Source organism: Chryseobacterium sp. Chry.R1 (genome assembly GCF_039645525.1).
GTDB classification, from domain to species: Bacteria; Bacteroidota; Bacteroidia; order Flavobacteriales; family Weeksellaceae; genus Chryseobacterium; species Chryseobacterium proteolyticum.
Map to the genome: position 1 here is coordinate 1,845,489 of NZ_CP151793.1, position 461,373 is coordinate 2,306,861.

The following is a 461,373-nucleotide window of genomic DNA, read 5'->3' on the forward strand; positions in this document are numbered from 1 at the left end:
AGAATAAAGTGATTACCGATGAAGCAGAGTTTCGTTATGATAAATTAATTATCGCAACAGGCTGTAAGACTAATTTCTTTGGGAACAAAGATCTGGAGGGTAAAGCTTTTGGAATGAAAAATACTCAGGAAGCGATTAGTATCAGAAATCATGTCTTAATGACTTTTGAGAAACTAATTCTTGAGAAAAGCAGAAGCGACGATGGAAACTGGAACATTGTTATTGTAGGTAGTGGTCCCACCGGTGTAGAGCTGGCTGGAGCCTTTGCTGAAATGAAAAAAGAAATCCTGCCGAGGGATTATCCTTACATGAATTTTGACCAGCTTAAAATTATTCTGGTCAGTTCGACGGAAAAACCACTTGCAGTAATGAGTGACGAGGCTCAGGATAAATCTGAAAAATACCTTAAGGACCTGGGGGTAACTTTTCTAAGTGGAGAGGTTGTTACCGAATATAACGGAGATAAGGTAATGATGAAAAGTGGAAAAGAAATCCCTTCGAACAATGTGATCTGGGCTGCAGGTGTTACGGGAAATGTAGTAGAAGGATTTCCTGAAGAAAAATTAATCAGAAACAGATATATAGTAGATCGATATAACAGAGTTAAAGGATACGATAATATTTTTGCGATCGGAGATATTGCTTATATGGAAACGCCTAAATATCCGCATGGTCACCCTCAGGTTGCGAATGTAGCGATAAATCAGGCAAAAAATCTGGGTAAAAATCTTTTGAAAAGCAATGAAAGTGAGTGGAAAGAATACGAGTATAAAGATAAGGGTTCTTTGGCAACCATTGGAAAACATCGGGCAGTAGTAGATTTACCATTTATTAAATTTCAGGGGTTCCTGGCATGGTATTTCTGGATGTTTTTACACTTAATGCTTATTTTAAGTGTAAGAAATAAGCTGGCGGTATTTTTCAATTGGATGTGGAGCTATTTTAATAAAGATTCGTCCCTGAGGCTCATTATTTCACCTACTAAGAAAAATGGAACATTACAATGAGAATTGATATTATAAGCGTACTTCCTGAGTTGATGGAAAGTCCATTTCAGACTTCTATTTTGAGAAGAGCAATGGAAAAAGGGTTAGTAGAAGTACATTTTCACCATCTGAGAGAATGGGCAATAAACAAACACAGGCAAATCGATGATGAGCCTTATGGGGGGGGAGCCGGTATGGTAATGATGGTTGAGCCATTGGATAAATGCATCTCCCAACTTAAATCAGAGAGAAGTTATGATGATGTGATCTATCTTACCCCTGATGGGGTTACCCTTAATCAGAAAATTGCAAACTCCCTTTCTATAAAAAATAACCTGATTTTTATTTGCGGACATTATAAAGGAATCGATCAAAGAGTAAGAGATCTGCATGTTACCAAAGAGATTTCAATCGGAGATTATGTTCTAACCGGCGGAGAACTTGCAGCGTGTGTCTTGGCAGACTCTATCATCAGGCTGATTCCGGGAGTGCTTAACGATGAGCAGAGTGCTTTAACGGATAGTTTTCAGGATGATCTTCTTTCACCTCCGATTTATACAAGACCGGAAAATTATAAAGGATTGGAGGTTCCCAAGGTTTTGTTAAGCGGAAATTTTAAGCAAATAGAAGAATGGAGACATGAAGAAGCCGTAAGAATAACAAAAGAGAAACGTCCTGACTTGCTATAATTTATTGATCATATTTGTAAATTTCGACCTCTTTTTTTTTCTTTTTTTGCAATTTCATATAAAAATGGAATAATAATTGCTATAGAAAGCAGAATAATAAAATAACAACTATTATGTTTTTATAGTTGTTTTTAATTAATATTAAGTATTATTTGCTGTTTTGATTTTGTTTTGTACGATTTTAAAACGAATTTGTTAAAAGTTTTAATATATTATATCGATTTGATTAAACTGTTTGAAAAAAAATTCTTTTTAGGACAAAATCAAAACGAATATTTCGTAATTTAACCCGGGAAAAATTCGTAATTTCAAAATTAAAACTATTGATTGAATAGAAATATGTGTTGATGGAGCTTTTTACTTTTTATAATGTAGAAAATTTATTTTTACCGGACATAAAACCAATTCATAAATTAGATCCGACGAAATCGGGTTTGAGGAATTGGGATGAACGTAAATATAATAATAAGCTTTTCAAGATTGCAAATGTATTTCAATTGATCAAAGAAGAAAATGGAGTCTTACCATTTTTAATTGGTCTGTCCGAGGTTTCCGGAAGGAAAGTACTGGAAGATCTTGTGAAGATGGATCCTTTTCATTCTGAATTTGGAATTGTGCATTATAACTCCATGGATGAAAGAAAGGTAGATGTAGCTATGCTATATGATAAAAGCAAAATAGAAGTAATAGACTCGGAGGCTATTACATTCTTTTTTGAAATTAAAAATAAAAACACAGAATATTACGATACAACTAGAGATGTACTCTATTCAAAATTAAAATATAAAGGAGAGATTATTAATGTCTTTATCGCTCACCTTCCCTCAAAGAGAGAAAAAGATGTTAATAAGCCTAAGAGAGACTTTATATTAGCAGAAATTCGTAACAGGATTTTAAATATTGTGAATAGCAGCAATGAGCATGTTGTTTTGTGCGGCGATTTTAATGAAAATCCGGATGATGAAAATTTAACTAATATCCTTTATGATGATAATCATAATAAAATATTAGAAAATCCGTTTAATGAATTGTTTTCAACAGGAAATTTTTCTACTTTTCATTATAAATCTGGCTTATTGTTTGATCAGATTATATTGTCGAAGTCATTTTTCAATGATCAGAACAATATAGGATTGTCATTTCAAAGTGCCGAAATATTTAAATCTGAAAAGATAAGCAGCCGGAATAAGCAATTTTCAGGTCGACCTTTCAGAACATATGCAGGTACGCGATATTTAGGTGGATATAGTGATCATTTTCCGGTTTTTGTAAAATTTAAAGAATAAAAAAAAAACATAAATAATAAAAAAAATTACAAGATGAAAAATTCAACAAATGCTAGCTATCATTTAGACTCAATCGACAAAGAAATTATCTACATGCTGATGGATAATGCTAAAACTTCTTTAGCCCATATCTCAAAACATGTAGGGATTTCGACAACTGCAGTGCACCAAAGAATCAAAAAGCTTGAGCACGCGGGAGTCATTGAGAATTCTATTTCATTTTTAAATCCAAAAAAAATAGGATATAAAGTTATTTCTTATATAGGAATCTTTTTGGATCAGCCTAGCCACTACCCAGATGTAGTAAAATCTTTAAAAGAAGTTAATGAAGTAGTAGAGGCTCATTACACCACAGGAAATTATACTATTTTCCTAAAAGTTCTTTGTAAAGATAACGACCATTTGATGCAGATCCTTAGTAAACTTCAAAAGTTAAAAGGTGTAACAAGAACCGAAACATTTATATCTCTGGAACAGGGAATAAGCAGACAACTGAAAGTATAATAAGTTATGAATATTGCCCAATATTTGGATTCAACATACCTGAAAACTCCTTCACAGTCCGGGATTTCAGAAAATGAAACTTTACAGAAAGATATAGATCTTACGCAGGAAGCTATTGATAATGGTATTTTTGCAGTGATGATCCGTCCGGATTATGTATCCGCGATCAAAAAATATATTCTGGAAAAGAATTCAAATGTTGTTGTTGGTACTGTGATTGGTTTCCACGAAGGAACGTATTCTGTGGAAGAAAAGATGGCAGAAGCAACAAAGGCAATTAATGACGGAGCGGACGAACTGGATTTTGTGATTAATTATAATGCTTATCTCAATGGAGATGTAGATTTAGTAAAAAAAGAATTTATACAATGTACTGCATTGTGTGTACAACATCATAAAGTAGCCAAATGGATTATTGAAATTGCTGCTTTAACCAATGCACAAATTGCAGACCTTACTAAACATATCTCAGAATGGGCAGCAGAAAATTTTTCTGACCAGGACTTATCTTCCATTTTTGTAAAGTCTTCTACCGGTTTTTATGAAACTACAGATGGAAAGCCAAATGGGGCTACTTTCGAAGGTATCAGAATAATGCTTGATAATGCCGGCAGACTTCCGGTAAAAGCAGCTGGTGGAGTAAGAACTCCTGAAGATGCGGAGAAAATGATCGGGATGGGAGTAAAGAGAATAGGAACTTCTTCAGCTCTATCTTTAATCAAAAATCAATCAGCGTCTGAAGCTTACTAAAAATAATTCAATTGTAACAATAAAAAAACCATCAGCATCTGATGGTTTTTTATTTTATACTTTTTCCTGATATTCTTCGTAAAAATGTTGGGTTTCTTTGATCAGAGCATCCATCTCAGCAAGAGTGAATACTTCAAGGAATTTTTTTCTGAATTCTTTGAAATGAGGAACACCACGGAAATAGTTGCTGTAATGCTGTCTCATTTCTATCAGGCCTAATCTTTCACCTTTCCATTCCGCACTCCATTCCGCATGCTGGCGAACCGCCAGTAACCTATCCGAAATAGTGGGTTCAGGAAGATGTTCTCCGGTTTTAAAGAAATGTTTGATTTCATTAAAAATCCATGGATATCCTATAGCAGCACGGCCAATCATTACACCGTCACAAGCGTATTTTTGTTTGTATTCCAATGCTTTTTCCGGAGAGTCAATATCACCGTTTCCGAAAATAGGAATTTCAATATTAGGATTTTGTTTTATTCTTGAAATATGTTCCCAATCAGCTTCCCCTTTATACATCTGGGCTCTTGTTCTTGCGTGTATTGTTAAAGCTTTAATACCTGTTTCCTGTAAACGTTCTGCTACTTCATCAATATTAATAGAAGTACTGTCCCATCCTAAACGGGTCTTTACAGTTACAGGCAGGTGCGTAGAGCTTACAACAGCTTTTGTAAGACGAACCATCAGGTCTATATCTTTTAGTACTCCAGCTCCCGCTCCTTTGCAAACTACTTTTTTAACAGGGCATCCGAAATTGATATCTACCAAATCAGGATTTACTGTTTCCACAATTCTTGCAGACATGGCCATAGCCTCCTCATCACCTCCAAAAATCTGTATTCCGACTGGTCTCTCATAATCGAAAATATCCAGTTTTTTACGGCTCTTTATTGCATCACGAATTAAGCCCTCGGAAGAAATAAATTCCGAGTACATCATATCAGCTCCATGCATTTTGCACAAACGTCTGAATGGTGGATCACTCACGTCCTCCATAGGAGCCAGTAAAAGCGGAAATTCCGGCAGTTCTATGTTGCCTATTTTTATCATGGTGCAAATTTACGAAATTCTAAACTTTCATAAAGACTGATATTATCTATTGGTGTGAATGATGAGTTTGAGAACCCCAAATTGAATACAATAAGCGTCTTATGGTAGGAACAAAAAAGAATTAATGTGGGTCTAAAGTTTTTAAAAACTTGCTTTTACCTGCATGCTACCAATATGTATGGTACGGTCTCCGGAATTACGTCCTTCATAATTCAGGTTCAGCTGTAAGAATGAGTTGATTGCCTGCTGAATAAAGACGCTCCATACCTGATTTTTTCCAGGCTTAAGGCCGTCCAGCATCTGATTTCCTACAATACTGAAGTTGTTTCCGGTAAAGTTGTTGTTGATGAATGAGAAATTTCCTCTGATAGAGGTTTTTTTACGCTCCCATTGTATGGTTCCTGTAACGTCAAAAGCTTTTAGTAACTCCTCTCCGTCTATTCTCTGTTTCTGGCGGAAGGCGGAGGAAAGCTCTGCCTGTATGGCATCTGTAAATTTATAGGTAGCTTTTGGCTTGGTTTCAAAGTTATTCAGTCTGTAATCCCTGGTCGCAAATAATTGTGAAGAATTTTTAATATCATGAACGGAATTTTCCCAGTCGACCCTGAATTCTTTATTGAACCAATATCCTAAATTCAGGAAGTGGGAGGTCTGCTCCCGTTCTTCATTACTGAAATTGGCATTGATGAGATTATCATTCGAGATGAACCGGTAATTTCCATTCCAACCCGATTTTTCCGTAGGGTTAAACTGTACGGAAGCCAGGATATTTTGATTTTTTAGAATCTGGTCGCTGTTTTTCTCGAACGGGTTGATGACCAGGACCTTATCTTTTTTATAAAAAGAGTTTTGAGAATTCAAGGAAATATTAAAATTCCACCGTTTTAAAAATGCATTTTCAGAATTAAGAACAATGGCCGGGTTAACGAACAACGCCAGCTGTAATTTATTCTTGTTGGATGGGATATACCGGACAGAATTGGTGTATACCCGGATGTACTTGGCCAGATCGGAATATTCGGCAATCTCAAATTCATCGAGCTGCTGGATGCCATCCCCATTGTAATCCGTCCATTTGTAAACTCCCTGTACATCGGTTACTTTGATATATTGGAACTCTCTTTGTGCTTCCTGTCCGTTTCCGAGTTCATAGAATGCCTGTAAACGCATACCATTTCTGAAAAGCTGCTGATTATAAAGAATGTTCCCAACAACAAAATCATTGTTTCGACTTGTTTGCATATCCTGAATCTGATAGAAAAACTTCCTGTAATGCACTAACACATTCAAGGTTGTTTTTTCATTTTTGATCAGTTGACTTTCCGCCATGACTCCCAGGATATTATTCATATTCTGCAGCCTGTTGTCACGAACTGAATCATTATCTCTCATATATACTTTCGCAAGCAATTTTGTTCTTGTACTGTCACCAATCTTCTTTTGAAGAAAAAGCTCTTTCCAGCTGAAACTGGTGACATCCATCAGCTGAGAATCATTGTATTTTTTTTCGTTATGCTCCATACTTCCACCAAAGGCCCAGTTTCCTTTTTTACCGGTATATTCTGTAGAAGCTCCTCCTCGGATGAACTTCGTGTCCTGGAGAATAGCATTGGTACTTAAGTAAGACAGATTTCCCTTTGTGAAAAACTTTCCTTTAATCCAGCCAAAATCAAGATCATTTTTAAAACCTTTGTATGAGTTTTGTTCATCCAGATAGTTAAGTCGGTAATTTAAAGTTGATTTGTTATTCCACTTGTTAAGGAAGCTGAATATGAATCGGTTCTGTGTTTTCTGGCTGAATTCCTGAGCTAAGTTGAAATCTCTGGAGAATTCTACATCATTAATTCTATCAAGAATGTGAAATTGCTTATCTATATATTGATACTCAAAACTTGGTGTTCCTTTCCAGTTATTTTTGGTGAAAGTTTTATTCCCGTAAATCCGGCCTGCATAGCCTATATTCTGATCTGAATCTTTCGAAGAAAATAAATTGACATCGTAGTTACTCAAAGATATATCAGCGCCAATTTTACCCTCTTTAAGCAAAAACTCTGAATTGACAGAAAACACCTGTGATTTCTGGGGTGAAGGAAGTTTTCTTACTGCTCTGTAATCTCCTGAATTTGGTCCTGTATATTCAAAAACACGACCGTTATTTGTGGTCTGGGATAATTTATAATCTCCCAGATTAGGGCCAAAATAAGTAAATGATACCTGGTAAAGTGTTTCGGCAGAATTAGTGGAAAATTCATAATGGCTGACTCCTGAATTCTGAACCAATCGGTACAGGATCTTATTAACATCATATTCTGTAATGACTCCTGACGGGGCATACATCAGATTAGGATCATTTCCGGCATTGGCCAGAATTTGCTCATCCTCTTTAGATAAATTCAGAGCAAGCGGTGCATTTTTATTATCGTTTTCCATGAACCAGCTTAAGCCTACCTTCATTTTCTCTCTACGGTGTTCCACTTTTCCTGTGAAAAGATATCTGGAATAGTTTCTGTTGGTGTAATTGTAAGAAATAGTAATAAAGTTCTGTTGGAAAATTGGCCGGAAACTGGTGAAAGTAACTTCACCGGTGTTGTAATTTATGATGTAGTCCTGGTTTTCACCACGCTTCATTAATATTCCGTCAATAAATACCTGTTCAGATCCTGAAATCAGAGTAATGAACTGCTCTCCATTTTTTCCCGTTAAACGATAAGGCCCCTGGTTACCTTCAACCCCTTGAAAACGTACCCTGTGAAACTCACTTCGGGCCACACCCATTGAAACATCTACAAATGTTTTGTTTTCATTCCCAAATTCCGTCTGGAACTCAAGTCCCATGCTACGTCGCTGGTATTTTGCAAAATAATTCTTAGCTTCCACCAAGTCCAGATGTCCCGCTCTAAGGATGGACTTATCCTTAATGTTCAGCTGCATGTAGATTTTATCGAACTCTTCGAGTGTTTGAGTATAACCATCTGCCTGGATGGGAAGGTTATGATCAGAAATACTCGCAAGGATGGTAACGTCTTTAGAAAGTCTTCCCGATATCTGAAGGTCCATTGAACTTTGTACAGATTGTCCCTGATTGTTTCCAAACGTTATTCCCCGGATGATGGAACCTTTTGAGTTAAGCTCGCCTAAGAACCTTTTTTTGTCATTTTTGGCAAGTACGGCCTCATCTACAATTATTCTGTTTCTAGTTCTTACGAAATCCAGTGTGTCCTTTGAAAAAATATCCTGTTCAAGCCTTGCTGCTAAAATACTATCCTTTTTTATGGTGTCTTCGGGAATATTGGGGTTCTTCCATGAGAAAATCTGAGCATTTGTTACCAATGTGCCCATGAAAAGAAACAAGAATACAAGAATAAAATTCCGCAAATTTTCCAAAATAATTGGTAAAAATACTTAAAAAATGTTAAAGGTAGCCAGTTTAGCTTTATTAACAAAAAATCGCCATATTTATTGTTTTTCGTCAGAGAATACTCTTATTTTTAAAATAGAAAATTATAAAAAATACAAAGATGAAAAAGATTTATTCTCTATTTGTTGCTTTGGCAACCACAACAGTTATGTCCGCACAATCTGTTATTACTCAATGGAATTTTGATGGAAATACAAATGCTGCCACCACAGGTTCAGGAACAGCAAGTGTTTTCGGAGTAAGTAATAATCCAACATTTGCTTCAGGGTCTCCGGGCAGAGCATGGAGTGTGAATGGGTTTCCTGGACAAGGGTCTGCATCGGGTACCGCGGGTTTTAAATTTGAAGTAGATACTTCAGGATATTCGGCAATCTCCGTATCTCTTAATATTGCGGGCTCCAATACGAGCTCAAAATATTTTCAAATGCAATACACAACCAATGGTACAGAATGGTTTGATGTAGGGAATGTAATTGAAATCGGACCTACATCATCCTCTAATTGGGTCAGCATGAATAATTCTATTCCGGCTGGAGCTAATAATAACACACAATTTGCGGTAAGGATTGTATCCGTGTTTGATCCTGCGAACAGCAGTACTTATACTGCGGTGGGTGCCTCATCAAATTATAGTACCAGCGGAGCCGCCAGGGTGGATAATGTAACCATATCCGGAACAGCATCCACTACTTTATCTGTTCTTGATGCCGGTAGTGAGAAATTTAGTTTTATAAAAAATACATTCATCAAAAATGAAGGTATTGTTTTCGGAACAAAAGTGAAGGATATCAAGATATTTAATATGTATGGACAGGTTATAAAAACAGCTAAGGTCAATAAAAATCAGACTTTGGATATTTCTGAGCTACAAAAAGGAAGTTATATTGTTACAGGTATCGTCAATAATGAACCGGTATCACAGAAAATTCTGAAAGATTAATTTTGATTTTTGAATGGAAAAACCACCGCTTTTTAAGCGGTGGTTTTTTTATAATAATAGCATATTGGTTTAATATTCTTAATAGAAACTTAATCCATCCTTAATTTAGTCGCTTTAATTTAGGTGTAATTTTGTTGTAGAGATTAAAAAAACAAACATAAAAAAGAAAAATTATGAGAAAAATCTTTACAATTTTAAGCATTGCTACATCATTGATTTTTGCGAATGCGCAAAATCTCGTACAAAATCCTGGTTTTGAAACAGGAACTTTAGCACCTTGGGCTGCTGGCTGGAATACGGCATATACAGCACCTAATATTACAGCAGATGCACACACCGGCTCTTTTGGAGCTAATTATGTACCAACAGCTACGACTGGTTTTTTTCAAAATGTTAATATTACAGCCGGAACGCAATATACACTTAGCTTTTGGTATAAAATAAGCGGCTCAGGTAATGGAGGAAGAATCTGGAGTAATTTTTTAGATGCTGGTGATAATCCGGTTAATCTTGTAACGGACGCTGCTAATGATCCATTGAGAAATAACAATCAATATTTACCTAAAAGTACAGCCTGGCAACAAAAAGTAATCACATTTACGGCACCGGCCAATGTTAATAGATTACAGCTACATCTTCGTGCATACAGCAATTCAACCGTTAGCTTTGATGACTTTTCATTGACCACCGGAACATTGGCAACCGGCGAGGTTTCTGTATCTAAACACAGGCTTGTTAAAAATACTTTCATTCAGAATGATTGTATAACGTTTGGAGCTCAGTCTCGTGATGTGAAAATTTATAATATGTACGGACAGGTTGTAAAAACAGCTTCTGTAAAAGAAAATGAGGTTTTACATGTTTCAGAATTACAAAAAGGAAATTATATCGTAACGGGAATTGTGAACAATGAGCCTGTTTCTCAGAGAATTTTAAAAGATTAATTCTACTTTTCAGATATAAACACGGCCGCTTTTAAAGCGGCCGTGTTGTTTTTATAAAATTTTAGATTTTTTATTTAATACCATCCTCTTCTTGCTGCATTGATAATGGATCCGAGATTGAGAACTAAAGTATATCTGATTCGCCTTCCGTAATCTTTAAATGCGGGTTCAAATCCCAGCGAGGATTGGATTGGGAAATAAATTTCTAGAAAATCAGGAACTATTTTTAATTTAATTCCGCTATCCCAGATAAATTGGGTAGGGTTGTTCCTGTTCTTATAAATTCCTGCATCAGCATACAAATGGAATATCTTCCATACACTTGTATCAACATTTAAAGAGGTAATCCATTGATTTACACTTCCGGGAATAAAAGATTTAAATCCTCCGTCAGCAAGAATAAACTGCTGTGAAAGAAAACCACTGTTGGCACTTTCCCCTAAAAGATTATATGAAAAAGAGTAATTGGAAACCCTGGAAATCCCGTAATTAAAAGTATTATTTCTCGTGTCATTTCTTACGAAATATCCTGCAAATAATCTTAGGCTGAGCTTTTGTTTAGGTGCAAACTCCCATCTGTAAAAGCCTTCGGCAGTTATTTTATTAAAGTCTTCCATTCCCTGGGTGCTGATGCTCAGACTTTTTTCATGGATCATCTGGTTATCCGTATATCCATATCCGATACTCCACAGATTATACTTATCATAGTCATTGTTAGCTATCATAAGAGGGCTCAGGTCTCTCTCGAAATAATTATATGACATGCTTATTCCTCTGCTTACTGTACTTCTGGGATTCTTTCTAAAACTGATGTTGGAAAAAACAGAACCTTTCCTGTAAGCAAGATTATAATCATAATGGTAATATGCACCGGATACTCCGAAGGTTAAACTGCGGATAATACTTTCTGCAGGAAGAAAAGAATATGAAACGGCACCTGAACCCGTTAATTTTCCGGTTCCTGTACTGTACGTAGGCGTAATAGAATAAAGGAATTTCTGATCAAAAAAAGATTGGTTTTTGAAATTAAATCCTAAAAGAAATTTATCATAAGTATTATTGAAACGGATTCTTGGACTGATGTAGATTTCATTAAACTCAGGATTGGGAATATCCTTTATAAGTTTAAGTTTTATTTTTTTTGCATTTGAGAATAAGCCTTTGGAGTAAAGGAAGTTGTCTCTGTAATTCGACTCCGGAAAGATATAATCATTATTTAAAGTGATCTTGTATATATCTAATGCGGGAATGGAAACCGTTTTTGTCATTTCCTCACCGTCGGTCTCTACCCAGTATTCTTTTTTTTCATCCTCTCTCGTTTTTGTTTCTAATTTAACAGGAATAGGAGCAGAGGTATTTTTATTGATTTTAATATGCAGTGAATCGTCTTGTTTCTTCAATTTCTGAAGCTTGAAATTAACCCTGTTTTTTTGTTTTAAAAAATCGGTTAAATAAGCGGTCCTGTTATCTTTTTCTGCAAGTTCTCTGAGGAAATCTTTAGGATCAATTTGCTTGTCTGTATTTTTAGCTATGTAGTTCTGCACCAGGGTATTGAAGTTTTCATATCCCATTTTATCAGCAGAATAGTTGAATAAGCTTCCTGTTTCAAAGCTACTTATAGCCATTACATTGAAATTACTAAGCACAGTAAACTTTTCTCCGATTTTCTGATCCAGATTCTGAGACATAATATATTGGTAGGTAAGGCCGTAGCGATCAATTAATTTCAAATTAGAAGCATGAAATAATTTTAATGGTCTGATTCCAAATATTTTCGATTCAGGTAGTTTTCCCAGCAGCTTTGTTTCGCCATAGAATTTTTTGATGTATTGAATTTCTATATAGGATTTCAATCCATTCTTAAACCAGTGATTATCCTGTTTATCTGTAATAATACTTTCGTCAAGGACTTTTTTGGCGATAATTCCCAGGTAATCGAGATCTGCCTTTTCTGCATCTGTAAATAATTGAAACCGGAATTTCCAGAAACTAATATCATTATTACCAAAAAAATCTTCATTCGCTCTGAACTTTTCAGAAATAAAAAGTCTTGACGGAAGATAACCGATCTGTTCCTTTATAAATTTTAAATGCAGCGGAAGATAGAATTCTAAATTTTCCTTTTCCTGGGGTGTTAGAGGATATCCAAACCGTACTTCTGTGCTTATATCTCCTGTATTTACATTAATGAAAGGGTATTCATCCTGGGAAATGATAAACTCGGGATCTGAATCCAGATAACCTTTGAATAAATTGGATTGATCCTGGTGAAGATTACTTTCAATAAAAGATTGGGCAGGGAGGTCAAATTGGACGGTCCAGTAGGTATTGAAACTTACAGACTCTTCGATATCATGGTAATATCTTCCTAAAATATTGCCCGGATCAAAATGATCCGGAACAATAAAGAAATATTTTAAAGCTATATTTCGATCAGATGTACCGTATCCAGTAAATTTTTTATCCGGAAGCTGTATCTGATACTGCAGTTTTAGTCTTATGCTTTTCCCCGTGTGAAGAGGTGCATTTAAAGGAATAAAAAGATTTTCCGCACTTAAATTATTTACAGGAATAGCCTCATCATCAGGTCCTTTTATGTTAAATTGTAAAAGTTTCCCCAGTTGTTCAGGCTTTGCGAAATGAAGATCAGTATTACGATCTTCCAGTTTTCTGTAAACAAGTGAAGTTCCTCTTTTTTGATAAGCAGAAACCCAGTTTAAAAGTTTAACGGTACTTAAATCTTTTTCAGAGTTATTGTAATAAACAATTTCCTGATTTATATCCAGCATTTTTTTATCTGAAGATAATTTCGCTTCAATAGAAATGCTGTCTTTTTGCGCAGAAACCTGCACAATTCCCAAAAACAAAATAAGACAAATACTGATCTTTCTCAATGTGGTGATAAAGCATCAAATATAACTCATTTTGTATAGACTTATAAATTTTTATTCTCGAATTAACCTTTTTTTAAAGAACTTATATAAGCTTTCCAGCCTTCGTTTTTATAAGTTAATGCGGCAACTTCAGGATTTTCAGATTTATAAATTCCTCTTCCTACGATTATAAAATCAGTATTCAGGCTTTTAAAAACATGTTCAGGAGTATTGTACTGCTGTCCTTTTCCATCTCCAGAATCTGAAAGATTTACTCCTGGAGTGAATAACAATAATTCTTCAGGAATTGGGTTTTGAGAAACTCCTCCGATTACATTAGGATGGGATAGAGATACTTTAAGAGCTTCTTCGCGGTAGCTATTCGTTGTTAACGTTCCTTTTGAAGACATTCCTATAATTGCGACAACACCTACATTCTTAAAGCAGTCAAGTGATTCAAAACCACCGATAACCTGTGACGTTACAAAATCTGCCCAGTCGGTAATTTTAAAAACTCCACTCGTGAATTGTAATTCCTGTGTGTTTCCAATATCTGCAAATTTTCTATCTTCCATGAGTAAGAATTTATGCTTTTCGGCTAATTCTTTTAACGGAGTAATTGTTTTTTCAAATTCGAAATCTGAGATGATGTCGATATGTGTTTTGAGAGCAATAATATGAGGTCCTACTTTTTCAGCAAATTCCAGTAACTCTTTGGTTGTGGTAACATCTGCTGAAGCGATAAGATTCGATTCTTTACTGATGGCTACTTCTAATAATTTTTTAGAAACAGAATGTTGAGCGGATTTTAATTTCTGCTCATAAGAAGCTCTGATTTTTTCTTCAAATTGAATGTGGTTTCCTAAAAGGAAATCCTGGATCCTTTTTACTTCTTCATCTGATAATTCTCCTGTTTCCTGAAGAATAGTACATACTTCTGAAATATTAAATAGAGTATGAACTCTGAATCCTTTACTTTCCAAAAGCTGCTTTCCTCCCTGTTCCCTGTCAAGAACTACAACGATATCTGCTACTTTTAGATCTTCCTGTTCTACTTCAGCAATGGTTTCTAATAAAGATTTTCCGGAAGTAATCACATCTTCTACCAATAAACAGTTTTGTCCTTTCTGATAAATTCCTTCGATCATTTTCTTGGTCCCGTAATCTTTAGCCTCTTTTCTTTTAATGATAAGTGGAATATAACTTTCCAGAGACATGGCTGTAGCCATAGGAAGGGCGGCATAAGGAACTCCACAAATAAGGTCAAAATTATCCAGAGGAAGCATTTCCAATAAATAATTTGCAAGATTTTTCAAAATTTTAGGATCAGAAGCCAAAGGTCTCAGATCTACGTAGAACGGACTTTCAATACCGCTTTTTAAAGTGAACCTCCCAAATTTAATGATACCTAGCTTGTAGCACTCTAAAAAGAACTCTTTTTTACTTTCCATTATTTTTTATTAGATGTTGCAAATTTAAGGATTTGTAATAAGGCTCAAAAATTTATCCCTAAATTATAAAATAAAAAGCCATTCCAAATTTTTGGAATGGCTTCAAATAATATATTTGCGTCAATTATTTTATAATTTGAGCATCGATTATCTTGGTATTACTTGTATTTAGTTTTTGTTCAGCTTCCCAAAGTAAAAACTTGTCCACTTCTTTGATTAGTTTAGGGATCACTAAGTATAAAACAGCCAGATCATCTAGGACTCCCAAAACAGGAACAGCTACTTCCGGAATTAAGTCGATTGGAGAAATGATATATAAAATCCCTAACATCGGTAAAATAATATCAATGGATTTCATAGGATAAATTCCTTTTCTCCAATATTTAACCATTCTGAAAATGTCAGGTATTTTTTTGACAAAGCCCTTATGATTGATGGCTTCTTTAGCCAGGTTTAATTTAGAATATTTCATTTTGTGTTTGGTTTAAATAAATTCTTGACTTTACAAAATTCGCAAATTCTATACCAAATAATTATAAAAATTCGTTAAAAGATTTATTTAATAATATTGTCAATGAACTGATGAACAGACTCTGTATTCCAATCTCTGTACGCGTCTTCTTTGATCAGGATCCTTCCCGATTTATCCAGTAAAAATGTTGTCGGGAATGCTTTTGGTAACAGCTTTTCTGAAATCGGACTTTGGGCAATATAAACAGGGACAGTATAATTATTTTCCTGAAGGAATTTCCTTACTGCATATTCTTCATCTTTCATAGCAATCAGTACAAAGTCTACATTCCCTTTTCTGGTGTCGTACAGCTTTTGAATGGTTGGCCATTCTTTTCTGCATGGCGGGCACCAGGTTCCCCAGAAATTTAGAAAGATAGGCTTATCTTTAAAGTTCTTCAGATTTGTACTTGGGACGTTAATCCCCTGTAAATCGATATCATAATCTTCCTTACTTACAGTTACTGCATTTTCTATAGTAGCAACAGGAAAGAACTGGTCCTTTACAAAATTTCTTACTCCTGGAATAAAAGCAATAATTCCTATAATAATGATAAGTACAAGATATGGTATATTTTTTTTCATCTGCTATTTTTTATTGTCATTTCTGACGCATACATTTATTACAATAACTCCAGTATTTCCTGAACAGCGTCCTTACCTCTGTTTTTAGCGTAGTAAATTTGCAGATCATTATAAAACTGATCTTTAGGATAAGCCTCCGGATCTGCCTTATATTTCATTAACAATTCTTTGCCGTATTGAGGTCGGGGTCCCCATGAGTTCTTTACCGTAAAATCATCATTCAGGATGATAACTTTAGGAATAGACTCTGTTCCATTCGTTAGAAACTGATTAATTAAACTTTTATCACTGTCTCTCAGGAAAATTCTTACCTCATTATGACCCTCAAAAAATTTAACAAGTGCTGGTACCGTAGAGCTGGCGTCACCACACCATACTTCTGAAATAATCAGAATTTTCCCGTTAAAATTTTTAGATTTTAATTCGTTAACCTGGTTTTCGTCAAGGATATATTTTTTTAGGGTTCTGTCCATCCTTTGAAGCCCCAGTTCATAATATTGTTTATAATCGATATCATGTTGGTTGTCGGGAGTTTCAAGTCTTTGTCTTCCAATATGAACATATTCTTCAAAATTGATTGCTTTATCCCAATAATCTTTCATGGTGTATATTATTGTGTTTAAAAGTTATTTAGATTTCTTGTTTTGTTGATCAAAAATAAGTCGGCTAATACAAATGCGGCTAAACTTTCAACTACGGGAACCGCTCTTGGAACGACACATGGATCATGTCTTCCTTTTCCTTCAACAACAACAGGATTTCCATCTTTGTCTATGCTGTCCTGTGGCCTTAATATGGTGGCTACAGGTTTGAAAGCTACTCTGAAATAAATATCCATACCATTGGAAATACCACCTTGTATTCCCCCAGAAAGATTAGATTTTGTAGTAAAATCGGGATTAAAGGCATCATTATGTTCTTTGCCGGTCATCTTAGCCCCACAAAAACCACTTCCGTATTCAAAACCTTTACAGGCATTGATATTCAGCATTGCCTTTGCAAGTTCAGCCTGCAATTTGGAAAAGATAGGTTCTCCAATTCCCACAGGAACGTTTTTTATAACACAGGTGATGGTTCCCCCGATGGTATTTCCTTCTTTTTTAATTTCTTTAATTCTGGCAATCATTTTTTCAGCTGTCTCAGTATCAGGACAACGTACATCATTGCTTTCTGTTTTGGAAAAATCCAAATCCTGATAAGGCTTCTCACAGAAGATGTCACCTACGGAAGAAACATAAGCATTGATCTCGATATCTGATAAGAGCTGTTTTGCAAGCGCTCCGGCTACAACCCAGTTTATGGTTTCCCGGGCAGATGATTTTCCACCTCCGCGGTAATCCCTGATCCCAAACTTTTGATCATATGTAAAATCTGCATGACTTGGACGGTATGCATTTGCAATATGATCATAATCTTTTGATTTCTGATTTTCATTTTCGATGATAAAACCAATGGGGGTACCTGTAGTTTTTCCTTCAAATATTCCGGAAAGAAATTTTACCGTATCACTTTCCTTTCGCTGAGTAACGATAGCAGACTGGCCAGGCTTGCGACGATCCAGTTCATATTGAACCTGATCGAGATCAACTGTTAAACCTGCCGGAAAGTTATTGATTATTCCACCATAAGCCACACCGTGACTTTCTCCAAATGTTGTAAGACTGAGAAGATTACCTAAAGTATTGAACATAGTACAAATTTACGGCTTTTTATTAATATAATAATGCCTTTGTGTTTAGTTCTGTTTATTGTTGTTAATGATAATATTGATAACCCGCATTGCTTCTTTTTTCTCTTTCATATTCATCGTTTTCCATACAAAGCCTTCCCGGATGTTATTTTTATGGATGGGTTGCGGAAAGATGTTTGCGTTAGCATTATCAATAATATAACTAACGGTCATAGAAGGAAGTGGAGTGCCAAAACTATAAGGATAGTTTTCAGGAACATTAAAGATAAGATTTCCGATTCTGAAAGACCTGAACGGGGTATATTGATATACAGAAGGTTGGTAAATCTGTTTTTTTTCAAACTTACCCATGAAACGGGCCATTTTGTAGCTTGGAACATGAGTTACAATCAATGATGGAAATAAGAAAAAGAATATAACACAAGTGCCCGCTATTGAAAATATGGCTATTGATTTACTTCTGTTAATATAATGAGATAACAAAATAAAGGCTACAATAAAGAAAACATCAATGAAGAACCGGTACTGTGCAGAGAATAAAAGAACAAGGATTGTCTTGATAATTATTGAAATGGTGATAAGATTAATAACTCTGTTTTTCTTTCGAACAGAATACAGTATCAAAAGAAGAAGAGTCAGTATGAATAAAATATTGATCTTTGCTTTAATACCTTTTAAAAAGAGCCAGTTTTTAATATAATCTGTTGAAGAAAATTTTTGAATTTCTTCAAAAGTGTATTGCATGTCATAGGTTTTCTGAATGGCAAACTGAGATGATCTTTTAAGTATTTCAGGATTGGTTTTCCAGGATATTCCCAAGTCAACAAAAGCAATAGGAAAAACAGGATACCCGAATGTCCAGATATTTTTTACGAAAAACAAAATAAGTATTACCATACCCAAAAAAATATTCTTTACAGGCGATTTGATGATAAAGACTGAATAAAGAAAACTAAGAACGGGAAGCCAGATCATGGTTGGCTTTATTGTGAAAATAAAAACAGAGAGTGCGAAAAGGAGAGCTGATTTTTTATTTTTTGATAAAATTTCATTTAAAATAATCAGCGAAAAAATAATAACCGGCAGATCCGGGCTTGGGGACTGAGAAAAGAGAAGCATAACCGGAAGAAACCCAAGTTGAATCCAGGATTTTTTTTCAATGATATAAAATGCATAAATGATTAATATAATGACGTTGATCCGTAGAAAAGGATCAGAAAAGTTAGAAAACCCTGCCTGGAATATATGCCATACCGACATTTGCCCTAATGTAAGGTCTAGATTAGAGATTCCTTTAACAAGGCCGTATTCCGTGAGCCATTTTATAGAGGGTACATAATAGCCGAAGTGATCCAGAATATAAGGATAATAAGAACCACAAAAAAGAATGATCGATACGATGGCAGTCAGCAGAATCATGTCTTTTTTTGAAAACCGATAATATTCCAGATAGAGTTTATCTTTAAAAAAAAAGAACAAACCTATTGCAATCGTTGTTATTTCTACGTTGATATTGAGCGGAATGAAAAATGCGATTAAGGTCCATATAACACTTATGATAAATATTCCCGAAAAAGCTTTTCCTGAAATACCTGAAAATAAAGTTCCTGAAAGCATATCCATAATTTTTCCCCATCCCAGAAGGGTGGAGATAATAATTACAGAGGAAAACAGAATTAGAATCATAAAAAAAGATTGCTTAAAAATAAGCAATCTTTTATTCTTTTATGTATAATTATTAATTACGAGGTTGTACTCTTCCGTCCTTTCTGTCTCCGGATCTACCAATTGCATATCCCGTTGCACCACCTACAACACCACCAATTACAGCTCCTAAACCTCTGTTGTTTTTACTGATAATAGCCCCTGCAGCCGCTCCACCTACCGTACCGATAATGGTTCCCTTAGCAGCCTTACTCATTCCTCTTTTCTGAGTTGTTCCCTGAGAAGCATTGCTTCCGTTGTTTGCGTAGTTTCCAATATTACTATTGCGTGAACCTGATTCTCTGTCTCTATATATGGTTCGGGTTTTTGTGATGACTCTTGGTTCTGAATTTCTTGCAGCTACAGCTTTTGCTTTATTGGATTCCACAATACTGTCTGCTTTCTTTTGAGATTCATAGGCCATTTTCTCTTTTTCAATCGCCAACTTTTGTTTTTCTATTTCAAGTTGTTTGGCCTGGAATTCAATTTTCTGTTGTTCCAGTGACTTTTCCGCCACCTGATCATCCTTTTTACAAGCTGTCAGTAAAAATACTGACAATAAACCTGTTATTACTATATTCTTCATAATTCAAATTTTTTAGTCTAAGGTTGCCTCATCAAAAAGATGATAGCTTTCTAGGTATTTTCAATTATGAAGCCAAATTTTAGTTAACAAAAGTTAAAAAATTAGAAAGGAATCAGAAAAAGTAAAAATATATTTTAAAAATTTCAGAAAAGAAGAGGGTTTTGTTTGTAAGTGTTTTATTGTCAGTTGGTTGTGGATTAGTTGTTTATAATAAAATCATAAGAAAGTTAATTTATTGTGAAGGATGTTAATTTTTTATGGGTAGGCATGAAAATTGCGGCATAATCCAAAGCTTTTAATCATTAAAAAGTTTTAATCTTCTAAAATATTATTCATCAAGATCCCTCGGATATACCAGGGATCTTTTATAATGTACATTTCATTTAATTATGGGTTTTGATTAAATTCATATTAAATAAGTACTTTTGAGGATAAGTATATTTTTGAAATATTGTTGATGAAATTAAGTACGGCAAAGTATTGTGATCATTTCCTAAAATGGGATTTAACAGTATTTTATTAATGGATTTTAGAAATAAATAGTATTTTTGGTTTTTTAAAAATTATATTTATACAAATTTTGATCGTACATTGTAGTTTAAATTCAATAATTACAAGTTTAATAAGCTTAATGAGTATATGATACAGCATTAATTGAGCGGATCAAAAGCAATAGAAAGCTAAATTTTATATTTAAGATATTCTATTTCGACTCTAGAAATAGATTTTTTTCATCATTTGTGTTTTTTGCGGCCTCTCAGGAGGCCGTTTGTTTTTTAATTTTAGTAAAAAATAATTTCCAACATTGAATTTTACAATTCATTTTTTCAGTAAAAAAGTAGAGTTAAATGGGAACTCCAGTTTTTTTTTGTTGGTTGCCATTTCTGTAAAGAGTGATTAATCCGTACTTTTTTCCGCTATCTCAATATTTGTTATTTATAACATTCATATAAAAAATATTAATTTATATACTAAATGTTATAAAAAAACGATTTAGATTTGTAGGATTAATATTAATAATGATAACTTATGAAGAGATTTTCTATTTTTTTAATACTTCTTCTTTGTTTGATCAACGTGAACTTGCTTGCGCAAGCCCCCGCCACGCTGCCGTATATTCAGGATTTTTCGACGGCAAATGATCTGACATTGGTTAATGGAAGTCAAACAAATAAATGGGAATATGGCTCCGCAACAGGAAATACCGCCAATTCCATTTATATTTCAAATAACGGAGGGACAGCAAACGCGTATGATACTGGTAGTTCCAGCGTTGTACAAGCTTATAGAGATATCACAATTCCTGCAGGATCCACAATTGCAACTTTAGCATTTGATTGGAAAGCAGATGGGGAAAGTACATATGATTATTTAAGAGTTTGGTTGGTTCCGGCTACATTAACTCCAACTGCCGGTGCACAGATTGGCACTGGTGGGGGAAATATTCAGCTGGGACAGTTTAATCAGCAGTCAACCTGGCAAACGTATTTAAATACAAGTTTGAATATCAGCAGCTTTGCAGGAAGTACCATGCGTCTAGTGTTTGAATGGAGAAATGACGGAAGTGTAGGAACCCAGCCACCTGTTGCAATTGATAATATTAATTTGTCGATTCCAACATGTTTACTTCCAACAGCATCACCGGTTTCAGCCATTACATCCAATTCTGCAACGATATCGTGGACAGCGCCTACGCCTGCACCTGCGAACGGATATGCTTATTACCTTACGACTACAAATACTCCGCCTGTTGCAGGAACAACGCCTACAGGAACTACTACTGCAACTTCTGTGAACTTAACAACTTTAACTCCTAATACTACTTATTATTGGTGGGTAAAAGCTATATGTAGCCCTACAGACAGCAGTATCTGGGCGAGTGGAAATAATTTTACCACAACACAAATACCTGCGACTATTCCATATAGCCAAAACTTTTCGACAGGTAATGATCTTGGATTTACGAATGGTACTCAGGTTAATAAATGGGTTTACGGTTCTGCTACAGGAAATCCTGCCAATTCCATTTACATCTCGAATAACGGAACCGATAATACTTATTCTACAGGAACAACGAGTGTTGTTCAGGCTTACAGAGATATTATTATTCCGGCAGGAACTACTGCAACAACTTTGTCTTTTGACTGGAAAGCAGATGGAGAAAGTTCTTATGACTATTTAAGAGTCTGGCTGGTTCCGGCATCTTTTATGCCTGTAGCAGGAACTCAGATTACTGCCGGAGGAGGAAGAATCCAGGTTGGAGGTAATTACAATCAGCAAACGACCTGGCAGACTTATTTTAATACCAACTTAGACCTGAGCAGTTTTGCCGGAACTACAATGCGTTTGGTATTCGAATGGAGAAATGATAGCAGTGGTGGTACTCAGCCTCCTGTAGCTTTAGATAATATCAATTTAGCAATTCCTACTTGTGTGGTACCTTCAGCTTTGGCTGTAAATGGGGTAACAGCAACAGGTGCTGTACTGAGCTGGACAGGTCCGACGCCGGCACCTGCCAATGGATATGCTTATTATCTTACAACAACGAATACTCCGCCTGTTGCAGGTACCCCTCCAACAGGAACAAGTAATACGACTTCTGTAAACTTAACGACGTTAACGCCAAATACAACTTATTACTGGTGGGTGAAGTCTGTATGTAGCCCTACGGACAGCAGTTTCTGGATTGGGGGTCCAAGTTTCAGTACTACGCAGATTCCTGCAACGATCCCATATAATCAAAACTTTACAGGAGCGAATGATTTTGGATTCATCAACGGAACTCAAACCAATAAATGGGCATATGGTTCAGCAACCGGAAACCCTGCTAATTCCATTTATATATCCAATACAAACGGAACTACGAATGAATATTCTACAAGTTCTACGAGTGTAGTACAGGCTTACCGTGATATTCTTGTACCGGCCGGAGCTTCGATTGCTACATTATCTTTTGACTGGAAAGCAGATGGAGAAAGTTCTTATGATTACCTAAGAGTTTGGTTAGTTCCATCATCTTTTATGCCTGTTGCGGGAACTCAGATTACTGCAGGTGCGGGAAGAATTCAGTTAGGAAATAACTATAACCAGCAAACCACATGGCAGTCATATCTTAACAGTACATTAAACATCAGCAGCTTTGCAGGAACAACAATGCGTCTGGTATTTGAATGGAGAAACGACAGCAGTGGTGGTAATCAGCCTCCTGTAGCTGTAGATAATATTAAATTACTAATCTGTAGCACGGCAACACCAACTGTAGCTGTAAGTGCTATTACACATAATGCAGCAACATTAACATGGCCACAAGATAGCGGTGGAGCTTCATACATTGTGAGATATAGACCGGTAGGTTCTAGTAGTGCATGGACTCAGGTAAGTGTGGCAGCGGCAGCGGCTCCTGCAACCACTAATACATATAACCTGGCAGGTTTATTACCTGCTACACTGTATGAAGTAGAAATAGCGGCAGTTTGTAACAGTATTCCTGGAACATATTCTCATAATGAATTTTTAACGAAATGTGATCCGACACCTCCGAATGTTACAGCAAGTAATATTACGACAACATCTGCGTTGATCACATGGTCGCCACTTGCGGTAAGTTCATCTTATAAAATGAGATATAGAATTGTAGGAAGTGGTAACGCAGGATGGAGCGCTGATATTATTTTACCATTAGCGCCGACAAATACGTACTTATTAAGCGGATTGAATGTTTATACAACTTACGAGGTTCAGATTGCCAATAAGTGTGATAATGAAACAACTTATAACGGATGGTCTTCTCCTGCTGTATTCACAACTGAAAGAACCTGTGACTTACCTCCTCCGGGATTAACAATTACTAATCTTACAACTACTACCGCTACTGTAGTTTGGGATTCTTTCCCTGGTGCTACTTATATCTTAAGATATAGAAAAGTGGGTATACCAAGCTGGACAACAGTTGCAGTAACGAACAATAATTATGTTATCACAGGATTATTGGAGTTAACAAAATATGAAATGGAAGTAGCCAATGTTTGTAGTGGTACACCGGGAACTTATACGCTTCCATACTACTTCACAACACCTACAGTAATCTATTGTCCGATGAAATCGGGAAGCTCAGCATCTGAATATATTTCAAAAGTTACGGTAAAACCAAGCGGTAAACCGACTATGGAGAGCAGTACAGATGCCACTACGTATTCAGACTTTACAGCTGATACATCCAAATTTATTCAGCTGATTCAGGGATCTACAGGTAATGAGATTTCTATTGAAAAGTCTTGGACAGGAAATACATATAATGAAGGTATTGCTGTATGGATTGATTTTGACAGAAACGGAAGCTTTGATATCAATGAGAGAATTCTTGTGTCTTCACCCAATACGACAACACCTATTACAGGAACGTTCAGTGTACCTTCTGATGCGTTTATCAGTACGACAGATTATAAGTATGTAGTAATGAGAGTTGCCATGCAGAGAGATGGTATCCCTGTAAATTGTACAGGATTTGCCAACGGAGAGGTTGAGGATTATACAGTAAGAATCTCTAAAAATCCGGTACCTAATGCAACCAACCAAACGGAAATATTGATTTATCCTAACCCGGTACATACAATATTGAATGTGAAAAATATTAGCAAAAGAGCTAATTATAAGATATACAATGCGGCGGGTCAGCTTGTGACAAGCGGGATCATCTTAAATAACAAAATAGATGTAAGCAGCCTGATCCACGGAGTATATGTTATCGATATTGATGATACTCAGGGTACAGCCCAAAAGAAATTTATCAAGGAATAATACATTAAATAATTAGTAAAAAATAAGCTCCCAAATATGGGAGCTTATTTTTTTTCTCAAGTCACTGTCACAAAGCAGAGAAAAATATTTCAATAAATGTTGAAATATTTAAAAATAAAATCTTACCTTTAATGGTGTGGTATTCAGTTGTTTATTTCTTATTAAATGAGTTTTTGATTTTTCTGAGCGTTAGTTTTCAATTTTGTTAGATAAGCATTTAGCCAAGATGAGACAAACTTAAACAAAAAGTCAAAACGATCTTATTAAGAATTGGATGATTGTATACACAGGTAATATGATGATATGATATAAAAGTTTTTATTGTTTTTGAGACCTCTTGTATTAATGACAGGAGGTCTTGTTTTATGATACTGTACCATCATATAGCTCCAAGCTTACAAATGCATTTAAAGGTAAATTCTCGATTAAAATTAAACCTCCTGGCGAAACAGGAATATTATAGCAGAATGTATTGAAACTACCCTAATATCAATAATTATGATTCTGATCATAATGTGTATTTTCAGGTTCAGGTATCTTTACTGTTCCATATATGTTGTAACCTTGAACAAAAGGTAAAAGTTTGCCCCCTCAATTGAGGGGCTTTTTAATGTTAAGAAATTATATTTATTTGATGTAAAATCTTAAAATTAAGTTAAAATAAAATAAATGAAATTCTTGGCACGATATTTCAATGTAAAATGTAACTCATGTTTAAATTGAGTTTTCATGGTTATTAGTTTTTATCCTCAACTTCGGTTGGGGATTTTTTATTAAAAGATGTCTTTTAATTTTAAAAGACGTCCAGGACGTAAAAATAAATATATAAGTATTTGTTAAAATAGGGTTGCGAGATCGTGATGAACTCTAATCAAATATATTCTGAACCTTAAAGCTTATTTATGACTTAAATCATAAATGCTCATTATTAGTTTTCTACAAAAAAAGGAGCCTTCCAAAAATTGAAAGACTCCAGGGGCTGTAATATTATAAGATCTAAAAAAGTGTTTCACATAAAAACTTCCCCATAAAGAGGAAGTAACAATTATCCATTTTAGTTAAAGACACTAAGTGATGATTATTAAAGGATTGTACAACAAACTTACTAGTAGTTTTTGATTTTTTTTATGACTGAGATCATAAGAAGGTGAATTATATTTGAAATTTAATATCGTAGATATATAAAAAAAGCTTTCCTATAAAATAAAGGAAAGCTTTGAGGTACCTAGCGGATTCGAACCGCTGTAGATGGTGTTGCAGACCACTGCCTAGCCGCTCGGCCAAAGTACCATTTTTGAGGTGTGCAAATATAAAAATTTTTCTGACTTAATCAAAGTTTTTTAGATATTTTCTTTAGTTCCCAACGTGTTTATATCGCTTTTTAACTGTAACTCAGCTTCATAATTTTTCTTTACAACAACGCAGGTTTCACTCCATTTATCATGGAATCCACTTTTATCTGCTAAAAAAGATAACTGATCTACGAAAGGGATTCCTCGGATGATATTTCTAAGGAGATAATTACCTGCACCGGGAGAGGTTCCGTCTATCATGACCACCTTTGTTCCGGTGATCAGTTTTCCTAAGCTTCTTCCCTGGGTGATCAGCTCTGTGAGGAACATCATCAGAAGGTAAGCGGATAAGGTGATCAGCCGGTCCAGTAAAGGATTCATATTTTCCATTCTGTAACCTATTTCTTCTACGGTATTTCCTGTAATAAATGCATAGGCAATTCCCAATACACCCAATAATATAAGGATCAGGATATAGCTGAAAATAAGATCAATAATATAATTCGCAAGTCTGAGGCCTTGTGATGCTCTGTGTCTGTCAACAATCTGTAAGTATTTTCTCATGGTAATAGTTTAGTTTTTGGTGTTGTGTTTTATTTAAATGCCATTGATGATGAGTTTTAAAGAAGCGTTAGTATCAATGACTGCAGTAATTCCTGATGTACCGAGAAGGATCTGGCCTGGCTTCAGATTAAAAACCCTTCCATTCATCTTTAGCCCTTTATAATATTCTTTATTAAAAGCTTCTTCAATACTTTTCTTTGAAGTATCTACCAGTTCCTGTGTTGGGATACCATATTCTTCTTCTATCATTCTTACAATTTTTCCCTGAAATAGAAGGCTTGCTGTTTTTTGGAGGATATTCATTGTCTTCAGCTTAAACTTAGTATCGGACAGTACAATTTTTTTCCTGGCATCATCATAAACAGGAATTCCCGAAATAAGTGCAGTTCCTTTTATATACCCTTCGGTCTGAGCTTCGATCATAATTCTGTTCTCAACGCCGTATACCCTGATATCGGTAATTTTTACTTTAGAATCGCGAACATCATATTCCTTTCCGAGGAACATTTTTCTGGCAATATTAGACGCTTCGGTAAAAGGAACATTGGCCGTTGTCTGAAGCGAAAACTGGTCTCCAAGTACAGGGGTGAAATTGAAGTTAGCTGCTGTTTTAATAGGAGCGGAAGATGCCGGTTTACTTCCGGTAAAGGTTTCGGAGTAAATGTCAATTCCGATATTGGCATCAATCTGATTTCCATAGAATTTCAATGGAGTAATATTTACATTTACAGGGGTTACTTTCAGCCATGTGTTGTATTCCTCCGAAATGTTAAAAGGCTGCGCGAAAACATTCCAGGCCATTACTGCATATTGCTGGAAATTAAGCTGGGTACCCATTTGCTGATCTATTGTTTTGCAAAATTTCAGTTGTTGCTCTTTCAGGCTTTTTTCAACAAGTGCGGTAATCGGGATCTGTATCTTTCCATAATCAAGAACCGGTTTGGTAACCCATTTGAATCCCATAGGCTGCGTATTGGTAACAATAGTCCAGTTATTTTTGAAATTAAGGGAGGTATTGAAATACATTACCGTTTCAAATGTAGTATTCTGGTAAGTATAAAGTCCCAGGGTACCAATCCCTTTCTCTGCCCATATTTTCAAAGGAACTTCAATTAAAAGGTTCTGATTCGTTCCCCCTACAAGTCGTATAGGCCGGGTTTTCCATACTTTTACTTTAAACTGGTCATTGTTGTTATCCGTGTAGGAATCATCCTGATAGATCAATTCTTTTACTGAAGAATTGATGATATTACCAATTTCGGCAAGCGGAATGGTAACCGGCATGGTAATGCTGGATTTTATCTTTGGAAAATTATAATCAGCCAGCTGGTTGTCAACTTTAGGCTGGCCAAAAATATTGATACAAAGCAGTAATAATATAATTTTAATGGATTTCAATTCTTTAAATTTTAGAGAGTGAAATTAATGATTTTAATTATTTGGATTAAAACTTTTTTCCAGTTCAATACTTGCACCTTTCATTTCTCCCTGCATAGGAGGAGCTGTTTTGGTGATTTTAAGCTTGATATAAGAAACCTCAGGAAAGTTTTCATTAATTTTTGAAATAATTCTTCCGGCCACATGTTCCAGAAGTTTTGATTTAACTTTCATTTCTTCAAGGATAATATCATTGATATCCGCATAGCTGATGGTATCATTCAGATCATCTGATTCTGCAGCTTTCCAGAGATCGGTATGGATCTCTAGATTTAAAATGTAGTAAGTACCGATGATGTTTTCTTCAGGTAAAACACCATGGTACGCATATATTTTCACATCTTCCAAAAAGATCTTGCTCATAAAATTCAGTTTTTGTTCAGCAAAAATCGTTTTAATTCTTGAAAATCTGAATTAATTTCAACGGTTTTTTTATCCTTTTTCATTAAATCTGCCAATGATTCCGGAATATCAATTTCTTGTGCAATGGCTTTTTCCACAGCATCGGGGAATTTTACAGGATGAGCTGTCTCCAGGATAAAACCTTTCTTTTCAGGATTTTGCTTCAGATAGTTTTCTAAAGAAGTATAGGCAACTGCTCCATGGGGTTCGAGAAGATATGCATGATGTTTCCAGACTTTCCTGACGGTTGCTAAAGTTTCTTCGTCATTTACGGAATATCCGGAAATAATATGATTGAGATCTTCAAATTGGTGCTGGAACATTTCAAGAATACGGATGAAATTGCTGGGATTTCCGACATCCATTGCATTGGAAAGGGTTGCTACTGTTTCTTTAGGTTCAAAGATTTGTGTTTTTAAATAATGGGGCACTACATCATTGGCGTTACATGCAGCGATAAAATGGTCTGCAGGAAGTCCTCTCATGTAAGTCATCAATCCGGCGCAGATGTTTCCGAAATTTCCGCTGGGAACACAAATGACAGGATTTTCTTTTTCAGTTTTTTGCCACTGTTTTAAAGCCAGCAGATAATAGATCTGTTGTGGTAACCATCTCGCAATGTTAATGGAATTGGCAGAAGTAAGGAATAATTCATTATTGACTTCCGGATCTGAAAATGCCTGTTTTACAAGGCTCTGGCAGTCATCGAAAGTTCCATTTACTTCTAAAGCGGTAATGTTTCCTCCTAAGGCTGTCAATTGTTTTTCCTGAACAGGACTTACTCTTTCTTTCGGATACAAAATAACCACATCGATTCCATCCACATTATAAAAACCATGGGCAACAGCCCCTCCGGTATCCCCGGATGTAGCAACCAGGACTGTTACTTTTTTCTGTCCTCCCTTTAAGAAGTAAGATAAGCAGCGGCTCATAAACCTTGCTCCTACATCTTTGAAGGCGAGGGTAGGGCCGTGGAATAGCTCGAGTACGGATATGCTATCTGTAATTTTTTTTAAAGGAATGTCAAAAGAAATTGTTTCCGAAATAATTTGTCGTAATTCATTTTCCGGAATTTCCTTATCTACAAAGTCTTTCATGCATTGAAAAGCAATCTCTTCATCTGAAAACCGGTTCAGATTCTGAGTGAAATAGGTATTAAACAACGGAATGTTTTCCGGAAAAAACAGCCCTTTTTCTTTTCCCTGCCCCTTAATTGAAGCGGTTTTAAAACTTACCTTTTCCTTTTTATCTTTTAAATTGTAATAGTTCATCTTTCTGTTTTTTAGTTATTCTGTTCTTCTATGATGATCCCGGTAGAATTAATATCCGATACATACACCATGCTATTGATATTGATCTGATCATAAACCGATTTCATCATCATGGCAATATCCCCGGCCGTTTTTTTCTTTTCCGTTAACATGAAAACAGAAGGCCCTGATCCTGAAATTCCTCCCCCCAGTGCTCCCATTTCCAGGCTTTTTCTTTTAATGGTATCAAATTCCGGAATCAAAATGCTTCGAACCGGTTCTACAATAACATCATTCAGGCTTCTCCCAATCAGGAATAGATCATTTTTCTCAATACCGGCAATGAGCCCGGCAATATTTCCCCATTGCGTTATGGCATCTTTCAGCTGAATATTTTTTTTAAGGATCTGTCTTGCGTCAGATGTTTTTACTTCAACCTGCGGATGCACAGCGGCAATGAACAAACCAGGAGTATTCAGGGAAATAATATCAATAGGATCTGAGGATTTCACAAGGGTGATCCCTCCATAAATACACGGAGCAATATTGTCCGCATGCCGTACTCCGGAAGCGAGCTCTTCTCCAAACATCGCAAAATGAATTGTTTCTTCCCTGGACAAAATATTTCCTATCAGGATATTTGCCGCAAAAGCGGCACCTGCAGCACTGGCAGCACTGGAACCGAGGCCGCTGCCGGGTTTGATGTGTTTATGAATAATGACTTCAAATCCGTTCTTCAGGTGAAGATGCTCCTGCATTTTCATAAGAACAATTCCTGCTACATTTTTTGAAGCTTCTTCCGGAAGATTGAAGCCATCGGTATGGCGGACAATAATATCAGGTGTTTCCAATAGTCTTACTTCCATTTCATCATATGGCTCATTGATCGCCATGCCCAGGATATCAAAACCACAAACCAGATTAGCGACGGTTGCCGGGACTTTAATTTTTATACTTTTCATAGATTTTTTTTAAACGGAACGTACAATATCTGCAAAAACACCACTTGCTGTAACTTCAGCACCTGCACCTGCACCTTTTACAACCAGGGGTTGCTCGGAATATCTTAAAGTTTTGAAAATAACAATATTGTCTTTTCCGTACAGATGAAACAAATCACTGTCGGGCGCTATATGCTGTAATCCAACTTTTGCTTTACCATTGTCAAACTCTGCGACATATTTTAAAATTTTTCCGGCCTTTTTAGCCTGGTCAAATAGATTTTTAAAATGATCCTCATATTTTACAAGTATGGTATAAAAATTTTCTACATCACCCTGCATGCATTCTTCCGGTAAAAAACTAATGTTCTCGATTTCATTAAACTGCAGAGGAAAACCGGCTTCGCGTGCAAGTATTAAAATTTTTCTCGCCACATCAGTTCCGGCAAGGTCGAGTCTCGGGTCGGGTTCAGTAAATCCTTCTTTCTGGGCACGGGCAACAACTTCTGAAAATGATTGGGTTCCATCGTACTCATTAAAAACAAAATTTAAAGTACCGCTTAACACGGCCTTAATGGAAGTAATAGCATCGCCGCTTCTCACCAGATCATTTATAGTTCCGATAATAGGAAGTCCTGCCCCTACATTGGTTTCAAAGAAAAATCTACAATTGTGGTTTTTAGCAAGGTTTTTCAGCTTTTTATAATTTTCAAAATCTGATGCGGCTGCTATTTTATTACAGGCTACAATGTTGACACTCTTTTTTAACAGGTTCTCATAAATTTCCGGGATCTCAGCATTGGCTGTAAGGTCTACAAAGACCGAGTTTCTAAGATTTCTTGTTACGATCTCCCTGCTAAATTGATGAGTAGAAGCTTTTTCTCCGTTTTCAAGCAAGTTGACATACTCATTTTCCGGAATTCCTTCATTCAAAAATACCATTTTCCGACTGTTGGAAAGACCGGCGATTCTCAGGTTAAGAGATAGATGATCTCTAAGATATTTATTCTGGGCATACACCTGCTGTATAAGCTTAGTGCCTACATTTCCTGTTCCGCAGATGTAAAGATGTACCTGTTTGATTTCTGACTCAAAAAACTCTTCATGCAGAATGTTTACTGCTTTTTTTGTATCATTTTCAGCAATTACGATGCTGATATTTTTTTCCGAAGAACCCTGTGCAATAGCCCTGATGTTTATCCCGTTATTTCCAAGACAGCTGAACATCTTGGCGCTTACACCGCTTCTGCTTTTCATATTTTCTCCTACAACCGCCACAATCGAAAGCCTGTTTTCAATTTTTACAGGTTCAATTCTCTGAAGTTTCAAATCATCTTCAAATGCAAGATTGATTGCGCTTTCCGCGTGAAAAAGCTCTTTTTCATCAATTGCAAGGGTGATTGAATGCTCAGAAGAACTTTGGGTGATTAGAATAACATTTATTTTTTCGTGGCTTAAACACTGGAAAAGCTTGGCAGAGATTCCGGGAATTCCAACCATTCCGCTTCCTTCAAGAGTGAGAAGAGCAATATTGTTCATATTGGAAATACCAACAGCTATTTGTTCCGGATCAGTATTCTGCAGATCATGAGAGATTAAAGTTCCGGAAGCATCCGCATTAAAAGTATTTTTGATACGAAGATCTATATTCTTTATCATGACCGGCTGAATGGTTGGCGGATAAAGTACTTTTGCTCCGAAATGGGATAATTCCATTGCTTCCTGATAAGTTATTTCAGGAATAACTTTTGCCTGGGATACAAGCCTTGGATCGGCTGTCATCATTCCGCTGACATCTGTCCATATCTGAAGCTCCTCAGCGTTAATGGCTGAAGCAATAATTGCAGCGGAGTAGTCTGAACCTCCTCTTCCCAGAGTTGTTCTGTTGCCATGTTCATCACTTGCTATAAAACCTGGTGCTACGTAAATCTGCCTTGGATTGGTTTCGAAATAATGTCTGAGATTATTATTACTCACATTAAAATCAACTTTTGCCCGTGTATAATGGGTATTTGTTCTGATATAATCAGCTGAATTCATCCATACGGCGTCCAGCCCGGCAGATTCAAACCTTGCCGTAATGATATTTGAAGAGAGGAACTCGCCATAAGAAGCGATCTTATCTTTAATTCTGGGGGTAAATTCTCCCAAGGTGAATATCCCGTTGCAAATATCTTCAATATCATTAAAGTGCTTTTTTACAAAACTTAGCCATGCACTTTGTGCTGAAATGGGAAGAAGGTCTTTTACAAGGTTCAGATGTTTTTCTTCAAGGATTTTAAGATGATGAGGGTAACTTTCATCAGCCTCGGAAGCTTGCTCTGCTGCCTTGATCAATAAATCTGTTACTCCATGTAATGCTGAAACTACAACGACAATTTGCTTAGCGGAAGATTCTTTTTTTATAATTTTTTCGACTTGCAGAACTGCCTGTGCATGGGCAACAGAAGTTCCGCCGAATTTTAAGACTTTCATTGTATATTTTTAAGGTTGGGAAAAAATAAAAATGTTACTCTTTAAAAAAAGAGTACGAGGTACCTGAAATAATATGTGAAAATCTACCCCGTTATGGGGTTGTAGTTGTAGTAGAAATAATAATGGATGATGCAACCGAAGCAGAGAACTCCGGATAAATAGTTACAGATATGTTTTGTACTGATTGCATCTTTGAAGTAACAAATGTAGAAGTTATTTTGGAAAATAAAAATTTTTAATCCAATTTAATGTAATTTTTTTTAGACTCAAATTTTAGCAGATGTATTGTATTCCTTTGATAGACATAGATAAATACGATTTTGCATTTCTTTTTTATGACCACCTTTAGACTGTTAGAATGATTGCTTTTATATATACGGTTATTGGGAGATCACCAAAACAATAAAAACCTCTACACTTACTTATTGATCCTGTACAGATATTAAATACTCCTTTGTTTTGGATTTTATGATTCTCATTTTTATATCAAAAATTTAATCCGAATACAAATAACAAAACTTGAGTGTATGGAAAAGTTAAAGAAGCTCTCCAGAGAAGAGCAGAAAAAAGTGAATGGGGGATTTACCCAATTTCAGATTGATACTTGTGGCGGAGCAGCATATGTGTGTTTCAGACAAGGAGGCTGGGGTTGCTGGCGTACTCCTGGAGGAACCTGTTACCCACCCATGGTGTGATGAACTGACTTTTAGAATTTAAATTGATTAAAATATTCATTATGAAAAAATTATCACGAGTAAAATTAAAAATGATTAACGGAGGATCTTGCCCTGGTGGCTGTCCGGCAGGAAATACTTACGGCCCACCGGGGTCAGGGGCGACCCATTCCTGTGCTGCCTATCAATTGTTATCACAGTGTTGTAAGAATGAGGCGTTTCTGAGTCCTGCGTGTGCCGGACCAATTACAATGTAGCGTAAGAAAAGGTTATTCAAAGATGAGTAACCTTTTTTATGTTTTGATAGGTTTAATTCTCTGAAATTCAAATGTATTTGCTATATTTATAATTCAAACTTAATAGAATTATATGAAAAATCTAATCAAATTAAAACGAGAAAAATTAAGATCAGTTAATGGAGGAGCAACTTGTAACTATGCCTGTCCTCCGGGACCTTACGGGCCTGGATTCCCCAGATCATGTGCGGACTACGATGCTTTGCCAGCATGTTGTAAACCTAAAGTTTTGTTAAGCTACGAGTGTGCACCGGACTAATTTTCACTAATCAAAAAAAATGGCTATGAAAAATCTAAAAAGAATCAACAGAAAGGACTTAAAGTCTGTAATTGGTGGCGATACATGCAACGAAAACTGTCCTCCGGGACCTTACGGACCTGGATTCCCATACTCTTGTGACGCTTTTAAGGCGCTCCCGGAATGTTGTAAAACCAGAGTACTGGTAAGTGCTGATTGTTTTGACCTGACTACTAATTAGTAAATGTCTGATGTAATTCTTAATGGAATATTATATGTAAAAGTAGATCAGACATGAAAAATTTTAAAATTTTAAACAGAGAACATTTAAAAGCAATTAATGGCAGTGGGAATTGTAATCACGTTTGTCCTTCCGGTCCATTTGGTCCGGATCCGGAATCATGTGCTGTATTCAATGCAATGCCGGAATGCTGTAAAGCGAGATTAATAGAACTTCCTCCATGTTAATCCAGAGCTAAACACTTTTTGTTTCGAATAAAAATAAATCAAAAAAAGCACTGTGATAACAGTGCTTTTTATTTATTTGATGCTTTTTGAAAGATCAAGCATGGCTTCAATTGGCTTTAAGGCCTTCAAACGAAGTTCTTCGTCGATAAGAATTTCCGGAAGTTCATATTTCATACACAAATAGAGCTTTTCCATAGTGTTTCGTTTCATATAGAAACATTCTGAACAGTTGCAGCTTTCATCGAAAACCAATGCCGGAATCAGTTCCTTATGAGGAGCACGTTTTTTCATTTCGTGCAGAATACCTTCTTCTGTAGCGATAATGAATTTCTGGCAGTCGTCTTTTTCTACATAGTTTAATAACGCAGAAGTAGAACCTATAAAGTGGGCTAATTTTAAAACAGCTTCTTCACTTTCAGGATGTGCAATTAGTTTTGCATCCGGATTATCAGCCAATTGCTGAGCAATTCTTTCCATTGAAAAGGCTTCGTGAACTATACAACTTCCATCCCAAAGGATCATATCGCGGCCTGTTTTTTTAGAAAGATATCTTCCAAGATTTTTATCTGGTGCAAAAATGATAGGTCGGTCTTTAGGTAAGGCCTCGATCACCGTTTCCGCATTGGAGCTGGTTACAATAATATCACTTTCTGCTTTCGTTTCTGCATTACAGTTGATGTAAGTTGCGATTAAAGCATTTGGATGCTGTTCGCGCATTTTTCTCAATCCTTCACCACTACACCCGTCAGCCAATGAACATCCGGCCATGGTATCAGGAAGAACAACTTTTTTTGTAGGGTTAAGGATCTTAGCTGCCTCTGCCATAAAATGGACACCGCAGAATACAATCATATCTGCATTGGTTTCTTTAGCCTGTCTTGCCAGCTGCAAAGAGTCTCCCAGGAAATCTGCGATATCCTGAATTTCTCCCGGTTGGTAATAATGCGCTAATATAACCGCATTTTTCTCTTCTTTAAGCTTAAGAATAGCTTTCACCAGCTCTTCTTCCTGAGGAATCGCTATATCTTTAATATCTAAAAATCCCCTTACAGGAATTGCAGATTTAGCTTTTTCTAATGTTTCGGTACTCATATCAACCTCAATTTTTTTTATTACCAGAAGCTAGAGGTTAGAAATCAGAAGTGTGATTTTGGGCATTAGTGCTCATTTCTTACTTTGATCTTCCAGCGATTAGTTGCTGATAAAACTTTTTATTAAACTTTCTATTTCTTTTTTTGCTTGATCCAGATCCGTATTGATGACAATTTTATCAAATTCTCCGGCGTAGGTCATTTCCTCTTCCGCCTTTTCTACACGGGTTTTAATGGTTTCTGCATCATCTGTATCTCTCAAGATCAATCTTCGTTCCAATTCTTCAATGGAAGGAGGTTCAATAAATATAGATAATGCTTTTTCTCCAAAATATTTTTTTAAGGAAATCCCTCCTTTAACATCGACATCAAAAATAACTACTTTACCTTGCTTCCAGATGTTTTCTACTTCAGATTTTAAAGTACCATAATATTTGTCTGTATATACTTCTTCATATTCTACAAAAGCTTCTTCACTGATTTTCTGTCTGAATTCATCAGGTGTCAGAAAATGATAATCTACAGCATGTACTTCACCTCCTCTCGGCTGTCTTGTTGTACAGGAGATGGAGAATTTAAGCTCCGGAAATACGGATAATGAATGTTTTACCAATGTTGTTTTCCCGCTCCCGGAAGGTGCTGAAAATATGATCACTTTTTCCATATAGTTGTCAGTTGCTTGTCGATAGTTAATAGGTTACTTTCAACTGTTAACTATCAATTGTCAACTATTTTATAATACATTTAACGTTTGTTCTTTAATCTTCTCCAGGTCATCCTTCATCATCACCACCAGCTTCTGAATTTCAGCATGGTTGGCTTTTGAACCTAATGTATTGATTTCCCTTCCGATCTCCTGAGAAATGAAACCTAATTTCTTCCCATTGAAATCTTCATTATCCATCACCTCTTTGTAATATTTTAAATGTTGGGAAAGTCTCACCTTTTCCTCAGAAATATCAAGTTTTTCCGTGAAATATGCCATTTCCTGATAGAAACGTGTTTCATCTACATTTTCAAACTCTTTCAGGGATTTTTGATAACGCTCCTTTACACTGTTGATTCTTACTTCCTCGTAAGGAACAACTTCAGATAAATATTTGTCGATATTCTGAATATTCTTTTCAAGTTCAAGGTGTAAGGTTTTTCCTTCTGCTTTTCTGAATTCTTCAAATCTGTCAATTGAACTGTTGACAATAGCAGCTAAATTTTCCCATTCACCTTCTGTTAGTTCGTCGGGTCTGGAGGTGATGGCATCAGGAAGTCTTACTGCCATTTTAAGATATTCGAAATCCGGTCCGTCTGAGGCGATAGCACGAAGTTCATTGATGTAAGAGTCAATAAGATTTTTATTAATCTTTACATCGTTGGTTTCTTCAAGATTTTCCACAGAGATGTAGCAATCTACTTTTCCGCGGATAATTCTGTCGTTAAGGATTTTTCTGATTTCGAATTCTTTTTCTTTATAGCGCAACGGTATTTTGATATTTAAATCAAAGCTCTTGCTGTTCAGTGATTTAATATCTACGCATATTTTTTTTCCTTCAAAAACATCTTCGGCTCTACCGAAGCCAGTCATTGATAAAATCATAGTTTTTTATTGTCGTACAAAGATAAACATTTAAATTAGCACTGTGAAATCTATAAAGATTCCATCTGACGATAAAAAATGAAAGTGAACTGATGAAAAATTTGATTTCAGTAGTGGGACCCACCGGAATTGGAAAAACAAGACTGGCAATTGATCTGGCTAAGCATTTCAATACGGAAATCATTTCCTGTGACTCACGCCAGTTTTTTGCGGAAATGAAAATAGGTACCGCCTCTCCATCAGCAGAGGAACTTGCCGAAGCTCCTCATCATTTTATTGGAAATCTTTCGGTCAAAGAATATTACTCTATCGGGCAATATGAAGAAGACGCCTTACAAAAACTAAACGAACTTTTTAAGAAATACAATACCGTGATCCTTGTCGGAGGAAGCATGATGTATGAAAAAGCGGTCATCGAAGGACTGAACGACCTTCCTGAGGCTAATACAGAAAATCAACAAAAATTACAGGATATTTTTGAGACGGAAGGCATTGAAAAACTACAGGAAATTTTAAAAGAACTTGATCCGGAATACTATTCAGTTGTTGATATTCATAATCATAGAAGACTCTTAAGAGCCATTGATATCATCTGGCAAACTTGCAGAAAGTATTCGGAACTGATATCTGTTTCTCAGGATTCCCGTGATTTTAATGTAATCAGGGTGGGAATTGAAGCTCCCAGGGAAGAATTATATGAAAGGATCAACAGGAGAGTGGATATCATGATGGAGAAAGGTTTGCTGGATGAAGCTAAAGGGCTTGAAGAATTTAAACATCTTACTGCTTTGAATACGGTCGGTTATGCAGAATTGTTTACATATTTTGAAGGAACCTGGAGTCTTGATTTTGCTGTTGAAGAAATTAAGAAAAATAGCCGGAGATATGCGAAACGCCAATTAACGTGGTATCGGAAAGCGGATGATATTCATTATTTGCAGGTAGGGTATTCACAAAATGATTTCAATAACCTGGTTGAATATATTAATCGGAAAGCTTTACAATAATTCTTTTTAGTCTTTAGTACTTGTTAAACTTAAAAAGTAAATTTAGTTTAACTATGTTTTAAGATTAAGAAATGTCTCTTTGATTTTCCTTAGAAAACATACCTACAGAATCTTTTTTCGCTTAAAGATTAAAAAAAAGTGCGATCCCTAAAGACCGCACTATCAACAATATTAAATTTAATTGACTACTTCCATCCTCCACCTAAGGCTCTGTACAGATCAACAATACTGCTTAATCTTTGTCTTTTTACAGATGCCAGGTTTAATTCTGCCTGAAGAGAGTTGGCTTGTGCCGTAATCACTTCAAGATAATTAGCTAAACCTCCTTTATAAAGCATTTGAGCACTTTTAATACCATCTTTTAATGTAGTTACCTGCTCAGTTGCTTTTTGTTCCTGAACCTTTAAATTTTCATTGGAAACCAACGCATCGGAAACTTCTCCCATTGCATTTAAAACAGACTGACGGAATGCCAGTACATTTTTCTCCCTCTGAATTTTAGCAACCGCAAGATCGGTTTTCAACTGTCTTTTTTGAAAGATCGGCTGTGTAATTCCTCCCAAAACGGATCCGAATAATGAAGCCGGAATCTGAAACCAATTGTCAAATTTAAAAGAATTGATTCCGCCGTTTGCTGTAATCTTTAATGAAGGATACATGTTAGCTTGTGCAATTCCTACCATGGCGTTGGACTCCAGTAATACCAATTCCTGCTGGCGTACATCAGGGCGACGGCTTACCATTTTTGCCGGAAGTCCTGTGGAAAGATCCTGAGACAAAGAAGTATCAGACATTTCGATCCCTCTGTTGACTTTATTGGGAGCTTCACCTATCAATATGCTCAATGCATTTTCCTGGATTGCAATATTTTGCTGCAATTGAGAAATTAAAAGCTCTGTAGACTGCTTCTGAGCGGTAGCCTGCTGAACTCCAAGAGATGTAGTGTCTCCACTTTCCCACATTTTTTCAGTGATTGATAATGTATTGGTGCTTAGTTCCAGGTTAGATTGTGCAATAGTCAGTTGCTTATCCAGCATAAGCAGGTTATAATACCCCTGAGCAATAGCTGCAACAACCTGGGTCTGGATTGCTTTGGTCGCTTCATAAGTTTGCAGATACTGCATTCTTGAAACTTCCTGCTGATTCTTTATTTTACCCCAGATATCCGCTTCCCATGAAAGGTTGAATGCTGCGTTATAATCCTCTACATGATTTTTTCCTATAAAAAGATTAAGACTCTGCCCGTTCATGCTGTTTTTTGATGGTCTTGAAATCTGTCCTGAGACAGCAAAACCTATATCAGGATATTGAAGGTATTTAGCCTGTAATAATTTTTCCTGTGATGATGCAACTTGTTTTAAAGCAATTTGCAGATCAAGGTTATTTGCAATTCCTTTTTCTATTAATCCCTGTAAAATAGGATCTTTAAAAAAATCTTTCCATTGTAAATTCGCTACACTGGCTGTATCAGCCGTTGCCCTAAAGCGAAAGTCTTCCGGAAGCTGTAAGTCCGGTTCCGTGTAAGCGACCTTAGTCACACACGAAACCGCTATTACAGCCAATATAAAAGTTAGAAAAATATTCTTTATTAATTTCATTGTTTTTCTTTTAAGTGGACCTTAATGACCTGGCGCTAAAGCCTGATTTTGTTTTTGAAGTCTGCGTTTTTTTCTGCTTGGCATTTTTTCATGCAGATATTGGAAAATCACATACATCACAGGGATAATGAAGATCCCGAAAATTACTCCGGTTAGCATTCCCCCCACAGTACTGATACCGATAGAGTGGTTACCCTTTGCGGAAGCTCCCTGTGTCCAAACCAATGGAAGCATACCAATGATAAAGGCAAATGAGGTCATTAAGATAGGTCTTAAACGTAATCTTGAAGCCTGAAGAGCCGACTCGATCAATGTTTTTCCCGCTTTTCTCCTCTGAACAGCAAATTCTACAATAAGAATCGCATTTTTCGCCAGTAATCCCACGAGCATGATCAGTCCCACCTGTACATAAATATTATTATCTATTCCCGCTAACCCTGTGAAGGCAAACACTCCGAATATCCCCGTCGGAACGGTAAGGATAATCGCAAAAGGAAGAATATAGCTTTCATACTGTGCAGCCAATAGGAAGTAAACAAATAAAATACTCAACATGAAGATGAAAGCAGTTTGTCCGCTGGTTTTGATCTCTTCACGGGTAATACCTGTCCATTCATATCCATATCCACGCGGAAGAGACTGTTTAGCGACTTCTTCCACAGCTTTAATCGCGTCACCGGTACTGTATCCTGGTTTTGGAGTTCCGTTAATGGTTACCGCATTGAACAAGTTATTTCTTGTTACGGTTTCCGGCCCGAAAGTCCTTTTCAAGGTTACTAATGTTTTGGTAGGAACCATTTCTCCCTGTTTGTTTTTAACATAAATTCCCTCTAAAGAATTGATGTCTGTACGATAAGGAATATCAGCCTGTGCCATTACTCTGTAGTACTTACCGAATCTGTTGAAATCCGAAACGAAGCTACTACCGAAATAAATCTGCATGGTCTGCATCAGATCCGTAACAGATACACCCAGCTGGTTTGCTTTATCCGCATCCACTTCTATAGTGTATTGTGGATTTCCTGCAGCATAAGTGGTGAAGGCAAATGCAATTTCTTTACGTTTCATCAGCTCACCAATGAACGCCTGGGTATTAGCTCCCAACTGTTCAAAAGATCCGTTGGTTTTATCCTGTAACATAAACTCAAATCCACTTACGTTACCGAAACCTTGAATTGTAGGGAAGTTAAAGAAGAATGCGCTGGCATCTTTTACCTGGCTCACTTTTCCCGTTAACCCGGCAGCAATCTGATCCGGATCTTTTACATCACCTCTTTTGTCAATATCTTTTAATTTGATAAATCCGGCAGAGTAAGGAGAAGCATTTGCATTACTGATAAAGTTTACTCCATCCGCTACCCATAAGTGGTTGGTTGCTTTTTCTCCGTTTACGATTTTATCAATTTGTTTTGTTGCACGTTGGGTTCTGTCCAATGAACTTCCCGGAGGAGTGTTTACCGCATATAAAACAAAACCTTGGTCTTCTGTTGGAATAAATCCTGACGGTGCCTTTTTAATTAAGATAACACTTGCTGCAATTAATACGGCTAATCCACCTACAGCTACCCATTTATTTTTAATTAAAAATTTAAGGCTATAGATATATTTTTGAGTCATGTTATTGAAGCTGGTATTGAATGCATTGAAGAATTTTGCACCAAATCCTTTTTTCTCATGACCATGCTCTCCATCCTGTGGATCTTTTAAGAAAAGAGCACATAAAGCAGGACTTAATGTTAATGCATTTACAGCTGAAATAAGGATCGCAATTACCAAGGTGAAAGCGAACTGTCTGTAGAAGACCCCAGCAGGTCCCTGCATGAAACCAACAGGAATAAATACAGCACACATTACTAAAGTAATGGAAATGATCGCTCCTGAAATTTCACTCATCGAGTTTACCGTTGCGTTTTCCACAGGCATTCCTGTATGTTCCATCTTGGAATGGACTGCTTCTACCACCACAATGGCATCATCCACCACAATACCAATCGCAAGAATTAAGGCAAACAGAGTAAGCATGTTAATACTGAATCCGAATAACTGCAGGAAGAAGAAGGTACCAATAATAGCTACCGGAACCGCAATCGCCGGGATTAACGTAGATCTGAAATCCTGAAGGAAGATATAAACTACGATAAATACAAGGATAAACGCAATCACTAATGTTTCCACCACCTGATCAATAGAAGCATCCAGGAAGTCTTTGGAATTATACATAATAATTGGATTGACTCCTTTCGGCAGTGTAGTTTTAAGCTCGTCTACCTGCTTTTCAATTTCAGTAAGAATCTCATTCGCGTTAGAACCTGCAGTCTGCAAAATTGCGAAACCTGCTACAGGTTTTCCGTCCACCCTGTTGGTTGCTGTATATGTATAAGAGCCGAATTCTACTCTTGCAACATCTTTTAATCTCAGGAAGGAACCATCATCATTTGCCTTAATAGCTATGTTTTCATAATCCGCATTCTTGTTCAGTTTTCCTTTATATTTAAGGATATATTCGTAAGTTTCCTTACTTCCCTGGCCAAGACGTCCCGGAGCAGCTTCAAGGTTGTGATCTTTAATAGCTGTCATTACCTCTTGCGGAGATAAATTATTAGCTGCCAGACGATCCGGTTTCAGCCATATACGCATGGAATAATCCTGTGTACCGAATACCTGTGCCTGTGCAACTCCCGGAATACGTTGTATCTGTGGAATTACATTGATCTTAAGGTAGTTTTGTAAAAACAGTTCGTCATATTGTTTCGGATCATCACTGGATAATCCCATAAACATGATCATACTGTTCTGTACTTTCTGAGTTGATATTCCGGCCTGAACCACTTCCTGAGGAAGCTGGCTCATTGCCTTTGATACCCTGTTCTGAACGTTTACCGCAGCGTTGTCAGGATCTGAGCCCTGTTTGAAATAAACGCTCAAAGTCATCGATCCGTCATTACTTGAATTGGAAGTCATGTAGGTCATATTTTCAACCCCGTTCACCGCTTCCTCAATAGGGACAGCGACAGAACGTGCTACCACTTCCGCATTGGCACCCGGATAAAAGGCCGTTACCTGAACGGTAGGAGGCGCGATATCCGGAAATAATGTAATCGGAAGATTGAAAACCGACAGTATTCCCAGTAATAGTAATATTATGGAGATGACCGTAGAGAGCACTGGTCTTTCTATAAATTGTTTTAACATAAGAAGTTTATTTTTTTAAGTCTTCTGTAATGGTACAGGTGTTTACAAAGGTTTTGATTTGAACAAGCTGTCAGAAGATACTGCTTTCGGTTGTATCGTAGCACCATCTTTTAAGCTTCCAAGACCTTGATATACAATCTTGTCACCTACAGAAATTCCGTCGGAAATGAAGTAATAGCTTTCTGTTTTTCCAGAAATAGTGATTGGTTTGCTCGTTACTTTTTTGTCTTTTCCCACGACATATACATATGTTTTATCCTGAATCTCAAATGTAGATTCTTGTGGAATAACCACAATATTGGTAAGAAGCTGAGGCATACGCACTCTTCCGGTATTTCCCGTTCTTAGTGCCCCCTGAGGGTTTGGGAATACCGCACGTACACTGATTGCTCCCGTACTTTTATCGAACTGGCCGTCTACAATGCTCATTTTTCCTTTTTCAGAATAGATGGTGTTGTCAGCGATTACCAATTCTACCATCGGCATATTTTTCAGTTTTTCTTCCAGAGACGCACCCGGGTATTTCTTTTGAAAAGCGATAAAATCAAGTTCACTTAGAGAAAAATACGCATATATTTCGCTGATGTCGGATAATAAAGTTAAAGGGTTTGGATCTGTTCTTGAAATTAAACTTCCTTTTTTATAAGGAATTCTTCCAATATAACCACTTACCGGTGCTGTGATTGTTGTAAATCCTACATTGATTCTCGCATTTCCTACCGATGCCTGAGCCTGTGATGCGGCTGCAACAGCGGCTGCATAATTGGCTTTTGCTGTTTTAAGCTGTACATCAGATACCACTTTCGCAGCTACTAACGGCTGAAGGCGGTCTACCTCTACTTTGGCTTTCTGAATATTAGCATTAGCAGCCTGTAAATTGGCCTGTGCCATATTCATTTGTTCACCATAAGCTCTTGAATCGATTTTGAACAGGGGCTGGCCTGCTCTTACGAAGGCTCCTTCTTCTACATATATTTTATCCAGGTAACCATCCACCTGTGATCTGATTTCCACATTGTTTTTTCCTTCCAATGCAGTCGGGAATTCCTGATATGTTGTAGCTGGAGAAGTAATTACAGTATAAACCGGTAATTCTGGTGCAGGAGGGGCCTGATTCGAATTTTCTGCGGCCTTACTGCAGTTCTGTAAAAGGATAATACTTGTTATAAGTAATAAGATCCTCATTGTTCCAGGTATTTTCATTAAAATTTAATTTGTTTTGTTAAGCGTTTGAAAATTTAATAATGTTGTTTTTTTTAATAATTCGTGTTATTTTTTCTAACGGTGTTAATGATAAGTTTAAAAAAAATTACAGAATTATTAATACTAGAATTAGATCGTCATTTCCATAATCATAAAGTTTTTAATGTTGTTTTTAAGTATATAAAGGTGAGGTGTATCGCGTTAATTTTACTAACAGTGTTAATGTTCAGGGTTGAATTTATGATTGTATTATCGTTAAATCCTTTGAAGTTCTTAATGCTAATTTTGTTTAAAAATCTAATTTAATTGTGCTATTTTTCCTAACAGTGTTAAGGTTTGGTTCAAAAAAAATTTACAAAGACTTAATAAAAGCTGCCACTGTTTCATCCAGGGTAGTTTTGTTCATTGTGGCAGGAATATCAGAATTACGCATCATCATAATTGATATTAAGCCATGTACCGCAGAAAACAAAGCATGTGACATATGGCATGCATTATCCGGATTAGATCCGTTTTTCTTAATAATATTGTATGTACAGTCGTAGATCATATCCTGGAAAGAAGAAAATTCTTCCTTCATTTGCCCTTTACCACTGCATTGCATTCCCAATCCAAACATTAACTGGTAATATTCTTTATTTTTAAAAGCAAATTTCCAATATGTATCTACAATGGCAGTAAGCTGCTCTTCAGGACTGTCATATTTTTTCTGAGCTTTTACCAATTCTTTGTGTAAAAGTTTAAACCCATTTAAAGAAATCTCAAATAAAATAGCTTCTTTATTTTCAAAGTAATCATAAACAACCGGAGCACTGTATTCAATCGCGTCAGCTATTTTCCTAATGGAAAGTGAAGCCCAGCCCTCTGTTTTTGCCAAAGTGAATGCCTCCTGCAAAATGTTTGCACGGATAGACTCCTTTTCTCTTTGACGGCGTTCATGTAATCCCATGATATTTTTTTACTAACAGCGTTAGCAAAACTACGAATATTAACTTGTAACTTCCAAATAATATTGAATAATATTTTTATTTTAACATTTAACTGAACTTTATAAAAACCTGAATTGCCCAATCATAAAAGAAATTTTATCTTTGTAGGCAAAGAAATAAAGGATATGAATACTCCCTCAAATATGTTGGCATTAGGAACAAGAGCTCCGTTTTTTGAACTTCCTAACCCGTCAAAAAGTAATGAAATTCAGTCATTGGATGATCTGAAAGGAGAAAAAGGAACGTTGGTGATCTTTATGTGCAACCATTGTCCGTTTGTTTTGCATGTAATCGATAAGATTAATGAGCTGTATGAAGACTATCGGGAAAAGGGGATTGAGTTTATAGCTATAAATGCAAACGACATTGAAAAGTATCCCGCAGATTCTCCTGAAAAAATGATCGAGTTCCAGATTGAAAGAAAATTTGATTTTCCTTATTTATATGATGAAAGTCAAAGTATTGCTAAGGCTTATGATGCAGCATGTACTCCGGATTTTTATTTCTTTGATGATAAACTGGATCTTGTTTACAGAGGTCAGATGGATGATTCAAGACCTGGAAATCACAAAGATGTTACAGGTGAAGACCTGATCATTGCTTTTGAAAACCTTCTGTTGGGAGAACCACAGGAAGAGATTCAAAGACCGAGCATGGGATGTAACATTAAATGGAAATAATTATTGAATTGAAATAGAGATTGAAATTCAAACCTGAATTTTTTATATTTTCTTTTCAACCTATTATAATAATAAGATAGTAAAGCTGTTTCTTTTTGGAATGGCTTTTTTATTTGTGTAAGTATAAATATCTAAAAAGATTTCTGAACTACTTTTAGAGGTGGGTCCACGCTCTCAATCTTCTCATGTGAAGAATTCCTGATAAACTCTGAAGGTGTTTGTTCGGTGTATTTTTTGAACATCCTGTTAAAATAAGTTACATTGTTGAAACCACAGCTGTAACAGCATTCCGAAATGCTTTTATCCTGAACCATCAGCAGGCAGGCTTTGTTAATACGGTAACGGTTGACAAACTCTGTAAAAGTAATTTGTGTAGCTTTTTTGAAGAAATTGCAAAATGCCGGAAGCGTAAGATTGGCAAGCTTTGCGACGTCCTCTATATTGATGTCCTTATCGTAGTGATGCTCCACATAGGTGAATATATTTTCAAGCCTGGCCTTATTTTTTGAAATGATTGTGTAAGGCATAATCTCTTTATTGAGCAGATTATAATCCTTACGGGTAGAAAGATCAAAAAGAATATCAAGCAAAAGCAGATATCTTTTATAGCCTTCAGTTTCCAGCATTTTTTTCAGCTTAGGCAGTAATGCATTTTTTGTAGCCGGGCTGAAATGAATTCCATATTTGGAAAGCTCTAGTAAGTTTTTAACAGAGCGTGCTTCTATTTCCTGTTCAGGGAATTGTAATATCTCTTCACGGAACTGAAGGACTATTTCCTCATGCGGATCAATGGAATTCAGACCAAATCCGGAATGGGGAATATTCGAACCTATCAGTACCAGATCTCCATTTGAATAATTGCTTTTGTGATAGCCTACGTGCCGGGTTCCACTCCCGAAAATTACGCACACCAATTCAATTTCGGGATGGTAGTGATATTCCCACTTAAATTCAGAAATGGGGGAGTTATTATGTAATGTGCGAAAGGAGCTTTTCTCATTAGGTAAAACTCTTTCAAAGCTAACTTTCATTAGATTAATGATATTTATGGTATAAAAATAATAATTATATTAATATAGTTCAAATATATATTTACTATGTTAAATTAACGTTAAGGCAAATGCTTCTATCTTAGCCAACAAGAAATTAATTTAATGCGAAATTTCAACATAAAGGCTATTCTGTTTTTAAACTATTTTGTTTTTGCCATTCTTCTGAACTCAGTAGGAACGGTGATCCTGCAGGTCCAGCAGAATTTCGGGATTTCAAAATCCTCAGCGAGTGTTTTGGAGGGTTTTAAAGATCTGCCTATTGCTATCTGCTCCTTTATTCTTGCTTCATTCTTACCCAAAATCGGAATTAAAAATTCCATGCTGATTGCTCTTTTTCTGGTTAGTGGGATGTGCTTTATCATGCCTTTTTCAAATGCATTCTGGTTTTTCAAATTGTTATTTGCCATTGTAGGAGTTTCCTTTGCATTGATTAAAATTTCAGTTTTTACATCCATCGGGCTTGTGACCAATACTGATAAAGAACATTCCAGTTTTATGGGTTTTCTAGAAGGCTTTTTCATGATCGGTGTATTAGCGGGAAATGTACTTTTTAGTTTATTTATTGATGATCATAATCCAAGATCGACACATTGGCTTAATGTATATTGGGTCCTGGGTGCATTGTCTGCTCTGTCGTTTTTGTTTTTATTCTTCTCAAGGTTAAATGAGAAGGAAGCCAGAAGTGAAACGACAGATTTACTAGGAGATATTAAGAATAGCATAAGCTTATTCAGTTACAAAAAAGTATTGTTTTTTCTTGTGTGTGCTTTTCTGTTTGTCTTAGTGGAGCAGAGCTTTCAAACCTGGACACCCACTTTTTATAAGGAGATCCTCAGATTACCCACTTCTATGAGTATACAGGCAGGGGCTGTTTTAGCCGGAGCATTTGCATTGGGAAGGTTTTTATCGGGTTTCTTTTCCAAGAAATTCAGCTGGATTTATGTTGTGTCATTTTGTGTGATAGGTTTTGCCATAAGCTTACTATTTGTCTTACCCCTAACCCATAACATTGAAATCAGTACAGGTACAACATGGTTCAATGCCCCGGTTGTAGTCTATCTGTTTCCACTTATGGGAGGTCTGTTGGCTCCGATCTACCCGAGTATCAATTCTGTTATTTTAGCATCCATACCTAAATATTTACATAGTGCGATGTCCGGGCTTATTGTTGTTTTTTCCGCAATTGGAGGAACGATAGGTTCGATCATCACCGGTTTTGTATTTCAGGAATTCAGCGGGCAGCGTGCTTTTTATCTTTCATTGATACCACTCTCACTGTTGATCATATCAGCTGTTATTATGAATAAATTAAAAATAAACCCTAAAAAATAGAATGAATACACAACTTTATATCAGGGATATTCAGGCACTTTTTGATGATGTCCAAAGATCAAGGATCTTTGAAGATCAAAAGATGATGACAGATGCAGTACCTTTATTTCCTGTCGCAGAAATCAACGAGAAGTATGAAAAGGAAAGAGTTGCACCAGATTTTGATCTTAAAGCTTTTGTACTTTCCAACTTTGATTTTTTGGGTGCCACAGTATCTATCCAACGGGAGGATCATTTGCCGATTGATCAGCATATAGAAAAACTATGGGATGAGCTTACCAGGACAGCTTATGAAGAAAGAGGAACACTTTTAAAGCTTCCAAAACCTTATATCGTTCCGGGAGGGCGGTTCAATGAGTTTTTTTATTGGGATAGTTATTTTATTATGCTTGGATTGCAGGTTTCTGGAAGGGTTGAAATGATGAAAAATATCGTTGAGAACTGTTCTTATTTAATTCGAAATATAGGATTTGTTCCTAATGCGAGCAGGACCCATTTCTTAAGCCGTTCGCAGCCCCCTTACTTTTCATTGATGCTTGATCTGCTTGTAGAGAGTACAGGGGATGAAAATGTTTATATCGAATATTATGATACCCTTGAAAAAGAATATGAGTTCTGGATGGATGGAGAAGAAGGTTTAAAGAATGATACCCAAAGCAAAAGGGTGTTGAAAACCTACAATGGTGATATCCTGAACAGATATTATGATGCTGAAAATACGCCCCGTCCCGAGAGTTACCTGATCGATATTGAAGATCATGAAAATGCTCCGGGAGAAGAGTTCTACAGAAACATCAGAAGTGGCTGTGAGTCTGGATGGGATTTTTCCAGCAGATGGTTTTCAGACGGGGAAACCATACAAAGTATAGAAACCCTGAACATCTCGCAGGTAGATGTTAATTGCCTTTTGTGGCATCTTGAAAAAACTTTGGCGAAAGCTTCAGGTCTTAAACATTTTAAAGAAAAAGAAAAATATTTCAGTGAAAGGGCAGCAAAAAGGAGACAGGTAATTGATACATATTTCTGGGATCAGGATGCCCGGACTTACAAAGATTATCATATTAAGAAACACAAAAATACAGTGTCCGAACATATTGCTGCTCTTTATCCATTATTTTTAGGTCTGGCCAGCGATGAACAGGCAAAGGCGGTTTCCGAAATTATCGCTGAAAAATTCCTTTACAAAGGCGGTCTCGTTACGACAACAAAACGTTCCGGCCAACAATGGGATCTACCGAATGCCTGGGCACCTTACCAATGGCTTGGGTTTGTTTCGATGAAAAATTATGGATTTGCACAATTAGCTAATGATATAAAAAACAACTGGTGCTCTAATGTCGAGAGAGTTTATGCGAATACAGGTAAACTTATGGAAAAATACAATGCATTAGACAATGAAGCGATAGCCGGAGGAGGAGAGTACCCTAATCAGGATGGATTTGGTTGGACAAACGGAGTCTATTTAAAATTAAAACAATAATTAAATTCTATATGGGCATGAAAAAAAAATCAATCTTTTTACTCGCAGGAGTCGCTACGCTATATTTTAATAATGCGTATGCACAGGAAACGGTTAAGGATTCCACCAGAACAGGATCTATTGATCAGGTAGTTATCACGGGTAATGCAAACCCGAAAAAGAAAATAGAATCAAGTACGGCAATTTCTACGTTCAGTGCAAAAGAAATCCAAAAACAAAATCCTATCAGTGCAGCGGCATTGCTGCAGCGTGTTCCGGGTTTTGCTGTTGAAACTTCTGGGGGGGAAGTGGGAAATAACCTTTTCGCAAGAGGAATTCCTTCTGCCGGAGCATACGAATTTGTTCAGGTACAGGAAGATGGATTACCGGTTTTTGAAGATGGAGCTTTGCAGTTTGCCAATGCCGACAACTTCTTCCGGGTTGACAATTCTGTAAACCGACTGGAAGCATTAAGAGGAGGTTCGGGATCAATTTATGCTAACAATTCTCCCGGTGGGCTAATCAACTTTATTACAAGAGAAGGAACCAATGATTTCCGGGGAAGTGCTAAACTGGAAACAAGTACTTATGGATTAATGCGTACTGATGTAAACGTAGGTGGCGCTTTGGTACAGGATAAATTGTTCTTTAATATCGGAGGGTTTTACAGAACGGACAGCGGAATCAGGAAAACAGGGTTTAAGGCCAATGACGGGGGACAGATCAGGATGAACTTAAAATATGTATTTGATAAAGGATACGCAAAAGTGTATTATAAGAAACTTGATGACAGAAATACCTTTTTCTTACCGATTCCTTTAGTACAGAATGGAAATGACCTGAAAGAATTTCCTGGCTTCGATGCTAATTACGGGACATACAGTTACCGATCCATCAGCCAGCTGAATATTCCACAGCCCGGAGGAGGTTTCTTCAGAAGAAATCTGGAAGACGGAATTCATCCGAAAGTAGATGTCGTAGGCGCTGAATTCAAATATGATCTTGGAAACAATTTTACCGTTTTGAACAAGACACGATATACGAATATCAATATGAATTATACCGGTATATTTCCTGCGGGAGCACCTCAACAGGCAGGCGCTTTTGCCAATAGCAACGGCATTACCGGAAATAATTATCAATATTCTCTGGTAAGCAACGGGGCTCTTGTAAATCCGCAGTATGTGCAGAAGCTAGGATTCTGGGCGATTGATAAGCAGATGAATAATTTTGTCAATGATTTACAGTTCAATTATAAATTTGATAAAGGAAATGTAACGGCCGGATTTTATAAATCAAACTGGAAGTCTCATCAATACTGGAACTGGAGCAATATTTTGACCACAGCCACAGACAGGCCTCAGCTTCTTAATCTGGTAGATACCTCATTGAGCCCTACTGATGTAGGATATTCTAAAACTTATAACGGGGTTACAGATATGTCTTTTCTTGTGAGGGATTCTCAAATCCAGGGAAGTTTGAATGATGTTTACTTAAATCTGGATTATAATATTACAGATAATTTAAGCTTTAACGGAGGAATTCGTTATAGCCGTGATTATTATAAAGGATATGGAGTAAATACAACAACAGCAAATCTGAATAATTCTGGATTAACGACAGATGGAACTCATAGTTTTGCTACTACGACAGCCGACGACAATATGTCTGTACTGGGAAATAAATACAAATACTGGAATTACGATGTTAACAGAGTATCTTTTACAGTAGCTTCCAACTATAAGATCAATAAAGAAAATGCGGTTTATGCCCGCTTCTCAAATGGGTTCAGATCTCCTAATGAAGAATCATATTATAACAATATGGCAGATCTGAGCCAGATCAAACCGGTACAAACCAATCAATTGGAAATTGGATATAAGTATTACACCCGTACATTCGACATTGGAGTTATCCCGTTTTATTCAACTCTGAAAAACCTTTCTTTTACGGACGTATATTCTGACGGAACTTCAGAAAATAAATTTGCAAATACAACAAACATTGGAGTAGAGCTTGAAGGATTTGCCAGATTATTCAATAACCTTTTGGAATTATCATTCAATGGAACTTTCCAAAACCCGAAATACAAGGATTTCACAGGAAGAAATGCCGATGGGTCAACATTTGATTACGATGGTAACCAGGTAAGAAGGATTCCCAAATTCTATTTTAATATTTCCCCTGCCGTTAATATTACGAAGCAGTGGAGAGCATATGTGAGCTATAATTATTATGGAAAGCGTTTCCAGGATGAGGCGAACAGTGATAAAAATATTTTGCCTTCATTCAGTGAGGTAGGGGCAGGAACCTCCTATCAGTTAGGTAATATACGTTTTGCAATTGACGGAACCAATATTTTCAATACCATAGGTATTACTGAAGGAGATCCAAGATCTCCGCTTACAGGAACCGGAGATATAAGAATGGCAAGACCGATCATGGGTGCTGCAGTGAGAGCATCCGTAACATTTGATTTCTAGATCTATTTCTCATATATGTAAAAACCGTCACACCAGTCTGACGGTTTTTTTATTGAGTGTTATGACTAAAATCTATGAAAAATAAGGTATTGCTAATCTTATTTCAAAAAGGGATTATATTGTTTTTCAAAACCAATAGTCGTTGGATTTCCGTGACCTGAAAAAACCTGGGTCTCATCATCCAATATAAAAAGTTTGGTTTTAATTCCGTTGATCAGCTGTTCGTAATTTCCTTTGTACAGATCTGTTCTTCCAATACTTCCTTCAAACAAAACATCTCCGGAAATCATGAATTTCTGTTTTTCGTTGTGGAAAACAATGCTTCCGGGAGAATGCCCGGGAACATGATAGATTTTGAATTTTTCACCATCAAAGTCCAGTTCGTCACCATCATTGATATATTGAACCTCTACTTTTACAGGGTCAATATTAATTCCAAACCTCATTCCGCTCATCTGAAGCATATCCAGAATTTCCTGATCTTGCTGATGCATATGTACGGGAAGGTTAAACGTGTCATATGCCCACTGCAAACCAAAAACATGGTCAATATGGGCATGGGTGAGAAGTATTTTTTGAATTTTTAAGTCGTTATCCTTAATGAAATTACTGATAAGGCTGGTTTCCTGCTCATTCATGTTTCCCGGATCAATTAACCAGGCATTTTTATGTTCATTATATAAGATGTAGGTGTTTTCGCTTGCAAAGTTGAATACAAAGGCTTGGATCTTCAGCATGTTCTGATTGTTTTTTTATCCAAAAATACGATATTCCTAAGAAAGTGGTGATTTTTCGTTATCTTCGTCATAATGAAAACATTGCGACTACTTTTACTTTCTTTAGGGGGATGGGTGTTCGGACAGAACATCCAGAGCATTCAGCTTTTTAATCCTCAAACCAATGATGAAACTCCTGTGATCAATTTTAATCAGACATTGGTTCTTAGTTTTGATGATCTTACAAATGCCAGTGAGATCTACAGGTATACCATAAAACACTATGACCGCAACTGGAATGATGATAATCTTTTCTTTACGGAAATTGCTAATGGAAGTCTTAATGGCTTATTGGATAAATTTGAATATTCATTCAATACGCTTCAGGCTTATACTCATTATAAACTAGTGTTTCCTAATGATAAAATACAACCGAAGATCTCCGGAAATTTTGAACTGATTGTGTACAAAGATTCTGCGGATAAACCTCTTTTTAAAAGAAGATTTTATTTGGTTGAAGACAATGTTTCACTGGCCTTAAATGTATCGAGGATCACCGATAAAAACCCGAACATCAATCAAAGGGTAGAGGTGCAGGCATTAGCAAAAGGAAATGATCTGTCGTCAAATGTAAATTCAATGACATTGAATGTCATGCAGAATAACAATCCCAATGTGGCTGTTAACAATCTGAAGCCCAGTTCCACTCTTGGGAATAAATTACTTTTCCAACAGATTAGCCTCACGTTCCCCGGAAATAATGAGTTTTATTATTTTGATAATAAAAACATGAATATGGCTGCTGACATGGTTCGAGCTACGGAAGTAAAAGACGGAGTGAATCAAACATACCTGCATCCCGTATGGGCTTTTCCTTTGAATTACCAATACCAGCCTGATGTAAACGGAGCTTATTACTTCAGAAGAAATGACCTGGGACTTGAGAGAAATGCAGAAAGGGAAGCGGATTATTCATGGGTATATTTCTCTTTGGACTCAGATCCTGTAGACAAGGAAATTTATGTATTGGGAGGTTTCAATAATTTTATGCCCAGCAAGCTGAATCAAATGCAATACGATGCTGCAACTAAGAAATATGTGGCGAAGATCTTTCTTAAGCAGGGCTTCTACAACTACATTCTCGCAACAAAAGAGAGTAATGGAACCTTAAATTTTGGTGAAATCAACGGAAACTTCTGGCAAACAGAGAATCTATATCAGGCATTTTTATATTATGCTCCTTTTGGGAGAAATTATGATGGTCTGATGGGATATGGAGAATTCAGAACTCCAATCGGAAAATAGGCTTACACTAAAATGAGTCAAAATATACAATCCTCTCAACGGATAAAAAAAAGAGCTACCTGCTTCAGGATGGCTCTTTTTTTTATAACACCATAAGGAGAGGGACTTTTATGAAATTCTAGGATGATTTTGTTGAATAAATTAATATGCATTGCATATTGAAAAAATATTTCACTTAATCATGATTTTTAACTTAATTTATTCATTAAAAGTGAGTTGTGTTTTAAAATAATAGTTAATTAGTTTTCTTTTGTTTGAAATGGGAATTATATTTTATTGATCGATTTCTTATATCGGTTGAATATTTTTTATTGGTTTTGATTTTTTATTGTGAAAAGTCCATAAATTCGCTAGACAATTAACAGATACTTTATGAAAACAAAATTTATCTTAGTGGCAAGTATTGCCGCTTGCTCTTTTGTATTTGGGCAAGACAAACCGTCAAAATTGATTTCTGGTAAAAACGGATTACACGCAGAGTTTATGAGATTTGATAAAAATGGACCTTCTTTTCAGGGAAGTCCGGTTTTGTTTGATGAAACTTCTCAAAGGTATATCCCTGCTGAAGCAAAAAAACTCAGCACAGAAAAGGACAGGTTGGGATTTGAAACGCATAGATTTCAACAAACTGTCAACAGCATCCCCGTTGAATATGGAACAATAGCTGTTCAGACCAAAGGCGGAAAAATTGTGGGTGAATCAGGAAAATGGATTCTTAAAGTTCCTGAGAAGCTTGAAAAAAGTACAAATATTTCCGAAGATATAGCATTGCAAAGTGCATTGTCATTTGTGGGAGCAGATTCATACAAATGGCAGAATAAAGAGGAAGAAGATTTTATTAAAAAAGAATCCAATGATCCTAACGCTAGTTTTGCCCCGAAAGCAGAGTTGGTTTATTACTCTGATCCTACTGATGAAAAGCTTCGTGATTTGAAATTAGCCTATAAGTTTGATATTTATGCGGAAAAGCCTCTTAGCAGACAGTATGTTTTTGTAGATGCTAAGAACGGGAAGATCCTGGGAACTGATGCGATAATTCATGATGTGAATGCTCCGGGAACTGCTACTACAGGGTATAGCGGAAACCGAAGTATTGTTGCAGATTCGTATAATGGAAGTTACAGATTGAGAGAAACCGGAAGAAATGCAGGGAGTGGTGCTGGGACTGCTGTAGAAACGTATAATTTAAAGAAAGGAACTAATTATTCTGCTGCTGTAGATTTTACGGATACTGATAACAATTGGAATAATGTAAATGCCAATAAAGATCAGTATGCTACTGATGCCCACTGGGGAGCAGAAGCAACTTTAGATTACTTATACACAAAATTTAACAGAAAAAGTATTGACAACAATAATTTTGCTATAAAATCTTATGTTCACTATTCTACCAATTATACAAATGCATTTTGGGACGGATCCAGAATGACATATGGTGATGGCGCCTCTAATACCACTGGCGGATTACCATTAACTGCTCTGGATGTTTGTGGGCACGAAATTACCCACGGAATGACTTCTAAAACTGCAAACCTTGCCTATCAAAGGGAGTCAGGTGCATTAAATGAAGGTTTCTCAGATGTATTTGGAAACTCAATAGAATTATGGGCGAGACCTTCACAGGCAAGCTGGAAATTAGGAGAAGATTTTAATTATGTCATCAGAGATATGTCTAATCCTAATGCTTACCGTCAGCCTGATACGTATAAAGGAACGTATTGGAAAGATGCGAGCAGCTCTTGTACTCCTCAGGGAAATCCTAATTTACCTGGATATAACGACTATTGTGGAGTACATACCAATTCAGGAGTTCTTAACTTTTGGTATTACTTGTTAGTAACCGGTGGTTCAGGAACTAATGATAACGGTTTTGCATACAATGTTTCAGGAATAGGATTGGATAAAGCGGGAGCTATTGCTTACAGAACATTGACTTCTTATCTTACTTCTTCATCTACTTATGCCAATGCAAGAACTTCTTCATTACAAGCTGCAGCAGATCTTTATGGTACAGGTAGTAATGAAGTTACTCAGGTAACCAATGCCTGGAATGCCGTAGGAGTTGGAGGTGGTACTTCCTCTGCAGGACGTGCTGTTGCTGAGCCAAATACTTCGCTATACACCATTAGTCCAAATCCGGCGACTGATAAATTTACAGTAATATTTGAAGGTAAAGCAGGAAAAGGAGTTGTTGAGGTAGTAAGCTTAACAGGTAAGAAAGAAATTTCTGAAAAAGTAGAGCTTACAGACGGGGTTAATAAACTTGGTTTACAGATTCCATCTACCATGCTTCCTGGAGTATATGTTGTAGTGGTTAATGGCCAGAAAGCTGGGAATTTAATCAAAAAATAATCTTAATATATTTAATTACAGAAAGGACATAAGAATTTCTTATGTCCTTTCTTTTATTGTATTGATCTGGGATTTTATACAAGATAAAACTCATTCAGTTTTTCTTCACATAGCGTTTTTACCACTTCAATCCATCGATCTTCATCATTTAAACAGGGTATATAATGGAAGTTTTCTCCACCACCATGTAAAAACTGTTCTTTGCCTTCTACTGAAATTTCTTCCAGGGTTTCAAGACAATCCGAAACGAATGCCGGGCAAACAATAGCCAGATTTTTGACTCCTTTTTTAGGGATTGTTTCTAACGTTTCATCGGTATAAGGTTCTATCCACTTATCCTTTCCCAGTCTGGACTGAAATGAAACAATGGTTTTTTCTTTGGGTAATCCCATTTTTGCAATAACAGTTTCAGTGGTCTTATAGCACTGATGTCTGTAGCAACGGGCATTATGGGCTTCTATTGTACTGTTAATGCAGTTGGAATCATCGATCTTACACGTGTGGGAAGGGTCTGTTTTATAGATATGTCTTTCCGGAACTCCATGATATGAAAACTGTAAGGCATCGAAATTTTCAGGAAGCTTTTCCTTGATACTTTCTGCTAGGCAGTTGATATAAATATCTCTATCGTAAAAAGGCTGGATATAATTGATCTTTACAGTTGGGAAAGTTTTCTTTCTTACTTCTTCTGCTTTTTCAATAACCGTTTCCGTTGTACTCATAGCATATTGAGGATACAATGGGAAAAGAACAATTTCGGAAACGCCCTGATCAACCAGTTTTTGAATCCCGGCTTCGATACTCGGCTGTGCATATCGCATTCCGATTTCCACAGGAACATCAACCAGCTTCTGTAACTTCTTCTGGATCTTCTCAGTGATCACTATCAATGGTGAACCCTCATCTGTCCAAACGGTTTTGTAAGCTTCAGCAGATTTGGCCGGTCTTGTATTGAGTATAATACCACGCACAAGGAGAGCTCTGAAAATCCAGCGATAATCTATAACCCTTTCGTCCATTAAAAACTCATCAAGATATTCCTTTACATCGTTTACAGCTGTAGATTTGGGAGAACCAAGATTTACAAGTAAAATTCCTTTTTTAGCCAATTTTTTTATTTTAATTATGAAAAATAGAGTTTTCGAAACTGATCATCAAATTTGATATCATCGCAAAGGTATTATTTTCAATGTTACCATTTTCATCAAATTTACTTTTGATCCCTTTTATAAGGAGTTGATGATCACTCTCCGTTGCAGCACCGAGTGTTCTTAAAATCAGTAAAAGTTCTGCATGTGCTTTTTCTCCCTGAGCCGAAGCTGTAATAACAGCCACAGGTTTTTCAGAAAAGATCGTAGTGGATACACACCATTCCAGAAGGTTTTTTAATCTGCTTGGAATGCTGAAAATATATTCCGGTGTAGAAAATAATACACCTGCAGAACCTTTAATATCTTCTCTGATCTTTAAAATTTCTACAGGTGTATTATGATCCGTTAGTTGCGTGTCAAAATGAGGAAAAATGGAAAGATCGTCGTAAATCTCGAAATCAATGCTGCTCGTTTTAATGGCGTACTGTATAAGTTTCCAATTACTGGAGTTCTTTGTGGCACTACCAATGATTACTACGATTTTCTTTCCTCCAGACATCAATTATCCATTTACAGCTTCCACTCTTTCGACCAAATCAGGAACGAATTGCTTTAAAATATTTTCGATCCCGTTTTTTAGGGTAGCCGTAGAGCTTGGACATCCTGAACATGCACCCTGTAATAGCATTTTCGCTGTTTTGTTGGCTTCGTCATATTCCATTAATGAAATTTTCCCGCCATCATTTTCCACTGCCGGTGCAACGTATTCATTTAATATATCAGAGATTTTCTGTTCATCATCCGTATAATCCCTGTTGATGATTTTTTCTACCGGATTCTCGTGCTTCTGAGGTTCAAGGTTTGAAATTTCACCTCCGTTCTGAAGATATTCAGCAATAAGCCCGCGTACAGCCATCATAACCTGATGCCATTCTACAGAATCGTTTCTTGTTACTGCAACGAAATTATCAGAGATAAATACTTCTTTAGCAAAATCAAATTCCTTAAAGATAGCCTGAGCTAAAGGAACTCCATCAACTTCAGTTCTTGATTTAACCTCTACAAAACCATCCAGTAATAATTTGCTGGAAACAAATTTCATCACATTAGGATTAGGAGTCATCTCTGCATAGATCTGATACATTTCCTTTTTCTTCTGAAGGTAAACCCTTGGGTTAGCAAGCAATTCATCTTCAATTACATTTTTCAGACTTTCAGCAACATGCTCCCACTCTACAGTATCTTGTTTTGCAACAGCCACAAAATTAGCCGTAATGAAAATTCTCTCTACAAAAGGATAGTTGAAAAGTTCCTGGGCAATAGGAATTTCTGAAATATCTGAACTTCTGTCCAATTCAAGAGACCCGGGAATCAAATTGTAATCAGCAACAAATTTCATCACTTTTGGGTTTTCTGTTGGCTCTATAAGTATCTTACGCATTTTTTCGTTAAATTTGAGATACAAAAATACGCAATTAGAAATTAGGAGGGAGAAGGAAGAAGTTAGATTTTTGCTATCACTGTAATTTAAAAATAGTGATTGCTTCACCTGATTTCAGAAGTTACTCATTTTCAAAATATCAAATTAACAATATGGCACTTATAAAAGAACTTTTGGGCAAAGCACCACAAATAGGGGAAAATACTTTTCTGGCAGAAACGGCAACTATCATTGGAGATGTTACTATGGGAAAAGAATGCAGCGTATGGTATAATGCAGTAATACGGGGAGATGTTAACTACATAAAAATGGGGGATAAGGTAAATGTCCAGGATAACGTCATGCTACACTGTACATATGAAAAGTATCCACTGGTTATAGGAAATAACGTTTCTATAGGGCATAACGCCATTGTGCACGGATGTACGGTTCAGGATAACGTTCTGATCGGAATGGGAGCAATTGTGATGGATGACTGCCTTGTGGAAGAAAATTCAATAATTGGTGCAGGATCGGTTGTTACTCAGGGAACGCATATTAAATCCGGAGAAGTATGGGGTGGTGTACCGGCCAGGAAAATAAAAGATATTTCCTCCCAGTTGCTTGAAGGAGAGGTTAACAGGATTGCCGATAATTATGTAAAGTATTCCTCATGGTATAAGGGATAAGATTAAAAATATGATATAAAAAAATGCTCTGTCAGATGACAGAGCATTTTTTTATCCTTAGTAAAAACTCCTGTTCGTGTATATAAAAATATTGTTTTATTGTCCTTCAAATATGAGCTCGGCTTTTCCATTCTTGCATTTTATGCCCTTGGGTTCTGCAATTACAGAACAATCCGAAGTAATCCCGTATTTGGTATTAAACTCTGCTTCTTTCTTATTGTAGCCTTCTATTAAAGGTAAAATCTGCTCTTCTGAAACTTTAGGATAAGCAATGTAAAATTTAGGACCACCACAAGCTTTTGCTCCCATCGGTGCTATTTTCCAGTCATCAGGATTACTGCATTTTTCCTTGGCAATTTCTGATTCTACTACTGCTTTTGCTTTTTCCAATTGAACTTCATCATATTTCTTGCTGTTTTCATCAGCGGGTCTTTCTGAAATATCTTTAGGTAAATTATCTGTCATATTTTTTGTGCCACAAGAAGCCAAAGCCATTGTTATACATAGTGATATCACAGAAATCTTCGCAGGTACTTTTCCCATATTAGTTTTTATCTTTAAAAAACGAACTCAAAAGTTATGCCACAAGAAGGATTTCAAATTCATTTTCCGTAATTTTGAAGACGATGAACAATCATTTTTTTGACATAATAGAGCACACCAACAGAAGTGTTTTCCTCACTGGAAAAGCAGGAACAGGTAAAACAACTTTTCTGAATGATTTTGTAAAAAAGACCAAGAAGAAGCACATTGTGATAGCACCTACAGGGATTGCTGCCATTAATGCAGGTGGAGTTACCATTCATTCCATGTTTGGGCTGCCATTACGAACATTTTTACCTACCACAGAAAGAATCGATGGAAGTTTAGCAAATAATATTGCTGATCTGATGCCTCATTTTAAGTACCGTAAGGATAAACTCAAGCTTTTAAGGGAAATAGAAATTATCATCATCGATGAGGTCTCGATGCTCAGGGCTGATGTCCTGGACATGATGGACTTTTCCTTAAGATTTGTCAGAAGAAATAATCAAAGATTCGGAGGGGTTCAGATGCTGTTCATTGGAGACTTGTATCAGCTTCCGCCGGTGGTAAGAGATGAACATATCCTGAAGATGTATTATCAGTCTCCTTTCTTTTTCGATAGCCTTGCAATCAAGGAAATTCCTTTGATTACTATTGAATTGACAAAAGTCTACCGTCAGTCCGATCAGGAATTCCTGGAAATCCTTAATGCTATCCGGGATGGCGATATCGCCAATATTGATTTTGAACATCTTAATGAGAGGTATGACCCCGATTTCGAAACGGGACAGGATTCATACGTTTATTTGTGTTCTCACAATAAAATGGCAGATGAGATCAATCAGAAAAAACTCGCAGAAATAAAAGTTGATCCCAGCACTTATGAAGCGAAACTCTTTGGGGAATTTAAAGAAAACCAGTTTCCGAATGATCAGTTTCTGGAGCTGAAGATGGGAGCTCAGATTATGTTTATCAGAAATGATATTTCTCCTGAGAAGAAATATTTTAATGGAAAGCTCGGGGAAATTGTGGGACTGGATGAAAATGAGATTCGTGTAGCTTTAGAAGGAAGTGAAAGAGAAATCGTTGTCAAAAGAGAAGTATGGGAACAGAAGAAATATTTCCTGGATACTGATAAAAATATTAAAGAGGAGGTTTTAGGAAGCTTTGAGCAATTTCCTATAAAACTGGCATGGGCAGTTACCATTCACAAAAGCCAGGGATTAACCTTTGATAAGGTAATTATTGATGCCGGGAAAAGTTTTACGGCAGGTCAGGTGTATGTTGCATTATCACGATGCAGGACGTTGGAGGGGATTGTTTTAAAATCAAAAATTACTCCTGAAGTCATATTTAAAGATACGAGGATACTTCAATTCCAGGGCGACACTTTTGCTAATGATCATGTAGAAGATATTTTAAATAGAGAAAAATACGATTACAGTATTAAAAAAGTGCTTCGTACAATTGATAGTTTATGGTTTCTGAAAGAAGTTGAAGAATGGAATAAGCTGTCTGTCGCAACAAAAAATATTGATCATGTAAAAACCAACCAGCTCTATCTTCAGCTAAAGCATGAAATTGTTCAGCTTGGAAAGATTTTTGGAAAACTGGAAAGGGTATTAACTCAAAAAATAGAGCTTCTTCTTGATAAGAAAGAGGAATGGTCTGAAATTGAAAATAAGGCAAAAGGGGCTGTTAATTTCTTTTTTACCGAGATACGCGACAAGGTTTTTAATCCTTTGAAAGATTTTTATGCTGAAATAAAAGGAGCAAAAGGGCTTAAGCAATATAACGAAGAATTTAAAGACTGGCTGGAAGATATTGAAGAATACCTGAATAGCCTGAAAGATATTCATTTGCTGGATACTAAACTTCTGGATGAGAAAAACAACCAGGAGGTCAGCCTGAAAATTGCCAAAGTTCCATCTCAGGTGCTTACCTTTCAACTATTTGAGCAAGGAAAAACAATTGGTGAAATCTCACTGGAAAGAGGGCTTGTAAAAGAAACCGTTATCGGGCACCTGGCGAAATTTGCAGAACAGGGTTTACTGGATATCTCCAGAGTCATTACTTCAGATAAGATTAAAGCTTTTGAAAAAGAATTTTACCAGAAACCGCACGAGACATTGACGGAATGGAAGAATGCTTTGCCGAATGATTTTGAATTTAATGAGATAAGAATTCTGATCAACCACTATAATTACAAAAAGGAAAAGAATTCCTAAGAATTCTTTTCCTGTCTATAGTATATTGAAAATTAAGGATACATTGCATTGATCGTATTGATGTCTCCTGTCGTAAAGCCTGTCCTGTTGTAGGTGAAATTGGTATTATCCGCTTTTTTAATGGTAGGTAATCCATTTTTAGAATACGAGGTTGGCCAGTACATCATCACTGAATTAATATTGAAAGGCCCGATATCTGTTCCCGAATTATAAATATTGAAATTATAAGCTTGTCCGCTCTGGATATTATCCCATTGGATGCTTACATATTGATCCCGGTCTTTACGGCAGTGCTCATGATAAAGCCCTACAGTATGTCCCATTTCATGGATCACTGATGCCGTAGAAATATTCTGATCCAATGAGATGTTTTGTTTACCTCCCTGGTATCCGATATGGGCCCACCCGTCATATCCGGAAGAGCTTCCGAAAATAAATTCTACATAATTGGATTGATTGGTACGGGGAATCCATTGGGTATTGGTTTTTGTATTATACTCATTGACTGCAGAAGTAATCTTATTTGCATTAATAGACCCCATATTGCTGGCTACGGTATAATAAATTTTGCCATTCGGCCACCTTGACAAAGTTGCTCCACCTTTATTTGCAGAATTATCTTCTGCTAGTTGTTTATCGGATAACACGATGTCTCCCTGGAAAAAATTCATTCCATTCTTTCTCTCGTAGGTAATAGCCTGTCCTCCTAATTTGCCCTGTTTAATGTTAGCTGAATTGAAAGCATCAGTTTGTGCTTCCGTCATCATTTCTTCATTGTTTTTACTGCATGATGTCAGAATCAAGGCAACAATCAGGCTGATCCATAGATTTCTTTTGGTTAACATTCTGCTTAAGAATGTTTTTTCAAATCGTTTTTTCATAATAATATTTTTTGTGGTATTAAACTATGATCCAATATGATAGGATCATATACAAATTTAATATTTTATTTCTCTTATATATGATTTATTTGTATGGATGCAGTATAAATTTTACTTATTGTTGATTTTTTTGATGCTACAGACTTTTAAAAAGGGGATTTGGAAAAGTATTTTTCGATCTCATTTCTAGAAAATCCATAAGAGGTCCGGATAAGGATTTTTTAATAGTTTTTGCCTGAAATAGGTCATCAGACTTATCAATTACAAAAAGTAACTAATGCAGTTTTTATGTGGTAAATTTGTATGTTTTTAAATCTCAATTTTATAATTACGAAATTGGCAAAGGAGGTTTCAGATCTTCTTTAGAAAATAATGATAATCTATGAAAAATTTTGAAATATCTGTTTTGGATCTTGCTCCGGTAAAGCAGGGAAAAAGCATCCACGATACCTTTCAGGACAGTCTGTCCCTGGCAAATTATGCTGAAAATATCAATTATAAAAGATTTTGGCTGGCAGAACACCATAATATGGCAAGCATAGCCAGTTCGGCGACCTCTGTTCTTATTGGTTTCATTGCAAATGGAACCCAAAAAATAAGAGTAGGGTCGGGAGGGGTTATGCTTCCCAATCACAGTTCACTGGTCATCGCCGAACAATTCGGGACACTTGAGTCTTTATTCCCGGGCAGAATTGATCTTGGGCTTGGAAGGGCTCCCGGAACGGATGGCATTACCGCCCAGGCACTAGGAAGGAATCCTGCAATTATCAACGAACAATTTCCCAGACAGATTCTGGAACTGCAAAGATATTTTTCCAAAGAAAATTCCAACTCTTTAGTTCGTGCGATTCCTGGTGAGGGACTGGATATTCCATTGTATATCCTGGGTTCGAGTACTGACAGTGCGTGGCTTGCAGCAGAATTGGGTCTTCCATATGCTTTTGCGGGACATTTTGCCCCTGAACAGATGGAAATGGCTTTCAGTATATACAGAGAACATTTTGAGCCATCCAAACAGCTTGACAAGCCTTATATTATGGCCTGTGTGAATGGAACTGCCGCAGAAACTTCAGAAGAGGCTCATCAGCTTTCTACCACATTATTTCAGGCATTTCTTAATATTATCAGAAACGATAGAAAGCCATTTGCTCCTCCTGTGGCGGATATGGATGATATATGGTCGCCTATGGAAAAATCGGCTGTGCTACAGAAATTGAGATACAGTTTTATCGGGGATCAATCTGAAATTGAAAAAAAATTAAAAGACTTCCAGGAAAAATTCAATGTAGACGAGCTTATCATCAATTCTCATATTTATGATCATCAGAAAAGACTTGATTCTTACGGGATTTTCAGGAAAGCTATGGACTCTTTAATCATAAAATAACAAACCATTTATATTAATTGGCGATGCCTTTTTTTATGAGTATCTTTGCAAAAATTTAAAGTAAAAATGTCTGATATTAAATTAAATACTATTCCTGAGGCTATCGAAGACCTTAAAAATGGTAAAATAATCATAGTAGTGGATGATGAGAACAGAGAAAATGAAGGAGATTTTCTTTGTGCTGCAGAACTTACAACTCCTGAACTGATCAACTTTATGGCAGTGCACGGGAGAGGACTTATCTGTATGCCTCTTCCTGAAAAAAGATGTGATGAACTAGGTCTTGACATCATGGTGAGCAGAAGCAGTGATCCTAAAGAAACAGCTTTTACGGTTTCCGTGGACCTTTTGGGAAATGGTACGTCAACCGGAATTTCAGCAGGTGACAGAGCTAAAACCATTCTTGCTTTAATGGACGAAAAATCCAAACCTACTGACTTTATGAGACCGGGACATATCTTTCCGCTTCGTGCAAAGAAAGGGGGAGTACTAAAAAGAGCCGGACATACTGAAGCGGCTATTGACCTTACACATTTGGCAGGTTTAAAAGAAGGTGGAGTAATCTGTGAAATTATGAATGAAGATGGCACGATGTCCCGTCTTCCCGACTTGTACGCATTTGCTCAGAAGCATGATATGAAGATTGTATCAATTGAGGATCTTATTCACTATCAGCTTAAAAAAGGGAATTTAGTTGACAGAATAGAAGAAAGAAAAGTGAAAACCCATTATGGGGAATTCGATTTTTATGCATTCAGGGAAACCTCTAATGAGCAGATTCATTTTGTACTGACCAAAGGTGCATGGACTATAGATGAACCGGTATTGGTAAGAGTACAGTCTTCTGATTCTTATTTTGATGTTTTAACAAGACTGAATAATGGGGAAACTCCGCTATTGGAGAAAGTAACCAAAATGATCAATGAAGAAGGGAAAGGAGTTATTATTTTTATTAATAATGTTTCCAATTCTGAAAACACATTGAAAAAATTACAGCAGTTCCTAGATTATCAGGATGGTCAGCAGCAACATCCGACATTAGCCTATAATTACAGGGACTACGGTATCGGAACACAGATTCTGAAAAACCTGGGAATTAATAAATTCAAAGTACTTACCCAGAATCCTGATGTAAAACCTCAGGTAGGAGGATATGATGTGGAAGTTACTGAGATGGTGAAATTATAGAAATATCTACGACATTTCAATATAAAAAATGGCTTGAGTAATCAAGCCATTTTTATTTCGTCAAAATTTCTGAAACCATTCAGGAAATCTTTGATATTCATTCTTTTTTTACCTTCCAGTTGGAGTTCTAATGGCTCATAGATTCCGTCCTGGGTATAAATTTTAAAAGTATTTTTGGATATCTCCAGTGTTCCGGGAGTTTCATTATGATGGGAAACCTCAAATTTTCCTCCAAAAATCTTTAATCCTTTATCTTCTTCTCCAATCTTCAGGGTCGTAAAAGCAGCAGGATACGGGGACATTCCCAGAATAAACTGATGGATGACTTTAGACGGAGCATTCCAGTTGATTTTAGTATCTTCTTTAAAAATTTTAAAGGCATTTTTAGGATGCTCAACCTGTGGTTGAGGTATTTCCTTAATAGAGTTTTCAGCAAGGCCATCCAAAGTACGTACAACAAGCTTTGATCCTATTTGCATTAATCTGTCGTGAAGACTTCCCGCGTTCTCATCCGGCAGCAACTGTAATTCTTCCTGAAGAAGGATATTTCCTTCGTCTATTTTTTCGTTGATAAAGAAAGTAGTTACCCCTGTCTTTTGTTCACCATTAATTACAGCATAATTAATAGGGGCCGCACCTCTGTAATCGGGAAGGAGGGAAGCATGAAGATTGAATGTCCCTATTCTTGGCATTTCAAAAAGAACTTTGGGCATCATTCTAAAAGCAACAACCACAAATACATCAGCATTCAGATCTTTGATTTGTTGTAAGAATTCAGGATTTCTCAATTTTTCCGGCTGGAAAACAGCAAGGTTATGTTCTTCAGCATATATTTTTACAGGAGACTGATGGATTTTCTGGCCCCGTCCGCTCGCTTTATCGGCAACTGTTACAACACCAACTACTTCATGATGAGACTGGTGAATAGCTTCTAAAGCAGTTTTAGCAAATTCGGGAGTACCTAGAAAAACGACTTTTAATGATTTCATACTGCAAAGATAAGTTTTTAGTTGAAGTTGAATGATGGGAATTTAGAAGTTAGAGGTTAGAGGTTAGAGGTTAGAGGTTAGAGGTTGCTAATTGAAAACTCATGAGAAATATTAATTTTTATCATTAATACATGAATACATTAATACATTAATACATGAATACATAACTACATTTTTCAACTAAGCCAAAGCATACGTCCTGAAATTCAGCATTTTTACTTTTCCGGAGTCCAATAGAAAAATCAGGTTTTCTAAGATGTTCTCTTTGGAATGATAACTCAGCTGGATGGAAAGCTCTTCAATAGTAGCCGGTCTCTTAGCCAATAATGTTATCAGCTGAGTCGATATATTCTTTCCAAAGATGGTTTGTTTATTCTTTTCGCAAATAGAACATTGCCCACAGGTTTTTGAATTTTTCTCTCCAAAATAGGACAAGATAAGCTTCATTTTGCAATAATCTTTGTTTTCTACATAAAACTTCATCTCCTCCCATTTTTGGATTTTATTTCTTTGAATATGTTCAAAAAGCTTCCAGTAGGCGCCATTGATGGTTCTTTCATCCCGGGGTTTTAAAAACTTAATACTGGATAGGGCTCCGTCTACATATTCGAGATAATTTTTTTGCTGGAGTTCTTTAAGACGTTCCTTTATTAAAGGAATTGCAATTCCAATTTTGTTGCTTACATTTTGTTCACTGAACATTACTTTATGAGTTGTTATTCCTGATACAGTGCGAAGCATAAGCTCGATAAAGTAAGCATCTTTTTTAGGAAGCTGATCTATTTCATCAGCCTGTATCAGCAACTCAAGTGAAGATAAACTTTTGTTGTCGTTGTGATAGATGATTTCCTGATTATGAAGAAAGTTCAGAACGTTTTTAATCTTGGCAACAGATAATTTTGTAAAATTCTGAATACCATTCATGTTCAATTGAAATACTTTTTCAGGAAGTTCATATTCGGCAACCTGAAAAACTGAGTAAAGGTAACTGATGATCTTCAGAAACTCTGCTTTGTTAGGAATCTGATTTTTTAATATCTGTTCAAAATTTACAATTTCCTGTTGGTTCCATAATAAATATGCAAAACTATCCTGCCCGTCTCTTCCTGCACGTCCTATTTCCTGATAGTAATTTTCAAGCGATGGAGAAGGGGAGTAATGAATTACAAACCGGACATTATCCTTGTCGATTCCCATACCAAAGGCATTAGTTGAGATCAGAACATAATCATTACGGGTGTTCCATAAATGTTGTTTAGCATTTTTTTCTTTTGTGGATAATCCTGCGTGAAAGTAATCTACATTCTTCAGCTGATTCCTGTGCAGAAATTCCGTAAGAAGTTCAGCTTCTTTTCGGGTACGGACATATATAATTCCTGAGTCATTATTGTACTTTAAAATATCATAAATCCGCTGGTATTTATCGGACACTTCTTCAGTAAAGATCCGTATATTTTCTCTTTTAAAGCTTTTTTGAAAAACTACAGGATTGATCAATCCCAGCTTTATTTTTATTTCTTCTAAAACTTTTGGGGTAGCAGTAGCAGTTAAAGCAAGGCATGGGATGTCGGGATTATTTTTTCTGAATTCCTTTATATTCTGGTAGCTTGGACGGAAATCCTGTCCCCATTCCGAAATACAGTGTGCTTCATCTACAGCAATAAACGAAAGCTGTATTTCTTCCATATTCTGGATAAACTGTCTGTTCGTTAATCTTTCCGGTGAAACGTAAAGCAGCTTGGTTAATCCGTCTTTGCATCGGTTAAAAATAACTTCTGCATCATAGTCATCAAGTTCCGAAGACAGATATTCCGCTTCAATTCCTCTGAATTTAAGCTGATTTACCTGATCCTTCATCAGGGCAAGCAAGGGAGAGATTACGAGGCATACACCTTCCCGGAACAAAGCCGGAAGCTGATAGCATAGGGATTTTCCGGCTCCTGTAGGAAGTAAAACCAGTGTGTCTTTTTCGTTAATAATAGAATTAATAATTTCTTCCTGAGAATCTCTGAAACTATCGTATCCCCAGAAATATTTAAGGGTCTTATATTTTAACTGGTCAAAATCGCTTGAAGAAATCATGGCATAAAAATAAGGAAAGTATCACAACAAAAAAAGTCACGCAATGCGTGACTTTTGTATAATGAATAAATAGTTTATTATTTAGCCTCGAAGTAAACTCTTCTGTTTGCTCTGTTTTTCCATTCAGGGCATTTAGTAGCTGGTTCACATTCAGGATATTTAAGGTCTTTTTCACCTTTACCGATAGCATTTAACTTACCTGTCTGAACACCATTTTTGATTAAGTAATTCTTAACGTTATTAGCTCTTCTTTCAGATAATTTTTTGTTGTAAGCATCAGTTCCTCTTGTATCTGTTGCTCCAATTACATTATAAGAACCAGTTGATTGATTGATATAAGTAACAGCATTGTTAAGGATTGGTGTATTTGAAGGTAAGATTCTGTCAGAATTTAAATCGAATTCAATTCCTTCAAGAGTTCTTTCTTCTTCTTTTACAGGTCCTGTAGTTGCTGTAGGACAACCGTTGTTTTCAACAGGTCCAGGAACAGTAACACACTTATCGTAAAGATCGATTACACCATCAAGGTCTGTGTCAAGGGCAACACCTGCACCGTCCACTCTTGCACCGGCAGGAGTATCAAGCTGTCTGTCCCAATCGTCACAAACTCCGTCATTATCAGCATCTCCTTTTTTACAAACTTCGATATCCTGGTTTTTGTTAGCCAAAACATCTAATTTATAATAGATTTCCTGTAATGGGTCATGCCACATTAAATGAGACTCGTGTTTTCCTAATTTTAAAGAAACCCCTAAAGTAGCATTGAAGAAATTATCAGACGTTCCTTCTTCTCTTTGGTTGATTGCACTGTATGGTGCACCTCCACCGTCGAAAGAATCATCACCTGTAACTACGTACATTACTCTACCTTCGATGTCTAAGCTTCTGTTTACTTTGAATTTAAGACCTGCTCCGGCTTGTCCAAACAGAGAGTTGAATTTAAAAGGTTTAACTTCTGTCATTAGCTTTTGCCCAGAAGGATCTTTTAAATAAGCTCTATATGCTAGAGTACCGATACCTGCATACCCGTGAAGCGCCCATCTGTAAGTTGAGTGATTATCAACTCTTCTTAATAAATTAGAGAAGTTAACATCCCCCAAGATTGAGATCGCATCGTATTGAGTTCTTGCACCAATTCTGTCTCTTACAGCTAAATCAGTAGGAGCTGAATTTTTTGTGTTGAAGAATCCTTGTCTGGTCTCTCCTCTGTCGTATTGTAAGTTAATACCAAAAGCATGAGTAATAGCTTTATCGATACTTACATATGCAGAATATCCGAAAAGATTTTTACCATTACCATTTTTGATAGATGTTAAATCCGCTGATTGCATTAATGGTACCCCGGCACCAAATGAAATCGCCCAGTCGTTGAATCTTTTAGACTTCTGTGTAAAAGGGGATACATTGGCAGAACCCGAAGAAAATGTATTAGGATATTCTCCTTTTGAAACTGCCGTTGAGTCTTGAGCAAAAGAAGCTGTTGGAACAGCTAATGCTAATGCTACAATTGCTAAACTTAATTTCATAGTGTATTTTTTTTATTTAGTTAATTAAATGATTTCTTTAGTCGTTGTGATTACTTTCCTGTCGGACAACCGTTGTTTTCAGCAGGTCCCGGAACTGTAACACATTTATCATACAAATCAATAACGCCATCAAGGTCCATGTCTAATGCAACACCAGCACCATCTACTCTTGCACCGGCAGGAGTATTAAGTTCTCTGTCCCAATCGTCACAAACTCCGTCGTTATCGTTGTCTCCTTTTTCACAAACTACAAGATCAGTTGTCGCTTTTTCTAGCTCTTCTGTTCTGTAATAAGCTTCCTGTAAAGGATCATGCCATGCCAGATGCGACATATGTTTTCCTAATTTAAAGGATACCCCTAAGTTTACGGTCCACATATTATCAGATCTTGATTTGTTGATCATGTTGTACTTAGATACTTTAGATGCAGGATCATAATCAGCAGGTCCGGCATTACCTCCACCGTCGAACTCGTCATCACCACTGATGATATACATTGTTCTGGCTTCAATATCGATAAGTTTTGAAACGTTATATTTCACTCCAAACCCGAATTGGTAGAAAATAGAGTTGATGTCTATATCCTGTTTGATAAATAAAGGAACTCTTCTTGGAGCATTACTCCATCTGAATTCGTTGTTGTCATGCAGGGAAGTGTTATATCCCATAACACCAATTCCCCCATATCCATGGAAAGCCCATCTGTATGGAGAATGATTATCAACTCTTCTTAATAGATTTGAGAAATTTACATCCCCCAATAAAGCTATCTGATCGTATCTTGTGTTGGCTACACCCACTCCAGCAGCTACACCGGCAGCACCGGCTAATTTAGCTTTTTGATTCGTTTCTCCTCTCTGGTAGATAAGGCTTACCCCAAAAACGTGAGAGATCTGTTTGTCCAAACTGATATATGCATTGTATCCCCAATTGATCTTTCCATCATAAAATGAAGTAAGATCGGCATGTGGCATAAATGCAGCACCTCCACCGATTGATATAGACCAATCGTTAAATCTTCTTGCCTTATTATCAAAAGGCTGAACATTAGCGGAACCCGAGGAGAATGTATTAGGGTACTTGTCCGACGAATTTACTGTAGTACTGTCCTGAGCATAAGTAGCAATAGGCAGCGCGGCCAATAATAATAAACCTAATTTCATACAATATGTTTTATGTTTTGTTTGATAACATCATTTAATAATACTCTGGAAAATTCCCTTTCATAAAGATGTTTGGTATGAGGGATTTCCAACCTTTCTGATATAAATTTTAACTCATCATACTTAACAATATCAATATCAATAATGCGGTCTTTATAACCTCCAGAGGATTTTGAATCGCTAGTTCTTCCCATTTCAAATTCAATACTTTTAACAAAATCAAGCAGTTGAATAGGCGAAAGATGTGTGCGTATTATTGTTGCAATATTACAAAAAATATTAGAACTAACAAACTCTACGGGGTCAGATGTTAAAAAAATGCTAATATTTAACATTTCAATTCCACCGGCTTTTAACATTTCAATAGCCTGTTCTATATTTTTTTTTCCATCCCCAAGGTTACTCCCTAGTAACAAAACTACCTTATGTTGCGACATATTAAAAAATGATTGATATATGAAAAGTTTTTTTAAAAATGTTTTAGCAAATATAGTGGCAATTGTCATACTATGTGCTGTATTTTTCTTCTTTTTTATAGTCATGCTGGTATTTAGTTCTATGAGTAGTGATAAATCGGTAGTGGTAAAAAAGAACTCAGTTTTAACGATCAATTTAAAGACGATCATAATTGATAGCCCTACTGAAGAACAAACGGGTGTATTTAATATAGGAAATCAGAATAAAAGCATTTTAATATATGAAGCTTTAGAAGCCATTGAAAAAGCTAAAACGGATGACAATATTAAAGGAATCAGTATTGAGGCGGATGATCTAAATGCGGGAATTACACAAATCGACGATTTACGGAATGCTATACAGGATTTTAAGAAGAGTGGAAAATTTGTGTATGCTTATGGAAATGCGGCTTCACAGTCATCTTATTACCTGGGATCTGTAGCGGATAAATATTTTCTGAATCCTTCCGGTATGATCGAATTAAAAGGATTGGCTACAGAAGTTACCTTTTTCAAGGATTTTGCGGATAAATACGGAATCGGAATTGAAGTGATCCGTCATGGAAAATTTAAATCTGCAGTAGAACCGTTTTTACGAAATGATATTTCTCCAGAAAATAAAGAGCAATTAAGTACTCTTCTTAACGATCTGTGGAAAAATACATCTTCGAAAATTGCAACATCAAGAAAAATTGATTCATTACAGTTTAAGACTATTGTTGATAGTTTGTATGGTATGATTCCTGAACAAAGTCTGAAGTATAAACTGGCAGATCAGCTTATTCAGAAAACGGAATATGATGAGCTTATTAAATCTAAGCTAAGCTTAAAAGAAAAAGATAAGCTGAACAAAATTTCATTAGGAAAGTATATCAACTCTTATTCTGATGATGAAAAATCAGGAGATAAAGTAGCGGTATTGTATGCTTCCGGTTCTATAAACAATGGAGATGGTTATAATGAAATTTACTCTGAAAAATACATTAAGTATATCAAGGATCTTCAGGAAAATGATAAAGTAAAAGCAGTTGTATTCAGGATCAATTCCCCGGGAGGAAGTGCTAATGCATCCGATGAGATCTTGTTTGAGCTTCAGCAGCTAAAAAAGAAAAAACCACTGATTGTTTCTTTTGGTGATTATGCTGCGTCAGGAGGGTATTATATTGCAATGGCTGCAGATAAAATTTATTCTGAACCTAATACCTTGACCGGATCAATTGGAGTTTTTGGAGTAATTCCTTATTTCAAGGATATTGCCAATAAGAATGGAATCCGATCAGATATTGTCGCTACGAATGCCAATTCGCAATATTATTCAGGTTTGAACGGTGTAACTCCATATGGTGTAAGTATGATTACAAAAAGTGTGGAAGGAACATATAAAAGATTTGTACACTTTGTAACCCAAAACAGAAAACAGACATTTGAGCAGATCGATAACATCGGTGGCGGAAGAGTATGGAGTGGTGTAAGAGCTAAACAAATCGGTTTGGTGGATGAATTGGGAACATTAAATGATGCCGTGAAATTTGCAGCGCAAAAAGCCGGATTGAAATCTTATAATGTGGCCTCGTATCCTAAGAAGATGTCTCCTTTTGAACAAATATTTAAAGACCTGAATGAAGATGATATTTCTGCAAGAGTTATCAAAAGCAAAATAGGTAAAGCCAATTATGAAATTTTACAACAGATTACAGAAGAGAAGCTAAGATCTGAGGTGAAAATGGAAATGCCTTATCAGATAAAGATCAACTAAATTATTATATTGTTTTAAAAAAAGACCGGCTTGAATTTCAAGTCGGTCTTTTAATTTTTGATAAAATATTTTTTTAGCTTTTCTTTGAGGCCATTCCAAAAATCCAAAGGACGATAAGTGAACCTCCCACTGCTAATAACATGCTTCTGAAGTCAAAGTTTTCAACTGTTCCCCAGCCGATTAAACTTCCAACAAATCCACCTACGAAAGCTCCAACGATTCCTAATATAATGGTCATAAGCCAACCACCACCTTGTGTTCCAGGCATAATAAGTTTAGCTATTGCACCTGCGATAAGACCAAAAATGATCCAAGTTAAAATTCCCATAGTTTTAAATTTTAATTGTTAATATATATGAAATGTGTTTTGCAAATTCATGAAGAAGATGATATAAATCATCTCTTCTTGAAGAATGAGTCAACAAATTCCGTACCATTAAACAATTGCAAATCCTGCATTTTCTCTCCAACCCCTATGTATTTCACTGGAATCTGAAATTGATCAGAAATGCCTATAACCACTCCTCCTTTGGCTGTTCCATCTAATTTTGTAACGGCTAAAGCGTTTACTTCTGTGGCTGCTGTAAACTGCTTTGCCTGCTCAAATGCGTTTTGACCGGTAGAACCGTCAAGAACTAAAAGAATCTCATGAGGAGCATCAGGAACTACCTTTTGCATTACTCTTTTGATCTTTGAAAGTTCGTTCATTAAGTTCACTTTATTGTGGAGCCTTCCTGCCGTATCAATGATCACAACATCGGCACCCTGGGCAACTGCACTTTGAACGGTATCAAAAGCTACGGAGGCAGGATCAGAACCCATTTCCTGCTTTACAATAGGTACGCCGACTCTTTCACTCCAAATGGTCAGCTGATCCACAGCTGCAGCTCTAAAAGTGTCTCCGGCTCCCAAAACTACCTTTTTGCCTTCCGACTTAAACTGATGGGCCAGTTTTCCGATAGTTGTTGTTTTTCCGACTCCGTTTACACCGACAACCATAATAACATACGGCTTTTTTGATGTATCAATATTTCCGGTTCCTGCATGCGGATTTTCGAGAAGTAAGTTTGATATTTCTTCACGAAGAATTTTATCGAGTTCACCTACATTCACATATTTGTCTCTGGCAACACGTTCTTCAATTCTCTGAATGATCTTGATCGTTGTGGATGCACCAACATCCGAAGCAATTAGTATTTCTTCGAGGTCATCTAATACTTCATCATCTACGGTGCTTTTACCGACTACGGCTTTTGTTATTTTTTCAAAGAAACCCTGGCTGGATTTTTCCAATCCTTTATCTAAAGTTTCCTTTTCTTCTTTTTTGAAAATATTTTTAAACCAACTCATAGTTCCGTTCTTATTTATTTTTTTTAATAACTGCAGTTGCTTCCACTTCGATAAGCACGTCATCTCTGAAGAGCTTGCTTACTTCCACAAGGCTGCTTACGGGAGGATTCTGAAGATGGATATACCGATCTCTGACTTTTCTGAAGTCTGGAGTCTTGGAAATATCTGTAATGAAAATTCCAAGCTTGATAATATCTTTCGTGGTTCCTCCATATTCTTTTAAAATGCTCTCGATATTTTTAAAGATTTGTTCCGTTTGCTTTTCTACGTTATCCATCCCTACTAAATTTCCTTTGGCATCCAGGGGAACCTGTCCTGATAAAAGGATCATTTTTGAGGATCCGCAATCTATGCTTACAGATTGGGAGAGTCCTTTTATCGGGAAAACATTTTCTGAATTTTTATATTCTATATTATTCATTGTGTTTTGACTGAATGAAAAAAGGAACATTGACGTAAAAACCAGAACAACAATCTTTTTCATATCCAATTGTATTAAATCATCTGGTGAGCAAAGATAACAAAAAAACTTCCTGAAAGCTGTCTTTTTTGGCTAAGCTTATTACAGCGGTTTTAAAACATCATATATATGAAATTATAATGCTACAATATCACCCATTCTTGCAATATTATATCCGTTTTTAATGACAGTCTTACTTTCGTTGCTCTCCGGATTTAATAGTTTATTGGTGTGATTAAAATGGATGAAATATACCCTCTTTTTATACTCCGTGCTTAAATTGTTAAATAATTGCATGCTTTCTTCAACGAGGGGATGAGGAATGGTTGAAATATCCCGGTTATTAAGCTCTGTGGCATTGTAAAATGTTGCATCAATAAAAGCATAATCCACCTTTTTTATGAAGTCCGTAATATTGTATTTCCATTTCCCCCATTTGTCAATATCAGGAATAAACAACGCTTTTTTTTCAGGGCCTTCGATCAAAAAACCAACCGTTTCTGAAAACTCATCACGGTGAGGGACCTGAATAGGGGTGATTTTTAGATTAGGGCTTAAGGTAACAGGATGCTCATTTTGCATTTCGTTAACCACAATATTTTTTTGAGTCACCAATTGCGACCATGGTCCGTTGTTATTTAAAAATCCTGCTAATTTGGGCATTGCATAGACGGGAATATTTTGTGTGGATGCACCTTCTTTTCCCAGATACATTAAACCTGTATAATGCCCTATATGAGCATGCGTTATGAAGATCCCATCAATTATTTTTGGTGTTGTATGTTCTTGTTGCAGTAATTGTAACTGAGAAGAAATATCAGGACTGGCATCAAGAAGATAGTTTTTTTGGTATTGATGATCCATTACTCCCATGGATATGATCTTTCGTTTTAAATCAGGATTTTTCCAAAGGTCTTTACAGCATTCTTTATTACATCCTAATTGAGGAGAACCTGCGTCCTGAACATTTCCTAATACAATAAGCTGTATTCCTGTTTTACTTTTCTCTGCTGTTGGTGCTTTTCTACTATTGCAGCTAGCTATAAGTAGTAGGAATGTACATAAAATGAAATTTTTCATCAATATTTTTTTACTAAAATAAGTTGTTTTAACTTAAAATATGTAATAAGCAAAAAAAACTACTCAAAATATGAGTAGTTTTTATATTGTAAATAAAGTAGGGGATTATTTTTTCAAATAACCATCAACTTCGTCTGCATTCATTACTTTTTCTTCGAAAACGTAAGCACCTGATTTAGATGACTTCACCATTTTCACAACTTTAGTCATTTTTTTTGACTGACCGCTTTGTAGGGTTGCTACTACTTTTTTTGCCATGGTAAATTATATTTTATAAATTACTTGATTTCTTTATGAAGAGTATATTTCTTAAGAACAGGATTATACTTTTTAAGCTCTAATCTTTCTGTAGTGTTCTTTTTATTTTTAGTAGAAATGTATCTAGACATTCCTGCCATACCGCTTTCTTTGTGCTCTGTACATTCAAGGATTACTTGAACTCTGTTTCCTTTTTTTGCCATGATTCAATTACTTTTTAATCAATCCGTTTCTTACAGCTCTTTCAAGAGCTTCTTCGATTCCAATCTTGTTAATCACTCTCAATCCATGAGCTGATACTTTCAGTGTTACGTGCTTATCTTGCTCCGGAAGGTAAAACTTCTTCTCCAATAAGTTAATTTCAAAACGACGCTTCGTTTTGTTATTAGCGTGAGAAACGTTGTTACCAACCATTGCACGCTTTCCTGTTATTTGGCAAATTCTTGACATATCTCGATGTTCTTATTTGTATAATATTTGAGGTTGCAAAATAACGAAGAATTTTTTAGATAGGCAAATCTTTTAGAAAATATTTACAAATAACATCTTGATTAATAATATTGAAGATTACCTTATATAACAGCTGATTCCTGACAGAGAGCGGGAACTGATATATTTCATGTAAAGATCATAACATTAGATAAATTTATCACATATCTTTGTTTTTAATTAATCTAAATAAAAATAACATGAGGAAGGTCTATGTTTTACTATCTATATTACCGGTCGGTATAATGGCACAAAATTTTTCTGAAGTACAAACGGATATGAAGAATTTTTATTATTCATCCTGTGATGTGGCGGATATTAATGGAGATGGTTTTCAGGATATAGTCGTTAATGGAGCAATAGATACAGATGGAGATGGTAGTGCGGATACTTCATTCAATGAAATATATAAGAATAACGGTACTACAATGACTTCCTATGCTAATCTGGGAGTAGATGTTACTCATCTGGGAGATATCAAATTTATTGATTATAATAATGACGGGCTTGCTGATATTATTTCTACTGGCTTAAGTTATATGGATATCGTTAATTACAAACATTACCGGTTCCGCAATACCGGTTCGGGATTTGTTAAGGAAGCTGAGCTTCCCGGTAAGGTATATGGTTCAATGGAAGTTTTCGATTTTAATCATGATGGGCTGCAGGATTATGCTATTAATGGAGCGCAATACATTAGCGGGACAGGTTTCGTTAATAAATTGGATTATTATCAGAATACAGGGAATGGATTTCTTTTGATTCCGGGTTGGATGGAAGGCACACAAAACAGCAGTTTTAAAATGGTGGATTTGAATAATGATCAGTTGCTGGATATGGTAATTTTGGGATATGATATCAATAGTAATCCGCTATTCAGGGTTTATCTCAATAATTCAGGGGTCCTTACCCTGTCTCAGACGCTTTTATCTTTAGCAAACGGAAAGCTTGAATTTGCCGATTTTAATGCAGACGGTTATCAGGATATTGTGGTAGCTGCTCAGGATGAAAATTATGAGGGATATCTTGGTGTGCTGATGAATGATGGTACCGGCCATTTTAGTCTTCAGCAACTTGACATTCCGGAGTTTTCAGAGCCATCCCTGGCAACAGGGGATCTGAATAATGACGGGTATTATGATTTTATACTGTCTGGAAATGATGAAAATAATAATGCTTTGGTTAAAGTGTTTTTGTTTAATCCTGCCGGTCAAACATTTACTGAAAATATAACAACAGGTTTACATACTTTGGGAGGCCCTGGTTTTGTGCATTTACTTGACTATAACAATGATCATCATCTTGATGTTGTATTGTCCGGATTTGATTGGGCAGATCCGGGAATGCCCTCACTAACTAAAATCTTCAAAAATGTTTCTGCGGAAACAAACCTAAAACCTTCGCCTCCTGTAAACCTGAATCTTACCAGAAACGGTAACAAGTTTAATTTCTCATGGAGTGGAGCAGGTGATGATAAGACGCCTGTAAATGCTTTGCGGTACGAAATCAAAGTTGGAAAGACTCCCGGAGCTCATGATGTGGCCCGATATGTAATAACAACGTCCTCATGGTTCTTAGATCTTGACCCATCCATTCAGAATGTATATTGGAGCGTAAGATCAATAGATGCCTCAGGAGTATATTCAGATCCTTCTGCAGAAGGAACCTTGGGAACTCAGGATATTATTAAAGATGATGAGTTTTTAATATACCCTAATCCTGCTTCGGAAAAAGTATTTATTAAAGGAAAGCAAATTACTGATGTTGAAATGTATGCAGTAGACGGAAGAAAGTTGACTGTAAAAAAGAATGCGGATCAGTCTGTAAATCTGTTCGGTTTTCCGAAAGGGATTTATTTTCTGAAAGTAAAAATAAAGGATCAATGGACTGTTAAAAAACTTATCATTAAATAATTGAACGTTTTATTAACCGGGAAAAACCAGGTGTCCAGCTGGTTTTTCTCTTTATTGTTTGTATTTGTTTGTGTCGGATCTTCGATATATTAAAGCGGAGAGACGGCTATCGGGAAGCTCAAAAGCTTCCCGTTTTAGTCAATTGAATTTCATTTTTTTTGAAATCTGCTCTGAACTCTTTTAATTAAAAAATAGAAAAGCAAGAAACCTAGTGCAAAAATCGAGATTCTTGATAAAAGGTCCCCGGTCCTTGTATAAAAAGTCTGTTGATCATACAGATTCACTTTCGCAAATAAAGTAGTTTTATCTCCGTAGAAAGTGTCGGCAACAATTTCTCCTCTTGCATCAATGTGTGCTGAAATTCCACTATTGGCTGCGCGGGCAATTTCTCTACGGGTTTCAATGGCTCTTAATTTGGCATAAGACAAAAGTTGCTTATGCCCTTCTGTAACACCCCACCAGGAGTCGTTGGTCATAATGGCTAAAAAGTTAGCCCCTTTTCTCACATAATCCGTAACAAACTCTCCATATATACTTTCATAACAAATAATAGGAGCCAGTTTTCCTTTATTGTAAGGGTTTGAAAAGGCTACCCTTTCTTTGTCTGTACCCAATGATGCTACGGTTCCTCCCAGGTTGAGCATAGCATCTCCTAAAATAGGCTTTAAAACATTCATGTAGGGGAATATTTCCACACCGGGAACTAATTTGCCTTTGTGATAGACTTCTACTTTTTGATTGGGAATGACCTGAATGGCTGAATTGTAGCTGGAAACCCACAGTCGCTGATTGATCTGATAAGCTTCTTTAGGAAGATTGTTCTGATTTAGGTAAAAACGATGCGAAGAAATTCCGGTAGCAAAAACAGAACCTTGATGTTTGGAGAGAAAGCCTTTTATGTTATTCAGAAGTACGCTTTTTTCAAAAGCGGTTTCCGAAATAGATCCTCTTCCCGGAAGTGCTGTTTCCGGAGCAATATAATAATCAATCTTACCTTTGGAGTTTCTCTCCGCAAGACCAAGAAGGTCATTTTCTATTGTCAGGCTGTCCGTCGAATACTTTTCTGCATATGGATCAAGATCAGGTTGGAGTAATAAAACATTTACCTGGCCTGTCGGTTTTTCATCAAAATTATTATACTTAATTATTGAAATAATCATTGGAATGACGATTATAGCTACGGCAATCGATGTATTTTTGATAAGATCTTTTCTTTTGCGTCCTGCTTCCCAAGTCCTTATGGTATAAAAAATAAAAAGGTTGACGATCAGGATCCAGAAGCTGCCTCCTGTAGCTCCCAGGGTATCATACCACTGGATTAATTTCGGATAATCGGAAAATGCATTGCCGAGATTAAGCCATGGCCATGTAAGTTCCCAGCTCATATGAAATTTCTCAAATCCCATCCAGATAGCGATAAGAAATGCAAATCCCCAGTAGGTTCCCTGTGCATTTTTATACCAATGGTAACATTGGAACATCAGGGAGTATAAAAATGAATTGACGAGAACAGGAAATACAACGGCCATTAATGAATGACTGCCATCCGGGTTTCTTGAACCGTACAGCCATCCTGTTGTCACAATATTCCAGATCACAAAACATAGATAGGAAAGTCCGAAAACTACCCAGCTTTTTCTGTTAAAGCTTGAAAATTTAGAAACGCCATGTTCCATCATAAGGAGAGGAACAAGAGCAAAGAAAATAAAGAACGGAATCCCGTAAGTTGGCCATGATATGGACAGCAGCATCGCTGAAATGAGCGTAAGTAGAACGTATTTCATTACATTAGATTAACATACAAATTTAATGTTTTTGAAATGAATAAATCTGCAATTGAGGGTAAAGAAATTGCAGAGGCTTATTATTATACCTCGAACACTATTTTTACTATACCTTATGTAGTGGATTTAGCCGTTTAGTTCTTTAGCGCGATTTTCTGCATTTAGAATCCCTTTCCCGATAGCTTCCTTTAATCCTTTTTCTTCAAAAGTCTTTAGAGCTGCTTCGGTAGTACCTCCTTTCGAGGCAACATCTTTTATTAATTCTTCAAGGCTTTTTTCGGAGTTATTCATCAGATGGTAGGCGCCCAACATGGTTTGTTTAACGAAAAGTTTAGAGAGGTTTTCATCAATTCCCATTTCTACACCGGCCTTAATCATTGCATCAACAATGTAATAAAAATAAGCAGGACCACTTCCGGATAAAGCGGTTACACTGTCCAATAGTTCTTCGTCTTCCAAATAAACTGATCTTCCTGTGCTGTTGAGAAGCCTTTCAATAATAATAAGCTGGCTGAAAGAAATACCTTCCGCGGAGGTATATCCCGTAATGCCCATTCCTAAAAGAGTGGGGGAGTTAGGCATCGCTCTGACCACCATTCGATGGTTTAATAATTTCTGAATCTTCTGTATTTTAATTCCGGCCATAATGGATAAAATCATCTGATTTTCTTTAAGAGTAAATTGAATCTTATCCGCCACATTCTGAAAGTCCTGTGGCTTTACAGCGATAATAATAAGGTCAGCATCCAGCTCCCTAACTTCATCGAACGTAGAAATTTTTGAATGGGGAAATTCTTCCGATATTTTGGCGAATTTAGATTCGTTTCTTGTAATCAGATGCAGATCTGCAGGTTTTATCAACTCATATTTCAGGAAAGATTTTGAAAATGATAACCCCATATTTCCTGCTCCCAGAATGGCTATTTTCATATTGTGCTTTTTTAATTCTAAACGAAAATATTATTTTTTGTAATTAGTTTTTCTATTTTATATGATATTTACTTCTCTCTCCAGCTCTATTCCAAACTTTTCCTTTACAGAGTTAATGATTAATGTGGAGAAATCATAAATTTCTTTTCCTGTAGCATTTCCTGTAGCGTTAATGATAACAAGCGATTGTAATCGGTGTGAAGCTACGTTTCCTATTTGCTTACCTTTCCATCCGCATTGCTCAATCAGCCATCCTGCGGGAACTTTTACCTGATCTCCATTAGGGTATCCCTGAATATTTTCGAATTTTAGTTTAAGGTCTTTAAACTGGGATTTTGGAATTGTCGGATTTTTAAAAAAACTACCTGCATTTCCGATCAGTTTAGGATCTGGAAGTTTGCTTTGTCTGATATTGATCACAGCATTGGAAACATCCTGTATGGTAGGATTTTTAATATTTAATTTCTCCAGTTCTCCTGTAATCGCACCATATTCAGTTTTGATGATATGATTTTTCGTTGTCAGCCTGAACGTTACGTCCAGAATCACATATTTTCCTTTTCCTTCTTGTTTGAAAATAGAATCCCTGTAGCCGAACCGGCACTGTTCCAAATCGAATATTTCAACTTCAAGAGTTTCCAGGTTCAGGACAGAGCATTGAACGAAGATGTCTTTTATTTCAGTTCCGTAAGCGCCGATATTCTGCATGGGAGAAGTGCCTACATTTCCCGGGATTAAAGATAGATTTTCAAGTCCGCCATAATTATTATTCAGACAGTACATGACAAACCCATGCCAGTTTTCACCAGCATTTGCTGTTACCAGGATATTGTTTTCGTCCTGATTTTTTTCGGTTATTCCTTTCAGATTGAGAAGAATGACAATACCATCGAAATCTTTTGTAAGTAAAACGTTACTTCCGCCACCCAAAAATAAGAGCGGTAAAGAGTGAGATCTGGAGAATAGGATTGCTTCTTTCAGCTCATCAATGGTTGTTACTTCTGTAAAATATTTTGCTTTCGCTTCAACGCCAAAGGTATTGTAGGGTTTTAGGGAAAAATTATCGTGCATAGGCTTGTTGGTATTCTTTAGGAAGAATCTCTTCTATTCTGTTTTTAAGAGTTTGCAGTTGGGAATAATGAATCGTGTCCTGATAAGCATTCACGTAGACATGTGCCTTTTTCGGTGTCCTGATCTGAAAAGTTTCGTCAACTCCATCTACCGATTGGGCGCTGGGAGAGCTTTTAATGCTGTTCAGGGTTCGTATGTCAAGACTTGAAACCAGATGCTTCCATTTGTTAGCATGCATTGAAGAGCTCCAGCACTGGTGTGTCTTTTTTGCTGTGGTGCCTTTTTCTATGGAAATGGAATCTTTAGTAACTTTTATAATCCTGTAGTCTCCAAGAATGCCACCAATATTTGAAACGCTTATGAAGGTGATTTCATTAGGATTTTGTGGAACAGGAGCTTTTTTCTCCTTTGGGGAGCATGAAAAAAATGTCAGCAATAAAAACATTGAAAATAATATTCTCAAAACGAAATTTCTTACTGCTGACATTGTGTTATTTATAGATTGAACTCTAATTTATATTGTTTTAGTGCTTCTTTTAGAATTTCAACACTTCTTCTTAAATCCTGCTCTTTTAATACGTAAGCAATTCTTACCTGTTTTTTACCCAGTTCAGGATCGCTATAGAAACCACCTGCCGGTGCTACCATGATTGTTTCTTTATTAAGCGAAAACTTTTCCAGCAACCATTGAGCGAATTTCTCAGTGTCATCTACAGGAAGTTGTGCCACACAATAGAAGGCTCCTTTCGGTTTAGGACAGATTACTCCGGGAATAGCATTTAACAGATCCACCAAAACGTTTCTTCTGTGGGTATATTCCTCTCTTACCCCGCGGATATATGCTCCGTCATTGTGGTGTGCAGCTGTAGCTGCAATTTGTCCTAAAAGAACAGGACTTAATCTGGCCTGTGCAAATAGCATTGCTGCATCGTGTATTTTTTTTGAACGCGTAATCATACAGCCGATTCTTACACCACACATGGAATATCTCTTTGATTCTGAGTCTATAATGATGCAGTTTTCACTTAATTCCGGAAAAGAAAGCATAGATACCTGCTGTTTCCCATCATATACATATTCCCTGTATACTTCATCGGAAATTACAACGATATCATATTTTAAAGCAATTTCTGCCAACTTCTGGAGCTCTTCACGGGTATAAAGGTATCCGGTTGGGTTTCCGGGATTGCAGATAACGATAGCTCTTGTTTTTTCAGTGATCTTTTTCTCGAATTCTTCAATTGGAGGTAAAGCAAAACCTGTTTCTATAGTCGATGGAACAGCTACAACGTTGACATTGAATGTGCTTGCAAATCCATTGTAATTGGCATAGTAAGGCTCAGGGATAATAACTTCGTCTCCATCGTCACATAATGTGGAAATAGCAAAATTTAATGCTTCAGAACCTCCGTTGGTTACAATGAAATTATCAGGAGTAAGATCCGCAAACCCCAAAGAATGATAATAGTCTGTAAGTGCTTTTCTATATTCCAGGTTTCCTTCAGAAAGAGCATATTCCAATACTTTTAAATCAATATTTTTTAAAGCATTTAAAGCCGTTTCCGGAGTTTCAATATCCGGTTGTCCGATATTAAGGTGATATACTTTAATTCCTTTCTGCTTTGCTTGAAGAGAAAAAGGAACCAGCTTTCTTACCGGCGATGGCGGCATATGTTGTGCTCTGTTTGATATATTCGGCATTGTTTGAAAAATTTGTATGGCAAAAATAACACTTAATTTTTCAATATTAAAATTATAAGGAACACTATATAATTATATTTCATGCTTTAAATTTTTCTTTGAGGTTGAAATCTGTAATCCCTTGATTGTCTTTTCAATATTTATTTAATTTTTAGTATTGATGATTGTTTTTAATTTTTATTTTAATTATTGTTGATTATGTGTATTATAATATTAAATTATTATATATTGTTTAAATAAAGTTGTTTTGTGTTGATTTTTTTATAAATTTACTGAGCTAATGTTAAATACTATGAAAATAAATCTACTTTTTGGAGCATTAAGTACGTGTGCTCTGTTTTTCGGGTCAGATGCGATGGCTCAAAACTTTCAAACAATGCCTGTACAATCAGGATATACTGCAGATGTTATTGCGAATGGGATAGGTTCATCCATGACGTCTACAACAATGGATGTAGATGGGGTTTCCTTTGCATTTGTGGCAAGGGACTTCCAGCTTACTTCCTCAAGTACCCCTATTAATTATGGAATTCCTGTAAATGGAATTATCAATTCCGTAGTGGGAAGTACACCGGGCCTCAGCTATCAGTTGGGAGATCTAAGTGGAAATAACTCTTTAAGGCTTGCGACCATAGGCCAATCCGGAACTTTGGTTTTTGGAACTCCCAAGGCGGCTTTTAAACTGTACATGCTTTCAACAAGTGGTAGTGGGACATCTACCGTAAGTGCTACGGTAACTTTTACAGATAATACTACTCAGGTATTTTCAGGCCTTGCCCTTTCGGATTGGTATGGGGGATCGAATTATGCCATCCAGGGAATCGGAAGGATTAACAGGACAAATAACGTATTGGAATCCAGTACGACCAATCCCAGATTATATCAATCTGTACTTACCATTGATGCGGCTAATGTTACGAAACCGATACAGAGTATAACCATTGCGAAAAGTGCCGGCTCAGGAATTTCGAATATTTTTGCGTTTTCAGCGGATGCTTTCACAGATTGCTCTGCTCCGACGCTTCAGCCTGTAGGAACACTTACTTCAAATTCAGCGCAGGTTTCGTGGACAATTCCTCCGACAACAACAGCAGCAAGCTATGATGTGTATTACAGTACAACAAACACGCCTCCGACAAGTGCTACAACTCCGAATATTACGGGAGTTACCGGAACATCAACTACTATTGGAAGCTTGTCTTCATCAACAACCTATTATTATTGGGTGAGAACGAATTGTACAACGGCAACAAGCCAGAGCGGATGGTCAATTGGTGGTACTTTTACAACCTTATGCGGAGCAATGATACCTCCGTATACAAACACTTTTGATTCTATACCTGGAAATTGCTGGGCAAATAATCTTTCCGGAGGTACCCCTACAACAGGCCCTACGGGATCTACAACATATTGGGTGCAGGATGGATTTTTAAATGTAGGAACCACAGGTTCCATAAGAATCAATCTTTACACGACAAATAGCACAGGATGGCTAAAAACAGTACCATTTGATCTTTCAGCAGGTGGTTACAAAGTAAAATTTGATTACGGAGCAACGACCTATTCAGGAACTGCTTCTTCTCCAATGGGTTCTGATGATATAATACATTTTATGGTCTCCAATGATGGTGGAAGTACTTGGAATATATTGAAGACTTGGGATGTAAACAGCCCGGCTACTAATGTATCGACTAATTATTCTTATGATCTGGTAAGTAACACCAGTGCAAATACAGTCTTTGCCTTTTATGGAACGGACGGAACAGTAGATGATGCTCCGGATTATAATTTCTTTGTTGACAACTTTACGGTAGAATCTGCACAACTAAGCACTTCTGAAGTAAACGCAAACAAAAAAACGGTGAATGTTCATCCGAATCCTTTCAAAGATGTATTGTATATTTCAGATACCAAAGATGTTAAAGCTGTTACGGTTACGGATGTGGCAGGAAGGTTGGTGAAAACAATTGAAAATCCGACGAAAGAAATCAATTTAAATACATTGAATTCAGGATTGTATTTTGTGAATATTCAATTTAAAGACGGTTCAAAAACAACAGTAAAGGCTATCAAACAATAGATCCTTAATGTAGATTATAAAGAAAGGCAGTTATGAGAATGACTGCCTTTTTTTATTTGATATATAATGATATGAAGTTGTCTTTTAATTTTGTTATTTTGGAAACTGATAAAACTGAACGAATATGCAAATCCATACAACCTCTATAGAAGAGTATATCGCCTGGATTCCTGAAGAAAGGAAAGAGGCTTTTAAAAAACTGTTTGATGCTGTAAACAATAATTTACCCAAAGGTTTTAGTAGCAATACTGGTTATGGAATGGTAGGGTGGGGCGTTCCGTTGGAAACTTATCCCGCCGGATACCATTGTACACCCGGATCACCTCTTCCGTTTATCAGCCTGGCTTCCCAAAAGAATTTTATTGCACTCTATCATATGGGAATCTACGCAAAGCCGGATCTTCTGGAGTGGTTTGTTGAAGAATTTCCGAAGCATTCAACGAAAAAGCTTGATATGGGGAAATCCTGTATCCGTTTTAAAAAAATGGAGGATATTCCTTTTGAACTAATTTCTGAGCTAAGTAAAAAAATGACCGTCGAAGACTGGATTGAATGTTATGAATCAAATTTTAAAAAATAACCCGGTTTATCCTATTGTATGCATTGTTCTTTTATTTCTGATATCAGCATGCAAAAGCATTAAAAATGAAGATCTTAAAAATGGGGACTTACTTTTTGTAACGGCAAAAGAGTCCGGTTTGTCGGGAGCGATCAATAATGTAACACAAAAGCAAAAAAATGCTTCTTTTGATCATATCGGTATTCTGAAAAAAGAAGGTAATGCATTTTTTGTATTGCATGCAGCGCCTGAAGGAGGATCTCAAAAACAGTCCCTTAAAAATTTTGTAAAGGCTCAGGTGAAGGATCAGCAAAATATTGTGGTGTACCGGCTAAAAGAGAATTATCAATATACCATTCCGTCTGCTATTGCTAAAGCTGAATCAATGATCGGGAAACCGTATAATTTCAATTATATTCTGGATGACAATTCCTATTATTGTTCGGATTTTATTGAAAGAGCATTTAGAGAGTATCATATTTTTAAGCTGGAGCCGATGACATTTATTGATCCTAAGACAGGAAAGACCAACCTGTTCTGGGAAGAATTCTATGAAAAAAAGAAACTGAAAGTACCTGAAGGAGAACCTGGTTGTAATCCTAATGGATTGGCTGCCTCAGATAAATTGGAACGAATAAAACAGTTGTAAAAATAAGGAGAAGTGAAGAGCTTCTCTTTTTTTATGTTAAAATTGAAAAATAATAGTCTACTAATTTGGTAGACTAATATTTTTTTATATTTTTGCTAAAGATTTAACGCAATAAGAAAATGTGAAATCAAAGTAGTCTAACCAAAAAAGTTGAGTGATGATAACACCAAATCCGAACCTGCAGGTTTTGCAAAATAAAATTAACCTGCCAAAAAAAGAATTAATACTGGAAATAGAATTAAATGGCAAAATGAAGTTTGAAAACATTCTGAATGTCATTTATAACCAGTTCGGAATTTGTCACAGGGTGTTATCTGCCAATGTGGAATATATAGAGGGACGTAATTTTGGTTCAGTACAGTTGTACATTAATGCAGATTCAGATGATTGCCGGCAGCTTGAGCATTATCTGAATAAAAATAAACTTTTAAATACCAGTGTGGAGTATACCTGCAGGAAGTATTTTTAGGGGAGATTCATATAGTTTTAATTACGAAAGTGTTCCGGTTTACCGGGCACTTTTTTTTATGGTAAACAGTATCTGAAAAAATAGTACTTTTAACTACAATAAATTAAAAATCTATGACCATACTAATTATCATTGTCGCTGTAATTGTTTTGTTTCTTTTATATGGAGTTTCTATTTATAATCGTTTGGTGAAACTGAGGAACCTGGTTCAGGAAGGGTGGAGCAGTATTGATGTTATGCTTAAAAAACGTCATGATCTTATTCCGAACCTTGTAGAAACGGTGAAAGGATATGCAACCCACGAGCGTGAAACTTTAGATAGTGTTACAAGAGCGAGGTCTCAGGCTATAGGAGCTAATTCTGTTGAAGCTAAGGAAGCAGCTGAAAAAAATCTGAACCAAGCCATGATGAATCTTTTTGCCGTAGCTGAACAGTATCCTGATCTGAAAGCCAATACCAATTTTCAGCAGCTTCAATCGGAGCTTACTTCTATAGAGAATGATATTGAAAAATCAAGAAGGTATTACAACGGAACGGTTCGTGAGAATAACACGCTGGTAGAATCTTTTCCAAGTAATATCATTGCTAATATGTATAAATTTGAAAAATCTGCCTTCTTTGAATTACAAAATATAGCTGAAAGAGAAGTTCCATCTGTGAAGTTTTAAGCAATGAAAAAAATTCTGTTGCTTTTTGTTCTGTTAGCATTTGTATTGGGTTTTAGTCAGGAAGAGCCCCGGCGTCCCGATCAAATGGCCATGGTAGAAAATACCGAAAAAATTCTCTCCTTTCATTCTGATATTGATGTCGATAAAAGTTCCGGTCTTACGATAAAGGAAGATATCAAAGTTCATAGTCTGGGAGATCAGATTAAAAGAGGTATCTATCGGGCATTGCCGCTTTCCAGAAATCTGAATAACAAAAATCAGAAAGTTAAGTATACCATCCTCTCCATTAAAAAAAACGGAGTAGAAGAAGATTATCATGACGTAATAGAAGATGGCTTTTTAAAAATATATGTTGGAAATAAAGACATTATACTGAGTCCGGGAGATTATGAATATGAGATCAGGTATAAAACAGAGAACCAGATCGGTTTTTTTGATAAATATGATGAGGTTTACTGGAATGTAAACGGAACCTATTGGGATTTTGATATTGATTCTGTCTCTGCTAAAATTAATCTTCCGGAGGGCGCTAAAATACTTCAGAACTCCTGTTATACAGGAGTGTATGGCAGCAGTTCGCAGAACTGTACTGTAAAGGTTTTGTCTGATCGTTCGATAGAATGGACCGCGGCAGATCTTAAGTCTAATGAAGGGCTTACTGTGGCTGTAGGATTTAATAAAGGGGTGATGATCCCTCCGCCACCACCCACTTTCTTTGAAAAGTTTGGAATTTTAATTGGTGGGTTTATCGTTTTTATCGGATTGATCTTCTATTATTACTCAACATGGAGAAAATATGGGGTGGATCCTGAAAAACCAATAGTTTATCCGCAGTTTAATGTTCCCGAAAATCTTTCTCCTGCTTCTTTAGGGTATTTGAGAAATGAGAATTTCAAAAATAAATATCTGACGGCAGCTATTGTCAATCTGGCCATAAAAGGATATGTTCAGATCATTGAAGGAGAAGATTCCGGAATTCTTGGTCTTTTCAGTTCAAAAATATTTACCCTTAAAAAATTGAAAGAAGCAGATGAGTCTTTACCAAAAGAAGAAATTAATCTCATGAATACGCTTTTTTCAGATAACATCGATACTGTAAAGTTTGATGGGAAATATGATTCCAGAATTGAAAGAGTGGTTACGAATTTTAAGGAAACGCTGAAATTCCAACATGATAAATTTCTCAATGAAGGAAATAACACAGGAAAATTAGTATTGCCTACTTTACTTATTACAATAATGTATATGCTTGGATTATATATAAGTTATACTATTTATCCGGAAGCGGAAAAGGTTGTCATCGGAATTGCGGTGTATGTTATACTTTTTGTGGCATTTATTTTAGTTACATTTTTATTTAAAAGCCTTTCCTGGAAATTTCTGATTCCAATTCCATTTTGCATACTATTTGGAATAGGTGGCTTACTCAGTAACGGTCATGAAATAACTGAAAGCAGTAACTTTAATATCTGTTATATTTTCATTGCACTTGCATTTACTTCACTGATGATCTATCAATATCTGATCAAAAGGCCGTCAGAAGAGAAATTAAAGAAAAAATCACTGATTGAAGGTTTCAAAATGTATATGGGAGCAGCGGAAAATGAACAGTTGAAATTCCATAATCCACCACAATTGACACCGCAGGTTTTTGAAACTCTTCTGCCATTTGCTATGGTTTTGGGAGTAGATGAAATCTGGGGTAAAAAATTTGATACCTTGTTGAAAAATATGGCTAACGGAACAGAATATGTTCATAGCTGGTATATTGGAAATTCTATAAATCATTATAGCTTTGGAAATACATTGAACTCGAGCCTTACCAAATCTATACAATCTGCATCTACACAACCTTCCAGTTCCGGAAGCGGATCTGGCGGTGGAGGTTTCTCCGGCGGCGGCGGAGGTGGCGGTGGAGGCGGCGGCTGGTAAACCAGGCCTTATAAAAAGAAAAAGCGTTCAGGGGTCCTGAACGCTTTTATATTGTAAACAAATGTTTTTTTATATTCTTTCGATATCCGCTCCAATTGCTTTCAGTCTTCCGTCGATATTTTCGTATCCTCTGTCAATCTGTTCAATATTGTGGATAATAGATTTTCCCTCGGCAGATAAAGCTGCAATAAGAAGAGCGTTTCCTGCTCTGATATCTGGGGAAACCATTGTTGTCCCACGAAGAGGAGCTTCCTGGTTAAGGCCAATTACGGTCGCTCTGTGTGGATCACATAGAATAATCTGCGCTCCCATATCAATTAACTTATCTACAAAAAATAACCTTGATTCAAACATTTTCTGATGAACCAGAATGCTTCCTTTCGCCTGTGTAGCAACTACCAGGATAATAGAAAGCAGGTCAGGAGTGAATCCCGGCCATGGAGCATCCGAAATAGTAAGGATAGATCCATCAATGAATTTCTGAATTTTATAATTTTCCTGAGCCGGAATATAGATGTCATCGTTGCTTTGTTCAAGCTGGATTCCCAATTTTCTGAAGGTATTAGGGATTACTCCCAGCTGATTCCAGTTTACATTTTTTATAGTAAGCTCGGATTTTGTCATTGCAGCAAGACCAATCCATGAACCTATTTCTACCATGTCGGGAAGCATCGTATGTTCCGTACCTCGCAGATGGGTAACTCCTTCAATCGTTAGTAGGTTTGAACCTATTCCGGAAATATTAGCTCCCATTCTGTTCAGCATCTTACAAAGTTGCTGAAGATAAGGTTCACAAGCTGCATTGTAAATTCTTGTTTTTCCTTTCGCCAATACTGCTGCCATAACAATGTTTGCAGTACCGGTTACTGAAGCCTCCTCCAGTAAGATGAATTTCCCGTTGAGCTCCTTAGCCTTTAAAGAGTAAAAATATTCTTCTTCGTCATAGTGAAATTCGGCACCTAATTCTACTAACCCCTGGAAATGAGTGTCCAGTCGTCGTCGTCCGATTTTGTCTCCACCCGGAGTCGGCATATAAGCTTCACCATATCTGGCCAGCATAGGCCCCATAAGCATAATAGAACCACGTAATTTAGCACCGTCCTTTTTGAATTCGCTGGATTTTACATAGTCGAAATTAACGTGATCAGCCTTAAAAGTGTAATTTCCAGGCCCGTTTTTAGTGATTTTTACACCAAAATCGCCCAGAATTTCAATTAACCTGTTTACGTCGTGAATGTCAGGAATGTTTTTAATGGTTACCTCCTCATCAGTTAGTAAAACTGCACATAAAATTTGTAAAGCTTCATTTTTTGCCCCTTGTGGAGTAATTTCACCTTGCAGTCTTTTTCCTCCTCTTATTTGAAACGTTCCACTCATTTACTTTCTGTTTTTATGGTTGTTATTGTTATGTCTTCTCTTGTTGGTTTGATTTTTATTATTGCTGTTGCGATTACTATTGTTACTGTTGTTGCCTCGGTTGTTGGTATTGTAATAGATTTTACTTTTCTCCAGGGATTCTATACCTGTAAGGTCCAGTCTGTTTTCCGAAAGCTCTTTCAAATGACGGAAGATCACATCATCAGTAACATGCTCTTTATTATAAACATTGTAGGATTTCTTCATGTTGTTGGCAATCACTTCAATAAGAGCTTCTTTTTCGTCTCCGGCCTCAAGCTCTATAGCCTTTTCAATTAATTGAAGAATACTTTTTCCGTAAAATTTGAAATCACCCTGAAGTTTCGGGTATTCCATTCTCTTTGGCTTTTCTTCAAGCTGTTCTTTCGTCGGAAAAGGATAAGGAGAATCTACATCAAGATCATGATTGGCTAAAATGTAAAGATGATCCCAAAGTTTATGTTTATAATTTTCTTCGTCGCGAAGTTGTGGGTTTCTTTGTCCCATAAAATCGATGATTGCCATTGCCATTTCATTTCTCTCCTCTTTAGAAGGGAGTTCTTTGCAACGCTCAACCAACTGTTGTATAATTCTGCCGTATTCCGGCATATTAAGTTGCGTTTTTTGGGTGTTATATTCCATAATATGCAAATATATGGATTAAAAGAAAAATTGTGCCGATAATCTTAAAAGTTTATGATTTTTTAATGAAAATTTATGATACTATTTTAGAGCATATTTTTGAGTCTAAGTAAATTTATTCACGTTAAGTGGAATTTATTTTAATAAAAGTGTAATTTAGTTATTATATTAATAATTAAAAAACGGACTATGAAAAAAACATCTTTCTTATTTTCATTAATGGCTTTAGGAATCATGAATTCCTGTGAAACCAATGATGAAGGAGTCGGGAACACTTCGAGGGAACAAGAGGTTCATTCCAAAATAGTACAGGTCACTCGTCATGATGGAAGGCCGTTCAGTACTGGAAAAGAGTCAGTAAATGGTAAATTTGTTGCAGGTCCGGGGGGAAGTGTTCTGATGCAGGGCTTCTACTGGGATGTTCCGGATGGCGGAAACTGGTGGAATACAGTAAAAGATAAACTTACCGGTTGGTCCAATGCAGGAATCGGGGCAGTTTGGTTACCTCCCGCATCCAAAGCGCAGAACGGAGCTTATTCAATGGGATATGATCCTACCGATTATTACGATTTTGGAAACTTTAATCAAAACGGAAGTGTAGAGACCCGTTTTGGTTCGAGAGCTGAGCTGGAAGCATTGATCACCAAAGCACACTCAGAAAACATGCAGGTTTATGCGGATATTGTGATCAACCATAACAGTGGAGGGCAGTCGGAAGCGAATCCTTATACAGGAACCAATACATGGACGAATTTTTCAGGAATAGCTTCAGGAAAATTTACCAGAAACTACAATGATTTTTATAAAAATGCCTACGGAAATAACGACGAAGGCTCTTTCGGTGGTTTTCCGGATTTATGCCATGCTAATCCCCATGTGCAGGACTGGCTTTGGGGAAGAGACGATTCCGTTGGTAAATACTATAAGAATGTAATGAAGTTCGACGGGTGGAGATTTGATTATGTAAAAGGTTTTGGTGCGTGGGTGGTTAATAACTGGAATGCAAAGGTAGGCGGCTTTTCAGTAGGGGAATTATGGGATTCCAATGTTAATACACTGGAATCATGGGCAAACAATGCAAACAGCTCTGTATTTGATTTTGCGGCCTATTATAAAATGGATGAAGCATTTGATAACGGAAACCTCAATGTTTTGAATGATGATATGATGTGGAAAAGAAATCCATACAAAGCCGTTACTTTTGTGGCTAACCATGATACTGATATTATTTATAACAAGATGCCTGCATATGCTTATATCCTGACGCATGAAGGGTATCCTACCATATTTTACAGGGATTACGAGGAGTGGCTTAATAAAGAAAGATTAAATAATCTCATCTGGATTCATAACAATAAAGCAACAGGAACAACCTCTATTCTCTACACAGATAATGATGAGTATATTGCGAGACGTAACGGATATAATGGTAATCCTGGACTGGTGGTTTATATTAACACTTCATCAAGCTGGCAGGAAAGATGGGTAGACACCAATTGGAGCAATCAGCAGATCAAGGATTTTACAGGAGCATCAACCTGGTATCCTACAACACAGGCTGATAAGAGAGTGAAAATTCAATGTCCTCCCAATAGTTATTCTGTCTGGTCATTAAATCAATAATTGTAGGACAGAATCGTCAATTTATTTAATGAATTCCACAAGGATTTTATCATGGTGAATGACTTAGGGAAGTAAGAATTTTAGAATTTCGATACGAAAATCAGATATGTAATACTACTTAATGGCAGGTATTGTGAAATTATATCATGATGCTTGCCATTTGTAATTCAAAAATTACAGTGCTTTTAAACTTCTATAAACTTTCTTTTCTGATTTTGATCAGGCAGGTAGCACTTTTGAGCAGCAAGTTTCATTCTGTTTCTTGAAATCAAATCATATACCTGGTCACTTAAGAAAGTCGGTATGATTTTTCCAACAGCAATAAGTTGATATACACCACCCAGGAGTTGAGCAATCTGAAGAACAGCTCTAGATTTTACCAGATAGTACTGATTAGGTTTCCAAAGATACATCGTATTGAAAACAGTAGTCTCCAACCCTCTTTCGGATAAGAACTTCTGGCCGAAATCCGATTGTAAAGAAGCAAAAAGGAATTTGTTTTTTTTGTCACGCTCCAGGATCCATTGTACCCAGAAATTACAAACTCCACAATCTCCGTCAAAGAAGACAATATATTTATCCTGCCAATTTTCCTGCATAACACTTTTTTTAAAATACCATCGACCGTTCAGTTTCTGCTTTTACTTGTTTAAAATATTGTATTAGCTGCTTTCTCTGTTCCGGGGTTAATTTTGCACCCTGATGGCCAACAATATAGGATTCCAGAGGCATTTCCTCTTTCTCGATCATTTCAATACATTCCTGCAATTTGTGTGCCTGTCTCTCAGGTTCATACATTGCAAAGGTAGAGAAATTTAAATTCTTTCTGCCTTCATCAATATGATTTTTGAGAAACCACGATGAAGGAGCAATGCTTGAGTACCATGGATACTTCGTTTCGTTGGAGTGACAGTCGTAGCACGATGTACGGATGAGTTTGGCGATCTCAGGTTGTGTTTTTTTTATTTTTAAAAAATCAATACCCGGATTCACCGGTGGATTGGTCTTGTCAATAGGAAAAAACTGAATGATAATAAAAGCTACCAGAAGGATGATCAATATTTTTTTCATGCTTTTGAATTTTAGTGTTTATATGTTTAAATGTAATCTTTTTTTCCTTATTATGAAGGATAGAATCATTCTAAATAGGAGGCCTGTGTTTTGATTTTGCTTCATTTTCAATTAAATATAGCTAACTTATTGCAATAAATAAGACAAGGGCTGTAGAAGTTTATTATAGTTTTTAACTATCATAAAAATTTTATCAATAGATCGTATTTATTGAAAGGGTTGTTGTAAGTTTGTCTTGTTCAGATCAGATAAACGGTATTAATCAATATTAAAATTTAAACGACAATGGAAAAAGATTCAAATGACATCAGTAAATGTCCGTTTCATAATGGAACAATGAAACAAAATGTAGCTGGTGGCGGAACTCAAAATCAACAATGGTGGCCTAATCAGTTAAGAGTTGATATTTTACGTCAGCATTCCTCTTTATCCGATCCCATGGATAAAGATTTCAATTATGCTGAAGCATTTAAAAGCCTGGATCTTGAAGCTGTAAAAAGAGATCTTCATGCATTAATGACGGATTCACAGGATTGGTGGCCTGCAGACTTCGGACATTATGGCCCTTTGTTTATCCGTATGGCATGGCATAGTGCCGGAACGTATCGTGTGGGAGACGGAAGAGGAGGAGCTGGAGCAGGTCAGCAGCGTTTTGCACCATTGAATAGCTGGCCGGATAACGTAAGTCTGGATAAAGCAAGAAGGTTACTTTGGCCTATAAAACAAAAATATGGTAAAAATATATCATGGGCGGATCTTTTGATTCTCACCGGTAATATCGCATTAGAGTCCATGGGTTTTAAAACATTTGGATATGCAGGGGGCCGTGAAGATGTTTGGGAACCGGATATGGACGTGTATTGGGGATCCGAAACAACATGGCTGGGAGGTGATCTCCGATATGCACATGGTTCTGAGGGGGTAGTGGAAAATCATGCGGTGTTACCAACAGATGATGACGCGGATGGAAAAGTACATTCCAGAAATCTTGAAAAGCCTTTAGCAGCAGTACAAATGGGACTTATCTATGTAAATCCTGAAGGTCCGGATGGAAATCCAGACCCAATCCTTGCAGCTAAAGATATTCGTGATACATTCGGGCGTATGGCGATGAATGATGAAGAGACTGTGGCCCTCATTGCAGGAGGACATACCTTCGGTAAAACACATGGTGCAGGACCGGCCGACCATGTAGATAAAGAACCTGAAGGAGCAGGTATTGAATTGCAAGGACTAGGATGGGCGAGCAGCTATAAATCTGGAAAAGGAGCAGATGCGATCAGCAGTGGACTGGAAGTAACCTGGACAGAAACTCCTACGCAATGGAGTAATTACTTCTTCAAAAATCTTTTTGAAAATGAATGGGAACTTACAAAGAGCCCTGCAGGAGCTCATCAATGGGTAGCGAAAGATGGTGCCGAGATTATTCCTGATGCATTCGATTCTTCTAAAAAACATAAACCGACGATGCTTACAACGGATCTTTCCCTGAGATTTGATCCGGTTTACGAAAAAATATCAAGACATTTTTACGAGAATCCTGATGCTTTGGCTGAAGCGTTTGCAAAAGCATGGTTCAAACTTACGCACAGAGATATGGGGCCAAGAGCCCGCTATCTTGGACCGGATGTGCCGGATGAAGTACTGATCTGGCAGGATCCTATCCCTGCTGTAAATCATGCCTTAATAGATGGTTCTGATATTGAAACTTTGAAAGGGAAAATATTTGATTCGGGGTTAAGTTCTCAGGAACTGATCACAACTGCATGGGGTTCGGCTTCGACTTTCAGAGGAAGTGACAAGCGGGGAGGAGCAAACGGAGCGAGAATTCGCTTAGCTCCTCAAAAAGATTGGGAAGTGAATAATCCTTTGCAATTACAAAAGGTTCTGAATGTGCTGGAAAATATTCAGGCAGAATTCAATGCTTCACAGACTTCCGGTAAGAAGGTTTCTTTAGCAGATCTTATTGTTTTAGGAGGAACAGCAGCAGTAGAAAAAGCAGCAAGAGCTGCAGGGCACGATATTTCGGTTTCCTTCACGCCTGGCCGTATGGATGCTTCTCAGGAACAGACGGATATTGAATCGATGGGATATCTGGAGCCGGCAGCAGATGGTTTCCGTAATTATTTAAAAAGGAAATATACGGTTTCTACTGAAGCCCTATTAATTGATAAAGCACAATTGCTGACCCTTACTGCTCCCGAACTTACAGTATTAATCGGTGGAATGAGAGCATTAGATGCTAATTTTGACGGCTCTAAAAACGGAGTGTTTACAGATCGTCCTGGAGTTCTTACCAATGATTTCTTTGTCAATCTGCTTGATATGGGAACTCAATGGAAAGCAGCCTCTGGTGACAATGAATTATACCTGGGAACTGATCGTAAAAGCGGACAGCCAAAGTGGACAGCTACCCGTGCTGATCTCGTATTTGGATCCAATTCAGAATTAAGAGCAATTGCGGAAGTATATGCAAGTGCTGATGCACAAGAAAAGTTTGTAAAAGATTTTGCCGCAGCATGGACTAAGGTGATGAATCTGGATCGGTTTGAACTGGCTTAAGTTTTTTACATATCTGATATCATTTAAAACCATCTCTACCCGGGATGGTTTTTTGCTTTGAAGAACGTGTGGGGCCTATTTCTTTTGTGAATTGCTATTGCACAGCATGAAGATAGTTTTTAATATTACGATGCAAAGATATATACATGGAAGCAGAAGCTCTGGAATTTTCATTTTTTTAATTGCTAAATAATAAAGCCTTATCTTTGCAAAAAATTGAGCTCCAAAGGTTGGAGTAACTCATTAATAACTTGTCCTGAGAGAATCGAAGGATTATTAAACATTTTTTATGTCAAACATTGTCGCTATCGTTGGGCGTCCCAACGTAGGAAAATCCACATTATTTAATCGTTTCCTGGAGAGAAGAGAAGCTATAGTAGACTCTACTGCAGGTGTTACAAGAGACCGTCATTACGGAAAATCCGACTGGAACGGAGTAGAATTTACGGTAATTGATACCGGAGGATATGATGTGGGGACAGAGGATATTTTTGAAGAAGAAATCCGTAAACAGGTACAGCTGGCAGTAGATGAAGCTACTTCTATTATTTTTATGCTTAATGTAGAGGAAGGCCTTACAGATACGGATTATGAAATTCATGAATTATTAAGAAGATCCAATAAGCCGGTTTATATCGTTGTAAATAAAGTAGATTCTGCAAAAGAAGAATTGGCAGCTACAGAATTTTACCAGTTAGGAATCGAAAAATATTATACACTTTCTTCTGCTACAGGATCAGGAACAGGAGATCTGTTAGATGATATCGTTAAAGATTTTCCAACCACGGATTATCAGGATCCTTTTGAAGGATTACCTAAAATTACGATCGCTGGTCGTCCGAATGTAGGAAAATCCACTTTAACGAATGCTTTATTGGATGTAGAGAGAAATATTGTAACAGATATTGCGGGAACAACCAGAGACAGTATACAAACACTATATAATAAATTCGGGCACGAGTTTGTATTGGTAGATACTGCGGGGATGCGTCGTAAGGCTAAAGTTTCCGAAGATCTTGAGTTTTATTCTGTAATGAGATCAATTCGTTCTATTGAATATTCTGATGTAGTGATCATTATGGTAGATGCTACTCAGGGATGGGAATCTCAGGATATGAATATCTTTGGTTTAGCACAGAAGAACAGAAAAGGAATTGTGATCCTGGTTAACAAATGGGATCTGATCGAAGATAAGCAAACCAATACCATCCGTGATTTTGAAAAAGCAATTAAAGATAAGATTGGACAGTTCCAGGATATTCCAATTTTGTTTGTATCTGCATTGACGAAACAGAGAATACTGAAGGCGGTAGAAGTGGCGATGCAGGTATATGAAGACCGTAAGAAGAAGATTAAAACTTCGAAATTAAATGAAGTGATGCTTCCTATTTTCGAACAAACTCCACCTCCGGCAAATAAAGGAAAATTCATTAAAATCAAATATTGTGTGCAGCTTCCTACGCCGTCACCTCAGTTTGTATTCTTCTGTAATCTTCCACAATATATAAAAGAACCGTATAAGAGATTTACTGAAAATCAATTGAGAAAAGAATTCGGATTTACCGGAGTTCCTATCGAGGTATATTTCAGACAAAAATAATTACTTCGGCTGCGCTTATTAAAAAAAGTGTCACAAAGTAATAGTCGATATTTAAAAAGTTCTGGTAAGAAATATCTTACCAGAACTTTTTTTCTTTCATCAAATATATTTTATCCTTTACAGCCACTTTTCATACATTAACCGGACAGGTTTATAGCCTTGTTTATCAAGCCAGCTTTGCATAATATGGTTATTGCATAAAGTAAACCTGTAAATTTTCCGGATATTAAAATCTCTATAAGTTTCTTCAAATGCTTTGTTTAGGGCAGTGTAAACTCCGTGTTTTCTATACTCCTGCTTTACATATCCTTCAGAAACATACAGGTCATCTGCATCTCCCAATTCAAAGTTGCTGTCATCTTTTTCATCAATATATCCGAATAAAAAACCAATAGCTTTTCCCTCTGCGTCAGCAATAAGAAATGTTCCGTTATTCTCTTCCTCACAGTCGGTCATAAAGCGCAAATAATGTTTTCTGATCTTGCCCCAGTCGGCTGTTTTCTCATTCATTTCCTTTTCAGAAACATGAAGCTCTCCTACCAACTCATCCACAATGGGGAGATGGTCTGATATTTTTATTTTTCGGATTGTAAAGTTCATAATATAATTTTTTATTTTCCTCGTATCGGACTTCCGTGCCAGGATGTATGATCAGAAAGTACCTCGCCCTTCATAATCAGTGAAAGGGCATCAACATTTACGTTATTACCTATTTCGGTATCGTAAAGAATAATGGTTCTCGAATTAATGGTTGTCTGCTTACCGATTTTTACACTTCCTATTTTCATAATACGATCTTCAAAAAGATGCGTCTGCGGCCCGCAGTCTTCATTCAACATTGCTTCGTCATCTATCGTTACCATATCGTACTCTGTAATATCTGTTGTATTGAGCCACACCCTTTTACCGATCTTCACACCCAAAAATCTCATAAAGAAAGGAAGCCACATCGTTCCCCGCAGGAAATCAAGAAAGAAGATTACAGGGAGTGCCTCATATACTGTAGTTATTCCTTCACTCAACCAGACTTTTAGGCTGTACATGGGCATTTCTGTTTTTTTATACTTTCCAACGAGAACCCATTTAAGGATTACCGTAAAGAAGAAGGAAGGTAGGGCTACAATTCCCAGATAATAAAATGGAGAAAATAAGATCAAATGATGGATTCTTCCTTCAAGATAATTGCTGGTGTAGGCAATAAATAATACACTGCAGATAATAATAACGGTTTGAGGCAGAATAATCCGGATTCCCTCCACAATAGCACGTGCAAACTTAAGACTGAAGGGAGGGTTGTAGGTAAGGCTATTGTCAAAGCTCTCCGATTTTTGTCTTGAGGGAAGTCCGATTGGCGGAGATCCAAACCAGTCTTTTTCAGAAGAGTTTTTAAGTTGTTCTTCATTCGGAGCTTTGCTTAGCACGCCGATCAGCATATTATCTCCTAATTCATATCCCTGTGGGATCAATCCGCTGTTTCCTACAAAACTATTGTTGCCGATCTTGGTTTTTGCCAGGATCAGTTTTTCATTTCTTACATCATGTTCCCCCAGGATGACCGCGTCAGCAATAAAAGATCCCTCTCCAATTTCCAGAAGATTGTGGGAAACATCGCTTGCTGTGGAGATCTCTGAATTTCTGCCCACTTTGGCTCCCATCATCCTGTAAAATTTACTGATATAAATCGAAGCAAAAAGAGGATGTACGACGGTTAATGCAAGATTAAATATCTGATCTTTTACCCATTTTCGATAATAGATAAAACTGTAAACAGGATATATTCCCGGCTTCATACGGTATTGCAGGCACCTTGTTATAATACTGACAACCCCGATAAAAATTAATATGTAGATTGTAGATAGAATAGGTGCCTGCCATAGGTAATAGAAACTGTAATCCGCTGAACGGTCGTCCAGATAATACAAGGTGTACAATGTTGGAGCAAGCGGTAAAACGATTAAAAGTGGGAAGAAAAAAAGAGAACATGCATATATGATAGCATATTTGTTTCTTTTTGCGGCAGAAACCAGCTGTGGAATCTGTGTCTCTTCCTTACTTTTTGTTCTTAGCTTTTCAGCCGGGCTACCATCCCAGACTTCACCGTACCCGATCGTATTTCCTTCATTTAAACAGCTGAGATCCTGAAGTTCTCCGAATTCCTCAATGACAGTATTACCACATACGATAGCTGAAGAACCAAGATAAGCGTGTGCTTTAATATGTACTTTTCTTATTTTAAGCACTCCATTTTCTACAGATGCATTATCAATACTACATCCTGAGCTCGTGGTTACGTTTTGATCAATGGTAACAAGATCTTCAGCTGCAATAGGTAAAAGGCTAAGTTGTGCGCTCGGATGAACGTGTACACCTAATAATTTCAGATATTTCGGATACAATGGGGTTTCAACAATAAATTCTGAAGGCATCAGTCTTTTTACGGTTTTCCAGAGCCACCATCTGAAGTAATACCAGCCCCACAACGGATAATCACCTTCTTTTATTTTTCCGATAACAAGCCACTTTGTTAAAAGAATAATAACAGAATAAACCGGTGGTATGAGTGTATACAAAAGAATAGCACTTAACAGGGCTAATCCGGTTCCGTACCCATTAAGCTGGAAATAATAATAACTAAGATAGGGGAAAAATATCTGTACACTAAATAATGCAAAAACAACCAGTAAGGAAATAGTCTGGGCAAGATTGCAGGCGTAATATTGAAAGGACGAAACTCTTGTAAACGGTTCCTGATCGGATGCCTTTTCAGTGTGTTTATTTTTAAGGCAATCTGAATAAGCGGAAAGCGGCCTGTTTTCATAAATATCTTTTAAAGAAGCGTAAGGAATCCCTGCTTTTTGCCGGAGGTGAGAAACTAATGTTGCAGCAAGTAAGGAATGTCCTCCCAGATCCGTAAAAAAGTCCTGATGTAATTGGATCTCTTTTCCCGGAAACATCCAATGAAGGGTCTGCAACAGTTTTTCTTCGATAGGAGCTTCAGGATTTATTTCAATGTCTTCACTTTTCTCATGGCTGATGAAGCTTTCAGGAACCGGCAGCTTTTTTCGGTCAATTTTTCCACTCGGCATCCTGGGCATTTCCTTCATTTTGATGATCGAGACGGGAACCATATAAGGTGCCAGAGACTTTGCTAACTCTTTACGTATTGTATTTTCATCGAATTCATGATCGTCACTCATTACAGTATAGCCAACGAGTTGCCCCTGTCCATTAGCGTCTTCTTTCACGGCAACAGCTGCTGAAGAAATGCCGGGAAGCTGATTCAACCGGGCTTCTATTTCTCCCAATTCAATCCTGTAGCCACGGAGTTTGATTTGGTCATCTATTCTTCCCTGAAAATCTATAAAACCGTTTTCTCGTATAATAACAGCGTCTCCAGTTTTGTAAATGGTATCGCCGGGAAGTTCAGGAAATGGATTTTTCAGGAATTTTTGATCTGTTAGCTCCGGGAGGTTGAAATAGCCATTACTGACTCCGGGACCAGAAATGATCATTTCACCCCTTTCTCCTCGTGGCACTATATTCACATTTTCATCAACCACAGCAATATGATAATTGGGTAGAGGATGGCCAATCGTAAGCTCGTCATCATCCTTCAGCTTAGCCATGTTGGAAGATACCGTAGTCTCCGTGGGACCATAGCTGTTGATGAAGGTTCTGTAAGGCTTTGCCCATTTTTCCTGTACTTGTTTTGTGCATGCTTCACCTCCTGTATTGATGATCCTCACTGAAGGAACCTCCTCGATGATGGCTAAGATACTGGGTACTGCATGAAGAACAGTGATTTTATTCCTGATTAATACATCACTTAATTCATCAATAGCCTTTACAGTAAGGGCATCTGCAATCCATATCGTTGCACCGGAAAAAAGACTGATCCATACCTCTTCACACCACATGTCAAAGGAAACGGAAAAACCCTGATATACAATATCGGTATCTTTTATTCCTATGAAATCTTCTTCAGATCTTATAAGATGACAGATATTCCTGTGGGAAATTGGAATTCCTTTAGGATTTCCGGTACTTCCGGAAGTAAATAACACGTATGCCCATTGATCGGGGCTAATCGGATCGCTGATTGGAGGGATAGTGCTGTCGGGTTGTGGGGCAATGGCTAAAGGCCGACAATGGATTCCGACATCTGCATCAGAGAAATAAGCTTTTACATGAATGTCTGTAAAAACTTTTCTTATCCTGTCTTCAGGCATCTCCCGGTCCAGTGGAACATAAGAGGCTCCGGCTTTTAATATTCCTAAAATAGCAACTGGAAGCTCCATACTTCGGGGATACCAAACCCCGACACTATCGCCCGGCTTTATGCCTTCATTGTGAAGCTGTAAAGCAATTGCATTACTCCAGTTATTGAGTTCTTCATAAGAGAGTTTTTTACCATTAAATATAAATGCTGTTTTATTTTTGTATTTTTCAAAAATAGGAGCTAATAACCCGGGAAGAGTCTCTTCTTTCAGAAATTCAGGAGCTATTTTTCCTAAGATTAAACTTTTCATCATTCAAGATTTTTTTATGTACAGATGGGTTGGGAAACTTTCATAAATATACTTTATTTCTGTTTACGTTCAATCTCGGATTTCGTTTTTTAATTGTAATTTTGCAGGAATTAAAGCCCGCCAACTCTAATTAAAATTTAAAATTTCATGGTTACTATTTTATCTGAAAACTTTTCTCTTGTTAATGAGTGGATTAACGAACTGCGTAATGTAGATGTTCAGCATGACCGATTGAGATTCCGTAGAAATATGGAACGTATCGGAGAAATTGCCGCTTTTGAAATCAGTAAAGAACTTGAGCAAAGAGAAGTTGAAATCCAGACTCCTCTGGATACGATAAAGGTTAGGGAAATTGCAGTACAACCAGTGATTACTACTATTCTTAGGGCAGGAGTTCCTCTATTTCAGGGGATATTAAATTATTTGGATAAAGCTGATTGCGGTTTTGTAGCAGCCTATAGAAAACATGATGCCAACGATTATTTTTCGATCAAGCAGGATTATCTTACTTGTCCAAGTATTGAAGGAAGACCTTTAATCGTGGGAGATCCTATGCTGGCTACAGGAGCGTCATTAATTGAAGCAATCAAAGACTTACTCACACACGGAACACCTACTCAATTGCACATTGTAGCGGCCATCGCATCTAAACAGGGAGTAGAAACAATTGAAAAAGCTTATCCTGAAGCAAAAATTTGGGTAGGTGCTATTGATGATCAACTGACTTCCAAAGGCTACATTACTCCCGGATTGGGAGATGCCGGTGACCTTAGCTATGGTGAAAAATTACAGCGGTAATTAATACAGATTCCAGAAATCCTTCATTATATCCATCAATAATACCGGACGTACTTTTTCCATTGGATGTCTGGTATCCGGAAGTATCATTAATCTTGCGTTAGGAATACGACGATAGGTTTGAACGGTCTCTTCCAATGTTACCATATTATCATGGTCTCCGGCCATGATCTGGACTGGAGTTGTAATCTTTGATAAACTATCTGAATTTAGCGGTGGTTTTTTACCTAAAGAAACCATCATGCCGGTAATTGCGGGAAGCAGCTCTTTCCATTGGGAGCCGTGTTGTAATTCCAGTTGTTCCGCATATTTCGGAATTTTTAAAAGAATGGTCTCAGGGGCAAGCATTGTACTTTCCTTTAAAGCCTGCTCCTCTGTCCAGTCGAATTTTGTGCCTAATGTCAATACGGAATTTACATTTTCCGGTAGCTGCAGAGCATAGCAGAGACCAACATAGCCACCCATGCTGTGTCCGAAAATATAAACATCATTGAGTTTTTGTTGCTTACAGTATTCAGCCAGTTCCTGAGTGTATTTTTCTATGCTGATACCATCATGCGGAATTTCAGTGTTTCCATGCCCTGAAAAAAGAGGGGTGTGTATATTGAATTGTTTTGATAAATCCTGTAGATAAGGTTTGAAAATATCACTGTGCCCTAAAGCACCGTGCAGTAAAAGCAGGTTTTTCATATCTATTAGTTTATCCGGAAAATTATGAAAAAGAATTGAAAGCTGGAAGTAAGGTTTAGAGGTTAGAAGTTACAGGTTAATCTATTGTCATTACCAGAATGCTCACTTTATTATTGCCGCTATTTAAGATTTCCCATGCTATAGTTGCGATCGTATTGCCGGTGGTAAAAACGTCATCAATTAATAAAATATGTTTATCAGATATCTTTCGGGATATTGAAAAAGTGTTGTCATTTTTTAGGCGATGTTTTTTATCTTTTAGGGCCTGAGCTTGTGAGTAGTAATTTCTTTTGATCAGGTGATGGTCAAATGGAATATGATATTGGCTGGATAGTATTTCTGTAAACAGATGCAATTGATTATATCCTCTTTCTCTTTCTTTTTTAGGATGAAGTGGAACGCTTACCAGTAAATCAGGTTTGTTATTTTTAAAATCCAGTCTCCCGATTGTCCAGTTTGCAATCACTTTCCCGGTTTTTTCCCGGTTTTTATATTTTAATTCGTGGATGATCTTACGGCTTAAGTTTTCCTCCTCAAAATACATGAGCGCATATGCGTTTTCAACCGGAAACAATAATTTGCACTTTTCTTTAAACAGGTTATCTTCAAAATAATTGAAATGGGTAAAGTGGATATGTTCAAAACAGGAGGAGCATACCAGAAGGTCAGCATCGATGATCCGGTTGCAGTGGATGCAACGATTGGGGAAAAGAAGGTCAAGAATCATTTTTGTGTTTTTACTAATATAAGTTTATTAGCTGAAACATGAAAGAGGTAAGAAGTAATGAAAGAATGTAATGCTTTTTAACCCTGAGATTCTACTTCCTTTCGTATTTTTTCAATGGAATTTTTCATACTCTGATTAAAATATTCCTTCTCAAGACGAACCGGTGGAGCTTGTCTTACTTCACAATCTGCAATACTGCAGGATTCACAGGTTACCCCCACGTTGATCGTTGGTAAACTTGGAGATTTGATAAAGTTTATTTTCTTTATTGTTTGAGGATTTAATAATATTCCCAGACAGTAGCTTCGGTTACTGCCGTCTGAAAAAGGGTTTTTCTGGGAAGTGGAAATAACGAGATAACTTATTCCCTGATCTTTATAATGGGAGATCTGAGCGTCCGTTAATGTTTCATTTTCCGTTAAATCCTGAAGATTTTTTACAGCAATCCATCTTCTGCAATAATGTTCATTCGTAGCATTAGCATGAGGAGCCTGCTGGTGATTCAGATGCAGTTCTTTTAAAATCTGAATTCTTTCGGAATCTTTCTTTTTAACCAGGCATAAATAAAACAAATCTTTTATTCCTAATTCTGAAGACAGGACATTAGTCAGCCTGTAATAAAATGTTTCCGGAGAATTCGTAAAGCTTTCAATGAGATGGGTGAAGCTTTTGGGTTTCCAGCTATTTTGTAAAAAGAAGTCAGAAGTATTTTCTATAATCTGCTCTTTCGAAATCAATAGTGCGCCGGCGAAATAGGACGCATAGAAATTGTTCAGGATTTCCTCGAAGCTTCCAAAATCCAGCCATGAGTAGGTGTTGGGGCGGTTTTTTAATTCAAGAACATTAAAACCAATTTCTTTGGCGAGAATAAATGTCTTCTGGTCTTTTTCTAATTTGCTGTTGAGCAGTAAAAGTTTTTTTTCAGGAATAAATAATGAACGGAGATGCACGGATGTTCCAAAAGGTTCGAAATCTTTGGATTGAATCGTGTAGTTGAATTTTTCATTGAGGATATTTTGTAAAATATCCGGATCCAGATTTTTACTGAACTCTAAACAATGCTCCTGAGCAAAGGATAATACTTTTTCTTCGATATCAGGAAAATAATTATCATAAAGTTCCTGGAAGGATCGCAATACGGCAAAATAAAAACGCTCTTTTCCCAGATTGTAGTTTTGAGATATTTCAATCAGTGCATTGATAAAGGCGGTGACCTTTTTGGGGGCATCACTGATGATGCTGATGAGGTTATTTTTATTTATTCCGAAAAGGTCCAGGGGAACTTCTTTAAAAAAATCCGATTGTAAAATTTCATTAAACGGAGCCAGGCTTTTGTCCAGTTTCGTAGAAACCAGATCATCGAATGTACAGTTCAGGGATTCGGAAAGCTGGATGATCTTATCGTGCTTGGGGTATTTTTTTCCGTTCTCAATTTCGTTGAGGTAAGATTTTGATAACCCTGTTTTTACGGCAAGGTCCTGCAGAGACCAATTTTTCTTTTGTCTCAGCTGCTTCAGTTTAAGCCCGAAAACCGTTTTAATAAAATCACTTTCTGCATTCATTACTCAAATATAGATATTTGATTGCGATTATTCGCATAATAATTTTTAAAAAATAATTAGCGAACGTTCGCTAATTGTGAAAATTTTTATTTATGTTTGTAATATCAAATCACAAAATCAATGAGTTATGGAAACAACCACCCAATTAAGAATAAAGGCTCAAAGCCAGTTTGAAGAGATTTTCAATCCCGAATTGATAGAGTTTCTGATTGAACTTCACCAGAACTTTAATGCTAAAAGGCTTGATCTTTTAGAAGAAAGAAAAGAAACTCAGCTTGATTTTGATCGCAGAAATCTTCCCAGGTTTTTACCTCAGACAGAAGAAATAAGAAATGGAGATTGGGTATGTTCGCCATTGCCTGAAGATTTACTTGACCGGAGAGTTGAAATTACGGGTCCGGTAGATCGTAAAATGATCATCAATGCGCTTAATTCTGGAGCATCCACATTTATGGCAGATTTCGAGGACAGCAATGCTCCTACATGGAAAAACTGCATGGAAGGGCAGATTAATCTTTCAGATGCCATTAACGGAAGTATAGATTTTACAACCCGAGAAGGGAAAGCGTATCAATTGCAGGAAAAGACCGCCGTATTACTGGTTCGTCCGAGAGGATTGCATCTTCATGAAAAGCATATCGAGATCAATGGTGAAGAGGCTTCCGGTTCATTGGTTGATTTTGGGATTTATTTTTTCAGGAATGCACAAAGGCTTCTTGAAAAGGGGAGTGGTCCTTACTTTTATCTTCCCAAACTGGAACACTATAAAGAAGCCAGATGGTGGAATGAAGTTTTTGATTTTGCCCAGAATTATCTTCAGATTCCAAGAGGTACGATTAAGGCTACGGTTTTAATAGAGACGATCACCGCATCGTTTCAGATCGATGAAATTTTATATGAGCTAAAAGAACACAGCGCAGGATTGAACTGCGGACGATGGGATTATATTTTCTCATTTATTAAAAAATTCAGAAACCTTCCTGAATTTATAATACCGGATCGTGATCAGGTAACTATGACCTCTCCGTTTATGACTGCATATTCCAAAAGGGTGATTGAAATTTGCCACAAACGAAATGTGCATGCCATCGGAGGAATGGCTGCTCAGATTCCTATAAAAAATGATGATCAGGCGAATCATATTGCCTTTGAAAAAGTAAAAGCAGATAAGGAGCGTGAAGTAAAAAATGGGCATGATGGCACCTGGGTAGCTCATCCCGCTTTGGTTTCTTTGGCTAAAGATATTTTTGACAAATATATGCCTTCAAAAAACCAAATTGACAAGAAAGTGGATTATCAAATCAAGGAAAGTGATCTGCTGGAAATTCCTAAGGGAGAGATTAGTGAAAGGGGTGTTCGTAAAAATATTAATGTAGGAATTCTTTATCTCGAAAGTTGGTTGATGGGGATAGGTGCAGCGGCTATTTATAATCTTATGGAGGATGCAGCTACCGCAGAAATTTCACGGACACAGATCTGGCAATGGCTGAAGAATGAGGCTGTTTTAATTGATGACCGGATTCTGACCAGAGAAATGGTTCTCCAGTGGGAAAGGGAAGAGATGGATACCATTGAAAAATATGTAGGTGAAGAGCGCTTTAAAAACGGGAAATTTAATCTGGCTAAAGAGCTTTTTAACGAATTGATCTTCTCAGAAAAATTTGAAGAATTCCTCACTTTGAAAGCGTATCCTTTTATTTAGGTATCAACCCGTTTGAGAATGAAAAGTTGGTGGTAATAATCCTATAATATAGTCACTTCGAGTTGGTTTTTGAAATCATTGAATCTATGAGCAATATGTTCTTTTTGGTCAAGCTGATGGAATTCCAATGATAAACCTGTAGAACTCGTATCCCGAACCTTATAAAATAATTTATAACTAAATGCAAATCAAAATATTATGAAAACGAAACAAGAAAAAATTCAGGCTTTAGAGCAGGATTGGCTGAACAATCCACGTTGGAAGGGAGTACAAAGACCTTATACAGCTGAAGAGGTTTTAAAGCTCAGAGGATCTTATACGATCGATTACACGATCGCTACTGAAATGTCTAAAAAATTCTGGGAGAAGCTTACGACTCAGGATTTTGTAGCCGGATTGGGCGCATTAACAGGAAATCAGGCAGTACAGGAAGTAGATGCCGGGTTGGAGGCTATTTACCTTTCGGGCTGGCAGGTGGCTGCTGATGCGAATTTATCAGGAGAAATGTATCCTGATCAATCTTTATATCCAGCGAACTCCGTTCCTTCTGTAGTTAAGAAAATCAATAATGCTCTGTTAAGAGCGGATCAGATCCAGTCTGTAAACGGAGGTGGCGATAAAGAATACCTTGTTCCTATTATTGCTGATGCAGAGGCTGGCTTTGGAGGTAATCTGAATGCGTTTGAACTGATGAAACAGATGATCGAGGCCGGAGCTGCTGCGGTTCATTTTGAAGACCAGCTGTCTTCTGCAAAGAAATGCGGGCATTTGGGAGGTAAGGTATTGGTACCTACTCAGGAAGCCATCAATAAATTAATAGCTGCCCGTTTAGCTGCCGATGTAGCAGGGGTTCCGAGTGTCATTATTGCAAGAACAGATGCTGACGCAGCAGACCTGCTGACTTCAGATATTGATGACAGAGATAAGAAATTTGTGACCGGAGAGAGGACTTCAGAAGGATTTTATGTAGTGAAAAATGGAGTGGAACAAGGAATCGATCGTGGTTTATCATATGCGCCCTATGCTGATCTGATCTGGATGGAAACGTCTAATCCTGATCTGGAACAGGCAAGAAGATTTGCTGAGGGAATCCATGCCAGGTTTCCTGGAAAAATGTTAGCGTATAACTGTTCACCTTCATTCAATTGGGCTGCCAAATTAAGTGTTGAGGAAATGACTACTTTCCGTGAGGAGCTTGCCAAAATGGGATATAAATTCCAGTTTATCACGTTGGCTGGTTTCCATGCACTCAATACAGCAATGTTTGAGCTGGCATTAGCGTATAAAGAAAAAGGAATGGCTGGATATTCCGAGTTACAGGAACGTGAGTTTGCTTTACAGCAAAAAGGGTTCAGGGCCGTGAAACACCAGTCTTTTGTAGGAACCGGATATTTTGATGAGATTCAGAATGTGGTAACAGGTGGTTCTTCAGCAACTGTCGCCATGAAAGACTCTACTGAAATAGCACAGTTTCATTAAGAAGTAAGTTTTTTCCACATTATACATATTGTTTGAAATCCTTCTCCATGTTGGGAAGGATTTTTGCGATGAAGAAATTAAATATTCTCAGGTTTGCAGGCTTTTGGACGGGAATAAAGGTTTAAAAAACTAATGAAAATTTGTATTATATTTGAAAACTAAAAAAATAGTGTTTTTTAAACAATTTAATAAAAAAATGAAGTTAATTAAGGTACTTTTTATTGCAGCAGGACTTACGCTAACGGCTAACGCTGCTAACGCTCAACAGAAGATTGGCCATGTAAACTCTGATGATATTTTTGCAAGTATGTCTGAAGTGAAAACGGTAACCTCTACTATTGATAACCTGACTAAAACCAAGCAGGCTGAAATTGAGAAGTTGATCACAGAATATCAAACCAGACTTAAGGCAGCTCAAGATAAAGAGAAGACATTGAGTGAAGCCAATAAAGAGGCTGTTACCAAAGAGCTGATGGCTGCACAAACAGAATTACAGACATTAGGTAAAAAGATAGAAGATGCCAGAGGTCAGGCGGCGAAGGAGGTTTCTGCTAAACAGACCGAGTTATTTACTCCGGTACAGCAAAAAATCCAAAATGCGATTTCTGCTGTAGCAAAAGAAAGAAATCTGAGCTATGTATTCGATACTTCATCAGCGCAGGGAGCCAACAATCTGTTATATACAGACGGAAGCGAGGATATTACACCGGCTGTAAAAACCAAACTGGGAGCTACTGCAACAGCCACTAAACCCGCTGCAAAAACTAAGTAAAAACTTTTAAGTTATAATATAAAAGCAGAATCGAATAAATCCGATTCTGCTTTTTTTGATCAAATTAAAATAATAAAACAGGAAAGGTATTTCCTGTTTTAGCAGATTTTATTTTTTATGCCTTATTTTTGGATAAATTTTGAAGAGAGATGAGTCTAGTGTATGAAAAGCAGATCAAGGTAACAGAAGAAAATATAGATCAGAATAAGCATGTCAATAATGTACAATATGTGAGTTGGGTAGAGGAAATTGCAACCGAACATTGGGATTCTGTAAAGCATTTAACTGAATACCCTGAAGATATCTGGATGCTGCTTGATCATCATATCCAATACAAAAAGCAAGTCTATCTGAATGATGTTATTACTGTAAAAACATATCCTAAAAATCCTGAAGGAATCAGGCAACCCAGGAAAGTTGAATTTTATTGTAATGGAGAGCTTGTGGTAGATTCATTAACACTTTGGGTTCTTATTGATTCTAAAACACAAAGGATTCAAAGGCTGAAAAGTGATTGGCTGGAGAAGATTTAAATATCACCGTTCATTTGATTGTACTCCTTGGCATGTGGCCCATACTCAGCCCAAATTCCTTATCTTTGCATCATGATACGTATTACAAAAATTTTTACATTCGAAACAGCACATGTGCTGTATAATTACGATGGAAAGTGTAAAAATATGCATGGACATTCCTATAAGCTGTTTGTAACAGTGAAAGGAAAGCCTATTAATGATTTGGAAAACCCTAAAAATGGGATGGTTGTGGATTTTGGTGATATTAAAAGTATCGTAAAATCTGAAATTGTAGATGTTTGGGATCATGCAGTATTGATCAACGGATTATCGCCGCATAAGGAACTGGGTGAAGATCTTGAAGAAAGAGGGCATAAAGTAATCTATTGTAATTTCCAGCCTACATGCGAAAATATGCTGTATGCTATCGCTGCTAAAATAAAATCTAAGCTTCCTGCTGAGGTTTCTTTAGCTTATCTTAAACTTCATGAAACTGAAAACTCTTACGGGGAATGGTTTGCAGAAGATAATGTATAATTGTATTCAATAAAAAAAACTCAACCGGTGCTAAAGACAACCATCAATTTACAACCTGGAAAAAAAGTATATTTTGCATCCGACCAGCATTTTGGCGCTCCTGATCCTAAACAAAGCAAGGTTCGTGAGGAGAAGTTTATACGCTGGATGGATGAGATAAAGGAAGATGCTCAGGTTTTATTTTTAATGGGTGACCTTTTTGACTTCTGGCATGAATGGAAATATGTTATTCCCAAAGGATACGTTCGTGTATTAGGAAAAATTGCTGAACTGAAGGATCGTGGGATTCATGTTTATTTCTTTGTGGGAAATCATGATTTATGGATGAAAGATTATCTGGAAGAGGAAATCGGATGTACTGTATTCTATAAGAGGCAATATTTTGAAATGGGTGGCAAGCAGTTCCTTCTTGCCCATGGAGATGGTTTGGGCCCGGGGGATAAGGGATATAAAAGAATGAAAAAGTTATTCACCAATCCTATTGCACAATGGGCTTTTAAATGGCTTCATCCGGATATTGCCATGAAGATTGCGTTATATCTTTCCCAGAAAAATAAAATGATTTCCGGTGAAGAGGATAAAGCATTTTTAGGAGAGGATAAAGAGTTTCTGATCATCTATTCAAAAGAAAAATTGAAAACAGAGAAAATTGATTATTTCATTTATGGACATCGTCACCTTCCCATGGTTTTAGAGCTCGAACATAAAGCTAAATACATCAATCTAGGAGATTGGATTTCTTACTTTACCTACGGAGTCTTTGAAAAAGATTTTGAATTAAAAACTTTTGATGATAAGGCAAAAAAAAATTACCTCTAAAAGAGGTAATCTTCGAATGAATAAATTCACTCTGTTTTTAATCCATATTCCGAAAATAGTATTGCAAGAATTTGACCAAAAATTTCAATTTATATTAAAAAAATATTAAAAAAGAATGTTGTAAGGATAACCGGTTAAAAATGAGATCAAAAGAATGTTAAAAATTTAGAAAATTGGAAAATATATTCAACATACGAACTGAACAGGATTTTTTAAATGCTTCATTAAAAACATTTCGCTATCAATATGAAAATGTTGATGTATACAGGAAATTTGTAGATTACCTGAAAATTGATCCTGACACTGTTGACACAGTGACAAAAATTCCATTTTTACCCATTGAGATGTTTAAAAATCATCAGATCCTCGACAAAAGAGTAGTCGCTGATCTGTATTTTCAAAGCTCCGGAACCACGCAGATGAATTTGTCAAAACATTTCATTGCTAATGAAAATCTGTATAGGGAAAGTATTTATAAGAGTTTTGAACAGTTTATCGGAAAACCTGAGGATTTTATATTTCTTGGCCTTCTTCCGAGCTACCTGGAAAAGAAAAATTCTTCTCTGATTTATATGGTGGATTACTTAATGAATGTTTCTGCCCAGTCTGAAAACGGATATTTTTTATACAATCATGCTGATTTATTTGAACTTTTAAAAATTCTGAAGGGTAAAAAAGTAATTCTTTTCGGGGTTTCTTTTGCGCTTTTAGATTTTCTGGATTTTTGTGCCTCCCAAAGAGGTGATGAGCCGATTGGTTTTTCTAAAAATCTTATAATAATTGAGACAGGAGGGATGAAGGGACGTAAAGAAGAAATGACAAAAGATGAACTGTTGGTGATTTTACAAAAAGGTTTTAACACCAATGCCATATATTCCGAGTATTCTATGACAGAACTTTTATCACAGGCGTACTCTTTAGGAAATAACGAGTATGAATGTCCGAAATGGATGCGTGTGCTGGTGAGAAATGCTGAAGATCCTTTAACCTATGAAAAAGAAGGAAGAACAGGTGCTGTGAATATTATCGATTTGGCGAATTTTCATTCCTGCTCCTTTATTGCGACTCAGGATCTGGGTAAGATGCTTCCGAAAAATAAATTTCAGATCCTCGGAAGGATAGATCATTCAGATATCAGGGGATGCAGTTTATTGGTGAGCTGAGGTATGCGTAATGTGCAAGCCTTAGATTTCATCTCAAAGTTTCCAGAGCTTACCCTCTGAAATCTCTCGTTCCCAACCTTATGCCCAAAAGAAATATGCTAAAAATTGAAGAACTTGTTCATGCATTCATTCATTCTCATTGTGACTTTGAGAAAGAACTTGTTTTAACCAATCATTTTCATTCAGATTGGGAAGCTGATATTTTGATTATTGATGCTGTGGGGTTAAGTCATGAAATAGAGATTAAACTCTCTAAAAGTGATTTTAAGAATGATTTCAAAAAATCTTATCAGAATGCATCTACAGGAGAAAAATTTTTAAAACACGACAAAATCTCATGTGGTGATTATGTTTGTAACGCATTTAGCTTTCTCCTTCCTATGGGAATGGTCGATCATGAACAGATTCCGGAACATTGTGGGCTTATTGAGTTTTATCATAATGAGGATACATGGGAAACGGAATTTTATCACATTAAAAAACCGGTACAGGTACATATGGATTCTTACTGGAAGCTTAATGATAAAGACCTTTTTATCCGGAAAATGGCTTTGAATTTACTTCAGAAAAAAATGGAAGTTAAAGGAAAACATGAAGAACTGATTTTTAAAAACCCGTTCGATATTAAAAAAAGAAAATAAAAAATCCTGTCAGATCTGACAGGATTTTTTTATGATTAAGCGGCGACCTCATTGTCTGACCGCTGAAGTAAAAACTTATAAATTATCCCACCGGCAACTCCACCAAGGATAGGTGCGACCCAGAACAACCATAATTGGGACATGGCAGCTCCTCCTACGAATAATGCCTGAGACAAAGATCTTGCAGGATTTACAGAAGTATTTGTAATTGGGATGGAGATCAGATGGATCAGGGTTAAAGCAAGACCAATAGCGATTCCTGCAAACTTCCCATTAGCCCATTTATCCGTTGCGCCCATAATAACGATAAGGAAGAAAGCTGTTAACAGAAATTCTGCTAAGAAAGCTGCCCCCATTGAATAGCTTCTGTTGTTATAACCTGGCATATCATAGAAATTCGTTGCAAAGGCTCCGGGCCCTTCGGCGCTGAAAGCTCCGGCTCCATTCAGTATAATGTAAAGACATCCTGCTGCTGCAATTGCTCCGAGACATTGTGCGACAACATATGAAATCAGATCCTTGAAAGGAAATCTTCCTCCGGCTAAAAGGCCGAAAGTAACTGCAGGATTAAAATGTCCACCTGATATATGACCTACAGCGTATGCCATGGTAAGCACTGTAAGACCAAATGCTAAAGCAACACCTAAAAGACCTATACCGATATCGGGAACTCCGGCGGCAAAGACTGCGCTACCGCAACCGCCAAAAACAAGCCAAAATGTGCCGAAAAATTCAGCAAAAAGTTTTTTTATCATAATGTTTATTTTTATATTGAAACCAAATTTATAGTTTAAATTTCAGATTTTCAAATTAATTTTTAAAAAGAATTGAATTAAATTGATTAACGGGTGTGAATATGATAATGTAATATGAGATTTATTGAAGTATATATTTTAAATATACATCTCTTATGGTTGAACTACATTGCATAAATGTTTATTTTTCATTTTTTTAATTAAAAAAAACGGCGAATGAAAAAAATTCTTTGTTTGATTTTTGGATGTTTTATAGGATGTTTTCATTATGGGCAATCTTCAAAAAAAATAGGGATCTGTTATGACCTTGCAGAGGTTTTAAAGGTAGAGCCGACTCCACTTTATAAGCCACATCTAGACGCTTCAAGGAGCTTTGGTGTAAAGTTATTAACAAATAGTAAAACGGTTCAGAAATACATCAACAGTGGAAAGTTTCATAAAATAAAAAAGTCAGGAAAAGGTTATCGGGTTCAAAAACTGGATTATAGTAGGCCGTATATGGTTTCCAAGGCAAAAACAACACTCGAGAAAATGGGAGCCAGGTTCAGTAAAGAAACAAAAGGACATACTTTTACGGTTTCATCCATGACAAGAACGCTTGAGGATCAATGCAGGCTAAGACGAGTAAACTCCAATGCTTCCCTCGGAATCAGCTCCCACAACTATGGTAACTCTTTTGATATCTCCTATATACGGTTTAATGATGTCCTAAAGTATAATCCTAAAATGGAAATTGCCCTTGAAAAGGTGTTGAAATTTTATGCGAATGCCGGGAGGATTTATTACATCAAAGAAAAACAACAGAGCTGTTACCATATTACAGTGAGGAACTATTAGGTCTGCTTGAAAAGAAACAATAGCACTTCCTTTAGAAAGGTCTTTGAATAGGCTATTCTTATGTATTTAAAAATATTAATAAATCTTCAATTATAGATGGGATATTTGCATAGGTAGTTTAGTTTACATAATTTTATGCCACTAAAACCATGTAAATATGATAATTTTCAACAGAGAAGAGTATGCCGCTGCAATCGCCGCATGGGATACCAGTTCTAAAGATTACTCAACGATAAAAAAACTTATTCCCCCCAATTATGTTTTTACCCTTTCCTTTGATCAGATTGATTGGTTAAAAAAGAACAATAAATGTGATGATTTTTGTTCTGAAATAGGGGTATACAAAAATCAGCTTGTACTGATCCTTTGCCCTCTTGATGTCAACGGACAAAAAATTGCTGTTAATGAATATCCATACAGTATTCTTGCAGAACTTACATCGAATCTTACTTTAGTAGAAACCAAAGAATATACATTAGTAAAAAACGCCGTTCTTTCCAAGGAACTTCAGCAAGTAGATAAAACAGCGGATATGTATTTACCGGTAGCTAATATGCCGATAATGGAGCAGGATAAAGCTGTTGCTGCTATTGAGCTCTGGAGAGATGAAGGATCTACCTGGTTTTACAGGGAATGTGATGAATTCAAAGGAGCAAGGATTTTTAAGAGATTCTATGTACCTGTTGAAGATTTGTGTCCATCCAAAGAAGGATTGAGCTACATCATATGCTCTTTCGGAATTAAATTTTCTGAAATTTATCAGAGACCATTGGTAACACTCATCTTTATTTCATTTTATAAAGATCTGCAAAATACAGGAAGTGTAGAAGTTATTTCCAATACCTACGACTGGTCCAGACCATGTCCTCCAATTTGTCAATTATAGAACAATAAATGCATAGCTATTTTATTACTACGTGGGGTATCACTAATTTTTTACTTCTTGTTTCCCTTATTTTTGGGATAGCAAAGTATTCCGTTCTTAAAAAGGAAGAAAAACAATATGTTTTTTATATCGGATTTCTTTTTTTCATTGAAGCGGCCACTAATTTTTTAACGGTTGTTCTGCATTACAAGGACACTTCATTTTTGTACCCTATTTATATAGCTGGCGAATTTTTCCTTTTGACAAGTTTATTCATTAGAAAGCTGGGAATATCTAAATACGGATGGATTCCGGTAGCGGTTCTTTCTCTCGGTTTTTTACTGATGAATAAAACGTTTAAGATTTACTTTAATGATGATGTTGTAAAAGTAACTTCCAACATCATCATTATTTGCTTTGCAGGATCTACTTTACTGCAACAAATTAAAAATAATAAAGCCATCAACAGGTTTATCCTGGTAGATGCCTGTATTTTTTTCTATTACTCTGTTTCGGTCTTTATTTTTATCATTCAACATCAGATAGCCACCTTGTCAGAAGATGATTATTATACAATTTTAGGAACCAATAATATACTGTCAAGCATTTTGTATGGTTCATTTATATACACTTTTATCAAATTAAAGAAATAACCTTACATATTGATTTTTTAATACTGATAATTGTTACCATAGCAATTATCGTAGTATTTATTTTGTTGGCATACAAAACTTTTGTCGACCGGATCATCAAAGAAAAGAATGTACAGCATGAAGCTGAAGTCCTTCATCAGAAAAAGCTTGTACTGGAAAATATTAAGGCCCAGGAGGAAGAACGGAAAAGGATTGCCGTGATGATTCATGATGATATGGGAAACAGACTCAATATTCTCTCTTTGTGGCTGAATAATCTCGATACAAAAGGCGATGAACTGATCAAAAAGAACATCAACGGGCAAATGTCTGCCCTTATCGATTCAGCAAGGACAATATCTCATTCCCTCTATCCGGTGAATCTGGAATCGGTAGGACTTGTCTTATACATCGAAGAATTAATTGCAAATCTGTCCAACAGGGTCAATATTTCATTGCATGTGGCATCTCATTATAAAAAGAAAGATATATTTATTGAGGTTCAGCTTTACCGGATTATACAGGAGTTTACGACCAATGTTATCAAGCATTCAGAAGCCACGAAGATTTGGATTTATCTTAAAGATTATTCGAAAATTACAGCACTCGTGGTTTCAGATAACGGACAAGGGTTTGATTATAACCTGGTAAAAAAAGGTATGGGTATCAAAAATATTGAATCCAGGATCAAATCCATTAATGCCATCCATAAGTGGAAGAATGTATCGGGTAAAAGAAGTCGTCTAATTATTAAAATTCCATGCAACAATGAATTCCAAGATTAAAATAGCACTGATAGATGATGAACAGTTAATTCTCGAGGGAATAAAGTTACTGTTATCAAACGAGCAGAATATTTCCGTGACCCTTACTTCAGATAACGGTCCCGATTTTATAAATAATTTAGAAAGTCTTACGGAGAATAGTTTTCCGGATATTGCCCTCGTGGATGTGCAGATGCAGCCTATGAACGGCTTTGAGTTGGTGGGAATTCTTAAAGAGAAATATCCAGATCTTAAGATCATTATTCTTTCCTCTCATTATAAAAGTTCCATTTTGGGGTATATGGTAAAACTGGGCGTGTCTGCTTTCCTTCCGAAGAATTCAAATAAAAAAACATTTATTGAGGCCATTACCATGGTACATAAAAACGGAGTTTATTTTACGGCAGAAGATCATCAAATGCTTTTTTCATATATGAATTCTTCCAGTAAAAAGAAATCCTTATTTGAAATGGAAGATGAACTTTCCGAGCGTGAAAAAGATGTTGTAAAACTCATCTGCCAGGAGTTTACCAATAATGAAATTGCGGAAAAACTTTTTATAAGCCCTAGAACAGTGGAAAGCCACCGCCAAAGAGTCCTTGAAAAGATAGGAGCTAAAAATACAGTTGGTATTGTGATCTATGCCATCATCAATCATATTTATTCAATAGAAAAAATATGATTCCGTAGAAATACGTAATTTTTTATTTGGTAGCTTTTACTCTACTATCCCATTTTTTTTCACGGTTAATTTGAAATGTTTATCCTGCTGAAAGCTAAAATTTTTAAGGCTTACTGTTAAATGTGCAGAGGATAAATGTTTAAAATTGTTATTATGGAGAATACTATAATATCCGTCGGAATTTTTTTTGATGGGGCAGGAAGCAACGGGCTCAATGCAACTTCAGATAAAAAAACATTGACTGATCACATAAGTTATCACGCTTTGCCAACCAATATATATAAACTTTTTAAAGTATTCGACGGGAATGAAAAATTATATGTAGAAGGAATTGGAACAATAACAGGTTCCGAAGACAGTGATTTTGCAAAGGCTACCTGTAAAAATCCTACAGGATATTCCGGCTATTCTTCGGATGATAAACTTCGGAAAGCATATGCTTTTATTGAAGATAAAATAAGAGACACAACCAAAGAATATCAGTTTTATGTTTATGGATTTGGAAGAGGAGGTATGCTGGCGAGGAATTTTTGCTATGAACTGTTAAAGCGGGGGCCTTCAATTTCAGGGCATATAAAAATAAAGTTCCTTGGAGTGTTCGATACTGTAGAATCAGCTCCATTTAACCAATACCACGTAAAGTTATCGCAAGGAGTGGAAAATGCCCTTCACTTATGTGCGATGAACGAGTGCCGGTATTTTTTTCCGCTGACCGGTTTTTTTGAGAACTCCCGTACTATGAATGATTCCGAATTTATGACTGACAAATACGTCTGGAAAGAAATTTTTGTTCCGGGTGTTCATGCGGATGTTGGTGGAGGGTATCTTAATAGCTCACAATCGGTATATATTTCAGGAAATTATTTTGAGGTTTCAGATGTTAATGATTATGTTTCTCATGTAAAAGAGACAGCCAAAGACACAGAAGAAAATAAAATATGGGATATACCTTTAAGGAATCATCGGATCGATGAGGGGGATATCCTGTCCCTGGCATATGTTGAAAAAGAAATGGTATATAATGATCTTTCAAAAGTGTACGGGAGTTTAATGCTCATGCAGACAAATTCCGTGGCTCCGGTTTTTATCACTGACTTTAGTGAAAGTGATTTTACATTAGATCCGGAACATTTTTATTTGGAAACCCTTTATAATGAGCTGGAAAAATACACAGTTAATCTTAAATCAGGCCAGAAACCTTTATATGATTATGAAAAGCTTGCATGCTATATTCATATTTCAGCCAATTTCGGTTTATATAAAAAAGGGCAACTTCAAAAATCACAAGCTTTAATGTATAAGGAGATCATAAACAGTGGACTGAATGTTCCGTTTAAATCCTTAGATAATAACTTTCATTCTGCTCTCCGGACCGAAATGTTTTTTCCGGAAGATATGTTCATTACAGATTTTGCTTATGAAAGTAATATTCCAAACAATGATGATTGGATACGATCTATTATTTATTAAGTAAACCGATAAATCAGATGTTAGCCCTTTTTTACTTGAAACTTATGTAATAAAGCGCCGCATCCAGGAGGCTTTTTTTATTTCTGGTCTATTCATTTCTTTTTCCGTATTTTTGCACCCGAAAAATATTCAGTATTAATTCTTAAATTATATCATTAAATGCTTTCGGTTCAAGGTCTAGGGTTACATCATTCGGGAAACTATTTGTTTCAAAATGTGAATTTCACAATTAAAAAGGATGATAAAGTTGGTTTAGTAGGTAAAAATGGAGCTGGGAAATCCACTTTATTGAAAATGCTTTCCGGAGAAATTACATTCTACGAAGGAAATGTAGTCCCTGATGGAAATATCACCATTGGTTTCTTAAAGCAGGATCTGGATTTTGTGAAAGGAAGAACTGTTTGGGATGAAACCATGCAGGCTTTTGAACAGATTAATGCCTGGAAAAATGAACTTGAGGAGGTGAATCATCAGATGACGGTAAGAACAGATTATGAAAGTGATTCTTATACGGATTTGATCAACAGAATGACTGAGTTAAACGACCTCTTAATGCACCATGATGCTTACAATCTGGAAGGCGATATGGAAAAAGTATTATTCGGGTTAGGCTTTAAAGCAGATGATTTTAAGAAAATTACGGATGAGTTTTCCGGAGGATGGAGAATGAGAATAGAGCTGGCAAAACTGCTTCTTCAAAAGAATGATGTAATGCTTCTCGATGAGCCTACCAACCACCTTGATATGGAATCCATCATCTGGCTTGAAAACTTTCTTAAAGATTATCCTGGAGCGATTGTACTGGTGAGTCACGATAAACAGTTTATGACTTCTGTTTGTAACAGAACTTTTGATATTAATAACAGAAAGGTTGATGATTATAAGGCAAATTATACCAAGTATCTTGAACTCAGAAAAGACAGAAAAGAAAAGCTGATTCAGGCTAAAAAGAATCAGGATGCAGAAATAAAACACACCGAGGACCTGATCAATAAATTCCGTGCAAGTGCTTCCAAAGCCGCATTTGCCCAGTCGTTGATTAAAAAGCTTGAGAAAGTAGAACGTATCGAGGTGGAAAATGAAGATGTTTCCAAATTCAATATTCGTTTTGTACAATCGGTTGTTCCCGGGAAAGTTAATTTTGAAGCTATAAATCTTGGAAAAGCTTATGGAAATAAGCAAATATTCGATAACGTAGACTTTATGGTCCAACGTGGAGACAGGATTGCTCTTTTAGGGCAAAATGGACAGGGTAAAACAACTTTGGCAAAAATTCTTGCAGGAGAAATCAAAGATTACACAGGAACCTGGAATTTAGGACATAATGTAAATATCGGATACTTCGCCCAAAACCAGGAAGAAGTATTAACACCGGATAAAACGGTTCTGGAAGAAGCGGAAGATGCTGCTACGGAAGAAACCAGACCTAGAGTAAGAGATTTGCTGGGATCATTCTTATTTCAGGGGGAAGCTGTTACCAAGAAAACCAAAGTATTGTCGGGGGGAGAAAGAAACCGTCTGGCGTTATGTAAATTGTTATTGCGTCCGTTCAACACGTTGATTATGGACGAACCTACCAACCACCTTGACATCCAGTCTAAGGAGATTATCAAGCTGGCATTGCAAAAGTTTGAAGGAACATTGATCGTAATCTCTCACGACAGGGAGTTCCTGCAGGGTCTTTGTGATAAGATCTTTGAATTCCGGGATGGGAAAATGAAAGAATTTCTGGGAGATATCAACGAGTATCTGGAGTACAGACAAAAAGAATCCATCAGGGAAATTTCTGCGGAAAAGGCAAAGCTTCATAATGATGATGTAAAAGAAGAGGCTAAGCCAAAAGTTGAAACACCTGAAAAAACTGAAGCAGTATCTCAGCCCAAATCAGGATTTGTAAGTAAGGAGCAAAAAAATATCCAGAACAAAATAAAGAAAGTAGAAGAAAGGATTTCCGAATTGGAAACTCAATCTGAAGAAATGGAAGCCTCTTTTGCAAAAGAAAACCCTTCAGAAGAGAGCCTGGAAAAATATAATAAAGTAAAAGCAGACCTGGAGCTGGCTTTACAGGAGTGGGAACATTTAGCATCTCAACTCGAGTAAACCTCGAAATATGATCAGATGTTTTAATTGAGGTTATTATTTTTATTGAATAATTACAATTATTATTGTTATTTTTGGTGCATGATTTTTAAGGAAACCAGACAATTAAAGAATTTTATCTCCAGACTTTTGTTTGGGATCTATTTTCTTGCGCTGTTTTCTCAAAGCTTTCACCACCATGATGTAGTGGATAACTTTAGAAATTTTAACCTCAAAAAATCTGAAAATACCGTTACAAAAAATGTAGCGAAAGAGAAGGTAGGCGATTGTTTAGCTTGTCATTTCCTGGCTACTGGTCATACTTTGGTACCCGAAGAATTTAATTTTTCTTTCGAGGGGTATACACAAGAGGTAAAGCAGGTTATTACCATTCAGGAGATCATTTGGTCTCAAACCAAATTTACTTTTCAGCTTCGGGGACCACCCGCAATTTCATAAATTCATAGATCTTTATCGGATTTGTCTTATATCTGAGACTTCAATGTATGCCTGACAAGAAAAACATCAGGTAGGTATTATGAGGTACGATAGAAATAAGACTAAATGTATTGGAGAATTATCATTACATCAATACATTTTACTTTGTACAATTTAGAATTGTATAAAAAATAAAGCAACAAACTTTTACGAAAAAATGTACTTTTTAAGTACGCAATCTATCTATTTACAATGAAATTGATATATAGCTTATTACTGATCTTTTGCGGATTGGTATTAACAAACGCACAAAAAACTTATACTGTTGAAGGCACCGTTCAGGATTTTCATGATAAAAGCATGCTTGAAAATGCAGTTGTGAAAATAGGAGACTTTACGGCTAAAACGGATAAAAAGGGTAAGTTTTTATTCAGCAAAATTCCTTCGGGATCTTATAATCTCATTGCAAAGCATCCTGATTGCCATGATTATACTGAAAATATAGGAGTGGATCAGGATCTTCATTTAACCATCGTCCTGGAACATCACATTCAGGATATTGAGACGGTGACTATTCATGGAAACCATAAATCAAACGGATCTTTGATTATTAAGACCATTGATAAATCTGAAATAGAAAAAAATTCCACTGATAACTTGGGGAATTTACTATCCAAGATTTCAGGTGTTAATGCTTTGAAGACCGGAAATAATATTTCGAAACCCATTATTCACGGATTATATGGAAGCCGTATAGCTATTATGAATAATGGAGTAAAGCTAGCGGAACAAGAATGGGGAGTAGAGCATGCTCCTAATGTGGATATTAATAATTTCCAGCATATAGACGTTATCAAGGGGGCGTCTGCTCTGAAATATGGGAGCGATGCAATCGGAGGAGTTATAGTTATGGAACCTGAAATTTTCCCTAAAAAAGACACGCTAAAAGGTTCTGTGAATCTTTCAGGTATTTCAAACGGGAAAGGTCTTGGGTTAGATGTAAATGTTGCCAAGATCTGGAAAAACGGATGGGCGGTAAAATCCGGAGGATCCATTAAAAAATTAGGTGATCAGCATACTCCTGATTATAACTTAATGAATACCGGGATGGATTTTTCATCATTTAATTTTACAGTTCAGAAGAATACCTATGAACAGGGAATTTCTTTTGATTATTATCTTACTAATCAGGATATTGGGATTTACAGAGGTTCGCATGTTGGAAATAATAATGATTTTTATAATGCGATGACGCTGAATATTCCTGTATATACGGGGAATTTTAGTTATGATATTGATAATCCAAGACAGGTTATAGAACATCATATTGCCAAAGTTTCTGCTTTTAAAAGATTTGAAAATATTGGTAAGGTATCTGCAAGTTATAGCTTTCAATACAACCATAGGCAAGAATATGATATAAGAAGGGGAGATTTAAAAGATATTCCCTCTTTGGATCTGGCATTGATGACTCATCAGTTTAATGTGAACGATTTATTAGAAAGAGAAAAATGGTCGTTGGAAACTGGAATTGACGCAAGTTTTCAGAACAATTATTCAGATCCGGCCACAAAAGCAAGACGTCTGATCCCTAATTATGACAAATATTCTGCGGGCGTTTACTCTGTTTTTAAATACAAAATTTCAGATGAATTGAATGCAGAGGGAGGTGTAAGATATGACTTTAACCGATATGATGTAACAAAATGGTATGACAAAAGTGATTGGGATAAATTATATAAAGCGACTTATCCTCAGTTTTATGTGAAAACAGATAAAAACAGAGTCTTAACACGTCCGAAACTTAATTATGAAAATATTTCTTTTAATGCCGGACTGGAATATCATCCTAGCTCAAATTTTAATCTGAAATTTAATTATGCTAAAGTAGGAAGAACACCTAATATTGCTGAATTATTTTCCGATGGGTTGCACCATTCTGCAGCGGTAATAGAAATTGGAGATATGGGCTTGAAAAATGAACAGGGACATCAATTTAATTTAGTTGCTGATGCTAAATTTAATGTACTGAAGGGATTAAACATATCAGTAAACCCTTATTTTTTCATAACTAAAAATTACATTAATGAAATTCCTACCGGGGTTCAGAATACGATAAGAGGTGTTTTTCCTGTATGGTCTTATCAACAGATTGATGCCAAAATGTATGGTGTAGATGTGGATGTCAACTGGAAACTTACAGAAAACCTTACCTATATAGGAAGAGGAAGTTATGTTAATGGGCAGGACGATTCAAATAACGAACCACTAATCCTGATGATGCCACCTAATTTTTCCAATGCCTTACAGTTTAAAATGGAAAAATGGAATCAATTCTATTTCAGCCTTGAAAATCAAACCTTTTTAAAGCAAAATAGATTTCCTATTCATAATGCTCCCATTACTATTTTTGAAAATGGTGTAGAAGTAGAAAAGATAGTAGATTTCAGCACTCCCCCGAGCGGATATTCACTTTGGAATATTCAGACTGGTATTAATATCAGCAAAAACCTTTCTGCAGGACTTATCGTTAATAACCTATTCAACGTTTCATACAGAGATTATCTTAATCGTATGAGATTTTTTGCAGATGAAGCAGGAAGAAATTTTATACTTAATGTTAGATATCGTTTCTAATATTTTACCATTACAAATCAAGATTTTAAAAATTTAAATTAAAAAAAATGAACAAATTATTTAACACTAAAAATATTATCAAACTAATAGGTATTTTATTCATCGCAGTTTCTATCGTATCTTGTCAAAGAGATAACTCAGCAGAAGAAGATGATCTGCCTCAGGAAGATCTTACTAATATTATTTTATTGGTAAAAGATGTTGCCACGCAGATAACCGTACCTTACAATTATAGTGTAGGTGCCGGAGGGGCACAGTCGATAAAATTAGAGAACGGGAAGACATATGAAGTAGAAGTGCAGTTCAAGAATGGTAATGAAGATGCAACCCAGGAAATTAAAGATGCAAAAGATGAACATTTTTTAGTGTACAATTTCCCTAATTCTGATCTTACACTAACCAGAACCGATGATGCAAGTTCTACAAGAGGTGATGGAAAACATGTAGGACTTAAAACAAAATGGGTAGTGACCAAGGCCGTAAAAAATGCATCAGCACAAAGCCAGCTTATTCTTACTCTGTATCACGAACCAGCCACCGTTTCCGAAGCTTCTTCAGTAAGTGGAAACGGAATAGTGTATGGAGCTCAAACAGGAGGAGAAACCGATGCTCAAGCTACTTATACGATTATAAATTAAAAAAAACAGCAAATAGATAAAACCACTGAAAAATTCAGTGGTTTTTTATTTATAAATATTTGATGCCGAAGAATTTATCTTTAATAGTTTATTTTGATAAAAATTTCATATTTTTGCAACCTAAAATTTTAATCAATAATGAAGGTTACCGCACAAAACCATGATGACGTAAGTGCATTACTTACTGTAACATTGGAAAAATCTGACTACAAAGACAAAGTAGAGAAGCAGTTGATTAATTATGCTAAAAATGCGCAAGTTCCTGGTTTCAGAAAAGGAAAAGTGCCTTTAAGTATGGTTAGAAAACAATATGAAGCAGGTATTGCATTCGAAGAGATCAACAAACAAGTTTCTGATGCTTTAAATAACTATGTAAACGAAAACAAGTTAAGATTAGTTGGCCAGCCTGTACCTCAACCTGTAAATGATTTCAATCATAATGCAGATCAACTTGAAGTTGCTTTTGAAGTAGGATACGAGCCTGAATTCACTATAGATTTAGCTAAATATGAAGCGCCTCACTATAAAGTAGAAGCTTCTGATAAAGAAATCACAAAAAGCATTGAAAACATGCAGAAGCGTTTCGCTGAGCAGGTTCCTCAAGATAAGATCACTAAGGATTCTTATATTGCTTTAGAGGTTTCTCAGGTTGTAGAAGAAGATGCTGAAGGAGAGCACCACCACCACCCGAAAAATGTTACTATTACAGCTGAAAACAAAGAAGCTTTCAAATTAGTTAAAGCTTTAAAAATGGACGGTTCTGTAAAAGTTTCTAAAGAAACATTGGCAGGTGATGAAGAATTAGCTAAAGAATTAGGGTTTACTAAAGAAGAAGTTGAGCATTTACACCACGCTGAAGTTGAAGTTAAAGTAAAAGATTTCTATAGCCTGAACTTAGCAGAACTTAATCAGGATCTTTTTGATAAAGTATACGGAGAAGGAAACATCAAGTCTGAAGAAGAGCTTAAAAATAAAGTTAAGGCTGAATTAGATGAGTATTTCCAGCAAAATGCTGATGTTCATTTTGTGAATAAAGTATTGGAACAAATTACAGAAAAAGAAGAAGTAAAACTTCCTGAAAATTTCCTTGTAAAATGGTTACTATTCTCTAACCAGAATATCCAGACTGAAGAGCAGGCAAAAGAAATCCTTGAATCTGAGAAAAAACAATTAAGCTATCAGATCATCGAAGGTAAATTGATGAATGATAACGATATTAAATTGGATTATGCTGATGTTCTTGCACAAGCTGAACAATTAGTAAGAAACCAATTGGCGATCTACGGAATTCACCATTTAGGAGATGAAGAAATTCAAAAGTATGCTGTTGAAATGTTGAAAGACCAGGAGCAGGTAAGACAGATTTCTTCTGAAGTAGCTATGACTAAATTGAAAGATGTAATTCTTGAAAAGGCAAGCAAAAAAGAAACTGCAATTTCGCATGACGAGTTTTTAGAAGAACTTAAAAAATAATTTATTTTTAAATAAATATTTTAAAACCACCAATTTTGGTGGTTTTTTGTTGTAAAAAACATAGATTTTATATCGGGCAATATTCCTATATTTACGTAATAAATAAATTATATGAAAAAGATAATCATTCCGTTTTTCTGTGCAGTGCTTTTTTCCACTTCAGTAGCAGCACAGCAAAAAACAACCGCTGCTAAAACAGAAGCAGTAAAATCGAAACTGACACCTAAAGAAGTAATAGATAATTATCTTAAAGCTTTGGGGGGAAGAGATAAATTAGAAGCTATAAAAACAACCGTTATAGAAAATACCGTTACTGTACAAGGGATGGAAATTGCTATGACGACTAAAAAGATGGGAAATAAATTCAAGTCCGTACAAAGCGTAATGGGGCAACAAATGACTCAGGTTTTCGATGGCGAAAAAGGAACTTTTGACCAGATGGGACAAAAAATGGATATTCCTGCGGATAAAATTGCTGACCTTAAAAAAAGCAAAACAGTTGATGCATTGGGATATGATCCTGCTTCTTTCCAATCCGTAAATGTAGAGAAGATAGATGGTAAAGATTATAATGTGCTAACTTCAGATAAAGGAAAATACTTCTTTGATGCAACTACAGGATTGTTATACAAGTCCGAATCAAAAGAAGGTACAGCGATTGTAAAAGATTACATGACTGTAGACGGATTGAAGTTCCCTGGAGAAGTAGATGCCGAAGGAAATGGACAGAAAGTAGTTATCAAAACCACTAAAATTGTTCTGAATTCCGGTGTTACCGATGCTGATTTTAAATTATAATAAGGTAAAACCTACAGCTTATAAAAAAATAAAAACCGCAAAATCTGCGGTTTTTATTTTTTTAATTTCCATATTCTTTTTTCCATTCTTCAGCAGCTTCACTTAGAACGGTATAGAATTCATCACCGTATTTCCTGATAAGGGGTGTTTTCAGGAATTTATAAACAGGAACCTGCAATTCTCTTCCCAATGTACATGCATCGCTGCACACAGACCATTCATGGTAATTTAAAGCAGTAAAAGAAGAGTATTCCGTAATTCGTATTGGATACAGATGACATGAAATCGGCTTTTGCCAGTCAATAGCACCGTCTTCATACGCTTTTTCAATTCCGCATTTTGTAATACCTTTTTCATCGAATGTTACATAGGCACACTCGCGGTCTTCTACCATTGGCGTTACATACATTCCGTCAGAGGGATCGGTTGTCCATGTTCCCTGTTCTTCAAGAGCTTTTACACCTTCTTTCGTCAGATAAGGTTTGATTTTATCAAAGATATTATCTAAAATTTCAAGCTCGTTTTTATCTAAAGGAGCTCCAACATCTCCCTCCACACAACATGCTCCCTTACATTTGGTAAGGTTGCAAACAAACTCCTCGGAAAATATTTCCTCGGAGATTAATTTATCGTCTATCTGAATCATAATCTTTTTAAAATAAATTAAAATACGTACCTATTTTAAAGGTAACCAAACTCAAAATAATCAGCCAAAGGCTGACTTCCTGCATCCAGTATTTGGGCAAAAAACGCATCATCCGGCTCAGTATGATACTGGAAGGAAATGCGAGGAGCAGTAAATATTCATAGCTCTTATTCATATACAGGATAATAGTAACCAGCTGAGCTAAAGAGAAAACCAATAGGAAGGTATATTTATATCTGCTTATCGGGCTTTTTTTGTTGTAATTTTTAAAGTGATCATATACCGCATAGATCAGCATTAATGCAACCGGGGTTAAAGGGATAATTCCTCTGTAATCTGTAATCAGTTTCATCTTTCCAAATGGGAAATAATCAAGGTTCCAGGTGGTAAAGTCCATAAAGAACATGACAGAAAAATAACTGAACACGATCAGGATAATTCCAAGTAAAAATCTGAATATATTTAAACTTATTTTTTCAGAGGTTGCAATAACGTGTATAACTACAAAAACGGCCATTGGCCATGTAGTAGGTAAAAAAATAAAATTCAATGCAACGATGGCACCTACCAGGACATATGATTTTTTCCGGGTATCTTCATTAGCGCTCGTCAGAAGAAGCAAAAGAAAGGAATTGGTAAGTAATGATACGGCAATTCCGATATCAAGATTTCCCGGGTAGAGCCCGAAAATGAAAAATGAATATAAAAATAAGGGAAGATGAGTCTGGTGATTAAGTGCAATACTGTGAAAACAGAAATATCCCAAAGCAATTCCCAGAAATGTTATTCCGGCAACAATTGCTTCATAAGTATTGAAATTCAGGATGTTAAATATTATTACTATTAAAAGAAGAAAACCAATATAAACAGGAATTGAAAAAATATTGCTTTCTTTTGAAAGTAATTTAAACATTTTTTATAAATTTGTACAAAGTTAATTTAAAAAAGGAAAATAATGACGTCTTTCTTTCTATTCTTAAGCAAAGTTTTCAAATGGTCTTTCGGTTTTTTTGATTCCTTTGGAAATGTTTTAAACTGGATCCTATTTATTGTTTGCTGTGTGTTGTTCACCTATTGGTGTTACGTTCTGGTGGTTACACTGGGAGGTGATAAAGATAAAGACTACTATTCTCCAACAGAGGGAAAACACCCTTATTATGATCCAAGTATCTACAAAAAAGAAGGTTAATTAATTGGTTATATAGTAAAAAGCCGATCAAATAATTTATTTGATCGGCTTTTTTATAACGGTTAAAATTTACTTTTTTTATTCGTGAATAGGAAGCACCAAAACCGGAATTGTAGAGCTCTTCGTTAAACCTTTTGTCAGACTGCCTACAAAAACATCATAAATTCCACTTCTTCCATGAGAGCCCATTACGATATAGCTGGCATTTTTTGATTTAGCATATTCCAGGATAATATCTTTGGCAATACCTTGTTTTAGAAGATGCTCGCATTCTACATCGTGAGAAATAATTCTCTGTTCAAGCCTATTCAGCTGTACCAGTTCTTCTCTGATCTCATTTTCTTCAACTTCAGGAAAATACTGAAATCCCATATCACCAATAGCAAATCCAATGTCTGTAGGTGCTACATGGATCAGATGAATCTTGCCATTTATCTCTTTGGCAAATTTGATCGCACCATCTACGAGTTGTTCTGTTTTATCCCCAAAATCCACGGGCAATATAATGTTTATCATAACCTTTAATTTTGTTAACTAAAGATAGTGAAAAAAATATGAAATACGCTGTTAAATACTTATAATATTCGGATATCCAGAATTTTTTCATCCTCAAGGAATGCTTCCAGAATATCATTTTCTTCAACTTTCCCAACTCCTTTTGGAGTACCCGTAAAGATAAGGTCTCCCACTCTTAATGTGAAATACTGGGAAACGAACGCGATGATATCATCAAAACTGAATATCATATCCTTTGTGTTTCCGTCCTGTACCTTTTCTTTATTTTGCAGTAATGAAAAGCCTAAACTTTCCAGATTATAATTTTCTTTATTAAAGAAGTTTCCTACTACAGCCGAACCATCAAACCCCTTAGCTAATTCCCAAGGCAGGCCTTTTGATTTTAACTCTGTCTGCAGGTCCCTTGCTGTAAAATCTATCCCCAAACCGATTTCTTCATAATGTTTATGGGCGGAATCTTTTTGGATGTATTTTCCTCCTTTTGAGATTTTCAATACCACCTCAAGTTCATAGTGAATATCTTTAGAAAATTCGGGTAGGTAAAAATCATTACCCTTCAGGACAGCAGTATCAGGTTTGATAAAGATTACAGGTTTTTCAGGAATTTCATTTCCTAATTCTTTCGCATGCTCACTATAATTTCTTCCTATGCAGATAATTTTCATATGCTTATATTTTTTTATTGCATGGTATGAAATCATTGACGATGATACCTTGCAAAAATTATTTAATTGTTAATGGGTAAATTCATTCTCACAGTAATAGCAGATGAACTTATGACTTGTTAAGATAGAAACTCCGAAAAAACTTGTAGCACTATCATCTCTGTAAATATGATTGGAGCCACATTTTGGACATACAAAATCGAATTCGGGATTTTCGATGGTATGCTCCACTTCTAGAGCCATAGTCTCGTTTTCTTTGTAATCTTTCAAAATTTCCGTTGCTTTATCCAGGTCGTCTTCAAAAACCTGAAGCTGAATTCCTCCCACTGCCTGAGACAATAGCCAGTCCGACTGAATGAGCTGCTCATTAGCTATGAAGCTGTTGAGGCCTTTTTCTGCCAATATCTGTTTATCCCTATTGGCTTCAAGAGCCGTTTCGTAAAATTTAAAACGAACAAGTTTTGACATCCTTAGAATTTACTTGATAATTGAATTTTTGTAAAGACCTTCTTTGTATACAAAGGAAAATCGGCGTTCTGTAACCAACCATAATATCCCAGGTCTTTCTGGAAAACTACTTTTACACATTGTCCTTTATATTTACCGAAGCTGAAAGTTTCCTCCATCTTCTCATTGAATCCGATAAACCCTGCTAAATCCGCATTCTTATTATGAAATGTAAATTCACTCAAAGCAGCAATTTCATTCGGCACGTCATCATATTTTCCTACCTGGGCATCTAATACCTCAAAGGTTGCCATAACGTCAGCCTCAGCCGAGTGGGCATTCTCCAATGTCTTACCACAATAAAACTGATAAGCGGCTCCAAGGTTTCTCGGTTCTTTCTTATGGAAGATGGTTTGAGCATCCACCAACTTGAATTTACTCAGGTCAAAATCAATTCCTGCGCGCAAAAGCTCTTCTGCAAGAAGCGGAACATCAAACCTGTTGGAGTTGAAACCTCCCAAATCTGAGCCTGAAATCATTTCCATTACCTTCGAAGCAATGGATTTAAAAGTAGGAGCGTCCTTAACGTCTTCGTCATAAATACCATGAATCTGGCTCGATTCCAAAGGAATTGGCATTTCAGGATTAATACGCCAGGTTTTACTTTCCTTGGATGTATCGGGATTTACCTTTAGAATACAGATTTCAACAATCCTGTCTTTTCCGATATTTGTTCCCGTTGTTTCAAGGTCGAAAATGCAAAGAGGTTTATATAGTTTTAAATTCATATTGAAGATTTATAAGTTGAGATAGTGAATTTTGAAGTAATAATATTTCAATTTATTTTAGTCAAAATTCTGAATTTATGTAAGTTGTTTTTGAAATATAAGTGAAATTAAAATATAATAAAGTATAACCATCGGGATTCCTACTGTTCCGAATATGATCAGAATGGTGATGGAACCTACTAATAAAGCAAGCTTTGGATAATTGTCTTCCAGTTTCATGGATTTGAATTTCATGGCAATCATTTTAACAGGGCTTACCAAAAGTAACGAAAAGACAATGGTAATGGCTATCATCAGATATAGATTGGAAAATATAAACTCATAGCTCTGAGTTTTTTTAAAGGCATAATACAAGCCAAAAATTAAAATAGTATTGGAAGGTGTATTTAAACCTTTAAAGTAATACTTCTGATCTTCATCCAGATTAAAAATTGCTAACCTCAGGCATGAAAATACAGTAAGTAAAAATCCCGAATAGGCATACCATGGAATGTGAGAATAAGAATTGTCTGTGAGAGCAACAAACATGGTCAATCCAGGAATAAAACCAAAGCTTACCATATCCGCCAGTGAATCCAGCTGAACCCCCAGATTCGAATTAGCTTTTAAAGCACGGGCAACAAAGCCATCAAAAAAGTCTAAAACCAGCGAAAGGATAAGGCAAATAGCAGTTATTTTATAGTCACCAAGGATAAGATGCACTGCCCCTATGCATCCGGAAAATAAATTTCCTAAGGTTAGGACGTTCGCAAGATTGTTTTTAATAAAATTCATAGTCACAAAATTACATTTTTTAAGAATTCTAGGTTAAAATATTCCCCACTAAAAAATACATTAATCTGAAATTGATGTAAATTTGCCAAATGAAATTTTTTAAAGAATTTAGAAAACAGGAAGTTCTGGTATTGGTATACCGGATTTTTTTGGCATATGTTTTTTATCAGATTGCCAGATTTTTGTTCTGGTATTTTAATAGAGAGCTCATAAAGGTAGATTCGGTTTCGGACTATTTTAGTTTATCTTTTCATGGAATCGCCTTTGATACTACTGCAATTTTGTATGTCAATTCTTTATTTATTTTGCTTAGTCTTATCCCTGTTATAATCAATACCAGAAAGGGATATCAAAAAATGTTATTTTGGCTTTACTTTATTACAAATGGAATTGCCTATGCCATGAACTTCGGTGATTTTGTTTATTATAAGTTTGCCCAGACAAGATTAACGTCGGCTGCATTTCAGGTGGCCAAGCATGAAACTAATATCGGAAAAGTGTTTGGTGCTTCCATTGTTCAGAATCCTTTTGTTCTTATATGGTTTTTTGTTCTTATGGCACTGTGGGTTTTTCTTTACAAAAGGGTAAAGATCACAGAACAGAAGCCGGTAAGACTTATTCCTTATTTTATCCTGTCTGTCCTTTGTCTATGTGGAATTACAGTTTTGGTAGTAGGAGGGATCCGTGGAGACTTCAGACACAGCACAAGGCCTATTAATCTTGTGGACGCAAATCGTTTCGTGAAAATTCCATCTCAGGGGAATATGGTTTTGAACAGTACGTTTTCATTCTTCAGAACATTAGGAACCAATAATTTTAAAGAAGTTCACTTTGTAGACCCGAAGTTTATAGAGGATAATATCCAGCCTTATAAAATATACGACAGGCAGGTAACCAACCGTCCGAATATCGTAATATTTATTGTTGAATCCTTCAGCAGGGAATATTCCGGAGCTTTTAATAAGGATAAGAATATTAAAGATTATGTTTCTTACACCCCGTTTATTGATAGTTTAGCTGGTGAAAGTTTAATTTTTCCCAACACCTTTGCGAATGGAAGACAGTCTATCCATGGAATGAGCAGTGTGCTTGCCGGAATTCCGAGTCTTACGGATGCTTTTACAAGTTCACCATATTCCAATCAGAAAATACAATCTATTGTTTCTATATGTAATGATCTGGGTTATGATACCTCATTTTATCATGGAGCACCCAATGGATCCATGGGATTCCTTGGCTTTGGAAATATTTTAGGTTTCAAACATTATTTTGGAAAGACCGAATATAATCATGATGCCGATTTTGACGGAATGTGGGCGATCTGGGATGAGCCGTTTTTGCAATACTTTGCTAAAAATGTTGGGAAAACGCAACCATTTATGGCTACTGTTTTTACCGCTTCTTCTCACCATCCTTTTAAAATTCCTGAAAAATACCAGGGGAAATTTAAAAAAGGTAAAAATCAAATGCATGAGCCGATACAATATACTGATTATTCAATAAAAAAATACTTTGAAACGGCTAAAAAACAACCCTGGTATAATAATACTATTTTTGTGTTTACCGGAGATCATACCAATGAAATCTATTATCCGGAATATCAGAAAAGTATGAACCGTTTTGCCGTTCCGATTATTTTATATTCTCCCAATCCCGAATATCATTTGAAAGGAGTAAATACGGAAGAAGCACAGCAGATTGATATTTACCCAACACTGGCGGATCTGATCGGATATAATAAAAGGATAAGAAGCTGGGGAAGAAGTCTTGTAAGTGATAAAAAATACCCTGCTATCATAGCAAATTCAGATGGCGGTGTGGAACAATTTATTATTGGGAATTATATCTATCGTTTCGACGGAAAAAATGTAGTAGGCATTTATGATAAATCAGATCTGGGATTGGAGAAAAATCTGGCAGATCATTTGAATACACCGGAGACTGAAAAAGGAAAGGAGATTGCCAAAGCCTGGTATCAGGATTATATGGACAGGGTTATCAACCGTAAACTGAACTAAGAGGGTGTTTAATTTTTTAAATTGGTATGTGTCTTGTTATATATGCCTAGTATAATAAATGTTTTTGTTTGTTTAAAATTAATTTATATTTTTAGCGTTAAATAGATAACAAGAACAGTATATCAAAATTAAAATAACAAGTATATGAGAAAATTATTATTTACCCTGGCATTTTCTTTGGCAAGTATATTATCTTTTGCACAGATAGAAGGAAAATGGAAAACTATAGACGATGAAACCAAACAGGCAAAATCTATTGTAGAAATCTATAAAAAAACAGATGGGACTTATTATGGCAAGGTATCGCAATTACTTATAAAGCCTGCTGATCCTAACTGTACAAATTGTAAAGATGACAGAAAAGGAAAACCTATTCTTGGACTGGAAATTATCAGGGGATTAAAAAAAGAAGGTGACGAATTTACCGGAGGAACTATTACAGATCCGAAGACTGGGAAAACGTATAAATGTACGATTACAAGATCCGGAGATCAGTTGAATGTAAGAGGATACATAGGTTTATCCCTGTTAGGAAGAACGCAGACTTGGCAAAAAGTAAACTAATCTGTTTTAAATAAAATTAATTAACGGCATTTCATTTAAATGAGATGCCGTTTTTATGATGTGTGTAATAAAAAAACACTATTTTTGTAGTCTAAATTTTTCAAAGAAATATGGCAGAATATACTTTTCGTGAGGTAATTGCACAGGCAATGAGTGAGGAAATGCGTAAAGACGAATCCATTTATTTAATGGGGGAGGAAGTTGCAGAATACAACGGTGCGTATAAAGCTTCAAAAGGAATGCTGGATGAATTTGGTCCTAAAAGAATAATCGATACACCCATCGCAGAACTTGGTTTTACCGGAATCTCCGTAGGTGCAGCGATGAATGGGAACAGACCCATTGTAGAATTTATGACATTCAATTTCTCTTTGGTAGGAATTGACCAGATTATCAATAATGCAGCAAAAATCCGTCAGATGAGTGGAGGACAGTGGAATTGTCCTATTGTTTTCCGTGGTCCTACTGCTTCTGCAGGCCAATTGGGAGCTACGCACTCTCAGGCTTTCGAAAGCTGGTATGCAAACTGTCCGGGATTGAAAGTGATCGTACCTTCTAATCCTTATGATGCAAAAGGATTATTGAAATCAGCAATCCAGGATAATGATCCGGTAATCTTCATGGAATCCGAGCAGATGTATGGAGATAAAATGGAGATTCCTGAAGAAGAATACTATCTACCGATCGGAAAGGCAGATATCAAGAAAGAAGGTAAGGATGTAACTCTGGTTTCTTTTGGTAAGATCATGAAAGTAGCGATTCAGGCTGCTGAAGATTTGGCTAAAGAAGGAATTTCTGTAGAGGTGATCGACCTTAGAACAATCCGTCCTTTAGATTATGATGCTATTTTAAATTCTGTTAAGAAAACAAACAGACTGGTTATTTTGGAAGAAGCATGGCCGTTTGCGTCTATCTCTTCTGAAATTGCATATATGGTTCAGCAAAAAGCTTTCGATTATCTGGATGCACCAATCAAGAGAATTACGACTCCTGATGCTCCTGCTCCATATTCAGCAGCTTTATTTGCAGAATGGTTCCCTAAACTTGAAAAAGTGAAAGAGGAGATTAAAAATGCGTTGTATATTAAATCATAGAGAAAAACTTCCGAAAGGAAGTTTTTTCATTTATTATATTCATGAAGAATAATTCATGAGGTCATAAATTTAGTGTAGATTTGCGCTTTTAAAATTAGCTGATATGTCAGAAGTTACAGAGGGTGGTCATCATTTTGACCTAAAGAAACTTTCATTTGTAGGGGTTATTGTGTCCCTCGGAATTGTTTTTGGGGATATTGGGACGTCACCATTGTACGTAATGAAAGCAATTGTGAATGCCCGAAAAGATGGTGCGGCAATGCCATTCGATGAATATATTGAAGGTGCATTATCATGTATTATCTGGACATTGACCCTTCAAACTACTATAAAGTATGTAATTATTGCTCTAAGAGCAGATAATAAAGGAGAAGGGGGAATTCTTGCACTTTATTCACTAGTAAAGAAACTCAAGAAGAAATGGCTCTATGTGGTTGCCATTATAGGAGCAGCAACACTTGTTGCAGATAGTGTAATCACTCCTTCACTAACGGTTATGTCTGCTATTGAAGGTTTAAAAATATATAATCCCGAGACACCGGTAGTTCTCATTACCCTGGTCATCCTGTTTGTAGTTTTTGTGGTACAACAGTTTGGAACGGCTTCTATTGGGAAATTCTTTGGACCCGTTATGGTAACCTGGTTCCTGGCTTTAGGGGTTTTCGGATCAATCCATCTTTTTGATCACATTGAAATTATAAGAGCATTCAACCCGATATATGCCTACAATCTTATTACACACTCTCCAAGTGCTATTGTTATCATGGGAGCAGTGTTCCTTTGTACAACAGGAGCGGAAGCTTTGTACTCGGATTTAGGGCATTGTGGTGCTAAAAATATAAGAATCAGCTGGGTGTTTGTAAAATTAATGCTTATCCTGAACTATCTGGGACAAGGGGCATGGCTGCTGGATAATTATCATCAGGTGTTCAGTGGAGTGAATCCATTCTTTGGAATTATGCCGCAATGGGCTGTTTTACCTGGGGTTATCCTTGCAACAGCTGCTGCAATTATCGCCAGTCAGGCCGTAATCACCGGATCATTTACCATGTTCTCGGAAGCCATGTCAGTTTCATTCTGGCCTAATCAGCACATTGAATATCCTTCGGGTATTAAAGGACAAATGTATATCCCGGGAGTAAACTGGGGATTGATGGTATTCTGTTTTGTTGTGGTTATATTTTTTCAAAAATCTGAAAGAATGGAAGCGGCTTATGGTCTGACGATTACCATTACCATGTTGATGACCACCATACTATTACTTTTCTGGTTGAGCAGAACACGGGTAAGCAAATTCTTTATCATCGGTTTTGGAGCGGTTTATCTTTTCCTTGAATCAGGATTTTTCTATGCCAATGTCATCAAATTTGTTGATGGAGGATGGTTAACAATGGTGTTAGGTGGATTTATTGCAGTATGTATGTATGCATGGTATAACGGCAGACTGATCAAGGCCAATTTTATACAGTATGTAAAGATCGATAAATATGTGTCTATTATTAAGGATATGAAGCTTGATGAGACCATTCCTAAATATGCTACCAATCTTGCTTACTTAAGCAGAGCAAAAAGAAATGATGAAGTAGAGTCAAAGATTATTTATTCCATCATCAAGAAACAGCCTAAAAGGGCAGATCATTATTTTGTTTTAAGTATTGTAAATCAGGAAGATCCCTATACTTTTAAATATACGGTAGATGAAATATTACCAGGAACTGTATTTAAAGTGAATTTTCTTTTAGGATTTAAAGTAGACCGCAGAATCAATGATTATTTCGGTATGGTTCTGAAAGACCTTATGGCTGATGGAACTATTCCATCTAGAAGCAGTCATCCTTCTTTGAGAGCACATAATATACCTCCGGATCTTAAATATGTGATTATAGATAATACATATATCAACGATATACTTTTGACGGTAAAACAAAAAATCACGCTTAATATTTACAATTTTGTGAAGTATATCGGAAGTGATGATTTCAAGGCCTGGGGAGTCACTTCACACAATGTAGTGGTAGAATCTGCTCCGATTACAGAGGAGACATTATATGATAAAAAAATTGAACAGGCGGGATTTTTACGCCATAACTTCTAAGCACCACTTTATAAGCATACTATCTATTTAAATAAAAATTAATAAATTTGTAGATAATTATTTTAATGGATACTATACAAAAAGAAAAAAATATAGCTCTTATCAAAGATGTTTTGAGAAACTACCTTTTAGAAAAAGGTTTCCGAAACACACCTGAGAGATACACCATATTGGAAGAGATCTATAATATGGATCACCACTTCAATGTGGATGATCTCTATCTGTTGATGATGCAGAAGAAATATCATGTTTCTAAAGCAACAATTTACAATACAATTGAGATCTTCCTGGATGCAGGGCTAATTCGTAAACACCAATTTGGAGAAAAAACACTGACGTCTTCATCTTATGAGAAGTCTTATTTTGATAAGCAACATGATCACTTGGTGATCTACAAAAAAGATTCTGATAAGGAGATTGAGGAAATTATAGAGTTTTGTGATCCTAGGATTCAAGGGATCAAAGAAGCTATAGAAGATGCTTTTGGCGTAAAAATTGATTCTCATTCGCTGTATTTTTATGGCATTAAGAATGACTAATCAATGAGACTGATTCTTTTTCTGATACTCTTTGTTTCTACTTTTATGTTTGCGCAAGATCAACAAAAGCCTGCGCAAAGGGATCCTTATTTAAAAGCTCCTGTAAATAATAATACACCCAAGCAAATAAGACCTGAAGATAAAATTAAAATCATCCATGCGGATTTTGTAAAAAAAGATCCTGCAAAGTATGACGGAAACCAATATCTTGAGGGAAATGTAAAAATCGAAAATCAGGGTTCTATCCTTACGGCAGATGAAGTTGTGCTGTATAGCGAAGAAAACTTTGCGAAAGCGATTGGTAATACAAAGCTCCAGAACACAGATGGATCGGTAATTACTGCTGGGGAAATGGAATATGATGGAAATACCCAAAAGGGCGTTGCACGTAAGAACGTAGTCCTTACCGACCCAAAGCAAACCATCAGAACCGATATTCTTTATTACGATAAACTTTCGAATCTTGCCTATTTTAATACAGGAGGAACGATTTCTGACGGACAGAATGTGATGTATACAAAATCTGCGACCTATTTTCTGGATACGAAAATGATCGATTTTGTAGGCAATGTAAAAATTGATACTCCGGACTATGTTATTGAAGGTCCCAACATTAAACAGAACCAGAATACTAAAGTTGCTGAGTTCTTTGGTCCCACAACGATAACCAACAGGGCTAATCCGAAAAACTATATATACACCGAAAGAGGTACCTATAAAATGGGTTCTAAAGAATCCTACCTTAATAAAAACTCGAGGATACATTATAACGATAAAATTCTGACCGGAGATGATATGTATTTTAATCAGCTCACAGGGTTTGGTACAGCTACCGGAAATGTGACATTAGATGATCCTAAAGAAAAAAGATATGTGAAAGGAGGTTATGGAGAAATTTTTCAAAAGAAAGATTCTTCGATCATTACCAAAAATCCATATGCCGTAAAGATCCTTGAAAAGGATTCTATATATTTTGCAGCTGAAAAGATAATCTCTTATCAGAAACCTGATGAAACTGATGCTACAAAGAAAAAAAGTTTTTTGAGAGCATTCAGGAAAGGACGGTTTTATAAGTCCAATGCACAGGGAAGAGCAGATTCCATTGCATTTAATGAAACGGATGGTATTATGCATATGTATACTGCACCAATCTTATGGAGTGGAGAAAAGCAGGTGACAGGAGATAAAATCGAAGCTTATTTTAATACGGCAACTGAGGATCTTGATTCCTTGAAAGTAATAGGAAATGCATTTGCTATAAGTAAAGTTGATTCTTTGAACCTGAAAGATGAGTTCAACCAGGTAAAAGGAAAGCTCATGACCGTTTATTATGAAAAAAGCGAGGTCAAAGAAACCAAAGTTATAGGAAATGCACAGGCTATAAGTTATGCGGATGACTTTAACGAAAAGACTAAAGAAAATGAAAGAATAGGTATTACCCTTACCTCATGTGGAATTATTGATGCTATATTTGAAAGCAGAGTACTTCAGATTGTATCCTGTAATATCGGGGCAACGTCCGATACATATCCTATGAGTAAGATAGAACCTGCCAGAAGGAAGTTTCAGGACTTTAACTGGAATACAAAAGACAGAATCAGGAAATGGCAGGATATCCTCGTAGATACTCCTGGATATGAAGAGATAAAATACGAAGCCGACACTGAACTTTATGATGCGGCTAAAGAAGCTGTTGAAAAGGAAAAAGCTAAGGAAGAAGCTAAAAAACCTAAGAGAGTCAGAAAATAAGTTTCTGTAAAATATAAGAGGCCTGTCAAAAAGCAGGCTTTTTTTGTGTAATGATAATTTCGGGATTTAATGAATGTTTTTTAGCTTTGCTAAAATTTTATTTAAAATGGAATTGCAAAAAGATTTTTTTTCATACCAGGCACAAACTACACAATTTGCAGCAGGTTTTGAAGTTGAAAAAGCAGAAGGAAGCTATATTTTTGGAACGGACGGAAAGAGATATCTTGATTTTGTAGCAGGAGTTTCTGCCAATACTTTGGGACATTCCCATCCTAAAATCGTTAATGCAATCAAAGAACAGGCGGAAAAGTACCTTCATGTAATGGTATATGGTGAATATGCACAGGATAAACCTGTGGCATTATGTCGTTTTCTGGCAGAAGCTACTCCGGATCCGCTGGAAGTTACTTATCTTGTCAATAGTGGAGCTGAAGCTATAGATGGAAGTCTGAAGCTGGCCAAAAGATATACCGGAAGGGAAGAAATTATTTCCTTTAAAGATTCTTATCATGGAAATACCCATGGAGCATTAAGTGTTTCGGGAAATGAGTATCATAAGAGGGAATTTCGTCCTCTTTTACCGATGGTATCATTTATTGAATTCAATAATGAAGATGATCTGGATAAAATTACAGAGAAGACAGCCTGTGTAATTCTTGAAACGATACAGGGTGCGGCAGGATTTTTAGTTCCTCAGAACGATTATCTGAAGAAATTAAAAAAAAGATGTGAGGAGGTGGGGGCTCTCCTTATCCTGGATGAGATACAACCGGGGTTTGGAAGGACAGGGAAGCTGTTTTCATTTGAGCATTATGAAATTGTCCCGGATATCCTTGTTATGGGGAAAGGAATGGGAGGTGGAGTCCCTGTTGGGGCTTTTATGAGCTCTAAGGAAATAATGAGCAGTTTGTCACATTCGCCGAAGCTGGGGCATATCACTACATTCGGAGGGAATCCTCTTATAGCGGCATCCAGCTATGCAACATTAAAAGAAGTACTAGAAAGTGGGTTAATGAATGAGGTGGACACAAAAGAGGAACTATTCAGGGCATTACTGGTGCATCCCAAGATCAGTAATATAAACGGGAGAGGGTTGATGCTCGCTGTAAATTTAGGAAACCCGGAATATACTTTAAAAGTTGCTCAGAAGTGTATGGAAAAAGGTCTTGTAGTGTTCTGGCAACTGTACAGGAATGAATATTTAAGAATTTCTCCACCATTAACCATATCTCTTGAGGAAATAAAAGAGGGATGCCAGATTATCCTTGAAGTTTTAAACGAAAATTAGATATCAATCTCTTCTTTCAAAGAAGAGATTTTTTTATGCCAAGCACTGTAAATTTTGCTTTTAAAATCCTTCACGATAGTGTCAGAACAACTGTGACAAATATCATGCATATTGTATAAAAAAGTAAATACATTTTTGTGTAATAAAAAAATTAATTTATATATTGCGGGACGATAAAACAAAGATTATATGGCGAAACTTAAAGTCCATTACGAATTTCCAATGCATTGTCTTTCAGAGATTTTATATGAGTATCTGGCGACGGCAGAAGGATTATCTGAATGGTTTGCGGATGAGGTAGTAGAGAAAGGAGATGACTTCTTTTTTAGCTGGGGTGGAGGCCCTGCTGAAAAGGCGACTTTGATTAGATATAAGCCAGAAGGTTTCGTGCGTTTCAGATGGGAAGAAGATGAGGGAACAAAGAATTTCTTTGAAATGACCATCACGATTGATGATATTACTGAAGATTTGGCTTTAAATATCACAGACTTTTGTGAAGAAGGAGATGAAGAAGAAAATGCGATGTATTGGGAGAATCTTATAGAAAATCTAAGAATAAAACTAGGGGCTGCTTAATAGTGGGCTGTACAAAATGATAAAACTGATGAACGATTTATCGTTCATTATTTTTTTATAAATAAATCATACATTGGAAAATCAATATTTTACATCAGACGAATTGAATGTGAAGAACAGGGCATTTCTCCTGGGAGATGCTGTAAAGGTTTCTTTTTTTATTAGGAACTCTAAGCTCATTATGGACGAAGAGTGTTATTTCTTCCTAATGGCCTCAATGAGAAAAATGAGAATGAATATTCCTTTGACTTATACTCTTGAATTTTTTCAAACTCTTTTTCAAAAAGAGGTGATTGAAGGAAAGAATAGTAAAAATGCGATTATTAATTTTCAGGTTTTCAGGAATTCAGATGAACTCACTTTGGCCAAATCATCAATTTCCTATTTTTATGAAGTCGATGAAAAGGATGATATTCTGACCATTCATCAGAGGCTTCTTGAGCTTGATCTTATCAAAGAAATTAATGTAAATAATAATCTTTTGAGTAATATCAGGGTTCATTGTCCGGAAAACATCTATGGAGGGATTTATGCTCAGGAAAACGATCTGGATGATGTGATTCTGCTTAATCCGAATAAGAGGATTGCGAGATCTACTTCTGGAAACCTTCTGTTTTTAGAAGGAAATATCATTAAAGTTCCAAAACATTCTGAAGGTGCATACATTTCTCCTTTACTGGAAAATTTTGTTACTTTTTTACATAAGAATAATCTTGCTGATATTCAGGAGCATGAAATTATTGCATTTGAATCTCAGAAAGCTGAAGAAATTTTAATGATTTCAGATGAGAAAGGCATATTTTCTGTAGGAAAGATAAGAAATAAGACTTTTGGAAATTCCCGATTCACCGAATTGGTGGAAAAATGGAAGGAAAGTTTTTAAAATTGACAAACCCGGTAAACAACAAAAGTTCCAAAGTCCTTTACCGGGTTTTATTCTGAATATATCAGAAATTGTATTTTTTTAAACCTGCTGAGATGTATCTGGCAGACTTATTTACAATATTATTTTATTTATTGCCTCGCTTCACCTTAATAGGCTTAAGAGTTAAAAATACTTCCGGAAAGAAAAATAAAATGAGTTGTTTTAAGATTTTCATTTTCACGACTTTTTGGTTATTCAAATAACGTAAATTCTTTCTTAAAAATTGGTTAAAGCAAGCTTAAAATTTGTTAATGTTTTTTTTCTCGAATTCCCAATATAAGTAGAATTAATTCAATGAAATATCTTCCGGGGAATTAGCCCAGAGTAGATATTCACCACCCAGATTCTGCATGATAGTTTTCCATAAGGTCTGGTCATTGGGTAATGTATAATCCAGATTATAGATATCGACTACAGTCCACATTTTTCTTTGAACCTCACTATCCAGCTGATTAGCTGTCCATCCTGAATATCCGGAAAAGATCTTGACATCATCTATAAGGAGGTCTCCACTTAAAACGGCGCTAATGATGTTTTCAATATCCTCTGTCAGATAAAATCCATCAGCAATATCAGTATATAGTTCCGTTACTTTTTTGCCTTTTACAATAAAGAATATCTTATCATTTTCCACCGGTCCACCATCGTACACATCGATTTTAAAATCAAAGAAGTTCTTGAACTTGCCACTCACCTGATTGTTTTTCTTATTTAATATTAAACCAAATGCGCCGCTTTCGTTGTGTTCTACGATAAGGACTACTGATCTGGAAAAAATATCTCCGGAAATATCAGGTGTGGAAATTAATATTTTACCTTTGTATGAGTAATGCATACTCAAATTTAATAAAAAATATTTATGGAAAACCTTCACGATAAGAGAAAAATCTATGAGAAATCCCAACTTATTGAAAGTGAGATAAAACAAAATCCGATTGAGCAATTCAGGGATTGGTTTCTTACAGCGTCAGAGAATCCAGATGTTTCCGAAGCAAATGCAATGGCTATATCAACTGTAGAGGAAGATGGATGCCCAAGGACGAGAATGGTTCTTTTAAAGGCATATACGTATGAAGGGTTTATTTTTTACACCAATTATTCAAGCAAAAAAGGAAAGGCAATTGAAAAAAATCATAAGGCCTGTCTCCATTTTTTCTGGCCAACACTTGAAAGGCAGATCATCATAAAAGCCAATTTAGAACGGGTAGCGGAGAATCTGAGTGATGGCTATTTTCATTCCAGACCAAAAGGCAGCCAGCTGGGTGCAGTAGTGTCGCCTCAAAGCCAGATTATTCCCAACAGGGAGTTTCTGGAAGAGAAATTAAAAGAGCTGGAGAAGGAATATGAAACGGATGAAGTTCCAAGACCCGAGAATTGGGGTGGCTATATCGCAAAACCTTATGAGATAGAATTCTGGCAGGGCAGACCCAATAGATTACATGACAGGATTATCTATCAGCTTGAAGGTCTCGACTGGAAAATTTCCCGTTTAGCGCCTTAATCCCTTTATCAAACTGAATAAACATAAAAAAAACCTCATCAAAAGATGAGGTTTGCATTTTCTAATCTGAATGATTATTTTTTCTTAGCTCCAGAAACTGCTGTAGATAGATCAGCTCCAGCTTTGAATTTAGCAACTTTTTTAGCAGCAATTTTGATTGGTTTTTTAGTTGCAGGGTTGATACCTTGTCTAGCAGCTCTCTCAGCTACTGAGAAAGTACCGAATCCTACTAAAGAAACTTTTCCGTCTTTTTTCTTTAAAGTAGTAGTTACGTTAGAAATAAAAGATTCAAGAGCAGACTTTGCTGCAACTTTTGTAATTCCTGCATCTTTTGCGATTGCGTCGATTAATTCAGACTTGTTCATAATTTTTAATATTAAAGTTGGTTCGTAATTATAGCAAATATAATACTATTTTCTAATTGTGCAATTTTTTTATTAAATTTTGTGTTATTTTTTTGATTTTGGCGAAAAAACATCAAAATATCATAATTAGGTTTTTCACCAAAAATCTACGTTACCCGTTACTAAAATCATGCCAAATGCTTATGTGTATTGACTTTAGCTAAATCGGAATATTATTTTTTGTATTTATTAAATCTTGAATTTGTATTAAGTATTAATGTATTTGGTGATATGATTGTAGATTTAGTAAGTAAAATCCAAATATTTTAATTTAAAAAAAAATAAATACCTGTGTATCTGATGCTTTTAAAATGGTTATAAACTTCAATTTATAAATTTTTATTAATAAATTTGCAGCATGTTAATAGAAGTTTTCAAGTCAAAGATTCACAGGGTACGGGTTACTGCCTCAGACCTTAATTATATCGGGAGTATAACGATTGACGAAGATCTTATCGAAGCTGCCGGATTGGTGGTAGGTGAGAGAGTTTATATCGTAAACGTAAACAACGGAGAGCGTTTCGATACATACATTATAAAAGGCAAGAGAAAATCCGGAGAGGTATGCTTAAACGGGCCTGCTGCAAGAAAAGTTCAGAAGGATGATATTATCATTATTATAGCTTATGCACAAATGACGCCGGAGGAGGCAAAAAGTTTCCAGCCAAAGATCGTTTTCCCGGATGAAAAGACAAACCTTCTTACCTGATTCATGGAGAAAAAACAAACGAATCCCATAAAGTCAATAATTACAGTCGTAATTTCGCTTGCTTTTGCAGGCTTTTTTTTATGGCTTGCTTTAAAGGGACTTGATTTTAAGGTGATTCAGAAATCATTGGCAAAAGCAAACTACCTGTGGGTTTTATTTGCTTCTGTTTTTGGGATTTTAGCTTACTGGTTTCGGGCTGTTCGCTGGAATCTTTTATTAGAACCTATGGGGCATCAGATCTCTAACTCCAATTCATTGTGGTCTATTTCATTTGGCTACCTGATGAATCTTACCATTCCCAGAAGTGGAGAAGTAGCAAGGGCTACGGCATTGTATGGAGTGGAAGGAGTTCCGGTAGATAAATCTTTTGGAACGATTATTTTGGAAAGAGTAGTGGATCTTATTTGTATGTTGGGATTCTTGGGATTAACCTTAATCTTTAAATACAAGGCCATTCTTTCTTTTTACGAAAACTCAGGAATAGATATCAACCCAAATAAAATTTTAATCATTCTTTTAATTCTTGTAGTAGGAACAATACTTTTTTTTGTTCTCAAAAAGAAGCTTGCAACAATTCCTCTTTTAGGAAAGATTATTGGCTTTATAGATGGAATCTTCCAGGGGATCACTTCGATTTTCAGGCTGAAACAGAAAGGAAAGTTTATTTTGTATACGCTGGGAATCTGGATATCCTATTATTTTGCAGCCTATCTTGTATGTTTTGCACTTCCGGAAACTTCAAACTTCACCATTGCTGACGGTTTCTTTATTATTGTAGTAGGAACATTGGGAATGATCATTCCTGCCAGTGGAGGTATCGGAGCCTTCAACCTGGCTATGAAATTCGGATTTATGGCATTATTTATATCCATGGGAAAAAGTGCGGAATTAGGAGGTGAAATGGGACTTACTTATTCTTTTATTTCCTTACCTCTGCAAATTGTAATTATGCTGGTTATGGGATTGATTTCTATTCCAATGCTAGCAAAAGCAAGAAATAGCAGAGTCAGTCACAATAATTTTGAAAGTTAATATCCATTCTGATATACAATACAGCCCGGTCAATTAGATCGGGCTTTTTCTATTAAAATATTTGGATATTCGGGAAATCAAATTTATCTTAGATATTTAAGATTTTATTATGGCAATTAACCTACAGAAAGGACAAAGAATAGATATAGGATTAACAAAACTAACGATTGGATTGGGATGGGATCCGAATGATGGAAGAGGATATGATTTTGATCTTGATGCTTCTGCAATTATGATCGATGCGGAAAGAAAACTTGTAAGTGAAGATTATTTTGTTTTTTATAACAATCTAAGCTCTCCGGATGGCGCATTGATTCATACAGGTGATGATCCGAGTGGAAAGAACAGTGACGGGGATGATGATGAATCTATTATTATCGATTTGGAAAAAGTTGATGGAAGAGTAGAAGAAATACTCTTTGTGGTAACCATCGAAGATTTTGAAAGAAGAAAACAAAATTTTGGTCAGGTAAGAAATTCATATATCAGGATCATCGATAATAATAGCAACCAGGAAATCGCCAAATATGAGCTGGATGAGGATTTTTCTATAGAAACGGGAATCGAGTTCGGCAGGTTATACAAGAGGAATGGAAGCTGGAAATTTGAGGCTTCCGGAATTGGTTACAGGGCAGACCTTTCTTTCTTCCTTGAAAAATATTATAAAGGGCAAATCATTAAATAACAATGGCAATTAATTTACAAAAAGGCCAAACGATAGATCTCAGGAAAAACAATCTTGGTGAAAGCGTTTATGATCTTTCTCAGGTCACTATCGGATTGGGTTGGGACGTTCGCAAGCAGGGAGGTTTCTTTGGGAGGTTATTCAGCAATGAGCCCGAATATGATCTCGATGCTGTTGCTTTTCTTCTGGATAAAAACGGGAAAGTTGCTGATATGGGAAGAACTCTTCATGGGCATAATGGAAAACAGGTTGTGCTTTATGAAAGTGATGTTATTTACTTTAATTCGATGCGTCATCCTTCAGGTCACATCTGGTTGACGGGTGATAATAGAACAGGGGAAGGCGATGGAGATGATGAACAGATTATAGTGAAGCTGGATCAATTAAACGAACGTTATCAAAAGATAATTTTTGTAGTGTCTATATATCAGGGAAGGACCAACAGACAGCATTTCGGAATGATTGATAATGCTTTTATCAGAGCGGTTGATGCAAGAGGAAAAGAAATTACAAAATATAGTCTTTCCGGAGATAGCAGTATAAATGGCATGTGCTCGATGGTTTTTGCTGAAGCATATCGCCATCATGGAGACTGGAAATTCAGGGCAATAGGAGATCCTTACAGTACGGATAATTTTATAGATGTTCTGGTGCCTTATACGTATAAATAAAAAGTATGCTGAAAAGCATACTTTTTTTAATTAAAAAATTTCATATTATAAGAATGATCATCTTCATCGATGATTTTAAAACCTAAGCTGGAATAAAGTTTCTGTGCCCGATTAGTTTTTAAAACACTAAGGGAAACTGATTTCTGATCCGAAACCGATTCACGGATAATTTTTTCCAAAATAGATTTTCCAATACCCAGACCTTGTTGGTCAGGATGAATCTGAAGTTGTAAAATATCTATATTATCTGCAGTTCTGTTTATTTTTAACAATCCCATTGGGTTATCATTTAAAATGATGATATGAGCATTTTCAAATTGGTAAAGGATCCTTTGAAGAGCATATTCTTTTGTGGTTGGAAGATTCGAAGTGGCATAATGCTCAGTCATCGTTTTCATTCTCAGATCGAGCAGGAATTCAATATCGCTTTCCTCAGCTTTCCTGTATTTCAATTTAAAGTTCATGGTATATTCAACCTTTTCAATACCACGAATATATTGAATTTAAGATTTAAAAAAGTTCGAAAAAAAATCTTTTTCCGACTTTGATTTTGGTGCCTCCTTTCAATACAATTCTTCGATCGATATCTGTTATTTTCTCCTGATTAATCTGTACTCCTCCATTTTCAATCAATCTCCTTATAGCTGATTTACTCAGATCACTCTTAAGCTGGTGACACAAATCTGTAAGAAGGACATAATTTTCTGAGAGATGCAGGGAATCAATACCAACAGGTTTGAATGTCTTTTCTTCAAAGTTTTTATTTTGAACCTGATTAGCAAAAAAATCTTCTGCTCTTTTTGCTGAGGACTCGTCATGGTATTGAGTAATAATATTTTTAGCAAGTAACTTTTTAATATTCATGGGATTTTCTCCGTTTTCCATCCTCGATTTCAAATTCTGTTTTTCAACAGCCGAAAAGTCCGTGGTGAGATTCATAAACTCTTCAATTAAAGAATCAGGAATAGACATTGTTTTTCCAAACATCTCATTGGGTTCATCTGTCAGGCCAATGGTATTATGTAGTGATTTGCTCATTTTTTCTTTTCCATCAAGTCCTTTTAATAAAGGCATGCACATCACAATCTGTGGTGAAAGCCCATGCAATTCCTGTAATTGTCTACCCATTGTGCAGTTGAAAAGCTGGTCAGTTCCTCCCATTTCGATATCACATTCAATCTTTACGGAATCAAATCCTTGTAAAATAGGGTATACAAGTTCATGCATCGCAATAGGTGTATTTTCCGAAAATCTTTTATTGAAGTCGTTTCTGTGCATTAACTGGGCTACAGTTACTTTTGAAAGCAATCCGATCGCTTCAGAAAAGCTCAAATGATCCAACCAATCGGAATTAAAAACAATTTTTGTTTTTTTAATATCAATTATTTTAGATAGCTGATCGATATAAGTTTGGGCATTGTCATTAACATCTTTGGTGCTTAGCGGTTTTCGTGCTTTGTTTTTTCCTGTGGGATCCCCAATTCTTGCTGTAAAACTTCCGACAACAATAATAATCCGGTGTCCCAGATCCTGAAATTGTCTGAGTTTTTTTAGAACAACAGCGTGTCCCAGATGCAGGTCCGGAGCAGTAGGATCGAATCCCAGTTTGATGTTTAGTTTCCTGTTTTCGTCTTTAGCCTGTTGTAATTTTTTTTTTAGACCGTTTTGTGGTAAAATAATTTCCACATTTTCTTGTAATAAATGAATCATTTCTTTTAAAATTTTGCATTAAAAAAGCCCGAACAATAATGTTCGGGCTCTATATATTTAATTAGTATTCTGTTATTGAATTATACACATAGACAGTCTTCCCGAACAGTACATCGGGTAGTAATACTCATTAAAGAAAGGAAGACGTAATATGCTGTTTAAATGTTTCATATGAACAGCAAAGATAGAAACTTTTTTCTATTGTAAGAATTCAATCAGGAAACTGGCTGATTATTTTCTTTAAGAAGATTGACGGGTTTGCAATGGATGAGTGTTCAATATTTCAGATTCATTAGCATTCATTAAGCGATCATTGATTTCTGAATATGTATTTCTAATGTGTTCTTTCCAGATTTCCACTTGTTCAGGAGGTACCCTGTCTGCTTTATCGAAGAAAAAATGTTGGTTGATCTCAAAACCGCAGTATGTAAATATACCTTTATCTGAGGTTAATGAAAGTGCTTTATCCATTCCGATTTGTTCATATTCTGCATGTGATTTACCATGGGTATTGATAATTATGGCCTGTTTTCCTGCCAATAAACCCTTTTGAATGCCCTGGTCATAGCGGTAAGCGTAACCATAGCTGAAAACCCTGTCGATATATCCTTTCATAATAGCCGGCATTCCGGTCCACCAGATAGGATAGATGAAGGTAATATGCTCTGCCCATGTGATGAACTCCTGCTCATATTTGATATCATCGGCAAGAATTCCCATTCTCTGTTCCTGTATATCTTTTAAAGAAAACACAGGATCAAAGTTAATTGCATAAAGATCTCTTACAATAACTTCATGATGTTGGGAAGTCAGGCTTTCAACAACAGTTTCTAACAGATGGTGGTTTAAACTGTTTTCGTTATAATGTGCGTAAATAATTAGATGTCTCATTTTTTCTACTTTTTTATTGTTACAGGACAAAGGTAGAATAGCTGATTACACAAAAATTGTAAGAAAACGAAGTGCCTAATCCGATTTTGGATTGCAGATGTCCTGCTGAAACTTCAGGAACTGTGAAGGTGAAAGATGTATGAAGTGCTTGAAATCATGGATCAGCTGGCTTTGATCGTAATAATTACACTCATCAACAATGGTAAACCATTCGACTTTGTTTTGATTGGCAATTTCTTTCTCAATAAGCTGGATGGCTTTTGAAAACCTGTTATACCGGGTGATCTCTTTGGATGAATATCCAAACTGCTCTTTTTGTTTTAGCTGAATACTTCGTTCACTTTGATTGGTCTTTTCAGCAATTGTTTTAATTGGGTTTAAATTTTTATTTGTAAAATCACTCAAGAGCTGACCTGTGAGATCCCGCTCCTGCAAATAGGGTTTACAAAACTCAAGAATATAATCTACCTGTTCCTGAGTAGAATTAATTTTTGAAATCTGATGCCATAGATTGGTAAAACAGTTTTCTTCAAGAAGCTCGTCAGGATTTATCGCGGCCTGATATGAGATGCACGCTTTTCCAAAAAAACGATAAAAAGCATCATCTTTGAAATTAGCTACAAGAATTGAAGTTCCGGAAGGCAACGTATAGTCGAAAGAATGCCTGATAGGCCCAAAAACGACACACGTATCTACCGTTATCATCGTTTTTTCCTTAGTTACCATTGATGCACTTTCCCCAAAGCAAAATAGCAATATCGTCTGATACGTAGGCAGCAATGTCTTGGTTACCGGAAATTCCGAATTGTTTTCAGCAAAATAGAAATGTGAAAATACATTCTCGAATTCCGGCGGAACTGAGATTTTGTAACCATTATATTGTGCTGAAGATCCGGACATTTAAAAGCCATTTATTATGATGTAAAATAAACGATTTTCATTACTACATCGTTTTAACTGAATGGTAAAATTAAAACAAATTGAGATTTATTTTTTAAGTTTTTGAATAAAATTCAATCGATATAATTTCTGCTGTTCAGGATTTAACAAAGGGTAAAACAAATTCATCTGGATAAGGCTGTAATGCTTAATTGCTTCTTCTTTTGGTAGATTGAGTGTTAGGCTATTATGGGTAACCCAATTATCGGCAATAATAAATATTTGGGTGCTAAGGTTGTTTATAATAAAATCAGGGATATCTTCCCGGAAGATCCTGTTCTTCTGAAAATCCAGAAATATAGATTCAAATTCAGTTTTCCTGTGCAAATTAATTTGTTCATACTGAGTTTTTATTTCGGGAATTTTTCTTAGAATATCAACGAAATTGAGGAAGATAAAACGATAGGAATAGAAAATTTCGTAAGTACGGTAAGTAAAGTCAAATAAGTTTTGTAAGGTCTTATGATCAGTTTGCTGAAGTGTATTCATCATTTCATCCATTGCCAGTAGGAGTTCGGAAAAAACAACTTTAATAATATCTTCAGAATGTTTGAAGTGGTAATGCAGATTTCCCGGACTTATATTGAGTTCAGCCGCAATATGTCTTGTCGTGATTGTATTGTATCCTTTTTCGTTGAAAAGCTGGATTGCTGTTGAAATAATCTTTTCCCTGGTTTTCATGCCTCAAATATAAGAGAGATTTTTTGAATATTTTAAAAATTAGAACATTTGTTCTAATTTTTGTATATTTGTACTCAGAAATCAAAATGCAATGGAAGGGAAACAAAAATTTGATTACGAAAAAGTGGCAGAGAGAGGAAAAGATGAAAAAGACTTGCAGGAAGTGATGGTCAAGGTTCTGCAGGTCATTTTAGGAGTCATTATGGCGGTATTACATGCTTAGAAAATACAGGATCTCGGTCTTATTCTTATGTGGCTTATTCATCTGGTCAGCCATTATCATTTTCCGAAAGAATGGAATTATTATTCCCTGGTTCAATGATTATTTTACAGATCTTATTACAGTTCCCATGTACGGTTATCTGATACAATATGGGATGAATAAAATATTGGGTTTCCGGTGGCAGCCCGATCTAAAGTTTATCATAAGCTCGGTTATTTATCTCTCTCTTTTATTTGAATGGTTTTGTCCATTGGTTTCTGATCACTTTGTTGGAGATTTTTTTGATGTACTGGCTTATTCCATCGGAGGAATTGGATACTATCTTTTTCAGCATAAAAAAGTACCAGGCTAAACTGTTGTTATCCTACTTATTTTAATTACCATTGCTTCCTCCAGCTCTGTTCGATTCTTCGAACTTCGTTTGCTTGGTTGCTCCCTTTATATCATTATTACCGAATTTATAGGTTACTGAAAATAACATATTTCGTGAGGTTCCTTTGGAATAATAATCTACATTATAATTGGGATAATATTCTGTTCCCTTATTACGGTCGGTATTTAAAGCATCATTCAGGTATAAGTTGATCATTAATTTTTTCTCCATCAGGTTTAATTTTATTCCCGTATAAACCGATCCGTTTCCATTGAAATAAGTATTTCCACTTCTGTTGGGAATGTTTGCCCATATACCTAGCATTAAAGTCAATGTTTTTTCCTTATTAAGGAAGAAGTTATTATCCAGGTTAATACTGGCTCCATATCCTGCCGGTGCTGCCACCGCTTCAGGAAGATATGATCTGGATTTGGCATAAAACCCATTTAAGAATGCGTTAGATTTCAGCCATGTAAGTTTATTATAATTGTAGCTGATGTTAATACCTGCCTGATTTTGGTTATAGAAATTTTTGACAATACTGTATTTCAGATTTCCTTCTACCACCTGTATTCTATCCCAATTATCCTTATTGTAGTTGTAGTAGAGTGTAATGTTTAAATTATTTTTGAGCACGTAACCCAACTCAAAATTGTCTGAAAAAGAGGGGAGAAGATATGGGTTTCCGGTATTATATTCATATTCTGAAGTATAATATTTGAAGGGATTAAGGTTTCCGAAATAGGGCCGCGAAATTCTTCTGGAGTAATTTAATGTAAATGTATTGTTTTCGTTAGGTTTATAACTTAAATAAGCCGTAGGGAAAAATTTTCCATAATTGATGTTGGCAGAAGAATTATCATTTAATGAAACGCCTTCCAGTGTAGTGTACTCATAACGAAGGCCCGCTTTTGCATCCCATTTATCATTGATTTTGAAGCTGGTAGACAGGTACGCAGCAAAGTTCTCTTCATTATAGATAAATGTATTGGTCCTTTCTCTATTCAAAATATATTGCCCATTCTCAATATTGAAGAAATTAAAATCAGATGCGTTTTTTATTTTGGTGTATTTCAAGCCTGATTCCGTTTTTATTTTGACAAAATTCTTTTCCAGATCAGCCTGGCCTGAATAGATCCGGTACCTGCTGACAGGATTGGTAAGAGTAGAAACTTTGGTATCGGTGACGGTATTGTAAAAGTTATCGGCGTGTGCGTTATTAATTAATACATTACCTGATATGCTAAGTTTACTTCCAATTGTGTCAAGCTTTATATCGTAAAAAGCATTGGTATTGTGAAGGTTTCTGTGATTTTTATTTTTACTGTCGGAGAATACATTGAGTTTCCCTGTTTCATTAAAAATAGATGTATAATTTTCAGCCTTTTCGAATGGGTTGCCGAAAGAGTAATTATAATTGAATCCTACAAGGTGCTTATCGCTGATTTTATATTCTCCTTTCAGATTGGCTCCTTTGTATTTGTTATTATACAGTTCTTTGGAATCGGTGTTCCAGTAATTTGAATTAGTAGTTCCTGTTAAATAATTGTAAGATGAACTGTCCCAATAATTATCTCCTGCAGATAAATTGGCTGTAAGAGATAATTTATTCCCCTGGTAATTAAAACCGGCTCCACTTCTTGCACTGACGGTAGGTTTTCCATAAAAGTAACTTCCCGATGTCTGTAAAGAGCCATTCCACCCCATATCAGCCTTCTTTTTCAGAATAATATTTATCAGCCCGCTTTTCCCCTCCGCTTCGTATTTGGCAGGAGGTGTAGTGATAACTTCAATTTTAGCGACATCATCCGAGCGTAATGTTTTTAGATAATTGATCAATTCCTGACCGGATAAATTTAAGATCCGATCATTCAACATCACTGCAACATTGCTTTTTCCTGCAATAGAAATAGCATCATCTGTAGCCCGTACCATTGGAGTTTTTGCTAATGCTTCCACGACATCTATTCCTTGTGATGCAATAGAGTTTTCAACATTAAAAACCAATCGGTCGACTTTTCTTTCAAATAGCTTTTTCTTTATGGAAACAGAAACTCCTTCTATCTTTTGCTCAAAAGGTGTATTTTCTTTTATATGGATGTCTTTAGTAAGATTTCCGCGAACAGTTATTTTTTCGCTTTCTACTTTTATTCCGTCATGAATAACCTCTAATAAATAAATTCCATTTTTATTCAGAACTATTTTAAACATTCCGTTCTGATCTGTAATAGCAGAAAATTTTTCAGTATCGTTTGTTATAACCACTTCAGTTTCTACCGCAGGCTTGTGATGTCCGTCAATAATACTTCCTTCAATGCTTTGAGCATAGATGAAAAGAGAAAATAAGAAAAATATGAAGGTAAATATCTTTCGAACCATATCATTATTTACTGACAGGGGCAATTTAAGAAAATAATGTTACATCATTATTCATTTGATAGTGAATTTTATAAAAAAATATGGTATCCTTATAGATAAATCTATATTTTAAGAGTCGTGAAGTTTGATAATTGGGTCTTTGTAAAATCGGGTTAGGTCATAGAGTTCACCGAAGTATGTTGAAAGTTGAACACCATGATCAAAGAGTGATCCTGTTTCAGGATTGGTTTGAACAGCATTGAATTTGTCTTCAGCGAAGGAATATAAATCCTTATGATCCGGCTTTAAAAAGTCCATTAAAAGAATATGGCTGTTTTCTTTTTTATGGAACCGGCTGAGTAGTCCGGTAAAAAATATTCCATAGATAAGAAAAGGACTGAATTCTTCTGTATTGAACTTATAGGGTAAAGTGCTTTGAGAATATTTCTGATAATCGGAAATAATCTGGTTGAATGGAGTAACGTCAGGGGGGAGAATTTCGTAAAACTGATCAATCCCATTAATAAAAAGCTGATTAATTACTTCTTCCTTTGAATTTGATGGATCTGCACTTGTATCATGATATTCACCCTGAAACCAGTGAAAAATACTGCATAGTTCATCAGGTGTAAGATTTTCGACACTGTCTTTTACTTTAGCCTTAATAATTTCCAGGCTGGTTTTTTTGTCATCATCCAGATATCTGAGTGCTGAATTTTCCTCACGGCAAAGCTTATTGTACAAATTGATCTTGGCAATAGTAGGGTTAGTTTTTATGAAATAAATTTTTTCTGCCATAATTTTGTATCAAAAAATTAACAATAAAACCTTTAGATGTATTTAAAGATACAAATATGCGGTGATATAAGTTGAATATATTTTTTGGTTTTGTATGCAATGCTTTCTTCTGTCTTTTCAAAGTCGGATAAAGTTCAATTCTGATTTTACTGATGGCCAAAAAAATGACAGCTGTTTGGCTGTCATTTTTTTATTATTGAATGTGCTTTTCTATTTCCCCAGCAATCTGATCCAGTTCGCCGAACTTTCTGGCAATGATCTTTCCATTTTGATCTACCAGAATTTGTAGAGGATATCCGGTAGCATGAAGCTTATTGAGGAATGCCTGATTCATATCGAAATAATTTTTCCAGCTTACTTTATTTTCGTTCAGTATTGTATTGGCACGATCCATTCTGTCTTTCACAGTATCGTTAGCAACACTTATGAATTGCACACCTTTATCCTTATATTTTTCATATAAGGTGACCAGCTTGGGCAAATCTTTAATACAAGGTTTGCAGGTTGTAGCCCAATAATCTATCAAGGTAAGTTTGTGGTCAGAAAAACTGGATTTATTTATCTGATCGGTTGAATTAAGTTTCAGGTTCGGGAAATTTGCACCGACACTTGTAGAATTTTCTATTTTCAGGATTTTCTCAAATTCTTTATAACTGAATATCCCTTTTATCTTTTTGGAAAATAAGGGCATATTTTCCACATAGCTTGGGTTAAAACCGTATTTTGAGAAATCATTTACGATTTCCCAGAACGCCACATAGGAGTTTGGATTTTTAGTGATATAGGTTCTCAGCAGCTTTTGTTTACTTTCAATATCATCAGGATTATTGTCTTCATAAGGTTTTAATTTTTTGTCTGCTATCACAAGTAACTTCTTCAGTTTTTTGTATTCGGCGTTGGTTGGCGTTTCAGAACCTGACGTAAAATTCAGATTTTTATCCACGATACTGATCTTGTAATCCCCTTTTTCAATGAAAAAAATATCAGAACCATATCCTCCCTTTTCTACAGCATTAAAATATCCAAAGATAACAGGCTGAGGATACTCTATTTGTCCGGTCACTGCCTTTGAGTCATCGATCCTGATAAATGCGGTATTAAAACCCTTCATAAATCTTACACCTTTTTCCGGTTGAATGGTAAAATTGTACAGTTTATGGGTTTCTCCCATTCCCATCGGAGGAGCAATGGTTATGGAATCTTTAGCAAATACCGGAGCACTGATATCCATTTTAAAATTGGTTTGGGAATAAATAGTACAGAATGATAAAAAAAGTAAGACCTGTGAAATTTTTTTCATAAATAAATTGAGATTTTAAAAAATTAAAGATATTGTTTTATGAATAACTTCCGTTATTGTTTTCAGGAAATATCACAAAAAAAGAGACTTATTTAGTCTCCTTTTTTTACCCTTTGTAATTTTATTTAAAAATCCATTACTGTATCCAGTCCTCTTCTGAGACCTTTGAATGTGCCTATTTTTTCAATAGCAAGTAACCCACCCTTTACATAAGGTTCTGCACTGGTTCCTGAATCGTGTCTGATGATTAATTTTTCATCTTTTAACCCAAAAATAGTTTCTACAGCAATAACATGTCCCGGAAGCCTTACGGAATGAACATGAACCCCTTCCATTTCTGCTCCTCTAGTTGCCTTTTCACCAACCAGCTGATCCGTAGGAATAGGGACAACGGGTTTTTGAACTTGAGCTAAACGGTGAGCGAGTTCTCTTACCGTTCCGCTTGGGGTATCGATTTTTAGCTCGTGTGCATAATCTATAATTTCATAGTTGGGAATATATTTTGCAGCAATTTCAGCAAACTTTTGAAGAAGAACAACTGTGATCGCAAAGTTTCCTACCGCCAGTACGGAAGTATCATTTTCAATGGCAGCTTTTTCTATTTCTACATAATCTTCTCCTGTAAGGCCTGAAGTTCCCACAATAACTTTTTTACCTCTTTTTACGGCCGCCAGGACATTGGTTTTGGCAACATCAGGTTTTGTATAGTCAAATAACACATCAAAGTCAAGGGCATCTAAAGCCTTCTCAATGGTATCAAATACCGGAATTTTTTCATTTCCTAAATCAAGGATCTCGGCGAGGTTTTTTCCACTGCCGGAACGGGATAGTCCACCGACCAGCTGCATTCCCTCTTGTTTAAAAATAGCTTTGCTCAACTCTGAGCCGGCCCATCCGGTAGCTCCTGCAACGAATATTTTGATCATGATTTTTTTGTTTAAGTTAATTAATATTTTTTATTCCACTTCAAATACAGCCTGAATCTCTACAGAAGAGTTAACAGGAATCGATGATGCCCCAAAAGTAGCTCTTGCATGCTTTCCTTTTTCTCCAAATACTTCTACAGTAAGATCGGATGCTATATTCATAAGATCTGCGTGTTTGGTGTAGTCGTCTTTTGTGTTAAATATTCCTGTAAGCTGTACACAACGTTTTACGCGGTTTAAATCACCACCCAAGGCTTCATTTAATACAGAAAGAACATTAAGCATGGTCACTTTCGTGGCTTCTTTTACCTGTTCTTCAGTAAGTGAAAGGCCTAACTTTCCTGGATTGAGGATTTTCCCGTCTTTTAATGCAACCTGGTTAATGAAAACCAGATTTCCTGAACGTACATAGGGCTGATAATTTCCTGCAGGTTTAGGAACCTGTGGAAGAATGATCTGCTTTTGTTTTAAGACAGTGTTGATATTAGCTGTTTTTTCTTGGATATCATTTTCCGATGTCATCTTATGGTGAAAGGTATCTTTCAATGCTGCTGCTATCTTAGCAAAGTTTTCTCCTTGCAATCTGGCAATATAACGTTCACTTTCGCTGGGGCGTTCTACATTTTTAACTGAAGCAAGGCTGGTTACTCCAAGAACGGTGTTTCCCTGTGGGGTATTTTTGTCTGTGTTTTCTGCACCACGAATACCATTCGATACCAGTACCATTCCATGAACGGCCAGGCTATTCCAAAAAGACTGAATAGCCAGCTCCTTTCCTGCACCACTTCCTGCAGACATGAAGACGGTCGCCGGCATTCCTTCTAATGCATGGGTGGTCCATAATCCAACCGTTTTTGATAAGAACTCACTCATTCCTGTACTGATATTTCCAAAATAAACGGGTGATCCAAATGCAATTCCGTCGTAGGAAGAGAGTTCTTCGACGCTGGCTATAGGGATATCTTTTAATTTGGGATGGGTTGACGCTTTTACCTGTTTAATTACAGCCTGTACACTTCCTTTGGTTTCAATTCCTTTTGATATTTCTTTTGCTAATTCATAAGTTCCTCCATTATCCGAATAAAACAGAACCAGAACTTTAGCTTTATGTTCTTGTGCCATCATAGATTGGGTTATTATCAGAAGTAAGAAAGCAGTGATGATCTTGCTTATATTTTTCATATTTTTTTAAGGTCTAACATTCAGATACAAAATTAATAATGTCGTTTTTATTAACTTTGCCAAAAAGAATATGCAAAACGCCAAACTTAAATGCGGATTAATTGAAACGAACCGGGGTTTTTACAATGATACCATCTCAAAGGATGCCTATGTGTGGTATGAGGAAAACTGGAAGCATGATGAATATGAGCATATTCATGAAAGGGCCCAACTCACTTATGTGGAAGAAGGGTATCAGTATCTGCATATTCAGCAGAAAATATATCTTGTTCCTAAAAACCATGTGATCTGGATCCCTTCCGGAGTTAAGCACCGCACTACTTCTGATGCAAGATCAGTAAATCTGATGGTCATTTTATTTAAAAAGCTTTTACCATCTGATTTTTTTAAAGAAGTGCATGTTTTTGCGGCACCTCCTGTTTTGAAAGAGATGCTTTTATATGCTTCAAAATGGAATCAACTGGATGCTGAAGATCAGGAGCAAAACGTTTTTCTAAAAGCATTGTTAAATAGTTTGCCTAACTTTTGTAATGAAAGTCGTTTTCTGGAAATTCCTGTTCCTGAAGATCATCGCTTAATTCCTGTTTGTGATTATATTAACAGCCATTATCAGGAAAGTTTTAATGTGAGCGATATGGCAGACCTTGCAAAAATGTCTGTCCGAAGTTTACAGAGAATATTTAAAGAGCAGACGGGAATTACTCTTCAGAAGTACGGACAATTGATCAGGATTTTAAAGAGTGTGGAGCTTATCGATACCCGGCAATATACATTAAGCGAAATAGCTTTTAAAGTAGGATATAAAAGTCTTTCTGCTTTTACCTCTTCTTATGCTTCCATTATGAAGGAAGCACCGAAAGCCAAAAAAGATATTATTTTCTAGTTTGCATAGGCAATCAGTCCGCATTGACTTTTTCTGTATTTGGTTTTCTGCTTAATATTCCTTTATTTTGAAGAGGTGTAAAAAGATCTCCAGCTAGTTCCAGATCAATCTTTTCAGGGTAGACAGGAGTGGGCTGATCATCATAAATACAATAAAAACTCAGCATAGTAAAGTGTGTTTTTATGAATAATCAATAGCAATTTAGTTGCCTTCATTTCAGTAATTGATCTTCTTTCCAAACATCATAAGCTTAGAATAATTATCTCTGGCTTTCTTTTACTGCTTTGATGAGGTCACGGTTTCGCTTATCTGCTCTTTCATTATTCAGGGAGAGAGCTGCCCAAATTGCAGCAGGGACCCAGCCGATTACAGTGATCTGTAAAATAAGGCATAATATTCCGGTTAGGACTTTTCCACGAACGATAAAAGATAAAAAGGGTAATAAAATTGCTAGTAACATGATCGTAAGATTTTAAATAGTGATACTTTTCTTTTAATTAATTTCTGTTGATATTTTCAAGTGCAAGTCTGGTCATATTCCTCACAGTGTACTTGTTTATTTCTCTGCAGATATCAGTAACATCATCGGTCTTCGCAATTCATCTTTCATTTCTGAAAATTGTTTGAGCATTTCTTCGCTTGGCTGAGCTTCTACAACTTTCTTTAATTTGAATCCTGAGTTTAATAAACAGCTAATGTACGTCGTTAATGTTCTGTGGTATTTAACAACATTTTCACCAAGAAATATAGTGTTTCTTCTTCCTTCGATAAAATAGTTATCCACCGGCCAATGTTGTTTTTCTCCATGGGTATCATAACTCCAGTCCTGGGTGCCTTCAGCAGTAAAAACTGGATGTTCCACAGAAAATACAAACTGACCTCCGGATTTTAACCATTTGTAGATATTTTGAGAAATGGTATCAAATGATTCTACATAATGTAAGGTAAGAGAACTTAAAATTACGTCAAAGGTTTGATTTGGATAAGTTACCTCTTCCAGAGCACTCTGAAAGTACTCAACACCTTTTAGGTTATTGATCTCTCTGGCTTTTTCAAGCATTTTTTCAGAGAGATCAATTCCAATGATAGATTTTGCCCCTTGCTCTATAGCATATCGGCAGTGCCAGCCAAAACCACAACCGAGATCAAGTACATTCTTTTTTGTGAAATCGGGTAGCATATCCTTTAAAACATACCATTCTCCGGCTCCCTCCAATCCAAGTTGAGAGCGAAGCATTTTTTCATATTGTCTGAAAAAAGAAGGATCATCGTATTTGTTTTCTTTCATAATAAAAATGTACTTGTGAATCTGTTGTATAGATTAGCGGTTTTAATGCCTCATAATTAGAAATGGTAATTATCCAAATGCTCTTTTTAATAAACTTTCTACTTTCGGTTCACTTCCTCTGAAGTTTTTATATAATTCCATGGGATCTTTTGTTCCACCTGAAGACAGAAGGATTTTATATTTGGCAGCAATTTCCGGATTAAAGATTCCATTTTCTTTAAAATATTGGAATGCGTCCGCATCCAAAACTTCCGCCCATTTATAAGAATAATATCCGGCAGAATATCCACCCTGGAAGATATGAGAGAAACTCGGACTCATTGCCGTTTCCGGATTCGTGGGATAGAGTTGGGTTGCTTTGGTGTATTTATCTTCAAAGTTCTTTATGCTTTCACTCTCTAATTCTCCTGCATTGGTGTGGTACATCATGTCCAGTATTCCAAAACCTAACTGTCTCATCGTCTGATATCCCTCCATAAAGTTTTTAGATTGTTCAATTTTCTGAATCTTATCATCAGGAAGAACTTCTCCAGTTTTATAATGCTTGGCAAAAGTTTTTAAAAATTCCGGCTCATAACAGAAATTTTCCAGGAATTGAGATGGCAGTTCGACAAAATCCCACTTTACCGAAGTGCCGGATAATCCCGGATACTGGGTATTGGCAAGCATACCATGTAAAGCGTGGCCAAATTCATGGAATAACGTGGTTACTTCCTGAAATGTTAATAAGCTTGGAGTATCTTTGGTAGGTTTGCTGAAATTGCAGACGATTGAAATATGTGGGCGTGAGTTCTCACCATTCTTTTTATACTGACTTTTATAGCTGGTCATCCAGGCACCTGCTCTCTTACCTTTTCTGGGAAAGTAGTCGACATACAGCAATGATTTGTACTCTCCGTTTTCTTTTACTTCATAGGTTTTTACGTCGTCATGATATTTAGGAATATCGTTTCTTTCCTCAAAAGTTAATCCAAATAGCTTGTTGGCTAATCCGAACACCGCATCCTGAACCTGATTTAAAGGAAAATAAGGCTTAAGCTCTTCATCATTAAGGTCAAATTTTTCTTTGCGAAGTTTTTCAGCGTAGAAAGGATGATCATAACCTTGCATTTCTTCAATACCATCTTCTTTTGCCAATCCTTTTAATTCGTCAATTTCTTTTCCTGCATAAGGTTTTGCCTTGGTCAGTAATTCATTTAAAAAATCCAAAACTTTAGCTGGAGATTTGGCCATTCTTTCTTCTAACACAAAGTCAGCATAATTTTTATATCCGAGCAATTCTGCTTTTTTCTGTTTCAGATTAATAATTTCTTTGATAAGGTTTTGATTGTCAAACTCTCCGCCATCAAAAGATTTTTTACCATTAGCCAAAGCCAATTCTTTTCTTAGTTCACGGTTTTCAGCATACGTAATGAATGGTACATAGCTTGGATATTGCAATGTAAGGACCCAGCCTTCTAGGTTTCTTTCTTTTGCTTCTTCAGTATATTGTTCTATGATGGCTTCAGGAATACCTGCCAAATCTTCTTTGTTGGTAATATGCTTAAAATAGGCGTTGGTTGATGCCAGTACATTTTGGCCGAATTTCAGGGATTTCAGAGATAAATCCATGTTGATCTTCTTTAACTTCTCTTTGTCCTCATCATTCAGTAGTGCACCGCTTCGTACAAAACCTTTATAGGTTTCCTCCAAAAGCATTTGCTGCTCTTCGTTAAGGTTATATTTCTCCTTCTCTTCATACACTTTTTTGATTTTGCTGAAGAGTGCTTCGTTTTGCGAAATTTTTGAAGAATATTCACTTAAAATAGGTGAAACTTCTTCTGCGATTTGTTGTAATTCATCGTTTGTTTCCGCAGAATTTACATTGAAAAAAATATTGGAAAGAATATCTAATTTTTCACCGGAGTAGGCGAGTGCTTCAATAACATTCTCAAATGTGGGAGCTTCATTATTATCAACAATAGCGTTGATTTCTTCCTCAGATCTCTGTATAAGTTCTTTAAAAGCGGGAAGATAATCTTCATTTCTAATTTGATCAAAAGGAGCAGTATGGTAAGGTGTTTTGAAGTTTTCTGTTAAAATATTCATTATTTTATTTTTTATTGATGTAAACTTGATTTTTGAATTCGTCAAAAATAATGCCTTAATTATCGGTTATGACAAAAAGTAGCGATCAGCATAATCTTGTCATAAGAAAAGCAGTGTTATAACAGGAATGCGTAATTTTGGCTTAACATTAAAATCTAAAAACTATGAAAACAATTTTGAAAATCTTAGGGATACTCATTGTTTTAGCTATTTTGTATGCCGTATTTGCTATGGTGGCTTTCAGCAACAAGTATCATTTCGAAAGATCAGTAGTTATCAATGCTCCGAAGGAAAAAGTATGGGAACATGTTGGGTCTACAAAAGCTTTTAATATCTGGAATCCTTTCATTAAACCAGATAAAAACATTGCAATCAGCTATTCCGGTACGAGTGGTGAAGTAGGAGATTCTTACAAATGGAAGGGGAATAACGATGTTGGAGAAGGAGTACAAACCGTTACTGCAGTAACCCCCAATGAAAAAATAACCAGTAAACTTCACTTTATCAGACCTTTCGAAGGTGAAGCAGTTGCAAATTTTATCCTGACTCCGGAAGGAAACGGAACTAAAGTAACCTGGACTATGGATGATGAGCTCAGCACTATGATGAAACCTATGAAACCTATGATGGATAGCCAGATGGGAAAGACTTTTGATCAGGGGCTCGGGGAACTTAAGAAATTAACAGAGCGGTAAAATAAGAAAAGCCTTGTCAGCAGACAGGGCTTTGTTGTTAATATTCTTTGGTACCAATTTCATTGATGGAGTTATAATTTCCAATTCCTTTAGGGTTAAGACCATATTCATTTGGACCGGGATCGCTGTCTGCAAAAAGCATCCAGAATATATAAAACGGAATGAATACATATAATCCGGAATTTCCCCTGTCATGACATCTTTTAGTAGCTTGTGCCAACAGAAACCAAAATACCGGAATGAGAATAATAAACGAAAAAATAGTTGCTGTTGAAGATTTGACAAGGTCCTGAACAATGCTTAACGGAAATACAACACACGCATAAATAATGTATGACAAGCAGAATTCAGTGTGCCTTATTCTTCCCTGAAATGAAAATGGATTTTTAAACATTATTTTTAATTTTTCGGAGACAAATATATTTATTTAAAAAAATATTATCTTTATGTAAAGATTAGATTTATGGAGAAGATCGTATTTGAGAAAAGTGACATAAGAAATTATGTTAAAAACGTGATCGCCGAAAAGATTGAGAAGCTAAAGAATTTTATAGAATTCACTTTGGATGCGAGCCGAGACATTAAGAAGACTCCAAAATATGACAGCATGCGAGAAGAAATGCAGGAAGAGATTTATCAGATGCAGAAGCAGCTTGGAGCACTTAATGACCTGAAAAGGAATATGTCGAAAGTCCTAAATAATGCCACGGAAAAAGTTCAGTTGGGTTCTTTGGTGATAACCAATAAAGCAAGGTTTTACATTTCGGTTTCTTTAGGTGAATTCTTTTTTGAAGGAGATCGTTTCTATGCCATTTCACCGCAAAGCCCTATGGCTAAAAAGATGATGGGAATGAAACCGGGAGATGCTTTTACTTTGAATAATATTCATCAGAAAATTGTTGAAGTACTTTAGATTAGTACCATGTATTTCATGATTATCAATTAAACATCAATAATACAGCGATTACTGAATAAGAAAAATTAATATTCATAATTAATAATATGCTTATTCGCAATCGTCTCACATTAACTTTTTCGTAATTTTGTCTCTATGAACAAAGCAGAAATTCTAAAAGAGATCATAGAACGAAGAAGAAGTATCTTCCCTAAAGATTATACCGAAACAAAAATCTCTCAGGATATCCTTGATGAGATTTTACATTCCGCAACACTGGCTCCGAATCATAAACGTACAAAACCATGGCGTTTTAAAACCTTCCGGGGTGAAGAAAAAGCTCAGCTGGCTTTAGAAATGCAGAATATTTACAAAGCAACCCAGTCCGAACAAACTTTCCTGCAGAAGAAATATGATGATATAGGCTTTAAAATCAATAAAGCTGATGTTGTTGTTTCCATTGTGGTCAACTTCAGTGGAATGGTTCCGGAATGGGAGGAAATAGCAGCTGTTTCAATGGCTGTACAGAATATGTATCTTACTTGCACAGCCAATGAAATAGGGTGTTATTGGAGTTCTCCTGGAATTGTCAATCACCTGAAAGATTCTTTAACCATTGAAGAAAACCAAAGATGTTTAGGGCTTTTCTATATGGGAAGACAGGATTAAATTAATTATGTCTGTGAAATTAATTCTACCGAAGGAAGTTATTTTTTAATCACCTGATAGGTAGGATTAGTTTCATCGGTCATATCCAAAACTACATCATAAGTGCCTTCATTGGCTATTTTTATATTATTGCCATGTTCTACCAGTTTCCCATATCCGTTGATACCTAATTCTATTACCCATTCATTATTGCTTCTGAACTTTATTTCACCCGGTTTCAAAAGGATATTTTGGGCTTTTAAAATATTGGTGTTTTTGTTCTCAGAAATTAATTTTATATCTGGTCCGCCCCATCCGTTTGGAGTAGCACTTCCTGTAACTCCCCAAGAAAAAGAATCACTGGTCTTTTTAGCTTCTGTGATCTTCCCATCCGGAGAGGTTATTTTTAACAAATTGACTTTTCCGTCTTTATAAGATTTAAATTCAAATCGAATTTTGTTCCCGTCATTATCTTCAGTGTAAAACTTCCTGTCACTTTCCGGGAAGAAAACCTTGTTTCTTGTGTCAGAATCAACCAAAGTAAGCATACCATCATTAACGGAAATATAAAAATTAGTGTCTGAGGTGTTGTAAATTCCTTTTAATTGATTTATCCTGTTGAAATCAATTTTAATATGGGTAGGAATCTGATAAGGCAGGTTATAAAAAACAGAGACTATTTTGCTTGTCATTGAATAAAGACTGTCATCTCGCAGATTGCTTAATATGATAATGCTGATGTTGTCTTGTGGAATTGTAAAGAATCTTGAAACGAATCCAGGGCCACCACCATCATGCCCAACAGTTTCTTTTCCTTTTATCGGAGACATATCCCAGCCATAACCATAATGGTAATTATGAAATGGTGTTTGTGCTTTTTCTAAAGTTTCCTTTTTCAGAATTTTATAACTTTTAAGTCCCTCCTCGTATTTATACAAATCTTCTACTGTAGAATACATTGCTCCTGCAGTATGGGGATGGTCGTAATCATAGACTATACCTTCCCGGAAATTATTCTTTGATAAAAATTCATACCCCGTTGTTTTGTTTTTATTTTTTAATTCTTTAAACCCAAAACCGGTATTGGTCATTTTTAACGGATCGAGAATGTACTTTTGAATAGCTTTCTGGTAAGACATTCCAGCAGTCTTGTTGATGATATATCCTAATAAATAATAGTTGGAATTACTGTAATTCCATTGGCTTCCGGGAGAAAAATCCAAGGGTTGAGCTTTTATAAAATTTATAAATGTTTCCTCATCTTTTGTATCTTCAGGATTAGCATTATTCTGAATTCCGGAGGTATGTGTTAATAATTGTTCAATAGTAATACTATCTCCTTTTGGAAAGTTAGGGAAATACTTTGTCAGTTTATCCTGTAAGGATAATTTTCCCATGTCATTTAATAGTAAAATTGTCGTTGCAGTAAATGACTTTGTTGTAGAGTAGATTCTGTAAATACTTTGATTGGTGTTTTTTTCCTGTGTTTGGAAGTTTTTGATACCGTAACTTTTTTCAAAGATTATTTTTCCTTTTTCTGAGACCAGAACACTCCCGTTAAAACGATTGAGTTGGCTGTAAGCGCTAATTAATTTTTCAATCTTTTCCTCTTTAGATTGACTTTGTGCATTTTGGCAGAACAACAGAATTGTAGCAAACAGCAATAAATTTTTCATCAATTTAGATTTTGTTCCCAAAGATCTAAAAAATAATGTATCCGGGACCTGTCTCCAAAAATAATTGTTTCCACTTTAAACGAACCTGGCTGTAATCCGGATTTCTTTTTATATGATAAGACAGATAAATTATTACATTTTTATTGATACATTAGAAATTTTATTTATCTTTGCACACTTAAATATTTAACTGGGACGAGTTCCCTTAAAATTCAAACATTATGTCAGTAAAAATCAGATTACAAAGACACGGTAAAAAAGGAAAACCTTTTTTCCACATCGTGGTTGCAGATGCTAGAGCTAGAAGAGACGGTAGATTCATCGAAAAACTAGGAACTTACAACCCAATTACTAACCCTGCAACAATTGATTTGAACGTTGATTCTGCTGTAAAGTGGTTAAACAACGGTGCTCAACCAACTGATACTGCAAGAGCTATCCTTTCTTACAAAGGAGTACTTTACAAAAAACACTTACAAGGTGGTGTTGCTAAAGGAGCTTTTGATGAGGCTGAGGCTGAAAAAAGATTTGCTGCTTGGGTAGATGCTAAAGAACAAAAAGTGCAAGGGAAAGTAGAAGGTTTATCTAAAGCTCAGGCTGATGCTAAAAAAGTTGCTTTAGAAGCTGAAGTTAAAGTAAATGAAGCTAGACTAGCTGCTGCTGCACAAGCTGAGGCTGATGCTAAAGCTGCTGAGGAAGCTGCTAACGCACCTGCTGAAGAAGTTGTTGCTGAAGAAACTGCAGAAGGAGAAGCTCCAGCTGCTGAAACTGAAGAAAACACTGAAGCTTAAGAAACACCCTGTATGCGTAAAGAAGATTGCTACTTTTTAGGTAAAATCACACGCAGACATGGCCTTGCGGGAAACGTTATCCTTAAATTGGATACCGATCAACCCGAACTTTACAATAAACTGGAATCAATATTCGTTGAAATCAACGGACTATTGGTTCCTTTTTTTATTGAAAAATCATCCTGGAGCAAATCTGATGCTCTGAATATTGCGTTTAGAAACTCTTCTGAAGCATTAGTGGATCAGTCATTGGGGAAAAGTGTATACTTACCGCTTGCTTCTCTTCCTAAACTCACCGGAAAACAATTTTATTACCACGAAGTAATTGGTTTTACTATTTTTGATGAACATGATAATGACTGTGGTGTTATTCGTTCAATCAATGATCAGACGGCTCAAACGTATTTCGTAACCAACCTGGATGGAAAAGAAGTTGTTATTCCTATCATTAAAGACTGGATTCTTGAAGTAAACAGAGAAGAAAGGTTTATTAAAATGCAATTGCCTGACGGGCTTATTGATGTCTTTCTAGTGCCATCTAAGAAGGACGAGTAACATCTGTTGCATTACTTATTTAAAAGATTTCTATATTTTAACGGGGTAACTCCCATGTTTTCCCTGAAGCAACGGATGAAATGGCTCTGATCAGAAAAACCGCATTCAAGAGCGACATCTGTTAGGAATCCATAATTTCTATGAAGAAAACCAAGTGATTGATTTACTTTCAATTTTGGTTAAACCATCAAAATCAAGAGTTTGATTGGTTTGCCCGAAAAATTCACCTTTACGAAGTGTGTTCATTATCATTTTTCTGTTTAATTATTAATCGGCTCTTATATGGTATTTTACAATGCAGTTGTTTAAAAATTATTAAATCATTGGCAAATATTTGAAAATTGATTTGATTGATCTAATCACTTAGTTACTTTCAAAGTGACGGTATGGTGTTGTTGAGCTTTTCCCCAGCACGGAAAATAAGCTATGGAAAACAAAGAATGAGGCCTGTTTTTTTAATTAAAACCAGGTAAATAATAGATTTTATATTAAATAATGGGTCGATGATTTTTTAAAGACGACGCAATCATCAACTTGCGCTGTTTTTTTGTAACTTTGCAGACATTAATTTTTATACGAAAATTTATAATCAACAAATGAAAAAGCAAACGATTAAAGAAATCCTACAGGATTACAAAAAGGTATTACATCATGACATTACGGTATACGGTTGGGTAAAAGCTTTCCGTTCAAATCGCTTTATAGCATTAAATGATGGATCTACAATTAATAATTTGCAAATAGTTGTTGATTTTGAAAATTTTGATGAGGCTCTTATTAATAAGATCAGTACAGCTTCTTCCCTAAAAGTGGTAGGAGAGGTTGTTGAAAGCCAGGGTGCAGGACAAACGGTAGAGATTATTGCTAAGAAGATTGTTGTTTTAGGGGATAACTTTACGGAGGAGCTACAGACAACGATTCTTCAGCCAAAGAAACACAGTCTGGAAAAACTTCGTGAGCAGGCGCATTTAAGATTCAGAACCAATTTATTTGGTGCTGTATTCAGAGTACGTCATGCGGTAACTTTTGCTATTCATTCATTCTTTAACAAAAATCAGTTTTTCAACATTCATACACCGATCATTACAGGTGCAGATGCTGAAGGAGCGGGAGAGATGTTCGGGGTGACTGGTTTTGATCTGAATAATATTCCGAGAACAGAAGATGGAGCTATTGATTATAGTCAGGATTTCTTTGGAAAGCAAACCAATCTTACTGTTTCCGGACAGCTGGAAGGCGAAACTGCTGCAATGGGATTGGGAAGGATTTACACCTTCGGACCTACGTTCCGTGCTGAAAATTCAAATACTACCCGTCACCTTGCGGAATTCTGGATGGTAGAGCCAGAGGTTGCTTTCAACAACCTTGAAGATAACATTGATCTGGCAGAAGATTTCCTGAAATATGTGATCCAGTATGTATTGGATAACTGTAAAGATGATCTTGAATTTTTAGATAAAAGATTTGCCGAAGAACAAAAAGCTAAGCCTGAAAAGGAAAGAGCTAAAGAAGGTCTTATAGAAAAGCTTCAAAATGTAGTGGCTAAACGTTTTATGCGTGTAAGCTATACGGAAGCTATTGAAATATTATTGAATTCTAAAGAGAATAAGAAAGGAAAATTCCAGTTCCCAATCGAAAGCTGGGGGGCCGATCTCCAGTCTGAGCATGAAAGATTCCTGGTAGAGAAACATTTTGAAAGCCCGGTAGTTCTTTTTGATTATCCGAAAGATATCAAAGCATTCTACATGCGTTTGAATGATGATAACAAAACAGTAGGAGCAATGGATGTTCTTTTCCCTGGAATCGGAGAAATCATCGGAGGTTCTGAAAGGGAGGAAAGAATTGAAGTTCTTAGACAGAAAATGAAGGAAATGCATGTTGAGGAACAAGAACTTTGGTGGTATATGGATACCAGAAAATTTGGTTCGGTACCTCACTCAGGATTTGGATTAGGTCTGGAAAGACTTATTCTTTTTGTAACAGGGATGACGAATATCAGAGACGTGATTCCTTTTCCAAGAACGCCGAAAAGTGCTGAATTCTAGATACAAAAAAAGCCTTAAATTTAATTTAAGGCTTTTTTATTTTTAATAATAGCTTATTATGTTAAATTATATAATGCAAAAATCATGCTAAATATGAAATTTTTAAAAAAAAATTGATTAAATTCGTGGAATATCTTATGTTAAAACACAAAGAGTAATATGCTTAAACAACACTTACAACTCAAACTAGGACAAAAGTTGGCTCCTCAGCAGATCCAATTAATGAAGCTGATTCAACTTCATACTTTGGAATTTGAAGAGGAACTGGAAAGAGAGTTAGAAGAAAACCCGGCCCTGGAAATCGCAAAGGAGGAATCTAAAGAGGATGATTATGCTTCTCTTGAGGATTCTTATGAGAATGAAGGAAATGAAAGCATTGAAACTGATTTTGATGTGAATGAATATATCTATGACGATGAGCCAAGCTATAAAACTGCTTCGAGTAATTATTCTGCGGACGATGAGGAATTCGATAATGAAAGCCTTCTGACCGAAGGGCAGTCTCTATACGATTATCTATTGGAACAGATCCACCTGGCCAATATCAATCCTGAGGACATAAAAATTGCCGAGTATATCATTGGGAATCTGGATACCGATGGATACCTTAGAAGGGAGATCAAGTCTATTGTAGATGATCTTGCTTTCTCACAGGGTATTTATACAACTATAGAAAAGGCTGAAGATATTCTGGAAAATTATGTACAGAAACTGGACCCGCCGGGAGTAGGAGCGAGGGGATTACAGGAATGCCTTCTTCTCCAAATCGAGAAGAAAGTAAGTTCGGATAAAGCTGTTTCTTTAGCAGCTAATATTTTGAGACATCAGTTTGATGCTTTAACCAATAAGCATTATAATAAAATCATCCAGAAGTATGATATCGAAGAAGAAGATCTGAAAGATGCTCTGGAAGAAATTTCGAAACTATCTCCTAAAGTCGGAGGTAATTTTGATACGCAAACGATAACGATCAATCAGGAAATTATCCCGGATTTTGTAATTCAGGTGAAGGATGGAGTGGTTATTCCGATGCTTAATAGTAAGAATGCACCTACATTAAGGGTTTCTGAAGAATATAAAGATATCCTTACCACCTATTCTCATGATAAAAACTCTTCAGAGCATAAACAAGCTGCATTATTTATCAAGCAAAAGCTGGATGCAGCGAAATGGTATATTGATGCAATCAACCAGCGTCAGAATACCTTATTGCAAACGATTACGGCTATTGTAAAGTTTCAGAAGGAGTATTTTATTACCGGAGATGAAAAATCTTTAAAACCGATGATTCTTAAAGATATTGCAGATATCACAGGTTTTGATATTTCTACGATTTCAAGAGTAGTAAAAAGTAAATATGCTGATACACCAAACGGTATTATTTATCTTAAAGACCTCTTTTCTGACAGTTTAACAAACGATGATGGAGAAGAAGTTTCTACTAAAGAAATTAAAACTCATCTTCAGGAAGTGATCAGTAAAGAAAATAAAAGAAAGCCTCTTACCGATGACGCCTTAGTGGTTATCTTAAAAGAACAGGGATATAATATTGCCCGAAGAACAATTGCAAAATACAGGGAACAACTTAACATTCCAGTTGCAAGATTAAGAAAAGAACTTTAAAAAATATAAATGCCCGGAGAGCCGGGCATTTTTTATGGTTATATTAATTGTTCCTTAAGTGGTCTAGCTTTAATTCTTTGACCGAGATTTCACGCATTTCAACCTTTCTTATTTTTCCTGAAATCGTCATTGGGAATTCTTCTACAAATTTCCAGTATTTAGGAATCTTGTAATGGGCAATCTTCCCGGTACAGTAGTTAAGAAGTTCATCTTCGGTCACATCAAAGCCATTCCTCACCTTCACCCATGCCATTACTTCTTCTCCGAACTTTTCGCTGGGAACACCTATAATCTGTACATCAAGAATGTTGGGATAGGTATATAGAAAATCTTCAATTTCCTTTGGGGAAATATTTTCACCGCCACGGATAATGAGATCTTTTATTCTTCCGGAAATGGTAATATAACCTTCAGAATCCATTACAGCAAGGTCGCCGGTATGTATCCATCGGGCATCATCAATAACCTTTCTTGTATTTTCCGGATCATTCCAGTACTTGAGCATTACAGAGTATCCCCGGGTACAAAGTTCGCCATGCTCACCACGTTCCACCGTTCTGCCATTCTCATCTATGATTTTTATTTCAAGGTGATCCTGAACGGTACCCACGGTACTTACCTGTTTTTCCAAAGATGTTCCTATTAATGTCTGGGTTGAAACCGGTGAGGTTTCCGTCATTCCATAGCAAATACTCATTTCTTTGATATTCATAAGACTTTCCACCTTTTTCATGATTTCTGGTGGACATACAGACCCGGCCATAACTCCGGTTCTTAAATTAGAGAAATCAAATGTATTAAAATCTTTTACTGCCAATTCAGCAATAAACATGGTAGGAACTCCGTACAATGACGTGCATTTTTCATCAGAAACTACCTGTAGGGTAATGTCCGGATCAAAGCTCTCATTGGGAATTACAATACAGGCGCCATGTGCAGTGCAACAAATGTTTCCTATAACCATCCCAAAGCAATGATAAAAAGGTACTGGAATACAAACTCTATCCTTTTCTGTGTAATGCAGCCGTATTCCGATAAAGTAACCATTATTCAGAATATTATGATGGGAAAGGGTAACTCCTTTGGGAAAACCGGTTGTACCGGATGTATATTGGATATTGACGGGATCATCAAATTCGATATTTTCTTCAAAATTTCGTAAGGTTTCATCGGAAACTGAATTTCCTTTTTCCAGAAACTGTTCCCAACTGTCGTCAAAGAAAATGGCACCGTCCAATGTAGGACATACTTCCTTTGCATATTCAACCATTTCTTTATAATTACTGGTCTTAAAGGATAAAGAAGAAAAGATAAAACGAACTTCTGACTGATTGAGAACGTATGTAAGTTCGTGAGTTCTGTATGCAGGATTTATATTCACTAAAATGCTGCCAATTCTTGCAGTAGCATATTGAAGCAATACCCATTCATACCTGTTGGCAGACCAGATTCCTATCCTGTCACCAGATTTTGTGCCTAAGTGAATAAGAGCTTTAGCAACGGCTGTGGTCTGGTCATAAAATTCTTTGTAGCTTGCTCGATAGTTCTGCTGAACAGAAACTAAAGCTTCATGATCAGGGTATTTTTCAACTGTTCTTTTAAGGTTTTTACCGATTGTTTCTCCAAGTAAAGGAATATTTGAAGCTCCGGATACATAAGATAAAGCCATACAAAAAGATTTATTGATCTAAAATAACAAATAAATCCTAAGATAGCGCCTGGGAAAAGTTAATTTTCCAGGGAATCAATGTCTCTTAGCTGTGCAAGATTCTTATCAAGTTTTCTCATGATAATTCCATAAACAAGTCTGTAGTATAACCAGATCAGCAAAACACACAGTCCGGTACTCAATACAGTACCTATGATGAAAATGATAACGGCCGAGTTGGCAGGTTCTACATTTTGAGAGTTTAACGCATAAAAAATAAAGACTGTAAAAATAGAAGTAAAAGCAACGAGTAAAACAATACTGATTAAAATAAAGGCATTAACCGTCTTCTTGAACTTAATAATTCGGGTAATAAGGCCTTTAAGGTTTTCTTCGATTTTTATTCTTCGATAATTCTGATAAAATTTATAGACAAAATAGGCAGTAACAAGTAAACTAAGAATCTTAAGGATCAGATATATCTTGTCAAAACTGTTTTCCACTTCGGGAGTTTTTCGAGCACCCAGTTTTTCTAAAACGTTGAGGAATCCATTGGTTTCTTCTCCCTGAAAGAAATAAAATAGCCCCATTACGGAGAAAAGTAAAAATTCAAAAACACTGATCCAGAAAATATATTTCACGTAGTTACGTGACTTTCTGTTGAGCATATTAAGAATCTCACTATTGTCGTATTTTTGCTGAACAGGCTGTTCCTGCCATGTTTTCTTAAAGCTGTCTAAATCAAAATCAGGCATATTTTTCCATCTGTTCTTTAAGGGTTTTCTTTAATCTGTTCATTTTCACACGGGCATTTACCTCAGTTATCCCGAGGTTTTCTGCGATATCCTTATAGGGCAAATCATCTAAATACATCATTACAATAGCTCTTTCTACATTAGGCAATGTCTTGATCACGGTGTATAGAAGTGAAATCTGCTGTTGTTTTTCATCATCATCCTCAATGAAGTCTTTATGATTGATGTCCAGCTCATTTGTAGGAAGGCTCTTGCTTTTTTTTCTGAAAAGGGTAATGGCTGTATTTAAGGCAACACGATACATCCATGTGGAGATCTTTGAGTTCCCTTTAAAGGAGTCATAGCTTCTCCAAAGCTGCAGGACAATTTCCTGAAAGAGATCTTCTTCATCTTCCAGAGAATTGGTATAAAGACGCGAAACTTTGATAATCAATCCCTGATTATCTTTTATGAGCTGCGCAAATTCTTTTTCTCTGGAAATCACAATTAGATGTATAAAGGCACGAAGATAATAATAATGTGCTAATTAGTGAAGGGTTATGAATTATAAATTGCAAGTTTTGGTAATCGGCACTTACCATATACTTAAGCTTTATCGGATTGTTTGTCTTTGATTAAGAAAGCGTATTGTTCGGCAGGCTTATAAGTAATCGTCATAACATATAATGTAAAGCCTTTAATTCGTATCTTTGCGCCCACGAGAAAATCGGCCTGTTGATCTTTGTTTTGGCAAGGGTAGGAAAGTCCGGACACCATAGAGCAGCAAAGCGGATAACATCCGTCACCCGTGAGGGTAGGACAAGTGCAACAGAAAGCAAGTACAGTTCGGCTGTAGTGAAACCAGGTAAACTCTTTGCGGTGCAATGATAAGTATATCGGTTCTTTTCAGTAATGAAAATAGGAGTTGCTCGCTCTGAAAGCCGAGGGGTAATCAGCAAAAGTTTTGCAGCAATGTAAGACGCAGATAAATAACAGGCACTTCTCAGGAAGTACAAAATCCGGCTTATAGATTTTCTCGTGATTTTTTAGATAACGAAATGACTATAAATAAAGCGGGGATTATTCCCCGCTTTTGTATTTCTGAGCCTGTTAAGATAATTAATTTCGACTTGAAAATATGAATTTTACAAGTTGAAGCATTGTTTATGATGCTATTCGTTCTCAAGGGCTTTTTTAGCATCAACAAGTCCTTTCTTGTCCTTATCAGAAAGTGCCGGATATTTAAGGTCCATCTTTTCTAATGCATCAATAATGATCTGGATAGCGGCTACTCTTGCAAACCATTTATTGTCTGCAGGTAATACGTACCACGGAGCATAATCTTTTGAAGTCTCATTAATAGCCTGTTCATAAGCGCTCATATATTGATCAAACAATGCCCTTTCCGGAAGATCAGCAGCCGAGAACTTCCAGTTTTTTTCTTGCTCGTTAATTCTGTCCAGCAGCCTTTGCTTTTGTTCCTTTTTTGAAACATTTAAAAATATTTTAATGATTTTAGTTCCGTTCTGAGAGAGGTGTTTTTCGAAATTTCTTATACTCTCATATCTGTTTTCCCAGAATTTGGCGTCAAAATCTTTTATGGACTTCCATGTTTTTTCACTGAGATTGTATTCCGGGTGCACCTTACAAACCAAAACACTTTCATAATGTGAACGGTTAAAGATTCCGATCATTCCTTTTTGAGGTAGTGCAATATAATGTCTCCATAAAAAATCATGGGCGTATTCCTTTGAACTTGGGGTTTTAAAACTTGTTACATTACAGCCCTGTGGATTTACTCCACCAAACACATGCTCAATAAGACTGTCTTTTCCTGCGGCATCCATCGCCTGTAAGATGATAAGGAGAGACTGGCTTCCATCCGCATACAACTTCTCCTGAAGGTTACGAAGTTTTTCTTTTTCTATAGCCAGCATTGCCTGTCCTTCTTGTTTAGTAAGAGGTCCCTTGTATTCCGTTGAGGTTTTTTTGATGGAAAATTTTCCTTTTACTTCAAAATCGTCTGAGAAATTGGTGTCCATAAATTATATATTTGAAATAAATGTAATAAAAAAACCGTCTACATGTAGACGGTTTTTTTATTTTTTCTGAGTAGAGCTTATTTTGCCGCAGCAACTTTTTTCGCTGCCTTAGCCGCTTTTTTAGCCGCTTTAGCATCTGCTGCAGTTTCAACCTTTGCAGGAGTAGCTGCAACTTCAGGAGCGTTAGCATCTACATTTCCTTTGATGTAAATTACACTTCTGCTGTTTGCCGGGTCATTAGAAAATACTTCAATCATTTTGTTGAATGGTCCGTTGATTGTCGTATTGTATCCAACTTTAATTTTAGCAGATTTTCCTGGCATTACAGGATCTGTACTAAATTCAGGAGTTGTACATCCACAAGAAGGTTTTACGTTAGAAATTACCAAAGGCTTATCACCTGTGTTAGTTACTGTAAAAAATCTTGTACCGTCTGCACTAGGCTTAATAGTACCATAATCGAAAGTGGTTTTATCAAAAGTAATAGTTTGTGCAGATGCAATAGCAAATGTTCCAAATAGTGCAATTCCTGCAATTAATTTTTTCATATTCTTGAATGTTAATATGTTTGTTTAGATAAACTTTAAGAAACAAAGTTAAAAATTATTTTAATTCATACTGAAAATTTTTTTTCTTTAAGCTATTTTTGCAAATTGTAAGCTAAAGAAATAGAATTTATGCAGATTTCAGAAAAGTATAATCCACAGGAAACAGAACAAAAATGGTACAACTACTGGTTGGAAAACAAGTTTTTCCATTCGGAGCCTAATGACAAGCCACCATATACCATCGTAATTCCTCCGCCAAACGTGACGGGGATCTTACACATGGGACATATGTTGAACAATACCATTCAGGATGTTCTGGTCCGCCGTGCAAGAATGCAGGGCTTTAATGCCTGCTGGGTTCCGGGAACAGATCACGCTTCAATTGCTACTGAAGCTAAAGTTGTTGCTAAACTGAAATCTGAGGGAGTCAATAAATCTGATATTACCCGTGAGGAGTTTTTAAAACATGCATGGGAATGGACTGACAAATATGGGGGAACCATCCTCGAACAGCTGAAGAAATTGGGTTGTTCATGCGACTGGGACAGAACCAGGTTTACGATGGAGGATAAGCTTTCAGCACAGGTAATTAAAAGTTTTGTTGATCTTTATAATAAAGGATTGATCTACAGAGGCTACAGAATGGTTAACTGGGATCCGGAAGCAAAAACGAACATATCTGATGAGGAAGTAATATTTAAAGAACAGAACGGGAAATTATATTTCCTGAAATATAAAATAGAAGGTTCCGAAGAATTCCTTTCTGTTGCGACGACGCGTCCTGAAACAATCTTTGGGGATACTGCTGTTTGTATCAATCCTAATGATGAAAGATATGCTCACCTGAAAGGTAAAAATGTGATCGTACCTATCGTGAACCGTGCAGTACCTATCATCGAAGATGAATATGTGGATATTGAATTTGGAACCGGTGCACTGAAAATTACTCCTGCTCACGATACCAATGATTACGAGATCGGGCAAAAACATCAGTTGAAAATGATTGATGCTTTAGATGATGATGGAAATCTTAATGAGTATGGATTACATTATGCCGGGAAAAACAGGTTTGAGGTAAGAAAACAGATTGCAAAAGAACTGGAAGAAAAAGATCTTCTTTTAAAAGCTGAGGATTATGTAAATAAGGTAGGGACTTCTGAAAGAACAGGAGCAGTGATCGAGCCTAAAATTTCTGTTCAATGGTTCCTGAAAATGTCTGAACTTGCTCAGCCTGCTTTGGATGTAGTAATGGACGATGAAATTAAGTTTTATCCTGAAAAATTCAAAAATACCTATAAACATTGGATGGAAAACATCCGTGACTGGAATATTTCCCGCCAGCTTTGGTGGGGGCAGCAGATCCCTGCTTATTATTATGGAAGCGGAGATGAAGATTTTGTAGTTGCAGAAACAAAAGAAGAAGCTTTAGAATTAGCAAAACAAAAAACAGGGAACCAAAATTTTACAGCTGAAAGCCTTACACAAGATCAGGATGCTTTAGATACCTGGTTCTCATCATGGTTATGGCCTATGTCTGTATTTGACGGGCTTCTTGATCCTGAAAATAAAGATATTCAGTATTATTATCCTACTTCTGATCTGGTAACAGGTCCGGATATTATTTTCTTCTGGGTAGCGAGAATGATCATGGCTGGATTAGAATATAAAAAGACAGTTCCTTTTAAAAATGTTTATTTTACCGGTATTGTTAGAGATAAGCAAAGAAGAAAGATGTCCAAGTCTTTAGGAAACTCACCGGATCCTTTGGAATTAATTGATAAATATGGTGCTGATGGTGTGCGTGTTGGAATCTTACTAAGTGCTGCTGCAGGAAATGATCTCCTTTTTGATGAAGATCTTATGCTTCAGGGGAGAAATTTCATGACCAAGATCTGGAGTGCTTTCCGATTAATCAATATGTGGAATCATGAAGATAAACCGGCCAACGTAACGGAAAACCAGACAATAGAGTGGTTCGAAAATAAATTGAACAAAGCGATTGCTGAAATTAATGATCAGTTTGAGAAATTCAGAATTTCTGATGCTTTGCATTTGGTTTATAAATTAATCTGGGATGATTTCTGTTCGTGGTATCTGGAGGCTATCAAACCTAATTATGGTGAAGGGATTTCGAGAGAAGTATACGAAAAGACTATTTATTTCTTTGAAGAATTAATGAAATTACTTCATCCTTTTATGCCATTCCTTACGGAAGAATTATGGCAGACGATTTCGGAAAGAAGTATAGAGGAAGCGTTGATTATCTCTCAGCAGAAAAAAGCAGGAAAATTTAATGAGACTATTATCAAAAACTTTGAAATGGCTCAGGAACTTATTTCAGGAGTTAGAAACTATCGCCAGACGAAGGGGATTTCTCCTAAAGAGGCAGCTGAAATTTATACGGGTTCTTCAGAGTTTGCCAATGAAGCCGTTATCAGAAAACTGGCGAATATTTCAGACATTTATTTTGGTGAAAAAACAAATAAACCAAGTTTTACATTCCTGGTAGGTTCTACCGAAGTGTCCATTCCATTGAGCGAAAACCTGGATCTTGCTGAAGAGAAAACAAAAACGGAAGACGAAATAAAGTATTTGAAAGGATTTTTAATTTCTGTAGAAAAAAAGCTCTCCAACGAAAAATTTGTAGCCAATGCTAAAGCAGAAGTTGTAGAAGCGGAACGTAAGAAACAGAAAGATGCACAGGATAAAATTGCTATTTTGGAAGAGAAGCTGAAGAGCTTATAAATCTTTTGGCACTTATCTTGAAATAAAACAAATATCAATCCGGACAATCCCGGAAACTATATCCATAAAAGAAGACCAGTTTAACTTGTCTTCTTTTGTGAATTTAATACAGTAGTTCAGACATAATATCTGAAGAGCAGATGAGCTGCCAAAATAACTTGTAAGCGGATCAGCTCATCACCAATAAATAAAGACAATAAAAATGACGCACGTAGAGAATATAAAAAAGCTGTTTTCAAGAGATTTTGTAGAAAGTCCTTTGTTAGAAAGCTTTGAGGTTGGGAAAATTTACCTTTCCAGTGGGAAATTGGTAGCTTGCGACCCTTTGATCACAAATGATATGCAGCCTTTTACTACAGATTTCCCAAAAGGGGATTTTGCAGTTCTATTACATAAGGAGAGAGAAAGTAACTGCGTAGCCTATGCTGAAATTATTTTCAGTCACTCAGAAATCACAGAATGGAAATTGGCAACTACTTCCGGTCAGGATATAAAAGACCTTGCAGAGGGTGAGATATTTGGTTATCCTGTAGAAAGTGGGATGGGGTGTTTTATGGATGTTGATACCCAGGAAAAACTTAATGAACTGGAAAAAAGATTGTATCACAGTAAAGGTGCCGACTTTATGGGAATTTATGAGGAGTTTTTCCACGAATATTTTTTTGATGAAAACGGAGCAATCGATCAATATGCCTTTTTGAAACCTGCGGATGAGCATCCGGGAACTATCTTTGCTTTCGAGACAGGATATGGAGAAGGTTTCTATGCCAGCTATATTGCGTATGATAAAAATAATGAGCCTGTAAAGGTAGTTACGGAATTTATTGAAATAAGTTAATTATTGTTATATTAGTATTCCTAATTTTTTATTTTTGTATAAACCAATTTAACCGCAATGAACTTTTCCTCAGTACAACCCAAAATTATAGTTGTTGGCAGCTCTTCCATAGATCTTGTTCTGGAAACTGAAAAACTTCCGGCTCCTAACGATACTGTTTTAGCCATTAATTCGGATAGTTATTTTGGTGGAAAAGGAGCCAATCAGGCTGTAGGAACTGCAAGATTGGGTGCCAGTGTTTATTTCATTGGATGTGTGGGAATGGACCCACTGGGACAGCAAATTATGCGTAATCTGGTGAATGAAAATGTGAATGTAGGATTTGTTGCAGAAACAGACAAAGAAGCTACAGGAACAGCTTATGTGACGACTTCTGATGGTAATGCTGCCATTGTTGTGGTACCGGCTGCAAATAAGCTTTTAAGTACCAAACATATTGAAGATGCAGACCGGTATTTTCCTACGGCAGATCTTATCCTGGTTCAGTTAGAAGTTTCTATAGAAGTTGTTGAATATACCATTAGAAAGGCAAAAAAATACGGAAAAAAAGTTGGTCTCTATGCTTCACCTGCTATGAAGCTTAGCGAAGAAGTACTGGAAAATGTGGATTTTGTAATCGTAAAAAGTAGTGAACTCTATATTGTTTTTGGTGAAGAGGAAAAAGAGCGGGTTCTTGAAAAATATTTTAATAAAGTTTTTGTAAGGGATGATACGAATTCCACGATTTACTTTGATGGAACTGAAATGAAATACTTCAGAAACCATAATGATAATAAAACGGTACATAAAATGGGAATGGGAGATGCATTTACATCCGGATTTGCCATAGCCTTGTGTCATAATAATCCTATTGAGGAGTGTGTAAAATTTGGAAATGAAGTTTCTTTAAAAGTCTCTACGAGAAAAGGATCGCAAACCGGATTGCCTAGAATGTCCGATTATGTTATTTAAAGCTATTTGGTACATATCGAAAGTATATAATTAACATAAAATAAACAGTAAAAATTTCCACTTTTGAGTGGATTTTTTCTTTTTACACTATGGAAAAACTAATTCTAAAAACCACAGATCACATTTCTATTGTCGCCCACCTTTTCCTGCCGGAACAGAGCAATAATAAATTATTACTAATCAATTCTGCTACAGGCGTAAAACAGCACGTTTACTTTTCCTTTGCACAATATTTTTCAGAGCAGGGATTTACAGTGATCACGTATGATTATCGGGGAATCGGGCTTTCAAAACCGGAGCAGATGAAAGGCTTCGAGGCTTCCATGCGAATCTGGGGTTCCCGGGATTATAAAGCAGTAACCACCTACATCAGAATCCGCTTTACAGGATATGAGAAATATTGCCTGGGACATTCTGTTGGAGCATTGATCCTTGGGATGAATAAGGATTCGGAGATGTTTAAAGAATTCTTTTTTGTGGGAACACAAAATGCGTTTGTTGGGAATCTGAAATTCAGGACGAAAATAGAAGCTTATCTTGGATTTGGGATTGTCCAGCCTTTAGCAACTCAGCTTCTGGGTTATTTTCCGGCTCATTGGTTTGGACTTGGAGAAAGTCTTCCTAAAAATTGCGCTTATGATTGGAGAACCTTAATTTTGAATAAAAAATCAACAAACGGTTTACTGGAAAAAATTGATGATTATTCTAAAAAATTGACTCAAAAAGTTTTTGTAATCAGGGCTGAAGATGATGTCTGGCTTACGGATAAAGGAGTAAAGAGTCTATTAAACGACACGTATCCCAACCTTAAACCGACATATCGCCTTGTAAAAACTTCAGAATCTGAAAAAGGAGAAATAGGACATGTTAATTTTTTCAGGAGCTATAACAAGAAGCTTTGGAATATTATTTTAAATGAATTAATACATAATGAGTAGTGTAATTGAAAAGACAATAGATTTTGTAAAGGAAAAACTTAAAGGAGCAGAAGCAGGACATGATTGGTTTCATATCGAAAGAGTCTGGAAGCTTTCCAGGAAAATTGCTGAAAATGAAAACTGTAACAAAGAAGTTGTAGAATTGGGAGCTTTGCTTCACGATATAGCAGATCCCAAATTTCATGATGGTGATGAAACAATTGCGTTAAAAGTGTCCCGTGAGTTTTTGGAAGAGCAGCATGTTTCAGAAGAAATTATCGGGCAGGTCCTTTTTATTATTAAGAATATTTCGTTTAAAAACAGGGGAGAAGCTCCGCAGAATTTACCTATTGAATTAAAGATTGTTCAGGATGCAGACCGTTTGGATGCTATAGGAGCAATAGGTATTGCAAGAACCTTTAATTTTGGTGGATTTAAAAATAACCTGATGTATCATCCGGATATTAAGCCAAAGCTGAATATGTCGAAAGAGGAATACAAAAAATCTGACGGCACTACAATCAATCATTTTTACGAGAAATTATTACTTTTAAAGGATTTAATGAACACAGAGAAAGGAAAAGAACTGGCTCAGGAACGGCATGAGGTGATGCTTCAATTTCTTGATCAGTTTTATAAAGAATGGAATGTTGATTAACGTTCTTTCTTAAAATTCTTAAATCAGTATATTTGCAGCATGGGATTAATCATCTTTGTTATCTTTCTTTGTTCTGTCCTCTCTCTTATTTTATCTAAGGTAAAATCAGGAAAAGGTGCTGAATGGGCAAAACTGTTCCGTATCGCAACGCTTATTTTTTCAATCTCGGTATTCACTTATTGGTTTATCAAGAAAAGTGCTGTTGGAGTGGTGAGTAATTCCGTTGGTTTGCAGGTTATTAATAAACTTCCTCAGACCCTGGATTTTTATGTCATCAACGTCAATAATCCTGATAAAAATGCAATGCACGAGGCAAAGCACATTGGAAAGATACGCCCGGAATATTACAGAATAGAATACCTCAAGATGGATAAATCTGATGAGTATTGGGTTATCGGATATTTAGGAAAGAAAAACCTGGTTTATTTTTCACAGCATTCTGTTCCTAACAAAAATATTGATCAGATCGTTGAGGTGAACAACTATATCAATCAAAGTGTAAAATTATCTGAGATTGCTAAAAAGCAGGTGGAAGCCTATAATTATGAAAATGTAAAACTGGGAATCTGGGTATCTCTCGATTTTCTTTTGCTATTTCTTAATTTGGTCTTGCTTTTTAGAATTAAAAAATAAATGTAAACCTTTCAAAATAAAAGATGATCTGCTGAAGCCAGCAGATCATCTTTCTTTTTTAGTTAAATATAGTGTCGATGTCTCTTGTTACATCACGGATAATTTAAAATTATCATGATTTTTTCTTTAAGCTCTTCCGGGCAGTTTTTGATGAGCTTATCCTTGCTTTGACTGCTGATCTGGTCATAGGTCAGCCATTCTGTTACATCCTGATGCTGGCTGGTACTGTCGTAGATTCTTTTAATCTTCTCATTTTCGTAAAAGGTGTAATTGTCACCAAGAGAATTGTTTGTAATGCTGATAGTACATATTTCCTTTTCCATAGTTTTGATTTTTACAGTTGGTAATAAGGGTTTTATACCTTACAATATATCATTTATTAGTGAAAAATATAACCTTTTGCTGATAAAAAATTTTTCACACCAAACAGTGATATATTTACTGTTAAAACATAAAAAAAAGCTATAAAATCTTAAATTAAATGATTAAATAGCTGAATATTTTTTTTATGCTAAAATAAACTTTGGATACTTTCTGTTGCCATTTGAGGCACATGGAGGTCGGTTTTCCATTCCTCATTCATTTTTTTGATGAGATAAGCAGATAATAAAGGGGACGCCTTTTCAATATTCTGATGGACGAAAAAGTATAAATTTTGGAGGCCTTCTTTTTTCCATTGTGTAACTCGCTTTAACCAATCATCCAATCTTTCGTAGTCACTTTCTGCATTTGCTCCTACATAGCGGATGAAAGCATTGGGAGTGGTAAGACGCATATGAAGCATATCCCTTCTTCCGGCAGTATCCACAATAATATTAGTGATATGATGGGCTTCAAAAAGATCGCAGGTTGTATTTAAAATGTTTTCATCATTAAACCATTCCGTATTTCTGAGCTCTATAGCTAGTGGGACTTCTTTTGGCCATTCTTTGACAAACTTCTCTAATCTGTCATAATCTTTTGGTTTAAAGTTATCATGAAGCTGAAGAAATACCATACCCAGTTTTTCATCAAAATTAAGAACCGATGTTGCAAATTGGGTTACAGGTTCTGTTACATCAATTAATCTCCTGAAATGGGAAACTGTATTGGTAATCTTTGGGAAAAATTTAAACCCTGCCGGTGTTTTTTCTTTCCATGTCAATACCTGGTCAGGAGTTGGCATTCCGTAGAATGTCGCATTGAGTTCTATAGAATTGAACTGGGTAGCATAATAGGTTAATTCGTCCTTGGTTCCTTTTGGATAAAATCCTTTGAGGTCGGTTTTATTCCATTTGGCACATCCGATGGAGATATTCTCTAATCCCTTTTTATTTTGTTTGAGGATCTCTTTGGTTCTGCTGTGATCTTTGGGTAATGTAAAATCTATTTTTGAAGGATCTTCTACTTGTCCGAATTTCATATTTGAAGTTTTTAAGAATTAAGTATCTAACAAATATAAAATAAAAATAAGACAATTATTTTATGAATTTAAGCTAAAGATATCAAGGAAAAGGGAATCAGTTTTTTATTATTTTTTTTGAAATTTCAGTAGATTTCGCCTTTATTTTGATAAGATAAATTCCTGCAGGATAACCTGACGTATTAATAGTGCAATCTCCTTTGCCACAGCTCTGATGTGATACTGATCTCCCCATACTGTCAAATATATCTATTGTATTCACGGGTTCAGGGGATCTTATCTGAAGGATATTTTTTACAGGATTAGGAAATACATCAATTTTGGTTATTATATGGTCTAGCTTCGTATTTTTTGAATTGGTAGTAGCCGGGCAATTGGTACTGAAATTAATGTCCGGATACATAGTTTGAAGATCGGTAAGTTGAGCAGGATCAACACAAATGGTTAAATTACTACTGTACCCGGAAAAGTCACAACCCTCCAATGCATTGTTTTTGATATTCACCTGGGTTAATCCGGACATGTTAAAGAATGCAATAGCTTCTAAAACGTTGCAATCCGATAAATTCAGATTGGTAATGAGCGGACAGCTTCTCAGGGTAAGATACTTGAGTTGACCATTTTGTGAAAAGTTAATATTGTTTACTAATGAATTATATTCAAGATCAGCAGATTCCAATTGTGGACATTGTGAAAGGTCTATCGTAGAAATTTTTGTATTAGCAATACCTAATTCCCTTAAGGTGGTACATTGATTGATATTAAGGCTATTTAATTCCGTAAAGGTATCAAAAGGTGAGTTGCCTGGTAAATTAGGTCCAAGGTTCAATGTTTGTATAGCCGAACAATTCTGAAGGTCTAAGCTTTTCAGGTCTTTATTTCCTTTTATCGATAGATTGACCAAAGAAGTACAGTTTTGTGCAGAAATCTGTTGCAGATCAGTATGTGGATTCAGGAAATTCAGATCACCGGGAATATCTGCTTTCAGAGTTTGGAGATGCGTAAGATTGTCTACATTCAAAACAGCCATGTAGCCACTGGAATTTGTGATGTCCATATCTTCCAGAGCAGCCGCACTATTGAAAATAGCATTGGTTATGGGCTGATTAAAAGCTTTTAGTATTTTCAACTTGGGAAGTCCGGATACATCCAAAGAGGTTACATTTCCAAAATATACTCCTGAAGTAGTATAATAACCATACCGGTTGTAGAATGATGCATCAAGCTCTTCTAAATTGATTAATCCAGCATTGGAGAAATTGATTGAGGATGCATTAAGACCTTTGATCCTTTTTAACGAAGTACAGCCGTTTAGATCTACTGAAGTAAAATAAGCTCCCGTGGTTTCATAATGATCCGTATCTGCTATAACTTCTTCCAGGTTTGTACAAGATTTCGCAACAAGGTGGATATTCTGATTTCCGGATGGTAATATGGTTCCGGTAGATCCGGAAACTGAAATTTTGGTCAGTGAATTTAAATTTGGAACACTGATCTTATCTAACCGCTTACAGGATGTGAAGGTGAGCGTTTTTACATGGCAGTTTTTGATATGAAGCTCCTTAATGTTTTTATTGTTTAAGACAATATCATCCTTGATGAGAAGGCAGTTTTTATATCTCAAAATTGTGGAGGGGTCGTAAGGAGATAAATTGATGTCTGCAACAAAGTCATTCACATTTTCTACGGCACCACAATTGTCGAAAGAAAAATCAATGGGAACACGGTGGCTAACTCCTACATTGTTTACAAATCCACCACTTCCGGTGTAAAGAACTTTTTTAATTTTATTATTGTTAACAAAACTAATGACCGCTGATTTTGTGTCATGGATGTAAAGTTCTTCGATATTGGGGAATAAAAGAGCATCGGTGATTTGGTTTGGAAGACTATTGTAAGTGGGAAGCACATTGAACTTTATATTTAAAGTTTTTACTTGCTGGGCTTCAGTAAGCTGAATCTGTCCATCTCCATTTGCATCAATTTTAATATTGTTGCCATTGATGTCTTTTGCAATCTGACTACCCGGACCTGAAGTTAGTAGTAAGGCCTTAAATTTGGCATCTGTAAAATTAAGGTTCTGAGAATAAGCCATGCAGGAAAAGCTTACACAGAAGATAAATAGCATTTTGTACATATTGTGTTTTTAAGGGGTTGCTAATTTTAATAAGGATATATCCAGTGAAGGAAATTATAAACCTTAACCTTACAAAAGTACTATATTTTTAAACCTAGCAACTTAGAAATACTACTATAGTATTAATACTATATTTGTTATCCGTACAAATACTGATGAGTACCTCTACCATGTTTTCCTTTTTTATCAAGGCTTTGATTTAGTAAAATGAACGTTGTTCATATTGTGTTCATATATCTTAAAATAGCTTCAATGCGGTAAAAGATTTATTTGTAAAATGTTACCAAGATCTCATCTTACATGTTTACTTTAAGCAATTAAGTTTTTTTTAAGGAAATATTAAACATTATGTTATATAATGTTAACTGTATGTTACCACACTTCTTGATTGTTGCTTCTAATTTTGCCATAAAATTTAGAAGTATAAAAATATGAAGAGAAAATTGATCTGTGCTTTTGCTGTTTTGTCTTTTGGCTTAGCGTTTTCACAAGAAACCAGCTCTAAAATTTTCGGAAGATTAAAAGGGGTAAATTCTGAAGTTACGGTAAAAGTAGTTCACGTTCCCACCAACAGTACCTTTGAAACTAAAAGTAATAACAAAGGACAATTTAGTCTGGATAATCTACAACCCGGAGGACCCTACACGATAGAGATTTCCGATGGTTCGCAAATTATCTACTCGAATACCAACTTACAGCTTTCATTAGGAAGTAATGATTTGCCTGTAGTAGAAATCAAAAACAGAGAAAAAGTGATCGACGAGGTAAAGCTTACCTCGAAGAGAACCACTGTGAAAAACGGAGTTGCAATTAGCCAGGCTCAGATCTCCGGACTCCCAAATATTAACAGGGGTATCCAGGATGTTACCAAGTTGGTCCCTCAGAGTGCTAACAACTCTTTCAACGGAACCAATTTCAGGTATAATAACGTTACTATTGACGGGTCGATCAATAACGACGCGATTGGTTTTAGTCCGTCTTTGGGTGGACAAACGGGGACATCGGGAATGCCGGGAAGTAGTACACGTTCCAACTCAATTAGTTTGGATGCGATTCAGGATGTACAGGTTTATATTGCTCCTTATGACGTGAAATTAGGAAATTTCCTTGGAGGAAGTATCAATGCCGTTACACGTAGTGGTAGTAATAATGTGGAAGGATCTTTTTATGTATACGGACGGAATGCTGCTATTACAGGAAGAAATAGGGTAGGAGATAATTCTAAAATGCCAAGCTCTTTTCAGGATTTTATTTATGGAGGGAGAGTAGGATTACCTGTCGTTAAAGATAAGGTGTTTTTATTCACCAATCTTGAATATACAAAAAGAAAAGATCCTGTTTTTTATAATGCTGATGATCCTAATGCGTTGGTTAATAACGCTGTTGCTCAACAGATCTCAGATTTTGTTCGAACCAAGTATGGCTTTAATGTGGGAAGCTTTAATCAGTACACTAATTTTTCTGAAAGTGCAAAACTTTTCAACAAATTAGACTGGAAGATTAATGATAAACATACATTATCCATTAAAAATAACACTGTATTCTCGCAGGCCTCAAACCTTGAAAGAGATGGTGCCAATTTCAGGTTTTCAAGCATGGACTATATTCAAAAGAACAATGCTTCAACGACGACTTTGGAACTAAAAAGCCGTTTTAATGATAAATGGAATAATAACTTAGTATTAGGATATTCTTCTATTAATGATTACAGGGATCCTACTTCTTCCAACGCTATGTTTCCACAAGTGGAAATAGGGTATAATGGAGGAACTATTTTATTAGGAAATGATAGAGAGGCAACGGTTTTCAATATGAAGCAGAAAACATTTGAGATCACCGATAATTTAACGTATAAGACAGGGAATCATACTTTCTTATTAGGAACGCATAATGAATTATACAATATCGATTATGGTTTTGTAAATGCATTAAACGGAAGAATCTCTTATAAGAATCTTGATGATTTTTATAACTCAAAACCAGCAAGGATAAGAGGAACTTATCCTTTCAATGGAGATAGCAGAGAGACACTGTTTAATAATCCGTATGCATCATATAAAGTGAACCTTCTTTCATTATACCTTCAGGACGAGATTAATTTAGGAAGACTCCGTTTATCTCCGGGTGTAAGAGTAGATTATACTGATTTACCAAACAAACCTCTTTTGAGTTCAAAAGTTACTAATTCTCCTACCGATCCTAATATGGGGAATACCTACAGCTATACACCATTAAATCAGCTTACAAACAAATATCTTAATAAACCCACATTGTCTCCAAGATTAGGATTTACTTTGGATCTTACAGAAAACAGATCAGTTGTATTAAGAGGGGGGTCTGGTATTTTCGTAGGAAGAATACCGTTTGCATGGCTGGGTTATGCTTATTATAATGATGGAGTAGGTTTCGGAAGTTATGATTATAATGGTCCGACGGCAGCTCAAATGGCAGCTAATGGAGACCCATTGGTAAGCGGCAACTTTGCTAATTGGCAAAACTCTTCCAAAGTTCAGGTAGACCTTATTGATAATAACTTCAAAATGCCTAAAGTATGGAGAAGTTCATTAGGAGTAGATTATACCGTTGGAGGATATAAGTTGACATTAGAAGGTATTTATACTAAAGTACTTTATGATCTGAAATTCCAGCAGGTGAATAAAACGGATAACGTAACGTATTATAGTTATGACGTGAATCACCAAATGCCTATTTATACAACGAATATCAACAGTAATTTTTCTAATGCTTACATGTTATCCAATACGAAAGAAGGTTACAGGTATAATATAACAGCACAGATTTCTAAATCTTATAATTTCGGATTTAACTTCTTTGCAGCATATACTTACGGAGATGCTAAAGATATTACCAACGGGATCAGAAACTCAATGGAAAGTAACTGGCAGATGAATCAATCCCTTACACCTAATAATCCTCAGTTGACAACTTCTAACTTTGCTATTAAAAATAGAATTGTTGCCAATCTCGGATATGGTTTCAATGTTTCAGAGTCCAACAGATTGTCGGCCAACGTATATTTCAATGCTCAGTCAGGAAATCCTTTCTCATGGGGCTTTGTAAACAGTACTATTGCTAATACAGGACAAGCTGCCGGATTGGCATATATCTTTAAAGATGCTGCTGAAGCTGCTAAATATATTGTTCCGATAAAAGATGCTGCAGGGAATGTTTTGGTAACCGCCCAACAGCAGGTAGCTGATTATGAAAGCTTCGTTAATAATAATAAATACCTGAGCAGCAGAAGAGGAACGTTTACTCAGAGAAACGGAGACTTTACTCCTTGGAATATTCAGGCAGATATCAGAATTATGGATGAGATCAGACTGAGCCGGAAGTCTAAAAATAATATCCAGATTTCTTTAAGTATCATCAACTTCACCAATCTGTTGAATAAGGATTGGGGTAAGATCTATTTTGTACCGAATACTTTTAATTCAACAGCAAGTGTTGGATTAACGAAAGTTGGAAATGTGGCAGCGGGACAGCCGGGAGCTGGAGATCCAACCTATAATTTCAAATCTCCGGGGTTGCCTTATACGATTGATCAGTTTGCATCAAGATTCCAGGCACAGCTGGGAGTTCGATATAATTTTTAATTTTTACTTTATATATTCTTTCAAGAGTCCAGATTTTCTTTCTGGGCTTTTTTTTATTTTGTAATTCTTTACAAAACAAGATATAAGAAAAGCACGTTTAAAAAACGTGCTTCAATATATAATTGTTTATTATTTGTAGTCTAAGCTTCGCAGCTTGAACAAGATACAAAGTTCACCATCATTTCCTTAGATACTGATGAGCTTCTTTGATAATATAATGTTTTTACTCCTTTTTTCCATGCTTCGATGTACAGATAGTTTACATCTTTTACGGGCATGGTAGATGGAATTTGTAAGTTCAATGATTGTGCCTGATCGATATATTGCTGTCTCTGAGCGGCCTGGGAAATGATCTCCATCGGAGAAATTTCCTTGAATGTCTTAAATACAGCTTTTTCTTCGTCAGTTAGTTCAGTTAAATGCTGAACGGAACCATGGTTCAACATAATCGTTCTCCATGTTTCTTCGTTATCTAGTCCTTTTTCTTCTAATAATTTTGCCAGGTACTTATTCTTACGCATGAAATTTCCTTTGGCCAAACCGGCTTTATAATAGTTGGATGCGAAAGGTTCAATTCCCGGAGAAGTTTGTCCCAAAATAGCAGAGCTTGAAGTCGTAGGAGCAATAGCCATTGTGGTGGTATTTCTTAACCCATAACCTTTTAACAATTCAGGTTCTCCATAGATGTTAGCCAGTTCTCTTGATGCCTGTTCAGATTGCTCTTTAATATGTCTGAATGCTCTTGCATTAAACTGAGTCGCTTCAAAACTTTCAAACGGGATCATGTTCTTTTGTAAGTAAGAATGGTATCCTAAAACACCAAGCCCAAGAGCTCTGTGACGCATTGCAAAGTTTCTTGCTCCCTGTAGGTAATAATTGCCTTCTGTTTTATCAATAAATTCAGTTAAAACAGCATCAAGGAAATAAACAGCCAACTTCACTGCATCCGTATCTTTCCATTCATCATATAATTCCAGGTTCATGGAAGAAAGACAGCAGATAAATGATTCTTCCCTCGTAGAAGGAAGCATGATCTCAGAACAAAGATTACTTGCATTTACAGTAAGCCCCAAATCTTTGTAAACCTGTGGTTTGTTTCTGTTAACATTATCCGTAAAGAAAATATAAGGAAGACCTTTTTGCTGACGGCTTTCCAAAACCCTTGCCCAGATCTTACGTTTTTCCATATCACCATCGATCATATCCTGCATCCAGTAATCAGGAACACAAATTCCGGTAAATAAATTCTGAATAGGACTTCCGATATCTTTAATTGACAGGAACTCTTCAATATCCCCATGGTCGATATCCAGATAAGCTGCAAAAGCTCCTCTTCTCACTCCTCCCTGTGATACTACATCCATTGCCGTATCAAATAATTTCATGAAGGAAACCGCTCCCGAAGACTTTCCATTATCTGTTACTGCAGTTCCTCTGTTACGAAGTTCCCCGAAATATCCTGAAGTTCCACCCCCGATTTTTGTCTGCATGATCACCTCACCCATTTTATGAGTAATCCCTTCAATGCTATCCGGAATGTGTACATTGAAACATGAAATAGGAAGACCTCTCTGTGTTCCCATATTTGCCCATACCGGAGAGGAAAAACTGATCCATCCTTTGGTGATCATTTCCTTAAAAGCAGGTTGTAATTCCGGTTTGTATAGCTTTTTGGCAGCAGCAGTGGTAATCCTGTCGATAGCTCCGTCTACAGTTTCCCCTTTTAACAGATATCCTCTGTTTAGCATTTGCTCAGACTCCTCGTTGAGCCACCATATATTAGTATTTTGTTCCTCCATAGTTGTTATATTTTCAAATTCCCGGATATCCATGTCGTATATCCAGGAATTTTGTGTTATTAAATTGATTCTAAAAATTCTACCTTGTGGGAACCATTAAGTCCACTCTCATCTCTTAATCGTTGAAATTCTTTAAAAGATGGTGTATTCAAAACCTCATGTTGTACCTCTTCATTGCTGTAATTAGAATAATGTAAGAATGTAACACCGTCTTCTTTAAGAAAAACCTTGTATTCAAATGCCGACAGATCCAATTGTCTGAAATCATTCAGGAAATTTTGAATGTTTTCTTTGTTTTCTGAAACAAATTCTGGTTTTACGGTATAACTTACAATTACATTAATCATCTTTTGTGTTTTGGTTTTTATTTCATCCGAAAAGGATACTTTCTAATGAAAGATTGTTGAGCTATATACAGAGCTTGTTTAATTAAAACAAATCGTTGGCTGTAATACTCTTGTCGTGTTTCGTATAGTCAACAGGTCTTTTAGCAAAGAAATCATCCATAGAATTAGCAAAAACCTCTTCCTCAAACCATTTCATCGGACGGTATTGTTCCGGCGAAATGTTGTAGCGTGTATCCATATTGATTTTCTTTAAGCTGTCGTCAACACGGTATTTCATAAAGTTGAGTAAGTCTTCTTTTGAGAATACACTCAATTCTCCCAATTCAAAGATCCAGTCTAAGATTTCACCTTCCAATTCTACAGATTGATCTACTAAAGTATAAATATCTTCAATGTCTGAATCAGTTAATAAATCAGGTTGTTCTTCGCGGATTTTGTTTATCAGATAAATTCCTGCGTTAGCATGGATTTGTTCATCAACAGAAGTCCACGCGATAATATTGGATACGTTTTTCATGTATCCTTTAAATCTTGTGAAAGAAAGAATGATCGCAAATTGTGAGAAAAGCGATACATTTTCAATCAGGATACTGAATAGTAAAAGAGAAGAAACATATTCTTTAGGGGTGGAAGAATTAGCATGTTTCAGAACATTTGATAAGAAGTCTATTCTCTTTTTTACAGCAGGAACTGCTATAACGTTGGTAAATTCTTCATTATATCCCAATACTTCCAATAAACGCGAATAGGCTTCAGAATGACGGAATTCACATTCAGCGAAAGTAGCACCTAAACCGTTCAGTTCAGGTTTTGGCATATGATTGTATAGGTTTCCCCAAAATGTCTTTACAGACACCTCGATCTGTGCAATAGCCAGTAAAGCATTTTTCACAGAATTTTTTTCGTGTGGTTCCAGCTGCGAATGAAAATCCTGAATGTCTGCAGTAAAATCCACTTCCGAATGCACCCAAAACGATTTGTTGATCGCTTCTACAAATTGAAGAACCTCAGGGTATTCAAATGGCTTGTAACTTACTCTCTTATCAAAAATTCCCATATTAAAAATGTCTTTAAATTAAACTAATTAGATCACTGTGGATAAAAATCAAAGAATAAATAACAGCTTGATTTGTTGGAACTTATATTTAAAAGTTTTTCACAAGAAAAGTGTCTTTATTATTTGCTAGTGCGAAGCACAAAGTTCGAAAAAAAGAAACGATTTTGAAAGGGCTAAACACTAATTGGTTGACTTTTAATCGTAAAAGTTTTCCACATTTACATGAAACAAGCACTGATATTGGTTTAGATACAATAATAAGCATAAAATAAATATTTTTGATAAGTTACAGTTAAACATAAAATCATAAAATGCTATAAATAAAGGTATATTCTATTAAACACTAAAAAAATACAATAAATTTTGATTCTTGTAACAAATTGAAAATATCTTCTACTTATTGACTATAAAACATAGATCACTTAATGTTAGTAATTCAGGATTTAAACAAATCATACGATACAGGGAAAAGTAAACTGCACGTTCTCAAAGGAATTAATCTCAATATTTCCGAAGGCGAGTTTGTTTCTATTATGGGAAGTTCGGGTTCCGGAAAGTCTACCCTCCTTAATATTATAGGGATTCTGGATGAAAAGGATTCCGGGATTTATGAGCTGGACGGTGTTCCCATCGAGCATTTATCCGAAGTAAAGGCTGCAGAATACAGAAGTAAATTTTTAGGATTTATTTTTCAGTCTTTTAATCTGATAGGATATAAAACGGCTTTAGAAAATGTTGCTCTTCCTTTATATTATCAGAACGTACCCCGAAAAGAACGTAATCAGATCGCCATGGAATATCTGGAGAAAGTAGGACTCGCCCAATGGGCAACTCATCTTCCCAATGAGCTCTCCGGTGGACAAAAACAAAGGGTAGCTATTGCAAGGGCGCTGATCACAAATCCTAAAGTGGTATTGGCCGATGAGCCTACAGGTGCCTTGGATTCGAAAACAACCCATGATATCATGAAATTGCTACAGGATATTAATAATGAAGGAAAAACGATCATTGTAGTAACCCACGAACCTGATGTTGCAGCACAAACAAAAAGAAATGTGATTTTAAAGGATGGAGTTATCGAAAGTGATGAATTTATCAAACAGGTTGTTCTATAAATAGTGAATGTACATTGACTTTAAAAAAGTAAAAAAATAAAAATATGTTTGACCTGGATCGTTGGCAGGAAATATTCAGTTCCATTCGCAGTAATGTATTGCGGACGGTGCTTTCCGGATTTACGGTGGCATTAGGGCTGTTTATCTTTATCGTTCTTTTCGGAATCGGTAAAGGTTTACAAAACGCTTTTACAGAAGGTTTTGCAAGGGATGCTCAAAACCTTATTTCCATCTTTACAGGAAAAACAACCATTGCCTACAAAGGATTACAGTCGGATCGTAACGTGACCATGAATAATGATGACTATGACTTTCTGGTTAAAGCAGATAAGGAAAAAGTAGGCTATTCAACTCCAAGGTATCAAACCAGTTTGCTGGTGAAGTACGGAAAAGAAAGTGGGAATTATCAGGTTAACGGAGGAGATCCTGAAGAAAAGTTCATTGAAAACAGGAAAATCCTTGAGGGACGTTATATCAATCCTTCCGATCTTGAAAGAAAACAAAATGTTGCCGTGATCGGACGAATGGTACAGAGAGATTTGATCAAAAACGGAAGTCCGGTAGGAAAAGAACTGAATATTAACGGAACAATGTTCAAAGTAGTCGGAGTATTTTCCGATGACGGTGGAGACTGGGACGAAAGACATATTACAGTACCCATCACTACTTTGCAACAGATGAAAAAAGGCTCAGATACTGTAACAACGGTTTATATAGCCTATAACGAAAAGCTAACACCTCAGCAAGCCATAAAATATGGTAATGAGCTTAAAGATAGATTAAAAGCCAGGAAGAATGTTTCTCCTGACGATGAAAATGGGGTCCGGGTATGGAACAATGCAGAAAATATGAATGATACATTTATGTTTATGGCTGTACTTACCGGTATTGTTGGTTTTATCGGGATGGGGACTTTGATCGCAGGAATCATTGGAATCAGTAACATTATGGTTTATATCGTTAAAGAGAGAACCAAGGAGATAGGTGTTAGAAAGGCTATTGGAGCAAAACCCAAAAGCATTGTAGCATTAATTGTACAGGAGAGTGTTGTGATCACCGTGATCTCAGGTTTAATTGGGGTAGGTTTGGGAGTTTTAGCGCTTAGCCTTATGGGAGACAGTCTTGAAGAATTTTTTATCAAGAACCCTAGTGTCGGCTGGACCGAGATCTTTATGGCGTTTCTGGCATTGGTTTTTTCAGGATTGATTGCCGGTTTTGTTCCTGCTTACAGGGCATCGAAAATTAAACCTATAGAGGCATTACGAACAGAGTAATAGCTGATGTTCGTACATAATTATAAAAAAAGTATAAATCAAACTCATAACTAACACCAATGAACATCTTATTTAAAAAGGATACCTGGCAGGAAATTTATTATTCACTGAGAAATAATAAACTTCGGACATTCCTTACCATGATCGGGGTGGGTTGGGGTATGTTTTTATACGTAAGTTTGCTGGGAGCAGCAAAAGGAATGGAGAATGGTTTCGATAAATTATTTTCAGGCTTTGCAACGAATTCTATTTTTCTATGGGCTCAGAAAACCTCTATTCCATACGAAGGTTTTCCAAAAGGGAGAGAGATGAAACTGCATTTGCCGGATATGGAAATGCTTAAAAGAAAAATTCCTGAAATAGATTACATTTCACCACAGAATGCTCGGGGAAGTTTTACAGGAACACCCGGAGAATCTATGTCAAGAAACGGGAAAAGTGCTACCTATTCTCTTACAGGGGATTATCCTGTGGGAAATAAAATTTCTGAAAAGAAACTTATTTTCGGACGCTATATAAACGATGCCGATTTATCAGGCAATAAAAATGTTGCCGTGATCGGAGAAGAGGTATATAAAAACTTTTTTAATTCCAAAAAGAAAGAAAATCCTATTGGTAAATCAATAAATATAAAAGGGCTTTTCTTTAATATTATCGGTGTTTTCAGAGTGAAAAAAGGAGGCGGTTTTGAAAATGACCGTACTGTTTTCATTCCTCTTTCTTCATACACGAAAATGTATAATGCGGGAGACAATATTGATATGTTTGCTATTGTCAGCAGGCCGGATGCCGATTTAAAGATTGTGGAAGAAAAAGTAAAACAGGTATTAAAGCTTAAAAATAAAGTTTCACCTGAAGATACAAATGCATTTGGAAGCTTCAACCTTGGAAAAGAATTTGGAAAATTAACCGGATTCTTAACCGGAATGCAGCTATTAACAATTATTGTAGGAACACTTACGATTCTTGCGGGAGTTATTGCGATCTCAAATATCTTATTAATTACGGTAAAAGAGAGAACAAAAGAAATAGGGATCCGAAGAGCATTAGGAGCCAAACCTTCAGAAGTAAGAAACCAGATTCTGCTGGAAAGTGTTGTAATTACACTATCCTCAGGATTATTAGGATTCATGTCAGGAATATTTGTCCTGATGGTCCTTAATATGGCTACACAGAATCAGGATGCCTTTCCATTTTATAATCCTACGGTAAACTACGGAAATGTATTTGCTGCCATGGCGGTGATGGTAGTTTTAGGATTGATTATCGGAATGATTCCAGCTCAGAGAGCTGTTAAAATCAGACCTATTGAAGCGTTAAGAACTGAATAAAAACCATTTAAATAAAAAATAAACTAGATATATGAAAAAGAAATTCACTTGGAAAAAAGCCATTTATATACTGTTGGGGCTTTTATTTGCAGTGGCATTATTCTCGGGAATCGGTTATCTGATCAAATCCAATTCTAAAGAGAGTGAAGCGTTCCTTACGCGAAAACCAACGGTCCAGAATATGGATGATAAAGTCATGGCGACAGGGAAAATTATACCAAAAGAAGAAATCGAGATCAAGCCTAATATTGCAGGGATTATTGATAAAATTTTAGTTGATGAAGGGGATAAAGTAGTTGCGGGACAATTGGTTGCAACGGTTAGGATTATTCCAAATATCGCAGATGTAAACAATGCACAGCAGGAAGTTCAGAATGCGCAGCTTCAGATCAGCAATGCCAAGCTGAATGTAGATAACATGCAGAAACAATTTGATATGCAACAGAAATTGTATAGTCAGGGAGTTATTTCCAAGCAGGATTATTTAAACTCTCAACAACAATTGTATTCTCAGCAACAGACTCTTAAAAACGCAAACCAGCAATTCCAGACGGCTCAGAAAAGATTACAAATTGTGAAAACCGGAGCAACTCCTGAACTTCAGGGTTTTGCTACAACGCAAATACGTTCAAAAGCTGCAGGAACGGTACTTGATGTTCCTGTAAAAGTAGGAAGCCAGGTTATTGAAGCGAACTCTTTCAACGCGGGAACAACGATTTGCTCTATTGCCGATCTTAATTCACTGATCTTTCAGGGAGAGATTGATGAAGCTCAGGCGGGAAAACTGAAGCAGGGGATGCCAATGAATATTGTGATTGGTGCCTTGCAGAACAAAACTTTTCCAGGGAAATTAACAATGATTGCTCCTAAGGGAAAAGATAATCTGGGAACGATAAAATTTCCTGTAGAAGGCGATGTAACCAATCCTAATAATGAATACATCAGAGCTGGATTTTCAGCAAATGGAGAGATTGTATTGAATTCCCAAAAGAATGCATTATTGCTTGACGAATCTCTTATTCAATATGAGAAAAACAACGGTAAAGACAGATCTTTTGTTGAGGTAAAGCAACCTGATGGAAAATTCAAAAAAGTATATGTGAAATTAGGAGCCAGTGACGGGATCAATGTTCAAATTCTTTCAGGAATAGATAAAAATTCTGAAGTAAAAGTGTGGAACCCATCAGATAAGGACAAAGAGGAACTTAAAGAAAAGAAAAAATAATAAACTAATCAGATACATTTTATCTACAGTCCCGGGATTTTATTTCCGGGATTTTTTGCTCATTAAAGTTCTTGCCTATTCCGTTAAACAAGGTTTGAAAATGTAATGAATAGGAAGCTTAAAATGTCTTAATTTTAATTTCAAACTTTGACCTATGAAGAAAAGCTATCTTATTCTTTTCGTTTTTATTATTGCAAAATTTATTCTTCAATATTTATTGATTAATCCCGAATACGAATTACACCGGGATGAGTTCCTTCATATTGATCAGGGAGATCATCTTGCGTGGGGATATTTGTCAGTTCCACCATTTAGTTCTTGGGTGGCATGGTTAATCAAAATATTGGGGGGATCAGTATTCTGGGTTAAATTTTTTCCGGCTTTATTTGGGGCGCTGACTATAGTTGTGGTGTGGAAAATCATTGAAGAATTAAAGGGTGGATTGTTTGCTCAGGTTTTGGCTTCTCTGGGATTATTATTTTCTGTGCTTTTGCGATTAAATATGCTTTTTCAGCCTAACTCCTCCGAAGTATTTTTATGGACTTTATTCTTTTATATTTTAATTAAATACATAAATACAGAAAAAATAAAATGGCTTTATTCCGGTGGGATAATTTTTGGTCTGGGTATTTTAAATAAATATAATATTGCTTTTCTGGCATTGGGTTTTATCCCTGCACTTTTGTTAACAGGCCAAAGAAAGATCTTTGCAAACAAGCACACCTATTGGGCTGCACTTGTAACTTTAGTTATTATTTTTCCTAATCTCTTATGGCAGTATAATAATAACTTCCCTGTTATTCATCATATGAAGCAGCTTTCAGAGAATCAATTGGTCAATGTGAATAGATTTGACTTTTTTAAATCTCAATTACTATTCTTTATAGGAGTTACATTTGTTATCATATTGGCTTTCTACGCTCTGTTATTTTACAAACCATTTGAAAAGTTCAGATTTTTCTTTTGGGGATATGTAATTGCAATATCTCTGTTTGTCTTTTTTAAAGCTAAAGATTATTATGCAATTGGTCTTTATCCTGTTTATATTGCCTTTGGGTCAGCTTATTTGGATCACATTTTAGAAAGCGGATGGAAAAGATTTCTTAAACCACTCTGTATACTTTTCCCTATGCTATTATTTATACCCATGTATTGTATTTTGTTTCCTAATAAGAGTCCGGAGTTTATTGTGAATAATCCGGAGCGTTATAAAAAGTTTGGATTGTTGAGATGGGAGGATGGAAAAGATCACTCATTACCTCAGGATTTTGCAGATATGCAAGGGTGGAAAGAATTAGCACAAAAAGTAGATAAAGAATATTATAAATTATCAAAGATAGGAAAGACTTTAGTTTTATGTGATAATTATGGTCAAGCTGGAGCTATTAACTATTATTCAAAGATGGGAATAAAAGCTGTCTCATTTAATGCCGATTATATCAACTGGTTTGATCTTAAAGACAAATATTTTAACTTGATAAGAATAAAAGATAATGATAATGATGATGAGCTAAAAGAGACTGGTCCTTACTTTGAAATTTCTAGAGAAGCCGATTCTGTTACCAATCCTTTCGCCAGAGAAAAAGGTACTCGTATTTTTAGTTTCAGTCGGGCAAAAATAGATGTTAGGCCGAAAATAAGGAATGAGATCGATGATATTAAAAGGGAATTTTGAAATAATTCATTATTGCAACTTTATTGCATTATTGAAAAATTAGTTTATCTTTGTCTTAAATTTTATTTCAGACCATGGAAGTAAACCCTTATGATGTTATAATAATTGGAGGCAGTTATGCTGGTCTTTCAGCTGCAATGGCTTTAGGAAGATCTTTGAGAAATGTATTAATTATTGATGGAGGAAAACCTTGCAATGAGCAAACACCTTATTCTCATAATTTTCTGACACAAGATGGAAGGACTCCCCGGGAGATTAGTGATGAGGCTAAATCTCAGGTGAAAAAATATAGTTCTGTAAAGTTTTATGATGGTATTGCGAGTAAACTTCTGAAAATAGATAACGGATTTGAAGTCGAAACTCAGTCACTAGAAAGATTCAAATCTAAGAAATTGATTATTGCCACTGGAATTAATGATATAAAGCCACTTATTCCAGGATTCAAAGATTGTTGGGGGATTTCTGTTTTACACTGTCCGTATTGTCATGGGTACGAACTGAAAAATGAGAAAACAGGAATTATGGGTAATGGCGATTTTGCCTATGAGTTTTCAAAAATGATTTCACATTGGACGAAAGACCTTACTCTGTTTACCAATGGAAAGGCAGAGCTCACAGAAGATCAGATCAGAAAGTTACAAGAAAAAAAAATTAATATCAATGAAAATGAAATTACGGAATTGAAGCATAGGAAAGGGATCATTGAAAGTGTCGTCTTTAAAGACGGATCAAAAGTTTCTTTAAAAGCTGTCTATGCTAAAGTTCCTTTTGAGCAAAATATAAACATTTCACAGGATTTAGGCATCGAAATAACTGAGTCAGGCCATATAAAAACAGATGCTTTTTATAAAACCAATGTGTATGGTGTTTATGCCTGTGGTGATAGCTCTTCAATGATGAGATCTGTAGCAAATGCTGTCGGATCTGGAAATACCGTTGGTGCTATGGTAAATAAGGAGCTTATTGAAGAAGAATTTTAATTAAATTTTAAGTGTTTTTAGTATTCCTTGCTGTATTAATATAGCAGGGAATATTTTTTTATAAGAAGTGATAGGCACTTTTTCACTGAGATTTTAAGCTAGATAGGGATTGAGAAATAAATTGTGTTTTATATTATTTTATCCCAAAAATCATATTTTTATGAATAAAATCTTGTTGAAAATTCCGTACATTTGGGGTGAAAAATCTCAAAAACTAAAAGTAAATGGATATTATTTTCGACCTGATTGAAAAGGAAAAACAAAGACAAACTCATGGATTGGAGCTTATAGCATCGGAAAATTTTGTTTCTGATAATGTAATGAAGGCGATGGGGAGTGTATTAACAAATAAATACGCAGAAGGGTACCCTGGTAAAAGGTATTATGGTGGATGCGAAGTAGTAGATGAGGTCGAAACATTAGCAATAAACAGAGCAAAGGAGCTTTTTGGAGTTGACTATGTAAATGTTCAGCCTCACTCCGGATCTCAGGCTAATGCAGCTATTTACCTTGCCGTTTTGAAACCCGGAGATAAAATTATGGGAATGGACCTTTCCATGGGAGGACATCTGACTCATGGTTCAGCCGTTAATTTTTCAGGAATTCAGTATAATGTTGTTTCTTATGGTGTACAACAGGAAACAGGTTTGATTGATTACGATCAAATGAGAGAAGTTGCTTTGAGAGAAAGGCCGAAAATGCTTATTGCGGGTTTTTCCGCTTACTCCAGAGACCTGGATTATGCAAAATTCAGAGAGGTGGCAGATGAAGTAGGTGCTACTCTGTGGGCTGACATTGCACACCCGGCAGGTTTGGTTGCAAAGGGATTGCTGAATTCTCCATTTGAACATTGCCACGTAGTAACTACAACTACTCATAAAACACTAAGAGGGCCAAGAGGAGGAATGATCATGATGGGTAAAGATTTCGAAAACACGTATGGTCATAAGACACCTAAAGGAGAGATCAAAATGATGAGTCAGGTTTTAGATGGTGCAGTATTTCCTGGAATTCAAGGAGGACCTCTTGAACATGTGATTGCTGGTAAAGCAATTGCTTTTGGAGAAGCTTTGGATACTCAGTTTGAGACTTATGCAAAACAAGTTAAATCTAATGCTCAGGCTTTAGCAAAGGCAATGATCAGTAGAGGGTTTGATATTGTGAGCGGGGGAACAGATAATCACTTAATGCTTGTGGATCTTAGAAATAAAGGCGTTAATGGTAAAGAGACTGAAAAATCATTAGTTCTGGCAGATATTACATGTAACAAAAATATGGTTCCTTTTGATGATAAATCGCCATTTACAACCTCTGGAATCAGACTAGGAACGGCAGCAATTACAACAAGAGGATTAAAAGAACAGGATATGGAAACTATTTCAGAGCTGATCTCCGAGGTTGTTGATAATATCAAGAATGAAGAAGTTATTGCATCTGTAAAAAAGAAAGTAAATGAATTAATGGAAGGGAAAGCTTTGTTTAATTACTAAATTTTACTTCAATTTAAATACTAAGAATGGGCACTTTGCTCATTCTTTTTTTATAATATATGGATAAGAAATCTTATACTTTTGAAGAAATCAAACAAAAGCTGGTTAACTATTGTGTTTATCAGGACCGATGTCATGCTGAAGTTGAACAAAAGATGAAAGAATTCATGCTGATCAGCGAAGCTAAAGAGGAGATTCTTTTATATCTGATTCAGGAAAATTATCTGAATGAGGAGAGGTTTGTAAGAAGTTATATCAGGGGAAAGTTCTATATAAAGCACTGGGGGAGAAATAAGATTCGGATGAATTTAAAGCAAAAGCAAATTTCCGAAAAGCTTATTCAATCCTGCTTTAATGAAATAGATGAGGATGATTATTTTAAAACCCTTAAAAAGATGTTTGATGATCACTATTCCAAATCCAGTGGGCTGAAAGAGTACCAGAGAAAAACGAAAACAATCAGTTATTTAATAGGCAAGGGGTACGAATATGAAATAATCCTGCAGGTTCTTGAGAATTAATATATATGTAATTTACGTTCCGTTTATTTTCTGTTTAAAAAAAATAGCTTTGTTGAAATTTTAAGGATAATAAATTATAACAATTATACTGTGAATTGAGCTGTAGTTTTATATAAGACTTTTATATGTAATATCTTACATTGTTTTATTAAAAAAAAATTAAAATTTTAAAAGAAATTAAAGTAAGTGGCACGAAAAATGCATGTGGTTTGCAATATTTATATTTTGAAATTTATATCTGAAAAACAATGAAAATATGATATAAATAGCGTAAAAAGTATGGAGATTGTGTATAAATTTTTTTATAGACAATAATATGTGTTAGAAATAGTTTTTATTGGAAATAGATAAAGTAGAAAAAAGAAATTAAACAATTGCATTAAAATTATGAATAATATCTATTACCTTTGCCCCGCTAATAAAATCACCTAATGTTGAATGAAAAAGTTGCATGAAGCTTTTAATGCTCTTTACAATGGCGATAACATTGTGAAAATCACGAAATTGAGATATATACCGAGATGGTTGGTTATCATTATCGATATTTTAATTATCTTTTTTTCAATTTTGCTTTCACGTCTTTTCTTAAGGAATCTGGATGTAAAAGTTAATTTTCCGGAATATGTTGTTCAGAAAAGGATTTTAGTAATTGGGATTAATATCCTGTTTATGTATGTCTTCAAAACCTATGCAGGTATTATAAGACATTCTACTTTCTTTGATTTTTTCAAGATTATACTATCATCAGGAAGTACATTGGTCAGTCTTTTGATTATCAATTACATTTCACAGATGGCCATGGGTACATCGCTCTTCCTGTATCCTAATCTGTTTTTGTATTTCCTTATTTCGGTATCCATCATGTTCTTTTTTAGGATGGTTACTAAGCAATTCTTTAATATGCTAATTGATATTAAAGGTGCTTCTTCTAAAGTAAGAATAGCAGTGGTAGGCGTTGGAGAGGCTTCTGTAGCATTGGCTCGCGCCATTATGCATAATCCTAACTATCCCTATCGATTACAAGGGTTTCTAACTGGAAGATCAGATTCAAACAGAGCCTTACTATTGGGCTACAAGATTTATAATAAAAATCAGTTTTTTAAAAGTGAAAAATTAATCAAGCAGTTTGATGCTGTATTGTTGATTAAAGAGATCATGACAAAGCAGGAAATCGAAGAATGGATGACCTTAGCTTTGGACAGCGGTTTGAGAGTACTGAAGGCTCCGACACTAAGTAAAATGCGAGATAGTGATCTTGTGGGAGGAATCAGTCAGCTTCAGATTGAAGATTTACTAAATCGTAAACCTATAAAAATAGAAAGCGAAGATGTTAAAAAGAGACATTTTGATAAAAATGTTTTGGTTACAGGAGGAGCTGGTTCTATTGGAAGTGAAATTGTTAGGCAAGTTGCGCAGTTCAATCCTGCATTAATTGTAGTTCTTGATCAGGCAGAGTCCCCATTATATGAATTGGAATTAGAGCTTCTGGAAAAATTTCCTGAACAGCGGTTTAAATTTGTACTGGCGGATATTTCTAACAGTTACAGATTAGAAAAAGTGTTTGAAGACTATCAGTTCTCAATGGTATATCACGCCGCTGCATACAAGCACGTTCCGTTAATCGAAGAAAATCCGCATGAAGCTATTTTTGTAAATATCTTAGGAACAAAGAACGTTTCTTTATTATCAAAAAAGTATAAAGTAAACCGTTTTGTGATGGTTTCTACCGATAAGGCTGTTAACCCTACCAATGTAATGGGGGCGTCAAAAAGAGCAGCAGAATTGTTTGTTCAGTCTTTACAGAATTCTCCGGGAAATACTACTAAGTTTATTACTACCCGTTTTGGGAATGTATTGGGATCAAACGGTTCGGTTATTCCTCACTTTAGAAAGCAAATAGAAAAAGGAGGTCCCGTTACGATTACTCACCCGGACATTATTCGTTACTTTATGACAATTCCTGAAGCATGTGAACTTGTACTTCAGGCAGGAACTATGGGTAATGGAGGAGAGATTTATGTATTTGATATGGGTGAACCTGTTAAGATTTTAGATCTTGCTAAAAGAATGATAAAACTATCTGGTTATACGCCAGATGTAGATATAAAAATTACTTTCATTGGTTTAAGACCGGGAGAGAAATTATATGAGGAACTTTTAAGTAATAATACTGTTACCATTCCTACACACCATGAAAAGATTTTGATCTCAAGAGATCCGATAATGGAATTCGATGAGGTGGATATGCTATGCAAGCAGATTATATTAGCTGCTGTTAAAAGAGATAAATTACAGGTAGTTAGAATTTTAAAAACTATTGTTCAGGAGTTTATAAGCAATAACTCCGAGTTTGAAATTTTGGATAAAGAACCATTAGTAGAAGACTAATTGAGTGTAATGAAATCAATGCATAGTTTGTAAAAAAATAATTATCCTATTTTTGTGGAAAAATTATCAGGAATGAGTTTAAAGTATTTTATTTATGGTGCTGTAAGTTTAGCAATGTTTTCTTGTACAACGAGACAGGATATCAATTATATGAAAGATATTGATAGTATTACACTCGAAAATTCGATTAAAAATAGCAGGATTGATTTTCAGCCGGGAGATCAATTGATTATTACAGTTTCCGCAAAGGATATGGATGTAGTAAAGCCTTTTAATCAGAATTATTCTTCAGGTAGTACAGTTGCTCAATACACATTGCCTAGTTCCAATAACCTTCCTCAGCAGGTTCCGGCGTCCGGACCAACTTATGTCATAGATACCAATGGTGATATTGTTTTTCCTCAGATAGGAAAAGTAAGCACTAAAAATGAAAATATTGAAACATTAAGAACCAAGCTCACAGGATTAATTTCGGAGTATGTAAAAAGTCCTATTGTAGATATCAAACTCATCAATTTTAAAGTTTCTGTTCTTGGGGAAGTTGCTAAGCCCGGAACTTATGTAATACCTGATGGAAATACAACTTTACTAAGTGCGATCGGTTTAGCAGGAGATTTAACTGCTTATGGAGTAAGAAATAATATTTTAATTGTTCGAAATGTTGATGGACAGATCAGTAAAGAAAGAATAGATCTTACAAGTGCTAATTTTATAAATTCTCCTTACTATTATCTTAAACAAAATGATGTAGTATATGTTCAGCCAAATGCTAACAGGGAAAAAGCAGCTAGGGTAGATCCTAATACTGGACTTTACATTTCTGTTGCCTCTGTAATTGCTTCAATAACTGTAGGGATATTGGCATTGATTAAAAATTAATAAATAAAATTTTAGAATAGATTGTCACCAGCAGGTGAACATTAAATCACAAATTAGTAGAAAAAAATAGCTTGTTCGGAATGTAATCAATAAATAAAATTAAAGACAAGCGACAGTAGATTAAATAATATCATGAATAAAACTATTATTACTTACCTTATAATTTTGTCAGTGGTTTTGGCATCTTGCAAGCCTAAACAAAATATGGTATATATGACACAGCATAATATGGAGGAGGAAGTAGCTAAAGCAAAATTTCAGGGGCTACATATTCAGGAAAATGATGTTCTTTTGATTCTTGTTTCAGCACTTGATGAAAATGCAGTTAAGCCTTTTAATCTTAATACAGCCAATAAGGTTGGTAGTGAGTCTACTACTGGAATAAATCAGTATGTTCAGCCAAGTGAATATCTTGTTAATGAAGAAGGATATATCAATTTTCCAGTTTTAGGAAATGTATATGCTAAAGGAATGACTCAGGTACAACTAAAGCAAGATCTGGAATCCCGTCTAAAAAGATATCTTACAGACCCCTTGGTAACGATTACTTTAAAAAACTTTAATGTAAGCGTTTTAGGAGAAGTTAAGCTTCCCGGCCAAAAGGAGAGTACTACCCAGAAACTCAATATCTTTCAGGCTTTAAGTTTGGCAGGAGATATGACTGATTTCGGAAACCGTACAAAAGTAAAACTTATACGTCCCGGAGATGATGGAGTCGATCAGATCGTAAACCTGGATCTGTCAAGATCTGATATTGTGAACTCACCTTATTATTATATGAAACAAAATGATGTAATTTATGTAGAGCCTGATCACAATAAACAAATACAGGCCAATTCTAACCCAAATAGGGCATTAACGTTCCAGATCATAGCTTCTGCTCTCGCTGCAGCAACACTTGTTATTTCTTTAACCCGATAAACTAAGACATGCAGCAGAAAGAATTTCAGGAAAAAGAACAGACGGTTGATCTGAAAAGCATTTTAAACCAATATTTAAGAAAATGGCCATGGTTCATATTCTCCATACTTGTATTTTTATTTGGAGCTTATTTGTACCTAAGATATTCCATTCCTCAATATCAATCAAAAACAACCCTTAAATTTGATAAAAAACAAACAGATCTCTCTTCTGCGTTAGCAGATCTGGATAATTTAGGAATAGGGCTGGGAAATGCAGACGAGCTTAAAAGTGAGGTAGCTGTGGTTACTTCAAGGCCTATTCTTATGCAGGTTGTGCAGAATTTAAATCTTAATGTACAATATTTTAGCGCAGGAGATATTAAAGACTCTGAGCTTTTTTCTAAAGCACCCATTACAGCAAAGATTCTAGAATATAATAAAGATAATAAAAAATTTATATCGGAAGAATTTACTGTAAAGGATATCAAAGGAAACGAATTTACTTTATGGAATGAAAAGAAAGGTGATATTAAAGGCTCTTTTAATATTCCTCTTCATCTTGATTTTGGAACCGTAATATTGCATAGGGATCCGCAGGTTCCTTTTACAGCTAAGTATAAAATTGCTTTTTGGAATCCTATTGAGAGAGTAAAAAAATTAGAAAATAAAATACAGGTTGAATTACCGGATGAAAAGGCCTTACTTATGCACATAAGTATTGTTGGAGCTGTTCCGGATAAGTCAGAAGCTATTTTAAATGAAGTTACAAAGCAATATAATTTAGATGGTTTAAGAGATAAAAATTTACAAGCTCAAAATACTCAGGAATTTATTGACAAAAGATTAGAAGTTATTACCCGTGATCTTTCAGGTGTTGAAAATCAGAAGGAAGACTTCCAAAATCGTAATCGTATTGTGGATTTGCAGACACAGGCTGAACTTGCTCTTCAAAATACAAACGATAATACAAAGCTTCTTCTTCAGCAGCAAACTCAATTGGATCTTTTAAATTCTCTTTCGGCTGAGGCAGCCAAAGGAGGTAACCAGATGATGCCGTCAAACTTAGGGCTCAATCTTTCATTAGAACAAGCTATTTCACAATATAACACATTGCTTATCAGTCGAAATAAAACACTGAAACAGGCTACTAACGAAAACCCTGCTGTTGTTGAGATGAATAAAGAGATTGCTTCATTGAAAGACATCATTAAGGATAATATCAACGAACAAAAGGCTACTGTACAAGCTTCAATTGCACAATTAAACAATCAAATTACCACTAATAATGGTCTTATAGAAAAAGTTCCGGGACAATCAAAAGTTTATAGAGGAATAGAACGTCAACAAAACCTTAAAGAGCAGCTGTTTCTATATCTTTTACAAAAAAGGGAAGAAAATGCAATTAATCTGTCGGTTAATATTCCGAAAGCTAAAATTGTAAATCCTGCTTTTACTGAAGATGTTCCTATCTCACCAAAAAAGAATATTGTTTTTCTGGGCGCTATACTTTTGGGATTATTACTTCCGTTTGGAGTATTGTATTTATTGTTTATGTTAGATGATAAAATATACTCAAGAGAAGATATTAAAATACGTTCATCATTAGGAGTTCTGGCGGATATTCCATCATTGAATAATAAGGAAAATCATTTGGTACAAATGAACGACTTTACAGAGCTTGCTGAGGCATTCAGAGTATTGGTATCCAATCTAAAGTTCGTATTACCCAATAAAGATTCGGCCAAAGTTATTATGGTTACTTCTTCTGTAAAAGGGGAAGGAAAAACTTTAATTTCTGTTAACTTAACTCTTACCCTGGCCAATAAAAACGGAAGAGCTTTGTTGATTGGATCGGATATCAGGAATCCTCAGATACAACGTTACGACAATGAACCTATAAAGAGAAAAGGATTGACTGAATATCTCTATGATGAAACAGTTAATGTAGATGAGCTTATTCATCAATCGGATACTAATCCTTATTGCGATGTGATCTATGCTGGAAGTATACCTCCAAACCCGCAGGAGCTACTTTCTAATGGTAGATATCAGCAACTTATAAAACAGATGAGTTCAAAATATGCCTACATCGTTGTGGATTCTGCTCCTTTAATGTTAGTTTCGGATACTCTTAATATCGCTGATGTTGCAGATGCTACTCTGTATGTGGTAAGATCCGGAGTGTCAAGGAACTTATTAATCAATTTTGCTAATGACCTTGTAAGAGATTCAAAACTCTCAAATGTATCATTCGTTATTAATGATGTTTCAAAAAATGTAGGAGGTTATGGATATAATTATGGTTATGGATATGGCTATACTAAGGATACAAAAGAAACATGGTGGCAAAAGATTTTTAAGAAGTAATCGATTAATTAAGTTTTTTGAATAGTTTTTAGACTGCAGCAGATAATAGAATGAATAAACAAACAAAGATTGCTATCATTGGATTAGGCTATGTTGGGTTACCCTTAGCCCGGTTATTTGCAACCAAATATTCAGTTGTAGGATTTGATATTAATCAAAAAAGGATTTCAGAATTAATTGAGGGAAAAGATTCGACACTTGAAGTTGATGATGAAGTTCTTCAGGCTGTCATTGTTAATGATAATCCGTTTGAAACATCTGACAACAATGTAAATAAAGCTGGCTTATACTGTTCCTCTTCTTTGGAAGACATTAAAGAAGCTAATTTTTATATCGTTACAGTACCCACTCCTGTGGATAAACATAATCGCCCGGATTTAATACCACTTTACAAAGCTTCTGAAACGGTAGCTAAAGTTTTAAAAAGGGGAGATGTTGTTATTTATGAATCTACAGTGTATCCGGGAGTAACCGAAGAAGAATGTGTACCTGTGCTTGAAAGAGTATCTGGATTAAAATTTAACCAAGATTTTTTTGCAGGATATTCTCCAGAAAGAATTAATCCGGGAGATAAAGAACGTACAGTCGAGAAGATCCTGAAGGTTACCTCTGGGTCTACTCCTGAAATAGGAAAAAAAGTAGATGATTTATATAAATCAGTAATTACAGCAGGAACCCATCTTGCTCCTACGATCAAAGTTGCTGAAGCCTCTAAGGTAATAGAAAATTCACAACGTGATATTAATATTGCATTTGTCAATGAACTGGCAAAAATATTTAATTTATTGGGTATTGATACCCATGCGGTGCTTGAAGCTGCGGGGACGAAATGGAATTTTTTACCTTTCCGACCAGGACTTGTAGGAGGACACTGTATTGGAGTGGATCCTTTCTACCTGGCACAAAAGGCACAGGATGTAGGCTATTATTCAGAACTGATTCTAACAGCCAGAAGATTAAATGATTCAATGGGAGAATTTGTAGCTTCTCAGGTTGTGAAAACGATGATCAGAAAAGGAATTAATATTACAGGGGCAAGAATCTTAAATCTTGGAATCACCTTTAAAGAAAATTGTCCGGATGTGCGAAACACAAAGGCTGCAGATGTTATAAAAGGGCTAGAGGAGTATTCTATAGAAGTTATAACCTATGATCCATGGGCAAATCCGGATGAAGTTTTACATGAGTATGGTATTCATTCTGTAAACAAAACTGATAAGATCGGAAAACAATTTGATGCTATAGTTCTTACAGTCTCCCACAATGAATTTCTGGAGCTCGATTTAACCCACTTCTTAAAGGAAGGTGGAATTATTTATGATGTGAAAGGATTTTTAAAGCAATATGACTCAAGACTTTAATTTGTTATCTGAGATTTAAACTAAGAAGCTTTTTGAATAAAAAATAATATTACTTAATCACAAAATATTAAGATACAATGAAAATTAAAAATATCTGCTGTATCGGAGCAGGATATGTAGGTGGACCAACTATGGCAGTTATTGCAAAATATTGTCCTGAAATTAATGTTACGGTTGTTGATTTAAATCAGGATCGAATTGCAGCGTGGAATGACACAGATCTAAGTAAGTTACCTGTATATGAGCCCGGATTAGATGAAGTGGTTGCTGAAGCAAGAGGCAGGAATTTGTTTTTTTCCACAGATGTCGAGAAAGCAATTAAAGATTCGGAAATTATCTTTATGGCAGTTAATACACCAACCAAGCTATATGGTGAAGGTGCGGGGATGGCTGCCGAAATGAAATTTGTAGAGCTTTGTATTCGTCAAATCGCTGATGTAGCAGATTCTGATAAAATTATTGTAGAAAAATCAACATTGCCTGTAAGAACGGCTAATGTTATAAAGGATATTTTGAAAAATTCGGGTAATCCACATCACTTTGAAATTCTTTCTAACCCTGAGTTTCTTGCAGAAGGAACTGCTGTACAGGATTTGATCAATGCAGATAGGGTATTAATAGGAGGTGATAATACGGAAACGGGTCTGAAAGCAAAGCAGGCTCTTGTAGATATTTACGCGCACTGGATTCCTGAAAAGAGAATTTTAACTACTAATGTATGGTCATCTGAGTTAACGAAACTTACTGCAAATTCATTTCTCGCACAGCGTATTTCTTCCATTAATGCAATTTCCGAACTATGTGAACATACCGGAGCCAATGTAGAAGAAGTTGCAAAAGCTATGGGAATGGATTCACGAATCGGACCCAAGTTCCTTAAACCTTCAGTAGGTTTTGGTGGTTCCTGTTTCCAAAAAGATGTACTTAATCTGGTTTATATTGCACAATCTTTAGGACTTCAGCAAGTGGCAGATTACTGGCATCAGGTTATTATTCAGAATGATCATCAGAAAAGAAGGTTTGCGAGAAATATTGTGAGAAAACTTTTCAATACAGTGGCAGAAAAGAAAATCGTGTTTTTGGGATGGGCATTCAAGAAAGACACCAACGATACCCGGGAATCAGCGTCTATATACGTAGCAGATATGTTGATTAATGAACATGCCGAAATTCATGTATATGATCCTAAAGTAACCGCAGAACAGATATACTCGGATTTGGACTATCTGAATACCCGTACGCCGGAAGAAAATAGAAAGAGGGTTGTTGTACATCAATATAATACGGAGATATTCCATGATGCACATGCTATAGCTATTCTTACGGAATGGGATGAATTTAAGGAATATAACTATCAGACCATCTATAAGCAGATGAAAAAACCTGCTTATGTTTTTGATGGGCGTAATATCCTGGATCACGATACCATTCAGCAAATTGGATTTACTTACGAAGGAATAGGCAATTAAGCTATGATAAAGAAAAATTTAATCATTTTCGGAACAAGACCCGAGGCGATAAAAATGGCACCTTTGGTAAAAGAATTTTCAAAATACGAAAATTTTGAAACTAAAGTATGTGTTACGGCGCAGCATAGGGAGATGCTGGATCAGGTTTTGGAATTTTTTGATATCCAACCGGATTTTGATCTGGATCTGATGAAACCTAATCAGAATTTATATTCTCTGACAGCAGATATAATCACAGGTCTAAAGCCTATTCTGGAGGATTTTAAACCAGACTTTGTATATGTTCATGGAGATACCACAACAACTATGGCTGCAAGTATTGCTTCCTTTTATTCAGGAGCAAAAGTTTGTCATGTGGAAGCGGGATTAAGAACACATCACAAAAGATCTCCATTTCCTGAAGAAATCAATCGTCAGGTAGCAGGTCGTATAGCCGATTATCATTTTGCTCCGACAACGGAATCCAAAGAAAATCTGGTGGCAGAAAATGTAAAAACTGAAAATATTTTAGTAACAGGGAATACGGTCATTGATGCATTATTGGATAGTACCAATCGTGTGAACAGTATTTCCAATACAGAAATTGATTATCTGAAAACTATTGTAAGTCCTTCCAAAAAACTGATTCTAGTAACAGGGCATCGTAGAGAGAACCATGGTCAGGGATTTATTAATATCTGTGAATCTCTAAAAGAGATTGCTGTTTCAAATCCTGATGTATTGATTATCTATCCTGTTCACCTGAATCCCAATGTAAAAGGACCAGTATATGATATTCTATCTGGAATTGAAAATATAAAACTTATTGATCCCTTAGCTTACCCTGCCTTCGTGTGGCTGATGAATCAATCTTATATGATTATTACAGACTCAGGTGGTGTACAGGAAGAAGCTCCAAGTTTGGGTAAACCTGTCTTAGTAATGCGTGATACTACCGAACGTCCTGAAGCTGTAAAAGCAGGAACTGTAATATTAGTAGGTACAGACAAAGATAAAATTGTGTCTGAAGCCAACAGCTTATTAAATGATGAAAAACGTTATCAATCGATGAGTGAACTTCACAATCCTTACGGTGACGGTAAAGCCTGTCAGAGGATTGCAGAATTCATTTTAAATAATGCTGTTTTAAGATGAATATAAAATCTGTATATAACAAGATTGTAGGTTCCGGAAACCAGGAAAAAATTATAAAGGGTGTTTTTTGGTCTTTTTTAGGTACTCTTATTTCAAAAGGTTTTGCATTTTTAGCACTTTTTTTGGTAGCCCGCTTATTGACTGTACAAGATTATGGAAAATTAGGGCTGTTACAATCTTATATTAATACGTTTACACTTTTTAGTTTAGCTAGTTTTGGCGTGACGGCAACTAAATATCTGGCAGTATATAATAATGAAGATAAAAAAAAGGCGAGTGAAATATTCTCATTGACTAGAATTTTTGTTTTTGGTTTATCAACTCTTATTCTTATCCTTTCTTATTTTTTTAATGATGCAATCTGTGAATATATAGTTGGAGATCCAAAATTAAAAATAGAGGTTTTAATTTGTAGTGCAGCAATTTACTTTTCTTCTTTAAACGGTTTGCAGGTGGGAGCTCTTGCGGGTTTGCAAAATTTCAAAAGTATTTCTATTGTTAATATTGTCAACGGAGTTCTGTCCCTTCCATTAATTATAGCAAGCGCATATTATTACGGAATAAAAGGGGTGGTGGTTTCTCTTGCCATAGTTAATTTTTCAATTTGGATTTGTTCTGCGTTTTTATTAAAAAAAGAACTTATAAAAAATCAGTTATATTTTACGTTCAAAAATTTAAAGCAACATTTTGACACTCTTTACCACTTTAGTTTGCCTTCCTTCCTAAGTAGCATAATGCTGGCTCCGGTAGTATTGATTTGTAATTCATTTTTGATAAAATATAATACTACAGGATATTATGAGCTAGGAATCTATAATGCTGCTTTTAATTTCTCTCAAGTTGGGACAATTCTTATAGGGGTAATGGGGCAAGTTTTTTATCCAATGGCGATGCAGAATTTTGGAAAGAATAATAAGAAATTTAATTTTTTTAATATTAATAATTCATATATTATTGGTATTATCATATTCCTTCCGATAATTTCTCTTCCTGACCTATTTGCAAGTTTTTATGGAGTTAAATACGAAAACCAAAGTATGTATTATTCTGTAATGTACGTGGGCTTATCATCAATAGTAATTGCCCAAAGACAGGGAATTGCAAGGAATTTTGCAGCGGGTAATTTTATGTGGTTCAGTGTATTTAGTAATTTGGTTTGGGCGGTTAGTACTATTTTTTCATGTTATTTATTGATATCAAAAGGAAGTGTAGGGAGATCATTAGCTTTTTTTATAGGATACATAACTAATACACTTTTATTTATTCCTTTTTACATTAATAAAAAACTTATAGAGAAAGAGCTTCTTTTATCAAAAGAACATCTCTTACTCGTACTATGTATTATTGCAAGTAACCTAGTTTTTGTATTTATTGATAATATTTTCTTGCGGATAATTATTTCGGTAATTTCTTTAATAATATGTTTGATGATATTTAAGGTCTGGTTTAAAAATTATATAAAAAATGGGTAAATTAATTCTTAGAATAGTATATTTCCTTGAAGCATTGTTATATAAAATAAGGCTTAAGGAAATTCAGCCTTATGTAGATAAAACAAGTCAGATAAAACAGGGGTTTAAAGTGTCACATCCCAAGAATATTAAAATTGAATCTTATGTTTATATCGGGCCAAATTCCTTTCTTTCTAGTTATGGGAAAATTCATATTAAAAGAGGGACTATCATTGGTCCCAATATCATTATCCATACAGCTAATCATAACTATATAAATGATATAAAATCAATTCCTTATGATAAAGAGCTTATTGTAAAGGATGTTACAATTGAGGAGAATGTATGGATTGGAGATAGCGTAATTATTCTACCAGGAATAAATATCGGGGAGGGTTCTATTATTGCGGCAGGAAGTGTAGTGACGAAAAATATTCCCAAATTTTCTATTGTGGGTGGAAATCCTGCTAAAGTTATTAAGGAGAGACCCAATATAGATGATTATTTGAAAAATAAAATGGAGGATAATATATATCTTAAAAATAAATATGAACATTAAAATAGGGATAAGAGGAGGTTATGGCCTTTACAATTTTGGAGATGATGCGTTGCTTGTGGCACTGTATCAAAACCTGCTATCTAATAATATCTCAGAAAGCGATATTTATTTATTGTGCACAAAGAGTAAATATTTAAATAAGCAACTTAATAATCCTAATGTAATTGATTATAATCATCTTGATTCGTCTGTTGACATCGAGCATTTGGTGTATGGCGGAGGTACCCAGTTCTATTCATTTGATACTGATAATCAAAAAAAGATAAAAGATATCCTGATCAAAAACCCGTTATTGATTTTTTCTAAAATAAAAAATCAGTTTATTTTATTGCTTAGAAAAAGGTTTATTGAGAGTAAATTTGAGATAGCCGATCATGCAAATAAAATTTATTTACTGGGAGTAGGTGTAGGGCCTTTCAGTAAAGTAAACCACACAATAGAAAATAAAACCGCTAATCTATTTAAAAAAGCAAGCTTTATTAGCATCAGAGATACTTTCTCCGCTAAAAAGTGTGAAGATTGGGGAATAAAGGAATTTATGCATTCCCCTGATTTGTGCTATTCGATGGATGTCTCCAAATATCTTAATCAAAGTGATTCTTTAAAAAAGATTGGGGTTGTTATCAGAGACTGGAATCATACAGGAGCACAGGATTATTATGATAAGCTTATCCAATTCGTTAAAATACTGAGAGAAAAGAAATACAAGGTAGTATTTATTTCTCTGGACAAGAGATCAGACAAATTCTGGACTAAATATTTTCTCGAAAATAATGAGAGCTTTATACAATGGGATGCTGATAAGATGACATTCGATGAATTTTATATGCAGTTTTCTGATTTTGATCTTCATATAACAGCCCGGTTCCATGGAGCTGTATTTGCTTCTATGCTTCATATCCCTTTCATTACAATTGAGGTAGAGCAAAAACTAAGTATGATTGCTGAAAATTATCGGGGAGGAGCCTATTGTTGGAAGAATGATTTTGATTTGGATAAGATCACTGATCTTGTAGAGAAGGTGGAAGCAGATTATGTAGAACATAAAAAAGTTATTATCACTAATACTGCTAAATTTAAAGGAATTGTTCAGGAACAGTATAAAGAATTGATCAAAAAAATATGCAACAATTAAAGACCATACACATATTGTATTCCAATTTTGCGGATGTCGATAAAAAAGAAATCTACATCGGAGGAATACAGAATTATATCAAATCGCTGAATGATATTTTTGCAAAGAAGGGTCATAAGGTAGAAGTTTATCAATTGGCAAAACGGTCAGATCATAGTGTTATAAGTGATATAAGTATTAATTCTTATGAATCAACCAGTGGAAATGTTTTAAGTGAGGTGAAAAAAATGTTTAATTTTTTTGCTTCTAGATTTAAAGAAGATGATATCATCATCTGGGGAACTGATACCATAGGTTTTAAAACTGATTTCAAAAATGTAATTGCAATACAACATGGGATCACTTTTGATTTGATGTATTATAATCTTTTAAATCCTGTTTGGCAAAATAATTTTTTTGGGACTATTTTTAAACAATTGCAGTGCTATAAAGCTCGGAAAAATTTTAAAAAATATAAGAATGTAATTTGTGTTGACTATAATTACTTGAATTGGATAAGAACTCAATTACCGAGAAGTATTACTGATAATGCGTCGGTGATACCAAATTACGCAGATAAGATTTTTAAAGAGAGTATTAATGCAGAAGATAGCAAAGAACTTAAAATATTGTTTGCAAGACGTTTCTCATTTGAAAGGGGAAGCGAGATTATGCTTGATTTAATTCCGAAAGTTTTAAGCAAATATCCTTTTGTTAAATTTACATTATCTGGTGATGGTCCATACAAAGATAAGTTTGAAAAACAATTTGCAGGAAATGATAATGTAACAATTACTAAGTTTAAAGTGGGTGAAGGTGATGAGTTTAACTTAAATCACCATATTACATTAATACCAACTTATGGAAGCGAAGGTACTTCTTTTTCTTTATTGGAAGGAATGGCATGTGGTGCAATTCCTATCGCCTCTAATGTTGGAGGTATGACTAATATTGTTATCGATGGCTTTAACGGTTTTCTGGTAGAACCAAAGTCGAGTGAATATTTTAAAGTAATTGAAAAGATAATTTTAATGGAAAAGAATCACTTAAAAATTCTTTCCGAAAATTCAAAAGGAACGCTAGAAAATGGTTTTTCTAAAGAATTATGGGAGAACAGATGGTTAAGTTATATTGAAAAGTTTTAGAATAGATGTTAAGTAGAGAAAAAGTCAAAGACTTTATCATTAAATATTATTCTTTTTTCCTATTCTCTGGATTTTATATAGGATTAGAGCTAATACTTTTTACTGGTAATAAATCTTTAAGTAGATTTTATACATTACCAGTAAGATTAGTATTTCCTTTATTGATGATCATATTGGTTAGAATTAATGGTAAATTTTATACAAATAAAAATACTTTTCTCATTTTTGTTTTATTTTTTTATTATGTTTTAAAAGTACTTTTTACAGAAAACTTACCCCATGCTTTGCTTTCAAGGAATTGGTTTGAATATATACTATATTTTATTATTTATTGTCTTACGACATTTATTTTCTTTTCAAATGTTGATTTGAAAAAATATTTACCGTTAATAATTAAGACAATTATATTATCTGGTTTTCTGCTATCATTATGTACTATTTACCTTTATAAAGATGCTTTATTTTCAGGGGTAGGGAGAATAAGTATGCTAAAGTATAAATCAGGAATGGAAAATAGCGATATTATTAGCCCTTTGGCTTTGGCTTATGGTGCTGCTTTAAATTTATCCTTGCTTATGCCTTATTACAAGCTTTGCGCAAAAAAGACAACAGCTAATAAGGTATACTTTATATTAAATGCTGTTCTTTCTTTAATGATTTTTGCACTAGGGTCTACCAGGGGAGCTTTTTTAGCTTTGATTTTATCTATTCTTTTTTATACAGCATCATCAAAAGGCTCAAAGTTTAAGTATGTAATATTGACAATACTTTTTATACCTGTATTCCTATATATACTAAACCTGACGGGAAGTAACTTACTTAACAGGACCTCTAATGCTGTGGAAGGAGGAGATTCAAGTGGAAGAAATACTTTGTGGGAGGCTGCTATTAATGAATTTGTGGCAAATCCAATTTTTGGGGGACGAATTGAAGTATCAGGGATTTATCCTCATAATATTTTACTTGAAGTAGCCATGGGAATGGGAATCATTGGTTTAATTATATTTCTTTTAATGATGGTGAATACCTTGAAGGAATTTTATAAAATAGAATTTGATTATAAAATTTTTGTGTATATCATTTTCATTAATGCTATTTGTCAACACTTATTTACAGGAGCCCTATGGAATAGTATTTTATTATTTGCTGCATTGGGAATGATGAATTCTAAATTATTTAGTTCAAAGAATGGAAGATAAAAATGTATTAATATATAACTTTGGTCAACATTACAGAGAGCCAATATTTAAAAAAATGGATGAGGAGTTAGCCATTGATTTTTATTTTGGTGATAACTCTGAAGATATTAAGACTTTTGATTACAATAAACTGAAAGGATATAAAGGAACTTTAAAATCTGTAAAGCTTTATAAAATATTGTATTGGCAGAAAGGGTTATTAGGTCTTGCCTTTAAGAACTATTCTAATTACATTCTGTTAGGCGAATATTTTTGTGTTACCCATTGGCTATTATTTATTTTATTAAAACTGAGAGGAAAAAAAATTATTCTATGGTCACATGGTTGGTATGGAAACGAAGGTACAGCCAAAAGGATGATTAAGAAATTATATTTTGCCTTTGCTGATAAAATTTTGTTATATGGTAATTATGCAAAAGACTTAATGATAAAAGAAGGGATAAATGAAGAAAAATTAGAAGTTATTTATAACTCTTTAGATTTTGAGAGGCAAAATGAAATTTATAAGTCTTTAGTTGCAACAGATATTTACAGGAATTTTTTTCAAAATAATAATAAAATAATATTTTACATAGGTAGACTACAAAAAAGAAAAAAAATTGAACAAATCATTTTTGTTTTAAGAGAACTTCAAAAGGATAACATATTTATTAATTTGGTAATAATTGGAAAGGGAGAAAAAGAAAGTGATCTACGTAAATTAGTTGCTGAAAGTGGTTTAGATGCAAATGTATGGTTTTATGGAGCTACCTATAAGGAAGAAGAGATTGGTGAGTTAATTAGGAATGCAGACTTATGTATTTCGCCGGGGAATGTTGGATTAACGGCAATGCATTCATTGGTATACGGTACTCCCGTTATTACTCATTCTAACTTTAAGAATCAGATGCCGGAATTTGAGGCGATTATTCCTGGAGTTTCGGGAGATTTTTTCACCGAAGATTCGTTAGAGGATTTGAAATCTAAGATCAAGGATTGGATAATTTCAGAAAAAAATAAAGAAAATATATCTGAAAGTTGTAGAGAAATAATACGTGATAAATACAATCCAGAATATCAGATTAAAATTATAAAAAGAATTATAAATGACTTCAATAAGAAATAAATTAAGAAAGATTTATAGAAATGTAAAAATGATTATTTATAGAAAGAAGTATCATTTAAAAAACGTACATGAGACTTTTTATATGGGTGGCAAATCAAATATTGCGAGGGATTTGAAAGCTGGTGAGTATTCCTATATAGGTCCTAATTGTACAATTTATAGCAAAGTAAGTATTGGCAAATATACTATGTTAGCTCCGGAAGTAAAAATTGTTGGTGGTGACCATTATTATAAGAATCCTGAAAAACCTATCATTTTTTCAGGCAGGGAATCAGATCTTGAAACTACAATTGGTGAAGATGTTTGGATTGGATACGGTGCTTTTATTAATAGAGGAGTAAAAATTGGTAATGGAGCAATTATTGCTGCTTATTCAGTAGTTACAAAAGATGTTGAACCTTATTCAATTGTTGGGGGATCACCTGCTAAATTCATAAAAAAAAGATTTAATGAAGAAGAGGTAGTAAAACATGAAAAAATGTTAAAAGAAAATTTAAAAATAACGATTAACGATTATACAAAGTAATGCAAGGAATTAAAGATAAAGTTTTATTAATAACAGGAGGTACAGGATCTTTTGGCACTGCTGTTTTGAACCGATTTTTGCAAACCGATCATTTTAAAGAAATCCGCATTTTTTCGCGTGATGAGAAAAAGCAGGATGACATGCGTAATCTGTATAAAAATGAGAAGATCAAATATTACATTGGAGACGTCAGAGATTATAATTCTGTAGAGCCTGCAACGAGAGGAGTAGATTATATTTTTCATGCGGCTGCATTGAAGCAAGTACCTTCATGTGAGTTTTTCCCTATGCAGGCTGTAAAAACGAATGTAGAGGGAACGCAGAATGTTATTCGTGCTGCTTCGGCAAACAAAGTTTTAAAAGTAATTTGCCTGTCTACAGATAAAGCAGCTTATCCGATCAATGCTATGGGGATTTCTAAAGCAATGATGGAAAAGGTAGCAGTAGCTGAGGCCCGTAATTTAAAGGATACAACAGTTTGCTTAACACGCTACGGAAATGTAATGGCTTCCAGGGGATCTGTAATTCCTTTGTTTCTGAACCAGATCCAGAAAGGAGAGCCTATTACAATAACCGATCCTAATATGTCCCGATTCTTTATGTCTTTGGAAGATGCAGTGGATTTGGTTTTATTCGCTTTTGAAAATGCTAATCCTGGCGATCTTTTCGTAAACAAAGCTCCAGCGGGTAGTATAGGAGATCTGGCTCAGGCATTGATTGAATTGACAGGCAAAGAAGTTCCTGTAAAAATTATAGGAACACGTCACGGTGAAAAACTATACGAAACATTATGCACCCGCGAAGAGATGATTAAAGCAGAAGATATGGGAGATTTCTATCGTATTCCCGCAGATAATCGTGACTTAAACTACGCGAAGTATTTTTCTGAAGGAGAAGAGGATATTTCAAGAATTGAAGATTATCATTCGCATAATACAGAGCAACAAGGGGTTGAAGGATTAAAGAAACTAATATCTACTCTTCCGCTGATAAGAAAAGAAATATTTGGTGAAGATGTGATGCAGTATCCGTAAGAAAGTCTTTTGTAATTTAAATTTGTTGAAGACACAGCCTAATGATATTAACAGGAAATAGATATGAAGATGCAAGAGGGGTCATTACTTATAACAATGAGTTCGATGCTTCCTTAATTAAGCGTATATATACAATTGAAAACCATTCAATTGATTTTATTAGGGGCTGGCAAGGCCATAAGATTGAACAGCGTTGGTTTGCATGTATGAATGGTAGATTTGAAATTTCCGTCATTAAGTTGGATGATTTCGAGTCCCCATCAGAAGACCTGCCTGTTGAAAAATTTACATTGACAAATGAAGTGCTTACTTATCTGCATGTTCCTGCAGGCTGCATAACGGCTATTCAAAGCCTTGAAGAAAACAGCAAGTTGTTGGTATTGGCGGATTATGGGATAGGTGAAGTAAATGATGAATATAGGTTTGAACCCAATTATTTTAAAAAATATGAAAAAGTTAGTTTTTAGTTTTTTGTTTTTTATCGGCTGTTTGAGTTTTGCCCAAAAGATCTATATGGCGAATTCTTCCAGTAAAGGAATTACAGCTTTCATTAATGAAAATAACTTACCCACAGTGGATTTTGTATATCAAAATACATTTGTAACGAATAATAAGTATGATGAAGCCAAGCTGATTAAAACAATTACAAAAATGTATCCCGACAAAGATCAAAGAGGGATGGCAGTGCTCGATTGGGAAGGAGTAATGTATGACAATTTAATTAAAGGGTCAGATGTTTCCAATGCCTCGAGAGTTCAGTTTGAACAGGCTATTAAAAAAGCAAAAGATTTAAGGCCTAATGTAAAATGGTCTTTTTATGGTCTACCTACAAGGAATTTCTGGAGTCCTGATCAGAATTGGAAAAGCAAAAATTTAGATCTTTCTTCCCTGATTTCCAATTTTGATTTTATTGCACCTTCTGTATATATATTTTATCCCTTGACAGAAGTTAAAGCTGATGTTCAAAATAAGTATATTGATTCTAATATTCAGTTGGCAAAACAAATAGGACAAAAGATAGGGAAACCGGTTTACCCTATCGTTAATCAAAGATACCATCCATCAAGCAAAGCATATAGCAATCAGCTGGTTCCAAAAGATCTTTTCAGTTATTATATTTCAAGAATAGCAAGTAACCAGATTGATACCATTATCTGGTGGCAGTCTGAAGAATATAATTATAATATTTCTAAAACGAGTGCAGCATTTAAAGCAGACTATTCGAGGAAAATGAGTAAAGATCAGTCTCAGCAACAAATGCTTGATAGCTATTATAAAGACGTTATAAAAAAGTAAATGAAAAAAATTGGAATTACTGGCCAGAATGGCTTTGTCGGTCGTCACTTATATAATACTTTAGGATTATTTCCAGAGGAATTTGAGCGCGTTGAATTTAAAAAAGAATTTTTTGAAAGTCAGGAGAAGCTAGATGATTTCGTTTCTAAATGTGATGTTATTGTTCATTTGGCGGCGATGAACCGTCATGAAAGTGAGCAAGTGATTTACGAAACCAATGTAGCCCTAGCTCAAAATTTAGTAAGTTCATTAAAGCGTACAAATTCCAGGGCGCATGTCCTTATCTCATCTTCAACGCAAGAGGAAAGAGATAATTTGTATGGGAAATCAAAACGTGAGGGTAGGGAAGCAATTATCAATTGGGCCAACGAAAATGATGGTAAAGTAACAGGTTTGATTATTCCAAATGTTTTCGGAGCTTTTGGCAAGCCTTTTTATAATTCATTTGTTGCTACATTCTGCTATCAATTAACACATGGAGAAACTCCCACTATTGCAAACGATGGTGAAGTTAAACTAGTTTATGTTCAGGAACTCGTTGATCGTATTATTAAAGAAATCCGTTCAGGACAAAGTACCGAAGAACTTTTTATAGAAGCTACTGCATCCAGAAAAGTATCTGAGGTGTTGGAGCTGCTTAATCAATTCAAAAGTTTGTATTTTGAGAATGGTGAGATTCCTGCATTAAAGGATTCTTTTGAACATAATTTATTTAATACTTATCGTTCTTATATTGATTATAAAACGCACTACCCGGTAAAGTTTACCCAACATACAGATCCCAGAGGTGCTTTTGTTGAGATCATCCGGTTAGGCATCGGAGGGCAATGTTCATTTTCAACTACAGTGCCTAATATCACAAGAGGAAATCATTTTCATACCAGAAAAATCGAACGTTTTGCTGTAATTAAAGGAAAAGCATTAATTCAGCTAAGAAAAATAGATTCTGATGAAGTTCTTGATTTTTATCTGGACGGGTCGGATCCTGCATATGTGGATATGCCGATATGGTATACCCACAATATTAAGAATATTGGTGAAGAAGAATTGTACACTATTTTCTGGATTAATGAAGCATATAATCCAGAAGATGCCGACACCTATTTTGTAGAAGTTTAAAATATTAATTAATGAAAAAATTAAAAGTAATGACGGTTGTTGGAACACGACCGGAAATTATTAGATTATCAAGAGTATTATCCGCTTTGGATGCATCTGAAGCAGTAGAACATATCATCGTTCATACGGGTCAGAATTATGACTATGAACTTAATCAGATTTTCTTTGACGATCTGGGATTAAGGAAACCTGATTATTTTTTGGAAGCAGCTGGCAAAACAGCAACAGAAACTATAGGAAATATCCTTATTAAAATAGATCCTTTGCTGGAAGAGCTAAAACCAGAGGCTTTCCTTGTTCTTGGAGATACGAACTCCTGCTTGTGTGCAATTCCTGCAAAAAAAAGACACATTCCTATTTTCCACATGGAGGCAGGGAACAGGTGTTTTGATCAAAGAGTACCTGAAGAAACCAATCGTAAGATTGTAGATCACACAGCTGATGTGAATCTTACATATTCGGATATTGCAAGAGAATATTTATTGCGTGAAGGACTACCTGCTGACAGAATTATTAAAACAGGGTCGCCAATGTACGAGGTACTGAATCATTATCTCCCTGAAATAAATGCTTCCGATGTCCTTGAAAAGCTTAACCTTGAAGAAGGAAAATTCTTTGTAGTATCTTCTCATCGTGAAGAAAATATTAATTCTGAAAAAAACTTCAGAGGACTTATAGATTCATTAAATGCCATTGCAGAACATTATCAGTATCCTATCATTGTTTCTACTCATCCAAGAACCAGAAATATGATTGATAAGATGAAAATAGAGGTTCGTCCTGAAATTCAGTTTTTAAAACCGCTTGGCTTTCACGATTATAATGCCCTTCAAAAACGTTCTTATGCTGTATTATCAGACTCAGGAACAATTTCAGAGGAATCTTCAATTCTTAACTTTAGAGCTCTCAACATACGTCAGGCTCATGAAAGGCCCGAAGCTATGGAAGAAGCCAGTGTAATGATGGTAGGCTTATCTCCGGAGCGTATTATGCAAGGGCTTGTGCAGGTACAACAACAGAGTATAGGGCAGCAACGTAATTTCAGACCTGTTGCCGATTATTCGATGCCTAATGTATCTGAAAAAGTAGTAAGAATTATCATCTCATATACGGATTACATTAAGAGGGTAGTTTGGAGCGAAGAATAAACTTATGAATATTCTTATAATAACACAGTATTTTTATCCGGAAAATTTCAAAAGTAATGACCTCGCTTTTGAACTAAAAAAGAAAGGTCACGATGTTACTGTATTGACGGGACTTCCCAATTATCCTGAGGGTAAAATCTTTGAAGGGTACGGTGTTTTTAAAAATAGAAAACAAACTGTTAACGGTGTAAAAGTAATAAGATCACTACTTCTTCCCAGAGGGAAAGGAGGCGGAATACGGCTATTTATCAACTATTATAGTTTTGCTGTTTTTGCTTCGATTAAAGCCTTTTTAATGGGTTTTAATAATAAGTTTGATGCTATTATTGTACACGAACCGTCTCCAATAACACAGTATTATCCTGCTCTTCTCATGAATAAAATATGGAAGACACCGGTTTATTTCTGGGTTATGGATCTATGGCCTGAAAGTTTATCCATCGCGGGTGGAGTAAAAAACAAATGGATATTGAATTATTATGAAAATGTTATCAAAAGATTTTATAAGAATTCAGAGAAAATTTTGATTACTTCCCAGGGATTTAGAAAGTCAATTAATCAGAAAGGAAATTTTGATGACAAAATCATTTATTTTCCTAACTGGGCAGAAGATACGATATCAGAAGGGAATAAAGATTTTCCCATTCCATCCTTACCCGATGGATTTAAAGTGATGTTTGCTGGAAATATCGGAGAAGCACAGGATCTGGACAATATTGTAAAGGCAGCTTTGGAACTCAGAGACAAAAAGGATATTAAATTTATACTGGTAGGAGATGGCCGGAAAATGCCCTTCGTAAAAGAATTTATAGAAGAACATCAGTTACAGGAAACGGTTTTTACAATGGGTAGGTTTCCTGTAGAAGCGATGTCCAGTTTTTTTTATAAAGCTGATGTGATGCTTGTTACTCTGAAAGATGATCCGATATTTAACCTTACAGTGCCAGCGAAATTACAGGCCTACATGAGTGCTTCCAAACCAGTTATTGCAATGCTGAATGGAGAAGGGGCAGATAATGTTAAAGAGGCCGATTGTGGGTTTACAGTTTCTGCAGGAGATTATCAATCGCTTGCAAATACCATTTTAAAGGCTTCCGGATTATCAAAAGAAGTACTTACCCAATTAGGAGAAAACAGCAGGAGGTATTATGAGGATAATTTCAGAATGTCCAGTTGTATATCCAATTTAGAAAATATCATCAAAGGAAAATAATAACCTTTGTCAGATTAAAAAATATAGTATGAATATAACGATCACAGGTGCATCTGGGTTTGTAGGTAAAAATCTTTCAACGTTCTTAGAATCAAAGGATCATCATGTTACTTCCTTATCTCTCCGAAATGAAAATTGGAGAAATGAATTTCCTATGAATGGTGATGCAATAATCCATCTCGCAGGAAAGGCACATGATACATCCAACACTTCTGATGACCAGGAGTATTATAAAATAAACAGGGATCTGACAATTGAATTATTTAACAAATTCTTAAACTCAGGAATTAAAGAGTTTTTTTACTTTAGCTCAGTAAAAGCTGTAGCAGATAGAGTAGATCATGTTTTAACTGAAGAAGCTGAAGCAAACCCTTATACTCCATACGGGAAATCCAAGAAAGAAGCTGAAGAATATATTTTTAATCAATCTTTACCAGAAGGGAAAAAAGTATATATTATTCGCCCATGTATGATCCACGGCCCCGGAAATAAGGGGAATCTGAATTTATTGTATAAAGTGGTAAAAAAAGGATTACCATGGCCTTTAGCTGCATTTGGGAATAAGAGGTCCTTTTTAAGTATTGATAACCTCAACTTCCTTGTCAATGAGATCCTCATGAATAAAAATGTATCCACAGGGATTTATAATTTCGCAGATGATGATGCTATATCGACAAATGATCTCATCAGGACAATTAATTCTGCAGTAAATAAAAAAGCAAAGTTGTGGAGTATATCTAAAACAATGATTGAAGGAATGGCTAAATTGGGGGATAAATTACATTTACCCCTAAATTCAGAACGCTTAAAAAAGCTTACGGAATCTTATGTCGTTTCCAATCAGAAGATAAAAACAGAGCTGAAAATTAAATCTTTGCCTGTAACAGTTCAGGAGGGATTAACAAAGACCATTCAAAGTTTTAATATTTAATTAAAATCAACTTTTAAACATTTTATTATAATGATACGCGTACTTGATTTCTTGTTCTCTTTTTTTGGAATTCTATTCTTATGGCCAATAGGAGTAATATTGTATATTATCGGTTTATTTGATACCGGCTCTCCTATATTCTTCCAGGAAAGAGTGGGGAAGCAAAAAAGACCATTTAAATTAATGAAGTTCAGAACGATGCATGTGAATACAAAATCTGTAGCAACGCATCTTTCAAGTACCTCTTCTGTAACTAAATTCGGAGGATTTTTACGTAAGTCTAAGCTGGATGAACTTCCTCAGCTTATTAATGTTTTAAAAGGAGATATGAGTCTTGTAGGTCCTCGACCTAACCTTTTTAATCAGACAGATTTGATTGAAGAGAGGGACAAAAGAGGGGTTTATAATTTCCTTCCTGGGATTACAGGTCTGGCTCAAATCAACGAAATTGATATGTCAACACCGGTTGAATTGGCAGAAAAAGACGCTGAAATGCTTAAAAATCTAACGGTATCGGATTACTTAAAATATATTTTTGCCACAGTTGGTGGAAAAGGTCAGGGAGACAGAATCAAAAAATAAATCTATTTTACTAAAAAAATACCAGTATTTCCATAAGTGAAAAAATGAATGTCAAAATTCAGTAGGAAAAGTTATATTTGCTTCTCAATAACACACGATGCACGATAAAATTTGGCTTTCCCCTCCTCATCTTTCAGGAAATGAACTAGAATTCATTGATGATGCTTTTCAGAAAAACTGGGTTACCTCAATAGGCAATAATATTGATGAATTTGAAAATGATCTAAGGAGCTTTCTTGGAGGCAATATTGAAGTTTGTGCCCTGAATTCTGCTACTTCAGCAATACATTTGGCTCTCATGCTACTAGGGATAGGTAATGAGGATGAGGTTTTGACCTCAACTTTCTCTTTTGTTGCGTCAGCCAATCCGATTACCTACTGCAATGCCAATCCTGTTTTTATTGATAGCGAACCGGAAACATGGAATATGTGTCCCGTTACCTTGGAAGAAGCTATTAAAGACAGGCTTTTACAGGGAAAAAAAATCAAAGCTATTATTGTCGTACACCTTTATGGAATGCCTGCTAAAATGGATGAAATTTTATCTATTGCAGAAAAATATAAGATCCCGGTGATAGAAGATGCTGCGGAATCACTTGGATCCAGATATAAAGGTAAACCTTGTGGTGGCTTTGGTCAATTTGGTATCATATCGTTTAATGGGAATAAAATTATTACAACATCTGGTGGAGGGACATTGATATGCCATTCTAAAGAAGATAAGAATAAAGCGATATTTTTGTCCACACAGGCCAGAGATGATGCTCCTCATTATCAGCATTCGAGTACAGGATATAATTATAGAATGAGTAATATTATTGCAGGAATAGGACGTGGACAAATGAAAGTTCTAAATGATAGGATTCAGGCAAGAAGAGGTATTCATAATTTTTATACTGCTCTATTTGAAAATATAGAAGGAGTTGATGTTTTTAGAGAACCGAATGAAGATTTCTACTCGAATCATTGGCTATCTGCAATCACAATAAATTTTGAAAAAACGGGAAAAACAAGAGAGGATTTACGTTTCGCTCTTCTTAATGATAATATAGAGTCAAGACCACTCTGGAAGCCTTTGCATTTACAGCCTGTCTTTTCAAACTTTCCATATTATGGAAGACAAACAGCTGAGAACCTCTTTAATTCGGGGCTTTGTTTACCTTCCGGATCTAACCTTTCTATTGAGCATAAAGAAAGGATTGCTAGAGTTTTAAAAGATTTTTTCAAGCACAGCTGATTCTAAAATATGTCACAGTCATTGTATATAAATTCCAGGTGAATATTTTTTTAATAAATCGGTACACTTTGCTTATTTTTCTCATATTAGAGACATATTTCATATATTTGTAATGAATCCAGAGATTGTGAAAAAATACCCTATTTGGAAGATGTTGATGGACTACAGCATAGCTTTTTTTGCTGTCATTCTTTTATTACCTCTGTTTTTTTTATTAGTAATTATAGCTTCTATAGATACTGGTTTCCCTGGGATCTTTGTTCAGAAGCGAATAGGTTTGAATGGTGAAATTTTTAATGTCTACAAATTCAGAACATTGGATCCTAAAACATCTCGAAAATCAAGGATCGGCCTATGGCTGAGAAAATATAAACTGGATGAACTCCCTCAGTTAATTAATATTTTAAAAGGGGATATGTCTTTAGTTGGACCTCGCCCGGATATTCCCGGGTATTATGATAAACTTGAAGGAGAAAATCGTTTTGTTCTGCTTCTTAAACCTGGGCTTACCAGTGAAGCAGGAATTAAATATCGGAATGAAGAACAAATACTTGCTCAGCAGAAAAATCCATTACAATATAATGATGAGATTTTATTTCCGGATAAAGTAAAAATGAACCTTGATTACTATCATCATCTTTCCTTTAAAAATGACCTTTATATACTTCTCAAGACCTTTTCAGTACTCAAATCATAATATATTAATAAGAAAAATGTTATATTCTAATGAAATCTCTGATTAAAAAACTATGCTTTATAAGCAGCTTATTTTTGGCATCTGTCCTGAATGCACAAATAGAAGTAAAAGTAAACACTCTTTTTGCTCCGATAGGTATCTACAATATTGCCGTTGAAAAGCCAATTACAAATAAGATTTCATTACAAGCCGAAGCGTTCGTTTCCCCATGGAAATCTTTTTCTGGAAGACATTTACAAATGTATGTGGGGACCGTTGAAGGAAGATATTATTTTAAAGAGAATATGAAAAAATGGTATGTCGGGACTTACGTTTCGATGGCCGCATTTAACCTTCAAAAATGGAATTACTGGCATGATAAGCGTGTATTGGACGAAAATGGACACCCTGAAGTATTGCCTGATGGAAGCTTTCGTGTTACGGGACGTTATCAGAAGGGTATTGCTTTTATTTTTGGGATAAGTGGAGGATATCATTTTACAATTAATGATCGTTGGGGTTTGGATCTGTATGCCGGAATAGGGACTACACAATCCTTCTATAAGGGATATTTTAAAGATAATAATCAGAGGTACGAAGGAGCAACCAAATTTAATAAAAGTGGAGAACTGATTCCTACCCGGGGTGGTTTGATGTTGACTTATAAAATAAAATAGCAAGATACATATGTAATTATAATTGCTGATTTATTTATGGTATAATAACATTTTTTAATTTGATATAACCGAAAAATACTTCTACTACAATATATTTAATAAGTATTAAAAATAAATTATAAAATATTAGATATATTTGCAGACGTTTTAAAATAAGAAAACTTAATCTTCAATTTGATAATATAATCCTTAAAAATGGATAAAAATTACAGTAAGGAAACTGATTTAAAAGATTTTATACTTCCATATATTTATAAATGGAAGTATTTTGCAGTAATTATTGCGCTAATGCTTCTTTTTGCTGTTTATTATATAAAAACTACAGCTCCAGTTTATAAAATTCAAAATTCGGTATTAATAAAAGATGCTAAGAAAATGTCATCGGCCTCCGGTGATTTCGGGGTTTTACAAAGTTTGGGAGCATTGACCAACATGGGAACTAATAGTATCGAAAATGAACTGGAAATTTTTAAATCTAGAACTATTATTGAAGATGTACTCAAGCAGCATAATTTTCAAATAACAGTCTTTGCAAAACAAAAATATTATGATCTGGAGCTATATGGTCAGACTAACCCATATATTTTTAATGTAATTAATGAAAAGGGGGATGGGCAAGATCCTGAGAAGCCTCAGAAGCCAATTGATATTATTGTTAAAGGCAATCAGATAGTGTTGTCCTCAAAGAGCTGGGACAATGACATAAAAGGAACTTTCGGAAGAACTATAAGTCTTCCATTTGCAAATGTGATCATTAATAAAAATCCTTTTTATAAGGCAAAGTCAGAAATAGATATGGAAAGAATATATTTTTCATATAATGATTTTGATAAAATGGTTATTGATTACCGAAGTGCCTTAAAAGTTAGTCTATTAGACAAAGATGCAACTGTTATAGGTCTTTCAGTAGAATTTCCTAATAAGGAAAAAGGACAGGATTTTCTTAATGCTCTGGTTCGTCAATATAATAGTTATGCTATAAATGATAAAAATTCTGAATCAAAAAAGACTAAGGACTTTATAGACGAAAGAATATTATTGATTTCAAAAGAGTTGGGAGATGTAGAAACTGAAAAGCAAAAATTTAAATCAAATAATAATATAGTAGATTTAGGCAGTGAGGCAAAAATCAATCTTCAGCTTAAGGAACAGACCAGAGCTAAAGCTTTAGAATTTGATACTCAGCTTGAGTTAAACAAAATTTTACAAAACTTTCTTGATCGCAAAAATGTAAGTGAAGTATTACCTTTAAACATAGGGTTAGATAACGAAGCGGCAGCAAAAAATATACAGGAGTATAATTTGCTCGTTATGAAAAGAAATAAGCTTCTGGAAAACGCTACTGAAAATAACTCAGTAGTAAAAGAGCTTGATAAGCAGTTGAATGATTTAAAGGGCGCGTTGAGTGAAGGATTGCGGAAAAATCAGACAACATTGCAAATCGCAAAAAATAATACTTTATCTGAAATGGGTAACTCTGAACATAAAATAAGTCAGATACCGTTTCAGGAAAAGCTTTTTAGAAATATTGAAAGACAACAACAAATTAAAGAAAACTTATATTTATTGCTTTTACAAAAAAGAGAAGAAGCCGCAATTACTATGGCGATAACTGCCGAAAAGGCAAGGGTTATTGATAGAGCATATGTAGATAAAAAGTTGGTGGCCCCTAGAAAAACTATTACTCTTGCTATTGCTTTATTAGGCGGATTTTTACTAGCATTTTCAATTATTTATTTAAAGATTCTTTTTAATAATAAAGTATCTAATAGAAAAGATATTGAAAAAATATCTTCAAGGCCAATCGTATCTGAGATACCGCATGTTGCGAATAAAAAATCTGAAATTATTAAACTTAATGATGTAACCCCTATTGCTGAAGCATTTAGAATTTTAGTTACTAATTTGAAATTTATGCTTCCAAAGTATGATAAAGCTCCGGTAATTATGGTTACTTCATCTGTGAAGGGTGAGGGTAAAACATTTATTAGTGTAAATTTTGCATTAGCATTGGCTTCATCACTTAAAAAAGTAATTGTAATAGGAAGTGATATCAGAAATCCTCAATTACAAAGATATCATCAAGAATCTAAAAATCTAAAAGGGTTAACAGAATATTTGTATGGAGATATTGGTAGGGTAGAAGATATTATTTTTAAAAGTGGATTTAATGAAAACTGTGACTTTATCTATTCAGGAAGTATTCCGCCGAATCCTGTGGATCTTTTACAAAATTCCAGATATGGTGAACTATTAGATCAACTTAAAGAAAAATATGATTATATTGTAATAGATACTGCACCTCTACTATTAGTAACAGATTCTTTTTTAATTGCAGAACATGCAGATGCAACTCTTTATGTCGTTAGATCAGAAGTTAGTAAAAAAGATTTTATAGATTTCGCAAATAAGCAGATTGAGAGTGAAAGTATTAAGAACGTTGCCTTTGTTCTAAATGATATTAATAAAAATAACCTTGGATATTCCAACCAATATGGCTATGGCTACCATAGTGATAAGAAGAAATGGTGGCACTTTAAAAAATGATCTCTAACAATAAACTTTACAAAGGGTTAGTTTGGAGTACAGTAGATAAATTTCTTATTGTAGGGGTACAGATTCTAATTGAAATTGTACTAGCTAGATTTGTAAGTCCAAGAGAATATGGTATTATGGGGATGTTATTGATAATTATATCATTATCCCAGGTATTTGTTGATAGTGGGTTGGGAAGCGCATTGATTTTTAATAAAAATAGAAATGAAAAAGACTTTTCCACAGCCTTTTATGCATCAATAATGATAGGAGTGATTACATATTTATTTATTTTTATATTGGCTCCATATATAGCTACTTTTTTTAAAACTAACATTACACTGTACATAAGAATAATTTCTTTTACTATTATTATTAGTAGTATTTCTGTTATTTATAAAACTAGGCTTAATATAAATCTTGATTTTAAATCACAGGCTAAATTTTCCTTTTTTGCTATTTTTATTTCTGGTATTATTGGAATTGGAATGGCAGTAAGTAATTTTGGATTGTGGTCTTTGATCACACAGAATATACTGTTTAATCTGTTAACACTCGTTTTTCTAATTATTAACTTAAAATGGTATCCAAAGGAGAAATTTTCATTTCAAACATTTAAAAATCTTTTTCAATACAGTTCAAAATTACTATATGCAGGTGTTTTCAATTCTATTTATATTAATTTGAATTCACTTTTTTTAGGGAAATTCTTTCCTGCAAAAGAATTGGGATATTACACAAAAAGTTATCAATTTACAATATTTCCTGCTTCTATTTTTACAAATGTTATTCAGAGAGTTTTGTTTCCCTACTATGTGGGACTTCAAACAGATAAATCAAAACTTTTCCAGAACACTTTACTGTTTAATAAAATAATATTTACAGTGATGATGCCTTTGCTAAGTATAGTCATAATTTATGCACATCAAATTATTATTTTTTCTTTATCTAAGGATTGGGAAAACATGGTATTGCCTTTTCAGATTTTACTTGGTTCAATCATCTTTTATCCGCTTATTGTTCTAAATATGAATGTTTTTCAAGTATTAGGTAAGACAAATAATTTTTTTTGGATCGAGGTTGGAACCAAAGTAATAGGTATTGTTATCCTTTTATTACTATATTCATATGGCATAAATGGTATTTGTCTGGGTATTTTTATTCAATTTTTCATTCAATATATCATTACGTCATATTTCGTCTCTAATATTACCAGACAAAGTTTTTTTAAAAGTCTGAACATTATTTTATATCTTATCTTAGGACTTATAATTCTTTTTGGTGTTTTGCAAATCATGGAAATCAGTAGCTCCTTATTGTTTAATAATATACTACCGATATCAGTTTTTTTAATATTTTATGGTCTTTTTTACTATATCATATTTAGGAGGGAATTAGTTATTGTTTATAGCAAATTTTTAAAGAGATGATTTTTTATATTGTAAAGTTTTTTTTAAAAATTTTTTATGATCCTGTATTATTAGGAATCTACACTTATCGATGGAAGAAAATTAACAAGCATAATTTTACTTACCCTGTTGTTATTTTTCCCTTAGAAAAAGTTCTGGTAGGTAATAATACATATGGACCATTAGAAGTATATAGTTATACTCGGAAAAAAGATGAATTTTTATGTATAGGCTCTTTTTGTTCCATAGCCAAAGGTGTTAAATTTATTCTAGGTGGAAATCATTTTTCTAACTTTATATCGACATATCCATTTAAATCTTTTTTTCTAAATGAAGAAGAAGCTTTTTCTAAAGGTGACATTATTCTGGAAGATGATGTTTGGATAGGAACAGATTGCTTAATTTTATCTGGAGTAAAACTAGGTCAGGGTTGCGTGGTGGCTGCCGGATCTATTGTCACAAAATCTTTTCCTCCATATTCAGTGATTGGCGGAAATCCCGCAAAAATAATTAAGAAAAGATTTAATGATGAGATTATTGAAAAGCTATTGAAATTAGACTTTAATAGTCTTACTGACGATTTTATAAAGAAAAATATTGATATTTTTTATAGTGAAGACATAAATAAAAATCTATCATTACTAAAAAATGTATAAAACAAGAATTTGATTTGGCTATTCTAATTATTTTCACCATTATTTTATTTTATGTAGGACAATTTATTGAGCGACTACCTTCAAGATTTATTGCCTATGTATTTAATAGTCTCTTATTTGTAGGCTTGTTATACTGTTTTCTGGATCTTACCTATACTGCAGACTGGGGTATGTATTATTTGTTTTTTAAACGAGAGGAAACTTCTACAGATCCTGTTTTTTATTGGCTCACATTGATTTTTAAGAAAGGTCTGAATTTACAGTATACTGAGCTTTACCAGTTTCATATTTTTCTTATAATTAGTTTGTATTATTTTTTTATTTCCAGATTTACAAAGAATATTTTCTTTATTTTTTTAGCATATCTGATACTGGACAATGTACATTTGGCTAACCAGATCAGATACTATATGGGGTTTCCAATTCTAATGAGTGGTTTTTATTTTCTTTTTTACAAGAAAAAATATATCCTCTCAATAATATGCATCATTCTATCAATACTATGCCATTCCGGGCTTTCATTTTTACTTGTTTGTATTCCTGTATATTATTTTGTGCCAGCAAAGAAGTTTTATACTTATATTCTTAGTTTTTCATTACTTGTCTTTCTAGTTACATTCTATATTTATAACTCGACCTTAGGTGAAATTTTAAGTCATTACGGAGGCTATTTTAATGCGGGAAGTAGTTTTCTTGGAGGCCTTTTTAATGCGATTCCTTATATTTTGTTTACAGGATTTTTATACTTAGAAACATTTTTTTTATTAAAGAAAAGCCCTGAAATTGTAGAAGATCCACAATTTAGGTTTCTCAATAAAATTGCATTTTTTCCAATAATTTTTATACCAGCCTCTTTTCTTATTCAGGTTATAGGACATCGATACGTAATGCCTTTTTCTTTTATATGGATGTTATATTATTATATTTTCTTTATCAAAAATCAGAATCCAAAGGTGAAATTGGGGCGATTTATAATTTTGTGTGGAATTGTGTTTATTAGCGCAATGTTTATTTATATTATTCCTGGTTATTTGTTTCCTGAAAACCACTTTATGGAGGAGTTTTTAGAAATGATAAAATCTTCAGATAACCTTAAAGGCATGATTGATTAATATGAAAAAAATATCTGTAATTATTGTCACCTACAATTCCTTGAATGATATTGTTAATTGCATCCATTCTGTTTATAGACAAAATGATCTTTTAGATGATGATATAGAAATTATTATTGTTGATAATAGTAAGATAGAAATCTTCATAGAAATGAAAAAGCTTATATCTGATAGCTTCTCAAATGTTTTATTGATACATAATCCTTCAAATGGAGGATATGGACAAGGAAATAATGTGGGCATAAGAGTTTCCAAATCTGAAATTGTATGTATTGCAAATCCAGATATTATTATGGAAAAGCCTATGTTTAGTAGAATAATTGAATTATTTAAAATAAATAAAAAACTTGCTGTTGTTGGTGGAAAACAATTTGGTGGCATCAATTTATCTTTTTGGGTTCGTCCTGAATATGAATTTTTTTTATTTACTACCCCAATAATGATATTACTAAATAAATTGAATATATATCTGGAAAAATTTTGTTTTCTTTCTGGAGCATTGTTATTTATAGATAAATCTAAATTTGAAGAAATTGGATTGTTTGATGAAAATATATTTTTATATCGAGAGGAATCTGATATTATAAAACGTTTTATAGATCATAACTTCAAAACACATTTTGAGAATAAACTCATATATAAGCATCTAATAGATGATAGACAGAAAGTTAGTGTAAAGTCATTTGAAGAAGAAATGAAATCTACAAAATTATATTATAAGAAATTTAATTTTATTTTCGAAAAATTTATATTCCAAAGACTGTTTTCCTATTATATATTAAAATATCTTTTTCTCATATCCGGAAAGAAAAATTCCTATCAACAAACGATTGAAACAATTGAGAGATTAAAAAAAATAAAATAAAAAGTAATGATACTGATTGATGCAATATATACTCATCAGACCGGGGGGAAAGTTCTTTTAGACTATCTGGTTTCTGAACTTGAGAAAACTGATGTCAATGTTTTTTATTTGTTTGATGATAGAATATCTAAAAATGCATATCAAATAAAAAAAACGAATAAAATTTTATTTGAAAAATCATCTTTTTTTAAAAGATTTAATTTTTACAGAAAAAATAGAAGCACGTTCACCAAAATCTTTTGTTTTGGAAATGTACCACCACCAATAAAACTGGAAGCAACAGTTTACACATTTTTTCATCATAGAATTTATTTAGAAATACCAAAAGAGCTTCCATTTAAAACTACTTGTGGATATATTGCTAAAACAATGATTATTAAATTTTTGAAACGGAATACAGATTATTGGATTGTACAGAATAGCAATATAAAGGTAAAATTACATGAGAAATATAATATAAAAGATAGTCAGATTATGAATCTCCCTTTTTATCCGCCTATATCCGGAAATAAAAGCAGTGAGCGTAATAATTTTGGTTACATTTATGTTAGCCATCCTTTCTTACACAAAAATCACTTAAGATTAATCGACGCATTTTGTGAATTTTATGATGCTGAGAAAAAAGGAGAGCTTATATTAACTGTGGATCAATCTTTTCAAGAACTGTATAAATATATAGAGGATAAAATAGCTTCTAATTATCCTATAAGAAACATTGGATTTATAAAAAGATCGGAATTATACAAATACTACACAGCAAATAGATACTTGATTTTTCCATCTTTAAGTGAAAGTTTCGGACTTGGTATTATTGAAGCTTTGGATTGTGGGTGTGATATTATAGGAGCAGATTTGCCGTATTTATATGAAGTATGTGAACCATCAGTAATTTTTGATCCCAATAGCACTCAAGCTATAAAAGACGCTCTTGTTAAATCTATTGATTTTCAGTCTGTTAAAAAGTCTATTCCTAAGGTTAGTGATAAAATTAAAACAGTAATAGAATTATTAACAAAATAACTTTATTTTTATGATTTAAAAAAAGTGTATATCATTTGTTATTCACCTGAATTTTTACAAGATAATTGTTCTTGAATATTAAATGACGGGCTACTTAAAAATATTGTAAAATTATGCTCAAGTTTATGAAATTATTTGGTGACTTTTGGTTGTTTTAGTTTATTAGGCCTATCTATATTAAAAAAGGAAAATGTAGATTGGAAATTAAAAGCAAGATATTAATTTTGTAAAAGATTCTAAACGTTTAGAAAAATTAAAATTTAATGTAAGTACAGATATGAAAAAAATTGTTATACTGGGAGGTGGTGGCTTTATTGGTGGGCATTTGGCAAAAAGACTTAAAAGTGAAGGAAATCATATAAGAATTTGTGATATAAAGAAGCATGAATATTTTGATCATTCTGAGATTTGTGATGAATTCATTATTGGAGATCTTACTGATCCTAGTGTTGTACGATTGGTTATTGAGGAAAATGTGGATGAGGTTTACCAATTAGCCGCAGATATGGGAGGAGCATTGTATATTTTTACAGGTGAACATGATGCTGATGTAATGCACAATTCTGCAATGATAAATTTAAATGTTGCAAGAGAGTGCGTTCTAAAGAAAGTTAAGAAGGTTTTTTATTCTTCTTCCGCATGTATGTATCCGGAACATAATCAATTGGATCCAAACAATCCTAATTGTCAGGAGGATTCTGCATATCCTGCTAATCCCGATTCTGAATACGGTTGGGAGAAATTATTCTCAGAAAGACTTTACCTAGCTTATAATAGAAATTATAACTTAAATGTAAGAGTTGCACGGTTTCATAATATTTTCGGACCACAAGGAACTTGGACGGGTGGAAAGGAAAAATCGCCAGCGGCTATGTGTAGAAAAGTAGCAGAAGAAAATGAAAATGGGCAAATTGAGGTATGGGGCGATGGAAAGCAAACAAGATCTTTTCTTTACATCGATGAATGTATTGAAGCTGTCTTAAGACTGATGGAATCGGATTTCTTAGGACCTGTAAATATCGGAAGCGAAGAAATGGTTTCAATTAATGAACTAGCTCAGATTGCCATTGATATATCCCAAAAAAATATAAAAATAAGAAACCTTGACGGGCAAGAGTTTTTTGATAAATATGGATTTAAATGTCCGTTAGGAGTAAAAGGTAGAAATTCTCATAATAAGCTATACAATGAAAAAATTGGTTGGATGGTCTCTCAACCACTAAAAGTTGGAATGGAAAAGACCTACACGTGGATTTCAGAACAGGTTCAGAAAAAGATTTCAGAGTATTCCTTATAAATTAAACATGTTATGAAAATAAGTATCATTACGGTTTGCTGGAATAGTGAAAAATATTTGAGAACAGCAATTGAATCTGTTCTACAACAAACTTATAAAAATATCGAATATATAATTGTAGACGGAGGGTCTACCGATAACACTTTGGAGATTATAAAGTCATACGAACCCCTTTTTGAGGGAAAGATGAAGTGGATAAGTGAGAAAGATAATGGTATTTATGATGCAATGAACAAAGGAATTGAGATGTCGACAGGAGATGTAATAGGATTACTTAATTCTGATGATTTTTATATTTCAGAAAATTCATTTAAAGAAATTTTAGACTGTTTTGATAAGGAGAAAGTAGATTCTGTGTTTGCTGATTTATACTATGTAAAAGAAAATAACACCGATAAAATTGTCCGAAAATGGAAAACAGGAACACGAAAAGCTTTCAGTAAGGGTTGGCATCCCGCCCATCCGTGTTTTTTTGTTAAAAAGGAGGTTTACAAAAGTTTTGGAGCATTTGATTTGAGATATAGAATTGCTGCCGATTTTGAAATTATGCTGAGGTTTTTAGAAAAGCATCAGATCTCATCATTCTACCTTGAGAATTTTATTTTGAAGATGAGATTAGGAGGGGAATCAAATAAAAGTTTATCAAACATTAAAAAAGGGAAACAAGAAATCTTAAATGCCTTTAGGAAACATGATATTAAAGTTCCCTTTTATTATCCATATAAAAGGTGGATTTCGAAGACTTTTCAACATTTATAGTAAAGTCTGAGATTTAAACTTTTTTTGTAAATTCAAATTATGTTGATGTTAATACATGATATAGAAATTTAAAAGTAGATTTGTGAGAAACACGTAGCATGAAAAAATATTTAAATCTTTCCAGTTTTAACGAAAGATATCTTTTTATAAATGTTAGTAATATAACATTAAAAATTTTAGAGGCAGAAAATTTTAAAAAATCTCATAAATCAGTATTTTTTAATTCAGATATTAATCACAGAAGTATTTTTGATTATATTAAAAAATTACACGTAAAAACTATAATTATCGAAACCTCAGATTTAAACCATCTTCCTGAAAAAATTACAAATGAAATTATTGAAGCTAAACTTCAAGGTATAAAAGTCTTTGAAGTTCACGAATTTTATGAGCGAATTAATGGAAGAATACCTTTAGTAAAACTAAATGCCAATGAGTATTTAGCAGACGATGTATTTTCTATTGGATTAGAGAAAAACGACTTTGTTTTAAAACGGTTTATAGATTTATCTGTTTCTGTACTTTTATTACCATTTGCATTACCTATAATAATTTTTGGTTCTTTATTAGTGTTTATAAATTCTCCCGGAAATGTTTTTTTTTCTCAGGAGAGAGTAGGAAAGAATTCTAAAAAGTTCAAAATATATAAACTAAGAACAATGAAGAATGGACATAATGGTGATTATACTAAGAATAATGATGATCGACTTCTTGCTGTAGGAAAATTTCTTAGATCTACAAAGATGGATGAATTACCTCAGCTTTTTAATGTTCTCAATGGTAACATGAGTTTAATTGGACCAAGACCTGAGCAGCAAAAATATGTTGAAGAATCAGTAGCTGAAAACTCTTATTTTGATTTACGTCATTTAGTAAAACCTGGTATTACAGGTTGGGCTCAGGTGAATTTACCCAAAGCTACTCCTAAGGATAATTTAGAAAAATTGGAGTATGACTTGTACTATATCAAGAATTATTCTCCTTTACTTGATATTAAGATTTTGTTGAGGACGGTTAAGGTCGTTTTGACCTTAAATAGTAACTAATAATCTTAGACAAATGATTAGGAATTTAGTGATCATAGTATTTTTGTTGGTGTATAACATTGTAATATCTCAAGAGAAAAGGATGCCTATTTTTGGATTTCATGGAGTTCCTCCTGGAGAGTATTCAACTGTAAGTCAATTTTCAACTATGAAACGTGCAGGTATAGATATTTGTTATACACTTTATAATTCCGATCAAGAAGTTAAAACTGCTTTAGATGCTGCTAAAAAAGCGAACGTTAAATTGATCATTAGAGTTTCTTCACTATTTACCGATACAGAAGGTACTTTAAATCTTTTTAAGAATCATCCTGCATTGTATGGCTACTGCATCGGGGATGAACCTAATCCAAGTGATTTTGATAATTTAGCTATCCTTGCAAAAAAAATTAAAAAGATAGATCCTTATCACATAATTTACATTAATTTATTCCCTAATTATGTAGAACCGAAATTACTAAATAATATTACATATAGAGATTATTTAAATACTTTTGTACAGAAAGTACCCGTAAGCTTTCTTTCTTTTGATAATTATCCAATTGTAAAAGATCAGGTGAGAATTGATTGGTATAAAAATTTGGAGGATTTACGAAGTGTTAGCTTGAATAAGGACATTGATTTTTGGGCTTTTGCATGTTCAACAATTCATTATGACTATCGCCAACCTACAGTTTCAGGAATTAAGCTTCAACAATTTGGGAATTTATTATATGGGGCTCAAGGATTACAGTATTTTACCTATTGGACGCTGAATTATGAAGCCAATTGGAGAAAGGAAAATTATGGATATTCAATAGTTGATGATCGTGGTAATCCTACACCTACTTACAATGTAGTAAAAAGTGTTAATGAGCAAATACAAAGACTCGCATGGGTATTTTCAGGAGCTAAATCTGTCGCTGTTTTTCATACCGGTATTAATATACCAGAAGGAACAAAAAAATTATACTCTGTACCCGAACAATTTAAATTTTTTACAACATACGGAAAAGAGGCTATAGTTTCTATCATGTCTAATGGAAAGAATAAATTCATTATTGTACAAAACAAATCCTTGAGTGAAAATATGCGATTGGAATACCAACCCAAAATGAGAATGAGAAAAGTGGATAACAATACAGGCAAAAGCATGGAACTGTCCTTATTAAAAAAATATAATGATAGTATTTTACCAGGTGATATCATTGTTTTTGCTTACAACTAATAAAATACTGGATACTTAAATAAGATATATAAACTTTATGAAAATAAAAGAAACCCCACTTAAAGACTGCTACATTATAGAATCTACGGTTTTCGAAGATGATAGAGGTTACTTCTTTGAGAAATATAATGAAAAAAGATTTGAAGAATTGACGGGAATGAATGGACATTTTGTTCAGGATAATATTTCTAAATCATCTTATGGAGTTTTAAGAGGGATACATTTGCAAAAAGGTGAACATGCACAATCAAAATTAGTGTCTTGTCTTGAAGGGAAAGTTTGGGACGTTGCAGTGGATTTAAGAGAGGGTTCTCCCACTTTTGGAAAATGGTTTGGAATTGAGCTTACAGGAGAAAATAAGCTTCAATTGTATATACCAAGAGGATTTGGACATGGTTTTTCTGTATTAAGTGACAGTGCTGTCTTTGCTTACAAATGTGATAACTTCTATAATAAAGAATCGGAAGGTGCAGTGAGATTTAATGATACAGATCTTAATATTGATTGGATGGTTGATGAAAAAGATATGCTTTTATCCGAAAAAGATAAAAATGCGCCCAGCTTTAAAGAAAAAAACTTCTAAACAGTTTACTGAAAACCACTTTATTAAAGTGGTTTTTATTTTTTGATTCAAACTTTTTAATATTTCGTATCTTTGCACACTCAAATCAAAAAGATGCGCACAAAATCTGTAGGTAAAAAGAAAATTAATATCGTAACCCTTGGTTGCTCTAAAAATGTATATGATTCTGAAGTTTTGATGAGTCAGCTTAAGGCGAATGGTAAAGAAGTTGTACATGAAGACAAGGGAGATATTGTGGTCATCAATACCTGTGGTTTCATAGATAATGCAAAAGAAGAATCTATCAATACTATTCTTGATTATGTTGATGCGAAGAACAGGGGAGAGGTGGAGAAGGTTTTCGTTACTGGATGTCTTTCCGAAAGATACAAACCAGATCTGGTTAAGGAAATTCCTGATGTAGATCAGTATTTTGGAACCAGAGATCTTCCGGTCTTGTTAAAACATTTAGGTGCAGATTATAAGCATGAGCTGGTAGGTGAAAGATTAACTACAACGCCAAAACATTATGCATATCTTAAGATATCTGAGGGCTGTGACAGGCCGTGCTCTTTTTGTGCGATTCCCCTAATGAGAGGCGGACACGTTTCTACACCAATTGAAAAACTAGTGCGTGAGGCTGAAAAGTTAGCTAAAGCCGGAACCAAAGAATTGATCCTTATTGCTCAAGACCTTACATACTATGGATTAGATATTTATAAAAGACGTGCACTTGGAGATCTTTTAAAAGAACTTGTAAAAGTGGACGGAATCGAGTGGATAAGACTTCATTATGCTTTTCCTAGTGGTTTTCCGGAAGATGTCTTAGATATTATCAGAGAAGAGCCTAAAGTCTGTAATTATATTGATATTCCTCTTCAGCATATAAATTCTGATCTTCTAAAATCAATGAAAAGAGGAACGACTCATGAAAAGACAGATGCCTTACTGGCAAAGTTCAGAGAAAAAGTACCTGATATGGCAATCAGAACTACATTAATCGTTGGATATCCCGGAGAAACGGAGGAAAGATTCCAGGAATTAAAAGATTGGGTAAGAGAGCAAAGATTTGATAGATTGGGTTGCTTTACCTATTCTCACGAAGAAAATACATCAGCACATGTTTTGGATGATGATATACCTCAGGAAATTAAAGAAGGAAGAGTTGAAGAAATCATGGAACTTCAATCTCAGATTTCATGGGAAAAAAATCAAGAAAGAATCGGGGAAGTTTACAAGTGTATTTTTGATAGAAAAGAAGGAAATTATTTTGTAGGAAGAACTGAATATGATTCTCCTGATGTAGACAACACCGTGTTAGTTCCTGCTGATAAAACCTATATTTCAATTGGAGAATTCGCTATGGTAAAAATAACCTCTGCAGAAGAATTTGATTTATATGGGGAGCTGATTTAAAAAAAAATAGATAAAAAAAATATTTTCATAAAAATAATGTAGAGTCTTTAAACTTTACATTATTTTTTTTTTATAAAAAATAATATTGATTTATTTATTAACAATTCTGTTTTTTGTTTGTTTTGATTTATTTTTTACATTGTTTTGATTACCAGTTTGTTGTGTTCCTTTTTTATTTCTTAAAGTTAGGGTAAGACAGGGTGGATTTGAATTTTTGATAATTTAACTCTAACTTTGCAGAAGTAATAATTAATACTAGATCTGCAACATTAAATCACAAAAAATATTGGATTAAGAGTAATTTTATTTTTGTTTTTGTGATTAATATAGCATAGGTTGGGATCTGTACAAACTATGAATCTTGTATAATAATTATCACAAAAAGTAATTAAAAATTCAAAAAACACGTATGAAAAAAAATTTATTGACAGCAGTAATGCTGGTTTCATTTGTTATGCTTTCAAAAGCGCAACAAAAAGGAGTTGGTATTAATACAACTTCGCCGGCAGCTACTCTTGACGTAGTAGCAAATGTTAGGGATAGGAATATGGCAGATGCCGTTTTAGTTCCAAGAATGACAGTTACACAATTGGCAGATAAAGATGAGGCATATCAATCTGCTCAAAATGGAGCTCTCGTTTTTGTTACATCAGGTACTGGCACTCCGGGTAGTAAAACAGAAAACATTAACGGTACTGGTTTCTATTATTATGATGATCCCACCTCAAAATGGACTGCTTTAGGGGGGACTACAGTAGCTCCTACTACTTTTAGACTAAATCTGGCACAAGCTGCTTCTACTTCTTATGATTGGTCAAACTCTGATTTTGATTTCTGGGAATTTACATCAGGAACTCAATTAATATTACCAGCACCCTCTTCATACAATGGGAGAACAATATACCTAAGAAATAATACCGGAGGTACTGTACAATTTAACGGAACAGATGGAGTGGGGACGCCAAAAGGTTTGGCTTCTTTTACAGCGCAAGCAGCAGTTAGAATTTATAGTAATGGAACGACCTGGTATTTATTCTCAGGTAGAAATTAATTATTAAAAACACAAAGACGAAATGAAAAAGATTTTATTGGACATAACAGGTTTTTTTTTATTGCTTTTTAGCGTTAATGGTAATGCCCAGCTTTTGAGTAATGGAATTATTACACCGGCATTAGGAGATACAAATTATTTTATGGATGCCAGTAATTTTGAAGGATTAGCAAATAAAAATTATGGTAGAGGGCTTGGATTTCCCCGTACGGACCTCACCAATTTTAAATTTAATACGGCTGCTATGGAGGATGAAACTATTGTTTCTGAATTTGATGGTATGGTAGTATATAATACAGCAAGTGGAAAGACTCTTGCAGGGCAAGGTATTGTTACGGAAATTTCTCCGGGGTTTTATTATTTTTCAAACCCGGGAAATCCTGGAAATATTTCTAATGGCCGATGGGTTGCAATGGGTGGAAGCTCAAGTAAAACTAATATAACAAATTCTGAAACAGCCACACATACTCTAATAAACAATTCGCAGATATATGCTGTAAAAGGAACGTTTGCAGCTACAGGAACATCTAGTGCGGTAAATATCCCTTCACCAGATGGGATGAAATCAATGTATGGTATTACAATTTACAAGTCAGGTTCAGGAACAGTTTATTCGCGAGATTTGTATTCCTATACATTAGGAACTGCAGAAGGAAATGCGGTTACCGGATCTCAAGGTATGTCTGTAGTTTATCCGGCAGGAACCTATGATTATGTATTAGAATATTTAAAATAATAGTATTTATCTTCTTTAAAAAGACCAATGAAATATTTCATTGGTCTTTTTTTTATTATATAAAGAATGATTTATTTTTTTTATTACATTGTATATCAGTCAATTATATATTATCTATGGATGATGTGTATCGCAATTAGTTAATTATGTTAACTTTTTGGGGGTATTTTTAACACTTTTTAACAGTGGGTTCTAAAACCCCTATTTGTAAAGGGTTACAGACGTTGTTAACTTTGAATTGGGTTTTTGTTAACAGTTTTTAACATATCGGCTATGGTCTTAAGCAGATTCATGATACATTTGCCAAGTCAAAACCAATAAAATTCAAAATGATGAAAAGATTCATTCTCGTAATCATAATGATGATTTCAGCCTTTGGTATTTATTCTTTCAAGAACAATGCCACAGATGCGAAAAAAACAAGTTATGCATCGTTCTATCACGATAAGTTTAATGGTAGAAAAACTGCAAACGGAGAAATTTTTGATAATTCAAAATTCACCGCTGCAAACAGAACGCTTCCTTTTGGGACTAAAATTAGAGTTACCAATTTAAGCAATGGAAAAGAGGTTACAGTGAGAATAAATGATAGAGGACCTTTCCATTCATCAAGAGCTTTGGATATTTCCAGAGCCGCGTTCGATGAAATCGGAAATACCAATCTTGGTACTATTCCGGTGGAATATGAAATTGTCGATTAAATTTATGATTTATTAAATTTTAAAAGCCAACTGATTCAGTTGGCTTTTTTATTTGAACGTTTTTATACGTCTAATTCCAGCAATGCGGGGCAATGATCCGAATGAACGGCTTCTTTTAAAATAACAGCTCTTGACAGCTTGTCCTTTAAAGCATAAGAGGTAAAGTTATAATCTAATCTCCAGCCTTTATTATTTGCTCTTGAATTTTGCCTGTAGCTCCACCATGTGTAATTATCAGGCTCATTATTAAAAAACCTGAAACTGTCTATCAGTTCACATTCTTCGATGAAATTGGTCATCCATTCACGTTCCATAGGTAAAAAGCCGGAAACATTTTTTAAGCGCACAGGATCATGAATATCAATAGCCTGATGGCAAATATTAAAATCACCTGAAATAATAAGGTTAGGAATTTCTTTTTTAAGGATTTTAATATAATTCAGAAAATCATGGCAAAACTGCATTTTAAAGTCTAATCTTTCAATATTAGATGCAGAAGGGACATATACCGAAATTACGGAATAATCATCAAAATCTGCTCTGATAATCCTTCCTTCATTATCATAGCTTTCAATTCCGCAACCATATTCTACATGATTGGGCTGAGTTTTAGAACCTATTCCTACGCCACTATATCCTTTTCTTATAGCAGAATGCCAGTAACTATGATAACCAAGTTTTTGAAGACTGTCGATGTCTATCTGATCGTTTCCAGCCTTACTTTCTTGAATACAAATGATATCCGGATCAGCAGTCTTTAGCCAACCCAAAAAATCTTTTGTAAAAGCTGCCCTGATTCCGTTAACATTATAAGTGATTAATTTCATACAAAAAATAAATTTTTTCAAATGTAGGGAAATTAAAAAGTCGGCCCTGAATTTCAAAACCGACTTTTTATCTTATTATAATAGATTTTATTTTTTAAAAACTACTTTTCCATCTTTTGTAAGTTCAATTTCTTCTCCTTTTCCTCTCAATTCATAGTGATCATTCTTATACCAGATTCCAGATGCGGGCTTTTGGCCCTGTAATTCAATCGTTTCTTTGTTGAATACTACTGTTGCTGTGTTTTTGGTGTTATTGAACGTCATTTCCAGTGTTTTTCCACTACTGTCTGTTGAGGTACTTTTTACAATTTCATCCTTACCGGCTGAAACAGCAGCTGAATCAGATGGTTTTGAAGATATTGTATCTACGGTTGCAGTTGTTGCAGTATCTGCAGGAGTTTTCTCCTTATTACATGAGGTTAAAAACAAAGCTGCTATAGCAGCTGTAGCAAAAATGCTTCTTTTCATAATAGTGTATTTAATTATTGTGTATGTATTAGTATACAAAATAGATGCCTTAAAAAAGGCGGAAAAAATCAATTGATTTTTTCCGCCCTGAACCCAAAATTAATAAACTATGAAAAAACTACTTGGGTTCTAATATACTAATGGGAATAATACATTCTTCTAATGATATTCCTCCGTGTTGATATGTTTCTTTATAATAGTTGACAAAGTGGTTGTAATTCTTTGGATAAGCCAGGAAGATATTGTTTTTTGCAAAGATATACTTAGAGCTCAGGTTTCCTTTGGGTAAAAATAATTTCTCAGGATTGGTAATAGCCCATACATCCCGGTCATCATAAGTTAAACTTTTACCTGTTTTATAACGGATATTAGTGGAAGTTTCTCTGTCACCTACTACTTTGCTTGGCTTTTTCACATATACCGTTCCATGATCAGTAGTAATCACCAATTTATAACCATTTTCAGCAGCAAGTTTAATGATCTTTAAGATGGATGAATTTTCAAACCAGTTATAAGTTAAAGATCTAAAAGTTTTATCATCCCGGATCAATTGGTCTACAATATGATTATCTGTTTTGGCATGAGATAGTATATCAATGAAATTATAAACAATCACCAATAAATCATTATTCTTGTGTTGATTAAAATCATCATAGATCTTTCTCTCGAAATCTGCATTCAATACTTTTAAGTATTTCATTGATTTTGAACCAAGGCCAATTCTTTTCATCTGATCCTCGAGAAAGTCACGTTCAAATTCGTTTTTATTTCCGTCTTCATTATCGTTAAACCATTTATCTGGGAAACGTTTTTCTATTTCAGATGGTAATAAGCCTGCAAAAAATGAATTTCTTGCATACTGAGTAGCTGTTGGAAGAATACTGTAATAATAATCTTCAGACACTTTATTATAATACTTTGTAAATAGAGGTTCAACTACTTTCCATTGATCATATCTTAGATTGTCTATCATAAGAAGAAGAACCTTACTTTTTTCTACCTCAGGTTTTACTTTATCTTTGAAAAGGGTATGGCTCATCGATGGTTTATCGCTTCCGCTTAACCACTCTTCGTAATTATTTTCAATAAACTTTGCAAACTGAATGTTGGCTTCTTCTTTCTGAGATTGTAGAAGATCTGCAAATTCGTTATCAGTTACCTTATCAAATTTAATTTCCCAGTTTAGAATTTTCTTATAATATTCCGCCCATTCCTGATAAGATTTTAAATAAGAAAGTTCCATAGAAAGATTTCTGAATTCCTGCTGGTATTGCAAAATGGTTTTTTGTTCAACCAGATTATCTTCCTGAAGATTTTTTTTCAATGATAAAAGAATCTGATTCGGATTAACAGGCTTCAGTATATAGTCGGCAATCTGTGAACCTATTGCTTCTTCCATAATATGCTCTTCCTCACTTTTAGTAACCATTACTATCTTTAAGGAATTGTCTTTTTCTTTGATCAGAGGAATTGCTTCCAAACCTGAAATCCCGGGCATATTTTCATCGATCAGTGTCAATGCAAATTTCTCAGAATCGATAAGCTCCAGTGCTTCATTCACATTATTAACAGGAGTTACCTGGTAGCCTTTTTTTTCTAAAAATACGATATGAGGTTTGAGTAAATCTATTTCATCATCTATCCATAATATTTTTTCGGACATAATATATATTTTTTACATGGTTATAGTATCAAAAGTGCGACCAATTCATTATAAAATCTGTCAAAATGAACAGATAAAAAGTTAAATTATAGTTAAATGGAAACTCCCTCTACTACTTATCTTGAGGATTACATCTAGCGGCCGGTTTTTAAATACTCCAGGGCTCTTTCCAAAACCTCATCCTTTCCTGCTTTTATCCCTTTTAAAGTTGGTCTGACGATGATGTCAGGAATAATTCCGATTCTCTGTGTTTCCCTTTGATCAGGATAATAGGCACCAAGGCCGCTAAAGCTGGTTTCCAGACCTGCAATTTTAAACCGGATAACATCACCGTTGGCTCCGGAAGTATGACTTCCGATGATTTTTGCTTTAGGATGCTGTTTGAACATCATGGTTGTTGTTTCGGCCTGGCTTTGGGTGTTTTCATCTACCAAAACTACTACATTTCCTTTATAGTATTGATCATTATTTCTTCCGATGCTGTTTTTTCTGATATAAAATAATCCCGGATAGGTCGTTTCCGGAAATGTAAATTCATAGTATATACTTGTTTTAGGCAGAATTAATAGACTTAAAGGTCTTATTGTTTGTTTGGGATAATTTCTAAGATCAAAAATAATAGATTCGGTAGTTTTTAAATTTTGGTACATTTCATCCAGATCTTCTCTTTCAATAATTCCCATGTTGACAATTCCAATCTTTTTTTCCTCATCATAAAATTGCCATTTCCGGGAAGCAATTTTCTTTTCATATACGATATCCTTTAATAGATATGTTTTTGCTTTAAGTGCAATATTTTGTCCTTCTCTTTCTACTTTGACTTCGATACTGTCTGAATTGGAAAATAGAAAAAGATTTTTTACTTTTTTAATTTTTCCCCAGGTATTTGAGGCCGGAATATATTTTGAAAAGCTGTTAACCATTTGAGAGATCGTTTTACCGTTGATATCATAGATAATATCTCCCGGCTTTAAGACAGATTCCTCATTATATTGATTGGAATTGATTTTAGTGACAATAAGTTTCCCTTCTGCGTAAGAGTATTCAACAGGGATTCTCCTTCGTCCATATTGGTTGATACTAATGAGTGGTGAAAATAAAAAAGCATGAGAATCATCAGTCTTTGTTACCAACTCTGCCAATGTTAAATGATAATTGACATCGTTGTCTATCACCAGGAATTTAGGAATCATTTCTGTTAATACATCATCCCACTTCTGATTTGTTTCATATTTATAAGGAAAGAAATATTCCACAAAATTCCAATATCTGAAAAGCTCCAGGAGTGCAATCTTTTTAGAAATGAATTTGGAACCCGTTGAATCATCATTACGGAAAAATATTTTTCTGCCCCCTTTCCCAAAATAATAAGGGGTACCTACATATCTGTTTTCTTCAATAAATTGTAACTTGTTGGTGATACTTTCAATAAATATATTGTTGTCTTTTATCCAGTCCAGATTAAAATTTTTACGAAAATAGACCTTGGTGTTGGTCAGTTTACAGGAATTACACTTTTCAACAGCACCAAGGCTATCAAGCCATTGAGTATACAAGATATTCAGCTGGCTTTTATCTTGAATGCCGTCTAGCTCATCTATCTTTTGGAGCAATTGCTGATCCCAATTGAATGTACCGTTAGCAACATGAGGATGATAGTATTTTAAGAAACCCCATATTCTACATAGAGATTCCAGTTTTTGAACTTCAGAGATGGTTTGAGCGGAAAAGATATTTATACTGATAAACAGTAGTACAACAATTGAAAACGCCCTCATAAATTATTCGTCAATTATAATTTCAAAGATAAAGATCTCTACATTATGGTGGGTTATTCTTGAAATCAAAACCTAAGATTAAATTTCCCTAACTTTGTTAGCTTAATACTTCAGTTTTTCAAATGCAGAATAAGCTAAAAATTATCAACGATCCTGTTCATGGATTTATTAAAATCCCACATGAAATCTTATTTGATGTTATTGAGCATCCTTATTTTCAGAGGTTGAGGAGAATTTCACAGACAGGACTTCTTAATCTTATTTTTCCGGGAGCAACCCACACCAGATTTCATCATGCTATTGGAGCGATGCATCTTATGTTTACTGCTCTTGAAACTTTAAAGCAAAAGGGCGTAAAAATATCTGATGAAGAAGAAAAAGGAGCTATGTTAGCAATTTTAATGCATGATATAGGACATGGGCCATTTTCTCACGCATTGGAAAGCATGCTAATGGATGACTGGCATCATGAAAACCTTTCATTATTATTAATGAACAGGCTTAATGAAAAGTTTGAAGGTCAGCTTACGGTAGCAATTAAAATGTTTCAGGGTAAATATCACAGGAAGTTTTTTAATCAGCTGATTTCATCTCAGTTGGATGTTGACCGTCTGGATTATTTAAAAAGAGATAGCTTTTTCACGGGAGTATCTGAAGGAAACATCAATACACAAAGGATCATTTCTATGATGAATGTTTGTGAAGAGGGAGAATTGGTGATTGATGCCAAAGGAATTTATTCTATTGAAAACTTTTTGACTGCCAGAATGTTTATGTATTGGCAGGTTTATTATCACAAAACATCAGCATTAGCAGAATTTATTTTGGTGAAAATTCTGGAAAGGGCCAAATATCTGGTTTCCCAGGGAATCGATTTGCCTGCCACTGAAAATCTGAAATACTTTTTATATAGAGGAAAAAGTGCCGCAACCAATGAAGATATTGAAAGGTTTACCCAGCTTGATGATAATGACGTAATCCAGGCGATGAAGCTATGGCAGAATTCCGATGACTTTATATTGTCTTACTGGTGCAAAAGTGTGATTAAAAGAGATCTTCCTAAAACCATTATTTCATCACATCCGTTTGATAAAGAATTTGTTGAAGAAAAAATAAAAAATACGAACGAGTTTTTTGGAATTGATAATGGGGAAGAATTAGTTCACGAAATTAAGAGAAAACTTTTGCCATACAATACCAAAATGCAACCCATCTATTTGTTACAGAAAAATGGTGAGAAAATAAGACTCGATGAGTCTGAAGACCAGCTTTTATCGGGATTGATCGTTAATAAGACGACACGATATATTTTAACATTTCCAAGAGATTTTTCCAAAATAAATTCTTAAAGAATATTAAAATTATCGATCCGAAAACTAAAAAATGTTTACGAATTATAGAATTTCTTATCTTTGCAGAATATGGAATTTACAGCTTCGCAAATTGCAAGTTTTATTGACGGGAAAATAATAGGTGACGAAAATGCACTTATTAATGGCGTTTCACCAATTGAAAATGGAGAATCGGGACATCTTTCTTTTATAGCTCAGGACCGGTTTTCTCATTATTTGGATACTTCCAAGTGTTCAGTAATTATTGCTTCAGAAAAACTTCTTGTAAAAGATAGTTATACTCCTACTATTATTGCCGTAAAAGATGCATATCTGTCCTTTCAGGTTCTTATGAATCTGTATCAGGAAATGCAGGGAAAAAAAGAAGGAATCGAAGACGGAGCATCTATTCACGATACTGCTGTAATAGCAGATAAAGTATATATTGGAGCATTTACCTATGTTTCAGAAAAAGCCAAAATCGGAGAGGGAACACAAATCTATCCACAAGTATACATCGGAAAAGGTGTTAAAATTGGAAAGAACTGCAAAATAGATAGCGGAGCGAGGATCTATGATTATTGTGTTATTGGGGATAATTGTGTTATCCATTCCAATACGGTAGTCGGGGGAGATGGATTTGGTTTTCAGCCAACAGCTGAAGGATTTAAAAAAATTCCACAACTTGGAAACGTTATTATTGAAGATGATGTGGAAATTGGGTCAAACTGTAGTATAGACAGGGCTACCATTGGATCTACCATTATTGGAAAAGGAACAAAAATAGATAACCTGATTCAGATTGCGCATAACGTTAAGATTGGTCAGAATAATGTAATTGCAGCCCAGGCCGGAATTGCAGGCTCTACAACGATCGGAGACTGGAACCAGATTGGAGGACAGGTAGGTGTAGTTGGTCATATTAAGATCGGCAATCAGGTGAAAATTCAGGCTCAGAGTGGAGTGAACTCCAGTGTAGGTGATAAAGAAACTTTATACGGTTCACCTGCAATCAGTTATAATGACTATTTGAGAAATTATGTTCATTTCAGGAATTTTACTGAAATCGTAGGAAGAATAAATAATCTTGAGAATACCTCAAAAGATAATACTAATGAGTGATATGCAAAAAACACTTCAGCAAGAGGTAACTCTTTCTGGAATTGGCCTTCATACTGGTAAAGAAGTAAAACTTACCATTAAACCTGCTAAAGAAAATACAGGTTTTGTTTTTGTAAGAACCGATTTAGAGGGGCACCCTCAGGTTGAAGCAGATGTTAACTATGTTGTAGCAACAGAAAGAGGGACAACCTTAGAAAAGCTAGGCGTTAAAATTAACACATGCGAGCATCTTCTTGCAGCTTTAGTAGGCTGCGATGTCGATAACGCTATATTGGAGATGGATGCTTCAGAACCTCCTATTATGGATGGATCTTCAAAGTTTTTTGTTGAAGCTATCGAAAGTGTAGGGGTAGTTGAGCAGGCCATTGCCCGAGAATACCTTGTGGTAAAAGAAGTTCTTAGCTATACAGACCCTGCAACGGGTTCTGAGATTACCATTATTCCATCAGATAACTACGAAATTACAACGATGGTAGATTTTGGAACTAAAGTATTAGGTACCCAAAATGCTACACTTAAAAATATCTCTGAGTTTAAAGAGGAAATTTCATCAGCAAGAACATTCAGTTTCTTACATGAATTGGAAATGCTTTTAGATCATGGTCTTATTAAAGGAGGTGATATTTCTAATGCAATTGTTTACGTTGATAAGGATTTAACTCCGGATACCACAGAAAAACTAAAAAAAGCATTTGGTAAAGACAATGTTTCTATCAGACCAAATGGTATTCTTGATAACCTTACTTTAAATTATCCTAATGAGGCAGCAAGACATAAGTTACTTGATGTAATTGGTGATCTAGCTTTAGCTGGTGTTAAAATAAAAGGTAAAGTTATCGCAAATAAACCAGGACATTTCGTGAATACTCAATTTGCAAAAAAACTGAATCGTCAGTGGAAACTGCAAAAAAAGAAAAATGTGCCTGATTTTGATCTTACAAAAGAACCGGTTTTTGATATTAACGGAATCATGAAACTGATGCCTCACAGACCTCCGTTCTTATTGATCGATAAGGTTCTGGAGCTTTCGGATTCTCACGTAGTAGGTTTGAAAAACGTTACAATGAATGAACCATTCTTTGTTGGGCATTTTCCAAAGGAACCTGTAATGCCGGGGGTTTTGCAAGTAGAAGCTTTAGCTCAGACCGGAGGAATTTTGGTTCTTGCAAGTGTTCCGGATCCTGAAAACTATTCTACTTATTTCATTAAAATGGATAAAGTAAAATTCAAAAGAAAAGTAGTTCCGGGAGATACGATGATTTTCAAAATTGAATTGATAGAGCCGATCAGAAGAGGTATCGTTCATATGCAGGGATACGGATATGTAGGAGATACAGTGGCTGTAGAAGCCGAATTAATGGCTCAAGTTGCAAAAAATAAAGTTGACTAAATGGTTCATCAATTAGCTGCCGTAGATAAACGTGCAAAAATCAGCAAGAACGTAATCGTAGAACCTTTTACTACTATTGCAGGGGACGTGGAAATTGGAGAAGGAAGCTGGATAGGTCCCAATGTTACCATTATGGATGGAGCTAGAATAGGGAAGAATTGCAGGATTTTTCCGGGAACTGTAATTTCTGCGATTCCGCAGGATTTAAAGTTTGATGGTGAAGATACTCAGGTAATTATCGGTGACGAGACTACAATCAGAGAGTGTGTTACCGTAAACAGGGGTACTAAAGCTCTAGGCTATACCAAAATAGGTAAAAACTGTCTGATTATGGCTACTTCTCATATTGCACACGATTGTGTAATTGGAGATCATGTTATCATAGTAAACGGTTGCGGTATTGCCGGTCACGTAGAAATAGGTGACTATACGGTAATGGGAGGACTAAGTGCTGTTCATCAGTTTGGGAAAATAGGAAAACATGTAATGATCTCTGGGGGTACATTGGTAAGAAAAGATATTCCTCCTTACGTAAAAGTTGCGAGAGAACCGATGTCTTATGCAGGGATCAATTCAGTAGGTTTAAGAAGAAGAGGATTCACAAATGAGAAAATTTTTGAGATCCAAAAGATCTACAGAGCTATTTTCCAGATGAAGATGAATGTGTCTCAGGCAATTAGTCATATTGAAAAAGAAATGCTACCAACGGCTGAAAGAGATGAAATCCTTCAGTTTATACAAAACTCTCCAAGAGGTATCGTAAAAGGTTATGGTACTGGAAAAGAGTAACTCATTTAAAAATAAAAAGATAATATAAAAAATTAATGGCAACAAGTAACGATATCAGAAAGGGACTTTGCATTGAATATAGCAATGATATTTTCAAGGTAATTGAATTTCTTCACGTAAAACCAGGAAAAGGACCTGCTTTTGTTAGAACCAAATTAAAATCTGTAACTAATGGAAAAGTAATTGATAATACTTTTTCAGCGGGACATAAAATAGATGAAGTAAAAGTAATTACCAGAAAATTCCAGTATCTTTATGATGATGAGAATGGATTCCACTTCATGAACAATGACGACTTTTCCCAGTTGTATATCAATAAGGAAATGATTGAAAACGCTCAGTTTATGAAGGCTGGTGAAGAAGTTACAATCATCCTGAAAGAAGCTGATGAAACTCCTCTTTCCGCTGAACTTCCACAATCTGTATTTTTAGACGTAATTGAAGCAGATCCGGGAGTAAAAGGGAATACTGCTACGAATGCTCTTAAGAATGCAATCGTTGAAACAGGAGCAAGAGTAATGGTTCCACTGTTTATTGAGCCGGGAGACAAAATCAAAGTAAATACTGAAGACGGTACTTATTTAGAAAGAGTAAAATAACAATATAATCTACATAAATTCGGTCTGCACCTGCAGTCCGAATTTTATTTTATAATAAGATTAATGTATGAGATTCCATTCTCCACAAAAGCTTAAAACAATAGCTGATTTAATTGGGGCAAGATTTATTGGCTCCGAAGATTTTGAAGTGTTGGGAACCAATGAGATCCATAGGGTAACCCCTGGGGATATTGTATTTGTTAACCACCCGAAATATTATGATAAAGCACTGAATTCTGCAGCAACGGTCATTCTTATCGATAAAGAGGTAGAGTGCCCGGAAGGAAAAGCTCTTCTTGTTTCTGAAGATCCGTTCAGGGATTTTAATTTTATCAATACTCATTTTACAAGAATATACAATTTTACAGAAGAATTACATGATGTTGAAATTGGAGAAGGAACCAAAATTCATCCTTCTGCAGTGATTGGCAATAATGTGAAGATAGGGAAGAATACCCACATATTCCCCAATGTTGTGATTGGTGACAGGACCGTGATCGGTGATAATGTTATTATTCAATCCGGAACGGTATTGGGAGGTGATGCATTTTATTACAGAAAGCTGAATGGTAATTTTGATCGTCTTATTTCAGTAGGAAATGTTATTATTGAAAACAATGTTGAAATTGGTAATAATTGTACTATAGACAGAGGTGTTACGGATTCTACGATAATAGGAGAAGGTTCTGTATTAGACAATCTGATTCAGATAGGTCATGATACCATAATTGGTAAAAGATGTTTGATTGCTTCTCAGGTAGGAATAGCAGGATGTTGTATTGTTGAAGATGAGGTCACCATGTGGGGACAGGTTGGAGTTGCATCAGGGATCAGACTGGAGAAAGGAACCATCCTTCTGGCCAAGGTGGGAGTGAACAGAGACCTGACTAAAGGAACCTATTTTGGAATGATTGCAGAAGAATTTCGTGAGTATTTGAAGAAAGAGGTAAAGCTGAGAAATCTCAAATAAACAATTCTTTTGGATTAGTCTAAAATCAAAGAAATTTAAGTAAATTTGTGAGCATTAATAAAATAGTAAATAAATTAAAAACAACAATAAAATGTCAATTTTAGTAAACAAAGATTCTAAAGTAATTGTACAAGGATTTACAGGAAACGAAGGTACTTTCCATGCTGGTCAGATGATTGAATACGGAACCAACGTAGTAGGTGGTGTTACTCCGGGAAAGGGAGGAAGCGAGCACTTAGGAAAGCCTGTATTTAATACGGTTGCTGATGCTGTTCAAAAAGCTGGAGCTAACGTAAGTATTATTTTCGTACCACCTGCATTTGCTGCTGATGCTATTATGGAAGCTGCTGAAGCTGGAATTAAAGTTATCGTATGTATTACTGAAGGAATTCCTGTAGCGGATATGGTAAAAGTAAAATCTTACATCGCAGACAGAGACTGTAGATTGATCGGTCCGAACTGCCCTGGGATTATTACTTCAGAAGAAGCTAAAATTGGTATTATGCCAGGTTTCGTTTTCAAGAAAGGTAAAGTAGGTATCGTTTCTAAATCTGGTACTCTTACTTACGAAGCTGCTGACCAGGTTGTAAGAGCTGGTTTTGGTATTTCAACAGCTATCGGTATTGGTGGAGATCCAATTATTGGAACTACGACAAGAGAAGCGTTGGAGTTGTTTATCAATGACCCTGAAACAGAAGCAGTAGTGATGATTGGTGAAATTGGTGGTGGACTTGAAGCTGAAGCTGCAAGATGGTACAAAGCAAGTGGTTCTACTAAACCTGTAGTAGGTTTTATTGCAGGACAAACGGCACCTAAAGGAAGAACAATGGGACATGCTGGTGCTATTGTAGGTGGAGCTGAAGATACTGCTCAGGCTAAAATGGAAATCATGAGAGAAAATGGAATTAACGTTGTAGATTCTCCTGCTGACATTGGCGTTACTGTAGCTAAAGTGCTAGGATAAACCATAAAACAAAACAATATGAAAAAACTTTTATTAACCTCTGCCCTGGCTTTCTCTACTTTGTCTTTTGCTCAGATTAATTTCAGCGGGACAAGATTCGGTATCACGGCAGGAGGAAACTATTCCCGGGTGCAAAATGCGCACAACCCTTCCGGCCCCCGATACGCAGTACAGGCAGGAGCCTTAGCTTTGATTCCTGTTGGAAAGGGAAATCAATTCTATATCCAACCTGAAGTTTTGTACTACGGTGCAGGGGAAACAGGAAAAGATAAAGATGTTAAAGGAAGAGACGGATATGATGCGGTATATGCCAATAACTATCTAAGTGTACCTATCTATTTCAAAGGATATTTTTCAGAGGCAGAATCTGAATTTTTTGGAATGATAGGCCCACGATTTAATTTTTTGCTAAATCAAAATGTTAAAAATGTTCCTGTAAGCAGACCATACTATGATCCGGATGTAACAGATCCAAAAAATCCGGGAGTAAGTGGCAAAGCAAACAGTTTTAATTTTGGACTGGGTGTAGGGGTAGGATATAGCTATAAGAGACAACTCGAACTAGCTTTAAAATACGATTTTGGATTTTCAAATACCTATCCTGATCTGGGAAAAGAACCTGGCGGAACTAGCAAAAGTAAATCAGAACAAGTTCTTAGTGTTAGTTTAAGTTATATATTTAACTAAGATAACACTTGCAATAAAAAAACTAATCCCGGAACGATGTTCCGGGATTAGTTTTTTTATACTGTATAGAGCTAATTTCTGATCCATTTCCAAAGTTCCTTAAGAGTAGCTTTATTTCCATACATTAAAATACCGACTCTATAAATTTTACCGGCTAAAAAGATCATGAAAATTGTTGTGGCTACCAACAGTGCTATCGACAGTGCAATTTGCCATGCAGGAACCCCAAAAGGAATCCTGGCAATCATAGCGACCGGAGATGTGAAAGGAATCATGGAAAGCCAGAATCCCAACGGGCCGTCCGGATTATTCATTAAAGAAAAGCTGCCGTACATGCCTAATGTTAATGGTAATATAGCGAATAAAGTAAACTGTTGTGTTTCTGTTTCATTGTCAACTGCAGAACCAATAGCAGCATATACAGAACTGTAAAAGATATATCCGAGAAGGAAAAAGACAATAAATACAAAAATGATCAAAGGGAAATTAAGTTCTAGCAGGCTGTGGGAAACTTGTGTGGCAATTTGTGTCACATCCAGTTTACTTGCCATTCCTTCTGTTCCTCCTGGGATATTTTTCTGAATAGATGAAAATCCTGTATTTAGTACCAGGGCTCCGATAACAGACATGGTGATCCATATGATAAACTGAGTCAAAGCAACCATTGTTACGCCCAAGATCTTACCCATCATCAGCTCGAAAGGCTTTACAGATGAAATTATAATTTCCACCACTCTGTTATTCTTTTCCTCAAGCACACTTCTCATCACCCTTACTCCATAGATAATAATGAACATGAAAGTTACGTACATCAAAACCATACTTAGTCCCGATTTTACCCCGAAAGTAAGGTCAGAATCCTCTTTATTATCTTCAGAAACATTAATTGTTTTTAAAGAGAAGCTTTTATCAAGATTATTGAGCTGGGTTTCCGCAATCCCCAATTCTTTGATTTTTTCCTTTTTAATGACATTTGAAATATCTGAAACGATACGTTGCTTAGTATCAAAACCTATTTTGCTGTTGATGACAAGCCTTGTGTTTTTTTCAAGATCATCAAAATTATGATTATTCAGTTCAGGTAGAATAAGGATTCCATCCAAAGATTCATTTCCTTTTAATGTACTGATTTTCGATTTTTCTTCTGCAACAGGAACAAAAATATAATTGAGTTTGGAATCTGATGGTAGCTGATCCTTGAATAAGCCACTTCGGTCTACTACTTCAATGACGTTATGTGATTCATTGGCTTTAAACATCAGTCCAATAATTGCTCCAAAAGCAATGATCATAAGAGGAGCAAGTAAAGTTAATATAATGAAGGATTTCTTCTTGACCTGTGTAAGGAATTCCCTTTTGGTTATTAAAAAAATATTATTCATAAAATTAAGAATGATGGCCTACAGCGTTAATAAATACTTCATTCATGCTCGGAATTCTTTCGTCAAATGATCTGACTTTTCCCACATGTACCAAATCTAAAAGGATGTTGTTCTGATCACTTTCGTTTTTCAGATCAAAAGAAATAAGATCATTTTCATTTGAGAAATTAAACACCTCATATTTCTGTTTGAATGTCTCAAAATTTGAATCATTTACAGCCGAAAGGGTAATACCGAAGATGTTCTTTTTGAATTTTTCCCTAACGTCGAAAACTCTGCCATCCAAAACTTTTTTCGAATTGTCGATTAGTGCTACATAGTCGCACATCTCTTCTACACTTTCCATTCTGTGGGTTGAAAGAATGATGGTAGTTCCATTATTTTTAAGATCAATAATCTGATCCTTTATTAAATTTGCATTTACGGGGTCAAAACCTGAAAAGGGCTCATCGAGAATAAGTAAATGTGGTCTGTGTAATACCGTAACCACAAACTGGATTTTTTGTGCCATCCCTTTCGAAAGCTCGGAAAGCTTTTTCTTCCACCACTGATCAATATTAAGTTTTTCAAACCATTTCTTTGCTTCACTGAGAGCATCATTTTTGCTCATTCCTTTTAGTTCTGCGAAGTAAAGAATCTGATCTCCTACACTCATATTTTTATACAAACCTCTTTCTTCAGGCATGTAACCGATATTTTTGATGTGATCGGGATTTAACTTCTCTCCATTGATGAATATAGTTCCGGAGTCTGCCTGGGTAATTTGATTGATGATACGGATAAATGATGTTTTTCCCGCTCCATTTGGGCCTAAAAGACCATAGATGCTCCCTTTTGGGACATGTATGCTAAAATCATCCAATGCGGTTTTTTTTCCGGCATTGTAGGTTTTAGTAATATGTTCAGCTTTTAGCATTAAATTGTTTTTTTACTATTAGTATAAAAATGTCCCGAAAGTTACGGAATAATTAAAAGGACTACTAACGTAAAAGAAAAAATCCTGATGATTATCAGGATTTAATTTATTGTTTTACGATCTGGGTAACTTTTTGAGTGTTGTCACTTAAAATGTAACGGATCAAATATTTACCGGGTTTTAATTTTTCAATATTAATTTCTCCCGAATTCATATTAACCGCATAAGTAGCAACCTGTGTACCAAGAATAGAATAGAATGTAACATTTTTAACCTTCAAAGAAGGGTCTTTTGCTCGAATAATGAGGAAATCTTTCGCAGGATTAGGGTAAGCAATAAAAACTCCATCATCAGATTTTTGTGAGATGGAACCAGGCTCCCTGAGTTGTGCATTTAGATTGCTGGAAAATCCAACAAAAGTGCCTGCGAAAAGAAATAAAAGTAAAAGTTTTTTCATCAAAATATAATTTCTCAAGTATTTATAAAACAAAAATATAAAAAATCTACCACTCTCCAACATATTTTTTCATTTAACTTGTAGTAAATTTGCATAAACTTATTCAAAAAGTATTCCAAAATGATACATTCAAGAAACAGAAGGCTACGAGTAAATGAATCAATGAGAAGTTTGGTAAGGGAAAATGTACTTACAACTCATGATTTCGTAATGCCTATCTTCGTAATGGAGGGTGAAAACAAGCAGGAACCAATTGCATCAATGCCGGGAATATTCAGGCGGAGTATCGATCTTACAGTTAAAGAGTGTAAAGAACTGTTTTCTTTGGGGGTAAAATCTGTCAACCTGTATATGAAGGTGTCAGATCATTTAAAAGGTAATACGGGAAAAGAAGCTTGGAACAAAAACGGATTAATGCAGAACACCATTAAAGCCATAAAAGATGCTCTTCCCGAAATGATCGTTATGCCTGATGTAGCGCTGGATCCTTATTCTATTTATGGACATGACGGAATAATCGAAAACGGAAAAATTGTAAATGATGCAACTGTAGATGCACTGGCAAGAATGTCTGTATCTCATGCAGAAGCCGGGGCAGACATTGTCGCACCAAGTGATATGATGGATGGCAGAGTATTAGGGATTCGTGAAGCCTTAGAAGAAAGTGGATTTACAGATGTAGGAATTTTAAGTTATTCCGCAAAATACGCAAGTTCTTTTTATGGACCTTTCAGAAGTGCTCTGGATAGTGCTCCAAAAGATAATATGGAAATTCCAAAAGATAAAAAGACTTATCAGATGGATTTTCATAATTCCAGGGAAGCTTTAAATGAAGTATTTAAAGATATTGATGAAGGAGCGGATATCATTATGATTAAACCGGGGCTTCCTTATCTTGATATTGTTTCTAAAGTTCGCGAAGCAATTGATCTTCCGATTGCTGTGTACAATGTAAGTGGAGAATATGCAATGGTAAAAGCGGCTGCCCAAAACGGCTGGCTAGATAATGATAAAACGATCATTGAGAGCTTAACATGTTTTAAAAGAGCTGGTGCAGATATGATCTTCACTTATTTTGCAAAGGAAGCAGCAATGCTTTTAAATAAATAGTTTTAAAACAGATAAATAAAAAACACCTCTATATAGAGGTGTTTTTTATTTATCCGAAACAGGCATTGTAATGAGGTTTTCCCGGAACTATAGGGTCTTTACCTCCATTGTCATAAACGCAGATATTACTTGGGCATAAAAACCAACCTGATGGGCAGTTGCCATTTGCATCGGGTGGTCTTATATTTCCACCGTTGATGGTTTTTAGATTTTTTTTCGTTAATTTTTTCATGATAATATTTATTTTTTTAGATAAACTAAATATAGTTAAAATTTATCACATTATATTGAAATCTTTACCTTTTGTAAATTTAGCAGCAAAGGGAGCCTGGTTACCTATATATTTTAGAACAAAATGTTTCTTAGTATCCGTATCTAACTTTGATTCCACTTCAACGTCCTGCGTTTGAAAGCTTACATCAAGAACAGTTGAAGATTCTTTTTCTAAATAAATCTCAACGCTTTCGGCATAAAATAAAGAAGTACTCAAATAATTAAACTTGATATTTTTTCTGTACGTCTTTGTTTTATCCTGGGTAAATGCTGAATAGTTTTTTAAGATTTCAATTCCCGGAGAATCAATGTTGGTGATTCTTGATTTTGTTACTCCATTGACACGGACAGAAAAGTTTTTAGCATTTTTTATATTTCCGTTAACTCCGATATTAAAAAGAGAAGGCAGCGAAAGGCCGTATTCGATCATGCTGTCTTTGGTAAATTCAAAATCAGGAATCAGAGCGGGATGTTTCGGAGCATTAATCAACTGATTTTTTATAGTAGTCAGATTCTCTCCTGAAAACAGATACCCAATAAGATTATTGCTGGTTGTTCTCCAGTTTCTGCCATTCCATTCAAAAATTTCACAAAGTAAGGTGTCTGTGGATGAATGGGGAAGGAGATCCATATCCTGCCATTTAAAAACTTCCTTAGCATAAGGTCTACGGTCAACCAGGTTGATTCCTAAATCTAATGCAAGGAGTTCTGTTAATTCTTTGTTATTTTCCATTAAAATTAATTTGCTGTTGGTTCAGTAAATGTATCAAATTCGTTAGAATATCTGATGCCTGGATTTACAGCCAGCCTTTTTTACCATATACATAAGTGTCATCAAACTGTTTGTCACTCATAAACAGGTACAATATACCTTCAATGAAAGGAATGATAGAAGCTGCCCCAAAAGTAACAAGGTTTAAAACAATCTGAATAATACCTTCTTTAGTATAGCCAAGATAAAATTTATTCAGGGCAAGCCATCCTACAAGTATACCTAGTATTGCAGCCGGGATCTTTTTTTCAGATCGGTATGGTACTTGGGCCTGCTGATCCCGGGTATTTTCTGTTTTTGTATAACCGTAATTTTCCATTTTAGTATTTTTTATGATAAAGTGAATTGTTTTTAACATAAGTCGAAGAAAAATATGAGTAGTTACAAAATCATAACTTAAAACAAATTTATATCTTTGCGACTATGATTTTACGAGGAGAAAACTTAATCAAAGAATACGGTCCAAAAAAAGTTGTAAAAGGCGTTTCTGTACAAGTCCAGCAGGGAGAAATTGTTGGTTTGCTAGGTCCTAATGGAGCAGGTAAAACCACTTCATTTTATATGATCGTGGGATTGGTTAAGCCGACATCCGGTAAAATTTTCCTGGATAAACAGGAAATAACAACTGATGCGATGTATCGCAGAGCACAAAAAGGAATTGGTTATCTTGCTCAGGAGGCCTCTGTCTTCAGAAAACTTTCTGTTGAGGAAAATATTATGGGAGTTTTACAGCTTACCAATCTCTCCAAGCGTGAACAGCAAATCAAATGTGATGAGCTGATCGAAGAATTTTCATTGCAGCATGTTCGTAAAAACAGAGGAGATCTTCTTTCCGGAGGAGAAAGACGTAGGACTGAAATTGCGCGCTGTCTTGCTACCAGCCCGAACTTTATCCTTCTGGATGAACCTTTTGCAGGTGTAGACCCCATTGCAGTAGAAGATATACAGAAAATTGTAAGAAGTCTTGTCGATAAAAATATCGGAATTTTAATCACCGACCATAATGTTCAGCAGACTCTCGCTATTACTAATAAAACATACATCATGTTTGAAGGCAGGATCCTGAAAGAAGGTCTTCCGGAGGACCTGGCAAATGATCCGCAAGTAAGGGAAGCTTATCTGGGTGAAAATTTTGTGTATCAGAGTATCCTGGATAAGCCTAAAAAGAAGAAATACGCATACAATATCTGGGCAGGGAATTTTGATTCGAAATCACAGCTTCAGAGTTTTGTTGATAATCAGTTTTCAGAATTTGATGATTTAAGGTTGATGTATGGATTTGAGGATATTAGTTTTGCATCGTTGGCAAATTCAGAGATAGAGCACATCTTCAATGATGTGGTTGATAAAAATGCAAATAATTCATTTGTATTCCAGCGCAAAGAAATTACCTCCCAATATTCTCTGGAACAGGCGGAAGCGGAATCAAAAGAAGCAAGTAAACCCGAGCTTCATTACCTTACAACATATCTTTACGAAGGCTAAGTTTTAATTACTGGTATGCTGGCTCGCAAAAATGATATCCCAATTATTAAAAACAAGGTCAGATAAATAATGCTTGTTCATACTATCGATAAATGCCTGATAGGCTATGTCTAAAAATGATTTTAGCTGACAGTTATAAGATATAAATATGCAAGATTTACTTTGGCAGTTGATAATCGGACTATCATCCTGTTCAAGTAGGTGAATAAGATCGCCAAGCCCTGTCGTACGGGCCTTATCAGAAATAATGATTCCACCATTTTTTCCTCTTTTGGTATTAACAAATCCTTTCTGGGATAAAAACTGAACCACTTTAATAAGGTGATTGCGAAGAATATTCAACTTTTCTGATAATTCGTCCAATGAGCAGGACTGAGCCTTATCTTTTTTATTTAAATAGATTAAAACGCGCAAACTATAATCAGTAAAGTGGTTCAATTTCATTAATTGCTAATTTAAATGAAGGAGCTGAGGTCCGAATTCTTCGTAAAAAATATTTTCTCCGGCAATTCCTAATTGCATCAAAGAATTGTACTGCACTTTAATAAATGCTTCGGGACCACAAATATAATACTTTGCATTGTCAATAAGAATTTCTTCTTTCACTTCATGGAGGTTAATTCTTCCTTCATGTATTGCCTGGTCAGCTTCTTTATTTTTATTTTCATAAAAGATGTGGGTGGTGAGCCATTCATTATTTTGTTCTAAATAGTCAATATGATCTTTGAAGGAATGAACTGTTTGATCCCGGCAACTATGCAACCATACAACAGGGTTACGATTGTTATTTTCATTTGTTTCCAGCATACTTAAAAGGGGAGTAATTCCAATCCCTCCACTTATAAGCACTAAAGGGTATTCCGATAAAGGATTAATGTGAAAGATTCCCGCGGGTGCACTCACTTCTATTTCATCTCCAGCTAACTTAGAATGCATGATATGGGATACAATACCATCCGGATTAAATTGATTTTTCTCTTTTTTTACAGATATCCTGTAATATTTAGGAGTGAAGGCCGATGATAGACTATATTGTCTTGGTTGCTCATATCCCAGTGATGGAATATATGTTTTTACAGATATGAATTGACCGGGAAGGTATTCTGCAATTGGCTGCCCATCTTTAGGCTTAAGATAAAAGGATTTAACCTCCATGCTTTCCTCTACGATTTTACTGATGATGAATGTTCTCCAACCTTTCCATCCCCCATTTTTGTTTAGGTTAGAACAATATATTTCGTCTTCGATAGAAATCATTATTTGGGCAAGTTCATGATAGGCTTGCGTCCAAGCTTCCAATAATTCGTCAGTAGCCGCTTTTCCTAAAACTTCTTTTATCGATGAGATCAGATGAAGTCCTACAATATTATATTGTTCCGGTTTTATATTAAGGCTGACGTGCTTATTGCCTATAGATCTTAAAATATTAATAAGTAAAGTTGGATTTTCAATATGTTCAGCATAGGCAAGCACTGCTCCGGCTAGTGCGTGTTGTTGCTTGCCACTTGCCTGATGACTCATGTTAAAAAGATTTTTGAGCTCAGGATTATGGTTGAACATTCTGTTGTAAAAATATTGAGTGAGATCTGCACCGTTTGATTTTAAAACCGCAACGGTTGACTTTACTAAGGCTTTTTGTTTATTATTCATCTTGTCGTTTTTTAATGATAAAACAAATGTACTATAAATATTTAATTGTTGTATTTAAAATACAACAATTAAAATATGATATTTTACATACCTAGGAGAAAGGGTGGAAATTTTTTAAAGTACATTATTACTCTCCAAGAAAGAATAATAGCTAATTTTTAATATAGAATAAATTTTAAATTGATATTTTTCGTATTTTATATGAAAAGCACTTTTAAATTGTTTTAAAGGCCTGGTTTTTGTATTTAATTGTGTTAAAATGATAAAATAAATCATTAAATTTCATTATTAATAAAAAATACAAATATGTCATTACAAGAAAAATTACAAAAACTAGCCAATGAAAGAAATGAACCTTGTGTAAGTATTTCATTGAATACCCACAGAACATTTCCTGAAAACCAACAAGACGAAATCATTTTAAAAAACCTCATCAAAGAAGCAGAAAACCGTGTTATTGATGAGTACGGAAAAAGACCTGCCGCAGGAGTTTTGGAAAAGCTGGATCATATTGCAGGGAAAATTGACCATCAGTACAATCTGGATAGTTTGCATATTTTTTTGTCGAACGAGACAGAAGAAATTATAAAATCTACATGGGCTTCAAGAGGAAATGTAACAGAAGTAGAGGAGAAGTTTGCTGTAAGGCCTCTGATCAAGGCTGCAGTAAGAGCTCAGGAATATCTCATCTTAGTTTTAACGCAAAGCGGTACCAAGCTGTACGAAGCATTAAATGATTCTATTGTCGGGGAAGTCCGAGAGGAAGGGTTTCCATTTCCCCAGAATCCCTTTTATATTACCCATTCAGATGTGAGAAGCGATTCCAAACAGGTAGATAATCAGATCAAAGAATATTTTAACAGGGTTGATAAATCCATTGTTGAAATTTACAAAAAATCAAATTTAAACGTAGTTGTTATTAGTACTGCAGATAATTATAGTAAACTTCTTGAAGTTGCTGATATTCCTAAGATCTATATTGGGCATGATAATAAAAATTATGTATCTGCTGATGAGCATCACATTGTAGAGCAGGCTTATGAAATTATTAAGGCTAAACAAAAAGAAAGTCGTGCATTGGCTATTGAGGAAGTTAAAGAGGCGGTGTCTCATGGAACAGTTCTTACGGATCTTCAGGAAATTTACCAGGCCGCTTTGGACGGAAGGGGTGATCTGCTGATCGTCCATCAGGATTATGAACAGCCGGTAAAAATGATTGATGAACGTACATTTGAGTACGTTGACGATTCTAAAGAACAGGGAGTTGTTGATGATATTGTTTCCATGATCGCATGGGAAGTATTTTCGAAGAAAGGACGTGTTCACTTTACCCAGCAGGATGAGCTTTTAGAACTAGGAAAGATCGTTTTGAAAACCCGATATTAAAGAGAAATTTTTATAGCAAAAGAATGAGCCGGCTTTTATGCTGGCTTTTTTTATAGATTGTTTTAAAAAAGCTTTAATTTTACTAAAGATCTTATAATAATGGCGAAACCTTTTAATAGAACAGTTACTTTATTTGGAATATATAAACAGCTTATTCCATTTATCAGGCCTTATCGTTTGATGATTTACGGAACTTTATTCCTGACGTTTTTAGGAGCTCTTGCAGCCCAGGTCAATCCTTTGGTTTTGAAGTATACTGTTGACGAGGTAACCCTACTAACACATCTTCCACATCCTATGTCGGAAGGAATTCATGTGTTGGTAGTGATTTCCATAATATTACTGGGAAAAGAACTGTTGAATATTTTTATCAATTTCGGACAGAAATTCTATGGGGAAAAGATCCGGATCAATGTAAGTTCTGTTCTGGCTCAGTCAGCTATTGATAAAATACTGACGTACCGGGTTGCATACTTTAATGACGAAAACCACGAATCAGGAAAATTGCAGATCAGGATCGATCGTGGGATTGAAAGTCTCACCAAGCTTGTTCAGAATTTTTTCATAGATATTTTGCCTCTCTTTTCCAATGCGATCATTGCTTTGATCATCATGTATATGCAAAATGTATATGTTGGCATGGTATCTACCATAATTGTTCCTATTTATTTTTATATAAGTTCATTACAGGCTAAAAAGCTTGGTGGGGTTCGCAGGCAGCTGAGAAACCAGCGTGAGCAAAAGACTTCGGGCCTTCTGAACCTGATCAATTCGATTATGGTGATTAAAAGTTTTGTCCGTGAAAAATTCGAGGGTAAAAAGCAGTATGATCTTCAGATGCAATTAATGGAGAGCCAGATGTTCACCAGAAAAACAAATTTTATTTATGACGGGCTTAAGACTTTTATAGAACAATTTGGGGTTGTACTCATCATTTTGCTCACCGTTTATCTTGTTCTGGACCAGCAGATGACAATTGGTGCAATTATGCTTCATATTATGCTCTTCAATAATGTTTCATCCCCGATACGCCAACTTCACCGTATTTATGATGATATGAATGATGCAATGATTTATGCTGAGGGTTACTTTGATATTTTAAATGCTGACGATGAAAAAGAACCAAACGGGACATTTGTAGAAAGGGAAATTAAGGGAACATTTGAACTTAAAAATATAGACTTTACCTATCCAAACGGAACGAAAGCTTTGCATGATGTTTCTATGAAAATTGAAAATGGAAAAACAACGGCTTTGGTGGGATTAAGTGGTGCCGGTAAATCCACAATTATCAATCTTTTGTGTAAATTTTACCTTCCGGATTCAGGAGATATTCTACTGGATAATGTCAATTTAAATGATTTTGATAACACATTTTTAAGAAATGATATAGGTCTTGTACTTCAAAGAAATCATATTTTTCAGGGAAGTATAGAAGATAATATCCGGTATGGAAATATGAATGCCAGTTTTGATGAAATACGGGAAGCTGCAAAAAAAGCATACCTCCATGAACAGATCCAGGATCTACCGGATCAATATAACCACGATGCTACCCAGCTTTCAGGGGGACAACAACAAAGAATTGCCATTGCGAGATTATTCCTTAAGAATCCGCCAATTATTTTTCTCGATGAGCCTACTGCAAGCCTGGATGCTATTGCAACCGAACAGATTAAAAACTCTTTAGATGCCATTAAAGAAGGAAGAACAGTAATCATTATTTCACATTCTTTGTCTCAGATTCTGGATTCTGATAAAATCTATGTTATGAAAAAGGGAAGAGTGGTTGAAAGTGGAACGCACAATGAACTGGTTCAGGAAAACGGGACTTACCGTGAAATTTTTGAAGCATCTGCCAGAAGTCTGAATCTTGATAAATTGATGAATTCCTTTAAATAGGATTAATACGAAAAAAATGAAGCCTGTAAAAGAAATACAGGCTTCATTCTATTAATGTAAAAGTTTTTTAGTTCTTTTGAGGAACCTGATAAGTGCCTACTTCAGCTCCGAAGGCAATATTTATCCTATTGTAGCTGTTGATCGCGATAATAGCCATGGTAAGATCCACCATTTCTGTTTCAGAAAAATGGTTGCTTACTTCCTGGTATAGGGCATCCGCAATTTCTTTTCCGTTCAGTTCGGTAAGTTTTTCCGCCCATAAGAGACCTGCCTTTTCCTTTTCTGTGTAGAATGGGCATTCTCTCCAGGCACTTACCAAAAATATTCGCTGCTCGGTTTCACCCTTTGCCCTTAATTGTTTTGAATGCATATCCAGGCAAAAAGCACAGCCATTCATCTGTGAAACACGAAAATAAAGAAGTTCCAGAAAGGCATTGTCAAGAGATGAGTTTTCTACATGATATCCCATCGTGTGAAGTGCATTTACAGATTTATTTCCCATAGCAAATGCGTTGATTCTTTGTGACATAATTTTGTTTTTTTTGATTAATTATGTGACAAATGTAGATTGCAATTAATTCAGATTTTTTTACAAATGATAAAAAATCATTTTTGCGCACGGATCCTGCTTAGTGAAACCTGGGTAATGCCAATATAGTCCGCAAGGTCTCCCAGGCTGATACGCTGGATAAGTTCCGGCTTTTGTTTCAGAAAATTATGATATCTCCTCTTGCCATCATCTTCCAGCATTTCACTTATTCTACCCATCATGTTAACAGGTGCTTTTGAATATAGCTTACTGAAAAGGGTTTCTGCAGAATGGTATTTTTTACATAAGTCGTCGACAACAGATTTGCGAATGGAGTATACTTCCACAGGCTCTAGTGCTACAAACATATATTTGGATGGTTTACCGGTAAGAAATCCGCTCAATTCCGTAAAAAAAGAATTTTCAGCAAAAAAAGTCATGATAAAATCTTTATCCCCATTATCAAAGAACAATTTTACCAGTCCTTTTTGCAGGAAATAAAAATGTTTACAGGTTTCATCAGATTTTAATAAAAAATCTCCTTTTCTGTAATTTTTTAATTCTAACTTTGAAATCAGTTCATCAATGACAGCCTGTTCAGGATTTGAAATCCTTTCAATAGTCTGGATGAAATTGGTGTAGCTCATTAGTAATAAAATGTGATTCTTGAATATCTAAATATAGGTAAAATTGTCGGTTTTACTATATCTGGAATTATTGTATAAAAGTTTAGAGTGACCGGATAAAATGAATGACCATTATCTTAAAAAGCTTGACAGGGTAACAGCAATTCTTACTCAACTGCAATCCAAACCTTTGGTAAGGGCTCAGGATCTGGCAGAAAAGTTCGAAGTAAGCATCAGAACGATTTATCGGGATGTAAAAACACTCGAAAATGCGGGGATTCCGATTGTCGGAGAAGCGGGTAGCGGATATTCTTTAATGGACGGATATAAACTTCCTCCTGTCATGTTTACAAAAGAAGAAGTTTTGAGCTTTATTACAGCCGAAAAGCTGATGCAAAAGTTTTCTCACGAGAGTTTGGGCTCTCATTACCGGACGGCTATGGAAAAAGTGCGTTCAGTGTTGAGGCATTCCGATAAAAATTTAATACAGACAGTAGAAAAGCAGGTTGATGTTTTTAATTACCATGCTCAATCAACGGATTCTGTTAAAAATGTGATCCCCCTGATCCTTGAAAGTATTGCAGAAAAAATGCAACTGTCCATAGAATACAGAAGTATGGATTCAAAAGTATCTAACCGGATTATAGAAGCGGTAGGTTTATTTTTTGAATTTAATTATTGGTACATTATGGCTTTTTGTACGTTAAGACAGGATTTCAGACAATTCAGGGTAGACCGGATTCTTCAGGTTTCCAAAACCAGTATTCCTTTTTCAAAAGAGTATGGTGGAATTAATGATTATAGGAAAAATTCCGGTAATGATGTTACCAAAGTAAAATTGCTGGTAGATAAGAAAATAATGGGGCATCTCGTTAATTCTAAAAGATACTATGGTTTAATAGACGAAACTGAAACCGATGAAGGAGTTGTGATGACCTTTGAGACGGAGTGGATCAAAGAGGGATTTCCAAGATGGCTGATTACATTTGCGGATTACGCTGTAGTTTTGGAACCAGAAACACTCAAAACAAAAATTGGTGAGCTGATCACAAATATTTCGACGAAATTACAATAACCAACTGATTAATTATGAAATTTGTATAAAAATGAGCATTAACTACTAAAAGAGAAGATTATTACTTTCTTTAAAAATATTTTGCCGGGTTAAAAAAACAAAAGCTTTCAGAGAATCTGAAAGCTTTTGCATTCACTAAATTTAATAATTTGATAGAAGAAAAATATTTTTAAACACAATTAAAATCTCTCCCAGAAAAACGGAGGTTCAATTCCTAATGATCTTAGATAAACATAACCTTGTCCACGGTGATGGATTTCATTATCGATAAAATATAGGATATTCTGATATACCGGAAATTCATATTGGCCAAACAGATTGAACGTTTCCTGCATACGCTCTTCAGAAATCTGATTAAAATAATGGTTGATTACTTCTGTTTCTTCGTCCCATTTTTTCAGTATTTCTTCTTTTGTTTTAGGGTTGAATCCCTCTTCGTTATAAGCCTCCATGTTTTTTTCATTAATTCCCTTTAATGCCGGCCCTGCAATGCTGATAAGCTCAACTGCCAGTTTAGCAAATGGTCTCATATCTGCTACAGAAAATTCGAATAATTCTTTTTCAGGAAACGCTTCAATTACTCTTCTGGTTAGATTTCTGTGTCCTTGCCAGTGTTCTAATAATTGGTCTGATGTCATAAACTGTTTTGTTGCTGTTGCTGTAGTTGCCATAATATTTTTGTTTAATTTGTTATTGTTGATACAAAGATAAGAGCAGGTTATGACAACAGTTTGTCAGTAGGATTTGGGGCATTAAAAATATTTTTTTCTCCTAAAATATCATTGCGTTTTTTACGTTTAAAAGAGAGATGTACCGGGTATTATTTATAATTTCAGAGAAATGAAGAAGCTAATTTTAGGAATTACAAGTGCTTTGTCACTACTATCATGTAATAAAATCAGTGATAAAATAGATCAGACTGTACAGGAAACAACCGAAACAGTAAAGCAAAGGACCCAGCAGGCAGTGGAAGAGAGGGTGAAAAAGACCGTGAATGAGTCCATCAAGTCCCTGACAAATTCTGAAGATGTTCAATTTAATCAGGTTTTTCCTGGTTCAGGGAAAGCTGTTGTATCCGATGAAAACGGGAAAAAGTTTGTATTTCCCAATGGCACTACAGGATATATTTTTAAGTATAAAGCAGACAAAAAAGATATCATCCCATTTCTGGAGTCTCAACCTACAACGGATGAAACTCGGTCCGATAAGGCAGCCCGAAGGGTAGACGGACAAAACATCGTAGATAAAATAAGTTTTATTGAAAAGTTCCTGCCTGAAAATACAATTGATAAAAGCATTTTAGAAGATATAAAGAATGACAATGGTATCGAGTATTATAAATTAAAGCGGTTTCCCAATAAAAGTACCATTATTTATAATTCTAAAAACAAGACAGTGTTGCAATATGTTGAGGTAGATAAATAATTTGAAGATGGCTGGTTTTTACCGGTCATTTTTTATTAGCAGGATTACAAAACAAGATAAGAAACAAACCCGTAAGTATTGTAAAGCTAATTTTAAAAAAGTAATTTAGTCGTATGAAAATTTATACAAAAACAGGAGATAAAGGCCAAACCGCTCTTTACGGAGGAACAAGAGTTTCCAAGGCCAGCGCCAGAGTAGAAAGTTATGGTAATATCGATGAGTTGAATTCTTTTATTGGCATTGCAAAAAGTCATATTGAAGATGTTGAGGTTTTAAAGCAATTGAAGAAAATTCAGTTTGATTTATTTACCGTGGGCTCTGAAGCAGCAACTCCGGTTGATAAATTAATGCTTGCCAATGGAAAATCCAGGCTTCCGTTGATTATTTCAGAAAATGAGATTGAAGAATTAGAGCATTGGATGGATGATTTTGATACCCAGCTGGATCCTCTTCAATATTTTATACTTCCCGGTGGCGGAAAATCTGCGACATTTCTTCATGCAGCAAGAACAATCTGCAGAAGGGCAGAACGTTCTCTGGTTTTCCTGAATGAAGCTGAAGAGGTTCGTCCTGAATTAATTAAATATCTCAACAGGCTTTCGGATTATCTTTTTGTTCTTGCCCGGTATATTTCAAAACTAAATAACGAACCGGAAGAATACTGGAATCCGAATGAAAGATAAAGCATTACTTTTTATTAACGGAGAACCTCCCAAATCCTTTCCTGACCTATCCGGATATGATTTAATTGCATGTACAGATGGTGCTTTTCATTACTTAAAAGAGAAAAGATTTCCTTTAGATAAATTGGACTTCATTTCCGGTGATTTTGATTCACACACAGGATCTGATGAAGATGTATATCAGGAAAAATTTATTCTCACCCTGGATCAGGATAAAACAGACTTTCATAAAGCTCTGGAAATTATCTTGGATAAGGGATTTCGCGCTATAGATGTTTTTGGGGCCAGTGGTGGAGAGCAGGACCATTTCTTAGGAAACCTTACGGTTGCTTATACTTTTAAAGACAGATTGGAGATAAGATTTTATGATGAATTTTCTGAATATTATTTTATTCCTAAAGATTTTACAGTGCAAAAGGTGAAGAATAGAATGATTTCTTTATATCCTTTCCCTATTGTGGAAAATATAACGACAAAAGGATTGAACTGGCCTCTTACAAATGGTAGCTTAAGCATTACTTCAAGGATCGGAACCCGAAATTTTGCTGTTAAAGATGAAGTATCCGTTCACTATGAATCCGGCGATTTGTTGTTTTTTGTAGGACGCGATGATATAGAATATCCACCAATATATTAAGCTGATGTTTGTTTTTAGAACGATAAGCTGAATACCTTTGAAATTGAGTATTCGGAGAAACTTTTGTATCTTGTATCGACATCGACTTAATTTTTCTAGAATATTGAAGAAATTACTTAAAATACTATTCCTTTTTACTGTGCTATTCTGTGCTTTTTCCTGTAAAACACAGAACTTCACTGCACCCGAGTATGGAAAAAGCCAGGCTGAAAATACGGGAGTGAAAAAAGTACATAATTTCCGGACATTGGAAGAAATGAAAAATGTTGACGGGAGAACATTACGAAAAGGTGTTTTTTACAGGAGCGGGCATCTTAATAAGCTTAATAAAAAATCATTTGACACGATTAAAAAACTGGGAATAGTGGAGGTGATCGATCTCAGAAATGAAAAAGAAATCGGTCTGAAGCCTGATCATCTACCTGCTCAGCTTAGCTATAAAAAATACTCAGCATTTGAAGATCAGGGAGACCAGCTATCACAAGCCAGAAAACTGGTTTTAAAGGGAAAGGTAAATTCTGCCGATGCTGATAAAAGAATGGTTGATTTTTATCGTGAATATGTAACCGAAAATCCGGCAACGATCAAAAAGATTATTAGTGAAATTTTGGATTCAGATCAACCTGTTTTATATCACTGCACGGCAGGGAAAGATAGGACAGGTATTATTACGGCTCTTATTTTGACCATTTTAAAGTTTGATAAAGCAACAATTTATAATGATTATCTGATGTCTAACAACTACAGGGAAGATATGGTTATGAAGCGATTAAAGCTGGCTGGAAACCTGCATTTTCTATATCCTAAAATGGATATCAAAGTATTGGAAAAGCTCAGCTGGGTAGAGAGAAATTATCTGGATTCCGCATTTAATGAAATTGATAAGAAATACGGCTCTGTAGATGTATATATTCAACAAGTGTTGGAGATTTCTGATGATAAAAGACAATTCTATATTCGTAAGTTTACATATTAATAAACGGTGAATTAGCGGGTGCTGATTTCGATAGAGCCTTTCATGAAGATCAAATAAAATTATAATAATTTTAACATCAAAAAATCAAACTTTTTTAGCAATTTTGCATTCTTAATTCACTTGCTAAAAAATGAAAATAAAATACTCGGAACTTATTGATCAGACGTTATATTTTCCAACAGAAGAATTTAACGTTTCTGAAAACAATTTGTTGTTTCACGATATTCCTTTGATGGATGTTGTTGAAAAGTTTGGAACTCCTTTAAAGGTTAGTTACCTCCCGAAGATTTCTCAGAATATTCAGAAAGCAAAAGGCTGGTTCAAGGAGGCTTTTGAGAAAATCGAATATAAGAAAAATTACAGATATTGTTACTGTACGAAATCCAGTCATTTTAATTTTGTTATTGAAGAAGCTCTGAAGAATGATATTTCTATTGAAACATCTTCCGCTTATGATATGGATATTGTAAGGTCTCTTTACAAAAAAGGTAAAGTAGATAAAAATATTGAAGTAATCTGTAATGGATTCAAAACAGATGATTATCTGGCAAAAATTTCGGAGATGATTAATAATGGTTTTGAAAATATTACTCCGATCCTTGATAATTACAGGGAACTAGACAAACTTACAGAGAGTATCGATACTACTTTTGATATAGGGATCAGAATTGCTTCCGAGGAAGAACCGAAATTCGAATTTTATACATCCAGATTAGGAATAGGATATAAAGACATTATTCCTTATTACAGTCAGAAAATTGCTGAACACCCGAATGCGCGATTGAAAATGCTTCACTTTTTCATCAATACAGGGATCAAAGATACTGCGTATTACTGGAATGAATTATATAAATGTCTTCGTGTATATGCACGTTTGAAGAAAATTGCTCCGGAGGTGGATTCTTTGAACATCGGAGGAGGTTTCCCGATTAAGACTTCTTTGAACTTTGATTACGATTACCAGTATATGGTTGAAGAAATCGTTTCCCAGATTAAAAAATTCTGTGAAGAAGAAGGAGTAGAGGAACCGAATATTTATACTGAATTTGGAAGTTTCACGGTAGGAGAAAGTGGAGCTAACCTCTATAAAATTATTTCGCAAAAACGTCAGAACGACAGAGAAAAGTGGAACATGATCGATTCTTCATTCATGACGACACTTCCTGATACATGGGCGATTTCAAGACACTTTATCATGCTTCCTCTGAATCGTTGGGAAGATACTTATGAAAGAGTATTTCTGGGAGGCTTAACGTGTGATTCGGATGATTATTATAATTCCGAACAGCATACCAATGCAATCTACCTGCCTGTTTTCAGTGATACAAAACCCTTATATATTGGTTTCTTCCATACAGGAGCTTATCAGGAAACGATTGGAGGATACGGAGGAGTGCATCATTGCTTAATGCCTCAGCCAAGACATATTCTGATTCAGAAAGATGAAAACGGAGAGTTTCAATATGAAATATTCCGTGAAAGACAGGAGCCGGAAGATGTTTTAAAACTTTTGGGATACTAACGCTCCTCTTGGAGACGGATCAGTATAAAAAAAGGTTCTCGATCGAGAACCTTTTTTTATCTAAAATAATCTGAGATTTTATCTAATTCCAGTTCAGTATAATCTGAGATGGTAATGTTAGCCAGGGAATAATCCTGATTATGGGAATGTTCACTTTTATAGGCGGCACAGAAAATGTTAGCATTATGAGCGGCCAGAATTCCATTGGTAGAATCTTCAATTACCAGGCAGTTTTCTATCGGCTGTTCAGCCAGCTGGGCTGCCAAAAGAAAAACTTCAGGATGAGGTTTTGATTCTTTTAACTCAGCACCACTGATTTTCCCGTTGAAATATTTTTCAAGTCCGAATTTTTCAAAAACCATATTGATGGTTACCATGCTTGCGGAAGAGGCCACAATGAGCTGAATATTATTTTCATAGTAATGTTCTATCAGTTTTCTCACCCCGGGAATAAGGTCAAAATCGGCATCATTATAGAAGTAATCTTTAAAATAATCCCTTTTTATATTGGTCAACTCCTGATAAGTATGGTTAAGCCCGAATATCTGAATTAATGTTTCGCAGACTTTTTTGGTGGAAGCTCCGGTAAATGAAGTGTAAAGTTCTTCAGATACCTGAATTTTAAGATCTTCGAACATCTTGAAGTAAGCTTTTCTATGCAATGGTTCTGTATCTACAATTACCCCATCCATATCAAAAAGCACCGCTTTTAAGGACATATTTGATTTTTTTTGCAAAGGTAGTGAATTTTAGAGGAGATGTAAGAAGTTAGAATTTTATAGAGGCTGTGAGTTTGTTGATACCTTTAAAAACTTCCCTTCTCTTGCTTCCGGCTTCCAACTTCTTTGTATCTTTGCGGGAAGTATTTCAAATTTTAAATCATTTAATTTTTAAATAAAAACATGAAAACATACGCGGGAATTCCTGAAGAAAATGCGTCATTAGAAAACTCAAAAGTAATGTTGGTTACCGTTCCTTACGACGGAACCTCAACATGGGGTAAAGGAGCGGATAAAGGTCCTGAATTATTCCTTAATGCTTCTGAAAACATGGAGCTTTATGACATAGAGACAGGAACCGAGCCTTACCTTGATGGTGTTTATCTTGCCGGAGAAGTATCTGAAAATGCTACACCTGAAGCGATGACCGAGGCCGTTTATCAAAAAACAAAAGAGCTTTTGCAGAATGAAGGAAAGTTGTTTACCCTTTTTGGTGGTGAACACTCTGTTTCTATTGGTTCGATCCGTGCAGTAGGTGAGAAATATGATAATTTAACAGTATTACAACTGGATGCTCACACGGATTTACGTCCTGAATTCCATGGTTCTACTTCCAATCATGCATGTGCTGTTTTTGAAGCTAATCAGAAGCACAACCTGGTTCAGGTGGGTATCCGTTCAATGGATGTTGAAGAATACCAGTATTTACCTGAAGGAAGAGTGTTTTTTGCACATGAAATTGCTGTAAACGATAACTGGATCAATGATGTTTTAGAAAAAGTTTCCGGAAATGTATATATTACAATCGATCTGGATGCTTTTGACCCATCTATCTGTCCATCTACTGGAACACCAGAACCCGGAGGTCTGCAATGGTATCCAACGTTGGAATTATTAAGAAAAGTATTTGAAAAATGTAATGTTGTGGCTTTTGATATTGTGGAATTGATGGATTCTCCGATGGCTAAGCCAAGCGCCTTCCTTGCCGCTAAACTATATTACAAAATGTTAGCTTATTATCACATCAGCCAGGATTAAAATTCCACAAGAATCGGATTTTTTCTGCGGGATTTTCTTTGGAAATTTGTGAGATAAAATACAAAGATATGTCTACACAAAGTCAAATAGATTACAACAGAATCGCTAAAGCGATAGAGTATATCCAAAGTAATTTTAAACTTCAGCCGAGTCTGGAAGAAGTAGCAGAAAAAGTGCATCTTAGTCCTAAAAAATTTTTACAGTTCATCAGTATAGAACATGCCAAAAGTCTTTTGAAAGAAGAGAAATTGAGCGTATTTGATGCTGCTTATGAGACCGGGCTTTCCAGTACAAGCAGGCTTCATGACTTATTTGTAAAAATAGAGGGAATGTCTCCGGCTGAGTTTAAAAATGGCGGAAAAAGTCTGATAATTAACCATAGTTTTTCAGAAAGTCCATTTGGGAACATTCTGGTAGCTTCTACCGAAAAAGGAATTTGCCATCTGGCCTTTGAAAATAATCAAGAAATGGCATTAGGAAATCTGAAAGCCCAGTTTCCTAATGCTTCCTTTTATGAGAAGCAGGATCAGTTTCAAAAAGATGCCTTGTCTATTTTCGGTAAAGACTGGAACAAGTTAAATACCGTAAAACTTCACCTTAAGGGCACTGATTTTCAGTTAAAAGTCTGGGAAAGCCTTCTGACAATTCCTATGGGAAAACTGTCTACTTATGGTAATCTGGCCGGGAAAATAGGCAATCCTAAAGCTTCCAGAGCAGTAGGAACAGCTATTGGAAGTAATCCTGTAGCCTTTCTTATTCCTTGTCACAGGGTCATTCAATCGTCAGGGAACATGGGCGGTTACCGTTGGGGGAAAGACAGAAAACAACTTATTATCGGTTGGGAAAGTTCACGCACTTCCAATGCAATAGATTCAATCTAGAAATCAAAGGATACAATCATGATCAAACATAAAATCTTATCTGCTTATGAGGAGATCGCTGAGAAATATAATGAGCTGATCGATCACAAACCACATAATGCCTATTATGACAGACCGAATACATTGGAGCTTATTCCTGAGGTAAAGGGTAAATTTATCCTTGATGCGGCTTGTGGTCCGGGGAAATATGCTGAAATCCTAATATCTGAGGGAGCGACAGTAAAAGGTTTTGATATCAGTCAGAAAATGGTCATGCTGACACGTGAAAGAAATAATAATGAAAAAGATTTTTTCGTCCATGATTTATCTTCACCCCTTGAAATGTTTGAAGATCGAAGCTTTGATACTATTATTTGTGCATTAGCGCTTCATTATATAGAGGATTGGAATTTTACCATTCAAGAATTTTGCAGGATTTTGAAACCTGATGGTAGTCTTATTATATCGATTGAGCATCCATTTTTTGAATACAATTACTTTCATTCAGAAAAATATTTCGAAATTGAACATGTAAATTGTATATGGAACGGATTCGGGAAACCTGTTGAAATTAACAGCTTCAGAAGACCTCTTAGTGAATGCATCACTCCGCTTACAGACAATGGTTTTTATATTGATAAACTGGTTGAACCAAAACCTACAAAAGAATTTGAAAAACTGGATCCGAAACATTTTAAAGAACTAAATGAGTTTCCGGCTTTCATGTGTATCCGTGCTATAAAAAAATAGGAATGAGTTTATTTGAAGAAATATATGATTTTCCGGTCAATATCCTTCCCAAAGACGGAACGGTTAATTATTACGGAACCATTTTCTCTAAAGAAAAATCCGATTTCTATTATAACTATCTTTTGAATCAGATTCCCTGGGAAAATGACGAAGCCATTATTTTCGGTAAACTTATTCTAACCAAAAGAAAAGTGGCGTGGTTCGGGGAAAAAGCATTTGAATATACCTATTCCAACAGAACCAAGTATGCGACGCTATGGACGCCTGAGCTATTGGAATTAAAGAAAAAGTGTGAGGAAATATCAGGAGAAACCTATAACTCATGTCTTCTCAATTTATATCATGACGGCAGTGAAGGGATGGCTTATCATAGTGATAGTGAAAAAGACCTGAAAAAGCATGGTGCCATTGCATCGGTAACCTTTGGAGCGGAACGGAAATTTTTGTTTAAACACAAACAAACCAAAGAGAAAGTGGAGATTTTCTTACAAAACGGAAGCCTATTGGTAATGAAAGGAATAACACAGGATAACTGGCTCCACAGGCTTCCCCCAACTACAAAGGTAAAAACTCCAAGAATAAACCTTACATTCAGAACGATTGAAGAATAAAAAAAGGTGGCTGAGATTTTCGAAGCCACCTTTTTGTTTATAAACAATGGTCTTTATTATAAAACCATACTACAAGTATTAGAAGAGAAGTGACTAAAGTTCCTGAAGTCACCCGATTTTTTTATTTTATCACCTCAGCTTCAATTGAGCTGTCATTATAAATTCTTATGAATGCTTTGGTATAATCTTCTTTAGAAGCCATGTTCGGATTATCCATGAATTTCTGTGGATTTACAGAAAAGAGCGGGAACCATGTACTGCTGATCTGGATCTGGATTTTATGTCCCTTTTTAAACGTATGAACCACATCCTGAAGTCTGAATTGAACCGCTGTTTTCTGACCAGGAACTAAAGCTTCGGCTTTTTCCCTTGAGTTTCTGAATCTCGCAGGCATAATTTCACTTCTTACCATCTGGTGATAATTACCATACACAACACCGTCTTTTTTCTCAACAGGTTTGAAATCCTCTGGATATACATCAATGAGTTTTACAGCGAAATCAGCATCCGTGGAAGTAGAGGCGATGTTTAATTTTGCCATAATCTCTCCCGCGAAAGTCATGTCTTCTGATAAAGCATCTGTTGTAAAAGTAACAACATCGGGTCTTCCTTCCGCAAACCTTTGATCTTCCGACATATAATTTCTGGGAGTAAATCCATTAAAATCCTTTAAGCTTGTTGAGCTTAATACCGGATTATTCGGGTCGCTATAATATTCTGAAAAACCTTGTTGAGAAGTACTTTTTAATGTTCCGTCAGCCAGGTAGAAATTAACTTTTTTAGCATCTTTTGGAGGATAAGATGCAAATTCTTTCCACTGTTTTGCTCCTGTATCATACATCATAGCTTCAGGAAGTCCCGCATCTTCTTTGGTATTTCCTTTCAGGTAGTGATTAAAAAATCTTGTCTCGATGTTCTTCTGGTAATAGGTAGCGAGGCTGTCTCCGAAATAAATTTCATTATGAAAATGTTTTCCCATTTCCTGTGACCATCCGCCATGAGAAAAAGGTCCCATAACAATGGTGTTTTTTGCTTTCGGGCTGGATTTTTCTATCGCTTTATAAATATTCAAAGGACCGGATAAATCTTCAGCATCAAACCATCCTCCAACGGTCATTACTGCATGCTTTACATTTTTAAGATGAGGTAAAAGGCTTCTTTTCTGCCAGTACTCATCATAATTAGGATGGTTCATTATTTCGGTCATGAAGAAGTTGTTCTTATAGTATTTGTCATAGCCGTCCTTTAAGGTTCCCATTTCCCTGTAGAATTTCAGTCCGTCTTCTGATGTCTGCTTTACAAAAGTATCCATGTACCATGCCTGTTTTTCAGCTTTGGTCTTCTGAACCCCAAAAACAGGGAAGGTTCTGAAGTATCCCAGCATAAATTTTCCGTTGTGAAGAAAATCGTCATTCCAGAAATCAGAAATAGGTGCCTGAGGTGATGATGCAACCAGTGCCGGATGATCCGCTAAAATCCCTACAGCTGTATAAAAACCAGGATAAGAAGTTCCAAATTGACCTACTTTTCCATTGTTGTTTTTGACGTTTTTCAATAGCCATTCTATCGTATCATAGGTATCCGTACTTTCATCGACATCTTTTTTCGATTGACGTTCTACCTGAGGCGTCATGTTCGTGAAAGTTCCCTCACTCATATATCTTCCGCGGACATCCTGGTACACAAAAATATATTTATCCTTCATCAGGTACTGATTTGGGCCTACTTTAGTTTTATATTCATTCTCACCATAAGGTGCAATGCTGTAGCAGGTTCTCTGCATCAGAAACGGATATTTGTTTTTATTGGTTATATCTTTAGGAATATATACTGCTGTAAAAAGTTTAACACCATCACGCATGGGAATATAAAATTCTTGTTTGGTAAAATTATCTTTCACAAAATTGTCCTTTTGTGATGCATTTTGTGCATTACCCAAAATGAAAATGAAAATAAATAAAATGGAAATATGGGTTTTCATAAATAAAATTTGAAGCTAATTTAAAAATAAAAACGCGTTTACCACGATAAATATTACCCATTACTGCCAAATAATAAAAAAGGCCGAATCAATTCGGCCTTTTTTTATATATTATCGTCCTATGGTTACTGATTACGCATCTTTTTTCCTGCAAATTTATTCAGCTTCATGCTTAAGGAGAACATAACATAACGTTTCAGGATAAGGTCATCCCGGTCCTCAAAATATGAATTGGTAATGGTTCTTCTTACGCTCTGATTTTGATTCAAAACATCATATACTTTAATTTTTGCAGTAAGCTGTTTCTTGAAAAAAGAGTATCCGAGGCTTGTATTCCAGAAATAAAAATCGCGTTTGAATCCCGGAGCAATATTAGAATTTGTATTGTACTCAAAATCATTTCCAAAAACAAGATTGCTTTTAAAAAGATAATTGGTTAATTGGAGTTTTAACACCTGATTGGTGGTTTGAACTTTTTCAATACTATAATTGGTGTAGTTAGAGAAGTTGTATCCGATTGAGTAGGAAGGTTTAATGGTGAACTTGTCTTTAACTTCATAAGTAAGATTTAATCCGGGATTAATACTGTATGTCCCGCTGCTGAATTGTTGGCTATTGATAAAACCTCTGTTATAGCCGTAACTCGTATTAATTCTTGGATTAATCACAAGCTTATTTTCCTTCCATTTAAAACTTTTACTGAATCCACCACCAAGGTTGATATTTTTATTACCACTTATGTTGGCATATGTAACAAACTGTTTTCCCGAATTATCATAATAGGAATAATTGGTAACATCATTATTTCCGTAGGTAAATCCAATATTCACATAATAATTGATATCTTTTACCATATTATAATTACTGAAGTAAAGATAGGTTCTGTTGGTCCAGGTATTTTTAAGATCCGGATTTCCCTTGTAGGTAATTAAAGGATTGGAAAGGTCTTCATAAGGAGTTAGCTGCTCAGCGCTTGGAATATTAAAGTCAGCATAATTGTAGAGGCTTAGCCTTTTATTCTGGGAAAATTGATATTGCAGGTTAAGATTATAGCTGGGAAGAACAAAGCTCTTCTGAAGGTCATATTGTTGATCATTAAAAACAGAGTTCACTTTCATATCGGAAATCTGAAGATTCACGGAAGACCAGATGTTGATTTTGTTTTTATTGAGCTCAAAACTCAACTCCGGGGAAAGCTGATTAATTTTTTGATCCATGCTGTTTGAAAGAACAGAGTTGTATTTTGAGTACTGCCCGGTATTGGCATCAAAGTCATTAACGTTTCTCTCAGCTCCGGAGATCTTTGCTTCATAATTTAAATTAAGGCTTACGGTAGCAGAATCTGAAAGAGGTTCCGTATATCCTGTACTAAAACGGTAATTGCTGTTTTGTGTTTTATTTTTAGCGAGTTGGTTTCTGTCATCATTAGTCCCGTTGTTCTGATAAAATACAGTCCTGGACTGGTTTAAATTATTACTTTTAGATTCCGAAATATTGCTGTTGATATTGGCGTATACAACGCGCCCTTTTTTTCTGAACTTTCTCGAAAAATAGATATTCGGATTGAATGAATTGCTCTCAGAATCTGTACTTGTGTAAGCATCACTTTCGTTGAGAAGGGTGTTATCCCTAAAAGTGGATGATTTTGAATTATTAAAATTAGATCCTTCGCTTCTGGAAAATGAAGGTGAAATGTAAATACTGGTTAACGAATCTAATTTAATCCGTGCAGCAGTATCAAAATTATATTGTCTGTTTTCGTTTTCTCCACTGCTTTCGGAGTTGGTTTTTAATGTATAATCCGGAAGTAAGGTTGTTCTTGAAACTTTAGATCGTGTTTTCAGATTATTATTCGAATGCATGAAGCTCATGGTCTCAAGGTCTGCATCTTTTCCCAATTTATCACTATAATTAAATCCTATCGTTGTAGACCTCTGGATTCCTTTGGTGTTGCCTCCTCCTTGGTAATAATACGTATTGCCTCCTACCGTCATTACGCTTCCTCCCTGCATCATCCAGGAATTTCTTCCACGTCCCATGCTGTCAAAGACCTCATCATTGGAAAAGCCCTGGGAATTAATATTATTGGATGAAGCCAGCAGGCTTATTTTCGTGTCCTTTTTAAAGAAGCTTATAAGGCCGCTTCCTTCATAACGTTTATCAGAACCATAGCCCAGAGTTAACCTGGAAATAAGTCCTTTGTTTTTCTTTTCGTCAATATTGAAGTTGATGGTTGTATTGTTTGATTTCGCCGTTTTTCCATTGAGCTCTTCCTCTTTGGTTTTAGTAGTCGTAAACTGAATATTTTTTATAATATCTGCCGGAAGATTCTGTAATGCAATTTTGCCGTCTTTATCGAAAAAAGGTTTTCCATTGATCATGATCTGATCCACATCTTTACCATTTACTGTAATTTTTCCTTCGTTACTGATTTCAACTCCGGGAATCTGTTTAAGCAGTTCCTCGATTTTACTATCAGGCCGTACTTTGATCGAGGATGCATTAAATTCGATAGTGTCTTTTTTAATTTTTACCGGAGAAACGGTAAGCTTCACCTCTTCAATATTAAAAACAGAATTTTTTTCCAGTTCAATAGAGCCTAATGAGAGGGATTGATTTATTTTCTCTATATTTTTAGAATAGGATACTAATTTTTCAGCATCAATTTTCAGAACGGTAGGTTCATTGTATGCATCTGTTTTTAAAGAAAATTTACCTTCTTTATTAGTGGGGGTATAATTGATAATGGAATAATCTTTTTGTTTGAGAAGATAAACGGTGGCGTTTTCTACAGGCTTTTTTTCAAAATTCATCACTTTTCCATCGATGGCGAGTTTTTGACCGTTTAAGATCGCAGTATTGATCAAAATAATCAATACCAGCAAAATTTTCTTCATTTATTACTTTTTCGACTCAAAAGTAAAAAAAATCCCTGAAAGAAATTTCAGGGATTCAATATTTATTGTCATGAATTAAGCTCTCAAATATCTTGAATAAGCATATCCTTCTTGTCCATCGGCAGTTTTTACTTTCCACCAATCGTCTGAAGTCTGTTCAATTAAGGTTACAGAAGAACCTTTAGACGCTTTTCCTACAACAGCAGCTTCCGTAGAAGGTTCTTGTCTGATGTTCAGGTTTGAATCTTCAGTAGCCACTGTAAGCGCTGCTCCTGATGCAAGACCTGCAACCTGTACATCTACATTAATATCGGAAGCAGAGTAAGTAGAATCGATAGTCCCCAAAGCATTCCACACAGCATCTTTTGCTGCAGTATTGGAAGCTGCTCCTGAGATGTATAAAATTCCATCCTGTTCCTGAACCTGAAGGTTTGAAATTCCTGCAGACTGAGCTGCTGAAATTACACTTGAATATTTATCTTGTAATGTGCTCATTTTAAATTATTTTACAGTGTAGTTATAATTTACTTTTCCTGCTTTCAAAGCATCCACAGATTGCTTGATTTTTCTAGCCTGTTCTTTAGAAACGTTTCCAGTAAGCGTTAATTCACCGTTTACAACTTCTACTTTCACAGAAGGGAAATCTTTTACAGCATCCTGAACTTTTTTCTGAACTGCCGGATCTACTGCAGATTGCGTTTCAACCGGAGGAGTTGCAGGAGCAATAGTCGCCATATCCATAACGTCTTTTACACCATTTACTGCTTTTAGTTGTTTGATCATTGCATCTTTAGAAGCCTGATCAGGAAATGTTCCACTTAGGTGGGCTACACCATCTTTTACTTCAACGGAAGCACTTGGGTTGGACGTTACAATCGTGGTAGCTTGAGTCTGAAGATCAGCATCAGAAACTTTCTTTTTACAAGAAATAGCACCGAACGATACTGCCAGAGCTAAGGCAGCCATTGCAATAGTTTTTTTCATAGTTGTATATTTAATTTAATGTATTGATACTATAAATGTAACAATAAAATTTATACCAAATGATTAAAAATTGACTAAATGTTTCTTAATTTTTTTACAAAGTTTTTAAAACCAGTATTTTAATTTTAACTATGTCCAATTTAATAAGTAATAGCACACAATTTAAAAACTATTATATTTGCGCAAGTTGAATTATTTATATGAAAGGACAAAATAAGCTGTTTATAGCGATTATTATTGCACTTATCTTGGGTGTAGGAATTGGAGGAATTGTTCACGTACAGTATCCGGAAAGTGCAGAACCTTTTTCTAAAAATATTAAATTACTCGGAACTATTTTCATCAGGCTGGTACAGATGATCATTGCTCCATTGGTATTTACCACTCTTGTAGTGGGAATTGCCAAGATGAGCGATATCAAGATGATAGGCAGAGTAGGAACAAAAGCAATGTTGTGGTTTATCTCTGCATCGCTGATGTCTCTTTTTATCGGGTTGATGTTGGTAAACTGGCTTGAACCCGGGCATGTTACCAAACTTCCGATTCAGGATGCTGCTTCAGCGGAAGAGCTTTTAAAAAGCAGTAAAGGATTTACTCTGGAAGATTTCGTAAAGCACGTTATCCCGAAAAGTTTATTTGAGGCTTTTGCAACCAATGAGGTATTGCAGATCGTAGTGTTTTCGATTATGTTTGGTGTTGCACTGGCTAATCTGGGTGAAGAATATGCAAAACCTGTTATCAAACTATTTGATATTGTAGCCCATGCCATTTTGAAAATGGTAGGATATATTATGTGGTTTGCACCATTGGGTGTACTTGGTGCTATTGCTGCTGTGGTAGCGGTGAATGGCTTTGAAATTTTTAAAGTATATGCAGTTTATCTCAGAGATTTCTTCTTTGCTTTAGGTGTTCTTTGGCTGGTGTTGCTATTGGTCGGATATCTGATTTTAGGGAATCGTTTGTTTGAGTTATTAAAAAGAATTAAAGCTCCTTTGCTTATTGCTTTTTCTACAACAAGTTCCGAGGCTGTTTTTCCAAAGTTGGTTGAAGAACTGGAAAAATTTGGTTGTAACAGCAGGGTAGTGTCTTTCATCTTACCTTTGGGATATTCATTCAATTTGGATGGAAGTATGATGTATATGACGTTTGCTTCAATATTTATTGCTCAGATCTATGGAATTGAAATGACCCTGGGACAGCAGATCACGATGCTTTTGGTTTTAATGCTTACCTCTAAAGGAATTGCAGGTGTCCCGAGAGCTTCTCTGGTAATTATTGTGGCGACTTGTTCCATGTTCGGAATTCCACCGGAGGGAATTGCTTTGATTTTACCTATTGACCATTTCTGTGACATCGGAAGAAGTATGACAAATGTATTAGGAAATGCTTTGGCTACGTCCGCAGTATCCAAATGGGAGGGACAGCTTGAAAATCCTGTTGTAGAAGCGTAACTTATTCTGAATATAAGTATTAGAGTTTACAATATGACGAATTGAAGATTCTCCTATGATCTAAATAAAAAACCTCTTTCAACTTGAAAGAGGTTTTTTATTTTATAATTTATAATACAGCTATTGAGCGGAAATTTCGTCTATAAAGATGTAAGAATCACCGCCGGCTCCCTGGTGCCACTCCGGAAGTTTACCAAAATGATAAGCTTTTATTTTAATATACCGGGTCTCTGTAGGCAGAATATCTGCGGTAAAATCTTTGATCTGAACTTTCTCATCTTTAGAATCAACAGTATTATCAACGGTTTTCAATAGTATAAAATCTTTTCCGTTCATTGAAGCATAGTATTCTACCTTTTTAGGCATTAAAATCCATGCCCTGCTATCCTGAAGATAGGTTGAAGACAGTCGGGTAAGCTGTTGCGGAGATATAAAATCAAGAATAGCTTCAAAAGTTTGCCCCTGATAGCCTTGCCATTCTCCCTTTCTCCAGTTTTCAGTACCATTGATGCCATCAATAAGAGCGAGTTTGCCTCCTGCTGTGTATTGAGGATTCACCTTTGAGTTTACAGTAATATCCCAATGATTAGGCCTTCTGTTAAAATTAGCAGTGGTAACTGAGCTTTTTTCTCCATTTCTTTGAGCATATGCAGAAACCTGGGTGGTTTTATTAATGGTAAACGGACCTTTGTACGTGGAGAAAGTTTTTCTTACATTTTTATCATTTTCGTCTATGGTCATGTAATAAACCTTGTCTTTTGGGTTGAGGGGAGTGATCTGTACTTTAGTAGAAAAATCAAAAAGCCTGTCAGCTACAATCACAGGAGATGCGGTTTGTTCATTGTATTTAAAATCTTTTATGGATTTTACATTTTCAAATCCCAGTTTCCTGAGCTCCTCTTTGCCTGTGTTTTTTGTAATCGTTCTGGTGGTGCCGTCTTCAAGGTGAAGCTTAATTTCATCAAAATAAGGGGTAACAGTTTCCCATTCCGGCTTACCCGGAGTTACAGAATAAATACCCAGGGAACTTAAAACATACCATGCACTCATCTGTCCGCAATCTTCATTTCCAATCAATCCATCCGGAGTGTTTTGATAAAAATGATCGAGTATGTATCTGATCTTCTCGTCTGCTTTTTGTGGTTTATCCACAAAATTATACAAATAAGCAATATGATGGCTTGGTTCATTACCTTGCGCATACTGTCCTATAAGACCTGTGATATCAGCTTGTTCCCTGCCCGTTGTTGTGCTAGGGGCGGTGAAAATGGCATCGATGAACTGTTCGAATTTTTCTTTTCCTCCATGGGCATCAATTAAGCCTGGAATATCCTGGGGAACAAAATAAGAATAATGCCATGAATTTCCTTCCGTGTAATTGTTGTTTACCTCTCTTGGATCAAAAGGTTGATACCAGTTCCCGTTTTTTCTGGCCTGCATAAAGCCGTTTTCAGGATTGTAGAGGTTTTTCCAGTTTTGGGAACGATTCATGAAATACCGGTAGTCTTCTTTTTTGTTTAAAATTTTAGCCATTTGTGCAATACACCAATCGTCATATGCATATTCCAGCGTTTTGGAAACGCTCTCATGTTCATCATCTACGCTGATATAATTGTTTTGCTTGTAAGCATTCAGTCCGAAAATATCCAGCATTGCAGAATTTTTAGAAGCTTCATACGCTTTTTCGTAATCGAAACCCTTGATTCCTTTGGTCATGGCGTCTGCGATTACAGAAACTGCATGATAACCGATCATACATTCTGTTTCGTTAGAGGCAAGCTCCCATACCGGCAATTTTCCGCCTTGCTCGTACTGTCTGATGAAAGTATTAATAAAATCCGCAGTTCGTTTCCTGTCAATTAAGGTCATGAGCGGATGTGCAGCCCTGAAAGTATCCCATAGAGAAAAAACAGAATAGTAATCGAATCCGTTTGCCGTATAGAACTTATTATCACGACCCCTGTATTTTCCATCAACATCCATATAATTATTAGGCTGCGTAAAAACATGATATAAAGCGGTGTAAAAAATACTCAGCTTATTAGTGTCGTCTGATTTTACCTCAATCTTAGAAAGTTCCTTGTTCCAATCATTGTCTGCTTGTTTTCTTATGTTTTCAAAATCATTCGACTGACCTTCTGCCAGCATGTTTTTTCCTGCACCTTCATAGCCTGTTGGAGATAAAGCGACCTTTACGCTGATTTTCTCTCCCTTTTTAACAGGAGCCGAAAATGCTAATGCCAGCTTTGTTCCGGTATACATATTATTTTCCTGCTTTCCGTTAGCTTCTTTCTTCGTCAGTTTTAATGGCTTGGAAAATTCAATCCGGGCATAAATATATTGGTTTGTGGCCCAGGCCTCACTTCTTCTGAAGACCTCAATCGTTCTATCATCAATAATTTTCACCTCTCCTTCCAGAAGTTTATCCCTGTGATTAAGGTCAAGTATGATATTGGCATTTCCACTGTTGTTGAAAGTATATTCATGATATCCTACTCTTTTGGTTGTTGTTAAACGCACATCGATATTGTTTTTATCCAGTTTTACAGAATAGAATCCGGCAAAAGCAGTTTCATTTTTATGGGAAAATTTTGAAGAATAGTCTTTGTTGTCCAGGCTTGGATTTCCCATTGTAGGCATTAGTATAATATCACCATAGTCTGAAACTCCCGTACCATTGAGGTGGGTATGGGAAAATCCATAAATGACCGAATCGGAATAATGATAACCACTGCATCCGTCCCAGCTGCCATCTATCCTGGTATCGGGTGAAAGCTGGACCATTCCGAAAGGAACAATCGCTCCCGGAAAGGTGTGGCCATGACCTCCGGTTCCTATGAAAGGATTAACATACCGGGAATAATTCTGGGAATAAATAACCTGAGTAATAAATAAAGAAACTACTATGAAACATTTTCTCATATCATAATTTTATGACGGTGAATATATTGAAAAATAGAAGAACTAAGAGTATGAAATGATTGCAGCCCTATACTTCTCCTTCAAAAAAATCATCCAGATACTGCTGTCTGTTGTTTTCCTGTTTGTCAGTTCCCAGAAACTTTTTCCAGGCTCTGGATTCATGGTATACAATTCCCATTTCCCAGACACAGTAGGTAGGAATGTGATTGTTCTTTCTTTCCCAGGTTTCGAATTTTCCGGTTCCGTCATAATATACACTTTCCCATAATTCGTTTTCACTTCTCCAGGTACAAACCAGAAGCAAATAATTGCTGCCGCATCTGTGGAGAATTACAAAACCAAGATCTTCAATGTCCTGAAAATGTTCAGTTGCATTTTCGATGCATGTTTTTGCATGGCTGATATCTTCAGAAGAAATGTCATGTGTATTTTCAGCTAAGTTGTACCATTTGAATCTTGTTTTTCCCACGTTAAAAATACCATTGAATGCAGCAAATTTAGAGGGATAAGATGTAGGATTGGTGTTCATTTTTATAGAGTTTAAAAGTTTATTTCCCGAAAAGGGAAACCGGAAAAATTGATTGATATATTTTTAGTGATGCGATTTATCACCTTGAGTTATAGATTTTATTCATTCTAAATTATAGAAAAAATCCGTAAATTTGTAAACAATTTATAGCAATTTTATGTTGACGAAAGAAAAGGTTCAAGATTTCCTTAAAGAAATAGAAGTAGATGATTTAGTTAATAATCTTCAGATTGTAGGAAATGATGTATATATAGATATGACGGCGCATTCACCGGCAATGCATGAAAAGAAAAAATTAGAGGCTGCAATGAAGCAGGCTTTTGCCAGTGAGTTTGGAGAAGATATCCATTTAAAGCTTAAAATAGTTTCTCCTGAACCAAGTGAAATTCAGCAAAGCCAGATCAAAGGAAAGCAGATTCCGGGAATTCAGAATATTATCGCAATTGCTTCCGGTAAAGGAGGCGTTGGAAAATCTACCGTAGCTGCAAATATGGCAGTTACTTTAGCTAAAATGGGCTTTAAAGTGGGTCTATTGGATGCAGATATTTACGGACCATCTGTCCCTACCATGTTTGATACGGAAGGACAAAAGCCGATTTCTGTAGAGGTTAACGGAAAAAATCTAATGAAGCCTGTAGAGAACTATGGTGTAAAAATGCTTTCAATCGGATATTTCTCGGGAGCTAATCAGGCAGTAGTTTGGAGAGGTCCAATGGCTTCTAAAGCTCTGAACCAAATGATTAGAGATGCGAATTGGGGAGAGTTGGACTTTTTATTGATCGACTTACCTCCGGGTACAGGAGATATTCACTTATCAATTATTCAGGAAGTGCCTGTTACAGGAGCTGTGATTGTAAGTACACCTCAACATGTTGCATTGGCAGACGTAAGAAAAGGTATTGCCATGTTCCAGATGGAAAGTATTAATATTCCGGTTCTTGGATTAATCGAAAATATGGCGTACTTTACACCTGAAGAATTACCTGATAATAAATATTATATTTTTGGAAACCAGGGAGCACAATATTTAGCTGATGATCTTGGAATTCCGGTACTGGGAGAAATTCCTCTGATCCAGAGTATAAGAGAGGCAGGAGATGTCGGAAGGCCGGCAGCATTGCAGGAAAATTCCAAAATCGCAGATATTTATACGGAGACAGCACGTAATATGGTAGAAAGTCTTGTAGAAAGGAATAAAAACCTTCCACCTACTGAAGCTGTAAAGATCACAACTATGGCAGGATGCTCTCCAAAGGCAAAAAAATAATATTCAAATTAAATTTTGAAAAAAAACCGAATTGAACTGAAAAATATGGAAACAAACGTAGCACACGAAGATACTGTAACAAGAGTAATGGAGGCTTTAGAAAGTATCCGTCCGTTTTTGAATAAAGACGGAGGTGATATTGAGCTTATTGATGTGAAAGATAACTCGGTTTATGTAAAACTTTTAGGAAACTGTTCCGGATGTTCTTTGAACTTTTCAACACTTAAACTGGGTGTAGAAAATACAATAAAGCAGCACGCTCCGGAGATCGAAAAGGTAATAAGCGTAGAGTAACATCAATTAAGATGTAAAGATAACGAAGACAGGTTTTTATAGCCTGTCTTTTTTATTATGGTCCTTTTCCGAATCATATGGTGGTTTTTGTTATATTTGTTAAAACACATCAATATGTTTGGATTTATAGAAAATTTAGAACCTCTGAATCAAGGCTTTTGGTATATCGCTTTGGGTGCCAGTTTAATATTTTTAATTCAGACAATCCTTACTTTTATAGGAGGTGATCACACCGGGGCTGTTCATACAGATTTCAGTGGTGATGCATCGCATGGTGACAGTCCTTTCCAACTGTTTTCCTTCAGGAATCTGGTTAATTTCCTTTTAGGATTCGGATGGGGTGGAGTGGCCTTTTATGATTCCATAGGAAGCAAAGCACTGTTGTTTCTTGTAGCTATTCTTATCGGAACAGGTTTTCTTTTCCTTTTCTTTATTCTTATTCTACAGATTTTAAAATTAACAGAAGACAATACCTTTAAAATGGAAGATCTTATCGGAAGAACGGGTGAGGTGTATATCACGATTCCTCCAAAAATGAGTGGAATGGGAAAGATACAGATCTCCTTAAAAGGAACAAACCACGAGCTTCAGGCGATGACGGAAGCAGAAGAAAGCATTCCGTCGAGTCATTCTGTAAGAGTGATATACATTTATGACAAGATCCTTGTTGTTTCGAAAGTTTAATTAAAATTATAAAACGATATATGGAAATTCCCGGAACCCTTATTTTAACAGTTGTAATAGTCGTCGTACTATTTGTCACATTTTTAGCCCTTATTTCGCGATACAAAAGATGTCCTTCAGATAAAATTTTAGTGATCTACGGTAAAACAGGCGGAAGCTCTGCAAAGTGTATCCATGGAGGGGGAGCTTTTGTATGGCCGGTTATCCAGGATTTTGCTTATCTGGATCTGAAACCAATTTCCATTGAAGCCAATCTTACCAATGCGCTTTCGCGCCAGAATATCCGTGTGGATGTTCCTTGTCGTTTTACGATTGCCATTTCTACAGATCCTGATTCTATGGGAAATGCAGCAGAGCGTTTACTCGGATTATCTCCCGAGCAGATTCAGGAGCTTTCAAAAGATATTTTATTCGGGCAATTGCGTTTGGTTATTGCTACAATGACAATTGAGGAAATTAACTCGGACAGGGATAAATTTCTGGATAATATTTCTAAAAATGTTGATACGGAATTAAAGAAAATAGGCCTGAAGCTAATCAATGTAAACGTTACGGATATCAGGGATGAATCCGGATATATTGAAGCTTTGGGAAAAGAAGCTGCTGCAAAAGCGATCAATGAAGCGATTATCAGTGTGGCGGAACAGACTAAGATCGGTGAAACAGGAAAAGCTCTTGCTGATCGTGAGAAAGATACTCAGATTGCAGAGACACAGAGGGACCGGGATGTTAAGATAGCGATTACTCAAAAAGACAGGGAGATCAGTATTGCGGCCGCAGGAAAAGATGAGGCTATCGGTAAGGCAGAAGCTGCAAAAGAAGCACGTATTGCAACATCTTTGGCTAACTCTATTGCTGTAAAAGGAGAAAATGAAGCAAAAATTACCATCGCAAATTCCGATGCTGAAAGAAGGGAAAGAGAAGCGGAGGCATTAAGAATTGCTACTGCTGCTGAAAAGGTACAAGCAGCGAAATCACTGGAAGAGGCTTATGTGGCTGAACAGAAAGCAGAGGCTGCGAGAGCGGAAAGAGAACGGTCTACACAACAGGCTAATATTGTAGTTCCCGCAGAGATTTCAAAACAGAAAATGATTATCGATGCACAGGCTGAAGCTGAAAAAATAAGATTGCAGGCAAAAGGAGAAGCAGACGCCATATTTGCTAAGATGGAAGCTGAAGCGAAGGGTCTTTATGAGATCCTTACCAAGCAGGCTGAAGGATATGATCAGGTGGTTAAAGCTGCTGGGGGTGATGCTAACAGTGCATTCCAGCTATTGCTATTGGAAAAACTTCCTGAGCTGGTAAAAACCCAGGTAGAAGCAGTTAAAAATATCAAGATTGATAAGGTTACTGTATGGGATAGTGGAAATGGGAAAGATGGAAACAATTCTACGGCTAATTTTGTTTCAGGGATGATGAAAACAGTTCCACCGTTAAATGATTTGTTCAATATGGCAGGACTTAATTTACCGGACTATTTAAAAGGAAAGCCGGAGGAGGTTCAAAAAGAAATTGTTAAGATCATTGAGAAGAAAGAGAAAAAGAATTTTGATGACATGACTCTTGAAAATGATGACTCAAAAGATGATTCTCCTAAGCCGTAAAAAGGAATTTATATTTGTATATATTTAAAAATTTCCAGTGAATTATTATTTTTAATAAGTTATTCACTTAAAATAATGTAATATGTTTAAAGACAGGTTTTTATAGCCCGTCTTTTTTCATTGATTATACTTGTCCAATAGGGTATATTAAACTAGAATTAATATTAAATTCATATAGAAATAATTCTATGTTTTTGTGAGTTTTATTAATGTTACTTTTGTAAAAAATTTATTTACAACACTATATGAGGTTTGGGCTGCTTCTGTTATGTTTTTTCTTTCCCTGTTTTGTTATACAAAACTCTTCAATTTGTTTCGGAGCGAGTAATATCGTTTTACAAAAAAGATGGCAAAGCACTTCAGAAGATAAATCAGGTTTTGTATACCTTATAAAACCCATATTATTTCCAAATATGATTCTACACTAATTGACAATACAAATAAAAAATGATCACAATAAGGTTTACTATGAAAAAGTCTAAAAACACATGGGGAATCGTCAAAATTGCCAATTTTGGGTATGGATTTTCTAAAGAAATAACAAATCGCTGTATAAATGCGGTGAAAGATCTTTATTACGGAGAAATTTATTTTCAAAAAGATCGTATCGGCCTACATGTTGTATTGCATCTTGCTAAAAATCGGACGAGGAAATGCACTCCAAAAAAATCATATCCATGGTTTCCTTTGGAAGTTATGATCAAAAACTAAGAACTATGAAAAAAATACTCATTGCGGATGACCATTATATTGTGAGAACGGGTACTGCGCTGCTGTTGGAATCGAAACTTCAATATCCCTGTACAATAGATTTTGCTGAAAATTATATTGAGACCAAGGACAAAGTTTCTAAAGAACAATATGATCTGGTGATTCTGGATATTGATATGCCTGACAGCACTTCGAAAACAATGGTAAAGGAATTAAAAGGAAAACAGGAAGATCTTAAAATCATGATCTTTTCTACTTATGATGAAAGTGTAGGCATTCAATATATTGAAGAAGGGGCGGAAGGGTTTCTTAATAAGGGTGCTTCAGAATCTGAAATATTGAGAGGCATTACAGCTATCTTTGAAGAGGGGTATTATTATCCTTCAAAAATGGTCAATAAATTATTATCCCATTCTAAAGATGGACGTACTGTAGAAAAGCTTTCTAAAAGGGAATTCCAGATATTTAAACTTCTGGCTGAAGGAAACGGGAATATAGAAATTGCCAACATTCTCGACCTTAAAATGTCTACGATCAGTACCTATAAAAAGAAAATTTTTGATAAGCTAAAAATTAAGAATGTCGTAGATCTTGTTCGGATCTATGATGATATGCATTAATATAAAAAGCTCAGGATTTTCCTGAGCTTTTTTATCAATCTAATGTATATTCTATTTTACGATAAACCGTTTCAGTATACCCTCTGAAGTTTTAATGAGGTACACACCTGTAGCAAGTGATGAAGTTTCAATAAGTAAAGAATTTTTCTCTTTTTTCAAAAGTTTTCCTGACATATCGTACAATTCATAACCTTGTGCCCGGTTGAAATATAGAGTATTTCCTTTTATCACAGGATTAGGGAATACATTAAATGTGTCCTGCTCAGCTTTTACCTCACCCGTTCCCAATGTGGGAGGTGTTACTACTTCATACATCGATAAAGTTCCGCTGATTTCATTTGCAATAACTACATAGCCTTTGCCTGTTGCTGTATTTTGTGGAGCTATGTAAATAATTCCTTCGGGGCCGTTATCACCACCATATGCTGAAGTTGATCTCGAATTTTTGTAATCCGTAAAAGTTACATTATTTGGATCTGTAATATTATAAACCATTACACCACCGGTTCTTTCCAACGTGATGAAGGCAAAAGTCTGGCCGTTTATGGTTCCTAAAGCAACACCTTCTGGTTCCGGACCTTTGGCACGGCTCCTGCTTTTAACTGCATTACTTTCGTTATCTGCGTTAAAGATTAATGGATGGCTGTATGCAATATAACGTTCAAACTGATCTCCACTATCATATACAATCTGTTTTGTATCGGCATTGAAAATGGAAAAAGAACGTGCTCCCATTGCATTAATTTCTTCGTATTCGGCATCTCCGTCTGTATTGCCATTTACATTGGTTACCCTGAATCTTCCCAGGTTGTGAGAAGCTTTTAATATAGATGAATTAGGGAAATTTGTAGCATCTAAAGGATAGCCATTGGCTCCTACAGTTGTTCTTTCGCTGAACCCGGAAAGATCTTTTTCATCACCTTCATTAGCTGTTACGATATAATTGGTATTACCTGCTTTATAATTTTGTACAGCATCGGGAGTATAAAATGTTTTTACCGGCCAATTGGCAATCAGTACCTCTCCGTTATTATCCGAAGCATCAAAACCATTTCCGGGTAAACTCATATCTTTTTTGCCTAATCCCCAAATACTCGTTATGGATTTCGTTACCAGATTTACTTCAGCAATCCCATTGTTTTCTTGAAGAGTAACCCATGCCTTTTGGCTGTCTGAGCTTACCGTTATATATTCCGGTTCCAGATCCTGGGCCAGCGTACTCGTTGCCTTTACTTTTCTTAATCCGGTTGCAAATAGAGAAGATTCCTGGGTGTTGAAATTGGTGAAATTGAGTGTGGTAACCTGACTTTGGGTAAGATTGTTTATTCCTCCGGAAATGTCAATGATACTGATTGAGCCTTCAGGATCAACTGTGTAGGCGTCATTAGGTTCTCCTTCATTGGCTGTAATAACCTTTGTTCCATCCGGAGTAAAAGTAATCATATCAGGTAATGCACCTACAGTAACTTGTTTCAGGAAATTTCCGTTAATGTCAAAAAAGATGACAGATCCGTTTTGTTGTGGGTTTACATTTGGAGAAGAAACTGCGATAATTCCGTTTTTAACCGCGATACTAGTGATTCCTCCATAAGAAGCCATATTTACCGTTTTGATAACCACAGGAGCCGTTGGAGTACTGAAATCAATAATATCAAAAACATCGGTCAGTGAACTGATCGTAAACAATCTTTGCGTGGCAGGATCATGAACAACAATTTCTGTCGAACTGTTATTGTTTCCGGAAGGATCGAAGCTTCCGATATAGTTCAAATGAATTTGATTTGAAGGAACAGGTGCGGCCTTATCATTATCTACGATATAAATTGTGGCTGAATTATCTCCTGTAATAGTAGCACCTACCGGGTTTTCAAGGCTTACTACAAAATATTCTGCCTGCTGTTCTTCGAGTATATCATCAATAATCGGAATATTTACAATATAGCTGGTAGTGGTTGGCGTAATAGTGATTGTTTGATTATTTACTGTAAAATCATTGCTGTCGGCTGTGCTGAAAGGAGCAGGCTTTACAACAAGATTTACTGTAGAGGCGGAAGGATTATTAATATTGATCTTGAAACTTAGGTTACCCGCATTTTCATTTACTTTGATGAAATTTTTATCGAGTGAAATAGTGGTACCTGCCGTAGTGAAAGTAGTAGAAGTAGCTGAAGTAACAGCATTATCACTAAAATCTTCAACGGTATTGGGTTTTAGTGCTAAATAATATGTTTGATTAGGAAGTAGGGGAGTGCCAGGAATAATCGTGATTGCATTGTTACTAAAAGTAGTTGTGAACGGTATCTGTGAGCCCGAAGCATTTGCCACCCTGAATTCAACAAGATTTTGTGCATTGGTATCAGTGATTGCAGCGTTATCAATATGTCTGATATTTTCATTAAACGAAATACTCGGATTTATTGTTGTGGATGCATTATTGGTATTATTAGCCGGAAGATACGTTACTGTAGGTGGAGTAGTATCTGTGGAACCGGTTGCTACAGCATCTACCGTAAAATTATCAAAACGATTATTTCCTGCATTTCCTCCCGATCCTGTAGCAAATTCAACTTTTAATTTAAAATTGGGGTTGTTGGAAACTCCTGCAATATTTGAAAAATCAAAAGTAACTAACTGAGGGACGTCATCCACCGGAGTAACGCTCTGGTAAGTAGTAAAAGTATTTCCGTCAAGGGAATATGACCAGATTTGTGTTCCTGCCCCTGAACCAGATCTTCTGGTTGTAAATTTTACCACTACATTATGATATCCGGTAGTAGGCAGGGAAAATTGAAGTCCACCACCAATAGGGTTGTTAAACCTTAAATGGGTTCCGGCAGGATCATTATTCCTGGCATTTAAATTATTGGTGTCGAAATTTTGACCTGATCCTCCTGCAAAATCAATAACACTTGTTCCCCCTGCAATAGCAGCAAGTGAAGAGCCGTTTACCAGCGAGGATGTCGGAGTGGTAATAGAGGCTTGAGAAGCATTGTTATTGAAATTCCAGTAATGGATCAACGATTGTCCGAAAAGACCGCCTTGAAACAGGACAGCAATAGGCAGGAAGCCTCTAAAAAGATAGTTTTTCGTCATTTTTACCTTAAATTTTGATTAATGCAAAAATGAACTTTATACCTTGTAAATATTTTAATGCAATCTTAACAAATGATTAATAATAATGTAGGGGTCTATGCTTATTAGTTTCCAACCTGCTTTTGATTAATGGCTTTTTGCATCCATTGTTTTTCATTGGATGCTTTTTCAAGTGGATGTTTCTGGGTATACAGAAAACCTGAAATTGCTGTCAAAACCAGTAGGATAAAAATAACAAGGATAATTCTTTTTAACATTTCTCTCATATCGCAAGTTTTTTAATGTCTCGAATTTCTAAAACTGATGTTGGGTACCCCTTTTTTACTACATTGACCATAGCTCTTCCTACTTCATGCAATGTTAATGATTGAGACGGGAGTAAAACAGGAAAAAGCCATATAATAGGTTTGAAAAACCATTTGACATGAACCTGACCTTCTACGGGCTTCATAAATCCCGGACGAAAGTTATAGGCAGATCTGAATCCTAACTTCTTTAAAGAATTTTCGGTTCTTCCTTTTACTCTTGCCCACATTGTCTTTCCACTTTCTGTGCTGTCTGTATGGGCTCCGGAAACATAATTAAAAACCATTCCGGGATTTTGCTTCAAAACAGCATTTGCAAAATGGAGAGTTGTATCATATGTTATTTTTGTATAATCTTCTTCATTCATTCCCACACTGCTTATCCCTGCACAGAAAAAACAGGCATCATAACCTTTCAGGTTTTCATCATTTTCAGTGATGCTTAGAAAATCTGGAACGATATACTCTTTTAATTTAGCATGCTTTTTTCCTGACGGTTTCCTGCTGATACTTAAAATTTCTGAAATACCGGGGTTTTCAAGACATTCCATCAGCACGCCTTCTCCTACCATTCCTGTGGCACCTGTTATTATTATTTTAATTGGGTTTGAACTCATGTTACTAAGATTATACTTTTATAACGATTTCGCACTTAAATTTACTTTAAAAAAAATTAACTTTTATAAAAAAAATTAAACATTTGCGTTTGATTAACTTTAAAATAAAAGATAAATGCGCTCTCTTCCCAGAGGTTACCCATGTTTTCTGAATAATGAAATTTTCAAACATAACCATATTTTAAGTAAATTTTAATAAAAGAACATCGCGAAAATTCTTGTAAAAGGGTGCAGTGTCCTTGACCGATTGTTTTAAATTACCCCAAAAGACGGCCCAAGAAGGCAGATTTAATAAAAATTGTTTTTAAAAATAAAAAAGTCAGATGCGTAGTGGCAAATGACTTTTTATTTTTATAATGTGCTATCCATTTATTTCTTTTCTTGTAGCTTACTGTAGATATTATGGATGAGCCCGTCTGCTACGGAAATCTTCGGAACAAAGATCCTGTTGATATCTGCCCATACCATTACACTATTGAAAATCTTTAATGCGTGGGCCAGCACATCAGCTCTGTCTTCTCTCAGATTATGTTTTGTCATTCTTTCATCGACGCTGAGTTCATCAAATTCTTTATATACCTTTTTAAGATGAGCTAAAGACATTGGTTTTCCGTCTTTGGTTTTACTCATTGAAAACACTTTATTGATGTTTCCTCCAGATCCGATAGCAACAATCGGTTTCTTGCTCATAATATTTTTCTTGACCTCCTGCTTCATCTCATACCAGTTGTCCGGAGTAACAAGATTGTTGAGTAACCGGATGGTTCCAATATTGAAAGATTTTTCATACACCATTTTGTCATTTTCATAGAATGTAAGCTCAGTAGAACCACCGCCAACATCGATATATAAGTAGGCGAAGTCTTTATCCAGACCTTCGGCCACATGATTTTCATACACCAGGGTAGCTTCTTCATCTCCTGATATAATTTCAATGTTGATGCCTGAAGTTTTTCTAACCTGTTCAATGATATCTTTTCCATTTACAGCATCGCGCATGGCACTTGTCGCACATGCCCTGTAGTGTTCCACTTTATAAATTTTCATCAGGTCACTGAAAATTTTCATTGAATCGATCACCATTTTTTCCCTTTCAGGTCCTATTTCTCCACGGGTAAAGACATCCATACCCAGTCTTAGAGGAATCCGCAAAAGATTAAGCTTTATAAATTCCGGGTGTTTGCCGTTATCTTTTACTTCATTGATTAAAAGTCTTGCTGCATTACTTCCTATATCTATTGCTGCGATCTTCATTTTGTAGTCGTTTTAGCTTTTAAATATTTATAAGTTTCAATTTGAGAACGACATTCCTGCTTGTCATTTCTTACATATTCGTTACTCAGTTTTTTATCCAGAATCCTGGCCTTTACATTATCTCTCAATTGTATATCGAGGATGTCCTTCAGCTCTTTTTTCAGTTCTTTATCTGTTATTTTTACTGCCGCTTCAATTCTGTAATCAAGGTTTCTGGTCATCCAGTCTGCTGATGAAATATACATGTCTTCATCTCCTTTGTTGTAAAAATACATGACCCTGGCATGTTCCAGATATTCATCAACAATACTTATACCTTTTATTTTTTCTTTAAATTCTTTTTGATTGACAGCGCAATAAATTCCTCTCACAATTGTTTTTATAACCACTCCTGCTAAAGCTGCATCATATAGTTTTGTAATTAAAGCACGGTCACTTACCGAATTAGCTTTAACAATAATTTCTGCTCTTCTCCCTGCTTTTGCTTCTTCGATCTCTTTATCGATATGATGGACGATCTTTTCACGCATGAATTGTGGGCAGACCATTAAACTTTTACAGGTTTTCAGAACAGCAAGGTAATCTTCCTTAGGTTTTTTAAGGACGTTGAAAACTTTATTGATATCTGCCATAATTCCTCTGTCTGCAGTCATTAATAAATGATCTCCATAAATTCTGGCCGTTTTTTCATTGAAATTCCCTGTACTGATAAATCCGTACTGAATGGTTTTGTTGTGGGCTCTTTTCTTGATAACACAAAGCTTAGCATGAACTTTTTTATCCGGAATTCCAACTAAAACGGTAATACCTTCCGGCTCCAGCATTTCTTTCCATTCAAGATTGGATTCCTCATCGAACCGGGCCTGAAGTTCGAGCATTACCGTAACCTCTTTTCCATTTCGTGCAGCATAGATCAATGCATTGATAATTTTCGAACTGCTTGCCAGTCTGTAAGCTGTAATCTGTATTGATTTTACATCAGGATCCATTGCCGCCTCACGAAGAAGATCAATAACCGGATTATATTTATGGTATGGAAAAGTGAGCAACACATCATTTTTCATGATCACATCCGTTACCCTTTCGCCATGTTCAAAAGCCTGATGGCTAAAAGAAGTTCTTTCCACAGGTCTGGCATAAGCTTCAAAAACATCCGGAAAATCCATGAAATGCTTAAAGTTATGAATTTTTCCACCGGGAATAATGCTGTCTTTTTTAGTGAGATTGAGCTTACGGATTAATAATTCCAGTAAAGCTTTATCCATATCTTTATCGAAAACGAATCTTGTAGGCTTTCCTTTTCTTCTGTTCTTAAGCCCTTTTTCTATTTTTTCTGCAAAATTGGTCTTGATGTCATTATCCAGATCCATTTCGGCATCCTTAGTTACTTTAAATGCATTTGCAGCAAATTCGTCATATCCAAAATAAGAAAAAATATGAGGCAGGTTGAAAGTGATCACATCCTCCAGTAACATTACATTTTTTTCCTTCGGATCTTCAGTAGGGAGCAAAACAAACCTTCCCACAAAGCGTGACGGTATTTCGATAATGGCATAATTACTCTGGTATTGCCAGTCTTTTTTTCTCATGGCAACTCCCAGATAAAGACTTTTATCTCTTAAGTATGGCATTGATGTATTTTCATGAAGAAGAATAGGAATGACATTGGATTCTACCACTTCATCAAAATATTTTCTGACAAATTCTTTCTGGAGTACGGTTAAGTTTTTAGCATTCTTGATGAAAATATTCTGATCAGCCATTTCATTCTGGATTTTTTTCCAGGTTTTATCAAAATTTTGCTGTTGTCTGATCACAATTTCATTGATCCTTTGTAAAATTTTCGAAGGTGGCTGGTAGAAGGACTCCGCAATTACTTTCTCCTTAAAATCCATGGCTCGCTTTAATCCGGCAACACGTACTCTGAAAAATTCGTCAAGATTATTGGAAAAAATTCCCAGAAAACGTATTCTTAAATGCAATGGGACATTTTCGTCCATTGCCTCCTGTAAAACCCTTTCATTAAAAGCCAGCCAGGTAATATCCCTCGGATTAAAGTGTATTGACATATTTGTGTGTAAAATTTATCAAAAATAAGGATTAATACATATTGAAAGTGGATAAACAAGATTAAACTTTGATTAAGAATATAAATGCTTCACAAATGAAGAACTGAATGCTGATCCAAAGAGCTGATAACAAAAAGGTTGCTTTTTGCAACCTTTTTATAGTAAAATTCGATACAAAGATCCTTATATCTTTTAAATTAATGGGTAAGTACATATTGTACTGCTTTTTCAAAAATATTACAGAATAATTTTGAATTGTTATTTTGAGTACAGCTGCTGTTACCTCCCATAAATCCATCCGGACTATTTCTATTGATATACCAGTTGATATCACCAATAATGACTAAATTATCATTAATAATACCTGTTGGTCTGCCATCTTGTGTGTTCATAAAAGGAGTTGCAGAAGAAGGGAAGTTTATTGCTCCGATATATCTGTTTAGTACAATCGTAGAGCCTACTGGAATTGTTCCGAAAATACCGTTAGTAGGAGGAACATTGGAAGAAGTTATATGCGCATTTCTATTGTTGGGAGTACTCACGAATGAGTATCCTGCAAAACTTGAGAAAGGGAAAAATCCACTACCTCCATCAGCTCCAAGATAGAAGAACTTTTTCTTTTCAGCGATCTTTTGAGCCAGAATGTTTCTTTTGGATTGAGGAAAATTACCATTCGTAATATAGCCTACCCATATAATATCAGCATTATCGATAGCATCACGGAAAGCCTGGTCACTACTTGTTCTTACATTAATGGTTGTATAATTAAAACCTTGAACTTTTACGGTTCCTGATGGTCCAAAGTTTGAGCTGTTATTAAGTTTTGATCTGGCAACACTGGTATAGGAATCACTCGATAAGTTGGAAGCCCAAGCATCCGGAGTAAGAGAAAGGATGGTCATCCTACGGGCAACTCTTTCCACTACTGTTACACTAAATGTACATGTTTTTCCACCTAAATTTACAGTGAAATTAGCAGTCCCATTGCCTGAAGGAGTTCCGCTAATATTTAAGGTGATACTTCCGTTACCATTGGCTAAAGTTCCTGCAGGTGCTGTAGCCGTAAGACCTGTTACTCCTGTTGAAGCAATGCTTATGGCTCCATACGGACGACCATTTCCTCCTGTGTAGCTGATTACCTTAGTTCCATTACTCGCTGTTCCTTGGGTATAGGTTCCTGTTAATGCACCATTTGTACAGTTTAGGGTTGCTACTACCGGACCGTTGTTTCCTACAGTAATTGTAAAAGTACATGATCTTCCTCCCAGGCTTACGTTAAAACTTGCTGTTCCATTGCCGGATGGCGTTCCGACAATATTTAAGGTAATGCTTCCATTACCATTGGCTAAGGTTCCTGCTGGGGCTGTAGCATTAAGTCCAGTTACACCGGTGGAAGCAATGTTGATAGCACTATAAGCCTGCCCGCTGCCACCGGTATAATTAATGACTTTGGTTCCGTTGCTTGTTGTCCCTTCCGTATAGGTCCCTGTTAATGCTCCGTTTGTACAATCGAGAGTAGATATGGGAACAATCGTGGTACCGTCACAACTATCACAAAGACAACCAGACCATCCTTTAGATTTATAAACTTTTACACAATCCTCTGTTGAATCATACATAATTGTTCCGATTGCTACCTCTCCACCCAAAGGATTAGATATATTAGAAGTACTTGAATTTGTAGGTAATACCAATCCATGATCATTGGTTGTAGGTTTATTGATATCAAGAGCTCCTCTTGCGTTAGGTGTTCCGATCCCTATTTGTGCATATGTTATTTCAAACAACAAAATTGAGGATAAAAATAGCATTTTTGTTTTCATATGTGTTTATTTATATGTTATTGTATATTATGTATTGAAGGCTTTTTATAAATAATAATACCCGGCCGGGAGCAAAAGCTGCTAGCTTATATAGTTACTGTTAAAGAATTTAAGAATGGATATAGCAACAAAACACAACTGGAAGACATGGATGTGTTATTTAAAACAGATGTGAAATATCCGTATTCAGTATCTTTAGACAATAAGTTGAATTGGGAGTGTTATATAGTATTAGAATTTAGGGTAGGCTCATACCATAACAGGAAGTAGTTAATTTCATTTTTCATCGTGTGTGTTTGTGTAAATAGAATATTAGACAAATCCAAGCAATTAATATGCCAGAATGGTCATGCTGGTTAGCTCAATATGGCAAAAAAGTCTTAAACCAGATTATTCATAAATTGTTGATATATAAAGGAATATTTTTGAGTGCTGACTTATGCGATGGCCGGCTGCGTCCATGTTCTCCGATGATGTATGTCAATTTGTCATATATATTTGAATGGTACGAATATTGAGAAATGTACAGTGTAAATCAAATTAAAAATTAGAAAAATAAAAAATATTATGAGTAAAATAATTGGAATTGATTTAGGAACGACCAACTCTTGTGTTGCTGTAATGGAGGGTAAAGACCCTGTTGTTATCCCTAATGCGGAAGGAAAAAGAACAACTCCTTCTATCGTAGCGTTTACAGAAGATGGTGAAAGAAAAGTAGGTGATCCTGCAAAAAGACAGGCTGTAACGAATCCAAAGAAAACTGTATACTCTATTAAAAGATTTATCGGGACTCATTTTAAAGAAGATGCTAAAGAAATCTCAAGAGTACCTTACGAAGTTGTATCCGGACCAAACGATACTGTAAAAGTAAAAATCGACGACAGAGAATATACACCACAGGAAATTTCTGCAATGATTCTTCAGAAAATGAAGAAAACGGCTGAAGATTATCTTGGACAAGAAGTAACAAGAGCGGTAATTACTGTTCCTGCATACTTCAATGATGCACAAAGACAAGCTACTAAGGAAGCGGGTGAAATCGCAGGTTTAAAAGTAGAAAGAATTATCAATGAGCCTACTGCTGCAGCTTTAGCGTACGGTCTTGATAAAAATCACAAAGATCAGAAGATCGCGGTATATGACCTTGGAGGTGGTACTTTCGATATTTCTATCCTTGATTTAGGAGATGGTGTATTCGAAGTATTGTCTACAAACGGTGATACACACTTAGGAGGTGATGATTTCGATGATGTGATCATCAACTGGATGGCTGATGAATTCAAAGCTGAAGAAGGTGTAGACTTGAAAGCAGATGCTATTGCTCTTCAAAGATTGAAAGAAGCTGCAGAAAAAGCAAAAATCGAATTATCTTCTTCTCCACAGACTGAAATCAACTTGCCATATATTACAGCTACAGCTACAGGTCCTAAACACTTAGTGAAGACTTTAACTAAAGCTAAATTCGAGCAGTTATCTGCTGATCTTGTAAGAAGATCTATGGAGCCGGTTGCTAAGGCATTAAAAGATGCAGGTTTATCAACTTCTGATATCGACGAAGTAATCCTGGTAGGTGGTTCTACAAGAATCCCGATCATTCAGGAAGAAGTGGAAAAATTCTTTGGTAAGAAACCATCTAAAGGAGTTAACCCGGATGAGGTTGTAGCTATTGGTGCAGCTATCCAAGGTGGTGTATTAACAGGTGATGTAAAAGATGTATTACTTCTTGACGTTACTCCACTTTCTTTAGGTATTGAAACAATGGGTTCTGTATTCACTAAATTAATTGAAGCGAACACTACGATCCCAACGAAAAAATCTGAAGTATTCTCTACAGCTTCTGACAACCAGCCAGCTGTAAGCATCAGAGTAGGACAAGGTGAAAGACCAATGTTCAATGACAATAAAGAAATCGGTAGATTTGATCTTACAGATATTCCGCCTGCACCAAGAGGAGTTCCTCAAATCGAAGTTACTTTCGATATTGATGCCAACGGTATCTTAAGTGTATCTGCTAAAGATAAAGGTACAGGTAAAGAGCAGTCAATCAAAATCCAGGCTTCTTCAGGTCTTTCTGACGAAGAAATCGAAAGAATGAAAAAAGAAGCGCAGGAAAATTCTGCAGCGGATGCGAAAAGAAAAGAAGAAGTTGAGATCTTCAATAAAGCAGACGGATTGATCTTCCAGACTGAAAAGCAATTGAAAGAGTTTGGTGATAAATTATCTGCAGATAAAAAAGCAGCCATAGAAGCTGCAGCAGCAGAACTGAAAACAGCATTTGAAGCTAAAAATTCTGACGATGTAAAAGCTAAAACTGAAGCTTTGGATGCAGCTTGGATGGCAGCTTCAGAAGAAATGTATGCAGCAGGACAACAAGCTCAGGGTGCTGATGCCGGAGCTCAGAATCCGGGCGGAAATGCAGGAGGTGATGATGTACAGGATGCAGACTTCGAAGAAGTGAAATAATAAGTTGTAAGTATATACTTACCCTTAATAATACAACCGCAGTAAAAGATTTTTTTACTGCGGTTTTTTTTTATAATAGAGGAGTTGTCTTTTAAAGAATTTCAACCTCTTCAGGAATCATAAAGAAGATCAGACATCCGTTTTCTGATTTTACAGAGTGTTTAAAGTTAGGAGGTGTATACAAATAATCTCCTTTTTCCAGATGCGCTCCGGCAATAATAGCATCCCCTTCCATAATAAACAATTCTTCTCCTGCCGGATGATTGTGATAAGGATAGCTTGCTCCCGGTTCAAATTTTAAAAGAATTGTGGTTGATCTGTTCTTTTCAGGATCAAATTTCAGAGATTTAACGAAGATGCCTTCATAGTGAATGCCTTTTTCAATTAAAGGTTGCCATTCTTTTTGTTCTGTTTTTACGATGTAATCGTGAATGTTAGTGTTCATTGTAATTTATTTTTAATTGTTATTAATTCAAAAGATCTTCAATGGTCCACTTATAATGTGGAAAAGTACTGAGTAAAAATGCTCCGGCACTGAATGCAAATACTGAATAATCCAAAGGCTCTTTAAGTCCAAAAGAAAAAGACATTGCTAAAGCAAATAATAAGGTGAGGAATGATGCAAATAAAGCTGCTTTATGGATTTGGTATCCCACCAATATTAAAATACCAAGCGACAACTCTATAATAGTTGATGCCGTTGCAATGAATGGTGCTAATGACCGGGGTAAGAATGAATTGGTTTCTGCGGTATAGTTTATAAAATTTATCCATCCCGAAGACCGGTTTCCCCAAAGTCCCAGTCTGCTGGCAGTAGCGGATAAAAATCCGGTAGCAAGGGCTATTCTTAATAGAAAAACAGCTATGTCCTGTCTCGCTTTCATACTCATTATTTTATTGGTTGAATTATAAGTACAAATTTCGCGAATGACGGGTAGCTAAAGAATAGACAATCCCGGGAAAAGCATATAAGATTTAGTTTTTCACTGCCTTTTGATAGTCCTTGGGAGATAAGGAAGTATGCTTTTTAAAGAAGTTTGAAAAGTAAAAAGGATCATTGAATCCCAACTGATAAGCGATCTCTTTAACCGTGAGCTTTTCGTAGAGCAATAATCTTTTAGATTCGGAAATAATAAGACTGTAGATGACGTTCAGTGCTGTTTTATTGGTGTGCAATTTAGAGACCTCATTGAGCTTTGCTTCTGTAGTCCCCAGAATATCGGCAAAATAGGATACCGGATAGTTCTGCGAAAAATTACGGCGGACATTTTCCAGAAACTTTAAAAATAAAGCATCAGGTTTCCAGATCTCATCACCATTTGCAATTTTACTGCGATTGATTTCTATTAACAATAATTCAACCAATGAATGGGTAGAAATGAGATATTGATAAGGCTTTTCATTTATTTCATCTTCAATATGTTTAAGTGTTTCTGTAAAGAAGTCCGGACGGTGTATCGTTATCTTTTCATTCATACCGAAATGGCAGAACAATCCGTTATGGAAAATGAGCTCTATATCGCTGTCGCTTTTACTGAAAAAATCAAGCGTGAATTCAAGAGCCGTTAATTCGCCTTCAACATATTTTAACTGATGAAATTGTCCTGAAGTAATGGTTACGGTTTGATTGGCTTCCAGAATAAAGAAATGCTCGTCAATCAGAATTTCAGCATGCCCGCTCTTGCACCAGAACAGCGTATACCTAATGACGCGCCTTGGTTCAGGGTGTCCCTTTTGATCTGAGTATTTTTTTATATCAATCATTTTGTTTGTTCTCTAATGTAAGAGCATGAGCCCGGAAATGCATTCATCTAAATTACAAAAAAGTTAAAGTAAAAAATAAGCGGGAAATAATATTAATAAACCATTGGATAAAATACCGATGAAATTGATCATGGAACTTGATTATTTGTTTTAAATAAGTATATTTGTTTTTATTTAGAATTAATAAAAATTAAATTTTAACAAACTAAAACAGTTTGATTATCAACTATATCTATTGAATTAAAACAAAACTATGGAACAACTCAACAAAAGAATCTTAACATTGGACCTGATAAAAGGAATGAGTGTAATAGGGATGATTATCATCCATACCTTGCTCATATTTGCCAATGTGAAATCACAATCAGATACGGCAATTGGAAGTTTTATTGTCTTTTTAGGAAGAGGGACTTCTATTTTTCTGATTTGTATGGGAACCACATTCATGACTTCCAGCCATCAAAGTTTAACAAGTGCCATCAAACGGGGAGGTTTACTTTTATTAGCGGCTTTTTTTATGAATTTTATGAAGTTCATTGTTCCCGTAATTTTAGGTTTTGCTCCTGCACATTTTATCGAAAAATATGGATGGCATGGTCCGATAGAGCAGCAATATCTATATCTGGCACTGCTGGGGGATATCTTGCAACTGGCAGGAATGTCTCTCCTTTTTGTAGGATTTATCAGGAAATATGTGAAGAATAAATATGGTATCCTTGCGATAGGTCTTTTGGTGGCTCTTGTATCAAGAGAAGTAAGCGGTATTCATATTAATTTTCCCGTCGTTAATTATATTCTGGATCTTCTTTTTAATAATGATTTTCCTGCTTATGTGTATTTTCCTGTTTTTCCATGGATGTCTTTTATTATTATCGGGATGTTTTTTGGGAAATGGTTTCAGGAGCTGAATTATAACGGGCCGCAATTGTTTAAAAATATGCTCTACGTCGGGCTTATATTTATTGCCTTAGGTGCTCCTTTGGTTTTTATGTATGGGAATTATCACTACAATGGTTTTTATCATATGGGGCCTGGAGGTGTAATTTATTTTGCAGGATGGACGCTGATATTCCTTTGGGCTATTTTCAGACTGACAAGTAAAGCAAAAGAAAATACATGGATGAAAGTTTTAAAATATTGTAGTAAAAACCTCACCTCCATGTATATGATACAATGGATATTGATTTCATGGGGAAAAGGGATTTTTGGATACAGACAGCATGGAATTGCATTTGTCTCAATCCTGATTCTCTTTTATATACTGCTTACTTTTTTAGTTCAGAACACATTGGACATTGTAAGGAAAAAAGAGCCTTTGATTGTCTTCCGACGTATTTCCGTGGATGAAACAGTGTTAAAATAATAGTGTAAATATGTATAGATACCAGACGGAAAACCAGCAGTTTTTTGATTTTGTATTTTATTATTATAAATTCCTGATAAATTACCTAAATTCGTGTTGTATTAACTTAAAAAAATATTGAAATGAAATATTCTAAAATAATCCTGGTGTTTACTGTACTTTTATTTCAGTTGGGATTTGCGCAGGAAAAAGCAGATGTAGTCCTTAACAAAGCTCTTACAGATGCTAAAAAGGAAAATAAAAATGTACTTCTTGTATTCCATGCGTCATGGTGCCAATGGTGTAAACTGATGGAAAAGAATATGAATCTTCCGGAAACAAAGCCTTTGTTTGATAAAAACTATGTTACGGCCTATGTGGATGTACAGGAAAGAGGTGAAAAGAAAGTTCTTGAAAATCCCGGAGGCGAGGCAATGATGAATCAATATAAAGGTGAGAATGCAGGCCTTCCTTTTTGGTTGGTATTGAATTCTAAAGGTGAGGTTCTTACAGATTCTTTTAATGACAAAGGAGAAAATCTGGGATCCCCAGCAACTCCGGAGGAAGTAGATGTTTTTTTAGCGAAACTTGAAAAAACTACAAAATTGAACAGACAAGAACTTGAAACCATTCAAAAAGTTTTCGTGAAGAAAAAAGATCAATAAAGAGATTGATATCATCCAATAAAAATGCCCGGAATCGAAAGATTCCGGGGCATTTTGCTATTTATTTTTTACCAAAAAATATCTGATCTTTTTCCTGCTGTTCCAGGTAAATTTCCTGGAAATTAACCGGCATATACTGAAAGATCGCATTCCAGTGTTGTATTTTAGTATGCTTTTTAAAGCTTTCAAATGATCTTACGAAAAGATTTTCGATAATATCTTTAACATAAGTATCCGCATTACGATAAATTCCTTCCATCAATTTGATATGATGGCCGATAATATTAATCTTGGATTCCCGTAAGAGGTTCTTCAAATAATTTACCGTGGATTGAATAATACCGGCGAAATTTTTTTGCATAGATAATTGAGTAATTTCACTTCTAAGAGTGGGATAGAAAAATTTTAAATACTCTACAGCTGTCTCTTCATTAATAGTTTGCATTGGCTCGTTCATCATAAATAATATTTTATTTTTCAAACACTTTTATTGCCGCCAAAATTATACCAAACTTATAAGTATGATGCAACAATAAATACTCCGATTATTAAAGCAATATGAGTTGCCAATATTTCTATATTGTGTCTGGAATTCGCTTCTTTCCACTGTTTCCAGTCGAATTGTTTTCTGATTTTTGTCTTCATAGTGATGATAATTGTGTAATGAAATACCTGAAAAATGTAATAAAAAAATAAGGTGGCCGGTTTTTATCAACAATTTTCCACGGAAAATCTCCTTAAAGTGACAAAAGGATTCTTTTTCTGATGATAAATGCTGTCATTATATGCCATGATTGTAAATCTGCTTGGCATATATTTTTTGCAAATCCCTGGACATATGGCTAAATATTGCTTTCCGGTATTCTTCATTACAAAGGATAGTGACATTATCGAGGGAATAAATAAAAGTACACTCTATAGCATTCTTAAGCATAGCATCTCCGTTTTTATAGATGTTACTCATCTTTTTTAAACTTTTAAAAAGGAGTGTCCTTTCATTTTGACGAATCATTCGCTTGATATGATCTGTAAAAGTGCTCATGGCATAATAAGAACTTTGTGTTTTGTGCTCATCCAACTCGTACTGTATATCAGGAATAACTTCTGTAATTTCCTGAACGGCCTGTAAGTAATTCATATTTATTTAATAATGGTTTTGTTCTAAAAATCTGATAAAGCCTCCGAAAATAAAGAGTACAAGAAATGCTATGAATAGCAAGTGATAGGGCTTCATCCATTTCGGGGTTTTCGGTCCTCTGCTTTTTAATCTTCGCAGCCGGTCTATTCTGTTTAAGGTCTTTAAGTCCATTTTTTATGTTTTGAGAATGGTGATGCCAAATGTGTTCCTTTGAAAGTGTTTTTATTTTAATATATTATAAATCAATCATTTGAGCGAATGTTGCTTGTGTTTATGCAGCCAGAAAACCATTCAAAATGATAAGGTTATTATCAGAATGAAATGCTGTCCGGTATTTGATATTATTAATATCTTTGCAATCCATAAAAATCAAAAATGTTTTCAAAAATTATAGTACACAGAGTAGGAAATAAGATCAACGGTGAGTCTTTAACACTTTCCCAGGAAGAGCTGCAGTTGGAAGAAGGGATGGCAGAAATGCTGGAAGATTACTTTCTAGGTTCTTTTAAAACAGAAGAAACGTACCAGTTTTACAGTGATACTTATCTTGTCAATAATCCTGTTTACAGTTCTGTAACAGAAATTTTTGAGGATAAGGCCAAATTTCTATGGGAATCGGAGAATATTGCCAAACACCTTTTTGAAGCTGCTGAAAATCCGAGAGTGCAGGGAGGAGAATTGTTTATTGTTTTCTTTGAAGATGAAAGGGAAGGCGATGAGAAAGTGGATAAAATAGGTATTTTTAAGACTGAAAAAAGAGAATCTTTCTTAAAGATATTTCCTCAGGAAGAAACTTTTGGACTTGAAAAAGATCAGGGTATTGGCTTGTCAAAAATTGATAAGGCAGCTTTGATCTATAATAATAACAAAGAAAGCGGATATGTTTTATCTGTAGTGGATAATAACAAGAATGGTGATATGTATTACTGGTTTGAGGATTTTCTTAAAGTAAAGCAGCGTGATGATGAGTATTTCCATACCCAGGAAGCTTTAATGGTGTATAAGGATTATATTACCAAGCAGCTTCCGCAGGAATTTGAGGTTTCTAAAGCGGATCAGGCTGACTTTCTGAATAAATCCATCAATTTCTTTAAAGAAAAAGAAGAGTTTAAGCTTGATGATTTTGCGACTGAGGTACTTGGTGATGAACACGTGATTGAGAGTTTTGTTAACTTTAAAACAGATTACGAACAGGATATGCAGATCAATATTGCTGAAGAATTTCCGATCAGTGAAGCGGCTGTAAAAAAGACACAACGCCATTTTAAAAGCATTATCAAATTAGATAAAAATTTTCATATCTACATTCATGGTGACCGGAAGATGCTGGAACAGGGACAGGATGAAAAAGGAAAGTACTATATGCTGTACTTTGATAAGGAAGTCTAAGGAAGTTAAAACATAAGATGTAAAAGGGCAAAAGGGTAGAATAACGAAAAAGAAAATTCACCTTTTTGTCCTTTTGCTTTTTTTTATTTACTTTTTTCTGAAAAATAAAGCCCTGCTGTATTCATAGTTCATACGCGCGATATTAAGGACTGAAATTCCCTGAGGGCATTCCACTTCACAAGCTTCTGTATTGGAGCAATGACCGAATAATTCTTTATCCATCTGCTGAACCATTTTAATCACCCGTTCGCTCCTTTCTTCTTTTCCCTGGGGAAGAAGTACCATATGGCTTATTTTTGCAGAGGTAAACAATGCTGCACTCGCATTTTTACAAGTGGCTACACAAGCTCCGCATCCGATACAGGCCGCGGAATCAAAAGCTTCTTCGGCAATCTGGTGAGTAACCGCAATGGCCGTGGCATCCGGAGCCTGTCCCGTATTCACGGAAACAAAACCTCCCGAAGAAATAATTCGGTCAAAAGCCGAGCGGTCAACTTTTAAATCTCTTTTTACCGGAAATGCTTCCGCCCGGAAAGGTTCTATAACAATAGTTTCTCCGTCTTTAAAAGAACGCAGGTGGAGCTGGCATGTGGTCGTGTTTTCTAAGGGACCGTGTGCCAGGCCATTGATCATGATTCCACATTGTCCGCAAATACCTTCCCGACAGTCATGATCGAATTCTACCGGTTCTTCTCCTTCTACGATCAGCTTTTCATTAAGTGTATCGAGCATTTCGAGAAAAGACATGTGGGAATTGAGATCTTTTAAATCATAATTTACGAGCTTTCCTTCCGTACTTCTGTCTTTCTGTCTCCATATTTTAAGATGTAAATCCATAATTTCTTTTTTTATTTATAACTTCTTACAGTGGGTTGTATTTCTTCAAATACAAGCGGTTCTTTAATTAATTCAGGTTCCTGATTTTCACCTTTCCATGCCCAGGCAGAAATAAACTGAAATTCAGAATCATTTCTCAGGGCTTCTCCATCGGGAGTCTGATATTCTTCACGGAAATGGGCTCCACAAGATTCGTTTCGGGTGAGGGCATCGTAGCACATCAGTTCACCGATTTCAAAATAATCTGCAACACGTCCGGCTTTTTCCAATTCTGTATTCATGTGGTTTTCATCACCGGAAACTCTTACGTTTTTATAAAATTCTGCTTTCAGTTTTTTTATTTCTTCAATGGCATATTTCAGGCCTGCTTCATTTCTTGCTAACCCACAATAATCATAAAGCAGCTTGCCCAGGGTTTTATGATAGTAATCAACGGTTTTGTTCCCTTTGATATTGATAAGGTGTTCAATCTGTTGCTTAACGGCATTTTCCGCATTCTCAAATGCCAGGTTATCGGTTGATATTTTTCCGGTATGGATTTCATTGGAAAGATAATTTGCGATCGTATACGGAGCAATGAAATAGCCATCTACGGAAGCCTGAAGAAGGGAATTGGCGCCCAGTCTGTTGGCTCCATGATCTGCAAAATTGGCTTCTCCCAGAGCAAACAACCCCGGAATGGTTGTCATGAGCTCATAATCTACCCATAATCCGCCCATAGAAAAGTGGGCAGAAGGAGAGATCATCATGGGTTCTTTATAAGCATCATATCCTGTTATTTTTAAATACATATCGAAAAGGTTTCCATATTTTTCCTTAATTTTTTCTTTGCCCTGTTCCTTAATTGCTTTGGAAAAATCAAGATATACTGCATTTTTAAGAGGTCCGATACCGAATCCGGCATCAATTCTTTCTTTAGCAGCCCGGGAGGAAATATCCCTTGGTGCCAGATTGCCAAAAGCAGGGTACCGCCTTTCCAGATAATAATCCCGTTCATTCTCAGGAATATCATTTGGAGATCTGGTTTCATTATTTTTTAAAGGAACCCATATCCTTCCATCATTCCGGAGAGATTCAGACATTAGGGTCAGCTTGGATTGATAATCTCCGGATTGGGGCAATGATGTCGGGTGAACCTGTATCCAACTTGGTGAAGCCATTAAAGCTCCTTTTTTATGGGCTCTCCAGATTGCTGAGCCATTACATCCCATGGCCAATGTGGAGAGGTAATAAATTTTACCATATCCGCCGGTGGCTAATACAACAGCGTGAGCAGAATGCCGTTCAATCTCACCGGTATCCAAATTTCTTACAATAACTCCTCTTGCCTTGCCATCAATGAGCACAAGATCCAGCATTTCATGTCTGGAAAACAATTGTACCGTATTTTTACCCACCTGCCTCATCAATGCCTGATATGCTCCCAGAAGCAATTGCTGACCGGTTTGACCTCTGGCATAGAATGTTCTGCTTACCTGTACTCCGCCAAAAGACCGGTTGTTGAGGTAGCCTCCGTACTCCCTGCCAAAAGGAACTCCCTGCGTTACTGCCTGATCAATAAGGTTTAACGAACATTCAGCCATGCGGTATACATTGGCCTCACGAGCTCTGAAATCTCCTCCTTTGAGGGTGTCCACAAACATTCTGTACACGCTGTCTCCATCATTTTTATAATTTTTAGCAGCATTTACTCCTCCCTGAGCTGCTACGGAGTGGGCTCTTCTCGGACTGTCCTGAAAACAGAATGATTTTACATTATAGCCCATTTCTCCAAGAGATGCAGCTATGGAACTTCCTGCCAGTCCTGTTCCGACTACGATAACATCCAGCTTTTTACGGTTTGCAGGATTAACGAGTTTTGCCGTTTTTTTATATTGAGCCCATTTTTGTTCTAATGGTCCCTGGGGTATTTTAGAATCTAACTTCATCGGTTTTATTTTTAATTAGCGGTAAAGAAAACATAAACAGGCATGAGCGCAAATCCGACACTGATAATGACTGAATAAGCAATTCCTATGGTCTTAAACCATTTGACAAACTTCGGATGATAAAGTCCCAATGTTCTTACTGCGCTATAGATCCCATGGATAAGATGATAGCACAGGGCAGCCATGGAAATCACATAAATGATCACATACCACCATTCTTTAAATACCGTCACCACCAGCTTATAAAGATCCTTATTCCCGTTATTGTCTAATGGCGGACTACCGAATTTATATACATACCAGAAGTTCTGAAAATGGATAACGAGAAAGATCAGTAATAAAGTTCCCAATATTCCCATATTCCGGGAATACCACTTGCTTGCTCTTCCGCGTCTGTCGGCAGAATAACGTCCACCCGATTTTTTGTTTTTTAAAGTGATGATTAAACCATCTACTGCGTGAAGAATAATACTTGCGTACAGGACATAAGAAACGATTTTGATTACAATATTACCCGAAAGGAAGTGAGAATAGGCATTGAATTGCAAATGTGCCTGCTCCTGCGGCAGGAACAGCTGAAGATTTCCCAGGAAATGGATCAGCAAGAAAAAACTCAGAAACAATCCTGTGAGGCACATCATCATTTTTCTTGACAAGGTAGACAGCATAATTTTTGTTTTTTATTTTTAATAATATCCTAATACTTTCATCCATAGGCCACCTACTACCATGTAGATAATAAGAAGTACGATTCCTATTTCCAAACCGCGGAGCCACCAGGCTTTCAGCTCTACATAGCCGCTTCCGAAAAATACCGGAGCAGGGCCGTGGCCATAATGCGTAAGTACCCCATAAATAGAACCCAGAAAACCGAGCATCATGGCCAGTAACATTGGTGGTATCCCCACAGCAACACCTACACCTAACAATGCGGCGTACATGGCAGCGACATGGGCAGTAGCACTGGCGAAAATATAATGGCTGAAAAAGTATACAACAATAATTACAGGAAAGGCCACCTGCCAGCTCAGTCCACCGATTTTCACTTTGATCAGGTCACTGAACCATCCGATAAAGCCGAGTTCATTCAATGAGCTTGCCATCATAACCAGTACGGCAAACCATACGATGGTATCCCAGGCTCCTTTCTCTGACTTTACATCTTCCCATGTCAGGACAGAAGTCAGAAGCAGTAAGGTTAATCCTATAAAAGCGGTTGTAGTAGCATCAATTGAAAGTGCTCCGCCAAATATCCAGAGTGCCAGTAAAATGAAGAATGCCAATAGCATCAGCCATTCGTTCCTTGAAATAGGCCCCATGTCTTTAAGCTTTTGAGCAGCCATTTTAGGAGCGTCACCTGTTTTTTTCAATTCCGGTGGATACAATTTATAGAGTACTAACGGAACTACAAAAAAGGCAACCAAACCAGGCAGGAAACCAGCAGCAGCCCATGACATCCAGGTGATGTTGATGCCCAGATTGGCTGCAAATTTCTGACACATCGGATTACTGGCGGTTCCTGTTAAGAACATAGAGGAAGCGATCAGGTTCATATAATAGCTGTTCAGCGTTAAGAATGCCCCTAGCTTTCTGTGGGTTTCCGGTTTTTCCGGAACAGAATCAAAACTGATAGCCATGGATTTCATAATAGGGTAGATGATACCTCCTCCCCGTGCGGTATTACTAGGAATAGCGGGAGCCAGGCAGACATCCGCTAATCCCAGACCATAAGCCAGCCCAAGGGAACTTTTACCGAAAATTCTTATGAATAAAAAAGCAATACGATTTCCCAGGCCGGTTTTTATAAATCCCCGTGCAATAAAAAATGAGATCCCAATCAGCCATATCACTTTATCTCCAAAGCCGGAGAGTGCTTTTGTGATTGATTTTCCCGCATCACCCGGTGCAATTACCTGGGTTAGTGCAGTGAATCCGATAGCCATCATGCACATGGTTCCCATGGGAGCCGCTTTTAGAATGATTCCTAAAATTGTTGCTGCGAAAATGGCAAAAAGGTGCCACGCATCTGCGGTAACACCATCGGGCTCAGGAATAAACCAGATGATAAGGGCAACAGCAAAAGTTATTGCGACATTCTTGATATTTATTTCTTTCATAGTAGTAATGTGTTAATGATTAAAATCTACTTTGCACCTGAACGATGAATAGATTATTATTGTATTGTGAGGTATTTTCAATCTGTTTTTTATATCTGTCGAACTGTACACCCAATTGAATTCTTGCGCCATAGTTTTTAAGAAACTCTAAACCGAACATCGGAGTGATCGTTTGCCGGGGATTGGAGTTCATCCTGAAATTGGTATCAAGGTATTCATACCGGCAGGATAATTCGAAGGCGCTGAGGTTTCTATGGTTGATTTCATATCTTAAGTTTGGTAAAAAATAAATGCCACGAATCAGATAATTGTCCGGATTGTCGGGCCTTTGTTCGGCTGCTATTGAATTATACAAAACATGATTTGTTGCCTGTTTCGCCTCCAACTGCATATCGAGGCTCCATTTAGGATCAAAAGTAACCAATGAGCTGAGGTCAACTCCAAGGGCGTAAACCTTTTTACCAAAGACTTCACCTATGCCTCCATTTAAACCAACGTTAAAATTATATTTTTTTAAAAGCCCGAATACCAGGCGGGTTGAATATTGTTTTCCGTTGTCGTTATCATTAACCTGATTCTTTCCATTACCATTAACTACAGAAACCGCATATTGGAAAGGTATTTCCCCCAGCTCAAGCTGCCCGGTAGCAGACATCCCTATCTGGAAACTTGTCCATCCCAATTTTCCGAATTCGGTATACTGATTGGACCAGTCCAAAGACTTGATGATGTCTATTGGGTAAGTTTCTTCAATCCCGAACCACGGACGGAATTGCCCGACAGTGATGGCAAGTTTAGGATTGAAAGTGTATTTCAAATAAGCATTTTCAAGAACCCTGCTTTTAGGATCATTTTTGAAATCTGCCAGATTAGCCAATACGACCACCTCAGTGCGTTTGCTGATCTGTGCTCTTACCTGTACCCTCATGTATTTGAGCATGAAATTATTATCAGTTCCGGATCCGTCTTCATGATGAAGTCCGTTTACATCAACATCTTTGGTCATACCAACAAGATATCTCGCCTGAAAAAGTCCTTTAATCTGTAGCTGAGGATATTTTATATTATCTTCTTCCGGTTGGGTCTGTGCAGAGTCTTTCACCTGTCCGCTTACTGATATCGAGAAGACAATCAGGCAAAGTAATTGCATTCTTTTTTTTAGTGAAAAAAAGGTCATAGTGCTTTATATTGAGTTTAAAGATTGAAAAGGATCTAAAGTCCCAGGAATTTAAAAGGCTTGCTTTCTACAAAGTCTTTATTGGTTTTTCCGTTGTAGGTTTTAAAATTATCAAGGTTTAATTTTAATATTTTTCCTTTGGGGCTGAAATCAAATTCTTTAAGATCTACCCAAAAGGTATTGGGAGTGAATACGGTTTCGAAGTAGTAAACCAGATTTTTATGGTCGGAGACAGAACGCCATCTTGTTGAAGAGATATTAGGTTCTGTTTCTGAACTTATACCGTATGGTACCGAACAATTTCTGATCACACTGAAAACACTTGCTACCGCAGAGCGGGTATCAGAAGTTTTCGGAATCGCATCGATATAATAAGAAGCTCTTACAAAACGGTCTGCTGCACGATTGGTTCCGGGAAGCATAATAGTACCCGGGATTCCTTTCCAGTAATTATTTAAAGCGAGTTGCTGATCAAAAACAGGGGAGTTTGTCATTACAGTGTAAGACGGATCGTGATGGATAACCAGTTTTCCGTCGATGTATTCTAAAACAGCATTATCCCCGGAAGCATCTGATAAAGATAAATGAAGGGTGGTAAATCGTTCAGTTCCCGGGATATAATCACTTACAACAACGAACGGTTCTTTTTTCATATAATCGACAGCCTCTTTTACATTTTCAAAATTATCGAGGAAATATTGGGCCCACATCGAAATCGAAATGCCTTTCTCGTGTCCCTTGGGATTAAATTTCGGATATTGGCTTTCCCCCAGCCATAGTACATTGGCAACAAGTCCTTTTTCGTTCATTCCGTCAGCGGTTGCAATATCCCATGCTGTGCTGATAAGGCTGCCATATTTAGAAGTCCATTTAACTGATTTTGCACCAACTTCCCCGTCACGTTGTATTCCTCGCGGGAGTACCCATAAATTTACTGCAATTTCATCACGCCAGTCCATAGACCGGGCGGTGATAACTGTGTTATCGGGACCTTTATAAACGACTCTTGTACAAGCTTCGGAATAATTAATGAATCCAGGTAGAAAAAAGGAAATAAGAGGGATAATTAATAATTTTTTCATACTGATGTATTTGAGTGTTAGGTAAATAAATAATATATTTCTTTTAAAAATATTTGATTATTTATTTATGTTTTCATGTTTTGGTGATATAAAACTAGTGAATTTTACTTAATTATTAGAATTATTTTAATTTAATATTAGTTTGATGTTAATAATCATTTTCCTTTAATTTTATGAAAAAAATTGTGATTTTCTTAACAAAATTTATTATATTAATAACAATAGATTGTATTCTAATGTGCTGTTATTTAAATGGTTGAATTTATAAAAGGTTTAGATACCACAAAGTAATATTTCATCAAAAAAATCGTTATATTTGATTGATTTTAGAATACTATGAATTTTGTAGAATGTCACGAAGAACCCATCCATATTCCGGGGTATGTACAAAGTTTTGGATACCTGATTGGCATTGATGCAGAATCTCACTTCATTACTTTTTTCAGTGAAAATATAAGGGATATATTTGCTATCGAAGATGTAAACATCCTTTTCGATAAAAATATCAGTGATTTTCCGGAAAGCTTCCAAAGTATTATAGAATCAGAGATTTATAATTCACTAAATACGTTTACAAGACGAGAAAATGAGACGTATTTCGATAAAATATTCATCCACGGAACGGAATATCATTTTTCTGTTTTCCGAAATAGCGGCCGCATCTTTTTAGAGTTTGAGAAGGTTATTGAAAATCCGAATAAGCGGATATCCAATAAGTACGATAACTTTTATATTATAGACAATGCTCAGGAAATCTGGGATCAGCTTTTAAACACACTTTCTAAAATTGTGAATTATGACAGAATGATGGTGTATAAGTTTATGACCGATGGTTCAGGAAAGGTGATTGCTGAAAAAAGAAGTAATGGTACACATAGTTATCTCGGATTGCATTATCCTGAAACGGATATCCCAAGACAGGCCAGGGAACTGTATCTTAAAAAAAGAAAGAGGATTTTCAGTAATGTATATTCTGAAACTGTTCCTATTTTAAGCAAAATACAACAAAATATAGATCTTACATTCGCTGCGTCACGTGGAATGTCGCCTATTCATGGACAGTATATCAAAAACTCCGGAGCTTCTTCAAGTTTTAGTGTTTCCATCATTATCGATGATAAGCTATGGGGATTGGTAACCTGTCAGAATACCGAACCTAAACATATAGATCTGGAAGACCGCGTTCAGGCAGGGATTTTTACAGCATTGGCATCTAATGCCTATTCGTCTTTTAAAACCAAAAGAGAACTGAAGTATCGTCTGGATCTGAATGAAAAATCTGCATTTCTGAAAACAGAGTTTCTGAAACAAAATTCTTTATTCGACTCTCTGGTTCAGAACAGGAAAGAAATTATGAATATTGCAGAAGCAGATGGTCTGGCAATTATTTCGGATGACAATATTGTAAAAACAGGAATTACTCCAGCCCACGCAGTTATTCAGAAAATAGTAAACTGGGCTTACGAAAACACGGATGAAAGTATTTACATTAACCGCAGTTTCCTGAAAGAGTACGGTAATGATCTGGAACTCGACAAAGATACTGCAGGGATTATCATATACTTCATAGACCGTGTTAAGAATGAAATGTTGATCTGGTTCCGACGGGAATTTGACGAACATATAGATTGGGCCGGAAATCCTGAAAAGAAGGTTGATGTTTTCGTTCAAAACGGGGAAGAAAAACAGATCGTTTCTCCAAGAAAATCTTTTGAAGTATTTAAGGAAAACATTAAAGGTAATTCCAAACGATGGAGTTCCAGAAACATAAGCGGAGTACAAGTGGTTCGTGATGTAATTTTAGAAACATCCCACAAGCAATATAACACCATAAAACAGCTGAATGACCAGCTTAAAAAGGTAAATGAGGAGCTGGACAGTTTTTCTTATACCATCTCTCATGACCTGGGAACACCGCTTACCGTAATGAAGCTTAATGCCCAGATGCTTCTTTCTAATTTTGACAAGTCCGAAAAGGAAAAAAACAAGCTAAAGTCTATTATCGAAGAAATTGATAATATGGCAGAGATGATGCATGATGTCCTTCAACTGAGCCGTGCAAAGCACAGTGAAATTGAACTGGAAAGCCTGCAGCCTCATCAGACAATCGAAAAAATTTCTGAGAATGCAAGAATTACTTTCGATAGCCCGAAAACAGAGATTATCATCAAGGAAGCTCCCGAGGTCCTGGCAGATAAAACCATGTTGCACCAGGTATTTTTAAATATCATTAATAATGCCGTAAAATATTCCTCTCATCAGGAGCAACCGACAGTAAAAATCGAAGGGCAGGAAGTGGGAGAAACGGTTGTTTATAAAATTTCAGACAATGGAATCGGAATTCCTGAAGAGGAAAAGCATAAAATGTTTAAGATTTTCAACAGAATGGATAATGCCAAGAAGTTTAAGGGGAATGGCATCGGGCTGTCTATTGTTCATAGAATTATGAAGAGAATAGGAGGGAATGTGGATTATAAAAGTGATAAAGAGGGTACTTCTTTCATTTTAACGTTTAAAAAGCCCTAAATTTGAGGAACTTTTAAATCCATATTATGGTATCTGAATATCTTAAACAAAATACAGCTGAATATCACGATGCTGCTGAGAAACTTTTTAACTCTGAAAAGATTTTTAATAAGACCTTTACTTTAGAAGATTATAAAAAAATCATTCATACGAATTACCTGATGCTTTTGCATTCTGAAGATAAAATTTTCAACAGCCTTCATGACAAGTTTGGTGATAAACTTCAATTGGAACAGAGAGTAAAACTTCCCCTTATCGAAAAAGATCTGGAAAGTCTTGCTTTGGAAAACCAAAAGACATCCCAGAGACTTGAGGTAAATAATGAGCATGAGGCATTGGGAATGATGTATGTAATTGAAGGTTCTACTTTGGGAGGAAATGTTATTGCGAAACAACTTTCTAAAACGGAGGGTTTTGATGAGGTAACTTTCAATTTCTTCGGTTGCTATCAGGAGAACACGGGACCCATGTGGAAAAACTTTAAAGAGGTTCTGGATACTGAAGTTTCTGAAGAGAACTACAACGAGGTATTATCGGGAGCCAAAAAATTATACACTTTTTTACTGAACGTAAATTAATTTCCGGTCTGAAATCCAAATATATCCTTTGCAGATAATTAACTTCCTGAAAGATTGCTCAATTTTTCAGGAATTGTTAAATTTGGGAGTCAAATTTTTAGACTGAACTAAAAATAAATAATTTTAAAAAGTATACATTATGAAAGTAACTGTAGTAGGTGCAGGCGCTGTAGGAGCAAGCTGTGCAGAATACATCGCTATGAAAAACTTCTGTTCAGAGGTAGTTTTAGTAGACATTAAAGAAGGTTTTGCTGAAGGTAAAGCAATGGATTTGATGCAGACAGCGTCGCTTAACGGTTTTGATACCAAAATTACGGGAACAACAGGAGACTACAGCAAAACTGCAGGATCTCATGTAGCAGTAATCACTTCAGGGATTCCAAGAAAACCTGGAATGACAAGAGAAGAATTGATCGGAATTAATGCAGGAATCGTAAAAGACGTTACTGCTAACCTGGTAAAGCATTCTCCTGATGTAATCATCATTGTAGTTTCTAACCCTATGGATACAATGGCATATTTAGTACACAAAACTTCCGGTCTTCCAAAACATAAGATCATCGGAATGGGGGGTGCATTGGATTCTGCCAGATTTAAATACAGATTGGCTGAAGCATTGGAAAGCCCTATTTCTGATGTAGACGGAATGGTAATCGCTGCTCACAGTGATACAGGAATGCTTCCATTATTGAGCAAAGCGACAAGAAACGGAGTTCCTGTAACTGAATTCCTTGATGCTGATCAACAAAAATATGTAATTGAAGAAACGAAAGTTGGTGGAGCTACATTAACTAAATTATTAGGAACTTCAGCTTGGTATGCTCCAGGTGCGGCTGTTTCTGTAATGGTTCAGGCAATTGCATGTGACCAGAAAAAAATGATCCCTTGTTCTTTGATGCTTGAAGGGGAATACAACCAAACTGATATCTGCTTAGGTGTTCCTGCTATTATCGGTAAAAATGGTGTTGAAAAGATCGTAAACGTAACACTTACTGTAGAAGAGCAATTGAAGTTTGCTGAGGCTGCTAAAGCGGTAAGAGAAGTGAACGGAGATCTGAAGTTTTAATTACATTAAACTTTATATATAAAAAACGCGCCCAAAAGGCGCGTTTTTTATGTAGTCTTTTTAATCAATTCTTTCGATCAACATCTTTCTTCCACCCGCATCAATTTCCTGTTTCAAAACCTGGTTGGATTTTGTGTCAATATAAAAAGTCATTTTTACAGCATTGTCAGAAATATCATCTGTCACACTCACCATCCAGACCTCTTTATTGAGAAAAGTTCCTTTTTGTGTATCTGTAATATGGGCCTTCATTAACCTCTTGCTTGATTTCGGATTGTAGTCAAAAATGGCAATATCAGTCTTATAATGATCTTTAAGCGGTAACCACCGGATGATCTGAGGATAGATGTTACTATCGAAAAATCCTCCCTCTCCTTTTTCGTTAATTTCGGTTTTGGTATTGCTTGCTTTGTCTGTATAATATCCGGTTACTGTTTTCCCAAAATGTAAAGCCATGTCCCTTTGTGTGTTGAAAGAAGTATGTTTTATTGGTTTTAATTGAGGAAGCTCTGCAATGGTTTCATCAACCCAATCTGGCTTACCAGTCATTTTTACGGTAGTTTTTACATCCACTGTGGTATTGCTACGGGTAATTTCTGTGTCTATCTTAGCAATTTCAATTTTAGCCCCATCCTTTAAGGCATACCAGATCATTGCTTCTTTTTCATTTTTGATTAAGTTATTGATCACTTCATTCTTTTCAGGAGTCTGAACTTTATCTTGTGCACAAAATAGGGAATTGCCTAATATCATCATGAGAACTGTGCAGGAAAGAAACTTTGTTTTCATAGTATAGTTATTTGTTGGTTATAATCAGTAAGTCACTGAAAATGAACAAATGTTACATTGCTATGAGTATTATGGGACAGGGAGAAATAAAAAACGCACAATTTGTGCGTTTTTAGGTAATCTCTTATTTTTCAGCGTGAAGGCCAATTCGGTTGCCTTCCGTATCTCTAATTACAGCAATATAGCCTGCATTCATTTTCATCGCCGGACTTACGATCCTGCCACCAGCCGATTCTACTTTGTCCAAGACCACCTGGATTTCCGGATAAGCATTGATGTAGACTAATGTTCCTTTGTCCGAAGGCTGATTGTTTTCTGATTTTGATAAAACTCCTGTAATTCTACCCGAGGTAGCCTGCACAACATCAGGGTTATAAGGGAAGAAGGTAAGTTCTTCCTGAGTTTCCGGAATAGAGCGTGTGATCATTTTAATATCTAAAATTGTTTCATAAAATGTTTTCGCCCTTTCCGTATTGATGACCGGAATTTCAAACCATGTAATAACATTGGTGTTTTCGTCAATTTTTTTTAATGCTTTCATAGCTTAATATTTATGGTGTATGATTAAGGCAGCTAATACAATACCAATAGCAGCTATGTTTGAATTATTTTTATTGACAATTTGCAGATTTATTATTTTTTCCTTTCTACAAAATTCCAGACCGCCTTAATGAATTCAGGATTTTTTTCATAATACAGCAGGTGTCCGCCATCAATGGAAACAATTTCTTTATCAGGGAACTTAAAGGATTGATAGTGTTTTGTACCTACAGCCTTATCCTTTTTCCCAGTAATGATCAATGTTGGAACTTTGATGTCTTTTGTAATCGGGGCATAATCTGCATAGTATTCGGGAAATTCTTTAGGCTTTGTAATCACTGCCATCCCAAAGTCAATGATTCTTGGATGTAATGAATCAACCTTATCCATTTCTTTGATCGTTTCAATATCATCCGTAAGGAATCTGAATCCCATTCTTTTGGATCTTAAAGCCTTGCTTAATTTGGAAAGTTCAGAAGAAAGACTGTCTTTTGCAATCTTTTGGTTTTTCAAATGAAGAAGCTCATTGGCATATTCAATCTGTTCTTTGACAGATTCATTATTTAAGAAATGTAAAGTCACATTGGCTAAAATAATGCCTTTTACGTTTTGAGGATATTTTTTAGCATAGCTTACGGCAATAATTCCTCCAAAAGAATGAGCCATTAAGAAAACCTTGTTTAATTTTAGATGCTGTCTTAATTCTTCAATATCCTGTACCATTTTATTCAAATGATAATCATCCGACTTCCCGGATGTTCCAGATCCTCTCTGATCCATATAGACCATAGTAAGATTTTTCTCAAGCTGATTTCCGCCCATCAATTCAAAGGAAGGATATCCTTGCCCGGGACCACCTGGAATATAAATACAGGCTTCTCCTTTTCCTGAAACTTTGTAATGGATCTGTACATGATCACTTGTCTGAAAAAAATCCTCAGATTTGGATTGAGCTGATATAGTATTAATGAATAATAGCAGAGTAAAGAAAATAAATTTCATGTATTCAATTTTATACGAATATAACATTTTATACCAGGTATTTATTACACCTCTTTTATCTTAAGAGATAGAAGATAGGTCTCTGTACTTTTAAAATAATCCAGCCAGATCTTGTAGGATTATATTTCTACGGTTTTCGGTACCTTAAATAACAAAACCACAGCCCATATTTGCAGAATAGTTTGAGCAACATTTATAATTCCAAGAACAGGATCTGCTAAAAAATTCATTATCACAATTGGGATTGCAAGAGTTCCTAAAATTAAAAGAACCAAAAGGACATATTTTATCCATTCTGTACCTTTTCCTGCTAAATATCCAATTCCAAAAATGATTGCAATTGTTACTACAGCTGTAAATATTGCAGAACCTGAACTAAGAGATTCATAGGTCCAGATCATATTACCGACACCTAACGCAGCTGAAAGATAAATTAAGTTAGCTGCTTTCATATGGTTAGAGTGGGGAATGACCTCTGCTTTTTCTTTTTCAGTTGTGATCAAAGAATTCTTTCGTTCAATTTCTTCAGAACTGAATTCTCTCCCTCTGGATTCCAATATATCAAAAGCATACAGAATAGCTTGAGGCACAACCTTAGTATCCGGTTTTATATATTTTTCAAGCTCCTGGCTTGACATTTTTTCTAAGACATTTTTATTGACACTCATTTTAAATCAGCTCGTAGTTTTTAAGAACGCAAATTTAATAAAACCTCCCTTTTAAAATAAACAAATCTGAATAATAAATAGATTTCAGCTAAAAGACTGAATATACTTTTGTGTAGCCGAAAAAGAGGGTGTGTTTATAAAAATAAAAGCAGCGAATTTTCTTTATGTAAAATTGAAAGTAGTGAAAAATTATATTCTATATTTCTGAACTTATAATTAAAATATTATTAAAAAATATTGTAAATACTTCTTTCACTAGTAATAAAATTTATTTTTGAACTGTCTATAATGATAGACACCTTAATTCAATATGAAGCAAAAATTATTTTTTCTCTTATTCATCGTATATGCATTTTCGCACGGACAAAAAATAGAACTCGGGAAATCATATCCAAATCTGTCATTTGATGGATCTTCTGATGCTCATTATCATTTGAATTTGAAAAAAGGAGATATTTATCTCTTTACAGTTTATCAAAATAATATAGATGTTGAAGTTATACTTATGGATTCATCAGGGAAAAAAGTTGCTTCTGTAGATCTTGCAGACGGTAACAATGGTTATGATAAAATGGAGTTTTCACCCGAAAAAGATGATTATTACAAGCTGGTTATTCGTTCTGTTGAAAAAGAGAAAAAACCAAATGGGGTGATTGGAATTACTTCAAAAAAACTGACCAAAAATGAATTGAAAAACCGGGAGAAGGTAGCTCTTGGTCTGAAGAAAGAAAATGCTAAAGATATCATGACTGTAGATGTCATGCATTTTTGGGAAGCATATGATCAGTTGAAGCTGGCAAAAAGTAAACAGGATAGCATAGATGTTATCCAAAAAATATATCTGGACCGCGCAACAGATGGGCTTAGGGAATTTGAGAAAGTAAGGTACTTTTCTGCAGAGTTTTTTGTTGAACGGATAAAAAAATACAGTAAATTCTATACTAGTGTCAGAAACAATACCATGATAGCCATGCAGATGGAAAATATAGGATCAGTGATCACTGAATTCAAAAAATGGTATCCGGAAGCAAAACCTGCTAAAATCTGTTTTGTTATTGGCCCTATGTCAACAGGAGGAACAATTTCGGGTAATTATATATTGATAGGCGTAGAAATGCTTGCTGGAAATAAGGATTGTGATATATCTGAAATAACGAATGAAAACCTAAAAGCGGATATTTTATCCCGGAATAATGAATCGGATGTGGTTGATTTTATTAAAGAAACAGCGGTTCATGAATACATCCATACCCAACAGAGAAAAACTGATAAAAATGCATGTGAATGCATTCTTCTGGAACATATCATAAAAGAAGGCGTGGCATCATATATTTCGGAGAAAGTATTGTTGGAAAAAAAGAACTATAACAGCAGAGCATTTATGTATGGTAAAGAAAATGAGAAAAGACTTTGGAATGAGCTCAAAAATGAGTTATGCACAAAAGATTTTAGTAACTGGCTTTTTAATGCTTCTGTCAGCAAGGACCGGCCGGGAGATCTTGGTTACAGAATGGGCTACAATCTGGCCGAAGCCTATTATGAAAATGCCACAGATAAAAAATCCGCTTTAAAAGAAATGATCGAAATGGAAAATCCACTTCTGTTTCTTGATCAGAGTAAATATGACCTAAAGTTCAGATAAGTGAAATAAAAGCATCAAAATTACCGCGCTAAAGTAAAGAAATAGATACCAAGATAAACCTAAAACCACGAGATGAAAAGAACTACATTATTGATATTCAGTGTTATTACAGTGTATTTTTGTTCTACCAACCAAAAGCTTAGCCCGGAGAATTCTTTCGAAAAAGATGTTGAGAAAGTGGCAGACAGTATTAAAGTGAACGATATTGTCATTAAAAACCTTTTCAAATATCAGATACTGGCGCATCACAATAATTCTTTTGATGAAAAAATGATTGTTCAAAAGGTGTATCATCCTCATAAAAAGCTTTGGGATAGTTGCTATGCTATGATCTTTGGTGAAAAAAATGCTTCGTTATACAATACTCCGGAAGGAATGGTTGAATGGAATAAAACACTTTATCCCAAACATAAAGCTGAGTTTGACCGTAAAACAAAAGAATTGCTAAAGGTGAATATCAACCGTGTGCTGACAACTAATTTGAAGAAATTTGGCAGAATGGTTCCATACCAGCCTAAAGCAACTATTAGTATACTTTTCAGCCCACTAACAGGAATTGGTTTTGGAGGTTGTAATGCCGGGCAATTTGCTCTTGAACTCAATAATAAAAATATTGATCCTGAATTTATACTCGAGAAAGGGTTGCCTCATGAACTCAATCATTTGGTATATGAAAAGTTCAGAAATAAGGATAAGGATAAAAATTCAGCATTAAGCCAGACTATTGATGAGGGTTTTGCCTGTTATTTTACCTGGGTATTTTTCGAAGGAAAAATGGAGAAGCATAATGCAGTAGAAAATATGTCCCAGGAAAACTGGACATGGTATCTAAATCATGAAAAGGAAATCTTCACCAATGTAAAGCCTTATTTTGAGGATACCTCCGGAGATAATCCATTGTTAAGAAATGATCGGAAAAAGCTTTTCCCCCAAGCTCCCAAAACTTTAAATTACTGGCTTGGCTTCAGGATTGTAGAAAAATATGTAGAAAAGCATGGACCTGAATCGTGGAAGGATATATACAAACTGACCCCTAAAGAGGTGCTTGGCAAAAGCGGATACGAAAAATATATAGCTACGTTGTAAACATTTTTTTATTGAAATCATTTCAACAAAAAAGAGTGGGTACCCACTCTTTTTTCATATCATTAATAGACGCATCCACATCCTGTTTCCCATTCCTGGCAGAAACGTTTGGGTTCATGACATCCACCTATTGGGCCACCACCTGTTTTGGGAGTTTTATAACATACATCACCACTACAGTAAGTATCATAACCAGGACCCGCCGGAGGACAAACGCCATCGAGGCAAAATGCATAAGCTGTATCACCGCCGCTGATCAATACCAGATCTCTTCTTGATAATTTCTTTGAATTTTTCATAGTAATAGTATTTTAATTTATTGATTACTAATATACTAAAATTATTAAGGCACTTGTTTGTGAGTTATTAATTTGTGTTGAAAAACTGATTTGTTTATAAAAAAATGCTGCTCCTAAATTGGAAACAGCATGATTAATATATTTACGATGCAATAAAAAGTCTTTATGCAACAGGATGATTTTGTATCACATGACCGGAGCTGGTTCCAAATAATACGGACTGACTGTTGGCGATTACCTCATGGGGCGAACCCAAGTTAACGCACTTATTTTATTCAGTAGCTGAATTTCATCATCACCAAGTGTTACAGACAGAGATTCTAAATTATCACTAAGCTGATTTGTATTTTTGGCTCCCAAAATAGTGATTGTTGATAATAAGCTGTATTGATGCTTTTGACGAAGCCATGCCAGGGCAATCTGGCTAGCCTTTACTCCTTTTTCAGAGGCAATTTTTTCAAGAGCATCTAAAATAGCCGTTTCACGAGGTCCTGCTTCATCCTTTACCAGATAACCATTCCATTCTTTTTTACGGGAATTTTCTAAAGACTCGGGATGACGGTATTTTCCTGTCAGCACGCCTCCTGCAAGCGGAGACCAGAAAGCAACTCCAAGCCCTAATGCTTCGGCCATAGGCAGAAGATCTCGGTCTGGTGTGCGTTCAATTAAATTATATTCAATCTGTATTCCTGCGATAGGTGACCATCCCCGTAAATCGGCCATGAGAGAGGCATTGGCAATTCGCCATGCAGGGAAGTTAGAGAAACCTGCATATACTATTTTTCCGTCTCTCACCAGATCATCGAAACCGCGAACGATTTCTTCGATGGGAGTTTGCCCATCTGAAAGATGTGCCCAGTAAAGATCAATATAATCTGTTCTGAGCCGCTTGAGGCTTGCCTCTACAGAGTGAATGAGATTCTTGCGACTGTTTCCGGAAGTGAGTAAATCCTTTCCACCCATGGTATATTTTGTAGATAAAACCAGATTCTGACGTTTGCCCGCAATCATTGTACCAAGTAGTTCTTCCGATTCGCCGGATTGATAGCTATCCGCAGTATCTATGAAATTTCCTCCTGCTTCAATGTAAGTGCCAAATACTTTTTGTGCTTCCTCAGGTAAAGAACCATAACCACGGCGTGTGCCGAATGTTCCGGTTCCCAAAGCTAATTCGGAAACCCGAAGTCCGGTTTTACTTCCAAAAATTTTATATTTCATTATCTGATTATTTATTGAATACCTCGAAAGCGCCTTCTGAGCCTGCAAAGAAATTGCTGTAAACCATTTCGGTATTTCCGACGCGAACTTCAAAGGTATCTTGCTCAAGGGCTTTTACAAGATCTTCAGCAACAACAGATGCCGGAATGCCGTTTTCACGGCCACCGATCTCTACAGAGAAGTCTGTGTCAACCAAAGGAGGCATAAGCTCAAAAACCTTAATGCCCGTATCTTTTGCCAGTTCATATCTCAATAATCTTGTATAGGAATGTAAAGCTGCCTTGGAATCCGAATAGGTGGGCACATGAGATCCCGGAATAAATGCAACAATTGAGGATACGTTAACTATTGCCGCGTTGTTTTGCTGTTTCAGTAAAGGGAGTAATTTTTCAGTAAGTCGGATAGGAGCAAAGTAATTGGTTGTAAATTCTGCAATCGCTTTAGTATAGGTGTCAGAAGAGTCCGATAAAGTATAAGCATATGCATGGCCGGCATTATTAATCAGGATGTTCAATGTCCCAAAATTGATTTTGATCTCTTCTATCAGACGATTGATGTCATTTTCATCAGTGATGTCTGCCTGAATAGTGAATACATTTTCCAATCCCTGAGCAGCATTGTCAAGTTTTTCTTTGTTTCTACCTACAATAATAATTTTATTGGACGGATTTAACAATTTTGCGATTTCTAAGCCGATTCCTGATCCTCCTCCTGTGATAAGGATGGTGTTGTTTGTAATGTTCATAACTGTTGGTTTAAAATATTTATTTTATATTGTACTATTTAGTACAAAATTGTTCAAAAAAATTTAATCAAGCACTTTCAAATTCATTTCAATGATTGATCGAAGTGTTTTAGATGAATTCTCCATACGTCTTGTAACATGAAGTCCATTCCATAAATTGGTGAGATGCCACGCAAGAATTTCGGGATCTTCTGCATTTTTTATTTGTCCGTTGTCCTGGGCTTTTTTGATCGATTTTTTAAAGGTCTGCTGAAGCTTTTTCAGAAGCCCGCCTGAGATGTGTTTGGCTTCAATATCTTTTTCGGATAGCTGTACTAAAGCATTTCCCAGATAACAACCTGTCTCTCTATCGCAATCAGGTTTTTTGGAAAGCTGGAAAAAAAATGTTTTAATCAATTCAATTTCATTATCAGAATTTGAAAGCTGCTGCTCAAATCTACTAAGAAAACCTTCGGAAAACTGTTCAATGGAACGTACATAAAGCTCCTGTTTTCCTCCTTTAAAGGCATGATAAAAACTTCCTTTTCCTATCCCCATCGCATTAAGCAATTCGTCTGCAGAAGATGCATCGTATCCCTTTGCTCTGAAAACTTCAGTGGCCTTTTCAATTGCCTGATGCTCGTCGAATATTTTAGGTCTTCCTGCCATGATGAATGATTTAACAGAGCAAAGGTATGTAATTGTACCGTTCGGTACAAAATGGAATTTGTAATATCTTTAATTGATTTTGTCGATTGAGTTAAAAATGAGAGCATCTCTTTTTCGTCCAAACAATAAACAGAGCCACTAGCAGAAAAGATATATTTATACCACTTTGTCCTGCTTCTCCCCGTGAAATATGAAATACACTTGCGAAAATCATCAGTATAATTATTCCATATGCTGTGTATAAGGTAAGCCTTGATTTGAGTGTTATCAGATCAGGAAGAAGAATCCCGATCGCAGCCACCGCATCAATAATTCCTGTTACCAAAACCAAACTACGGTTTTGTTCAGTCCATGGCCACATTTGAGCTAATGTTTCAGCAGGCTGGAATAATTTCATATAGGCTGCCCAAAGTAGTGAAACGGATAAAAAGATTTTTGCAGCCCAAATGGTAATGTTTAAAATTTTTGAGGTTTTCATTTCTAATGATCTATTGATTTTAATGATTCAAAATTACTTACATTTGTTATGCGGCCATGGTTACTTTCCCTTTGGATAGTACTTTCCGGCCGGAAAGTAATAATGAAATCAATAAGTTATGCTGGCAAAAGGAGGATGCCCCAAGACAATGCTTTCTATTAAGGATGCTCTTGAAGCAGTAGAAGGAAAGTGGAAATTATTAATTTTATTTTCTTTATCTGAAAAACCCAAAAGATTTGGCGAACTTTCTAAAGAAGTAACCGGTATTACAGATAAAATTCTGTCCAAAGAGTTGAAACTTCTGGAGGTAAATAAACTGATAAAAAGGGAAGCTTTTGATACTGTTCCGCCTAAAGTAGAATATTCCATTACAGAGCACGGCATGTCCCTTGAAAAAGTTTTGGACGAGCTGCACTTCTGGGGACTTTCTCACCGATCAAGAATTCTAAGTGAATGGTAGAGCTATAAGACATCAAAGCTCATGTATATTGCTGTTTCCGTAGAGTCATTATAGAGTTTTGTATTGATCCCAGTAAAACTAAATCCTGCACGCAGATAAAATTTTATGGCAGGGTAGTTGGTGTTTTGGGTTTCCAGTTCTACGATTCTGCAATTTAAATCCCGGGCTTCTCTGTTTGCCTTTTTAATCAGTTGTTTTCCAATATCCTGTCCTCTAAACTTTTCACTGATTAAAATATTTTCAATGTAAAAACTATTATTCCACTCCCGGAATTCAGCAATAAGCCAGCCTACAAGTTCACCATTGATAAAGGCCCCGAAAGAGTGTCCCTGCTTTATAACCTCATTGAGATCATTAATCTCATCAGGACCTGTTTCCCAGGTTTTTTTATAATGCTGTTTTTTCTCTCTTAATGAAAATTCAAAAGTATTACCCATCGCAATGGCGGAAACAACAAATATCGTATCTGTCTCATATCCATTAAGTCCCCAATTGACTGTTGGGTCAGATATCAGTTTTTCTAACTTCTTAAATTCTGTCATTTGAAAGGTCTATCGGTTAGCAATATTATTTTCATAAAAATCAGTAAATCTTTCAAGGAGATCATCGGGATTTTCCCTGTCAAATTGACCAAATCCCAAAGTCATGATATGCCCTGAAACAAATTGTGAAAATACTGAATTGAAATTCTCAATATAGGTTTCGGCATGCCCTTGTAACTGTATCTCTGCTTCGATCATTTTTGTCCAATGTGGAGGGGTCTCTTCATTCTTTGAATAAGTAAGATAAGGTAAAATAAAAGGGACGAACTTCTGATATTGTTGATATTTATTAGGATCCAGGCTATCATTTGGCCAAACCCTGAATTGTTTTAATCCCAGGTTATCAGATTCTACTACGATTGCAGTTTCATTGTTGGCAACTTCTGTGATCACTTTTTTTTGCTTAAGAAAAATCGAAAACCAGGCAAGGTCCCATGCCGTTGCTCCATTTTGATTAACAAGATAATAAGGGTGAAAAATAGAATCTATTGCAATGAAACCTTGATTACCAACGGTATTTCTTATAATTTCCGAAACTGCTTCTTTATCTGAAATTTTCTGCATTGGATTACCATTGATAAAACCATAGATATAATGAGAGTTCCAGAGAGAAGGATCAAATGAAGGGTCATTATCTTCTTCTTGATTAATTGCTTGTGAATGCATTTTTGTGATATTAGGTCAGGATTAATATTCGTCTATTTCGGCACTTGAAAATTATTGTAATTTTTTGATAATTCCATTTCCGAAATTTTTATTTTTTACTTTGTTCTTAACTCAGGCTCAAAAAATCTAATAATCCGTTTTCACTTTTTTTATACTAAATCTTATTTTCATATCGCATATGCAGCCGTTCAATAGAAAAAGACTGGTATGGAGAATATCTTTAGACTCATTAAGTATATCAGTTTTAGTTAAGATATAAAATCCAAATTTAATCAAAATTTCATACTACAAAACTTTCAAAACCCTTAAATTTGCTAGCAATAAAAATTTACCAGATGCTTAGGAAAATTTCAATTGCGGCACTTACCATGTTGTCCGTAGTTACAATTGATGCTCAGAAGAACAAAAATTCTCAATTAGAAAGACCCAAATTAGTTGTAGGCTTAGTTGTAGATCAGATGCGTTGGGATTATCTGTACCGCTTTTACAATAAGTATGGAAATGATGGTTTTAAAAGATTGCTGAATACAGGTTATGCTTTAAATAATGTTCATATTCCTTATGTACCCACGATAACAGCTTTAGGACATACTTGTATTTATACAGGCTCTGTTCCGGCTATTCATGGAATTGCAGGAAACGACTGGACCGATAAGGAGACAGGAAAGAATGTCTATTGTACTACCGATGAAAGTGTACAGCCTGTTGGAACCACAAATACTAAAATAGGAAGCCACTCACCGAAGAATCTTTGGTCGACAACTGTGACGGATGAGCTAAAATTGGCAACCAATTTCCAGGCAAAGGTAATCGGGGTATCTTTAAAAGACAGAGCTTCCATTCTTCCGGCGGGACATACTCCAAACGGAGCGTTCTGGTTTGATGATTCCACAGGGAATTTTATTACCAGTACTTGGTATATGAATGATCTACCACAGTGGGTGAAATCTTTCAATTCACAAAATTTACCTGAAAAGCTGGTTGCTAACGGATGGAATACTTTATTGCCTATTAATCAATATACAGAAAGTGCACCGGATAACTCTGCTTGGGAAGGTCTTTTAGGAAGTGCAAAAACGCCAACATTCCCTTATAGTAATCTCGCAAAAGATTATAAAGATAAAAAAGACAATATCCGCTACACTCCTTTTGGTAATACATTGACGCTGAAATTAGCTGAAGCTTCAGTGGAAGGAGAGAAGTTAGGAAATGATAATGTTACAGATTTCTTAGCGATCAATCTTGCTTCAACGGATTATGCGGGACATAAGTTCGGACCTAACTCGATTGAGGTAGAAGATGTTTATTTAAGATTAGACCAGGATCTTGCGGAATTCTTTAATTATCTTGATTCTAAGGTAGGAAAGGGTGAATATACTGTTTTTCTATCTGCAGACCATGGAGGGGCACATTCTGTAGGTTTCCTGCAAGAGCATAAAATAGCTACAGGTTTCTTTGGAGAAAACAGCCAGAAAGATATCAACCAGAAATTAAAAGAGAAATTCGGAGTAGACAAACTGATTAATGCTGTAGACAACTATCAGATTTATTTTGATAGAAAATTATTAAAAGATAATAAGATCGAATTAGATGATGTAGTAAATTTTACAGTTAAAGAATTGGAAAATGATCCTACCATTTTATATGCTGTTTCTGTAACCAAAGTACAGGAATCTTCGATCCCGGAGCCGATTAAGCAGAGAATTATCAACGGAATCAACAGGCAGAGAAGTGGAGATATTCAGCTGATCTCTCATGATTCCATGCTTCCGTCTTATGCAAAAACAGGGACAACGCACAGTGTATGGAATTCATATGATTCTCACATTCCGTTATTATTTATGGGATGGGGAGTTCAGCACGGAGAAAGTAATAAACCTTATTTTATGACGGATATTGCTCCTACAGTGTCTTCTTTACTTAAAATTCAGTTTCCAAGTGGTACGGTTGGAAATCCTATTACGGAAGTGATTGGAAAATAAACTTACCACATAGTATACATTATTAAGCATTCCTTTCGGGATGCTTTTTTGTTGGTCATGCTGAAATTTTCAGATTATGATCTGATCAGTAATTGAATTTCTTTATGGTATTTATTATTTCGTTTTCTAATACTTACGATGAAGTAAATGAGAATAGCAATAATTGCTGAACCGGATAAAATAATCCCAATACTAAGATAGTTGTATTTATTTCTAAGTTCTTTCGCTTTCTTCTGTGTTTCCCTGTTGTGGTTATTGATGGAATGATTAATGGAGCTTAATTCACTTTGTTCCCTTTTAAATCGCATTTCAAAATACTTTTTGTTGTAAACCTGGTAAAGGTCAGGCTTTCCCATGGCCAGATAGTTTTCTGACATTTCTTTGTAGATTCCCTCATTGAGGATTAGGTCTCCTGTATTTTGAGAAAGGCTTTCTGCCTGGATAAGAAGTCCCAGGGCTTTTTCATTTTCCCGGTTTTGCTTGTACATTTCTGCCAAGCCTTTAAGGGCAAATGCTTTGAGACTTTTGGCATTGAGTTTTTCTGCGTATTGTATAGATCTGATAAATGCCTGCCTGGCTTTTTCCTGTTCATTCAGATTAAGATAACAATATCCTATGTTGTAATAAACCACACTCATATTGGCAAAGGTGGTTTTCTTCATTTTTACTTTTTCAAAATTCCCGATAGAGATCAGGAATTTTTCCAGAGCAATTTCCGAGTTGGACTGGCTTTTATAAATCATGCCCCGGATAGCATAGCTTCTTGCTGTTTCAATAAGTTTTTCAGGAGATTCTTTTGGAAGGCGCTCTAAATAACGGTCAGCTTCATTAAGGGTTTCCAGACTCTTACTGAATAGTTCCATTTGCTGGTATTGTATAGCTACAGAAACCAAAACACTGGTTTGTAGTTTCAGATCGTTGGTCTTTTGAGCCAGGTCTTTTGCTTTCAGAATATATTGAAATGATTCATCAAAGTTTCTTTTTGCAATATTTGCGGTAGACAATAACAGATAAACAGATATGGACTTGTTAATATCCTTTTCCTTTTTCAATAAATTTTTTCCAATGGCTATAGCGTGATCGGGGTTATCATAAATATCGAGGCGGGCCTTTTTGAGCAGTGAATCACGAGAGATGCTCTGAGCACACACGAAAAAAGAGTTAACTAATAATATGATCATAAAAATGGTATGGGATCCTATTCTCATAATGCTTTATTTTTTGTGATTTCCTGAATATATACATTGGGAGACATTCCCGTTACTGATTTAAATACTGTTGTAAAAGCACTGTGCGACGAAAATCCTGAAAACTCTGCCAGATAGCTTACCTTATAGTGAAGAAAGCTAGGATCTGTCTTTAATAAATGAGCGATATGGTTGATCCTGAGCTCGTTGATGTACCCATTGAAATTTTTACCTTTGTTGGTATTGATTACTTCAGATAAATATTTGGTGTTAACTCCCATCTGTGCGGATAAAGATGAAAGAGACATATTGCGGTTAAGGTACCGGTGAGATTGCTCCCACTCATTCAATTTTTGGAGAATTTCTTTTTCTTTCTCTTTCGAAATTTTATGGGTGTCTTTTTCAAAGTTAAGGTCAATTCTGTTTTCTTTTCCGGTCTCCACATGATCTGCTTTAAGAGGAGCGGAAAGTGCCCGAAGTTTTTGTTTTTCAAAAAAGTACAGCTGTTTTTTCAGGTCCTTATTTTTGTTTTTTTCCAGAAAGAAATAGATAACCAATGCTGTGATAACTGCAAGAATGATAAAGGTTAAAATCCATAGTTTCCTGGACTCATTCTGTTTCTGGAATTCAAGGTTGTTATTCTGGTAAGTTTCTACCAATTTAACGATATACCGTATACCTTCTTTTTGATTGAAATCAAGTTTAGATCTTAATTCGGTATACAGCTTATTGTATTGATGGTATTTTATATCATTATGTAAAGCGAAATTGGTTTTTGCCAGTGATTCATATATCTTCAGTTTCAAATTATTATAAGGAAGATCTTCAATTTCAGAAAGTCCTTTTTCAAGATGGGCAAGGGCTGTTTTATAATTTCCGTTAAGAAAATAATAACGGGATAAATTTTCATTGGCTAAAGCGGAGAGAAAAGGTTGGTCGGGGCTTCTCTCAACATCAGAAATAACAAGATCCAATATTTTTTTAGCATCAATATACTTGTTTTGCCGAAGCAGATAGGAGGCACGGAAGATTTTATTTTCTATGCTGATCATGCGGTTTTCCTCATTATGAAGATCAATATACTGATCACTTTTGTTAAGATTCGCAAAAGCGGTATCAAAATTTCTTATAATGGCAGAATTGATGGCTTGCAGTTGATACAGTTTGGCAACGGTAATTTTAGACTTCGGGCTGTCATTTTTTAATAGTTTAGCATCTGATAAAAGACGGGAAATAATCTCTCCGGACTGGTTATACAGATCTAAATTCTGGTATTGATCCGCGAGATTATAATCGCTGAACAGCTGCATAAAATAAGAAAGGTTTTTTCTTTCGGAATCATTTTGCTGTGCTGATGTTGTAACGGATTGTACATAATCCCCTTTCATGGCGTAAGCCTGTGAGATTATATTTTGCAGAACCATTTTATGCTCTGTATTCTGGTCGCTGATCAATAAGCTTTGGGTATAACTGATACAGTTATCCGGATTCTGGTAAAGCTTCTGAAATGCTTTATCTGCTAAAATGGAAAAATCGGGGCCGGATTGTGCATGGTAAAAAACGGAGGATAAAAAAGTCAGGAGTAAAATCGCACATTTTATGACACTACAAGATAAAAATAATTCGTTTTTTGCTTTTCTTTTTTCAATCGTCTTACAATCTGTCCTCAAAGTTGAATTTTTATAATATGGTGATTTTTAATTATTTAAATTTTAAATGTTTTTGGATTTCACGAATTATGTAAGCCAAATTCTTTTTAAATGGTAAATATAATATTAATATTGTTTCCGCCAATTCAAAATATTAAAACCAAATAAATATGGAAAACTTTTACAAGATTTTAACAAAAACGGTATACGCTTACCTTTTATTCAACCTGTTTTCGGTCGTGAATGCTCAGGTGACGGTGATGGCGACAGCCAATTACTCACCGGGTGCAGTATCTGATAACGGGGTTGTAAGCATGCAGAGTAGTGGTGGCCAGATTTTTAAATGGGACGCAGTTAACGGGTTGTCTCAGATCGGAGCAACCTCTAATGGCTATCCCGGTGCAGGGAGGGCTGTAATTTCTAATGACGGGACAAAAATTGCCTCTACAATGACCAATACGGGTACGGGATTTAATGAGATATCAGTTTATGATATCGCTAATTCAACATGGACTTCCCTGGGAGGACTTGTTCCTACAGGATGGGACGGTTCTGTAAGTTCTACCTGGGGATTGTCGTATGACGGAAGTATCATTGTAGGATTAGGATGGTTAACTGCTGCCAATGCTCATGCGGTAAAATGGACTGCACAAAACGGAATGGTAGACCTGGGAAGCATGGTTTCGGGAAGAAGTTCGAGGGCTAATGCCGTAAATGCTGATGGGACGGTTGTGGTTGGCTGGCAGGATGAAGACAACGGAACCAGAAGTGGTGCTAAATGGGTGAATGGAACAGAAAGCTATATTACAGACAGTAACGGAAATAATGTTGGCGAAGCAGGAGCCGTTTCTGCCGACGGAAACACAATAATTGGGGCAGGTATGCCCAATCCTTATGTATGGAACAGTACTTCAGGACTTACTTACATTACACATCCTAATTCCTCAGCCTTCTTCAGAGGCGGTGCAACCGGAATTTCTGCTGATGGCGGAACGGTAATAGGTTATTTCAGGCCTTTTGCAGCACCTCCGATGTCTGGAGAAGGCTTTATATGGACTGCTGCCGTGGGGAGAATCAATCTAAATGATTATGCGACAAGCCTGGGGATCAATACTCAGGGAGTAACCATGTCCCTGCCATTGGCTATTTCCCATGATGGAAAAAAAATAGCAGGTGTTGGAACGAATTCTTCCAATCAGATTGTAGCATTCTATCTGGACCTTTCTGAATTCTTATCTACCCACGAAACAATCAAAAAAGGTCAGGGAATATCTGTCTATCCCAATCCGGTAAAAGATATCCTCTACGTGAAGGGAATTGAAAAAATAGAAAAAGCTGAAATTTATAATATGGTCGGTCAGAAAGTAATGACCTCAGATTCTGCAGGAAATCAGATTAATGTTTCCTCATTGTCGACAGGGAATTACATACTGCAGATTTTTGTGAAGGGGGAAATTTTACAAAGTCTAAAATTCATTAAACAGTAGATAAAAATTGGACACTTTTATTTGACTCAGGCCAAAAAAACTCGCAGATACATCTGCGAGTTTTATTTTTTTGATGGGATTTAAGTTTAGTCTTCTTCGGGAGCTTCTTCGTCATCATCTTCATATTGCTCCAGGTAATAGCTGAAAGTAAAACCCTCAAGCTCTTCTTCTGCATCCTCCAGGGTGGTGAGCAGGTCCTCAAATAATTCCAGCTGATCTACCGTTAAATTAACAAACTCAAGATGCAGAGGCATTTCCAGATCACCCGTAATAACATCATAAAGGGCATCAAGATTGTCCCCAAAATGTTCCGGAAGACTGATTTTTTCTTTCAACTGGCTATAGAAATCTTCATAATCTCCTATATCTGTAAAATCTATATATACTGTTTTCATATTGAATTGAATTTCCAATTTTTATTTATTAAAAAGGCTTTGCATTTTTTGCAAAAATCCACCTCTTCATCCGTGGGATTTTTACCTTCTGCGCTCCTCATAAAACATGTTTTTTCAGGGCAATGCTCCAATCCCTGTGTGTGACCAAGTTCATGAATGGCAATTTTAAAAAGCTGTTCATCAGCCTTTGCTTTATTTAATCTGAAATTTGATGCTACGCATGCTTTTCCGGGTCTATAGCCAAGTCCCATTATACCAAAGTCTTTTATTTTACCCTTAGTGGTGCTTATATCTTTTGATGTTAAGCCGATTGTGACATAACCTTTGTCGGTTCTGTTATTTAAAAATCGGATAACAGAATCGGCCTTGTAACGTTTTCTCTCCGGATAATAAGCCTCTTTCGGTAAATCGATAGCATTCAGAATTTTTATATCCGGATATATTTTCCTGATCTCATTGCTTACGAATTTTACACTTTCAGGTTTTAAATCATTAAACGGCTGAACCAATACTATCAATCCTTTATTTTCCATTGTCAGCTTATGCGATTTATCTGAACAGGAAAATAGAATAAGCATCAGTATGCTGATTAAGCAGCTACTGTTTTTCAAAACTTTTATAATGATTTTTGGTAAGATATACATCCCCATCTTTTGTGAAAATAATGCGGTCGGCATTTCTACTTCCACAACTGTAATTTACATCAGCTTCATAGTATTGATTCCCTTGCGGAAGACTTCTTTCTCTGTTTCCGAAGCGGTCTCCTCCTATGGCACGTCCGGGGAGAACATCGCAAAGATTTCCCTTCGAAGGATTCCAGCCAAGCTTTCTGGCTTCATTTTTTGTAATGTAATAATCAGGTAACTGATGATGTTCCTTTACATAACTGATTACCGTTTTTTCTGCGGTAAGCTGATCGATAGATTGTTGATTTGCTGTACCGGCAGTTGTGCTGTATTCAGCTTTTGGATTCTGAATATCTTTTTCTGTACCAGAAAACTTATTGAAAATATACATCACAGACATTCCAAACAGAAGGCCGATGCAGGCAAAAAATACGGGTCTCATTTTACTATTCATACTCTATTATATACTTTACCAATATAAACAATCTACCAATTTTACCAAGACGGTGATATTAGCATACTGATTATTTTATGATCTCCATTCTTCAGGAATATCACAAACAGGAATAGGATTCATTTTATGCTGGGCTGCTTTATGCATTCTGTCAAATATTAAGAATACCTCGCGATCACGTCCCTCATAATCTTCTGCAGTTTTAGAACCATATTCCTTCTGGATCTTTTCAAGTTCCGGATAGGTGGCACCAATTTGTTGCTCGTCAGTCCTGTCTACATCCCAAAGTCCATCTGTAGGAATAGCTTCCTGGATATTTTTAACAAGGTTCAAGGCTCTTGCAAGTGTATAAACTTCTGTTTTATAAAGGTCTGCAATAGGGGAAACATCAACACCTCCGTCTCCATATTTGGTGTAAAATCCGATTCCGAAATCCTCGACCTTATTTCCGGTTCCACAAACCAATAAGCCGTTAAGCTGTCCATAATAATATAAGGTAAGCATACGCAAACGTGACCTTGTATTGGCAAAAGCTAATTTTTCATTCGGATACAAATCATCCTTTACATCGAAAGTCTTGTACAGTTCTTCAAAAGCAGGAGTCAGATTAACAGACATGGCTTCTACATTAGGAAATCTTGACTTTAGATCATTCATGTGCTCCCATGCACGATTTACCTGATCTTCTTTCTGACGGATCGGCATTTCTATTAATAAAGTCTTCAGACCGGTCATAGCTGCTAGTGTTGATACTACTCCTGAGTCAACACCTCCCGATACTCCAATCACATATCCGTTTACTTTTGATTTTTCTGCGTAATTTTTTAACCAGCTTACAATATGATCAATTACTTTTTGTGTCTGCATTATATATGATATTTTTAATCTATTCCAAATTCTTTAGGATATGTTACAATCCCGGTTACATTTTTTAAAGCATCGGGTATCAATTCTATAGCCATCCCATTTTCTTCCGGAAGGTCAAAAGGAAATGATATTCCAAAATTACTTGTTTTTTTATATCCAAATCTCGGATAATACTTTTCATGGCCTATTAAAATCACTGATTCATAACCCAATTCCCTGGCAATTTTATGTCCATAACTGATCAGTTGACTACCTATTCCTTGTCCCTGATACTGAGGTTTCACGGAAACAGGAGCCAGAGCCAATGAATTGAAGGCTTTGTCATTATTTTTAACGGACAGTATGGTGAAAAGTATATGGCCGACAATTTCGTTTTCTATTTCGGCGACAATGGATAATTCTGGAATGAAAGCATCCGATCTTCTTAGCTTTTCTACTAAAAACTGTTCCTGATGGTCGCTGTGTTCCGCATTTTTAAATGCCTGTTTCACCAACTCAAAAACCTGTGGATAATCTTTTTCCAGTTCCTGTCTTACAATCATTTTTTTGAATTGTATTTTTCACGTTTCAGTTCATACCAAAAGCATATACCGTCCGGTTCTTCAAATTCCCCTTTATTTTCAAATCCTAACTTACTCAGTATATGATTGGAACCAGTATTCTCAGAATGCGCACAGGCATATATAACGGGGAGATCAAGATCATAAAACCCAAAATCCAAAGAAGCTTTTGCAGATTCAATCGCATATCCCTTACCCCAAAATTCAGGAATAAAACGATAACCGAGATCGTAAATGTTCTTGTAGCCATTTATTTCTGTAGTGATGAATTTTAAACCGCTCCATCCGATTAAAAGATTGCTCTTCTTTTCAATCACTGCAAATCTTCCCACACCATTATCCTCGTATTGCTGTTGGATCATTTTAATAACATTTTCAGATTCACTGATATCTTTTGCCGGGGGAGTACATACATACTTTACCACTTCCGGATCGGAATCCAGAAGGAAAAGACGCTCGGCATCATCAGCTTCGAATTTTCTTAGAATCAGTCTTTCAGTTTCCAGTTGCATATGTTTATTTTTAATCAATAACAGATTTCGAAATGGAATGGGTATTTTAAATCATGAAAAAAGGAAAATATTGCAGCAAAGCAAGCTGTTTATTTATTTTTCATCATGATATTATGTTTAAATCCGTATTTTCGTAACCTTAAATTTCTGTAAAAATAATGAAGATTTTTAGAACTATAGCGCTTTCTTCTATATTAGTTTTAGGATTGTATTCCTGCAAGAAAGAAGCGGACAATGTATGGAAAGTAGAATTAAAGGAACCTGCCGAAAAAGTGGAGATGACAGATATTTCCAGTCAATTCTACGACCAGAATATCCCTCTGGAAAAATTTAAATCAGAGTTTCCGTGGTTTCAGGGTACTGTTTCTGATAAAGATTTTGGAAAGAGAAGAGCTGACGCAGAAGAAATAAAGATTTATAAAGAGGCCGTTGCAAAAATTGATCAGAAGAAACTCCAAAAAGAGCTTCAGGACCTGTTTTCACATATCAGGCATTATTTCCCGAAATTTAAAAGCCCTAAAGTGTATCTTTTTTCATCAGCGTTGCAGATGATTCAGGATCCGGTTTTTTATGATGAAAAAGGAAACCTTTTGTTTATAGATATTACCGGGTTCATGGGGGACAAAAACCCAAATTACAAAGGACTGGAATTGTATTTCCAGAAATCCATGAATCCAAACAATATTGTCCCTAAAGTATCAAGGATGTTTGCCGAGAACATTGTTCCTTTCTCTACAGATCATCAGAAGTTTATTGACCAGCTGATATATAACGGAAAAGTAATGATCCTCCAGGACGCATTTCTTCCGGATACTCCTGATTACCTTAAAATGAATTATACGAAACAGCAGTATGAGTGGGCAGTAAGCAATGAAGGCAACATCTGGAATTATTTTGTCGAGAATAATTTATTGTTTGGGGATGACCACAGACTGGAGGAGCGTTTTATCTCTCCGGGACCTTTTTCTAAATTTTATACCGATATCGACAACGAATCCTCTCCGCAGATCGGTATTTATACAGGATGGCAGATCTGTAAAAAATATCTGAAAGAAAAGCCTGAGGTAAAGTTTACAGATTTTCTTAAAATGGATGCAACTGAAATTTTTAACCAATCTGGTTATAAGCCTGCTGTAACAAAATAGATTATTTTTAAGACCTATATAAGACCTTTTGTGAAGAACAAAAGGTCTTTTCTATTTTTTAGACACTAATCAAAAATACCTATGTATGGAAAATCTGATTACAATCCGGGATCTCAGTTACGGATTTTCAAAAAATAAACTTATTCTTAAAAATGTGAGCCTTTCGGTTCCGAAAGGAAGTGTTTTTGGGTTCCTGGGAGCTAACGGAGCGGGTAAATCAACGACCATGAAGCTTATGCTGGGCAGTATTCCCGATGAAAACAATACCATTGAAATTTTTAGTCGGAAATTACCTGAACTTTATCCTGATGGGTTTCAAAGGATCGGAAGCCTTATAGACAGCCCTGCCTTTTATGATCATTTGTCCGGCTGGGATAATCTTACTATTCTTTCCAAATTAAGAAACCTCCCTGATTCTGAGTGTGAAAGAGTTTTGAATCTGGTAGATCTCTGGGACAGCAGGAAAATGAAAATGAAGAAATATTCATTAGGGATGAAGCAAAGGCTTGCAATCGCTATGACACTTCTTGGAAATCCCGAACTGCTGATCCTTGACGAGCCGGTGAATGGTCTTGATCCTAACGGGATGTTAGAGATCAGAGAACTATTGCTTAAACTCAACAAAGAACAGGGGATTACGATATTCATTTCAAGTCATTTGTTGCAGGAAGTGGAAAAAATGGTCACCCACCTTGCTATTATATCGCATGGAGCCATCAAATTTTCCGGAAGTGTTGAAGAGCTTAACACGCATTACCGCCATAACCATATGAGAATAGGACTCAATAATGCACCTCAATTTTTACAACATATTCCTGAATATTATGCCCCTCAGATAATTGATGATCATACTTTAGAAATTACCGTGCAATCCAGGGAAGACATCATCAGACTTACCAAGAAACTGGTTGTAAATGAAGCAGAGATTTTTGAAATCAAAAATAGTGCGGGATTGGAAGATTGGTTCATGGAAATAACAAAAAATTAAAAACAGCACAAATGAAAAAGTTAACAACACTCATCAATACGGAATGGCTTAAAATAAAAGGTTTGGGATTGGTTTATTTAGCAATAGTACTTGGTATGCTGATTCCTCTTCTTGCTTTTTTGACCAGTACCTTTAATCCCCGATTTATTACAGAGGAAGAGCTTCCTCTTTCTGTTTTTGAAAGCTCTATAACGGATAGTTTTAAAGCCTTTTCCATCTTTTTTCTTTTGCTTTATATCGTTATTGCGGCCAACAGGATCGCTCAGGTAGATCATAAAAATAATGGATGGCAGCTTATGGAAACTCAGCCCATCAGCAAACTGCAATTGTATCTCGCAAAATATGTGGTATTGTTATTACTAAGTTTTTTATGTATTGCTTCTTATTTTACATTCAGTAATATCTTTTCATTTCTGGATTATTATATTCACCCAAGTACAACAAAATTGTTAAGCTTCGATACAATCTGGATGCTTAAGATGTTCATAAGATTATGCATCGGAGTATTGGGTGTGGCAGCTGTTCAGCTCTGCATATCAGTAGCTTTTCCAGGTTTTATATGGGCTTTTTTGGTAGGTATTTTAGGACTTATAGTCAATACCTATTCTTTGGTACAAAGAGCAGCATTTCCTTTTTGCCCCTACAACTCTATGTATATCCTCTCCAAAACACCTAATGTAAGAAACCTGAATTATTTTATCACTTACAGTGAATATCTAAGTATATTCTGGGCCATTGTATTTTTTATTATAGGTTATTTCTGGTACAGAGGAAAAGGATTTAAATCTGCATTTCTACGTCATAAAAAGCAAATAGTACTTTCATCTGTTTTTATTGTAGTTTCAGCAGGAATATTTTTCATTATACAGCAACCTAAAGATTACAAAAGTAAAGGTGCAGGGGTTGTTATCAAAGGTACCTTACATACTGATCTGAAGATTGATTCTGTAAAAATATTCTCTAAGGATTTTCATAAGCAGGTAGGAAGTGCCATTGTAAAAAACGGATCATTCCTGTGGGAAAACCGTCAACAGATTCCATTTGATCAATATAGTCTTGAATTTGGAACCAAAAGAATCGATTTCATGATGGGAAGCGGAGACCGTTTTGATTTTGACATCCGTTGTAATCCTTTAAAAATTCAATATTTTCTAATCTCCAACAGGTCTGCCGAACAGCAGTATAATACAGAAGAAGATGGATTCGGATATGAATTCTCATATGCTGTGGAGCAACAGAAATACAATGATAATCCTTCAGAGTTCTATCAGCTAGCGCAATCCGATTGGAATAAAAATATTAAGAGATTGGAACATTATACAGATGCTGAAAATAATGCCTTATCTGATGAATATAAATCTTACAGGAAGCAGCTTCTTGCCATTCAGTATTTGAACGAGATTAATAACTATCGGAAAATGACTTCCTGGGATGACCCTAAATTTGCTGCTCCGAAAGAATTTTTAAACGAACTGAATGCTAAAATTAAAAATCCGACGGTTCTGTTAAGTAAAAATGATGATTACTTACAATACAGATTGGATAAAATGCTCACCGACAGGGACCGGTTGTCCAATCCTGACAGTATTCTTTTTGTGAAATTAAACGCGTTACCCGATAATATCGACAAAGACCGTTTGGTTAGTAAACATCTTATAAAGACCATGGAGCTGGAATCGGATAGTACTTTAAGGAAGCAGCTTTTTGAAAGAGAATTCCGGATGTTAGGAGATAATGATTATAAAAAGCTGGCAACATCGAAATATGAACAGCTGACCATCTCTCAAAAAGGAGCCGCATTTGTAGATTTAAAATTTCTGGATAACAAAGGGAAGTCGCACCAGCTTTCGCAATACCGTGGAAAATATGTGATCATTGATTTATGGGCAACATGGTGTGGCCCTTGTAAACAGATCCGGCCGATATTTGACATGAGAAGCATTAAATATCAATACTATAGTAATATTCAGTTTATTTCAATAAGTCTTGACCAGGATAAATCAAAATGGCTGAATTATCTAAAAACAAAACCATCCAAAGTACCTCAATACTGGCTGGCGGATGCTCAGGAGTTTATGAACAGATATAAAATTCAAACTATTCCCAGATTTATTATTATAGATCCTGATGGAAAAGTTTTTAACATGAACAGCCCTTTTCCTGATGAAGATAATTTCGTAGAAATTTTAGATAAGCTCAAGAAGTATTAACTTTGTGAAAAATTTAAAATTGATATGAGAAAGACTCAGATAACGATAGACGTTGAATTAGATGAAAATCACATTCCGGAAACCATAACATGGAATGCTCAGGATGGAGGAATTGAAAAAGAGGAAACTAAGGCAACGATGATTTCTGTTTGGGATGAAAAAGCAATGGAAGCATTAAGAATTGATCTTTGGACAAAAGAAATGCCTGTGGATCAGATGAAAATGTTCATTCACCAGATTTTAGTTTCATTAGGGAATACCTATCAGAGAGCGACAGGAGAAGAAGATGTGGCGCTGTGGATCGAACAAATGGCAGAGGAATTTGCGGTAAAATCTGCGATAAAAATGTAAACCAATTACTAATATATCAATCTCATAGTGTAATGCATCAATAGCATTTTTAAATAATTACACTGTTGGATTGTTGGATTAAAAAAAATATTATGAATTTTAATACAAAAGTTATTCACGGTGGCCAGCACCATGAATCTGCAACAGGTTCCGTAAATGTTCCTGTATTTTTAACTTCTACTTTTGCACAAAAAAGTCCGGGTGTTCACTCCGGTTACGAATATTCGAGAGCTGCCAATCCTACAAGACAAGCTTTAGAAGATTCTTTGGCAAGTATTGAAAATGGAGCAAGAGGTCTTGCTTTCGGTTCAGGTCTTGCAGCGATAGATTGTGTTTTGAAGTTACTGAACCCGGGAGATGAGGTAATAGCTGTTGATGATTTGTATGGTGGAACATACAGAATGTTTACAAGACTTTTTGAGAAATACCAATTGAAATTTACTTTCGTGAATTTTGATGATGTTTCTAAAATTTCAGAATTTATTACAGATAAAACAAAGCTGATCTGGGTAGAAACACCTACGAATCCTCTGATGAAATTAGTGGACATCAAAGCTGTTGTTGATATCGCTAAAGGAAAAGATATTTTGGTAGCCGTAGATAATACTTTTGCAACGCCTTACTTACAAAGACCTATCGATCTGGGAGCTGACATTGTTATGCACTCTGCAACAAAATATTTAGGAGGACATTCTGATGTTATTGCAGGAGCTCTTATTGCTAAAGATGCAGAATTGGGAGAAAAACTACATTTCATCCAATTTGCAAGTGGAGGTATCTTAGGACCACATGATTCTTATCTGGTTCTTAGAGGGATTAAAACCCTGGCATTAAGAATGCAGAGACATTCGGATAACGGACTGGAAGTCGCAAAATATCTTGAAAGACACCCTGCAGTTGATAAGGTAATCTATCCGGGATTGGAATCTCATCCACAGTATGAATTAGCAAAATCCCAAATGAAGGAAGCTGGAGGAATGGTTTCATTTACTTTTAAATCCGGAAAGAAAGAAGATGCCATCAAATTCCTTGAAAGAGTAAAAGTCTTCACCCTTGCTGAATCTTTAGGTGGAGTAGAATCTCTTGCTAATCACCCGGCATTGATGACTCACGCTTCCATTCCTGCTGAAAAAAGAGCTGAATTAGGCATCACAGATGATTTGGTTCGTCTAAGCGTTGGAATTGAAGATGCTGAAGATCTTATCGCTGACCTGGAAAGAGCTTTTTCTTAATTGAGATAATATAGTAGTGAGAAGGATTACAATTATTTTTATCCTGAGTATTTTTAACCAGCTATTATATGCACAGGTTAAATCTACTGGTGAACTCTTTCAAACCGCCATGAAATTGGATAGTTTGGTTTTCAAAGAAGGATTTAATAAATGTAATCCTTCCCACTATAATGATATCATAAGTAATGACCTTGAGTTCTATCATGATATTGGAGGTATTACTCTGGGTAAAGAAGCGTTTTTAGCTTCTGTAAAAAATAACATCTGCAGCATTCCCGGTAAAATAAAAAGAGAACTTGTTCCCGGAAGTATGAAAGTGTATCCTCTGTATAATAATAAAACCTTATATGGATTTATACAGGAAGGTGAACATGAATTTTTCGAAAACAACAATGGGAAATGGAATAGGACCGGAAAAGCAAAATTTACCCACTTGTGGATCTTCGACCATAACCAGTGGAAACTCAAGCGGGTGCTGAGCTATGATCACCGATAAGCATTATATCATATGAAAAATACAAGAAAAGCAAATATTTCGGATATAGAAGAGTTATCCGGATTGTTTGATCAATACAGGATTTTCTACCATAAGGTATCTGATATCCCGGCTGCTGAAAACTTTTTAAAAGAAAGGATCCTGAATCAGGATTCTGAAATTTTTGTTGCTCAGGAAGAAGATAAATTAATTGGTTTTGTTCAGTTATATCCTATTTTTTCCTCAACCAGAATGAAACGCTATTGGTTGCTCAATGATCTTTATGTTAATGACCAATATCGAGGAAAGGGCTATTCAAAACAGTTGATAGAAGAAGCAAAGGAGCTTTGCAAATCCTCTGATGCCTGCGGAGTGTTATTGGAAACAGGAAAAAGCAATGACATAGGAAATCAATTATATCCGGCTTGTGGTTTTAAGCTCTACGATTCTGTTAATTTCTATGAATGGAGTAATCCGGAAGAATAGAAGGAGGAGGGAAAGATTTAGGAACCAAAAATCAAGAGCCAAGAGCCAGGAATCAAGAACCAAGAGCCAGGAATCAAGATTTGATGTAATAAACATCATATAAACATTGGTCTAAATTTCATCATTTATCACTCATCACACATCAATTATCATCAATAACCCATAATCACTCACACATGACTGAATTTCAAAAATACATTCAAAGATACCTCGATCTTATTCCTTCCGGAAAATGGCAGGAAGAAATACAAAGATCAGAAGAAAAGACAACCAATATTTACTCCGCCCTTTCTGAAGAGCAATCTCATTTTACGTACGCAGAAGGAAAATGGACCTTGAAGGAATTATTATTACACCTTTCCGATACGGAAAGAGTTTTTCAATACAGGATTTTGGCGATCGCCAGAGGCGAGCAGAAAGATTTACCAGGTTTTGATGAAAATGAATACGCAAATAATTCTCATGCTAATGACAGAAGCCTGAAATCTTTACTGGATGAGTATCAGCTGGTAAGGAAATCTTCTAAGATCCTCCTTGAAAGTTTACAGCCTGATGCTTTGGCTACGGTAGGAAACGCTAACGGAAATTCTATTTCAGCAGAGACAGTAGGTAAGTTAATTGTAGGGCATAATTATCACCATCTGAATGTTATTGAAGAGAGGTATTTACCAAATTTGAAAAAATAGAATGATATTTTTTTATCATTTTTTGGGTGGGCTTTAGCCCACCTTTATTGATTATATGCTCTTGTTATAAAATTGTATTGATGTATTTTTTTATTCCGATGGCTTCAACCAAAACCTAACGGAAAATCCGTATTTTTGACATGTAAATTCAATTTGAAAAATTGTATATAAGAGATTCTTTCTCTTTCATTTTTCTCATAATTCTAAATATTAAAAATGGAAAACATTATCAATATATTAAAATCCGGTGGAACTATTCTTTATCCTACAGATACAATTTGGGGAATTGGTTGCGACGCTACTAATATAGAGGCTGTTAATAAGATCTTTGAGATTAAGAAGCGCGAAAAAAACAAGTCGATGATCATTTTGGTGGAATCTGAAAAAAGACTTCAGGACTTGGTTGATGTTCCGGAAATGGCCTGGGAAATTATTGATTTAAGTGAAAAACCGGTAACTATAGTTTATGAAAATCCTAGAGGCTTACCTGAAGAACTGTTGGCAGAAGATGGAAGTATTGGAATTCGGTTAGTGAAAAATGATTTTTGTAAAAAACTCATCACAAAACTGAATAAACCGTTGGTTTCTACTTCAGCAAATTTTAGCGGAGACAAGAGTCCGTTAAAATTTTCGGATATCTCTCCGGAGATCATTAACATGGTTGATTATGCAGTGGAAGAAGACAGGGAAAAGGTTTCCAGGTATTCCGGATCTTCAGTTATCAAAATATGGAGTGATAATAGAATCAAGGTACTTCGGGAGTAGAAAACAAGATTTTAATTATCTTTGCAAAATCATTATAACCATTAAGAGAGTGGGAAGTGGAGTCTGTTTAAAATGCATGGAATTTTAAATAAGTCCAATAACCTGGTTTCTTAATGGTTTTACATTAAATAATAAATATGTTCATTAATCTCAATCAAAATAAAAATCTAAAGCTTTTTAAAATCATTTCGGAGGTTGCAGCCCGGAATAATCAATCAGTATATATTGTTGGCGGATATGTGCGGGATTTACTGATGAAAAGAAAAGCGTCTACAGATATTGATTTTGTTACTGAACAAAGCGGAATAGAGCTTGCACAAAGCGTGGCTGCGGAAATTGATCCGAAAATGAAGGTTTCCGTGTTCAAAACCTATGGAACCGCAATGATCAAATATAAAGATCTTGAGCTGGAATTTGTGGGAGCAAGAAAGGAAAGCTATAATGAAAACAGCCGAAAGCCGGAAGTGGAAGGGGGAACATTGGAAGATGACCAGAAGAGAAGGGATTTCACGATCAATGCAATGGCAATTTCTTTAAATAAAGATAATTTCGGGGAACTTATAGACCCGTTTAATGGAGTAGAAGATTTAGAAAAAGGAATATTAAGAACCCCTTTAGAACCTGCACAGACGTATTCTGATGATCCCTTGAGAATGATGAGAGCGGTTCGTTTTGCTTCTACCTTACAGTTTACGATAGAGGAAAACTCGTTATCCGCAATCAGCCAGGAGGTAGAAAGGATTAAAATTGTTTCGAAGGAGAGGGTTATGGTAGAATTCAATAAGATTATGCTTTCTGAAAAGCCGTCTATTGGATTAAGCCTGCTGGAACAAACCGGTCTTTTAAAATACATCATTCCTGAATTGATTGAACTGAAAGGGGTAGAAGAGGTGGAAGGACAGACCCATAAAGATAACTTTTACCATACTTTGGAGGTTGTAGATAATATTTCCGTCAATACAGACAAACTTTGGTTGCGTTGGGCAGCATTACTTCATGATATTGGAAAAGCACCCACTAAAAAATTTGTTGAAGGAACCGGCTGGACTTTCCATGGTCATGAATTTTTGGGATCGAAAATGGTGAAAACCCTTTTCCAAAAGCTTAAACTTCCCTTAGGGCCAGATATGAAGTATGTACAGAAAATGGTCAAACTTTCATCCCGCCCGATCGCTTTGATTACGGATGATGCTTCTGATTCTGCTCTAAGAAGACTTTTATTCGACGCTGGTGAAGATCTTGAAGATCTGTTTACGCTTTGTAAGGCGGATATCACCACGAAAAATTCAAAAAAACAGGAAAAGTTCAAGAGGAACTTCGAATATGTAGCGGTAAAGATAAAAGAAGTAGAAGAGAAGGACCAGGTAAGGAACTTTCAGCCTCCTATATCCGGAGAAGAAATCATGGAGATGTTTCAGCTGAAGCCGGGACGTGAAATTGGAATTCTGAAAGAGAAGGTTAAAGAAGCTATTCTTGAAGGTGAAATCCAGAATGATCATGAAGAAGCAAAAAAGTATGTTATTGCAGAAGCTGAAAAGTTAGGATTGATCATCTGAGTCCAAAACTATCAATTGAAAAAAGAAAAAGATCCGGAGATTTCATTTCCGGATCTTTTTTATTTGGATGTTGTCTGGTTTCTGTAGAAGAAATCCGGGCTGCCTAAGGCAGCCCGGAAAAAACACAAATGATGAAAAAAAAATAAAATTTATTAGTCTATTAAAAAGTAGAAACTTCTTAATTTAAATACACGCCATTAGTCCCCTTACCTGTTGTAAAGGATTTGATTTTTGATCCTGAAGTAGTATATACTGTAACCTCACTGTCTTCAGTAAAGTTCTTCACATCAGACGTAAAAATCTTTCCATCTACAACACTGAATCCGTAAAGTGTATAGTATTGTCCTCCGTCTACAGCAGTAATAATAGGAGTTGTAGGAGGAGTAGTTGCCGCCATAACCATTGAGTATACTTTATTTGCTGAAGAGAAGAAATATCTTCCACCATCAATCTGAAGATTGGTTGCATTAGGAATACCTGTCAACGTTGTTGTTTTCGTAATGCTTCCGGTACTTGAAATCTGATAAATATATGAGTCAGTAGTTCCTGTAGCAATAACATATACATTACCATTGTAGGAAATTGTTTTGTTGATATTTACATTGGGCAATGTAATTACAGATTGTACATCATTATTCGAAGTATTGATGTAAGTTATTTTGTTTCCGAATCCAAAGCTTGCATTTTGAACAAAAATATTTCCTCCTGCTTCAACAATTCTTTCAACGTTATCCGTGAATGTAATTTTCTTAACAAAAGATAGATCTGAATTTTTATAAATACTTACATATTTAGCTCCCTGATATTTATCATTGGTTACATAGATATTATTATTGGCAACTGCAACATAACGGGGATTATCTATTTGATTGGTAATTTCACCTGCACTTTTAAAAGTATATCGATTTACTACCTGGATTTTATTTGAGTTGTTTAACAAGAGATACGCTTTATCCCCGTTGAATGCCATAGCTTGTAAAACATCACCCAATTGGTTTCCATTATTATTTTTGGAAAAGATGCTGTTTTGACTAAAAGTTAAGTCTCTTGAAACGAAAGTTACTTCTGCATTTGGCTTTCCGAAATTTCCTTCGTTCGAAATTAAATATCCGTTTTCATAAGTTACTACAGGCAAAGTATTATCGCTATCAGTACTACAGGAAATATTGAAAAGTAGTACTACAGCAAATAAAAGTTGTAAAAGTCTAGTTATTTTCATGTTATTTTTTATTAAAAATTTATCGTTGCGGAAATACTGTAATTACGTTTTGGCATCGGATAATAAGACACCGTTTCATAAACAGTATTGGTTAAATTATTGATTTTAAAACCTAAGACATATTTTTTTAAGATCGTTGCTGATACACCCGTGTTCATGACGAAATAAGAATCTATGGCATCTTCTCTTTTTTCATCTGTTGTAGTGTATGTAAGACCATTAAAAACTCCCTGAACATAAAGTTTTAGGAAAGAATACTGATAATCAAAATTTCCAAAAACCTTATGGAGAGGGACATACATCATTTGCTTTTTAGTTTCCTGATTGATGGATTTTGCAAGTGTATATCCTATATTAAATCTAAAATGGTGTTCTTTAAGCTGTTTATCAAAAGTAATCTGTGATTCTAAACCATAAGATTTCACTTTATTGATATTAACTGGTGACCAATATCCGTAAGCTGTCGGCAACCACACTATATTATCCGATATATAAAGATAATACGGACTTAATGCAAGTTTAAAATTACCCCATTTAAACTCATGGTCCATATCCATCTGGTAAGACCTTTCCGGTTTTAGGTTTGGATTTCCTCCGGGATTCCAATACAGATCATTGAATGTTGGAAATCTGAAATTTCTGGATACATTTACTCCAAGATTATACCATTGTACCGGACTCCATTTTCCTGAGAATGAGTAAAGCAATGGTGAGCTTATATTCTCCACAAAATCCTTTTTAACACCAGCTTCAAAACGCAGATCTTTCGTCGGAAAATATCGTATTAATCCCGCTAAAGAGCCTACATTTCTACTTACATTACCAATTCCTTCAGTTTTTACACCTTGGAGATCAGGCTGATACCCTTCACCTTTGTTTACCTGGAATTCGGTGATGATGTTGACATTAAGTTCAGGTACGATGAAATAATTAAAATCATTTTTAAAGATATAATTTTTCCCTGTTGAACCACTGGTCTTCGGGGCATTATAATTGCCAAAATATTGGAAATTTTCTTCTGTGTAAGCAGCTTTTAAGCTATTTGAAAATTTATTTTTAGTAATATCCCAGGAAAGTAAGCTTCTGGTGCTTTGTGTCTCGTATTTTGTACGGTTGCCATTCTCTACAAAAATCGGATAATTCTGTGTCGAATCAAAAAACTGACTTTGCCATGAGATCGTCTGATGTCTCGCAATTTTATAGGAGATTCCAACATTAAACGTACTGTTAAAGTATTTGCCGTTTCTATTAATATAGTTTTTTTCTTCGACTTTATAATCATTCTGACTGATCGAATGATTTCCTGAGACTTTAAAACTCAGCTTTTCATTGCTGTAGGAGGCCGTTCCGAAATTATTAAAAGTACCAAATGATCCACCCTCAGAATACAGGGAGGCTTTAAAACCTTTATTGAAATCCAGATTATTATTGAGATGTATACTTCCGCCGATTGCACCACTTCCGTATATTACACTTCCGCCACCGGCTTTCACTCCGATCTCATCATATCCGAAAAGAGGAATATTATTAATGTCTCCCTGACCAAGAAATATCGAATTGATATTGATTCCATTCCAAACAAAGGCTGTCTGTGGAGCAGAGGTTCCTCTGAACGAAGGCGAAGAAACTGCACCTCGTCCGTTTTCCTTGATATAAATACTGGATTGGAAGCGTAAAAGTTCTGAAAGATTCGTGGAATTCTTTTCAGCATCCTGAGGAGTAATGGGAGTAACCTTATGAAAAAGTTTTACCTTGTTCATCTGATTGTCAAAAATATAAACGGTATCGATTGCTTTCTCTTGTCCCAGACAAAGAAAATAAGCAGATGACGATAAAAGCAGTACTAAGGTTTTTTTCATACTATTTTACTTTTCCACCGAAAGCAATATATTTTTGATATTATCATTTTGGCAGGTCTCCTGACTTTCGCATTTCTATACCTTCCCGTTTTCACAGTGGTTTATTATAGAAATTTTAATTGCGATCTACAGTTGCGGGGACAGTCTGGGATTTTCACCCAATTCCCTATTATTTCAATAGCTTGAAAACCAAAATTTTTGCAAAGATAAGTTTTTAAAAAGAAATCTCAGTCGTATCTGTTAATTTGTAATCAAAACAATGGTCTGCAGAAAAAATAACGTTTCCCAGAACCTCAGAATTGAGAGTTTCACGATTACAAGAACGTCGAGTCAAAGTAAAATGGCAATAGATCTTTAATCGAATTTACCTTAACGATTTCATCATTCATACTGGAAAAATAAAGATCAATATTTTCTTTTTGTTTTGTTTCGTATTCAATAAGACTTTGTCTGCAGGCGCCACACGGGGGAATCGGTGGTGTTTTTTCAGAAGATTCTTTAGGGCCTCCTACGATAAAAATCTTTTTGATCTTTTCCTCAGGGAAATTTGCACCTATCCAGAATAGAGCTGTTCTTTCAGCACAAAGTCCGGATGGAAAAGCTGCATTTTCCTGATTGTTACCGGAAAATACTTCTCCGTTTTCAAGTAATACGGAGCACCCGACCAAAAATTGGGAATAAGGGGCATAAGCATTTTCGCGGGCTTGTTTTGCTCTTTCGAAAAGTTTTTTTTCTATATCGTTCAGTTCAGAGCTATTTTTAAAATATTCGTAGCCGATCTGTATATCTTTTTTCATATATTTATTGGAGCCTAAAAAGGGGAGGTAAAATTAGTTCTTTTTAATCACGTGGGCAACCCGGGATTATTTCCTCTTCATTAGTAAAATTCAAAAATTAATAGACAATGTTATATACTCCGATACAATTCAGAAATATTAAACTCTCTAACCGATGGGTTATGTCACCTATGTGTATGTATTCAAGTGAAAACGGAATGGCTAATGACTTTCATTTCGTACATTACGGAAGCAGATCACAAGGTGGTACCGGACTGATAATGATTGAAGCAACGGGTGTTGAACCCCGGGGAAGGATCACTAATAAATGTATGGGAATATGGAATGACGAACAGGCTGAAAAACTTCAGCAGATTGTCAACTTTGTCCACTCCAATTCTGAGAGTAAAATCGGAATCCAGCTGGCACATGCCGGAAGAAAAGGCTCTACCTGGAATAATATTCAAATTCCAGTGGAAGAGGGGTGGGAAACTCTGGCACCTAGCCCGATTCCTTATCATCCTACAGAAAGAATTCCACACGCTCTGACGCTGGAAGAAATCAAAACTCAGGTTCAGAATTTTAAAGAAGCTGCAAGAAGAGCTGTGAAAGCAGGATTTGATATTATAGAGATCCACGGAGCGCATGGATATTTAGTTCATCAGTTTTTATCTCCGCTTTCGAATATACGAACAGATGAATATGGAGGCAGCTTCGAAAACAGAATACGATTTTTAATAGAAATAGTAGATGCGGTAAACGATGAACTGAATGATAATACTGCATTGTTTGTGAGAATCTCAGGAACAGAATATGCTGAAAATGGATGGGATATCGAAAGCAGTGTAGAGCTTGCAAAAATACTGAAGCAGCATAAGGTGGATTTAGTGGACGTTTCAAGTGGTGGGAATATTCATGGAGCAAAGATTGCTGTCTTTGAAGGTTATCAGGTCCCCTTATCATCACAGGTAAAAAATAAAGCTGAAGTGAAGACGGGAGCAGTAGGTTTGATCACAAAAATAGAGCAGGCTGAGGATATTTTACAGAAGGGTGATGCCGATCTTATTTTTGTAGCCAGGGAAATTCTTAGAAATCCATATATTGCAGTTCAGGGATCCTTTGAAATGAATGAAAACTGTTTTTTCCCACATCAATATCTAAGAGCTAAAATTTCTTCTTAATTTTAGAAACCAAAATAAAAGTTCAGGAAATGAAGATTGAAGATTTTATGCTACCTTGTCCAAGTAAAAAATTCTTAGGAATTGAATGTTTTGGTTGTGGTACCCAAAGGGCAATTGTTTTAGTCTTTGAAGGAAAATTTTCAGAGGCTTTTCATATGTTTCCTGCGGTCTACACCTTACTTCTTTTTTTGTTTATGGTAGGAGTGAACTTTATTGATAAAAAAAGAAGCTATGGTAATATACTGGTTTTTTTAGCCATTATTAATTCAATTATCATGGTGGTTTCTTATTTTTATAAACATCCTTTAACATTACATTAAATTATTAAAATAACTAACTATGAATCAAAAATTACCAAACGCGACAACCGTACTAGTACTAGGAATCGTCGCTATCCTCGGAAGCTGTTGTTGTAACGGGATTGTAGGTGTAATCTGTGGATTAATCGGAATGAATCTGTACAATAAAGATAATGCGCTGTATCTTCAGAATCCGGGAGTATATTCAGACTATGATAACCTTAAAACAGGAAGAATATTATGCATCATTGGTCTGATTATAGGAGTTCTGAGTCTTGCCTATATGATCTTTGTCCTTTCTACTGTCGGTTGGGACGGATATATGGAGCAGATTAATCAGCTTAAAAATATGGGAAAATAACTTTAATGATATGATCGAACTGAATGACCGCAATTTTGCGGTCATTTTTTGTTGGTAGGTTGTTTGTAATTTTCTTTAATATGATATGTAAATAGGGAATTTTATCGGAAACATGATTTATTTAATGGTATTTATTCATGTAAACCAGTATGTTATTAGTAAATTGAAGTATATAAATTTCAAATATTAATTATATGAAAGCAGTACGTTTTTTCGGACATAAAGATGTCCGTGTTGTAGATGATATGGAAATCCCAAAACCATCAGGAGAAGAAGTATTATTAAAGATTGGAGGTGCCGGTGTTTGTCATTCGGATTTGCATATTATAGATGAAGGTACAGTTTCAGGTTCTGTTTTTACTTTGGGACATGAGAATGCGGGATGGATTGAAGAAATCGGTTCAGATGTCAAAGGATATAAAAAAGGGGATGCTGTCTTAGTCTATGGACCTTGGGGCTGCGGGCATTGTAAACCCTGTCAGCAATCAAAAGAGAACTATTGTGACCATCAGTCAGAAATGGCGTATGGTGGAGGATTAGGACTGAATGGCGGGATGGCAGAATATATGCTTGTTCCATCGTCCCGTTTATTGGTTCCTATTTATGATCTCGATCCCGTTATAGCTGCACCACTTACCGATGCTGCTTTAACCCCGTATTCAGCCATCAAAAGGTCACTGGATAAGTTGATGGCAGATGAGTATGTGGTGGTGATCGGTGTTGGGGGATTAGGGCATGTTGCACTTCAGATTTTACGGGAGATCAGCGGAGCTGAAATTATTGCATGTGATGTCACAGAAGATAAGCTGGCCTTTGCCAGAGAGCTTGGAGCTTCTTACACCATTAATTCCAAAGATGCTGATGCTGCAGAACAGATCAAAAAGATTACCGGAATAAAAAAGGCTAAAGTAGTATTGGATTTTGTTGGAGCAACTTCGACCATTGAGTTGGGAACTAAGGTTGTAAGCCTTGACGGAGACCTTACCATTGTAGGATTGGGAGGAGGACATTATCAATACAATATGTCCGGATTGCCATTTGGGGTAAGTATGACTAATCCTTACTGGGGCTCCCGGGTGGAACTGATGGAGGTTGTAGGACTTGCCAGACAAAAGAAAATCCATATTGAAATTGAAAAATATAAGCTCGATCAGGCTAATGAGGTTTATGACCGGCTAAGAGAAGGGAAAATCAAAGGCAGAGCGGTCTTGATTCCCTGATATTTAAACTACCAATAAAAAGCCTTCTCTTAATAAAGAGAAGGCTTTTTTTATTTTAAATAAAATCCTGAAAGCTTATTTAACGATAAACTTAAGACTGGAATTATCCAGTTTTAAGATATAGATACCTTGCTCAAGATTTTTAATTTTAATTGAATTCCTGCTGTTTTTGAAGGGGCTGTTAATTGTTTGCATTACTTTTCCTTGCAAATTATAGATCTCAGCTTTTTTAATATTCTGAGTTTCTCCTTTTATGAAGATCTCCTGATTTGAAATGGGATTAGGATAAACCTGTAAATCTTTTGACTCAGGCTGAACATCAGAAGAGATACTCTTGCTTTGCTTTCCTGTTCCGGAATAGCAAGTCCAGCTTAGGTTGTCAAGAGCTACACGATTGCTTGATGAATTATTATCCAATGTCACTACTACATTCCCGGAAACATTAATATTATTGATTGTTGTGGTTGCAGTTGTTGCACTGTAAGGAATTGTTCCCACCTGTACTCCGTTTACCAAAACATTAAAGGTTCCTGCGCTTCCGCTGAATTTTAATTGAGTAGTTACCGTTAATGATCCGATACCATTAGCTGAGCTGCTCGATTTTAAAGAACCATCACGAACAGTAATCGCCTTATTGGAAATCGTCTGATCGGTTCTTGCATCTGTTGCAGTCCAGGTAATTCCACCATTGGTCCATGTTCTTGTAGAATAGCTTGATGAACTTCCCGTAGGAATGGTTTCAAAATTTTCATTGACACAATCTGTACCTGGATTCGTTGTTCCTCCGGATTCTGTAGTTGCAGAAACTGTTGAGCTGTCGGAAGATGTATTTCCAGCCGCATCCTTAGCTACTACATAAAAAGTATAAGTTGTGGATGAACTCAATCCTGAAATTGTTGCAGAAGTTGAAGCTACATTGGTTTTTAAGCTTCCGTTCATATAAACGTCGTAAGAGGAAACGCCAACATTATCCGTTGAGGCAGTCCATGAAAGAGATACACTACTTGATGTTTTACCTGAAACACTAAGGCCCGTAACTGTTGTAGGTGCCTGAGTATCGTTTGATGGTTGTTGAGATCCCCAGATCTGATCTACATAAGCAGGATTGTCAATAAAAGGATTTCTATTGCCCTGATAAGTATAAGAAGCATTATTTCTTAAGATTTCTGCCTGAGAAACAGGATCCTGATTATGCCATGCTAAAAGAACATTAAGCTCCCAGGTTTGTAACCCCGGAAAAGCTGTGTTTCCTAGCATATTACCTGAAGAGAAAGAAGAAAGCTTACTTTGATAACGCGTTACAAAATAAAAGATCATTCTGGCCACATCTCCTTTGAATTCATCAATTGGCTCGAAAACTGTTCCCGAATACCCTGAGGATACGGAGTTTCCTAATTTTGATCCATTTTTGGATGTAAATGTTGCTGTTCCTACTTTTCCGAAAGGATAATTGGATCTCATTCCGTTTACTTTACCATCGGTAGCTCTGATGAAGTTGATATCTGAAACCATCGGTGATGCTTCATTAAACAAGCTTTGTGGTACAATATGTTCACGGTTATAGCAATTTCCTTCTACTGAATAAGTTCCGCATTGATTCGTCACCGGAGTATAGTTGTACGGATCCGCGCCATTGGGCTTCTCGGAATAAATATCCATGATAGATCCGTCGTTTTCATAAGTTTTATCAATATCGGTAGTTTTATATCCGGTCCAAAGTCCTCCATAACCTTTGTCCTGGTGACCATTGGTAATAATGGAGCTGAGTTCTGTTTTCAAAGCAGCTCCTGTTAATCCATTGGCAGAAGAATAGTATCCTGCAGGAGCCTGGGCTTTAGCAATACCTGCTAAAGCAAGAAATAAGATAATTTTTTTCATATTTAATAAAATTTAGGGTGTAAGATTACTACATTTTTATGAAATGAAAAATTACATTTCTGTTAATTTTGGCCGTTTATATTATGTATGGTATATATTTGATAAGATAACTACCGTGATGAACTACAAATTAATAAAAAAAGCCAATGCAAAATCATGCATTGGCTCAGTATAATTGATTTAAAATAATCTTTATTTTCTTTGTGGAGGATAGTTCTTCATAATTTCCGCCATAATTTCAGGGATCTGTCTTTGTTTAGCTCTTGGTGAGTCTACAGATATTCCGCTTCCTATACCTTGCCAAACCAGCTTATTGCTTTTCGTATCTACCAGGTCTACAATTAATGCTCCTTCATTATAGTTACTGGTCCATGTTCTGTTCATTCCGATACCCCATCCAAAAGGTCCTCCCCATCCCCACATTCCGTATGGTGAATAACTGTTGATATCCGTTACTTTTTTATGATTAGCTTTTACATTAACAATAAGATCCGGATTTTCTCCAGAAGAAAGACCTTTGCTTTGCAGCTGTTTTGATAATTCATTCAAAACCCTGTCTTTATCAATATCATTAAGTTTCAAATCATCAATTCTTATTTTGTATGTTTTATAAGAAGTGAAATTAGCAGTTTCGGCATAGTCAGAACGAACCTGAAAAGGGCTGCAGGAGGTTAAACCTAAAGTAGCCGCAGCTAACAAAATAAAAATATATTTTTTCATTTTATTTATTTTTTTTATCGTTTTTAATGAATGTATCAGTCTTTTTATCGTATCCGTAAGGACAATGTCTACAGCCACTCTTACAACAATATCCTCGCTTCAGATGAAACTTTTCTGTAAAGACTTTATATCCCTGTTCGTTATAGTAGAAGTCTTCATGTTCTTTGATGTCAAAATGAGCCATAAGTTAAATCTTGATCAAAAACTTTTATATTTGTTATTATGATAATTGTGTGCCAAAAACCATTAAAAAAATTAAAAATTAATGGTATTGCTCTTTTTCCTTTTATCTTCGTAAGAAAACCCGAAGATAAGGAAAATAATGTATTGATCAATCACGAAAAAATTCATTTAAGACAACAACTGGAACTGTTGATTATTTTCTTTTATATCTTTTATGTTATAGAATATTACTATCACTTTTTCAGGTTAAAAGATGCTTATCTGGCTTACCGGAGTATTTCATTTGAAAAAGAAGCCTATGCTATGGAAGATGATGGAGGTTATCTTAAGAGCAGAAAACTTTGGAGTTTTTGGAAGTACAGATAGATAAGATTTAAAAATGGTAATTTTGCCCTTAGTTCAGTCTTACTTTAAAACAAAATGATTTTACAGATTCCTGCAGAGCCTATTCCGATTGATGAAATAAAGATGGATAAGAATATCAGTCTTTTTCTTAAGAGAGAAGATCTTGTCCACCCACTGATTTCCGGGAATAAGTATTGGAAACTTTTTCATAATGTTAATACCTATCTTCAAAAACGAATTGAAAATCCACTCATCATCACTTTTGGCGGTGCTTATTCTAATCATATTTCAGCAGTTTCAGCGATAGGGAAGTTAGCAGGAGTTCGTACAGTTGGAATTATAAGAGGAGAAGAACTCTCTAAAAAATGGCGTGATAATCCAACACTTCTCTTTGCATTCAGGAATGGAATGAATCTGAAATTTGTTTCGCGTGAGGAATATCGTAATAAAGAAAAATTATCTGAGTTTTTGCAGCATGAATTTCCGGATGCCCTAATCATTCCCGAAGGAGGTACCAATGAAGATGCCGTTCGTGGCGTGAAAATGATGCTGAATCATGAAACAAAAGATTTTGATTATCTTTGCACCGCAGTTGGAACCGGAGGAACAATTGCCGGCATCTCTAATTTTTGTGAAGATAATCAGCAGGTTATAGGATTTAAGGTGGTTGGTGATTCTTCATTAGAGGATACCATAGCCCAATTAACCTTGAAGAAAAATTATCATCTAATAGATTCTGATTTTGGAGGTTATGGGAAAATAACGGATGAGAATATCCGTTTTATAAATGATTTTAAAGAGAAATACCAGATTCCGCTGGAGCCGATTTATACAGGGAAAATGATGCAGAAGGTTTTTGAACTGATAGAAGATGGATATTTTCCTGAGAATAGTAGAATTTTATGCTTCCATACCGGCGGTTTGCAGGGAATTGAAGGCGCAAATTTGCTTTTAGAAAAACAAAATAGAAAATTAATTATATAAAGTAAAAATTGAAAAACATGAAAAGACTTTTCTTACTCGTAAGCCTTTTAGTTTTATCAAAATTCTCAGCTCAGACCTGGGCTACTGAAGACCAATACATCCAGAAATTTGCACAATATGCAGTAGAAGAAATGGAAAAATATAAAATTCCTGCTTCTATTACGCTTGCTCAGGGGCTTCTGGAAACAGGGGGAGGGCAAAGCAGATTGGCTCTGGAAGGGAAAAATCATTTTGGGATAAAATGTAAAGAAGACTGGACAGGGAAAACAATGAAGCATACGGATGATGCTCCGAACGAATGTTTCCGTGTGTATGAAGATCCAAGGCAGTCTTATGAAGATCATTCCATATTCCTTTCAACAAGAAAGTACTACACCAATCTTTTCAAGCTGGATATGAAAGATTACAGAGCATGGGCGTACGGATTAAAAAAAGCAGGATATGCAACCAATCCGCGTTATGCTTCCATTCTTATTGGTAAAATTGAAAGATATAAACTGTATGAGTTTGACAATACCAATTCCAAAGAGGTTCTTTATGCCGTACTAAGCTTATATCCGAACCTTAAGGATGACAGAACTTTCATGGCACAATTAGAACCTTCTAAAGTGGCAAAAAAAGATCCTGTTACAGTGAATGTGCCTTATAAACAGACTTCTTATGCACAACAGCAGAAAAGGGTGGAAAGAATTAAAACAAAAGCTGAAATCCTTAATTCTATACTGATAAAAAGCCATCCTAATGACGGACTGAAATATATCGTTATTCCAGAGGATACAGATGTAAAATACATTGCCAACAAATTTAAGGTTAGCGAAGGCAGATTGATCAAATGGAACGAATTAGAAGGAACTGCTTTAAAGAAAAATGATATCGTATTTCTTGAATCTAAAAATTCCACAGGAAATACGGCCGTGTATAAAGCCGAGTCTGGTGAAGATATGCACGACATCGCGCAGAAATTCGGGATCAAACTACACAAGCTATACGCAAAAAACAGAATGGATGAAGGGCAACAACCTTCGCCTGGACAGTTGATTTATCTGATAGATAAAAAGCCGAGAAATTAAATAATAAAATATATATGCGCCGAGAGGCGCATTTCTTTACGTAACATGAGATATCAAAGAAGTTCAGCTTTATTCAATGAAGCATATCAATACATTCCGGGCGGAGTAAATTCTCCGGTACGGGCATTCAAATCAGTGGGAGGTGTTCCCGTTTTTATGAAGTCTGCAAAAGGTGCATATCTAACAGACGAGGATAACAACATCTATGTGGATTACATTAATTCATGGGGACCCGCTATTCTTGGACACACCCATCCTGAGGTATTGGAAGAACTTAAATTACAGGCAGAAAAAGGTTTTTCCTTTGGTGCTCCTACAGAGCTGGAAACGGAAATTGCAAAATTCATCGTAGAAAATGTTCCGAACATTGATCAGATAAGAATGGTTTCTTCCGGAACTGAAGCTTGTATGAGTGCAATCAGGCTGGCAAGAGGATACACGGGAAGAGATAAGATTGTAAAATTTGAAGGATGCTATCACGGACATTCAGATTCATTTTTGATCAAAGCCGGAAGTGGAGCTGCTACTTTTGGTAACCCAAATTCACCCGGTGTAACTCAGGGAACTGCTAAAGATACTCTTTTGGCCCGCTACAATGATTTTGAGCAGGTAGAAGATCTGTTCCGTCATAACCAGGGAGAAATAGCTGCCGTAATCATAGAACCGGTTGCCGGAAATATGGGATGTGTTTTACCTGAAAATAATTTCCTACAGAATTTAAGAAAAATCTGTGATGAAAATGGAGCTTTATTAATTTTTGATGAGGTAATGACCGGCTTCAGATTAGCTTTTGGCGGTGCTCAGGAGTTGTTCAATGTAAAAGCAGATCTGGTTACCTACGGAAAAGTAATCGGAGGAGGACTTCCTGTAGGAGCCTTTGCGGGAAGAAATGAGATCATGGATCACCTGGCTCCGAAAGGAGGAGTGTATCAGGCTGGAACACTGAGCGGAAATCCTTTAGCTATGAGAGCCGGATTAAAAACACTTCAGCTGATTAAAAATGATCCGAACTTTTTTGAAAGAATTAATAGAACTACGGAAACTTTAGATTTTGAAATTGGAAAAATTTTAAATGAAAAAGGGATTGCTCATAAAATCAACAGAAAAGGTTCTATGATGTCTGTTTTCTTTCATATCAACAGAGTGTCAAACTTTGATGAAGCGCAGGAAGCGAATCATTCCTTGTTCAATAACTTTTTCCATCAAATGCTAACCAATGGAATTTACCTTCCGCCAAGCGGTTATGAAACGTATTTTATCAGTGATGCGATCAAAGAGAAGGAAATCGATATGACGCTGGAAGCTGTAAGGAAATTTGAGTATTCTTAACTCAATAGAAACAAAAATAAAAAAGGACAGGATTTATCAATCTTGTCCTTTTTGTTTTTAAATACACCAGATACCGGTATACATAAAATTTTCCGCAAAATGAGTTTCACAATAAATTGTACAGACATTGTTATAAACTATACCTGTCCTTCATCTCTGTTATATTTATTTTTGTAATAAATAGATTGGATATGAACATCTCAGGCAATATAACCCGTAAAGACTTCATTAAAAGCTCTGCCTTGGCAATGGCAGGTTTAACAACATTAACATCCGGAACAATGAATGCTGCAAGCCTGCTTTTTGAAAATGAAACTTTAAGTAATGGAAAACTGAGCTTTAAAAATGTTCGGTTGGAAACCGGTTTTCAATATCAAGAAGGGGAGGTGATTTCTACGCAGACCCATCTGTTTTGTGTTGATATAGAAAATGGAAAAATAAAAAGCATTACTCCAAACCAGCCTAATGCTAAAGCGATTGATGCAAAGGGATTTTTAATGCTGCCTGCATTTAAAGATATGCATATTCATTTAGACAAAACATATTATGGAGATCATTGGCAGGCTGTAAGGAAAAGAACAGGCGGAGTAAAGGGAATGATTGCCCTGGAGCAGAAGATACTTCCGGAAATGTTGAAGAATTCAGCTTTTAAAGCAGAAAAAATGATTGAGCTCTTACAATCTAAAGGAACTTCTTTTGCGCGAAGCCATGTCAATATTGAGCCTACATCCAAACTGGATTCCCTGAAAAACCTTCAAAGAGCATTGGAGAATAAAAAGAAAACATTTGGAGCGGAGTTGGTTGCTTTTCCTCAGCATGTTGTTTTTTATACGGATTCGGTGCCTTATCTTAAAGAAGTAGCTGCTATGGATATTGATTTTATAGGAGGGGTAGATCCTTATACGATTGACGGAGCTATTGAAAAAACAATTGATTTTACAGTTCAGCTTGCCTTGGATCACGACAAAGGAATTGATATTCATTTGCACGAGTCCGGAGAATCCGGCTTAAAAACAGTAGAGTATCTTATTAATAAAGTGAATGAAAACCCATCTCTCAAAGGAAGAACCTATTTGAGCCACTGCTTTGTTTTGGGGAAGCTTGAAAAACCAAAACAGGAAGCAATTGCAGAAAAGCTGGCTGCCGCTAAAATAGGAATTGTTTCTACCATTCCTTTCGGAGGCCTTGTTATGCCGATTCCATTATTGTATCAATATGGTGTAACAGTTCTGACTGGTAATGACAGTATTGTTGATCACTGGAATACTTTCGGCTCAGGAAGCGTATTGCAGAAAGCAAATCTGATGGCGCAATTGTATGGATATTCAACAGAATTTTTACTATCAAGGAGTTTAAAACTGGCAACAGGAAATGTACTTCCGCTGGATGATAAAGGAAATCAGCAATGGCCTAAAAAGGGGGATGATGCCAATATGGTGTTTGTAAATGCGAGCTGTTCTGCTGAGGCGGTTTCAAGAATTTCCCTTATCGAATCTCTCGTTCATCAGGGCACGATTGTTTTTTGATAAAGGTTATGATCTATTCTGGCAGAATTTACTTATTTTAGAGAGTAAATTAAAAGCGGAATGAGCCATCAGTCAGATTATTTTCCCGTCTTAGGTATTCATGAATTCAGTGAGGACCAGTCAAAAGGTTGTCATCTGCTGTTTAATGAGTTGCATGGTGAAAGATCAATCGATGAGCCTCATAAGCATGATTTTTTCATTATTAACCTTTTTGAAATAGGTAAAGGTTTTCATACGATTGATTTTGTGGAGTACAAAGTTGAAAATAGTCAGATTCACCTGGTTTTTCCCGGACAGGTCCATCAATGGGTAATAGAGAAAGAGACAATAGGATATCAGCTGATGATCAGCCGTGAGTGGTTTGAGAATTTTCTTCCGGTATTACGGTTTTCAGCATCTTATTATCAGAATCATCCCGTGATTGATGTCTCTGAGGAAATCTTTCAGCAGCTCTTGTACGAATTTAAGGCTATTAAAGATTCTTTAAATAATAAGCCTGTATTTTGGGAACTGATTCAAAAAAGAGGAGAAGTGATTGGTTTGCTGATCAGTAAATCAGTAGAAGGAGCTTTTAATGATTTTGAAATTTTTAATTCCAATCCCGTAATTTCTAAATTTTTGTCATTTATTGACCAATATTTTAAAGAAGAACGTTCAGTTTCTTTTTATGCGGAAAAATTAAATATCTCTGCCAACTATTTAAATATAATATGTAGAAAGAACCTGAACAGATCGGCTTCCTCGTTGATCCAGGATCGCATTTTGCTTGAGGCCAAGCGTCTGTTGAAAGTGTCTGCAATGTCTGTAAAAGATATTGTATATGATCTTGGGTTTTATGATCACGCCAGTTTTTCAAAATTTTTCAAGGCTCAAACCGGAATGACACCTTCACAATTTAAAGAGTAATAATCCGTACAAAGCATCATATAATTGGTACACCTGTTTTAGAAATGGTGGGCTTAACTTTGTTATCATAAAATGAGAAGTATGCAGCCAGACTATAAGGTTATTGCCTCCGGAAACTATCTGTTGAAAAACGTCCGCCTGGAAACCGGATTCGATTACGATGAGAAAGACGTTATCAGAACAAAAACGGATTTGTTTTGTGTTGAAATTGAAAAAGGAACAATAAAAAATATCCTACCTGGTGATGCACATTCCGGTGGGATTGATGTAAATGGCAAACTGATGCTCCCTGCATTTAGTGACATGCATATCCATCTGGACAAAACTTTATATGGGCTTCCATGGCAGGCAATATCGCCGAAAAGAAAAACAGTGAAAGACATGATTGCTTATGAACAGGAAATCATTCCTGAGCTTTTAAAGACATCGGTTGAAAGAGGAGGAGAGCTGATCTCTTTATTGCAGTCTTACGGAACCACTTTTGCGAGGACTCATTTTAATGTCGATCCTACTTCAGGATTACAATCCCTGGAAAACTTAGAAAAAGCATTAGAACATAAAAAAGATCTTTTCAGTGCTGAACTGGTGGCTTTCCCTCAACATGGATTGTATTATACCGATTCGGCTCACCTGATGAAAGAAGCGGCTGCCTTAAAAAGTGTGAGCTTTATAGGTGGTTTAGACCCTTATTCAATTGATGGGAATATTGAAAAGGTAATTGATTTCACTGTTCAGCTGGCGCTGGATTATGAGAAAGGAATTGATATTCATTTGCATGAAATAGGTGAATCGGGGATGAAAACCATCAATTATCTGATCGATAAGGTTATTGAAAATCCGATTCTTAAGGAAAAAACTTTCATCAGCCATGCTTTTACCCTGGGGCATTTATCTTCGAAGGAAACAAATGAAATCGCTGAAAGACTTGCGAATGCTAAGGTGGGAATAGCCTCTTCTATTCCTTTTAGAGGAACAATTATGCCTGTTCCAGCGCTCAAAAAATATGGAGTGAATATTCTGGTAGGAAATGATAATGTCCAGGATCACTGGAGCACTTTCGGATCCGGAAATATGCTTCAGAAGGCTAATTTGATTGCTGAGTTATATGGATATGAGACAGAATTTGAACTTTCAAGGACTTTAGGATTTGCGACGAGAAATGTTTTTCCTCTAAATGAAAAAGGAGAAATGCAGTGGCCAAAAGCAGGAGACCAGGCAAATGCTGTCTTTTTAAATGCGAGCTGTTCTGCAGAAGCTGTAGCAAGAGTCCCTAAAATAGAGGGATTACTGATCCAGGATCATTTACTCTGGAAAGAGTTTTAATATAATTTTTTAATACTTGTTTTTGTAACCAGGCACCATTGTAATTTACTTTGGTGTTTTTATTTTATGTTGAAAAAAATACAGTTAAGGTAATTTTAATATTAATTTTACATAAGAATATATGTTTATTATTTAATAATGAAATAAATTCGCATTGTCATTACCGTGTACTTTTGCAGTATACAATACACACCTTACACACAAATATTTTTACGAAAAACTATTTTTTTACTTTCCCAACATTATTACTAATAGGGGGAAAGCCCTTATAAATTACTGTATATTATGAATGAATTAGAAGTAGATTACAAACAAATTCTTTTCTTCTATGCTTTTCTGCGGCAAGTGGATTTATCACTTGATAGAAGCAGGTGGACTTCCCTTAAAGAACTCCACGATTACTATCAGGAAAGAATATCCCCTGAACAAATGATTAGCTATCTGAAGATTAAGTTGAAAGTTCCCGATGGGGATTTTAACGACTTTCCTGCCCAGGAAGAGACCAGGAACAGTAAAGGTAAATTTAAGCTTTTCAACAAAAAAACGACTCTTTCAAAAGAAGAATTGATTCATTTTCATCAGCTGCTAAAATTATTTGATCAATGTCTTAAGTCGGGTGAAGAAAAATACAGCATAGAGACTGAAAGTTTAAGGGTAGACATTGCAAAATTTTACTCCTTACTTCTGGAACCTAAAATTACTAAAAGTGATTTGAAGAAGGTGATTGCCATAGAGCATTATGGACAAAACAGACTGCTCAAGACAAAGGAAATGAAAGAAGTAATTCCAAAAGATTTTTTTACGATCTGATCAACAACGAAACTAATTAACTATGACCAAACTTTACTAATTTAAACATGTTAGGATATATCTTTGTGATTTCCTAGAAAACAGAATTATATAAAAGGTATTGAAGATTTTCAATGCCTATTTTGTGTAATAAATTAAAAAAGCCATCAGAAAACTCTCTGATGGCTTTTAATGTGATATGAGAAACTATTACTTGCTTATTGTAATCCAGCTAAAAGGTTAACACCATCTACCGTAGCCCAAGCTCCTGGTACCAATGTAACTTTTGTAACTGTTGTTGCGTTTGTGAAAGTTTTTTCACCGTTTGGATTATATGCATATCCCCAAACTCCTGCATTGTCAGAGTTTAAATAAGTAAGAGGTTCTACTTTTACCTTATTATTGTTTACCTGACTGTTTTCCGTAGCAGCATCCTGAATAAGAACAGCGTACGCTTTTTGGGCACCAACATTTTTATATCCACTGATATAAACATTACTAAAGATTCCCGTTCCCTGCTTTTTGAACTGTATTGCTGAAATTTCTGCTGAGTTTGGTACTTCAGGATTTGTATTTGCAGCTCTAATTAACGTGATATTAGAAATTTTTGGAGCTGTATTGTCTACGTTACCAGATGATTCGATTTCCATTCCAAAGTTACCAACTCCTGTCTGGAATGCATACCAATTAGTGTTGTTTTGTCCGCTCCAAGCATCTTGCCAGTCAAAAGAGTCATCGTAATTACCATAAGATACAATGTTTTTAGCACTTACTGTTCCTCCAAAAAATTCATATCCGTCATCAGTTCCTTTATAAGTAACAAGATTTTCCAAAGTAGTTCCAGCTCCTACAGCGTAGAAAGTCATAGAATTGGTTTCTGATGTACCATCACCAATTTTTTTACCTGCATATTCTACACGAACAAATTTCATTGTACCAGAGTTTGAATTAGCATCATTTCCACCATAATACACAGCATTTCCATCTTCCGATTGTGCACTTGTTGTTCCGTTTATAGCTTTTATAGGAGCATTTCCGTATAGTGTAATTCCACCCCAATCACCTGGTGTTTTTGTAGTGGTTGTAAATACGATTGGTTCGTTAGCTGTACCAACAGCATTGATTTTTCCATCTTGAAGAATAACTAAGCTACTATTATCAGAAGTATCAACTGTGAAATTAGCACCTGCTTCAATTGTTAAAGTCGCTCCACCAGTTACTTTTACAATACCTTTTAGGGTATAATTTCCTTTTTTAAAAGTAGTGTCTTTATTGATTGTACCTGTAAGTACTGTCGTGCCAGGGTTAGGACTAACTATTTCATCTCCTAATCCATCATTTACTTCTATAGTACATGAGTTTAAGGCTGTTGCTAATACAAGTGTTAGCGATAATAATGATAAAAATCTTCTTTTCATTTTATATATGATTTATTATTTATTAAAAGTTTGTTTTAAAATGTATACCCTACAGTAAGGTTGAAATTTACTCCTCTGAAGTAGTCTGTATATGTGTTGATTCCGTTAGCTTCAACATTGTAATAGCTCTTATCTCCAAGCAAAATTCTGTATCGGTTGTTGAGAATGTTTTGAACCCCTGCTTTTACATTCCAGTTTTTGGTAATCTGTTCCTGATATACAAAGTCTAATTGATGAAATGGTTTTTCATAATAATTATCTGCTCCAGAAGTACCAACAGCATATATTTTCGATCCTGAAACATTATATACTAGAGAGAATGTTCTACTAAGATTATTTTTAGTTTTAATCTCATATTTTAAATCGGCATTGATGGTATATGGAGAAGCTCCCTGAAGTCCTCTCTTATGTAATCCCCCTTTGTAGTAATTTGGATTAGGCTGTTCAAGCTTTAACTGATTTTCACTTCTTTCAACATCAGTGTACATAAACGTTGCATTTGCTCCTAAAGTAAACTTATCAAGTGCGTCTGAGATTCTTCCCAAGCTCATAATTCCCTCAAGCTCGATTCCAGCGAGATCGGCCTTTTTTGCATTATAAAAAGTAACGGTTACACCATTTGCGTCTCCTGAAGAAACAAAAGACCTTTCAATGGCATTGTTTATTCTTTTTGCAAATAAGTTTACAGCAAACATTTCCTTATTACTAGGGAAATATTCCCATTTTAAATCAAAGTTATAGTTGGTGCTGTTTTCAATGTTTGGATTACCTCTAATGGTTTCATTGTCAGGGTTGATATAATCAATATCCATTGTTTCAATAAGAACAGGTCTTGTTACTGTTTTACTGAACGCAAACCTTAGATTATTTTTATTGTTAAGTGCTTTTTTGATAGAAACTGAAGGCAGAAATAAATCTCTTATTTTTTCCTTATTTTCTTTATTAGCTGCTCCTTGTTGCGAAAAACGAATCAAAGTCATGTCATTTTCATAACGAGCTCCTAATAAAAAGTCCCAAGTTTCCGAAGGTTTATAGTTAAAATTAATATATCCTGCATTTACAAACTGATACATACTGGTAAAAAACTTAGATACATCAGATTCCTCTTGAAAATAAAATAAGTTATTAGCTAAGTCTTGATTAAATTTATCTTGAGGTCTATCTTTATCAATTAAGAAAGTTTGCCCTGCCGTACCGTTTGGCTTTCCAAAGAGAAATCGGTAAGATGTTTTTCTAAGATCAGCGAAACCATTGTACCCAATTGATAATTGCATTGGATAATCTTTTTTATCTCCCTTCTCTCCTAAGAAAACAGAATATTCTCCATACGCTGAACCATAGAATCTTGAATTTACATCGAGATATTGACGGATGATATTGTTTCCTCCATAGGCTAAGAGAAGTTGATTATCAGGCAAATTTTTCCCATCAGTACCTAAACGGCTCCCTTCCAAAATTTTTCTGTCCGGTTGTTGGTAATTATTTATTACATAACTTCCTCCAGCTTTCAGTTGGTGTCTATCACCTAATTTTTGTGAAGCAGTTAATTGAAGGTTTAAGAATCTTGATAAATCCTGTTGATTCGTACGGAAAAAACCAGTCTCTTTATTTTGAACTTGATTGTTTTTGTATCCATAGTAATCTTCAACAATGTTATTTACATTTTGAAGATACATTGCATTTAAGTTAATTGCTGTTCCTTTATTTTTATATCCAAGACCTAGCAATGCTGAAGATTCTAGTTCATAGTTGTACTGTTTTCTTTGCAAGTCATTATTCAGGTTGATTACTCCTCCAAAATCTTTAAACTGATTTTTTGCTCCTTCCTTGTAAGAATATTCTGAACTTTGATTTAACGAGAATAGTATGCCTAAATTACCTGTTTCGCCGGCCTTCATTTTTTGTACGGTTGTAAAACCAATACTTGTATTTGGTAAAGCCTTTACATTATCTACATTCCAGCTGTCTTTGAATTGAGATAGTGATTCATTTGATGAAAATCTATAGTTATTTGGTCGAGAGTTTCTAATTGCTGAAGGCAACTTTTTATCATTTGAATTGAGTCCTAAGTAGCCATTAAAATCATTCGCTCCTTCAGAAATTTTGAATCCATCTTTAAAAGTACTTAAAGTATTGATCCCAATTCCGAATTCAATTTTCGAAAAAGCTTTATCAATCGTTAAAGTTTCGATATCAAAAGTAGCTCCGGCGAAATCTCCGTAAAGATTAGAGTTGAATGTTTTGTAGATATTGAGTTTACCCACAACGTCGGTTGGGAATTGCTTTAATGCAATGATTTTTTGGAACGGGTTATTGGAAGGAGAGCCAAGACCGTTAATTAAAAGATAATTATATCTTTCCTCCAGACCTCTTACGAAAAGCCCTCGTCCTTCCACTGTAGTAATTCCGGTTACCTTTGTAAGGCCTTGTTCTACGTTAGAGATTCCCTTTCTGGAAATTTCCTCAGCACTTACAGCCTGCTTCTGGATAATTGCTTTTTTCTGTTCTCCTAATACAGCAGTTTCAGTTTTTTTATTGCTACTTCCCTGGATGACAACACCTTCGATTTTCTTCTCTTTCTTGATGGTGTCCTGCCTGGTATCTTGAGCGTAAAACGCAGTCGATGAGGCGGTTAAAAAGATAACCGCTATACTAGCTTTTCTAAAATTCATTTTATTTTTACTATATTCTTTCGCTGCAAAGGAATAAAAGTTTATCGGTCTTAATGGTTTATTAAAATTTAATTTTTCCTTAACTAAACATTAACAAAACAATATAATTGTTAACTTTATATGAACGATGGATGATTTGTTATTCTATGGTACAAAAATTATTAACTTTGACACGTAAAAATTGAAAATGAACCAAAAGAAAATACTCTTAATAGACGATGAACTCGATATTTTAGAGATTCTGTCTTACAATTTAGAAAAGGAAGGCTACGACATTTATACCGCTACCAATGGTAACGAAGGAATAGAAAAAGCCAAAGAAATTGTTCCGGATCTAATTTTACTAGACGTAATGATGCCTGAAAAAGATGGTATCGAAACTTGTCAGGAACTTCGAAAGGTAAAGGAACTTCAAAAATCATTGATTGTATTCCTTTCTGCAAGAAGTGAAGAGTTTTCTCAGTTAGCAGGTTTCCAGGCCGGAGCCAATGATTATATTGTAAAGCTGATCAAACCGAAAATCCTTATTTCTAAAGTAAATGCTCTGTTACAGCTAACATCTCAGGTGTCAGACAATGCTAAGCTAATTGAAATTGGAGACTTGATTATTGATAAAGATAACTTCAGGGTTTCTAAAAGTGGGCAGCAGTTTTTACTTCCTAAGAAAGAATTTGATCTGCTGTATCTTTTAGCCTCCAATACGGAAAAAGTTTTCAAAAGAGAAGAAATTCTTGAGAAAGTCTGGGGAAATGATGTGATTGTGGGAGAAAGAACCATTGATGTTCATATCAGAAGATTAAGAGAGAAATTAGGAATTAATACCATTCAGACTTTAAAAGGAATAGGGTATAAACTGATCGTTTAATCGAAATAGCCTACCTTTACCTTATAACCATAAAAATTTGTAAAATTGAAATTTTACAGGCTTACTCTTGTAGCATCATGTCTTATCACATTGGTGATGTTTCTATTGGTGATCATCTTTGATTCGCTGAAGGATATTTATTATAAAACACCATTTTTTAAAATAGGGCTGATCATATGTCTCGTTGTTATATTTATTGTGAACTACCTCGTTCTTGAACTGCTGTTCAATTACTATGGTAAAAAACAGGTTCGTGGGCTTTCCCAGCTCCTGCCACAGGAAATTGTAAATACCAATGACGAGAATATTACCATTAAAGAATTAGGAGAGAGATTTTCAGATCTCAATCAGCAAAAAGTTTCTGAGATTGATATGATGAAGGAAATGGAAAGCTATCGTAAAGAATACATAGGAAATGTTTCTCATGAGCTTAAGACTCCATTGTTTTCAATTCAGGGATATGTAGAAACGTTGAGGGATGGGGGAGTAGATAACCTGACCATTCGCGATAAATATCTTGAAAGAATAGATATATCCGTAGAAAGACTGATTGCTATTGTTACCGATCTGGATATGATCAACAGGCTTGAGGCCGGAGAGATCAATCTTACGGTTTCGAGATTTGATGTTAATCTGTTAATCAAAGAAGTTTTTGATCTGCTTGATCTTGAAGCAGAAAAGCACAATACTACATTACAAATTCAGACACTGCATCCCCAGATCTTTGTGGAAGCTGATAAACAAAAAATCTCACAGGTTTTTATCAATTTGATCTCTAATGCTATTCACTATGCTAACAGGCAGGAAGCAAAGGTTGTAGTGAAAACCAGCGTCCTTAAGAATAAAGTTTTAATTGAAGTTATCGACAACGGTATGGGAATCAAGTCAGAAATTCTTCCGAGAATATTTGAGCGGTTTTACCGCGTAGAAACCAGCCGGAATCGTAGAGAAGGAGGCTCCGGATTAGGTTTGGCTATTGTAAAGCATATTCTGGAAGCTCATAAAGAAAATATTACAGTTGAAAGCGTGTACCTTGAAGGTACAAAATTCAGTTTTATGCTTGAAAAAAGTAAATAATCTGGGCAAAATGTAAGGAAAAAAAATATTTTAAAAAATCTTGAAATATTTTTTTGTGACATGTCATTTATTATATATTTGCAACAGAAATTTATCATAATAAATAAAGGCAAAAAGTAATTTAAAGACTGATATGGTTTACAAGATCCGCGTAATATTAGATGCGAAAGAAGATATTTTCCGTGATATCGAAGTGAAGGGAAAACAGACACTATGGAATTTACATCTGGGAATTAAGAGTGCGTTCAGCTTGCAGGGAGATGAACTTTCCACTTTTAATTTATTGGAAGAAGATGGTACGATAGTAAAAAGTGTTCCATTAGAAGATATGAGTGATGACGGTGATGGGGAAATTATGTCAGATGTTTATATTGATGAAGCTTTTGCAAGTGTAGGAAATAAAGCTCAGTTTCAATATGGACTTCTGGATCTTTGGGAATTCTTCTGTGAATTAATTGAAGTAATCGAGGAAACCAAAGGAGTTAATTATCCTATAACAGTATACAGATTTGGAAACGTTCCGTTAAAAGCTCCAAGCAAGAGCGGAAACGGGGGTGGATCTAAAAAGAAATCTGCAATGCCTCTTATCGATGATGAATTTAATTTTGATGACGATTTCGAAAGCGGAGGTAATTTTTCCGATGAAGACGACAGTTTTGATGATGAGGAAGAAGAAGACTACAATGACGATGTATTCGATGAAGATGATGACAACGATGATGAAAGATAATTGGTAACACAATAAAAAATATAGAGCCCTGGATTGATGTCCGGGGCTTTTTTGTAAATTATGCCAGGCGGAAATGCCGAAAAGCTAGAATTAAATTTGCTTTTAACCCTTTTTACGTTCTATCTTTCCTCTTTTAATCATAAAACAATCCTTACTTTTGTTAAAACCGGAATTAATGAAAAAATTAATTTTTTTGGCAATTATTGGCTTGGGAATTGTTTCCTGTGCTGTACAAAATACAAATAAGACTATGGATTTACCTAAAGATTGGAAACACTCTGCAAATATTTATGAAGTCAATGTAAGGCAATATACACAAGAAGGGACTTTTAGAGCTTTTGAAAAAGAGATGCCCCGTTTAAAGTCTATGGGAATAAAAGTTCTTTGGTTTATGCCGGTTACGCCGATTGCTCAGCAAAATAAAAAAGGAAGCTTGGGAAGTCCATATGCTGCTGCAGATTATACGTCTGTTAATCCTGAATTTGGGACACTTGATGATTTTAAGCACATGGTAAATGAAGCCCACAGATTAGGATTTAAGGTAATCATCGACTGGGTGGCGAACCATACCGGTTGGGACCATGTCTGGACAAAAACACATCCTGAATTTTATTTAAAAGATCCGGATGGAAAATTCCATATTGCATCGGGAATGGATGATATTATCGAACTTGATTATAAGAATCAGGAGATGCGTAAGGAAATGATTGGTGCAATGAAGTTCTGGGTTAAAGAAACTAATATTGATGGTTTCAGGTGCGATCTTGCTTCATGGGTTGAGGTTGATTTCTGGCAGCAGGCCCGTCCTGAGGTAGAGACCCTAAAGCCTCTTTTCTGGTTAGGCGAATTTGACGAATTGGAGAATCCAGAATACGGGAAAATTTTTGACGCAAGTTACTCGTGGACCTGGATGCATAAATCTGAAGATTATTATAAAAAGAACCTGTCATTACAAGATCTGAAAGATTTATTATTGAAATATTCCAACATTGGAGATGCTTCAATGAGAGCATGGTTCACGACCAATCATGATGAAAACTCATGGAACGGGACAGAATATGAAAAGTATGGTGTGATCACAAAGCCTATGGCTGTTTTTTCATCGACCTGGAATGGAGTTCCGTTGTTATATTCCGGACAGGAATTACCTAATATGAAACGATTGGAATTCTTTGAAAAAGATCCTATTGAGTGGACTGCCAATTATCAGGTGGCAGATTTTTATAAGACCTTACTGGCTTTGAAATCTTCAAATCCTGCCTTAAGAGGTGGAGACACTCATGTAACAACTTATCTTTTAAATACAACTGCCAATGACAAAATTTTAGCGTATGTCAGGAAAAATGGTAAAGATGAAGTTCTTGTTGTATTGAATATGTCTAAAGAAGATGTAAGTTTCAGCATCCAAGATGAAAATCTGTCCGGAGTTTTCCGAAACGTTTTTGATGGTACAAAAAGGGATTTCACCACAGGAAAAGATTTTAATTTTAAAGTTTCTGATTATGTGGTTTTTGAAAAATGAAGACCAGAGCCTCTGAGATTCTGGCTTAAAATCTAAGAACATTTTTATTATATTTAAAAAAAAATATACTTACAGAGGCGGGCCAAGGCCCGCTTTTCAATTCGGATAACGGCATTTAATTCATATGAATAAAGAAGGACTACTATATATTATTAAGGAAAAACTTTCAGAAAGAGCGCAAAAATTTGAATTGTTGATTGCGGAAACCCGCGCTTCAAATAATGATACTAAAAGCTCCATGGGAGATAAATATGAAACTGGCCGTGAGATGTTGCAACAGGAAATTAATCATCTTCAAAGGCAGCTCAATGAAGTGTTGAATCAACAGGCTCTGATTCAAAAAATAGTTACGGAATCATCTTTTAAAGTTCAAAATGGAGCATTAATAAAAACGAGTAAGGGATTGTTTTATGTTTCGGTTTCAATTGGAGAAATTACATTTGAAAATCAGAAGATCATGACCGTTTCTGCTGAATCTCCATTAGTAAAAGCAATGTTTGGCAAGAAAATAGCAGAGAAGTTTGAGATCAATAATGTTCATCAAACGATTGAAAATATCTGGTAAGCTATGAAACTAAAATACATTCTATTCGGCTTTTTATTCCTGATGTCAAATTCTTTATTGCTGGCGCAGGTAAGAGCTAACGTTTCGGGGAAATCCTATGATCTCATATCTGTGGATATTACAATGGGGGATATAATTATTACCATTAATGATGACGGATCAATTGCAGGATTTAATTCCATTTCAAATGGGAATATCGACTATTATGATGATCAATATTTCGACCGGGAGAAAATGGGGAAAATAAAAAAGATAGGAAATTCTAAAGTTGACTATTATGATCAATTTGATACAGATAAAGATGGCAAAGTAAAAAATATTGGAGATATTGCTATAGATTACTGGGATCGTTTTGATCAGGAAAAGAACGGAAAGGTAAAAAAGATAGGAAATCTGTCTATAGATTATTGGGATCATGATATTATAGATGATAGTAAGTTTGGAAAATTAAAGTCAATTGGAGATATATCAATAGACTTTGGTGGAAAAGAAATTATAGATCAGAGTAAGTATAAAAAACTTATAAAATTTGGAAATGTCACTCTGGATTATTGGAATGATACCATAATGGAAAAGAAAAAATTTGGAAAAGTCAAATCAGTAGAGGGAAACACAAAGGATGTTGCAGTAGTTATACGTTAATTACTTATTGAATGGCTGAAAATTGATTTCCTGTCATGAGATCTGGGAATCGTAAGCCGGATAAAAATAAAAGTTAAACAGTGTGAAAAATAAATTCACAACTGTTTTTTTATTAACTTTGACATCTGTTAGAATTTACTAAAAGCACAATAATTAAACTTTCACAATGCAAAACTACTTAGACCTTTTACAGCATATTCTGGATAACGGAACAGATAAAACTGATAGAACAGGAACCGGAACAAGAAGCGTTTTCGGATATCAGCTGAGATATGATTTGTCAAAAGGTTTTCCCTTGGTAACCACCAAGAAAGTGCATTTGAAATCTATAATTTATGAATTGCTTTGGTTCTTAAAAGGAGATACCAATATCCAGTATTTAAAGGATAACGGAGTGAGCATCTGGGATGAATGGGCGGATGAAAACGGAGACTTAGGTCCTGTTTACGGAGCGCAGTGGAGAAGCTGGAGAGGTGCCGATAATAAAGTGGTTGATCAGATCTCAGAAGTGATCGATCAGATCAAAAAAAATCCTGATTCCAGAAGATTGATCGTTTCTGCGTGGAACGTAGCGGAAATTCCTAATATGGCTTTAGCACCTTGCCATGCATTATTTCAATTTTACGTTGCTGACGGGAAATTGTCTTTACAACTATATCAGAGAAGTGCTGATGTATTCCTTGGGGTTCCTTTTAATATTGCCAGCTATGCCCTGTTGTTAATGATGGTAGCTCAGGTATGCGATCTTGAAGTTGGAGATTACGTCCACAGTTTTGGAGATGTCCACATTTATAATAATCATTTCGAACAGGTTCAAAGACAACTTTCGAGAGACACAAGACCTCTTCCGACAATGAAATTAAATCCTGAAATCAAGGATATTTTCGATTTCAATTTTGAAGATTTTACATTGGAGAATTATGATCCACATCCTGGAATTAAGGCTCCTGTGGCGATCTAGTACTATTTTCATACGTTACTGAATATGTAACAAATCTTCATATTTTATGACCTATTAATGAAATGTCATTAGTATGTTAAAAAAGATATTTCTTTGCGTTTCCATCGGAGTTTTCAGTTTCAGTTTTGCCCAGAATATTGATAAGGAAAAACTGGACAATTATTTTAAAGCTCTGGATAGCGAGCACAAGGTGATGGGAAGTTTTGCCATTGCAGATCACGGAAAAATAATTTATTCCAACGCGATTGGATTTTCTGATGTTGAAGCTAGGAAAAAAGCAGATCTTAATACGGTTTACAGGATCGGTTCCATAACAAAGACTTTTACAGCCGTTTTGATCATGAAGGCGGTAGAGGACAAAAAACTAACACTGGATACCCCATTAAGCCAATTCTTTCCTCAAATAAAGAACGCTGAGAAGATCAAAGTAGAAAATCTTTTAAATCATAGAAGCGGGATTCATAATTTCACTGATGATGCCTTGTATGCATCCTACTATTTACAACCTGTTTCCCAGGAAAAGCTTATCGATATTATTCAAAAGGCAGGCTCAGATTTTGAACCTGGTGCTCAATTCAGTTACAGCAACTCGAATTATTCTTTGCTGGGTTTTATTCTGGAAAAAGTTTATAAAAAGTCTTACGCAAAGCTTATTGAAGAGTTTATAGCAAAACCTTTACAACTAAAATATACAAAAGCAGGAGGAAAGATAGAATCTTTAGAAAATATGGCCCATTCGTACACTTATGAAAATGGGAATTATGTAAGAAGTGCCGAAACAGATATGTCTGTTCCCTTGGGCGCAGGAAATTTGGTTTCTACCCCTTCAGAATTGATTATTTTTATAAATGCACTGGTTTCAGGTAAATTGATTTCCAGAGAAAGTTTAGATAAAATGCGTAATTTTAAAGACCATTATGGTTTTGGCCTGGCTGAAGTTCCTTTTATGGGAAAAACAGGTTTTGGGCATAACGGAGGAATAGATCATTTTAGCTCTATATTGTATTACTTCCCTGACGGCGAGAAAACTTTTGCTATGATCAGTAATCAAAGTAATTTTGACAATAATAATATTTCGATCACCGCTTTAAGTGCAGCTTATGGAAAAAGTTTTGAAATTCCGAATTTTAATGTAGTGAATCTTCCGGAAAGTGAGCTTCAAAAATTTACCGGAACATACGCGACGGCACAAATGCCGACGAAAATTACCATTTTCATTAAAGATAAAGTATTAATGGCCCAGGCTACGGGACAAGGTGCTTTTCCTTTAGAAGCAACTTCTCAAACAAGTTTTAAGTTTGATACTGCGGGAATTGTTATTGATTTTGATGTTACAAAAAGGCAGCTTCTAATTTTGCAGGGAGGTAATAAAGTGAAATTTATTAAAGAATAATATAATGAAATATATAAAAATAAATACGGATCAAAAAGCAGATCTCGAAATGCTAAGGAATGCCATTCTCCAATTAAAAGGAGTGAATTCTGCTGAAATTATTGATGAAGAAAACCCTGAAAGCGAGTTGAAGAAAGCTTTTGCAAAAACAAAGGAACAACTTAAAAAAGGTGATTATGAAACATTAGTCAATGACATTTTTGAGATTTTAACTAAAAATAATTCTAAGTAATAATGAAAAAAGCCATTTTATCGATTGCGGTACTAGCGATTTTCTTTTCTGCAAACGTATCAGCACAAACTGAAACTTCAGGGAGAGAAAAAGTCTACAGGGCCACACACACTAAAGTAACAGAACTAAAGCATACCAAACTTAAAGTCAATTTTGACTACCAGAAAGAACAGATGAACGGAGAGGAGTGGCTTACCGCTTCACCGTATTTTTATCCTACCAATCAGCTGGTTCTTGATGCGAAAAGTATGCTGATCCATGAAGTCGCTTTAGATAACAATGGTAAGAAATCTCCTTTAAAGTATGAATATAAAGACGATGTGTTAACCATTACTTTGGATAAAACATATCAGAAAGATCAGGATTACACAGTGTACATCAAATACACTTCCCGTCCAAATGAAGTAAAACAAGAAGGAAGTGCTGCCATCAATGATGCAAAAGGTTTATATTTCATTAATGCTCAGGGCAAAGATCCGGATAAACCAACCCAAATCTGGACACAGGGTGAAACCGAATCTTCTTCCGCCTGGTTTCCAACCATTGATAAACCGAATCAAAAGACAACGCAGGAAATTTATATGACGGTTCCTGAAAAATATGTGACTCTTTCTAATGGATTATTAAAAGATTCCCAGAAAGAAGCGAATGGACTGAGAACAGATCATTGGGTGATGGATAAAAGACATTCAACTTATCTGTTTTTTATGGGAGTGGGGGATTATGCGATCGTGAAAGATAAATGGAAGAATATTCCGGTGGATTATTATATTGAAAAAGAATATGAACCTTATGCAAAGCAGATCTATGGAAATACTCCTGAAATGATCGAATTTTTCTCAAAGAAAATGGGTTACGATTATCCTTGGGCAAAATATGCACAGATATCCGGAAGGGATTATGTAAGTGGGGCTATGGAAAATACGACAGCAACACTGCATGGAAGTGATATTTTACAGAAACCGGGACAATTAATTGACGAAAATAAATGGGAAGATACAATTGCTCACGAATTATTCCACCACTGGTTTGGGGATCTTGTAACTGCGGAAAGCTGGAGTAATCTTACCGTAAATGAATCATTTGCCAATTATTCGGAATACTTATGGAACGAATATAAATATGGTAAAGATCAGGCGGACTATCATCAGATGAGCGATGTGAATATGTACATTCATAATCCGGCTGATTTTAATAAAAACCTGGTTCGTTTTAATTATGATTCCCGTGAAGATGTTTTTGATTTGGTAACTTATCAGAAAGGGGGTGGCATCCTTCATATGTTGAGGAACTATCTTGGGGACGACGCTTTCTTTGCCGGAATGAATGACTATCTGAAAACGAATGAATACAAAAACGGAGAGGCTCATCAGCTAAGACTTTCTTTTGAAAAGGTTTCCGGAAAGGATCTGAATTGGTTCTTCAATCAATGGTATTTTGGAAGCGGGCATCCCAAATTGAGTTATTCTTATACTTTTGAACCTGTTAAAAAACAGATCAGCCTGGTGATCAGTCAAAGCCAGGAACAGCCTTTTCAGTTTCCATTGGCAATAGATGTTTATGATAACGGAAAACCGAAAAGATATAATGTGTGGGTAAATGCTGAAGCAAAGAATACGTTTAATTTTGATGTTTCAAAAACTCCGGATCTGGTTAATATCAATGCTGACGGAATATTAGTTTCAGAAATTACGGAAACAAAAACTCCTGAACAGAATCTGATACAATTCAATGGGTCCAAAGAGTTTAAGAGCAGATATACAGCGCTAAAAGCCATTAAAGATCAGGTTGGTAAAAACCCTGCAGCTACAAAATTATTGTCTGCTGCTTTGAAAGACCCTTATTTCAGAGTAAGAATGAAAGCCTTGGAACTGATGGATCTTTCGAACCCTGAGCAAGCAAAAGCTTTGGCTGCTGACGTTGAAAAACTAGCAACAAATGACCCTAAAACATTAGTTCAGGGTGCTGCGGTTGCTGCTTTAGCAAAAACAAAAGATAAAAAGTATCTTCCGGTCTTTGAAAAAGGAGTGGGGGCTGTTTCTAATTCTGTACGCGGTAATTCCCTGTCAGCTATACTTACTGTTGATCCTTCCAAAGCCGGTACATTAGCGGATAAAATTGATTTAAAGGGAGCTTCTGATGAGCTTCTGGCACAATTGTTACCCATTGTCGTAAAGAATAAGGTTTCCTCACAAATGGCCAATATAGCTCCTATAGCGGCATTTTATCCATTCATTAAATTCCAGAATCCTGAATTAGGAAAATCTGCAGAAGAAGGTTTCAATTGGATCATGACCTCCGACAATATTGCGGCAACACAAAGCATTACCAAGTTGCTGGCGCAGGCAAAAGGTCAGGTAGCTCAGAATCCTCAGGCTAAAATGATGATCTCTCAAATGTTGAAAGATGGTCTTAGTAAAAAAATGGAACTTTTAAAACAGAACCCACAAAATGCTGCAAGCATTAATAAACAAATCGATGCCTTGAATAAAAGTATTGAGGATTACAAATAATCAAATAAGGGCTGCTCAGTATGAGCAGCCCTTTTATATTTTCTATCCGGACCGGAAAATATCCTGGTTTTCACGAATTTTATCTATTTCGTACAATAGATAATGGTTTCCTGGTCAGAAAAGCCCCAATAAGTATCTTTTTCATAAGTTTTTATCTCTGTCTGAAATCCGGAATCTTTTAATCGCTGAACCAATCCATTAACGGAATAGATTCGTACATGGTCTTTCTGGCCGAAGTGTTGAAGTCTTTCTTCTGATGTTTTAACTTCAGGGTTTTCGTAGATGTCACCTTCTTTAAACGGAGTCTGAATTAAAAGTGTTTTACCTGTTTTTAAAACCCTGTGTAATTCTTTCATTGCAGCACCATCATTTTCGATATGCTCAAGAATGTGATAGCATATAATAAGGTCGAATTTTTCGGCTTCCACATCAATTTTAGTAATATCAAAATGATAATCTGCTAAAAATTCATTTTCAAAATCTGTTGGAAAATACTTGATTTGCTTTTTATGTTTTAAAGCACGGAAGATTGCTCTTGAAGGCGAAAAATCTAAAATGGTAAATCCTTCTTTCAGATAATTTTCAGTCAGGATTTTATACAGCCTTCGTGATCTTGGTAAGCTTCCGCAAACAGGGCATAATAGATTTCCGTTTTCTAATCTTACAAACTCTTTAAGTCTGGAACGGCAGATATTGCATTCATAATCCTTTCCCTTGTAAAGGGGATACAAAGCTTTTCTGAAAAACATTTCGTTTTCAAAAAGAAATTTTTGAGGCAGTATTTTTTTTACAATATTTTTTGCAATAGCATACATCGGAATGCAAAGTAATAATATTAATCTGAAAATTAGGGGTGTTGTTATCAATAATTTCTAAATTTGCCTTTTATAATTTTACTGTATGACTTTTGGAATAGAGGCAGCTAGCTATCATGTGCCTTCTTTGTATTTGGAAATTAAAGATTTAGCTGAGGTAAGGGGAATTGATCCTGCGAAATTAGAAAAGGGCTTAGGTTTACATAAAATGGGCTTTCCTGATGTCCATGAAGATGCAGCTACTTTTGCTGCTGAAGCGTTACTTAAACTGATAAAAGACTATAACATCAATCCTAAGGATATTGCAAGAATTTATCTTGGAACTGAAAGTGCTTTGGATGCCGCAAAACCAACAGCATCTTATGCTATGCAGATGGTGGAAAAAGTGCTAGAGGAAAAATATGGAGAACGATGTTTTAGAAATTGTGATGTTGTGGACATGACCTTTGCTTGTGTAGGAGCTGTCGATGCATTACATAATTCCCTGGATTTTGTGAGGGTAAACCCTGAAAAAAAAGCTATTGTCATAGCGAGTGATTACGCAAAATACGAGCTGGCTTCATCGGGTGAATATACACAAGGAGGAGGAGCTGTAGCCCTATTGGTCTCTTCCCGGCCCAACCTCTTGGAAATTGAGAATCAATGGGGAGTTGCAACCGAAAGTGTTTTTGATTTTTTCAAACCCCGACGTCACTACAAAAAAGAAGATCTGAAAGATGCTCCGGACTCTTTTGCGGATAAGATAGAGGTTTTTACGGATGAGCCGGTTTTTGACGGACAATATTCTAACCAATGTTATCAGGATCGAATCAGAGAAGCTTATGATCATTATAAAGAAATCAGTGGTAAGGATAAGCCTTATAAAGACTGGAGATATCTGATTTTCCATCTGCCTTATGCCTTCCATGGAAAGAGGGTATTCACAGAGATTTATAGCCTGGAAAATGGATTGAGCTACGAAACCCTTGAAGAACAAAAAACAGTGGCTAAATCTGAAGGATATCTGCAATTTATCAATAATAAAATAGAAAGAACCCAAAGGGCATCCTCTGAAATAGGAAATATGTATACTGCTTCCATATTTATGGCTTTGCTTTCCGCATTACAGATATCATACAATGAAAATGAAGAATTAGAGGGTAAGGAAATAGGATTTTTAGGCTATGGAAGTGGGTCGAAATCCAAGGTATTTGCCGCTAAGATTTCCGGAAACTGGAAGACTGTTGTTTCTCAATGGAACTTATTTGACAACCTAAAGAAAAGAACACCTGTTAATTTTGAAACGTATGAAAAATTGCACAGAAAGCAACTGGATCAATCTGTTAATGAAAATTATGCAGGATTCGGATTGCAATCAGTAGAGCTTGAAAATCCATTGCTAAAAGGAGCAAGATATTATTCATATCAGAAATAAAATAGGAGTAAATTAAAAAACGAATTCATGAAAAACATCTCTTTATGGGATGTTTTTTTTGTTACGTACATAAATTGGTGAAAAAGAAGGGGTGTTATAGGTGTTAAATTACTTTAATATGCCTAAAGTAGTCTTTATTTTATTTAATATTTTAATATTTTAAGTTTATTTATTTAATATTATTTGATTTCTTTCTTAATAGTTGTGAAGTTTTTATTTGTCTTATTGATGTTTATTTTTTTTACTTAAACATTAATTTGTTAAAAAATATAAAGGTTATAAGAAGTTTAAGGATTATAATATTAGCTTTTTTTGTTGACAAAAATGATTTTTTTTATATATAATTAATTGTTTGTCAGTGTTTTAGTTTTGTTAATGTTAATTTTTATTAACATATTTACAGCCATAATACTAAATAAAAGAACATGAATGTAAAATTATGCATGATAACAACTGCTGTTTTATTTTTTACGGGACAAACTGTACATGCTCAGAAAAAAGCCAGCGATACCTTAAAGGAAGCAAAAATTGAAGAGGTTGTAGTAACCGGATATCAGAAAAAAAGCAAAGATGAGGTCACTTCTGCTATTACGGTGGTGTCTGGAAAATCTTTATCCAACTTTTCTGCTTCAACAATGGGAAGTAATGCGTTACAAGGTAAAGCTGCTGGGGTGGATATTTCTGCGTTGAATGGAAAACCTGGAGGAGGATCTGCCATTAATATTAGAGGACTAGGAAATATAACCACATCAGTTGGTGCTTCTAATCCATTATTTGTTATTGATGGTTTTATTGTTGGAAATGATCAAAGAGCACAAGATGTTTTTAATTCAATTAATCCTAGTGATTATGAAAATATCTCGGTTTTAAAAGATGCTGCAGCGGCAGCAATCTACGGTTCACAGGGGGCAAATGGTGTTATTGTCTTAACTACAAAAAGTGGAAAATCTGGAAAGCCTGTTATTACATTAAGCTCGCGTATGGGATTTTCTGAAAAAATCAAAGACATTAATTTTCGGATGATGAATTCGGCAGAAAAAATTGATTATGAGAATAAGATGGTTGGTTTGGGAATCCCCGGATATAAACAATGGAGTAATGAAGCAACCAGTGCTGCACTCGCATTAGACCATAATTGGCAGCGGGATATATTAAGAACTTCATTTATTGAATCGTACCAGCTAGGGATTAGAGGTGGTAATGATAAATCTAAATATACAATCTCATTAGGATATGATTCAGACAATGGAATTGTTCAAAATATTCATGCCTACAAAAGATATACTGGGAGGATGAAATATGAAGCTAATCCCACCGATAGATTAAGCTTTGGTGCATCAATGGGAGTTAATTACAGTGCATCCCAAGAAATAAGAGATCGAAATAATACTCAAAATCCATTTAGGGCAATGTATGATTATAATAGTTTTGAGCCGGTTTATAGAGCCGATGGAAGCTATAATCCTACCCGCCAGGGATTTCCAATACTAGAAGCTCTTAAGAATAACCCTGAAAATATCAATTCATTGATTTTTGACGGAAATATATTTGCTCAGTATAAAATTGCTGAGGGATTGAATTTTAAAAGTCAATTAGGTGGCTATTTTAATAATATCAGAAGAACATCAAAGGTTTTACGGGGCTCTTTTCTCGATAATATATTAGGAATTAATGGAAGTGTTGTTGAACAAAATCAAAACCGTTTCAGATATACTAATTCTAATACGCTTAATTACGTTAAGTCATTTGGTGAACATAATTTTGACTTATTGGGACTAGTTGAATACACTGAATTTAGAAATGATTATATAAGCGGTACAGGGAGAAACTTTTCATCTCCTTCTTTAAGTGAGTTAGGGAATGCTTCTACACCCTTTGCAGTAGCAGGCTATGATGAACTATTTAGGACATTTTCTTATGGAGCTTTTCTTACCTATGATTATGCAAAAAAATATATTGTAACGGCTTCTGTCAGACAGGATAAAGATTCAAGATTTGGAAGAAATAATGTTAAATCTGAGCCATTTTGGTCTTTAAGTGGAGCATGGAATGTTACAAATGAGAGTTTTTTGAAAAACAACAATATTTTATCTCTTTTAAAACTGAGAGCATCAATTGGAACTAGAGGCTACAACAATATTGGACTTAATTTAAATAACGTTTTAATGTCCGGTGGTGTTTATGGAAATTTTCCTACCATAACTACAAATGCTAATTATGGTAATCCCGACCTAAAATGGGAAGTTACTAAATCACAAAATTATGGCGCTGAATTTGGGTTTTTAAAGAATAGAATAAGAGGAACCGTAGACTATTTTATTGACCAGAAGAAGGATTTTATTTTATCTGTTCCTAATTTCAGTTCTGAAGGAGGGGCTTATTCCACAAATATAAACGCAGGAAACCTTTCTAATAAAGGTTTAGAGATTAGCTTATCTGCAGATGTTATAAAATCTAGTGGATTTATGTGGAGTTTAAGAGCAAATACAAGCATAATGAGCTATAAGCTTAATAAATTAAGAGATGGTGAAACTGAAAGAATTTATGGAATCAATATTCTAAGGGAAGGATATGAGCCATTTTCATTTTTTCTGGTAAGGAGTGCCGGAATTAATTCTGCAAACGGAAACGAAATATATTACACTAAAGATGGAGGCACCACAGAAGTTTATAATTCTAATGATGCGGTACTAATCGAAAATAAATCTCCACTTCCTAAGTTTTACGGAGGATTTGGTACAAGTTTATCTTATAAGAGCTTTGATTTACAGGCTGATTTTACTTTTAAATCTGGAAATTATACATATAATTATATGGCTCTTAATATGTTAAATTATAGTAATGGTACTACAAGCAATATGAGGGCTGATGCAGCGAACTATTGGACAGCTCCTGGACAAACAAATGTATTGCCAAGACCGAATAATACAACTAATGCTCCTGGTGGTATTACAGGTTTGCAGGCGACCGACCGTTTCTTACAAGATGCTTCATACATCAGATTAAGAAATGTGAGTATTGGATATACATTCGATAAAAGGACAATTGGTGAGTCATTACCAGTCAATAAGATACGATTATCATTAACAGGACAGAATCTTGCTACTTGGACAAAATTTCAAGGAGATCCTGAAGTATCAGTAGGTTCAGGTGAAAATCAGACTGGTGCCGGACAGACATTCATCAATGGGGCATTTGCTTTGTATAGCTATCCTGCTGTAAAAACATTTTTATTTGGAATTGAAATAGAATTTTAAACAATTGAAACATGAAAAAGTTACTAAATATATCAATAATATCTCTCCTGTCATTTTTTACTATTCAATGTAGTGATGATAGATTTAATGTACTTCCCAATAATCAGGATACTCCGGAAACCATTTTCACTTCTGAATCTAATTACAGAGTAGTAGTTGACGGTGCATATGATGCTTTTAAAAGTCCTACATATTATAATGGAGATACTGGAAGTTCAATTATACTTGGGGATGTATTAGCTGATAATCTTATATTAAATACAGAAGGCAGACAAACGAATAAGGCAGCCTATGAATGGTCTTACACTCCACAATCAACAGCTGTTACTGCACTTTACGGATCAGCCTATAATGTAATTTCTAAAGCTAATCTTGTTCTGGACAATTTAAATAAAGTTCCTTATAGTAATTACATGAGAAACATAGAAGGCGAGGCTAAAGCGATTAGAGCAATTGCACACTTCGATCTGGTACGGGCGTATGCAAAAATTCCCACACAAAGTTCTGATGCATCTTCTTCTATGGGAATTGCCTATGTAACGACCTTTAATCCTGCTATGAAACCAGCAAGAGATGCCTCAGTAAGTATGACATATGATAAGATTATAGCTGATTTAGAAGACGCTTTAAATAAAATTAATACTACCAATGGAGGGGTTGGGAGGCTTAATAAAACATCCGTTTTAGGCTTTTTATCTCGTATATACTTATATAGGGGTAATTACAGTAAGGCTATTGAATACGGAGAGCAATGCATAGCAGCGTCTCCATCTGTAGGAATGAGAAGTAATTTTGTAAATATTTGGAGGGATGCATCTGATGATGGAGAATTGTTCACCATTTTAAATTCTAATATATCTGCAGATAATGTTACGGTAGGAGTAGCTTATAATCAGGAAGTGTCGGGAATAAGATCGGAGTATAACGTAAATTATGATTTATTTACAAAGTACACAGATAATGATATTCGGAAAACAGCCTATGTTGTTACTGCTAATTTTGGAACGACACCATATAATCATGTTATCAAGTATAGAACAAGAGCGAATTCAACAGTAAGACAGGTTGTAGATATTAAGTTTTTGAGATCTTCGGAAGTGTATTTGAATGTCGCAGAAGCTTATATGAAATCTTCAACGCCAAATCCTGCTCTGGCGCTTGCATTACTTAATAAAGTAAGGGAACAGAGATATGAAACATTTGTTCCGGGAACCGAGACTGGAAGTAATTTGTTAAATGCTATTTATGAGGAGAGAAGGTTAGAATTGGCTTTTGAAAACGATAGGTTCTGGACTATAAAAAGATTAGGGCAGGCGGTTGTACGATCAGATTACGGTTCAGCAGCCAATGGTAGTGGGACAGATGCTCCAACCGGAGCTTTGAAAACTTTACCGGTAAATAGTCACAGATTTGTATTGCCAATTCCACAAGAAGCAATTAATCTTAATCCAAACCTCAAACAAAATCCGGGATATTAATCTTGTATCAATATTTACAAAGCCATGTCTCAAGCATGGCTTTATTTATTACTCATTTCCACCCACTCCCTAAAAAGACCCGGCCACGCCGCAACCTCGCTCCCTTTCTTACCCAATCCCCAACCATGACCACCAGTCTGAAACAAATGCATTTCAACAGGAACTTTTACCTTCTTTAGGGCGTTATTGATTAACAAACTATTTTCCACAGGAGAAATAGGATCGTTAATTGCTTGTGCTAAAAAAGTTGGTGGTGTTTGACTATCCACCTGCCTTTCCACAGAGAATTCTATTTCCTCGGAAGTTGATGGATTTTTCCCAAGAATACTCTTAAAAGCATGGGTCTTATTGTTGGGAGGAAGCATTGAAATAACCGGATAAATCAATCCTACAAAATTGGGTCTTGCAGATAAAGAATCTATATCGTCGACGGGTTTATAAAACATCTTATTAGGTTGCGTGGCAATCATTCCGGCTAAATGTCCACCGGCTGAGAACCCTAAGATGCCAATTTTATGAGGATCTATACCATAATTTTTGGCTGAACTTCTGATCATCCGCATAGCTCTTTGTGCATCTTCAAAAGGAACATTGGTAGTTTTCCAACCTTCTTGTGGTAATCTATAAATAAGTTCAAACGCAGTTATCCCTTCTGACTGCAACCATTTCGAAGTTGGTGTGCTTTCTTTTCCTAATTCGATGTGAGCATATCCGCCACCGCTAATAACTAAAATAGCTGTACCATTTGGATTTTTGGGTCTATGAATAATTAACCTTGGATCAGAAACATGAGTTACAGATCCTTTATTAGTTATCATTTCTGCATTTCTACTACCCAGTTGATCAGGCATATTGCTTTTTACCCATAAGGAAATTTGCTCCAGATCGGATGAAATCTCAAACTTGTTTGTAGAAGTTTGGGAATTGTATTTACTACTTGAGAAAAGTAATATGGTCGCGAAAGCGAATAGTCGTTTCATGTCATATTTCTAAAAGAAATAAGATTTTTATTCAAAGAATATAACCTTATTCTGATAAGTCTTTGGGGTTACTCCCACAAGTTGTTTGAATACTCTTGTAAAATAATTTGTATCTGAAAAACCTGTTTGATAAGCGGTTTCTTTAATGCTATTCTGAGTAGCCAATAATTCTTTAGCCCGGTTGATTCGCTCTTGTAAAATGAAATCATTGGGTGAAGTACCTAGTTCATCTTTAAACATTTTAAAGAAATTTGATTTGCTGACATAAGCAAGTTTAGCAATGCTGTCAATGGAAAGTTTCTGATGAAGATTTTTTTTGATATAATCGACGGCAAAACCTATTCTCGATTTATTTTTTGCAATATTCTTCTCTACCATACCTCTCGCCTGGGTCTGCATCAATCTTATCAAAAGTTCCTTCAGGGCAAAATCAGCCATGATGTCTTTTTGAGAATTATCATCCATAGCGATCCTCATGATATTGTTGGTAGCGGAAGCCAGAGATTTATTATTGAATAGAAAATACTCATCCAGCTGAATATTCCATTGAGAAGTTTCATCCACCTTTGGTAATGTGTAATTCAAATGGTTAAGCGAATCTTCTATAAAATCAGGATTAAGACTTAATGAAATACATTGTGATGGAGTTTCATCAGCCTCAGGAAAATCAATAATCATTGTTTCTCCTGGTGCTACCAGTATGCTCTCTCCTGGAAAATAATCAAAATATCCTGTTTTATTTTCCAGTTTCATATGCTTTTTTCCTCTTAGCATAGCGGTAAATGCAATGGTATCAAAATGAAGTTTTACACCAAAAGCAGTTTTATGGGTTTCATAGATACTGAACTCACAATTGTTGAGATTGAATTTCGTTTGGTTTTCAACAAGGCTCATCAGCTGATTTTCTTTTTTCACATCAGGAGTATTTAATAAAAACTTATTATCATTCATTTCTATACATTTTTAAAACCCATTCTATCAAATATAAGAAAATATAAAATCGAGGTATTGTTAAAAAAGTATAAAATTCCTGGTGAATACGATTTTGAAGTTTTTTTGTAGGATTATGCTATCTGTTCTTATTGGGGAAATGTAATTTGGCTTAACAGAAATTAAAACAATACGATATGAGCACAATAACAGAACAAAAATCAGAAACTGTTTTACAGTGGCCTGATTTCAAAAGTAAATATGATAATTATATTAATGGTCAGTTTACACCTCCGGTGAACGGACAATATTTTGATGTAGTTTCTCCAGTTAACGGAAAAAACTTTACCCAAGCGGCTCATTCCTCCAAGGAAGATTTAGAATTAGCGGTAGACGCGGCTCACAAGGCATTTCAAACCTGGAAGGATACCTCTTCAACGGAACGAAGTATTATTTTAAACAAGATTGCAGACAGAATAGAGCAGAACCTTGAATACCTGGCAACAGTAGAAACTATCGACAACGGTAAAGCTGTGAGGGAAACCCTTGCTGCAGATTTACCTTTAGCAGTAGATCATTTCAGGTACTTCGCTTCTGTAGTCCGTGCAGAAGAAGGCTCTCACAATGAATTGGATAAAGATACCGTTTCTCTGATTGTACATGAACCCCTGGGGGTTATCGCACAAATCATTCCATGGAATTTTCCTTTATTAATGGCAATCTGGAAATTGGCCCCTGCATTGGCAGCTGGAAATTGCGTAGTATTAAAACCGGCAGAAAGTACTCCTGTTTCTATCATGGTTTTAATGGAAATAATCGGTGATTTGCTACCTGACGGAGTAGTAAATATCGTAAACGGTTTCGGGGCAGAGCTTGGCCGGGCTTTGGTAACCAATCCTAAAGTATCAAAAGCAGCTTTTACAGGCTCTACAGCTACAGGACGTCTGGTGATGCAGTATGCAACTGAAAATATCATTCCAGTTACCCTGGAACTTGGAGGAAAGTCTCCGAATGTTTTCTTCAGCTCTGTAATGGATGCGGATGATGAGTTTTTAGATAAAGCTATTGAAGGTGCCGTTCTTTTTGCTCTTAATCAGGGAGAGATTTGTACTTGTCCTTCAAGGTTACTGGTTCAGGAAGATATTGCTGATGCTTTTATAGCAAAAGTAATTGAACGGGTAAAAGCGATTAAATTGGGAAATCCTTTAGATAAAACCGTAATGATGGGTGCCCAGGCTTCCCAGATTCAGAAAGATAAAATATTGTCCTATATCAAATTAGGGAAAGAAGAAGGTGCTGAAGTTCTTGTGGGTGGTGATGTAAATAATGTCGGGGAAGGTTTAGAAGATGGATACTACATTCAACCCACAATTTTCAAAGGTAACAATAGAATGAGGATTTTCCAGGAAGAAATTTTCGGGCCTGTTTTAGCTTTTACCACTTTTAAAGATGAGGAAGAAGCAATAAAGATTGCTAATGATACGATTTATGGTCTTGGTGCAGGAGTATGGACAAGAGATGCACATCAATTGTATAATGTACCCCGTAAGATCCAGGCAGGAAGAGTATGGGTCAATCAGTATCATTCTTATCCTGCAGGAGCACCTTTTGGAGGATATAAACAATCCGGAATTGGAAGGGAGAATCATAAAATGATGCTGGACCATTATCGCCAGACTAAAAATATGTTGATCTCTTACAACAAAAACAAATTAGGGTTCTTTTAATTTTTTTTAACATCAGGGCATGTCCGTTTGTTCCGTTATTTAAGCGGAGCAAAACGGCCGGCCTAATCTGATACTATCATGTTTCGATCCATTCCATAAGGCCCATTATTAATAAACTTATGAGGGAGAATTTTTTCGCCATCCTATGATTAATACTTAAGTTTAGGTAACCTGACATTTTTGTCAGGTTTTTTGAATAATTCTAAGAGTAAATGATGATCTTTACTAACAATCTTACATGAAAAATTGGTAGTTTATTGCAGTATAAAAATCAACTTAAAAACCTACAGAAATGGAACCCAAAATATCCAGGTTATCTGCTACGGAAAAAGCGCTTGAAGTTATCTGGCAGCTAGAAGAAAAATATGGAGACCTGATGTTTTATCAGGCAGGCGGTTGTTGTGAAGGTACTCAGCCTCAATGTTTTGAAAAAGGAGGTTTTTTTCCAAGAATGAATGATGCTATGATAGGTACGATCAACAGACATGAATTTTGGATCGATCGTGATTTGTTTGAGTATTGGAAATATTCTCACTTTACATTAGATGTTGTAGATGGTTTCGGACCAGGTGGTTTTTCTCTGGAAACACCTTTAGTAAAAACATTTAAAGTACATTACAAGCTTTTTACTCCTGAAGAATACAAAAATTTGGAACCGGTAAAACGCAGCGAATAACTCTAGCTGATCTGTAAAATCAGAGAGAGTGATAGAAACTAATTTTGAGTATTCCTCTTAAAAATTATAGTAACTTCTCAACCATCTACCTTTATGAACCTGTTTACAAACATGGCGGCCACAACATTTCCTACGGCATTTAGAACGGTAGCTAATGGATCTACCAATGTTCCGATAATCATTACGGCAGGAATCGCTTCATGAGGTAATTTATATACAGAAATCATCAGGAGCTCACCGATATAACCACCATTAGGTATTCCGCCCTCAACAATACTTACAAATATTGTAATTCCCAAAGCTAAAATCAGGTTGGAAGGCTCAAAAAAATCTTTTCCGATAATTAGAAATGCGACATAAATCTTGATGATTGAAGATATAGATGATCCGTTTTTATGTAAAGTAGTTCCAATCGGAATAACGAGATTCGCAATAGAACTTGGTATTCCGATCTTCGAAGCTGCTTGCAAATTTGCAGGCATTGTTGCAAAGCTACTGCAGGTACTTAGAGCAGTTAGCGTAGGATAGGGTGCATTTGTCCAGAAATCCTTGACTCCTTTTTGCCCGTTGGCCATGAAGGTATATAGTGTGAAAAATAAAAAGAAATAGATGGTTCCCACTATGTAGTAGATACCTAGTGGCTTTCCGTAAAAACCAAAAAGCTGTGGACCCACAGTAGCAACCTGATAGGCAAAATAAGCCCCGAGCCCGATCGGAGCAAGCTTCATAACCAGTAAAAGCAGCTCTTTCATGACCTCGTATCCTGAAGCAAGGAAAAGTCTGAATGGCTGGCCGGTTTCTCCCGTTTTTCTTGCCGCAAAACCTGTTAAAAAAGCAAATATTAGCAGGGCGAGCATATTCTTTCTGGAAAACAGCTCTGTGAATTCACCAACTGTAAAGAAACTCACAATCCTGTTTCCCCAGGTTTCATTGTCATTACCTTCAGAAATGATCTGTGAACTTCCTGAAATAGGAGACATAGGAAAAAGATAAACAGCAATAATGGTAAAAACAGCTGCTGTTAATATAAAAAATAGAAAGGTAAACGACATCATCGCAATAATCTTTCCAAATTTTGATTGTTGCTCTAAAGATGCTATAGAATTAGACACAGCAAAAAATATCAATGGAACAACGCTTACAAAAAGTAAATTAAGGAAAATGTCTCCAAGCGGTTTTATATAACCTACAAAATTGGGAGCAGTGATCCCGATAATACTTCCAACTATGATTCCCAAGAGTAAAAATAAAATTCCAGAGTAGTTTTTAAATACTTCTTTCATGTATTGCTTTTTACCAAAGATAGGCTTATTTTTAACATATTATTGTATAATTTTCAGGGTTAAATTTTTTAAATTTGAGTAAATAAACGTTTCTATGGCTTATATAGATTACTATAAAATTCTGGGGGTAGATAAAAAAGCATCGCAGGAAGATATCAAAAAAGCATACCGAAAGCTGGCTCGAAAATTACATCCCGATCTTAATCCCGATGACAAAGAGGCTGAGAGAAAATTCAAGGAACTGAATGAAGCGAATGAGGTTCTCAGTAATCCGGAAAACCGAAGCAAATATGATAAGTACGGAGAAAACTGGAAACATGGTGAAGAATATGAAAAGGCTCAACAGCAACAAAGACAATATCAAAATCAAGGGCAAGGTTACAGTGGTGGATTCTCCGGTGCAGATTTTGGAGAAGGAGAGGACTTTTCAGATTTTTTCCAGAGTATGTTTGGACAAGGCGGAGGTTTCGGAAGAAGCTCCCGAGGTAGTGCTTCCGGGAAATTTAAAGGACAGGATGTACAGGCTGAGCTTAATTTACATCTTAAAGATGCTGCCAAAACACATCCCCAAACCTTTGAGATTAATGGCAAAAAAGTACGGATTACAATTCCCGCCGGAGTTTATGATGGTCAACAGATCAAATTAAAGGGTCACGGAAACCCCGGTATCAATGGAGGTCCTTCGGGAGATTTGTACATTACATTTAATATCTCACCTGATCCGGATTTTGAGAGGGTAGGAGATGATCTTAAAACGAAAGTTACTATTGATCTTTATACAGCTGTTTTGGGTGGTGATGTAAAAGTAAATACCCTGGACGGAAGCGTTAATTTAAAGGTTAAACCTGAGACTCAAAGTGGATTAACGGTGAGGTTGAAAGGAAAAGGGTTTCCCGTATATAAGAAAGAAGGTCAATTTGGAGACCTGTTCGTAACATATGAAGTGAAGTTGCCAACAAACCTTACTGAGAAACAAAAAGAACTTTTTGAACAACTTAAAAATTCTTAGATCATGGAAGAAAGAATATCACGGGAAGAACTCGTAAAAATATATAATATAGAAATTACTTTCTTTGATGAGCTGGTAGACTGCGGCTTACTTGAGGTACAGACTGAAAATGATGTGCGCTATTTGATGTATGAAGATTTACCTGCTTTTGAAAGATTCACGAATTGGCATTATGATCTGGAAATAAACCTTCCCGGTTTAGAAGTTATTAATGATATGCTTCAGAAAATGACTGATCTTAAACAAAAAAATAGAGACTTACTGGCCAAACTTTCTGCAATAAGTGATCGATATGAGGATATTTAATTTAGTTTTGCAATCTGTAAACAAATTAAATTTTTTATACAATGGGTGACGAGAAAGTGATCAGGCTACATGTAAACAGAAAAGATTTTGAAGAGATCTACTTTAAAGGAAACCAGGGAAGTTTGTTTTTCTCATCGGAGAACAGAAGTAAAACCATTATCACTATTGTTGTCGCTCTGATTTTTCTGATTACATTTTCCTTAAAAGAAAATTTAAGTAAAGAAAGCTTTGGAATTCTGTATTTTATAAGTTTTGTTTTTCTTCTTTGTGCTGTGTATCTTTCGGTAAGCATCAATAAGGTGTCCAGATGGAAAAAACAGGTCAAAAGATATCTGAAATCACTTGAGAATGCGGGTATTTATGAAATAAGATTCAATAATGAAACTTTCAATGTTAATCTTAATGAGCAGCACGAACTCAGCAGGTGGAGTGAATTTGTAACTGCAGAAACCTATGAAGACTATATTTCGATGGAAGGTAAATACAACTATATGTTTCCTGCAAAGTCAATGAATAAACAGGATTACAGCGTATTGAAACAGGTAATAAAGAAAAATATTAAATAAAGAAATCAGAGCAGATCGCTCTGATTTTTTTATTTGCCTTTTAGTCTAGCCAGCCCATTTCCTTCATCCATTCATCATTGTAGATTTTACCTACATATCTTGAACCATGGTCATGGAGTAAAACAACAATCACGTCATCTTTGGTAAACTGATCTTTCATTTGTACCAATGCTGATATAGCACTTCCTGCTGAATATCCACAGAAAATTCCTTCTTCTTTTGCAAGCTTTCTTGCATAAATGGCACCATCTTTATCCGTTACTTTTTCAAAATGATCGATAACCGACATATCATAGTTTTCAGGAATAATATCTTCTCCGATTCCTTCAGTAATGTAAGTATATGCGTGATCATAGTGAAGTTCACCGGTCTCATGGAATTCTTTTAAAATAGAACCATAAGTATCAACACCAATTACTTTTATATTTTCATTTTTTTCTTTGAAGAACGTTCCACATCCTGTAATGGTTCCTCCTGTTCCGGCTCCGACTACAAAATGAGTAAGTTTTCCTTCTGTTTGTTCCCAGATTTCAGGAGCAGTAGATTCATAATGTGCTGCTCGGTTGGATAAATTATCATATTGATTCACATACCATCCGTTTTCAGTTTCTTTGGCTAATCTTTTTGAAACCGAATAATAAGAACGAGGGTCCGTAGGCTTTACATCTGTAGGGCAAACAATAACTTCTGCTCCTACAGCACGTAAAATATCACATTTTTCTTTAGATTGTTTGGAATTGGTTACAAAAATACATTTGTACCCCTTGATGATAGCGGCAAGAGCTAATCCCATTCCTGTATTTCCGGAAGTTCCTTCAATGATTGTTCCGCCCGGTTTTAATCTGCCGTCTTTTTCGGCATCTTCGATCATTTTAACAGCCATTCTGTCTTTTACAGAATTTCCCGGGTTGAAAGTTTCTACTTTGGCTAAAACTAATGCAGGGAAATCCTCGCCCAAAACTTTGTTAAGTTTTACTAATGGAGTATTTCCGATAGTTTCAAGAATATTTTTTGCGTATTTCATACATAATTTATAAGCCTTGCAAAGATACAGCTTTAAAATTATTTATGAAGTTTGGCCACATGTAAAATGAACTATTAACAGATAAAGTATATTACCTCAATTGGGAAGAATAAACAATCTGAAATTAATTGTATTTGATCGCTTTAACCGGTGAAATCTTGCTGATCAGATAACTTGGAACGATCAATGCCAGTGCCGAGATAATTAAAATTCCTACAGAAATTGAAATAATAGCAATAGGATTAAGGTCTACGGGAACTGTACTTACATAATAATTTTCAGGATTCAGCTTTATAATTCCAAAAAACTTCTGTAAAAGTAAGAGACCAAGGCCTATAATATTTCCGTATAAAAGCCCCGGAACCATTATTATTAGAGTATAATTAATGAATGTAGCCCTGATCTGGGAATTGCTAGCTCCTAAGGTTTTTAAGAGACCGATTGAATTCGTCCTTTCAATGATAAGGATCAAAAGAACCATGATGATATTAATGATGACCACAATAAGCATGATAATAATGATCAATGCAATATTGGTGTCGAAAATGCTGATCCAGTCTGTAATCTGTGGGAATTTCTCTGTTGCTTTTTCCGCGTAATTTTTATAGCCGATAAGCTTTTCAATTTCCGGGAAATCACTATCGATATCATTTACATTTTTAAAGAAGATATCCAGTCCACCAATATCATCCGGTTTCATATCCTGAATTTTTCTCACATGGTTGATTCCACCGATCACAAATTGTTCATCAATCATTTTAATGTCCGTTCGGTAAATTCCCACAACTTCAAATTTTCGATAAATAGGTTTCTGATCCGCCTTTGAAAATATGGTAACAATACTGTCTTTCACTTTTAAATGGAGGTCATTCGCGATCTTTTGTGAAATCGTTACCCCATGGTTATAGCCGACCTCCGTTACTTTGGGTGTTGTGCCGGCAACGAGAAATTTTTTAAAACGGGCACTGTCAAAGTCCTTGCCTACACCTTTGAAAATAATGCCTGCAAAATTATGCTCATTCCGCATAATTCCTGTAACCATAGCATATTTCTGAACACTTTCAACATCCGGAAGTGCTTTTATTTTCTGAATATTTAAACCCTGCTTATCAAGCACAGAAGTATTGTATGAAGAATTGGATCGTGTGGACTTTACGGTAATATGTCCGCTGAAATCTGCCAGTCTTTCTTTAATAGCTTTTTTTGAGCCAAATCCTGTAGATACGGTAATCAATGATACAATGATTCCTAAAGCTACAGAAAGCCTGCCTATGAAGATGATAACCCTTGAAAGATTATTTTTGTTATCTTTGGAAAACGCTATTTTTCTAGAGAAATATAAAGGAAAGTTCAAGCTTATGAATTTAGATTTCAAAATTAAAAATTTACTTCTTATTTGCCTAATTTTTTTAGGAGTATTCAATCAATATTATTCTCAGAATCAAACAAAAGATGGTTTTAAGACCGGTGCCGACCAGCCGGAAGTTTATTTACCGCTGCTAAAGGGAAAAACAATTGGCATTGTTACCAACCAAACGGGTTTGATGAAAGATCGGACTCACCTGGTCGATTTTTTAGTAAAAAACGGGATTAAGATAAAAGCTATTTTTGCTCCCGAGCATGGCTTTAGAGGAAATGCTGATGCTGGTGAAACTGTTAAAAATGGAGTAGACTCAAAAACAGGAGTACCTATTGTTTCTTTATATGGAAGTAATAAGAAGCCGAAACCTGAACAGTTAAAAGGAATTGACATTGTAGTTTTTGATATTCAGGATGTAGGCGTCAGATTCTATACCTATATTTCAACGTTAAGCTACCTTATGGAGGCCGGAGCTGAAAATAATGTTGAGATAATGGTATTAGACAGGCCTAATCCTCACGATGGATATATTGATGGACCTGTTTTAAAAAAGAAATGGGCTAGTTTTGTAGGAATGCATGAAGTTCCGGTTGTCTATGGTTTAACCATTGGTGAGTATGGAAAAATGGTCAACGGTGAAAAATGGCTGAAGAATGGAATGCAGGCAACATATATTTTGGTTCCTATGAAAAATTATCATAAAAAGCTGCGATACGCTATTTCTGATAAGCCATCTCCCAACTTACCTAATGATAAAGCAATAAATTTATATCCGAGTTTATGTTTTTTTGAAGGAACACAGGTTTCTGTAGGAAGAGGTACAGATACTCCCTTTCAGGTATATGGTTCTCCCTGGACAAAAAGTCTTCCTTATCAGTTTACTCCAAAACCTAATTTCGGGGCAAAAGATCCGTTCCTGAACGGGCAATTATGTTATGGAGAAAATTTATCTGAGTATCCGAATGATTTGAGGGAACTTAATCTGGAATGGGTGATCAAAGCTTATAAAAATTACAAGAATCCTCAACAGGATTTCTTTCTTAAAAACTTATGGTTCGATACTTTATCCGGAACTGATGAATTAAGAAAACAAATCATTGCCGGTAAATCAATACAAGAAATAAAGGCTTCGTGGAAGTCAGATTTAGAAAAGTTTGAGAAAATCAGATCTAAATACGTGGTGTACGAAAACTAATCGAAATCTTGTGGTGGGTTTTTGTCATTTTTACCTTTATTAAGGATAAAAAGCCCCACTGTTAATCCTATCACTCCTGCTGAAGCGGTCATTATTGCCCTTTGTAATTTGTCTGGGGCATCATTTCCAATGTAATTCATTAAAAAAAGGATAACAAAGGTGATAACCAATATAATAATGTGATTTTTTCCAAATAGTTTCATCGTGTTATTTTATTTTGTAAGAAATCATTATGCCGCCTCTATATGGTAATATTTCACCACTTTTATTAAATCCGGTAGCTACATCATAGCGCTTTCCTGTGGTGCGGTCATAGCCCTTATAAAAATCCTGAGAGGTTCCAACAGTTGCATAAACATCCAGATTCCAGTTTTCTGAAAGCTGAAACTGGTAACCCGCAGTAACTCCAATGATCAGTGAAACTCCTTTTTGATACAGATTGGACTTTTTGTATTTTTCGCCTCTGTCATTGGTGTATGTGCCAGAACCCCAGTAATTCCATTTTTGCAATACAAAAGAAGATGCTGCAAGGTTGGCACCCACATACCAGTGTTTGAAAGCTTCATCAAAATAATATCTACCCTCTAAGGAAACAGAATAATACTGAAATTCATGTCCGGCGAAAGATTTCCATGGAGAAACAAATACATCCCCCTGTAAAGTATATTTTTTACTAAGCTGATATTCTAATCCTCCGTTTAGAACTCCTATTGGAAGAAAAAGGGCATTGCCTTTTAGGTATAAACTTTTCCCCTTTTCTGTAGCCTGTTCTTGTTCCTGGGCGTTCAAATTTCCTAGTGAAAACAGACTCATAAAACTTACCAACAATTTATATTTCATTCTGAAGTTTATTTGATTTGTTTAAGCAATCCTTCGGCCAAAGTTGCGTCTTTATTGGATTGAACAGCCATATTTTTCGACATTTCAGCATACGTTTTTGCCATATCTTTATTTCCTGTTAAGAAATAGAGCTTTGCCAGAATAAAGGTGTTTTCAGAAGTCTCTCCTCTCATAACAGATTTCTCTGCCCATTCAACCGCTTTTTTTAATGAGGATGTTGTTTTTACATGCTCGGAGAATATCCACGCCGCTTTAAGTAATTGATTAGGCTCAAAGGAATCAGAATTTTTGTAATATGCTAAAGCTGCTTTTTCATATTCAGGAAAATTATTATTTTGTTCATAATAATTAAGTTTAGTCTGATTCAGCTTAATTTCAGCCTCATATTTCCCAACCAAGGGTTCTGCTGTTTTCAGAAAATAGTCATCATTTACCCTCTTATTTTTGTCGTCAATCGATTCGGCTACTACCTTGGATAAAATAAGCTGATGATCAAATTCTTTATAGGTTTCCTCAGGAAGATATTTGATGATTTCTGATTTTCTGGAAGCGAAAATTTTATAATTAGGATCCTCAACGGATTTTAGAAAGAATAAAAGAAATCCAATGTCATCTTTAGACAGTTCTTCAGTTTTCTTTTTATTTTCAAAGTATCTTTCAGAGGCTTTTTTTGCAAAATCAAAATCTGAAGTAGAATTTAATTTCATTACGTTGATCAAAAATTCAGGGTCTTTTTCACCCGATGCAAAACGATCTTTTAGGGATCCTTTTTTGTTATTGGGTGAATTGATATCCTGTGCCATCGTTAGGAAAACACTTTCTTCCATATAACCGAGATTTTGAGAGATCAGCTCCCCATCACCGTTCAGAAACAAGTAAGTCGGATAGGAACGAACTCCGTATTTGGCGGCAATTTCTCTCCCTTCTCCTTTCTCCATATCAAATCTTGCATTTACAAAATTGGCGTTATAATAATCTCCCACCGATTTCTTTGTAAATACATTTTTCTCCATCAGTTTACAAGGGCCACACCATGAAGCGTAAGCATCAATGAAAACTATTTTGTTTTCTTTCTTAGCTTTGGCAATTAGGTCTTTAAAAGGGATATCCTGAAACTGGATGGATTCCTGCGCAAAAAGAATTACAGTGAAAAAAACAAATAATCCGGAGATAATCTTCTTCATTCGATTAAAATTTGTAGGCGAAGATAGTTAATTTTCAAGAGATAGATTGAAAATGGGAAGGCCAGATAGAGGACATTAACTAATTTTAAGAACTAAATTAATCGATTGTAAAACTTGTTTTCTGTATCCTGTCTTATTTAATATCATTCAATAGAAGTTATTCTTTATTTTTGTGAATTAGATGATTATGATTTATTGCACCATTAACTAAAAAACTGAAGCTGTTTATGCTTTATCTTTCCGGGGTTTTTATTGCTTTCTTTTTGACATTTCTTTTGCTTACAAAACGGAATAAAAGCTCTGCTGATTTTATTTTATGTGGATGGTTATTTACAATTGGTGTCAATTTATTAACACATTATCTCTTTCTTACTCATCAGTATAAAGAATATCCTTCTTTTATACTTTTAGGTTTTACACTACCGTTACTTTATGGACCGTTTTTATACCTCTATGTAAGAAAACAAACTTCTCCTAAACCTTTTTCAGCAGTACAGCTGTTACATTTTTTACCTTTTGTGATATGTAATTTATCTTTTCTTTCATTTTATTTGGCACCCTTTGATGAAAGGGTTAGTATTTTTAAACATGAGGGAAGGGAATTCGAGATTGAATTGCTTTTCAGGCTATATGGTATATACATTTCAGGAATCATTTATGTGATCATTTCTTTATTTATTTTATATAGATTCCGCAAAAATATGGTCCAGCAGTTTTCAAATACAGAAAAAATAAACTTTAAGTGGTTGTTGTATCTTATTATCTGGATTGGGCTGATCTGGGGATTGGTTCTTTGGAATGACAACGCAAATATTATTTATGGTGCAGTTGCTGTTTTTATCATGTGGTTGGGATATTTTGGGATCAAGCAGGTACAGGTTTTCAATTATTCTAATTCATTTTTTACTGCCGAAGAAAGCCTGACAAAAGTAATTACATCTCCAATAGCAATTGGTGAAGATAAAAAGTATCAAAAATCAGGATTAACACAGGAAAATATTGATGATATTCATTGCAAATTACTTGAGGTTTTAAACGAAGAAAAACCGTTCACAAATCCCAATCTCACCTTAAATGAATTGTCTCAGTTGCTTAAAGTCCATCCGAACTATCTTTCCCAGGTAATTAATTCTAAGGAAAATAAAAACTTCTACGAATTAATTAATGAAAAGAGGATAGAAGAGTTTTTGCACAAAATTTCGAAACCGGAAAGCAGGCAATATACTTTTCTGGCTATTGCCTTTGAATGTGGTTTTAATTCCAAAACATCTTTCAACCGGAATTTTAAAAAATATATGGGTATTACTCCCACTGAATACCAAAAAAAGCTGTAATTCTTATCTTTTTATAGTTTCATCTTCCAGGGAATGGTTTCATGTTTCATATGATATTGGTAGTCAGATTCTTATATTGGTTGTTTTTCTTGGGTCAGCTTTCCTGTTGGGGCGTATAGCTTTTGGGTTTGATGAATCTTTGCATCAATATTTTAAACCCAAACTATGACAACATTGAGAAAAAAAAGAGGGTTACTGACCTCTTTTACAATTTTTGCATTACTGTTCTCCTGTACTGATGGAAGAACAATTGATGAACCCGGAAACTTAGTTCCTAAGACAGTTGATCAGGATTCTTCACTACCATCAATACGTGTGAATGGTTCTCTGCTCCATTCCGAAGCATTCGGTCCAGAAAATGGGACCCTAATTATTGCTATCCATGGAGGACCAGGAGGTGATTACAGATACTTATTAAATTGTAAAGATCTCGCTAATAAAGGATACAGAGTCGTTTTCTATGATCAGAGAGGTTCTGGTCTTTCCCAGCGTTTTCCTAAGAATTCATATAAATCATTAGGAGCGGGAGCTATTAATCTTATGTATGACGAATTATCTTCAGTAATAGCTTATTACCGTAAAAGCTCTAATCAAAAAGTAATCTTATTAGGGCATTCCTGGGGAGCGATACTGGCTTCAGGATATGTGGGAAAGTATCCAAATGCTGTTCAGGGTATTGTTTTATGTGAACCGGGCGGATTGAAATGGGATGATATTACTGACTATGTAAAAGAGTCCAGATCATTTAAACTCTGGAGTGAGATCTTGAATGATGCAGCCTATATTGATCAGTTTATATCGGGGAAGGAGGATCAGCACGAAATATTGGATTATAAAATGTCTATGCTGACATCGAAAAACGATATTACTGGTGAGGGGGATTTTGATCCCGGCATGAGCTGGAGAAGTGGGGCTGTAATTATGGATGCATTATTTGATGTAGGAGAGGAATACAATTCCGATTTTTCTAAGGGGTTGCAGAATTACAATGCTCCTGTGTTATTCTTTTACAGTGAAAGAAATAAAGCTTATCCTGATTCCTGGGCACAGAAAATAACTTCAGATTATAATCATGTGGAAAAGGTTAAGGTTTCGGGTGTTGGACATGATGGTATTATTACCAATCAGAATGTATGGAATTCCCAGACCAAACCTAAAATTATCAATTTTATCAACAACCTTTAACAAATGAAAAATAATAAACTATATATAAAAATAGCTTTTTTTATACTGATCTGTAATGTTGTGAAATCACAAACGGTTAACTGGGCTGGGCTTGAAAATGGAGAAAGACATATTCTTAATGCAAACATTGGTGCCGAATATGGTGCTGTTTTTGGGCTAGGATACGGATATAAATTTCATGGTAAGTTATTTCCCACAATTGTAAATATTGAGGTCTCCACACCGGCTGGTGAAGATTTATTTGATGATTTTAAAACAAAAGCAGGAGCTCATGTGAGATGGATAAAAGTTGGGGATTTCCATTTTTCAACAAAAGTTCAGGGAGTTTTCCGGAAATTTGAAAACGAGAATGTGCAGCTTCTGAATTTTGGGGTGGATATGTCCGGAACAATTGGGTATTACAGACGGAGATGGTTTGGAGCGTTAGAAATTGGGTTTGATAAAGCCATTGTTACTCATTTCAAACATTCCGATCACTATAGAGAAATTTATCCGGCAGTAAAAGATGGCTGGTATGAACCGGCGACGGGAGGAAACTTTTATGCTGCCATACAAGGAGGATATACATTCAGCAATCAGGAAATATATCTAAAAATAGGAGGGATTGTTTCTCAGGATTTGAAAACGAAACCACAACTGCCATATCTTTTACAGGTTGGATATAATTACAAGTTGCCTTTTTAAGTGTTAATGCCGGATTTTAATCCGGCATTTTACTATTGTCAGTAGCTAATTATGCTCCCAGTTCAAGTTGGTTTTTAACCAAATTAAAATAATCAGATTTTTTTTCCACCAATGATTGGTGGTTGCCTTGTTCTACGATCTCTCCCTTTTTCAAGACAATGATCTGATCTGCATTTTTAACAGTTGAAAGCCTGTGTGCAATAATTAAAACAGTTTTGCCTTTAAAGAATTCCTGTAAATGATCATGGATTACCTTTTCGTTTTCTGCGTCTAGAGCTGAGGTGGCCTCATCAAAGAAGACAAAATAGGGTTGTTTATAAACTGCTCTTGCAATCAGTATCCTTTGTTTTTGTCCACCGGAAATTCCATTTCCTGAAGCTCCGATCTTTGTGTTTAGTCCTAAAGGAAGTTCATCTACAAATGATTTAATATTCGCAGTTTTAAGTGCGAAATTGAGTACATCGTCATCTGGAATTTCTTCTCCTGTTGCAATGTTTCTTTCAATAGTATCAGAGAAAATATATCCGTCCTGCATAACCACTCCGCAGTTTTTTCTTAAATTTTTTGGAGATATTTCTTTTAAATTAGAGTGATTAAAATAAATATCACCAGAGGTCGGTTCATAGAACTTCAATAATAATTTCATTAATGTTGTTTTGCCACTACCGCTTGCTCCAACAACAGCGGTAACTTTTCCTTGGGGAATAAAAAGATCAATATCCTTGAGAACAAACGGTGATTGAGGTCCCTCATATTGAAAAGAAACATTCTTAAAATAAATTCCTTTTTCAATTCCGTTTTGGGTGGTATATTTTTCATTCATTAACGGAAGCAAGTCTTCCTGTTCTTCTTCCGGGTGATTTTGAACTTCATTTAAACGCGATAAACTTAGTTTAGCGTCCTGTAAAGATTTAAAAAAACTAATCAATTGGTTAACCGGAGAATTCATTTGCCCAATAATGTAGGATACACTCAGTAAAGCCCCCAGTGTCATATGTCCCTTCACCACAAAAGAGGCAGCGAGGAAAGTAACAATAATGTTTTTTAACTGATTGATGAATTCGAATCCTGAAAGCTGGATTTGATCAAGTTTTAGAATTCTGATATTTACTTTAAATAATTTTTGTTGGATTTCTTCCCATTCTTTACGTTTGTGCTCTTCGAACTGATTAAGTTTCATCTCAGAAATGCCATTAATGATTTCGTAAATGGACTCCTGATTTTCACTTTTTTCACGAAATCTGAAATAGTCTAACGATTTTATTTTTTTTAACCAATATAAGGACCATACAACTGATATTATGGTTAATATAAAATAGGTAGCAAGAATTCTGAAATCATACGTCCAAAGAACCACAAAAAATACCGAAAAGGTAATCATTGAGAATAATGTTGATAAACTTTGAGAGGTAAGAAAAAGTTCTATCCGCTCGTGATCCTGTATTCTTTGATTGAAATCACCCATGAATTTGGTATCAAAAAATTTGATGGGAAGGCTCATCAGTTTTTTAAGAAATTCGGAAATGATTTTAATATTTAATTTACTTCCAACACTTAACATAATCCAGTTGCGGAAAACTCCTAATATGATATTCCCAAGAAAAAATGCCAGTTGAGCGAGAAGAATGTAGGTAATGATGTTAAGGTTTTTCTTGTTGACGCCGTCGTCAATTAGCTTCTGAGTTAATATGGGAAAAGCCAGAGTAGCTAGTGTTCCAACAAGAAGGATAAAAGAAAGCCAGATAAATTGTTTTTTATGTGGGCTTAGGTATTGATAAATATATTGTAATGATACTTTTTTATCTTTAATATTGTTATTCTGGAAAAAAGTTTCTGTAGGCTCCAATAGCAAAACGATGCCTTTATCAGAGTTTTTCAGCCAGGCCTTTTTAAATTCGGTTTCAGGTAATTTAATGATCCCATGGGCGGGATCGGCAATTGTGTAAATTTTCTCTTTATTGTAAAAATATTTCGAAATTTTGGTGAGAACGACAAAGTGATTTTGGTTCCAATGTATAACACATGGTAAGAATTCATTTTTTAAATCCCCAATTGAAAGTTGTGTTACTAAAGTTTTAAACCCAAGTTTAGATGCTGCATTGTTCATGCTTAAAATAGAAACACCTTCCCTTGAAATAAAGCAATGGTCACGTAAGTACTGTAGTCCATATGCTTTGCCATAATAAGCCGTTATCATAGCTAAACATGATGGACCACAGTCCATTTTATCATGTTGAGGAATAAATTTCATTACTTTTCTTCTAATAATATATCCTCTGTTTGTTTCACTGTTCTCTTTTCGCCTACAATTTCAATTCCTCTTTTGTTATAGATCATGGAAAGGAAATAGAGTCCGGCTTCAATAGGCCAATCTGTTTCCAGATCTTTTAACAATTCGGAAACTCTCCAGTTTTTATGGGTATTTAGATTATCTACTATATTTTTTAATTCAGGATGATATCTCATTTCTATTTTAGAACCTCTCACAAAAAGATAGAATGTGTCTTTATTTTCATCCACATTATAAATCATTTTAAATGGTTCACAAGCATGAATTTCTTTTTCAAGTAAAAATTCGTAGTTATCTATATCATATTTATCTTCTAATTCTCTTGTTTGTGGAGGAGCCTGCCATCCTGCATTGCTAAGTAAACTGTGTTTGTATTCATCATACAGATATTTAAAAAACGATTCAGTAGATCCTTTTAACAAGTCTTCGTCTAGTTTTAAAAGGGAAAGAAACTCTTCAAATGTCTGATGATTTTCTAAATAGTTATGTTGAGGTTCAATAACGTCTTTATTAATATCCAGATAGTTGGTGTAAAAAGTATTGAGTACTCTGTCAAAAAATTTAACTTTCGACGGGTTATTAAACCAAAATGTTACACCAACGGAAAGATCATCACTTTTGCCGATATGAAATTTATTCCATGGCATAAAGAACAGGTCTCCTGCTCCAAAATCATATCTTTCGGCATGTTCAAGCAGGGGATCTATATCAAAATTATTGTGTTTTGTACCGGTAAGGTCTTTGTATTTTTCCTGATCCCATATGTACATTGTTTTTTCACCGGGACCTAAGTGGAAGTGTAGCACATTTTCACCTTTATGATCCTGATGTATTCCTAAGGGAGTCCATCCGTAGTTTCCTATAAATACTGTCACATCTACTCCTGTCGCTGGAATACCAATAATTTCCAATAAAGGTTGAGTAATGAGTCTAAGTTCCTTTGATATGTAATCTGAGTGTTTTTCAAGAAAATTGACGATTAGTCCGAACTTCTCTTTGAAAACCCGGTTACAATATTCTATAATTTCTTCATTTTCAAAAGGAGGATTTTTATATATTTCATCAACAAAATCATTGTTCTCCTTTCCTTTTCCTTGTGAAGGGAAGTAAAGTCTGAAGCCATCGTGATCTTTAGTTTTAAATCTGTTGATCAGTCCATCGACAACGGCCTCCTTCAGTTTTTTGATTAAATCTTCTGGGATTACATCTTTAACCACACATGTCTGTGTGAAATTTTTATTGATATTGATGAAATTCTCCCAAAATTCTTTGTTGAAATTTGTTTCCATAGTATTATAAGTTTTTGAAATAAAAAAGCAACAGAGAATGGATATCCTCTGTTGCCTGGTAATATTTAAGAAACTACCTGTACCACTTGCACTACTTGACGTACTTGACGTACAACTACGTTGTCAGCTTCTTGTGCTCCGAATCCACCTCTTACTTTGTTTTGTTCTAGTGGAGAAAGGTCTCTTACTTTCAAAAACTCTTTTGCGTTAAAATTTGCTTTTTTCATGATAATAAATTTTTAAAATGATTTTATGTGGCTCAAAGTTTATAGACATTAGTTCCTTCGTTGGTCTCTTCTTGCAAGAAAGTATTGTTCACATCCCTCTTTTAAAATTTAAAGAAAGACTGTTTTGCTTTTAATGATTATTTCTCTCTATAATTAAAAATATTCTGAAGTTATTTAATTCCTTTTTTATTGAAATAATTTCACATAATAACCTCCTGTTTAACAGGTAATTATTTTTATATAGATGTCTTTGTTGTGGGAATTATTTTTCATAAATTTATACGGATTGATTTAATTAAATACTACACTTTAGTGTAAAAATGATATTTAAATTAATCTTATATATGAAAAACAATAACCAAATTTAAATTTATGAGTGAAAATGTTAATGGCTTCTTTTTTGCTGAATCTGCAATGAAAGAGGCTTCAAATGAAGAGTCTTTACCAGTGAATAACTATCTCGAGGTAACAGATGCATTATCAAGGGCAATTTATATGAGCGTGTTCATTATTGATTATCAAAAAAGAAATTTTGAATACGTTTCTGAGAATCCATTATTCCTTTGTGGTAATACCCCCGAAGAGGTTAAAAAAATGGGGTATGACTTTTATTTTAAATATGTTCAGAAAAGTGATGCTGATTTGTTATCGAAGATCAACAGGCTGGGTTCTGAATTTTACGAGAGAATTCCTGCAGAAGAAAGAAAATACTACACGCTTTCATATGATATTCATCTGTTGAATAATAATAAAGCCATCCTGGTTAATCAAAAACTGACTCCTCTCTTTTTAACCGATGAAGGAAAAATATGGAAAGCTATGGGAGTGGTTTCTTTGTCCACAAATACGGATTCCGGAAATATAACTATTTCAAGGCAGGGGACAAATGATTATTGGTGGTATGATACTCAAAGAGAAATGTGGAGAAATGAGGAAAAGATTAAGTTAACAGAAAGGGAAATGGATGTTTTGCGATATTATGCACAGGGTTATACAATCAATAAGATTGCAGAGAAAATTTTTGTATCACCGGATACCATTAAGTTTTATCGAAGAAAGTTGTTTGAAAAAATGCAGGTAAGTAATATCTCAGAAGCTTTAGCTTTCGTAACGAATAATAAATTGTTGTAAAAGAATATCGAATTGAAATTTTATTATATCACACTTATCTTATTAATAAAAAAGATATTTTTAATAGTTGATTCTGCAGATATTAATTTAGTCTTTTAAAGTTAACCACAGCAAGGCTATTATTGAAAATGAAATTTTTTATTTGAAAGAGATTTATCTTGACAAAAAATATCAATGCTGTATTGCGGCTAATGAAGATATGAGGGAAAAGACGATCTTTGTCAAACGATTAAATGTAAACTTTTTATAGTAAAAATCATCCGGGGAAAGTTAAGAGTTGTTTCCTATATGAAAGATTAAAGAAAAGGAAAGTGCCTTTTGTTGTTTTAGGTTTTTGAAATCCTAAATAGTGATAATGGTATTATTTCAGAGTAATATTGAAATACAAAGCATAAAAAAACCACCTTTTTAAGGTGGTTTTGTGGTTTCTCCAGGAATCGAACCAGGGACACATGGATTTTCAATCCATTGCTCTACCAACTGAGCTAAGAAACCAATATGATAGTTTTGTGTTACTTCGTTGTTTAAAGTGGGTGCAAAAATAGTAATTTTTAGCTTACCATGCAATAAAACTGAAAATAAATAAAATAAAAAAGCCAGTTTTCGTTTTGTTTAAAACTAACTGGCTGATTATTTTTATGTTGTAATTTTAAGGAAGTGTCGAAAAATTGATATTCGGAGCCTGGGTGGGCGAAGTAACAGAAAATTGAGAACCGGGTGCAACAACAGTATTAAAGAATCCTCCATTTTGTAAAAAGAAAGCATGGCCACTCGTTCCTCCCATTGCATCTATTCTTTGTTGCGCATTGTAAGTATTGTCTACGCTGAATTTTGCTCCTGAAATAGCGATCCAGTTACCATCTGAAGTTCTTGCCCATTGATTTTTGAACTCTGCTTTTCGACCCTGATATCCATTCTCCGGATTAAAGTTTTCAACAAAACTGTAGAAGCTCTTAAGATAAGTACTGGTTTGAGGTCTCTTCCAGCTGGCAATAAGTTTCCATGTTGTGGTATCAGGCGATAAAAACCAGGCTGTAAAATCAGTTTTTCCACTACCATCCGGTTCTCCTTTTAACAGGAATTTATAGGTTTGTCCTGCTGTCCAGTTGTATTTATAATAGCTTTGGCCTCCAGAACCTTCATTGCCGAATTCTCCAACTGTTACTCCGGTTCCGGCTCTGTTTAAAATGATTTTATGATCAGGAGGAACATTATTCGGATCATCTGTCTCAAATGGACTCCATACAGAGAAGAGAATTCTCCTTTCTGTAGCAGAGTTCACCTGCATCCCAAAATAGCCGGCACTAAAGCCATTTGCCATAAAGTAAGAGCCTATCTTATCTTCTCCTACGGGAACTGTTACTTCATTATAGTAGTAACTTACATTATTGGTAGTCGGAACTGTATAGTTAAGATGGCAGGATGGCCCTCTGCGTGCCCAATAATAGTAGGAAGGATCATTACTGTAAATATTGGTTCCGGTAGAAGCTGCTCCACTGAAAGTAATATCCGTAACATCTGCAAAGTATCCACCTGTTTTGGTGACGCCCTGAAGGTCAACTTTTACATAACCCGGAGAGGAAATAGTAAAATCTCCAACAGGATAATCCGTATAAGTTGATCCAGTTAAAGTAACATTTTTGGATGTGTTACCGATTGTTACTTTTACTGTGCTGGTACCGGAAGGGACAGAAGCTTTTAATCCGATATGTAAGGCTCCGGTATTGCCCACCTTGAAATAAGTACTGATCACAGTGCTGGAATTAGTCCAGTTACCTAAATTGGAGGAGGTGATAACTTCGCTGGCTCCCGAAGGCTTTACTGTTATAAAAGAATTTCCTGCGACCGGAACATTGAAGGAAGATGTGGTTTTTAAAAATGAAGCGCTTTTTTGTGTAGTAACAGTGTCCTCCGCTACTACAGTGGTTTCTGCACACGACTGAAAAATAAGTAGGGCAACACCTAAAAAGGTATTTGTTAATTTTTTTGTCCTCATAATATGTTTGTAATTTGGTTTACGTCTACTAATTTAATTTTTTTATGGATATAATAAAAGTTTATTTCACATATTGTAGATTAAATAAAAATCTAATTTATAATATTAAAAAGTTGCAATTGTATAATTTTAAAGATTTTATACTTTGTCTTTTCAGGAATCAGACATGTATTAAAGAAGTTTAGAGGAGGCATTAAAAAACTCATTAGATATCCCCATAAACCACCGGTTTTGTAAATTTTTCTTTAAATAGAGGGCTTATAATAGGTTGTTTTCCAGAAGAAATAATTACAGTAGTAATTTATGTATTTTTTAACCATGGTTAAATCCCTTTGTTTTGTACAAAACAAAGGGATTACAACATAATTAGATATTTATTTCAACCATTTTAATGTGTTAATTTATCCAGTTTACTTACTGATGGCTATCATTTTGATAAAATTAATACAAAATGCTATAAGTTTATTTACACCAATTTTGTAATACTAACTATAAAGTGATATTAAATAAAAATTGGTATTTACTTATTTGCTGACAAGAATATGCTCGGCAGCATAAAAAATAAACTTTTTACTAATCAACAATCTTCGGCAATCGTTTCAATCATTCATTTATTTTTAAATATTAAAACTGTAACAATTTGCTGGATTATAAAGCTTATAAAGAATATTATTCTTTAATAATCTTAGATTGATAGGTATTGGTTCCATCATTTATTGAAACAACATAAATTCCAGTTTTCAAATCTTGAATTTTATCGTTAATTTCCTTATTTATCTCTCTTAAAGAGCCTTTTGCTAAAATAAGTGGCTTCCCAGTCAAATCGTACAATCCTGCTTTCAGATTTTCTTTTGAATTTTTAAAATCAATAACTAATTTTTGGCCATTTTTTAAAGGATTCGGATAAACAGTAAATTCATTATTATTTTTCTTAATATCATCAACAACTAATGTAATTGCCGGATAAACCAGTATTTTTTGTCCATTGTATCCCACGGCATACACCTTCATTGCGTTCGAAGGATAATCTACATAAGTATTTGTCAATGTAGTATCTCCTGTTCCTACAATAGAAACACTGATTAGCTGGCTACTTGAATTATAGGTTTCAAAGGCAACAGCATTATTCCATTTAGAATTATCTACCAATAAGAACTGTCCTTGTGTATTGGTTGTGATCTGTGCTCCCACACCCGTAACCCCCGAAACAGGCTGCATATTCTTGAATGCATTTACACTATTCGCTGAAAGATAATTGATGACCGGAGATACAGGTTTGGCATATCCCTTTGCCAGGACATAGCTTTTCACATCATCAATCATGCTTTGGGTAATTGTCATTTGAGCATTGGTGTAATCTGATATGGTACCGTTTATTGGCTTTAAAAAACCGGTGCTAGTGAAGAAATCCGTAAGGTCCTCTTGTACGGCGTCACAGGCATTTTTTACAAAATTCATTACCAATTGCCCTTGGGTAAACTGGCTTTCGTTTGTATTTCTTACTTTCTCAGCTACTGTAGCAAACCAATGTGCATAATCTACTCCCGGGCCTGTAGGGGTAACTGTAGGGGTATCTTCATCAGACATATCTAAATCAAATGCAAGGGTTGCAGCACCTTTTGAAGCACCACTCAATTGATAATACAATTCTAATTGCCAAAACGGAATAAGACTTCTGAAATTCGCGTCAGCAGGATTCACATAATCGGTTCTAAACTGATCCATAATACTCTTCCCGTTAATTTGTGTCTGAATAATAATTTCTCCAAATCTGTTTCCAGCCACTTTGGGAAAGGTTGTTTTATCGGCAATTTCACCTTCCAGCCTTGTAAATCTGTTACTCCCTGTAGGTGAGTACATATTATAATAGGCCCACAATGAGTATAAATTGTTAGTGATTTCTGTTGTACCAACCCATTTTAATCCTGGCCTTACCTGGTTGATATGACCTAATTCATGTCCCACACCCCAAATATCAAGTCCTGATGCTGAGGTTGAATTGGATAATCCCCAAGTAAGATCTAAATGAACTCCTAAACCTCCTGCAAACCATCCTCCTGTAGATTCCATATAAACAAGCTGCCTGTTTTTAAAGTTTTTATTGAATTTATAGAAGCCCATCATTTCTCTTTCAGACTTGGCAATTGCATCATACTTATCTATCAAAGGCTGGGCGGTTGTGAAATGGAAATTGCTTACTGCAGACTTATTGGTAACCAGTTTTGTATAATAACCTTCTATATCAATTTTTGGATAGACATCATTAGTCAGCATTTCTGCCCATTCTGTAGGGGTTGTACCTTTTTTATAAATACCATTTACAATACCTGCTGTGATATTTACAGTTACCGGTGCGGCATTTACATTATCAGTGTAATATGAAATATATCCCAAACCTGTATTAGCAATAGCGAGGATATTTATTCCATTTTTTAGTTCGTATGTTTTTTCAGGGGACGCCCCTTCAGTAGCAAAATCTCTTATTTTTAAGTAAACTTTGTTTTCAGAGGTAATATCTTTCGCAAAAACAATAGCAGTGGTATTAGGCTGAAATGCTATCCCTGTAGGGTTTTCATATCCGTTATAATTTCCAATTTTATATTGGGTATTTATTGATTCAATTGTCTTGTATGCCGTAAAAGTCTGTACCCTATATTTTTTATTGTAGGTATTATTAAATAAACACTGAGCTAATCCTTTTATGAAAGGTGAGGAAATGGCATCAATATCCTGCTGGGTTACAGTTGTTTTTAAAGCACTGAAAATAGAATCATTAAAAATATTTGAATAAGCTGCAGGATTAAAACTATTAGAACTCGTCTGAAAAAATTCCATTTCGGCACAGCTTGCAAAGTTATTTTTACCATCAAGAACTTCAATTTTTATAGTTAAAGGAGTAATGGCGGAAGGAAAATTTACCGTTTTTATTGCAGATGTCTGCCCAAAATTTTGAGTAGAAATAGTAATGTATGCTGGATTAGAAATTGTATTATAACTTATTTTTACATTTCCAAAAAGTCCGTTTGGTCCGCCATCCTGTCTGGGTGTGTACCTTAAATAATTTATAGCTGTTTGTCCATTAAACTTGTAAATCAGAGAAATAGGAAAAGTAGCTGCTGTTGCATTCCAACTACAATGATAAAGTGTACTTACATCACCATCAAAGGATTTCTCTATATTTTCTCCCGATTGGAAACTTGAGGCCGAAGATCCTGCCACCTGAGGCAATACTGGGATATCTGCATAAGCTGAAAACTCATTAGTTGCCAGTGTACATTCTGTTTGTACAGGATCCATCTGTTCTGTAGAATAAAATTCCATCTCAGCACAACTTGAAAAATTATTTTGGGCACTGAGGATATCAATCCTAATAACAGCAGGATGAACTATTGCTGTAGGCAAATCTATAGTTTTTGCCGTATTATCAGCTGCCCAGGAAATAACCCCGGTTGCTGTTATAAAAACTGTAGGATCGGATTGGGTAGAATAAGAAACTTTCACACTTGTCCAGATTCCGTTTGGGCCCGTTGTTCTAGGTTTGTAGACTAACCTTTTTATACTTTTTACCCGGTTGGAAAATTTGAAATTTAACTGGTCCGGAAGTGCTGTACTCAAATTGTATTGAGAATGATAAAGAGTATTCACATTATTATCAATACTCTGTCCAGCCTCCTGTCCTGATTGTGCGGGCTGTAACGAATTTACATATGCTACAGGCATCTTATACTGCTGTGCGAAAGCTGTCTGTAAAACGAGTAGAAATGAGAGAATAAAATAATTGTTTTTCATTTTGGTGTAGATTTTTGATTAAAAAATAACAAAGTAATAATCTATAGCTGTTAGACAAATCCAGCTTTGATTTGTTTTTGAATAGTAATTGTATTAAGCAATCTTCCCAGATGTTAATTATCCACTATTTGTGAGTTGATAGCTCAAAACTTTATCCTAAAAAGACTTTTACAGATAAATAATTCTATTACACTCCTGTTAAGTTTGCGATATATCTGAACTAAAAACCTCCTTTCCAAAATTAACAATTAAAGTAATTGCACAAACTAGTACCTACCTGTTTTTGAATGTTCACTACCAGTTGACTTATTTAAGACGCTTTGAAAATTAATTCTAAACTTGCTTATAAAGATTTTTAACCTTTAAAAAATTCGTTTTAATATTTGATAGTGATCCATGAATGACAAAGTGAAAACACTTTGTAATGGAAAAAATAAATATGTAAATGGGTTTTTCTCTTGAAAATAGAGAAGCAATAGGCATGGCTGCCAATTTATAACCAATTTCTAAGGGCTTCTTAATAAGGCCGTATTCAAATGATTTTCAAACTGGTGGTAAAGGGATAAAAACTGGTGGCTACCAGTATGGAGGTATGGTGTAAAACTATACATTTGGGTTACACAGGGTTAATATTATAGTAATAGTTAGTTCACATTCAGAAAAGGAAATAAGAAGAGGGTATATAGTGTATTTGGATATAATCGGGAGGTTTCACTTTACATATTTTCCAATTGTGCCGGATACTGTAAAATATGGAAGATCACCATTTTTTTGTTTTTGCCTGGAAAAAATGGTAAGTGATACGGTTTTAGAATTCAACATCATCTGGATAATATTGTTATAAAAGTCAATAAAATATGAAGAAAACTACAATTTGTATTTTGAGTGCAATTTTAATGTCATCTATCACATTAGTGGATGCACAAAAAACTAAAAACAAACCTTCGGACTCTACCTTTAAAAAAGTAAAAGATCTGGAAGAAATTGTTTTAGTAGGATTCGGAAAACAGAAAAAAGGAACTGTTTCCGGATCTATAGCTTCTGTTGATAAAAAGATACTACAGGATCGCCCAACAACAAGCTTAACAGCAAGTCTGCAAGGTGCTTTACCAGGAGTTACAATTAAGTCTTCTTTGGGAGATGTAGGTTCTGTTCCTACCTTGAATGTAAGGGGAAGGAGTGTTGCGGGTAATTCTCCACTCTATATTATAGATGGTATTCCCTCTAGTGCTGCAGATTTTTCCAGGTTAAGCCCGGCTGATATTGAAAATATAAGCATTTTAAAAGATGCTTCAGCATCTATCTATGGTGCAAGAGCTGGCTATGGGGTGGTTCTTGTTGAGACTAAAAAAGGCGGTGGAGGTAAGATGAGTATAGGTTATAATATGTATAATGGTTATCAGACGCCCACCTATTTGCCTAAGTATGTAGATGCTGTTGAATATATGAAACTGAAAAATGAAGCATATTATAACGCTAATAATAATGTTGGTCATTTTTCTCAATATACGCAAGATCAAATAAATCTTACAGCTGCCGGTACAGACACCGACAGATACCCAAACACAGACTGGTATAAAGCAACTTATAGAAGAATGGCAAATGTGCTTAATAATGAGATTAATATATCAGGTGGAGATAAAACTCGTTATTTCGCAAGTTTAGGGTATTTGAAACAGGAGTCTCTATCACCTACAAAGGGTATGGATAGATATTCTTTTAGGACAAATACATCCTCTAAATTGAGTGATAAACTTACAGTAAATTCTAATATATCATTTATCAAACAAATGATCAATGATCAGGGCGGTGTTATTAATACTGGAGAATTAGCAAGAATAACTCCTACTATGGTATTAAGACAATCCAATGGATGGTGGGGATCTGTTAATGCGGGTAAGGTAGATAATACATTTGCAAATACCAATCCTGTAAGAAACAATGTAGAGGGAGGAGATTCTAAGTCAAATGATCAAAAATTTATGGGGGCATTATCTGCCAATTACACTCCTGTAAAAGGATTAAATGTAAATGCTCAAATTAACTATTCAAATTGGAACTATCGTTTAGGGACTTTTGTAAATACACTAAACCCCGTATACAATTTTTTAACTAATGTTCCTATTAGTTCAACTGCGAGAGCAATTAATAACTATTCTGAGTCCTGGAATTCTGATGAATTACTTAATACTCAGGTCCTGATAAGTTATGAAAAAAACATATCATCACATTATTTTAAATTGTTGGGAGGTACTTCGTACGAAGACTATACAACCAGATCCATATCCGGTAAAAAATCCAATATACCAAAAGATGGATTACATTCTTTAAGTGCTCTTAGTACCCTTGACGGAACCTTGGATGAATTAAATTCTAATACTCAGCAATATGCTTTCCAGTCTGTTTTCGCTCGTATCAATTATAATTATCAGGAAAAATATTTTTTAGAAGGTATCATAAGGGCAGATGCATCCTCACGTTTTGCCAAAGAAAATAGATGGGGATATTTTCCTGCAATTATGGCTTCCTGGAGATTAGATAAGGAGAATTTCATAAAAAACCTGAGTTTTATCAATACACTAAAATTAAGAGGTTCTTATGGCAGCACCGGATCTATCAATACCATTGGTTATTATGACAATCAGACCTATATGGATAATACTTCTACAGTTCTGGGAAATACTATAGTAGGGGGTGTGGTACCGGGTAAGCTTGGATTTTTAGGCATAGGCTGGGAAACAATTGTTACCAAAAATATAGGTCTGGACGGATCTTTATTCAATAATGCTTTCACTTTCTCGGTAGATTTATATAACCGTCTTACAAAAGGAGCATTAATGAGCAACCAATTAGAATATGAAACTGGTGTAGCAGAAAACCAAGCACCGCCCATTAATGCGGGTAATGTGGAAAATAAGGGGATAGAAATTACTTTGGGATATAATAAAAATTTTGAAAATGGGGACTTTTACATCAATGCAAATTTTGCTAAAAACCAAAATAATATTCTTTCACTCATCAATAGTAAGACTTTATATAATGATTATTGGATAACACAAGTAGGAGGCTCAATTGGTGATTTCTACGGATATAAGACGGCAGGTCTCTTAACCCAAGAAGATATCAACAATAATTATCCTAAATTATACAGTAGTTCTCAAGTTGGTGATATAAAATATGTGGATATTAATGGAGATGGAGTTGTTGATGAAAAAGATAGAACAGTAATAGGAAATGATGTTCCAAGTCTTACCTATGGTCTAAGTATAGGGGGTAGATATAAAAATTTTGATCTTAGCGTAGTTGGTCAAGGGGTGGCTAATGTTAAGGTATATCTGGATAAAGAATCTTCTCAGGCATTTTTTAATGGTGCAGGTGCAAAACAATATGTTTCAGATAATAGATGGACTCCGGAAAACCCGAATCCTAATGCCCTGTATCCTAGAATACTGCCATCAGGAGGAGGAACTCAAAATATAGGTGTTACTTCAGATTATTGGCTTTTTGATGCAAGTTACTTTAGAATTAAGTCTATTACTTTGGGATATTCTATTCCTAAGGAAACAATTAGCCGCATAGGACTGACAAAATTCAGAATATATGCCAACTTAGAGAATTACTTTACATTGAGGGGAGATAAACGAATGAAAGATTTTGATCCTGAAATGCCCAGTAGCCGTTCAACATATCCATATTTAAAAACCATATCGTTTGGTATCAATGCAACTTTTTAATTTAAAATTAAACATCTGAAAATGAAAAAGATAAAAATTATATTACTATCAGCTTCCCTGGCTATAGTGACTAGTTCTTGTAATTTAGATAGGTTTCCGGAAGATAAAGTATCGGAAGAAACATTTTGGAAGACGGAAAAAGACGCAACCATGGCATTAAATGGTATTTACAAATATTTTTCTGATGCCGCTTACAGCAATTTATATAACGATAGTTTTACCGATAATTCATTTGCTCAATATCCCTGGGAAACAACTGCAGTAGATGCTTCTGCGGGAAACATACTTCCTTCTATAGATTTCGGATATGATTTTACTACAATTAGAAGAGCCAATACTTTTTTGGAAAAAATTGATGAGATCCCAATGGACAAAAATTTAGCTGGTAGATATAAAGCAGAAGCCAGATTTATAAGAGCTTTTAATTATTTTGATTTATCACAACGTTTTGGAGCTCTTCCACTCGTACAAAAATCAGGTGAATTGGATGGATCCACTCTAACTCCTATTTCTGAAACTCAAATTGATAATTTTGTAATCAGTGAATTAAATGCTATAGAAAATGATTTACCAACTGCCTACCCTTCCGGCCAGGATAAAGGCAGAATAACAAAAGGAGCAGTATTGGCATTTAAGGCAAGGATATATTTATACACAGGAAAATATAAAGAAGCTTATGAAGCTGCTCAATCAGTAATTAACTCCGGTACTTATAATCTTTTCACTACAACTTTAGTAGACACAAGTACAAATTATGATAGCTTTGTTACCTTTACCTCTGCAACAGATAAAGATAATTTTTATAGAGGATTGAGCAATTATCAAGCATTGTTCTGGGCTAAAAATAATGGCAACAAAGAATCAATTTTAGAAGCTCAATTTGTACCCGACTCTAAAGGAGTATTTAGTAATAGCATGGCTCTTTTCTTATTGCCAAATGAAGAGAGTGGATGGAGTTCTGTAACACCAACAATTGATTTAGTAAATGCCTATTGGAACAAAGATGGAACGGCATTTACACCTCCTTCTAATGCTACAAGAGCTTCAAATTATAATCATGGTAACCCAAATAATGCCTATCTGGATGAATTTAAAAACAGAGATACCCGTTTATATGCAAGTATAATGCATCCAAATGGGCCCTGGTCTTACTTAAAAGGTTTTGGGACAAGTACACTGTTCAAATGGAATGAAGGTGCAAACAATACGTCCAAGATAGGCTATAATTATAAAAAAATGGCGGATTATGGCTCATTGGACGAGAATTTAAATATGAGCAACAATTTTATGCTTATCCGTTATGCAGAAGTATTACTTATATATGCCGAAGCAAGAAATGAATTTTTTGGTCCAGATCCTTCTATCTATGATGCATTAAATCAGATTAGAGGCAGAGCAGGTATGGTAGGGGTTAACAACACACAGACAAAAGAAACCTTAAGAGAAATTATCAGAAATGAAAGAAGGATAGAACTGGCAAATGAAGGCCACAGATTTTATGATATCAGGAGATGGAAGATTGCCCCAAATGTAATGAAAACCGTTTACGATATTACCAATACGCAGGTTGCAACAAGAGTTTGGGATAACAGATTTTACAGATTTCCTTATCCTCAAAAAGCTGTGGATTTAAATCCGAAACTAAAAGAAGCTCAAGCAGCAAAAGGATATTAATTTTATATAAATGACTATAGTTATTACTTGATAAAAAACTATTTTTGAAATTCTTAATATCGCAGAAAGCTACAGTTAATTTTATCTTCAATATCGATCTTATTCTTAGAGTAGTGTAAAATGTAATTAATAAATAAATCAAGGTAAATGGATGCCGTTTTAAATTCAAAAATTCAAAAGATTTTACTACTGAGCTCTTTTCTTTTTTTCTTCATTGGAAAAATTCAGGCTCAAAAAATTGAAAATGTTTCTAAGAAAGGAGAAACTTCAGTAGAAGTTTTGCTCTCTGATAACAAAAAAATGACAATAGATTTTTATGGAGAAAATATTTTTCGATTGTTTTTCGATCCCAAAGGAGGAGAAGTAAGAAATCCTGAAGCGATACCTCCTGCTCAGATTTTGGTAGATCAGCCCAGAAGAAAAGTAAAAGAAATTGCTGTCAACAATTTACCACACACTGTTTCTATTTCCACCAGTAAAATTAAAATAGAAATTGAAAAAACAACTTCTTTATTTAAAGTATTCAACTTGAGCCTTAATAAAGAGATATTTTCTTTTGTTGCTCCCATTGAATTTAATTCTAAAGAAGCAGTGCTTACTTTATCTCAAGGAAAGGATGAATATTTCTATGGAGGCGGAGTACAAAACGGTCGATTTTCTCATAAAGGAAATACCATCTTTATTGTGAATCAAAATAACTGGACTGATGGTGGTGTTGCATCTCCAAATCCTTATTATTGGTCTACAAATGGGTATGGTTTTATGTGGCATACTTTCAAAAAAGGATATTATGATTTCGGTAAACAAAATAAAAATGAAGTGAAACTGGCTCATGAGATTAATTACCTGGATGTTTTCTTTATGGTAAATGATCAACCTAAATCTTTGTTGAATGATTTTTACCAGCTCACAGGAAATCCTGTACTTTTACCCAAATTTGGTTTTTATGAAGGACATCTTAATGCCTACAATAGAGATTATTGGAAAGAAGATGATAAAGGAATCCTATTTGAAGACGGAAAAAGATATAAAGAGAGCCAAAAAGACAATGGAGGGGTTAAAGAATCTTTAAATGGAGAAAAAAATAACTATCAGTTTTCTGCCAGAGCAGTGATAGACCGTTATAAAAATACAGATATGCCTTTGGGGTGGATATTGCCAAATGATGGTTACAGTGCTGGATACGGGCAGACAGAAACCTTGGATGGCAATATAGCTAACTTAAAATCTCTCGGAAATTATGCCAGAAAAAACGGCGTAGAAATAGGGTTATGGACCCAATCAGATTTGCACCCTAAAGATGGTATAAATGCTCTTTTACAGAGAGATATTATAAAGGAAGTAGGTGAGGCAGGTGTCAGAGTACTAAAAACGGATGTTGCCTGGGTAGGTCCTGGCTATTCATTCGGACTGAATGGTATTTCAGATGTAGCCCAAATAATACCGCGCTATGGAAACGGAAGTCGTCCTTTCATCATTTCGTTAGACGGCTGGGCTGGTTCACAACGATATGCAGGTATTTGGACAGGAGACCAAACCGGAGGGGAGTGGGAATACATCAGATTCCACATTCCTACCTATATAGGTTCTGGTTTGTCTGGCCAGCCTAACATTACTTCGGATATGGATGGTATTTTTGGAGGGAAAAACCCAATCGTTAATACAAGGGATTTCCAATGGAAGACCTTTACTCCTATGCAGTTAAACATGGACGGCTGGGGAACAAACGAAAAGTATCCCCATGCTTTGGGTGAGTCTGCGGCTTCTATTAACAGGAACTATTTAAAATTGAAATCCAGTCTGCTTCCTTATAGCTATAGTATAGCGAAGGAAGCCGTAGAGGGATTGCCAATGATCAGAGCAATGTTTTTAGATGAAGCGAATGAATATACCCTAGGAAAATCTACTCAATACCAGTATCAGTATGGACCTTATTTCTTAGTAGCTCCAGTATATCAGGCTACAAAAACGGATAAAGAAGGAAATGATATTAGAAATCATATTTACCTTCCTAAAGGAAATTGGATTGATTACTTTACAGGGCAAACTTATGAAGGAGGAATTGTTTTAAATCATTTCGATGCCCCAATTTGGAAACTCCCTCTATTTGTGAAACCAGGTGCTATTATTCCGATGGTAAATGCCAATAACAACATTCATCAAATCAATAAAAAATTAAGAATTTATGAGGTATATCCTTCAGGCAAATCCAGTTTTATAGAATATGATGACGATGGCGTAACCGAAAATTACATGAAAAAAGAATCTGTAAGCACTCTTATAGAAAGTAATGTTGTAAAAAATACTGCAACAATAAGCATCTCTTCTACTCAAGGTAACTTTAATGGCTTTGAAAAAGAAAAAATGACAGAATTTAGAATCAATGTTGCTAAGAAACCATCCGGTGTAAAGCTTTCTATTGGAGGTAAAAATATAAAACTGAATATAGTAAATACTTTAGATGAATTCAATAATGCTACAAACGTATATTTTTACAATAGTAAACCTGAATTCAATAATTTTTCTACAAAAGATTCTGAATTTTCAAAAGTTTCGATTTCTCGAAATCCACAATTGTGGGTAAAATCAGGAATCACAGATGTTAGCAAAAACAAAGTAGAGCTTGTCATTAAAGACTACCAATTTATTAATTCTAATCAACTAAAAAAGAATTCCGGAGCATTTGCAGAAGCTTTGAAACCAATCACTTCAGAAAATACAAACACCGCATATTCTATATTACCATCGTGGAATACAATTCCTAATGCTGATTATTATGAAATACTATATAATGATATGGTATACAGTAATATAAAAGATACCTCTTTCTTATTTGAAGGATTAGATCCAGAAACGAAATATGATTTCAAATTAAGAGCCGTAAATAAAACAAATACTTCTGATTGGGTTCCTTTTTCATCCCGAACCAATAAAAACCCTTATGAATTTGTAATTAAAGGCATAAAGGCCACAGCCACAATTCCAAGTCAAGAAGGAGAAGGACTAGAGAATCTTTTTGATCAGGATATGAGCACAGGCTGGCACTCGGATTATGAAAAAAGCAAAGTCCCTTTTGAGATAATTTTAGATTTAGGTTCTATTAATACCATAAGCAAATTAGAATATATTCCTAGAAACAGTGGTTACAACGGAATATGGATGAATGGTAAAATTTCGTATAGTGATAATAAAAAAGATTGGATAGAACTTGGCTCTTTTACATGGGATAGAAATAACAAAAGTAAATCTTTAGATTTCGCCACACATCCAACTACACGATTTATGAAGATTGTAGTAAGCAATGCTTTCAAAAACTTTGGAAGTGGAAACGAATTATATGTATTCAAAGTTCCAGGGTCTTCAAGCTTGCTTCCCGGCGATATCAACAATGATCAGAAAATTGATATGAATGATTTTACTTCATATATTAATTATACAGGTTTGAGAAAAGGAGATTCTGATTTTGAAGGATATATTAGCAACGGAGATATAAATAAGAACGGTTTCATTGATGCCTTTGATATTTCTAACGTCGCTACGAAAATAGATGGAGGAGTAAATGATGAAGAATTCAAACCACTGCAAGGTAGCATTACAATCTCTGCCTCAAAGCAACAATATGCTAAGAATGATATCATTGAAGTAGTAGTAAAAGGTAGTAATCTGCAATCTGTAAATGCATTGAGTTTCGCTATTCCATATAAACAGGAAGAATTGGAATATATAGGAATTACCCCATTAAATATCGGACAAATGGAAAATTTGACTTATGACAGACTGCATACCAACAAAGAAAAGGTATTATATCCTACGCTGGTCAATGTAGGACAAAAACTTCCTTTAGAAGGCACAACGGATTTATTCATTATTAAATTTAAAGCAAAAAGAAACGGATCATTTAATATAAAAGCGAGTAAAGGATTACTTGTTGATAAAATACTGAACTCTATTAACTTTTAATTACGAAATTATTTAAAAGCAAAAGAAAGAATTTACATTTTTTGACAACATCTCACAATATGAGTAAGTTAAAAAGTCAAGGCTTGGATTTTAGAATCTGAGCCTTTTTTCAAAAACAAGCATAAATTCGTTCAGAATGATGCCCTATTTAGCTTTTGTTTATATTTTTTTTAAATAATTTCAGGTAAAAAATATTAATTCAAATCATTTATAAGGAATTCCTGATAATTAGATCAGACGCATTTTCGATCCTTTCTTGTTTGGAATTAAGAATCATTTCTGCTAAGATCTTTCCCATTTGCCAAAAATCCGTGGAAATTGTAGTAATACCACTTTCTACAATACCTTTAAGAGGAGTTTCGTTGTAGGAGATAATTCCGAAATCCTTTTTAATCTTTAGCTTCTGCTTTTTAGATTGTTTAATAACATTTACCAAGTGTTTATCATCAGGAATTATGAATACATCTCCATCCAGTATTTTCTCGTCGGTAAAATTATTGATAACGATATGTTTCTTTTTATGCTGCTCACAAAAACTGGTAAATCCTTCTACCATACCTATAGGTTCTTTTTCTCCTGGAAAAATAAGAATCAGTCTTTGGTGTGCTTTAAGCAAAGCTTTCGCTTTTGATAGACCATTATACATGTCTTTTGCGAAATTCTGATAGACTGATGAATATTCTCTTAAATGTAAATTGGTTTGATCTAATATATAAACATCCTTCTTTGGAAGCATCTTAATAATGGGCGCCGTATTATTCATATTGCCCGGCATAATTATGTACTTTGTGTAGTTTCCATTATTTTCTTCGATTAACTTCTTGAAGACATCTATATTGAAGTAATGGAAAAAAACATGGATATTAGATCTTTGTTGTAACTCTTCCAAAAATGAATTATATAGTGTTTCCTTGAAAGCATTAAGCTCATCAAATAATAGAAAAATTCGCTCTTCAAAATCCCAATCAGTACTTTTTATGTAGTACCCTTTACCTAAAATGGCATTTACTATTCCTCTCTTTTTCAATGTTTCGTAGGCATATAGAACGGTGTCTCTAGAAATGCCAAATTCCATGCATACTTTATTTATGGAAGGTAGCTTGTCATTTTTTTTTAGCAGTTGTTGAGCAAGAGCCTGTTCAATGGAATTTATAATCTGTTGGTATTTAGGGATAACCGAATCGGGAGTTATTTTAATAAGTTTCATAATATTTCCAATTTTTTAAAACTAGTGGTGAATATACAAAAACTGGTAGGAACAAGTATGGATGCGTTTTCCAAATTTATATATTTGGTAAGATAATGTTTTCTTTTGTGTGATTTTGCTGCAAAAGATTCAATTTTATTTTAAATGATCTATTAGGGACGCTAAATTATTAAATACTTTAGAGTATATAAAAGTGCTAAAAAGTATAGAAATCTATGATAAACTTACTATAAAAATTTTTAAGCGTGGGAAAACTTTCGACTCTTGATTTTGTTATATTTCTAATGTATTTTTCGGTTGTAACAGCATATGGCTTATGGATATACAAGCGAAAGAAATCAAAAACGACAGGAAGTAAAGATTATTTCCTTGCAGAAGGCTCACTTACGTGGTGGGCAATTGGAGCGAGCTTGATTGCATCTAATATTTCGGCAGAACAATTTATTGGGATGAGTGGAGAAGGCTTCTTCATAGGAGTAGCTGTTGCAGTCTACGAATGGCTGGCTGCAATTGCCCTAATCATTATTGCAGTATGGTTTATTCCTATTTATCTCAAAAATAAGATTTATACGATGCCCCAGTTTTTGGAAACACGATATAATAAGTCTGTTTCCCTTATTATGGCTGTTTTTTGGCTATTTTTGTATGTAATTGTTAATCTTACTTCTATTCTTTATTTAGGAGCTGTAGCTATTGATTCATTGCTTGGTGGAGGCCACCTGCATATCATCATGATTGCACTTTTACTAATGGCTTTGTTTATTGGATTGGGGGGAATGAAAGTCATTGGCTACACGGATGTTATTCAAGTAGCAGTTCTTGTTATTGGTGGTTTTGCTACAGTTTATATGGCATTACAGGTCGTGGATCAAAGAATTAATGGTGCTGATATTGGAAATGCATTAACGGGTTTAGATACCCTTTTGAAAGAAGCTCCGGGACATTTCAAACTCATTCTAAATAAACTAAAAATAACAACAACTTCTTTATCAATGCCGGAAAATTTAGCGGTACAGAAATATGTGGTTTTGCCAGGCTTAGCGATGTATTTTGCTGGACAATGGATTGTACAACTTAATTATTGGGGATGTAACCAATACATTACCCAAAGAGCATTAGGAGCAGATTTGAAAACAGCAAGAACAGGAATTTTATTTGCAGGGTTTTTAAAACTTTTTATGCCTGTAATTGTTGTACTTCCTGGGATTGCAGCTTATGTACTCTATACAAAAGGTCATTTGTCAATTTTTAATGGAGTAAAAGATAGTGCTTATTCTGCAATATTGGGGTTGCTTCCATCTGGGCTTAAAGGTCTTGCGGTTGCTGCTTTAACAGCTGCAATAGTCGCATCACTTGCTGGAAAAGTAAATAGTATATCTACAATTTTCACTTTAGACATTTATAAAAAATATTTAAACACCAACACCTCTGAAATGCAAATGGTAAGAACAGGACGTTGGGCAATTATAGTGGCTATGCTTATTGCTTTGGTATTTACATGGACAGATATTTTGGGAATCGGTGGAGAAGGCGGTTTCACATTTATACAAAAATATACTGGCTTTATTAGTCCGGGTGTATTTGCTATGTTTATTTTAGGAATGTTTTGGAAAAGAACTACCGGAACCGCTGCTATAGTTGGAGTTATTCTTGGTTTTTTATTATCTATTTTCTTTAACAGCTTTGCAGTTGGCCTGTTTGGAAAAGAAACATGGATTTATACAGCATTCACTTATGAAAAATTGGAAAACGGTGTGGTGAAAACCATTACAGAGATTCCTTTCCTTATCAATATGGGCTGGTCATTTTTCATTACTGCAGTTGTAATGATTCTCTTAAGTTTTTTTGAACCAAAAGTAAATCCAAAGGCTTTTGTCACAAACAAAAATATGTTCAGTGTGGACAATAGAACATTATTCCTGATTGTCATTATTTTATTACTTCTAACTGCTATATATGTTCGTTTTTGGTAATAGAAATTTTGAGTTTTGTATTTGAGGAAAATGAGAAATGTTGATTTTTTGCTATAATTTATTACATAAACACTTTTATGGAAAGTAGTTTTTCATCTTTTAGCCTTGCTCAATGGAATTTATAATCTGTTGGTATTTGGGTAGAACCGAATAGCGAATTATTTTAATAAACCTCGATATATTTCCAAATTTTAAACTGGTAGTAAAGCTACAAAAACCGGTAGGAACTAGTATGGTAGTGTCTGATAAATTTATAAATTTATTTTATTAACTAAACTAGATTTATAATACATTACGATGAAGCTTATTAAAAATATAATTTTAGCCTTGTGCTTAGTAGGGGCAAGTTCGATAAATGCACAACAGAAACCTATTAAATATGAATCTTTCAAAATCGAGAATGGAGAATTTAAATTTAACGGACAGGCAGTTAAATTGCATTCAGGCGAGATCCATTATGCCAGAATTCCTCATGATTATTGGAGACATCGCTTAAAAATGGTTAAAGCGATGGGACTAAATACAATAGCTACCTATGTATTTTGGAATTATCATGAAATAGCTCCTGGAAAATGGGATTTTCAAACCGGGAATCGAAACTTACCTGAATTCTTAAAAATAGCAAAAGAAGAAGGCTTAATGGTAATTCTTCGCCCGGGACCTTATGTGTGTGCAGAATGGGAATTCGGAGGTTATCCTTGGTTTTTGCAAAATGATAAGGATATGAAAATTAGAGAATACAATACTCCTTTTTTACATTCAACAAAAGCATATTTCACAGAACTTTATAAGGTGGTAAAACCTTATCTGATTGTTAATGGTGGTCCTATTGTAATGGTGCAGGGAGAAAATGAATTTGGATCTTTCGTTAGTCAACGGGAAGATATTAAAATGGAAGATCATAAAAAATATAGTTCATCTGTATTTGATCAATTAAAAGAAGTTGGTTTCAAAGGGATGGAGTTTTTTACTTCAGATGGAGACTGGTTATTTGAAGGAGGTGCTTTGCCCGGCGCTTTGCCGACTGCAAATGGAGATGAAGATCCAGAAAATATTAAGAAAGAGGTAAAGAAATTTCATAACGGAGAAGGTCCTTTTATGGTAGCGGAATACTATCCCGGGTGGTTAGATCATTGGGCAGAACCTTTCCCTCGTAAAACCGCGGAAAGAGTAAAAAGCCATATTGAAAAATTCATGAATAATGATATTTCTTTTAATATTTACATGGTGCATGGAGGAACTAACTTTGGGTTTACCTCTGGAGCTAATTACGATAAAGATCATGACATACAACCGAGTATGACCAGTTATGATTATGATGCTCCCATTACTGAGGCAGGTTGGGAGACTGAAAAGTATTTGAAATTAAGAGAATTATTAAAAAATTCTTCTACGCCTCCTATTCCTGCAAAAATTCCAGTCATTCAGATTCAGGGTATTAAATTGTCTCAGGCAATAGATTTAGAAAATTTAAAAAATAATGTAAAGCCAGTAATTAATGATAATCCTTTGACTTTTGAGCAATTAAATCAGGGGTATGGCTATGTCTGGTACAGCAAAAATTTTAATCAGCCAATTAAAGGAACTTTAAAAATTGATGGATTAAGAGATTATGCGATTGTTTATGTGAATGGAGAAAAAGTTGGAGAGCTTAATCGTTACTATAAAAAATATGAATGTGAAGTTAATATACCCTTCAATGGAAAATTAGACATTTTGGTAGAAAACATGGGAAGAATTAATTACGGAGCTGATATTAATAAGAATACAAAAGGAATTATTTCTCCTGTATTTATTAATGACCGAAAAATCACCGGAGATTGGGAGATGTATGGACTTCCTTTTGAAAAGGCTCCGGTAATTGATGCAAAACAAAAATCAGATCTAAAAGAGAATAGACCAGCTATCTACAAAGGAAATTTTAATGTATCAAAAGTGGGAGATACTTTCTTGGATATGCGGCCTTTTGGAAAAGGAATTGTATTTGTTAATGGTATTAATTTAGGAAGGTATTGGTCAGTAGGACCACAACAGACATTATATTTACCAGGATGTTATCTAAGAAATGGTGATAATGAGATTATTATTTTTGAGCAGAAAAATAATAAAATTAATAAAGAATTAAGCACATTAACCGAACCTATTTTGGACAAGTTAAACCCTGAAAAAGGGCTAAACTGATATAAAGAAACTCAATATGAGTAGTTCATTTAACAGCAAAGATCATCCACATAGAAGATATAATCCTTTATTGGATGAATGGGTTTTAGTATCACCACAAAGAGCAAAGCGGCCATGGCAAGGACAACAGGAAGAACCATTGCCAAACGTTCAAAATCAATATGACCCCGAATGTTATTTATGCCCGGGAAATTCAAGAGTTAACGGAGTTCAAAACCCCCGGTATGAGGATGTGTATGTATTCGATAATGATTTTGGAGCTTTATTGAGCGAAGGAGTAACCTTTGATAAATCCGAGGATGAATTATTTAAAACTGAACCTGAAAGAGGAATTAATCGTGTAATTTGCTTTTCACATGACCATTCATTGACTCTTCCTGAAATGTCTGTAGAAGCAATTACAAACGTTGTGTCTGTCTGGAAAGAAGAATATCAGAATCTGGGGAGGCTTGATTACATTAATCATGTTCAGATTTTTGAAAATAAAGGGGCAATTATGGGCTGTAGTAATCCTCATCCTCATGGGCAGATTTGGGCACAGTTATCTATTCCTTCCCAGGTAGCCAGAACACAACAAAATTTGAAGAACTATTATGATAAACATGGAACAACCCTTCTGTCTGATTATCTTCAAAGGGAAATAGGAATTAATGAGCGAATTATATTAGAAAATGAAGCTTTTGTGGCCTTGGTTCCATTTTGGGCAACGTGGCCATTTGAAACAATGATTATTAGTAAAATGCCCTTAAATAGCCTACTGGCTTTTTCACATGAAGATCAAGTTTTATTTGCTCAGATATTGAAAGATTTAACTGTGAAATACGATAATATTTTCTCTACTTCCTTCCCTTATTCTGCCGGAATACATCAGGCACCTACAGATCTGGAATCACATGAGGAATGGCATTTTCATATGCATTTTTATCCCCCTTTACTTCGCTCAGCTAGTGTGAAGAAATTTATGGTAGGATATGAAATGCTGGCAGAAGCACAAAGAGATATTACTCCGGAACAAAGCGCAGACATTCTTAAAAAAAGTTCAACAATTCATTATAAAAGTAAATAAAATAGCTCTTAATAAAAAATAGACTGTTTTATAAATTGGATACAAATAAAATGTCAAATATTAAATATATTTATTCTATAATTAAAGAGGGTAATATCCCCCTTTTTAGAGAATTATATGGGCGGAATTCAGAATTATTACATCAGCAAGCAGTCCGATATACCAAAACATTATCCCGTTTCAAAGAAGTTTTTGGGGATAAAGAGATTTCTGTTTTCAGCGCACCGGGAAGAACCGAAATTGGAGGTAATCATACAGACCATAATCATGGTCGCGTATTAGCGGGTGCGGTAAACTTAGATAATATTGCCATTGCAGCTAAAAATAATTCAAATATAATCCGGATTGAATCTTCAGGCTATCAATCATTTGAAGTAGATTTAAATCATCTTGCTCCCAACGAAAATGAATTTTTAACTCCAGATGCTCTTGTTCGTGGAATTAATGCTCGATTAAAGGAATTGGGATATGGAATAGGAGGATTCGATGCCGTAATTGACGGATGTGTTCCTAAAGGTTCAGGATTAAGTTCGTCTGCATCATTTGAAGTATTAATTGGGGTAATTGTTAGTCATTTATTTAACGAAGGTAAAATAGATCCCATCTTAAATGCTCGTATAGGGCAATATGCAGAAAATGTTTTCTTTGGAAAACCTTGTGGATTAATGGATCAGGTAGCTTGTTCGGTAGGAGGATTGGTATCCATTGATTTTGCTGATATAGCAAATCCTATCGTTAAAAAAGTAGATTTTGATTTTGAATCTACCGGCTTTTCTTTAGTAATTACAGATTCCCGAGGGGATCATACCAATTTGAATAATGAATATGCTGTTTTACCTAAAGAGATGAAAGACGTTGCAACCCATTTAGGATGCGGTGTGCTGAGAGAAACTACTTTGGAAAAAGTAATGGATATTGCACCTTCGATCCGTCAGAAAGTGGGAGATCGGGCTATTTTAAGAGCAATTCATTTTGAATGCGAAAATGACCGGGTAGTAGATGAAGTAATGGCATTAGAGAAGAATGATTTTAAAAAATTTTTACAATTGGTAATAGATTCTGGGCATAGTTCATATATGTACAATCAAAATGTTTATGTATCAAGTAACATAAAAGAACAAGCAGTTTCATTGGGATTGGCATATAGCGAAGTAGTATTAAAAGGTACTGGAGCTTGGCGTGTGCATGGAGGAGGATTCGCAGGAACCATACAAGCTTTTGTTCCTGAAGATTTGCTTGAAAGATACATTACAACTTTAAATCATTTATTTGGTGCTGGTTCTTGTCATCCTTTATTTATCAGGCAAAAAGGAGCCGTCAAATTAGATTTTTGAAATAATGGGTATTATCAGTGAAGTGGCTTTTAATACAGTTCACAATAATCAGAAAGTACAATTATTCACTTTGAAAAATAAGAATGGGATGACTGTACAGATAACTAATTATGGTGCAATCATAGTTAGTATTAATGTTAAAGATAAAGAGGGGAAATTGACAGATGTGGTACAAGGATATGATACAGCACAAGAATATATTTATAATAATAAACTTTATCAAGGAGCTATTTGTGGTCGATATGCTAATCGTATCAAAAAAGGAAAATTTACATTAAACAGAAAAAAATACTCATTAACAGTTAACGATGGGAGTAATCATCTGCACGGTGGTTTGATTGGTTTTGATAAGAAAATATGGGATATTAAAGAGGCTTCTGCCTCAAAAGTGACCTTTCAATATACTTCTCCTGACGGGGAAGAGGGTTATCCGGGTACAGTAACTGTAACAGTAACCTATTCTATTAATGAAAATAATGAATTAAGATTAGATTATTCAGGAACAACAGATCAGGAAACTATACTCAGTCTTGTGAATCACTCTTATTTTAATTTGGCAGGAGAAGGTAGTGGAACAATAAATAACTACCAATTGCAGATCGATGCTGATTTTTACACTCCTCTTACAAAAAATCATGAACCAACGGGTGAGATCTTAACTGTAAAAAATACCCCGTTTGATTTTACCTCCCTGACATGTATTGGAGACAGAATTGATAGTGATCACGATCAACTTGCTATTGCTAATGGATATGATCATAATTTTGTTTTAAAACACGGTATATATAGTTTAGATTTAGTAGCTACCGCTATAGAGCCAGTGTCGGGTAGAAAAATGGAAGTATTTACCACTATGCCGGGCTTACAATTATATACTGCCAATTGGATAAAAAACGAAAAAGGAAAAGAGAATCACATATACCAGAAAAGAGAGTCGTTTTGTTTGGAAACGCAAAACTTTCCTGACGCAATTAATCAATCTCATTTTCCATCACCAGTACTAACTCCTAATAGTGTATATAAACATTCAACTATTTACAAATTCTCAATTATTTAACATCAAATAATTAGATTTATAGTCAAAATGGGTTGATGGATTTTTTGGGAAGCTTACTGGTTTCAAGAACAACACTTCAAAACCTTCTGTTCAAACTTTACAAGCTCAATCTTAATGCATATTTTGCTCAAGATATGAAATCATTAAAATTTCCCCTTTGTTTCTGGAAGGAGTTATTATAGGGGAAACGATATACTTCAGAATACTAAAAACTGAGCATTAGATAAAAACAAAAACCACCTTATAAAAGGTGGTTTGTGGTTTCTCCAGGAATCGAACCAGGGACACATGGATTTTCAATCCATTGCTCTACCAACTGAGCTAAGAAACCATTATATTTTTGTTTGTCTTACTTCGTTGTTTTAAAGTGATGCAAAAGTAGTAAGTTTTAGTATATGACGCAAGTATTAAGGCATTTTTTTTCTGTGAATAACAAAAACCTACTGATTCTCAGCCGGATTATTTTCCTGCTCTTTTCTGATTTGTTCACTCATTTCTTCCAGTACCGGCTTAATCGTGCTTTCCGGAAGATCACTGATTCGAATATACATTAGTCCATCAATAGCATCATTGAAGTTTGGATCCACATTAAATGCGATTACTTTTGCGTTTTGCTTTATGTATTTTTTGATCAGAACAGGTAATCTTAATTCCGGTTCAAGATCATCAATGATTTTGTCAAGCTTATTAAGATCGGATTCCATCTCCTCGAAAAAGATATTTTTGTCGCGGTCTCTAAGCTTTACCTTGTATTCGTTTCTTGGAGTGATGTATTGGGCAACGGCTCCGTCATAATAATTTGAGCGCATGAACTCAATCATTAAAGACTTTGAAAATTCGGAGAATTTATTGGAAATACTCACGCCACCCATCAGGAACTTATGATCAGAATTTCTCAGGCATACATGAACAATTCCCCGCCACAATAAAAAAAGTGGAAGAGGTTTCTGTTGATATTCCTGGCAGATATAGGCTCTCCCCATTTCAATAACCTTTTTGAAGAACGGATGGATATCCTGTTCAAATTCAAAAAGTGAACTGGTATAGAATCCTTTGATGCCATATTTTTTCATGACATCTTTACCCAAAGCCATCCTGTAAGCTCCGACAAGTGTCTCTGCCGTATTGTCCCAAAGAAAAAGATGGTGATAATGTTTATCGTATTCATCAAGATCAAAAGGGAGATTGCTGCCTTCTCCTACAGCACGGAATGTAAGTTCCCTTTGTCTGCCTATTTCCCTCATTACGGAAGGAATTTCTTCATAGGTTGTAAAATAGATTTCGTAATTGCCATTACTGAAAAGCATTTTATCCGTACCTCTCAGCTTATTGATGTCAGAAAGAATATTTTCTTTGGGAGTTTCATCAATAATATTCTGTACAATATTTTCTTCTTTAAGTAAAGGGAATTTTAATGATAGGTTTTGCAGGTTGATAACCTGCGCTAATGATTTTCTCTTTTCGTAGTAAGATTTCATCATATAAACCTTACGCTTTAAAAACTCACCCAACTCTTCGATGGTCTCCATTTCATCCATAGCCTTTACCGCAATCGGTTTACCGATCCTGATACGGATAGGTTTTTCCCTGTCATTCATCATTTCTGATGGTAACATCAGGGTTTGTAAATTAGCATGGATCTTTGCAACCTGATAAAATAAAGTACTGTTTTTTGCATGAAAATACATGGGCACAACCGGTACTTTTGCCATTTTGATCAGTTTTAGAGCGGGCTTTTCCCATTCCTTATCCAAAATCTCACTATAAGGATTGTTTTTATTGGAAACCTCACCAGCTGGAAAAATACCTACACATCCTCCGTTTTCAAGATGTTTTAAAGTTTCACGCATTCCGGAAGAGCTGCTGTAAGCACCTTTTCTGTTTTCAAATGGATTTACAGAAATTACATACGGTTCCATTGGTTTTATTTTCTCCAGTAGAAAATTACCCATTACTTTGAAATCCGGACGCACTTCTGTTAATATTTTACACATCAATATCCCATCAATTGCTCCAAGAGGATGATTGGATACCAAAATAAATGGACCTGTTTTGGGAATTTTAGCCAAATCTTCTTCAAAAGCAATATAGCTTAAGTTTCTTTCCCTCACAAATGAATCGAAAAAGTCTTTACCTTCCTTGTCTTTTAGTTTATCATATAGTTTATTGACTTCATTTATTTTAGCAACGCTCATGATAGCAGATGCCACAGGATTCTTTAGGAACCCTATTTTACTTAAGCCGGAAGCCTGGATTAAATCGTTTTTCGAAATTAAGCTCATATGTGTTTAGTCGCAATTATATTTATTGTGTTACCATCTGAAGCGTATTCTTTGAAATCTGTTCCAATAATACACTTTTTTCCTGGTAAAATTTATCAATGTTATCCATCTTCGCATTTCTTACAGTGAATAAGGACACATTTTTAACTACATCAGTTCTGAAATCTTTCTGTAGTTCTTCATTCAGCTCATCAATTGCATTGAATTTATCTTCCAAACATAAAGCTAGTGAAATTGCAGAATTCTGCATCAAGGAAACTTTAATTTTATGTCTTGACAAAAGACTGAAGATTTGACTCATGTGATCTTCTGCAATAAATGAAAAATCCCTTGTAGATATTTTTAAAAGATTCTGATTTTCTTTTAAAATATATGTTTCTTCGTGCTGGTTTTTTTCTGAAGCTCCTACTTTTGTTCCTTCTTTTGTAGGATCTACAAAAGATTTTACGTAGAAAGGAATGCTTTTTTGCTGTAGTGGTTGAAGGGTTTTCGGGTGAATTACACTCGCTCCGTAATAAGCCATTTCGATTGCTTCTTCATATGAAATATTGGAAAGAAGGGTAACATCCTTAAATTTTCTCGGGTCCCCTGTCATTACGCCTGGTACATCTTTCCATATGGTCATTGCCTCTGCATTCATACAATAAGCAAAAATAGCAGCAGAATAATCTGAACCCTCTCTTCCTAATGTTACCGTGAAGTTATTTTCATCGGATCCAATAAATCCTTGCGTTACATAACAAATTTCAGAATTCAGGGTAGAAATAAATTCCTCTGTTTTTTTCCAATCTACATTACCATCCCTGTAAGAATTATCTGTTTTAATATAATCTCTGGCATCCAGCCACTGATTGATAAACTGTATTTCATTCAGATATTCACTTACTATCTTTGTAGAAATCATTTCTCCACAGCTTACCACCTGATCGTAAACGAAATTGTAATTAGGCGACTTATTTCTTCTTAAAAAAGAGTCAAGGTCGTCAAAAAATAAATTGATTTCTGCAAATACAGGATGATTTTCCTGAAAAAGCCCTTCAGCAATTTCAATATGTTTCTGTTTAATAATCTTAATTTCAGTTTGATAGTTTTCCTTCTTGAAATAAAGCTCCACAACCTTTTCCAATTCATTCGTCGTTTTGCCCATTGCTGAAATTACCAGCAAACATTTGGCAAATCCCTGGCTTTTTAAAACCATTGACACATTCTTTACGCTTTCAGCATCTTTTACAGATGCTCCACCAAACTTGAAAATTTTCATTAAAATATTAAAAATAAAATTGTTAGATAAAAAATAGTTGAGTTTTTTACGGAGGTCAAAATTATAAATTTACAATGAGATATGAAATACCCGAAGGGTAGGATGAGATAAAGATTTTTATGATAAATGATAAGATGAATGGATTTTATGCAATATTATTCCAGATTTATTAATATTATCTCGACGTAATGATGCTATATTGTTAATAATAGTGTGAATTGATGAAATTTAGCTGGGAGCGAAAACGGGAATCAATTATACAAAGGTTAAAGACAATATGTTATGTTTGTTATGTTGTATGTGTTTGATATACAGTTTGTAATGGCTTTTGAAAGAATTTTTTTTAGATTGTAATAAATTTTACGAAATTTGGGCAAATCGTAAAAAGTAAAATATGTCAGATCAATCGTTGCAGACTTTAGGAGAATTTATTATAGATAAACAAGAAGATTTTCAGTATTCTACAGGGGAACTTTCCCGACTTCTAAGTGCTATAAGATTGGCTTCAAAAGTTGTAAACAGAGAAGTAAATAAAGCAGGAATTGCAGATATCATTGGAAAAGCAGGTAATGAGAATGTTCAGGGGGAAGAGCAGCAGAAGCTGGATGTCCTTGCTAATGAGATATTCATTACGGCATTATCGCAAAGAGAGGTAGTTTGTGGAATTGCTTCCGAAGAAAATGATGACTTTATTGATATTAAATGTGTAGGAAATGGGCATCTTAGCAAGTATGTAGTTTTGATTGACCCTCTTGATGGTTCTTCAAATATTGATGTGAATGTTTCTGTGGGAACTATTTTTTCTATTTACAGAAGGGTTTCTGAGCCGGGCACACCTGTTCAGTTAGAAGATTTCCTTCAGAAAGGAGTGAACCAGATTGCAGCAGGTTATGTAATTTATGGATCTTCTACAATGATTGTATATACCACAGGAAACGGAGTGAACGGATTTACTTTGGATCCTTCTCTGGGTACTTATTATCTTTCTCATCCCAATATGAAATTTCCGGCAACGGGGAAAATTTATTCTATCAACGAAGGAAACTATATCAAATTCCCTCAGGGAGTTAAAAACTATCTGAAATATTGTCAGATGGAAGAAGGTGACCGCCCTTACACATCAAGATATATTGGTTCTCTTGTTGCTGATTTCCATAGAAATATGCTGAAAGGAGGGATTTATATTTATCCTTCTTATTCACAAGCTCCTAATGGTAAACTAAGGCTGCTTTATGAATGTAATCCTATGGCATTCCTTGCTGAGCAGGCTGGGGGAAAAGCAACGGATGGATTCAGAAGAATTCTGGAAGTTGAGCCTACAGAGCTTCATCAGAGAATTCCATTTTTCTGTGGAAGTGTTGCCATGGTAGAAAAAGCAGAGGAATTTATGCGAATAGATAATGTGAAATAAATGATCGCAAAATACTTCAGATATTTATTAAAATTCAAACGCCCGAGTGGAACATCTCGTGGCGTTTTGCATGAAAAAGAAACTTTTATTCTTGAAATTTCGGAAAATGATAGAAAGGGAGTGGGAGAGTGTGCCGTTTTCAGAGGGCTAAGCTTTGACGACAGACCAGATTATGAAGAAAAACTCAAATGGCTTTGTGAGAATATCGGACAGACTCCTGAATTCTTAAGAGAAGAGTTAATAGAATTTCCATCCATCTGGATTGGATACGAGCAGGCTATCCTTAATTTAAAGAATGGAGGACATCTTTATTTTCCCAGTCAATTTACACAGGGGCAGATTCCCATTACGATCAATGGGCTAATCTGGATGGGAGATGTCGGGTTTATGGAAGAACAGATCCGGGAAAAACTTGAAAAAGGTTTCCATTGCATTAAATTGAAAATAGGGGTTGATTGGGAATCCGAACATGAAGTGCTGAAAAAATTGAGAAAGAAATTTCCGGAAAGCAGTTTGGAATTGCGGGTTGATGCGAATGGAGGATTCAATACACAAGAAGCAAAGACTGTTTTAAAACAGCTATCGGATTTACATATTCATTCTATAGAACAACCTATTAAGGCTGGAAATTGGAATGATATGGCCATGTTGTGCAGCGATACACCAACACCAATTGCTCTGGACGAGGAATTGATCGGAATTGTTGATACCGGCGAAAAGAATAAACTACTGGAAGCAATTAAACCGCAATATATTATTCTTAAACCGTCTTTGATTGGAGGTTTTTCGGGATCTGACGAATGGATTTCTCTTGCAGAACAAAATAATATAGGATGGTGGATAACTTCGGCGCTGGAAAGTAATATAGGATTAAATGCAATAGCCCAGTATACCTATACTAAAAATAGTAAAATGCCTCAAGGTTTAGGAACCGGAGGCTTATTTACTAATAATTTTGACAATCATTTGGAACTAATTGGGGAACGCTTGCTTTTTAAAGCATGATTTCAACATGAAATTGTGTTATTTTTCTGTTGGTGTACATTGATTAAACTTCATCATTTATGAAAATCGTTTTTTTGATGTTTTCTATTAAAATAGAAACCTTTTCTTTAAACTTTTTCATGACCGGAAATTTTAATTAATTCTCTATCTTTAGATATAAGCAATCTTCGTGCCAAATTAAATTTTTCGCAATTATTGTTCTGTTATTTTATTGTTAATTTTGTATAAGTCACTATTTTGATACAATTGTGAAAATATTTTCATAATTGCTTATTCTATTGGTAATGAGGTTTCTATCAACTCCGTTCAGGGTCTGAAAAATGTCATTTTGTACCTGTGAACTAGAGAGATATCCCCAGTGGTTTCCAAGCTCAAATTTTAAACCATCTTTGAGGTCGTTCTCAATAAAGGTACAGTCTACAATAGACACAATATCTTTAAATTTTTCAATATCACTGGGGCCGTTTTTTCCCAATCTCGGAGTGAGAATATTTTTGGTAAACTGGGAAATGCCCAGAACGGCATCTTTTCGGTTTAAATAAATTGAAACGCGATTGGCAAGTAAAGGAAGTTTGTTAAAGGAGTCCTCAGAGTCTTCAAATACTTTATAAGTTACATCAGCATTCAATAAAAGAACCTGATCAATTACTCTTAGAATATTTTCGCTTTTAAGACTGTACAGCATACTTTGAAGCACCCTGTTTCCCAAGGAATGAGCCATCAGATGAATTCTCTGGTTACACGGAGCTAAATCCCGGTTGGAAAAAATATCCTTTAGGAACTGAGTGTAAAAATAGAACAGCCTCATTAATGAGGTTCCGGAATTAATGCTGGATGCTTTATCGTCAAAGTAGGTAAGCGGAACAATACTGCTTGAAGCTGGCCAGCTCACAAACAGGATATGCTCAACTGGAGATTCCGGACTATCGATAAACAGTTTTTTCAGATCAATAATAGCTTCCAGTTCATCGTCGAAATCGTAGGCATAACCATGGATAAATATTAAAACGTCACTTCTGGATTTGGTAGAAGACATGTTTTTATACAATTCATAAAACATCCTTTGGGTTCCCCCCAGGTTATCGGCTGTAACTTTTGATTTTTTGATATTTTTTTCGCTTAATAAAACATCAAGAACTTCCTGGTATCCTTGTTTTTCAGGTTCTGAAAAAAGCTGATAATTTAATATATTCCTGTTGGTGTAATTTTTTTTTCTCTTTTCCTGAGCAGTTGGTTCCTTATAATTGGTAAAATCACATTTTGCGATTCTGAAATTAGGAATGGAATATTCATCATTGGAAAATGAATCAACGGTTTCGTTTTTATGACGGACGATCTTCCTGTTACTTAAGATATAAACAGCCATAATTATTTTGTGATAGGTTTTAGGGGTATAAATTTCGGAAAAAATATTGGATTTTTAGTCAATATGCTTTTAAATCAGCCCTTTCATAAACCCTAAATTTTCGCTAAATTTGCGAATGGGTTATATTTAAAATATAACTTTTAACTTTTAATTAAATAATGGAAGAAGAAAAAAAATCGCTCAATTTTATTGAACAAATTATAGAAGATGATTTGGCAAATGGTTTGAACAGAGATCAAATCCGTTTCCGTTTTCCCCCAGAACCAAATGGTTATTTACATGTAGGGCACACCAAAGCCATCTGCATCAACTTTGGACTGGGAGAAAAATACAACGCTCCTGTAAACCTTCGTTTCGACGATACAAATCCTGAAAAAGAAGAACAGGAATTTGTAGATTCTATTAAAAAAGATGTAGAATGGCTAGGTTTCAAATGGGATAAAGAATTGTACGCATCTGACTACTTCCAGCAGCTCTATGACTGGGCTGTAAGATTAATCAAAGAAGGAAAAGCATATGTGGACGAGCAACCGTCTGAAGTGATTACAGAACAAAGAAAAAATCCAACTGAACCCGGAGTGGAAAGCCCTTTCAGAAACCGTCCTGTTGAAGAATCTCTGGATTTATTCGAGAGAATGAAAAACGGAGAGTTTGAAGAAGGTACGATGTCTCTTCGTGCAAAAATTGATATGGTTTCTCCTAATATGAATATGCGTGATCCTGTAATGTACAGAATTCTGAAAAGACCTCACCACAGAACAGGAACAGACTGGAAAATCTATCCGATGTATGACTGGGCTCATGGAGAGTCAGATTATTTGGAACAAGTGTCACATTCTTTATGTTCTTTGGAGTTTGAAAATCACAGACCATTGTATAACTGGTATCTGGATCAGGTATATGAAGAGCCCAAAGTAGCTCCGAAGCAGAGAGAATTTGCAAGGATGAATGTATCCTATATGATCACATCCAAAAGAAAGTTACAGAGATTAGTTGCTGAAAAAGTAGTAACAGGGTGGGATGACCCAAGAATGCCTACAATTTCAGGAATGCGAAGAAAAGGATTTACCCCTACATCCATTAGGAATTTTATTGAAAAAGTAGGAGTAGCCAAAAGAGAAAACCTTATTGAGATTCAGCTATTGGATTTCTGCGTTCGTGAGGACCTGAATAAAGTAGCTAAACGTGTTATGGCCGTAGTTGATCCTGTAAAATTAGTGATTGAAAACTATCCGGAAGGTAAAGAAGAGTGGTTGGAGACTGAAAACAATCCGGAGCAGGAAAATGCCGGAACGAGAGAAATTCCTTTCTCGCGAGAACTATATATTGAACGTGAAGACTTTAAAGAAGAAGCAAATAATAAATTCTTCAGGTTAAAATTAGGAGGTGAAGTTCGTTTGAAATCTGCATATATCATCAAAGCTGAAAGAGTAGAGAAGGATGAAAACGGAGAGATTACGACCATCTATGCAACGTATGATGAAAAGAGCAAGTCAGGAAGCGGAACAGAAGAAAGCTTGAGAAAAGTAAAAGGAACCTTACATTGGGTATCAGCAAACCATGCAATTCCGGTGGAGGTAAGAATTTATGATCAGCTATTTACCGTTGAGCAACCTGATGCAGAAAAAGATGTGGACTTCCTTAACTTTGTGAACCCTGAATCTGTTTCTGTTATTCAAGGTTTTGCGGAGCCGGGCCTTAAAGATGTTGCAGTAGGAGAGCCGCTTCAATTCCAGAGAATCGGATATTTTACGAAAGATCAGGATTCGACTGAAGGGAACCTGGTATTTAACCGTACCGTGACACTTAAAGATTCTTATAAACCAGAATAAGTTTCTTATCATATAAAAAAAAACAGGATCTACAAAATAGATCCTGTTTTTTATTATTGTTTTATCCGGATAAGAATGAGAGAAACTATTTCAGGAAATTTTTTTTCCCGTACGCCGGATTGGGATAGTTGTAAAAACCTTTACCGCTTATGGCACCTAATTTTCCTTTATCAATATATTCCTTTTTTAATTTTTTTGATATTTTAAGCATTACAGGTGATCTGGAAGAATCTGCTGCAATTTTATTAATATTATAAACAGTAGTAATGCCTACAACATCCAGTATCCCAAAAGGACCCATTGGTGCTCCGGTGGCCACCATCCATGTTTTATCAATAGTTTTGATATCCGATACTTTATTTACCCATAATTCCAATGCAGAGCTTAGTAACGGCATCAACAATGAGTTGACAATATAGCCGGGTTGTTCTTTATAAATAGGTAATGCGACCATTCCAATGGCTTTTGCAAATTCCATGATATCATCAAACACTTTAGAAGAGGTCCCCGGATGTCCCATAACTTCTGCTGTGTTATGTTTCCAGATTTCATTGGCAAAATGTAGTGCAATAAACTTTTCCGGTCTTCCTGTTTTTTTAGCAAACTGACTGGGTAGTAATGATGACGAATTCGTTGCGAAGACGGTTTTTTCAGGAGCTAATTTTGCTACACTCCTGTAAAAAGCGATTTTAATTTTCGGGTTTTCGGGTACGGCTTCTATCAAAAGGTCTGCATTTTGTACAGATGCTGCCAAATCAGATGTATAAGTAAGATTTTTGAATGCTGTGTCCAGCTGGTTTTTTGTTGCTTTTAAGTCTTTTGTAAAAGCTTCACTGAGTATATTGAATTTTTCCTTTGCCTTTTCTAAAATTTCGTCACTGATATCATAAACGGTTACATTAAAACCATGGAAAGCTGCCTGGAAAGCGATTTGGTATCCCAATACACCACTGCCCGCAACAGTTACATTTTTAAAATTCATACAATTTTGTTTTGGTGGTCATTAATAATGGAATTAATTTGGATAGTGAAAAATTGTTGATTTACATTAGTATTTGTTCAAGAAGGTTTATCTGCAATTTACAAAATTTGTAAAGGAACCCGTTGGATTATCAATTGAATTATTTTTATATTGAATGGTTCCTGCAATCGGGGATTCAATTATTTTTCAGAGAAAATAAATTTAAGGACCATGCTCTGACTTAATTTGCCTAATTTTGTGTCTTCGAAAACCGTTCCCAAGAATTTATTCCCGTGAAATTAATTAAGATCTATACAAGTTCTTTTAAAGGACTGTCTCAAGAAAGCTGGATGCTGGCGTTGGTAATGCTCATCAATCGTGCCGGTTCAATGGTACTCCCATTTTTAGGAGTGTATATGACTGCGCATTTACATTTCAGCATAGAGAACTCAGGTGTTGTTTTGAGTTTTTTTGGAATTGGGTCGGTATTGGGTTCATGGCTGGGAGGAATGATCACGGATAAGATCGGAGAGTATAGAGTTCAAAGTCTAAGTTTGCTCCTGAGCGTACCTTTGTTTTGTATGATTCCTCTTTTTACGACCGAGGTTGGATTAGCGGGGATTATCCTTGCACAAAGTATTGTTAGTGAAACGTTTCGTCCTGCCAATTCGGTAGCAATCACCAAATATGCAAGACCTGAAAATATTACCCGGGCATTTTCCTTAAACAGAATGGCCGTAAATCTGGGGTTTTCTATAGGACCGGCTTTAGGAGGTATTTTATCGGCCATTTCTTATGAATTTCTTTTTTACAGTAATGCCTTGGCTGCATTAATAGCTGGTATCACTTATATTGTGTTCTTTAAAAAGAGAAATACATTAGCCCTGAGGAAAGCCCAAAACATGAAAAAAAGCACCGTTCATGTTAAAGAAGGATCTCCTTACCGGGACGGAAAGTTTCTGCTGTATTGTTTCTTCTGTATGTTGTTTGCGATATGTTTTTTCCAGCTTTTCAGCACACTTACGATATTTTATAAGGATACAGCTCACCTTAGCCAGGAACATATAGGATATCTTTTAGGATATAGCGGTTTCTTGATTGTATTGCTTGAAATGGCTTTTGTTCAGATTGCTGAGAAATATTTTACCTTGGGAATCACCATGCTGGTAGGAACTTTGCTCTGTGGATTTTCATACGCGATGCTTGCTTTTGATTACACAATGCTAACGTTGCTTATTTCCATGACAATGCTATGCGTCGGTGAAATTTGGACCTTACCTTTTATGTCTACGATTACAGCTTTAAGGTCAGGTTCTAATAATAAAGGTGCTTATATGGGATTGAACGGGATATCATTTTCTATAGCTTTTATTGTTACTCCCTATGTAGGAACTTTGATTGCAGAGAAACTGGGATTTAAGGTTTTATGGTTGGGAACAGGAACCCTCGCTGCTCTTATTGCAGTTGCTTTTTATTTTATTGTTCCATGGATGTTATCTGAAAAAAAATCGAAAGAAGAGGCTGATTAAGAAATCATTTATTAGATTTGTAGAATGGTGAGGATCAGTTTTTTATTCTTTATCATTTGCAGTTCATTTTTCTCTTCCCAAATAAGAGATTCTGCTGAATTGATTTCGGAAGTCAAAATTGATGCCTATAAAAAAACATCTTCATACTTACGTTCGACAAAATCTGTTGCTGTCATTACTCAGGATCTCTTGAGCCAGAATACACCCGAACGGCTTCTGGAATCGGTTAATCAAATTGCCGGAGCAAGAATGGAAGAGCGTTCCCCGGGAAGTTACAGGATTTCTGTTCGTGGCAGTACGCTGAGGTCTCCATTTGGGGTACGGAATATTAAAGTATATCTTGATGATTTTATCCTTTCTGACGCATCGGGAAATACCTATTTTAATATTATTTCTCCTGAACTTATTAACAGGATGGAGATCTACAAAGGACCGGAGGGTGGAGATTATGGTGCAGCTACAGGAGGAGCCCTTCTTCTTAAAACGAGATCTTCGGAAAATACATCAGCAAATATTTCAATAGGCAGTTACGGAACATTGAATCAAAGCTTTGATTTTTCAAAACAGCTTGGAAAACATTTTCTCGAAGTTTTTCAAAATTATTATCGGAGTGATTCTTACCGTGAGCAATCAGCTATCGAAAGAAAACAATTTTTTTTAAAAGACCGTTTTCAATATAGTGAGAAAGCGACTATGAATGCGATGGTTCTGTTTTCAGATCTGGACTACCAAACTCCCGGAGGAATTACTTTAGAGCAGATGCAAAGAGATAGGAAACAGGCAAGGCCGGCAACATCCACACTTCCCGGTGCCGTGGAACAAGACGCAGGCATACGGAATAAAATGTTACTGGCAGGTGTTTCAAATCAATTCAGCTTGAGTCCTAAATTTTCCCATTTTATAATGTTGCAGGGCTCTTATGTAGATTTTTCAAATCCTTTTATTACCAATTATGAAAGGAGATTTGAAAAAAACTTTGCCATAAGGACACACCTCAATTATGAAGAACACTGGAACAAGATTACAGCAGAATGGCGCTTAGGATTTGAAGGAGGTAGCAATTCGATAATGGTCAGAAACTATGACAATATTAAGGGAATAAAAAAAGACTTTCAAAATTTTGATAATCTTAAGAATATTTCCGGATTTTATTTTCTGTCCCAGAAACTAAATTTTAATGAGAGATTATATACGGATATATCTGTTAGCATGAACGCCAATTCTTATGAATGGGAAAGGCTTTATCCAGGAACAGGCAGTGGAAAAGTACATTTCAGAAAACAATGGCTTCCCAATATCGGGCTTACTTATGTTTTGGAAAAAGGACTTTCAGTAAGAGCTAAGATCGGGAAAGGAAATTCAGCACCTACTAATGAAGAAATCCGTTCTTCTAATCAGGAATTTAATCTGGACCTTGTTCCTGAATATGGATGGAATAAGGAAATTGGGATCCGTAAGCAGTTCGGTAATTTTTTATTTCTGGAAGGAAACTATTTCGATTTCCGGATGATGGATGCTATTGTAAGGAGACAGAATGAGAAAGGCGAGGAGTTTTTTATTAATCAGGGAAATATCAAGCAAAGAGGGGTAGAAGTATTGATAGAATCAAAAGGCTTTAATGTAAATAATACTATTTTTAACAGGTTTAAGTTCAGATTTTCAGGTAGTTTTTACCGGTTCAGGTTTGAAAATTATGCGCAGGGAAATCAGAATTTTTCCGGAAATGATGTAACGGGTGTTCCGTCAACTACGATAAGCAGTTTATTTAATTTTATTGTGTTAAGGAAAGTTTCTGTAGATTATTCTCATTTCTATACTTCGAAGATTCCTTTAAATGACGCCAATTCTGTCTGGTCTGAATCTAGTATCGTTGGAAATATACAACTGGGAATTCCCGTCTATTTTGAAAAGACTAAGCTGAACGTATACCTTCAGATTCAAAATCTTTACAATACAGATTATGTTTTGGGATTTGATACCAATGCTTTTGGAAATCGTTTTTATAATCCTGCTGCCCGACGGAATTTTATTTTGGGTGTAAAGGCTGACTTTTGAAATATTGCCGAAAATTTAAGCTATTAATTTTCCCTTGTTTTTAGGATATTCTTTATAATCATATCAGCGTGGATCCTTGAGTTTTCAATAAACCATAAATGCGTGTCTTTTCCACCACAAACCACGCCTGCAAGATAGAGGTTTTGAATATTTGTTTCCATGGTTTCAGAGTCGTATACAGGATTGAGACATTCTCCCTGGAGCTCAATTCCTGCATTGATCAGGAAGCCAAAGTCCGGCAGATATCCGGTCATAGCGAGAACAAAGTCATTTTGAATTTCATTGATCTCTCCGTTTTTATCTTTAAATACAACACTATGTTCTTTGATTTCTATCAATTCAGAATTAAAATGAGCGGTAATACTTCCTTCTGCAATCCTGTTTTCAATATCGGGTTTTACCCAATATTTTACACTTTTCGATATTTCGGATTGGCGTATGATCATGGTAACCTCCGCACCCTTGCGGTATGTTTCCAGCGCGG

General features: G+C 35.4%; 415 protein-coding genes, 3 tRNA genes, 1 other RNA gene, 1 pseudogene and 1 riboswitch (2 of these 421 running past the window's edge). Of the genes and pseudogenes, 236 read left to right on the forward strand and 184 right to left on the reverse strand.

Translation table 11 applies throughout. From position 1 onward, the window contains the following. The 5 genes from AAEU33_RS08515 to deoC all read left to right on the forward strand — a co-directional run. Positions 1–1,007, forward strand: partial view of an NAD(P)/FAD-dependent oxidoreductase gene (locus AAEU33_RS08515; RefSeq protein WP_345992030.1) — the 3' portion only. 256 nt of this gene lie to the left of the window's left edge; the window shows 1,007 of its 1,263 coding nt (coding positions 257–1,263); its start codon lies off the left edge, out of view; its stop codon occupies positions 1,005–1,007. Beyond that, positions 1,004–1,675, forward strand: coding sequence for a tRNA (guanosine(37)-N1)-methyltransferase TrmD (trmD, locus tag AAEU33_RS08520; protein WP_345992032.1), 672 nt, complete (start codon positions 1,004–1,006; stop codon positions 1,673–1,675). Before AAEU33_RS08515 ends, trmD begins: the two co-directional genes overlap by 4 nt. A 347-nt stretch (positions 1,676–2,022) precedes the next feature. Beyond that, on the forward strand, positions 2,023–2,961 hold the full coding sequence (locus tag AAEU33_RS08525) for an endonuclease/exonuclease/phosphatase family protein (RefSeq protein WP_273649376.1): 939 nt from the start codon (positions 2,023–2,025) through the stop codon (positions 2,959–2,961). Between the two features lie 33 nt (positions 2,962–2,994). Continuing rightward, positions 2,995–3,465, forward strand: coding sequence for an Lrp/AsnC ligand binding domain-containing protein (locus AAEU33_RS08530; protein WP_172280401.1), 471 nt, complete (start codon positions 2,995–2,997; stop codon positions 3,463–3,465). Between the two features lie 6 nt (positions 3,466–3,471). Beyond that, on the forward strand, positions 3,472–4,215 hold the full coding sequence (gene deoC, locus AAEU33_RS08535; RefSeq protein ID WP_345992034.1) for a deoxyribose-phosphate aldolase: 744 nt from the start codon (positions 3,472–3,474) through the stop codon (positions 4,213–4,215). Between the two features lie 54 nt (positions 4,216–4,269). Here the strand turns inward: deoC and dusB are convergent, their stop codons facing one another. Together dusB and AAEU33_RS08545 are read right to left on the reverse strand one after the other, a co-directional pair. Continuing rightward, complete coding sequence (gene dusB, locus AAEU33_RS08540) at positions 4,270–5,265, reverse strand: tRNA dihydrouridine synthase DusB (RefSeq protein WP_306614112.1); 996 nt, start codon at positions 5,263–5,265, stop codon at positions 4,270–4,272. 141 nt (positions 5,266–5,406) lie between these two features. Next, complete coding sequence (locus AAEU33_RS08545) at positions 5,407–8,604, reverse strand: hypothetical protein (protein WP_345992037.1); 3,198 nt, start codon at positions 8,602–8,604, stop codon at positions 5,407–5,409. Between the two features lie 179 nt (positions 8,605–8,783). Here AAEU33_RS08545 and AAEU33_RS08550 point away from each other — a divergent pair, with 179 nt between their 5' ends. Both AAEU33_RS08550 and AAEU33_RS08555 read left to right on the forward strand, forming a co-directional pair. After that, positions 8,784–9,623: a T9SS type A sorting domain-containing protein gene (locus AAEU33_RS08550; protein ID WP_345992039.1), complete on the forward strand. Its 840-nt coding sequence runs from the start codon at positions 8,784–8,786 to the stop codon at positions 9,621–9,623. Positions 9,624–9,796: 173 nt separating this feature from the next. After that, entirely contained in the window at positions 9,797–10,567 is a 771-nt protein-coding gene (locus AAEU33_RS08555) for a carbohydrate binding domain-containing protein (protein ID WP_345992041.1), read from the forward strand. 74 nt (positions 10,568–10,641) lie between these two features. Here the strand turns inward: AAEU33_RS08555 and AAEU33_RS08560 are convergent, their stop codons facing one another. The 8 genes from AAEU33_RS08560 to AAEU33_RS08595 form a co-directional block, all read right to left on the reverse strand. Continuing rightward, positions 10,642–13,461, reverse strand: coding sequence for an aminopeptidase (locus AAEU33_RS08560; RefSeq protein ID WP_345992043.1), 2,820 nt, complete (start codon positions 13,459–13,461; stop codon positions 10,642–10,644). A gap of 62 nt (positions 13,462–13,523) precedes the next feature. Continuing rightward, the gene (gene pyrF / locus AAEU33_RS08565; protein ID WP_345992045.1) at positions 13,524–14,891 is read right to left on the reverse strand and encodes an orotidine-5'-phosphate decarboxylase; all 1,368 of its coding nucleotides are present in this window, start codon (positions 14,889–14,891) and stop codon (positions 13,524–13,526) included. Positions 14,892–15,015: 124 nt separating this feature from the next. Next, positions 15,016–15,363, reverse strand: coding sequence for a DUF1232 domain-containing protein (locus tag AAEU33_RS08570; protein WP_345992048.1), 348 nt, complete (start codon positions 15,361–15,363; stop codon positions 15,016–15,018). Positions 15,364–15,446: 83 nt separating this feature from the next. Continuing rightward, positions 15,447–15,986, reverse strand: coding sequence for a TlpA disulfide reductase family protein (locus AAEU33_RS08575; protein WP_273649360.1), 540 nt, complete (start codon positions 15,984–15,986; stop codon positions 15,447–15,449). Positions 15,987–16,024: 38 nt separating this feature from the next. Then, positions 16,025–16,588 (reverse strand): thioredoxin family protein, encoded by a 564-nt coding sequence (locus AAEU33_RS08580; protein ID WP_273649358.1) that lies wholly within the window; start codon positions 16,586–16,588, stop codon positions 16,025–16,027. A 17-nt stretch (positions 16,589–16,605) separates the two neighbouring features. Continuing rightward, the gene (gene aroC / locus AAEU33_RS08585; RefSeq protein ID WP_172280384.1) at positions 16,606–17,676 is read right to left on the reverse strand and encodes a chorismate synthase; all 1,071 of its coding nucleotides are present in this window, start codon (positions 17,674–17,676) and stop codon (positions 16,606–16,608) included. Between the two features lie 45 nt (positions 17,677–17,721). Then, the gene (locus AAEU33_RS08590) at positions 17,722–19,362 is read right to left on the reverse strand and encodes a hypothetical protein (protein ID WP_345992051.1); all 1,641 of its coding nucleotides are present in this window, start codon (positions 19,360–19,362) and stop codon (positions 17,722–17,724) included. A 52-nt stretch (positions 19,363–19,414) separates the two neighbouring features. Next, on the reverse strand, positions 19,415–19,966 hold the full coding sequence (locus tag AAEU33_RS08595) for a YMGG-like glycine zipper-containing protein (protein ID WP_345992053.1): 552 nt from the start codon (positions 19,964–19,966) through the stop codon (positions 19,415–19,417). A gap of 1,029 nt (positions 19,967–20,995) precedes the next feature. On the opposite strand from AAEU33_RS08595, the gene AAEU33_RS08600 reads away from it, so the two are divergent. Continuing rightward, positions 20,996–24,763, forward strand: a complete 3,768-nt coding sequence (locus AAEU33_RS08600) for a fibronectin type III domain-containing protein (RefSeq protein ID WP_345992055.1) — start codon at positions 20,996–20,998, stop codon at positions 24,761–24,763. Between the two features lie 1,219 nt (positions 24,764–25,982). On the opposite strand, the gene AAEU33_RS08605 is transcribed toward AAEU33_RS08600, so the two are convergent. The 7 genes from AAEU33_RS08605 to thrA all read right to left on the reverse strand — a co-directional run bounded on the left by AAEU33_RS08605 (position 25,983) and on the right by thrA (position 33,124). Then, positions 25,983–26,053 (reverse strand) — tRNA-Cys (locus AAEU33_RS08605). A 50-nt stretch (positions 26,054–26,103) separates the two neighbouring features. Continuing rightward, entirely contained in the window at positions 26,104–26,619 is a 516-nt protein-coding gene (locus AAEU33_RS08610; RefSeq protein WP_345992057.1) for an RDD family protein, read from the reverse strand. Positions 26,620–26,652: 33 nt separating this feature from the next. Continuing rightward, a complete protein-coding gene (locus tag AAEU33_RS08615) occupies positions 26,653–28,017 on the reverse strand; it encodes a DUF4403 family protein (RefSeq protein ID WP_345992059.1) in 1,365 nt (454 codons plus the stop codon). A gap of 33 nt (positions 28,018–28,050) precedes the next feature. Next, positions 28,051–28,419 carry a dihydroneopterin aldolase gene (gene folB, locus AAEU33_RS08620; protein ID WP_345992060.1) on the reverse strand — a complete coding sequence of 123 codons (369 nt, stop codon included), beginning with the start codon at positions 28,417–28,419 and terminating at the stop codon, positions 28,051–28,053. A 5-nt stretch (positions 28,420–28,424) separates the two neighbouring features. Next, a complete protein-coding gene (gene thrC / locus AAEU33_RS08625) occupies positions 28,425–29,729 on the reverse strand; it encodes a threonine synthase (RefSeq protein WP_345992062.1) in 1,305 nt (434 codons plus the stop codon). 11 nt (positions 29,730–29,740) lie between these two features. Next, entirely contained in the window at positions 29,741–30,670 is a 930-nt protein-coding gene (locus AAEU33_RS08630; RefSeq protein WP_345992064.1) for a homoserine kinase, read from the reverse strand. A gap of 9 nt (positions 30,671–30,679) precedes the next feature. Continuing rightward, positions 30,680–33,124: a bifunctional aspartate kinase/homoserine dehydrogenase I gene (gene thrA, locus AAEU33_RS08635; RefSeq protein ID WP_345992065.1), complete on the reverse strand. Its 2,445-nt coding sequence runs from the start codon at positions 33,122–33,124 to the stop codon at positions 30,680–30,682. 527 nt (positions 33,125–33,651) lie between these two features. Here thrA and AAEU33_RS08640 point away from each other — a divergent pair. The 5 genes from AAEU33_RS08640 to AAEU33_RS08660 all read left to right on the forward strand — a co-directional run bounded on the left by AAEU33_RS08640 (position 33,652) and on the right by AAEU33_RS08660 (position 34,800). Continuing rightward, positions 33,652–33,819, forward strand: a complete 168-nt coding sequence (locus tag AAEU33_RS08640; protein WP_172280353.1) for a hypothetical protein — start codon at positions 33,652–33,654, stop codon at positions 33,817–33,819. 41 nt (positions 33,820–33,860) lie between these two features. Next, the gene (locus tag AAEU33_RS08645) at positions 33,861–34,055 is read left to right on the forward strand and encodes a hypothetical protein (protein ID WP_345992067.1); all 195 of its coding nucleotides are present in this window, start codon (positions 33,861–33,863) and stop codon (positions 34,053–34,055) included. A gap of 112 nt (positions 34,056–34,167) precedes the next feature. After that, positions 34,168–34,353, forward strand: a complete 186-nt coding sequence (locus tag AAEU33_RS08650) for a hypothetical protein (protein WP_172280349.1) — start codon at positions 34,168–34,170, stop codon at positions 34,351–34,353. Between the two features lie 25 nt (positions 34,354–34,378). After that, positions 34,379–34,573, forward strand: coding sequence for a hypothetical protein (locus AAEU33_RS08655; protein WP_345992069.1), 195 nt, complete (start codon positions 34,379–34,381; stop codon positions 34,571–34,573). Between the two features lie 53 nt (positions 34,574–34,626). Further along, positions 34,627–34,800 (forward strand): hypothetical protein, encoded by a 174-nt coding sequence (locus AAEU33_RS08660; protein ID WP_345992071.1) that lies wholly within the window; start codon positions 34,627–34,629, stop codon positions 34,798–34,800. A 72-nt stretch (positions 34,801–34,872) separates the two neighbouring features. Here the strand turns inward: AAEU33_RS08660 and nadA are convergent, their stop codons facing one another. The 3 genes from nadA to AAEU33_RS08675 form a co-directional block, all read right to left on the reverse strand. Further along, positions 34,873–35,892: a quinolinate synthase NadA gene (nadA, locus tag AAEU33_RS08665; protein ID WP_345992072.1), complete on the reverse strand. Its 1,020-nt coding sequence runs from the start codon at positions 35,890–35,892 to the stop codon at positions 34,873–34,875. Positions 35,893–35,991: 99 nt separating this feature from the next. Beyond that, on the reverse strand, positions 35,992–36,555 hold the full coding sequence (gene gmk, locus AAEU33_RS08670) for a guanylate kinase (RefSeq protein ID WP_345992073.1): 564 nt from the start codon (positions 36,553–36,555) through the stop codon (positions 35,992–35,994). A 69-nt stretch (positions 36,556–36,624) separates the two neighbouring features. Further along, positions 36,625–37,482, reverse strand: coding sequence for a DUF1732 domain-containing protein (locus AAEU33_RS08675; RefSeq protein WP_172280340.1), 858 nt, complete (start codon positions 37,480–37,482; stop codon positions 36,625–36,627). A 92-nt stretch (positions 37,483–37,574) separates the two neighbouring features. Between AAEU33_RS08675 and miaA the strand changes: the two genes are divergently transcribed. After that, complete coding sequence (miaA, locus tag AAEU33_RS08680; RefSeq protein WP_345992075.1) at positions 37,575–38,489, forward strand: tRNA (adenosine(37)-N6)-dimethylallyltransferase MiaA; 915 nt, start codon at positions 37,575–37,577, stop codon at positions 38,487–38,489. 185 nt (positions 38,490–38,674) lie between these two features. Here miaA and AAEU33_RS08685 read toward each other — a convergent pair whose 3' ends face one another. The 4 genes from AAEU33_RS08685 to AAEU33_RS08700 all read right to left on the reverse strand — a co-directional run bounded on the left by AAEU33_RS08685 (position 38,675) and on the right by AAEU33_RS08700 (position 45,431). Further along, positions 38,675–40,087, reverse strand: coding sequence for an efflux transporter outer membrane subunit (locus AAEU33_RS08685; protein WP_345992077.1), 1,413 nt, complete (start codon positions 40,085–40,087; stop codon positions 38,675–38,677). A gap of 21 nt (positions 40,088–40,108) precedes the next feature. Continuing rightward, positions 40,109–43,279: an efflux RND transporter permease subunit gene (locus tag AAEU33_RS08690; protein ID WP_273649332.1), complete on the reverse strand. Its 3,171-nt coding sequence runs from the start codon at positions 43,277–43,279 to the stop codon at positions 40,109–40,111. Between the two features lie 42 nt (positions 43,280–43,321). Then, positions 43,322–44,482 (reverse strand): efflux RND transporter periplasmic adaptor subunit, encoded by a 1,161-nt coding sequence (locus AAEU33_RS08695; protein WP_172280332.1) that lies wholly within the window; start codon positions 44,480–44,482, stop codon positions 43,322–43,324. A gap of 352 nt (positions 44,483–44,834) precedes the next feature. Continuing rightward, a complete protein-coding gene (locus tag AAEU33_RS08700) occupies positions 44,835–45,431 on the reverse strand; it encodes a TetR/AcrR family transcriptional regulator (RefSeq protein ID WP_172280330.1) in 597 nt (198 codons plus the stop codon). Between the two features lie 165 nt (positions 45,432–45,596). Between AAEU33_RS08700 and AAEU33_RS08705 the strand changes: the two genes are divergently transcribed. Beyond that, complete coding sequence (locus tag AAEU33_RS08705) at positions 45,597–46,151, forward strand: thioredoxin family protein (protein WP_345992080.1); 555 nt, start codon at positions 45,597–45,599, stop codon at positions 46,149–46,151. A 131-nt stretch (positions 46,152–46,282) separates the two neighbouring features. On the opposite strand, the gene AAEU33_RS08710 is transcribed toward AAEU33_RS08705, so the two are convergent. After that, a complete protein-coding gene (locus tag AAEU33_RS08710) occupies positions 46,283–47,182 on the reverse strand; it encodes an AraC family transcriptional regulator (RefSeq protein WP_345992082.1) in 900 nt (299 codons plus the stop codon). A 123-nt stretch (positions 47,183–47,305) separates the two neighbouring features. On the opposite strand from AAEU33_RS08710, the gene AAEU33_RS08715 reads away from it, so the two are divergent. The 3 genes from AAEU33_RS08715 to AAEU33_RS08725 are packed head-to-tail and all read left to right on the forward strand — an operon-like array spanning position 47,306 to position 52,477. Beyond that, on the forward strand, positions 47,306–48,535 hold the full coding sequence (locus AAEU33_RS08715) for an MFS transporter (RefSeq protein WP_345992084.1): 1,230 nt from the start codon (positions 47,306–47,308) through the stop codon (positions 48,533–48,535). Position 48,536: 1 nt separating this feature from the next. Continuing rightward, positions 48,537–50,015, forward strand: coding sequence for a trehalase family glycosidase (locus tag AAEU33_RS08720; protein WP_345992086.1), 1,479 nt, complete (start codon positions 48,537–48,539; stop codon positions 50,013–50,015). Positions 50,016–50,032: 17 nt separating this feature from the next. Beyond that, positions 50,033–52,477 carry a TonB-dependent receptor gene (locus tag AAEU33_RS08725; RefSeq protein ID WP_345992088.1) on the forward strand — a complete coding sequence of 815 codons (2,445 nt, stop codon included), beginning with the start codon at positions 50,033–50,035 and terminating at the stop codon, positions 52,475–52,477. Positions 52,478–52,575: 98 nt separating this feature from the next. On the opposite strand, the gene AAEU33_RS08730 is transcribed toward AAEU33_RS08725, so the two are convergent. Next, positions 52,576–53,214, reverse strand: coding sequence for an MBL fold metallo-hydrolase (locus AAEU33_RS08730; RefSeq protein WP_345992090.1), 639 nt, complete (start codon positions 53,212–53,214; stop codon positions 52,576–52,578). Positions 53,215–53,286: 72 nt separating this feature from the next. Here AAEU33_RS08730 and AAEU33_RS08735 point away from each other — a divergent pair, with 72 nt between their 5' ends. Next, positions 53,287–54,498 carry a type IX secretion system plug protein domain-containing protein gene (locus tag AAEU33_RS08735; RefSeq protein WP_345992092.1) on the forward strand — a complete coding sequence of 404 codons (1,212 nt, stop codon included), beginning with the start codon at positions 53,287–53,289 and terminating at the stop codon, positions 54,496–54,498. Positions 54,499–54,870: 372 nt separating this feature from the next. Then, a complete protein-coding gene (locus AAEU33_RS08740; protein WP_345992095.1) occupies positions 54,871–56,850 on the forward strand; it encodes a M4 family metallopeptidase in 1,980 nt (659 codons plus the stop codon). A 74-nt stretch (positions 56,851–56,924) separates the two neighbouring features. Here the strand turns inward: AAEU33_RS08740 and hemH are convergent, their stop codons facing one another. From hemH to AAEU33_RS08755, 3 genes are read right to left on the reverse strand one after another with little or no spacing between them, the layout of a single operon-like run. Continuing rightward, a complete protein-coding gene (gene hemH / locus AAEU33_RS08745; RefSeq protein WP_345992097.1) occupies positions 56,925–57,959 on the reverse strand; it encodes a ferrochelatase in 1,035 nt (344 codons plus the stop codon). A gap of 10 nt (positions 57,960–57,969) precedes the next feature. Then, the gene (locus tag AAEU33_RS08750) at positions 57,970–58,500 is read right to left on the reverse strand and encodes an NAD(P)H-dependent oxidoreductase (protein ID WP_345992099.1); all 531 of its coding nucleotides are present in this window, start codon (positions 58,498–58,500) and stop codon (positions 57,970–57,972) included. A gap of 3 nt (positions 58,501–58,503) precedes the next feature. Then, positions 58,504–59,382, reverse strand: coding sequence for a NifU family protein (locus AAEU33_RS08755; protein ID WP_345992101.1), 879 nt, complete (start codon positions 59,380–59,382; stop codon positions 58,504–58,506). A gap of 152 nt (positions 59,383–59,534) precedes the next feature. On the opposite strand from AAEU33_RS08755, the gene AAEU33_RS08760 reads away from it, so the two are divergent. Further along, complete coding sequence (locus tag AAEU33_RS08760; RefSeq protein ID WP_273649313.1) at positions 59,535–60,050, forward strand: gamma carbonic anhydrase family protein; 516 nt, start codon at positions 59,535–59,537, stop codon at positions 60,048–60,050. A gap of 96 nt (positions 60,051–60,146) precedes the next feature. Here the strand turns inward: AAEU33_RS08760 and AAEU33_RS08765 are convergent, their stop codons facing one another. Further along, positions 60,147–60,515, reverse strand: coding sequence for a hypothetical protein (locus AAEU33_RS08765; RefSeq protein WP_345992103.1), 369 nt, complete (start codon positions 60,513–60,515; stop codon positions 60,147–60,149). Positions 60,516–60,676: 161 nt separating this feature from the next. Here AAEU33_RS08765 and AAEU33_RS08770 point away from each other — a divergent pair, with 161 nt between their 5' ends. Beyond that, a complete protein-coding gene (locus AAEU33_RS08770) occupies positions 60,677–62,803 on the forward strand; it encodes a helix-turn-helix domain-containing protein (protein WP_345992105.1) in 2,127 nt (708 codons plus the stop codon). Between the two features lie 32 nt (positions 62,804–62,835). Here the strand turns inward: AAEU33_RS08770 and AAEU33_RS08775 are convergent, their stop codons facing one another. Beyond that, the gene (locus AAEU33_RS08775; RefSeq protein WP_345992107.1) at positions 62,836–63,684 is read right to left on the reverse strand and encodes a M12 family metallopeptidase; all 849 of its coding nucleotides are present in this window, start codon (positions 63,682–63,684) and stop codon (positions 62,836–62,838) included. Positions 63,685–64,066: 382 nt separating this feature from the next. Between AAEU33_RS08775 and AAEU33_RS08780 the strand changes: the two genes are divergently transcribed. Both AAEU33_RS08780 and ribB read left to right on the forward strand, forming a co-directional pair. After that, positions 64,067–65,071, forward strand: coding sequence for an LLM class flavin-dependent oxidoreductase (locus AAEU33_RS08780; RefSeq protein ID WP_172280299.1), 1,005 nt, complete (start codon positions 64,067–64,069; stop codon positions 65,069–65,071). 66 nt (positions 65,072–65,137) lie between these two features. Further along, the gene (gene ribB / locus AAEU33_RS08785; protein ID WP_172280297.1) at positions 65,138–66,259 is read left to right on the forward strand and encodes a 3,4-dihydroxy-2-butanone-4-phosphate synthase; all 1,122 of its coding nucleotides are present in this window, start codon (positions 65,138–65,140) and stop codon (positions 66,257–66,259) included. 41 nt (positions 66,260–66,300) lie between these two features. Here ribB and fmt read toward each other — a convergent pair whose 3' ends face one another. The 5 genes from fmt to folK form a co-directional block, all read right to left on the reverse strand. Continuing rightward, on the reverse strand, positions 66,301–67,248 hold the full coding sequence (gene fmt, locus AAEU33_RS08790) for a methionyl-tRNA formyltransferase (RefSeq protein WP_172280296.1): 948 nt from the start codon (positions 67,246–67,248) through the stop codon (positions 66,301–66,303). A gap of 180 nt (positions 67,249–67,428) precedes the next feature. Further along, positions 67,429–69,330 (reverse strand): ATP-dependent DNA helicase RecQ, encoded by a 1,902-nt coding sequence (locus AAEU33_RS08795; RefSeq protein ID WP_172280294.1) that lies wholly within the window; start codon positions 69,328–69,330, stop codon positions 67,429–67,431. Between the two features lie 77 nt (positions 69,331–69,407). Further along, complete coding sequence (locus AAEU33_RS08800) at positions 69,408–70,856, reverse strand: OmpA family protein (RefSeq protein ID WP_172280292.1); 1,449 nt, start codon at positions 70,854–70,856, stop codon at positions 69,408–69,410. A 50-nt stretch (positions 70,857–70,906) separates the two neighbouring features. Next, the gene (locus tag AAEU33_RS08805; RefSeq protein WP_172280290.1) at positions 70,907–72,019 is read right to left on the reverse strand and encodes an OmpA family protein; all 1,113 of its coding nucleotides are present in this window, start codon (positions 72,017–72,019) and stop codon (positions 70,907–70,909) included. After that, positions 72,016–72,561 (reverse strand): 2-amino-4-hydroxy-6-hydroxymethyldihydropteridine diphosphokinase, encoded by a 546-nt coding sequence (gene folK, locus AAEU33_RS08810; protein WP_306614077.1) that lies wholly within the window; start codon positions 72,559–72,561, stop codon positions 72,016–72,018. Before folK ends, AAEU33_RS08805 begins: the two co-directional genes overlap by 4 nt. Between folK and sppA the strand changes: the two genes are divergently transcribed. Continuing rightward, positions 72,476–74,230, forward strand: a complete 1,755-nt coding sequence (gene sppA / locus AAEU33_RS08815; protein ID WP_345992111.1) for a signal peptide peptidase SppA — start codon at positions 72,476–72,478, stop codon at positions 74,228–74,230. The two genes, folK and sppA, sit on opposite strands and share 86 nt — an antisense overlap. 73 nt (positions 74,231–74,303) lie before the next feature. On the opposite strand, the gene AAEU33_RS08820 is transcribed toward sppA, so the two are convergent. The 7 genes from AAEU33_RS08820 to rpmB form a co-directional block, all read right to left on the reverse strand. After that, a complete protein-coding gene (locus tag AAEU33_RS08820; RefSeq protein WP_089027653.1) occupies positions 74,304–74,558 on the reverse strand; it encodes a GlsB/YeaQ/YmgE family stress response membrane protein in 255 nt (84 codons plus the stop codon). Between the two features lie 68 nt (positions 74,559–74,626). Continuing rightward, positions 74,627–75,580, reverse strand: a complete 954-nt coding sequence (gene ftsY / locus AAEU33_RS08825) for a signal recognition particle-docking protein FtsY (protein ID WP_345992113.1) — start codon at positions 75,578–75,580, stop codon at positions 74,627–74,629. A gap of 10 nt (positions 75,581–75,590) precedes the next feature. Beyond that, the gene (locus AAEU33_RS08830) at positions 75,591–76,064 is read right to left on the reverse strand and encodes a RidA family protein (protein ID WP_172280283.1); all 474 of its coding nucleotides are present in this window, start codon (positions 76,062–76,064) and stop codon (positions 75,591–75,593) included. Positions 76,065–76,175: 111 nt separating this feature from the next. Then, the gene (locus AAEU33_RS08835; RefSeq protein ID WP_345992114.1) at positions 76,176–77,120 is read right to left on the reverse strand and encodes an MBL fold metallo-hydrolase; all 945 of its coding nucleotides are present in this window, start codon (positions 77,118–77,120) and stop codon (positions 76,176–76,178) included. Positions 77,121–77,225: 105 nt separating this feature from the next. Further along, positions 77,226–77,378, reverse strand: a complete 153-nt coding sequence (locus AAEU33_RS08840; protein WP_002976755.1) for a DUF4295 domain-containing protein — start codon at positions 77,376–77,378, stop codon at positions 77,226–77,228. A 20-nt stretch (positions 77,379–77,398) separates the two neighbouring features. Then, complete coding sequence (gene rpmG, locus AAEU33_RS08845; RefSeq protein WP_034683820.1) at positions 77,399–77,581, reverse strand: 50S ribosomal protein L33; 183 nt, start codon at positions 77,579–77,581, stop codon at positions 77,399–77,401. 7 nt (positions 77,582–77,588) lie between these two features. After that, positions 77,589–77,828, reverse strand: a complete 240-nt coding sequence (gene rpmB, locus AAEU33_RS08850) for a 50S ribosomal protein L28 (protein ID WP_007841810.1) — start codon at positions 77,826–77,828, stop codon at positions 77,589–77,591. 239 nt (positions 77,829–78,067) lie between these two features. On the opposite strand from rpmB, the gene AAEU33_RS08855 reads away from it, so the two are divergent. Continuing rightward, positions 78,068–79,780, forward strand: a complete 1,713-nt coding sequence (locus AAEU33_RS08855) for a T9SS type A sorting domain-containing protein (protein ID WP_345992119.1) — start codon at positions 78,068–78,070, stop codon at positions 79,778–79,780. 149 nt (positions 79,781–79,929) lie between these two features. On the opposite strand, the gene lnt is transcribed toward AAEU33_RS08855, so the two are convergent. The 5 genes from lnt to AAEU33_RS08880 form a co-directional block, all read right to left on the reverse strand. Next, positions 79,930–81,564: an apolipoprotein N-acyltransferase gene (lnt, locus tag AAEU33_RS08860; RefSeq protein WP_345992121.1), complete on the reverse strand. Its 1,635-nt coding sequence runs from the start codon at positions 81,562–81,564 to the stop codon at positions 79,930–79,932. A gap of 126 nt (positions 81,565–81,690) precedes the next feature. Beyond that, positions 81,691–82,494: a pyrroline-5-carboxylate reductase gene (gene proC / locus AAEU33_RS08865; RefSeq protein ID WP_345992123.1), complete on the reverse strand. Its 804-nt coding sequence runs from the start codon at positions 82,492–82,494 to the stop codon at positions 81,691–81,693. A 57-nt stretch (positions 82,495–82,551) separates the two neighbouring features. Next, positions 82,552–83,565: a UDP-N-acetylmuramate dehydrogenase gene (gene murB / locus AAEU33_RS08870; protein ID WP_345992125.1), complete on the reverse strand. Its 1,014-nt coding sequence runs from the start codon at positions 83,563–83,565 to the stop codon at positions 82,552–82,554. Then, entirely contained in the window at positions 83,555–84,052 is a 498-nt protein-coding gene (locus AAEU33_RS08875) for a hypothetical protein (protein ID WP_345992127.1), read from the reverse strand. Before AAEU33_RS08875 ends, murB begins: the two co-directional genes overlap by 11 nt. A gap of 8 nt (positions 84,053–84,060) precedes the next feature. After that, entirely contained in the window at positions 84,061–85,266 is a 1,206-nt protein-coding gene (locus AAEU33_RS08880; RefSeq protein WP_345992129.1) for a pyridoxal phosphate-dependent aminotransferase, read from the reverse strand. Between the two features lie 292 nt (positions 85,267–85,558). Between AAEU33_RS08880 and AAEU33_RS08885 the strand changes: the two genes are divergently transcribed. The 6 genes from AAEU33_RS08885 (at position 85,559) to AAEU33_RS08910 (ending at position 91,623) form a co-directional block, all read left to right on the forward strand. Further along, entirely contained in the window at positions 85,559–87,346 is a 1,788-nt protein-coding gene (locus AAEU33_RS08885; protein ID WP_345992131.1) for a T9SS type A sorting domain-containing protein, read from the forward strand. 124 nt (positions 87,347–87,470) lie between these two features. Continuing rightward, positions 87,471–87,926 carry a DUF1801 domain-containing protein gene (locus AAEU33_RS08890; protein WP_345992133.1) on the forward strand — a complete coding sequence of 152 codons (456 nt, stop codon included), beginning with the start codon at positions 87,471–87,473 and terminating at the stop codon, positions 87,924–87,926. Continuing rightward, positions 87,904–88,554, forward strand: coding sequence for a YiiX/YebB-like N1pC/P60 family cysteine hydrolase (locus AAEU33_RS08895; protein WP_345992135.1), 651 nt, complete (start codon positions 87,904–87,906; stop codon positions 88,552–88,554). The genes AAEU33_RS08890 and AAEU33_RS08895 overlap by 23 nt, the downstream gene beginning before the upstream one ends. Before the next feature lie 157 nt (positions 88,555–88,711). Next, positions 88,712–89,023: an NIL domain-containing protein gene (locus tag AAEU33_RS08900; protein WP_172280263.1), complete on the forward strand. Its 312-nt coding sequence runs from the start codon at positions 88,712–88,714 to the stop codon at positions 89,021–89,023. 113 nt (positions 89,024–89,136) lie between these two features. After that, a complete protein-coding gene (locus tag AAEU33_RS08905) occupies positions 89,137–89,691 on the forward strand; it encodes a LemA family protein (RefSeq protein WP_172280261.1) in 555 nt (184 codons plus the stop codon). Positions 89,692–89,694: 3 nt separating this feature from the next. Next, positions 89,695–91,623, forward strand: coding sequence for a DUF2207 domain-containing protein (locus AAEU33_RS08910; RefSeq protein WP_345992138.1), 1,929 nt, complete (start codon positions 89,695–89,697; stop codon positions 91,621–91,623). Between the two features lie 69 nt (positions 91,624–91,692). Here the strand turns inward: AAEU33_RS08910 and murA are convergent, their stop codons facing one another. Further along, positions 91,693–93,000 (reverse strand): UDP-N-acetylglucosamine 1-carboxyvinyltransferase, encoded by a 1,308-nt coding sequence (gene murA / locus AAEU33_RS08915; protein WP_172280257.1) that lies wholly within the window; start codon positions 92,998–93,000, stop codon positions 91,693–91,695. Continuing rightward, complete coding sequence (locus AAEU33_RS08920) at positions 93,001–93,660, reverse strand: DUF4290 domain-containing protein (protein WP_345992140.1); 660 nt, start codon at positions 93,658–93,660, stop codon at positions 93,001–93,003. Positions 93,661–93,849: 189 nt separating this feature from the next. On the opposite strand from AAEU33_RS08920, the gene AAEU33_RS08925 reads away from it, so the two are divergent. Beyond that, entirely contained in the window at positions 93,850–95,283 is a 1,434-nt protein-coding gene (locus AAEU33_RS08925) for an alpha-amylase (RefSeq protein WP_345992142.1), read from the forward strand. Positions 95,284–95,468: 185 nt separating this feature from the next. Here AAEU33_RS08925 and AAEU33_RS08930 read toward each other — a convergent pair whose 3' ends face one another. Beyond that, positions 95,469–95,882, reverse strand: coding sequence for a DCC1-like thiol-disulfide oxidoreductase family protein (locus tag AAEU33_RS08930; RefSeq protein WP_172280252.1), 414 nt, complete (start codon positions 95,880–95,882; stop codon positions 95,469–95,471). A 10-nt stretch (positions 95,883–95,892) separates the two neighbouring features. Then, positions 95,893–96,354: a heme-binding domain-containing protein gene (locus tag AAEU33_RS08935; protein ID WP_345992144.1), complete on the reverse strand. Its 462-nt coding sequence runs from the start codon at positions 96,352–96,354 to the stop codon at positions 95,893–95,895. Between the two features lie 285 nt (positions 96,355–96,639). Between AAEU33_RS08935 and katG the strand changes: the two genes are divergently transcribed. Together katG and der are read left to right on the forward strand one after the other, a co-directional pair. Further along, on the forward strand, positions 96,640–98,916 hold the full coding sequence (gene katG / locus AAEU33_RS08940; protein WP_345992146.1) for a catalase/peroxidase HPI: 2,277 nt from the start codon (positions 96,640–96,642) through the stop codon (positions 98,914–98,916). Positions 98,917–99,205: 289 nt separating this feature from the next. Beyond that, the gene (der, locus tag AAEU33_RS08945) at positions 99,206–100,516 is read left to right on the forward strand and encodes a ribosome biogenesis GTPase Der (RefSeq protein ID WP_172280246.1); all 1,311 of its coding nucleotides are present in this window, start codon (positions 99,206–99,208) and stop codon (positions 100,514–100,516) included. Between the two features lie 117 nt (positions 100,517–100,633). Here der and AAEU33_RS08950 read toward each other — a convergent pair whose 3' ends face one another. Together AAEU33_RS08950 and AAEU33_RS08955 are read right to left on the reverse strand one after the other, a co-directional pair. After that, entirely contained in the window at positions 100,634–101,116 is a 483-nt protein-coding gene (locus AAEU33_RS08950) for a GNAT family N-acetyltransferase (protein WP_345992148.1), read from the reverse strand. 11 nt (positions 101,117–101,127) lie between these two features. Further along, a complete protein-coding gene (locus tag AAEU33_RS08955; RefSeq protein ID WP_345992150.1) occupies positions 101,128–105,048 on the reverse strand; it encodes a Pls/PosA family non-ribosomal peptide synthetase in 3,921 nt (1,306 codons plus the stop codon). A gap of 144 nt (positions 105,049–105,192) precedes the next feature. Here AAEU33_RS08955 and upp point away from each other — a divergent pair, with 144 nt between their 5' ends. Continuing rightward, the gene (upp, locus tag AAEU33_RS08960) at positions 105,193–105,843 is read left to right on the forward strand and encodes a uracil phosphoribosyltransferase (protein ID WP_172280240.1); all 651 of its coding nucleotides are present in this window, start codon (positions 105,193–105,195) and stop codon (positions 105,841–105,843) included. Here upp and AAEU33_RS08965 read toward each other — a convergent pair whose 3' ends face one another. From AAEU33_RS08965 to AAEU33_RS08975, 3 genes are all read right to left on the reverse strand, one after another. After that, positions 105,844–106,533 carry an alpha/beta hydrolase gene (locus AAEU33_RS08965; RefSeq protein WP_345992152.1) on the reverse strand — a complete coding sequence of 230 codons (690 nt, stop codon included), beginning with the start codon at positions 106,531–106,533 and terminating at the stop codon, positions 105,844–105,846. It lies immediately after the preceding gene. 76 nt (positions 106,534–106,609) lie between these two features. Then, positions 106,610–107,260: a double zinc ribbon domain-containing protein gene (locus AAEU33_RS08970; protein ID WP_345992154.1), complete on the reverse strand. Its 651-nt coding sequence runs from the start codon at positions 107,258–107,260 to the stop codon at positions 106,610–106,612. Positions 107,261–107,337: 77 nt separating this feature from the next. After that, positions 107,338–108,822 (reverse strand): helix-turn-helix transcriptional regulator, encoded by a 1,485-nt coding sequence (locus tag AAEU33_RS08975; protein WP_172280235.1) that lies wholly within the window; start codon positions 108,820–108,822, stop codon positions 107,338–107,340. A 127-nt stretch (positions 108,823–108,949) separates the two neighbouring features. Here AAEU33_RS08975 and aceB point away from each other — a divergent pair, with 127 nt between their 5' ends. From aceB to AAEU33_RS09015, 8 genes are all read left to right on the forward strand, one after another. Continuing rightward, the gene (gene aceB, locus AAEU33_RS08980) at positions 108,950–110,524 is read left to right on the forward strand and encodes a malate synthase A (RefSeq protein ID WP_345992156.1); all 1,575 of its coding nucleotides are present in this window, start codon (positions 108,950–108,952) and stop codon (positions 110,522–110,524) included. Between the two features lie 195 nt (positions 110,525–110,719). Beyond that, entirely contained in the window at positions 110,720–112,003 is a 1,284-nt protein-coding gene (aceA, locus tag AAEU33_RS08985) for an isocitrate lyase (protein WP_345992758.1), read from the forward strand. Between the two features lie 196 nt (positions 112,004–112,199). Continuing rightward, a complete protein-coding gene (locus tag AAEU33_RS08990) occupies positions 112,200–112,775 on the forward strand; it encodes an OmpH family outer membrane protein (protein WP_345992158.1) in 576 nt (191 codons plus the stop codon). A 149-nt stretch (positions 112,776–112,924) separates the two neighbouring features. Continuing rightward, positions 112,925–113,308, forward strand: a complete 384-nt coding sequence (locus tag AAEU33_RS08995) for a thioesterase family protein (RefSeq protein ID WP_273649242.1) — start codon at positions 112,925–112,927, stop codon at positions 113,306–113,308. A gap of 72 nt (positions 113,309–113,380) precedes the next feature. Then, positions 113,381–113,827: a 6-carboxytetrahydropterin synthase gene (locus AAEU33_RS09000; protein WP_172280225.1), complete on the forward strand. Its 447-nt coding sequence runs from the start codon at positions 113,381–113,383 to the stop codon at positions 113,825–113,827. Between the two features lie 27 nt (positions 113,828–113,854). Beyond that, positions 113,855–114,646, forward strand: coding sequence for a UDP-2,3-diacylglucosamine diphosphatase (locus AAEU33_RS09005; RefSeq protein ID WP_273649239.1), 792 nt, complete (start codon positions 113,855–113,857; stop codon positions 114,644–114,646). Between the two features lie 173 nt (positions 114,647–114,819). Beyond that, positions 114,820–115,809: an acyl transferase gene (locus AAEU33_RS09010; RefSeq protein ID WP_172280222.1), complete on the forward strand. Its 990-nt coding sequence runs from the start codon at positions 114,820–114,822 to the stop codon at positions 115,807–115,809. A 95-nt stretch (positions 115,810–115,904) separates the two neighbouring features. Then, on the forward strand, positions 115,905–116,450 hold the full coding sequence (locus AAEU33_RS09015) for a hypothetical protein (RefSeq protein ID WP_172280220.1): 546 nt from the start codon (positions 115,905–115,907) through the stop codon (positions 116,448–116,450). 35 nt (positions 116,451–116,485) lie between these two features. Here AAEU33_RS09015 and aqpZ read toward each other — a convergent pair whose 3' ends face one another. Further along, the gene (gene aqpZ, locus AAEU33_RS09020; RefSeq protein ID WP_172281032.1) at positions 116,486–117,202 is read right to left on the reverse strand and encodes an aquaporin Z; all 717 of its coding nucleotides are present in this window, start codon (positions 117,200–117,202) and stop codon (positions 116,486–116,488) included. A gap of 219 nt (positions 117,203–117,421) precedes the next feature. Here aqpZ and AAEU33_RS09025 point away from each other — a divergent pair, with 219 nt between their 5' ends. From AAEU33_RS09025 to AAEU33_RS09080, 12 genes are all read left to right on the forward strand, one after another. Next, a complete protein-coding gene (locus AAEU33_RS09025; RefSeq protein ID WP_273649233.1) occupies positions 117,422–118,042 on the forward strand; it encodes a DUF5715 family protein in 621 nt (206 codons plus the stop codon). A 157-nt stretch (positions 118,043–118,199) separates the two neighbouring features. Beyond that, positions 118,200–118,928 carry a hypothetical protein gene (locus AAEU33_RS09030; RefSeq protein ID WP_273649231.1) on the forward strand — a complete coding sequence of 243 codons (729 nt, stop codon included), beginning with the start codon at positions 118,200–118,202 and terminating at the stop codon, positions 118,926–118,928. 8 nt (positions 118,929–118,936) lie between these two features. Then, entirely contained in the window at positions 118,937–119,560 is a 624-nt protein-coding gene (locus tag AAEU33_RS09035) for a hypothetical protein (protein ID WP_345992163.1), read from the forward strand. A gap of 65 nt (positions 119,561–119,625) precedes the next feature. Beyond that, on the forward strand, positions 119,626–120,324 hold the full coding sequence (locus tag AAEU33_RS09040) for an ATP-binding protein (protein ID WP_345992165.1): 699 nt from the start codon (positions 119,626–119,628) through the stop codon (positions 120,322–120,324). Continuing rightward, positions 120,308–120,985: a response regulator transcription factor gene (locus tag AAEU33_RS09045; RefSeq protein ID WP_345992167.1), complete on the forward strand. Its 678-nt coding sequence runs from the start codon at positions 120,308–120,310 to the stop codon at positions 120,983–120,985. Before AAEU33_RS09040 ends, AAEU33_RS09045 begins: the two co-directional genes overlap by 17 nt. 153 nt (positions 120,986–121,138) lie before the next feature. Beyond that, positions 121,139–122,455 carry a DUF2235 domain-containing protein gene (locus AAEU33_RS09050; protein WP_345992168.1) on the forward strand — a complete coding sequence of 439 codons (1,317 nt, stop codon included), beginning with the start codon at positions 121,139–121,141 and terminating at the stop codon, positions 122,453–122,455. Positions 122,456–122,614: 159 nt separating this feature from the next. Continuing rightward, positions 122,615–124,555 carry an ATP-binding cassette domain-containing protein gene (locus AAEU33_RS09055; RefSeq protein ID WP_345992170.1) on the forward strand — a complete coding sequence of 647 codons (1,941 nt, stop codon included), beginning with the start codon at positions 122,615–122,617 and terminating at the stop codon, positions 124,553–124,555. 81 nt (positions 124,556–124,636) lie between these two features. Continuing rightward, on the forward strand, positions 124,637–124,993 hold the full coding sequence (locus AAEU33_RS09060) for a hypothetical protein (RefSeq protein ID WP_345992171.1): 357 nt from the start codon (positions 124,637–124,639) through the stop codon (positions 124,991–124,993). Positions 124,994–125,224: 231 nt separating this feature from the next. Next, entirely contained in the window at positions 125,225–127,609 is a 2,385-nt protein-coding gene (locus tag AAEU33_RS09065) for a TonB-dependent receptor (protein WP_345992174.1), read from the forward strand. A 47-nt stretch (positions 127,610–127,656) separates the two neighbouring features. Then, entirely contained in the window at positions 127,657–128,247 is a 591-nt protein-coding gene (locus tag AAEU33_RS09070) for a hypothetical protein (RefSeq protein ID WP_345992176.1), read from the forward strand. Positions 128,248–128,385: 138 nt separating this feature from the next. After that, positions 128,386–129,720, forward strand: coding sequence for a trigger factor (locus tag AAEU33_RS09075; RefSeq protein ID WP_345992178.1), 1,335 nt, complete (start codon positions 128,386–128,388; stop codon positions 129,718–129,720). A 111-nt stretch (positions 129,721–129,831) separates the two neighbouring features. Beyond that, entirely contained in the window at positions 129,832–130,518 is a 687-nt protein-coding gene (locus AAEU33_RS09080; protein ID WP_172280201.1) for a hypothetical protein, read from the forward strand. Positions 130,519–130,579: 61 nt separating this feature from the next. On the opposite strand, the gene AAEU33_RS09085 is transcribed toward AAEU33_RS09080, so the two are convergent. Both AAEU33_RS09085 and AAEU33_RS09090 read right to left on the reverse strand, forming a co-directional pair. Then, complete coding sequence (locus AAEU33_RS09085; RefSeq protein ID WP_172280199.1) at positions 130,580–131,164, reverse strand: DUF3109 family protein; 585 nt, start codon at positions 131,162–131,164, stop codon at positions 130,580–130,582. Positions 131,165–131,171: 7 nt separating this feature from the next. Continuing rightward, complete coding sequence (locus tag AAEU33_RS09090; protein ID WP_345992180.1) at positions 131,172–132,077, reverse strand: DUF6427 family protein; 906 nt, start codon at positions 132,075–132,077, stop codon at positions 131,172–131,174. Positions 132,078–132,119: 42 nt separating this feature from the next. Between AAEU33_RS09090 and AAEU33_RS09095 the strand changes: the two genes are divergently transcribed. After that, complete coding sequence (locus AAEU33_RS09095) at positions 132,120–132,353, forward strand: hypothetical protein (protein WP_172280196.1); 234 nt, start codon at positions 132,120–132,122, stop codon at positions 132,351–132,353. A 78-nt stretch (positions 132,354–132,431) separates the two neighbouring features. Here the strand turns inward: AAEU33_RS09095 and AAEU33_RS09100 are convergent, their stop codons facing one another. The 5 genes from AAEU33_RS09100 to AAEU33_RS09120 form a co-directional block, all read right to left on the reverse strand. After that, positions 132,432–132,869, reverse strand: a complete 438-nt coding sequence (locus tag AAEU33_RS09100) for a universal stress protein (protein WP_172280194.1) — start codon at positions 132,867–132,869, stop codon at positions 132,432–132,434. A gap of 59 nt (positions 132,870–132,928) precedes the next feature. After that, positions 132,929–133,534 carry a fumarylacetoacetate hydrolase family protein gene (locus AAEU33_RS09105; protein WP_172280191.1) on the reverse strand — a complete coding sequence of 202 codons (606 nt, stop codon included), beginning with the start codon at positions 133,532–133,534 and terminating at the stop codon, positions 132,929–132,931. Positions 133,535–133,603: 69 nt separating this feature from the next. Continuing rightward, positions 133,604–134,002 (reverse strand): hypothetical protein, encoded by a 399-nt coding sequence (locus AAEU33_RS09110; RefSeq protein ID WP_172280189.1) that lies wholly within the window; start codon positions 134,000–134,002, stop codon positions 133,604–133,606. A 2-nt stretch (positions 134,003–134,004) separates the two neighbouring features. Further along, positions 134,005–134,769: an exonuclease domain-containing protein gene (locus AAEU33_RS09115; RefSeq protein ID WP_345992183.1), complete on the reverse strand. Its 765-nt coding sequence runs from the start codon at positions 134,767–134,769 to the stop codon at positions 134,005–134,007. A 75-nt stretch (positions 134,770–134,844) separates the two neighbouring features. Further along, positions 134,845–135,543: a CDP-alcohol phosphatidyltransferase family protein gene (locus AAEU33_RS09120; RefSeq protein ID WP_345992185.1), complete on the reverse strand. Its 699-nt coding sequence runs from the start codon at positions 135,541–135,543 to the stop codon at positions 134,845–134,847. 89 nt (positions 135,544–135,632) lie between these two features. Between AAEU33_RS09120 and AAEU33_RS09125 the strand changes: the two genes are divergently transcribed. The 9 genes from AAEU33_RS09125 to AAEU33_RS09165 all read left to right on the forward strand — a co-directional run bounded on the left by AAEU33_RS09125 (position 135,633) and on the right by AAEU33_RS09165 (position 146,349). Then, positions 135,633–137,561: a sulfatase-like hydrolase/transferase gene (locus tag AAEU33_RS09125; RefSeq protein ID WP_345992187.1), complete on the forward strand. Its 1,929-nt coding sequence runs from the start codon at positions 135,633–135,635 to the stop codon at positions 137,559–137,561. Between the two features lie 144 nt (positions 137,562–137,705). Further along, on the forward strand, positions 137,706–138,125 hold the full coding sequence (locus AAEU33_RS09130; RefSeq protein ID WP_172280181.1) for a DUF2147 domain-containing protein: 420 nt from the start codon (positions 137,706–137,708) through the stop codon (positions 138,123–138,125). A gap of 110 nt (positions 138,126–138,235) precedes the next feature. Next, positions 138,236–139,219: a pyruvate dehydrogenase complex E1 component subunit beta gene (locus tag AAEU33_RS09135; RefSeq protein WP_273649199.1), complete on the forward strand. Its 984-nt coding sequence runs from the start codon at positions 138,236–138,238 to the stop codon at positions 139,217–139,219. 103 nt (positions 139,220–139,322) lie between these two features. Next, positions 139,323–141,314 (forward strand): KUP/HAK/KT family potassium transporter, encoded by a 1,992-nt coding sequence (locus tag AAEU33_RS09140; RefSeq protein ID WP_172280177.1) that lies wholly within the window; start codon positions 139,323–139,325, stop codon positions 141,312–141,314. A gap of 65 nt (positions 141,315–141,379) precedes the next feature. Beyond that, a complete protein-coding gene (locus AAEU33_RS09145) occupies positions 141,380–141,853 on the forward strand; it encodes a transcriptional repressor (RefSeq protein WP_089027587.1) in 474 nt (157 codons plus the stop codon). A 3-nt stretch (positions 141,854–141,856) separates the two neighbouring features. Next, complete coding sequence (locus AAEU33_RS09150) at positions 141,857–143,602, forward strand: OstA-like protein (protein ID WP_345992190.1); 1,746 nt, start codon at positions 141,857–141,859, stop codon at positions 143,600–143,602. 112 nt (positions 143,603–143,714) lie between these two features. Next, entirely contained in the window at positions 143,715–144,890 is a 1,176-nt protein-coding gene (locus tag AAEU33_RS09155; RefSeq protein WP_345992760.1) for an aspartate aminotransferase family protein, read from the forward strand. Positions 144,891–145,079: 189 nt separating this feature from the next. Then, positions 145,080–145,466, forward strand: a complete 387-nt coding sequence (locus AAEU33_RS09160) for an START-like domain-containing protein (protein WP_172280173.1) — start codon at positions 145,080–145,082, stop codon at positions 145,464–145,466. Positions 145,467–145,539: 73 nt separating this feature from the next. After that, a complete protein-coding gene (locus AAEU33_RS09165; RefSeq protein WP_345992192.1) occupies positions 145,540–146,349 on the forward strand; it encodes an aminotransferase class IV in 810 nt (269 codons plus the stop codon). A 328-nt stretch (positions 146,350–146,677) separates the two neighbouring features. On the opposite strand, the gene AAEU33_RS09170 is transcribed toward AAEU33_RS09165, so the two are convergent. After that, positions 146,678–147,226 (reverse strand): YqgE/AlgH family protein, encoded by a 549-nt coding sequence (locus AAEU33_RS09170; RefSeq protein ID WP_273649193.1) that lies wholly within the window; start codon positions 147,224–147,226, stop codon positions 146,678–146,680. A 24-nt stretch (positions 147,227–147,250) separates the two neighbouring features. On the opposite strand from AAEU33_RS09170, the gene pdxH reads away from it, so the two are divergent. After that, positions 147,251–147,892 carry a pyridoxamine 5'-phosphate oxidase gene (pdxH, locus tag AAEU33_RS09175; RefSeq protein ID WP_345992194.1) on the forward strand — a complete coding sequence of 214 codons (642 nt, stop codon included), beginning with the start codon at positions 147,251–147,253 and terminating at the stop codon, positions 147,890–147,892. A 74-nt stretch (positions 147,893–147,966) separates the two neighbouring features. Here pdxH and AAEU33_RS09180 read toward each other — a convergent pair whose 3' ends face one another. Beyond that, positions 147,967–148,257, reverse strand: a complete 291-nt coding sequence (locus AAEU33_RS09180) for an HU family DNA-binding protein (protein WP_034682524.1) — start codon at positions 148,255–148,257, stop codon at positions 147,967–147,969. 397 nt (positions 148,258–148,654) lie between these two features. On the opposite strand from AAEU33_RS09180, the gene panD reads away from it, so the two are divergent. From panD to AAEU33_RS09200, 4 genes are all read left to right on the forward strand, one after another. Continuing rightward, a complete protein-coding gene (panD, locus tag AAEU33_RS09185) occupies positions 148,655–149,005 on the forward strand; it encodes an aspartate 1-decarboxylase (RefSeq protein ID WP_172280165.1) in 351 nt (116 codons plus the stop codon). Positions 149,006–149,008: 3 nt separating this feature from the next. Further along, positions 149,009–150,037, forward strand: a complete 1,029-nt coding sequence (locus tag AAEU33_RS09190; protein WP_273649186.1) for a lysylphosphatidylglycerol synthase transmembrane domain-containing protein — start codon at positions 149,009–149,011, stop codon at positions 150,035–150,037. A gap of 109 nt (positions 150,038–150,146) precedes the next feature. Then, a complete protein-coding gene (locus AAEU33_RS09195) occupies positions 150,147–150,722 on the forward strand; it encodes a TerD family protein (protein ID WP_345992197.1) in 576 nt (191 codons plus the stop codon). Positions 150,723–150,724: 2 nt separating this feature from the next. Further along, a complete protein-coding gene (locus AAEU33_RS09200; RefSeq protein ID WP_345992200.1) occupies positions 150,725–151,393 on the forward strand; it encodes a TerD family protein in 669 nt (222 codons plus the stop codon). A gap of 26 nt (positions 151,394–151,419) precedes the next feature. On the opposite strand, the gene AAEU33_RS09205 is transcribed toward AAEU33_RS09200, so the two are convergent. The 5 genes from AAEU33_RS09205 to AAEU33_RS09225 form a co-directional block, all read right to left on the reverse strand. Next, on the reverse strand, positions 151,420–151,857 hold the full coding sequence (locus AAEU33_RS09205; RefSeq protein ID WP_345992202.1) for a GNAT family N-acetyltransferase: 438 nt from the start codon (positions 151,855–151,857) through the stop codon (positions 151,420–151,422). A gap of 46 nt (positions 151,858–151,903) precedes the next feature. After that, on the reverse strand, positions 151,904–153,103 hold the full coding sequence (gene tyrS, locus AAEU33_RS09210; protein ID WP_345992204.1) for a tyrosine--tRNA ligase: 1,200 nt from the start codon (positions 153,101–153,103) through the stop codon (positions 151,904–151,906). 240 nt (positions 153,104–153,343) lie between these two features. Next, the gene (locus tag AAEU33_RS09215) at positions 153,344–153,994 is read right to left on the reverse strand and encodes an NAD(P)H-dependent oxidoreductase (protein ID WP_345992206.1); all 651 of its coding nucleotides are present in this window, start codon (positions 153,992–153,994) and stop codon (positions 153,344–153,346) included. Positions 153,995–154,069: 75 nt separating this feature from the next. Beyond that, complete coding sequence (locus AAEU33_RS09220) at positions 154,070–154,894, reverse strand: AraC family transcriptional regulator (protein ID WP_345992208.1); 825 nt, start codon at positions 154,892–154,894, stop codon at positions 154,070–154,072. A gap of 87 nt (positions 154,895–154,981) precedes the next feature. Then, positions 154,982–155,614 (reverse strand): TetR/AcrR family transcriptional regulator, encoded by a 633-nt coding sequence (locus tag AAEU33_RS09225; RefSeq protein ID WP_345992210.1) that lies wholly within the window; start codon positions 155,612–155,614, stop codon positions 154,982–154,984. Between the two features lie 91 nt (positions 155,615–155,705). Here AAEU33_RS09225 and AAEU33_RS09230 point away from each other — a divergent pair, with 91 nt between their 5' ends. Together AAEU33_RS09230 and AAEU33_RS09235 are read left to right on the forward strand one after the other, a co-directional pair. Further along, a complete protein-coding gene (locus AAEU33_RS09230) occupies positions 155,706–155,837 on the forward strand; it encodes a hypothetical protein (RefSeq protein WP_345992212.1) in 132 nt (43 codons plus the stop codon). Then, positions 155,830–156,189, forward strand: a complete 360-nt coding sequence (locus AAEU33_RS09235) for a hypothetical protein (RefSeq protein ID WP_345992214.1) — start codon at positions 155,830–155,832, stop codon at positions 156,187–156,189. The genes AAEU33_RS09230 and AAEU33_RS09235 overlap by 8 nt, the downstream gene beginning before the upstream one ends. A gap of 21 nt (positions 156,190–156,210) precedes the next feature. On the opposite strand, the gene AAEU33_RS09240 is transcribed toward AAEU33_RS09235, so the two are convergent. From AAEU33_RS09240 to AAEU33_RS09260, 5 genes are all read right to left on the reverse strand, one after another. Continuing rightward, positions 156,211–158,589 carry an outer membrane beta-barrel family protein gene (locus AAEU33_RS09240; protein WP_345992216.1) on the reverse strand — a complete coding sequence of 793 codons (2,379 nt, stop codon included), beginning with the start codon at positions 158,587–158,589 and terminating at the stop codon, positions 156,211–156,213. 108 nt (positions 158,590–158,697) lie between these two features. Further along, the gene (locus AAEU33_RS09245) at positions 158,698–159,366 is read right to left on the reverse strand and encodes a hypothetical protein (RefSeq protein ID WP_345992218.1); all 669 of its coding nucleotides are present in this window, start codon (positions 159,364–159,366) and stop codon (positions 158,698–158,700) included. Between the two features lie 193 nt (positions 159,367–159,559). After that, positions 159,560–160,666, reverse strand: coding sequence for a TlpA disulfide reductase family protein (locus tag AAEU33_RS09250; protein ID WP_345992220.1), 1,107 nt, complete (start codon positions 160,664–160,666; stop codon positions 159,560–159,562). 125 nt (positions 160,667–160,791) lie between these two features. Continuing rightward, positions 160,792–161,592, reverse strand: coding sequence for a 4-hydroxy-tetrahydrodipicolinate reductase (dapB, locus tag AAEU33_RS09255; protein WP_345992222.1), 801 nt, complete (start codon positions 161,590–161,592; stop codon positions 160,792–160,794). 30 nt (positions 161,593–161,622) lie between these two features. Next, positions 161,623–162,774 carry an Atu1372/SO_1960 family protein gene (locus tag AAEU33_RS09260; RefSeq protein WP_345992224.1) on the reverse strand — a complete coding sequence of 384 codons (1,152 nt, stop codon included), beginning with the start codon at positions 162,772–162,774 and terminating at the stop codon, positions 161,623–161,625. Positions 162,775–162,844: 70 nt separating this feature from the next. On the opposite strand from AAEU33_RS09260, the gene AAEU33_RS09265 reads away from it, so the two are divergent. After that, on the forward strand, positions 162,845–163,657 hold the full coding sequence (locus AAEU33_RS09265; RefSeq protein ID WP_345992226.1) for an AraC family transcriptional regulator: 813 nt from the start codon (positions 162,845–162,847) through the stop codon (positions 163,655–163,657). 13 nt (positions 163,658–163,670) lie between these two features. Here AAEU33_RS09265 and AAEU33_RS09270 read toward each other — a convergent pair whose 3' ends face one another. The 4 genes from AAEU33_RS09270 to AAEU33_RS09285 all read right to left on the reverse strand — a co-directional run bounded on the left by AAEU33_RS09270 (position 163,671) and on the right by AAEU33_RS09285 (position 167,033). Continuing rightward, positions 163,671–163,823, reverse strand: a complete 153-nt coding sequence (locus AAEU33_RS09270; protein ID WP_345992228.1) for a hypothetical protein — start codon at positions 163,821–163,823, stop codon at positions 163,671–163,673. Positions 163,824–163,916: 93 nt separating this feature from the next. After that, positions 163,917–164,117: a YqaE/Pmp3 family membrane protein gene (locus AAEU33_RS09275; RefSeq protein ID WP_194304243.1), complete on the reverse strand. Its 201-nt coding sequence runs from the start codon at positions 164,115–164,117 to the stop codon at positions 163,917–163,919. Positions 164,118–164,213: 96 nt separating this feature from the next. After that, positions 164,214–164,945 carry a class I SAM-dependent methyltransferase gene (locus AAEU33_RS09280; RefSeq protein WP_345992230.1) on the reverse strand — a complete coding sequence of 244 codons (732 nt, stop codon included), beginning with the start codon at positions 164,943–164,945 and terminating at the stop codon, positions 164,214–164,216. Between the two features lie 69 nt (positions 164,946–165,014). Next, positions 165,015–167,033, reverse strand: a complete 2,019-nt coding sequence (locus AAEU33_RS09285) for a M3 family metallopeptidase (RefSeq protein WP_345992232.1) — start codon at positions 167,031–167,033, stop codon at positions 165,015–165,017. A gap of 164 nt (positions 167,034–167,197) precedes the next feature. On the opposite strand from AAEU33_RS09285, the gene AAEU33_RS09290 reads away from it, so the two are divergent. Then, positions 167,198–167,728 (forward strand): SRPBCC family protein, encoded by a 531-nt coding sequence (locus AAEU33_RS09290; protein WP_345992234.1) that lies wholly within the window; start codon positions 167,198–167,200, stop codon positions 167,726–167,728. Positions 167,729–167,765: 37 nt separating this feature from the next. Here the strand turns inward: AAEU33_RS09290 and AAEU33_RS09295 are convergent, their stop codons facing one another. Further along, entirely contained in the window at positions 167,766–168,122 is a 357-nt protein-coding gene (locus AAEU33_RS09295) for a DUF805 domain-containing protein (protein WP_345992236.1), read from the reverse strand. A gap of 69 nt (positions 168,123–168,191) precedes the next feature. Here AAEU33_RS09295 and AAEU33_RS09300 point away from each other — a divergent pair, with 69 nt between their 5' ends. Both AAEU33_RS09300 and AAEU33_RS09305 read left to right on the forward strand, forming a co-directional pair. Beyond that, complete coding sequence (locus tag AAEU33_RS09300) at positions 168,192–168,641, forward strand: hypothetical protein (protein WP_172280109.1); 450 nt, start codon at positions 168,192–168,194, stop codon at positions 168,639–168,641. A 138-nt stretch (positions 168,642–168,779) separates the two neighbouring features. Then, complete coding sequence (locus AAEU33_RS09305) at positions 168,780–169,292, forward strand: nitroreductase (RefSeq protein ID WP_345992238.1); 513 nt, start codon at positions 168,780–168,782, stop codon at positions 169,290–169,292. A gap of 38 nt (positions 169,293–169,330) precedes the next feature. Here the strand turns inward: AAEU33_RS09305 and AAEU33_RS09310 are convergent, their stop codons facing one another. Continuing rightward, positions 169,331–170,947 carry a serine hydrolase gene (locus tag AAEU33_RS09310; RefSeq protein WP_345992239.1) on the reverse strand — a complete coding sequence of 539 codons (1,617 nt, stop codon included), beginning with the start codon at positions 170,945–170,947 and terminating at the stop codon, positions 169,331–169,333. Between the two features lie 221 nt (positions 170,948–171,168). Between AAEU33_RS09310 and AAEU33_RS09315 the strand changes: the two genes are divergently transcribed. Next, positions 171,169–171,738 (forward strand): 30S ribosomal protein S16, encoded by a 570-nt coding sequence (locus AAEU33_RS09315; protein WP_345992241.1) that lies wholly within the window; start codon positions 171,169–171,171, stop codon positions 171,736–171,738. A gap of 12 nt (positions 171,739–171,750) precedes the next feature. Then, positions 171,751–172,293: a ribosome maturation factor RimM gene (rimM, locus tag AAEU33_RS09320; RefSeq protein ID WP_345992243.1), complete on the forward strand. Its 543-nt coding sequence runs from the start codon at positions 171,751–171,753 to the stop codon at positions 172,291–172,293. Between the two features lie 11 nt (positions 172,294–172,304). Here the strand turns inward: rimM and AAEU33_RS09325 are convergent, their stop codons facing one another. Continuing rightward, complete coding sequence (locus tag AAEU33_RS09325) at positions 172,305–172,466, reverse strand: AraC family transcriptional regulator (RefSeq protein ID WP_345992244.1); 162 nt, start codon at positions 172,464–172,466, stop codon at positions 172,305–172,307. A 423-nt stretch (positions 172,467–172,889) separates the two neighbouring features. Between AAEU33_RS09325 and asnS the strand changes: the two genes are divergently transcribed. Together asnS and rpoN are read left to right on the forward strand one after the other, a co-directional pair. Beyond that, positions 172,890–174,338: an asparagine--tRNA ligase gene (gene asnS / locus AAEU33_RS09330; protein WP_345992246.1), complete on the forward strand. Its 1,449-nt coding sequence runs from the start codon at positions 172,890–172,892 to the stop codon at positions 174,336–174,338. Between the two features lie 159 nt (positions 174,339–174,497). Then, positions 174,498–175,961 (forward strand): RNA polymerase factor sigma-54, encoded by a 1,464-nt coding sequence (gene rpoN, locus AAEU33_RS09335; protein ID WP_172280097.1) that lies wholly within the window; start codon positions 174,498–174,500, stop codon positions 175,959–175,961. 43 nt (positions 175,962–176,004) lie between these two features. On the opposite strand, the gene AAEU33_RS09340 is transcribed toward rpoN, so the two are convergent. Genes AAEU33_RS09340 through AAEU33_RS09350 form a run of 3 tightly spaced genes read right to left on the reverse strand, consistent with a single transcriptional unit; the run spans position 176,005 to position 178,848 of the window. After that, positions 176,005–177,630, reverse strand: a complete 1,626-nt coding sequence (locus AAEU33_RS09340; protein ID WP_345992248.1) for an AMP-binding protein — start codon at positions 177,628–177,630, stop codon at positions 176,005–176,007. 59 nt (positions 177,631–177,689) lie between these two features. Continuing rightward, entirely contained in the window at positions 177,690–178,364 is a 675-nt protein-coding gene (locus tag AAEU33_RS09345; RefSeq protein ID WP_273649139.1) for a beta-carotene 15,15'-monooxygenase, read from the reverse strand. After that, positions 178,357–178,848: a sigma-70 family RNA polymerase sigma factor gene (locus tag AAEU33_RS09350; protein ID WP_172280093.1), complete on the reverse strand. Its 492-nt coding sequence runs from the start codon at positions 178,846–178,848 to the stop codon at positions 178,357–178,359. Before AAEU33_RS09350 ends, AAEU33_RS09345 begins: the two co-directional genes overlap by 8 nt. 214 nt (positions 178,849–179,062) lie before the next feature. Between AAEU33_RS09350 and rnpB the strand changes: the two genes are divergently transcribed. Then, an RNA gene (rnpB, locus tag AAEU33_RS09355) (RNase P RNA component class A) lies at positions 179,063–179,386 on the forward strand. 129 nt (positions 179,387–179,515) lie between these two features. Here rnpB and AAEU33_RS09360 read toward each other — a convergent pair. Continuing rightward, positions 179,516–180,385: a PPK2 family polyphosphate kinase gene (locus tag AAEU33_RS09360; RefSeq protein WP_345992250.1), complete on the reverse strand. Its 870-nt coding sequence runs from the start codon at positions 180,383–180,385 to the stop codon at positions 179,516–179,518. Between the two features lie 77 nt (positions 180,386–180,462). Continuing rightward, positions 180,463–180,933 carry a DUF1573 domain-containing protein gene (locus AAEU33_RS09365; RefSeq protein WP_172280089.1) on the reverse strand — a complete coding sequence of 157 codons (471 nt, stop codon included), beginning with the start codon at positions 180,931–180,933 and terminating at the stop codon, positions 180,463–180,465. 129 nt (positions 180,934–181,062) lie between these two features. Here AAEU33_RS09365 and AAEU33_RS09370 point away from each other — a divergent pair, with 129 nt between their 5' ends. From AAEU33_RS09370 to AAEU33_RS09395, 6 genes are all read left to right on the forward strand, one after another. Continuing rightward, positions 181,063–183,678, forward strand: a complete 2,616-nt coding sequence (locus AAEU33_RS09370) for a valine--tRNA ligase (RefSeq protein WP_345992251.1) — start codon at positions 181,063–181,065, stop codon at positions 183,676–183,678. 202 nt (positions 183,679–183,880) lie between these two features. Then, positions 183,881–184,516, forward strand: a complete 636-nt coding sequence (locus AAEU33_RS09375) for a DUF4241 domain-containing protein (RefSeq protein ID WP_345992253.1) — start codon at positions 183,881–183,883, stop codon at positions 184,514–184,516. Between the two features lie 57 nt (positions 184,517–184,573). Beyond that, positions 184,574–185,467, forward strand: a complete 894-nt coding sequence (locus AAEU33_RS09380) for a ribokinase (protein WP_172280083.1) — start codon at positions 184,574–184,576, stop codon at positions 185,465–185,467. A gap of 89 nt (positions 185,468–185,556) precedes the next feature. Next, positions 185,557–186,405, forward strand: a complete 849-nt coding sequence (locus AAEU33_RS09385) for an alpha/beta hydrolase (protein ID WP_345992255.1) — start codon at positions 185,557–185,559, stop codon at positions 186,403–186,405. Continuing rightward, positions 186,398–187,042 (forward strand): HD domain-containing protein, encoded by a 645-nt coding sequence (locus AAEU33_RS09390; RefSeq protein ID WP_172280079.1) that lies wholly within the window; start codon positions 186,398–186,400, stop codon positions 187,040–187,042. The genes AAEU33_RS09385 and AAEU33_RS09390 overlap by 8 nt, the downstream gene beginning before the upstream one ends. Before the next feature lie 39 nt (positions 187,043–187,081). Continuing rightward, on the forward strand, positions 187,082–187,675 hold the full coding sequence (locus tag AAEU33_RS09395; RefSeq protein WP_172280078.1) for a hypothetical protein: 594 nt from the start codon (positions 187,082–187,084) through the stop codon (positions 187,673–187,675). A 92-nt stretch (positions 187,676–187,767) separates the two neighbouring features. Here the strand turns inward: AAEU33_RS09395 and AAEU33_RS09400 are convergent, their stop codons facing one another. The 3 genes from AAEU33_RS09400 to AAEU33_RS09410 form a co-directional block, all read right to left on the reverse strand. Beyond that, positions 187,768–187,998: a hypothetical protein gene (locus AAEU33_RS09400; protein WP_172280076.1), complete on the reverse strand. Its 231-nt coding sequence runs from the start codon at positions 187,996–187,998 to the stop codon at positions 187,768–187,770. A gap of 188 nt (positions 187,999–188,186) precedes the next feature. Continuing rightward, positions 188,187–189,077: a DUF72 domain-containing protein gene (locus tag AAEU33_RS09405; RefSeq protein ID WP_172280074.1), complete on the reverse strand. Its 891-nt coding sequence runs from the start codon at positions 189,075–189,077 to the stop codon at positions 188,187–188,189. 97 nt (positions 189,078–189,174) lie between these two features. Further along, positions 189,175–191,214 (reverse strand): T9SS type A sorting domain-containing protein, encoded by a 2,040-nt coding sequence (locus tag AAEU33_RS09410; protein WP_345992258.1) that lies wholly within the window; start codon positions 191,212–191,214, stop codon positions 189,175–189,177. A gap of 431 nt (positions 191,215–191,645) precedes the next feature. Between AAEU33_RS09410 and AAEU33_RS09415 the strand changes: the two genes are divergently transcribed. Next, positions 191,646–194,831 (forward strand): TonB-dependent receptor, encoded by a 3,186-nt coding sequence (locus tag AAEU33_RS09415; RefSeq protein ID WP_172280071.1) that lies wholly within the window; start codon positions 191,646–191,648, stop codon positions 194,829–194,831. A 140-nt stretch (positions 194,832–194,971) separates the two neighbouring features. On the opposite strand, the gene AAEU33_RS09420 is transcribed toward AAEU33_RS09415, so the two are convergent. From AAEU33_RS09420 to AAEU33_RS09430, 3 genes are all read right to left on the reverse strand, one after another. Continuing rightward, positions 194,972–196,663: a ribonucleoside-diphosphate reductase subunit alpha gene (locus tag AAEU33_RS09420; RefSeq protein WP_262888817.1), complete on the reverse strand. Its 1,692-nt coding sequence runs from the start codon at positions 196,661–196,663 to the stop codon at positions 194,972–194,974. Positions 196,664–196,689: 26 nt separating this feature from the next. Continuing rightward, positions 196,690–196,977 carry an antibiotic biosynthesis monooxygenase gene (locus AAEU33_RS09425; protein ID WP_172280068.1) on the reverse strand — a complete coding sequence of 96 codons (288 nt, stop codon included), beginning with the start codon at positions 196,975–196,977 and terminating at the stop codon, positions 196,690–196,692. Between the two features lie 82 nt (positions 196,978–197,059). Further along, positions 197,060–198,034: a ribonucleotide-diphosphate reductase subunit beta gene (locus AAEU33_RS09430; RefSeq protein ID WP_172280067.1), complete on the reverse strand. Its 975-nt coding sequence runs from the start codon at positions 198,032–198,034 to the stop codon at positions 197,060–197,062. 425 nt (positions 198,035–198,459) lie between these two features. On the opposite strand from AAEU33_RS09430, the gene AAEU33_RS09435 reads away from it, so the two are divergent. The 48 genes from AAEU33_RS09435 to AAEU33_RS09670 all read left to right on the forward strand — a co-directional run bounded on the left by AAEU33_RS09435 (position 198,460) and on the right by AAEU33_RS09670 (position 251,529). Next, positions 198,460–199,149 carry an ABC transporter ATP-binding protein gene (locus tag AAEU33_RS09435; protein WP_172280066.1) on the forward strand — a complete coding sequence of 230 codons (690 nt, stop codon included), beginning with the start codon at positions 198,460–198,462 and terminating at the stop codon, positions 199,147–199,149. Positions 199,150–199,193: 44 nt separating this feature from the next. After that, positions 199,194–200,423: an ABC transporter permease gene (locus tag AAEU33_RS09440; RefSeq protein ID WP_172280065.1), complete on the forward strand. Its 1,230-nt coding sequence runs from the start codon at positions 199,194–199,196 to the stop codon at positions 200,421–200,423. 59 nt (positions 200,424–200,482) lie between these two features. Further along, on the forward strand, positions 200,483–201,754 hold the full coding sequence (locus AAEU33_RS09445) for an ABC transporter permease (protein WP_345992262.1): 1,272 nt from the start codon (positions 200,483–200,485) through the stop codon (positions 201,752–201,754). A gap of 31 nt (positions 201,755–201,785) precedes the next feature. Then, complete coding sequence (locus tag AAEU33_RS09450; protein ID WP_172280061.1) at positions 201,786–202,979, forward strand: efflux RND transporter periplasmic adaptor subunit; 1,194 nt, start codon at positions 201,786–201,788, stop codon at positions 202,977–202,979. 154 nt (positions 202,980–203,133) lie between these two features. Further along, a complete protein-coding gene (locus tag AAEU33_RS09455; protein WP_345992264.1) occupies positions 203,134–204,654 on the forward strand; it encodes a glycosyltransferase family 39 protein in 1,521 nt (506 codons plus the stop codon). A gap of 74 nt (positions 204,655–204,728) precedes the next feature. Beyond that, positions 204,729–205,634 carry an NAD(P)/FAD-dependent oxidoreductase gene (locus tag AAEU33_RS09460; RefSeq protein WP_345992266.1) on the forward strand — a complete coding sequence of 302 codons (906 nt, stop codon included), beginning with the start codon at positions 204,729–204,731 and terminating at the stop codon, positions 205,632–205,634. A gap of 224 nt (positions 205,635–205,858) precedes the next feature. Beyond that, complete coding sequence (gene glyA / locus AAEU33_RS09465; protein ID WP_345992268.1) at positions 205,859–207,124, forward strand: serine hydroxymethyltransferase; 1,266 nt, start codon at positions 205,859–205,861, stop codon at positions 207,122–207,124. Between the two features lie 59 nt (positions 207,125–207,183). Continuing rightward, positions 207,184–207,645: a regulatory protein RecX gene (locus AAEU33_RS09470; protein ID WP_345992270.1), complete on the forward strand. Its 462-nt coding sequence runs from the start codon at positions 207,184–207,186 to the stop codon at positions 207,643–207,645. 438 nt (positions 207,646–208,083) lie between these two features. Continuing rightward, positions 208,084–210,033, forward strand: a complete 1,950-nt coding sequence (locus AAEU33_RS09475) for a nucleoside-diphosphate sugar epimerase/dehydratase (RefSeq protein ID WP_172280051.1) — start codon at positions 208,084–208,086, stop codon at positions 210,031–210,033. Between the two features lie 72 nt (positions 210,034–210,105). Then, complete coding sequence (locus AAEU33_RS09480) at positions 210,106–210,912, forward strand: polysaccharide biosynthesis/export family protein (RefSeq protein ID WP_345992272.1); 807 nt, start codon at positions 210,106–210,108, stop codon at positions 210,910–210,912. Positions 210,913–211,125: 213 nt separating this feature from the next. Beyond that, entirely contained in the window at positions 211,126–211,833 is a 708-nt protein-coding gene (locus AAEU33_RS09485) for a polysaccharide biosynthesis/export family protein (RefSeq protein WP_345992274.1), read from the forward strand. A gap of 8 nt (positions 211,834–211,841) precedes the next feature. After that, positions 211,842–214,181: a polysaccharide biosynthesis tyrosine autokinase gene (locus AAEU33_RS09490; RefSeq protein WP_345992276.1), complete on the forward strand. Its 2,340-nt coding sequence runs from the start codon at positions 211,842–211,844 to the stop codon at positions 214,179–214,181. Positions 214,182–214,231: 50 nt separating this feature from the next. Beyond that, on the forward strand, positions 214,232–215,542 hold the full coding sequence (locus AAEU33_RS09495; RefSeq protein ID WP_345992278.1) for a nucleotide sugar dehydrogenase: 1,311 nt from the start codon (positions 214,232–214,234) through the stop codon (positions 215,540–215,542). 77 nt (positions 215,543–215,619) lie between these two features. Then, positions 215,620–217,011, forward strand: a complete 1,392-nt coding sequence (locus tag AAEU33_RS09500) for a nucleotide sugar dehydrogenase (RefSeq protein WP_345992280.1) — start codon at positions 215,620–215,622, stop codon at positions 217,009–217,011. Between the two features lie 6 nt (positions 217,012–217,017). Continuing rightward, positions 217,018–218,145, forward strand: coding sequence for a UDP-N-acetylglucosamine 2-epimerase (non-hydrolyzing) (gene wecB / locus AAEU33_RS09505; protein ID WP_345992762.1), 1,128 nt, complete (start codon positions 217,018–217,020; stop codon positions 218,143–218,145). Then, the gene (locus AAEU33_RS09510; protein ID WP_345992282.1) at positions 218,142–219,617 is read left to right on the forward strand and encodes an oligosaccharide flippase family protein; all 1,476 of its coding nucleotides are present in this window, start codon (positions 218,142–218,144) and stop codon (positions 219,615–219,617) included. The genes wecB (AAEU33_RS09505) and AAEU33_RS09510 overlap by 4 nt, the downstream gene beginning before the upstream one ends. Next, the gene (locus AAEU33_RS09515; RefSeq protein WP_345992284.1) at positions 219,610–220,155 is read left to right on the forward strand and encodes an acyltransferase; all 546 of its coding nucleotides are present in this window, start codon (positions 219,610–219,612) and stop codon (positions 220,153–220,155) included. The genes AAEU33_RS09510 and AAEU33_RS09515 overlap by 8 nt, the downstream gene beginning before the upstream one ends. Continuing rightward, positions 220,145–221,290, forward strand: coding sequence for a polysaccharide pyruvyl transferase family protein (locus AAEU33_RS09520; RefSeq protein ID WP_345992286.1), 1,146 nt, complete (start codon positions 220,145–220,147; stop codon positions 221,288–221,290). The genes AAEU33_RS09515 and AAEU33_RS09520 overlap by 11 nt, the downstream gene beginning before the upstream one ends. Further along, positions 221,278–222,414, forward strand: coding sequence for a glycosyltransferase family 4 protein (locus tag AAEU33_RS09525; RefSeq protein WP_345992288.1), 1,137 nt, complete (start codon positions 221,278–221,280; stop codon positions 222,412–222,414). Before AAEU33_RS09520 ends, AAEU33_RS09525 begins: the two co-directional genes overlap by 13 nt. Positions 222,415–222,419: 5 nt before the next feature. Then, positions 222,420–223,613 (forward strand): O-antigen ligase family protein, encoded by a 1,194-nt coding sequence (locus AAEU33_RS09530; protein ID WP_345992290.1) that lies wholly within the window; start codon positions 222,420–222,422, stop codon positions 223,611–223,613. Continuing rightward, positions 223,603–224,718 (forward strand): glycosyltransferase, encoded by a 1,116-nt coding sequence (locus tag AAEU33_RS09535; RefSeq protein WP_345992292.1) that lies wholly within the window; start codon positions 223,603–223,605, stop codon positions 224,716–224,718. Before AAEU33_RS09530 ends, AAEU33_RS09535 begins: the two co-directional genes overlap by 11 nt. Then, a complete protein-coding gene (locus AAEU33_RS09540; protein WP_345992293.1) occupies positions 224,699–225,244 on the forward strand; it encodes a CatB-related O-acetyltransferase in 546 nt (181 codons plus the stop codon). Before AAEU33_RS09535 ends, AAEU33_RS09540 begins: the two co-directional genes overlap by 20 nt. After that, a complete protein-coding gene (locus tag AAEU33_RS09545) occupies positions 225,244–226,278 on the forward strand; it encodes a polysaccharide biosynthesis protein (RefSeq protein ID WP_345992295.1) in 1,035 nt (344 codons plus the stop codon). Before AAEU33_RS09540 ends, AAEU33_RS09545 begins: the two co-directional genes overlap by 1 nt. Before the next feature lie 41 nt (positions 226,279–226,319). Beyond that, positions 226,320–226,745 (forward strand): WxcM-like domain-containing protein, encoded by a 426-nt coding sequence (locus tag AAEU33_RS09550; protein WP_345992297.1) that lies wholly within the window; start codon positions 226,320–226,322, stop codon positions 226,743–226,745. Further along, positions 226,726–227,574: a hypothetical protein gene (locus AAEU33_RS09555; protein WP_345992299.1), complete on the forward strand. Its 849-nt coding sequence runs from the start codon at positions 226,726–226,728 to the stop codon at positions 227,572–227,574. Before AAEU33_RS09550 ends, AAEU33_RS09555 begins: the two co-directional genes overlap by 20 nt. Further along, positions 227,575–228,693: an NAD-dependent epimerase/dehydratase family protein gene (locus AAEU33_RS09560; protein WP_345992300.1), complete on the forward strand. Its 1,119-nt coding sequence runs from the start codon at positions 227,575–227,577 to the stop codon at positions 228,691–228,693. It begins immediately after the preceding gene. Positions 228,694–228,704: 11 nt separating this feature from the next. After that, on the forward strand, positions 228,705–229,841 hold the full coding sequence (wecB, locus tag AAEU33_RS09565) for a UDP-N-acetylglucosamine 2-epimerase (non-hydrolyzing) (RefSeq protein ID WP_345992302.1): 1,137 nt from the start codon (positions 228,705–228,707) through the stop codon (positions 229,839–229,841). A gap of 4 nt (positions 229,842–229,845) precedes the next feature. Next, complete coding sequence (locus AAEU33_RS09570) at positions 229,846–231,054, forward strand: glycosyltransferase family 4 protein (RefSeq protein WP_345992304.1); 1,209 nt, start codon at positions 229,846–229,848, stop codon at positions 231,052–231,054. Between the two features lie 28 nt (positions 231,055–231,082). Next, the gene (locus AAEU33_RS09575) at positions 231,083–231,985 is read left to right on the forward strand and encodes an NAD-dependent epimerase/dehydratase family protein (protein ID WP_345992306.1); all 903 of its coding nucleotides are present in this window, start codon (positions 231,083–231,085) and stop codon (positions 231,983–231,985) included. 30 nt (positions 231,986–232,015) lie between these two features. Continuing rightward, entirely contained in the window at positions 232,016–232,567 is a 552-nt protein-coding gene (locus tag AAEU33_RS09580; RefSeq protein WP_172280018.1) for a sugar transferase, read from the forward strand. 97 nt (positions 232,568–232,664) lie between these two features. Then, on the forward strand, positions 232,665–233,804 hold the full coding sequence (locus AAEU33_RS09585) for an aminotransferase class I/II-fold pyridoxal phosphate-dependent enzyme (protein ID WP_345992308.1): 1,140 nt from the start codon (positions 232,665–232,667) through the stop codon (positions 233,802–233,804). A gap of 112 nt (positions 233,805–233,916) precedes the next feature. Next, entirely contained in the window at positions 233,917–234,501 is a 585-nt protein-coding gene (locus AAEU33_RS09590; RefSeq protein WP_228456986.1) for a sugar transferase, read from the forward strand. 29 nt (positions 234,502–234,530) lie between these two features. After that, a complete protein-coding gene (locus AAEU33_RS09595) occupies positions 234,531–235,157 on the forward strand; it encodes a DUF3575 domain-containing protein (protein WP_172280016.1) in 627 nt (208 codons plus the stop codon). 195 nt (positions 235,158–235,352) lie between these two features. After that, positions 235,353–237,704, forward strand: a complete 2,352-nt coding sequence (locus AAEU33_RS09600) for a polysaccharide biosynthesis tyrosine autokinase (protein WP_345992311.1) — start codon at positions 235,353–235,355, stop codon at positions 237,702–237,704. Continuing rightward, a complete protein-coding gene (locus AAEU33_RS09605) occupies positions 237,701–239,122 on the forward strand; it encodes a lipopolysaccharide biosynthesis protein (RefSeq protein WP_345992313.1) in 1,422 nt (473 codons plus the stop codon). Before AAEU33_RS09600 ends, AAEU33_RS09605 begins: the two co-directional genes overlap by 4 nt. Next, positions 239,119–239,757, forward strand: a complete 639-nt coding sequence (locus AAEU33_RS09610) for a CatB-related O-acetyltransferase (protein ID WP_172280013.1) — start codon at positions 239,119–239,121, stop codon at positions 239,755–239,757. Before AAEU33_RS09605 ends, AAEU33_RS09610 begins: the two co-directional genes overlap by 4 nt. Before the next feature lie 14 nt (positions 239,758–239,771). After that, positions 239,772–240,869, forward strand: coding sequence for an EpsG family protein (locus tag AAEU33_RS09615; RefSeq protein WP_345992315.1), 1,098 nt, complete (start codon positions 239,772–239,774; stop codon positions 240,867–240,869). A 1-nt stretch (position 240,870) separates the two neighbouring features. Further along, positions 240,871–241,734, forward strand: a complete 864-nt coding sequence (locus AAEU33_RS09620; RefSeq protein ID WP_345992317.1) for a glycosyltransferase — start codon at positions 240,871–240,873, stop codon at positions 241,732–241,734. Between the two features lie 6 nt (positions 241,735–241,740). Then, entirely contained in the window at positions 241,741–242,754 is a 1,014-nt protein-coding gene (locus tag AAEU33_RS09625; RefSeq protein WP_345992319.1) for a glycosyltransferase, read from the forward strand. Positions 242,755–243,031: 277 nt separating this feature from the next. Continuing rightward, positions 243,032–244,051 carry an NAD-dependent epimerase/dehydratase family protein gene (locus AAEU33_RS09630; protein WP_345992321.1) on the forward strand — a complete coding sequence of 340 codons (1,020 nt, stop codon included), beginning with the start codon at positions 243,032–243,034 and terminating at the stop codon, positions 244,049–244,051. 12 nt (positions 244,052–244,063) lie between these two features. After that, the gene (locus AAEU33_RS09635) at positions 244,064–244,810 is read left to right on the forward strand and encodes a glycosyltransferase family 2 protein (RefSeq protein WP_345992323.1); all 747 of its coding nucleotides are present in this window, start codon (positions 244,064–244,066) and stop codon (positions 244,808–244,810) included. Between the two features lie 98 nt (positions 244,811–244,908). Beyond that, positions 244,909–245,856 carry a sugar transferase gene (locus AAEU33_RS09640; protein ID WP_172280006.1) on the forward strand — a complete coding sequence of 316 codons (948 nt, stop codon included), beginning with the start codon at positions 244,909–244,911 and terminating at the stop codon, positions 245,854–245,856. Between the two features lie 82 nt (positions 245,857–245,938). After that, positions 245,939–247,063 carry a hypothetical protein gene (locus AAEU33_RS09645; RefSeq protein ID WP_345992325.1) on the forward strand — a complete coding sequence of 375 codons (1,125 nt, stop codon included), beginning with the start codon at positions 245,939–245,941 and terminating at the stop codon, positions 247,061–247,063. Positions 247,064–247,100: 37 nt separating this feature from the next. After that, positions 247,101–247,646, forward strand: a complete 546-nt coding sequence (rfbC, locus tag AAEU33_RS09650) for a dTDP-4-dehydrorhamnose 3,5-epimerase (RefSeq protein WP_345992327.1) — start codon at positions 247,101–247,103, stop codon at positions 247,644–247,646. A gap of 93 nt (positions 247,647–247,739) precedes the next feature. Further along, a complete protein-coding gene (gene rimO, locus AAEU33_RS09655) occupies positions 247,740–249,041 on the forward strand; it encodes a 30S ribosomal protein S12 methylthiotransferase RimO (RefSeq protein ID WP_345992329.1) in 1,302 nt (433 codons plus the stop codon). Between the two features lie 409 nt (positions 249,042–249,450). Beyond that, entirely contained in the window at positions 249,451–250,092 is a 642-nt protein-coding gene (locus AAEU33_RS09660) for a hypothetical protein (RefSeq protein ID WP_345992331.1), read from the forward strand. A 22-nt stretch (positions 250,093–250,114) separates the two neighbouring features. Next, positions 250,115–250,828, forward strand: a complete 714-nt coding sequence (locus tag AAEU33_RS09665) for a hypothetical protein (protein ID WP_345992332.1) — start codon at positions 250,115–250,117, stop codon at positions 250,826–250,828. 329 nt (positions 250,829–251,157) lie between these two features. Further along, the gene (locus AAEU33_RS09670) at positions 251,158–251,529 is read left to right on the forward strand and encodes a septal ring lytic transglycosylase RlpA family protein (protein ID WP_172279995.1); all 372 of its coding nucleotides are present in this window, start codon (positions 251,158–251,160) and stop codon (positions 251,527–251,529) included. A 62-nt stretch (positions 251,530–251,591) separates the two neighbouring features. Here AAEU33_RS09670 and AAEU33_RS09675 read toward each other — a convergent pair whose 3' ends face one another. The 4 genes from AAEU33_RS09675 to AAEU33_RS09690 all read right to left on the reverse strand — a co-directional run bounded on the left by AAEU33_RS09675 (position 251,592) and on the right by AAEU33_RS09690 (position 256,265). After that, complete coding sequence (locus tag AAEU33_RS09675; protein WP_345992334.1) at positions 251,592–252,356, reverse strand: exodeoxyribonuclease III; 765 nt, start codon at positions 252,354–252,356, stop codon at positions 251,592–251,594. Positions 252,357–252,443: 87 nt separating this feature from the next. Next, positions 252,444–252,824, reverse strand: a complete 381-nt coding sequence (locus AAEU33_RS09680; protein ID WP_172279991.1) for an MliC family protein — start codon at positions 252,822–252,824, stop codon at positions 252,444–252,446. Positions 252,825–252,942: 118 nt separating this feature from the next. Then, a complete protein-coding gene (locus tag AAEU33_RS09685; protein ID WP_345992336.1) occupies positions 252,943–254,487 on the reverse strand; it encodes a bifunctional response regulator/alkaline phosphatase family protein in 1,545 nt (514 codons plus the stop codon). A 134-nt stretch (positions 254,488–254,621) separates the two neighbouring features. Beyond that, the gene (locus AAEU33_RS09690) at positions 254,622–256,265 is read right to left on the reverse strand and encodes a S41 family peptidase (protein WP_345992337.1); all 1,644 of its coding nucleotides are present in this window, start codon (positions 256,263–256,265) and stop codon (positions 254,622–254,624) included. Between the two features lie 122 nt (positions 256,266–256,387). Between AAEU33_RS09690 and AAEU33_RS09695 the strand changes: the two genes are divergently transcribed. From AAEU33_RS09695 to AAEU33_RS09730, 8 genes are all read left to right on the forward strand, one after another. Next, positions 256,388–257,614: an HD domain-containing protein gene (locus AAEU33_RS09695; protein WP_345992339.1), complete on the forward strand. Its 1,227-nt coding sequence runs from the start codon at positions 256,388–256,390 to the stop codon at positions 257,612–257,614. 72 nt (positions 257,615–257,686) lie between these two features. Next, entirely contained in the window at positions 257,687–258,718 is a 1,032-nt protein-coding gene (gene lpxD / locus AAEU33_RS09700) for a UDP-3-O-(3-hydroxymyristoyl)glucosamine N-acyltransferase (RefSeq protein ID WP_172279983.1), read from the forward strand. Beyond that, positions 258,711–260,108: a bifunctional UDP-3-O-[3-hydroxymyristoyl] N-acetylglucosamine deacetylase/3-hydroxyacyl-ACP dehydratase gene (locus AAEU33_RS09705; protein ID WP_172279981.1), complete on the forward strand. Its 1,398-nt coding sequence runs from the start codon at positions 258,711–258,713 to the stop codon at positions 260,106–260,108. Before lpxD ends, AAEU33_RS09705 begins: the two co-directional genes overlap by 8 nt. Beyond that, the gene (gene lpxA / locus AAEU33_RS09710; RefSeq protein ID WP_172279979.1) at positions 260,109–260,897 is read left to right on the forward strand and encodes an acyl-ACP--UDP-N-acetylglucosamine O-acyltransferase; all 789 of its coding nucleotides are present in this window, start codon (positions 260,109–260,111) and stop codon (positions 260,895–260,897) included. Positions 260,898–260,932: 35 nt separating this feature from the next. Continuing rightward, entirely contained in the window at positions 260,933–261,496 is a 564-nt protein-coding gene (efp, locus tag AAEU33_RS09715) for an elongation factor P (RefSeq protein WP_172279977.1), read from the forward strand. Between the two features lie 67 nt (positions 261,497–261,563). After that, a complete protein-coding gene (locus AAEU33_RS09720; RefSeq protein WP_345992341.1) occupies positions 261,564–262,466 on the forward strand; it encodes an LpxD N-terminal domain-containing protein in 903 nt (300 codons plus the stop codon). Between the two features lie 91 nt (positions 262,467–262,557). Next, positions 262,558–263,430: a succinate--CoA ligase subunit alpha gene (gene sucD, locus AAEU33_RS09725; protein ID WP_273649044.1), complete on the forward strand. Its 873-nt coding sequence runs from the start codon at positions 262,558–262,560 to the stop codon at positions 263,428–263,430. An 18-nt stretch (positions 263,431–263,448) separates the two neighbouring features. Next, on the forward strand, positions 263,449–264,117 hold the full coding sequence (locus AAEU33_RS09730; protein WP_345992343.1) for a porin family protein: 669 nt from the start codon (positions 263,449–263,451) through the stop codon (positions 264,115–264,117). A 71-nt stretch (positions 264,118–264,188) separates the two neighbouring features. On the opposite strand, the gene AAEU33_RS09735 is transcribed toward AAEU33_RS09730, so the two are convergent. The 3 genes from AAEU33_RS09735 to AAEU33_RS09745 form a co-directional block, all read right to left on the reverse strand. Beyond that, a complete protein-coding gene (locus AAEU33_RS09735) occupies positions 264,189–265,499 on the reverse strand; it encodes an ABC transporter permease (protein ID WP_345992345.1) in 1,311 nt (436 codons plus the stop codon). Between the two features lie 4 nt (positions 265,500–265,503). Then, complete coding sequence (locus tag AAEU33_RS09740) at positions 265,504–266,415, reverse strand: ATP-binding cassette domain-containing protein (protein ID WP_273649040.1); 912 nt, start codon at positions 266,413–266,415, stop codon at positions 265,504–265,506. A 106-nt stretch (positions 266,416–266,521) separates the two neighbouring features. Then, positions 266,522–266,872 (reverse strand): T9SS type A sorting domain-containing protein, encoded by a 351-nt coding sequence (locus tag AAEU33_RS09745; RefSeq protein WP_172279965.1) that lies wholly within the window; start codon positions 266,870–266,872, stop codon positions 266,522–266,524. Positions 266,873–266,992: 120 nt separating this feature from the next. Between AAEU33_RS09745 and hemB the strand changes: the two genes are divergently transcribed. Continuing rightward, positions 266,993–267,982 (forward strand): porphobilinogen synthase, encoded by a 990-nt coding sequence (gene hemB, locus AAEU33_RS09750; protein ID WP_345992347.1) that lies wholly within the window; start codon positions 266,993–266,995, stop codon positions 267,980–267,982. A gap of 49 nt (positions 267,983–268,031) precedes the next feature. Here hemB and AAEU33_RS09755 read toward each other — a convergent pair whose 3' ends face one another. The 3 genes from AAEU33_RS09755 to AAEU33_RS09765 form a co-directional block, all read right to left on the reverse strand. Further along, on the reverse strand, positions 268,032–268,214 hold the full coding sequence (locus AAEU33_RS09755; protein WP_172279961.1) for a bacteriocin: 183 nt from the start codon (positions 268,212–268,214) through the stop codon (positions 268,032–268,034). A 45-nt stretch (positions 268,215–268,259) separates the two neighbouring features. Then, a complete protein-coding gene (locus tag AAEU33_RS09760; protein WP_172279959.1) occupies positions 268,260–268,988 on the reverse strand; it encodes a hypothetical protein in 729 nt (242 codons plus the stop codon). Between the two features lie 64 nt (positions 268,989–269,052). Further along, positions 269,053–269,346 (reverse strand): TM2 domain-containing protein, encoded by a 294-nt coding sequence (locus AAEU33_RS09765; protein WP_345992349.1) that lies wholly within the window; start codon positions 269,344–269,346, stop codon positions 269,053–269,055. A 104-nt stretch (positions 269,347–269,450) separates the two neighbouring features. On the opposite strand from AAEU33_RS09765, the pseudogene lptB reads away from it, so the two are divergent. Next, positions 269,451–270,176, forward strand: a pseudogene (gene lptB / locus AAEU33_RS09770) (LPS export ABC transporter ATP-binding protein); the annotation flags it as partial. Positions 270,177–270,515: 339 nt separating this feature from the next. Here lptB and AAEU33_RS09775 read toward each other — a convergent pair. Together AAEU33_RS09775 and hmpA are read right to left on the reverse strand one after the other, a co-directional pair. Continuing rightward, entirely contained in the window at positions 270,516–270,956 is a 441-nt protein-coding gene (locus tag AAEU33_RS09775; protein ID WP_345992351.1) for an Rrf2 family transcriptional regulator, read from the reverse strand. 6 nt (positions 270,957–270,962) lie between these two features. Further along, on the reverse strand, positions 270,963–272,162 hold the full coding sequence (hmpA, locus tag AAEU33_RS09780) for an NO-inducible flavohemoprotein (RefSeq protein ID WP_345992353.1): 1,200 nt from the start codon (positions 272,160–272,162) through the stop codon (positions 270,963–270,965). A gap of 306 nt (positions 272,163–272,468) precedes the next feature. Here hmpA and AAEU33_RS09785 point away from each other — a divergent pair, with 306 nt between their 5' ends. Both AAEU33_RS09785 and AAEU33_RS09790 read left to right on the forward strand, forming a co-directional pair. Continuing rightward, positions 272,469–273,548, forward strand: a complete 1,080-nt coding sequence (locus AAEU33_RS09785; protein WP_345992355.1) for a hypothetical protein — start codon at positions 272,469–272,471, stop codon at positions 273,546–273,548. A gap of 99 nt (positions 273,549–273,647) precedes the next feature. Then, positions 273,648–275,450 (forward strand): ABC transporter ATP-binding protein, encoded by a 1,803-nt coding sequence (locus AAEU33_RS09790; RefSeq protein WP_345992357.1) that lies wholly within the window; start codon positions 273,648–273,650, stop codon positions 275,448–275,450. 67 nt (positions 275,451–275,517) lie between these two features. Here AAEU33_RS09790 and AAEU33_RS09795 read toward each other — a convergent pair whose 3' ends face one another. Then, entirely contained in the window at positions 275,518–275,979 is a 462-nt protein-coding gene (locus tag AAEU33_RS09795) for a carboxymuconolactone decarboxylase family protein (protein ID WP_345992359.1), read from the reverse strand. 77 nt (positions 275,980–276,056) lie between these two features. Next, a complete protein-coding gene (locus AAEU33_RS09800) occupies positions 276,057–276,626 on the reverse strand; it encodes a Crp/Fnr family transcriptional regulator (RefSeq protein WP_273649021.1) in 570 nt (189 codons plus the stop codon). 100 nt (positions 276,627–276,726) lie between these two features. Between AAEU33_RS09800 and AAEU33_RS09805 the strand changes: the two genes are divergently transcribed. Continuing rightward, on the forward strand, positions 276,727–277,680 hold the full coding sequence (locus AAEU33_RS09805) for a YafY family protein (protein WP_345992361.1): 954 nt from the start codon (positions 276,727–276,729) through the stop codon (positions 277,678–277,680). A gap of 179 nt (positions 277,681–277,859) precedes the next feature. Here the strand turns inward: AAEU33_RS09805 and AAEU33_RS09810 are convergent, their stop codons facing one another. Beyond that, positions 277,860–278,351: a DinB family protein gene (locus AAEU33_RS09810; RefSeq protein ID WP_345992363.1), complete on the reverse strand. Its 492-nt coding sequence runs from the start codon at positions 278,349–278,351 to the stop codon at positions 277,860–277,862. A 169-nt stretch (positions 278,352–278,520) separates the two neighbouring features. Between AAEU33_RS09810 and AAEU33_RS09815 the strand changes: the two genes are divergently transcribed. The 5 genes from AAEU33_RS09815 to AAEU33_RS09835 all read left to right on the forward strand — a co-directional run bounded on the left by AAEU33_RS09815 (position 278,521) and on the right by AAEU33_RS09835 (position 282,923). Beyond that, positions 278,521–279,105, forward strand: coding sequence for a hypothetical protein (locus AAEU33_RS09815; protein WP_273649013.1), 585 nt, complete (start codon positions 278,521–278,523; stop codon positions 279,103–279,105). A 113-nt stretch (positions 279,106–279,218) separates the two neighbouring features. Continuing rightward, a complete protein-coding gene (locus AAEU33_RS09820; RefSeq protein WP_273649011.1) occupies positions 279,219–279,788 on the forward strand; it encodes a cob(I)yrinic acid a,c-diamide adenosyltransferase in 570 nt (189 codons plus the stop codon). Continuing rightward, positions 279,778–280,425 carry a thiamine diphosphokinase gene (locus AAEU33_RS09825; RefSeq protein ID WP_345992365.1) on the forward strand — a complete coding sequence of 216 codons (648 nt, stop codon included), beginning with the start codon at positions 279,778–279,780 and terminating at the stop codon, positions 280,423–280,425. Before AAEU33_RS09820 ends, AAEU33_RS09825 begins: the two co-directional genes overlap by 11 nt. 103 nt (positions 280,426–280,528) lie before the next feature. Next, positions 280,529–281,401, forward strand: a complete 873-nt coding sequence (locus AAEU33_RS09830; RefSeq protein ID WP_345992367.1) for a tyrosine-protein phosphatase — start codon at positions 280,529–280,531, stop codon at positions 281,399–281,401. Positions 281,402–281,531: 130 nt separating this feature from the next. After that, positions 281,532–282,923 (forward strand): arginine decarboxylase, encoded by a 1,392-nt coding sequence (locus tag AAEU33_RS09835; protein WP_172279933.1) that lies wholly within the window; start codon positions 281,532–281,534, stop codon positions 282,921–282,923. Positions 282,924–282,979: 56 nt separating this feature from the next. On the opposite strand, the gene AAEU33_RS09840 is transcribed toward AAEU33_RS09835, so the two are convergent. Beyond that, complete coding sequence (locus AAEU33_RS09840; protein ID WP_345992369.1) at positions 282,980–283,642, reverse strand: HAD family phosphatase; 663 nt, start codon at positions 283,640–283,642, stop codon at positions 282,980–282,982. A 183-nt stretch (positions 283,643–283,825) separates the two neighbouring features. Here AAEU33_RS09840 and speB point away from each other — a divergent pair, with 183 nt between their 5' ends. From speB to AAEU33_RS09860, 4 genes are all read left to right on the forward strand, one after another. Then, positions 283,826–284,680: an agmatinase gene (gene speB, locus AAEU33_RS09845; RefSeq protein ID WP_172279929.1), complete on the forward strand. Its 855-nt coding sequence runs from the start codon at positions 283,826–283,828 to the stop codon at positions 284,678–284,680. A 68-nt stretch (positions 284,681–284,748) separates the two neighbouring features. Further along, the gene (locus AAEU33_RS09850; RefSeq protein ID WP_345992371.1) at positions 284,749–285,561 is read left to right on the forward strand and encodes a bifunctional helix-turn-helix domain-containing protein/methylated-DNA--[protein]-cysteine S-methyltransferase; all 813 of its coding nucleotides are present in this window, start codon (positions 284,749–284,751) and stop codon (positions 285,559–285,561) included. A gap of 18 nt (positions 285,562–285,579) precedes the next feature. Then, positions 285,580–286,290, forward strand: coding sequence for a class I SAM-dependent methyltransferase (locus tag AAEU33_RS09855; RefSeq protein ID WP_345992372.1), 711 nt, complete (start codon positions 285,580–285,582; stop codon positions 286,288–286,290). Between the two features lie 2 nt (positions 286,291–286,292). Beyond that, a complete protein-coding gene (locus AAEU33_RS09860) occupies positions 286,293–286,901 on the forward strand; it encodes an alpha-ketoglutarate-dependent dioxygenase AlkB (RefSeq protein ID WP_273649002.1) in 609 nt (202 codons plus the stop codon). A gap of 121 nt (positions 286,902–287,022) precedes the next feature. Here AAEU33_RS09860 and AAEU33_RS09865 read toward each other — a convergent pair whose 3' ends face one another. The 4 genes from AAEU33_RS09865 to AAEU33_RS09880 form a co-directional block, all read right to left on the reverse strand. Further along, positions 287,023–288,882 carry a CocE/NonD family hydrolase gene (locus tag AAEU33_RS09865; RefSeq protein ID WP_345992374.1) on the reverse strand — a complete coding sequence of 620 codons (1,860 nt, stop codon included), beginning with the start codon at positions 288,880–288,882 and terminating at the stop codon, positions 287,023–287,025. A 125-nt stretch (positions 288,883–289,007) separates the two neighbouring features. After that, complete coding sequence (locus AAEU33_RS09870) at positions 289,008–291,779, reverse strand: outer membrane beta-barrel protein (protein ID WP_345992376.1); 2,772 nt, start codon at positions 291,777–291,779, stop codon at positions 289,008–289,010. 75 nt (positions 291,780–291,854) lie between these two features. Continuing rightward, positions 291,855–292,274 carry an SH3 domain-containing protein gene (locus tag AAEU33_RS09875; RefSeq protein ID WP_172279917.1) on the reverse strand — a complete coding sequence of 140 codons (420 nt, stop codon included), beginning with the start codon at positions 292,272–292,274 and terminating at the stop codon, positions 291,855–291,857. 6 nt (positions 292,275–292,280) lie between these two features. Next, positions 292,281–292,763: a BON domain-containing protein gene (locus AAEU33_RS09880; RefSeq protein ID WP_172279915.1), complete on the reverse strand. Its 483-nt coding sequence runs from the start codon at positions 292,761–292,763 to the stop codon at positions 292,281–292,283. Between the two features lie 200 nt (positions 292,764–292,963). Between AAEU33_RS09880 and AAEU33_RS09885 the strand changes: the two genes are divergently transcribed. Beyond that, on the forward strand, positions 292,964–294,214 hold the full coding sequence (locus AAEU33_RS09885) for a cation:dicarboxylase symporter family transporter (protein ID WP_345992379.1): 1,251 nt from the start codon (positions 292,964–292,966) through the stop codon (positions 294,212–294,214). Between the two features lie 120 nt (positions 294,215–294,334). On the opposite strand, the gene AAEU33_RS09890 is transcribed toward AAEU33_RS09885, so the two are convergent. Together AAEU33_RS09890 and AAEU33_RS09895 are read right to left on the reverse strand one after the other, a co-directional pair. Continuing rightward, positions 294,335–297,136 (reverse strand): GH92 family glycosyl hydrolase, encoded by a 2,802-nt coding sequence (locus tag AAEU33_RS09890; RefSeq protein WP_345992381.1) that lies wholly within the window; start codon positions 297,134–297,136, stop codon positions 294,335–294,337. A gap of 67 nt (positions 297,137–297,203) precedes the next feature. Further along, positions 297,204–297,665, reverse strand: a complete 462-nt coding sequence (locus tag AAEU33_RS09895; protein ID WP_345992383.1) for a hypothetical protein — start codon at positions 297,663–297,665, stop codon at positions 297,204–297,206. Between the two features lie 157 nt (positions 297,666–297,822). Between AAEU33_RS09895 and AAEU33_RS09900 the strand changes: the two genes are divergently transcribed. The 6 genes from AAEU33_RS09900 to AAEU33_RS09925 all read left to right on the forward strand — a co-directional run bounded on the left by AAEU33_RS09900 (position 297,823) and on the right by AAEU33_RS09925 (position 302,845). Then, the gene (locus tag AAEU33_RS09900; RefSeq protein ID WP_172279907.1) at positions 297,823–298,932 is read left to right on the forward strand and encodes an Mrp/NBP35 family ATP-binding protein; all 1,110 of its coding nucleotides are present in this window, start codon (positions 297,823–297,825) and stop codon (positions 298,930–298,932) included. Between the two features lie 45 nt (positions 298,933–298,977). Then, positions 298,978–299,226, forward strand: coding sequence for a NifU family protein (locus tag AAEU33_RS09905; protein WP_172279905.1), 249 nt, complete (start codon positions 298,978–298,980; stop codon positions 299,224–299,226). 114 nt (positions 299,227–299,340) lie between these two features. After that, positions 299,341–299,910 carry a serine protease gene (locus tag AAEU33_RS09910; protein WP_345992386.1) on the forward strand — a complete coding sequence of 190 codons (570 nt, stop codon included), beginning with the start codon at positions 299,341–299,343 and terminating at the stop codon, positions 299,908–299,910. Between the two features lie 20 nt (positions 299,911–299,930). Beyond that, positions 299,931–301,514, forward strand: a complete 1,584-nt coding sequence (locus AAEU33_RS09915; RefSeq protein ID WP_345992388.1) for an SPFH domain-containing protein — start codon at positions 299,931–299,933, stop codon at positions 301,512–301,514. 468 nt (positions 301,515–301,982) lie between these two features. Continuing rightward, on the forward strand, positions 301,983–302,225 hold the full coding sequence (locus tag AAEU33_RS09920) for a hypothetical protein (protein ID WP_345992390.1): 243 nt from the start codon (positions 301,983–301,985) through the stop codon (positions 302,223–302,225). Between the two features lie 5 nt (positions 302,226–302,230). Next, entirely contained in the window at positions 302,231–302,845 is a 615-nt protein-coding gene (locus AAEU33_RS09925; protein WP_172279897.1) for a response regulator transcription factor, read from the forward strand. A gap of 51 nt (positions 302,846–302,896) precedes the next feature. On the opposite strand, the gene AAEU33_RS09930 is transcribed toward AAEU33_RS09925, so the two are convergent. From AAEU33_RS09930 to AAEU33_RS09955, 6 genes are all read right to left on the reverse strand, one after another. Then, positions 302,897–305,938 (reverse strand): choice-of-anchor I family protein, encoded by a 3,042-nt coding sequence (locus AAEU33_RS09930; protein WP_345992392.1) that lies wholly within the window; start codon positions 305,936–305,938, stop codon positions 302,897–302,899. 104 nt (positions 305,939–306,042) lie between these two features. Further along, on the reverse strand, positions 306,043–306,204 hold the full coding sequence (locus AAEU33_RS09935; protein ID WP_273648984.1) for a hypothetical protein: 162 nt from the start codon (positions 306,202–306,204) through the stop codon (positions 306,043–306,045). Beyond that, positions 306,201–306,860 carry an NAD-dependent epimerase/dehydratase family protein gene (locus tag AAEU33_RS09940; RefSeq protein WP_172279891.1) on the reverse strand — a complete coding sequence of 220 codons (660 nt, stop codon included), beginning with the start codon at positions 306,858–306,860 and terminating at the stop codon, positions 306,201–306,203. The genes AAEU33_RS09935 and AAEU33_RS09940 overlap by 4 nt, the downstream gene beginning before the upstream one ends. A gap of 369 nt (positions 306,861–307,229) precedes the next feature. Then, entirely contained in the window at positions 307,230–308,114 is an 885-nt protein-coding gene (locus tag AAEU33_RS09945) for an exopolyphosphatase (protein ID WP_345992395.1), read from the reverse strand. Next, entirely contained in the window at positions 308,111–310,183 is a 2,073-nt protein-coding gene (gene ppk1 / locus AAEU33_RS09950; RefSeq protein WP_345992397.1) for a polyphosphate kinase 1, read from the reverse strand. Before ppk1 ends, AAEU33_RS09945 begins: the two co-directional genes overlap by 4 nt. A 197-nt stretch (positions 310,184–310,380) precedes the next feature. Beyond that, positions 310,381–312,006, reverse strand: a complete 1,626-nt coding sequence (locus AAEU33_RS09955; protein WP_345992399.1) for a hypothetical protein — start codon at positions 312,004–312,006, stop codon at positions 310,381–310,383. 567 nt (positions 312,007–312,573) lie between these two features. Here AAEU33_RS09955 and dnaK point away from each other — a divergent pair. Beyond that, positions 312,574–314,469: a molecular chaperone DnaK gene (dnaK, locus tag AAEU33_RS09960; RefSeq protein WP_172279883.1), complete on the forward strand. Its 1,896-nt coding sequence runs from the start codon at positions 312,574–312,576 to the stop codon at positions 314,467–314,469. A gap of 91 nt (positions 314,470–314,560) precedes the next feature. On the opposite strand, the gene AAEU33_RS09965 is transcribed toward dnaK, so the two are convergent. The 3 genes from AAEU33_RS09965 to AAEU33_RS09975 form a co-directional block, all read right to left on the reverse strand. Continuing rightward, the gene (locus AAEU33_RS09965) at positions 314,561–314,914 is read right to left on the reverse strand and encodes a cupin domain-containing protein (protein WP_345992401.1); all 354 of its coding nucleotides are present in this window, start codon (positions 314,912–314,914) and stop codon (positions 314,561–314,563) included. A gap of 22 nt (positions 314,915–314,936) precedes the next feature. Then, on the reverse strand, positions 314,937–315,353 hold the full coding sequence (locus tag AAEU33_RS09970; protein WP_345992403.1) for a DoxX family membrane protein: 417 nt from the start codon (positions 315,351–315,353) through the stop codon (positions 314,937–314,939). A 91-nt stretch (positions 315,354–315,444) separates the two neighbouring features. Continuing rightward, the gene (locus tag AAEU33_RS09975; RefSeq protein ID WP_345992405.1) at positions 315,445–316,233 is read right to left on the reverse strand and encodes a helix-turn-helix domain-containing protein; all 789 of its coding nucleotides are present in this window, start codon (positions 316,231–316,233) and stop codon (positions 315,445–315,447) included. Between the two features lie 253 nt (positions 316,234–316,486). Between AAEU33_RS09975 and AAEU33_RS09980 the strand changes: the two genes are divergently transcribed. After that, complete coding sequence (locus AAEU33_RS09980) at positions 316,487–317,596, forward strand: heparan-alpha-glucosaminide N-acetyltransferase domain-containing protein (RefSeq protein ID WP_345992406.1); 1,110 nt, start codon at positions 316,487–316,489, stop codon at positions 317,594–317,596. A 122-nt stretch (positions 317,597–317,718) separates the two neighbouring features. Then, the gene (locus AAEU33_RS09985) at positions 317,719–318,240 is read left to right on the forward strand and encodes a thioredoxin family protein (protein ID WP_172279877.1); all 522 of its coding nucleotides are present in this window, start codon (positions 317,719–317,721) and stop codon (positions 318,238–318,240) included. 61 nt (positions 318,241–318,301) lie between these two features. Here the strand turns inward: AAEU33_RS09985 and AAEU33_RS09990 are convergent, their stop codons facing one another. From AAEU33_RS09990 to AAEU33_RS10000, 3 genes are all read right to left on the reverse strand, one after another. After that, positions 318,302–318,700, reverse strand: coding sequence for a hypothetical protein (locus AAEU33_RS09990; RefSeq protein ID WP_345992408.1), 399 nt, complete (start codon positions 318,698–318,700; stop codon positions 318,302–318,304). Positions 318,701–318,753: 53 nt separating this feature from the next. Then, positions 318,754–318,885 (reverse strand): hypothetical protein, encoded by a 132-nt coding sequence (locus AAEU33_RS09995; protein WP_262888816.1) that lies wholly within the window; start codon positions 318,883–318,885, stop codon positions 318,754–318,756. Between the two features lie 136 nt (positions 318,886–319,021). Next, a complete protein-coding gene (locus tag AAEU33_RS10000) occupies positions 319,022–319,378 on the reverse strand; it encodes a hypothetical protein (protein WP_172279875.1) in 357 nt (118 codons plus the stop codon). A gap of 375 nt (positions 319,379–319,753) precedes the next feature. Between AAEU33_RS10000 and AAEU33_RS10005 the strand changes: the two genes are divergently transcribed. Further along, a complete protein-coding gene (locus AAEU33_RS10005; protein WP_345992410.1) occupies positions 319,754–320,767 on the forward strand; it encodes a nucleoid-associated protein in 1,014 nt (337 codons plus the stop codon). 87 nt (positions 320,768–320,854) lie between these two features. Here the strand turns inward: AAEU33_RS10005 and AAEU33_RS10010 are convergent, their stop codons facing one another. The 6 genes from AAEU33_RS10010 to AAEU33_RS10035 all read right to left on the reverse strand — a co-directional run bounded on the left by AAEU33_RS10010 (position 320,855) and on the right by AAEU33_RS10035 (position 327,908). Further along, complete coding sequence (locus tag AAEU33_RS10010) at positions 320,855–321,604, reverse strand: succinate dehydrogenase/fumarate reductase iron-sulfur subunit (protein ID WP_172279873.1); 750 nt, start codon at positions 321,602–321,604, stop codon at positions 320,855–320,857. An 11-nt stretch (positions 321,605–321,615) separates the two neighbouring features. Next, entirely contained in the window at positions 321,616–323,532 is a 1,917-nt protein-coding gene (locus tag AAEU33_RS10015) for a fumarate reductase/succinate dehydrogenase flavoprotein subunit (protein WP_345992412.1), read from the reverse strand. Between the two features lie 11 nt (positions 323,533–323,543). Next, on the reverse strand, positions 323,544–324,200 hold the full coding sequence (locus tag AAEU33_RS10020) for a succinate dehydrogenase cytochrome b subunit (RefSeq protein ID WP_345992414.1): 657 nt from the start codon (positions 324,198–324,200) through the stop codon (positions 323,544–323,546). An 18-nt stretch (positions 324,201–324,218) separates the two neighbouring features. After that, on the reverse strand, positions 324,219–325,649 hold the full coding sequence (locus tag AAEU33_RS10025) for an anion permease (RefSeq protein WP_273648830.1): 1,431 nt from the start codon (positions 325,647–325,649) through the stop codon (positions 324,219–324,221). 19 nt (positions 325,650–325,668) lie between these two features. Continuing rightward, complete coding sequence (locus AAEU33_RS10030; protein WP_273648828.1) at positions 325,669–326,799, reverse strand: porin; 1,131 nt, start codon at positions 326,797–326,799, stop codon at positions 325,669–325,671. A 62-nt stretch (positions 326,800–326,861) separates the two neighbouring features. Then, a complete protein-coding gene (locus AAEU33_RS10035; RefSeq protein WP_345992416.1) occupies positions 326,862–327,908 on the reverse strand; it encodes a linear amide C-N hydrolase in 1,047 nt (348 codons plus the stop codon). A gap of 336 nt (positions 327,909–328,244) precedes the next feature. Here AAEU33_RS10035 and AAEU33_RS10040 point away from each other — a divergent pair, with 336 nt between their 5' ends. The 3 genes from AAEU33_RS10040 (at position 328,245) to AAEU33_RS10050 (ending at position 332,078) form a co-directional block, all read left to right on the forward strand. Next, positions 328,245–330,434, forward strand: a complete 2,190-nt coding sequence (locus AAEU33_RS10040; RefSeq protein WP_345992418.1) for an ATP-binding protein — start codon at positions 328,245–328,247, stop codon at positions 330,432–330,434. Between the two features lie 26 nt (positions 330,435–330,460). Then, a complete protein-coding gene (locus tag AAEU33_RS10045; protein WP_172279866.1) occupies positions 330,461–331,012 on the forward strand; it encodes a biliverdin-producing heme oxygenase in 552 nt (183 codons plus the stop codon). A gap of 139 nt (positions 331,013–331,151) precedes the next feature. Then, the gene (locus tag AAEU33_RS10050; protein ID WP_172279865.1) at positions 331,152–332,078 is read left to right on the forward strand and encodes a malate dehydrogenase; all 927 of its coding nucleotides are present in this window, start codon (positions 331,152–331,154) and stop codon (positions 332,076–332,078) included. A gap of 60 nt (positions 332,079–332,138) precedes the next feature. Here AAEU33_RS10050 and AAEU33_RS10055 read toward each other — a convergent pair whose 3' ends face one another. The 4 genes from AAEU33_RS10055 to AAEU33_RS10070 all read right to left on the reverse strand — a co-directional run bounded on the left by AAEU33_RS10055 (position 332,139) and on the right by AAEU33_RS10070 (position 335,077). Then, positions 332,139–332,867 (reverse strand): hypothetical protein, encoded by a 729-nt coding sequence (locus AAEU33_RS10055; protein WP_345992420.1) that lies wholly within the window; start codon positions 332,865–332,867, stop codon positions 332,139–332,141. 124 nt (positions 332,868–332,991) lie between these two features. After that, positions 332,992–333,408 (reverse strand): VOC family protein, encoded by a 417-nt coding sequence (locus AAEU33_RS10060; protein WP_172279863.1) that lies wholly within the window; start codon positions 333,406–333,408, stop codon positions 332,992–332,994. A gap of 92 nt (positions 333,409–333,500) precedes the next feature. Then, complete coding sequence (locus tag AAEU33_RS10065; protein ID WP_345992422.1) at positions 333,501–334,409, reverse strand: alpha/beta hydrolase; 909 nt, start codon at positions 334,407–334,409, stop codon at positions 333,501–333,503. 119 nt (positions 334,410–334,528) lie between these two features. Next, the gene (locus tag AAEU33_RS10070) at positions 334,529–335,077 is read right to left on the reverse strand and encodes a hypothetical protein (protein WP_345992424.1); all 549 of its coding nucleotides are present in this window, start codon (positions 335,075–335,077) and stop codon (positions 334,529–334,531) included. A gap of 310 nt (positions 335,078–335,387) precedes the next feature. Between AAEU33_RS10070 and AAEU33_RS10075 the strand changes: the two genes are divergently transcribed. After that, positions 335,388–336,719 (forward strand): DUF2268 domain-containing putative Zn-dependent protease, encoded by a 1,332-nt coding sequence (locus tag AAEU33_RS10075; RefSeq protein ID WP_306613869.1) that lies wholly within the window; start codon positions 335,388–335,390, stop codon positions 336,717–336,719. 72 nt (positions 336,720–336,791) lie between these two features. Then, entirely contained in the window at positions 336,792–337,805 is a 1,014-nt protein-coding gene (locus tag AAEU33_RS10080; RefSeq protein ID WP_345992426.1) for a DUF2268 domain-containing putative Zn-dependent protease, read from the forward strand. 62 nt (positions 337,806–337,867) lie between these two features. Here the strand turns inward: AAEU33_RS10080 and AAEU33_RS10085 are convergent, their stop codons facing one another. The 5 genes from AAEU33_RS10085 to AAEU33_RS10105 all read right to left on the reverse strand — a co-directional run bounded on the left by AAEU33_RS10085 (position 337,868) and on the right by AAEU33_RS10105 (position 341,193). Continuing rightward, complete coding sequence (locus AAEU33_RS10085; RefSeq protein ID WP_172279854.1) at positions 337,868–338,104, reverse strand: hypothetical protein; 237 nt, start codon at positions 338,102–338,104, stop codon at positions 337,868–337,870. A gap of 234 nt (positions 338,105–338,338) precedes the next feature. Then, positions 338,339–339,322, reverse strand: coding sequence for an aldo/keto reductase (locus AAEU33_RS10090; RefSeq protein WP_345992428.1), 984 nt, complete (start codon positions 339,320–339,322; stop codon positions 338,339–338,341). A 7-nt stretch (positions 339,323–339,329) separates the two neighbouring features. Further along, on the reverse strand, positions 339,330–340,067 hold the full coding sequence (locus tag AAEU33_RS10095; protein ID WP_273648810.1) for an SDR family NAD(P)-dependent oxidoreductase: 738 nt from the start codon (positions 340,065–340,067) through the stop codon (positions 339,330–339,332). Between the two features lie 63 nt (positions 340,068–340,130). Next, complete coding sequence (locus AAEU33_RS10100) at positions 340,131–340,715, reverse strand: TetR/AcrR family transcriptional regulator (RefSeq protein ID WP_345992430.1); 585 nt, start codon at positions 340,713–340,715, stop codon at positions 340,131–340,133. A gap of 91 nt (positions 340,716–340,806) precedes the next feature. Continuing rightward, positions 340,807–341,193 carry a DoxX family protein gene (locus AAEU33_RS10105; protein WP_345992433.1) on the reverse strand — a complete coding sequence of 129 codons (387 nt, stop codon included), beginning with the start codon at positions 341,191–341,193 and terminating at the stop codon, positions 340,807–340,809. A gap of 118 nt (positions 341,194–341,311) precedes the next feature. On the opposite strand from AAEU33_RS10105, the gene AAEU33_RS10110 reads away from it, so the two are divergent. Further along, complete coding sequence (locus tag AAEU33_RS10110; protein WP_172279846.1) at positions 341,312–341,653, forward strand: helix-turn-helix domain-containing protein; 342 nt, start codon at positions 341,312–341,314, stop codon at positions 341,651–341,653. 2 nt (positions 341,654–341,655) lie between these two features. Here AAEU33_RS10110 and AAEU33_RS10115 read toward each other — a convergent pair whose 3' ends face one another. Next, positions 341,656–342,195: a GNAT family N-acetyltransferase gene (locus AAEU33_RS10115; RefSeq protein WP_345992435.1), complete on the reverse strand. Its 540-nt coding sequence runs from the start codon at positions 342,193–342,195 to the stop codon at positions 341,656–341,658. A gap of 9 nt (positions 342,196–342,204) precedes the next feature. Beyond that, positions 342,205–342,861 (reverse strand): hypothetical protein, encoded by a 657-nt coding sequence (locus AAEU33_RS10120; protein ID WP_345992437.1) that lies wholly within the window; start codon positions 342,859–342,861, stop codon positions 342,205–342,207. A gap of 335 nt (positions 342,862–343,196) precedes the next feature. Between AAEU33_RS10120 and pafA the strand changes: the two genes are divergently transcribed. Further along, entirely contained in the window at positions 343,197–344,843 is a 1,647-nt protein-coding gene (pafA, locus tag AAEU33_RS10125; RefSeq protein WP_345992439.1) for an alkaline phosphatase PafA, read from the forward strand. A 74-nt stretch (positions 344,844–344,917) separates the two neighbouring features. Here the strand turns inward: pafA and AAEU33_RS10130 are convergent, their stop codons facing one another. Both AAEU33_RS10130 and AAEU33_RS10135 read right to left on the reverse strand, forming a co-directional pair. After that, positions 344,918–346,051 carry a hypothetical protein gene (locus AAEU33_RS10130; protein WP_345992441.1) on the reverse strand — a complete coding sequence of 378 codons (1,134 nt, stop codon included), beginning with the start codon at positions 346,049–346,051 and terminating at the stop codon, positions 344,918–344,920. Next, on the reverse strand, positions 346,048–347,700 hold the full coding sequence (locus AAEU33_RS10135; RefSeq protein ID WP_345992443.1) for a helix-turn-helix transcriptional regulator: 1,653 nt from the start codon (positions 347,698–347,700) through the stop codon (positions 346,048–346,050). Before AAEU33_RS10135 ends, AAEU33_RS10130 begins: the two co-directional genes overlap by 4 nt. A 149-nt stretch (positions 347,701–347,849) precedes the next feature. Between AAEU33_RS10135 and AAEU33_RS10140 the strand changes: the two genes are divergently transcribed. Then, a complete protein-coding gene (locus AAEU33_RS10140) occupies positions 347,850–349,166 on the forward strand; it encodes a T9SS type A sorting domain-containing protein (protein WP_345992445.1) in 1,317 nt (438 codons plus the stop codon). An 86-nt stretch (positions 349,167–349,252) separates the two neighbouring features. Here the strand turns inward: AAEU33_RS10140 and AAEU33_RS10145 are convergent, their stop codons facing one another. The 6 genes from AAEU33_RS10145 to AAEU33_RS10170 form a co-directional block, all read right to left on the reverse strand. Beyond that, on the reverse strand, positions 349,253–349,561 hold the full coding sequence (locus AAEU33_RS10145) for a barstar family protein (protein WP_172279834.1): 309 nt from the start codon (positions 349,559–349,561) through the stop codon (positions 349,253–349,255). Continuing rightward, positions 349,558–350,094 carry a matrixin family metalloprotease gene (locus AAEU33_RS10150; protein WP_228456980.1) on the reverse strand — a complete coding sequence of 179 codons (537 nt, stop codon included), beginning with the start codon at positions 350,092–350,094 and terminating at the stop codon, positions 349,558–349,560. Before AAEU33_RS10150 ends, AAEU33_RS10145 begins: the two co-directional genes overlap by 4 nt. A 64-nt stretch (positions 350,095–350,158) precedes the next feature. Next, complete coding sequence (locus AAEU33_RS10155) at positions 350,159–350,641, reverse strand: ribonuclease domain-containing protein (RefSeq protein ID WP_345992448.1); 483 nt, start codon at positions 350,639–350,641, stop codon at positions 350,159–350,161. Between the two features lie 75 nt (positions 350,642–350,716). Next, positions 350,717–351,508 carry an NAD(+) synthase gene (nadE, locus tag AAEU33_RS10160; RefSeq protein WP_172279828.1) on the reverse strand — a complete coding sequence of 264 codons (792 nt, stop codon included), beginning with the start codon at positions 351,506–351,508 and terminating at the stop codon, positions 350,717–350,719. A gap of 14 nt (positions 351,509–351,522) precedes the next feature. Next, positions 351,523–352,050: an N-acetyltransferase gene (locus AAEU33_RS10165; protein ID WP_345992450.1), complete on the reverse strand. Its 528-nt coding sequence runs from the start codon at positions 352,048–352,050 to the stop codon at positions 351,523–351,525. Then, a complete protein-coding gene (locus tag AAEU33_RS10170; protein ID WP_345992452.1) occupies positions 352,047–352,580 on the reverse strand; it encodes a GNAT family N-acetyltransferase in 534 nt (177 codons plus the stop codon). The genes AAEU33_RS10165 and AAEU33_RS10170 overlap by 4 nt, the downstream gene beginning before the upstream one ends. 158 nt (positions 352,581–352,738) lie before the next feature. On the opposite strand from AAEU33_RS10170, the gene AAEU33_RS10175 reads away from it, so the two are divergent. The 10 genes from AAEU33_RS10175 (at position 352,739) to AAEU33_RS10220 (ending at position 362,474) form a co-directional block, all read left to right on the forward strand. Continuing rightward, positions 352,739–353,725, forward strand: coding sequence for a gliding motility protein GldB (locus AAEU33_RS10175; RefSeq protein ID WP_345992453.1), 987 nt, complete (start codon positions 352,739–352,741; stop codon positions 353,723–353,725). An 85-nt stretch (positions 353,726–353,810) separates the two neighbouring features. Next, positions 353,811–354,713 carry an ATP-binding cassette domain-containing protein gene (locus AAEU33_RS10180; protein WP_345992455.1) on the forward strand — a complete coding sequence of 301 codons (903 nt, stop codon included), beginning with the start codon at positions 353,811–353,813 and terminating at the stop codon, positions 354,711–354,713. 11 nt (positions 354,714–354,724) lie between these two features. Beyond that, a complete protein-coding gene (locus AAEU33_RS10185; RefSeq protein ID WP_345992457.1) occupies positions 354,725–356,923 on the forward strand; it encodes a thioredoxin-like domain-containing protein in 2,199 nt (732 codons plus the stop codon). A gap of 24 nt (positions 356,924–356,947) precedes the next feature. Beyond that, on the forward strand, positions 356,948–357,274 hold the full coding sequence (gene gldC, locus AAEU33_RS10190; protein ID WP_345992458.1) for a gliding motility protein GldC: 327 nt from the start codon (positions 356,948–356,950) through the stop codon (positions 357,272–357,274). Positions 357,275–357,366: 92 nt separating this feature from the next. Next, complete coding sequence (locus AAEU33_RS10195) at positions 357,367–358,506, forward strand: cystathionine gamma-synthase (protein WP_345992460.1); 1,140 nt, start codon at positions 357,367–357,369, stop codon at positions 358,504–358,506. 16 nt (positions 358,507–358,522) lie between these two features. Continuing rightward, a complete protein-coding gene (locus AAEU33_RS10200) occupies positions 358,523–359,002 on the forward strand; it encodes a nuclear transport factor 2 family protein (protein WP_345992462.1) in 480 nt (159 codons plus the stop codon). Positions 359,003–359,014: 12 nt separating this feature from the next. Beyond that, positions 359,015–359,467: a GNAT family N-acetyltransferase gene (locus tag AAEU33_RS10205; protein WP_172279812.1), complete on the forward strand. Its 453-nt coding sequence runs from the start codon at positions 359,015–359,017 to the stop codon at positions 359,465–359,467. Positions 359,468–359,643: 176 nt separating this feature from the next. Then, complete coding sequence (locus AAEU33_RS10210; RefSeq protein WP_273648777.1) at positions 359,644–360,153, forward strand: DinB family protein; 510 nt, start codon at positions 359,644–359,646, stop codon at positions 360,151–360,153. Between the two features lie 216 nt (positions 360,154–360,369). Next, on the forward strand, positions 360,370–360,918 hold the full coding sequence (locus AAEU33_RS10215; RefSeq protein ID WP_273648775.1) for an L-threonylcarbamoyladenylate synthase: 549 nt from the start codon (positions 360,370–360,372) through the stop codon (positions 360,916–360,918). 137 nt (positions 360,919–361,055) lie between these two features. Then, positions 361,056–362,474 carry an HD domain-containing protein gene (locus AAEU33_RS10220; RefSeq protein ID WP_273648773.1) on the forward strand — a complete coding sequence of 473 codons (1,419 nt, stop codon included), beginning with the start codon at positions 361,056–361,058 and terminating at the stop codon, positions 362,472–362,474. A 178-nt stretch (positions 362,475–362,652) separates the two neighbouring features. On the opposite strand, the gene AAEU33_RS10225 is transcribed toward AAEU33_RS10220, so the two are convergent. The 3 genes from AAEU33_RS10225 to AAEU33_RS10235 all read right to left on the reverse strand — a co-directional run bounded on the left by AAEU33_RS10225 (position 362,653) and on the right by AAEU33_RS10235 (position 366,349). After that, positions 362,653–363,693, reverse strand: a complete 1,041-nt coding sequence (locus AAEU33_RS10225; RefSeq protein ID WP_273648771.1) for a hypothetical protein — start codon at positions 363,691–363,693, stop codon at positions 362,653–362,655. An 11-nt stretch (positions 363,694–363,704) separates the two neighbouring features. Next, positions 363,705–365,552 carry a TonB-dependent receptor gene (locus AAEU33_RS10230; RefSeq protein WP_172279802.1) on the reverse strand — a complete coding sequence of 616 codons (1,848 nt, stop codon included), beginning with the start codon at positions 365,550–365,552 and terminating at the stop codon, positions 363,705–363,707. 32 nt (positions 365,553–365,584) lie between these two features. Then, positions 365,585–365,761, reverse strand: a riboswitch (cobalamin riboswitch). Between the two features lie 105 nt (positions 365,762–365,866). Then, entirely contained in the window at positions 365,867–366,349 is a 483-nt protein-coding gene (locus AAEU33_RS10235) for a cytidine deaminase (protein WP_345992466.1), read from the reverse strand. A 107-nt stretch (positions 366,350–366,456) separates the two neighbouring features. On the opposite strand from AAEU33_RS10235, the gene namA reads away from it, so the two are divergent. The 4 genes from namA to AAEU33_RS10255 all read left to right on the forward strand — a co-directional run bounded on the left by namA (position 366,457) and on the right by AAEU33_RS10255 (position 369,389). Continuing rightward, positions 366,457–367,509, forward strand: coding sequence for an NADPH dehydrogenase NamA (gene namA / locus AAEU33_RS10240; RefSeq protein WP_345992468.1), 1,053 nt, complete (start codon positions 366,457–366,459; stop codon positions 367,507–367,509). A 29-nt stretch (positions 367,510–367,538) separates the two neighbouring features. Beyond that, on the forward strand, positions 367,539–367,829 hold the full coding sequence (locus AAEU33_RS10245) for a DUF2752 domain-containing protein (protein ID WP_345992470.1): 291 nt from the start codon (positions 367,539–367,541) through the stop codon (positions 367,827–367,829). Positions 367,830–367,848: 19 nt separating this feature from the next. Next, a complete protein-coding gene (locus tag AAEU33_RS10250; protein WP_273648764.1) occupies positions 367,849–368,169 on the forward strand; it encodes a CCC motif membrane protein in 321 nt (106 codons plus the stop codon). 194 nt (positions 368,170–368,363) lie between these two features. Beyond that, entirely contained in the window at positions 368,364–369,389 is a 1,026-nt protein-coding gene (locus AAEU33_RS10255) for an NAD(P)-dependent alcohol dehydrogenase (protein ID WP_345992473.1), read from the forward strand. Positions 369,390–369,464: 75 nt separating this feature from the next. Here AAEU33_RS10255 and AAEU33_RS10260 read toward each other — a convergent pair whose 3' ends face one another. From AAEU33_RS10260 to AAEU33_RS10270, 3 genes are all read right to left on the reverse strand, one after another. Continuing rightward, positions 369,465–371,267, reverse strand: coding sequence for an endonuclease (locus AAEU33_RS10260; RefSeq protein ID WP_345992474.1), 1,803 nt, complete (start codon positions 371,265–371,267; stop codon positions 369,465–369,467). Positions 371,268–371,459: 192 nt separating this feature from the next. Then, a complete protein-coding gene (locus tag AAEU33_RS10265) occupies positions 371,460–371,987 on the reverse strand; it encodes a DUF4136 domain-containing protein (protein ID WP_172279788.1) in 528 nt (175 codons plus the stop codon). A 1-nt stretch (position 371,988) separates the two neighbouring features. After that, positions 371,989–372,171, reverse strand: a complete 183-nt coding sequence (locus AAEU33_RS10270; RefSeq protein ID WP_089027353.1) for a DUF5522 domain-containing protein — start codon at positions 372,169–372,171, stop codon at positions 371,989–371,991. 38 nt (positions 372,172–372,209) lie between these two features. On the opposite strand from AAEU33_RS10270, the gene AAEU33_RS10275 reads away from it, so the two are divergent. The 8 genes from AAEU33_RS10275 (at position 372,210) to AAEU33_RS10310 (ending at position 380,463) form a co-directional block, all read left to right on the forward strand. Beyond that, entirely contained in the window at positions 372,210–372,536 is a 327-nt protein-coding gene (locus AAEU33_RS10275; protein ID WP_273648758.1) for a hypothetical protein, read from the forward strand. Between the two features lie 54 nt (positions 372,537–372,590). Next, the gene (locus tag AAEU33_RS10280; RefSeq protein ID WP_345992477.1) at positions 372,591–373,499 is read left to right on the forward strand and encodes a pyridoxal-phosphate dependent enzyme; all 909 of its coding nucleotides are present in this window, start codon (positions 372,591–372,593) and stop codon (positions 373,497–373,499) included. A 17-nt stretch (positions 373,500–373,516) separates the two neighbouring features. Beyond that, positions 373,517–374,569 carry a glucosaminidase domain-containing protein gene (locus AAEU33_RS10285; protein WP_172279782.1) on the forward strand — a complete coding sequence of 351 codons (1,053 nt, stop codon included), beginning with the start codon at positions 373,517–373,519 and terminating at the stop codon, positions 374,567–374,569. A 45-nt stretch (positions 374,570–374,614) separates the two neighbouring features. Further along, on the forward strand, positions 374,615–375,898 hold the full coding sequence (gene hemL / locus AAEU33_RS10290) for a glutamate-1-semialdehyde 2,1-aminomutase (RefSeq protein WP_345992479.1): 1,284 nt from the start codon (positions 374,615–374,617) through the stop codon (positions 375,896–375,898). A 191-nt stretch (positions 375,899–376,089) separates the two neighbouring features. Then, the gene (locus tag AAEU33_RS10295; RefSeq protein WP_345992481.1) at positions 376,090–377,424 is read left to right on the forward strand and encodes an amidohydrolase; all 1,335 of its coding nucleotides are present in this window, start codon (positions 376,090–376,092) and stop codon (positions 377,422–377,424) included. Between the two features lie 60 nt (positions 377,425–377,484). Beyond that, complete coding sequence (locus AAEU33_RS10300) at positions 377,485–378,330, forward strand: helix-turn-helix transcriptional regulator (RefSeq protein ID WP_345992483.1); 846 nt, start codon at positions 377,485–377,487, stop codon at positions 378,328–378,330. Positions 378,331–378,411: 81 nt separating this feature from the next. Beyond that, positions 378,412–379,653 carry an amidohydrolase gene (locus AAEU33_RS10305; RefSeq protein WP_345992485.1) on the forward strand — a complete coding sequence of 414 codons (1,242 nt, stop codon included), beginning with the start codon at positions 378,412–378,414 and terminating at the stop codon, positions 379,651–379,653. Between the two features lie 285 nt (positions 379,654–379,938). After that, the gene (locus AAEU33_RS10310; protein ID WP_345992487.1) at positions 379,939–380,463 is read left to right on the forward strand and encodes a hypothetical protein; all 525 of its coding nucleotides are present in this window, start codon (positions 379,939–379,941) and stop codon (positions 380,461–380,463) included. A gap of 197 nt (positions 380,464–380,660) precedes the next feature. Here AAEU33_RS10310 and AAEU33_RS10315 read toward each other — a convergent pair whose 3' ends face one another. Both AAEU33_RS10315 and AAEU33_RS10320 read right to left on the reverse strand, forming a co-directional pair. After that, a complete protein-coding gene (locus tag AAEU33_RS10315; protein WP_345992489.1) occupies positions 380,661–381,860 on the reverse strand; it encodes a hypothetical protein in 1,200 nt (399 codons plus the stop codon). Between the two features lie 35 nt (positions 381,861–381,895). Next, positions 381,896–384,532: a TonB-dependent receptor plug domain-containing protein gene (locus AAEU33_RS10320; RefSeq protein ID WP_345992491.1), complete on the reverse strand. Its 2,637-nt coding sequence runs from the start codon at positions 384,530–384,532 to the stop codon at positions 381,896–381,898. 187 nt (positions 384,533–384,719) lie between these two features. Here AAEU33_RS10320 and AAEU33_RS10325 point away from each other — a divergent pair, with 187 nt between their 5' ends. The 10 genes from AAEU33_RS10325 to AAEU33_RS10370 all read left to right on the forward strand — a co-directional run bounded on the left by AAEU33_RS10325 (position 384,720) and on the right by AAEU33_RS10370 (position 395,032). Then, positions 384,720–385,397: a response regulator transcription factor gene (locus AAEU33_RS10325; protein ID WP_172279766.1), complete on the forward strand. Its 678-nt coding sequence runs from the start codon at positions 384,720–384,722 to the stop codon at positions 385,395–385,397. A gap of 45 nt (positions 385,398–385,442) precedes the next feature. Further along, complete coding sequence (locus tag AAEU33_RS10330) at positions 385,443–386,474, forward strand: ATP-binding protein (RefSeq protein ID WP_172279764.1); 1,032 nt, start codon at positions 385,443–385,445, stop codon at positions 386,472–386,474. Between the two features lie 133 nt (positions 386,475–386,607). Then, the gene (locus AAEU33_RS10335; RefSeq protein WP_172279762.1) at positions 386,608–387,204 is read left to right on the forward strand and encodes a hypothetical protein; all 597 of its coding nucleotides are present in this window, start codon (positions 386,608–386,610) and stop codon (positions 387,202–387,204) included. A 175-nt stretch (positions 387,205–387,379) separates the two neighbouring features. After that, positions 387,380–388,726, forward strand: a complete 1,347-nt coding sequence (locus AAEU33_RS10340; protein ID WP_345992493.1) for an alpha-amylase family glycosyl hydrolase — start codon at positions 387,380–387,382, stop codon at positions 388,724–388,726. Between the two features lie 124 nt (positions 388,727–388,850). Beyond that, positions 388,851–389,291: a hypothetical protein gene (locus AAEU33_RS10345; RefSeq protein WP_345992495.1), complete on the forward strand. Its 441-nt coding sequence runs from the start codon at positions 388,851–388,853 to the stop codon at positions 389,289–389,291. 3 nt (positions 389,292–389,294) lie between these two features. After that, positions 389,295–389,933, forward strand: a complete 639-nt coding sequence (locus tag AAEU33_RS10350) for a hypothetical protein (protein WP_345992497.1) — start codon at positions 389,295–389,297, stop codon at positions 389,931–389,933. Between the two features lie 166 nt (positions 389,934–390,099). Continuing rightward, complete coding sequence (locus AAEU33_RS10355) at positions 390,100–390,894, forward strand: thymidylate synthase (RefSeq protein WP_345992499.1); 795 nt, start codon at positions 390,100–390,102, stop codon at positions 390,892–390,894. A gap of 73 nt (positions 390,895–390,967) precedes the next feature. Next, a complete protein-coding gene (locus tag AAEU33_RS10360; RefSeq protein ID WP_345992501.1) occupies positions 390,968–392,287 on the forward strand; it encodes a serine hydrolase domain-containing protein in 1,320 nt (439 codons plus the stop codon). Positions 392,288–392,291: 4 nt separating this feature from the next. Further along, positions 392,292–392,519, forward strand: coding sequence for a hypothetical protein (locus tag AAEU33_RS10365; protein ID WP_172279749.1), 228 nt, complete (start codon positions 392,292–392,294; stop codon positions 392,517–392,519). Positions 392,520–392,521: 2 nt separating this feature from the next. Then, complete coding sequence (locus tag AAEU33_RS10370; protein ID WP_345992503.1) at positions 392,522–395,032, forward strand: M1 family aminopeptidase; 2,511 nt, start codon at positions 392,522–392,524, stop codon at positions 395,030–395,032. Between the two features lie 83 nt (positions 395,033–395,115). Here the strand turns inward: AAEU33_RS10370 and AAEU33_RS10375 are convergent, their stop codons facing one another. Further along, complete coding sequence (locus tag AAEU33_RS10375) at positions 395,116–395,781, reverse strand: class I SAM-dependent methyltransferase (RefSeq protein ID WP_345992505.1); 666 nt, start codon at positions 395,779–395,781, stop codon at positions 395,116–395,118. 151 nt (positions 395,782–395,932) lie between these two features. Between AAEU33_RS10375 and AAEU33_RS10380 the strand changes: the two genes are divergently transcribed. The 3 genes from AAEU33_RS10380 (at position 395,933) to AAEU33_RS10390 (ending at position 401,996) form a co-directional block, all read left to right on the forward strand. Further along, entirely contained in the window at positions 395,933–397,261 is a 1,329-nt protein-coding gene (locus AAEU33_RS10380; RefSeq protein WP_345992507.1) for a hydroxymethylglutaryl-CoA synthase, read from the forward strand. Positions 397,262–397,686: 425 nt separating this feature from the next. Further along, positions 397,687–400,518: a SusC/RagA family TonB-linked outer membrane protein gene (locus AAEU33_RS10385; protein ID WP_345992509.1), complete on the forward strand. Its 2,832-nt coding sequence runs from the start codon at positions 397,687–397,689 to the stop codon at positions 400,516–400,518. 11 nt (positions 400,519–400,529) lie between these two features. Then, a complete protein-coding gene (locus AAEU33_RS10390; protein WP_345992511.1) occupies positions 400,530–401,996 on the forward strand; it encodes a RagB/SusD family nutrient uptake outer membrane protein in 1,467 nt (488 codons plus the stop codon). A gap of 41 nt (positions 401,997–402,037) precedes the next feature. Here AAEU33_RS10390 and AAEU33_RS10395 read toward each other — a convergent pair whose 3' ends face one another. Together AAEU33_RS10395 and AAEU33_RS10400 are read right to left on the reverse strand one after the other, a co-directional pair. After that, on the reverse strand, positions 402,038–402,976 hold the full coding sequence (locus AAEU33_RS10395; RefSeq protein WP_345992513.1) for an alpha/beta hydrolase: 939 nt from the start codon (positions 402,974–402,976) through the stop codon (positions 402,038–402,040). A 27-nt stretch (positions 402,977–403,003) separates the two neighbouring features. Next, positions 403,004–403,927 carry a helix-turn-helix domain-containing protein gene (locus AAEU33_RS10400; protein ID WP_345992515.1) on the reverse strand — a complete coding sequence of 308 codons (924 nt, stop codon included), beginning with the start codon at positions 403,925–403,927 and terminating at the stop codon, positions 403,004–403,006. 176 nt (positions 403,928–404,103) lie between these two features. Here AAEU33_RS10400 and AAEU33_RS10405 point away from each other — a divergent pair, with 176 nt between their 5' ends. Together AAEU33_RS10405 and AAEU33_RS10410 are read left to right on the forward strand one after the other, a co-directional pair. After that, positions 404,104–405,633, forward strand: a complete 1,530-nt coding sequence (locus AAEU33_RS10405) for an aldehyde dehydrogenase family protein (RefSeq protein WP_345992517.1) — start codon at positions 404,104–404,106, stop codon at positions 405,631–405,633. A 292-nt stretch (positions 405,634–405,925) separates the two neighbouring features. Beyond that, on the forward strand, positions 405,926–406,309 hold the full coding sequence (locus tag AAEU33_RS10410) for a DUF779 domain-containing protein (protein WP_345992519.1): 384 nt from the start codon (positions 405,926–405,928) through the stop codon (positions 406,307–406,309). Between the two features lie 77 nt (positions 406,310–406,386). On the opposite strand, the gene AAEU33_RS10415 is transcribed toward AAEU33_RS10410, so the two are convergent. Then, positions 406,387–407,592 (reverse strand): cation:dicarboxylase symporter family transporter, encoded by a 1,206-nt coding sequence (locus AAEU33_RS10415; protein ID WP_345992521.1) that lies wholly within the window; start codon positions 407,590–407,592, stop codon positions 406,387–406,389. 94 nt (positions 407,593–407,686) lie between these two features. Here AAEU33_RS10415 and AAEU33_RS10420 point away from each other — a divergent pair, with 94 nt between their 5' ends. Genes AAEU33_RS10420 through AAEU33_RS10430 form a run of 3 tightly spaced genes read left to right on the forward strand, consistent with a single transcriptional unit; the run spans position 407,687 to position 409,473 of the window. Further along, positions 407,687–408,601 carry a J domain-containing protein gene (locus AAEU33_RS10420; RefSeq protein ID WP_345992523.1) on the forward strand — a complete coding sequence of 305 codons (915 nt, stop codon included), beginning with the start codon at positions 407,687–407,689 and terminating at the stop codon, positions 408,599–408,601. Positions 408,602–408,604: 3 nt separating this feature from the next. Further along, positions 408,605–408,907 carry a chaperone modulator CbpM gene (locus tag AAEU33_RS10425; RefSeq protein WP_172279638.1) on the forward strand — a complete coding sequence of 101 codons (303 nt, stop codon included), beginning with the start codon at positions 408,605–408,607 and terminating at the stop codon, positions 408,905–408,907. Positions 408,908–408,948: 41 nt separating this feature from the next. Further along, positions 408,949–409,473 (forward strand): hypothetical protein, encoded by a 525-nt coding sequence (locus tag AAEU33_RS10430; RefSeq protein ID WP_345992525.1) that lies wholly within the window; start codon positions 408,949–408,951, stop codon positions 409,471–409,473. Between the two features lie 40 nt (positions 409,474–409,513). Here AAEU33_RS10430 and AAEU33_RS10435 read toward each other — a convergent pair whose 3' ends face one another. Together AAEU33_RS10435 and AAEU33_RS10440 are read right to left on the reverse strand one after the other, a co-directional pair. Continuing rightward, complete coding sequence (locus AAEU33_RS10435) at positions 409,514–410,497, reverse strand: pyridoxal-phosphate dependent enzyme (RefSeq protein ID WP_172279634.1); 984 nt, start codon at positions 410,495–410,497, stop codon at positions 409,514–409,516. A gap of 124 nt (positions 410,498–410,621) precedes the next feature. Next, positions 410,622–411,851: an FtsX-like permease family protein gene (locus AAEU33_RS10440; RefSeq protein WP_172279632.1), complete on the reverse strand. Its 1,230-nt coding sequence runs from the start codon at positions 411,849–411,851 to the stop codon at positions 410,622–410,624. 4 nt (positions 411,852–411,855) lie between these two features. Here AAEU33_RS10440 and AAEU33_RS10445 point away from each other — a divergent pair, with 4 nt between their 5' ends. Further along, positions 411,856–413,052 (forward strand): DUF1343 domain-containing protein, encoded by a 1,197-nt coding sequence (locus AAEU33_RS10445; protein ID WP_345992528.1) that lies wholly within the window; start codon positions 411,856–411,858, stop codon positions 413,050–413,052. Here AAEU33_RS10445 and AAEU33_RS10450 read toward each other — a convergent pair. Genes AAEU33_RS10450 through AAEU33_RS10460 form a run of 3 tightly spaced genes read right to left on the reverse strand, consistent with a single transcriptional unit; the run spans position 413,049 to position 415,076 of the window. Next, positions 413,049–413,255 (reverse strand): hypothetical protein, encoded by a 207-nt coding sequence (locus AAEU33_RS10450; protein WP_273648711.1) that lies wholly within the window; start codon positions 413,253–413,255, stop codon positions 413,049–413,051. The two genes, AAEU33_RS10445 and AAEU33_RS10450, sit on opposite strands and share 4 nt — an antisense overlap. Before the next feature lie 4 nt (positions 413,256–413,259). After that, on the reverse strand, positions 413,260–413,892 hold the full coding sequence (locus tag AAEU33_RS10455; protein ID WP_345992530.1) for a DUF3575 domain-containing protein: 633 nt from the start codon (positions 413,890–413,892) through the stop codon (positions 413,260–413,262). Between the two features lie 8 nt (positions 413,893–413,900). Further along, positions 413,901–415,076, reverse strand: coding sequence for a thioredoxin fold domain-containing protein (locus AAEU33_RS10460; protein WP_345992533.1), 1,176 nt, complete (start codon positions 415,074–415,076; stop codon positions 413,901–413,903). Positions 415,077–415,303: 227 nt separating this feature from the next. Here AAEU33_RS10460 and AAEU33_RS10465 point away from each other — a divergent pair, with 227 nt between their 5' ends. The 3 genes from AAEU33_RS10465 to AAEU33_RS10475 all read left to right on the forward strand — a co-directional run bounded on the left by AAEU33_RS10465 (position 415,304) and on the right by AAEU33_RS10475 (position 418,279). Further along, positions 415,304–416,410 carry a helix-turn-helix domain-containing protein gene (locus AAEU33_RS10465; protein ID WP_345992535.1) on the forward strand — a complete coding sequence of 369 codons (1,107 nt, stop codon included), beginning with the start codon at positions 415,304–415,306 and terminating at the stop codon, positions 416,408–416,410. A gap of 165 nt (positions 416,411–416,575) precedes the next feature. Beyond that, positions 416,576–417,595 carry an alpha/beta hydrolase gene (locus tag AAEU33_RS10470; protein ID WP_345992537.1) on the forward strand — a complete coding sequence of 340 codons (1,020 nt, stop codon included), beginning with the start codon at positions 416,576–416,578 and terminating at the stop codon, positions 417,593–417,595. Between the two features lie 3 nt (positions 417,596–417,598). Continuing rightward, a complete protein-coding gene (locus AAEU33_RS10475; RefSeq protein ID WP_345992539.1) occupies positions 417,599–418,279 on the forward strand; it encodes a hypothetical protein in 681 nt (226 codons plus the stop codon). Between the two features lie 49 nt (positions 418,280–418,328). Here AAEU33_RS10475 and AAEU33_RS10480 read toward each other — a convergent pair whose 3' ends face one another. The 3 genes from AAEU33_RS10480 to AAEU33_RS10490 form a co-directional block, all read right to left on the reverse strand. Continuing rightward, positions 418,329–420,530: a peptidase domain-containing ABC transporter gene (locus AAEU33_RS10480; protein WP_345992540.1), complete on the reverse strand. Its 2,202-nt coding sequence runs from the start codon at positions 420,528–420,530 to the stop codon at positions 418,329–418,331. After that, on the reverse strand, positions 420,530–421,858 hold the full coding sequence (locus AAEU33_RS10485; protein WP_172279614.1) for a hypothetical protein: 1,329 nt from the start codon (positions 421,856–421,858) through the stop codon (positions 420,530–420,532). The genes AAEU33_RS10480 and AAEU33_RS10485 overlap by 1 nt, the downstream gene beginning before the upstream one ends. A gap of 65 nt (positions 421,859–421,923) precedes the next feature. Continuing rightward, positions 421,924–422,085 (reverse strand): hypothetical protein, encoded by a 162-nt coding sequence (locus AAEU33_RS10490; protein WP_172279612.1) that lies wholly within the window; start codon positions 422,083–422,085, stop codon positions 421,924–421,926. 372 nt (positions 422,086–422,457) lie between these two features. Between AAEU33_RS10490 and AAEU33_RS10495 the strand changes: the two genes are divergently transcribed. Further along, complete coding sequence (locus tag AAEU33_RS10495; RefSeq protein WP_345992542.1) at positions 422,458–423,216, forward strand: LuxR C-terminal-related transcriptional regulator; 759 nt, start codon at positions 422,458–422,460, stop codon at positions 423,214–423,216. A 422-nt stretch (positions 423,217–423,638) separates the two neighbouring features. On the opposite strand, the gene AAEU33_RS10500 is transcribed toward AAEU33_RS10495, so the two are convergent. The 3 genes from AAEU33_RS10500 to AAEU33_RS10510 all read right to left on the reverse strand — a co-directional run bounded on the left by AAEU33_RS10500 (position 423,639) and on the right by AAEU33_RS10510 (position 429,001). Continuing rightward, a tRNA-Phe gene (locus AAEU33_RS10500) sits at positions 423,639–423,711 on the reverse strand. A 154-nt stretch (positions 423,712–423,865) separates the two neighbouring features. After that, a complete protein-coding gene (locus AAEU33_RS10505; protein WP_345992544.1) occupies positions 423,866–425,212 on the reverse strand; it encodes a DUF3472 domain-containing protein in 1,347 nt (448 codons plus the stop codon). 669 nt (positions 425,213–425,881) lie between these two features. After that, on the reverse strand, positions 425,882–429,001 hold the full coding sequence (locus tag AAEU33_RS10510; protein WP_345992546.1) for a M60 family metallopeptidase: 3,120 nt from the start codon (positions 428,999–429,001) through the stop codon (positions 425,882–425,884). An 857-nt stretch (positions 429,002–429,858) separates the two neighbouring features. Between AAEU33_RS10510 and AAEU33_RS10515 the strand changes: the two genes are divergently transcribed. The 3 genes from AAEU33_RS10515 to AAEU33_RS10525 all read left to right on the forward strand — a co-directional run bounded on the left by AAEU33_RS10515 (position 429,859) and on the right by AAEU33_RS10525 (position 438,369). Further along, positions 429,859–432,735: a TonB-dependent receptor gene (locus AAEU33_RS10515; protein ID WP_345992548.1), complete on the forward strand. Its 2,877-nt coding sequence runs from the start codon at positions 429,859–429,861 to the stop codon at positions 432,733–432,735. A 21-nt stretch (positions 432,736–432,756) separates the two neighbouring features. After that, the gene (locus AAEU33_RS10520; protein ID WP_345992550.1) at positions 432,757–434,409 is read left to right on the forward strand and encodes a RagB/SusD family nutrient uptake outer membrane protein; all 1,653 of its coding nucleotides are present in this window, start codon (positions 432,757–432,759) and stop codon (positions 434,407–434,409) included. Positions 434,410–434,556: 147 nt separating this feature from the next. Further along, positions 434,557–438,369, forward strand: a complete 3,813-nt coding sequence (locus AAEU33_RS10525) for a TIM-barrel domain-containing protein (protein WP_345992552.1) — start codon at positions 434,557–434,559, stop codon at positions 438,367–438,369. 208 nt (positions 438,370–438,577) lie between these two features. Here AAEU33_RS10525 and AAEU33_RS10530 read toward each other — a convergent pair whose 3' ends face one another. Continuing rightward, a complete protein-coding gene (locus AAEU33_RS10530) occupies positions 438,578–439,576 on the reverse strand; it encodes a GntR family transcriptional regulator (protein ID WP_345992555.1) in 999 nt (332 codons plus the stop codon). 245 nt (positions 439,577–439,821) lie between these two features. On the opposite strand from AAEU33_RS10530, the gene AAEU33_RS10535 reads away from it, so the two are divergent. The 5 genes from AAEU33_RS10535 to AAEU33_RS10555 all read left to right on the forward strand — a co-directional run bounded on the left by AAEU33_RS10535 (position 439,822) and on the right by AAEU33_RS10555 (position 447,187). Further along, a complete protein-coding gene (locus AAEU33_RS10535; protein ID WP_345992557.1) occupies positions 439,822–441,549 on the forward strand; it encodes a sodium/solute symporter in 1,728 nt (575 codons plus the stop codon). Positions 441,550–441,846: 297 nt separating this feature from the next. Beyond that, complete coding sequence (locus tag AAEU33_RS10540; protein ID WP_345992559.1) at positions 441,847–443,730, forward strand: beta-galactosidase; 1,884 nt, start codon at positions 441,847–441,849, stop codon at positions 443,728–443,730. 16 nt (positions 443,731–443,746) lie between these two features. Then, a complete protein-coding gene (locus AAEU33_RS10545) occupies positions 443,747–444,796 on the forward strand; it encodes a UDP-glucose--hexose-1-phosphate uridylyltransferase (RefSeq protein WP_345992561.1) in 1,050 nt (349 codons plus the stop codon). Between the two features lie 50 nt (positions 444,797–444,846). Continuing rightward, positions 444,847–446,130: a galactokinase family protein gene (locus tag AAEU33_RS10550; protein ID WP_345992563.1), complete on the forward strand. Its 1,284-nt coding sequence runs from the start codon at positions 444,847–444,849 to the stop codon at positions 446,128–446,130. Between the two features lie 4 nt (positions 446,131–446,134). Further along, on the forward strand, positions 446,135–447,187 hold the full coding sequence (locus AAEU33_RS10555; protein ID WP_345992564.1) for an aldose epimerase family protein: 1,053 nt from the start codon (positions 446,135–446,137) through the stop codon (positions 447,185–447,187). Positions 447,188–447,445: 258 nt separating this feature from the next. Here the strand turns inward: AAEU33_RS10555 and AAEU33_RS10560 are convergent. The 3 genes from AAEU33_RS10560 to AAEU33_RS10570 all read right to left on the reverse strand — a co-directional run bounded on the left by AAEU33_RS10560 (position 447,446) and on the right by AAEU33_RS10570 (position 450,730). Continuing rightward, positions 447,446–447,518, reverse strand: a tRNA-Phe gene (locus AAEU33_RS10560). Between the two features lie 109 nt (positions 447,519–447,627). After that, positions 447,628–449,469 carry a lysophospholipid acyltransferase family protein gene (locus AAEU33_RS10565; protein ID WP_172279588.1) on the reverse strand — a complete coding sequence of 614 codons (1,842 nt, stop codon included), beginning with the start codon at positions 449,467–449,469 and terminating at the stop codon, positions 447,628–447,630. Between the two features lie 22 nt (positions 449,470–449,491). Beyond that, complete coding sequence (locus AAEU33_RS10570; RefSeq protein WP_273648684.1) at positions 449,492–450,730, reverse strand: aspartate kinase; 1,239 nt, start codon at positions 450,728–450,730, stop codon at positions 449,492–449,494. A gap of 394 nt (positions 450,731–451,124) precedes the next feature. On the opposite strand from AAEU33_RS10570, the gene fbp reads away from it, so the two are divergent. Both fbp and AAEU33_RS10580 read left to right on the forward strand, forming a co-directional pair. Next, complete coding sequence (fbp, locus tag AAEU33_RS10575) at positions 451,125–452,141, forward strand: class 1 fructose-bisphosphatase (RefSeq protein WP_273648683.1); 1,017 nt, start codon at positions 451,125–451,127, stop codon at positions 452,139–452,141. Continuing rightward, positions 452,142–453,146, forward strand: coding sequence for an o-succinylbenzoate synthase (locus tag AAEU33_RS10580; protein ID WP_345992567.1), 1,005 nt, complete (start codon positions 452,142–452,144; stop codon positions 453,144–453,146). Positions 453,147–453,378: 232 nt separating this feature from the next. On the opposite strand, the gene AAEU33_RS10585 is transcribed toward AAEU33_RS10580, so the two are convergent. Beyond that, a complete protein-coding gene (locus tag AAEU33_RS10585) occupies positions 453,379–454,512 on the reverse strand; it encodes an alpha/beta hydrolase (protein ID WP_172279580.1) in 1,134 nt (377 codons plus the stop codon). 158 nt (positions 454,513–454,670) lie between these two features. Between AAEU33_RS10585 and AAEU33_RS10590 the strand changes: the two genes are divergently transcribed. Continuing rightward, positions 454,671–456,344, forward strand: a complete 1,674-nt coding sequence (locus tag AAEU33_RS10590) for a glutamine--tRNA ligase/YqeY domain fusion protein (RefSeq protein WP_273648677.1) — start codon at positions 454,671–454,673, stop codon at positions 456,342–456,344. 85 nt (positions 456,345–456,429) lie between these two features. Here the strand turns inward: AAEU33_RS10590 and AAEU33_RS10595 are convergent, their stop codons facing one another. Then, positions 456,430–457,326, reverse strand: coding sequence for a 3-hydroxyacyl-CoA dehydrogenase (locus AAEU33_RS10595; RefSeq protein WP_172279576.1), 897 nt, complete (start codon positions 457,324–457,326; stop codon positions 456,430–456,432). A gap of 272 nt (positions 457,327–457,598) precedes the next feature. Here AAEU33_RS10595 and AAEU33_RS10600 point away from each other — a divergent pair, with 272 nt between their 5' ends. Beyond that, positions 457,599–458,834, forward strand: coding sequence for an MFS transporter (locus AAEU33_RS10600; RefSeq protein ID WP_273648674.1), 1,236 nt, complete (start codon positions 457,599–457,601; stop codon positions 458,832–458,834). A 24-nt stretch (positions 458,835–458,858) separates the two neighbouring features. Then, on the forward strand, positions 458,859–460,889 hold the full coding sequence (locus AAEU33_RS10605) for a TonB-dependent receptor (RefSeq protein ID WP_345992570.1): 2,031 nt from the start codon (positions 458,859–458,861) through the stop codon (positions 460,887–460,889). 23 nt (positions 460,890–460,912) lie between these two features. Here AAEU33_RS10605 and AAEU33_RS10610 read toward each other — a convergent pair whose 3' ends face one another. Beyond that, positions 460,913–461,373: the final stretch of a YpdA family putative bacillithiol disulfide reductase gene (locus AAEU33_RS10610; RefSeq protein ID WP_345992572.1), read on the reverse strand. 511 nt of this gene lie beyond the right edge of the window; only the last 461 of its 972 coding nucleotides appear in the window; its start codon lies beyond the right edge, outside the window; the stop codon is at positions 460,913–460,915.

What these genes read in the sequence shown, in the direction of transcription:
- AAEU33_RS09405 (WP_172280074.1), bottom strand. Translation starts at nt 189,077, where the DNA reads ATGAAATTCGGACAAGTAGAAGATCCTTCAAAAATAGATTTTACATTA.
- AAEU33_RS09260 (WP_345992224.1), bottom strand. Translation starts at nt 162,774, where the DNA reads ATGAAAAATATAAGCAAGATCATCACTGCTTTCTTACTTCTGATAATA.
- AAEU33_RS08805 (WP_172280290.1), bottom strand. Translation starts at nt 72,019, where the DNA reads ATGAAATTAGGTTTATTATTATTGGCCGCGCTGCCTATTGCTACTTAT.
- AAEU33_RS09670 (WP_172279995.1), top strand. Translation starts at nt 251,158, where the DNA reads ATGATGAAAAGATTCATTCTCGTAATCATAATGATGATTTCAGCCTTT.
- AAEU33_RS10450 (WP_273648711.1), bottom strand. Translation starts at nt 413,255, where the DNA reads ATGAAACTATTTGGAAAAAATCACATTATTATATTGGTTATCACCTTT.
- AAEU33_RS09145 (WP_089027587.1), top strand. Translation starts at nt 141,380, where the DNA reads ATGGATACTATACAAAAAGAAAAAAATATAGCTCTTATCAAAGATGTT.
- AAEU33_RS10430 (WP_345992525.1), top strand. Translation starts at nt 408,949, where the DNA reads ATGGGTGACGAGAAAGTGATCAGGCTACATGTAAACAGAAAAGATTTT.
- AAEU33_RS09765 (WP_345992349.1), bottom strand. Translation starts at nt 269,346, where the DNA reads ATGGAAAATTACGGTTATACAAAAACAGAAAATACCCGGGATCAGCAG.
- AAEU33_RS09070 (WP_345992176.1), top strand. Translation starts at nt 127,657, where the DNA reads ATGAACAAATTATTTAACACTAAAAATATTATCAAACTAATAGGTATT.
- AAEU33_RS09930 (WP_345992392.1), bottom strand. Translation starts at nt 305,938, where the DNA reads ATGACGAAAAACTATCTTTTTAGAGGCTTCCTGCCTATTGCTGTCCTG.
- AAEU33_RS09735 (WP_345992345.1), bottom strand. Translation starts at nt 265,499, where the DNA reads ATGAATAATATTTTTTTAATAACCAAAAGGGAATTCCTTACACAGGTC.
- AAEU33_RS09755 (WP_172279961.1), bottom strand. Translation starts at nt 268,214, where the DNA reads ATGAAAAAATTAACGAAAAAAAATCTAAAAACCATCAACGGTGGAAAT.
- AAEU33_RS09180 (WP_034682524.1), bottom strand. Translation starts at nt 148,257, where the DNA reads ATGAACAAGTCTGAATTAATCGACGCAATCGCAAAAGATGCAGGAATT.
- dusB (WP_306614112.1), bottom strand. Translation starts at nt 5,265, where the DNA reads ATGATAAAAATAGGCAACATAGAACTGCCGGAATTTCCGCTTTTACTG.
- proC (WP_345992123.1), bottom strand. Translation starts at nt 82,494, where the DNA reads ATGAAAATAGCCATTCTGGGAGCAGGAAATATGGGGTTATCATTTTCA.
- rpmB (WP_007841810.1), bottom strand. Translation starts at nt 77,828, where the DNA reads ATGTCAAGAATTTGCCAAATAACAGGAAAGCGTGCAATGGTTGGTAAC.
- AAEU33_RS09370 (WP_345992251.1), top strand. Translation starts at nt 181,063, where the DNA reads ATGCAGATTTCAGAAAAGTATAATCCACAGGAAACAGAACAAAAATGG.
- AAEU33_RS09100 (WP_172280194.1), bottom strand. Translation starts at nt 132,869, where the DNA reads ATGATAAACATTATATTGCCCGTGGATTTTGGGGATAAAACAGAACAA.
- AAEU33_RS10255 (WP_345992473.1), top strand. Translation starts at nt 368,364, where the DNA reads ATGAAAGCAGTACGTTTTTTCGGACATAAAGATGTCCGTGTTGTAGAT.
- AAEU33_RS09280 (WP_345992230.1), bottom strand. Translation starts at nt 164,945, where the DNA reads ATGAAAGAAAACAAATACGATGATCCTTCTTTTTTCAGACAATATGAA.
- AAEU33_RS09205 (WP_345992202.1), bottom strand. Translation starts at nt 151,857, where the DNA reads ATGAACTTTAAATTGAAATACAGGAAAGCTGAGGAAAGCGATATTGAA.
- AAEU33_RS09095 (WP_172280196.1), top strand. Translation starts at nt 132,120, where the DNA reads ATGACGTCTTTCTTTCTATTCTTAAGCAAAGTTTTCAAATGGTCTTTC.
- AAEU33_RS10275 (WP_273648758.1), top strand. Translation starts at nt 372,210, where the DNA reads ATGATAATTGTGTGCCAAAAACCATTAAAAAAATTAAAAATTAATGGT.
- upp (WP_172280240.1), top strand. Translation starts at nt 105,193, where the DNA reads ATGGTTACTATTTTATCTGAAAACTTTTCTCTTGTTAATGAGTGGATT.
- AAEU33_RS10365 (WP_172279749.1), top strand. Translation starts at nt 392,292, where the DNA reads ATGAAATATATAAAAATAAATACGGATCAAAAAGCAGATCTCGAAATG.
- AAEU33_RS09880 (WP_172279915.1), bottom strand. Translation starts at nt 292,763, where the DNA reads ATGAAAAAAACTATTGCAATGGCTGCCTTAGCTCTGGCAGTATCGTTC.
- AAEU33_RS09885 (WP_345992379.1), top strand. Translation starts at nt 292,964, where the DNA reads ATGAAAGGACAAAATAAGCTGTTTATAGCGATTATTATTGCACTTATC.
- AAEU33_RS10445 (WP_345992528.1), top strand. Translation starts at nt 411,856, where the DNA reads ATGAATTTAGATTTCAAAATTAAAAATTTACTTCTTATTTGCCTAATT.
- AAEU33_RS08715 (WP_345992084.1), top strand. Translation starts at nt 47,306, where the DNA reads ATGCGAAATTTCAACATAAAGGCTATTCTGTTTTTAAACTATTTTGTT.
- glyA (WP_345992268.1), top strand. Translation starts at nt 205,859, where the DNA reads ATGGATATTATTTTCGACCTGATTGAAAAGGAAAAACAAAGACAAACT.
- AAEU33_RS10510 (WP_345992546.1), bottom strand. Translation starts at nt 429,001, where the DNA reads ATGAAAAACAATTATTTTATTCTCTCATTTCTACTCGTTTTACAGACA.
- AAEU33_RS09410 (WP_345992258.1), bottom strand. Translation starts at nt 191,214, where the DNA reads ATGTACAAAATGCTATTTATCTTCTGTGTAAGCTTTTCCTGCATGGCT.
- AAEU33_RS09105 (WP_172280191.1), bottom strand. Translation starts at nt 133,534, where the DNA reads ATGAAAATTATCTGCATAGGAAGAAATTATAGTGAGCATGCGAAAGAA.
- AAEU33_RS09875 (WP_172279917.1), bottom strand. Translation starts at nt 292,274, where the DNA reads ATGAGCACATTACAAGATAAATATTCAAGTGTAATTTCAGCAGCTCAG.
- AAEU33_RS09195 (WP_345992197.1), top strand. Translation starts at nt 150,147, where the DNA reads ATGGCAATTAACCTACAGAAAGGACAAAGAATAGATATAGGATTAACA.
- AAEU33_RS10435 (WP_172279634.1), bottom strand. Translation starts at nt 410,497, where the DNA reads ATGAAATACGCAAAAAATATTCTTGAAACTATCGGAAATACTCCATTA.
- AAEU33_RS08950 (WP_345992148.1), bottom strand. Translation starts at nt 101,116, where the DNA reads ATGAACTTTACAATCCGAAAAATAAAAATATCAGACCATCTCCCCATT.
- AAEU33_RS09795 (WP_345992359.1), bottom strand. Translation starts at nt 275,979, where the DNA reads ATGTCACAAAGAATCAACGCATTTGCTATGGGAAATAAATCTGTAAAT.
- folB (WP_345992060.1), bottom strand. Translation starts at nt 28,419, where the DNA reads ATGAGCAAGATCTTTTTGGAAGATGTGAAAATATATGCGTACCATGGT.
- AAEU33_RS10095 (WP_273648810.1), bottom strand. Translation starts at nt 340,067, where the DNA reads ATGAACATTACAAACAACACCATCCTTATCACAGGAGGAGGATCAGGA.
- AAEU33_RS09915 (WP_345992388.1), top strand. Translation starts at nt 299,931, where the DNA reads ATGGAAATTCCCGGAACCCTTATTTTAACAGTTGTAATAGTCGTCGTA.
- AAEU33_RS10550 (WP_345992563.1), top strand. Translation starts at nt 444,847, where the DNA reads ATGTCAAATATTAAATATATTTATTCTATAATTAAAGAGGGTAATATC.
- AAEU33_RS10010 (WP_172279873.1), bottom strand. Translation starts at nt 321,604, where the DNA reads ATGGATTTACATCTTAAAATATGGAGACAGAAAGACAGAAGTACGGAA.
- AAEU33_RS09360 (WP_345992250.1), bottom strand. Translation starts at nt 180,385, where the DNA reads ATGGACACCAATTTCTCAGACGATTTTGAAGTAAAAGGAAAATTTTCC.
- AAEU33_RS09075 (WP_345992178.1), top strand. Translation starts at nt 128,386, where the DNA reads ATGAAGGTTACCGCACAAAACCATGATGACGTAAGTGCATTACTTACT.
- AAEU33_RS10250 (WP_273648764.1), top strand. Translation starts at nt 367,849, where the DNA reads ATGAATCAAAAATTACCAAACGCGACAACCGTACTAGTACTAGGAATC.
- AAEU33_RS08910 (WP_345992138.1), top strand. Translation starts at nt 89,695, where the DNA reads ATGAAAAAAATTCTGTTGCTTTTTGTTCTGTTAGCATTTGTATTGGGT.
- AAEU33_RS10420 (WP_345992523.1), top strand. Translation starts at nt 407,687, where the DNA reads ATGGCTTATATAGATTACTATAAAATTCTGGGGGTAGATAAAAAAGCA.
- AAEU33_RS08545 (WP_345992037.1), bottom strand. Translation starts at nt 8,604, where the DNA reads ATGGGCACATTGGTAACAAATGCTCAGATTTTCTCATGGAAGAACCCC.
- AAEU33_RS09460 (WP_345992266.1), top strand. Translation starts at nt 204,729, where the DNA reads ATGGAAGTAAACCCTTATGATGTTATAATAATTGGAGGCAGTTATGCT.
- AAEU33_RS09050 (WP_345992168.1), top strand. Translation starts at nt 121,139, where the DNA reads ATGGAGAATACTATAATATCCGTCGGAATTTTTTTTGATGGGGCAGGA.
- AAEU33_RS09295 (WP_345992236.1), bottom strand. Translation starts at nt 168,122, where the DNA reads ATGTTTAAAAATCCATTTTCATTTCAGGGAAGAATAAGGCACACTGAA.
- AAEU33_RS09225 (WP_345992210.1), bottom strand. Translation starts at nt 155,614, where the DNA reads ATGAAAACCAGGGAAAAGATTATTTCAACAGCAATCCAGCTTTTCAAC.
- AAEU33_RS09600 (WP_345992311.1), top strand. Translation starts at nt 235,353, where the DNA reads ATGGATAAAAATTACAGTAAGGAAACTGATTTAAAAGATTTTATACTT.
- AAEU33_RS10185 (WP_345992457.1), top strand. Translation starts at nt 354,725, where the DNA reads ATGAAAAAGTTAACAACACTCATCAATACGGAATGGCTTAAAATAAAA.
- AAEU33_RS08630 (WP_345992064.1), bottom strand. Translation starts at nt 30,670, where the DNA reads ATGAAAAGTATAAAAATTAAAGTCCCGGCAACCGTCGCTAATCTGGTT.
- wecB (WP_345992302.1), top strand. Translation starts at nt 228,705, where the DNA reads ATGAAAAAATTAAAAGTAATGACGGTTGTTGGAACACGACCGGAAATT.
- asnS (WP_345992246.1), top strand. Translation starts at nt 172,890, where the DNA reads ATGAAAAAGCAAACGATTAAAGAAATCCTACAGGATTACAAAAAGGTA.
- AAEU33_RS09535 (WP_345992292.1), top strand. Translation starts at nt 223,603, where the DNA reads ATGGAAGATAAAAATGTATTAATATATAACTTTGGTCAACATTACAGA.
- AAEU33_RS09510 (WP_345992282.1), top strand. Translation starts at nt 218,142, where the DNA reads ATGAATATAAAATCTGTATATAACAAGATTGTAGGTTCCGGAAACCAG.
- AAEU33_RS09385 (WP_345992255.1), top strand. Translation starts at nt 185,557, where the DNA reads ATGGAAAAACTAATTCTAAAAACCACAGATCACATTTCTATTGTCGCC.
- speB (WP_172279929.1), top strand. Translation starts at nt 283,826, where the DNA reads ATGAAAACATACGCGGGAATTCCTGAAGAAAATGCGTCATTAGAAAAC.
- AAEU33_RS10265 (WP_172279788.1), bottom strand. Translation starts at nt 371,987, where the DNA reads ATGAAAAAATATATTTTTATTTTGTTAGCTGCGGCTACTTTAGGTTTA.
- AAEU33_RS10220 (WP_273648773.1), top strand. Translation starts at nt 361,056, where the DNA reads ATGTTCATTAATCTCAATCAAAATAAAAATCTAAAGCTTTTTAAAATC.
- AAEU33_RS10515 (WP_345992548.1), top strand. Translation starts at nt 429,859, where the DNA reads ATGAAGAAAACTACAATTTGTATTTTGAGTGCAATTTTAATGTCATCT.
- AAEU33_RS09380 (WP_172280083.1), top strand. Translation starts at nt 184,574, where the DNA reads ATGAACTTTTCCTCAGTACAACCCAAAATTATAGTTGTTGGCAGCTCT.
- AAEU33_RS08895 (WP_345992135.1), top strand. Translation starts at nt 87,904, where the DNA reads ATGAATCAAATTTTAAAAAATAACCCGGTTTATCCTATTGTATGCATT.
- AAEU33_RS09575 (WP_345992306.1), top strand. Translation starts at nt 231,083, where the DNA reads ATGAATATAACGATCACAGGTGCATCTGGGTTTGTAGGTAAAAATCTT.
- AAEU33_RS08925 (WP_345992142.1), top strand. Translation starts at nt 93,850, where the DNA reads ATGAAAAAAACATCTTTCTTATTTTCATTAATGGCTTTAGGAATCATG.
- AAEU33_RS10595 (WP_172279576.1), bottom strand. Translation starts at nt 457,326, where the DNA reads ATGAATTTTAAAAATGTAACTGTTGCGGGCAGTGGTGTATTGGGATAC.
- AAEU33_RS09630 (WP_345992321.1), top strand. Translation starts at nt 243,032, where the DNA reads ATGAAAAAAATTGTTATACTGGGAGGTGGTGGCTTTATTGGTGGGCAT.
- AAEU33_RS09990 (WP_345992408.1), bottom strand. Translation starts at nt 318,700, where the DNA reads ATGATGAACGAGCCAATGCAAACTATTAATGAAGAGACAGCTGTAGAG.
- AAEU33_RS10295 (WP_345992481.1), top strand. Translation starts at nt 376,090, where the DNA reads ATGAACATCTCAGGCAATATAACCCGTAAAGACTTCATTAAAAGCTCT.
- AAEU33_RS09945 (WP_345992395.1), bottom strand. Translation starts at nt 308,114, where the DNA reads ATGAAGATCGCAGCAATAGATATAGGAAGTAATGCAGCAAGACTTTTA.
- AAEU33_RS08955 (WP_345992150.1), bottom strand. Translation starts at nt 105,048, where the DNA reads ATGATGAAAAGTTTAATCTTAGGAAAAATAGCTCCTGAATTTCTGAAA.
- nadE (WP_172279828.1), bottom strand. Translation starts at nt 351,508, where the DNA reads ATGCAGACACAAAAAGTAATTGATCATATTGTAAGCTGGTTAAAAAAT.
- AAEU33_RS10395 (WP_345992513.1), bottom strand. Translation starts at nt 402,976, where the DNA reads ATGAAACGACTATTCGCTTTCGCGACCATATTACTTTTCTCAAGTAGT.
- AAEU33_RS09975 (WP_345992405.1), bottom strand. Translation starts at nt 316,233, where the DNA reads ATGATTGATATAAAAAAATACTCAGATCAAAAGGGACACCCTGAACCA.
- tyrS (WP_345992204.1), bottom strand. Translation starts at nt 153,103, where the DNA reads ATGATTCATTTATTACAAGAAAATGTGGAAATTATTTTACCACAAAAC.
- AAEU33_RS09215 (WP_345992206.1), bottom strand. Translation starts at nt 153,994, where the DNA reads ATGAGACATCTAATTATTTACGCACATTATAACGAAAACAGTTTAAAC.
- AAEU33_RS10370 (WP_345992503.1), top strand. Translation starts at nt 392,522, where the DNA reads ATGAAAAAAGCCATTTTATCGATTGCGGTACTAGCGATTTTCTTTTCT.
- AAEU33_RS09900 (WP_172279907.1), top strand. Translation starts at nt 297,823, where the DNA reads ATGTTGACGAAAGAAAAGGTTCAAGATTTCCTTAAAGAAATAGAAGTA.
- AAEU33_RS10025 (WP_273648830.1), bottom strand. Translation starts at nt 325,649, where the DNA reads ATGAAAGAAATAAATATCAAGAATGTCGCAATAACTTTTGCTGTTGCC.
- AAEU33_RS10150 (WP_228456980.1), bottom strand. Translation starts at nt 350,094, where the DNA reads ATGGAAAATAAAGGATTGATAGTATTGGTTCAGCCGTTTAATGATTTA.
- AAEU33_RS09585 (WP_345992308.1), top strand. Translation starts at nt 232,665, where the DNA reads ATGCACGATAAAATTTGGCTTTCCCCTCCTCATCTTTCAGGAAATGAA.
- AAEU33_RS10460 (WP_345992533.1), bottom strand. Translation starts at nt 415,076, where the DNA reads ATGAAGAAGATTATCTCCGGATTATTTGTTTTTTTCACTGTAATTCTT.
- AAEU33_RS10305 (WP_345992485.1), top strand. Translation starts at nt 378,412, where the DNA reads ATGCAGCCAGACTATAAGGTTATTGCCTCCGGAAACTATCTGTTGAAA.
- AAEU33_RS09435 (WP_172280066.1), top strand. Translation starts at nt 198,460, where the DNA reads ATGTTAGTAATTCAGGATTTAAACAAATCATACGATACAGGGAAAAGT.
- AAEU33_RS09860 (WP_273649002.1), top strand. Translation starts at nt 286,293, where the DNA reads ATGAGTTTATTTGAAGAAATATATGATTTTCCGGTCAATATCCTTCCC.
- folK (WP_306614077.1), bottom strand. Translation starts at nt 72,561, where the DNA reads ATGACTATAAAAAAGAAGAAAAATACAGCACATAGTATGACAATTGCC.
- AAEU33_RS09870 (WP_345992376.1), bottom strand. Translation starts at nt 291,779, where the DNA reads ATGAAGAAAATTTTGCTGGTATTGATTATTTTGATCAATACTGCGATC.
- AAEU33_RS09495 (WP_345992278.1), top strand. Translation starts at nt 214,232, where the DNA reads ATGAATAAACAAACAAAGATTGCTATCATTGGATTAGGCTATGTTGGG.
- AAEU33_RS09985 (WP_172279877.1), top strand. Translation starts at nt 317,719, where the DNA reads ATGAAATATTCTAAAATAATCCTGGTGTTTACTGTACTTTTATTTCAG.
- dapB (WP_345992222.1), bottom strand. Translation starts at nt 161,592, where the DNA reads ATGATCAAAATATTCGTTGCAGGAGCTACCGGATGGGCCGGCTCAGAG.
- AAEU33_RS09290 (WP_345992234.1), top strand. Translation starts at nt 167,198, where the DNA reads ATGAAAACAATTTTGAAAATCTTAGGGATACTCATTGTTTTAGCTATT.
- AAEU33_RS09665 (WP_345992332.1), top strand. Translation starts at nt 250,115, where the DNA reads ATGAAAAAGATTTTATTGGACATAACAGGTTTTTTTTTATTGCTTTTT.
- AAEU33_RS09240 (WP_345992216.1), bottom strand. Translation starts at nt 158,589, where the DNA reads ATGGTTCGAAAGATATTTACCTTCATATTTTTCTTATTTTCTCTTTTC.
- AAEU33_RS08730 (WP_345992090.1), bottom strand. Translation starts at nt 53,214, where the DNA reads ATGCTGAAGATCCAAGCCTTTGTATTCAACTTTGCAAGCGAAAACACC.
- AAEU33_RS10270 (WP_089027353.1), bottom strand. Translation starts at nt 372,171, where the DNA reads ATGGCTCATTTTGACATCAAAGAACATGAAGACTTCTACTATAACGAA.
- hmpA (WP_345992353.1), bottom strand. Translation starts at nt 272,162, where the DNA reads ATGAATAATAAACAAAAAGCCTTAGTAAAGTCAACCGTTGCGGTTTTA.
- lpxA (WP_172279979.1), top strand. Translation starts at nt 260,109, where the DNA reads ATGGTTCATCAATTAGCTGCCGTAGATAAACGTGCAAAAATCAGCAAG.
- AAEU33_RS08970 (WP_345992154.1), bottom strand. Translation starts at nt 107,260, where the DNA reads ATGATTCTTGACCTTCTTTTCCCCAATCGTTGCATCCACTGCAACCGG.
- AAEU33_RS09605 (WP_345992313.1), top strand. Translation starts at nt 237,701, where the DNA reads ATGATCTCTAACAATAAACTTTACAAAGGGTTAGTTTGGAGTACAGTA.
- AAEU33_RS10455 (WP_345992530.1), bottom strand. Translation starts at nt 413,892, where the DNA reads ATGAAATATAAATTGTTGGTAAGTTTTATGAGTCTGTTTTCACTAGGA.
- AAEU33_RS09190 (WP_273649186.1), top strand. Translation starts at nt 149,009, where the DNA reads ATGGAGAAAAAACAAACGAATCCCATAAAGTCAATAATTACAGTCGTA.
- AAEU33_RS10470 (WP_345992537.1), top strand. Translation starts at nt 416,576, where the DNA reads ATGACAACATTGAGAAAAAAAAGAGGGTTACTGACCTCTTTTACAATT.
- AAEU33_RS10475 (WP_345992539.1), top strand. Translation starts at nt 417,599, where the DNA reads ATGAAAAATAATAAACTATATATAAAAATAGCTTTTTTTATACTGATC.
- fbp (WP_273648683.1), top strand. Translation starts at nt 451,125, where the DNA reads ATGTCAGATCAATCGTTGCAGACTTTAGGAGAATTTATTATAGATAAA.
- AAEU33_RS09865 (WP_345992374.1), bottom strand. Translation starts at nt 288,882, where the DNA reads ATGAAAACCCATATTTCCATTTTATTTATTTTCATTTTCATTTTGGGT.
- AAEU33_RS09375 (WP_345992253.1), top strand. Translation starts at nt 183,881, where the DNA reads ATGACGCACGTAGAGAATATAAAAAAGCTGTTTTCAAGAGATTTTGTA.
- AAEU33_RS09685 (WP_345992336.1), bottom strand. Translation starts at nt 254,487, where the DNA reads ATGTCCGAAAAAATATTATGGATAGATGATGAAATAGATTTACTCAAA.
- AAEU33_RS10100 (WP_345992430.1), bottom strand. Translation starts at nt 340,715, where the DNA reads ATGGCAGGAAGACCTAAAATATTCGACGAGCATCAGGCAATTGAAAAG.
- AAEU33_RS10075 (WP_306613869.1), top strand. Translation starts at nt 335,388, where the DNA reads ATGAAGCAAAAATTATTTTTTCTCTTATTCATCGTATATGCATTTTCG.
- AAEU33_RS09920 (WP_345992390.1), top strand. Translation starts at nt 301,983, where the DNA reads ATGAAAAAGTCTAAAAACACATGGGGAATCGTCAAAATTGCCAATTTT.
- AAEU33_RS09500 (WP_345992280.1), top strand. Translation starts at nt 215,620, where the DNA reads ATGAAAATTAAAAATATCTGCTGTATCGGAGCAGGATATGTAGGTGGA.
- AAEU33_RS10155 (WP_345992448.1), bottom strand. Translation starts at nt 350,641, where the DNA reads ATGAATAGTAAAATGAGACCCGTATTTTTTGCCTGCATCGGCCTTCTG.
- AAEU33_RS10085 (WP_172279854.1), bottom strand. Translation starts at nt 338,104, where the DNA reads ATGAAAAATTCAAAGAAATTATCAAGAAGAGATCTGGTATTGATCAGC.
- AAEU33_RS09055 (WP_345992170.1), top strand. Translation starts at nt 122,615, where the DNA reads ATGCTTTCGGTTCAAGGTCTAGGGTTACATCATTCGGGAAACTATTTG.
- AAEU33_RS09170 (WP_273649193.1), bottom strand. Translation starts at nt 147,226, where the DNA reads ATGCATTACTCATACAAAGGTAAAATATTAATTTCCACACCTGATATT.
- AAEU33_RS09620 (WP_345992317.1), top strand. Translation starts at nt 240,871, where the DNA reads ATGAAAAAAATATCTGTAATTATTGTCACCTACAATTCCTTGAATGAT.
- panD (WP_172280165.1), top strand. Translation starts at nt 148,655, where the DNA reads ATGTTAATAGAAGTTTTCAAGTCAAAGATTCACAGGGTACGGGTTACT.
- AAEU33_RS08935 (WP_345992144.1), bottom strand. Translation starts at nt 96,354, where the DNA reads ATGAAAAAAATATTGATCATCCTTCTGGTAGCTTTTATTATCATTCAG.
- AAEU33_RS10215 (WP_273648775.1), top strand. Translation starts at nt 360,370, where the DNA reads ATGGAAAACATTATCAATATATTAAAATCCGGTGGAACTATTCTTTAT.
- AAEU33_RS10120 (WP_345992437.1), bottom strand. Translation starts at nt 342,861, where the DNA reads ATGCATTCACAAGCAATTAATCAAGAAGAAGATAATGACCCTTCATTT.
- AAEU33_RS09805 (WP_345992361.1), top strand. Translation starts at nt 276,727, where the DNA reads ATGAATGACCATTATCTTAAAAAGCTTGACAGGGTAACAGCAATTCTT.
- sppA (WP_345992111.1), top strand. Translation starts at nt 72,476, where the DNA reads ATGAAAAGTTTTTTTAAAAATGTTTTAGCAAATATAGTGGCAATTGTC.
- AAEU33_RS09085 (WP_172280199.1), bottom strand. Translation starts at nt 131,164, where the DNA reads ATGATTCAGATAGACGATAAATTAATCTCCGAGGAAATATTTTCCGAG.
- pafA (WP_345992439.1), top strand. Translation starts at nt 343,197, where the DNA reads ATGCTTAGGAAAATTTCAATTGCGGCACTTACCATGTTGTCCGTAGTT.
- efp (WP_172279977.1), top strand. Translation starts at nt 260,933, where the DNA reads ATGGCAACAAGTAACGATATCAGAAAGGGACTTTGCATTGAATATAGC.
- AAEU33_RS08650 (WP_172280349.1), top strand. Translation starts at nt 34,168, where the DNA reads ATGAAAAATCTAATCAAATTAAAACGAGAAAAATTAAGATCAGTTAAT.
- AAEU33_RS09030 (WP_273649231.1), top strand. Translation starts at nt 118,200, where the DNA reads ATGATAATTTTCAACAGAGAAGAGTATGCCGCTGCAATCGCCGCATGG.
- rpmG (WP_034683820.1), bottom strand. Translation starts at nt 77,581, where the DNA reads ATGGCAAAAAAAGGAAACAGAGTTCAAGTAATCCTTGAATGTACAGAG.
- AAEU33_RS09245 (WP_345992218.1), bottom strand. Translation starts at nt 159,366, where the DNA reads ATGGCAGAAAAAATTTATTTCATAAAAACTAACCCTACTATTGCCAAG.
- AAEU33_RS10015 (WP_345992412.1), bottom strand. Translation starts at nt 323,532, where the DNA reads ATGAAGTTAGATTCTAAAATACCCCAGGGACCATTAGAACAAAAATGG.
- AAEU33_RS08580 (WP_273649358.1), bottom strand. Translation starts at nt 16,588, where the DNA reads ATGAAAGATTATTGGGATAAAGCAATCAATTTTGAAGAATATGTTCAT.
- gmk (WP_345992073.1), bottom strand. Translation starts at nt 36,555, where the DNA reads ATGGAAAAAGTGATCATATTTTCAGCACCTTCCGGGAGCGGGAAAACA.
- AAEU33_RS10020 (WP_345992414.1), bottom strand. Translation starts at nt 324,200, where the DNA reads ATGCTGTCTACCTTGTCAAGAAAAATGATGATGTGCCTCACAGGATTG.
- AAEU33_RS09590 (WP_228456986.1), top strand. Translation starts at nt 233,917, where the DNA reads ATGAATCCAGAGATTGTGAAAAAATACCCTATTTGGAAGATGTTGATG.
- trmD (WP_345992032.1), top strand. Translation starts at nt 1,004, where the DNA reads ATGAGAATTGATATTATAAGCGTACTTCCTGAGTTGATGGAAAGTCCA.
- AAEU33_RS08655 (WP_345992069.1), top strand. Translation starts at nt 34,379, where the DNA reads ATGAAAAATCTAAAAAGAATCAACAGAAAGGACTTAAAGTCTGTAATT.
- AAEU33_RS10000 (WP_172279875.1), bottom strand. Translation starts at nt 319,378, where the DNA reads ATGAATTACTTACAGGCCGTTCAGGAAATTACAGAAGTTATTCCTGAT.
- AAEU33_RS09200 (WP_345992200.1), top strand. Translation starts at nt 150,725, where the DNA reads ATGGCAATTAATTTACAAAAAGGCCAAACGATAGATCTCAGGAAAAAC.
- AAEU33_RS10385 (WP_345992509.1), top strand. Translation starts at nt 397,687, where the DNA reads ATGAATGTAAAATTATGCATGATAACAACTGCTGTTTTATTTTTTACG.
- AAEU33_RS09815 (WP_273649013.1), top strand. Translation starts at nt 278,521, where the DNA reads ATGAAGAAGCTAATTTTAGGAATTACAAGTGCTTTGTCACTACTATCA.
- AAEU33_RS08800 (WP_172280292.1), bottom strand. Translation starts at nt 70,856, where the DNA reads ATGAAATTAAGTTTAGCAATTGTAGCATTAGCATTAGCTGTTCCAACA.
- AAEU33_RS09440 (WP_172280065.1), top strand. Translation starts at nt 199,194, where the DNA reads ATGTTTGACCTGGATCGTTGGCAGGAAATATTCAGTTCCATTCGCAGT.
- AAEU33_RS09125 (WP_345992187.1), top strand. Translation starts at nt 135,633, where the DNA reads ATGAAATTTTTTAAAGAATTTAGAAAACAGGAAGTTCTGGTATTGGTA.
- AAEU33_RS09940 (WP_172279891.1), bottom strand. Translation starts at nt 306,860, where the DNA reads ATGAGTTCAAACCCAATTAAAATAATAATAACAGGTGCCACAGGAATG.
- hemL (WP_345992479.1), top strand. Translation starts at nt 374,615, where the DNA reads ATGAGATATCAAAGAAGTTCAGCTTTATTCAATGAAGCATATCAATAC.
- AAEU33_RS09720 (WP_345992341.1), top strand. Translation starts at nt 261,564, where the DNA reads ATGAGATTCCATTCTCCACAAAAGCTTAAAACAATAGCTGATTTAATT.
- hemB (WP_345992347.1), top strand. Translation starts at nt 266,993, where the DNA reads ATGATACATTCAAGAAACAGAAGGCTACGAGTAAATGAATCAATGAGA.
- AAEU33_RS10060 (WP_172279863.1), bottom strand. Translation starts at nt 333,408, where the DNA reads ATGAAAGCATTAAAAAAAATTGACGAAAACACCAATGTTATTACATGG.
- AAEU33_RS08690 (WP_273649332.1), bottom strand. Translation starts at nt 43,279, where the DNA reads ATGTTAAAACAATTTATAGAAAGACCAGTGCTCTCTACGGTCATCTCC.
- AAEU33_RS08830 (WP_172280283.1), bottom strand. Translation starts at nt 76,064, where the DNA reads ATGAAAAAGATTGTTGTTCTGGTTTTTACGTCAATGTTCCTTTTTTCA.
- AAEU33_RS09925 (WP_172279897.1), top strand. Translation starts at nt 302,231, where the DNA reads ATGAAAAAAATACTCATTGCGGATGACCATTATATTGTGAGAACGGGT.
- AAEU33_RS10175 (WP_345992453.1), top strand. Translation starts at nt 352,739, where the DNA reads ATGAAGATTTTTAGAACTATAGCGCTTTCTTCTATATTAGTTTTAGGA.
- AAEU33_RS09135 (WP_273649199.1), top strand. Translation starts at nt 138,236, where the DNA reads ATGGCAGAATATACTTTTCGTGAGGTAATTGCACAGGCAATGAGTGAG.
- AAEU33_RS09265 (WP_345992226.1), top strand. Translation starts at nt 162,845, where the DNA reads ATGCAAAACGCCAAACTTAAATGCGGATTAATTGAAACGAACCGGGGT.
- AAEU33_RS10225 (WP_273648771.1), bottom strand. Translation starts at nt 363,693, where the DNA reads ATGAAAATAACTAGACTTTTACAACTTTTATTTGCTGTAGTACTACTT.
- AAEU33_RS10340 (WP_345992493.1), top strand. Translation starts at nt 387,380, where the DNA reads ATGAAAAAATTAATTTTTTTGGCAATTATTGGCTTGGGAATTGTTTCC.
- AAEU33_RS08880 (WP_345992129.1), bottom strand. Translation starts at nt 85,266, where the DNA reads ATGCCGAATATATCAAACAGAGCACAACATATGCCGCCATCGCCGGTA.
- AAEU33_RS09580 (WP_172280018.1), top strand. Translation starts at nt 232,016, where the DNA reads ATGATACGCGTACTTGATTTCTTGTTCTCTTTTTTTGGAATTCTATTC.
- AAEU33_RS10195 (WP_345992460.1), top strand. Translation starts at nt 357,367, where the DNA reads ATGAATTTTAATACAAAAGTTATTCACGGTGGCCAGCACCATGAATCT.
- AAEU33_RS09965 (WP_345992401.1), bottom strand. Translation starts at nt 314,914, where the DNA reads ATGAACACTAACATTCACGATTACATCGTAAAAACAGAACAAAAAGAA.
- AAEU33_RS09250 (WP_345992220.1), bottom strand. Translation starts at nt 160,666, where the DNA reads ATGAAAAAAATTTCACAGGTCTTACTTTTTTTATCATTCTGTACTATT.
- AAEU33_RS10415 (WP_345992521.1), bottom strand. Translation starts at nt 407,592, where the DNA reads ATGAAAGAAGTATTTAAAAACTACTCTGGAATTTTATTTTTACTCTTG.
- AAEU33_RS09545 (WP_345992295.1), top strand. Translation starts at nt 225,244, where the DNA reads ATGCAAGGAATTAAAGATAAAGTTTTATTAATAACAGGAGGTACAGGA.
- AAEU33_RS09835 (WP_172279933.1), top strand. Translation starts at nt 281,532, where the DNA reads ATGAAAATAAAATACTCGGAACTTATTGATCAGACGTTATATTTTCCA.
- AAEU33_RS09790 (WP_345992357.1), top strand. Translation starts at nt 273,648, where the DNA reads ATGGCGAAACCTTTTAATAGAACAGTTACTTTATTTGGAATATATAAA.
- AAEU33_RS09745 (WP_172279965.1), bottom strand. Translation starts at nt 266,872, where the DNA reads ATGAAAAAACTTTTACTTTTATTTCTTTTCGCAGGCACTTTTGTTGGA.
- AAEU33_RS08575 (WP_273649360.1), bottom strand. Translation starts at nt 15,986, where the DNA reads ATGAAAAAAAATATACCATATCTTGTACTTATCATTATTATAGGAATT.
- AAEU33_RS08720 (WP_345992086.1), top strand. Translation starts at nt 48,537, where the DNA reads ATGAATACACAACTTTATATCAGGGATATTCAGGCACTTTTTGATGAT.
- AAEU33_RS10205 (WP_172279812.1), top strand. Translation starts at nt 359,015, where the DNA reads ATGAAAAATACAAGAAAAGCAAATATTTCGGATATAGAAGAGTTATCC.
- AAEU33_RS10545 (WP_345992561.1), top strand. Translation starts at nt 443,747, where the DNA reads ATGAGTAGTTCATTTAACAGCAAAGATCATCCACATAGAAGATATAAT.
- AAEU33_RS08820 (WP_089027653.1), bottom strand. Translation starts at nt 74,558, where the DNA reads ATGGGAATTTTAACTTGGATCATTTTTGGTCTTATCGCAGGTGCAATA.
- miaA (WP_345992075.1), top strand. Translation starts at nt 37,575, where the DNA reads ATGAAAAATTTGATTTCAGTAGTGGGACCCACCGGAATTGGAAAAACA.
- AAEU33_RS09850 (WP_345992371.1), top strand. Translation starts at nt 284,749, where the DNA reads ATGTCTACACAAAGTCAAATAGATTACAACAGAATCGCTAAAGCGATA.
- AAEU33_RS09970 (WP_345992403.1), bottom strand. Translation starts at nt 315,353, where the DNA reads ATGAAAGCGAGACAGGACATAGCTGTTTTTCTATTAAGAATAGCCCTT.
- AAEU33_RS08590 (WP_345992051.1), bottom strand. Translation starts at nt 19,362, where the DNA reads ATGATTCTAATTCTGTTTTCCTCTGTAATTATTATCTCCACCCTTCTG.
- AAEU33_RS10130 (WP_345992441.1), bottom strand. Translation starts at nt 346,051, where the DNA reads ATGAGAATAGGATCCCATACCATTTTTATGATCATATTATTAGTTAAC.
- AAEU33_RS08700 (WP_172280330.1), bottom strand. Translation starts at nt 45,431, where the DNA reads ATGGGATTACATGAACGCCGTCAAAGAGAAAAGGAGTCTATCCGTGCA.
- AAEU33_RS09455 (WP_345992264.1), top strand. Translation starts at nt 203,134, where the DNA reads ATGAAGAAAAGCTATCTTATTCTTTTCGTTTTTATTATTGCAAAATTT.
- AAEU33_RS08660 (WP_345992071.1), top strand. Translation starts at nt 34,627, where the DNA reads ATGAAAAATTTTAAAATTTTAAACAGAGAACATTTAAAAGCAATTAAT.
- AAEU33_RS09825 (WP_345992365.1), top strand. Translation starts at nt 279,778, where the DNA reads ATGAAAGATAAAGCATTACTTTTTATTAACGGAGAACCTCCCAAATCC.
- thrA (WP_345992065.1), bottom strand. Translation starts at nt 33,124, where the DNA reads ATGAAAGTCTTAAAATTCGGCGGAACTTCTGTTGCCCATGCACAGGCA.
- AAEU33_RS09305 (WP_345992238.1), top strand. Translation starts at nt 168,780, where the DNA reads ATGAACAAAGCAGAAATTCTAAAAGAGATCATAGAACGAAGAAGAAGT.
- AAEU33_RS10115 (WP_345992435.1), bottom strand. Translation starts at nt 342,195, where the DNA reads ATGACAGAATTTAAGAAGTTAGAAAAACTGATATCTGACCCAACAGTC.
- AAEU33_RS10230 (WP_172279802.1), bottom strand. Translation starts at nt 365,552, where the DNA reads ATGAAAAAAACCTTAGTACTGCTTTTATCGTCATCTGCTTATTTTCTT.
- AAEU33_RS10360 (WP_345992501.1), top strand. Translation starts at nt 390,968, where the DNA reads ATGTTAAAAAAGATATTTCTTTGCGTTTCCATCGGAGTTTTCAGTTTC.
- AAEU33_RS09540 (WP_345992293.1), top strand. Translation starts at nt 224,699, where the DNA reads ATGACTTCAATAAGAAATAAATTAAGAAAGATTTATAGAAATGTAAAA.
- AAEU33_RS08765 (WP_345992103.1), bottom strand. Translation starts at nt 60,515, where the DNA reads ATGACAGATAATTTACCTAAAGATATTTCAGAAAGACCCGCTGATGAA.
- AAEU33_RS10335 (WP_172279762.1), top strand. Translation starts at nt 386,608, where the DNA reads ATGGTTTACAAGATCCGCGTAATATTAGATGCGAAAGAAGATATTTTC.
- lpxD (WP_172279983.1), top strand. Translation starts at nt 257,687, where the DNA reads ATGGAATTTACAGCTTCGCAAATTGCAAGTTTTATTGACGGGAAAATA.
- AAEU33_RS09270 (WP_345992228.1), bottom strand. Translation starts at nt 163,823, where the DNA reads ATGCTGAGTTTTTATTGTATTTATGATGATCAGCCCACTCCTGTCTAC.
- AAEU33_RS10210 (WP_273648777.1), top strand. Translation starts at nt 359,644, where the DNA reads ATGACTGAATTTCAAAAATACATTCAAAGATACCTCGATCTTATTCCT.
- AAEU33_RS10585 (WP_172279580.1), bottom strand. Translation starts at nt 454,512, where the DNA reads ATGGCTGTTTATATCTTAAGTAACAGGAAGATCGTCCGTCATAAAAAC.
- AAEU33_RS10145 (WP_172279834.1), bottom strand. Translation starts at nt 349,561, where the DNA reads ATGAAAACAGTATATATAGATTTTACAGATATAGGAGATTATGAAGAT.
- AAEU33_RS09645 (WP_345992325.1), top strand. Translation starts at nt 245,939, where the DNA reads ATGCCTATTTTTGGATTTCATGGAGTTCCTCCTGGAGAGTATTCAACT.
- AAEU33_RS09840 (WP_345992369.1), bottom strand. Translation starts at nt 283,642, where the DNA reads ATGTCCTTAAAAGCGGTGCTTTTTGATATGGATGGGGTAATTGTAGAT.
- AAEU33_RS09625 (WP_345992319.1), top strand. Translation starts at nt 241,741, where the DNA reads ATGATACTGATTGATGCAATATATACTCATCAGACCGGGGGGAAAGTT.
- AAEU33_RS10045 (WP_172279866.1), top strand. Translation starts at nt 330,461, where the DNA reads ATGGTATCTGAATATCTTAAACAAAATACAGCTGAATATCACGATGCT.
- dnaK (WP_172279883.1), top strand. Translation starts at nt 312,574, where the DNA reads ATGAGTAAAATAATTGGAATTGATTTAGGAACGACCAACTCTTGTGTT.
- pyrF (WP_345992045.1), bottom strand. Translation starts at nt 14,891, where the DNA reads ATGGAAAGTAAAAAAGAGTTCTTTTTAGAGTGCTACAAGCTAGGTATC.
- AAEU33_RS08930 (WP_172280252.1), bottom strand. Translation starts at nt 95,882, where the DNA reads ATGCAGGAAAATTGGCAGGATAAATATATTGTCTTCTTTGACGGAGAT.
- AAEU33_RS09935 (WP_273648984.1), bottom strand. Translation starts at nt 306,204, where the DNA reads ATGAGAGAAATGTTAAAAAGAATTATCCTTGTTATTTTTATCCTACTG.
- AAEU33_RS09905 (WP_172279905.1), top strand. Translation starts at nt 298,978, where the DNA reads ATGGAAACAAACGTAGCACACGAAGATACTGTAACAAGAGTAATGGAG.
- thrC (WP_345992062.1), bottom strand. Translation starts at nt 29,729, where the DNA reads ATGAACTATTACAATTTAAAAGATAAAAAGGAAAAGGTAAGTTTTAAA.
- AAEU33_RS09110 (WP_172280189.1), bottom strand. Translation starts at nt 134,002, where the DNA reads ATGTCAAAACTTGTTCGTTTTAAATTTTACGAAACGGCTCTTGAAGCC.
- AAEU33_RS08710 (WP_345992082.1), bottom strand. Translation starts at nt 47,182, where the DNA reads ATGAAAGTTAGCTTTGAAAGAGTTTTACCTAATGAGAAAAGCTCCTTT.
- AAEU33_RS08875 (WP_345992127.1), bottom strand. Translation starts at nt 84,052, where the DNA reads ATGTCAGCAGTAAGAAATTTCGTTTTGAGAATATTATTTTCAATGTTT.
- AAEU33_RS10425 (WP_172279638.1), top strand. Translation starts at nt 408,605, where the DNA reads ATGGAAGAAAGAATATCACGGGAAGAACTCGTAAAAATATATAATATA.
- AAEU33_RS10540 (WP_345992559.1), top strand. Translation starts at nt 441,847, where the DNA reads ATGAAGCTTATTAAAAATATAATTTTAGCCTTGTGCTTAGTAGGGGCA.
- murB (WP_345992125.1), bottom strand. Translation starts at nt 83,565, where the DNA reads ATGCACGATAATTTTTCCCTAAAACCCTACAATACCTTTGGCGTTGAA.
- AAEU33_RS09150 (WP_345992190.1), top strand. Translation starts at nt 141,857, where the DNA reads ATGAGACTGATTCTTTTTCTGATACTCTTTGTTTCTACTTTTATGTTT.
- AAEU33_RS08600 (WP_345992055.1), top strand. Translation starts at nt 20,996, where the DNA reads ATGAAGAGATTTTCTATTTTTTTAATACTTCTTCTTTGTTTGATCAAC.
- AAEU33_RS08975 (WP_172280235.1), bottom strand. Translation starts at nt 108,822, where the DNA reads ATGAATGCAGAAAGTGATTTTATTAAAACGGTTTTCGGGCTTAAACTG.
- AAEU33_RS08795 (WP_172280294.1), bottom strand. Translation starts at nt 69,330, where the DNA reads ATGATTTCTTCAAGCGATTTTGACCAGTTAAAATATAAGACCCTTAAA.
- AAEU33_RS10005 (WP_345992410.1), top strand. Translation starts at nt 319,754, where the DNA reads ATGTTTTCAAAAATTATAGTACACAGAGTAGGAAATAAGATCAACGGT.
- AAEU33_RS09060 (WP_345992171.1), top strand. Translation starts at nt 124,637, where the DNA reads ATGATTTTTAAGGAAACCAGACAATTAAAGAATTTTATCTCCAGACTT.
- AAEU33_RS10375 (WP_345992505.1), bottom strand. Translation starts at nt 395,781, where the DNA reads ATGTTTTTCAGAAAAGCTTTGTATCCCCTTTACAAGGGAAAGGATTAT.
- AAEU33_RS09120 (WP_345992185.1), bottom strand. Translation starts at nt 135,543, where the DNA reads ATGAATTTTATTAAAAACAATCTTGCGAACGTCCTAACCTTAGGAAAT.
- der (WP_172280246.1), top strand. Translation starts at nt 99,206, where the DNA reads ATGTCAAACATTGTCGCTATCGTTGGGCGTCCCAACGTAGGAAAATCC.
- AAEU33_RS10320 (WP_345992491.1), bottom strand. Translation starts at nt 384,532, where the DNA reads ATGAATTTTAGAAAAGCTAGTATAGCGGTTATCTTTTTAACCGCCTCA.
- AAEU33_RS10325 (WP_172279766.1), top strand. Translation starts at nt 384,720, where the DNA reads ATGAACCAAAAGAAAATACTCTTAATAGACGATGAACTCGATATTTTA.
- AAEU33_RS10580 (WP_345992567.1), top strand. Translation starts at nt 452,142, where the DNA reads ATGATCGCAAAATACTTCAGATATTTATTAAAATTCAAACGCCCGAGT.
- AAEU33_RS09785 (WP_345992355.1), top strand. Translation starts at nt 272,469, where the DNA reads ATGTCATTACAAGAAAAATTACAAAAACTAGCCAATGAAAGAAATGAA.
- AAEU33_RS10380 (WP_345992507.1), top strand. Translation starts at nt 395,933, where the DNA reads ATGACTTTTGGAATAGAGGCAGCTAGCTATCATGTGCCTTCTTTGTAT.
- AAEU33_RS10555 (WP_345992564.1), top strand. Translation starts at nt 446,135, where the DNA reads ATGGGTATTATCAGTGAAGTGGCTTTTAATACAGTTCACAATAATCAG.
- murA (WP_172280257.1), bottom strand. Translation starts at nt 93,000, where the DNA reads ATGAGTGGAACGTTTCAAATAAGAGGAGGAAAAAGACTGCAAGGTGAA.
- AAEU33_RS08525 (WP_273649376.1), top strand. Translation starts at nt 2,023, where the DNA reads ATGGAGCTTTTTACTTTTTATAATGTAGAAAATTTATTTTTACCGGAC.
- aceB (WP_345992156.1), top strand. Translation starts at nt 108,950, where the DNA reads ATGGAAACAACCACCCAATTAAGAATAAAGGCTCAAAGCCAGTTTGAA.
- AAEU33_RS10405 (WP_345992517.1), top strand. Translation starts at nt 404,104, where the DNA reads ATGAGCACAATAACAGAACAAAAATCAGAAACTGTTTTACAGTGGCCT.
- AAEU33_RS10390 (WP_345992511.1), top strand. Translation starts at nt 400,530, where the DNA reads ATGAAAAAGTTACTAAATATATCAATAATATCTCTCCTGTCATTTTTT.
- AAEU33_RS09480 (WP_345992272.1), top strand. Translation starts at nt 210,106, where the DNA reads ATGAGTTTAAAGTATTTTATTTATGGTGCTGTAAGTTTAGCAATGTTT.
- rimM (WP_345992243.1), top strand. Translation starts at nt 171,751, where the DNA reads ATGCGTAAAGAAGATTGCTACTTTTTAGGTAAAATCACACGCAGACAT.
- rfbC (WP_345992327.1), top strand. Translation starts at nt 247,101, where the DNA reads ATGAAAATAAAAGAAACCCCACTTAAAGACTGCTACATTATAGAATCT.
- AAEU33_RS10410 (WP_345992519.1), top strand. Translation starts at nt 405,926, where the DNA reads ATGGAACCCAAAATATCCAGGTTATCTGCTACGGAAAAAGCGCTTGAA.
- AAEU33_RS08735 (WP_345992092.1), top strand. Translation starts at nt 53,287, where the DNA reads ATGAAAACATTGCGACTACTTTTACTTTCTTTAGGGGGATGGGTGTTC.
- AAEU33_RS09550 (WP_345992297.1), top strand. Translation starts at nt 226,320, where the DNA reads ATGATATTAACAGGAAATAGATATGAAGATGCAAGAGGGGTCATTACT.
- pdxH (WP_345992194.1), top strand. Translation starts at nt 147,251, where the DNA reads ATGGAAAACCTTCACGATAAGAGAAAAATCTATGAGAAATCCCAACTT.
- AAEU33_RS08685 (WP_345992077.1), bottom strand. Translation starts at nt 40,087, where the DNA reads ATGAAATTAATAAAGAATATTTTTCTAACTTTTATATTGGCTGTAATA.
- AAEU33_RS10140 (WP_345992445.1), top strand. Translation starts at nt 347,850, where the DNA reads ATGGAAAACTTTTACAAGATTTTAACAAAAACGGTATACGCTTACCTT.
- AAEU33_RS09490 (WP_345992276.1), top strand. Translation starts at nt 211,842, where the DNA reads ATGCAGCAGAAAGAATTTCAGGAAAAAGAACAGACGGTTGATCTGAAA.
- AAEU33_RS09000 (WP_172280225.1), top strand. Translation starts at nt 113,381, where the DNA reads ATGATACGTATTACAAAAATTTTTACATTCGAAACAGCACATGTGCTG.
- AAEU33_RS10055 (WP_345992420.1), bottom strand. Translation starts at nt 332,867, where the DNA reads ATGAAAACAAAGTTTCTTTCCTGCACAGTTCTCATGATGATATTAGGC.
- AAEU33_RS09395 (WP_172280078.1), top strand. Translation starts at nt 187,082, where the DNA reads ATGGGATTAATCATCTTTGTTATCTTTCTTTGTTCTGTCCTCTCTCTT.
- AAEU33_RS10520 (WP_345992550.1), top strand. Translation starts at nt 432,757, where the DNA reads ATGAAAAAGATAAAAATTATATTACTATCAGCTTCCCTGGCTATAGTG.
- AAEU33_RS09220 (WP_345992208.1), bottom strand. Translation starts at nt 154,894, where the DNA reads ATGTCCGGATCTTCAGCACAATATAATGGTTACAAAATCTCAGTTCCG.
- AAEU33_RS09425 (WP_172280068.1), bottom strand. Translation starts at nt 196,977, where the DNA reads ATGATTAATGTAATTGTAAGTTATACCGTAAAACCAGAATTTGTTTCA.
- AAEU33_RS10400 (WP_345992515.1), bottom strand. Translation starts at nt 403,927, where the DNA reads ATGAATGATAATAAGTTTTTATTAAATACTCCTGATGTGAAAAAAGAA.
- rimO (WP_345992329.1), top strand. Translation starts at nt 247,740, where the DNA reads ATGCGCACAAAATCTGTAGGTAAAAAGAAAATTAATATCGTAACCCTT.
- AAEU33_RS09035 (WP_345992163.1), top strand. Translation starts at nt 118,937, where the DNA reads ATGCATAGCTATTTTATTACTACGTGGGGTATCACTAATTTTTTACTT.
- AAEU33_RS09530 (WP_345992290.1), top strand. Translation starts at nt 222,420, where the DNA reads ATGTTAAGTAGAGAAAAAGTCAAAGACTTTATCATTAAATATTATTCT.
- AAEU33_RS09430 (WP_172280067.1), bottom strand. Translation starts at nt 198,034, where the DNA reads ATGGGAATTTTTGATAAGAGAGTAAGTTACAAGCCATTTGAATACCCT.
- AAEU33_RS08760 (WP_273649313.1), top strand. Translation starts at nt 59,535, where the DNA reads ATGGCACTTATAAAAGAACTTTTGGGCAAAGCACCACAAATAGGGGAA.
- AAEU33_RS08740 (WP_345992095.1), top strand. Translation starts at nt 54,871, where the DNA reads ATGAAAACAAAATTTATCTTAGTGGCAAGTATTGCCGCTTGCTCTTTT.
- AAEU33_RS08835 (WP_345992114.1), bottom strand. Translation starts at nt 77,120, where the DNA reads ATGAAAAATTTCATTTTATGTACATTCCTACTACTTATAGCTAGCTGC.
- AAEU33_RS10300 (WP_345992483.1), top strand. Translation starts at nt 377,485, where the DNA reads ATGAGCCATCAGTCAGATTATTTTCCCGTCTTAGGTATTCATGAATTC.
- ftsY (WP_345992113.1), bottom strand. Translation starts at nt 75,580, where the DNA reads ATGAGTTGGTTTAAAAATATTTTCAAAAAAGAAGAAAAGGAAACTTTA.
- AAEU33_RS08885 (WP_345992131.1), top strand. Translation starts at nt 85,559, where the DNA reads ATGAAAATAAATCTACTTTTTGGAGCATTAAGTACGTGTGCTCTGTTT.
- AAEU33_RS09560 (WP_345992300.1), top strand. Translation starts at nt 227,575, where the DNA reads ATGAAAAAAATTGGAATTACTGGCCAGAATGGCTTTGTCGGTCGTCAC.
- nadA (WP_345992072.1), bottom strand. Translation starts at nt 35,892, where the DNA reads ATGAGTACCGAAACATTAGAAAAAGCTAAATCTGCAATTCCTGTAAGG.
- AAEU33_RS09445 (WP_345992262.1), top strand. Translation starts at nt 200,483, where the DNA reads ATGAACATCTTATTTAAAAAGGATACCTGGCAGGAAATTTATTATTCA.
- AAEU33_RS09660 (WP_345992331.1), top strand. Translation starts at nt 249,451, where the DNA reads ATGAAAAAAAATTTATTGACAGCAGTAATGCTGGTTTCATTTGTTATG.
- ppk1 (WP_345992397.1), bottom strand. Translation starts at nt 310,183, where the DNA reads ATGTCAATACACTTTAATCCGAGGGATATTACCTGGCTGGCTTTTAAT.
- AAEU33_RS10345 (WP_345992495.1), top strand. Translation starts at nt 388,851, where the DNA reads ATGAATAAAGAAGGACTACTATATATTATTAAGGAAAAACTTTCAGAA.
- AAEU33_RS09775 (WP_345992351.1), bottom strand. Translation starts at nt 270,956, where the DNA reads ATGAAATTGAACCACTTTACTGATTATAGTTTGCGCGTTTTAATCTAT.
- AAEU33_RS10605 (WP_345992570.1), top strand. Translation starts at nt 458,859, where the DNA reads ATGGTGAGGATCAGTTTTTTATTCTTTATCATTTGCAGTTCATTTTTC.
- AAEU33_RS09140 (WP_172280177.1), top strand. Translation starts at nt 139,323, where the DNA reads ATGTCAGAAGTTACAGAGGGTGGTCATCATTTTGACCTAAAGAAACTT.
- AAEU33_RS09420 (WP_262888817.1), bottom strand. Translation starts at nt 196,663, where the DNA reads ATGGATATCCGGGAATTTGAAAATATAACAACTATGGAGGAACAAAAT.
- AAEU33_RS09115 (WP_345992183.1), bottom strand. Translation starts at nt 134,769, where the DNA reads ATGAATTTAAAACTATATAAACCTCTTTGCATTTTCGACCTTGAAACA.
- AAEU33_RS09520 (WP_345992286.1), top strand. Translation starts at nt 220,145, where the DNA reads ATGAACATTAAAATAGGGATAAGAGGAGGTTATGGCCTTTACAATTTT.
- AAEU33_RS09310 (WP_345992239.1), bottom strand. Translation starts at nt 170,947, where the DNA reads ATGAAAAATTTATTGCTGTTTGCTACAATTCTGTTGTTCTGCCAAAAT.
- AAEU33_RS10480 (WP_345992540.1), bottom strand. Translation starts at nt 420,530, where the DNA reads ATGAAATTTATTCCTCAACATGATAAAATGGACTGTGGTCCATCATGT.
- AAEU33_RS09515 (WP_345992284.1), top strand. Translation starts at nt 219,610, where the DNA reads ATGGGTAAATTAATTCTTAGAATAGTATATTTCCTTGAAGCATTGTTA.
- AAEU33_RS09485 (WP_345992274.1), top strand. Translation starts at nt 211,126, where the DNA reads ATGACACAGCATAATATGGAGGAGGAAGTAGCTAAAGCAAAATTTCAG.
- AAEU33_RS09955 (WP_345992399.1), bottom strand. Translation starts at nt 312,006, where the DNA reads ATGAAAACAAAAATGCTATTTTTATCCTCAATTTTGTTGTTTGAAATA.
- AAEU33_RS08905 (WP_172280261.1), top strand. Translation starts at nt 89,137, where the DNA reads ATGACCATACTAATTATCATTGTCGCTGTAATTGTTTTGTTTCTTTTA.
- AAEU33_RS08755 (WP_345992101.1), bottom strand. Translation starts at nt 59,382, where the DNA reads ATGCGTAAGATACTTATAGAGCCAACAGAAAACCCAAAAGTGATGAAA.
- AAEU33_RS09705 (WP_172279981.1), top strand. Translation starts at nt 258,711, where the DNA reads ATGAGTGATATGCAAAAAACACTTCAGCAAGAGGTAACTCTTTCTGGA.
- AAEU33_RS09800 (WP_273649021.1), bottom strand. Translation starts at nt 276,626, where the DNA reads ATGAGCTACACCAATTTCATCCAGACTATTGAAAGGATTTCAAATCCT.
- AAEU33_RS08965 (WP_345992152.1), bottom strand. Translation starts at nt 106,533, where the DNA reads ATGAAAAACCTGCTTTTACTGCACGGTGCTTTAGGGCACAGTGATATT.
- AAEU33_RS08705 (WP_345992080.1), top strand. Translation starts at nt 45,597, where the DNA reads ATGAATACTCCCTCAAATATGTTGGCATTAGGAACAAGAGCTCCGTTT.
- AAEU33_RS10570 (WP_273648684.1), bottom strand. Translation starts at nt 450,730, where the DNA reads ATGAAAATTTTCAAGTTTGGTGGAGCATCTGTAAAAGATGCTGAAAGC.
- gldC (WP_345992458.1), top strand. Translation starts at nt 356,948, where the DNA reads ATGAGAAAGACTCAGATAACGATAGACGTTGAATTAGATGAAAATCAC.
- AAEU33_RS09595 (WP_172280016.1), top strand. Translation starts at nt 234,531, where the DNA reads ATGAAATCTCTGATTAAAAAACTATGCTTTATAAGCAGCTTATTTTTG.
- AAEU33_RS10315 (WP_345992489.1), bottom strand. Translation starts at nt 381,860, where the DNA reads ATGAAAAGAAGATTTTTATCATTATTATCGCTAACACTTGTATTAGCA.
- katG (WP_345992146.1), top strand. Translation starts at nt 96,640, where the DNA reads ATGGAAAAAGATTCAAATGACATCAGTAAATGTCCGTTTCATAATGGA.
- AAEU33_RS10065 (WP_345992422.1), bottom strand. Translation starts at nt 334,409, where the DNA reads ATGAAATTTATTTTCTTTACTCTGCTATTATTCATTAATACTATATCA.
- AAEU33_RS09390 (WP_172280079.1), top strand. Translation starts at nt 186,398, where the DNA reads ATGAGTAGTGTAATTGAAAAGACAATAGATTTTGTAAAGGAAAAACTT.
- AAEU33_RS10090 (WP_345992428.1), bottom strand. Translation starts at nt 339,322, where the DNA reads ATGAAATATAAAATTTTTGGAAGTAAAACCGGACTTCGGGTTTCCGAA.
- AAEU33_RS10040 (WP_345992418.1), top strand. Translation starts at nt 328,245, where the DNA reads ATGAATTTTGTAGAATGTCACGAAGAACCCATCCATATTCCGGGGTAT.
- lnt (WP_345992121.1), bottom strand. Translation starts at nt 81,564, where the DNA reads ATGAAATACGTTCTACTTACGCTCATTTCAGCGATGCTGCTGTCCATA.
- AAEU33_RS08555 (WP_345992041.1), top strand. Translation starts at nt 9,797, where the DNA reads ATGAGAAAAATCTTTACAATTTTAAGCATTGCTACATCATTGATTTTT.
- AAEU33_RS09730 (WP_345992343.1), top strand. Translation starts at nt 263,449, where the DNA reads ATGAAAAAACTTTTATTAACCTCTGCCCTGGCTTTCTCTACTTTGTCT.
- AAEU33_RS09130 (WP_172280181.1), top strand. Translation starts at nt 137,706, where the DNA reads ATGAGAAAATTATTATTTACCCTGGCATTTTCTTTGGCAAGTATATTA.
- deoC (WP_345992034.1), top strand. Translation starts at nt 3,472, where the DNA reads ATGAATATTGCCCAATATTTGGATTCAACATACCTGAAAACTCCTTCA.
- AAEU33_RS09910 (WP_345992386.1), top strand. Translation starts at nt 299,341, where the DNA reads ATGTTTGGATTTATAGAAAATTTAGAACCTCTGAATCAAGGCTTTTGG.
- AAEU33_RS08770 (WP_345992105.1), top strand. Translation starts at nt 60,677, where the DNA reads ATGAACAATCATTTTTTTGACATAATAGAGCACACCAACAGAAGTGTT.
- AAEU33_RS10485 (WP_172279614.1), bottom strand. Translation starts at nt 421,858, where the DNA reads ATGGAAACAAATTTCAACAAAGAATTTTGGGAGAATTTCATCAATATC.
- AAEU33_RS10080 (WP_345992426.1), top strand. Translation starts at nt 336,792, where the DNA reads ATGAAAAGAACTACATTATTGATATTCAGTGTTATTACAGTGTATTTT.
- AAEU33_RS09695 (WP_345992339.1), top strand. Translation starts at nt 256,388, where the DNA reads ATGCAGAATAAGCTAAAAATTATCAACGATCCTGTTCATGGATTTATT.
- AAEU33_RS09080 (WP_172280201.1), top strand. Translation starts at nt 129,832, where the DNA reads ATGAAAAAGATAATCATTCCGTTTTTCTGTGCAGTGCTTTTTTCCACT.
- AAEU33_RS10280 (WP_345992477.1), top strand. Translation starts at nt 372,591, where the DNA reads ATGATTTTACAGATTCCTGCAGAGCCTATTCCGATTGATGAAATAAAG.
- AAEU33_RS10465 (WP_345992535.1), top strand. Translation starts at nt 415,304, where the DNA reads ATGCTTTATCTTTCCGGGGTTTTTATTGCTTTCTTTTTGACATTTCTT.
- AAEU33_RS08995 (WP_273649242.1), top strand. Translation starts at nt 112,925, where the DNA reads ATGAGTCTAGTGTATGAAAAGCAGATCAAGGTAACAGAAGAAAATATA.
- aroC (WP_172280384.1), bottom strand. Translation starts at nt 17,676, where the DNA reads ATGTTCAATACTTTAGGTAATCTTCTCAGTCTTACAACATTTGGAGAA.
- AAEU33_RS08695 (WP_172280332.1), bottom strand. Translation starts at nt 44,482, where the DNA reads ATGAAAATACCTGGAACAATGAGGATCTTATTACTTATAACAAGTATT.
- AAEU33_RS08840 (WP_002976755.1), bottom strand. Translation starts at nt 77,378, where the DNA reads ATGGCAAAAAAAGTAGTAGCAACCCTACAAAGCGGTCAGTCAAAAAAA.
- AAEU33_RS08675 (WP_172280340.1), bottom strand. Translation starts at nt 37,482, where the DNA reads ATGATTTTATCAATGACTGGCTTCGGTAGAGCCGAAGATGTTTTTGAA.
- AAEU33_RS08900 (WP_172280263.1), top strand. Translation starts at nt 88,712, where the DNA reads ATGATAACACCAAATCCGAACCTGCAGGTTTTGCAAAATAAAATTAAC.
- AAEU33_RS08920 (WP_345992140.1), bottom strand. Translation starts at nt 93,660, where the DNA reads ATGGAATATAACACCCAAAAAACGCAACTTAATATGCCGGAATACGGC.
- AAEU33_RS08610 (WP_345992057.1), bottom strand. Translation starts at nt 26,619, where the DNA reads ATGAGAAAATACTTACAGATTGTTGACAGACACAGAGCATCACAAGGC.
- AAEU33_RS09160 (WP_172280173.1), top strand. Translation starts at nt 145,080, where the DNA reads ATGGCGAAACTTAAAGTCCATTACGAATTTCCAATGCATTGTCTTTCA.
- AAEU33_RS09980 (WP_345992406.1), top strand. Translation starts at nt 316,487, where the DNA reads ATGGAACAACTCAACAAAAGAATCTTAACATTGGACCTGATAAAAGGA.
- AAEU33_RS09230 (WP_345992212.1), top strand. Translation starts at nt 155,706, where the DNA reads ATGGAAGGGAAACAAAAATTTGATTACGAAAAAGTGGCAGAGAGAGGA.
- AAEU33_RS10035 (WP_345992416.1), bottom strand. Translation starts at nt 327,908, where the DNA reads ATGAAAAAATTATTAATTATCCCTCTTATTTCCTTTTTTCTACCTGGA.
- AAEU33_RS10050 (WP_172279865.1), top strand. Translation starts at nt 331,152, where the DNA reads ATGAAAGTAACTGTAGTAGGTGCAGGCGCTGTAGGAGCAAGCTGTGCA.
- AAEU33_RS09345 (WP_273649139.1), bottom strand. Translation starts at nt 178,364, where the DNA reads ATGCCTGATTTTGATTTAGACAGCTTTAAGAAAACATGGCAGGAACAG.
- AAEU33_RS10105 (WP_345992433.1), bottom strand. Translation starts at nt 341,193, where the DNA reads ATGAAAACCTCAAAAATTTTAAACATTACCATTTGGGCTGCAAAAATC.
- fmt (WP_172280296.1), bottom strand. Translation starts at nt 67,248, where the DNA reads ATGAAATCATTAAAAGTCGTTTTTCTAGGTACTCCCGAATTTGCTAAA.
- AAEU33_RS09690 (WP_345992337.1), bottom strand. Translation starts at nt 256,265, where the DNA reads ATGAGGGCGTTTTCAATTGTTGTACTACTGTTTATCAGTATAAATATC.
- sucD (WP_273649044.1), top strand. Translation starts at nt 262,558, where the DNA reads ATGTCAATTTTAGTAAACAAAGATTCTAAAGTAATTGTACAAGGATTT.
- AAEU33_RS09300 (WP_172280109.1), top strand. Translation starts at nt 168,192, where the DNA reads ATGGAGAAGATCGTATTTGAGAAAAGTGACATAAGAAATTATGTTAAA.
- ribB (WP_172280297.1), top strand. Translation starts at nt 65,138, where the DNA reads ATGTCTGATATTAAATTAAATACTATTCCTGAGGCTATCGAAGACCTT.
- AAEU33_RS09090 (WP_345992180.1), bottom strand. Translation starts at nt 132,077, where the DNA reads ATGTTTAAATTACTTTCAAAAGAAAGCAATATTTTTTCAATTCCTGTT.
- AAEU33_RS09400 (WP_172280076.1), bottom strand. Translation starts at nt 187,998, where the DNA reads ATGGAAAAGGAAATATGTACTATCAGCATTACAAACAATTCTCTTGGT.
- AAEU33_RS09760 (WP_172279959.1), bottom strand. Translation starts at nt 268,988, where the DNA reads ATGGAAAATAACAAAGAATTAACAGAACTCCTTGCATTAGATTTAGGA.
- AAEU33_RS10590 (WP_273648677.1), top strand. Translation starts at nt 454,671, where the DNA reads ATGGAAGAAGAAAAAAAATCGCTCAATTTTATTGAACAAATTATAGAA.
- AAEU33_RS09275 (WP_194304243.1), bottom strand. Translation starts at nt 164,117, where the DNA reads ATGTTACTAGCAATTTTATTACCCTTTTTATCTTTTATCGTTCGTGGA.
- AAEU33_RS09235 (WP_345992214.1), top strand. Translation starts at nt 155,830, where the DNA reads ATGCTTAGAAAATACAGGATCTCGGTCTTATTCTTATGTGGCTTATTC.
- AAEU33_RS10355 (WP_345992499.1), top strand. Translation starts at nt 390,100, where the DNA reads ATGCAAAACTACTTAGACCTTTTACAGCATATTCTGGATAACGGAACA.
- AAEU33_RS08890 (WP_345992133.1), top strand. Translation starts at nt 87,471, where the DNA reads ATGCAAATCCATACAACCTCTATAGAAGAGTATATCGCCTGGATTCCT.
- AAEU33_RS09680 (WP_172279991.1), bottom strand. Translation starts at nt 252,824, where the DNA reads ATGAAAAGAAGCATTTTTGCTACAGCTGCTATAGCAGCTTTGTTTTTA.
- AAEU33_RS09740 (WP_273649040.1), bottom strand. Translation starts at nt 266,415, where the DNA reads ATGCTAAAAGCTGAACATATTACTAAAACCTACAATGCCGGAAAAAAA.
- AAEU33_RS08780 (WP_172280299.1), top strand. Translation starts at nt 64,067, where the DNA reads ATGAAAAATTTTGAAATATCTGTTTTGGATCTTGCTCCGGTAAAGCAG.
- AAEU33_RS08990 (WP_345992158.1), top strand. Translation starts at nt 112,200, where the DNA reads ATGAAGTTAATTAAGGTACTTTTTATTGCAGCAGGACTTACGCTAACG.
- AAEU33_RS10490 (WP_172279612.1), bottom strand. Translation starts at nt 422,085, where the DNA reads ATGAAAAAAGCAAATTTTAACGCAAAAGAGTTTTTGAAAGTAAGAGAC.
- AAEU33_RS09610 (WP_172280013.1), top strand. Translation starts at nt 239,119, where the DNA reads ATGATTTTTTATATTGTAAAGTTTTTTTTAAAAATTTTTTATGATCCT.
- AAEU33_RS09365 (WP_172280089.1), bottom strand. Translation starts at nt 180,933, where the DNA reads ATGAAAAAATTAATTGCAGGAATTGCACTATTTGGAACATTTGCTATT.
- AAEU33_RS09015 (WP_172280220.1), top strand. Translation starts at nt 115,905, where the DNA reads ATGCTAAAAATTGAAGAACTTGTTCATGCATTCATTCATTCTCATTGT.
- AAEU33_RS10495 (WP_345992542.1), top strand. Translation starts at nt 422,458, where the DNA reads ATGAGTGAAAATGTTAATGGCTTCTTTTTTGCTGAATCTGCAATGAAA.
- AAEU33_RS09340 (WP_345992248.1), bottom strand. Translation starts at nt 177,630, where the DNA reads ATGGCTTTATCTTATGTATCCGGAGCTTCAAATATTCCTTTACTTGGA.
- AAEU33_RS10180 (WP_345992455.1), top strand. Translation starts at nt 353,811, where the DNA reads ATGGAAAATCTGATTACAATCCGGGATCTCAGTTACGGATTTTCAAAA.
- AAEU33_RS10505 (WP_345992544.1), bottom strand. Translation starts at nt 425,212, where the DNA reads ATGAGGACAAAAAAATTAACAAATACCTTTTTAGGTGTTGCCCTACTT.
- AAEU33_RS09855 (WP_345992372.1), top strand. Translation starts at nt 285,580, where the DNA reads ATGATCAAACATAAAATCTTATCTGCTTATGAGGAGATCGCTGAGAAA.
- AAEU33_RS10565 (WP_172279588.1), bottom strand. Translation starts at nt 449,469, where the DNA reads ATGAGCTTAATTTCGAAAAACGATTTAATCCAGGCTTCCGGCTTAAGT.
- AAEU33_RS08595 (WP_345992053.1), bottom strand. Translation starts at nt 19,966, where the DNA reads ATGAAGAATATAGTAATAACAGGTTTATTGTCAGTATTTTTACTGACA.
- AAEU33_RS08725 (WP_345992088.1), top strand. Translation starts at nt 50,033, where the DNA reads ATGAAAAAAAAATCAATCTTTTTACTCGCAGGAGTCGCTACGCTATAT.
- AAEU33_RS09635 (WP_345992323.1), top strand. Translation starts at nt 244,064, where the DNA reads ATGAAAATAAGTATCATTACGGTTTGCTGGAATAGTGAAAAATATTTG.
- AAEU33_RS09820 (WP_273649011.1), top strand. Translation starts at nt 279,219, where the DNA reads ATGAAAATTTATACAAAAACAGGAGATAAAGGCCAAACCGCTCTTTAC.
- AAEU33_RS10350 (WP_345992497.1), top strand. Translation starts at nt 389,295, where the DNA reads ATGAAACTAAAATACATTCTATTCGGCTTTTTATTCCTGATGTCAAAT.
- AAEU33_RS08550 (WP_345992039.1), top strand. Translation starts at nt 8,784, where the DNA reads ATGAAAAAGATTTATTCTCTATTTGTTGCTTTGGCAACCACAACAGTT.
- AAEU33_RS10110 (WP_172279846.1), top strand. Translation starts at nt 341,312, where the DNA reads ATGCTGGCAAAAGGAGGATGCCCCAAGACAATGCTTTCTATTAAGGAT.
- AAEU33_RS08530 (WP_172280401.1), top strand. Translation starts at nt 2,995, where the DNA reads ATGAAAAATTCAACAAATGCTAGCTATCATTTAGACTCAATCGACAAA.
- AAEU33_RS09555 (WP_345992299.1), top strand. Translation starts at nt 226,726, where the DNA reads ATGAAAAAGTTAGTTTTTAGTTTTTTGTTTTTTATCGGCTGTTTGAGT.
- AAEU33_RS09315 (WP_345992241.1), top strand. Translation starts at nt 171,169, where the DNA reads ATGTCAGTAAAAATCAGATTACAAAGACACGGTAAAAAAGGAAAACCT.
- AAEU33_RS08775 (WP_345992107.1), bottom strand. Translation starts at nt 63,684, where the DNA reads ATGAAAAAACGATTTGAAAAAACATTCTTAAGCAGAATGTTAACCAAA.
- AAEU33_RS09640 (WP_172280006.1), top strand. Translation starts at nt 244,909, where the DNA reads ATGAAAAAATATTTAAATCTTTCCAGTTTTAACGAAAGATATCTTTTT.
- AAEU33_RS09675 (WP_345992334.1), bottom strand. Translation starts at nt 252,356, where the DNA reads ATGAAATTAATCACTTATAATGTTAACGGAATCAGGGCAGCTTTTACA.
- AAEU33_RS09995 (WP_262888816.1), bottom strand. Translation starts at nt 318,885, where the DNA reads ATGAAGACAAAAATCAGAAAACAATTCGACTGGAAACAGTGGAAAGAA.
- rpoN (WP_172280097.1), top strand. Translation starts at nt 174,498, where the DNA reads ATGCTTAAACAACACTTACAACTCAAACTAGGACAAAAGTTGGCTCCT.
- AAEU33_RS09890 (WP_345992381.1), bottom strand. Translation starts at nt 297,136, where the DNA reads ATGAGAAAATGTTTCATAGTAGTTTCTTTATTTATTACTCAGGTTATT.
- AAEU33_RS10235 (WP_345992466.1), bottom strand. Translation starts at nt 366,349, where the DNA reads ATGAAAAAAGATATACAGATCGGCTACGAATATTTTAAAAATAGCTCT.
- AAEU33_RS09470 (WP_345992270.1), top strand. Translation starts at nt 207,184, where the DNA reads ATGGATAAGAAATCTTATACTTTTGAAGAAATCAAACAAAAGCTGGTT.
- AAEU33_RS08645 (WP_345992067.1), top strand. Translation starts at nt 33,861, where the DNA reads ATGAAAAAATTATCACGAGTAAAATTAAAAATGATTAACGGAGGATCT.
- AAEU33_RS10170 (WP_345992452.1), bottom strand. Translation starts at nt 352,580, where the DNA reads ATGCAACTGGAAACTGAAAGACTGATTCTAAGAAAATTCGAAGCTGAT.
- AAEU33_RS10525 (WP_345992552.1), top strand. Translation starts at nt 434,557, where the DNA reads ATGGATGCCGTTTTAAATTCAAAAATTCAAAAGATTTTACTACTGAGC.
- AAEU33_RS09570 (WP_345992304.1), top strand. Translation starts at nt 229,846, where the DNA reads ATGAATATTCTTATAATAACACAGTATTTTTATCCGGAAAATTTCAAA.
- AAEU33_RS08570 (WP_345992048.1), bottom strand. Translation starts at nt 15,363, where the DNA reads ATGAAATATTCTAAATTAAACCTGGCTAAAGAAGCCATCAATCATAAG.
- AAEU33_RS09045 (WP_345992167.1), top strand. Translation starts at nt 120,308, where the DNA reads ATGAATTCCAAGATTAAAATAGCACTGATAGATGATGAACAGTTAATT.
- AAEU33_RS10530 (WP_345992555.1), bottom strand. Translation starts at nt 439,576, where the DNA reads ATGAAACTTATTAAAATAACTCCCGATTCGGTTATCCCTAAATACCAA.
- AAEU33_RS10260 (WP_345992474.1), bottom strand. Translation starts at nt 371,267, where the DNA reads ATGAAAAAAATTATCTTATTTCTTGCTTTAGCAGGTATTGCTAAAGCC.
- AAEU33_RS10165 (WP_345992450.1), bottom strand. Translation starts at nt 352,050, where the DNA reads ATGATTGTAAGACAGGAACTGGAAAAAGATTATCCACAGGTTTTTGAG.
- AAEU33_RS09475 (WP_172280051.1), top strand. Translation starts at nt 208,084, where the DNA reads ATGAAAAAGTTGCATGAAGCTTTTAATGCTCTTTACAATGGCGATAAC.
- AAEU33_RS09450 (WP_172280061.1), top strand. Translation starts at nt 201,786, where the DNA reads ATGAAAAAGAAATTCACTTGGAAAAAAGCCATTTATATACTGTTGGGG.
- AAEU33_RS09025 (WP_273649233.1), top strand. Translation starts at nt 117,422, where the DNA reads ATGAAAAAAATTCTTTGTTTGATTTTTGGATGTTTTATAGGATGTTTT.
- AAEU33_RS10030 (WP_273648828.1), bottom strand. Translation starts at nt 326,799, where the DNA reads ATGCAATTACTTTGCCTGATTGTCTTCTCGATATCAGTAAGCGGACAG.
- AAEU33_RS09065 (WP_345992174.1), top strand. Translation starts at nt 125,225, where the DNA reads ATGAAATTGATATATAGCTTATTACTGATCTTTTGCGGATTGGTATTA.
- namA (WP_345992468.1), top strand. Translation starts at nt 366,457, where the DNA reads ATGTTATATACTCCGATACAATTCAGAAATATTAAACTCTCTAACCGA.
- AAEU33_RS08855 (WP_345992119.1), top strand. Translation starts at nt 78,068, where the DNA reads ATGAGGAAGGTCTATGTTTTACTATCTATATTACCGGTCGGTATAATG.
- AAEU33_RS10310 (WP_345992487.1), top strand. Translation starts at nt 379,939, where the DNA reads ATGAATGAATTAGAAGTAGATTACAAACAAATTCTTTTCTTCTATGCT.
- AAEU33_RS09810 (WP_345992363.1), bottom strand. Translation starts at nt 278,351, where the DNA reads ATGGCAACTACAGCAACAGCAACAAAACAGTTTATGACATCAGACCAA.
- AAEU33_RS09285 (WP_345992232.1), bottom strand. Translation starts at nt 167,033, where the DNA reads ATGAATATTTTAACAGAAAACTTCAAAACACCTTACCATACTGCTCCT.
- AAEU33_RS08750 (WP_345992099.1), bottom strand. Translation starts at nt 58,500, where the DNA reads ATGTCTGGAGGAAAGAAAATCGTAGTAATCATTGGTAGTGCCACAAAG.
- AAEU33_RS10245 (WP_345992470.1), top strand. Translation starts at nt 367,539, where the DNA reads ATGAAGATTGAAGATTTTATGCTACCTTGTCCAAGTAAAAAATTCTTA.
- AAEU33_RS08640 (WP_172280353.1), top strand. Translation starts at nt 33,652, where the DNA reads ATGGAAAAGTTAAAGAAGCTCTCCAGAGAAGAGCAGAAAAAAGTGAAT.
- AAEU33_RS10285 (WP_172279782.1), top strand. Translation starts at nt 373,517, where the DNA reads ATGAAAAGACTTTTCTTACTCGTAAGCCTTTTAGTTTTATCAAAATTC.
- AAEU33_RS09895 (WP_345992383.1), bottom strand. Translation starts at nt 297,665, where the DNA reads ATGAACACCAATCCTACATCTTATCCCTCTAAATTTGCTGCATTCAAT.
- AAEU33_RS10070 (WP_345992424.1), bottom strand. Translation starts at nt 335,077, where the DNA reads ATGAGTGTCAATAAAAATGTCTTAGAAAAAATGTCAAGCCAGGAGCTT.
- AAEU33_RS09415 (WP_172280071.1), top strand. Translation starts at nt 191,646, where the DNA reads ATGAAGAGAAAATTGATCTGTGCTTTTGCTGTTTTGTCTTTTGGCTTA.
- AAEU33_RS09525 (WP_345992288.1), top strand. Translation starts at nt 221,278, where the DNA reads ATGCAACAATTAAAGACCATACACATATTGTATTCCAATTTTGCGGAT.